This window comes from Serratia sp. K1WW1, from assembly GCF_055790865.1.
This window is the reverse complement of record NZ_CM147697.1, coordinates 3398710-3860082: the sequence shown is the minus strand read 5'-3', so window position 1 is coordinate 3860082 and position 461373 is coordinate 3398710. Positions and strand designations below refer to the sequence as shown.

Annotated in this window: 407 protein-coding genes, 4 tRNA genes, 7 pseudogenes and 1 riboswitch (1 of these 419 only partly in view); of the genes and pseudogenes, 250 read left to right on the top strand and 168 right to left on the bottom strand. The window is 54.2% G+C overall.

What is annotated here, in order from left to right; translation table 11 throughout:
* Positions 1 to 257, top strand: partial view of a putrescine ABC transporter permease PotI gene (gene potI / locus ACX9GU_RS17465; protein ID WP_021804974.1) — the end only. The gene continues 589 nt to the left of window position 1, outside the view; 257 of the gene's 846 nt are visible here — the last part of the coding sequence; the start codon falls outside the window, past its left edge; its stop codon occupies positions 255 to 257.
* 143 nt (positions 258 to 400) lie between these two features.
* A complete protein-coding gene (rlmC, locus tag ACX9GU_RS17460; RefSeq protein ID WP_473192361.1) occupies positions 401 to 1528 on the top strand; it encodes a 23S rRNA (uracil(747)-C(5))-methyltransferase RlmC in 1128 nt (375 codons plus the stop codon).
* A gap of 508 nt (positions 1529 to 2036) precedes the next feature.
* On the opposite strand, the gene artJ (ACX9GU_RS17455) is transcribed toward rlmC, so the two are convergent.
* From artJ (ACX9GU_RS17455) to ACX9GU_RS17430, 6 genes are all read right to left on the bottom strand, one after another.
* On the bottom strand, positions 2037 to 2771 hold the full coding sequence (artJ, locus tag ACX9GU_RS17455) for an arginine ABC transporter substrate-binding protein (RefSeq protein ID WP_046808135.1): 735 nt from the start codon (positions 2769 to 2771) through the stop codon (positions 2037 to 2039).
* A gap of 194 nt (positions 2772 to 2965) precedes the next feature.
* Positions 2966 to 3634 carry an arginine ABC transporter permease ArtM gene (gene artM / locus ACX9GU_RS17450; protein ID WP_473192360.1) on the bottom strand — a complete coding sequence of 223 codons (669 nt, stop codon included), beginning with the start codon at positions 3632 to 3634 and terminating at the stop codon, positions 2966 to 2968.
* Positions 3634 to 4350: an arginine ABC transporter permease ArtQ gene (artQ, locus tag ACX9GU_RS17445; protein ID WP_473192359.1), complete on the bottom strand. Its 717-nt coding sequence runs from the start codon at positions 4348 to 4350 to the stop codon at positions 3634 to 3636. Before artQ ends, artM begins: the two co-directional genes overlap by 1 nt.
* A gap of 9 nt (positions 4351 to 4359) precedes the next feature.
* Positions 4360 to 5091, bottom strand: a complete 732-nt coding sequence (artJ, locus tag ACX9GU_RS17440) for an arginine ABC transporter substrate-binding protein (protein WP_021804969.1) — start codon at positions 5089 to 5091, stop codon at positions 4360 to 4362.
* Positions 5092 to 5123: 32 nt separating this feature from the next.
* The gene (gene artP, locus ACX9GU_RS17435; protein WP_098931676.1) at positions 5124 to 5852 is read right to left on the bottom strand and encodes an arginine ABC transporter ATP-binding protein ArtP; all 729 of its coding nucleotides are present in this window, start codon (positions 5850 to 5852) and stop codon (positions 5124 to 5126) included.
* Between the two features lie 261 nt (positions 5853 to 6113).
* Positions 6114 to 6662 (bottom strand): lipoprotein, encoded by a 549-nt coding sequence (locus ACX9GU_RS17430; protein ID WP_473192358.1) that lies wholly within the window; start codon positions 6660 to 6662, stop codon positions 6114 to 6116.
* Between the two features lie 176 nt (positions 6663 to 6838).
* Here ACX9GU_RS17430 and ACX9GU_RS17425 point away from each other — a divergent pair, with 176 nt between their 5' ends.
* Genes ACX9GU_RS17425 through ACX9GU_RS17415 form a run of 3 tightly spaced genes read left to right on the top strand, consistent with a single transcriptional unit; the run spans position 6839 to position 8336 of the window.
* Complete coding sequence (locus tag ACX9GU_RS17425; RefSeq protein WP_473192357.1) at positions 6839 to 7162, top strand: heavy metal-binding domain-containing protein; 324 nt, start codon at positions 6839 to 6841, stop codon at positions 7160 to 7162.
* A gap of 32 nt (positions 7163 to 7194) precedes the next feature.
* Positions 7195 to 7467: a hypothetical protein gene (locus ACX9GU_RS17420; protein ID WP_021804965.1), complete on the top strand. Its 273-nt coding sequence runs from the start codon at positions 7195 to 7197 to the stop codon at positions 7465 to 7467.
* Between the two features lie 32 nt (positions 7468 to 7499).
* The gene (locus ACX9GU_RS17415) at positions 7500 to 8336 is read left to right on the top strand and encodes an N-acetylmuramoyl-L-alanine amidase (protein WP_473192356.1); all 837 of its coding nucleotides are present in this window, start codon (positions 7500 to 7502) and stop codon (positions 8334 to 8336) included.
* A gap of 242 nt (positions 8337 to 8578) precedes the next feature.
* On the opposite strand, the gene ACX9GU_RS17410 is transcribed toward ACX9GU_RS17415, so the two are convergent.
* A complete protein-coding gene (locus ACX9GU_RS17410; RefSeq protein WP_037375026.1) occupies positions 8579 to 9589 on the bottom strand; it encodes an NAD-dependent epimerase/dehydratase family protein in 1011 nt (336 codons plus the stop codon).
* Between the two features lie 151 nt (positions 9590 to 9740).
* Entirely contained in the window at positions 9741 to 11183 is a 1443-nt protein-coding gene (locus ACX9GU_RS17405) for a DUF2867 domain-containing protein (RefSeq protein ID WP_473192355.1), read from the bottom strand.
* Between the two features lie 153 nt (positions 11184 to 11336).
* Between ACX9GU_RS17405 and ACX9GU_RS17400 the strand changes: the two genes are divergently transcribed.
* The gene (locus ACX9GU_RS17400; RefSeq protein ID WP_021804963.1) at positions 11337 to 11684 is read left to right on the top strand and encodes a DUF1294 domain-containing protein; all 348 of its coding nucleotides are present in this window, start codon (positions 11337 to 11339) and stop codon (positions 11682 to 11684) included.
* Positions 11685 to 11746: 62 nt separating this feature from the next.
* Here ACX9GU_RS17400 and ACX9GU_RS17395 read toward each other — a convergent pair whose 3' ends face one another.
* From ACX9GU_RS17395 to ACX9GU_RS17370, 6 genes are all read right to left on the bottom strand, one after another.
* Positions 11747 to 12739, bottom strand: coding sequence for an MBL fold metallo-hydrolase (locus ACX9GU_RS17395; protein ID WP_473192354.1), 993 nt, complete (start codon positions 12737 to 12739; stop codon positions 11747 to 11749).
* Positions 12740 to 12830: 91 nt separating this feature from the next.
* Positions 12831 to 13847 carry a low-specificity L-threonine aldolase gene (gene ltaE / locus ACX9GU_RS17390; protein ID WP_473192353.1) on the bottom strand — a complete coding sequence of 339 codons (1017 nt, stop codon included), beginning with the start codon at positions 13845 to 13847 and terminating at the stop codon, positions 12831 to 12833.
* Positions 13848 to 13955: 108 nt separating this feature from the next.
* Entirely contained in the window at positions 13956 to 15677 is a 1722-nt protein-coding gene (gene poxB / locus ACX9GU_RS17385; RefSeq protein ID WP_473192352.1) for a ubiquinone-dependent pyruvate dehydrogenase, read from the bottom strand.
* 125 nt (positions 15678 to 15802) lie between these two features.
* Entirely contained in the window at positions 15803 to 16807 is a 1005-nt protein-coding gene (hcr, locus tag ACX9GU_RS17380) for an NADH oxidoreductase (RefSeq protein WP_473192351.1), read from the bottom strand.
* A 55-nt stretch (positions 16808 to 16862) separates the two neighbouring features.
* The gene (gene hcp, locus ACX9GU_RS17375; RefSeq protein WP_447888414.1) at positions 16863 to 18512 is read right to left on the bottom strand and encodes a hydroxylamine reductase; all 1650 of its coding nucleotides are present in this window, start codon (positions 18510 to 18512) and stop codon (positions 16863 to 16865) included.
* Between the two features lie 180 nt (positions 18513 to 18692).
* The gene (locus tag ACX9GU_RS17370) at positions 18693 to 19589 is read right to left on the bottom strand and encodes a LysO family transporter (protein ID WP_473192350.1); all 897 of its coding nucleotides are present in this window, start codon (positions 19587 to 19589) and stop codon (positions 18693 to 18695) included.
* A gap of 179 nt (positions 19590 to 19768) precedes the next feature.
* Here ACX9GU_RS17370 and ACX9GU_RS17365 point away from each other — a divergent pair, with 179 nt between their 5' ends.
* Entirely contained in the window at positions 19769 to 21424 is a 1656-nt protein-coding gene (locus ACX9GU_RS17365; protein ID WP_121606455.1) for an ATP-dependent endonuclease, read from the top strand.
* Here the strand turns inward: ACX9GU_RS17365 and ACX9GU_RS17360 are convergent.
* Positions 21421 to 22362, bottom strand: coding sequence for a VirK/YbjX family protein (locus ACX9GU_RS17360; protein WP_473192349.1), 942 nt, complete (start codon positions 22360 to 22362; stop codon positions 21421 to 21423). The genes ACX9GU_RS17365 and ACX9GU_RS17360 overlap by 4 nt on opposite strands.
* 232 nt (positions 22363 to 22594) lie before the next feature.
* Here ACX9GU_RS17360 and macA point away from each other — a divergent pair, with 232 nt between their 5' ends.
* Together macA and macB are read left to right on the top strand one after the other, a co-directional pair.
* On the top strand, positions 22595 to 23674 hold the full coding sequence (gene macA, locus ACX9GU_RS17355; RefSeq protein WP_473195209.1) for a macrolide transporter subunit MacA: 1080 nt from the start codon (positions 22595 to 22597) through the stop codon (positions 23672 to 23674).
* A complete protein-coding gene (gene macB, locus ACX9GU_RS17350) occupies positions 23674 to 25620 on the top strand; it encodes a macrolide ABC transporter ATP-binding protein/permease MacB (RefSeq protein ID WP_473192348.1) in 1947 nt (648 codons plus the stop codon). Before macA ends, macB begins: the two co-directional genes overlap by 1 nt.
* Before the next feature lie 76 nt (positions 25621 to 25696).
* On the opposite strand, the gene cspD is transcribed toward macB, so the two are convergent.
* Positions 25697 to 25918 carry a cold shock-like protein CspD gene (cspD, locus tag ACX9GU_RS17345; protein ID WP_021804952.1) on the bottom strand — a complete coding sequence of 74 codons (222 nt, stop codon included), beginning with the start codon at positions 25916 to 25918 and terminating at the stop codon, positions 25697 to 25699.
* 344 nt (positions 25919 to 26262) lie between these two features.
* Here cspD and clpS point away from each other — a divergent pair, with 344 nt between their 5' ends.
* Positions 26263 to 26583, top strand: coding sequence for an ATP-dependent Clp protease adapter ClpS (gene clpS / locus ACX9GU_RS17340; protein ID WP_021804950.1), 321 nt, complete (start codon positions 26263 to 26265; stop codon positions 26581 to 26583).
* A 26-nt stretch (positions 26584 to 26609) separates the two neighbouring features.
* Positions 26610 to 28889 carry an ATP-dependent Clp protease ATP-binding subunit ClpA gene (clpA, locus tag ACX9GU_RS17335; protein WP_024529873.1) on the top strand — a complete coding sequence of 760 codons (2280 nt, stop codon included), beginning with the start codon at positions 26610 to 26612 and terminating at the stop codon, positions 28887 to 28889.
* Between the two features lie 244 nt (positions 28890 to 29133).
* Here clpA and infA read toward each other — a convergent pair whose 3' ends face one another.
* From infA to trxB, 5 genes are all read right to left on the bottom strand, one after another.
* A complete protein-coding gene (gene infA, locus ACX9GU_RS17330) occupies positions 29134 to 29352 on the bottom strand; it encodes a translation initiation factor IF-1 (RefSeq protein WP_002211347.1) in 219 nt (72 codons plus the stop codon).
* 106 nt (positions 29353 to 29458) lie between these two features.
* Positions 29459 to 30184: a leucyl/phenylalanyl-tRNA--protein transferase gene (gene aat, locus ACX9GU_RS17325; protein ID WP_473192347.1), complete on the bottom strand. Its 726-nt coding sequence runs from the start codon at positions 30182 to 30184 to the stop codon at positions 29459 to 29461.
* A 30-nt stretch (positions 30185 to 30214) separates the two neighbouring features.
* The gene (cydC, locus tag ACX9GU_RS17320) at positions 30215 to 31951 is read right to left on the bottom strand and encodes a heme ABC transporter ATP-binding protein/permease CydC (RefSeq protein ID WP_473192346.1); all 1737 of its coding nucleotides are present in this window, start codon (positions 31949 to 31951) and stop codon (positions 30215 to 30217) included.
* Between the two features lie 2 nt (positions 31952 to 31953).
* Entirely contained in the window at positions 31954 to 33720 is a 1767-nt protein-coding gene (gene cydD / locus ACX9GU_RS17315; RefSeq protein WP_473192345.1) for a heme ABC transporter permease/ATP-binding protein CydD, read from the bottom strand.
* A gap of 259 nt (positions 33721 to 33979) precedes the next feature.
* Positions 33980 to 34951, bottom strand: a complete 972-nt coding sequence (gene trxB / locus ACX9GU_RS17310) for a thioredoxin-disulfide reductase (RefSeq protein WP_473192344.1) — start codon at positions 34949 to 34951, stop codon at positions 33980 to 33982.
* Between the two features lie 697 nt (positions 34952 to 35648).
* On the opposite strand from trxB, the gene lrp reads away from it, so the two are divergent.
* The 12 genes from lrp to ACX9GU_RS17250 all read left to right on the top strand — a co-directional run bounded on the left by lrp (position 35649) and on the right by ACX9GU_RS17250 (position 52636).
* Complete coding sequence (gene lrp, locus ACX9GU_RS17305) at positions 35649 to 36143, top strand: leucine-responsive transcriptional regulator Lrp (protein WP_021804943.1); 495 nt, start codon at positions 35649 to 35651, stop codon at positions 36141 to 36143.
* A gap of 120 nt (positions 36144 to 36263) precedes the next feature.
* The gene (locus ACX9GU_RS17300) at positions 36264 to 39731 is read left to right on the top strand and encodes a DNA translocase FtsK 4TM domain-containing protein (protein ID WP_473192343.1); all 3468 of its coding nucleotides are present in this window, start codon (positions 36264 to 36266) and stop codon (positions 39729 to 39731) included.
* 185 nt (positions 39732 to 39916) lie between these two features.
* Positions 39917 to 40528: an outer membrane lipoprotein periplasmic chaperone LolA gene (gene lolA / locus ACX9GU_RS17295; RefSeq protein WP_325980586.1), complete on the top strand. Its 612-nt coding sequence runs from the start codon at positions 39917 to 39919 to the stop codon at positions 40526 to 40528.
* Positions 40529 to 40536: 8 nt separating this feature from the next.
* Positions 40537 to 41880, top strand: a complete 1344-nt coding sequence (locus ACX9GU_RS17290; RefSeq protein ID WP_473192342.1) for a replication-associated recombination protein A — start codon at positions 40537 to 40539, stop codon at positions 41878 to 41880.
* Positions 41881 to 41988: 108 nt separating this feature from the next.
* Positions 41989 to 43281, top strand: coding sequence for a serine--tRNA ligase (gene serS, locus ACX9GU_RS17285; protein ID WP_473192341.1), 1293 nt, complete (start codon positions 41989 to 41991; stop codon positions 43279 to 43281).
* Between the two features lie 261 nt (positions 43282 to 43542).
* Positions 43543 to 45996, top strand: a complete 2454-nt coding sequence (gene ynfE / locus ACX9GU_RS17280) for a selenate/tellurate reductase subunit YnfE (RefSeq protein ID WP_473192340.1) — start codon at positions 43543 to 43545, stop codon at positions 45994 to 45996.
* A gap of 209 nt (positions 45997 to 46205) precedes the next feature.
* Positions 46206 to 48656, top strand: coding sequence for a dimethylsulfoxide reductase subunit A (gene dmsA / locus ACX9GU_RS17275; protein ID WP_473192339.1), 2451 nt, complete (start codon positions 46206 to 46208; stop codon positions 48654 to 48656).
* A 10-nt stretch (positions 48657 to 48666) separates the two neighbouring features.
* Positions 48667 to 49284: a DMSO/selenate family reductase complex B subunit gene (locus ACX9GU_RS17270; RefSeq protein WP_021804936.1), complete on the top strand. Its 618-nt coding sequence runs from the start codon at positions 48667 to 48669 to the stop codon at positions 49282 to 49284.
* 1 nt (position 49285) lies between these two features.
* Complete coding sequence (locus ACX9GU_RS17265) at positions 49286 to 50146, top strand: DmsC/YnfH family molybdoenzyme membrane anchor subunit (protein ID WP_046808140.1); 861 nt, start codon at positions 49286 to 49288, stop codon at positions 50144 to 50146.
* A 48-nt stretch (positions 50147 to 50194) separates the two neighbouring features.
* Positions 50195 to 50803, top strand: a complete 609-nt coding sequence (gene dmsD, locus ACX9GU_RS17260; protein WP_021804934.1) for a Tat proofreading chaperone DmsD — start codon at positions 50195 to 50197, stop codon at positions 50801 to 50803.
* A complete protein-coding gene (napF, locus tag ACX9GU_RS17255; RefSeq protein WP_473192338.1) occupies positions 50803 to 51369 on the top strand; it encodes a ferredoxin-type protein NapF in 567 nt (188 codons plus the stop codon). The genes dmsD and napF overlap by 1 nt, the downstream gene beginning before the upstream one ends.
* Positions 51370 to 51490: 121 nt before the next feature.
* Positions 51491 to 52636, top strand: coding sequence for an MFS transporter (locus ACX9GU_RS17250; RefSeq protein WP_473192337.1), 1146 nt, complete (start codon positions 51491 to 51493; stop codon positions 52634 to 52636).
* Between the two features lie 33 nt (positions 52637 to 52669).
* Here ACX9GU_RS17250 and ACX9GU_RS17245 read toward each other — a convergent pair whose 3' ends face one another.
* From ACX9GU_RS17245 to ycaO, 6 genes are all read right to left on the bottom strand, one after another.
* Entirely contained in the window at positions 52670 to 54169 is a 1500-nt protein-coding gene (locus ACX9GU_RS17245; RefSeq protein WP_473192336.1) for a SulP family inorganic anion transporter, read from the bottom strand.
* On the bottom strand, positions 54166 to 54786 hold the full coding sequence (locus tag ACX9GU_RS17240) for a carbonic anhydrase (RefSeq protein ID WP_473192335.1): 621 nt from the start codon (positions 54784 to 54786) through the stop codon (positions 54166 to 54168). The genes ACX9GU_RS17245 and ACX9GU_RS17240 overlap by 4 nt, the downstream gene beginning before the upstream one ends.
* A 440-nt stretch (positions 54787 to 55226) precedes the next feature.
* The gene (gene pflA, locus ACX9GU_RS17235; RefSeq protein ID WP_024484611.1) at positions 55227 to 55967 is read right to left on the bottom strand and encodes a pyruvate formate lyase 1-activating protein; all 741 of its coding nucleotides are present in this window, start codon (positions 55965 to 55967) and stop codon (positions 55227 to 55229) included.
* A gap of 309 nt (positions 55968 to 56276) precedes the next feature.
* Positions 56277 to 58559, bottom strand: coding sequence for a formate C-acetyltransferase (gene pflB, locus ACX9GU_RS17230; protein WP_024484610.1), 2283 nt, complete (start codon positions 58557 to 58559; stop codon positions 56277 to 56279).
* Between the two features lie 60 nt (positions 58560 to 58619).
* Positions 58620 to 59480, bottom strand: a complete 861-nt coding sequence (gene focA / locus ACX9GU_RS17225) for a formate transporter FocA (RefSeq protein ID WP_024484609.1) — start codon at positions 59478 to 59480, stop codon at positions 58620 to 58622.
* Positions 59481 to 59928: 448 nt separating this feature from the next.
* Positions 59929 to 61692 (bottom strand): 30S ribosomal protein S12 methylthiotransferase accessory factor YcaO, encoded by a 1764-nt coding sequence (gene ycaO / locus ACX9GU_RS17220; protein WP_473192334.1) that lies wholly within the window; start codon positions 61690 to 61692, stop codon positions 59929 to 59931.
* Between the two features lie 148 nt (positions 61693 to 61840).
* Here ycaO and ansB point away from each other — a divergent pair, with 148 nt between their 5' ends.
* The 10 genes from ansB to lpxK all read left to right on the top strand — a co-directional run bounded on the left by ansB (position 61841) and on the right by lpxK (position 74778).
* The gene (gene ansB, locus ACX9GU_RS17215) at positions 61841 to 62887 is read left to right on the top strand and encodes an L-asparaginase 2 (protein WP_473192333.1); all 1047 of its coding nucleotides are present in this window, start codon (positions 61841 to 61843) and stop codon (positions 62885 to 62887) included.
* An 85-nt stretch (positions 62888 to 62972) separates the two neighbouring features.
* Positions 62973 to 63665: a DUF421 domain-containing protein gene (locus ACX9GU_RS17210; protein WP_473192332.1), complete on the top strand. Its 693-nt coding sequence runs from the start codon at positions 62973 to 62975 to the stop codon at positions 63663 to 63665.
* Between the two features lie 248 nt (positions 63666 to 63913).
* Positions 63914 to 64999 carry a 3-phosphoserine/phosphohydroxythreonine transaminase gene (serC, locus tag ACX9GU_RS17205; protein WP_473192331.1) on the top strand — a complete coding sequence of 362 codons (1086 nt, stop codon included), beginning with the start codon at positions 63914 to 63916 and terminating at the stop codon, positions 64997 to 64999.
* Positions 65000 to 65115: 116 nt separating this feature from the next.
* On the top strand, positions 65116 to 66402 hold the full coding sequence (gene aroA, locus ACX9GU_RS17200; protein WP_473192330.1) for a 3-phosphoshikimate 1-carboxyvinyltransferase: 1287 nt from the start codon (positions 65116 to 65118) through the stop codon (positions 66400 to 66402).
* Positions 66403 to 66594: 192 nt separating this feature from the next.
* Entirely contained in the window at positions 66595 to 67284 is a 690-nt protein-coding gene (gene cmk, locus ACX9GU_RS17195; protein WP_021804920.1) for a (d)CMP kinase, read from the top strand.
* A gap of 191 nt (positions 67285 to 67475) precedes the next feature.
* Entirely contained in the window at positions 67476 to 69152 is a 1677-nt protein-coding gene (gene rpsA / locus ACX9GU_RS17190) for a 30S ribosomal protein S1 (RefSeq protein ID WP_021804919.1), read from the top strand.
* 63 nt (positions 69153 to 69215) lie between these two features.
* Complete coding sequence (ihfB, locus tag ACX9GU_RS17185) at positions 69216 to 69500, top strand: integration host factor subunit beta (RefSeq protein WP_004928264.1); 285 nt, start codon at positions 69216 to 69218, stop codon at positions 69498 to 69500.
* A gap of 288 nt (positions 69501 to 69788) precedes the next feature.
* On the top strand, positions 69789 to 72020 hold the full coding sequence (locus ACX9GU_RS17180) for a ComEC family protein (protein WP_473195208.1): 2232 nt from the start codon (positions 69789 to 69791) through the stop codon (positions 72018 to 72020).
* Between the two features lie 35 nt (positions 72021 to 72055).
* Positions 72056 to 73801, top strand: a complete 1746-nt coding sequence (msbA, locus tag ACX9GU_RS17175) for a lipid A ABC transporter ATP-binding protein/permease MsbA (protein WP_024484602.1) — start codon at positions 72056 to 72058, stop codon at positions 73799 to 73801.
* Positions 73801 to 74778: a tetraacyldisaccharide 4'-kinase gene (gene lpxK, locus ACX9GU_RS17170; protein WP_473192329.1), complete on the top strand. Its 978-nt coding sequence runs from the start codon at positions 73801 to 73803 to the stop codon at positions 74776 to 74778. The genes msbA and lpxK overlap by 1 nt, the downstream gene beginning before the upstream one ends.
* Position 74779: 1 nt before the next feature.
* Here the strand turns inward: lpxK and hglS are convergent, their stop codons facing one another.
* Positions 74780 to 76186 (bottom strand): 2-oxoadipate dioxygenase/decarboxylase HglS, encoded by a 1407-nt coding sequence (gene hglS / locus ACX9GU_RS17165; protein ID WP_473192328.1) that lies wholly within the window; start codon positions 76184 to 76186, stop codon positions 74780 to 74782.
* Between the two features lie 517 nt (positions 76187 to 76703).
* Here hglS and cspE point away from each other — a divergent pair.
* From cspE to ACX9GU_RS17150, 3 genes are all read left to right on the top strand, one after another.
* Positions 76704 to 76913, top strand: a complete 210-nt coding sequence (gene cspE / locus ACX9GU_RS17160; protein WP_021804914.1) for a transcription antiterminator/RNA stability regulator CspE — start codon at positions 76704 to 76706, stop codon at positions 76911 to 76913.
* A gap of 221 nt (positions 76914 to 77134) precedes the next feature.
* Positions 77135 to 77356 carry a cold-shock protein gene (locus tag ACX9GU_RS17155; protein WP_021804913.1) on the top strand — a complete coding sequence of 74 codons (222 nt, stop codon included), beginning with the start codon at positions 77135 to 77137 and terminating at the stop codon, positions 77354 to 77356.
* A gap of 110 nt (positions 77357 to 77466) precedes the next feature.
* Positions 77467 to 78726, top strand: coding sequence for a winged helix-turn-helix domain-containing protein (locus ACX9GU_RS17150; protein ID WP_473192327.1), 1260 nt, complete (start codon positions 77467 to 77469; stop codon positions 78724 to 78726).
* Between the two features lie 370 nt (positions 78727 to 79096).
* Here the strand turns inward: ACX9GU_RS17150 and ACX9GU_RS17145 are convergent, their stop codons facing one another.
* Entirely contained in the window at positions 79097 to 80056 is a 960-nt protein-coding gene (locus tag ACX9GU_RS17145) for an IS110 family RNA-guided transposase (RefSeq protein WP_473192326.1), read from the bottom strand.
* A gap of 499 nt (positions 80057 to 80555) precedes the next feature.
* Between ACX9GU_RS17145 and ACX9GU_RS17140 the strand changes: the two genes are divergently transcribed.
* The 3 genes from ACX9GU_RS17140 to ACX9GU_RS17130 all read left to right on the top strand — a co-directional run bounded on the left by ACX9GU_RS17140 (position 80556) and on the right by ACX9GU_RS17130 (position 82516).
* A complete protein-coding gene (locus tag ACX9GU_RS17140; RefSeq protein WP_021804911.1) occupies positions 80556 to 80738 on the top strand; it encodes a Trm112 family protein in 183 nt (60 codons plus the stop codon).
* Positions 80735 to 81484: a 3-deoxy-manno-octulosonate cytidylyltransferase gene (gene kdsB / locus ACX9GU_RS17135; protein WP_024530368.1), complete on the top strand. Its 750-nt coding sequence runs from the start codon at positions 80735 to 80737 to the stop codon at positions 81482 to 81484. Before ACX9GU_RS17140 ends, kdsB begins: the two co-directional genes overlap by 4 nt.
* 135 nt (positions 81485 to 81619) lie before the next feature.
* Complete coding sequence (locus tag ACX9GU_RS17130; protein WP_473192325.1) at positions 81620 to 82516, top strand: YcbJ family phosphotransferase; 897 nt, start codon at positions 81620 to 81622, stop codon at positions 82514 to 82516.
* Here ACX9GU_RS17130 and elyC read toward each other — a convergent pair.
* A complete protein-coding gene (elyC, locus tag ACX9GU_RS17125; RefSeq protein WP_473192324.1) occupies positions 82513 to 83286 on the bottom strand; it encodes an envelope biogenesis factor ElyC in 774 nt (257 codons plus the stop codon). The genes ACX9GU_RS17130 and elyC overlap by 4 nt on opposite strands.
* A 152-nt stretch (positions 83287 to 83438) precedes the next feature.
* Here elyC and cmoM point away from each other — a divergent pair, with 152 nt between their 5' ends.
* From cmoM to ACX9GU_RS17090, 7 genes are all read left to right on the top strand, one after another.
* Complete coding sequence (gene cmoM, locus ACX9GU_RS17120) at positions 83439 to 84224, top strand: tRNA uridine 5-oxyacetic acid(34) methyltransferase CmoM (protein ID WP_071680737.1); 786 nt, start codon at positions 83439 to 83441, stop codon at positions 84222 to 84224.
* Positions 84221 to 85543: a chromosome partition protein MukF gene (gene mukF, locus ACX9GU_RS17115; RefSeq protein WP_021804906.1), complete on the top strand. Its 1323-nt coding sequence runs from the start codon at positions 84221 to 84223 to the stop codon at positions 85541 to 85543. The genes cmoM and mukF overlap by 4 nt, the downstream gene beginning before the upstream one ends.
* Entirely contained in the window at positions 85524 to 86252 is a 729-nt protein-coding gene (mukE, locus tag ACX9GU_RS17110; RefSeq protein WP_209527743.1) for a chromosome partition protein MukE, read from the top strand. Before mukF ends, mukE begins: the two co-directional genes overlap by 20 nt.
* A complete protein-coding gene (mukB, locus tag ACX9GU_RS17105) occupies positions 86249 to 90688 on the top strand; it encodes a chromosome partition protein MukB (RefSeq protein WP_473192323.1) in 4440 nt (1479 codons plus the stop codon). Before mukE ends, mukB begins: the two co-directional genes overlap by 4 nt.
* Positions 90689 to 90907: 219 nt before the next feature.
* A complete protein-coding gene (gene ldtD / locus ACX9GU_RS17100; protein WP_473192322.1) occupies positions 90908 to 92758 on the top strand; it encodes a L,D-transpeptidase in 1851 nt (616 codons plus the stop codon).
* A 180-nt stretch (positions 92759 to 92938) separates the two neighbouring features.
* Positions 92939 to 93487 (top strand): peptidoglycan L,D-endopeptidase MepK, encoded by a 549-nt coding sequence (gene mepK, locus ACX9GU_RS17095; protein WP_473192321.1) that lies wholly within the window; start codon positions 92939 to 92941, stop codon positions 93485 to 93487.
* A gap of 68 nt (positions 93488 to 93555) precedes the next feature.
* Positions 93556 to 94203 carry an MBL fold metallo-hydrolase gene (locus tag ACX9GU_RS17090; RefSeq protein ID WP_021804900.1) on the top strand — a complete coding sequence of 216 codons (648 nt, stop codon included), beginning with the start codon at positions 93556 to 93558 and terminating at the stop codon, positions 94201 to 94203.
* A 240-nt stretch (positions 94204 to 94443) separates the two neighbouring features.
* Here ACX9GU_RS17090 and ACX9GU_RS17085 read toward each other — a convergent pair whose 3' ends face one another.
* The 5 genes from ACX9GU_RS17085 to ACX9GU_RS17065 all read right to left on the bottom strand — a co-directional run bounded on the left by ACX9GU_RS17085 (position 94444) and on the right by ACX9GU_RS17065 (position 102149).
* Complete coding sequence (locus tag ACX9GU_RS17085; protein ID WP_021804899.1) at positions 94444 to 95634, bottom strand: amino acid aminotransferase; 1191 nt, start codon at positions 95632 to 95634, stop codon at positions 94444 to 94446.
* A 245-nt stretch (positions 95635 to 95879) separates the two neighbouring features.
* A complete protein-coding gene (ompC, locus tag ACX9GU_RS17080) occupies positions 95880 to 96971 on the bottom strand; it encodes a porin OmpC (protein ID WP_473195207.1) in 1092 nt (363 codons plus the stop codon).
* A gap of 303 nt (positions 96972 to 97274) precedes the next feature.
* Positions 97275 to 98675, bottom strand: a complete 1401-nt coding sequence (asnS, locus tag ACX9GU_RS17075; RefSeq protein WP_161712269.1) for an asparagine--tRNA ligase — start codon at positions 98673 to 98675, stop codon at positions 97275 to 97277.
* Between the two features lie 314 nt (positions 98676 to 98989).
* A complete protein-coding gene (gene pncB, locus ACX9GU_RS17070; protein ID WP_473192320.1) occupies positions 98990 to 100195 on the bottom strand; it encodes a nicotinate phosphoribosyltransferase in 1206 nt (401 codons plus the stop codon).
* Between the two features lie 253 nt (positions 100196 to 100448).
* Positions 100449 to 102149, bottom strand: a complete 1701-nt coding sequence (locus tag ACX9GU_RS17065) for a GGDEF domain-containing protein (RefSeq protein WP_473192319.1) — start codon at positions 102147 to 102149, stop codon at positions 100449 to 100451.
* A 344-nt stretch (positions 102150 to 102493) separates the two neighbouring features.
* On the opposite strand from ACX9GU_RS17065, the gene pepN reads away from it, so the two are divergent.
* Positions 102494 to 105109 carry an aminopeptidase N gene (gene pepN, locus ACX9GU_RS17060; RefSeq protein WP_473192318.1) on the top strand — a complete coding sequence of 872 codons (2616 nt, stop codon included), beginning with the start codon at positions 102494 to 102496 and terminating at the stop codon, positions 105107 to 105109.
* A 44-nt stretch (positions 105110 to 105153) separates the two neighbouring features.
* Here the strand turns inward: pepN and hdeB are convergent, their stop codons facing one another.
* From hdeB to ssuE, 7 genes are all read right to left on the bottom strand, one after another.
* Positions 105154 to 105480 (bottom strand): acid-activated periplasmic chaperone HdeB, encoded by a 327-nt coding sequence (hdeB, locus tag ACX9GU_RS17055; protein ID WP_166734665.1) that lies wholly within the window; start codon positions 105478 to 105480, stop codon positions 105154 to 105156.
* Between the two features lie 82 nt (positions 105481 to 105562).
* Entirely contained in the window at positions 105563 to 105880 is a 318-nt protein-coding gene (gene hdeA, locus ACX9GU_RS17050; RefSeq protein WP_166734666.1) for an acid-activated periplasmic chaperone HdeA, read from the bottom strand.
* A gap of 191 nt (positions 105881 to 106071) precedes the next feature.
* Positions 106072 to 106848, bottom strand: a complete 777-nt coding sequence (gene ssuB, locus ACX9GU_RS17045) for an aliphatic sulfonates ABC transporter ATP-binding protein (RefSeq protein WP_473192317.1) — start codon at positions 106846 to 106848, stop codon at positions 106072 to 106074.
* Positions 106848 to 107639, bottom strand: coding sequence for an aliphatic sulfonate ABC transporter permease SsuC (gene ssuC / locus ACX9GU_RS17040; RefSeq protein ID WP_046808141.1), 792 nt, complete (start codon positions 107637 to 107639; stop codon positions 106848 to 106850). The genes ssuB and ssuC overlap by 1 nt, the downstream gene beginning before the upstream one ends.
* A gap of 11 nt (positions 107640 to 107650) precedes the next feature.
* Complete coding sequence (gene ssuD, locus ACX9GU_RS17035; RefSeq protein WP_473192316.1) at positions 107651 to 108799, bottom strand: FMNH2-dependent alkanesulfonate monooxygenase; 1149 nt, start codon at positions 108797 to 108799, stop codon at positions 107651 to 107653.
* 15 nt (positions 108800 to 108814) lie between these two features.
* Positions 108815 to 109780, bottom strand: a complete 966-nt coding sequence (locus ACX9GU_RS17030) for an aliphatic sulfonate ABC transporter substrate-binding protein (protein ID WP_473192315.1) — start codon at positions 109778 to 109780, stop codon at positions 108815 to 108817.
* Between the two features lie 18 nt (positions 109781 to 109798).
* Positions 109799 to 110377, bottom strand: a complete 579-nt coding sequence (ssuE, locus tag ACX9GU_RS17025) for an NADPH-dependent FMN reductase (RefSeq protein ID WP_473192314.1) — start codon at positions 110375 to 110377, stop codon at positions 109799 to 109801.
* Positions 110378 to 110735: 358 nt separating this feature from the next.
* Between ssuE and pyrD the strand changes: the two genes are divergently transcribed.
* Together pyrD and ACX9GU_RS17015 are read left to right on the top strand one after the other, a co-directional pair.
* Positions 110736 to 111746, top strand: a complete 1011-nt coding sequence (gene pyrD, locus ACX9GU_RS17020; protein ID WP_473192313.1) for a quinone-dependent dihydroorotate dehydrogenase — start codon at positions 110736 to 110738, stop codon at positions 111744 to 111746.
* 157 nt (positions 111747 to 111903) lie between these two features.
* The gene (locus ACX9GU_RS17015) at positions 111904 to 112452 is read left to right on the top strand and encodes a cell division protein ZapC (RefSeq protein WP_473192312.1); all 549 of its coding nucleotides are present in this window, start codon (positions 111904 to 111906) and stop codon (positions 112450 to 112452) included.
* A gap of 6 nt (positions 112453 to 112458) precedes the next feature.
* Here the strand turns inward: ACX9GU_RS17015 and ACX9GU_RS17010 are convergent, their stop codons facing one another.
* Complete coding sequence (locus ACX9GU_RS17010; RefSeq protein ID WP_473192311.1) at positions 112459 to 113562, bottom strand: YcbX family protein; 1104 nt, start codon at positions 113560 to 113562, stop codon at positions 112459 to 112461.
* 104 nt (positions 113563 to 113666) lie between these two features.
* Between ACX9GU_RS17010 and rlmKL the strand changes: the two genes are divergently transcribed.
* The 6 genes from rlmKL (at position 113667) to rmf (ending at position 121716) form a co-directional block, all read left to right on the top strand.
* Complete coding sequence (gene rlmKL, locus ACX9GU_RS17005; RefSeq protein WP_473195206.1) at positions 113667 to 115787, top strand: bifunctional 23S rRNA (guanine(2069)-N(7))-methyltransferase RlmK/23S rRNA (guanine(2445)-N(2))-methyltransferase RlmL; 2121 nt, start codon at positions 113667 to 113669, stop codon at positions 115785 to 115787.
* Between the two features lie 5 nt (positions 115788 to 115792).
* Entirely contained in the window at positions 115793 to 117697 is a 1905-nt protein-coding gene (locus ACX9GU_RS17000) for an ABC transporter ATP-binding protein (RefSeq protein ID WP_473192310.1), read from the top strand.
* Between the two features lie 120 nt (positions 117698 to 117817).
* A complete protein-coding gene (gene pqiA, locus ACX9GU_RS16995) occupies positions 117818 to 119092 on the top strand; it encodes a membrane integrity-associated transporter subunit PqiA (RefSeq protein WP_473195205.1) in 1275 nt (424 codons plus the stop codon).
* Entirely contained in the window at positions 119079 to 120725 is a 1647-nt protein-coding gene (gene pqiB / locus ACX9GU_RS16990) for an intermembrane transport protein PqiB (RefSeq protein ID WP_473192309.1), read from the top strand. The genes pqiA and pqiB overlap by 14 nt, the downstream gene beginning before the upstream one ends.
* Positions 120722 to 121279, top strand: a complete 558-nt coding sequence (pqiC, locus tag ACX9GU_RS16985; protein WP_473192308.1) for a membrane integrity-associated transporter subunit PqiC — start codon at positions 120722 to 120724, stop codon at positions 121277 to 121279. The genes pqiB and pqiC overlap by 4 nt, the downstream gene beginning before the upstream one ends.
* Before the next feature lie 269 nt (positions 121280 to 121548).
* On the top strand, positions 121549 to 121716 hold the full coding sequence (gene rmf, locus ACX9GU_RS16980) for a ribosome modulation factor (RefSeq protein WP_071680718.1): 168 nt from the start codon (positions 121549 to 121551) through the stop codon (positions 121714 to 121716).
* A 70-nt stretch (positions 121717 to 121786) separates the two neighbouring features.
* Here the strand turns inward: rmf and fabF (ACX9GU_RS16975) are convergent, their stop codons facing one another.
* From fabF (ACX9GU_RS16975) to ACX9GU_RS16960, 4 genes are all read right to left on the bottom strand, one after another.
* Positions 121787 to 123061, bottom strand: a complete 1275-nt coding sequence (fabF, locus tag ACX9GU_RS16975) for a beta-ketoacyl-ACP synthase II (RefSeq protein WP_473192307.1) — start codon at positions 123059 to 123061, stop codon at positions 121787 to 121789.
* On the bottom strand, positions 123058 to 123582 hold the full coding sequence (locus tag ACX9GU_RS16970; RefSeq protein WP_473192306.1) for a winged helix-turn-helix transcriptional regulator: 525 nt from the start codon (positions 123580 to 123582) through the stop codon (positions 123058 to 123060). Before ACX9GU_RS16970 ends, fabF (ACX9GU_RS16975) begins: the two co-directional genes overlap by 4 nt.
* A gap of 112 nt (positions 123583 to 123694) precedes the next feature.
* Positions 123695 to 124213, bottom strand: a complete 519-nt coding sequence (fabA, locus tag ACX9GU_RS16965; protein WP_024485665.1) for a bifunctional 3-hydroxydecanoyl-ACP dehydratase/trans-2-decenoyl-ACP isomerase — start codon at positions 124211 to 124213, stop codon at positions 123695 to 123697.
* 68 nt (positions 124214 to 124281) lie between these two features.
* Complete coding sequence (locus ACX9GU_RS16960; RefSeq protein ID WP_473192305.1) at positions 124282 to 126030, bottom strand: AAA family ATPase; 1749 nt, start codon at positions 126028 to 126030, stop codon at positions 124282 to 124284.
* A 208-nt stretch (positions 126031 to 126238) separates the two neighbouring features.
* Between ACX9GU_RS16960 and matP the strand changes: the two genes are divergently transcribed.
* Positions 126239 to 126697: a macrodomain Ter protein MatP gene (gene matP / locus ACX9GU_RS16955; RefSeq protein ID WP_071680844.1), complete on the top strand. Its 459-nt coding sequence runs from the start codon at positions 126239 to 126241 to the stop codon at positions 126695 to 126697.
* Positions 126698 to 126762: 65 nt separating this feature from the next.
* Here matP and ompA read toward each other — a convergent pair whose 3' ends face one another.
* Both ompA and sulA read right to left on the bottom strand, forming a co-directional pair.
* Positions 126763 to 127821, bottom strand: a complete 1059-nt coding sequence (gene ompA / locus ACX9GU_RS16950; protein WP_473192304.1) for a porin OmpA — start codon at positions 127819 to 127821, stop codon at positions 126763 to 126765.
* Positions 127822 to 128180: 359 nt separating this feature from the next.
* Entirely contained in the window at positions 128181 to 128642 is a 462-nt protein-coding gene (gene sulA, locus ACX9GU_RS16945) for an SOS-induced cell division inhibitor SulA (protein WP_473195204.1), read from the bottom strand.
* A gap of 277 nt (positions 128643 to 128919) precedes the next feature.
* On the opposite strand from sulA, the gene ACX9GU_RS16940 reads away from it, so the two are divergent.
* Positions 128920 to 129576 (top strand): TfoX/Sxy family DNA transformation protein, encoded by a 657-nt coding sequence (locus ACX9GU_RS16940; RefSeq protein WP_473192303.1) that lies wholly within the window; start codon positions 128920 to 128922, stop codon positions 129574 to 129576.
* 4 nt (positions 129577 to 129580) lie between these two features.
* Here the strand turns inward: ACX9GU_RS16940 and yccS are convergent, their stop codons facing one another.
* Positions 129581 to 131716, bottom strand: a complete 2136-nt coding sequence (gene yccS / locus ACX9GU_RS16935; protein ID WP_473192302.1) for a YccS family putative transporter — start codon at positions 131714 to 131716, stop codon at positions 129581 to 129583.
* 34 nt (positions 131717 to 131750) lie between these two features.
* Positions 131751 to 132194 carry a YccF domain-containing protein gene (locus ACX9GU_RS16930; RefSeq protein WP_473192301.1) on the bottom strand — a complete coding sequence of 148 codons (444 nt, stop codon included), beginning with the start codon at positions 132192 to 132194 and terminating at the stop codon, positions 131751 to 131753.
* A gap of 157 nt (positions 132195 to 132351) precedes the next feature.
* On the opposite strand from ACX9GU_RS16930, the gene helD reads away from it, so the two are divergent.
* Positions 132352 to 134406 (top strand): DNA helicase IV, encoded by a 2055-nt coding sequence (helD, locus tag ACX9GU_RS16925; protein WP_473192300.1) that lies wholly within the window; start codon positions 132352 to 132354, stop codon positions 134404 to 134406.
* A gap of 33 nt (positions 134407 to 134439) precedes the next feature.
* Here helD and ACX9GU_RS16920 read toward each other — a convergent pair whose 3' ends face one another.
* The gene (locus ACX9GU_RS16920; RefSeq protein ID WP_021182049.1) at positions 134440 to 134898 is read right to left on the bottom strand and encodes a methylglyoxal synthase; all 459 of its coding nucleotides are present in this window, start codon (positions 134896 to 134898) and stop codon (positions 134440 to 134442) included.
* A gap of 127 nt (positions 134899 to 135025) precedes the next feature.
* Positions 135026 to 135685 carry a DUF2057 family protein gene (locus ACX9GU_RS16915; RefSeq protein WP_473192299.1) on the bottom strand — a complete coding sequence of 220 codons (660 nt, stop codon included), beginning with the start codon at positions 135683 to 135685 and terminating at the stop codon, positions 135026 to 135028.
* 238 nt (positions 135686 to 135923) lie between these two features.
* On the opposite strand from ACX9GU_RS16915, the gene ACX9GU_RS16910 reads away from it, so the two are divergent.
* Positions 135924 to 136337: a CoA-binding protein gene (locus ACX9GU_RS16910; RefSeq protein ID WP_094982361.1), complete on the top strand. Its 414-nt coding sequence runs from the start codon at positions 135924 to 135926 to the stop codon at positions 136335 to 136337.
* Positions 136338 to 136435: 98 nt separating this feature from the next.
* On the opposite strand, the gene hspQ is transcribed toward ACX9GU_RS16910, so the two are convergent.
* Together hspQ and rlmI are read right to left on the bottom strand one after the other, a co-directional pair.
* Positions 136436 to 136753: a heat shock protein HspQ gene (gene hspQ, locus ACX9GU_RS16905; protein ID WP_021182046.1), complete on the bottom strand. Its 318-nt coding sequence runs from the start codon at positions 136751 to 136753 to the stop codon at positions 136436 to 136438.
* A gap of 61 nt (positions 136754 to 136814) precedes the next feature.
* Positions 136815 to 138005: a 23S rRNA (cytosine(1962)-C(5))-methyltransferase RlmI gene (gene rlmI / locus ACX9GU_RS16900; RefSeq protein ID WP_199061807.1), complete on the bottom strand. Its 1191-nt coding sequence runs from the start codon at positions 138003 to 138005 to the stop codon at positions 136815 to 136817.
* 93 nt (positions 138006 to 138098) lie between these two features.
* Here rlmI and yccX point away from each other — a divergent pair, with 93 nt between their 5' ends.
* Positions 138099 to 138377, top strand: coding sequence for an acylphosphatase (yccX, locus tag ACX9GU_RS16895; RefSeq protein WP_021181988.1), 279 nt, complete (start codon positions 138099 to 138101; stop codon positions 138375 to 138377).
* A gap of 7 nt (positions 138378 to 138384) precedes the next feature.
* Here yccX and tusE read toward each other — a convergent pair whose 3' ends face one another.
* Positions 138385 to 138714 carry a sulfurtransferase TusE gene (gene tusE, locus ACX9GU_RS16890; protein WP_024485653.1) on the bottom strand — a complete coding sequence of 110 codons (330 nt, stop codon included), beginning with the start codon at positions 138712 to 138714 and terminating at the stop codon, positions 138385 to 138387.
* Positions 138715 to 138822: 108 nt separating this feature from the next.
* Positions 138823 to 139482, bottom strand: a complete 660-nt coding sequence (gene yccA / locus ACX9GU_RS16885; protein ID WP_021181987.1) for an FtsH protease modulator YccA — start codon at positions 139480 to 139482, stop codon at positions 138823 to 138825.
* A gap of 228 nt (positions 139483 to 139710) precedes the next feature.
* On the opposite strand from yccA, the gene ACX9GU_RS16880 reads away from it, so the two are divergent.
* A tRNA-Ser gene (locus ACX9GU_RS16880) sits at positions 139711 to 139798 on the top strand.
* A gap of 346 nt (positions 139799 to 140144) precedes the next feature.
* Here ACX9GU_RS16880 and ACX9GU_RS16875 read toward each other — a convergent pair.
* Complete coding sequence (locus ACX9GU_RS16875) at positions 140145 to 140327, bottom strand: YlcI/YnfO family protein (protein ID WP_473192298.1); 183 nt, start codon at positions 140325 to 140327, stop codon at positions 140145 to 140147.
* Between the two features lie 190 nt (positions 140328 to 140517).
* Between ACX9GU_RS16875 and ACX9GU_RS16870 the strand changes: the two genes are divergently transcribed.
* From ACX9GU_RS16870 to ACX9GU_RS16830, 9 genes are all read left to right on the top strand, one after another.
* Positions 140518 to 140790 carry a host cell division inhibitor Icd-like protein gene (locus ACX9GU_RS16870; protein ID WP_473192297.1) on the top strand — a complete coding sequence of 91 codons (273 nt, stop codon included), beginning with the start codon at positions 140518 to 140520 and terminating at the stop codon, positions 140788 to 140790.
* Complete coding sequence (locus tag ACX9GU_RS16865) at positions 140783 to 141004, top strand: hypothetical protein (RefSeq protein ID WP_473192296.1); 222 nt, start codon at positions 140783 to 140785, stop codon at positions 141002 to 141004. The genes ACX9GU_RS16870 and ACX9GU_RS16865 overlap by 8 nt, the downstream gene beginning before the upstream one ends.
* On the top strand, positions 140994 to 141197 hold the full coding sequence (locus ACX9GU_RS16860; protein ID WP_473192295.1) for a hypothetical protein: 204 nt from the start codon (positions 140994 to 140996) through the stop codon (positions 141195 to 141197). Before ACX9GU_RS16865 ends, ACX9GU_RS16860 begins: the two co-directional genes overlap by 11 nt.
* Complete coding sequence (locus ACX9GU_RS16855; RefSeq protein WP_473192294.1) at positions 141187 to 141387, top strand: hypothetical protein; 201 nt, start codon at positions 141187 to 141189, stop codon at positions 141385 to 141387. Before ACX9GU_RS16860 ends, ACX9GU_RS16855 begins: the two co-directional genes overlap by 11 nt.
* Positions 141380 to 141550: a hypothetical protein gene (locus ACX9GU_RS16850; RefSeq protein ID WP_473192293.1), complete on the top strand. Its 171-nt coding sequence runs from the start codon at positions 141380 to 141382 to the stop codon at positions 141548 to 141550. The genes ACX9GU_RS16855 and ACX9GU_RS16850 overlap by 8 nt, the downstream gene beginning before the upstream one ends.
* A complete protein-coding gene (locus ACX9GU_RS16845) occupies positions 141543 to 141770 on the top strand; it encodes a hypothetical protein (RefSeq protein ID WP_473192292.1) in 228 nt (75 codons plus the stop codon). Before ACX9GU_RS16850 ends, ACX9GU_RS16845 begins: the two co-directional genes overlap by 8 nt.
* Positions 141763 to 142185, top strand: a complete 423-nt coding sequence (locus tag ACX9GU_RS16840) for an ORF6N domain-containing protein (RefSeq protein ID WP_473192291.1) — start codon at positions 141763 to 141765, stop codon at positions 142183 to 142185. Before ACX9GU_RS16845 ends, ACX9GU_RS16840 begins: the two co-directional genes overlap by 8 nt.
* Positions 142182 to 142487, top strand: coding sequence for a hypothetical protein (locus ACX9GU_RS16835; protein ID WP_473192290.1), 306 nt, complete (start codon positions 142182 to 142184; stop codon positions 142485 to 142487). The genes ACX9GU_RS16840 and ACX9GU_RS16835 overlap by 4 nt, the downstream gene beginning before the upstream one ends.
* A 75-nt stretch (positions 142488 to 142562) precedes the next feature.
* On the top strand, positions 142563 to 142769 hold the full coding sequence (locus ACX9GU_RS16830) for an antiterminator Q family protein (protein WP_473192289.1): 207 nt from the start codon (positions 142563 to 142565) through the stop codon (positions 142767 to 142769).
* Positions 142770 to 142797: 28 nt separating this feature from the next.
* Here ACX9GU_RS16830 and ACX9GU_RS16825 read toward each other — a convergent pair whose 3' ends face one another.
* Positions 142798 to 143628 carry a DUF3037 domain-containing protein gene (locus ACX9GU_RS16825; protein ID WP_473192288.1) on the bottom strand — a complete coding sequence of 277 codons (831 nt, stop codon included), beginning with the start codon at positions 143626 to 143628 and terminating at the stop codon, positions 142798 to 142800.
* Complete coding sequence (locus tag ACX9GU_RS16820; RefSeq protein ID WP_473192287.1) at positions 143625 to 144359, bottom strand: HipA family kinase; 735 nt, start codon at positions 144357 to 144359, stop codon at positions 143625 to 143627. Before ACX9GU_RS16820 ends, ACX9GU_RS16825 begins: the two co-directional genes overlap by 4 nt.
* Before the next feature lie 257 nt (positions 144360 to 144616).
* Between ACX9GU_RS16820 and ACX9GU_RS16815 the strand changes: the two are divergent.
* From ACX9GU_RS16815 to ACX9GU_RS16790, 6 genes and pseudogenes are all read left to right on the top strand, one after another.
* Positions 144617 to 144814: pseudogene (locus tag ACX9GU_RS16815) on the top strand (amino acid permease); the annotation flags it as partial.
* 88 nt (positions 144815 to 144902) lie between these two features.
* Positions 144903 to 145481, top strand: coding sequence for an ATP-dependent Clp protease proteolytic subunit (locus ACX9GU_RS16810; protein WP_021178437.1), 579 nt, complete (start codon positions 144903 to 144905; stop codon positions 145479 to 145481).
* 314 nt (positions 145482 to 145795) lie between these two features.
* Positions 145796 to 146758: an ABC transporter substrate-binding protein gene (locus ACX9GU_RS16805; protein WP_024485282.1), complete on the top strand. Its 963-nt coding sequence runs from the start codon at positions 145796 to 145798 to the stop codon at positions 146756 to 146758.
* A gap of 80 nt (positions 146759 to 146838) precedes the next feature.
* Positions 146839 to 147741, top strand: coding sequence for an ABC transporter permease (locus ACX9GU_RS16800; protein WP_021178435.1), 903 nt, complete (start codon positions 146839 to 146841; stop codon positions 147739 to 147741).
* On the top strand, positions 147738 to 148532 hold the full coding sequence (locus ACX9GU_RS16795; RefSeq protein WP_024485284.1) for an ABC transporter ATP-binding protein: 795 nt from the start codon (positions 147738 to 147740) through the stop codon (positions 148530 to 148532). Before ACX9GU_RS16800 ends, ACX9GU_RS16795 begins: the two co-directional genes overlap by 4 nt.
* A 161-nt stretch (positions 148533 to 148693) precedes the next feature.
* Complete coding sequence (locus ACX9GU_RS16790; protein WP_473192286.1) at positions 148694 to 150292, top strand: ABC transporter substrate-binding protein; 1599 nt, start codon at positions 148694 to 148696, stop codon at positions 150290 to 150292.
* A gap of 65 nt (positions 150293 to 150357) precedes the next feature.
* On the opposite strand, the gene ACX9GU_RS16785 is transcribed toward ACX9GU_RS16790, so the two are convergent.
* The 15 genes from ACX9GU_RS16785 to hydN form a co-directional block, all read right to left on the bottom strand.
* The gene (locus ACX9GU_RS16785; protein ID WP_473192285.1) at positions 150358 to 151572 is read right to left on the bottom strand and encodes an O-antigen ligase family protein; all 1215 of its coding nucleotides are present in this window, start codon (positions 151570 to 151572) and stop codon (positions 150358 to 150360) included.
* A gap of 19 nt (positions 151573 to 151591) precedes the next feature.
* Complete coding sequence (gene rfaQ, locus ACX9GU_RS16780) at positions 151592 to 152761, bottom strand: putative lipopolysaccharide heptosyltransferase III (protein ID WP_473192284.1); 1170 nt, start codon at positions 152759 to 152761, stop codon at positions 151592 to 151594.
* A 279-nt stretch (positions 152762 to 153040) separates the two neighbouring features.
* The gene (gene fdhF / locus ACX9GU_RS16775; protein ID WP_473192283.1) at positions 153041 to 155185 is read right to left on the bottom strand and encodes a formate dehydrogenase subunit alpha; all 2145 of its coding nucleotides are present in this window, start codon (positions 155183 to 155185) and stop codon (positions 153041 to 153043) included.
* Positions 155186 to 155518: 333 nt separating this feature from the next.
* Positions 155519 to 155971, bottom strand: coding sequence for a hydrogenase maturation peptidase HycI (gene hycI / locus ACX9GU_RS16770; protein ID WP_473192282.1), 453 nt, complete (start codon positions 155969 to 155971; stop codon positions 155519 to 155521).
* Positions 155968 to 156384 (bottom strand): formate hydrogenlyase maturation HycH family protein, encoded by a 417-nt coding sequence (locus ACX9GU_RS16765; protein WP_021178427.1) that lies wholly within the window; start codon positions 156382 to 156384, stop codon positions 155968 to 155970. The genes hycI and ACX9GU_RS16765 overlap by 4 nt, the downstream gene beginning before the upstream one ends.
* Complete coding sequence (locus ACX9GU_RS16760; RefSeq protein ID WP_473192281.1) at positions 156374 to 157159, bottom strand: NADH-quinone oxidoreductase subunit B family protein; 786 nt, start codon at positions 157157 to 157159, stop codon at positions 156374 to 156376. Before ACX9GU_RS16760 ends, ACX9GU_RS16765 begins: the two co-directional genes overlap by 11 nt.
* A gap of 1 nt (position 157160) precedes the next feature.
* Positions 157161 to 157706 (bottom strand): hydrogenase 4 subunit H, encoded by a 546-nt coding sequence (gene hyfH, locus ACX9GU_RS16755; protein WP_473192280.1) that lies wholly within the window; start codon positions 157704 to 157706, stop codon positions 157161 to 157163.
* 10 nt (positions 157707 to 157716) lie between these two features.
* Positions 157717 to 159507 carry a hydrogenase large subunit gene (locus ACX9GU_RS16750; RefSeq protein WP_438272339.1) on the bottom strand — a complete coding sequence of 597 codons (1791 nt, stop codon included), beginning with the start codon at positions 159505 to 159507 and terminating at the stop codon, positions 157717 to 157719.
* Positions 159450 to 161033 (bottom strand): hydrogenase 4 subunit F, encoded by a 1584-nt coding sequence (locus ACX9GU_RS16745; RefSeq protein ID WP_473195203.1) that lies wholly within the window; start codon positions 161031 to 161033, stop codon positions 159450 to 159452. The genes ACX9GU_RS16750 and ACX9GU_RS16745 overlap by 58 nt, the downstream gene beginning before the upstream one ends.
* Before the next feature lie 4 nt (positions 161034 to 161037).
* Positions 161038 to 161688, bottom strand: a complete 651-nt coding sequence (gene hyfE, locus ACX9GU_RS16740; RefSeq protein WP_473192279.1) for a hydrogenase 4 membrane subunit — start codon at positions 161686 to 161688, stop codon at positions 161038 to 161040.
* 11 nt (positions 161689 to 161699) lie between these two features.
* Positions 161700 to 163157, bottom strand: a complete 1458-nt coding sequence (locus ACX9GU_RS16735) for a hydrogenase 4 subunit D (protein WP_473192278.1) — start codon at positions 163155 to 163157, stop codon at positions 161700 to 161702.
* A 17-nt stretch (positions 163158 to 163174) separates the two neighbouring features.
* A complete protein-coding gene (locus tag ACX9GU_RS16730) occupies positions 163175 to 164125 on the bottom strand; it encodes a respiratory chain complex I subunit 1 family protein (protein WP_473192277.1) in 951 nt (316 codons plus the stop codon).
* Positions 164126 to 164137: 12 nt separating this feature from the next.
* Positions 164138 to 166153, bottom strand: a complete 2016-nt coding sequence (gene hyfB / locus ACX9GU_RS16725) for a hydrogenase 4 subunit B (protein ID WP_473192276.1) — start codon at positions 166151 to 166153, stop codon at positions 164138 to 164140.
* A 2-nt stretch (positions 166154 to 166155) separates the two neighbouring features.
* Positions 166156 to 166776 (bottom strand): 4Fe-4S dicluster domain-containing protein, encoded by a 621-nt coding sequence (locus tag ACX9GU_RS16720; RefSeq protein ID WP_065685202.1) that lies wholly within the window; start codon positions 166774 to 166776, stop codon positions 166156 to 166158.
* A gap of 31 nt (positions 166777 to 166807) precedes the next feature.
* Positions 166808 to 167350: an electron transport protein HydN gene (gene hydN, locus ACX9GU_RS16715; protein ID WP_473192275.1), complete on the bottom strand. Its 543-nt coding sequence runs from the start codon at positions 167348 to 167350 to the stop codon at positions 166808 to 166810.
* 757 nt (positions 167351 to 168107) lie between these two features.
* Between hydN and hypA (ACX9GU_RS16710) the strand changes: the two genes are divergently transcribed.
* The 9 genes from hypA (ACX9GU_RS16710) to ACX9GU_RS16670 all read left to right on the top strand — a co-directional run bounded on the left by hypA (ACX9GU_RS16710) (position 168108) and on the right by ACX9GU_RS16670 (position 178593).
* On the top strand, positions 168108 to 168452 hold the full coding sequence (gene hypA / locus ACX9GU_RS16710) for a hydrogenase maturation nickel metallochaperone HypA (RefSeq protein WP_473192274.1): 345 nt from the start codon (positions 168108 to 168110) through the stop codon (positions 168450 to 168452).
* Positions 168453 to 168467: 15 nt separating this feature from the next.
* Positions 168468 to 168761, top strand: coding sequence for a hydrogenase maturation factor HybG (gene hybG / locus ACX9GU_RS16705; protein WP_447888690.1), 294 nt, complete (start codon positions 168468 to 168470; stop codon positions 168759 to 168761).
* A 139-nt stretch (positions 168762 to 168900) separates the two neighbouring features.
* Positions 168901 to 170967 carry a formate hydrogenlyase transcriptional activator FlhA gene (gene flhA, locus ACX9GU_RS16700; RefSeq protein WP_473192273.1) on the top strand — a complete coding sequence of 689 codons (2067 nt, stop codon included), beginning with the start codon at positions 168901 to 168903 and terminating at the stop codon, positions 170965 to 170967.
* 917 nt (positions 170968 to 171884) lie between these two features.
* A complete protein-coding gene (locus tag ACX9GU_RS16695; RefSeq protein ID WP_473192272.1) occupies positions 171885 to 172412 on the top strand; it encodes a LuxR C-terminal-related transcriptional regulator in 528 nt (175 codons plus the stop codon).
* A 53-nt stretch (positions 172413 to 172465) separates the two neighbouring features.
* A complete protein-coding gene (locus ACX9GU_RS16690; protein WP_473192271.1) occupies positions 172466 to 172966 on the top strand; it encodes a winged helix-turn-helix domain-containing protein in 501 nt (166 codons plus the stop codon).
* Positions 172967 to 173054: 88 nt separating this feature from the next.
* Positions 173055 to 176309: a response regulator gene (locus ACX9GU_RS16685; RefSeq protein ID WP_473192270.1), complete on the top strand. Its 3255-nt coding sequence runs from the start codon at positions 173055 to 173057 to the stop codon at positions 176307 to 176309.
* A gap of 17 nt (positions 176310 to 176326) precedes the next feature.
* Positions 176327 to 176977: a response regulator gene (locus ACX9GU_RS16680; protein WP_473192269.1), complete on the top strand. Its 651-nt coding sequence runs from the start codon at positions 176327 to 176329 to the stop codon at positions 176975 to 176977.
* A 378-nt stretch (positions 176978 to 177355) separates the two neighbouring features.
* Positions 177356 to 178105 (top strand): winged helix-turn-helix domain-containing protein, encoded by a 750-nt coding sequence (locus ACX9GU_RS16675; protein ID WP_473192268.1) that lies wholly within the window; start codon positions 177356 to 177358, stop codon positions 178103 to 178105.
* A gap of 2 nt (positions 178106 to 178107) precedes the next feature.
* The gene (locus ACX9GU_RS16670) at positions 178108 to 178593 is read left to right on the top strand and encodes a hypothetical protein (protein WP_473192267.1); all 486 of its coding nucleotides are present in this window, start codon (positions 178108 to 178110) and stop codon (positions 178591 to 178593) included.
* 50 nt (positions 178594 to 178643) lie between these two features.
* On the opposite strand, the gene ACX9GU_RS16665 is transcribed toward ACX9GU_RS16670, so the two are convergent.
* Entirely contained in the window at positions 178644 to 179162 is a 519-nt protein-coding gene (locus ACX9GU_RS16665; RefSeq protein WP_021178406.1) for an Hcp family type VI secretion system effector, read from the bottom strand.
* A gap of 762 nt (positions 179163 to 179924) precedes the next feature.
* On the opposite strand from ACX9GU_RS16665, the gene tssB reads away from it, so the two are divergent.
* The 28 genes and pseudogenes from tssB (at position 179925) to ACX9GU_RS16525 (ending at position 212827) form a co-directional block, all read left to right on the top strand.
* Entirely contained in the window at positions 179925 to 180422 is a 498-nt protein-coding gene (tssB, locus tag ACX9GU_RS16660) for a type VI secretion system contractile sheath small subunit (RefSeq protein ID WP_024529701.1), read from the top strand.
* Positions 180423 to 180449: 27 nt separating this feature from the next.
* On the top strand, positions 180450 to 181931 hold the full coding sequence (tssC, locus tag ACX9GU_RS16655) for a type VI secretion system contractile sheath large subunit (RefSeq protein WP_179244525.1): 1482 nt from the start codon (positions 180450 to 180452) through the stop codon (positions 181929 to 181931).
* A gap of 6 nt (positions 181932 to 181937) precedes the next feature.
* Complete coding sequence (gene tssE / locus ACX9GU_RS16650) at positions 181938 to 182378, top strand: type VI secretion system baseplate subunit TssE (RefSeq protein ID WP_021178403.1); 441 nt, start codon at positions 181938 to 181940, stop codon at positions 182376 to 182378.
* Entirely contained in the window at positions 182378 to 184192 is a 1815-nt protein-coding gene (gene tssF / locus ACX9GU_RS16645; RefSeq protein ID WP_261245000.1) for a type VI secretion system baseplate subunit TssF, read from the top strand. Before tssE ends, tssF begins: the two co-directional genes overlap by 1 nt.
* The gene (tssG, locus tag ACX9GU_RS16640; protein WP_368444775.1) at positions 184156 to 185208 is read left to right on the top strand and encodes a type VI secretion system baseplate subunit TssG; all 1053 of its coding nucleotides are present in this window, start codon (positions 184156 to 184158) and stop codon (positions 185206 to 185208) included. Before tssF ends, tssG begins: the two co-directional genes overlap by 37 nt.
* Before the next feature lie 25 nt (positions 185209 to 185233).
* Positions 185234 to 186538 carry a type VI secretion system-associated FHA domain protein TagH gene (gene tagH / locus ACX9GU_RS16635; protein WP_473192266.1) on the top strand — a complete coding sequence of 435 codons (1305 nt, stop codon included), beginning with the start codon at positions 185234 to 185236 and terminating at the stop codon, positions 186536 to 186538.
* Positions 186535 to 187041, top strand: a complete 507-nt coding sequence (gene tssJ / locus ACX9GU_RS16630) for a type VI secretion system lipoprotein TssJ (RefSeq protein ID WP_024486773.1) — start codon at positions 186535 to 186537, stop codon at positions 187039 to 187041. The genes tagH and tssJ overlap by 4 nt, the downstream gene beginning before the upstream one ends.
* A 2-nt stretch (positions 187042 to 187043) precedes the next feature.
* Positions 187044 to 188390: a type VI secretion system baseplate subunit TssK gene (gene tssK / locus ACX9GU_RS16625; RefSeq protein WP_024486774.1), complete on the top strand. Its 1347-nt coding sequence runs from the start codon at positions 187044 to 187046 to the stop codon at positions 188388 to 188390.
* The gene (gene icmH / locus ACX9GU_RS16620; RefSeq protein WP_473192265.1) at positions 188390 to 189157 is read left to right on the top strand and encodes a type IVB secretion system protein IcmH/DotU; all 768 of its coding nucleotides are present in this window, start codon (positions 188390 to 188392) and stop codon (positions 189155 to 189157) included. The genes tssK and icmH overlap by 1 nt, the downstream gene beginning before the upstream one ends.
* Before the next feature lie 9 nt (positions 189158 to 189166).
* Positions 189167 to 191767, top strand: coding sequence for a type VI secretion system ATPase TssH (tssH, locus tag ACX9GU_RS16615; RefSeq protein ID WP_473192264.1), 2601 nt, complete (start codon positions 189167 to 189169; stop codon positions 191765 to 191767).
* A complete protein-coding gene (locus ACX9GU_RS16610) occupies positions 191764 to 192546 on the top strand; it encodes a helix-turn-helix domain-containing protein (RefSeq protein WP_021178395.1) in 783 nt (260 codons plus the stop codon). The genes tssH and ACX9GU_RS16610 overlap by 4 nt, the downstream gene beginning before the upstream one ends.
* 2 nt (positions 192547 to 192548) lie before the next feature.
* Positions 192549 to 193214: a type VI secretion system-associated protein VasI gene (vasI, locus tag ACX9GU_RS16605; RefSeq protein ID WP_024529709.1), complete on the top strand. Its 666-nt coding sequence runs from the start codon at positions 192549 to 192551 to the stop codon at positions 193212 to 193214.
* A gap of 5 nt (positions 193215 to 193219) precedes the next feature.
* The gene (gene tssA / locus ACX9GU_RS16600) at positions 193220 to 194614 is read left to right on the top strand and encodes a type VI secretion system protein TssA (protein ID WP_473192263.1); all 1395 of its coding nucleotides are present in this window, start codon (positions 193220 to 193222) and stop codon (positions 194612 to 194614) included.
* A gap of 31 nt (positions 194615 to 194645) precedes the next feature.
* Positions 194646 to 198179: a type VI secretion system membrane subunit TssM gene (gene tssM / locus ACX9GU_RS16595; protein ID WP_473192262.1), complete on the top strand. Its 3534-nt coding sequence runs from the start codon at positions 194646 to 194648 to the stop codon at positions 198177 to 198179.
* A gap of 60 nt (positions 198180 to 198239) precedes the next feature.
* Positions 198240 to 199628 (top strand): VasL domain-containing protein, encoded by a 1389-nt coding sequence (locus tag ACX9GU_RS16590; protein WP_473192261.1) that lies wholly within the window; start codon positions 198240 to 198242, stop codon positions 199626 to 199628.
* A 328-nt stretch (positions 199629 to 199956) separates the two neighbouring features.
* A pseudogene (locus ACX9GU_RS16585) lies at positions 199957 to 201651 on the top strand (type VI secretion system Vgr family protein); the annotation flags it as partial.
* 27 nt (positions 201652 to 201678) lie between these two features.
* Positions 201679 to 202647 carry a DUF6973 domain-containing protein gene (locus ACX9GU_RS16580; protein ID WP_473195202.1) on the top strand — a complete coding sequence of 323 codons (969 nt, stop codon included), beginning with the start codon at positions 201679 to 201681 and terminating at the stop codon, positions 202645 to 202647.
* A gap of 65 nt (positions 202648 to 202712) precedes the next feature.
* Entirely contained in the window at positions 202713 to 203162 is a 450-nt protein-coding gene (locus ACX9GU_RS16575) for a hypothetical protein (protein WP_473192260.1), read from the top strand.
* 225 nt (positions 203163 to 203387) lie between these two features.
* On the top strand, positions 203388 to 203858 hold the full coding sequence (locus ACX9GU_RS16570) for a DcrB-related protein (RefSeq protein ID WP_473192259.1): 471 nt from the start codon (positions 203388 to 203390) through the stop codon (positions 203856 to 203858).
* A 12-nt stretch (positions 203859 to 203870) separates the two neighbouring features.
* A complete protein-coding gene (locus ACX9GU_RS16565) occupies positions 203871 to 208448 on the top strand; it encodes an RHS repeat-associated core domain-containing protein (RefSeq protein WP_473192258.1) in 4578 nt (1525 codons plus the stop codon).
* 3 nt (positions 208449 to 208451) lie between these two features.
* The gene (locus ACX9GU_RS16560) at positions 208452 to 208961 is read left to right on the top strand and encodes a hypothetical protein (RefSeq protein ID WP_473192257.1); all 510 of its coding nucleotides are present in this window, start codon (positions 208452 to 208454) and stop codon (positions 208959 to 208961) included.
* Between the two features lie 420 nt (positions 208962 to 209381).
* Positions 209382 to 209591 (top strand): annotated as a pseudogene (locus ACX9GU_RS16555) (RHS repeat-associated core domain-containing protein); the annotation flags it as partial.
* Positions 209592 to 209630: 39 nt separating this feature from the next.
* Entirely contained in the window at positions 209631 to 209906 is a 276-nt protein-coding gene (locus ACX9GU_RS16550; RefSeq protein ID WP_245209384.1) for a hypothetical protein, read from the top strand.
* An 18-nt stretch (positions 209907 to 209924) separates the two neighbouring features.
* Positions 209925 to 210521, top strand: coding sequence for a hypothetical protein (locus ACX9GU_RS16545; RefSeq protein ID WP_325980381.1), 597 nt, complete (start codon positions 209925 to 209927; stop codon positions 210519 to 210521).
* Positions 210522 to 210849: 328 nt separating this feature from the next.
* On the top strand, positions 210850 to 211524 hold the full coding sequence (locus tag ACX9GU_RS16540; protein ID WP_473192256.1) for an Imm43 family immunity protein: 675 nt from the start codon (positions 210850 to 210852) through the stop codon (positions 211522 to 211524).
* Between the two features lie 378 nt (positions 211525 to 211902).
* Positions 211903 to 211997: pseudogene (locus ACX9GU_RS16535) on the top strand (RHS repeat domain-containing protein); the annotation flags it as partial.
* A gap of 145 nt (positions 211998 to 212142) precedes the next feature.
* Positions 212143 to 212430: pseudogene (locus tag ACX9GU_RS16530) on the top strand (hypothetical protein).
* 34 nt (positions 212431 to 212464) lie between these two features.
* A complete protein-coding gene (locus ACX9GU_RS16525) occupies positions 212465 to 212827 on the top strand; it encodes an SMI1/KNR4 family protein (RefSeq protein WP_473192255.1) in 363 nt (120 codons plus the stop codon).
* Positions 212828 to 212900: 73 nt separating this feature from the next.
* Here ACX9GU_RS16525 and ACX9GU_RS16520 read toward each other — a convergent pair whose 3' ends face one another.
* From ACX9GU_RS16520 to ACX9GU_RS16505, 4 genes are all read right to left on the bottom strand, one after another.
* Positions 212901 to 213068, bottom strand: coding sequence for a SymE family type I addiction module toxin (locus ACX9GU_RS16520; protein ID WP_473192254.1), 168 nt, complete (start codon positions 213066 to 213068; stop codon positions 212901 to 212903).
* A gap of 182 nt (positions 213069 to 213250) precedes the next feature.
* Complete coding sequence (locus ACX9GU_RS16515; RefSeq protein WP_473192253.1) at positions 213251 to 213475, bottom strand: SymE family type I addiction module toxin; 225 nt, start codon at positions 213473 to 213475, stop codon at positions 213251 to 213253.
* Between the two features lie 76 nt (positions 213476 to 213551).
* A complete protein-coding gene (locus tag ACX9GU_RS16510; protein ID WP_473192252.1) occupies positions 213552 to 213917 on the bottom strand; it encodes a helix-turn-helix domain-containing protein in 366 nt (121 codons plus the stop codon).
* Positions 213918 to 214189: 272 nt separating this feature from the next.
* Positions 214190 to 215968 carry a sigma-54 interaction domain-containing protein gene (locus tag ACX9GU_RS16505; protein ID WP_473195201.1) on the bottom strand — a complete coding sequence of 593 codons (1779 nt, stop codon included), beginning with the start codon at positions 215966 to 215968 and terminating at the stop codon, positions 214190 to 214192.
* 452 nt (positions 215969 to 216420) lie between these two features.
* Here ACX9GU_RS16505 and ygeW point away from each other — a divergent pair, with 452 nt between their 5' ends.
* The 5 genes from ygeW (at position 216421) to arcC (ending at position 222926) form a co-directional block, all read left to right on the top strand.
* Complete coding sequence (gene ygeW / locus ACX9GU_RS16500) at positions 216421 to 217608, top strand: knotted carbamoyltransferase YgeW (RefSeq protein WP_021804807.1); 1188 nt, start codon at positions 216421 to 216423, stop codon at positions 217606 to 217608.
* A gap of 73 nt (positions 217609 to 217681) precedes the next feature.
* Positions 217682 to 218875 (top strand): diaminopropionate ammonia-lyase, encoded by a 1194-nt coding sequence (gene dpaL, locus ACX9GU_RS16495; RefSeq protein ID WP_261461211.1) that lies wholly within the window; start codon positions 217682 to 217684, stop codon positions 218873 to 218875.
* A 68-nt stretch (positions 218876 to 218943) separates the two neighbouring features.
* A complete protein-coding gene (locus ACX9GU_RS16490) occupies positions 218944 to 220161 on the top strand; it encodes a YgeY family selenium metabolism-linked hydrolase (protein ID WP_186486189.1) in 1218 nt (405 codons plus the stop codon).
* A 247-nt stretch (positions 220162 to 220408) separates the two neighbouring features.
* Positions 220409 to 221809: a dihydropyrimidinase gene (hydA, locus tag ACX9GU_RS16485; RefSeq protein WP_473192251.1), complete on the top strand. Its 1401-nt coding sequence runs from the start codon at positions 220409 to 220411 to the stop codon at positions 221807 to 221809.
* Between the two features lie 184 nt (positions 221810 to 221993).
* A complete protein-coding gene (arcC, locus tag ACX9GU_RS16480) occupies positions 221994 to 222926 on the top strand; it encodes a carbamate kinase (protein WP_473192250.1) in 933 nt (310 codons plus the stop codon).
* A gap of 62 nt (positions 222927 to 222988) precedes the next feature.
* Here the strand turns inward: arcC and yqeB are convergent, their stop codons facing one another.
* Both yqeB and yqeC read right to left on the bottom strand, forming a co-directional pair.
* Positions 222989 to 224578: a selenium-dependent molybdenum cofactor biosynthesis protein YqeB gene (yqeB, locus tag ACX9GU_RS16475; protein WP_473192249.1), complete on the bottom strand. Its 1590-nt coding sequence runs from the start codon at positions 224576 to 224578 to the stop codon at positions 222989 to 222991.
* Between the two features lie 28 nt (positions 224579 to 224606).
* A complete protein-coding gene (gene yqeC / locus ACX9GU_RS16470; protein WP_473192248.1) occupies positions 224607 to 225383 on the bottom strand; it encodes a selenium cofactor biosynthesis protein YqeC in 777 nt (258 codons plus the stop codon).
* Positions 225384 to 225850: 467 nt separating this feature from the next.
* Here yqeC and ygfK point away from each other — a divergent pair, with 467 nt between their 5' ends.
* The 8 genes from ygfK (at position 225851) to ACX9GU_RS16430 (ending at position 239559) form a co-directional block, all read left to right on the top strand.
* Positions 225851 to 228958: a putative selenate reductase subunit YgfK gene (gene ygfK / locus ACX9GU_RS16465; protein ID WP_473192247.1), complete on the top strand. Its 3108-nt coding sequence runs from the start codon at positions 225851 to 225853 to the stop codon at positions 228956 to 228958.
* Between the two features lie 2 nt (positions 228959 to 228960).
* Positions 228961 to 230289, top strand: a complete 1329-nt coding sequence (gene ssnA, locus ACX9GU_RS16460; RefSeq protein ID WP_473192246.1) for a putative aminohydrolase SsnA — start codon at positions 228961 to 228963, stop codon at positions 230287 to 230289.
* A 53-nt stretch (positions 230290 to 230342) separates the two neighbouring features.
* Entirely contained in the window at positions 230343 to 231116 is a 774-nt protein-coding gene (gene ygfM / locus ACX9GU_RS16455; RefSeq protein WP_473192245.1) for a molybdopterin-dependent oxidoreductase FAD-binding subunit, read from the top strand.
* Positions 231116 to 233995, top strand: a complete 2880-nt coding sequence (locus ACX9GU_RS16450; RefSeq protein WP_473195200.1) for a molybdopterin-dependent oxidoreductase Mo/Fe-S-binding subunit — start codon at positions 231116 to 231118, stop codon at positions 233993 to 233995. Before ygfM ends, ACX9GU_RS16450 begins: the two co-directional genes overlap by 1 nt.
* Positions 233996 to 234250: 255 nt before the next feature.
* Positions 234251 to 235666 (top strand): nucleobase:cation symporter-2 family protein, encoded by a 1416-nt coding sequence (locus ACX9GU_RS16445; RefSeq protein ID WP_473192244.1) that lies wholly within the window; start codon positions 234251 to 234253, stop codon positions 235664 to 235666.
* 27 nt (positions 235667 to 235693) lie between these two features.
* Positions 235694 to 237010 (top strand): guanine deaminase, encoded by a 1317-nt coding sequence (gene guaD, locus ACX9GU_RS16440; RefSeq protein WP_473192243.1) that lies wholly within the window; start codon positions 235694 to 235696, stop codon positions 237008 to 237010.
* Between the two features lie 69 nt (positions 237011 to 237079).
* The gene (locus tag ACX9GU_RS16435) at positions 237080 to 238444 is read left to right on the top strand and encodes an NCS2 family permease (RefSeq protein WP_473192242.1); all 1365 of its coding nucleotides are present in this window, start codon (positions 237080 to 237082) and stop codon (positions 238442 to 238444) included.
* A gap of 170 nt (positions 238445 to 238614) precedes the next feature.
* Positions 238615 to 239559: an Rpn family recombination-promoting nuclease/putative transposase gene (locus ACX9GU_RS16430; protein WP_473192241.1), complete on the top strand. Its 945-nt coding sequence runs from the start codon at positions 238615 to 238617 to the stop codon at positions 239557 to 239559.
* A gap of 16 nt (positions 239560 to 239575) precedes the next feature.
* On the opposite strand, the gene xdhC is transcribed toward ACX9GU_RS16430, so the two are convergent.
* The 4 genes from xdhC to yahO all read right to left on the bottom strand — a co-directional run bounded on the left by xdhC (position 239576) and on the right by yahO (position 243853).
* Positions 239576 to 240052: a xanthine dehydrogenase iron sulfur-binding subunit XdhC gene (gene xdhC / locus ACX9GU_RS16425; RefSeq protein WP_059200472.1), complete on the bottom strand. Its 477-nt coding sequence runs from the start codon at positions 240050 to 240052 to the stop codon at positions 239576 to 239578.
* Positions 240046 to 240927, bottom strand: coding sequence for a xanthine dehydrogenase FAD-binding subunit XdhB (gene xdhB, locus ACX9GU_RS16420; RefSeq protein ID WP_473192240.1), 882 nt, complete (start codon positions 240925 to 240927; stop codon positions 240046 to 240048). The genes xdhC and xdhB overlap by 7 nt, the downstream gene beginning before the upstream one ends.
* A gap of 12 nt (positions 240928 to 240939) precedes the next feature.
* Positions 240940 to 243225, bottom strand: a complete 2286-nt coding sequence (gene xdhA / locus ACX9GU_RS16415) for a xanthine dehydrogenase molybdenum-binding subunit XdhA (RefSeq protein WP_473192239.1) — start codon at positions 243223 to 243225, stop codon at positions 240940 to 240942.
* A gap of 358 nt (positions 243226 to 243583) precedes the next feature.
* Positions 243584 to 243853 carry a DUF1471 family periplasmic protein YahO gene (gene yahO / locus ACX9GU_RS16410; RefSeq protein ID WP_422528849.1) on the bottom strand — a complete coding sequence of 90 codons (270 nt, stop codon included), beginning with the start codon at positions 243851 to 243853 and terminating at the stop codon, positions 243584 to 243586.
* 590 nt (positions 243854 to 244443) lie between these two features.
* Here yahO and ACX9GU_RS16405 point away from each other — a divergent pair.
* On the top strand, positions 244444 to 244821 hold the full coding sequence (locus ACX9GU_RS16405) for a hypothetical protein (RefSeq protein ID WP_473192238.1): 378 nt from the start codon (positions 244444 to 244446) through the stop codon (positions 244819 to 244821).
* 392 nt (positions 244822 to 245213) lie between these two features.
* On the opposite strand, the gene ACX9GU_RS16400 is transcribed toward ACX9GU_RS16405, so the two are convergent.
* Both ACX9GU_RS16400 and ACX9GU_RS16395 read right to left on the bottom strand, forming a co-directional pair.
* The gene (locus tag ACX9GU_RS16400; RefSeq protein ID WP_473192237.1) at positions 245214 to 247232 is read right to left on the bottom strand and encodes a heparinase II/III domain-containing protein; all 2019 of its coding nucleotides are present in this window, start codon (positions 247230 to 247232) and stop codon (positions 245214 to 245216) included.
* A gap of 26 nt (positions 247233 to 247258) precedes the next feature.
* On the bottom strand, positions 247259 to 248479 hold the full coding sequence (locus ACX9GU_RS16395; RefSeq protein WP_473195199.1) for an alginate lyase family protein: 1221 nt from the start codon (positions 248477 to 248479) through the stop codon (positions 247259 to 247261).
* Positions 248480 to 249001: 522 nt separating this feature from the next.
* Between ACX9GU_RS16395 and ACX9GU_RS16390 the strand changes: the two genes are divergently transcribed.
* From ACX9GU_RS16390 to ACX9GU_RS16370, 5 genes are read left to right on the top strand one after another with little or no spacing between them, the layout of a single operon-like run.
* Positions 249002 to 250294, top strand: a complete 1293-nt coding sequence (locus ACX9GU_RS16390; protein ID WP_473192236.1) for an ABC transporter substrate-binding protein — start codon at positions 249002 to 249004, stop codon at positions 250292 to 250294.
* Positions 250295 to 250343: 49 nt separating this feature from the next.
* Positions 250344 to 251231, top strand: coding sequence for a carbohydrate ABC transporter permease (locus tag ACX9GU_RS16385; RefSeq protein WP_071680567.1), 888 nt, complete (start codon positions 250344 to 250346; stop codon positions 251229 to 251231).
* A gap of 9 nt (positions 251232 to 251240) precedes the next feature.
* Positions 251241 to 252080: a carbohydrate ABC transporter permease gene (locus ACX9GU_RS16380; protein ID WP_473192235.1), complete on the top strand. Its 840-nt coding sequence runs from the start codon at positions 251241 to 251243 to the stop codon at positions 252078 to 252080.
* Positions 252081 to 252090: 10 nt separating this feature from the next.
* Positions 252091 to 253185 carry an ABC transporter ATP-binding protein gene (locus ACX9GU_RS16375; protein WP_473192234.1) on the top strand — a complete coding sequence of 365 codons (1095 nt, stop codon included), beginning with the start codon at positions 252091 to 252093 and terminating at the stop codon, positions 253183 to 253185.
* Between the two features lie 12 nt (positions 253186 to 253197).
* Entirely contained in the window at positions 253198 to 254334 is a 1137-nt protein-coding gene (locus ACX9GU_RS16370) for an alginate lyase family protein (RefSeq protein WP_473192233.1), read from the top strand.
* A gap of 375 nt (positions 254335 to 254709) precedes the next feature.
* Here ACX9GU_RS16370 and ynfF read toward each other — a convergent pair whose 3' ends face one another.
* Complete coding sequence (gene ynfF, locus ACX9GU_RS16365) at positions 254710 to 257148, bottom strand: selenate/tellurate reductase subunit YnfF (protein WP_473192232.1); 2439 nt, start codon at positions 257146 to 257148, stop codon at positions 254710 to 254712.
* A gap of 1057 nt (positions 257149 to 258205) precedes the next feature.
* On the opposite strand from ynfF, the gene hybO reads away from it, so the two are divergent.
* From hybO to ACX9GU_RS16285, 16 genes are all read left to right on the top strand, one after another.
* The gene (gene hybO / locus ACX9GU_RS16360) at positions 258206 to 259339 is read left to right on the top strand and encodes a hydrogenase 2 small subunit (RefSeq protein WP_447888723.1); all 1134 of its coding nucleotides are present in this window, start codon (positions 258206 to 258208) and stop codon (positions 259337 to 259339) included.
* A gap of 3 nt (positions 259340 to 259342) precedes the next feature.
* Positions 259343 to 260353: a hydrogenase 2 operon protein HybA gene (gene hybA / locus ACX9GU_RS16355; RefSeq protein ID WP_473192231.1), complete on the top strand. Its 1011-nt coding sequence runs from the start codon at positions 259343 to 259345 to the stop codon at positions 260351 to 260353.
* Positions 260340 to 261539: a Ni/Fe-hydrogenase cytochrome b subunit gene (gene hybB, locus ACX9GU_RS16350; protein WP_021804782.1), complete on the top strand. Its 1200-nt coding sequence runs from the start codon at positions 260340 to 260342 to the stop codon at positions 261537 to 261539. Before hybA ends, hybB begins: the two co-directional genes overlap by 14 nt.
* Positions 261517 to 263211 (top strand): hydrogenase 2 large subunit, encoded by a 1695-nt coding sequence (hybC, locus tag ACX9GU_RS16345; RefSeq protein WP_024528473.1) that lies wholly within the window; start codon positions 261517 to 261519, stop codon positions 263209 to 263211. Before hybB ends, hybC begins: the two co-directional genes overlap by 23 nt.
* The gene (locus tag ACX9GU_RS16340; RefSeq protein ID WP_473192230.1) at positions 263211 to 263711 is read left to right on the top strand and encodes a HyaD/HybD family hydrogenase maturation endopeptidase; all 501 of its coding nucleotides are present in this window, start codon (positions 263211 to 263213) and stop codon (positions 263709 to 263711) included. The genes hybC and ACX9GU_RS16340 overlap by 1 nt, the downstream gene beginning before the upstream one ends.
* Entirely contained in the window at positions 263695 to 264180 is a 486-nt protein-coding gene (gene hybE, locus ACX9GU_RS16335; protein ID WP_473192229.1) for a hydrogenase-2 assembly chaperone, read from the top strand. Before ACX9GU_RS16340 ends, hybE begins: the two co-directional genes overlap by 17 nt.
* On the top strand, positions 264181 to 264522 hold the full coding sequence (gene hypA, locus ACX9GU_RS16330; protein WP_473192228.1) for a hydrogenase maturation nickel metallochaperone HypA: 342 nt from the start codon (positions 264181 to 264183) through the stop codon (positions 264520 to 264522).
* 19 nt (positions 264523 to 264541) lie between these two features.
* On the top strand, positions 264542 to 265465 hold the full coding sequence (hypB, locus tag ACX9GU_RS16325) for a hydrogenase nickel incorporation protein HypB (RefSeq protein ID WP_473192227.1): 924 nt from the start codon (positions 264542 to 264544) through the stop codon (positions 265463 to 265465).
* The gene (hybG, locus tag ACX9GU_RS16320; protein ID WP_021804776.1) at positions 265465 to 265740 is read left to right on the top strand and encodes a hydrogenase maturation factor HybG; all 276 of its coding nucleotides are present in this window, start codon (positions 265465 to 265467) and stop codon (positions 265738 to 265740) included. Before hypB ends, hybG (ACX9GU_RS16320) begins: the two co-directional genes overlap by 1 nt.
* On the top strand, positions 265727 to 266842 hold the full coding sequence (gene hypD / locus ACX9GU_RS16315) for a hydrogenase formation protein HypD (protein ID WP_473192226.1): 1116 nt from the start codon (positions 265727 to 265729) through the stop codon (positions 266840 to 266842). Before hybG (ACX9GU_RS16320) ends, hypD begins: the two co-directional genes overlap by 14 nt.
* Before the next feature lie 59 nt (positions 266843 to 266901).
* Positions 266902 to 267870 carry a hydrogenase expression/formation protein HypE gene (hypE, locus tag ACX9GU_RS16310; RefSeq protein WP_473195198.1) on the top strand — a complete coding sequence of 323 codons (969 nt, stop codon included), beginning with the start codon at positions 266902 to 266904 and terminating at the stop codon, positions 267868 to 267870.
* Between the two features lie 328 nt (positions 267871 to 268198).
* The gene (gene hypF / locus ACX9GU_RS16305) at positions 268199 to 270514 is read left to right on the top strand and encodes a carbamoyltransferase HypF (protein WP_473192225.1); all 2316 of its coding nucleotides are present in this window, start codon (positions 268199 to 268201) and stop codon (positions 270512 to 270514) included.
* 79 nt (positions 270515 to 270593) lie between these two features.
* The gene (locus tag ACX9GU_RS16300) at positions 270594 to 271184 is read left to right on the top strand and encodes a HupE/UreJ family protein (RefSeq protein WP_473192224.1); all 591 of its coding nucleotides are present in this window, start codon (positions 270594 to 270596) and stop codon (positions 271182 to 271184) included.
* A 220-nt stretch (positions 271185 to 271404) separates the two neighbouring features.
* A complete protein-coding gene (locus ACX9GU_RS16295; protein ID WP_473192223.1) occupies positions 271405 to 272607 on the top strand; it encodes a hypothetical protein in 1203 nt (400 codons plus the stop codon).
* Between the two features lie 58 nt (positions 272608 to 272665).
* Positions 272666 to 273415: a PA3715 family protein gene (locus tag ACX9GU_RS16290; RefSeq protein WP_473192222.1), complete on the top strand. Its 750-nt coding sequence runs from the start codon at positions 272666 to 272668 to the stop codon at positions 273413 to 273415.
* Positions 273416 to 273505: 90 nt separating this feature from the next.
* Positions 273506 to 274834, top strand: a complete 1329-nt coding sequence (locus ACX9GU_RS16285; RefSeq protein ID WP_473192221.1) for a beta propeller repeat protein — start codon at positions 273506 to 273508, stop codon at positions 274832 to 274834.
* Between the two features lie 92 nt (positions 274835 to 274926).
* On the opposite strand, the gene cobD is transcribed toward ACX9GU_RS16285, so the two are convergent.
* The gene (gene cobD / locus ACX9GU_RS16280) at positions 274927 to 276000 is read right to left on the bottom strand and encodes a threonine-phosphate decarboxylase CobD (RefSeq protein ID WP_473192220.1); all 1074 of its coding nucleotides are present in this window, start codon (positions 275998 to 276000) and stop codon (positions 274927 to 274929) included.
* Positions 276001 to 276222: 222 nt separating this feature from the next.
* Positions 276223 to 276415: riboswitch (cobalamin riboswitch) on the top strand.
* Between the two features lie 161 nt (positions 276416 to 276576).
* Here cobD and cbiB point away from each other — a divergent pair.
* The 6 genes from cbiB to cobT are packed head-to-tail and all read left to right on the top strand — an operon-like array spanning position 276577 to position 282098.
* On the top strand, positions 276577 to 277533 hold the full coding sequence (cbiB, locus tag ACX9GU_RS16275; protein ID WP_473192219.1) for an adenosylcobinamide-phosphate synthase CbiB: 957 nt from the start codon (positions 276577 to 276579) through the stop codon (positions 277531 to 277533).
* Between the two features lie 49 nt (positions 277534 to 277582).
* Positions 277583 to 279124 carry a cobyric acid synthase gene (locus tag ACX9GU_RS16270; RefSeq protein WP_473192218.1) on the top strand — a complete coding sequence of 514 codons (1542 nt, stop codon included), beginning with the start codon at positions 277583 to 277585 and terminating at the stop codon, positions 279122 to 279124.
* Positions 279121 to 279666 (top strand): bifunctional adenosylcobinamide kinase/adenosylcobinamide-phosphate guanylyltransferase, encoded by a 546-nt coding sequence (gene cobU, locus ACX9GU_RS16265; RefSeq protein ID WP_223665459.1) that lies wholly within the window; start codon positions 279121 to 279123, stop codon positions 279664 to 279666. The genes ACX9GU_RS16270 and cobU overlap by 4 nt, the downstream gene beginning before the upstream one ends.
* The gene (gene cobS / locus ACX9GU_RS16260) at positions 279663 to 280409 is read left to right on the top strand and encodes an adenosylcobinamide-GDP ribazoletransferase (RefSeq protein ID WP_473192217.1); all 747 of its coding nucleotides are present in this window, start codon (positions 279663 to 279665) and stop codon (positions 280407 to 280409) included. Before cobU ends, cobS begins: the two co-directional genes overlap by 4 nt.
* 9 nt (positions 280410 to 280418) lie before the next feature.
* Entirely contained in the window at positions 280419 to 281036 is a 618-nt protein-coding gene (locus ACX9GU_RS16255) for an adenosylcobalamin/alpha-ribazole phosphatase (protein ID WP_473192216.1), read from the top strand.
* Positions 281037 to 281039: 3 nt separating this feature from the next.
* Complete coding sequence (gene cobT, locus ACX9GU_RS16250) at positions 281040 to 282098, top strand: nicotinate-nucleotide--dimethylbenzimidazole phosphoribosyltransferase (RefSeq protein ID WP_473192215.1); 1059 nt, start codon at positions 281040 to 281042, stop codon at positions 282096 to 282098.
* Between the two features lie 58 nt (positions 282099 to 282156).
* On the opposite strand, the gene ACX9GU_RS16245 is transcribed toward cobT, so the two are convergent.
* The 3 genes from ACX9GU_RS16245 to ACX9GU_RS16235 are packed head-to-tail and all read right to left on the bottom strand — an operon-like array spanning position 282157 to position 284591.
* A complete protein-coding gene (locus tag ACX9GU_RS16245; RefSeq protein WP_024528491.1) occupies positions 282157 to 283446 on the bottom strand; it encodes a cytosine permease in 1290 nt (429 codons plus the stop codon).
* 19 nt (positions 283447 to 283465) lie between these two features.
* Positions 283466 to 284155, bottom strand: coding sequence for a helix-turn-helix transcriptional regulator (locus ACX9GU_RS16240; RefSeq protein WP_037374900.1), 690 nt, complete (start codon positions 284153 to 284155; stop codon positions 283466 to 283468).
* 25 nt (positions 284156 to 284180) lie between these two features.
* Entirely contained in the window at positions 284181 to 284591 is a 411-nt protein-coding gene (locus ACX9GU_RS16235; protein ID WP_473192214.1) for a GNAT family N-acetyltransferase, read from the bottom strand.
* A gap of 502 nt (positions 284592 to 285093) precedes the next feature.
* On the opposite strand from ACX9GU_RS16235, the gene ACX9GU_RS16230 reads away from it, so the two are divergent.
* On the top strand, positions 285094 to 285327 hold the full coding sequence (locus ACX9GU_RS16230; protein ID WP_024486733.1) for a hypothetical protein: 234 nt from the start codon (positions 285094 to 285096) through the stop codon (positions 285325 to 285327).
* Between the two features lie 114 nt (positions 285328 to 285441).
* Here the strand turns inward: ACX9GU_RS16230 and ACX9GU_RS16225 are convergent, their stop codons facing one another.
* Positions 285442 to 285756: a hypothetical protein gene (locus tag ACX9GU_RS16225; protein WP_081050627.1), complete on the bottom strand. Its 315-nt coding sequence runs from the start codon at positions 285754 to 285756 to the stop codon at positions 285442 to 285444.
* 389 nt (positions 285757 to 286145) lie between these two features.
* Here ACX9GU_RS16225 and ACX9GU_RS16220 point away from each other — a divergent pair, with 389 nt between their 5' ends.
* A complete protein-coding gene (locus ACX9GU_RS16220) occupies positions 286146 to 286319 on the top strand; it encodes a hypothetical protein (protein WP_021804758.1) in 174 nt (57 codons plus the stop codon).
* Positions 286320 to 286464: 145 nt separating this feature from the next.
* A complete protein-coding gene (locus ACX9GU_RS16215; RefSeq protein ID WP_473192213.1) occupies positions 286465 to 287379 on the top strand; it encodes a DMT family transporter in 915 nt (304 codons plus the stop codon).
* A 66-nt stretch (positions 287380 to 287445) separates the two neighbouring features.
* Here the strand turns inward: ACX9GU_RS16215 and cycA are convergent, their stop codons facing one another.
* Complete coding sequence (gene cycA, locus ACX9GU_RS16210; protein ID WP_024486730.1) at positions 287446 to 288846, bottom strand: D-serine/D-alanine/glycine transporter; 1401 nt, start codon at positions 288844 to 288846, stop codon at positions 287446 to 287448.
* A gap of 630 nt (positions 288847 to 289476) precedes the next feature.
* Between cycA and ACX9GU_RS16205 the strand changes: the two genes are divergently transcribed.
* Complete coding sequence (locus tag ACX9GU_RS16205; RefSeq protein WP_021178353.1) at positions 289477 to 289905, top strand: universal stress protein; 429 nt, start codon at positions 289477 to 289479, stop codon at positions 289903 to 289905.
* A gap of 370 nt (positions 289906 to 290275) precedes the next feature.
* Here the strand turns inward: ACX9GU_RS16205 and ACX9GU_RS16200 are convergent, their stop codons facing one another.
* A complete protein-coding gene (locus ACX9GU_RS16200) occupies positions 290276 to 290500 on the bottom strand; it encodes a DUF2594 family protein (protein ID WP_021178352.1) in 225 nt (74 codons plus the stop codon).
* 795 nt (positions 290501 to 291295) lie between these two features.
* Between ACX9GU_RS16200 and uvrY the strand changes: the two genes are divergently transcribed.
* The 8 genes from uvrY to ACX9GU_RS16160 all read left to right on the top strand — a co-directional run bounded on the left by uvrY (position 291296) and on the right by ACX9GU_RS16160 (position 296981).
* Positions 291296 to 291952, top strand: a complete 657-nt coding sequence (gene uvrY / locus ACX9GU_RS16195) for a UvrY/SirA/GacA family response regulator transcription factor (RefSeq protein ID WP_021178351.1) — start codon at positions 291296 to 291298, stop codon at positions 291950 to 291952.
* Positions 291945 to 293777 (top strand): excinuclease ABC subunit UvrC, encoded by a 1833-nt coding sequence (gene uvrC / locus ACX9GU_RS16190; protein WP_473192212.1) that lies wholly within the window; start codon positions 291945 to 291947, stop codon positions 293775 to 293777. The genes uvrY and uvrC overlap by 8 nt, the downstream gene beginning before the upstream one ends.
* A gap of 56 nt (positions 293778 to 293833) precedes the next feature.
* The gene (gene pgsA / locus ACX9GU_RS16185) at positions 293834 to 294382 is read left to right on the top strand and encodes a CDP-diacylglycerol--glycerol-3-phosphate 3-phosphatidyltransferase (RefSeq protein WP_021804755.1); all 549 of its coding nucleotides are present in this window, start codon (positions 293834 to 293836) and stop codon (positions 294380 to 294382) included.
* 144 nt (positions 294383 to 294526) lie between these two features.
* A tRNA-Gly gene (locus tag ACX9GU_RS16180) sits at positions 294527 to 294602 on the top strand.
* A gap of 55 nt (positions 294603 to 294657) precedes the next feature.
* Positions 294658 to 294731: transfer RNA gene (locus ACX9GU_RS16175), tRNA-Cys, on the top strand.
* A 10-nt stretch (positions 294732 to 294741) separates the two neighbouring features.
* Positions 294742 to 294827: transfer RNA gene (locus tag ACX9GU_RS16170), tRNA-Leu, on the top strand.
* A gap of 214 nt (positions 294828 to 295041) precedes the next feature.
* The gene (locus tag ACX9GU_RS16165; RefSeq protein ID WP_473192211.1) at positions 295042 to 296397 is read left to right on the top strand and encodes a PDDEXK-like family protein; all 1356 of its coding nucleotides are present in this window, start codon (positions 295042 to 295044) and stop codon (positions 296395 to 296397) included.
* A gap of 179 nt (positions 296398 to 296576) precedes the next feature.
* Positions 296577 to 296981, top strand: coding sequence for a hypothetical protein (locus ACX9GU_RS16160; RefSeq protein ID WP_473192210.1), 405 nt, complete (start codon positions 296577 to 296579; stop codon positions 296979 to 296981).
* Between the two features lie 62 nt (positions 296982 to 297043).
* Here ACX9GU_RS16160 and ACX9GU_RS16155 read toward each other — a convergent pair whose 3' ends face one another.
* On the bottom strand, positions 297044 to 297496 hold the full coding sequence (locus ACX9GU_RS16155) for a hypothetical protein (RefSeq protein WP_473192209.1): 453 nt from the start codon (positions 297494 to 297496) through the stop codon (positions 297044 to 297046).
* A gap of 719 nt (positions 297497 to 298215) precedes the next feature.
* Here ACX9GU_RS16155 and ACX9GU_RS16150 point away from each other — a divergent pair.
* The 4 genes from ACX9GU_RS16150 to ACX9GU_RS16135 all read left to right on the top strand — a co-directional run bounded on the left by ACX9GU_RS16150 (position 298216) and on the right by ACX9GU_RS16135 (position 301743).
* Positions 298216 to 299193, top strand: a complete 978-nt coding sequence (locus tag ACX9GU_RS16150; protein ID WP_473192208.1) for a TRAP transporter substrate-binding protein — start codon at positions 298216 to 298218, stop codon at positions 299191 to 299193.
* A gap of 128 nt (positions 299194 to 299321) precedes the next feature.
* Positions 299322 to 299834, top strand: a complete 513-nt coding sequence (locus tag ACX9GU_RS16145) for a TRAP transporter small permease (protein WP_411753591.1) — start codon at positions 299322 to 299324, stop codon at positions 299832 to 299834.
* A gap of 27 nt (positions 299835 to 299861) precedes the next feature.
* Positions 299862 to 301154 (top strand): TRAP transporter large permease, encoded by a 1293-nt coding sequence (locus tag ACX9GU_RS16140; RefSeq protein ID WP_071680536.1) that lies wholly within the window; start codon positions 299862 to 299864, stop codon positions 301152 to 301154.
* Positions 301155 to 301323: 169 nt separating this feature from the next.
* The gene (locus tag ACX9GU_RS16135; protein WP_473192207.1) at positions 301324 to 301743 is read left to right on the top strand and encodes a hypothetical protein; all 420 of its coding nucleotides are present in this window, start codon (positions 301324 to 301326) and stop codon (positions 301741 to 301743) included.
* Between the two features lie 86 nt (positions 301744 to 301829).
* Here ACX9GU_RS16135 and ACX9GU_RS16130 read toward each other — a convergent pair whose 3' ends face one another.
* The gene (locus tag ACX9GU_RS16130; RefSeq protein WP_473192206.1) at positions 301830 to 302324 is read right to left on the bottom strand and encodes an Lrp/AsnC family transcriptional regulator; all 495 of its coding nucleotides are present in this window, start codon (positions 302322 to 302324) and stop codon (positions 301830 to 301832) included.
* Between the two features lie 139 nt (positions 302325 to 302463).
* Here ACX9GU_RS16130 and ACX9GU_RS16125 point away from each other — a divergent pair, with 139 nt between their 5' ends.
* A complete protein-coding gene (locus ACX9GU_RS16125; protein WP_473192205.1) occupies positions 302464 to 303420 on the top strand; it encodes a DMT family transporter in 957 nt (318 codons plus the stop codon).
* A 46-nt stretch (positions 303421 to 303466) separates the two neighbouring features.
* Here the strand turns inward: ACX9GU_RS16125 and ACX9GU_RS16120 are convergent, their stop codons facing one another.
* The 3 genes from ACX9GU_RS16120 to ACX9GU_RS16110 all read right to left on the bottom strand — a co-directional run bounded on the left by ACX9GU_RS16120 (position 303467) and on the right by ACX9GU_RS16110 (position 307301).
* Positions 303467 to 304717 carry an MFS transporter gene (locus ACX9GU_RS16120; protein WP_473192204.1) on the bottom strand — a complete coding sequence of 417 codons (1251 nt, stop codon included), beginning with the start codon at positions 304715 to 304717 and terminating at the stop codon, positions 303467 to 303469.
* A gap of 239 nt (positions 304718 to 304956) precedes the next feature.
* Entirely contained in the window at positions 304957 to 306459 is a 1503-nt protein-coding gene (proP, locus tag ACX9GU_RS16115; RefSeq protein WP_059200539.1) for a glycine betaine/L-proline transporter ProP, read from the bottom strand.
* A 428-nt stretch (positions 306460 to 306887) separates the two neighbouring features.
* Complete coding sequence (locus ACX9GU_RS16110) at positions 306888 to 307301, bottom strand: Exc2 family lipoprotein (protein WP_473192203.1); 414 nt, start codon at positions 307299 to 307301, stop codon at positions 306888 to 306890.
* A 144-nt stretch (positions 307302 to 307445) separates the two neighbouring features.
* On the opposite strand from ACX9GU_RS16110, the gene ACX9GU_RS16105 reads away from it, so the two are divergent.
* The 3 genes from ACX9GU_RS16105 (at position 307446) to ACX9GU_RS16095 (ending at position 308575) form a co-directional block, all read left to right on the top strand.
* Positions 307446 to 307751, top strand: coding sequence for a hypothetical protein (locus ACX9GU_RS16105; protein ID WP_021804748.1), 306 nt, complete (start codon positions 307446 to 307448; stop codon positions 307749 to 307751).
* A gap of 119 nt (positions 307752 to 307870) precedes the next feature.
* Positions 307871 to 308374: a YlaC family protein gene (locus ACX9GU_RS16100; protein ID WP_473192202.1), complete on the top strand. Its 504-nt coding sequence runs from the start codon at positions 307871 to 307873 to the stop codon at positions 308372 to 308374.
* Positions 308375 to 308443: 69 nt separating this feature from the next.
* Positions 308444 to 308575 carry a hypothetical protein gene (locus ACX9GU_RS16095; protein ID WP_473192201.1) on the top strand — a complete coding sequence of 44 codons (132 nt, stop codon included), beginning with the start codon at positions 308444 to 308446 and terminating at the stop codon, positions 308573 to 308575.
* Between the two features lie 417 nt (positions 308576 to 308992).
* Here ACX9GU_RS16095 and ACX9GU_RS16090 read toward each other — a convergent pair whose 3' ends face one another.
* The 3 genes from ACX9GU_RS16090 to mdoC all read right to left on the bottom strand — a co-directional run bounded on the left by ACX9GU_RS16090 (position 308993) and on the right by mdoC (position 312656).
* Positions 308993 to 310714 carry a potassium/proton antiporter gene (locus ACX9GU_RS16090; RefSeq protein ID WP_473192200.1) on the bottom strand — a complete coding sequence of 574 codons (1722 nt, stop codon included), beginning with the start codon at positions 310712 to 310714 and terminating at the stop codon, positions 308993 to 308995.
* A 277-nt stretch (positions 310715 to 310991) separates the two neighbouring features.
* Positions 310992 to 311216, bottom strand: a complete 225-nt coding sequence (locus ACX9GU_RS16085; RefSeq protein WP_021178338.1) for a hypothetical protein — start codon at positions 311214 to 311216, stop codon at positions 310992 to 310994.
* Positions 311217 to 311528: 312 nt separating this feature from the next.
* A complete protein-coding gene (gene mdoC, locus ACX9GU_RS16080) occupies positions 311529 to 312656 on the bottom strand; it encodes a glucans biosynthesis protein MdoC (RefSeq protein WP_473192199.1) in 1128 nt (375 codons plus the stop codon).
* A gap of 252 nt (positions 312657 to 312908) precedes the next feature.
* On the opposite strand from mdoC, the gene ACX9GU_RS16075 reads away from it, so the two are divergent.
* From ACX9GU_RS16075 to tnpA (ACX9GU_RS16065), 3 genes and pseudogenes are all read left to right on the top strand, one after another.
* The gene (locus tag ACX9GU_RS16075; RefSeq protein WP_081050633.1) at positions 312909 to 314477 is read left to right on the top strand and encodes a glucan biosynthesis protein G; all 1569 of its coding nucleotides are present in this window, start codon (positions 312909 to 312911) and stop codon (positions 314475 to 314477) included.
* Positions 314470 to 317031, top strand: a complete 2562-nt coding sequence (mdoH, locus tag ACX9GU_RS16070; RefSeq protein WP_473192198.1) for a glucans biosynthesis glucosyltransferase MdoH — start codon at positions 314470 to 314472, stop codon at positions 317029 to 317031. Before ACX9GU_RS16075 ends, mdoH begins: the two co-directional genes overlap by 8 nt.
* A gap of 193 nt (positions 317032 to 317224) precedes the next feature.
* Positions 317225 to 317672, top strand: a pseudogene (tnpA, locus tag ACX9GU_RS16065) (IS200/IS605 family transposase).
* A gap of 193 nt (positions 317673 to 317865) precedes the next feature.
* On the opposite strand, the gene ACX9GU_RS16060 reads toward tnpA (ACX9GU_RS16065), so the two are convergent.
* Complete coding sequence (locus ACX9GU_RS16060) at positions 317866 to 318117, bottom strand: hypothetical protein (RefSeq protein ID WP_473192197.1); 252 nt, start codon at positions 318115 to 318117, stop codon at positions 317866 to 317868.
* A gap of 803 nt (positions 318118 to 318920) precedes the next feature.
* On the opposite strand from ACX9GU_RS16060, the gene ACX9GU_RS16055 reads away from it, so the two are divergent.
* The 4 genes from ACX9GU_RS16055 to ACX9GU_RS16040 are packed head-to-tail and all read left to right on the top strand — an operon-like array spanning position 318921 to position 321657.
* On the top strand, positions 318921 to 319154 hold the full coding sequence (locus ACX9GU_RS16055) for a hypothetical protein (RefSeq protein ID WP_419793224.1): 234 nt from the start codon (positions 318921 to 318923) through the stop codon (positions 319152 to 319154).
* A gap of 53 nt (positions 319155 to 319207) precedes the next feature.
* On the top strand, positions 319208 to 319990 hold the full coding sequence (locus tag ACX9GU_RS16050; protein WP_473192196.1) for an SAM-dependent methyltransferase: 783 nt from the start codon (positions 319208 to 319210) through the stop codon (positions 319988 to 319990).
* A 12-nt stretch (positions 319991 to 320002) separates the two neighbouring features.
* Entirely contained in the window at positions 320003 to 320929 is a 927-nt protein-coding gene (locus ACX9GU_RS16045) for a hypothetical protein (protein WP_473192195.1), read from the top strand.
* Positions 320926 to 321657: a 2OG-Fe(II) oxygenase gene (locus ACX9GU_RS16040; protein WP_071680525.1), complete on the top strand. Its 732-nt coding sequence runs from the start codon at positions 320926 to 320928 to the stop codon at positions 321655 to 321657. Before ACX9GU_RS16045 ends, ACX9GU_RS16040 begins: the two co-directional genes overlap by 4 nt.
* Before the next feature lie 38 nt (positions 321658 to 321695).
* Here the strand turns inward: ACX9GU_RS16040 and ACX9GU_RS16035 are convergent, their stop codons facing one another.
* A complete protein-coding gene (locus tag ACX9GU_RS16035; RefSeq protein ID WP_473192194.1) occupies positions 321696 to 322781 on the bottom strand; it encodes an MFS transporter in 1086 nt (361 codons plus the stop codon).
* 480 nt (positions 322782 to 323261) lie between these two features.
* Here ACX9GU_RS16035 and tnpA (ACX9GU_RS16030) point away from each other — a divergent pair.
* A pseudogene (tnpA, locus tag ACX9GU_RS16030) lies at positions 323262 to 323642 on the top strand (IS200/IS605 family transposase); the annotation flags it as partial.
* 106 nt (positions 323643 to 323748) lie between these two features.
* On the opposite strand, the gene ACX9GU_RS16025 reads toward tnpA (ACX9GU_RS16030), so the two are convergent.
* Both ACX9GU_RS16025 and ACX9GU_RS16020 read right to left on the bottom strand, forming a co-directional pair.
* Positions 323749 to 324297 carry a GNAT family N-acetyltransferase gene (locus ACX9GU_RS16025; protein WP_473192193.1) on the bottom strand — a complete coding sequence of 183 codons (549 nt, stop codon included), beginning with the start codon at positions 324295 to 324297 and terminating at the stop codon, positions 323749 to 323751.
* Positions 324298 to 324395: 98 nt separating this feature from the next.
* Entirely contained in the window at positions 324396 to 324770 is a 375-nt protein-coding gene (locus tag ACX9GU_RS16020) for a MysB family protein (protein ID WP_024485685.1), read from the bottom strand.
* Positions 324771 to 324945: 175 nt separating this feature from the next.
* On the opposite strand from ACX9GU_RS16020, the gene leuA reads away from it, so the two are divergent.
* Positions 324946 to 326613: a 2-isopropylmalate synthase gene (gene leuA, locus ACX9GU_RS16015; protein ID WP_473192192.1), complete on the top strand. Its 1668-nt coding sequence runs from the start codon at positions 324946 to 324948 to the stop codon at positions 326611 to 326613.
* On the opposite strand, the gene ACX9GU_RS16010 is transcribed toward leuA, so the two are convergent.
* A complete protein-coding gene (locus ACX9GU_RS16010) occupies positions 326585 to 327385 on the bottom strand; it encodes an AraC family transcriptional regulator (RefSeq protein ID WP_473192191.1) in 801 nt (266 codons plus the stop codon). The two genes, leuA and ACX9GU_RS16010, sit on opposite strands and share 29 nt — an antisense overlap.
* Before the next feature lie 132 nt (positions 327386 to 327517).
* Between ACX9GU_RS16010 and ACX9GU_RS16005 the strand changes: the two genes are divergently transcribed.
* Positions 327518 to 327916: a VOC family protein gene (locus tag ACX9GU_RS16005; RefSeq protein ID WP_473192190.1), complete on the top strand. Its 399-nt coding sequence runs from the start codon at positions 327518 to 327520 to the stop codon at positions 327914 to 327916.
* Positions 327917 to 327964: 48 nt separating this feature from the next.
* On the opposite strand, the gene ACX9GU_RS16000 is transcribed toward ACX9GU_RS16005, so the two are convergent.
* The 4 genes from ACX9GU_RS16000 to ACX9GU_RS15985 form a co-directional block, all read right to left on the bottom strand.
* Positions 327965 to 329518, bottom strand: a complete 1554-nt coding sequence (locus ACX9GU_RS16000; protein ID WP_037374874.1) for a peptide MFS transporter — start codon at positions 329516 to 329518, stop codon at positions 327965 to 327967.
* A gap of 477 nt (positions 329519 to 329995) precedes the next feature.
* Positions 329996 to 331231: a multidrug efflux MFS transporter MdtG gene (mdtG, locus tag ACX9GU_RS15995; RefSeq protein ID WP_024486559.1), complete on the bottom strand. Its 1236-nt coding sequence runs from the start codon at positions 331229 to 331231 to the stop codon at positions 329996 to 329998.
* Positions 331232 to 331418: 187 nt separating this feature from the next.
* The gene (locus ACX9GU_RS15990) at positions 331419 to 331703 is read right to left on the bottom strand and encodes a YciI family protein (RefSeq protein WP_260515341.1); all 285 of its coding nucleotides are present in this window, start codon (positions 331701 to 331703) and stop codon (positions 331419 to 331421) included.
* A gap of 60 nt (positions 331704 to 331763) precedes the next feature.
* Positions 331764 to 332684: a Kdo(2)-lipid IV(A) acyltransferase gene (locus tag ACX9GU_RS15985; protein WP_473192189.1), complete on the bottom strand. Its 921-nt coding sequence runs from the start codon at positions 332682 to 332684 to the stop codon at positions 331764 to 331766.
* Positions 332685 to 332996: 312 nt separating this feature from the next.
* On the opposite strand from ACX9GU_RS15985, the gene ACX9GU_RS15980 reads away from it, so the two are divergent.
* Complete coding sequence (locus ACX9GU_RS15980; RefSeq protein WP_473192188.1) at positions 332997 to 333158, top strand: histidine kinase; 162 nt, start codon at positions 332997 to 332999, stop codon at positions 333156 to 333158.
* A 19-nt stretch (positions 333159 to 333177) separates the two neighbouring features.
* On the opposite strand, the gene ACX9GU_RS15975 is transcribed toward ACX9GU_RS15980, so the two are convergent.
* Entirely contained in the window at positions 333178 to 334275 is a 1098-nt protein-coding gene (locus ACX9GU_RS15975; protein ID WP_473192187.1) for an NADH:flavin oxidoreductase/NADH oxidase, read from the bottom strand.
* A 208-nt stretch (positions 334276 to 334483) separates the two neighbouring features.
* Here ACX9GU_RS15975 and trhO point away from each other — a divergent pair, with 208 nt between their 5' ends.
* Positions 334484 to 335536 carry an oxygen-dependent tRNA uridine(34) hydroxylase TrhO gene (gene trhO / locus ACX9GU_RS15970; protein WP_473192186.1) on the top strand — a complete coding sequence of 351 codons (1053 nt, stop codon included), beginning with the start codon at positions 334484 to 334486 and terminating at the stop codon, positions 335534 to 335536.
* A gap of 65 nt (positions 335537 to 335601) precedes the next feature.
* On the opposite strand, the gene ACX9GU_RS15965 is transcribed toward trhO, so the two are convergent.
* The gene (locus ACX9GU_RS15965; RefSeq protein WP_024528533.1) at positions 335602 to 336180 is read right to left on the bottom strand and encodes a YceI family protein; all 579 of its coding nucleotides are present in this window, start codon (positions 336178 to 336180) and stop codon (positions 335602 to 335604) included.
* Positions 336181 to 336206: 26 nt separating this feature from the next.
* Positions 336207 to 336761, bottom strand: coding sequence for a cytochrome b (locus ACX9GU_RS15960; protein ID WP_473192185.1), 555 nt, complete (start codon positions 336759 to 336761; stop codon positions 336207 to 336209).
* A gap of 428 nt (positions 336762 to 337189) precedes the next feature.
* Between ACX9GU_RS15960 and ACX9GU_RS15955 the strand changes: the two genes are divergently transcribed.
* Positions 337190 to 338248 carry an AI-2E family transporter gene (locus ACX9GU_RS15955; RefSeq protein ID WP_473192184.1) on the top strand — a complete coding sequence of 353 codons (1059 nt, stop codon included), beginning with the start codon at positions 337190 to 337192 and terminating at the stop codon, positions 338246 to 338248.
* A 3-nt stretch (positions 338249 to 338251) separates the two neighbouring features.
* Here the strand turns inward: ACX9GU_RS15955 and ACX9GU_RS15950 are convergent, their stop codons facing one another.
* The 6 genes from ACX9GU_RS15950 to pyrC form a co-directional block, all read right to left on the bottom strand.
* Positions 338252 to 338893: a LuxR C-terminal-related transcriptional regulator gene (locus ACX9GU_RS15950; protein WP_473192183.1), complete on the bottom strand. Its 642-nt coding sequence runs from the start codon at positions 338891 to 338893 to the stop codon at positions 338252 to 338254.
* A 214-nt stretch (positions 338894 to 339107) separates the two neighbouring features.
* Positions 339108 to 340220, bottom strand: coding sequence for an N-methyl-L-tryptophan oxidase (gene solA / locus ACX9GU_RS15945; RefSeq protein WP_179248032.1), 1113 nt, complete (start codon positions 340218 to 340220; stop codon positions 339108 to 339110).
* Between the two features lie 145 nt (positions 340221 to 340365).
* Positions 340366 to 340620 carry a biofilm formation regulator BssS gene (bssS, locus tag ACX9GU_RS15940; protein ID WP_024485935.1) on the bottom strand — a complete coding sequence of 85 codons (255 nt, stop codon included), beginning with the start codon at positions 340618 to 340620 and terminating at the stop codon, positions 340366 to 340368.
* A 241-nt stretch (positions 340621 to 340861) separates the two neighbouring features.
* Positions 340862 to 341140: a hypothetical protein gene (locus ACX9GU_RS15935; protein ID WP_021178316.1), complete on the bottom strand. Its 279-nt coding sequence runs from the start codon at positions 341138 to 341140 to the stop codon at positions 340862 to 340864.
* 134 nt (positions 341141 to 341274) lie between these two features.
* Complete coding sequence (dinI, locus tag ACX9GU_RS15930) at positions 341275 to 341514, bottom strand: DNA damage-inducible protein I (protein WP_021178315.1); 240 nt, start codon at positions 341512 to 341514, stop codon at positions 341275 to 341277.
* A 74-nt stretch (positions 341515 to 341588) separates the two neighbouring features.
* Positions 341589 to 342638: a dihydroorotase gene (pyrC, locus tag ACX9GU_RS15925; protein WP_473192182.1), complete on the bottom strand. Its 1050-nt coding sequence runs from the start codon at positions 342636 to 342638 to the stop codon at positions 341589 to 341591.
* A gap of 310 nt (positions 342639 to 342948) precedes the next feature.
* Here pyrC and ACX9GU_RS15920 point away from each other — a divergent pair, with 310 nt between their 5' ends.
* On the top strand, positions 342949 to 344421 hold the full coding sequence (locus ACX9GU_RS15920) for an IS1182 family transposase (RefSeq protein ID WP_473192181.1): 1473 nt from the start codon (positions 342949 to 342951) through the stop codon (positions 344419 to 344421).
* Between the two features lie 86 nt (positions 344422 to 344507).
* Here the strand turns inward: ACX9GU_RS15920 and rne are convergent, their stop codons facing one another.
* Positions 344508 to 347828, bottom strand: coding sequence for a ribonuclease E (gene rne / locus ACX9GU_RS15915; protein WP_473192180.1), 3321 nt, complete (start codon positions 347826 to 347828; stop codon positions 344508 to 344510).
* Positions 347829 to 348381: 553 nt separating this feature from the next.
* Between rne and rluC the strand changes: the two genes are divergently transcribed.
* Positions 348382 to 349350 carry a 23S rRNA pseudouridine(955/2504/2580) synthase RluC gene (gene rluC, locus ACX9GU_RS15910; RefSeq protein WP_024485939.1) on the top strand — a complete coding sequence of 323 codons (969 nt, stop codon included), beginning with the start codon at positions 348382 to 348384 and terminating at the stop codon, positions 349348 to 349350.
* A gap of 2 nt (positions 349351 to 349352) precedes the next feature.
* On the opposite strand, the gene ACX9GU_RS15905 is transcribed toward rluC, so the two are convergent.
* Positions 349353 to 349934: a Maf family protein gene (locus tag ACX9GU_RS15905; protein WP_473192179.1), complete on the bottom strand. Its 582-nt coding sequence runs from the start codon at positions 349932 to 349934 to the stop codon at positions 349353 to 349355.
* A 141-nt stretch (positions 349935 to 350075) separates the two neighbouring features.
* On the opposite strand from ACX9GU_RS15905, the gene yceD reads away from it, so the two are divergent.
* The 15 genes from yceD (at position 350076) to ACX9GU_RS15830 (ending at position 363158) form a co-directional block, all read left to right on the top strand.
* Positions 350076 to 350597, top strand: coding sequence for a 23S rRNA accumulation protein YceD (gene yceD / locus ACX9GU_RS15900; RefSeq protein ID WP_024485941.1), 522 nt, complete (start codon positions 350076 to 350078; stop codon positions 350595 to 350597).
* A gap of 16 nt (positions 350598 to 350613) precedes the next feature.
* Positions 350614 to 350781: a 50S ribosomal protein L32 gene (gene rpmF, locus ACX9GU_RS15895; RefSeq protein ID WP_004943042.1), complete on the top strand. Its 168-nt coding sequence runs from the start codon at positions 350614 to 350616 to the stop codon at positions 350779 to 350781.
* A gap of 12 nt (positions 350782 to 350793) precedes the next feature.
* On the top strand, positions 350794 to 351828 hold the full coding sequence (plsX, locus tag ACX9GU_RS15890) for a phosphate acyltransferase PlsX (protein ID WP_024528541.1): 1035 nt from the start codon (positions 350794 to 350796) through the stop codon (positions 351826 to 351828).
* Between the two features lie 6 nt (positions 351829 to 351834).
* Positions 351835 to 352788, top strand: a complete 954-nt coding sequence (locus tag ACX9GU_RS15885; protein ID WP_473192178.1) for a beta-ketoacyl-ACP synthase III — start codon at positions 351835 to 351837, stop codon at positions 352786 to 352788.
* Positions 352789 to 352806: 18 nt separating this feature from the next.
* Positions 352807 to 353736 carry an ACP S-malonyltransferase gene (fabD, locus tag ACX9GU_RS15880; RefSeq protein WP_473192177.1) on the top strand — a complete coding sequence of 310 codons (930 nt, stop codon included), beginning with the start codon at positions 352807 to 352809 and terminating at the stop codon, positions 353734 to 353736.
* 12 nt (positions 353737 to 353748) lie between these two features.
* Positions 353749 to 354483: a 3-oxoacyl-ACP reductase FabG gene (gene fabG / locus ACX9GU_RS15875; RefSeq protein WP_021178306.1), complete on the top strand. Its 735-nt coding sequence runs from the start codon at positions 353749 to 353751 to the stop codon at positions 354481 to 354483.
* Positions 354484 to 354637: 154 nt separating this feature from the next.
* Positions 354638 to 354874 (top strand): acyl carrier protein, encoded by a 237-nt coding sequence (gene acpP, locus ACX9GU_RS15870; protein ID WP_004719003.1) that lies wholly within the window; start codon positions 354638 to 354640, stop codon positions 354872 to 354874.
* 81 nt (positions 354875 to 354955) lie between these two features.
* Entirely contained in the window at positions 354956 to 356197 is a 1242-nt protein-coding gene (gene fabF / locus ACX9GU_RS15865) for a beta-ketoacyl-ACP synthase II (protein ID WP_024485943.1), read from the top strand.
* A 262-nt stretch (positions 356198 to 356459) separates the two neighbouring features.
* Entirely contained in the window at positions 356460 to 357257 is a 798-nt protein-coding gene (pabC, locus tag ACX9GU_RS15860) for an aminodeoxychorismate lyase (RefSeq protein ID WP_473192176.1), read from the top strand.
* 13 nt (positions 357258 to 357270) lie between these two features.
* On the top strand, positions 357271 to 358296 hold the full coding sequence (mltG, locus tag ACX9GU_RS15855; protein WP_166734780.1) for an endolytic transglycosylase MltG: 1026 nt from the start codon (positions 357271 to 357273) through the stop codon (positions 358294 to 358296).
* Entirely contained in the window at positions 358286 to 358924 is a 639-nt protein-coding gene (gene tmk, locus ACX9GU_RS15850) for a dTMP kinase (protein WP_473192175.1), read from the top strand. Before mltG ends, tmk begins: the two co-directional genes overlap by 11 nt.
* Positions 358924 to 359931, top strand: a complete 1008-nt coding sequence (gene holB / locus ACX9GU_RS15845) for a DNA polymerase III subunit delta' (RefSeq protein ID WP_473192174.1) — start codon at positions 358924 to 358926, stop codon at positions 359929 to 359931. The genes tmk and holB overlap by 1 nt, the downstream gene beginning before the upstream one ends.
* A 14-nt stretch (positions 359932 to 359945) precedes the next feature.
* On the top strand, positions 359946 to 360722 hold the full coding sequence (locus tag ACX9GU_RS15840; protein ID WP_473192173.1) for a metal-dependent hydrolase: 777 nt from the start codon (positions 359946 to 359948) through the stop codon (positions 360720 to 360722).
* Between the two features lie 339 nt (positions 360723 to 361061).
* Positions 361062 to 362495: a PTS glucose transporter subunit IIBC gene (gene ptsG, locus ACX9GU_RS15835; RefSeq protein WP_021804710.1), complete on the top strand. Its 1434-nt coding sequence runs from the start codon at positions 361062 to 361064 to the stop codon at positions 362493 to 362495.
* A gap of 153 nt (positions 362496 to 362648) precedes the next feature.
* The gene (locus tag ACX9GU_RS15830) at positions 362649 to 363158 is read left to right on the top strand and encodes a hypothetical protein (protein ID WP_473192172.1); all 510 of its coding nucleotides are present in this window, start codon (positions 362649 to 362651) and stop codon (positions 363156 to 363158) included.
* A 147-nt stretch (positions 363159 to 363305) separates the two neighbouring features.
* Here ACX9GU_RS15830 and ACX9GU_RS15825 read toward each other — a convergent pair whose 3' ends face one another.
* The 3 genes from ACX9GU_RS15825 to ACX9GU_RS15815 all read right to left on the bottom strand — a co-directional run bounded on the left by ACX9GU_RS15825 (position 363306) and on the right by ACX9GU_RS15815 (position 364647).
* A complete protein-coding gene (locus ACX9GU_RS15825) occupies positions 363306 to 363458 on the bottom strand; it encodes a type I toxin-antitoxin system Hok family toxin (RefSeq protein ID WP_473192171.1) in 153 nt (50 codons plus the stop codon).
* 442 nt (positions 363459 to 363900) lie between these two features.
* Positions 363901 to 364053 (bottom strand): type I toxin-antitoxin system Hok family toxin, encoded by a 153-nt coding sequence (locus ACX9GU_RS15820; protein ID WP_021178298.1) that lies wholly within the window; start codon positions 364051 to 364053, stop codon positions 363901 to 363903.
* Positions 364054 to 364494: 441 nt separating this feature from the next.
* On the bottom strand, positions 364495 to 364647 hold the full coding sequence (locus tag ACX9GU_RS15815; RefSeq protein WP_473192170.1) for a type I toxin-antitoxin system Hok family toxin: 153 nt from the start codon (positions 364645 to 364647) through the stop codon (positions 364495 to 364497).
* A gap of 315 nt (positions 364648 to 364962) precedes the next feature.
* Here ACX9GU_RS15815 and ACX9GU_RS15810 point away from each other — a divergent pair, with 315 nt between their 5' ends.
* Positions 364963 to 365559 (top strand): GNAT family N-acetyltransferase, encoded by a 597-nt coding sequence (locus tag ACX9GU_RS15810; RefSeq protein WP_473192169.1) that lies wholly within the window; start codon positions 364963 to 364965, stop codon positions 365557 to 365559.
* A gap of 65 nt (positions 365560 to 365624) precedes the next feature.
* Here the strand turns inward: ACX9GU_RS15810 and ACX9GU_RS15805 are convergent, their stop codons facing one another.
* Positions 365625 to 366380 carry an SDR family oxidoreductase gene (locus ACX9GU_RS15805; RefSeq protein WP_473192168.1) on the bottom strand — a complete coding sequence of 252 codons (756 nt, stop codon included), beginning with the start codon at positions 366378 to 366380 and terminating at the stop codon, positions 365625 to 365627.
* A gap of 167 nt (positions 366381 to 366547) precedes the next feature.
* Between ACX9GU_RS15805 and ACX9GU_RS15800 the strand changes: the two genes are divergently transcribed.
* From ACX9GU_RS15800 to ACX9GU_RS15760, 9 genes are all read left to right on the top strand, one after another.
* Positions 366548 to 366856, top strand: a complete 309-nt coding sequence (locus ACX9GU_RS15800) for a winged helix-turn-helix transcriptional regulator (protein ID WP_024485953.1) — start codon at positions 366548 to 366550, stop codon at positions 366854 to 366856.
* A gap of 130 nt (positions 366857 to 366986) precedes the next feature.
* Positions 366987 to 367337, top strand: a complete 351-nt coding sequence (gene hinT, locus ACX9GU_RS15795) for a purine nucleoside phosphoramidase (protein ID WP_021178295.1) — start codon at positions 366987 to 366989, stop codon at positions 367335 to 367337.
* A 12-nt stretch (positions 367338 to 367349) separates the two neighbouring features.
* Complete coding sequence (locus ACX9GU_RS15790) at positions 367350 to 367739, top strand: YcfL family putative periplasmic lipoprotein (protein WP_021804705.1); 390 nt, start codon at positions 367350 to 367352, stop codon at positions 367737 to 367739.
* 25 nt (positions 367740 to 367764) lie between these two features.
* Positions 367765 to 368346 carry a penicillin-binding protein activator LpoB gene (lpoB, locus tag ACX9GU_RS15785; RefSeq protein ID WP_473192167.1) on the top strand — a complete coding sequence of 194 codons (582 nt, stop codon included), beginning with the start codon at positions 367765 to 367767 and terminating at the stop codon, positions 368344 to 368346.
* Positions 368327 to 369190 carry a phosphotransferase gene (locus ACX9GU_RS15780; RefSeq protein ID WP_473192166.1) on the top strand — a complete coding sequence of 288 codons (864 nt, stop codon included), beginning with the start codon at positions 368327 to 368329 and terminating at the stop codon, positions 369188 to 369190. Before lpoB ends, ACX9GU_RS15780 begins: the two co-directional genes overlap by 20 nt.
* A gap of 37 nt (positions 369191 to 369227) precedes the next feature.
* Entirely contained in the window at positions 369228 to 370247 is a 1020-nt protein-coding gene (gene nagZ / locus ACX9GU_RS15775) for a beta-N-acetylhexosaminidase (RefSeq protein WP_473192165.1), read from the top strand.
* A 76-nt stretch (positions 370248 to 370323) separates the two neighbouring features.
* A complete protein-coding gene (gene ycfP / locus ACX9GU_RS15770; RefSeq protein WP_024485957.1) occupies positions 370324 to 370866 on the top strand; it encodes an alpha/beta hydrolase YcfP in 543 nt (180 codons plus the stop codon).
* A gap of 332 nt (positions 370867 to 371198) precedes the next feature.
* Positions 371199 to 372503, top strand: a complete 1305-nt coding sequence (locus tag ACX9GU_RS15765; RefSeq protein WP_473192164.1) for an NAD(P)/FAD-dependent oxidoreductase — start codon at positions 371199 to 371201, stop codon at positions 372501 to 372503.
* A 295-nt stretch (positions 372504 to 372798) separates the two neighbouring features.
* Positions 372799 to 373335, top strand: coding sequence for a glycine zipper 2TM domain-containing protein (locus ACX9GU_RS15760; protein ID WP_473192163.1), 537 nt, complete (start codon positions 372799 to 372801; stop codon positions 373333 to 373335).
* Between the two features lie 112 nt (positions 373336 to 373447).
* On the opposite strand, the gene mfd is transcribed toward ACX9GU_RS15760, so the two are convergent.
* Positions 373448 to 376924 carry a transcription-repair coupling factor gene (mfd, locus tag ACX9GU_RS15755; RefSeq protein WP_473192162.1) on the bottom strand — a complete coding sequence of 1159 codons (3477 nt, stop codon included), beginning with the start codon at positions 376922 to 376924 and terminating at the stop codon, positions 373448 to 373450.
* Between the two features lie 337 nt (positions 376925 to 377261).
* Positions 377262 to 378242: a threo-3-hydroxy-L-aspartate ammonia-lyase gene (locus tag ACX9GU_RS15750; RefSeq protein ID WP_473192161.1), complete on the bottom strand. Its 981-nt coding sequence runs from the start codon at positions 378240 to 378242 to the stop codon at positions 377262 to 377264.
* A 243-nt stretch (positions 378243 to 378485) separates the two neighbouring features.
* On the opposite strand from ACX9GU_RS15750, the gene lolC reads away from it, so the two are divergent.
* Genes lolC through cobB form a run of 5 tightly spaced genes read left to right on the top strand, consistent with a single transcriptional unit; the run spans position 378486 to position 383451 of the window.
* The gene (gene lolC, locus ACX9GU_RS15745; RefSeq protein WP_094981845.1) at positions 378486 to 379688 is read left to right on the top strand and encodes a lipoprotein-releasing ABC transporter permease subunit LolC; all 1203 of its coding nucleotides are present in this window, start codon (positions 378486 to 378488) and stop codon (positions 379686 to 379688) included.
* Positions 379681 to 380385, top strand: a complete 705-nt coding sequence (lolD, locus tag ACX9GU_RS15740) for a lipoprotein-releasing ABC transporter ATP-binding protein LolD (protein ID WP_473192160.1) — start codon at positions 379681 to 379683, stop codon at positions 380383 to 380385. Before lolC ends, lolD begins: the two co-directional genes overlap by 8 nt.
* On the top strand, positions 380385 to 381632 hold the full coding sequence (gene lolE, locus ACX9GU_RS15735) for a lipoprotein-releasing ABC transporter permease subunit LolE (protein ID WP_473192159.1): 1248 nt from the start codon (positions 380385 to 380387) through the stop codon (positions 381630 to 381632). The genes lolD and lolE overlap by 1 nt, the downstream gene beginning before the upstream one ends.
* Positions 381633 to 381684: 52 nt before the next feature.
* Positions 381685 to 382602 carry an N-acetylglucosamine kinase gene (gene nagK, locus ACX9GU_RS15730; protein WP_024531138.1) on the top strand — a complete coding sequence of 306 codons (918 nt, stop codon included), beginning with the start codon at positions 381685 to 381687 and terminating at the stop codon, positions 382600 to 382602.
* Between the two features lie 9 nt (positions 382603 to 382611).
* Positions 382612 to 383451 carry a Sir2 family NAD+-dependent deacetylase gene (cobB, locus tag ACX9GU_RS15725; protein ID WP_059200568.1) on the top strand — a complete coding sequence of 280 codons (840 nt, stop codon included), beginning with the start codon at positions 382612 to 382614 and terminating at the stop codon, positions 383449 to 383451.
* A gap of 40 nt (positions 383452 to 383491) precedes the next feature.
* Here the strand turns inward: cobB and potD are convergent, their stop codons facing one another.
* The 4 genes from potD to potA all read right to left on the bottom strand — a co-directional run bounded on the left by potD (position 383492) and on the right by potA (position 387380).
* A complete protein-coding gene (gene potD, locus ACX9GU_RS15720) occupies positions 383492 to 384538 on the bottom strand; it encodes a spermidine/putrescine ABC transporter substrate-binding protein PotD (RefSeq protein WP_473192158.1) in 1047 nt (348 codons plus the stop codon).
* A 118-nt stretch (positions 384539 to 384656) separates the two neighbouring features.
* Positions 384657 to 385433: a spermidine/putrescine ABC transporter permease PotC gene (gene potC, locus ACX9GU_RS15715; protein WP_473192157.1), complete on the bottom strand. Its 777-nt coding sequence runs from the start codon at positions 385431 to 385433 to the stop codon at positions 384657 to 384659.
* Positions 385430 to 386290, bottom strand: coding sequence for a spermidine/putrescine ABC transporter permease PotB (gene potB, locus ACX9GU_RS15710; protein ID WP_473192156.1), 861 nt, complete (start codon positions 386288 to 386290; stop codon positions 385430 to 385432). Before potB ends, potC begins: the two co-directional genes overlap by 4 nt.
* Positions 386274 to 387380, bottom strand: coding sequence for a spermidine/putrescine ABC transporter ATP-binding protein PotA (gene potA, locus ACX9GU_RS15705; RefSeq protein WP_059200571.1), 1107 nt, complete (start codon positions 387378 to 387380; stop codon positions 386274 to 386276). The genes potB and potA overlap by 17 nt, the downstream gene beginning before the upstream one ends.
* Positions 387381 to 387713: 333 nt before the next feature.
* Between potA and pepT the strand changes: the two genes are divergently transcribed.
* Positions 387714 to 388946 carry a peptidase T gene (gene pepT, locus ACX9GU_RS15700; protein ID WP_024485244.1) on the top strand — a complete coding sequence of 411 codons (1233 nt, stop codon included), beginning with the start codon at positions 387714 to 387716 and terminating at the stop codon, positions 388944 to 388946.
* 54 nt (positions 388947 to 389000) lie between these two features.
* Here pepT and ACX9GU_RS15695 read toward each other — a convergent pair whose 3' ends face one another.
* The 3 genes from ACX9GU_RS15695 to phoP form a co-directional block, all read right to left on the bottom strand.
* Complete coding sequence (locus ACX9GU_RS15695; protein WP_021804690.1) at positions 389001 to 390122, bottom strand: ribosomal protein uL16 3-hydroxylase; 1122 nt, start codon at positions 390120 to 390122, stop codon at positions 389001 to 389003.
* A gap of 80 nt (positions 390123 to 390202) precedes the next feature.
* Complete coding sequence (phoQ, locus tag ACX9GU_RS15690) at positions 390203 to 391660, bottom strand: two-component system sensor histidine kinase PhoQ (RefSeq protein ID WP_473192155.1); 1458 nt, start codon at positions 391658 to 391660, stop codon at positions 390203 to 390205.
* Positions 391661 to 391665: 5 nt separating this feature from the next.
* Positions 391666 to 392337 carry a two-component system response regulator PhoP gene (phoP, locus tag ACX9GU_RS15685; RefSeq protein WP_021804688.1) on the bottom strand — a complete coding sequence of 224 codons (672 nt, stop codon included), beginning with the start codon at positions 392335 to 392337 and terminating at the stop codon, positions 391666 to 391668.
* Between the two features lie 352 nt (positions 392338 to 392689).
* On the opposite strand from phoP, the gene ACX9GU_RS15680 reads away from it, so the two are divergent.
* Genes ACX9GU_RS15680 through ACX9GU_RS15670 form a run of 3 tightly spaced genes read left to right on the top strand, consistent with a single transcriptional unit; the run spans position 392690 to position 395982 of the window.
* Positions 392690 to 393940, top strand: coding sequence for a nucleoside permease (locus ACX9GU_RS15680; RefSeq protein WP_368444725.1), 1251 nt, complete (start codon positions 392690 to 392692; stop codon positions 393938 to 393940).
* 51 nt (positions 393941 to 393991) lie between these two features.
* Positions 393992 to 395011, top strand: a complete 1020-nt coding sequence (locus ACX9GU_RS15675) for an ADP-ribosylglycohydrolase family protein (RefSeq protein ID WP_473192154.1) — start codon at positions 393992 to 393994, stop codon at positions 395009 to 395011.
* On the top strand, positions 395008 to 395982 hold the full coding sequence (locus ACX9GU_RS15670; protein ID WP_473192153.1) for a PfkB family carbohydrate kinase: 975 nt from the start codon (positions 395008 to 395010) through the stop codon (positions 395980 to 395982). Before ACX9GU_RS15675 ends, ACX9GU_RS15670 begins: the two co-directional genes overlap by 4 nt.
* On the opposite strand, the gene ACX9GU_RS15665 is transcribed toward ACX9GU_RS15670, so the two are convergent.
* The 4 genes from ACX9GU_RS15665 to ACX9GU_RS15650 form a co-directional block, all read right to left on the bottom strand.
* Positions 395969 to 396733, bottom strand: a complete 765-nt coding sequence (locus tag ACX9GU_RS15665; RefSeq protein ID WP_473192152.1) for a GntR family transcriptional regulator — start codon at positions 396731 to 396733, stop codon at positions 395969 to 395971. The two genes, ACX9GU_RS15670 and ACX9GU_RS15665, sit on opposite strands and share 14 nt — an antisense overlap.
* Before the next feature lie 126 nt (positions 396734 to 396859).
* Positions 396860 to 398131, bottom strand: coding sequence for a c-type cytochrome (locus ACX9GU_RS15660; protein ID WP_473192151.1), 1272 nt, complete (start codon positions 398129 to 398131; stop codon positions 396860 to 396862).
* Between the two features lie 17 nt (positions 398132 to 398148).
* Positions 398149 to 399927: a GMC family oxidoreductase gene (locus tag ACX9GU_RS15655; protein ID WP_473192150.1), complete on the bottom strand. Its 1779-nt coding sequence runs from the start codon at positions 399925 to 399927 to the stop codon at positions 398149 to 398151.
* Positions 399928 to 400647: a gluconate 2-dehydrogenase subunit 3 family protein gene (locus ACX9GU_RS15650; RefSeq protein ID WP_473192149.1), complete on the bottom strand. Its 720-nt coding sequence runs from the start codon at positions 400645 to 400647 to the stop codon at positions 399928 to 399930.
* Between the two features lie 359 nt (positions 400648 to 401006).
* On the opposite strand from ACX9GU_RS15650, the gene ACX9GU_RS15645 reads away from it, so the two are divergent.
* Positions 401007 to 401708 (top strand): GNAT family N-acetyltransferase, encoded by a 702-nt coding sequence (locus ACX9GU_RS15645; RefSeq protein WP_473192148.1) that lies wholly within the window; start codon positions 401007 to 401009, stop codon positions 401706 to 401708.
* Between the two features lie 40 nt (positions 401709 to 401748).
* Here ACX9GU_RS15645 and ACX9GU_RS15640 read toward each other — a convergent pair whose 3' ends face one another.
* The 4 genes from ACX9GU_RS15640 to ebgR all read right to left on the bottom strand — a co-directional run bounded on the left by ACX9GU_RS15640 (position 401749) and on the right by ebgR (position 408111).
* Positions 401749 to 403164: an amino acid permease gene (locus ACX9GU_RS15640; RefSeq protein WP_024529944.1), complete on the bottom strand. Its 1416-nt coding sequence runs from the start codon at positions 403162 to 403164 to the stop codon at positions 401749 to 401751.
* A 90-nt stretch (positions 403165 to 403254) separates the two neighbouring features.
* Positions 403255 to 403707 (bottom strand): beta-galactosidase subunit beta, encoded by a 453-nt coding sequence (locus ACX9GU_RS15635; protein ID WP_473192147.1) that lies wholly within the window; start codon positions 403705 to 403707, stop codon positions 403255 to 403257.
* Positions 403708 to 403710: 3 nt separating this feature from the next.
* Positions 403711 to 406782 carry a beta-galactosidase subunit alpha gene (ebgA, locus tag ACX9GU_RS15630; RefSeq protein WP_473192146.1) on the bottom strand — a complete coding sequence of 1024 codons (3072 nt, stop codon included), beginning with the start codon at positions 406780 to 406782 and terminating at the stop codon, positions 403711 to 403713.
* A gap of 345 nt (positions 406783 to 407127) precedes the next feature.
* A complete protein-coding gene (ebgR, locus tag ACX9GU_RS15625) occupies positions 407128 to 408111 on the bottom strand; it encodes a transcriptional regulator EbgR (protein WP_473192145.1) in 984 nt (327 codons plus the stop codon).
* Positions 408112 to 408366: 255 nt separating this feature from the next.
* Between ebgR and ACX9GU_RS15620 the strand changes: the two genes are divergently transcribed.
* From ACX9GU_RS15620 to ACX9GU_RS15605, 4 genes are all read left to right on the top strand, one after another.
* The gene (locus ACX9GU_RS15620; RefSeq protein ID WP_473192144.1) at positions 408367 to 409458 is read left to right on the top strand and encodes a LacI family DNA-binding transcriptional regulator; all 1092 of its coding nucleotides are present in this window, start codon (positions 408367 to 408369) and stop codon (positions 409456 to 409458) included.
* A 141-nt stretch (positions 409459 to 409599) separates the two neighbouring features.
* Positions 409600 to 412695, top strand: a complete 3096-nt coding sequence (locus ACX9GU_RS15615; RefSeq protein ID WP_473192143.1) for a beta-galactosidase — start codon at positions 409600 to 409602, stop codon at positions 412693 to 412695.
* A 212-nt stretch (positions 412696 to 412907) separates the two neighbouring features.
* Positions 412908 to 414170 (top strand): oligosaccharide MFS transporter, encoded by a 1263-nt coding sequence (locus ACX9GU_RS15610; RefSeq protein WP_473192142.1) that lies wholly within the window; start codon positions 412908 to 412910, stop codon positions 414168 to 414170.
* 20 nt (positions 414171 to 414190) lie between these two features.
* A complete protein-coding gene (locus tag ACX9GU_RS15605; protein WP_473192141.1) occupies positions 414191 to 414802 on the top strand; it encodes a maltose acetyltransferase domain-containing protein in 612 nt (203 codons plus the stop codon).
* Positions 414803 to 414921: 119 nt separating this feature from the next.
* On the opposite strand, the gene purB is transcribed toward ACX9GU_RS15605, so the two are convergent.
* From purB to rluE, 5 genes are all read right to left on the bottom strand, one after another.
* Entirely contained in the window at positions 414922 to 416292 is a 1371-nt protein-coding gene (gene purB / locus ACX9GU_RS15600) for an adenylosuccinate lyase (RefSeq protein ID WP_473192140.1), read from the bottom strand.
* Positions 416293 to 416313: 21 nt separating this feature from the next.
* Complete coding sequence (gene hflD, locus ACX9GU_RS15595) at positions 416314 to 416940, bottom strand: high frequency lysogenization protein HflD (protein ID WP_021804670.1); 627 nt, start codon at positions 416938 to 416940, stop codon at positions 416314 to 416316.
* Between the two features lie 2 nt (positions 416941 to 416942).
* Positions 416943 to 418046, bottom strand: coding sequence for a tRNA 2-thiouridine(34) synthase MnmA (gene mnmA, locus ACX9GU_RS15590; protein ID WP_021178255.1), 1104 nt, complete (start codon positions 418044 to 418046; stop codon positions 416943 to 416945).
* A 95-nt stretch (positions 418047 to 418141) separates the two neighbouring features.
* On the bottom strand, positions 418142 to 418588 hold the full coding sequence (locus tag ACX9GU_RS15585) for an NUDIX hydrolase (RefSeq protein WP_473192139.1): 447 nt from the start codon (positions 418586 to 418588) through the stop codon (positions 418142 to 418144).
* 9 nt (positions 418589 to 418597) lie between these two features.
* Complete coding sequence (gene rluE, locus ACX9GU_RS15580; RefSeq protein WP_473192138.1) at positions 418598 to 419224, bottom strand: 23S rRNA pseudouridine(2457) synthase RluE; 627 nt, start codon at positions 419222 to 419224, stop codon at positions 418598 to 418600.
* 140 nt (positions 419225 to 419364) lie between these two features.
* Between rluE and icd the strand changes: the two genes are divergently transcribed.
* Positions 419365 to 420618, top strand: a complete 1254-nt coding sequence (icd, locus tag ACX9GU_RS15575) for an NADP-dependent isocitrate dehydrogenase (protein WP_021804667.1) — start codon at positions 419365 to 419367, stop codon at positions 420616 to 420618.
* A 597-nt stretch (positions 420619 to 421215) separates the two neighbouring features.
* Here icd and ACX9GU_RS15570 read toward each other — a convergent pair.
* Positions 421216 to 421449 (bottom strand): hypothetical protein, encoded by a 234-nt coding sequence (locus tag ACX9GU_RS15570; RefSeq protein ID WP_473192137.1) that lies wholly within the window; start codon positions 421447 to 421449, stop codon positions 421216 to 421218.
* Between the two features lie 607 nt (positions 421450 to 422056).
* Here ACX9GU_RS15570 and ACX9GU_RS15565 point away from each other — a divergent pair.
* The 4 genes from ACX9GU_RS15565 (at position 422057) to ACX9GU_RS15550 (ending at position 426620) form a co-directional block, all read left to right on the top strand.
* Positions 422057 to 422602, top strand: coding sequence for a fimbrial protein (locus ACX9GU_RS15565; RefSeq protein ID WP_473192136.1), 546 nt, complete (start codon positions 422057 to 422059; stop codon positions 422600 to 422602).
* A 56-nt stretch (positions 422603 to 422658) separates the two neighbouring features.
* Positions 422659 to 423363 carry a fimbria/pilus periplasmic chaperone gene (locus tag ACX9GU_RS15560; RefSeq protein WP_473192135.1) on the top strand — a complete coding sequence of 235 codons (705 nt, stop codon included), beginning with the start codon at positions 422659 to 422661 and terminating at the stop codon, positions 423361 to 423363.
* Between the two features lie 75 nt (positions 423364 to 423438).
* Positions 423439 to 426018, top strand: coding sequence for a fimbria/pilus outer membrane usher protein (locus ACX9GU_RS15555; protein WP_473192134.1), 2580 nt, complete (start codon positions 423439 to 423441; stop codon positions 426016 to 426018).
* 14 nt (positions 426019 to 426032) lie between these two features.
* Positions 426033 to 426620, top strand: a complete 588-nt coding sequence (locus tag ACX9GU_RS15550) for an AAA family ATPase (RefSeq protein ID WP_473192133.1) — start codon at positions 426033 to 426035, stop codon at positions 426618 to 426620.
* Between the two features lie 286 nt (positions 426621 to 426906).
* Here the strand turns inward: ACX9GU_RS15550 and ACX9GU_RS15545 are convergent, their stop codons facing one another.
* Entirely contained in the window at positions 426907 to 427068 is a 162-nt protein-coding gene (locus ACX9GU_RS15545; protein WP_021178250.1) for a YnfU family zinc-binding protein, read from the bottom strand.
* A gap of 538 nt (positions 427069 to 427606) precedes the next feature.
* On the opposite strand from ACX9GU_RS15545, the gene ACX9GU_RS15540 reads away from it, so the two are divergent.
* Entirely contained in the window at positions 427607 to 428236 is a 630-nt protein-coding gene (locus tag ACX9GU_RS15540; protein ID WP_473192132.1) for a LysE family translocator, read from the top strand.
* Between the two features lie 57 nt (positions 428237 to 428293).
* On the opposite strand, the gene ACX9GU_RS15535 is transcribed toward ACX9GU_RS15540, so the two are convergent.
* The 5 genes from ACX9GU_RS15535 to puuD all read right to left on the bottom strand — a co-directional run bounded on the left by ACX9GU_RS15535 (position 428294) and on the right by puuD (position 433399).
* Positions 428294 to 428941: a winged helix-turn-helix domain-containing protein gene (locus ACX9GU_RS15535; protein ID WP_473192131.1), complete on the bottom strand. Its 648-nt coding sequence runs from the start codon at positions 428939 to 428941 to the stop codon at positions 428294 to 428296.
* A 339-nt stretch (positions 428942 to 429280) separates the two neighbouring features.
* Positions 429281 to 430561 (bottom strand): NAD(P)/FAD-dependent oxidoreductase, encoded by a 1281-nt coding sequence (locus ACX9GU_RS15530; RefSeq protein ID WP_473195197.1) that lies wholly within the window; start codon positions 430559 to 430561, stop codon positions 429281 to 429283.
* A 10-nt stretch (positions 430562 to 430571) separates the two neighbouring features.
* Complete coding sequence (puuC, locus tag ACX9GU_RS15525) at positions 430572 to 432068, bottom strand: aldehyde dehydrogenase PuuC (protein WP_473192130.1); 1497 nt, start codon at positions 432066 to 432068, stop codon at positions 430572 to 430574.
* A 15-nt stretch (positions 432069 to 432083) separates the two neighbouring features.
* On the bottom strand, positions 432084 to 432641 hold the full coding sequence (gene puuR, locus ACX9GU_RS15520; RefSeq protein ID WP_021178245.1) for an HTH-type transcriptional regulator PuuR: 558 nt from the start codon (positions 432639 to 432641) through the stop codon (positions 432084 to 432086).
* A complete protein-coding gene (gene puuD, locus ACX9GU_RS15515; protein WP_021178244.1) occupies positions 432638 to 433399 on the bottom strand; it encodes a gamma-glutamyl-gamma-aminobutyrate hydrolase in 762 nt (253 codons plus the stop codon). Before puuD ends, puuR begins: the two co-directional genes overlap by 4 nt.
* A 236-nt stretch (positions 433400 to 433635) precedes the next feature.
* On the opposite strand from puuD, the gene ACX9GU_RS15510 reads away from it, so the two are divergent.
* From ACX9GU_RS15510 to ACX9GU_RS15490, 5 genes are all read left to right on the top strand, one after another.
* The gene (locus ACX9GU_RS15510; protein WP_473192129.1) at positions 433636 to 435054 is read left to right on the top strand and encodes a glutamine synthetase family protein; all 1419 of its coding nucleotides are present in this window, start codon (positions 433636 to 433638) and stop codon (positions 435052 to 435054) included.
* Between the two features lie 127 nt (positions 435055 to 435181).
* Positions 435182 to 436552 (top strand): APC family permease, encoded by a 1371-nt coding sequence (locus ACX9GU_RS15505; RefSeq protein ID WP_098931394.1) that lies wholly within the window; start codon positions 435182 to 435184, stop codon positions 436550 to 436552.
* A gap of 92 nt (positions 436553 to 436644) precedes the next feature.
* On the top strand, positions 436645 to 437538 hold the full coding sequence (gene yddG / locus ACX9GU_RS15500; protein WP_473192128.1) for an aromatic amino acid DMT transporter YddG: 894 nt from the start codon (positions 436645 to 436647) through the stop codon (positions 437536 to 437538).
* Between the two features lie 85 nt (positions 437539 to 437623).
* Positions 437624 to 437896, top strand: coding sequence for a hypothetical protein (locus tag ACX9GU_RS15495; RefSeq protein WP_021804644.1), 273 nt, complete (start codon positions 437624 to 437626; stop codon positions 437894 to 437896).
* A gap of 392 nt (positions 437897 to 438288) precedes the next feature.
* The gene (locus ACX9GU_RS15490; RefSeq protein WP_473192127.1) at positions 438289 to 439167 is read left to right on the top strand and encodes a nucleoside-specific channel-forming protein Tsx; all 879 of its coding nucleotides are present in this window, start codon (positions 438289 to 438291) and stop codon (positions 439165 to 439167) included.
* A gap of 61 nt (positions 439168 to 439228) precedes the next feature.
* Here the strand turns inward: ACX9GU_RS15490 and ACX9GU_RS15485 are convergent, their stop codons facing one another.
* The 5 genes from ACX9GU_RS15485 to hutC form a co-directional block, all read right to left on the bottom strand.
* Positions 439229 to 439402: a hypothetical protein gene (locus tag ACX9GU_RS15485; RefSeq protein ID WP_021178238.1), complete on the bottom strand. Its 174-nt coding sequence runs from the start codon at positions 439400 to 439402 to the stop codon at positions 439229 to 439231.
* Between the two features lie 445 nt (positions 439403 to 439847).
* Positions 439848 to 441383 carry a serine hydrolase domain-containing protein gene (locus tag ACX9GU_RS15480; protein WP_473192126.1) on the bottom strand — a complete coding sequence of 512 codons (1536 nt, stop codon included), beginning with the start codon at positions 441381 to 441383 and terminating at the stop codon, positions 439848 to 439850.
* 358 nt (positions 441384 to 441741) lie between these two features.
* A complete protein-coding gene (gene hutG / locus ACX9GU_RS15475; RefSeq protein WP_473192125.1) occupies positions 441742 to 442542 on the bottom strand; it encodes an N-formylglutamate deformylase in 801 nt (266 codons plus the stop codon).
* Positions 442542 to 443759 (bottom strand): imidazolonepropionase, encoded by a 1218-nt coding sequence (gene hutI, locus ACX9GU_RS15470; protein ID WP_473192124.1) that lies wholly within the window; start codon positions 443757 to 443759, stop codon positions 442542 to 442544. Before hutI ends, hutG begins: the two co-directional genes overlap by 1 nt.
* 194 nt (positions 443760 to 443953) lie before the next feature.
* Positions 443954 to 444709 (bottom strand): histidine utilization repressor, encoded by a 756-nt coding sequence (gene hutC, locus ACX9GU_RS15465; protein ID WP_473192123.1) that lies wholly within the window; start codon positions 444707 to 444709, stop codon positions 443954 to 443956.
* A 183-nt stretch (positions 444710 to 444892) separates the two neighbouring features.
* Between hutC and ACX9GU_RS15460 the strand changes: the two genes are divergently transcribed.
* Both ACX9GU_RS15460 and ACX9GU_RS15455 read left to right on the top strand, forming a co-directional pair.
* Complete coding sequence (locus ACX9GU_RS15460; protein WP_473192122.1) at positions 444893 to 446263, top strand: formimidoylglutamate deiminase; 1371 nt, start codon at positions 444893 to 444895, stop codon at positions 446261 to 446263.
* Positions 446263 to 446832 carry a HutD/Ves family protein gene (locus ACX9GU_RS15455; protein WP_473192121.1) on the top strand — a complete coding sequence of 190 codons (570 nt, stop codon included), beginning with the start codon at positions 446263 to 446265 and terminating at the stop codon, positions 446830 to 446832. Before ACX9GU_RS15460 ends, ACX9GU_RS15455 begins: the two co-directional genes overlap by 1 nt.
* A 154-nt stretch (positions 446833 to 446986) precedes the next feature.
* Here the strand turns inward: ACX9GU_RS15455 and ACX9GU_RS15450 are convergent, their stop codons facing one another.
* Entirely contained in the window at positions 446987 to 447196 is a 210-nt protein-coding gene (locus tag ACX9GU_RS15450) for a hypothetical protein (protein WP_473192120.1), read from the bottom strand.
* Positions 447197 to 447368: 172 nt separating this feature from the next.
* Here ACX9GU_RS15450 and ACX9GU_RS15445 point away from each other — a divergent pair, with 172 nt between their 5' ends.
* Positions 447369 to 447557 carry a hypothetical protein gene (locus ACX9GU_RS15445; RefSeq protein ID WP_059200596.1) on the top strand — a complete coding sequence of 63 codons (189 nt, stop codon included), beginning with the start codon at positions 447369 to 447371 and terminating at the stop codon, positions 447555 to 447557.
* Here ACX9GU_RS15445 and yniD read toward each other — a convergent pair.
* Positions 447554 to 447661, bottom strand: a complete 108-nt coding sequence (gene yniD, locus ACX9GU_RS15440; RefSeq protein WP_223499378.1) for a small membrane protein YniD — start codon at positions 447659 to 447661, stop codon at positions 447554 to 447556. The genes ACX9GU_RS15445 and yniD overlap by 4 nt on opposite strands.
* 338 nt (positions 447662 to 447999) lie before the next feature.
* Here yniD and ACX9GU_RS15435 point away from each other — a divergent pair, with 338 nt between their 5' ends.
* Both ACX9GU_RS15435 and ACX9GU_RS15430 read left to right on the top strand, forming a co-directional pair.
* Complete coding sequence (locus tag ACX9GU_RS15435) at positions 448000 to 448386, top strand: ASCH domain-containing protein (protein ID WP_021178228.1); 387 nt, start codon at positions 448000 to 448002, stop codon at positions 448384 to 448386.
* 3 nt (positions 448387 to 448389) lie between these two features.
* Positions 448390 to 448995: a cysteine peptidase family C39 domain-containing protein gene (locus ACX9GU_RS15430; protein WP_473195196.1), complete on the top strand. Its 606-nt coding sequence runs from the start codon at positions 448390 to 448392 to the stop codon at positions 448993 to 448995.
* A gap of 53 nt (positions 448996 to 449048) precedes the next feature.
* Here the strand turns inward: ACX9GU_RS15430 and ACX9GU_RS15425 are convergent, their stop codons facing one another.
* Positions 449049 to 449297 (bottom strand): DUF1480 family protein, encoded by a 249-nt coding sequence (locus tag ACX9GU_RS15425; RefSeq protein WP_021178226.1) that lies wholly within the window; start codon positions 449295 to 449297, stop codon positions 449049 to 449051.
* A 507-nt stretch (positions 449298 to 449804) separates the two neighbouring features.
* Here ACX9GU_RS15425 and ACX9GU_RS15420 point away from each other — a divergent pair.
* The 6 genes from ACX9GU_RS15420 (at position 449805) to ACX9GU_RS15395 (ending at position 455794) form a co-directional block, all read left to right on the top strand.
* Positions 449805 to 450350 carry a Csu type fimbrial protein gene (locus tag ACX9GU_RS15420; protein ID WP_473192119.1) on the top strand — a complete coding sequence of 182 codons (546 nt, stop codon included), beginning with the start codon at positions 449805 to 449807 and terminating at the stop codon, positions 450348 to 450350.
* A gap of 63 nt (positions 450351 to 450413) precedes the next feature.
* Complete coding sequence (locus ACX9GU_RS15415; RefSeq protein ID WP_473192118.1) at positions 450414 to 450932, top strand: Csu type fimbrial protein; 519 nt, start codon at positions 450414 to 450416, stop codon at positions 450930 to 450932.
* 12 nt (positions 450933 to 450944) lie between these two features.
* Positions 450945 to 451469, top strand: coding sequence for a Csu type fimbrial protein (locus tag ACX9GU_RS15410; protein ID WP_473192117.1), 525 nt, complete (start codon positions 450945 to 450947; stop codon positions 451467 to 451469).
* Between the two features lie 18 nt (positions 451470 to 451487).
* On the top strand, positions 451488 to 452285 hold the full coding sequence (locus ACX9GU_RS15405) for a fimbrial biogenesis chaperone (RefSeq protein WP_473192116.1): 798 nt from the start codon (positions 451488 to 451490) through the stop codon (positions 452283 to 452285).
* Positions 452286 to 452303: 18 nt separating this feature from the next.
* Positions 452304 to 454826, top strand: coding sequence for a fimbria/pilus outer membrane usher protein (locus ACX9GU_RS15400; RefSeq protein WP_473192115.1), 2523 nt, complete (start codon positions 452304 to 452306; stop codon positions 454824 to 454826).
* On the top strand, positions 454823 to 455794 hold the full coding sequence (locus ACX9GU_RS15395; protein WP_473192114.1) for a Csu type fimbrial protein: 972 nt from the start codon (positions 454823 to 454825) through the stop codon (positions 455792 to 455794). Before ACX9GU_RS15400 ends, ACX9GU_RS15395 begins: the two co-directional genes overlap by 4 nt.
* A gap of 3 nt (positions 455795 to 455797) precedes the next feature.
* Here ACX9GU_RS15395 and rsmF read toward each other — a convergent pair whose 3' ends face one another.
* The 3 genes from rsmF to yebS form a co-directional block, all read right to left on the bottom strand.
* The gene (rsmF, locus tag ACX9GU_RS15390) at positions 455798 to 457234 is read right to left on the bottom strand and encodes a 16S rRNA (cytosine(1407)-C(5))-methyltransferase RsmF (protein ID WP_473192113.1); all 1437 of its coding nucleotides are present in this window, start codon (positions 457232 to 457234) and stop codon (positions 455798 to 455800) included.
* Positions 457235 to 457403: 169 nt separating this feature from the next.
* Positions 457404 to 460037 (bottom strand): PqiB family protein, encoded by a 2634-nt coding sequence (locus ACX9GU_RS15385; protein ID WP_473192112.1) that lies wholly within the window; start codon positions 460035 to 460037, stop codon positions 457404 to 457406.
* Positions 460006 to 461253: a membrane integrity lipid transport subunit YebS gene (yebS, locus tag ACX9GU_RS15380; RefSeq protein ID WP_473195195.1), complete on the bottom strand. Its 1248-nt coding sequence runs from the start codon at positions 461251 to 461253 to the stop codon at positions 460006 to 460008. Before yebS ends, ACX9GU_RS15385 begins: the two co-directional genes overlap by 32 nt.
* Positions 461254 to 461373 lie beyond the last annotated feature (120 nt).

Genomic DNA, 461373 nt, shown 5'->3' with positions numbered 1-461373 from the left:
TGATCTCGGGCTGGATGCTGGCGTTTACTCTCTCGTTGGACGATCTGGTGATTGCCAGCTTCGTGGCCGGGCCTGGGGCTACCACCTTGCCAATGCTGGTATTCTCCAGCGTGCGTATGGGGGTTAACCCGGAGATCAACGCCTTGGCAACGCTGATCCTGCTGGTGGTGGGGATCATCGGGTTTATTGCCTGGTGGTTTATGGCGCGGGCGGAAAAACAGCGCGCGCGTGAACTGCAAAGGGCCGCTCGTGGCTGATGCTGCTGACGATTAATCGAGCTTCAAGCGCCGCCTGACCGGGCGGCGTTTTATCTTCTACTGCCTGGTAAGTAAGTTTTTATCCGCGTTGGGTGGTACAATCTGCGCCCTCATTGGTCATCCTGAGTTAACGGTTACTATTCATGCATTGCGCTTTGTACTCGGCGGGCACCTGCCGTTCCTGTCAGTGGCTGGAAAAGCCTTATCCCCAGCAACTGGAAGAAAAACAACATCATCTGCAGTCCTTGCTGGCGGATCGCGATGTCGCGCAGTGGTTGGAACCGGTGACGGGTGAAGAAAGTGCATTTCGAAACAAGGCGAAAATGGTGGTCAGCGGTAGCGTTGAGCGGCCGTTGCTTGGCATGTTGCACCGTGATGGCACGCCGGTAGACCTGTGTGATTGCCCGTTGTATCCGGCAAGCTTTGCTCCGATTTTTGCGGTATTAAAAGACTTTATCCCTCGTGCCGGGTTAACGCCTTATCACGTGGCGCGCAAACGTGGCGAGCTGAAATATTTACTACTGACGGAAAGCACCTTCAGCGGCGGCCTGATGCTGCGCTTTGTGCTGCGTTCCGAAAGCAAGCTGGCGCAACTCCGTGCGGCCTTGCCCTGGTTACAACAGCAGTTGCCGGAGTTGAAAGTGATCTCCGCCAATATTCAGCCAGTGCACATGGCGATCATGGAAGGCGAGCATGAAATCCCGCTGACCGAACAGCAGGCGTTGGAAGAGCGGTTCAACCAGGTGCCGTTATACATTCGCCCGCAGAGCTTTTTTCAAACCAATCCGCAGGTGGCCAGCCAGCTGTATGCCACCGCACGGGATTGGGTACGGGCGCTAGGTATCGCCAGCATGTGGGATCTGTTCTGTGGCGTTGGCGGCTTCGGGTTGCATTGCGCACAGCCGGAAACCAGGCTGACCGGCATTGAAATCAGTGCAGAGGCGATAGCCTGTGCCAAACAGTCCGCGCAAACCCTCGGCTTGCAGCAGGTGGATTTCCAGGCGCTGGATTCGACCCGATTTGCCACCGCTGAGGGAGAGGTTCCTGAGTTGGTCTTGGTGAACCCGCCGCGCCGGGGGATTGGCAACGAGCTGTGTGATTATCTCAACCGCATGGCGCCGGGTTATATTCTTTATTCCAGCTGTAATGCGCTAAGTATGGCGAAGGATTTGGCGATGCTGCCGGATTACCGCGTTGAACGCGTACAGCTATTTGATATGTTCCCGCACACTGCCCATTACGAAGTGTTGACGCTGCTGGTACGGAAATAATGGCCCCTCACCCTAACCCTCTCCCACAGGGAGAGGGGACCGATCGAGTGTGTTTCAAATTGTAGTGACTTACCTTGAATAAGGGGCAATCTAATTTGCTGAGATGAGCTCTTTACTTGCAAAAGAGCAGGGGTCTATCAGCTCTCTCCTTGTGGGAGTGTACAGACTGGGGACATAGCCCAAAAGGAGAGGGGACCGATCGAGTGTGTTTCAAATTGTAGTGACTTACCTTGAATAAGGGGCAATCTAATTTGCTGAGATGAGCTCTTTACTTGCAAAAGAGCAGGGGTCTATCAGCTCTCTCTCCTTGTGGGAGTGTACAGGCTGGGGACATAGCCCAAAAGGAGAGGGGACCGATCGAATTGGGTGAAAGAGTAGTGATTCATCCTGAACACCGCCCCATATTGGGTGTAGGGGAGATCGAGGTTGCCAATATTATCTCTTTTCTCCCAGCAGAGCAGGGGCTATCAGCTCCCTCTCCCTGTGGGAGAGGGTTGGGGTGAGGGGCTTACTGTGGGAACCACTTATCGTTGATCGCCTTGTAGGTCCCATCCGCCTTGATCGCATCCAGCGCAGCATTCAGCTTGGCCAGTAGTGCCTGATTGTCCGGGCGTACGGCAATGCCCAGGCCGGTACCAAAGTACTGCGCATCTGTTACGTGCTCGCCTACGGCAGCCAATTCTGGGTTATTCTTCAGCCATTCATTAACCACCGCAGTGTCACCGAACACGCCATCGATACGGCCATTCTTCAACTCCAGCACGGCGTTTTGGTAGCTGTCATAAGACACGGTATTGATTTCCGGGTGCTTGTCCTGCATGTACTTTTGATGAGTGGTGCCGTTTTCCATCCCCAGCTTTTTGCCTTTCAAATCCGCCAGCGTAGCGAACTTGCCTTTCTGGGCAATGACGATAGCCGAGTTGGCATAATAGGGCTGGGTAAAGGTTACCTGCTTGCTACGCTCTGGCGTGATGTCCATACCGGAAATCACCGCGTCATATTTTTTGAATTTCAGCGCGGCGATCAGGCTGTCAAAGGCCTGGTTGGTAAAGGTGCAGTCGGCCTGCATCTGCTTGCACAAGGCCTTGGCCAAATCGATATCAAAACCGACGATCTGGTTATTGGCATCCAGAGATTCAAACGGCGGGTAGGTCGCTGAAGAGGCGAAACGGATGGTGTCAGCGGCGGCTGCGTTAAAGGTGATCCCGGCGAGAATGGTGGCGGCAAGTAACAGCTTTTTCATCGGTACGGCTCCTGTCGTAAATTTGATTGTTGTCTCGCCACCTTTTTATCTGACAATGCCCCTGGGGCGTTGTGAGTGGCTATGCCGATAACAATGCCATTTAGTGAATTACTATGCAATATAAATGACTAGAAAATTATTTTCGGCCATAAAAAAGCCCTGCGCAAGGCAGGGCTGGTTCAGCGAGGCTTGACTCAATTACGACGTTCAAAAGCCAATGCGCGGCGTTCAACCAAACGCATCAATAACGTCAGCAGGCCGTTGACGCACAGGTACACAACACCAGCGGCACCGAAGACCATCACGTCATAAGTCCGGCCATACATCAGTTGGCTGTAACCCATCACTTCCATCAAGGTAATGGTATAGGCAAGCGAAGTGCTCTTGAACACCAGAACCACTTCGTTGGAGTAGGATGACAAGGCACGTTTGAAGGCATACGGCAGCAGAATACGCAGCGTTTGCTGGCGTGACATGCCCAGCGCTTCACAGGATTGCCATTGGCCCGCCGGGATAGCGCGTACCGCCCCATGGAACAGCAGGGTAGTGTAGGCCGCACTGTTCAGCGCCAATGCAATCATCGCGCAGAGCCAAGGTTGCGACAGCAGGTTCCACAACCAGGGATATTCACGGATCGCCGGGAACTGGCCAGGGCCGTAGTAAATCAGGAAGATCTGTACCAGCAACGGTGTACCGGTGAACAACGTAATGTAGACCTTCACCAACTGCGTCAGCACCGGGGTTTTTAACGTCAGGATCACCGTCAGCACTAGCGACATCAGCAAGGCAACAATCAGTGCTACGATCGTCAGCGACAGGCTGGTATGCAAGCCTTTGATGATTTCGGGGATGAATTCAAGCATCAGGCTGGCCCCCGCTCAAAACGCGTGGTGCGCAGCTCGATCCGCTTAAGGATGTACTGGCTCAGCAGGGTGATAACCAAATAGATTGCTGCCGCAATCACATACCAGGTAAACGGCTCCTGGGTGCGGGTGGCAATACTTTTGGTCTGCAACATCAAATCGTTAACGCTAATCAACGACACTAGCGCGGTATCTTTCAGCAGCACCAGCCATTGGTTGCCCAGCCCCGGCAGCGCGTGACGCCACATTTGCGGCATGATCAAGCGGAAGAAGATAGCTGCCTTGCTTAGCCCCAGAGCCTGGCCGGATTCCCACTGGCCAAGTGGCACCGCTTTCAGTGCCCCACGCAGCGTTTGCGACGCGTAGGCAGAATAGAGCAAGGCCAGGGCGATAACGCCGCACAGGAACGGGCTGACTTCGAAATTGTCGATGGACAACTGCACCGGCAGCTGGAACAGGCCGAAGTTCAGGACAAAGCCGTCGGACAGCATCATCAGCAGCTGTGAAGAGCCGAAGTAGATAAACAGCACCACCAGAATTTCTGGCAAGCCGCGCAGCAGGGTCACCCAGGCGGTGCCGAGCCAACTGACCGCTTTCCAGCGGGATGACTCCCAGACGGCAAACAGCATCGCCAGGATCAGGCCGAGGACCAGGGCACAAACGGCAAGGCCGACGGTCATCCCGGCGGCGCTAGCTAAAGGTTGGATTTCATTCATGGATGATGATTACTGCTGGAACCATTTTTTGTAGATGGTTTCGTAAGTCCCATCCTGCTTGATTTTATCCAGGGCGGCGTTGAATTTGCCCTGCAGCTCGGTATTTTGCAGGCGCATGGCAATGCCCAGACCGCTACCGAAGTAGTCTTTATCCGTCACTTTATCGCCCACGGCGGTCAGCGCAGCGTTTTCTTTCAGCCACTCGTTAACCACGGCGGTATCGCCGAACACCGCATCAACACGGCCATTTTTCAGATCCAGAATGGCATTCTGATAGCTGTCGTAACCCACGGTGGTGATTTCCGGGTGTTTATCCGTCAGGAATTTCTGGTGCGTGGTGCCGTTTTGCACGCCAACGCGTTTGCCTTTCAGCGCGGCCACGTCGGCCACTTTGCCTTTCTCGGCAATAAACAGGGCTGAGTTATCGTAGTAAGGCTTGCTGAACAGCACCTGCTTTTCGCGCTCAGGGGTGATATCCATACCGGCCATCACGGCGTCGAAACGCTTGAACTTCAGGCTTGGGATCAGGCTGTCGAAGCCCTGGTTGGTAAAGGTACACTCAGCCTGCATCTCTTTACACAGAGCGTTGGCAAGATCGACGTCGAAGCCCTGGATCTTGTTATCCGCCGCGACGAATTCGAACGGAGGGTAGGAAGCTTCGGTAGCGAAACGGATAGTTTCGGCTGCTGAGGCAGAAACGCTGATGCCAGCCAGAACGGCGGCGATTAGTAGTTTTTTCATCGCAAACTCCCTGAGAACAGCAAATATCGCTATTAGTGTGATAAGTAATTGGCAAACTCTACGGTTTGCGGTTGTGCAAAGTGGCTGGCATCGCCCTGTTCGACGATATGGCCATTTTCCATATACACCACGCGGCTGGCGGTTTTACGCGCGACTTCAACCTCATGGGTGACGATCACCTGAGTAATACCGGTGCCCGCCAACTCGCGAATGATGCTGACGATCTGTGCGGTAATTTCCGGATCCAGTGCGGCGGTGGGCTCATCGAACAGCAGAACCTGAGGCTCCATCATCAGCGCACGGGCAATGGCTACGCGCTGTTGTTGCCCACCGGAGAGATGCAGTGGGAAACGATCGGCAAAATCGGTCAGGCGTAACCGGGTCAGCAACTTGTCGGCACGCGCCATCGCTTGTGCCTTGCTCAGGCCAAGTACGCGGCAGGGCGCTTCGATCAGGTTTTGCACCACGGTCAGATGTGGCCAGAGATTGTACTGCTGGAACACCATGCCCACATTTTGGCGCAGCTCACGGATGGATTTCTCCCCCGGTGACTGTTTAAAGTCGAACTGATTGCCCGCGATTTGCAGGTGGCCAGAGCGTGGCATTTCCAGCAGGTTAAGCACCCGCAGCAGCGAACTCTTACCCGCGCCGCTTGGACCAAGCAGCACCAGAGTCTCGCCGGCAGGGCAATCCAGTGTAATGTTAAACAGCGCCTGATGTGCGCCATAAAAGCAGTTGATATCTTTTAGTTGAATACTCATGCGCTGAAATTGAATAGACATTGATGCCGGGAATGGTAACTTCCACAGAATACTTATGCAATCTTTGTGAGTTAAAATTTATTAGTACGTCGCAGAATGACTAAATAATAGCAGAAGATACCGCGAGTGCTGGCTGAACGGCGGATTTGTCGCGCACACTGTGAGATAGCTAGCTATTTTTCTCAAGGTGATGGAGTTTTGAGCGTTTCTGAGGGGGGATTGGCAACCGGGAAGGTGATACACCCGGTTGCCATTTTGGTGTTACTGGTTCTCAAGGACCTGACGCAGCGTACCACTGGCGGCATGCGGCGGGATGTTGAGGAAGCGGATATCGTCAACTACCCAGCAGGTGCCTTCACGGACCATCAGCACCTCGTCCTGCCAGTTGATTGCACTGGCACCTTCTTTCTGGTGGGTCAGCTGTACACGCAGCGGGATGTTTTTGGCATCGGTGTTAGGAATGGTGGAGGCGCTGGCAACCGATGCGCTGGTTGGCCCCTGGGCATTGCCAGAGAACAGATCGCCGGTGATGGCGTGTTTGCCAGGGTGCTGAGCGGCACTGACCAGATCCTGATACAGCACCTGGCTCAGGTAAGGCTGCAACTGTGCCAGACGGCTACTGTCCGGTAGTGCGGTGCTTGGGCCTTGCTGAATGCGCAGGTCATAGAATTTCTGAGCCACCGTATCCGGGCCACCTTCTACGCAGGCGCCAGTGCGAACGCCAACATCCTTAAAGGCCGGTTCGACGGTGGTACAGGCGCTTAAGAACAGGGCCAAGGGTAAAACAACAGCAAGCGTTTTTGTTTTCATCTCATAACCTTATGTAAAAGTCTCTCAACCATGAAGACCGAAAACCACGGGACTAGCCTACAGTATAAAGGCGTTTTTGGTCCTTGCATTGGTGCTGTGTGCCATTGTGCCACAGAACATCCGCTTAAATTAGCTGTCGTACCACAGCAATGATTTGATTTTATAAGGAGTTCTTGATGCAATTGTCCACTACCCACACCCTGGAAGGGTTTACCATCACCGAATATTGCGGCGTAGTCACCGGCGAGGCGATTCTGGGTGCCAATATTTTCCGCGATTTTTTTGCTGGTGTGCGTGATATCGTTGGCGGCCGTTCCGGTGCCTACGAGAAAGAGCTGCGCAAGGCGCGCCAGTTGGCCTTTCAGGAGATGCAGGAGCAGGCCAAAGAACTGGGGGCTAACGCGGTAGTCGGCATCGATATCGATTATCAAACTGTGGGTAAAGATAGCACCATGCTGATGGTCAGCGTCAGTGGCACCGCGGTAAAAGTCAGCCACTAAACGGGAATAACGTGAGATAACCAGGAAGTGAAATGAAAAATACCGAGCAGGGAAGCAGTGAACTGCAACTGAAAATCAGCCAACTAACACAGGTGATGACCTGGTTGCTGATTGGGGGAGCCGCCACGCTAGGAAGGGTGTTGTTTAGTTTCTTTAGCGGCGAGTTCGATCCCATTTATGATTCGATTGAAGGCGCGCTAGGGGCGTCCTGCTTGGCGTCGTGGGGCAAGTGTTATTACGATAGACGCAAGCTGATGCAAACCTTGCAAGCGGCTGAGACTGTACCAGACTCGGTCATCCCCTGATGGCGGCGCATCACTGCGCAAAGGAGCATACTGTGGCCAAGTGGTTGTGGATCGCCGCCATTGGAGTTTTGACGGGGTGCCAACAGCAATCCACCAGCACGCTGGTGGATCACGGTAGCTATCAGTTGGAAACCCTGCATCAGGCACCGGGGGCCGATCAGCGTATTCGCTTCCTGGTGATGCATTACACCGCAGAAGACTTTCACTCCTCGCTGAAAACGCTGACGGACGAGCACGTCAGCGCCCATTACTTGCTGCCCGCCCATCCGCCACTGAAGGGCGGCAAACCTGTGGCTTATCAACTGGTACCCGAAGCACTGCGCGCCTGGCATGCCGGGGCCAGCAATTGGCGTGGGCGTACCAATTTGAACGATACCTCGATAGGCATTGAGATCGTCAACCGGGGCTTTACGCGTAACTTGCTGGAGACAGACTGGCAGCCTTATACGCCAGAGCAAATTGCGTTACTGATCCAACTTAGCCGCGATATTGTGCAGCGTTACGCGCTGCAACCGACGGACGTGGTAGGGCATAGCGATATCGCCCCGCAGCGCAAACAGGATCCTGGCCCTCTCTTCCCATGGCAACAGCTGGCGCAGGCAGGCATTGGTGCCTGGCCGGATGAGCGGGAGGTGGAACGTTACCTGGCAGGTCGTGATAAGCATGAGCCGGTGGCGATGGCATCACTATTGGAAAAGCTGGCGCGCTACGGCTATGGCGTTGATCCTACATGGGATGCCAAGCAGCAGCGGAACTTGGTAGCGGCATTTCAGATGCATTTCCGGCCCAGCGATTATCGCGGTGAGCCAGATGCAGAAAGCGAGGCGATTATAGAGGCGTTGCTAAGCAAATACGGAGCTATGCGCTAACGCCAAAAAAGGCCCTCACCCTAACCCTCTCCCACAGGGAGAGGGGACCGATCGAGTGTGCTTGAAATTAGAGTGATTCACCTTAGATGAGGAGGCGATTGCGTTTGCTGATACTGCCAAATGAGCAGGGACTCTCAGCTCCCTTTCCCTGGATCGAGTTTGCAGAGACTACCTCTTTACTTCCAAATGTGCAGGGGCTATCAGCTCCCTCTCCCTGTGGGAGAGGGTTGGGGTGAGGGGGGTTACAGCCCGTGCAGATTACCGTGCTCTTTCAACCAGCGAGCAGTACGGCTAATGCCTTCTTCAAGCGAAACCACGGGTTGATAACCCAGTTCCTGCTGTGCGCGAGTGGTGTTCAGCGTCAGATCGAAATTGAGCTTGGCGACGCTGTAATGGGTCAACACGGGTTCTTTATCGCTTTTACTGCCCAGTTTTTCCATGCCACGTGCCATCATATCCAGCATCGGGTAGGGCACCGAGCGGATACGGCACTTCATGCCCAACTCATCGATCAGCTGTTGCAGCACGGTGCGTAGCGTGCAGGCTTGCTGGTTGGAGATGTTGTAGGCCCGGCCAGAAGGAGTCTCTTCCTTCACGGTGGCCAGCCACATGGCGTGTACCGCATTATCCAGATAGGTCATATCGACCAGTGCATCCCCGCCACGCGGTAACAGCAGGCTACCGTAATGTTTGATCATATGCAGCAGGCGCGGCAGCATGATTTTGTCGTGTGGGCCAAATAGCCCCTGTGGGCGCAGGATGGTGAAGTGGGTTTGCGGGTTGGACAGCGCCAACTGTTGCACCACCTGTTCCCCGGCGGCCTTGCTGCGGGCAAACTCGTTGGCATAACGAATCGGGCGGAAGTCTTCATCCACATTGCGGTGATGGTGATAATCAAAGTAAATTGCCGGCGACGAAATATGAATGAACCGTTCTACACCGTAGGCCGCAGCCCATTCCCCCAAACGGCGGGTAGCGCGGACGTTGGCCAGTTCGAAGGCTTCTTCCGTGCCCCATGGGGAAGTGAAACCGGAGCAGTGCCACAGCACGTCCACATCCGCCAGCATGGCTTTGGCCTGTGAAGAGATCAGGTTGGTGAGATCGGCATGGATGAATTCGGCACCCATTTTTTCCAGCAGGCAACCCATGGCCTGATTGCGCCCGGTGGCACGCACTTTTATGCCTTGGCGGCGGAGATATTCAACGGCGTTACGGCCTAACCCACTGGTTGCACCGGTGACCAATACCTTCATAACTCACTCTGTTCTCACCAAAAATCAGGATGCTGAGGGCGTTTTAGCGCGCCCCAGCAAATAAGGTGCCATTCTTTCGTGATTTTGTGCGCTATGCAATGAGAAAGGACCTAACCGCAGCAGCAAACTGTGCGGTTGATCGAGAATTCGACTAATGAGGACGCTGGTTATCGTACTCTTCGGCCAATTGGGCAATCCGTTTGGCCATGCCACGGAAAATAAACAGGTGGGCGGGCATCATGACAAACCAGTATAACAGCCCGCTGAAACCGGCAGGATGCCACCAGGCGCGGACATCGAGTTGGCGGCGATCGCCCAGGTCTTTGATGCTGAAGGTCAGGCGACCAAGCCCCGGAGCTTTCATCCCGAACATCAATGCCAACTGCCGTAATGGCTTCTTGGTGATCACCTTCCAGCCATCGACCAGATCGCCGATTTCCAGGGTGTCACGCTCCGGTCGGCCATAAACGACGCCGTTGCCAATCATATCGTCCATGCGGGCACGGATTTGCCACAGAATGTTGGCGTAGAAGTATCCCTCTTTGCCGCCCAACTGCTGCACGACGTGCCATAGCGCTTCACTGGAGGCCTGGGTATCCAGTTCACAGCCTGCATGTTTGGGGTAGAAACCGTAACCGGGGCGCCAGCGGGCTCGGGCTTCAGGATCGTAACCCCAGTCGGCAGAGTCGACCACCTCGTCTTCGCGGCGTAGCGTCTCCTTCACGGCCTCATCAAAGGTTTGTAGTGGCTGTGGGATCAAGGCTTGCAGCGGTTTGCCATCGGCAGGTAAGTCATGGTTCAGCCCCTGAATGAGCGCGCTGGCAATCGAGGTTGGTACAGACGTGATCATGCTGATAAACCATACCGAGATAAAGCGTGTCGGCAGCGGCACCGGGATCAGCCAGCGCTTTTTGCCGCTGATCTTGATAAAGCGCTCGAACATGGTTTGGTAACTGATGTACTCCGGCCCGGCCACGTCAAAAATCCGGTTTTCCTGCGCCGGATGTTGCAGTAGCTCGGTCAGGTAAGTGAGCAGGTTATCCAGTGCGACCGGGGACGATTTTGACCGTACCCAACGCGGTGGCGTCAGGATCGGCAGGTTATAGACCATATCGCGCATAATCTCGAACGCGGCTGACCCAGGGCCAACCACGATGCTGGCGCGCAATTCGGTGACGGGTATACCGCTTTGGCGCAGGATTTCGCCGGTCAGTTTACGGGCAATGAGGTGGGGGGAGCTATTGCCCTCTGGTTGCAGTGCACCAAGGAAAATAACCTGTTTAACGTTGGATCCTCGCAAGGCATCGCGCAGGTTTTCCGCCGCCTGGCGCTCCTTTTCGATAAAATCGTCGCCATCGCCCATACCGTGGATCAGGTAGTAAACGGCATCGATCTGCCATAGCGCCGCCGTTAGCGTTTCTGGGCGATAGACATCCACGTAGCGGCAGCTTACGTGCGGCCAGTTTTGCTCTTCCAACCATTCTATACGGCGTGCTGCGGCGGTGATTTCGTGGCCCTGCTCGGTCAAACGGGGGATCAGGTGTTGGCCAATATAACCGCTGGCTCCAAGAACCAGAATACGTTGGGAGGTCATTGCGCTGCCTTAGATTATTGATGTTAATGTGAGCATAAACGACAGGATGCCAAATTAGCGGGCTAAATGCACTTTTTGTATGGGTATCAATAGTTGCATCTGCACGGAGGGCGGTTCACACTACGCGGCGATCAAGCAACGAGCCCATGCCCGATGAAAATCAATTCCCTGTGTTATTTGCTGCTGCTAATTGCTCTGGCTGGCAGCCTGTGTTTTCCCGCTCCGCTGTGGACGTGGCTGCTGCTGGTAAACTTGCTGACCCTGCTGATCTACGGTGCCGATAAGCTGGCCGCCTGCAAAAGTTGGCAACGGGTGCCGGAAATCACCCTGCTGTTGTTTGGCGTGCTGGGCGGTTGGATAGGGGCCATTATCGGGCAACGGATGTTCCGCCATAAAACGCAGAAACAACCGTTCAAAACCTATTTTATCCTCAGCGTAGTGCTGAACCTGCTGCTGATACTGGTTGTGGGTTACTGGCTCTATGGCCGGATGGTGGTTTGAGTTACCGCAATATGCGTAATTAAACGGGCGCCGCATGCGCCGCCCGTTGCCATCAATCTACGTTAAGGTTTCTTCTCGCCAACGACCACCGGTGCATATTCAACCGGCACCCACGCATAGCCTTTACCTTCGACGCGTACGTGGCCCAGGCCAGGGAAAGGTAGGTGCGCTCCGCCAACCCACAGCTTGTTTTCAGCCGCATCGGCAAACACCTTCTGCCGGGTAGCGATCGCCTGTTTGGAGTCCGTGTCAAAGTCCACTACGACTTCAGGTTTGGCAAACTGCAAAGAGTGGCTGTGGACGATATCCCCCCACAACAGCAGTTTCTGGCCGCCGGAGCTGAACAGGTAAGAGGTATGCCCAGGCGTATGGCCCGGTGTCGCTATCACCTCCAACCCAGGAAGTAACTGCTCCCCAGGGCTATAAAGTTTCAGCTTACCCTGTTCGGCATAAGGAGCCACGGCGTCCTGGACCATTTTGAACATCGGCTGCGCGTCTTTCGGGGCTTTGGCCGCGATCTCTTTACTCAGCCAATAATCGCCATCGGCCTTGGAGGCATAGACAGTAGCGTTAGGGAAGGCGGCTTTGCCCTGATCGGTGATGCCGCAGGCGTGATCGGGGTGCAGATGCGTCAGCAATATCATATCAACCTGCTCTGGCTGATAACCTGCCGCGCGCAGGTTGTTTTTGATAGCCCCCAACGTTGGTCCAAAACACTGCGAGGTACCGGCATCGACCAAAACCAGATGCGTACCGGTGTTCACCAGAAACGCGTTAACCGCCGTCTGTATGCCTGACTTGCTGTCGGTAAACATGCGGGCGAACAGCTTTTGCATATCCGGCTCGCTGACACCATGGAACAGCTTGGCGTCCAGTTTGACGTAACCGTCGTACAGCGCTGTCACCTCCAGGTTACCCAACATCATGCGGTAATAGCCGGGAGCCTGTGTCTGCTGTTGGGCCGGAGCCGGGGCGGCGCTGGCTGGCAAGGTAAACATCATTCCACTGCTAGCGAGGGTGAGAGCTAATAACGTCTGGCGCAATTTATGACTCATAGATGATATCCCTTCAGGTTTTGAAACTAGGCTGAGATAGTGGGCTTGGCGAGAACCGGGAAGCGGGCCTCCCGGTGTTACTGCAAAAAAATCAAGCGTGCTGCTGCAAGAACTCCCGCCATAGATCGACGACTTTTTGCAGATCCTGGCGGCTAACGTTCAGATGCGTCAGGATACGGGTTAACGGCCCGGCACTGATTAACACACCACGTTCGCGCATCCAGGGGCCGAGCTTGGCCGCCAGCTCCGGGGATTGGCGCAGGTACAGCACGTTGGTTTGTGCGCCCGGTTCGGCAATATCCACGCCAATGTCACGTAGCTGCTGTTCGAACCATTTGGCGTTGTCATGATCTTCTTTCAGCCGTTCGACGTTGTGCTCCAGCGCATAGAGCCCGGCCGCCGCCAGAATACCGGCCTGGCGCATACCGCCGCCGGTCATCTTGCGCCAGCGGTTGGCACGTTGAATAAACGCTTCGCTACCGCATAGCAGGGAGCCGACCGGTGCACCCAGGCCTTTCGACAGGCAAATGGTGAAGGTGTCGCAATACTGGGCGAGGGTTTTCAGCGGTACGTTAAGTGCCACCGCCGCGTTGAAAATGCGCGCGCCGTCAATGTGCAGAGCAAGTTTGTGCTCACGAGTGAACTGCCAGGCCTGTTGCAGATATTCCAGCGGCAGCACGCGGCCGCTGATGGTATTTTCCAGACTCAGCAGACGAGTCTTGGCGAAGTGAATATCATCGGGTTTGATGGCGGCGGCGACTTTATCTAACGGCAGCGTGCCATCGGAATTGGCTTCGATCGGCTGGGGCTGAATGCTGCCCAGCACGGCGGCACCACCGGCTTCATATTTGTAGTTATGCGCCTGCTGGCCAACGATATATTCCTCACCACGCTGGCAATGGCTCAGCAGGGCTACCAGGTTGGCCTGGGTGCCGGTAGGCAGGAATAATGCTGCCTCTTTGCCAGAGAGCCTGACCGCTTCGGCCTGGAGGGCGTTGACGGTGGGATCGTCGCCATACACGTCGTCGCCGACGTCAGCCTGCGCCATGGCGGTGCGCATCTCTGCGCTAGGTTGGGTAACGGTGTCACTGCGTAAATCGATAAGCATACGGGTCCTTGGTAGCCAATGAGGAAGAGGCTTTCATCATAACCGGATTGGCGCAGCGCAAAAGCGGAAAATGCAGGGGACAACCAACTTCATTGCCCCCAGAAGCGATTAACGCAGCCAGTTGGTTTTAGCCAGTTCGACAACTTCATCACCCCGGCCATTGATGATGGCGCGCAGCATATACAGGCTGAACCCTTTAGCCTGTTCGAATTTGATCTGCGGCGGCATCGCCAGCTCTTGTTTGGCCGTGACCACGTCGAGCAGGGCCGGGCCAGGATGGGCCAGCATTTCCTGCAATGCCGCGTCCAGCTCGGAGGCCTTTTCTACCCGAATGCCTTTGATGCCTGCCGCATTGGCGATCGCGGCAAAGTCCGGGTTGTGCAGATCGGTGCCGTCGGTAAGGTAGCCACCGGCCTTCATCTCCATGGCCACAAAGCCCAGCACGCTGTTATTGAATACCACCACCTTGACCGGCAGCTTCAACTGGGCCAGCGACAGAAAATCCCCCATCAGCATGGTGAAGCCACCGTCACCGCACATGGCGATCACTTGCTTATCCGGTTCGGTGGCCTGGGCACCAATCGCCTGCGGCATGGCGTTGGCCATTGAGCCATGGTTGAACGAACCGAGCAGGCGGCGTTTGCCGTTCATTTTCAAATAACGCGCAGCCCACACCGTCGGCGTGCCGACATCGCAGGTGAAGATGGCGTCATCTGTGGCTGAGTTGCTGATTTGCTGTGCCAGATATTGTGGGTGGATCGGCTGGTCATCGTTAGCAGTAGCCAGCCCGTCGAGATCTTTACGCGCTTCCCGATAATGCTCCAGCGCCTTATCCAGGAATTTGCGGTCGCTCTTGGCTTGCAACTGCGGCAGCAAGGCGCTGAGCGTCGTTTTGATATCCCCCATCAGAGCCATATTGACCGGGCAATGGGCGCCGATGCTGCCGGGGTTGATATCGATCTGAATGATATTGGCATTGCCAGGATAAAACGCCCGATAAGGGAACTGAGTGCCTAGCAGCACCAAGGTATCCGCGTTCATCATGGCGTGGTAGCCGGAGGAGAAACCGATCAGCCCGGTCATGCCGACGCTGTAAGGGTTATCCCATTCGATGTGCTCTTTACCGCGTAGGGCGTGCACAATCGGGGCCTGCAGCAGTTCGGCCAGTTTGACGACTTCATCATGCGATCCGGCACAGCCGCTGCCGCACATCAGGGTGATGTTTTTGGCGCTGTTCAGCGTTTCTGCCAGTTTTTGCAGCTCGCTCATCGGTGGCTGCATCAGTGGGTGCGCAGGCGTATGCCATACCATGCTGGCATCTTCTGGGGCCATTTGCAGGGCGATATCCCCCGGCAGCACAATCACCGAGACGCCACGGTTGAGGATCGCTTTGCGCATGGCGATCTCAAGCACTCGCGGCAGTTGCTCTGGATTGGATACCAGCTCGCAGTAGTGGCTGCATTCGCGGAACAGCTCTTGCGGGTGCGTCTCCTGGAAGTAGCCGCTGCCGATCTCGCTGGAAGGAATATGGGCGGCGATAGCCAGCACCGGGACGTGATTGCGGTGGCAATCGAACAGGCCGTTGATCAGGTGCAGGTTGCCGGGGCCGCAGGAGCCTGCGCAGACCGCCAGTTGACCGGTGAGCTGCGCTTCGGCACCGGCGGCAAAGGCGGCAACCTCCTCGTGGCGGGTGCCCATCCAGGCGATGGTTCCCATCCGGTGCAGGCTGTCACTCAGGCCGTTGAGCGAATCGCCGGTGACGCCCCAAATCCGTTTTACACCCGCCTGTTCCAGCGTTTTGGCGATCAGCGTGGCTACTGTTTGCTTCATAGTTCCTCCAGTCATTATCCAAAATGAGGGGTACTCGCCCGGTTAAAGGCAAACAGAAAGTGTAGAAGGGCATTAGGGGATACGCTTACCGATATGTGCCCCATCGGGAAGATGGGGCCAAAGCTTCAGGCGAGGGTGACGTCACTTTGTAGCTGGCAGCTACAGGCCAGCACGTAACCCTGCTCGATTTCCGCCGGGGTTAACGTCATGGTGCTGGTGGTGGTGTATTGGCCATCGATAATACGGGTTTTGCACGAACCGCAAACGCCAGCCCGGCAGGCGGCATTGACCGGTAATTTATGGGCTTCTAAAGCGGCGAGCAAGGTGCTGCCGACCGGTACGCGGAATTCACGCAGCGGCTGACCGATGCGCAATGTTAACTGTTCGTTTTTCCCATCATCCAGCTCTGCCGAGGTGTGGAACTGTTCCTGATGGAAGTTGGCAGCGGGGACACCGAGCCCAAGGCAAAGCTGCTCAACCTGTTGCATGTATGGGGCCGGGCCGCAGGTCATCACGGTACGTGAGGCGATATCCGGCGCGGCCTGTTGCAGCACCTGTTCATTGATGCGGCCAGACAGGAAGCCGGGTTGCGCATCCTGCTCTGCCATCAATGTCAGTTGCAATTGCGGATGGGTGGCACATAGCCGTTGCCATTGTTCGGCAAAAATCACATCGGCAGGGGTGCGGACGTTAAAGATCACTCGGATATCGCATTGCGGCTTGTTCACCACCAGCCAACGGCACATCGACATGATCGGCGTGACGCCACAGCCGGCAGCCAGCATCAGGTAGCGATCGCTGGGGTGTTGCACGCAGCTGAATTCTCCCTGGGCGTCTGATAGCCAAAGTGTTTGGCTAGGTTTGACCTCTTGCGTCAGCCAGCGTGAGCCAACGCCATCCGCCAGGCAACGTACGCTGATGCTGATAAAAGGACTCAGGCCGGGTGAAGAGGAGAGGGTGTAAGCGCGCAGCGTGTCTTCACTGTCGCGAATGCTGACCAACGCAAACTGACCGGGGTGATAAGGGTAAAAGTCGTTATTGATCAGGTTCAGCGTCCAGACGTCAGCGGTTTCCTGTTGCAGGGAGTGCACCTGCATCGGGTTGGGGCAAAGTGGGCTGGGTTGGCTCATGGGGCACCTCAAAACAAACGGGGCCGCCGCGATGGGCAGCCCCGGAACAACGGCCTTAGCCGAGAAGGGTTTGCATATCCTGCTCTACGGTGGTGACCGAACGCAGGCCGAATTTTTCATTCAGCACCGCCAACAGATTGTCGGTCAGGAAGGCCGGGGCGCTTGGGCCGGTGACGATATTTTTCACCCCGAGTGACAGCAGCGTCAGCAGAATGACAATCGCTTTCTGCTCGAACCACGACAGCACCAGGCTGAGCGGCAGATCGTTGACAGTGCCACCGACTTTCTCGGCGAGTTTGACTGCCAGCATTACGGCCGAATAGGCATCGTTACATTGGCCAACGTCCAGCAGGCGCGGTAGCCCTTCCAGCGTGCCGAAGTCCAGCTTGTTGAAGCGGTATTTACCACACCCCAGCGTCATGATCAGGCAATCTTGCGGTACGTTGCGGGCAAAGTCGGTGAAGTAGCTGCGTTCGTCGCGGCTGCCGTCGCAGCCACCCACCAGAAATACGTGGCGCAGTTTTTTCTGTACTACCAGGTCAACCACGGTATCGGCGGCGCTGAGCAGTACCTGGCGGCCAAAACCGACGGTGATCAGTTGTTCGATTTCGCTGTAAGGGAAGCCAGCCAACTGCTGCGCCTGAGCGATCACGGTGCTGAAATCATCCCCTTCCAGATGGTTGACACCAGGCCAGCCAACGATGCTGCGCGTCCAGATGCGATCGCCATAGTTGCCGACGTTCGGATCGATAATGCAGTTGGAGGTCATGACGATCGAACCCGGGAATTTGGCGAACTCGGTCTGCTGATTTTGCCAGCCGCTGCCGTAGTTACCCACCAGATGCGGGAATTTTTTCAGCTCTGGATAGCCATGGGCGGGTAACATTTCGCCGTGGGTATAGACGTTGACGCCGGTGCCTGCGGTCTGTTCCAGCAGTAGGCGCAGATCTTTCAGATCGTGGCCGGAGATCAGGATCGCCTTGCCCGCCACTGGACGCACGTTGACTGTGGTCGGCTGCGGATCGCCGAAGGCACCGGTTTCGCCGCGATCCAGAATAGCCATCACGCTGAAGTTCATTTTGCCGATGGCCATTGAGTTGTTCAGCAGGGTGTCCAGATCGCTCGGTTGGGTACCCAGCCAGGCCATAAAGGCGTGGTAATCGGCATAGATCTGGTTGTCGAACTGGCCCAGCACATGGGCATGCTCCATATAGGCGGCGGCCCCTTTCAGGCCGTACAGGCACAGCATCCGCAGGCCGTGGATATCGTCGCCTACCTCGGCTTTATCTTTATTGAGGGCAAACTGCGCGGCCTGTTGCAACAGCGCAGGCATATCGTTGCCAGCCAGTTGCAGCTGGGCCAGCGGATGATCGACCTGCACACTGGCGTCGAGCAGGCGGCAGCGAACCGCCAGCGAGTCACGCAGGGCAATGGTGTCACGTGCATAGCCGATAATGCGTTCGGAATCGAAGTTAACGTTGGTCAGCGTAGAGAAGAAGGCGCGTGGGGAGAAACTGTCGACATCATGATCGATAATGCCCAACGCGCGCGCCTGCAAGGCCCAGGCAGAGAGCCCTTGCAGCGCCGCTATCAACAGATCCTGCAGGTCGGAGGTTTCTGCCGTTTTACCGCACATCCCTTGGGCGTAGGAGCAGCCGTTACCTGCCGGTGTCCGGATGGTTTGTTCACATTGCACACAGAACATAATCGCTTCCTTTTTTAAAGTTGCATTTATAATGCTTGTTTTGAAGCATAGATCGATGACGCAACCTTAAAAAGGCTTTTGTGATACAACTTTAACAAAGTTTGATTTAGAACAAGTTGGCGTGCGGATGGGAATTATTACGCTTTGATCAGCAGGCGCGGCGAGCCGCGCCCGTGGGTATCAGGAGAACAGGGCGATTAACACCGGAGCCAACAGGCTCAGCAAGAATCCGTGCACGATGGCGGGAGGCACCATTTCTATCCCGCCGCTGCGTTGCAGAACCGGCAGTGTGAAATCCATCGAAGTGGCACCACATAAACCCAATGCAGAGGAGCGGCTACGACGCACCAGCGTAGGGAGCAGCATTATTGCCACCAGCTCACGAGCCAGATCGTTGAAGAAGGCGGCGCTACCCATTACTGGGCCATAGGCGTCGGTGATCAGGATGCCGGAAAGGGAGTACCAGCCAAAACCCGAAGCCATCGCCAAACCGGCTTTCAGCGGTAACCCCAGCAGCAGTGCTGCCACTGCACCGCCCGCCAGCGAACTGAGCGCCACCACCACGGCGACCATCATGCCACGGCGATTGAGGGCAATCTGGCGCAGCGTCATCCCACTGTTGCGTAGCTGTGCGCCCACCAGAAGCAGCAGAAATAGCAGGGCGTATTCACTGCCTTGGCCAGCAAATTGCAGCCAGTGCCACTGGGTGAGTCCCAAGGCAAAGCCACCCACCACCACTCCACAGAGCTTCAGGGATTCCAATGCCATATGCAGGCGTGAGGGCAACGATTCTTGCTTGTGAGTACTGTGCCAGGGGCGGCGGCGTTCAAACAGCGATAACCACAGAAGATTGGCGCAGAAAATGCACAGAAAAAACACCAGGGTGTACTGAAAGATCAGCATCAGGTTGCTGCTGAGGTTTTCCAGGAATGCCAGGCTGATCCCCATAATGAACAGGATCACATACACCATCCAGCTCAGCAGCCGGTTAATGGCCCGGATCAGGGTGACGCTACGCAAGGGGACAAGATAACCGACAATCAGCGGTATCAGAATAATCAGCAGTCCTGAATACATGTGAAACTAGCGTCCTTTAAGTTGGGATAATACGGCAAACCCCACACGCTAACCAAAATGGGCGGCGGAGTAAAGTGGCGGATTTACGCGGTTTGCAGCACGCGGTGGCAATGTCTGCTTGACCTGTAATGGCTTTATTGCTCATCCTCAAGGTATCAGGCGAATAAAGGAGTCAGCAGATGTACCTGGAGCGTATTGAGATTGTAGGATTCCGCGGTATCAACCGGCTTTCATTGACGCTGGATGATAATACCGTGCTACTTGGGGAAAATGCCTGGGGCAAGTCCAGCCTGCTGGACGCCATGACCTTTTTGCTGGCCCCCGAACAGACGCTGTACCGCTTTGAAGCCAAAGATTTCTACTTCCCACCTGGCGACGAGGCGGCCAAAGATCGTCATTTGCAGATTATCTTCACCTTTTGTGAAAAGGATACCGGCCATGCGCATCTGCCGCGCTATCGCCATCTTTCGCCGCTTTGGTCGAAGGGGGAAGATAACCTGAGCCGCATCCACTACTGCTGTGTGGGGGAATTAGACGATGATGGCACGGTATGCACCTGGCGGCGTTTTCTTGATGCCGATGGCAACGCCTTGCACCTGCACCATATCGATCAACTGGTGCACGCCCTGATCCGTATTCATCCGGTACTGCGGCTGCGTGATGCGCGCTTTATTCGCCGCCTGCGGCCCAGCTCACTCAGCGATCGTCTCCCTGCCGATAACGAAGCCCTGGCACAGCAGTTGGATCAACTGACGCGCGAACTGGTGCGCAATCCGCAAAAGCTGACTAATGCCGAACTACGGCAGGGGCTGGCGGCGATGCAGCAACTGCTTGAACACTATTTTGCCGAGCAAGGTTCGCAGATTGCCGGGCCTCGCCATCGTCGCCAACCGGAACAACAGGCGTGGCGATCGCTAGACAGCATCAACCGCATGATTGCCGAACCTAACAGCCGCAGCATGCGACTGATCCTGCTGGGGATGTTCTCTACGTTGCTGCAGGCCAAGGGCAACGTAAAACTCGATCCCCATGCCCGGCCATTATTGCTGGTAGAAGACCCGGAAACGCGCCTGCATCCCATCATGCTGTCGGTAGCCTGGGGGTTGCTCAACCAGATGCCGTTGCAGCGTATTACCACCACCAACTCCAGCGAGCTGGTGTCGCTGGTGCCGGTGGAGCATATTTGCCGTCTGGTGCGCGAATCGGCCCGGGTTGCTACCTATCGCCTCGGGCCAAAGGGGCTAAGTGCGGAGGACGGGCGGCGCATTGCGTTCCACATCCGCTTTAACCGGCCCGCCTCGCTGTTTGCCCGCTGCTGGTTGCTGGTGGAAGGGGAAACCGAGGTCTGGCTACTTAACGAACTGGCGCGCCAGTGTGGCTATCGTTTCGAGTCCGAAGGCGTGCGGGTGATTGAGTTTGCCCAGTGCGGGCTGAAACCCTTGCTGAAGTTTGCCCGGCGCATGGGCATTGAATGGCACGCCCTGGTGGATGGCGACGAAGCCGGGAAGAAATATGCCAATGCCGTGCGCAGCATGCTGGATAATCACGAAGATAACGAGCGCGATCGTCTGACCGCGCTACCTGCGCCGGATATGGAGCATTTCATGTATCGGGAGGGTTTCAGCTCGGTGTATCACCGGGTGGCTTCGGTACCGCTAAAGGTACAGATGCCGGTGCGTAAGGTGATCATCAAAGCGGTTCATCACACTTCAAAACCCGATCTGGCGATTGAGGTGGCCATGCAGGCCGGGGCATGGGGCACCGACTCGGTGCCACCGTTGTTGAAAAAAATGTTCTCCCGCGTGATGTGGCTGGCGCGTGGCCGGGCGGATTAAGAAAAGTGCTTGCTAATGCCCTGTTGGAGCTCGTCCAGTAACTGGTAACGGCGGCGATATTCCGCGCGTTTTTTGCTGGCGATGGCTTCCATCGGCTTGCGGTCAATACGCTCGGGTAACAGGAAATAGCCGTTATCGAGTTGCTTACCACCCATGGAAAGCCAGAACTGATCGTAATCGGCATGCAGCTGGTCTTTCTTTTTGTGGTGGTAGCGCCAGTTTTGGTAAATATGGGTGGTGTTGCCTACCGCGATCAACTGCCGGATACCCAACTGTTGGGCCAGGTGGCAAATGCCTTCCAACACCAGGCGTTTTGGAAACAGGCCGTGGCAGGCTTTGGTCGTATTCTGGATCTCAGCGTGCGGCACCGTGGAATTGGCGCCTTGCATACCGCCGATAAATAACGTGGGTTGTTGCTGGTAATTCATCAAGATGAAGGTCATTTCAGCCAGCATGATCCCTTGACTATTGCGCAACAGCAGGGTCGTTTCACCCTCTTTATTCAAGTGGTCCAGAGAGGCCAGTTGCAGGCAGATCTGCTCACCATTTTTGTCCTGCGCGCGGCTTAAGGTAAAGGGATGGCTACCCAGTTGGCCGAGGTGCATCTTCAGCGGCATGCGTTGGGCGAGCAGATCGTAGTGATCGCGCAGGGCAAACAGACGGTCGATGCGGCTCATGTTGTTCGCCAGATAGGGGCGATGCAGTTTGCAGGGCAGATTGGGCTGTGCGCTTAAAATCTCATCCAGCAGCGGGTTGGCGGCCAGCGTATTGAGCAGGCTGCGAGTCGTGGGCCAGCAGAGTAGCGAACGGCCAAGAAACTTAAGGCGGAATGACGTTTTTTTCCAGGCATTGCTGGGCACTTTCTCGCCGTTGATCAGTGCCGTCATCAGTTGGCTGGCCGGTTTGGCCGATATGAGTGGATAGCTGAGCTGAGACATGATGAAATCCTGGTCTGTGTCTAAATGACTATTTCATCAAGGCTTCACTAAACAGAAGTTCAATACGGTATGGCAAAATTGCCTTGCTCGAAATACGTTGAGCCTTGGTTTAGTTATCGGCAAAGCAACATGCTAATTTACTTGGGTTGCCATGGTTGGCAGCCTGAGAATGACAGGAAATAGGTAGGAACAAACATTGACGTGGTTATTCAAAAGTAAGAAACGCGGGTCACTGGTGTGTGCCGTTCTGGTGGTGCTTGCCGTTGTGGCTTATTGGCACTTTAGCCATCCGGCCCCGGTGGAGTTTAAAACCGTCAAGGTCGTTAAACGCGATCTGGAGCAAAGCGTATTGGCAACCGGCCAACTGGACGCGGTGCGTAAGGTTGATGTGGGGGCTCAGGTCAGCGGACAGTTGGAGAGCCTGAAGGTCGAGATTGGCGATAAGGTGCAAAAAGGCCAACTGCTCGGCATTATCGATCCCGAACAGGCACAAAACAGCATTCGCGAAGGCGAAGCCACTCTGCAGCAACTGCAAGCCCAGCTGCAACAGGCTTTGGCGGAGCAGCAACTGGCGGAGGTCACCTTGCAGCGTAACCGCGAACTGGCCAAGGTGCAGGCGGTATCGCGCCAGGATCTGGACCAATTCGCCACCAATCTGGCGGTGAAAAAGGCGCAGGTTGCAACCACCAGGGCGGAGATTGCCAAAAATCAGGCCAGCCTGGATACCGCCAAGATCAATCTGGCCTATACCCGTATTGAAGCGCCGATGGACGGCGATGTGGTACAAATCACCACCTTGCAGGGCCAGACGGTGATTGCCGCGCAGCAAGCGCCCAACATTCTGACGTTGGCAGACATGAGTAGCATGATGGTGAAGGCCCAGGTTTCCGAGGCGGACGTGATCCACCTCAAGCCGGGGTTGAAAGCCTGGTTTACCGTGCTGGGCGATCCGAGCAAACGTTTTGACGGCGCGCTGAAAGACATTCAGCCCACGCCAGAGAAGGTCAACAACGCCATTTTCTATTACGCGCGTTTCGAAGTGCCAAATCCACAGGGCTTGCTGCGTCTGCAAATGACCGCGCAGGTGCATATTCAGCTGGCTGGCGTCAGCGATGCGCTGGTGATCCCACTGGCGGCATTGGGGGATCAGATCGCCGATAACCGTTACCACATTTCGGTACTGAAGCAGGGCAAGGAAGAGAAGCGGGAAGTCACGATCGGCATTCGCAACAATGTGGATGTGCAGATTGTCAGCGGGTTGCAGGCCGGTGAGGAAGTGATTGTCAGCCGCGGCGGCGCGGAGGCCAGCTGATGACGGCACTGTTAGAACTTAGTGATATCCGGCGCAGCTACCTCTCCGGCGATCAGACCATAGACGTGCTGAAAAACGTCAGTCTGCGCATTGATGCCGGTGAGATGGTGGCGATTATGGGGGCTTCTGGCTCCGGTAAATCGACGCTGATGAACATTCTCGGCTGCCTGGACAAGCCCAGCGCCGGAACTTACCGCGTGGCTGGGCAGGATGTGGCAACGCTTGATGGCGATGCGTTGGCCCAGCTGCGGCGCGAGCACTTTGGCTTTATCTTCCAGCGCTATCATCTGCTACCCCATCTGAGTGCGGCGCATAACGTGGAGGTGCCTGCGGTTTATGCCGGGCTGGGCAAGGCAGCACGGCGCGAAAGGGCGGCGGCCTTGCTGCAACGTCTGGGGCTGGGGGAACGTATCACCTACCGGCCAAGCCAGCTTTCGGGGGGGCAGCAGCAGCGTGTCAGTATTGCGCGGGCTTTGATGAACGGTGGCCAGGTGATCCTGGCGGATGAACCGACCGGTGCGCTCGACAGCCATTCCGGTGAAGAGGTGATGACGATCCTCAAGCAACTGCGCGAGCAGGGGCACACCGTGATTATCGTCACGCACGATCCGGCGGTAGCACAGCAGGCTGAGCGGATTATCGAGATCCGCGACGGGGAAATCATCGCCGACTCTCGGCCACAGGCGCAGGGTAACCCTCAGGCCAAAATGCTGGATATGGCCACGCCAGCGCCTTCCTGGCAGCAGGTGGCTGGCCGTTTCCGTGAGGCGTTGGTGATGGCTTGGCGTGCTATGGCAGCCAACAAGATGCGCACGGCGTTAACCATGTTGGGGATCATCATCGGCATTGCCTCGGTGGTCTCGATCCTGGTGATCGGCGACGCGGCCAAGCAGATGATCCTGGCAGACATCAAATCCATTGGCACCAACACCGTGGACATCTATCCCGGCAAAGACTTTGGTGATGACGATCCCAGCTTCCGCCAGGCGTTGAAGTATGGCGATCTAAGCGCGTTACGTGAACAACCTTATGTCAGTGCGCTTTCGCCGAATATCAGCAGCAGCATGCGGCTACGGTTTGGCAATATTGATGTGGCCGCCAACGTCGCGGGCGTCGGTGAACAATTTTTTCGAGTTTACGGCATGACGCTTTCCCAGGGGGTAGGTATCGATGCCCTACAGGTGCAATCCCAGGCGCAGGTGGTGGTGATCGACGCCAATACCCAGCGGCGGCTGTTTCCGCATAAAAAAAACGTGGTGGGAGAGGTGATCCTGATCGGCAATATGCCAGCCACGGTGGTTGGTGTGGCCGAGGAAAAGCAGTCGATGTTCGGCAGCAGCAAGACGCTGAGCGTATGGGTGCCCTATAGCACGATGGCCAATCGCCTGATGGGCAACGACTATTTTGACTCGATCACCGTGCGTATCCGTGAGGGCTATAACAGCCAGGAAGCGGAACAGCAGTTGACGCGGTTGCTGACGCTGCGCCACGGCAAGAAAGACTTCTTCACCTACAACATGGACAGCCTGGTGCAAACCGCGGAGAAAACCACCCGCACGCTGCAACTGTTCCTGACCCTGGTGGCGGTGATTTCGCTGGTGGTTGGCGGGATTGGGGTGATGAATATCATGCTGGTCTCGGTAACGGAAAGGACGCGTGAAATCGGCATTCGCATGGCGGTGGGGGCGCGCTCTGGCGATGTCCTGCAACAGTTCCTGATCGAGGCGGTGCTGGTCTGCCTGGTAGGGGGCGCGCTGGGGATAGCGCTGTCGTTCGCGATTGGCCTGCTGGTGCAATTGGCTATGCCGGGCTGGCAGATCAGCTTCCCGCCGGTGGCCTTGCTGAGTGCGTTCTTGTGTTCCACCGGCATAGGCGTGGTGTTCGGCTATCTGCCAGCACGTAGCGCTGCGCGGTTGAATCCGATTGACGCCTTGGCACGTGAGTAACAGCAAAAATAAAATGCCAGTCGTACGGCGGCTGGCATTTTGAGTTGGCAGTGCAGAAGTGGCTGAAGGGGAGCGTTTAGGCCATTGCCTCGCTTTCCAGCGGCATAATCAGGCTCGCGTGGTTCCCTTTCGGCCCTTGATGTACGTCGAACCTGACCTGCTGGCCCGCTTTCAACGTTCGGTAGCCATCCATTTTAATTGTTGAATAATGCGCGAAGATATCTTCACCGCCGCCTTCCGGGCAGATAAAGCCGAACCCTTTGGCGTTATTGAACCATTTAACAGTACCCGTCTCCATGCTGCTACATCCCTCGCAATGCTATTTTTAAACTGAGATGAATAACTGATCCAGGTGAGTAGCAACTGGTCAAAAGACCAACAACTCACAAAATTACACTCTAGAGCAAATGATCAACACGTCAAGGGATCGGCCAATGACCGCGTTGGGCAGTTCACCAAAGTTTGAAGTAGTTAACGCTATTGACATGGTTTGGTAACAAATTGTGGCCGCGATAAGGGTGATTAATCTCGTTGTGCTGCGGCACGTTAACCGCGAAGATGGTAAAATAGTCTTGATACTCCCGTTTGAATAACCCGAACATGGCCCCATATACTGAGGCATGGCAGAGAAGATGAGCAGCAATGGGCAATAGCAACGATTGGCTAAATATTGAGCACTTGGCCGAAGAAAAACAAATCGATGCGGTAAAACCGCCGTCAATGTATAAAGTTATACTTAACAACGACGATTACACACCGATGGAATTTGTGATTGACGTTCTGCAAAAGTTCTTTTCTTATGATATTGAACGTGCAACGCAACTGATGCTCACGGTCCACTATCAAGGCAAGGCGATCTGTGGTGTTTTCACCGCCGAGGTCGCAGAAACCAAGGTGGTCCATGTGAACCGTTACGCAAGGGAGAATGAGCATCCGTTGCTCTGTACGCTGGAAAAAGCCTGAAAAGGCAATCTATTGGGGAGGTGCCTATGCTCAATCAAGAATTGGAACTCAGTCTCAACATGGCTTTCGCCAGAGCGCGCGAGCACAGACATGAGTTTATGACCGTGGAGCACCTGTTGCTGGCGTTACTCAGCAACCCTGCCGCGCGCGAAGCGCTCGAGGCTTGTACGGTGGATCTGGCCGCGTTACGCCAGGAGCTGGAAGCCTTTATCGAACAAACCACACCAACGCTGCCCACCAGCGAAGAGGAGCGCGACACCCAGCCGACGCTCAGCTTCCAGCGTGTACTGCAGCGTGCGGTATTCCACGTGCAGTCCTCCGGCCGGAGCGAAGTGAGCGGTGCCAACGTGTTGGTGGCGATCTTCAGCGAACAGGAGTCCCAGGCGGCATACCTGCTGCGTAAACACGACGTCAGCCGTCTGGACGTGGTGAACTTCATTTCACATGGTACACGTAAAGATGAGCCGGGCCAGGCACCTAATGCGGAAAACCCGGTAAACGAAGAGCAGCCTGGAGGGGAAGACCGTATGGAAAACTTCACCACCAACCTCAACCAACTGGCCCGCGTTGGCGGTATCGATCCGCTGATTGGCCGTGACCGTGAACTGGAGCGCGCCATTCAGGTGCTGTGCCGCCGCCGTAAAAACAACCCGCTGCTGGTGGGGGAATCCGGCGTAGGTAAAACCGCCATTGCCGAAGGGCTGGCGTGGCGGATCGTGCAGGGTGACGTGCCAGAGGTGATGGCAGACTGCACCCTATACTCGCTGGATATCGGCTCATTGCTGGCGGGCACCAAATACCGTGGCGACTTCGAGAAGCGCTTCAAGGCGCTGCTCAAACAGCTGGAGCAGGACAAGAACAGCATCCTGTTTATCGACGAAATTCACACCATCATCGGTGCCGGTGCGGCTTCCGGTGGGCAAGTGGATGCCGCCAACCTGATCAAACCGCTGCTGTCGAGCGGCAAGATCCGGGTGATTGGTTCCACCACCTATCAGGAGTTCAGCAATATTTTCGAAAAAGACCGCGCGCTGGCGCGTCGCTTCCAGAAAATAGACATTACCGAGCCGACGCCGGAAGAAACCATTCAGATCATCAACGGTCTGAAAACCAAGTACGAAGCGCACCATGACGTGCGTTACACCGCTAAAGCGGTTCGTGCTGCAGTAGAACTGTCGGTGAAATACATCAACGACCGTCATCTGCCGGACAAGGCGATCGACGTGATCGATGAGGCTGGTGCGCGTAGCCGGTTGCTGCCGGTGAACAAGCGTAAGAAAACGGTCAACGTGGCGGATATCGAATCCGTGGTCGCACGCATTGCGCGTATCCCGGAAAAAACCGTCTCCGCCAGCGATCGCGACGTGCTGAGAAGCCTGAGCGACCGCCTGAAAATGCTGGTGTTTGGCCAGGATCCGGCCATCGAGGCGCTGACCGAAGCGATCAAGATGAGCCGTGCCGGCCTGGGCCAGGATCGTAAGCCGGTGGGTTCCTTCCTGTTCGCCGGGCCGACCGGGGTAGGGAAAACCGAGGTTACCGTGCAGCTGGCGAAGGCGCTGGATATCGAATTGCTGCGGTTTGATATGTCCGAATATATGGAACGTCATACCGTCAGCCGTCTGATTGGCGCGCCTCCGGGCTACGTCGGTTACGACCAGGGCGGCCTGCTGACCGATGCGGTGATCAAACATCCGCACGCGGTGGTCCTGCTGGATGAAATCGAGAAAGCGCACCCGGACGTGTTCAACCTGCTGTTGCAGGTGATGGATAATGGGACGCTGACCGATAACAACGGCCGTAAAGCAGACTTCCGTAACGTGATCCTGGTGATGACCACCAACGCCGGGGTACGCGAAACGGAGCGTAAATCGATTGGCCTGATCGAACAGGACAACAGTATCGATGCGATGGACGAGATCAAGAAGGTGTTTACGCCAGAATTCCGTAATCGTCTGGACAACGTCATCTGGTTCAACCATCTGTCTCCTGCGGTGATCCAGCAGGTGGTCGACAAGTTTATCGTCGAACTGCAGGCGCAGCTGGATGCCAAGGGCGTGTCGATGGAAGTTAGCGATGAAGCGCGCGACTGGCTGTCGGTGAAAGGCTATGACCGTGCGATGGGCGCTCGTCCAATGGCGCGTGTGATGCAGGAAAGCCTGAAAAAACCGCTGGCCAACGAACTGCTGTTTGGCTCACTGGTTGACGGCGGCTCGGTGAAAGTCGAGCTGGACGCAGACAAGAAACAGCTGACTTACCACTTCCTCAGCGCCCAGAAGCGTAAAGCGGATGAAGGTGCGGTGCACTAAGCGGTAAGCAGATAACGAAAAAGCGATGGCTTGGCATCGCTTTTTTTATACGTGAATTTCACGGACTACGAAATTGAACCAGGTCGGGACGAACAGGTTCGCCTCCAACAAAATGAGTGAGCCCTCTCAGTTTACCTGCGCCAACACAACTCGGTGGAGAACGTTGCTGCGGGGGTAAACGGAAAGGGCTCTTTTGAGGGATCACATCCTCGGTGTCGCCAGTGGCTGGCGACGGGTGAGCCGATTAACGGCTACGGAAGACAATGCGGCCTTTGCTCAGGTCGTACGGGGTCAGCTCTACAGTGACTTTGTCACCCGTCAGGATGCGGATATAGTTTTTGCGCATTTTACCGGAGATATGAGCGGTAACCACGTGCCCGTTTTCCAATTCAACACGGAACATGGTGTTCGGCAGCGTATCAAGAACGGTGCCCTGCATTTCAATATTGTCTTCTTTGGCCATCGAATCCTCTAGGTGTAACTACCTTAGTTTTTAACCGGCAAGATAATGCCGAAAAACCCACATTATGTAAAGGAGTGTCGGTGAACAATGCACCGATTCCACAAAATTAGTCAGTTTGGGAGGGCAGTTCAACCAGCTGTGGGGGTATGACTTGCGCTGTCCAGCATTCCGGCGCTAACACCCTGCGCTGAAGGTTGCTCAACTGCTGCAAAAATTGGCGGCGGGGAATTTCTCTCGCTCCAAGCCGGGCAGTGTGAGCGTTAAGCACCTGACAGTCAACCAATTCTCCTCCATAACCGGCAAAATGGCGGCAAAACGCCCATAAAGCACACTTTGATGCGTTGGTGGTGCGGCTAAACATTGATTCACCGCAGAACAGCGCTCCCTGGGCGACACCGTACAGGCCGCCGACCAGCTCTTCCCCCTGCCACACCTCAATGGAATGGGCGTGCCCGAGGTGATGCAGTTGTAAATAGGCAAGCTGTACCTCCTCGCCGATCCAGGTGCCTTCATCGGGGCGGTATGCACAGGCGGCGATCACGGCGGCAAAATCATGATTGAGGGTAATGCGGAACGGCGGGTTGCGCAGGAATCGCTTGAGGCTGCGGCTGACATGGAATTGCGCTGGGAACAGCACCGCCCGAGGGTCCGGTGACCACCAGAGGATGGCTTCCCCAGGCGAATACCAGGGGAAGATCCCACGCTCATAGGCTGCCAGCAGCCGCGCAGGCGTCAAATCGCCACCGATGGCCAGCAGTCCGTTAGGATCGTGCAGGGCGGCCTCTGGTGAGGGAAACGCTACAGACTGCGATGACAGCTTAACAATGCGCATAAAACCTCTTAGCGTCGCCCACAGGCGGTTCTACAGCGATAGATTACTGATACGTTGATGGAATTGGGCGTAACGGCCAGGCTGGCGCATTAGCGCCGCGTGGCTGCCTTGTTCCACGATACTGCCACCGTCCATCACGCAGATACGATCGAAATGCTCCAGCCCATAGAGTCTGTGAGTCACCAGAATTAACGTCTTGCCGCGGCAATGCTGGCGGAGCAGGGCCAGGATCTGTTGTTCGGTTTCGGCATCCAGCCCCTCGGTCGGCTCATCCAGTAGTAATAGCGGGGCTTGATGCAGCAGGGCGCGGGCAATGCCCAGACGGCGTTGCTCACCACCGGAAAGCTGGCGGCCACCTTCACCCAGCCAGGCATTCAGCCCCTCATTTTCCAGTAGCTTATCCAGACCAACTTGTTGCAGTGCGAGGTTTAAGTCCTCATCGCTGGCCGCAGGTGCGGCGATACGCAAGTTTTCACGCAGCGTGCAGCTGAAGATATGCACGCGTTGGCTCACTACCGTAGTCATGGCGCGCAGCGTAGCTTCATCATAGCTGGCCAATGGTTGGCCGTTGAGCAGGATTTGGCCGCCGTCAGCATTCCAGGCGCGGGTCAGCAATTGCAGCAGGGTCGATTTACCACAGCCGGTACGGCCCAACAGCGCGATGTGCTCACCAGCGGCGATGTTCAGCGTCACGTTGTTCAACACCGGCAGCGGCTGGTCGGGATAGGTGAAGGACACCTCGCTTAGTTGCAGCGCTGCGCCCGGCAGTGAGGCTGGACCGCTGGCAGGGAAGGTGACTTCCGGCTGCTGATCGATGATCTGCTTGACCCGGGTTGCCGAAGCGATCACCTGGCCCAAATGTTGGAACGCGGCGGCGACGGGCATCATGGCTTCAAAAGAGGCCAGGGCGGCAAAGGCAAACAGGGCAATCAAGGCTCCGGGTTGGGTATCGCCACCGATCCCCGCGGCGGCAAGCCACATCAATAGCGTGACGGTGAGGCCACTTGCCAGGATCATCAGCGCCTGGGCAATCCCCCCTAGCGAAGCCTGTTGCCACTGACGGCTCTGCCAGCGCTGTTCGGTTGCGTTGAGCTTATGCCGGAAACCGTCCAGCGCGCCAAACACCACCAGTTCGGCCTGCCCCTGGAGCCAGGCGGTCAGGTCGGTGCGGTACTGGCTGCGTAACAGGGTCAACTCTTCCCCAATGGGCTTACCTGCGCGATAGAAGACCGGCGGAACGGCCAGCAACAGCAATAACAAAATTCCGCCTAGCGTCAGGGCTAACGGAACATCCAGCCAACTGAGGCCGAAGGTGACTACCACAATCACCACCGCGGCGCTGACCATCGGCGAGATAACGCGTAGGTAGAGGTGGTCGAGCGTATCAACGTCGGCAACCAGGCGGTTAAGCAGCTCAGCCTGACGGAAGCGGGCAATACCACCCGGTGACAGCGGCAGGATCTTGCGGAAGGTGAATACCCGCAGATGGGACAACACGCGGAAAGTGGCGTCATGGCTGACGACCCGTTCTGCATAACGCCCGGCGGTACGGAAGATTGCCGCACCCCGTACGCCAGCGGCCGGTAGCATGTAGTTGAAGGTATATAACCCCGCCAGCCCGGCCAGCGAAGAGGCGGCCAGGAACCAGCCGGACAGCGCCAGCAGGCCGATGCTGGCCAGCAGGGTGACGATAGCCAGCACGATACCCAGTAAAATCAGAAACGTGTGGCGGCGATACAACGCCAGGAATGGCAGCAAAACGCGCATGATTATAGCTCCCCGCTGCGGTGTGCAATCAGTTTGGCAAACAGACCTGGCTGGGCGCTGAGCGTGGCGTAGTTGCCCTGCTGCACGATTTTGCCGCTGTCCATCACCCAAATCTGGTCATAATCTTCGGTATCTTCCAACTGGTGCGTGACCAACAGCGTGGTCTGCTGATGGGCGGCGGCATTCAGCGCCTGCATCACCAAACGTTCGCTGTGGGCGTCCAGGCTGGCCGCTGGTTCATCCAGTAACAGCAAGCGGCGGGGGCTGAGCAGTGCTCGTGCTACGGCCACACGCTGAGCTTGCCCAACGGAAAGGCGGGCAGCGCCATCGCCCAGATCGGTTGCCAATCCCTTCGGTAAATGCGGCAGGAATTCACTGACGTAAGCCTGTTCGACGGCCTGCTGCAATTGGGCTTCGCTGGCCTGTGGGTAGCCGAGCAGAATATTGTCCCGCAGAGTTTGGGCTGGCAGGTGAGGGTTTTGCCCCACCCAGCCCAGTTGCTGACGCCAGTTAACCGCATCCAGCTCGCGCAGTTCGATGCCGTTGATCAGCAACGAGCCACGATAGGGCAGGAAGCCCAGCAGCAGATTCAACAACGAACTTTTCCCCGCACCGCTAAGCCCGACCAAGGCAATGCGCTGGTTGGCAGGCAAGGTAAAATCAAGTGGCCCTGCAAGCACTACCCCATTGGGCGAGAGGATTTCCAACTGCTGTGCCCGTATGGTCAGTGGTTGTTCGCTATTTAGCGTTTGAGAGCCATTGCCAACCTGCTCGCCCTCGGCGGCCAGGAAGGTTTCCAGCGCTTCGGCAGCGCCCACGGCCTGGGCTTTGGCATGGTAAAAGGCGCCCAGATCGCGCAGCGGTTGGAAAAACTCCGGTGCCAGGATCAGCACCAGAAAACCGGCAAACAGCGTTACGCCCATGCCATAGCTGCCAAAGTCCAGTTCACCAAGGTAGGAGAAGCCAAAATAGACCGCCACCACGGCGATGGAAATCGAGGCGAAGAACTCCAGCACGGCGGAGGAGAGGAAGGCCAGACGCAGCACTTCCATGGTGCGCTGGCGGAAATCTTCCGAGGATTTGGCAATGTGATCGGTTTCCGCCTGGCCGCGATTAAACAGACGCAGGGTATCCAGGCCGCGCAGGCGATCGAGGAAATTGCCGCTGAGCCGTGCCAGCGCGACAAAGTTACGGCGGTTGGCATCGGCCGCCCCCATACCGACCAGCGCCATAAACAGCGGGATCAGCGGGGCGGTAGCCAGCAGGATAAACCCGGCCGCCCAGTTAATCGGGAAGACGGTGATCAGGATCAGCACTGGGATAAACACGGCCAGATACATTTGCGGCAGATAGCGGGAATAGTAATCCTGCATATCCTCAATCTGCTCAACGATGATGCTGGCCCAGCTCCCGGCGGGCTTGCCCTGGATCCAGGCGGGGCCAAGCTGTTGCAGCTTATCCAGCACCTGCGCACGCATACGCTGGCGAATGACCTGCCCGCAGATGAAGCCAACCCGTTCGCGCAGCCAGCTCAGGAAGGCGCGCAGGGCAAAGGTGGCGGCCAACCAGATAAACGACGAAACCAGTTCGCCACGGGGCTGATGTTCAATAATCAGCGCATGGAGCAGTGAGGCCAAAAGCCAGGCCTGGGCGACGATCAAGATGCCGCTTGCCAGGCCTAACAGCATGGATAAACGCAGCCAACGCTGCGCCAACGTACTCTGTGTTTTGAGCCAACGGGTTAACTGGTGCTGTCTGGTTTTTTTCATCAGGTAGTCTGCGTCGCCGATGCCTGTTGTAGCAGGCTTGGTTAACGTACTGTTAAAAAAGTGTTTGTCTCAGCGGGAAATAAGACAAGTGAACGCTAATGTTACCTCGTCACTCGGTAGACGTGAAATAAATATCCCTTTCATAACTTGGGCAACAGTCACGTTTTTAGCGCGGATGGGGTTGTTTTGAACTTTCAGGGGCGGGGGATAGAAATAAGGCGGCCAAACGGCCGCCTCGGTAACGTTTATCGCTGAAGGGTTATTTGCACTCGGCCTGTGCGATACCGTCGAGATAGCGTTCGGCATCCAGTGCGGCCATACAGCCCGTTCCGGCTGAGGTGATCGCCTGGCGGTAAATGTGATCCATAACGTCACCTGCGGCAAATACGCCCGGAATGGAGGTCTGGGTCGCGTTGCCGTGAATACCGGACTGCACCTTGATATAGCCGTTTTCCAGCTCAAGCTGCCCGCCAAAGATCGCGGTGTTCGGGCTGTGACCGATCGCGATAAATACGCCGGCAAGCTCTAACTCTTTGGTTTGCTCTGCGTCTTTGGTGCTGCGTAAGCGCATCCCGGTGACGCCCATCTGGTCGCCCAACACTTCGTCCAGCGTGCTGTCCGTATGCAGGATGATGTTGCCGTTCTTCACTTTTTCCATCAGGCGATTGATCAGGATCTTTTCGCTGCGGAAAGTGTCGCGGCGGTGGACCAGGTGAACCTCAGAGGCGATGTTTGACAGATACAGCGCTTCTTCCACTGCGGTGTTACCACCACCGACCACGGCGACCTTCTGGTTGCGATAGAAGAAACCATCGCAGGTAGCACAGGCGGAGACCCCTTTGCCCTTGAAAGCGTCTTCCGATGGCAGGCCTAAATAACGGGCCGATGCGCCAGTAGCGATAATCAAAGCATCGCAGGTGTATTCACCGCTATCACCGAACAGGCGGAAAGGACGGTTCTGCAGATCGACGCTGTTGATATGGTCAAACACGATCTTGGTGTCGAACTTTTCTGCGTGCTCACGCATCCGCTCCATCAGCGCGGGGCCGGTCAAACCTTCGGCGTCGCCTGGCCAGTTCTCGACTTCGGTGGTGGTGGTCAGCTGACCGCCTTGCTCCATACCGGTGATCAATACCGGGTTCAGGTTCGCGCGCGCTGCATAAACCGCTGCGGTGTAGCCAGCCGGGCCAGAGCCCAGGATCAATAATTTGCTATGTTTAGCCGTGCCCATGAATAACCTCGTTTCCCACAATGGCGGACAATGAAACCGATTGTAGGGAAAATGCGGCAGTAAAAAAAGCGCCAGGGGATGTTGTTACCGATTTGTTTGATAACCAGCGCCTATCGGCCGCGATTTTATCCTTGTGCAGGGAGGAGTAACGGCAGCGATAATTTTGTACAGCAATGGGTTAAAAATGCGTTTTTTGTCGGGTTTATGTGGGTAACTACCCGATTTCGGGTAGGGGAGATTCCTAATAAAAAATCAGGTGCTCAGTTTTGCTGGCGGTACGTTCTACTGATTTTAGTTCTTTTACTTTGACAATCCGCTGCGCATTTGCGAAAACATCATTGGAAGAAGAAATTAACCCCGTGTCAGCTGCAAATCGTAGGCATTTTCGCCACCCAGGCAGAATATTGTCGGGGCGCGACGGGTGAGGGAGGGTTTGCCCTGACGGGGTTGATGGATTTCTGAACGTAAATCATTTGAATTCGTTGCCCAGAGGTGACAGACAGGCTGGGCAACGGCGGAAGATGGTAGTGACAAATAGTGACGAAGCACAAGGGCGGTTGGTATTACGTATCCTGTTCCCTCAGGGGGATGAACCGCTTAACACTGGCATCGGGTCTTCGCTTGGAACAAATCCTTGCACATTGACGTTGGCTAGGGTGTGGCAAGTGCAGGGAAGAACATAAGAGAGACAATAATAATGGTAGATACTAAAAAACGCCCGGGTAAAGATCTCGACCGTATCGATCGCAACATCCTCAATGAGTTGCAGAAGGATGGGCGTATTTCGAACGTCGAGCTTTCAAAGCGCGTGGGGTTATCCCCAACCCCTTGTTTGGAGCGTGTGCGCCGTCTTGAGCGTCAAGGCTTTATTCATGGGTATACCGCATTGCTTAACCCGCATTATCTGGATGCTTCCCTGCTGGTCTTCGTGGAAATCACGTTGAACCGCGGTGCGCCGGATGTGTTTGAGCAATTCAACTCTGCGGTGCAAAAACTTGAAGAAATTCAGGAGTGTCATCTGGTTTCCGGTGATTTCGACTATCTGTTGAAAACCCGTGTGCCAGATATGTCAGCTTATCGTAAGCTGTTGGGCGAAACTCTGTTGCGTTTACCGGGGGTTAATGACACCCGTACTTACGTCGTGATGGAAGAAGTCAAACAGAGTAACCGTCTGGTTATCAAAACACGGTAAGGTGCAGGTGCAAAACCTGATTAAATTCGTTACACTCCTGTTTATTCATACAGTTTTGGCGCCGGGGAAACTTCTCGGCGCCGTTACTCTATCCGTCAACAGGAACCTGGAGTGCCTTTCTTGAGCCAGGAATACACAGAAGATAAAGAAGTTACCCTGAAAAAACTCAGCAGTGGGCGGCGTTTGCTCGAGGCTGTGTTGATCGTGGTGGCAATTTTTGCCGTTTACCTTATGGCTGCGTTGGTCAGTTTCAATCCTTCCGATCCTAGTTGGTCGCAAACTGCCTGGCATGAGCCTATCCACAATCTGGGCGGTGGGGTAGGCGCATGGTTGGCCGACACGTTGTTCTTCACCTTTGGGGTCCTTGCCTATGCGATCCCACCGATTATGCTGGTGTTGTGCCTGTCTGGTTACCGTCGGCGCGATAACGGCGATTATGTCGATTTCTTTGGGCTCTCGTTACGTTTGATCGGCACATTGGCGCTGGTGCTTACCTCGTGTGGCCTGGCGGCGTTGAACGTTGACGATCTCTATTACTTCGCTTCCGGCGGGGTGATTGGCAGCCTGCTAAGCAATGCCATGTTGCCGTGGTTTAACGGCATTGGCGCCACTTTGGCGCTGCTCGGCATTTGGGCGGTGGGGCTGACCCTGTTCACCGGTTGGTCATGGCTGGTGATTGCGGAAAAAATTGGTGGTGTCGTGCTGGGCGCCGCTACCTTTATGACTAACCGTTCACGCCGTGAAGACCGCTATCACGACGATGACGATATCGTGTTCGACGATCGCGAAGAAAGCGGCCAACCTGTGGCACCTGCTGCTATGGCAGTAGATGAGGACGACGCGTTGTTCTCTGCCTCTTCCGTGACCGAAACCGCCGAAGAAGAAGCGCAAGATGCCGCAGATCCTTTATTGAGTGGGTTGCGTGCCAGCGATGATGACCTCCCGCTTGCCGAGCCAGCGCCGGTCGTTACCGATATCCCGGTCATGCCGAAAGCGGCCGTTCAGGCTCCGGTCACCGTGGCCCCGGCAGTGCCTGCTTCCATCAATCAGCACCCATTAACCCCTGCGCAACCACAAGACACGCCGCCGCTGTATTCGTTTGAACTGCCAGAAGAGACCCCGGCACCGAGAACGACGCGCGTAACGGAGCCTTATCGTGAGGAACATGAGCCGCGCCTGGGTGACTGGCAGACCCCCGTTACGCCAAAACCAGAGCCGTCACCGTTTGATTTCTCTGCGGCTCAGCGGGATAGCGACGATGTCATTGGCTCGACGGGTTTCAGCGCCAGAGAGGTAGTGAAGCCAGCGGCGGTTGCCGCAGCCGCAGCAACCGCCGGCGCGGTGAACAACACCTTCATGCCTGCGTTTACTGCCACCAGTGATGCGAGCTCGCAGATCAAGCAGGGCATCGGCCCGGAACTGCCACGGCCAAATCCGGTGCGTATTCCAACCCGGCGCGAGCTGGCCTCCTACGGTATCAAGCTGCCTTCGCAGCGGATCGCGGAGCAGGAGCAGCGCAACCGTGGGGATGAACCTCAGCCACAACCGTTCAGCAACCCGCAGGAAGAAGATGAAGTCCTGCAAGAAGCTGCACTGCGTCAAGCCTTTGCCGAACAGCAAAGCCAGCGCTATGGCGAAGAGTATTCGCAAGAACAACAAGATGACGAAGATGCGCAGCGTGAGGCCGAGCTCGGCCAGGCATTTGCCGCGCAACAACAGGCACGCTATGGCGTAGAAGAGCCGCAGCCTGAACCAGAACCGGCTCCGGTGACTCGCCCGGTGGATACCCGCCAGGCCTACAGTTTCTCACCGATGGCGGATCTGGTGGATGACGGCCCAACCGAGCCGCTGTTTACCCTCTCGCCACAGCTTGAGGATAACATCGAGCTGGAAAGCGAGTTGGAAGACGACGTGCCGTTCGGGCAGTTTGAGCCTGAGGTGCCCGCTTATCAGGCACCGCGTCCGCAATCTAACCCTGCACCTGGTTACCAGCCGCAACAGACTTATCAGCCACCCGTTCAGCAGCAACCGCCAGCACCTGCGATGGACAGCCTGATCCATCCATTCCTGATGCGTAATGATATGCCGCTGCAGAAACCGACTACGCCACTGCCAACGCTGGATCTGTTGACCGAGGCCCCGAAAGAGGTCGAACCGGTCGATACCTTTGCGTTGGAACAGAAAGCGCGGCTGGTGGAAGCCAGCCTGGCGGATTACCGCGTCAAGGCCGACGTGGTCGATATTCTGCCTGGCCCGGTCATTACCCGCTTCGAACTGGATTTGGCTCCTGGCGTCAAGGCCGCGCGTATCTCCAACCTGTCGCGCGATCTGGCCCGTTCATTGTCAACTTCCGCCGTGCGTGTGGTGGAGGTGATCCCGGGTAAGCCATACGTCGGTCTGGAACTGCCGAACGTCAAACGGCAAACCGTGTATCTGCGCGAAGTGCTGGATTGCCCAGCCTTCCGCGACAATCCATCGCCTCTGGCGATCGTATTGGGTAAAGATATCGCGGGTCAGCCGGTGGTCGCCGATCTGGCTAAAATGCCGCATCTGCTGGTGGCCGGTACCACCGGTTCCGGTAAGTCGGTCGGGGTCAACGCCATGATCCTCAGTATCCTGTATAAGGCCACGCCGAAAGAAGTGCGCTTTATCATGATCGACCCGAAAATGCTGGAACTGTCGGTCTACGAAGGCATCCCACACCTGCTGACCGATGTGGTTACCGACATGAAAGACGCCGCCAATGCGTTGCGTTGGTGCGTGGCCGAGATGGAGCGCCGCTATAAGCTGATGTCTGCCCTGGGGGTTCGTAACCTGGCAGGCTACAACGAGCGGGTCGATCAGGCCGAGGCGATGGGCCGGCCAATCCCGGATCCGTTCTGGAAGCCAAGCGACAGCATGGATATCACGCCGCCGGTGTTGGAAAAAGAGCCGTACATCGTGGTGATGGTGGATGAATTTGCCGATCTGATCATGACGGTGGGCAAAAAGGTTGAAGAGCTGATCGCCCGCCTGGCACAGAAAGCGCGTGCTGCGGGGATCCACCTGGTGCTGGCAACTCAGCGTCCTTCGGTGGACGTGATCACCGGTTTGATCAAGGCCAACATCCCGACGCGTATCGCCTTTACCGTATCGAGCAAGATCGACTCCCGCACCATTCTCGATCAGGGCGGAGCGGAATCCTTGCTGGGGATGGGTGACATGCTGTATCTGGCACCGAACTCTTCAATACCGGTGCGTGTGCACGGGGCGTTTGTCCGCGATCAGGAAGTTCATGCCGTGGTCAAAGACTGGAAAGCGCGTGAGCGGCCGCAGTATAAAGAGGGCATTCTCAGCGCCGGTGAAGACGGTGAGGGTGGCGCAGGCGGTGGTCTGGACGGTGACGAAGAGCTGGATCCGCTGTTCGATCAGGCGGTCGAGTTTGTGGTGGATAAACGCCGCGCCTCTATTTCCGGTGTACAGCGTCAGTTCCGTATCGGCTACAACCGCGCCGCGCGTATCATCGAACAGATGGAAGCGCAGGGCATTGTCAGCGAGCAGGGGCATAACGGTAACCGTGAGGTGCTCGCCCCGCCGCGGCATGACTGATTGCCATCAGGCGCTGTCACCATAATAAAAGGGCCGCAAAGCGGCCCTTGTGCAAAGAAGCGTAAACCCCTGCTTTATCGGAATCGTGCTCTGGCTGTCGGCCAAGTGCTTCGGGTAGAGTGGAGGTGTTCAGGGTTATATTGACCCAGCTTGCGGTAAACGCATTTCATAAGGTAGCTGAAATAATGAAAAAACTGTTGATGGCTTGTTGTCTGCTTTCGGGATTCGCGTCTACTTCCGTGTTGGCAGATGCTGCGCAAGATTTGCAAAGTCGTCTGGCGAAAGTAAACAGTTTCCATGCCAGCTTCTCCCAATCGGTCACCAGTAGCGACGGCGCTGCAGTGCAGCAAGGGGAAGGCGAGTTATGGGTAAAACGCCCCAATCTGTTCAACTGGCACATGACCTCGCCGGATGAGAGCGTACTGGTTTCGGACGGTGAGACCCTGTGGTTCTACAACCCGTTCGTCGAGCAGGTGACGGCTACCTGGCTGAAGAACGCCACCGGCAATACGCCCTTTATGCTGATCACCCGTAACGATGCTAACGACTGGAAAAAGTACAACGTGAAGCAGAAAGGTGATGATTTCGAACTGACGCCAAAGGCCAGCAGCGGTAATCTGAAGCAGTTTGCCATCACCGTGACCAATAGTGGCACCATCAAGAGCTTTGCTGCGGTTGAGCAAGATGGCCAGCGCAGCGCTTATCAGCTGAAGAGCCAGCAGAGCAGCAGCGTTGATGCTGCCAAATTCAAATTTACCCCGCCGAAGGGGGTGACGCTGGACGACCAGCGGAAGTAGAGGTCTACGTGAGCAACATGTCACTCGATTTTTCCCACAATGAGTTCCAGCCACTGGCCGCGCGTATGCGGCCAACCACGTTGGCACAATACATTGGCCAGCAGCATTTGCTGGCCCCGGGCAAGCCGTTGCCACGCGCCATCGAGGCTGGGCAGTTGCACTCTATGATCCTGTGGGGGCCGCCGGGAACCGGGAAAACGACGCTGGCAGAGTTGATTGGCCGCTATGGCCGGGCCGATGTTGAGCGCATCTCAGCGGTAACCTCCGGCATCAAGGAGATCCGCGAAGCTATCGAGCGCGCCCGGCAAAACCGCGATGCGGGCCGCCGCACCATCCTGTTTGTTGACGAAGTCCACCGCTTCAATAAAAGCCAGCAGGATGCCTTCCTGCCACATATCGAAGACGGCACCATTACCTTTATCGGCGCCACTACGGAAAACCCCTCCTTTGAGCTGAACTCGGCGTTGCTGTCCCGCGCGCGGGTTTATCTGCTCAAAGCGCTGACGGTGGATGACATCAGCCAGGTGCTGGATCAGGCCATGGAAGACAAGGCACGGGGTTTTGGCGATCAAAACATCGAGTTGCCGCCGGAAACCAAGCGCATGCTGTCGGAACTGGTAGGTGGCGATGCCCGCCGCGCCTTGAACAGCCTGGAGATGATGGCCGATATGGCGGAAATCGACGGCAAAGGCATGCGGGTATTAACCCCGGAGCTGCTCAAAGAAGTCTCCGGTGAACGCAGCGCGCGCTTCGATAACAAAGGCGATCGCTATTACGATCTGATTTCAGCGCTGCATAAATCCGTGCGTGGCTCGGCACCGGATGCCGCCTTGTACTGGTATGCACGTATTATTACTGCTGGTGGCGATCCGCTATATGTGGCGCGCCGTCTGTTGGCCATTGCCTCTGAAGACGTTGGCAACGCCGATCCACGCGGAATGCAGGTGGCCATTGCCGCCTGGGATTGCTTCACCCGCGTAGGCCCTGCGGAAGGGGAACGCGCAATCGCACAGGCGATCGTTTATCTGGCCTGTGCGCCAAAAAGCAACGCCGTCTATACCGCTTTTAAAGCCGCCATGCGTGATGCCAAAGAGATGGCAGACTATGACGTGCCGGAGCATCTGCGTAACGCACCGACCAAGCTGATGAAAGAAATGGGGCTGGGCGCAGAATACCGTTATGCCCATGACGAACCCAACGCCTACGCGGCCGGAGAGAGCTATTTCCCGGCGGAAATGGCCACCACGCGCTACTATCATCCAACCTCGCGCGGGCTGGAAGGCAAAATCGGTGAAAAGTTGGCATGGCTCGCTGAGCAGGATCAAAATAGCCAGACAAAACGCTACCGCTAGCGTTGCCGTTGCGGTAAGGTTAGCGGGTATCACACTTCTTTTATGCGGCTATACCGTTGCGGCATAAAACACAATTTCTCTTTCAATAACAACAAGCACAGGATTAGCATGCTCGATCCCAATCTGCTGCGTAATGAGCTAGACGCAGTCGCCGTAAAACTGGCTCGCAGAGGCTTTAAACTCGATCTGGATCTGCTGCGTTCTCAAGAAGAGCGCCGTAAGGTTCTGCAGGTAGAAACTGAAACACTGCAGGCAGAACGTAACTCCCGATCGAAATCCATCGGCGCGGCCAAAGCGCGCGGTGAAGATATCGAGCCACTGCGTCGCGAAGTGAACGAACTGGGTGACAAGCTGGATGCTGCCAAGGCCGCACTGGATAAGCTGCAGAACGAGATCCGTGATTACGCGTTGGTGATGCCGAACGTGCCGGACGATGCGGTGCCGGATGGCAAAGACGATAGCGAAAACCTGGAAATCTGCCGCTGGGGCGAACCGCGTCAGTACGATTTCCCGGTACGCGATCACGTTGAGCTGGGCGAAATGGCCGGTGGGCTGGACTTTGCCGCGGCGGTGAAACTGACCGGTGCGCGCTTTGTGGTAATGAAAGGCCAAATGGCTCGTATGCACCGTGCGCTGGCCCAGTTCATGCTGGATCTGCACACGGAACAACACGGCTATCTGGAAACCTACGTTCCGTACCTGGTGAACCATGCCACGCTGTACGGTACTGGCCAGTTGCCGAAGTTTGGTGAAGATCTGTTCCATACCAAACCGCTGGAAGAAGAATCAGAAAGCAGCAACTATGCGCTGATCCCAACTGCGGAAGTGCCAGTCACCAACCTGGTGCGTGACGAGATCCTCGATGAAGAAGATCTGCCGCTGAAGATGACCGCGCATACGCCATGCTTCCGTTCAGAAGCCGGTTCTTACGGGCGTGACACCCGTGGCCTGATCCGTATGCACCAGTTCGACAAGGTCGAAATGGTCCAGATCGTGCGCCCGGAAGACTCGATGAATGCGCTGGAAGAGTTGACCGGCCATGCGGAGAAAGTGCTGCAGCTGCTGAACCTGCCATATCGCAAAGTGCTGCTGTGCACCGGTGATATCGGTTTTGGTTCCTGCAAAACCTACGATCTGGAAGTGTGGCTGCCTGCGCAGAATACCTATCGCGAGATCTCTTCCTGCTCCAACATGGGAGATTTCCAGGCTCGTCGTATGCAGGCTCGTTGCCGCAGCAAGATCGAGAAGAAGCCACGCCTGGTGCACACGCTGAACGGCTCTGGTTTGGCCGTAGGCCGTACTCTGGTCGCCGTGCTGGAAAACTACCAGCAGGCCGATGGCCGTATTCAGGTGCCAGAAGTATTGCGTCCTTATATGGGCGGCCTGGAATATATCGGTTAATCCACCTCACGGTGGTTGCGAAATGTTGTATCGAAAGCGCCTACGGGCGCTTTTTTTCGTATGAATAAATTTAATTTACGAATGAAAGCACTATTTATTGATAGCAGACAAAGTTTACTACCCCCTAATGAGTAATATCCTTACCTATGGAGGGGGGATCGTTTTCCACACCAAACCACTCAGCGCTAATTCAGCTTCCTCCTGTCTCTGCCGACCAAGGCATGACTTTTCCCGCTGTTCGGGCAAAACCTGGAGTGAGCTATGTCGAAGCAAAAATCTGCAACATCATCCAACGGTATCAGCCGCCGTACGCTAATGAAATCCGGCACGGTAGCGGGTTTGACCCTGGCTGCTGGCGGTTTTTCGTTGCCTTTTAGCCGTCATGCCGTGGCAGAAACGGTCGGCACCGCGGTGCAACCCCCCGTGCCGCAGGATAAAGTGGTGTGGGGAGCCTGCTCGGTTAACTGTGGCAGCCGCTGTGCCTTGCGGCTACACGTGCGCGATGATGAAGTTTACTGGGTGGAAACCGACAACACGGGCGACGATGTTTACGGTAACCACCAGGTGCGCGCCTGTCTGCGTGGCCGCTCCATGCGTCGGCGCATGAACCATCCGGAACGTCTGAATTACCCGATGAAACGCGTCGGCAAACGTGGTGAAGGCAAATTCAAACGCATCAGTTGGGAAGAGGCTTACAGCGAAATCGCCGCCAGCCTGCAACGTATCGTCGCCAAATACGGCAATGAAGCGGTTTACATCAACTACACCTCCGGCATTGTCGGCGGCAATATTACCCGTTCTTCACCCTATGCCTCGCTGGTCGCCCGTCTGATGAACTGTTACGGCGGTTTTCTCAGCCACTATGGCACCTACAGTACCGCCCAGATCGCCTGCGCCATGCCTTATACCTACGGCAGCAATGAAGGTAACAGCACCTCTGATATCGAAAACAGCAAGCTGGTGGTGCTGTTCGGCAACAATCCGGCGGAAACCCGCATGAGCGGCGGTGGCATCACCTACTTCCTGGAGCAGGCGCGGGAACGTTCTAACGCGCGCATGATCGTCATCGATCCGCGTTATACGGATACGGCCGCAGGGCGAGAAGATGAGTGGATCCCAATCCGGCCTGGTACAGATGCCGCACTGGTCGCCGGATTGGCGCATGTGTTGATCAGCGAGGATTTGGTCGACCAACCGTTCCTGGATAACTATTGCGTGGGTTACGATGAAAAAACCTTACCCGCCGGTGCACCTGCCAACGGCCATTACAAGGCCTATATCCTGGGGCAGGGCGAGGACGACGTTGAGAAGACCCCACAGTGGGCATCGCAGATCACCGGCATTCCGGCCGAGCGTATCATCAAGCTGGCACGTGAGATTGGCAGTACCAAACCGGCCTATATCTCGCAAGGTTGGGGGCCACAGCGCCAGGCAAATGGTGAGCTCACCTCGCGGGCTATTGCCATGCTGCCGATCCTGACCGGCAACGTAGGGATCAACGGCGGTAACAGCGGCGCGCGTGAATCAACCTACACCATCACCATAGAGCGGATGCCGGTGCTGGAAAATCCGGTAAAAACGCAGATTTCCTGCTTCAGCTGGACCGATGCCATCGCCCGCGGCCCGGAAATGACCGCCAAACGTGATGGGGTACGCGGCAAAGACAAGTTGGACGTGCCGATCAAGTTTATCTGGAACTATGCCGGTAACACCATTACCAACCAGCACTCCGATATCAACAAAACCCACGACATTCTGCAGGATGACTCCCAGTGTGAAATGATCGTGGTGTTGGAAAACTTTATGACCTCCTCGGCGAAATACGCCGATATTCTGCTGCCGGACCTGATGACGGTCGAGCAGGAGGACATCATCCCGAACGACTACGCCGGCAATATGGGCTACCTGATTTTTATCCAGCCGGCCACCTCTGCCAAGTTTGAGCGTAAACCCGTCTATGAAGTGATGAGCGAGGTGGCGCGCCGCCTTGGGCCTGAGGTACACCAGAAATTCACCGAAGGGCGCACCCAGGAGCAGTGGCTGCAATACCTGTACGCCAAGATGCTGGAGAAGGACCCGCAGTTGCCGTCCTATGAAGCCTTGCGCAGCATGGGGATCTACAAGCGTAAAGATCCCAATGGGCACTTTGTGGCCTATAAAAAATTCCGTGACGATCCCGCAGCCAACCCGTTGAAAACGCCTTCAGGCAAGATCGAGATCTATTCGGCCAAGTTGGCAGAGATTGCCAGCAGTTGGGAGCTGGAGAAGGACGAAACCATCAGCCCGCTGCCGGTCTACGCCTCAACCTTTGAAGGTTGGGATGACCCGTTGCGTAACACCTACCCGCTGCAAATGTTCGGTTTTCACTATAAGGCCCGGACCCACTCCAGCTACGGCAATATCGATGTGCTGCAGGCGGCTTGCCCGCAGGAAGTCTGGATCAACCCGCTGGATGCCAGCCAGCGCGGCATTGTCAGCGGAGAAACGGTGCGGGTATTCAATGGCCGTGGCGAAGTTCGCGTGGCCGCCAAGGTGACGCCGCGTATCATGCCGGGCGTGGTAGCGATGGGGCAAGGAGCATGGCATCAGGCCAACATGAACGGCGATCGTATCGATCACGGTGCCTGCATGAATACGCTTACCACCCACCGGCCATCGCCGCTGGCGAAAGGTAACCCGCAGCATACCAACCTGATCGAGATCGAAAAGCTATGAAATAATAATCATTATCAATAATGGCAGTGATATCAACTATTTATTGATTGTGAACAAGGTGGAACTACCCCTTTCGGAGGATAGTTCCACCTAGAGCAGGTCAAAATAAAAAAATCATTACCTGCCATTTAAACCGGTCTGCGTAGTTGATTGCAGATTTTCCTGTAGCCATACCCCTGGCTGATTGAAGCAACCCAGAGCGAAATATTATGAGCGAGTCCCCCAAAAAACCTCTAACCGGCTTTCAGTGTTCCAGGCGAAAGCTGGTCAAAAACAGTGCCATTGGCGGGCTTGCCCTTGCCGTTGGTGGCGTTTCCCTGCCTTTCAGCCGTCGTGCCAACGCTGAAACCGCCCCGACATCCGCCCTTGCCAAACCCGAAGAAAAAGTGGTGTGGAGTGCTTGTACGGTAAACTGCGGTAGCCGTTGCCCGCTGCGGATGCATGTGGTCGACGGTATGATCAAATATGTCGAAACGGATAATACTGGCAACGACGAGTACCAAGAGTTACATCAGGTTCGTGCCTGCCTGCGTGGGCGCTCAATGCGCCGCCGCGTGTATAATCCGGACCGCCTGAAGTACCCCATGCTCCGCGTGGGCAAGCGGGGCGAAGGAAAATTCAAGCAGATAAGCTGGGATGAAGCCTACACGCTGATCGCTGACAATATGAAGCGCATCATCAAAGACTATGGCAATGAAGCCATCTATTTGAACTACGGCACCGGCACCTTGGGGGGCACCATAACCCGCTCCTGGCCACCGGGTTCTACGTTGATCGCGCGCCTGATGAACTGCTGCGGCGGCTATCTGAACCACTATGGTGACTACAGCACCGCGCAGATCGCCATGGGGCTGAATTATACCTACGGCGGTTGGGCTGACGGTAACAGCCCGACGGACATCGAAAACAGCAAGCTGGTGGTGCTGTTCGGCAACAACCCTGGCGAAACCCGCATGAGCGGCGGCGGGGTCACCTACCTGCTGGAGCAGGCGCGTGAGCGTTCGAATGCGCGCATGATTGTGATCGATCCTCGCTACACCGATACCGCTGCCGGTAGGGAAGACGAGTGGATCCCGATTCGCCCTGGCACCGATGCGGCACTGGTTGCCGGGTTGGCGCATGTGTTAATCAGCGAGAACTTGGTCGATCAGCCGTTCCTGGATAAATACTGCGTGGGTTACGACGAAAAAACCTTACCTGCGGGGGCTCCAGCTAATGGGCACTATAAGGCTTATATCCTGGGCCAAGGTGAAGACGGCATTGAGAAAACGCCTGCCTGGGCCTCAAAAATTACCGGTATCCCGGCCGACCGCATCGTCAAACTGGCGCGCGAAATTGGCAGTACCAAACCGGCGTTCATTTCCCAAGGTTGGGGGCCGCAACGCCATGCCAACGGTGAATTGACCTCACGCGCCATCGCCATGTTGCCGATCCTCACCGGTAACGTCGGGATCCATGGCGGTAACACGGGGGCGCGCGAAGGTTCCTACGGCCTGCCGTTTGTTCGGATGCCGACCTTGGAGAATCCGGTTAAAACCAGCATCTCCATGTTCATGTGGACCGATGCCATTCTGCGTGGGCCGGAAATGACCGCCAAGCGTGACGGCGTGCAGGGCAAGGACAAGCTGGACGTGCCGATCAAGTTTATCTGGAACTATGCCAGTAACTGTCTGATCAACCAGCACTCAGAAATCAACCGTACCCATGACATTCTGCAAGACGAGAAGAAGTGCGAGATGATCGTGGTGATCGATAACCACATGACCTCGTCGGCGAAATATGCCGATCTGGTGCTGCCAGATTGCACCGCCTCTGAGCAGATGGACTTCTGTCTGGATGCCTCAAGCGGCAATATGGGCTACGTCATCTTCGCCGATCAGGCGATCAAGCCGCAGTTTGAATGTAAGAACATTTATGAAATGACCAGCGAGATCGCCCGGCGTATGGGGGTTGAGCAGGCCTTCACCGAGGGGCGGACTCAGGAAGAGTGGCTGCGTCACCTTTATCAGCAATCCCGCGAAGCCATTCCGGCGCTACCGGAGTTTGAACAGTTCCTCAAGCAAGGGATCTTCAAGCAGCGCGATCCTGATGGTCACCATGTGGCTTACAAAGCATTCCGGGCCGATCCGCAGGCGAATCCACTGAAAACGCCTTCAGGCAAGATCGAGATCTATTCTGCCCAACTGGCGGAGCTGGCAGCGACTTGGGAATTATCCAAGGACGACGTTATCGATCCGCTGCCGGTGTATGCGGCCGGTTTCGAAAGCCTCGACGATCCGTTAAGCGGCAAGTATCCATTGCAGATGACCGGTTTCCACTACAAGGCCAGAACCCACTCTACCTACGGCAACGTCGACGTGCTGAAGGCCGCTTGCCGCCAGGAGATGTGGATCAACCCGATTGATGCGCGATCCCGCGGCATAGCCAATGGCGACCTGATCCGCATTTACAACGATCGGGGTGAGGTACGTATTAATGCCAAGGTGACGCCGCGCATGTTGCCGGGCGTGGTAGCTATGGGCGAAGGAGCCTGGTATGCGCCAGATGGTAGCCGTATCGATCATGCTGGCAGTATCAACGTCTTGACCACCCAGCGCCCGTCGCCGCTGGCCAAGGGCAATCCTTCTCACACCAATCTGGTCCAGGTCGCCAAACTTTAAGGAGTAGCTGATGACTACGCAATATGGATTCTACATTGATTCAAGTCGTTGCACCGGCTGCAAAACCTGCGAGCTGGCCTGCAAAGACTATAAAAACCTGACCCCGGACGTCAGCTTCCGCCGTATCTATGAGTATGCCGGGGGCGACTGGCAGCAGGACGGCGATAGCTGGCACCAGAACGTGTTTGCCTATTACCTGTCGATCGCCTGTAACCACTGCGAAGACCCGGCCTGTACCAAAGTGTGCCCAAGCGGCGCCATGCACAAGCGGGAAGACGGCTTTGTGGTGGTGAACGAAGAGATATGTATCGGTTGCCGCTACTGCCATATGGCTTGCCCATACGGCGCACCGCAGTACAACGAAGCGAAAGGCCACATGACCAAGTGCGATGGCTGCTACGAGCGCGTCGCCGTTGGCCAAAAGCCGATTTGTGTCGAGTCCTGCCCGCTGCGTGCCCTGGACTTTGGCCCGATCGACGAACTGCGTAAACAACATGGCACCCTGGCGCAAGTGGCACCGTTACCGGCCGCGCATTTCACCAAACCGTGTATCGTACTGAAACCTAACGCCAACAGCCGCCCGAGTGGTGACACTACCGGCCATCTGGCTAATCCGAAGGAGGTTTAAAATGGGAACGGGATGGCATGAATGGCCGCTGATGGTGTTCACCGTATTAGGGCAGTTTGTGGTGGGCGGCGTCATCGTAATGGGGCTGGCGTTGATCGCCGGTAATCTGACCGATCGCCAGAGCAAGGCGGTACACGGTTCTATGTTTTTCCTGTGGTTGCTGATGGGGATCGCCTTTATCGCCTCCGTGATGCACCTGGGGACGCCGATCAGGGCCTTTAACTCGCTCAATCGCATCGGTGAGTCGGCGTTGAGTAATGAGATCGCCAGCGGTTCGGTATTCTTTGCGGTTGGTGGCCTCTATTGGCTGCTGGCCGTGTTGAAAAAAATGCCGCCGGCGCTGGGTAAAGCCTGGCTGGTGCTCACCATGGTGCTAGGCCTGCTGTTTGTCTACGCCATGACGCGTGTCTATCAGATCGATACCGTACCAACCTGGCATAACGGTTACACCACGCTGAACTTCTTCCTGTCGGTGTTTATCGGCGGGCCGCTGTTGGGCGTGTTGCTGCTGCGGGCCGCCGGTCTGCAAGTGGCTGGCCGTGGTCAACTGATGATGATCAGCGTGCTGGCGCTGTTGCTTAGCCTGTGCTCGGCGCTGTTACAGGGCAGTGAGTTGGCGACCATCAGCAGCTCGGTACAGCAGGCGTCGGCGCTGATCCCGGAATACGGTCAACTGATGGTATGGCGGCTGGTATTGCTGGTTCTCGGCCTGGGTTGCTGGATTTGCCCGCAGTTGCGCCGTGGTAACGCCAGTGTAATGGGGTTGACCTTGGGCTTTGTGTTAGTCTTTGCCGGTGAGTTGATTGGCCGTGGCGTGTTCTACGGCCTGCATATGACCGTTGGCATGGCCGTGGCTGGCTAACGTTAATCTGGGCGCGGCCTGGCTGCGCCCCTGGAGAAGCCCCAAGTTATGATGCTTGAAAAAATTGCCCTGACTGGCCGTGTGCTAGGTGTTTTATTGTATGCCCCACCGGAAAGCAAAGAGTGCCAGCCTTTACTGGACTCCCTGGCCGACCCGCAGTGGTTGACCGAATGGCCTTATGAAGGCGCCCAAGAGGCAGCAGCCCTGATTGCCGAAGGTTTGACTGGAAACCAGCCAGAGACGCTGTCAGAAGCTTATCAACGCCTGTTTGTTGGCCCACATACGCTGGTTGCTCCTCCTTGGGGTTCGGTCTATCTGGATAGAGAGAGCGTGCTGTTTGGTGATTCGACGCTGCGCCTGCGCCAATGGCTGCGGGTGAACGGTATCGAAGCCCAGCGCGACCAGAATGAGCCGGAAGATCATATTGGCACTTTGCTGATGATGGCGGCCTGGTTGGCCGAAGAGAAGCAGCACAAAATGATTTCCGGGCTGATTGCGCTGCACATTCTTCCGTGGGCACCGCGTTATCTGGAGCTGCTGCAGCAACATGCCGGACATCCGTTCTATCAAGGTGTGGCTCAGCTGGCACAAATCACGCTGGCAGCCTGGGCGGAAGAGTGCCCGTCACCGGTGCCGAGCCTGGAGCTGTATTTCTAATGAACAACGACCAGCAGTTATCTGCGCAAGGCAATAGCCGCCGCCGGTTGCTGACTGGTTGGCTGGATCGTAGTAAAGCCTTGCCGGAGCGGGAAGCCCCCTCTGTGACATTGCCTGCGGTGGCTCGTCCACCTCAGGCTTTGCCGGAGGCGTTGTTCAGTGCGTTGTGCAACGGCTGTGGCGGCTGCGTGAGCAGTTGCCCGTACGGTTTATTGAACCTCGAGCAAAGCAAGCCGGTATTGAGCATCGATTTCACCGAGTGTGACGTCTGCCGCAAATGCACCACCGCCTGCCAAACCGGGGCGCTGCGTGACAAAATGCCCTGCGACACGCTGCTGCGCCCACAAATCAGCCATAGCTGCCTGGGGCGGCAAGACAGCTGCCGGATGTGTACCATCAACTGCCCGCAACAGGCTTTATCCTTCCAGCTTTCTGAAAACGGTGCCCGCCAATTGCAGTGTGACGATACGCTGTGTAATGGCTGCGGGCTGTGCAAGCTATCTTGCTTTCATGGGCATATTTCCCTGGCCGCCTCAGGTGAAAAATCGTTGCCGGAACAGCTATAAAGCCAGTTTTAACCCGTTGTTAAACATATTGTGCGATCGCCCGTTAACCGCCGATTGACTTTTTTATCGCCAGTGGCATGATGCGCGCACTCTACTCTGTCTGTTCGGTTTCAATTTCACTATGTCCGCATATTCTCGCCCAGTGCTTATGTTGCTCTGCGGCCTATTGCTGCTTACGGTTTCCATCGCCGTTTTGAACACTTTGGTTCCCCTCTGGTTAACCCATGCTCAATTGCCAACCTGGCAAGTGGGGGTGGTCAGTTCGTCTTACTTTACCGGGAATCTGTTGGGAACGCTGGTGGCGGGCAAACTGATCAAGCGGATTGGCTTTACCCGCAGCTATCATCTTGCCTGTCTGGTCTTTGCCTTCGCTACCGTGGGTATGGTGCTATCGCTGGACTTCTGGAGCTGGATCGGCTGGCGCTTCTTTGCCGGGGTAGGGTGTGCCTGGATTTGGGTGATCGTTGAAAGCGCGCTGTTGCGCAGCGGTAATTTGAGTAACCGTGGCCAACTGTTGGCGGCGTATATGATAGTTTACTATCTCGGTACGGTTGCGGGGCAGTTGCTGCTAAGCAGTGTTTCAACCGAGCTGCTGGATGTGGTGCCGTGGGTGACCGCCGTTGTGATGGCCGCCATGCTGCCGATGCTGTTTGCGCGGGTGAATCACCAGGATGACGAGCCGCAGCAGGCCTCTATCTGGCAGATGTTTAAACGTCGTGACGCCCGGTTGGGCATCAACGGCTGTATTATCTCGGGGATCGTGCTGGGCTCGCTGTATGGCCTGATGCCGCTGTATTTAAACCATCAGGGGATGAGTGATGCCAACGTGGGTTACTGGATGGCGCTGCTGGTCAGTTCCGGCATCGTGGGTCAGTGGCCTGTAGGGCGTTTGGCCGATCGCTATGGCCGCCTACTGGTGCTGCGCATTCAGGTGTTCGTGGTGATCCTTGCCAGCATCGCGATGCTGGGTAACTATGCAATGGCTCCGGCGCTGTTTATTCTGGGCTGTGCTGGCTTTACCTTATACCCGGTGGCGATGTCCTGGGCCTGCGAAAAGGTGCTGCCGCATCAGTTGGTGGCGATGAACCAGACATTGTTGATGAGCTATACCGTCGGTAGCTTGCTAGGGCCCGCGATGACGTCGATGCTGATGCAGAGCTACTCTGATCGGTTGCTGTTTGTGATGATTGCGGGGGTGGCGTTGGTTTATTTGATGATGCTGCTGAAGAAGCCCGACCATCACCACACCCCGTTGGCCGCAGCCTGAAGATGAAATACCGCTCTTTCACTTGGTCAGCGATTAATTGATATTGCGTACCAAGATATTTTCCGATAAGTGCAGGTTAATGTTTATCCCTCTTTTAGCTGCACTATATCGGTACTCATTGAGCATTTCGCGAATATCGTCATCCAGATAGTCGATACCTTCACAATCGATGATCACTTCGCTATCCGGCTTGATTTGCCCCAATAAATGTTTTAATCGCATCTTGTTCAGAAAGGTCAGGTTTTGCTGACATTTGATTAAGTAGTGATTGTCGTAATGCGTCAATCGCAGGGCGTTGCGGTTGCTTTGATACAAACTCCCTACCAGTTGTACAACGAGTCCAAGGGCGATCCCTTCTAACATACCGAGAAATAAAATACCGAACAGAGTGGCGTTGAAGGGGATAAATTGTTGTAGGCCTTGCCGCCATAGCGATAAGATGATTTTTGGATGTGCCAGCTTAAAGCCAGTATAAATCAAAATTGCCGCTAAACTAGCCAAGGGAATATTGTTAAGTAAATCTGTAAATAGAACCGCACTGAACAGTAATAATATCCCATGGATGAGGATTGACAGGCGACTTTGCGCACCGGCCTGTACGTTGGCAGAACTTCTTACTATCACCGAGGTAATAGGTAAGCCCCCTATCAGGCCACTTAGCATATTACCGGCCCCTTGCGCACGCAGCTCTTGATCGGCGCTCGGTTCTGGCGTCATGGGGGCAATTTTCTTCAATGCCTCCTGGCTGAGCAGCGTTTCCAAACTGCCGACGATGGCAATGGTAATGGCTATCACATAGACCGCAGGATTACGCCAAGCTTGCCAGTTAGGAAAAGAGAGTTGAGATTGTAATGCTTCCACACTTGTCAGCGCAGGCAATTCAATGCGTGCCAGGTTTGCCAGCCCGGGTGACAAGCGCTGTGTGAGCCAGACAAATAAGCATCCCCATAATACGGCAATCAGCGGGCCCGGTAATGCGGAAAGCCACAGGCGCTGCTTAACAGAAGAGCTCCCCCAGATTTTGATAAGCAGTAGCGCCCCGATGCTGACTATTATGGCTGCCGGGGTAATGTCTGCCTGTAGTTGCTGCAAAGTGATTTCTTCGCTCAGCCCATGACCTACAGGGTATCCCATAGCCAGTGGTAACTGCTGTAAAATAAGCAAGATGCCAATACCTGCCAACATACCGTGGATCACCGCACTGGGGATCAGTGCCGCCAATTTGCCACTGCGTAGCATCCCAAAGACAAATTGAAATATTCCTGACAGTAGCAACGCGAACAAGAAGGTTGAAAAATCGCCCAGGGAAACGATTGCGCTGGTGACAATAGTGACCAACCCGGCCGCAGGCCCGCTAACGGAAAAAGGGGACGGGCTGAGTAGTGTGACAAGGAGCCCTCCGATGACCCCAGTCAGTAAACCCACGACGGGGGGGACTCCACTGGCTTGTGCGATCCCCAGACACAGTGGCAGAGCCACCAGAAATACGACTAACCCAGCCGGAAGATCAAAGCGCAAATTGGCGTATTTCATGGCATTACTCCGTCGTCGGGGTATTGGGTCAGTACATTAAGGAATCCCGTGTGCATATCGTAAATACAGCCGAATAGCGTCAATGCTTTATTCTGCTGCCAGGCTCTCTGGATGATGGTGGTTTTACTGAGTTTATGCAGTTGTACCTGTACGTTGGTATACACGGCCTTTTTCAAATGCTCAGTTTCTTCATTTTCGGGCGGTTTTAGAGTGACCAGATGGGGGGCCAGAGAGAAGCGCAGAGATGCAAGACGGCGTGTTAATGAGTCTTTTACTGGAACATTTTGGGTACTTAAAGCTGACTGGATCCCACCGCAGCCGTCATGCCCGCAAATGACGATGCTGCTTACACCAAGATGTTCCACGGCGTATTGCACCACACTCATCAAATTATCATCTTGTTCTTCGACCATATTGGCAATATTACGATGGACAAATAGCTCGCCGGGTTGTGCACGCACGATAGTTTCAGCAGGGACTCGACTGTCAGAGCAGCCTATCCATAGAATTTCAGGGTGCTGAGATTTTGCAAGCTGTGAGAAGTAACTCGGGTCCCGCCATTGCTGTTCTGTTGCCCAGCTACGGTTTCTTACTAATAGATGACTCAAGGAGTTCATAACATGTCCCTTTGTTGGTATTAATCGGCCATGACCAACCGTTGTAGAATTCAGCGCTGACGCGTAAACCACCGTCGTTTCTACCAGAATTGCTGATGTTTGGCGTGAACGACGCAGTTATACTAAGCAGGTAATATGTAAATTTACCTTATGAATAAGTAAAGATAGGTGGGGGGAAAGTAATTTAATCTATGCGGAAATCAAACTGTGGCAGGTAAGTGAGTAAGCTAATTATCTGTAATTATTATAATAATCGATATTTAAGTCTGGTTAATCTTTAAAAGACCAGCATCTTCCCTGTAACCTCTTTTTTGTTAAGTGTTATTTATTAATTTCATTTTGCAAAGAAGCAGTTCAACCGCAATGTTGCGAAGTCTCTTGAGCAGGGGGCCTGATCAAGAGACCGCTAACAGGAAGAAGGATAGGGCATCTGTGGGAGCTTAATAGATCACTTTGTGGCCGTAGCTTTCCAGGATCCCCTTCACGCGATCCATGGTGTCGGCCTTCGGCGGATGCACGCCGTCCAGCTTGTACTCTTCACCCATCGCGATCCATTTGTGCTTGCCTAGTTCGTGGTAAGGCAGCAGTTCGATCTTCTCGATATTGGTCATATCCTTGGTAAACTCACCGAGCAGATGCGTCGATTTATCATCATCAGACCAGCCCGGCACCACCACGTAGCGGATCCAGGTGCGTTGATTACGCTTGGCCAGATAACGGGCAAACTCCAGCGTGCGATGGTTGGAAACGCCCACCAGGTTCTGGTGAATATCGTCATTCATCTGTTTCAGATCGAGCATCACCAGATCGGTGGTATCCAGCAGCTCATCGATCACCGGGTCGTAACGGCGGACAAAACCGTTGGTGTCCAGACAGGTGCTGATCCCTTCCTTGTGACAGGCGCGGAACCAGTCGCGAACAAATTCGGCCTGCAGGATCGCTTCGCCGCCGGACGCCGTTACGCCGCCGCCGGAAGCGTTCATAAAGTGACGGTAGGCCACGGTATCGGTCATCAGCTCTTCAACCGTGACCTCTTTGCCGCCGTGGGTGTCCCAGGTATCGCGGTTATGGCAGTACAGGCAGCGCATCAGGCAACCCTGGAAGAACACGATAAAGCGGATACCAGGGCCATCAACGGTGCCACAGGATTCGAAAGAGTGGATGCGGCCTTTCAAGGACATTGCGGGTTTCTCCAAAATCGACTGTCAAACGCAGTCTACAATAGGCTGGTAACCGCCAGGCAGGGATCAACGATGTGGCGAAAAAAGGCGCCAGGTAAAACGATTCCTGTTGGCCGGTTACGTACCGGTTCACTGTTTTGCCAGATATCCATGCAGTATATACCTATCACCGGCTAAGCAGCAGCGTAGATACCTGGCAAAACAGACTCAAGACCAGAGTCAGGGGGTACTTAGTAAAAAGGCCGGAATATCCGGCCTTGGTAACACTTGTTCAGCGGGGCAGTGCGATCCGCCCCGGAGAAACCGCGATTAGATCGACTGGGTGAAAGTACGAGTAATCACGTCTTGTTGCTGTTCTTTAGTCAACGAGTTGAAGCGCACTGCGTAACCCGATACGCGGATGGTCAGCTGAGGATATTTCTCAGGGTTTTCCATCGCGTCCAGCAGCATTTCACGGTTCATCACGTTCACGTTCAGGTGCTGACCGCCTTCGATGGACGCTTCGTGGTGGAAGTAACCATCCATCAGACCCGCCAGGTTGGCTTTACGCACGTCGTCATCTTTACCCAACGCGTTAGGCACGATGGAGAAGGTGTAAGAGATACCATCTTTCGCATAGGCAAACGGCAGTTTGGCTACGGAGGTCAGAGAGGCTACAGCACCTTTCTGATCGCGGCCGTGCATTGGGTTGGCACCTGGACCAAATGGAGCGCCAGCACGACGGCCATCTGGGGTGTTACCGGTTTTCTTACCATAAACCACGTTAGAGGTGATGGTCAGCACGGACTGAGTTGGTACCGCATTACGGTAGGTACGCAGTTTCTGAATTTTCTTCATGAAACGTTCTACCAGGTCGCAAGCGATGTCATCTACGCGAGAATCGTTGTTACCGAACTGCGGGTATTCACCTTCGATTTTGAAGTCGACAGCCAGGCCGTCTTCGTCACGGATGGTGGATACTTTGGCGTACTTGATGGCAGACAGGGAGTCGGCTGCTACGGACAGACCCGCGATACCACAAGCCATGGTGCGATAAACATCACGGTCATGCAGAGCCATCAGCGCAGCTTCATAGCTGTACTTGTCGTGCATGTAGTGAATGATGTTCAACGAGGTCACATACTGCTTGGCCAGCCAGTCCATGAAGTGGTCCATACGTTCCATGACTTTGTCATAGTCCAGTACGGTGTCCATCATTGGGGCTTCTTTCGGGCCAACCTGCATTTTCAGTTTTTCATCAACGCCGCCGTTGATTGCGTACAACATGGTTTTCGCCAGGTTGGCACGCGCACCGAAGAACTGCATTTGCTTACCGACAATCATCGGGCTGACGCAACAGGCGATGGCATAGTCATCGTTGTTGAAGTCTGGGCGCATCAGGTCGTCGTTTTCATACTGTACGGAGGAGGTGTCGATAGACACTTTCGCGGCGTATTTTTTGAAGTTCAACGGCAGTTTTTCAGACCACAGGATGGTCATGTTTGGCTCTGGAGATGGCCCCATGGTGTACAGCGTGTTCAGGAAGCGGAAGCTGTTTTTGGTAACCAGCGTACGACCATCAACACCCATACCTGCCAGGGATTCTGTTGCCCAGATTGGGTCACCAGAGAACAGCTCATCATACTCAGGAGTACGCAGGAAGCGAACCATACGCAGTTTCATGACCAGGTGGTCGATCAGTTCCTGCGCCTGCAGTTCGGTCAGTTTACCGGCCTTGATATCGCGCTCAATGAACACGTCCAGGAAGGTCGAAACGCGGCCGAAGGACATGGCTGCACCGTTCTGGGATTTCACCGCGGCCAGGTAGCCGAAGTAGGTCCACTGTACGGCTTCTTGAGCGGTGCTGGCTGGGCCAGAAATGTCGTAGCCGTATTTGGCCGCCATTTCTTTAATCTGAGCCAGGGCACGGTGCTGTTCAGCAATTTCTTCGCGCAGCTGGATGGTCATTTCCAGATCTTCGCCATTTTCCAGACGGGTCTGCAGAGACTTGAACTGGTTCAGCTTGTCGGCCATCAGGAAGTCGATACCGTACAACGCAACGCGACGGTAGTCACCGATGATACGACCACGGCCATACGCATCTGGCAGACCGGTCAACACGCCAGACTTACGGCAGTTCAGGATGTCTTTGGTGTAAACATCGAATACGCCCTGGTTGTGGGTTTTGCGGTATTCGGTGAACACTTTCTTCACTTGTGGATCCAGTTCACGGCCATAAACCTTGCATGAACCTTCAACCATCTTGATGCCGCCGAATGGGATCAGCGCGCGTTTCAGAGGAGCATCGGTCTGCAAACCAACGATGGTTTCCAGATCTTTGTTGATATAGCCCGCATCATGAGAAGTCACGGTGGAGACGACGTTGGTATCGAAATCAACTGGCGCATGGGTGCGGTTTTCCAGTTTGATCCCTTCCATAACCTTGTCCCACAGAGTGGTAGTGGCTTGACTTGCGCCAGCCAGGAAGGATTCATCACCCTCGTAAGGAGTGTAGTTTTTCTGGATGAAGTCACGTACGTTGACTTCTTTCTGCCAGTCACCTTCGCTGAAACCTTGCCAAGCGGTCGCTAACTTCTCGTTAAGTTCGGTCATTATACACCTACCTTCTAATGTGGATTTCTTTGTAAACCCGGCGCCGTGCCAGCCAACAGATTAGTGATTCTGTTTGCCGCCACGCAGATAAATTACCCAGTAAGTCAACCCAACCAGCAGACCACCGCCAATGATGTTACCGATGGTGACGGGGATCAGGTTGTCGATGATAAAGTTGCTTACGGTCAGATGAGCGAATTGCTCGGGTGCTGCCCCCACGGCTTGCCAAAACTCTGGCGTGGCAAAGTGCTTAACCACTATACCCATAGGGATCATAAACATGTTGGCGATACTGTGCTCAAAGCCGCTGGCAACGAACATGGCTACCGGCAGGATCATGGCGAACATCTTGTCCATCAGGCTGCGGCCGGAGTAGCTCATCCAGACGGCCAGGCAAACCATCAGGTTAGCCAGGATGCCCAGACAGACGGCTTCGATAAAGGTGTGGTGCAGTTTATGGTCGGCGGTTTGCAATACGTTCAAACCCCACAGGCCATTGGCCGCCATATACTCGCCTGAGAACCAGATCAGAGCAACGAAGAACAGGGCACCAATCAGGTTGCCAATATAGACGTTTAACCAGTTAAGAGCCAGTTGCCCCCAGGTAATACGCCCGCTGGCTTTGGCAATCACGGTCAGTACGGTGGAGGTAAACAGGTCTGCCCCGCAGACGACGACCAGCATTAACCCCATGGAGAAGCAGATACCACCCACCAGCTTGGCGAGGCCGAAAGGAATGGCGGCGGTGCCGGTGGTCGCTGTGATATAAAAAACAAAGGCGATAGAAATGAACACACCTGCGGTGATCGCTAAATAAAAAGTCGTCAGCGGATGCTTGGTGGCTTTATAAACCCCCGCATCCTCGGCAACTTTCGCCATCGCGGCAGGTAACAGCATATCGAAGGGGTTGTCAGCTCTCACACTAACTCTCGCTCTTAAGGGTTATTACAACACACTGAGATACTAGCAAAGCAGTATAGGGTAAAAATTGACTTGGATCATAACGCGCGGAAGTAAAACGGCTTAAAACCGCAAAATTAGTAGGGTTTATTGAGTTATATTATTGATTTTAAAGTAAAAAATATTTTTTAATGTTTACAAAAAATTTTGAAGTTGTCGCCGTTTTGGGCAGGGAAGAGTTAAATTTTTGTACTTATTGTCGCTTTTTGATGAATAAGCATTAATTGCTGGTTAATTAATATTTCACGCTGGCGTAACAATTGGCGATTTAATTATCCTGTTGGCCGATAAGTGCGCTTTTGATAAAAACATTCAACGCCAGGGTTTGCCTGTTTTTTGATCGGCAAGCAAATCGAGACTGCTTCTTTGGGAGTAACGCCGGTAAGGTTCTACCGGCGTATCATCAGGCCTATGCCTGCGCCCAGTGACGGCGTTTGGCAGTTTGCAGCTTTTCGTAAGCCGCCAACAGCGCTTGATGAGCCGGTAGGGCTTTCAATTCACCGTCGATGGCAAACAGGCCGTTGAAGCGCTCTTCGCCGCTCATGGCCGCAGAGGCTGCGTCAACCGCATCCTGACCATACATCTTCACGAAGGCCGTGTGATATTGGGCAGGGTCGCGTTCTGGCTCCAGCGCCAACAGCAGCAACGTCTGCAGGCAACGATAGTAGTTGCTGCGCTCCGGGGTAAACAGCGAGGCGTTGAACTCCTGCGTCCACTCGGCCCAGATCAGTGCCTGCTCGAGATCGCCACCGGCCAATGCCAGCATGGATTTCAGTTCGCCAACGCGCAGGGTGTACCAGGCGTTGTCTTTACCAGAGGCAATGCCCAGCAATTCACGTACGCGGGTGAAGTCGTCCAGCCCTTCATCATCCAACTGCTGGATCAGAGCCAGGTACTCTTCCGGCTCCCACTCGCTGCCCGGCAGTTGCAGCAGGGTTTCACGCAGGTGTGCGCCCATGCTGTTGTTTGCCAGCAGCAGATCCTCTGCCGGATAGATGTCGGACATCCCCGGTACGATGATGCGGCAGGCGTACACGTCCAGGTGCTCGTAATCGGCGATGTACACTTCGGCATCTTCTTTATTAAAGATGCTCATCAGGGTGGCGAACTCTTCCTGCGTGCTGCCGCTGAAACTCCAGTCGACAAACGGATAGTCGGCATCCTGTTTGAACAGATCCCAAGAGATCAAACCGCTGGAATCGATGAAGTGAGTTTCCAGGTTGGCATGCTCGGCCACTTCTTCGTCGTCGAAGGTTGGGGCGGTAAACACATCCAGATCTTTCAAGCCGCGGCCTTGCAGCAGCTCGGTAACGGTACGCTCCAGCGCGACTCCGAAGTCGGGGTGAGCACCAAAGGAGGCAAAGCAGGTGCCGTTGGCGGGGTTGAACAACACCACGCAGATCACCGGGTAGTTGCCGCCTAACGAGGCATCATAAGAGAGGATCGGGAAGCCTTCGGCCTCCAGCTTGGCGATCGCTTCAACCACGTCAGGATAGCGGTTCAGCACTTCGCTCGGGATTTCCGGCAGGCTGATGGACTCGGCGATGATGCGGTTTTTCACATAACGCTCGAACACCTCGGAGAGGCCCTGAACCCGCGCTTCGTTGGCGGTATTGCCAGCGGACATGCCGTTAGATACATACAGATTGCCGATGATGTTCATCGGAATATAAACGGTCTGCTGATCCGACTGGCGGGTGAATGGCAGAGCGCAGATGCCACGATCGCTATTGCCAGACTGCAGATCGATCAGATCGCTGGCTGTCAGTTCCTGCTCCGGATCGTAGAAAGCGTGCGTGCGCTCATCCAGGATGCCTTTTGGCAGTGAATTGTCAGCCGGGATCGGGAACCATTTCTCATTGGGATAGTGAACGAAATCGCCTTCGGCAATCTGTTGGCCCAAATAGAAATCGGCGAAGAAATAGTTGGTCGACAGGCGCTCGAAATACTCGCCCAGCGCGGAAGCCAGCGCGGCCTTTTTGCTGGCACCCTTACCGTTGGTGAAGCACAGCGGGCAATCGCGATCGCGGATATGCACTGACCAGACGTGTGGCACCGGATTCAGCCAGGAGGCTTCTTCGATATTGAAACCCAGATCGGTTAATTTCTGCTGAAAACGGGCGATGGAGTCTTCCAGCGCAGCGTCTTTGCCAGGAATAAAAGTTTGCGTCATTGTCTTCACTTATATGGCGTACTAAAAACGCGCAATGATACGGGGTTTTGTTCTCAAGCTCCACGTATTCCGAAAGCCGATCGGATGTCACAGTAATTATGTGGATAAAGACGATAATTCAGCGGGTTATCAATAACGGAGAAACGTAATGAAATCAGTGAAACTTAGCGTATTGGCACTACTGTTATCCGGGGTTTGTGGTTCGGCACTGGCGTTACCTACTATCACCTTGCTGGCCACCGGCGGCACTATCGCTGGCGGCGGCGACTCGGCCACCAAGTCTAACTACACCGCAGGTAAACTGGGTGTTGAAGCGCTGGTAGATGCCGTGCCGGAGTTGAAAAAGGTTGCCAACGTGCAGGGCGAGCAGGTGGTCAACATCGGTTCGCAGGATATGAATGACGAAGTCTGGCTCAAGCTGGTCAAGAAAATCAATGCGGACTGTGCCAAAACTGATGGCTTCGTGATCACCCACGGTACCGACACGCTGGAGGAGACCGCCTATTTCCTGGATCTCACCGTCAAGTGCGATAAGCCGGTAGTGATCGTGGGGGCGATGCGTCCGGCAACGGCCATGAGTGCCGATGGTCCATTTAACTTGTATAACGCAGTTGTCACAGCCGCAGACCCTCAATCGGCCAAGCGTGGCGTGCTGGTGGTGATGAATGATACGGTGCTCGATGGCCGCGACGTGACCAAAACCAATACCACCGGTGTACAGACTTTCCAGTCGCCTAACTTTGGCCCGCTGGGGTACATCCACAACGGCAAAATCGACTACCAACGTTCGCCACAGCGCAAGCACACCAGCGAAACGCCGTTTAACGTCGACCAGATGAGTACGCTGCCGACGGTCGGTATTATCTATAGCTATGCCAACGCGTCCGACGCGCCAGCCAAGGCGCTGATCGCCGAAGGTTATCAAGGGATCGTCAGCGCCGGGGTGGGTAACGGCAACCTGTATAAAACCGTGTTTGATACGCTGGCCACGGCGGCCCATAACGGCGTAGCGGTAGTGCGTTCCTCCCGCGTGCCTACCGGCTCCACCACCGAAGATGCGGAAGTGGATGATACTAAACTCGGTTTTGTGGCAGCTGGAACGCTGAATCCGCAAAAAGCGAGAATTCTGCTGCAGCTGGCATTAACTCAAACCAAAGACGCCAAACAGATCCAGGCGATGTTTAACCAGTATTGATCCCTGAATCAAGTGGGGGCGTAATGCCCCCATTTTCCCCGCCCAGACTATGCTGTAGGAAATCACTTTTCACAGGAACGATTTCATGCAGGCATTTGATATCCAAAGAATGGCATTTGACGAGACCACGCCAGAGTTCCTGGCCGAGGTGGCGCTACGCTGCCTGTTCACTTTTTTGCTGGTGTTTATCTTCTTGAAAATGACCGGGCGGCGTGGCGTACGCCAAATGTCGCTGTTTGAAGTGCTGATCATCCTGACGCTGGGGTCTGCCGCTGGTGACGTCGCGTTTTATCACGATGTTCCTTTGCTACCGGTGCTGATGGTGTTTGTTTGTATGATGGTGATGTACCGCTTTTCCACCTGGCTGATGGATCGCTTTCAAAAACTCCAGACCTGGATGGAAGGCGAACCGCTGATTCTGGTCAGCGAGGGGCTGTTCGATTGGGACATCCTGTGCCGGGAAAATATCACACACGATGAGTTCTTTATGGAACTCCGTCAGGCCGGTGTTGAGCATCTCGGGCAGGTGAGACTGGCTATCCTGGAGGTAAACGGCACCATATCGGTCTATTTCTACCCGGATGAGCAGGTACGGCCCGGGTTACCGGTGTTACCGGAAAAATGCGTCAAAAGCGTGGTAGAGATTGATGTGGCGGGGGATTATGCCTGCGGCATGTGTAGCCTGATCTCCACCTTGACGCCATCACCCGAACACGACTGCCCACGCTGTGGCAACCGTAAATGGATCGCCGCCTTGTCCCATAGCCGGGTAAGCTGAATACAGCACAAAAAACCGCGTTAACCCGCTGAATACGCCAGTGTCACAGCGTTTTATGGTACAAATAAACCCTGAGGCCGCAGAGCCTGTTATTTGCGGTCTCGCCAGTTTCCCACCCTTGGAACAATAAGCATTGCAGCCGGGTTACGTGAGTGATAAAACCGATAGAGTTGGTTAACATCAGCGTTAACTTCGGGCATATGTCGAAAGCCGGATTTTACGGCGCACAGTGAATGTGGTGAGGGGAAATGACTCAGGTTTATAATTTTAGCTCAGGCCCGGCGATGCTGCCGGTTGAAGTATTGCGTCGTGCGGAACAAGAGCTGTGCAACTGGCACGGTCTTGGCACTTCGGTGATGGAAATCAGCCATCGCAGTAAAGAATTCATCGCCGTCGCCGAACAGTCCGAACAGGATCTGCGCGATCTGCTGAAAGTCCCCGCCAACTATAAAGTGCTGTTCTGCCACGGCGGTGCCCGCGCACAATTCGCCGCGTTGCCACTGAACCTGTTGGGTGATAACACCACTGCCGACTATATCGATGGCGGCTACTGGGCGCACAGCGCGATCACCGAAGCGGAAAAATACTGCCAGCCAAAGGTGATTGACGTTAAAACCACCGTTGACGGCTTAAGCGGCATCAAGCCAATGAAAGAGTGGCAGCTGAGCGATAACGCGGCTTACGTCCACTATTGCCCGAACGAAACCATCGACGGCGTGGCCATTGATGAAACGCCAGACTTTGGCGATAAAGTGGTGATTGGCGATTACTCTTCGACCATCCTTTCCCGTCCGTTGGACGTCAGCCGTTTCGGCGTTATCTATGCGGGCGCACAGAAAAACATCGGTCCCGCTGGCCTGACGCTGGTGATCGTGCGTGATGACCTGCTGGGTAAAGCACGCCGTGAAGTCCCGTCGATCCTGGATTACACCGTGTTGGCAGAAAATGACTCGATGTTCAACACGCCGCCAACCTTCGCCTGGTATCTGTCTGGCCTGGTATTCAAATGGCTGAAAGAGCAGGGCGGCCTGGTGGAAATGCAAAAGCGTAACCAGGCCAAGGCCGAGTTGCTGTATAGCACCATCGATCGGTCGGACTTCTACCGTAGCCGCGTGGCCGTTGCCAACCGCTCCTGGATGAACGTGCCGTTCCAGCTTGCCGATCCTGCGCTGGATAAAGTGTTCCTGAGCGAAGCAGAAGCCATTGGCCTACAGGCGCTGAAGGGCCACCGCGTAGTAGGCGGCATGCGTGCTTCCATCTATAATGCGATGCCGCTGGCCGGCGTGAAGACCCTGACCGACTTTATGGTCGACTTTGAACGCCGCCATGGCTGATTGCCACCGCCCGTATTGAACGGGCGGTCGTACCGCTGTTGTCCTTTTGCATTAAAGCGGCTCCGGCATTATCCCGGGGCCGTTTCGTTTATCAGATTCTGGAGAGTTTTGTTCACATGGTGGATTCCCTGACGTTACAACCGGTTGCTTTGGTCGATGGCACCGTCAACTTACCCGGCTCCAAGAGCGTATCCAATCGGGCTTTGCTACTGGCTGCGCTGGCGCGGGGAACGACCCGGCTGACCAACCTGCTGGACAGCGACGACGTGCGTCATATGCTGAATGCCTTGCAGGCGCTGGGGGTGAGTTACCAGCTCTCCGACGATCGCACCACCTGTTCCGTTGAGGGCAACGCTGGCCCGTTGGTTGCCACGCAGCCGTTGGAGCTGTTCCTCGGTAATGCCGGTACGGCAATGCGTCCATTAGCGGCGGCACTGTGCCTGGGAGAGGGCGACGTGGTGTTGACCGGCGAACCACGCATGAAAGAGCGCCCGATCGGCCATCTGGTGGATGCCTTACGCCAGGGCGGGGCGCAAATTGATTACCTTGAACAAACCGATTATCCACCTGTGCGCCTGCGTGGCGGTTTCCGCGGCGGCGATGTCAGCGTCGACGGCAGCGTATCCAGCCAGTTCCTGACCGCCTTGCTGATGATGGCACCGTTGGCGGCCCAAGACACCGCTATCCATATTTTGGGTGAGCTGGTTTCCAAACCTTATATCGATATTACCCTGCACCTGATGAGTACTTTCGGTGTTGAAGTCACGCACGATAACTATCGCGTGTTCCATATTCGTGGGCAGCAGACTTACCGTTCGCCAGGTGACTATCTGGTGGAAGGCGATGCCTCTTCGGCATCCTATTTCCTGGCCGCTGCGGCGATTAAGGGCGGCACGGTGCGTGTCACCGGTATCGGTAAGAAAAGCGTACAGGGCGATACCAAATTTGCCGACGTGCTGGAAAAAATGGGTGCGCGCATCACCTGGGGCGATGACTTTATCGAGTGTAGCCGCGGTGAGCTCAAAGGCATCGATATGGACATGAACCATATTCCAGATGCGGCGATGACCATTGCCACCACCGCGCTGTTCGCGACCGGGCCGACCACCATCCGCAATATCTACAACTGGCGGGTCAAAGAAACCGACCGTCTGGCGGCGATGGCAGCAGAACTACGCAAAGTTGGCGCCGAAGTGGATGAAGGTGAGGATTACATTCACGTCGTACCGCCAAGCAAGCTGCAGTTCGCGGAGATCGGCACGTACAACGATCACCGTATGGCGATGTGCTTCTCGCTGGTGGCGCTGTCCGATACGCCGGTGACCATTCTTGATCCGAAGTGTACCGCCAAGACCTTCCCGGACTATTTTGAGCAGTTGGCGCGTATCAGCCAGTTGGCCTAATCTTCTCTATATCCGTTATCAATGGGCCTCGTTTGAGGCCTTTTTTGCGATTAGTGCCCATCTTTTCGGCAATCAGACAGTTCGCGGTAACAGTAAACTCCACAGGCGCGTATAATACGCCCCCGAATCTGCTCCTACTTGGGCAGACAGCAGGGCGTGTTCCTGTGAGGTTCCTACCTGAAGGAGAGAGAAATGACGGCTACAGTTCCGGTGATAACCGTTGATGGACCAAGTGGTGCAGGCAAAGGCACGCTGTGCAAGGCGCTGGCAGAATCCCTTGGTTGGCGTTTGCTGGATTCCGGCGCGATTTATCGCGTACTGGCCCTGGCAGCGTTGCACCATCAGGTGGATATCACCTCTGAAGAGGCGTTAGTCCCCTTGGCCGCCCATCTCGACGTCCGCTTTGTTGCTCAGGACGGCAAGCTGCAGGTTATTTTAGAAGGTGAGGACGTCAGTAATGAGATCCGCACCGAAACCGTTGGCAATACGGCTTCGCAAACGGCCGCATTCCCACGAGTTCGTGAGGCGCTGCTGCGCCGCCAACGCGCATTTCGCGAGGCACCGGGCCTGATCGCCGATGGCCGTGACATGGGCACGGTGGTGTTCCCGGATGCGCCGGTTAAAATTTTCCTTGACGCCAGTTCCGAAGAGCGTGCGCATCGTCGTATGCTACAGTTGCAGGAAAAGGGCTTTAATGTTAACTTTGAACGTCTTTTAGCCGAGATAAAGGAACGGGATGACCGTGACCGTAATCGGGCTATTGCGCCACTGGTACCGGCTCTCGATGCCCTCGTGTTGGATTCTACCAGCATGTCGATCGAGGAAGTGATCCAGCGGGCGTTGGCATATGCACATGAAGTTTTGGCGTTGCCGCAGCAATAAGCGCGGCGGCGTTTTTAGCTTTTTGTCATATTTGTCATCGTACTGCATAGCAGTAACTGAATATATCGGGTAAAATTTTACCCCTGTAACCTAAACCTTGTCGGCAGGAAGCCAATGGCAAGGTATGTGAAACAACCCCATTCGGCGGGATGCTAAATGGACGTTAAACTATAGAACCCTGAAGATTAAACATGACTGAATCTTTCGCTCAACTCTTTGAAGAATCCCTGAAAACAATCGAAACCCGTCCGGGTTCCATCGTTCGTGGTGTTGTTGTTGCTATCGATAAAGATGTCGTACTGGTTGACGCCGGTCTGAAATCTGAATCTGCCATCCCGGCTGAGCAATTCAAAAACGCCCAGGGCGAGCTGGAAATCCAGGTTGGTGACGAAGTTGACGTTGCGCTGGACGCTGTTGAAGATGGCTTCGGTGAAACTCTGCTGTCCCGTGAGAAAGCTAAGCGTCACGAAGCTTGGATCACACTGGAAAAAGCTTACGAAGAAGCTGAAACTGTCGTCGGTGTTATCAACGGCAAAGTTAAGGGTGGCTTCACTGTAGAGCTGAACGGTATTCGTGCGTTCCTGCCAGGTTCCCTGGTTGACGTGCGTCCAGTTCGCGACACTCTGCACCTGGAAGGCAAAGAGCTTGAGTTCAAAGTCATCAAGCTGGATCAGAAGCGCAACAACGTTGTTGTTTCTCGTCGTGCAGTAATCGAATCCGAAAACAGCGCAGAGCGCGATCAACTGCTGGAAAACCTGCAGGAAGGCATGGAAGTTAAAGGTATCGTTAAGAACCTCACTGACTACGGTGCATTCGTGGATCTGGGCGGCGTTGACGGCCTGCTGCACATCACTGACATGGCTTGGAAACGCGTTAAGCACCCAAGCGAAATTGTCAACGTGGGCGACGAAATCACTGTCAAGGTGCTGAAGTTCGACCGCGAGCGTACTCGTGTATCTCTGGGCCTGAAGCAACTGGGCGAAGATCCATGGGTTGCTATCGCTAAACGTTACCCAGAAGGCACCAAGCTGACGGGTCGTGTTACCAACCTGACTGATTACGGCTGCTTCGTGGAAATCGAAGAAGGCGTTGAAGGTCTGGTACACGTTTCTGAAATGGATTGGACCAACAAAAACATCCATCCGTCCAAAGTTGTTAACGTGGGCGATGTAGTGGAAGTGATGGTTCTGGACATCGATGAAGAACGTCGTCGTATCTCCCTGGGCCTGAAGCAGTGCAAAAACAACCCATGGCAGCAGTTCGCAGAAACCCACAACAAGGGCGACCGCGTTGAAGGTAAAATCAAGTCTATCACTGACTTCGGTATCTTCATCGGCCTGGACGGCGGCATCGACGGCCTGGTTCACCTGTCTGACATCTCCTGGAACGTTGCAGGCGAAGAAGCAGTTCGTGAATACAAGAAAGGCGACGAAATCGCAGCTGTGGTTCTGCAAGTTGACGCAGAGCGCGAGCGTATCTCCCTGGGCGTGAAGCAACTGGCTGAAGATCCGTTCAATAACTACCTGTCTATGAACAAGAAAGGTACTATTGTTACTGGTAAAGTCACTGCAGTTGACGCCAAAGGTGCTACAGTTGAATTAGCAGGCGGCGTAGAAGGTTACCTGCGTGCTTCTGAAGCCTCTCGCGACCGTATTGAAGACGCAACTCTGGTTCTGAACGTTGGTGACGAAGTTGAAGCTAAATTCACTGGCGTTGACCGTAAGAACCGCGTTGTAAGCCTGTCCGTCCGTGCGAAGGACGAAGCTGACGAGAAAGATGCAATCGCTACGGTTAACAACACCAAGCCGGAAGAAAGCAACTTCTCTAACGCTATGGCTGAAGCCTTCAAAGCGGCTAAAGGCGAGTAATGACGGGGGGGCGGTTTCTGACCGCCCCGATACGGTAGTTTAGCTGCAAAGCTTGGAGGAACTATGACCAAGTCTGAACTTATTGAAAGACTTGCTGGCCAGCAATCTCATATTCCGGCGAAGGCCGTTGAGGATGCAGTGAAAGAGATGCTCGAACATATGGCAGCTACGCTAGCCGAGGGTGAGCGCATCGAGATCCGCGGATTCGGCAGTTTTTCTCTTCACTACCGTGCTCCGCGCGTCGGCCGTAACCCTAAAACGGGTGATAAAGTTGAGTTGGACGGCAAGTACGTCCCTCACTTCAAGCCAGGTAAAGAGTTACGTGACCGTGCCAATATCTATGGCTAGTCGCTGACCACCCATAGTGTTGTTGCTTGTAAAGAATATAAAACGGTGCCTTAGGGTGCCGTTTTTTTTCGCCTGAAAACCCTCCCATACCTGCCAAAATTTGCGCTCCGCTCCGCAACCTTGCCTGTAAATGCCAAATAGCCAACCGAATGTTTACGACCTCCTTTCCTGAGTAGCAACCCGCAACTGGCGGTTATTCGTCTGAGAAGTCACATTTGTTGCAGGATAAACTTGGCAAGGAGCGCGGAAATCAGGATCTCACTGGATAGGGCCGCCATCGCTTTGGTGATGGGGATGCTGCCGATACTGTTTTTGCCCCACTTACCGTCGTGGCCTTTATTGGTAGGGCTGGCCGTTGCGGCTTTATGGCTCTGGCGATATAAGCCGAATCCATGGCGCCAGGCACTATGCTGCTGCTTGCTGGGCTTTATCTACGCCACCGGTAGTGCCAGCCTGTTGATGCAGCAAGTTGCAACGTTGACGACCAGCGGCGATAAAGCCGTGATTGCTTCCGTGCGTAGCATTTGGCTGAACGGGGCTGAAACGCCACAGGTGCAACTGCGTATTGAGCAGGTAAGCGGGCGATGGCTGGTTCCTGCGTTGTCCTTTACGGCAAACTGGCGCGGCGAAAAGCCCTGTGCAGGGCAACGTTGGGCGATGAAGGTGCGCTTTCGCCCGGTACACAGCAACTTGAATGAAGGTGGCTTTGACGGGCAGCGTTGGGCCATTGCTAATCGGCAACCGTTGCGTGGCTTTGTACGTTCCGCAACGGCACTGGATAAGGGCTGCAACTGGCGCCAACAGTTCGTCAAACAGAGGGATCAATCACTCAGGCCGCTGACGCAACGCCCGGTGTTGCTGGCGCTGGCGTTTGGCGAACGCTCGCTGATGAGTAATGAACTGCGTGGGCAACTGATGAAAACCGGCGTGGCTCACCTGATGGCGATTTCTGGCCTGCATATTTCCCTGGCCGCTGCCTTTGCCTGGGGGCTGGCGCGTGGCGTGCAGTTTTTATTGCCCGCGCGTTACATCGGCTACCGTTTGCCGCTGGTTGTCAGTTGGTTGATGGCGCTGTGCTATGTGTGGTTGGCAGGTGGGCAACCTCCGGCAATGAGGGCCTTTATTGCCTTGTCTCTGTGGCTTTGGCTGCGCCTCAAAGGAGTTTCCTGCACTTCCTGGCAAATCTGGCTGTGGTGTATCAGCCTGCTGTTGCTGTGCGATCCTATGTCGGTGCTTTCGGACAGCTTCTGGCTCTCCGCCCTGGCGGTTGCGGCCTTAATCTTTTGGTTCGAATGGGCACCGTTGCCCAGACGCTTCAACACTTCTTGGGGTTGGGCACCTGTGCGTTGGCTACACATGCAACTAGGGATGACGCTGTTGCTGATGCCGTTACAATTTGGCCTGTTCCATGGCTTGAGCTGGACATCGTTACCCGCCAACCTTTGGGCGGTGCCGATCGTTTCTCTGCTGTCGGTTCCGTTGATATTGTTGGCATTGATGCTGTTTTTTATTCCGCCAGTAAGCCACTGGTGTTGGCAATTGGCCGATCTTACCGTCAGTTGGGCCTTGTGGCCGCTTCCCGGGCTTGAGCAAGGGTGGCTACAGGTTGGGGCTGCCTTGCTGCAATTTAGCGCCCTTGGGTGGTTAGCCGTGGTTTGCTGGCGTTTTCGCTGGTGGTATCACTTTCCTGTTGGTTGTGCCGTTGTGGTGCTAGGTTGCCTATTCTGGCGGGAAAGATCGCCAGATTATCGCTGGCGGGTCGATATGCTCGACGTAGGGCACGGCCTGGCGGTGGTGATCGAGCGGGAAGGAAAGGCCGTCATCTTTGATACGGGCAACCGTTGGCAAGCCTCCAGCGCGGCAGAGCGCAACATTTTGCCATTCCTGCGCTGGCGGCAGATCTCGCTGGAGCAAATCGTTATCAGCCATAGCCATCTGGATCATATCGGCGGCTTGCCGGTACTCGAAGCGGCGTTTCCACAGGCCAGCGTGCGTACGCCGATCGTTAACGTTGGCCACCTGCCTTGCGTACAAGGGCAGCGATGGGTGTGGCGAGAGCTAAACTTTCAGGTGTTGTGGCCTCCTGCAAGGGTGGATTATGCCGCTAACGATGATTCCTGCGTAGTGCGTGTCGATGACGGCAAGTTCAGCCTGTTGCTGACGGGTGATATTGAACGCCGGGCCGAGCAGGCATTGCTGAAACAACGTGCGAATTTACCCAGCACTATCCTTCAGGTGCCACATCACGGCAGCAAGACATCTTCAACGCCGCCATTTTTGCGTGCCGTTGCCCCCGAGCTGGCGTTTGCCTCGGCATCCCGCTATAACGCCTGGCGGTTACCGGCAGCAAAAATAGTCAAACGCTATCGGGAAAATCATATTCCCTGGCGTGACACGGCCCGCTCAGGGCAGCTCAGCGTGTTTTTTTATCGTCATGATTGGCAAGTTAAAGGCTTTCGCGAACAACTAAATCCACGTTGGTATCATCAGCGGTTTGGCGTTGAGGGGGATAATGAGTAGAATGGGCCGCTATTTCTTCCGATGCTGGTATTTGCATGATGAATGATAAAGATCTGTCCACCTGGCAGACGTTCCGCCGCCTCTGGCCGATGATCACACCGTTTAAAACCGGGCTGGTGGTCGCCGCCATTGCGCTGGTTTTAAACGCCGCGGGGGATACGTTGATGCTGTCCCTGCTCAAACCGTTATTAGACGACTTTGGTAAAGCCGATAGCCGAGTCTTGCATTGGATGCCGTTGGTCGTGATTGGCCTGATGCTGATGCGTGGCATCACCAGCTATGTCTCCAGCTACTGTATTTCCTGGGTGTCTGGCATGGTGGTAATGCAGATGCGCCGCCGTCTGTTCGGCCATATGATGCGAATGCCGGTGGCCTTTTTTGACCAGCAATCAACAGGAACTCTGCTTTCACGTATTACCTACGACTCGGAACAGGTAGCTTCATCCTCTTCCAGCGCGTTGGTTACCGTGGTGCGTGAAGGGGCCTCGATCATCGGCCTGTTCATCATGATGTTTTATTACAGCTGGCAGCTTTCGCTGATCCTGATCGTGCTGGCACCGATCGTCTCCTTCGCGATCCGCCTGGTCTCCAAACGTTTCCGCAATATCAGTAAAAATATGCAAAACACCATGGGGCAGGTGACGACCAGTGCAGAACAGATGCTGAAAGGGCATAAAGAAGTGCTGATCTTTGGTGGCCAACAGGTGGAAACCGAGCGCTTCAACACCGTCAGTAACCGCATGCGCCAGCAGGGGATGAAGCTGGTTTCGGCTTCTTCTATTGCCGATCCTATTATTCAGTTGATCGCCTCATTGGCATTGGCGTTTGTGCTGTTTGCAGCAAGCTTCCCTAGCGTGATGGATACGCTGACAGCCGGTACCATTACCGTGGTGTTTTCCGCCATGATTGCCTTGATGCGCCCACTGAAATCCTTGACCAACGTGAATGCCCAGTTCCAACGCGGCATGGCGGCTTGCCAGACGTTGTTCTCGATCCTGGATTTGGAACAGGAAAAGGATACCGGTACTCGCCAGGTTGAGCGTGCCAAAGGCGATATCGAATTCCGTAATGTGACCTTCGCCTATCCGGGGCGCGAGATCCCAGCGCTGCGTGATATCAATCTGAGCATTTCAGAAGGTAAAACGGTGGCGTTGGTTGGCCGTTCTGGTTCGGGTAAATCGACGATAGCCAACCTGTTGACGCGCTTCTACGACGTGCAGGAAGGGCAGATCCTGATGGATGGTCACGATCTGCGGGAATATACCCTGGCCTCGCTGCGCGATCAGGTTGCCCTGGTCTCACAGAACGTCCACCTGTTCAATGACACCATTGCCAACAACATTGCCTATGCTCGTGAAGAGCGCTACAGCCGTGAAGAGATCGAGAAAGCTGCGCGCATGGCCTATGCCACCGACTTCATTGATAAAATGGAACATGGTCTGGATACGGTGATCGGTGAGAACGGCGTGATGCTTTCCGGTGGCCAGCGTCAGCGTATTGCCATCGCTCGGGCCTTGCTGCGAGATTGCCCAATCCTGATCCTGGATGAAGCCACCTCCGCGCTGGATACCGAATCCGAGCGTGCGATCCAGGCGGCCTTGGACGAGCTGCAGAAAAACCGTACCTCATTGGTGATTGCCCACCGTCTGTCGACTATCGAGAAAGCCGATGAGATCCTGGTGGTTGAAGATGGGCGTATCGTTGAACGTGGCCAGCATGCCGAGTTGATCGAGCAGAAAGGGGCTTACGCACAACTTCACCGCATGCAGTTTGGTCAGTAATGATAGAGCGCATCTGGTCCGGTAGTTCACTGGTTTACCTGCTGCTGTTGCCGCTCTCCTGGCTGTATGGCCTGGTGAGCGGTCTGATCCGCCTTAGCTACCTCTGTGGCTTGCGCAAGAGTTGGCGCGCGCCGGTGCCGGTGGTTATCGTGGGGAACCTCACTGCGGGGGGCAACGGTAAAACACCGATGGTTATCTGGTTGGTTGAACAGCTGCAACAGCGTGGCTACCGGGTCGGCGTGGTTTCCAGAGGTTACGGCGGCAAGTCGGCGGTCTATCCGCTGGTGCTGGATGCTCAGACTACCACCCGGCAGGCCGGTGATGAACCCGTGCTGATCTTTCAGCGCACCGGGGCACCGGTGGCTATTTCGCCAAAGCGCGCCGAAGCGGTGCAAGCCTTGTTGAATCAGGGCGAGCTTGATTTGATCATCACCGACGATGGCCTCCAGCACTATGCTTTACAGCGTGATTTTGAGCTGGTGGTGATCGATGGCGTTCGTCGCTTCGGCAATGGCTGGTGGCTACCCGCTGGCCCAATGCGTGAGCGTGTATCCCGCTTAAAGACTGTGGATGCCTGTGTGGCAAATGGCGGTGTTGCCCAGCCGGGGGAAATCGCCATGAGGCTCCAGGCGCAGGATGCGGTGAATATCGCCAGCGGTGAGCGCCGCCCGGCGATCGAATTGCCCCACGTGGTGGCGATGGCAGGGATCGGTCATCCTCCAAGATTTTTCGCCACGCTAGAAAAGTTGGGGGTTGAAGTCGATCGCGAGGTTGCTTTTGCCGATCACCAGGAATACAACCACGGGCAGTTAGCCGCATTGGCGAGCCAAGGCCAAACGCTGCTGATGACCGAGAAGGATGCGGTGAAATGCCGTGCATTTGCCCAGCCTGACTGGTGGTATTTACCGGTTGAAGCGGTACTTCCCACCGAGCAGGCCGAGCAACTGTTGCAAGGAATTCAGAAGTTAATCAAATAATCTAAGCTTCCAAAGCGTGCAAGCCCAAGGCTTGCGCGCAAGCTTGCAGTGAGCGCTGCTGCGTTTGCTGATAAAGCGCTAACTCATCGATCACGCCTGCCCCTAATGCCTGTTCAAACGCCGCACGGCTTGATGAGGCCGCGTATTGCGCATGGCGGCTCCCCCCCAGATTAGACTGAAAAATTCCGGCGGCGCTGACCGGCAGGAAATCTTCATACACCAACGGCTGGAAGCGGATGTAGTCCAGTGCGATGAGCTGTTCGAGCGTGCTGTGCTGCTCAATGGTCTCTTTAGCCGCCAGCCCGCATTCGGTAGGGAAATAGCGGAACCAGGCTAATTGCTGCACGCGTAGTGTATTGTAATCATCCGGGAAGGCCTGGAAATGCTCAGCCAGCAGTTGATAATAGCGTGGAGCATTATCTTCCGTAGCCGGAACCTGTAATGCATCCTGGGCGGCCTGCAGCAGGCGATCGTAAAGCGTTCGCCCTTTGGCGGTCAGGGCTACGCCCCGTTGCTCAATTTCACCGAAACGCGCGGTATGATGGCCCACAACCTGATGACCATCGGGTTCGATAAACAGGACTTGTTCCTCTAACGCTTTGAAACTGGTCTGGCGTAGAAGAATAGGGCAGTTGCGTGTAGGTGGGCCTTCGATCACCGCTTTAGGCGGGATCCCGCGTTCTGGCATTGCCGCCTGTACTCGATCGATATCCAGCGTTCTTGGCGTCAGATGGTTGATATGCGGCCCTTTGAAGGCGACGATATCGGCGATCAGGCGATGTTGATTGTGCAACTGTTGATACTCGCTGGCGCTGACGGTGGCCAAGCGGTGCCAACGGAAGGTTTCGAGCGCCTGGGCAACGAATTCTTGCGCCTGTTCGGCATCCAGCCCGCCCTGAACTTCATGTAACGCTATCAGCTCCAAAGCCCGCTCGGTAAAAATGCAGCGGCGATCCAGCAGCCGTTGTGCCAGCTCGCGTAGCGCCACATTCTCAATCAGTTCCAGCCGTAGTAACGAAGTAAAGATGCGAAACGGGCTGACTTGCAGATCGGCTTCATGTACGGCACGAAAGGCGGTGGAGTGGACAGGGACGCCAGCAGCGGTGAGATCGTAATAACCCACCGGAGACATGCCCATGACGGTAAACAGTCGTTGTAAGGTCTGCAATTCAGCTGCCGTGCCGACCCGGATAGCGCCGTGGCGTTCCATCGATAATCGACCGATTTCACCGGTAATCTGTAACCCATGTGCCAAGGCTGAATCTTTACTCAGCACCTCCCGATTGGTTTCAGCGACCAGTTCGATCAAGTCACCGTACAGTGGCACCTCTTGTTGATACATGGCCGACATTGCCAGGGAAAATTTGGCGCGAATGTCATTCGGCGAGACGAAGTGCTGGTCGATCATACTGCTAGCTCCTTAGCTCAATAAAATCTGAAAAATGCGGTTTAGGCCGCCAATAGTGCTGGCCAGATGACACCTCACCGTGTTTTTGACTCAAGTCTAGTCAGTTGGTTCGTGATTTGTTATCGATTGGCTAACGATATTAGTGTTTTATGCGTTGGCTCTCATTTACAGGTATAACCCCAAGTGGTGAGTGATGAGCGAGATGCTCCTTCGATGAGCTAAAAATAAGAGGAATTTAAACCAGTAAAATCAGTCTGATAGGAATATTCTGGGCGGATATAGCTAAAAAGTGTGATAAACCTCTTGTCTTGATGATGAGTTTATGAGTAAATGCATACCGGCCTGTGATGCAGCGCTATTTATGTACGAGTATAGATTAAGTAGTTCCTCCCAAGACGTTATCATCTGATTCCGCTTCAAAGACGAACCTTCTAAGTACCTCCCATAAGTAATGATTCTGAAAAACGGCCAAATTGCCATAGGGCAGGTTTTTGTAAATATTTAAAAGGTAATAGTAATGTCTAAGAAGACTGGTCAGGTTAAGTGGTTCAACGAAAGTAAAGGTTTTGGTTTCATTGAACAACAAGATGGCGGCAAAGATGTATTCGTACACTTCTCTGCAATCATGACCGAAGGTTTCAAGACTCTGGCAGAAGGCCAGCGTGTTGAGTATACCATTCAGGACAGCCCGCGCGGGCCGGCTGCCGCCAACGTTGTTGCTCTGTAAGTTTACAGGAAATAGCGTATAGAGAGCTTGATACAACCATAATGACGCGTTAATGCTGAGTTATGCGGAAGATATTAAGCTCAAACAGCCCGCCGCAGTGCGGGTTTTTTAATTTTTGCTCACGAGAGGTTTGTTACGAAAAACTTTAGGATGGGCTGGTAGCGTCCACACAATAACAAAAATAACGTTGTGAAGGATGCTCAAGTGAAAGGATATAAAATATGTTTAAGAATACAATGCTAAAAATGGGCCAAGTGAAATGGTTTGATCAGGCTCAAGGCTATGGTGTTATTTCACCGGTCGATGGTAGTGACGAAATTTATGTTAGCCGCCGTGCTATCGCCAATACCAAGAACAAGTCATTAAACGAAGGTCAGAACGTCGAGTTCTCGATTTATCGTAGCTCTCACGGGCTGTCAGCGGCAGACGTTATCGCGTTCTGACCCAAACTTTCCTCGCCAGTGCCGGTGCCGCCACCCCATGCACTGGCGAAGAAAATTTCTCCAGGATCCTCTATCATCAGGCCATTGCTCAATGACCCTTGGATATCAGGATGCCAATCCCCGTTATTTCGCTTTCCTCTGCACGCGCGCTTCATCTTGCCGCCCAAGGGCTGCTCTCCCCAATTAAACGCCAGGCTTGCCCCGATGATGTGATTACCGCCATCGATCGTATGGGGTTGCTGCAAATTGACACCATCAGCGTGGTGGCCCGCAGCCCTTACCTGGTGCTGTTCAGTCGCTTGGGCGATTATCGGCCAGAATGGCTGGAACAGGCCTTGGCTAGTCGCAAACTGTTTGAGTACTGGGCGCACGAAGCCTGTTTTCTCCCTATCGATGACTTTGGTCTGTTACGCCACCGCATGCTGCAACCGCAGGGGATGGGGTGGAAATACTCGCAGGAATGGGTGCAGCAGCACCAACAGGCTATCGATGAACTGCTACAGCATATCGCGGTAAAGGGGCCGGTGCGTTCGGCCGATTTTAGCGCCGAAAAGAAAGGCGCTAACGGCTGGTGGGATTGGAAGCCGGAAAAGCGTCATCTGGAAATTCTGTTTACCTCTGGCAAGTTGATGGTGGCTGAACGCCGTAATTTTCACCGTGTCTACGATCTCACCGAACGTTTATTGCCGCAGTGGGATGATGATGTGCATGCCTTACCTCAGGCGACGGCGCAGCAACAGATGCTAAGCCGCAGTTGCCGCTATCTCGGCGTGTTTAAAGCCGAATGGTTGGCAGATTATTACCGCTTGAAACGCGTCGCCCCCAAACCATTGCTCACAATGTTATTACAGCAGGGAGAGATCTCCCAGATCGCTATCGACGGGCTGGAAGGGGAATTTTATGTCCATCAGTCGCTGGCAGCCGAGTTGGCGCTGGCGGAACAAGGGAAGTTGAAGTCCACGGTAACCTGCCTGCTGTCTCCTTTTGATCCGGTGGTGTGGGATCGGCTGCGTGCTCTGGAACTGTTCAACTTTGACTATCGGTTGGAATGTTACACGCCAAAAGAAAAACGCCAGTACGGCTATTTCACCTTGCCGCTGTTGCAGCGGGGCGAACTGATTGGCCGGGTAGATGCGAAAATGCACCGCAAGCAGGGTGTGTTTGAAGTAATCAGTTTCCATCTTGAATCTGGGGTCAAGCTGGGTAAGCAGCGTTGCCAGGATATGCGTCAGGCAATCACCCGTACGGCGAAATGGCACGGGGCGCAGCAGGTCTCGCTAGGAGATGTCCCCGCATCGCTGGCAGCAGAGTGGGGGCAAGGCTGGGAAGTCCCCTCACCCCAACCCTCTCCCACAGGGAGAGGGAGCTGAAAGTTCCTGCTCTGCTGGGAGACAGAAGATAATCTCGGCAAATGTGGGGGATCCTTCATGTTTTGTAGGAGCGGGTATGGAGATGTGATCAGGTGTAGAAATTAATCCGTAACGGGCTGATGTAGAGGACGAATGCAGGAGCTAAGTTGTGGCACGTTCAGTCCCCACAGGGAGAGGGAGCTGAACGTCCCTGCTCAGTTGGGAGACAGAAGATAATCTCACCAAATGTTGGGATCCTTCATGTTCTGTAGGAGCTGGTATCAGGTACGGATTTTAATCTGTAACAGAATCAATGTTGAAAATGGGTGCTGCAATTAAGTTGTGGCACGTTCGGTCCCCTCTCCCTTTGGGAGAGATACCGTCTTGTCGGCTATCCGGCAAGCGGTATTTCCGCATTAAATACCTTTCCTGATTTCACCACACCATAGGCCAGTTGCAGCAGTTTTCGCATCGCCGCACACACTCTCTCTTTGCCCGACTTCCCACGCAACTTCAGCCTTTCTGTCAAGTCCTTAACCACAACATTGTATTGGCCTGCTACTACCGCTGGCATGTATAACGCGCTTCGTAGCTCACTGTGTCCCACTTTCGATAACCGGCTTTTCCCTTTAAACATCCCCGACTCACATCGCTGTGGATTCAGTCCTGCGTACGCCACCAGGGCCTTGCTGCTGGTGAACCGACGCAGGTTTCCAGCAAAGGCCAGCAGGCTGGAGCTCAGCATCTCTCCCACCCCTGGGATGCTTTTTAGCAACTCGCTGTCCCGTTTCAGGTCAGGGTTATCATCGATGTGCTGACTGATTCTCTTCTTCGTTTCTCGTATCAGTTCATCCAACGTGGCGATGTGTTCATTGAGTGAAGGGACGATGACCGCTTCTGCCACCTCCAGGCGATTTTCTTCCATCTGACGCATCTCTTCCAGGTTCTTAAGATGCCTGACCAACGCGGTCAACTGGCGTTCGCTCAATGGGGCTGGGAACCACGGGTCAGGCTGATGCAGTGCGCAGTAGCGGGCTATCATCGCTGCATCGCTTTTGTCCGTTTTGTTCCGGGTCAGTTCTGTATTGCCGAAGGAATGGATACACGCCGGGTTCATCAGACTGACGTGGTAGTTGTTGTCTGCCAGATAAGTGGCCAGTTCCGTGCTGTAGCTCCCAGTGGCTTCCATGCAGACATGACAGTCGCCAAAGCGGCTCAACCAGGCCGCGAACTCGCGGCATCCAGAAGGGGTATTGGCAAACTTTTTGGTTTTATACTTCTGATTTTCCAGCAGTACGGCGACATCAAACTTGAGTTTGGCGATATCAACGCCGACAGGGGTTCTGCGCATTATGGCACTCCATAACCATGTCTGTAATTTATCGCCGGACCATCCTTATATGTGGGTGCTCATAGGCACAGGATACCGTTCGGTCTACAAGGCGACAGGGAAATAGACAGTTGGGGCACAATCTCTCCCACGGGCTCATAGGCACTAGGGTTAGGAGGAGCTCACCAACTATCTCCCGATGATCAGTCGGGGATCTTCTCCGCTAAGGCGGAGAAGATCAAGACATAAGGGTTAGGGTGAGGGCGGGGCGTTTTCAGTTGCTGTAGTTGGCAAACAGCGCGATGATTTTATGAAGACGTTTGATCATTTGCAGGTTCTCATTTTTTTGTGATGTGAGTCACAAAAAATTCTACGCCTGCTAATGGAGTGATTCAACCCCCGCAGAAAAATTTCCCGTTCGGCAACCGTCTCAGCAAATCAGGCGGTGATTAACCGGCCCTATGGCGTTATGCTATCCTCACGCACTTTCCCTGTTAGCATATCTTCCCCTGGAGGAAGCATGGATCACCGTTTACTCGAAATCATTGCCTGCCCGGTTTGCAACGGTAAGCTCTATTTCAACAAAGAACATCAGGAACTGGTCTGCAAACTGGACGGCCTGGCCTACCCATTACGTGATGGTATTCCGGTATTGCTGGAAAACGAAGCGCGCACCATCCCACTGGACGAGAAACACGCATGAGTTTTATCGCTATCATCCCGGCGCGCTATGCGTCCACCCGCTTGCCGGGTAAACCGTTGGCGGATATCCACGGTAAGCCGATGGTGGTGCATGTGATGGAACGAGCCCGTGAATCAGGGGCTTCCCGCGTGATTGTCGCCACCGATCACCCAGAGGTGGCCAAAGCGGTCGAGGCTGCCGGCGGTGAAGTTTGCATGACCAGCCCGGACCACCATTCCGGCACCGAACGCCTGGCGGAAGTGATCGAAAAATGTGGCTTTGCCGATGATGAAATCATTGTCAATGTGCAAGGCGATGAGCCGATGATCCCGCCGGTTATCGTGCGTCAGGTGGCAGAAAACCTGGCGGCCAGTAGCGCAGGGATGGCCACGCTGGCGGTACCGATCGAAACCGCAGAAGAAGCCTTCAACCCGAATGCGGTCAAGGTGGTGATGGATGCGCAAGGCTATGCGCTCTATTTCTCACGTGCCACCATCCCTTGGGATCGTGAGCGTTTTGCTCAGTCAAAAGAGAGTATTGGTAACAGCCTGCTGCGACATATCGGGATTTATGCCTACCGTGCCGGTTTTGTCCGCCGCTACGTCAGTTGGCAACCAAGCCAGCTGGAACAGATTGAACTGCTGGAGCAGTTGCGTGTGCTGTGGTACGGCGAAAAGATCCACGTCGCGGTGGCGCAGGCCATTCCGAGCGTCGGTGTCGATACCCCGGAAGACTTGCAACGAGTGCGGGACAGCATCAAGCGTTGAGTCATCTATTGGCCGGAGACCCCGGCCATCTCAATTCCCTGATTTACCCTTTTTATTGATCTGCATTGAAGAATTTCTCCGCTCACCGTTCAATGATGACAGTTGCTTATCCTTAATGTGGAGGGGGGTCGTTCCATGGAGCAACTGCGTGCCGAATTGAGTATTGTGCTGGGAGAGTCCGTCGGTCGTCTGGAACGCGTCAGCGAACAGCCTTATGCCCATCTGTATTCACTGTACGATCGCCAGGATCATGCGATCCCGCTGATGGCGAAAAGCTTCGTCTGTGAGGGCATTGCCCAGCAGGAAGCTTACAAGTTATCCATGCTGGCGCGTGAAGGGGACATTCGTCTGCCAACGGTGTTTGGCGTGGTCTACACCCGGCAAGCGCCCTACAAAGAGATTTTGCTGATCGAACGCCTGCGTGGCGTCTCGGTCGAGGCTCCAACCCGGACTTTGGCCCGTTGGGAAGCCTTGATGGACCAGATTGTCGACGGCATGCTGGCTTGGCACCGTATCGATAGCCACGGCTGCGTGGGCACGGTTGACAGCACGCAGGAGAATGACTGGTGCAGTTGGTACCAGCAGCGTATCGAAGTACTTTGGTCAACGCTGGGTAATATGAACTCGCCGCTGTTAAGCATGGCAGACCGCCGTTTGCTGTTCCGCACGCGTGAAATGCTGATCGACTTCTTTGCCGATTTTGATGACCCTTGCGTACTGGTGCACGGTAATCTGGGTTTACGCAGCATGTTGAAAGATGCCAAAACCGATCAACTGTTGGCGATGCTCAACCCAGGCATGATGCTGTGGGCGCCACGGGAATATGAGCTGTTCAGGCTTTGCGAGGCGGGGATGCCGGATCGGCTGCTATTCCACTATCTACAGCGTGCGCCAGTGGCGGAGTCTTTCCTGTCTCGTCGTTGGCTCTATGTGGTGTGGGAAGCGATAGCCAGGATGATCCATACCGGCAAGCTGGATCGCCCGGCGTTCGATCAGGCCGCGCAACAGCTACGGCCCTGGTTGGCTCACTAATCGCTGCTGGCCTCACCGTCACCTTTTAGCTGCTGCCACAGGCTGCCCAGCGTTTCATATGCCGCCCGTTCGCTGTGCCCAAGGAACATCGCGGAAGGCATCACCCGATCCCAGATATTCAGCGGTGAGGTAATGGCCAGTTGATTGGCCGGAGCCGGGATTGGGTGCAAGCCCTGAGCCTCAAAGAAGCGCATGGCACGCGGCAAGTGATTGGCGGATGTCACCAGCGCAAACGGCTGTTGCCCTACCAATTTTGCGACCTCTGCGGCTTCCTGTTCGGTATCCCGCGGGCGGTCCACCAGCACGATGTCGCTGGCAGGCACTCCCAGGCTTTCCGCCACCAGTGCTGCGGTGGCCGCGCTGCTTTGCGTTTTCGCGCCTTTTCCACCGGTAAAGACCATCTTGCTACCCGGGTGCGACAGGTATAGCCTGACGCCTTCGGTCACCCGTGGCAGGCTGTTGTTGAGCAGGTTAGAGCTGGGGGCCCAGTCCGGGTTATAGGTATAACCGCCGCCAAGTACCACGATATAGTCAATCTGGCCGTTGCCTCTATAGGTCGGGTAACTGGATTCTAACGGCTTCAACAGGCGATCGGCGACCGGTTGCAGGCTGAGCAACAGCAACAGCAGCCAGCTCAGGCTTAATATGACTTTGCCGCTTTTCTGCCAACGGGTAAACCACAGCAGCAATAATGCCAGCCCCATTAACAACAGCAGGGCGGGTAGAGGCATCATCAGGCCACCAATAAATTTTTTTAAGTTAAATAACATCAAAAATCAGGTCCTTTTGGGCGAAAAAACGACATCTGGCCGCATTCATGCTGCAAGAAGATTTATTCTAAGCCAGTCTGTGCCAAAATAGCAGGTTTGAATGGGCAGGCGCTTTGCCGTCGGCCAAGATAGAATCAGCGGAGCCGTTGTCCATGCAGGATCGCAATTTTGACGATATTGCCGAGAAGTTTGCGCGTAATATTTACGGCACCACCAAGGGGAAAATCCGTCAGGCGGTAGTCTGGCAGGATCTGACCATGCTGCTGGCCCAGTTGCCGCAGCGGCCGCTGCGCATTCTGGATGCTGGTGGGGGCGAAGGCCACATGGCCTGCCAACTGGCAGAATTAGGACATCAGGTCTTGTTGTGCGATCTTTCTGGTGAGATGATCCAACGCGCTGCGTTGCTGGCCGAGCAGAAAGGTGTGAGCCAGAACATGCAATTCATACAAAGTTCGGCGCAAGAGATTGGTCAGCATTTGGCACAACCGGTCGATCTGATATTGTTCCATGCGGTTTTAGAGTGGATCGCCGAACCGCAGGTGGCCTTGCAGGCGTTGTTTGACTGCCTGGTGCCCGGCGGCGCACTGTCACTAATGTTCTTTAATGCCAACGGTTTGTTGATGCGTAATGTGGTGCTGGGCAATTTCCAACTGGTGGATCCCGAGGTCAGGCGGCGTCGCAAGCGCTCGCTGTCGCCGCAGTATCCACACAGCCCACCGCTGGTCTATGGCTGGTTGGAGCAGATGGGCATGCAGATTTCAGGCAAAACCGGCGTGAGGGTTTTCCATGATTATCTGCAAAGCAGGCAGCTACAGACCCAAAAATTTGAAGAGTTACTGGCGCTTGAACAGCTTTATTGTCGGCAAGAGCCTTACGTGAGTTTGGGGCGCTATATTCACGTCTCGGCGCATAAACCGAACCTGAAGGACGAACTATGAGTGAATTTTCCCAGACAGTACCCGAACTGGTCGCCTGGGCACGGAAAAATGATTTCTCTATTTCGCTCCCCACTGAGCGTCTTGCGTTTTTGCTGGCTATTGCCACGTTAAACGGTGAGCGGCTGGACGGCGAGATGAGCGAAGGTGAGCTGGTTGATGCATTTCGCCATGTCAGCAAAGGGTTTGAACAGACGCATGAAACGGTGGCGATACGCGCCAACAATGCGATTAACGACATGGTGCGCCAGCGCCTGTTGAACCGTTTTACCAGCGAGTTGGCAGACGGCAATGCCATCTATCGCCTGACGCCGCTGGGTATTGGTATAACCGATTACTATATCCGCCAGCGTGAGTTTTCGACCCTGCGCCTTTCCATGCAGCTATCGATCGTGGCGGAAGAGTTAAAGCGTGCCGCAGACGCAGCCGAAGAGGGCGGCGATGATTTCCATTGGCACCGCAACGTCTTTGCTCCGTTGAAATACTCGGTAGCAGAGATCTTCGACAGTATCGATCTGACCCAGCGCCTGATGGATGAACAGCAGCAGAGTGTGAAAACCGATATTGCGGCGCTGCTGAATCAGGATTGGCGTGCGGCGATCTCCAGCTGTGAAATGCTGCTGTCTGAAACCTCCGGTACCTTGCGTGAACTTCAGGATACGCTGGAGGCCGCAGGTGATAAACTCCAGGCCAATCTGCTGCGTATTCAGGACGCCACGTTGGGTGAGATGGAGCTGGGCTTTGTCGATAAGCTGGTGTTTGATTTGCAAAGCAAGCTGGATCGCATCATCAGTTGGGGCCAACAGGCGATTGACCTGTGGATCGGCTACGATCGCCACGTGCACAAGTTTATCCGTACCGCCATCGATATGGATAAAAACCGCGTGTTCGCCCAACGCCTGCGCCAATCGGTACAAAACTACTTCGATAACCCTTGGACGCTGACCCATGCCAACGCCGATCGTCTGCTCGATATGCGAGACGAAGAGCTGGCGTTGCGCAGTGAAGAGGTCACCGGGGAACTGCCGCCAGATCTGGAATATGAAGAGTTCAGCGAAATTCGCGAACAGCTGGCAGCGATGATCGAACAGGCACTGAAGATTTATCAGGAACAAAAGATGCCGCTCGATTTAGGGGCAGTGATGCGCGATTATCTGGCGCAATATCCGCGTGTGCGTCACTTTGACGTTGCCCGCATAGTGGTCGACCAGGCAGTGCGCCTTGGTGTGGCTGAAGCTGATTTTTCAGGGTTGCCCGCGCAGTGGCAGGCAATCAATGATTACGGAGCCAAGGTACAGGCCCATGTCATCGACAAATATTGAACAAGTAATGCCAGTCAAGCTGGCCAAGGCACTGTCTAACACGCTGTTTCCGGCGTTGGACAGCCAATTGCGCGCAGGTCGTCACATCGGTATCGATGAGTTGGACAACCACGCATTCCTCATGGATTTTCAAGACGAACTGGAAGAGTTTTATACCCGTTACAGCGTCGAGCTGATCCGGGCGCCGGAAGGGTTCTTCTATTTGCGCCCGCGCTCGACCACGCTCATTCCACGCTCGGTGCTTTCCGAGTTGGACATGATGGTCGGCAAAATCCTGTGCTACCTCTACCTGAGCCCCGAGCGCCTGGCGCATGAAGGCATTTTCAGCCAGCAGGAGCTGTATGATGAGCTGCTGAGCCTGGCGGATGAGAGCAAGCTGCTGAAGTTCGTCAACCAGCGTTCCACCGGTTCGGATCTTGACCGTCAGAAGCTGCATGAAAAAGTGCGCTCCTCGCTCAATCGCCTGCGCCGTCTTGGCATGGTGTATTTCATGGGCAATGACAACAGCAAATTCCGCATTACCGAGGCAGTGTTCCGCTTCGGTGCCGATGTGCGTAGCGGTGACGACCCGCGCGAAGCCCAGTTGCGGATGATCCGCGACGGTGAGGCGATGCCGGTTGAAAACAGCCTGTCACTGAACGATGAAGTTGATGCGGAAGATGCGCAGGCAGATGCCACCCAGGACAGTGCAGAGGATGAACAGGAATGATTGAACGCGGTAAATTTCGCTCACTGACGCTGGTTAACTGGAACGGTTTCTTTGCCCGAACCTTTGATCTCGATGAGCTGGTCACCACGCTTTCGGGCGGTAACGGGGCCGGTAAGTCCACCACCATGGCGGCCTTCGTCACGGCGCTGATCCCGGATCTGACGCTGCTGCACTTTCGTAACACCACCGAAGCCGGTGCCACCAGCGGTTCACGCGACAAAGGCCTGCACGGTAAATTGCGTGCCGGTGTCTGCTACTCAACGCTAGACGTAGTCAACTCACGCCACCAGCGTGTGGTGGTCGGGGTTCGTCTGCAACAGGTTGCGGGGCGCGATCGTAAGGTCGATATCAAACCTTTCACCATTCAGGGGCTGCCAACGGCGGTGCAACCGACCGAACTGCTGACCGAGACCGTCGGTGAGCGTCAGGCTAGGGTTCTTTCGTTGCAGGAACTGAAAGAGCGTGTTGAAGAGATGGAAGGGGTGCAGTTCAAGCAGTTCAACTCCATCACCGATTACCACGCCCTGATGTTTGATCTGGGGGTGCTGCCCAAGCGTCTGCGCACTTCCTCCGATCGTAGCAAGTTCTATCGTCTAATCGAAGCCTCGCTATACGGCGGGATTTCCAGTGCCATCACCCGTTCTCTGCGCGATTACCTGCTGCCGGAAAACGGCGGCGTGCGTAAAGCGTTCCAGGATATGGAAGCCGCACTGCGCGAGAACCGCATGACGCTGGAAGCGATCCGCGTCACCCAGTCGGACCGCGATCTGTTCAAGCATCTGATCTCCGAAGCGACCTCGTACGTTGCCGCAGACTACATGCGCCACGCCAATGAACGGCGTATCCATCTGGATGGGGCGCTGGTATTGCGCAACGAGTTGCTGAGCAGCCGCAAACAGCTGGCCGCCGAGCAGTTCCGCCACGTTGAAATGGCGCGTGAGCTGGCTGAGCAAAGCGGTGCCGAATCCGATCTGGAAACCGATTATCAGGCCGCCAGCGACCACCTCAATCTGGTGCAGACCGCAATGCGCCAGCAGGAAAAGATCGAACGCTATGAAGGCGATCTGGAAGAGCTGACCTACCGCCTGGAAGAACAGAATGAGGTTGTCGCCGAAGCGAGCGAGCAGCAGGCGGAAAACGAAGCGCGTGCCGAAGCCGCAGAGATGGAGGTGGATGAGCTGAAAAGCCAGCTCGCCGATTACCAGCAGGCGCTGGACGTGCAGCAAACCCGCGCCATTCAGTATCAGCAGGCACTTCAGGCTCTTGAGCGCGCTCGTGCGCTGTGTCAGGTGCCGGAACTCACCGCCGAAAATGCCGAAGAATGGCTGGATACCTTCCAGGCGCGTGAGCAGGAAGCGACAGAGTCCCTGTTGCAGTTGGAACAAAAGTTAAGCGTGGCGGATGCCGCTCACAGCCAGTTCGAGCAGGCCTATCAGCTGGTGGGTAAAATTGCGGGCGAAGTCAGCCGCAGTGAAGCCTGGCAAACCGCGCGTGAGCTATTGCGTGACTGGCCTTCGCAGCAGCATCAGGCCGAGCGTGTGCAGCCGTTGCGGATGCGTTTGAGCGAGTTGGAGCAACGTCTTCGCTCGCAGCAGGATGCCGAACGTCTGTTGCAGGAGTTCTGCAAACGTCACGGGCAGAGTTATCAGCCGGATGAACTTGATGCCTTGCAGCAAGAGCTGGAAGAGCGTTTGGAATCGTTGTCGCAAAGCGTCAGCGAGGCCGGTGAGCGTCGGATGGAAATGCGTCAGGAGCTGGAGCAGATCCAGCAGCGCATCAAGGAGCTGACCGCCAGAGCACCGATTTGGCTGGCCGCGCAGGATTCACTGACCCAGCTCAGCGAGCAGAGTGGTGAAGCCTTCGCAGATGGCCAGCAGGTTACCGAATACATGCAGCAACTGCTGGAGCGCGAACGCGAAACCACGGTTGAACGTGATGAAGTGGCCACCCGCAAGCGTGAAATCGAAGCGCAGGTTGAACGCCTCAGCCAGCCGAGCGGGGCCGAAGATCAGCGTCTGGTAACGCTGGCGGAGCGCTTTGGCGGCGTGCTACTGTCTGAAATCTATGACGATGTCACCATTGACGATGCCCCGTACTTCTCTGCGTTGTACGGCCCGTCGCGCCACGCCATTGTGGTGCCGGATCTGTCGCTGGTGCGCGAGATGCTGGAAGGGTTGGAAGACTGTCCGGAAGATCTCTACCTGATCGAAGGGGATCCGCAGTCGTTTGACGACAGCGTGTTCGCCGTCGAAGAGCAGGAAAAAGCGGTGGTGGTGAAAATCGCCGATCGCCAGTGGCGTTACTCGCGCTACCCTGAGGTGCCGCTGTTTGGCCGTGCTGCCCGGGAAAATCGCCTGGAAGTGCTGTACGCAGAACGTGATTCATTGGCCGAACGCTACGCCACCTTGTCATTTGACGTGCAGAAAACCCAGCGTTCTCACCAGGCGTTCAGCCGCTTTATCGGTTCGCACCTCGCCGTGGCGTTTGACGCGGATCCTGAAGCGGATATCCGTGCTCTGAACAGCCGCCGTGGTGAAATTGAGCGTGCGCTCAATAACCACGAAGCGCAGAACCAACAGCAGCGTCAGCAATACGATCAGGCCAAAGAGGGCATTTCCGCACTCAACCGCCTGATGCCGCTGGTCTCACTGCTGAATGATGAAACCTTGCAGGATCGTGTCGAAGAGATCCGCGAGGAAATGGAAGAGGCGCAGGATGCCGCGCGCTATATCCAACAGCACGGCGTTTCCTTGGCCAAGCTGGAGCCTATGTTATCGGTGCTGCAAAGCGATCCGGAGCAACATGAGCAGCTACAGCAGGACTATGTACAGGCCCAGGCCACGCAACGCCAGGCCAAACAGCAAGCCTTTGCCCTGACGGAAGTGGTTCAGCGCCGCGCGCACTTCAGCTATACCGATTCTGCTGGCATGCAGAATGCCGATAACGATCTCAATGATAAACTGCGTCAACGCCTGGAACATGCGGAAGCGGAACGTACCCGCGCCCGCGAGCAACTGCGCCAGTATCAAACTCAGTTTACGCAATACAGCCAAGTACTGGCCTCGCTGAAAAGCTCTTATGACGCCAAACGCGACATGCTTAAAGAGCTGAGCCAGGAGCTGGTGGACATTGGCGTGCAGGCCGATGCCAATGCCGAAGCCCGCGCGCGGCAGCGCCGGGACGAATTGCATGCCTCGCTGAGTAATAACCGTAACCGCCGTAACCAGTTGGAGAAACAGCTGACCTTCTGCGAAGCGGAAATGGACAGCCTGCAAAAGAGACTGCGCAAGCTGGAGCGTGATTATTACCAACTGCGTGAGCAGGTGGTGACCGCCAAGGCGGGCTGGTGTGCCGTGATGCGAATGGTGAAAGACAACGGGGTTGAACGCCGTCTGCACCGTCGTGAACTGGCCTATATGGACGGTGACGAGCTGCGTTCGATGTCGGATAAGGCATTGGGTGCGCTGCGTCTGGCGGTGGCGGATAACGAACATCTGCGTGACGTGCTGCGCCTGTCGGAAGATCCGAAACGGCCAGAACGCAAGATCCAGTTCTTTATCGCGGTCTATCAGCATCTGCGCGAGCGTATCCGTCAGGATATTATCCGCACCGACGATCCGGTCGAAGCTATCGAACAGATGGAGATCGAACTTGGCCGTCTGACCGAAGAGCTGACCGCGCGCGAGCAGAAACTGGCAATCAGTTCGAAGAGCGTGGCGAACATTATCCGCAAGACCATCCAGCGCGAGCAGAATCGTATCCGGATGCTTAACCAGGGGCTGCAAGCGGTTTCCTTCGGTCAGGTGAAGAGCGTGCGGTTGAACGTCAACGTACGGGAAGCGCATGCCACCTTGCTGGATGTGCTCTCCGAGCAGCAGGAACAGCATCAGGATCTGTTTAACAGCAACCGTCTGACCTTCTCTGAAGCGTTGGCCAAGCTGTATCAGCGCCTGAACCCGCAGATCGATATGGGCCAGCGCACGCCACAAACCATTGGTGAAGAGCTGCTGGATTACCGTAACTATCTGGAGCTGGAAGTGGAAGTGTTCCGTGGCTCCGACGGCTGGCTGCGTGCGGAAAGTGGCGCGTTGTCAACTGGGGAAGCGATCGGTACCGGCATGTCAATTCTGGTCATGGTGGTGCAGAGCTGGGAAGAGGAATCACGCCGCCTGCGGGGGAAAGATATTTCACCTTGCCGCCTGCTGTTCCTTGATGAAGCCGCTCGTCTGGATGCCAAATCCATCGCCACGCTGTTTGAGCTGTGCGATCGTCTGGAGATGCAGTTGATAATCGCCGCGCCAGAAAACATCAGCCCGGAAAAAGGGACTACCTATAAACTGGTGCGTAAGGTGTTCCAGAACCATGAGCATGTACACGTGGTTGGCCTGCGTGGGTTCGCCAGCGAACAACCGGTTTTAGACTCGGTGTCGAAATAAACGCCACAAAGCTAAAAAAGTGCACTATAAATCTGAAAATAGCCGCCTGATGGTGGCTATTTTTTTGTATGACGAGGATGATAGGCGTGTTTTTTTGCCAGTGGTAAGCTGGGGTGAAACGGTTATTTACGGCGCTGAGAGCAAAAGCGCCGTTCTGTTTGTATACTGAAACTAATAATAGTCTGTGCGGTATTTTTGTGAGCCTACAGGGGGCAAGGGATGTTGCTTAAAAATGGAAACTCAGTACGACGTCTGGCATTGAGTTGCGCAATAGCGTGTGGTTTTGCCGTGTCGTTTTCCGCATGGGCAACTGTTCCGGCGTTACCGGTGGCGTCATCGTCATCGGGAATGTCCGTGGCACAAAGTCGTGCCGAACTGCTGGCGGCATTGCCGAAAAGCGTTGTGCCTTATTATCTCTCTACTTTGGCACCGCTGTACGCTGCCAACCAGATGCAGCCTATGTGGCAAGATCGGGAAGCGGTACAGCAATTTCAGCAGCAACTGGCTGAGTTGGCCATTTCTGGCGTACAGCCGCAGTTTACTCAATGGGTAAAACTGCTGACCGATCCGCTCATCACCGATATGGCACGTGATATTGTGCTGTCGGATGCGATGCTGGGTTATTTGCAGTTTGTCTCCTCAATCGGGGCCAACGGCAACAACTGGCTGTACAGCAATGTTCCTTACAAACTGAAGGTGCCAGCGAATACGGTGATCAATCAGTGGCAGCTCTCGATTCATCAGGGCAAAACGCTGGCGTATGTTAATTCGTTGGCCCCGCAGCATCCTCAGTACGCCAAAATGCATTTGGCGCTGCGCGAAATGCTGGCGGCTGGGCGCCCGTGGCCACAAATGACCAATGGCGCAAGCCTGCGTCCAGGTCAGCTCAGCGACGATATTCCCGCACTGCGCGATATTCTGGCGCGTACCGGAATGCTAATCGCCACTCCGGCGGTAGCATCTGCTTCGCCTGAGCCTCAAGTCACCAATGCCAGCGCGACGACTCCGGCGGCGGATGACGATCTGTCGGTGGATGAAGAGAAGGATCGTGCTACCGCAGTGGCTGTCGTTAGCCCGGGCGCGGCATCGATCAAAGATCTTGCTCCTTCTCCAGAAGCTACCGCGCAGGTACAACCTGCCAGTCCGGTTTCGGTCACGGATAATCGTTACACCGAAGATCTGGTGGAAGGGGTCAAACGCTTCCAAACCTGGCAAGGTCTGACGCCTGATGGCGTCATCGGTGCCCGGACGCGTGAATGGCTGAACGTTTCGCCACAAACTCGTGCTTCACTGCTGGCGTTGAACATCCAGCGCCTGCGCATTCTGCCAGGGCACGTTGATACCGGTATTATGGTCAACATCCCGAACTACTCGCTCACCTACTATCTGAATGGTAATGAAGTGTTATCTTCGCGGGTGATTGTTGGCCGCCCGAGCCGCAAAACGCCATTGATGAGCAGCGCGCTGAATAACGTGGTGGTCAACCCACCGTGGAACGTGCCAACCAAGCTGATCCGTGAAGATATCGTGCCCAAGGCCATGCATGATGCCAGCTACTTCCAGAAACACGGCTATCGGGTATTCTCTGGCTGGAGCAACGATGCGCAGGTGATCGATCCGGCAATGATTGACTGGAGTGTGGTTTCACCACGCAACTTCCCTTACCGCATCCAGCAGGCACCGGGGACCAGCAACTCGTTAGGGCGTTTCAAGTTCAACATGCCGAGTTCGGATGCCATCTATCTGCATGACACCCCGAACCACGGCCTGTTCCAGAAGGATATCCGGGCGTTAAGCTCTGGCTGTGTGCGCGTTAACAAGGCTTCCGATTTGGCCAATATGTTGTTGCAGGATGCCGGTTGGAACAACGCGCGTGTTTCCTCCACGCTGAAAGGCGGCAATACGACGTATGTGAACATCCGCCAGAACATCCCGGTGCAGCTGTATTACCTGACGGCCTGGGTCTCTGATGATGGCAAGCCACAGTTCCGCACAGATATTTACAATTATGATGCGACAGTGAGATCGGGCGCACAAATTTTGGCTCAGGCCGAAAAATTGATGCAATAAATGCAGTAATTCTAGATAAATAACGGTCTGAATGTCTGGCCAGTAACAGGCTCTGTTTTTTGTGAGCACGGGTAAACCACAGCGTATCGCGGGTTGACTCCGCATACGCTGGCGGTTATGGTTCGGGCAGTGCGCAGTTTTGTGCATATATTTTGACATTCTTGCCGAGTTTAAAGAGTCATGGACAAAATTGATCATCATCGCCGTAAATGGCTGGCGTTAGGTAGCGCCGCCGTGGGTATCGCGCTGCTTCCAGGGCAGGCGTTTGCCAGTATTTCTACCTCTCGCCCACGTATTCTGTTGTTGAACAACCTCAATACCGGCGAATCCATCAAGGCCGAGTTCTTCAACGGTAAAGGTTACAATAAAGAAGAGTTGGCACGCTTGAACCATATCTTCCGTGACTATCGGGCCAACAAGGTCAAAAGCATCGATCCCGCTCTGTTTGATCATCTCTATCGCCTACAGGTAATGCTCGGTACCAGCAAACCGGTACAGCTGATTTCCGGCTACCGTTCAATGGCGACCAATACTGAAATGCGTGAGCACAGCCGTGGCGTGGCCAAGCAGAGCTACCACACCAAAGGCCAGGCGATGGATTTTCATATCGAAGGGATCCAGCTGAGTAATATCCGTAAGGCAGCGTTAAAAATGCGCGCCGGCGGGGTAGGCTATTATCCACGTAGTAACTTTGTGCACATCGATACCGGCCCGGTGCGGACCTGGTAATCATTGTGCATCATGATCGCTGAATGGCACCCGCCCCTTGGGCGTGGTGCCGTTGTCGTTGGAGCTTTATGAAATACCATATTATCCCCGTTACGGCGTTCAGTCAGAACTGTACGCTCATCTGGTGCGACGTGACCAAACAGGCGGCGCTGGTCGATCCTGGTGGCGATCCGGAAAAACTGAAGGCGGCCATTGCCGAAAAGGGCGTGCAGGTCAGCCAGATTTTGCTGACGCACGGCCATCTCGATCACGTAGGCGCAGCGGCAGAAATGGCCGAGCATTATCAGGTGCCCATCTATGGGCCGGATAAGGAAGATGCCTTCTGGCTTGAAGGTTTGCCAGCACAGAGCCGTATGTTTGGCCTGGATGAATGCGCTGCTCTAACGCCGACCAAATGGCTGGAGGAGGGGGATAAAGTGCAGGTAGGCGAAATGTCGTTGAACGTACTGCATTGCCCTGGCCATACACCTGGTCATATCGTTTTTATCAACGAACAGGCGCGTTTGGCATTAGTGGGTGACGTATTGTTCAACGGTGGCGTTGGCCGCAGCGATTTCCCGCGCGGTGACCATCAGGCGCTAATCGCTTCAATCCGCAACAAATTACTGCCTCAGGGCGACGATATGGCGTTTATTCCAGGGCATGGCCCGATGTCTACCTTTGGCCATGAACGTCAAACCAACCCGTTCCTGCGCGAAGAACCGGCTATCTGGTAAAGACAGCTCTCGGCAATGCCCCTCACCCTAACCCTCTCCCACAGGGAGAGGGGACCGAATGTGCCACAATTATCACCAGTATCTGACTGCGGCACTGAACAAACTCCCTCTCCCACAACAACTTTGTCCATGCTCCCCCTGTCTGCACATTGGGAGAGGGTTGGGGTGAGGGGAGATTGATAGCCAAAACTTGCAAGCATTAGGGGCGCAAATGCGCCCCTTTTTCAATGCAAAATCAACTTACAGCACGGCAACGATGGCTTCGCACAGCGGCGCCATATTGTCCGGTGTCATCCCTGCCACGTTAACGCGGCCGGAGTTAACGGCATACACGCCAAATTCATCACGCAGACGCAGAACCTGCTCTTTGGTCAGGCCGCTGAAAGAGAACATGCCGTTCTGGTTGATGATGAAGCTGAAATCCTGCTGCGCCCCTTTCTCCTGCAAGGTGTTGACGAACAGCTGGCGCATACGGTGAATGCGCTGGCGCATGTCGGTCAGCTCTTGTTCCCAAATGGCGCGCAGCGCCGGGTTACCCAAGATGGTGGCAACTACGGCCGCACCGTGTGACGGCGGGTTCGAGTAGTTGGCACGGATCGCGGCTTTCACCTGGCTGAAGGCGCGCTCGGCGGTTTCTGCATCGGCAGCTACCACGGTGCAGGCACCGACACGCTCGTTATACAGGCCAAAGTTCTTCGAGTAGGAGCTGGCAACGATCAGTTCCTGATGTTTGGCAGCAAAGATACGCAGACCCTGGGCATCTTCTTCCAGACCCTTGGCGAAGCCTTGGTAAGCGAAGTCAAACAGCGGCAACCAGCCCTTGGCTACGGAGAGTTCAGCCAACTGAGCCCATTGTGCTTCGGTTGGATCGATACCGGTAGGGTTATGGCAGCAACCGTGGAATAGCACTACGTCGCCGGCCTGAGCCTGGTTCAGGCTGGTGAGCAAACCGTCGAAGTCCAGCGCATGGTTGGCGGCGTCGTAATAGTTGTATTCCAACACTTCCAGGCCAACGGCACCAAAGACGTTTTTATGGTTTGGCCAGCTTGGATTGCTGACCCAGATACGCTTGGCGCTGGTCTGGTTGGCAATAAAGTCGGCCGCGACACGCAGGGCACCGGTACCACCAGGGGTTTGCGCGGTACGGGCACGCTTGTCGGCAATGATTGGGCTCTGCTTGCCGAACAACAGTTCTTGCGTGCAGCTGGCAAATTCAGGAATACCTTCAATACCCAGGTAGTTTTTGGTGGTCTCATTTTCCAGCAGATACTGCTCAGCTTTCTTGACGCTGGTCAGCACCGGCGTTTTGCCAGTTTCGTCTTTATAGACGCCTATCCCTAAGTTGATTTTATTCTCACGCTTGTCGGCGCGGAAAATGTCGGTCAGACCCAGAATCGGATCGGCAGGTGCAGCGGTGATTTTTTCAAACATGTCAGATGCTTCCATGGCCTAGAGTTAAGCAGACAGAAACATCAGGGTAGCGCCAGTTATCGCCTTTGCCAACCGTTTGCGAGAAAAACACCTCGATCTTGTGACGGCGGCAGATTCAGCACAAAAAATGACGGGGAAGGGCGGATTGGCAGAATAAAAAATTGGCGGAAGCGCTAAAAACAAAAACAGGGCCGAAGCCCTGTTTTTAACTTAGCTGACGGTGAACCGTCATCAAGTGCAACAACTTAGAACTGGTAAACCAGACCGGTAGCTACGATGTTGTCAGTAGCGATCTTGTTAGCACGAGTGAAGTCGTTTTCGTCCAGCAGGTTGATTTTGTAATCAACGTAGGTAGACATGTTTTTGTTGAAGTAGTAAGTAGTACCTACATCAATGTATTTAACCAGGTCTTGATCGTCGCCGTAAGTGCTACCCAGGTTCTTACCTTTAGACTGCAGGTAAGCGATAGATGGACGCAGGCCGAAATCGAACTGGTACTGTGCTACCACTTCAAAGTTCTGAGTTTTGTTAGCGATAGAACCGTCGAAATCACCGAATGGAGTCATGTTGCGAGTTTCTGCATACATGGTTGCCAAGTAGACGTTGTTCGCGTCGTATTTAGCACCAACGGTCCATGCTTCAGCATTTTTACCCTGAGCAGTAGAGAAGCGAGTTTGCGCGTCAGTACGGTCAGAACCAGAGTAGGCAGCACCCACGCTCACGCCTGAATCCATGATTGCGTAGGTAGAAGACACACCCCAACCGTCGCCGTTTTGCTTGTTGATTTCACGCTTGTCGTTTTCGTTCTTGCCTTGGTACTGCAGAGCGAAGTTCAGGCCATCAACCAGACCGAAGAAGTTGTTGTTACGGTAAGTAGCAACGCCGTTGGTACGGCCAGTCATGAAGTTGTCGGTGTAGGTGTAAGTATCGCCACCGAACTCTGGCAGCATATCTGTCCAGCCTTCAACGTCATACACTACGCCGTAGTTACGACCATAATCGAATGAACCGAACTCAGCAAACTTCAGACCCGCGAAGCCCAGACGAGTTTTAGTACCTTCGGTACCTTGTGACTCAGCGTGGTTAGCTTGCACGTTGTATTCCCACTGGCCGTAACCGGTCAGTTGGTCAGTAATCTGGGTTTCACCTTTGAAGCCGAAACGCACGTATGACTTGTCGCCATCGTCGCCATCGTTGTTAGAGAAGTAGTGCAGACCGTCAACTTTACCGTACAGATCCAGTTTGTTGCCGTCTTTGTTGTAGATCTCAGCTGCGTTGGCTGCACCAGCTGCTAACAGAGCTGGGATCACTACTGCAAGAATGTTGCGCTTCATCATCATTATTACCCTCATTGGTTTTATTCGGACACCTTGCCACTGCCGCCAATAATTCTTTTGGAACTATTGTTGATAGATTGGTGTCGTCCTGTGTCTGCACGCAGTGTTCCATTCACGGGCAGGTTTATCTAGAACGAAAATGCTACCAATGTCGCAATCTGGTTTCAGGAAGCAACGATGTGTAACAATTTGTGTATTTTAGGGAACTTTGTGATGTAGGTCAATAATCAAAAATGCGAAAGGCCAGCTAAGCTGGCCTTTATTATGTAATAAAATTGTTTAAATTATGCTGAGTTTTATGACTTAGAAGCTGGCGTTACGTGGCGTTCTTGGGAACGGGATCACGTCGCGAACGTTCTGCACCCCGGTCACATAGGCGATTAAACGCTCAAAACCTAAGCCAAAACCAGAATGTGGCACGGTGCCATAGCGGCGCAGGTCACGATACCACCAATAATCTTCTTTATTGAGGCCCATCTCTGCCAGACGCTGATCCAGCACATCCAGACGTTCTTCACGCTGAGAACCACCGATGATTTCACCAATGCCCGGTGCTAGCACATCCATCGCCGCGACGGTTTTGCCATCTTCGTTCATGCGCATGTAGAAGGCTTTGATATCTTTCGGGTAGTTTTTCACAACTACCGGAGCCTTGAAGTGTTGCTCGGCCAGATAGCGCTCGTGTTCAGATGACAGATCGATACCCCAGGAAACCGGGTTCTCGAAGGTCTGGCCAGAAGCAATCAGGATCTCGACCGCCTCGGTGTAGTCAACCTGGGCAAAATCAGAAGAGACAAAGCGCTTCAGACGGTCGATAGCGTCTTTATCTACCCGCTCAGCAAAGAATTGCAGATCGTCGGCACGTTCATCCAGCACCGCCTGGAAGACATACTTCAGCATGCTTTCGGCCAGCCCGGCAACGTCGTCCAGGGTAGCAAAGGCGACTTCCGGTTCGATCATCCAGAATTCCGCCAGGTGACGGCTGGTGTTCGAGTTCTCGGCACGGAAGGTGGGGCCAAAGGTATAAATTTTTGACAGTGCACAGGCGTAGGTTTCGCCGTTCAACTGGCCGGATACGGTCAGGAAGGCTTCTTTGCCGAAGAAATCCTGGCTGAAATCGACGGCACCTTTATCAGTGCGTGGCAGGTTTTCCATATCCAGCGTGGAGACGCGGAACATTTCACCGGCACCTTCGGTATCAGAGGCGGTGATCAGCGGGGTGGAAACCCAGAAATAACCGTTCTCATGGAAGTAGCGGTGGATTGCCTGTGCCAAGGTGTGGCGAACGCGGGCAACCGCGCCAATCAGGTTGGTGCGTGGGCGCAGGTGGGCCACTTCGCGCAGGTATTCGATGCTGTGGCGTTTGGCCGCCATTGGATAGGTGTCAGGATCGTCAACCCAACCCACCACCTTGATGGCTGTGGCTTGCAGTTCGAAGCTCTGCCCTTCACCCGGCGAAGGTACCACGGTACCGGTCACTTCAATGGAACAGCCGGTGGTCAGGCGTAACACTTCGTCCTGATAATTCGGCAGAGAATCATTAACGACGGCCTGTAACGGATTAAAGCAGGAGCCGTCATAAACGGCGAGGAAGGAGATACCAGCTTTAGAATCTCTCCGGGTACGTACCCAACCGCGTACGGTGACTTCACTGTCAACCGCAGCACGACCTTGCAGTACGTCGACTACAGGCACTACGCTCATAGATTTCTCTCTTATAAGTTTTTCAGAAATAGGCTAACAACCCAAGAATTTGGGGATGTTGCTATGTTACTTGCCGCGTTGCAGAGCACAAGCAGAAATCATCAGAATGGGACAACATTTATTGCAGTGGGATAAAAAAACAGGAGCTATATAAAGGAAGAAAAGAAACACCGGTAAGAATTGCCCGTCAGCGAAGCTAAAAAAGGCATAGCGAGCCTGGATAGGTAACGTGTTACAGATTGGCTCTAATACATGCCCCGAGCTCTGGAACAGTTCCCTCTCCCAGTGGGAGAGGGTTGGAGTGAGGAGTCGCCTTAACTGGCTTTCTTCACCAGCGGCAGATCGAAGGCTTTGCGCAGCGCTTTGACAAACGCGGGGTCCTGGCAGATGGTTTTGCCTGGGCTATCGGACAGTTTGGCCACCGGCTTGCCTTTACACTCGACCAGCTTGATCACGATATTCAGCGGCTTGACGCCGGGGATATTGCAGGTCAGACGCGTGCCGATACCGAACGCCAGGTTGATGCGCCGATCAAAGTGGCGATACAGCGCCAACGCCTTATCCAGATCCAGATTGTCTGAAAACACCAGCGTCTTGCTCATGGGGTCGATACCCAATTGCTGGTAATGGGCAATGGCTTTTTCACCCCATTCGATCGGATCGCCAGAGTCGTGGCGCAATCCTTGATAACGCTGGGCAAACTGCTTGCCGAAGTCACGCAGGAACGCATCCATGGTGATACAGTCGGTCAGCGCAATGCCGAGTTGGTCGGGATATTCATCCAGCCAGGCCTGCAAGGCGGCACGTTGGCTGTTGGCCAGTACCGGGCTAATCTGTTGATGAGCCTGGAACCACTCATGGGCTTGCGTGCCAACCGGGATCAGATCCAACCGATGCGCCAAATCGTAGTTACTGGTGCCAACCAGATAGGGGAATTCGGTTTTCAGCGTGCTGACAATGGCCTGTTGCACTTCGCGGGAGAAGCGGCGACGGCTGCCAAAGTCCATCAGCTTGAAGCGTGAGATATCAATATCCCCGCTCAGCTGCTTGAACTGCGCCAGGTTCTGGCGCAACTGGCTAATGGCCATCTCTGGCGTGGCCTGTGGCGAACGGTGGCGGTGCACTACTTCGCTGATCACGGCCAACAACGGCACTTCCCACATAATCACTTCGCGCCAGGGGCCAGCAATACGGATATGCAATTTGCCGTCATGATTGCTAATGCTGACCTGTTGCGGATCGTAGCGAAACTCCCGCAGCCAGCTCAGGTAATCCTGATGGAAGAAAGGCAGGCTGGAGAGATAGCGGTGTTCGGCTTCGGTTAGCGCCAACTCGCTCATCATGGCAACCTGCGCGCGGATCTCGTCGGCATATTCGCCCAGTAGTTCGTCGCCACGGCAACGAAACTCCGCCGCAACGGTAATTGCGGGGTAGCGATGGAACACTGCTTGCTGCATATGAAGCTTGTAGGCGTCAGTATCAAGCAGTGAAGTCAAAATCGGGGAAGCGTATAGAGTCATATCGCGTTACAGCATCCTCGTCAGGCGCGTGTCCAAATCCGGATAATCAAAAAAGTGGGGGGAGTATACCCGGATTATCCTGTTATTGAAGCCTCATCACACCACAAATGGCCTGAACGGGTCGAGGATAAAACGTGCCTTTATTTTACCGGGGGCACAACCTCGGACAGAAAAAGCCATTTAATCCAATAAACTGAATGGCTTAGTTGATTTACTCATAAAAATTATGAGGTTAATTATTTTAAACACAGATTCAGATAAAACCGGTTGGCGTATAAATACTGACCCGATTGCGTCCGGTCTTCTTACAAAAATAGAGCGCTTCGTCGGCCTGTTTGATGGCTGGATGCAGTTCTGCCAGGTTGCCCACGGCAGCGATGCCACAGCTGATGGTAAAGCGCACCCGTTTTCCGTTGAGCAGCTCCAGGCACATTTGTTGGGTTTGTTCACGCAGCGCCTCCATCATGCTGCGGGCATTTTCCAGGGAACAGTGGCCGAGCAGCAGGGCAAACTCCTCACCGCCATAGCGGCAAAAGATATCGCTGGAACGGAAGGTGTTACTTAACGACTGGGCGAACATTACCAGCACTCGGTCGCCGACATCGTGGCCATAGGTATCGTTAAGACGCTTGAAGTTATCGATATCGATCAGACAGAACGCCAGCGGGTAGCTACTCTGGGTGAGCATCTCACACTCGAGGAAAAATTTGCGGCGGTTATAAATGTTGGTTAAGGGATCGAAGAATGACGAGACTTCCAGCTCTTTGATTAGCTGCTGCTTTTCGTTTTCCAGCGCGATCTTGACCTGATTGTATTGTTTGAGCTGGGTGATGGCGTCACTGATGGCGATCAGTTCTTTGCTGTAAAAAGCGTCGTTGTCATCAATATTCATATCGCCTTGTGACAGGCGCAGAATATTTTTATGCGTTTTGGTCAGCCAGCGGGTGATGTTGGAACAGAAGATCATCGAAGGCAGCAGGATGAACAGGGCAATCAGCCCACTCAGAGAAATCATGCCATAGATGGCCGTTTGGCTATCATACTTTTTGGCTTCGGAAGCGGCCATCTCCAGCTCAAAGCTACGCTCATAGAGTTTTTGGGAAAGTTCGTCCATCTCCTCGATATAGCCGGCGATCAGGTTGATGTCATAGACGGTATTGTGGGTAATGGCTTGATATAACCCATCTGAAATGTTGCTGATCCGATTGTTGGAGATGTTACGAAGTATCTCATCCACCAGTTCGGCAATCTGCGGATCGTTATAGGCCAGCTTTAAGAACGCCAAACGGGTACCGAGCGGGGTGAATACCCCGGTCAATTGGATGGCCTTCAGATAAGCATTCTTGCGTTCCAGGCTGCTGAGATTGACGTCGATAATCTGATCGATCAGTTCGGTCAGCGACATATTCAGCCGGTTATTAAGGCGAACGGCCTCCAAAAACAGAAATGAGTCCGCATTGATCAGCCGGGTGTCGTAGGTATAGCGGTAGAAGGCTTTAGTGGTCTGAACGATATAATAGGCGCTGTTGATATTGAACAGATTGCTGTTGGCAGTGTCGACTTGCGTGACCTGACGCGAATCGTTATCCAGCAGCCTTTCCATCCAATCGAGCATAGAAAGTATGGCAATCTTTTGCCGAATGCCCAGGCGCAGGGCGAGATCGGCGTCGACATTGGATTTAACAATCGCGATTTTATCACGCGCCTGTCGATCGGCCTGTTGCCATTCGGCTTGGGTGACGGATTTATCCGCCAGACCTAATCTTTTTAACCTATGTGCCAGCAGCGTAGCCTGAAAGGCCTCGGCCACTTCTTTGGTCCTGCTGATTTTATACAGGTTTTCCAGGCTTTGCTCATAGCTGGCACGGGCCTTTATCAGCCCATTTGCAATAAAAACCGCAAAGGACAGCATGATGGCAAAGGTGAAGAAATAGATCAGGTATTTTACTTTCATGCCAATCTGTTTCTCCTACTGGCTCTTGGATAATAATATCATTGCTACCGCTGGTTTTCCTCCGCAACTCGGTTGCCAACGGGGACGGAACTGCGCCTGTTTAAGCATAAAATGCTGAGTTTGACGTTAAGTGAAGCGCCTGAGTAACTGGAGCATAGCAAACAACAGCGGATGTCTGCGTGAGTCGTGTGATTTGTTGGTGCGATTTGCTGCCATTTCTGGGTTTTTTTTATAGCTGTGATACAGTTTATTCACAATCGGGCCATTGAGGTACCGCGTCGTCCTGCACGGCGGTGCGCTCCGAGTCCGGGATCTGTAACTCACTGAGACGTCAAAGGGTTTTTATGACACAACAGCCACAGGCGAAGTATCGCCACGATTATCGCGCCCCAGATTATACCATCACCGATATCGACCTGGATTTTGAACTGGATGCAGACACCACGCGCGTTACCGCCGTCAGCCAGATCAAACGGCAGGGTGCCGCCGGTGCCCCGTTAACGTTGAATGGCGAAGACCTGACTCTGGTGAGTATTCAAGTGGATGGGCAGCCGTGGAGCGCCTATCGCCAGCAGGAAAACCAACTGGTGATTGAACAGCTACCTGCCCAGTTTACCCTGACGATCGTCAACGACATCCATCCGGCGAAAAATAGCGCGTTGGAAGGGCTATACCTGTCTGGTGAAGCGCTGTGCACCCAATGCGAGGCCGAAGGCTTCCGCCATATCACCTTCTATCTGGATCGCCCAGACGTGCTGGCCCGTTTTACTACCCGCATCGTCGCCGATAAAGCACGTTATCCGTTCCTGCTGTCGAACGGCAACCGGGTGGCTGAAGGTGACCTGGCAGACGGCCGTCACTGGGTGCAATGGCAGGATCCGTTCCCGAAACCAAGCTATCTGTTTGCGCTGGTGGCGGGGGATTTCGACGTGTTGCGCGACAGCTTCACCACCCGCTCTGGTCGTAAGGTAGCTTTGGAGCTGTTTGTCGATCGTGGCAACCTGGATCGTGCCGATTGGGCCATGACCTCGCTGAAAAACTCGATGAAGTGGGACGAAACCCGCTTTGGCCTGGAATACGATCTGGATATCTACATGATCGTCGCCGTGGACTTCTTCAACATGGGGGCGATGGAGAACAAAGGGTTAAATATCTTTAACTCGAAGTATGTGTTGGCCAAGGCCGAAACCGCTACAGACAAGGATTACCTGAATATTGAAGCGGTGATCGGCCACGAATATTTCCATAACTGGACCGGCAACCGCGTGACCTGCCGCGACTGGTTCCAGCTTAGCCTGAAAGAAGGGCTGACCGTGTTCCGCGATCAGGAGTTCAGCTCCGACCTGGGCTCCCGTTCAGTCAACCGCATCGATAACGTGCGGGTGATGCGTGGGGCGCAGTTTGCCGAAGACGCCAGCCCGATGGCGCACGCGATCCGGCCGGATAAAGTGATCGAGATGAACAACTTCTACACCTTGACGGTGTATGAGAAAGGATCCGAAGTGATCCGCATGCTGCACACGCTGCTGGGGGAACAACAGTTCCAGGCGGGTATGCAGCTCTATTTCGAACGCCACGACGGCAGTGCGGCCACCTGTGATGATTTTGTGCAGGCAATGGAAGACGCTTCCAACGTCGATCTGTCGCTGTTCCGCCGCTGGTACAGCCAGTCTGGCACGCCGTTGCTGACGGTGCGTGATGACTATAGCGCTGAAGATCAGCAATACCGCTTGCACGTCAGCCAGAAAACCGCGCCGACGGCCGATCAGCCAGAAAAACTGCCGTTACATATTCCGCTGGATATTGAGCTTTACGACAGCGAAGGCAACGTTATTGCCTTGCAGAAAGACGGTTCCCCGGTCAATAACGTGTTGAACGTCACCGCCGCCGAACAGACTTTTGTGTTTGATGGCGTTGCGCATAAGCCGGTTCCTTCGCTGTTGCGTGAGTTCTCGGCACCGGTCAAGCTGGACTATCCGTACAGCGATCAGCAACTTACTTTCCTGATGCAGCATGCACGCAATGAGTTTTCTCGCTGGGATGCCGCGCAGAGCCTGCTGGCCATTTACATCAAGCTGAACGTCGCCAAATATCAGCAGAAGCAGCCATTGTCGCTGCCGCTGCACGTGGCAGATGCCTTCCGGGCGGTGCTGCTGGATGAGAAGCTGGATCCGGCCCTGGCCGCGCAGATCCTCACGCTGCCATCGGAAAACGAAATTGCCGAGCTGTTCGCCATTATCGATCCGCAAGCCATTTCGGCGGTGCATGAAGCGATCACCCGTTGCCTGGCTAAAGAGCTGGCCGATGAGTGGCTGGCGGTGTATCACGCTAACAAAACCGAAGGGTACCGGGTTGAGCACGGCGATATTGCCAAGCGTTCGCTGCGTAATATTTGTCTGCACTATCTGGCTTTCGGCGATGTAGAGCAGGCCGACAAACTGGTGGTGCAACAGTTCCAGCAGGCTGACAACATGACCGATTCGCTGGCGGCACTGGCTGCGGCGATGGGGGCACAGTTGCCTTGCCGTGATGCCTTGATGGCCGAGTTTGATGAGCGCTGGCATCACGATGGTTTGGTGATGGACAAGTGGTTTATCCTGCAGGCCACCAGCCCGGCGGCAGACGTCCTCAGCAAGGTGCGTTCGTTGCTTCAACACCGTTCATTCAGCCTGAGTAATCCAAACCGTACTCGCTCGTTGATTGGTGGGTTCGCTTCGGCTAACCCGGCGGCATTCCATGCGGCAGACGGCAGCGGCTATCAGTTCCTGGTGGAGATCCTCAGCGATCTGAACAAGCGTAACCCACAGGTTGCCGCGCGGCTGATTGAACCACTGATCCGCCTGAAGCGTTACGATGCCTCTCGTCAGGCGTTGATGCGTCAGGCGCTGGAGCAGTTGAAAGGGCTGGAGAACCTGTCTGGCGATCTGTTTGAGAAGATCACCAAGGCGTTAGACGCATAAAAAACAGAGGGACGGCATTTGCCGTCCCTTGCTTCTTCAGGCCATCAGAAGTGTTTTTTCGCGAAGGTGACGATGTCGTCCTTCATTTCGGTCAGTTTTTTATCCGGGGCTTTTTGACAGGCTTCAACCACTTTGGGTGTTACAATCGAACCCGTTTCGTGCAGGTCAACGTAGTCCCCGCCTTTATACTGAGTATCATCATTCAGCATCCAGAACACCACCGGTGTCATCGACTTGGGGTTCAGGTCCAAGAATTCTTTGCACGTCATATCACCCGGGGTCGTTGGGTCTGTCGTTGCTGCGATGGCGAACGTCGCTGCGGGAAGTATCAGACAGCCTAGGGCGATATTGCGCAATGATTTTCTCAACATGATTGTTCCTCTTGTTAACTTGGTAGAGGTAAAGTTTTTGTAACATCTGGCTCAGTTTTGCGCTAAAAGAACAACCGAGTAATTACATATCTTTCTTAAGCGACTTCCACGCTGATTTCAGCTCGGTTAAAAATTTAGACTGCGGATCTTTTTTACAGGACTCAACCAGCATCGGGGTGACCTTTTCGATGCCATCAATATCGAGTACCGAGTCCTCAGGATTACCTTTTTTATTTAGTGCCTCGGCAAAACCGATAGCGGTGGGTTGATAGCTCTCATCCAAGGCCAGAAAATCTTCACAAGTCCATGTTGAAACGGGTTTTTTACTTTCATCAGCCAGTGCCACTGTTGAATAGGTCAACAAACAAGCCATACCCAGAGTCAGTACCTGCTTCTTCATAAGACAACTCCTCTTCAAATGGTTTAATCGTCAGGCAAGATCGTTATGCCTGATAAAACTATAGATAGAGATTTTTGTGATAGGCAACTATGACACCGACGAGTTTCGGGATTTTTAGGCTGGGTTTTTAGAGAGTGGATGGGGAGGCGTTGATTAATATAAGGTTAGGGGACGGCATTGCCGTCCCTGGATTAATTGGCTACCTGGCGTGAGAGATCGTGAGTCTGGGGTGGTGGTGACAACACCCTGGTCAGCACCTCTGCTTCCAACTCTGCCAGCTTTGCCGAACCTTTGCGGCGCGGCCGTGGCAAATCAATGGTCAGATCCAATCCGATACGTCCTTCTTCGATTAGCAGCACCCGATCGGCCAGTGCGATCGCCTCGCTAACGTCATGCGTGACCAGCAGTACGGTGAAACCATGCTGTTGCCAAAGCGTTTCGATCAGCCCCTGCATTTCAATACGGGTTAACGCATCCAGTGCCCCCAAGGGTTCATCCAACAGCAACAAACGTGGGCGATGGATCAATGCACGGGCCAGGGCAACACGCTGTTTCTGCCCACCAGACAGCGCGGCTGGCCATTCATTGGCACGGTCGGCCAGCCCAACGGTAATTAACGCCTGCAATGCAGCATCACGCCAGTTGCCGCGTAGGCCAAGCCCCACGTTATCGATCACCTTTTTCCACGGCAGCAGGCGAGCATCCTGAAACATCAGACGGGTATCGTCTTTGGGGTGGCTGAGCGGGGCATTACCACTCACCAGAGTCCCGCTGTTGGCCGTTTCCAGCCCTGCAAGCAGGCGTAATAAGGTGCTTTTACCACAGCCGCTGCGGCCAACCACGGCCACAAACTGGCCCGCGGTGATGCGGAGTTGCAAATCGTCCAACACGGTGCGGTTGCCATAACGTTTGGCGATGCCTTCCAGCGTAATGGGGGTGCCTTGCGGGATGCGAGTCGGGGCCGTCATTATGCTTCTCCTGATTTCAGTTGATAGGCCGGGTGCCAGCGTAACCAGACACGTTCGAGCAGTTGTGCGCAGGCATCGGCCAGTTTGCCGAGCAGGGCATACAGAATAATGGCGACCACCACTACATCGGTTTGTAGAAATTCACGGGCGTTCATTGCCAGATAACCGATGCCCGAGTTGGCAGAGATGGTTTCGGCGACGATCAGCGTCAGCCACATAAACCCGAGGGCAAAACGCACGCCGACCATGATCGAAGGCAACGCGCCGGGTAACACCACCTGTGTAAACAGGCTAAAGCCGCTCAGGCCGTAGCTGCGCGCCATTTCCAGCAGGCCACGGTCGATATTCTTGATGCCGTGATAGGTGTTCAGATAGATCGGGAATAGCGTACCCAGCGCCACCAGAAAGATTTTGGCGGACTCGTCGATGCCGAACCACAGGATCACCAGCGGGATTAGCGCCAGATGCGGCACGTTACGGATCATCTGTACCGAGCTGTCGAGCAAACGCTCTCCCCAACGGGACAGGCCGGTAATGAACCCTAGCACCAAGCCAATGCTGCCACCGATACTGAAGCCAATCAGCGCACGCCAACTGCTGATGGTCAGGTGTTGCCACAGCTCGCCACTCTTGGTTAAGGCCCAAAAGGCAGCCACTACGGCGCTCGGCGCGGGCAAGATACGGTTAGATAACCAGCCAGCCTCAACGGCGGTCTGCCAGCCAATCACCAGCGCTACCGGCAAAGCCCAGGGGGCCAGCCGGTGCAGAATTTGTTGTGCACCGATCGCCATCACTGTTCTCCTCAGCTTTGTGACACTTTTTGTGGGATATAGATATTGGCGACCGCTTCGCCCTGTGGCTTGATCGTACGCAACTGGGTTGGTTGTTCGCTGGTCGCCAGATCGAGATGCGGGAACAACAGTTCACCTACGCGATAGGCCTCTTCCAGATGCGGGTAACCGGAAAGAATAAAGGTGTCGATGCCAAGATCGGCATATTCCTGAATGCGCTCAGCGACCGTCGGACCATCGCCCACCAACGCCGTGCCTGCACCGCCACGCACCAATCCGACACCGGCCCACAGGTTAGGGCTGATTTCCAGATTGTCTTTCTTGCCGCCGTGTAAGGCCGCCATACGCTGTTGGCCAACGGAGTCGAAGCGGGCAAAAGCTTTCTGTGCATCCGCAATGGTTTGATCATCGAGGTTGGCGATCAAACGGTCGGCCGCCTGCCAGGCTTCTGCGGTGGTTTCGCGCACGATAACGTGCAGGCGAATACCGAAGCGGACTTTGCGCCCAAGGGCCGCTGCTTTGGCTCGTACTTCCTCTATTTTTTCTTTTACCTGGGCAGGGGATTCTCCCCAGGTCAGATACAGCTCGACCTGCTCGGCTGCCAGATCCTGTGCCGCCTCAGAGGAGCCGCCAAAATACAGCGGTGGGCGAGGTTGCTGCACCGGCGGGAACAACAGCTTGGCGCCTTTCACCTGAATATGTTTACCGGCGAAATCGACAGTTTCACCTTCCAGCACTTTGCGCCATACGTGGGTAAACTCGGCGGAGGCTTCGTAGCGTTCGGTATGGTTAAGGTGCAAACCTTCCGCTGCCAGCTCTTGCGGATCGCCACCGGTCACCAGATTGAACAGGGCGCGGCCGTTGGAAAGCCGATCTAGCGTGGCGGCCTGCCTGGCTGCCAAGGTCGGGGAGATGATGCCGGGGCGCAGGGCCACCAGGAATTTCAGCCGCTGCGTGACCGGAATTAATGAAGCGGCAACCAGCCAAGAGTCTTCGCAAGAGCGCCCCGTTGGGATCAGCACGCCGCCGAAACCAAGCCGGTCAGCGGCCTGGGCGATCTGCTGAAGATAACCGTAATCGACCGCACGTGCCCCTTCTGAACTCCCCAGATAGTGGCCATCGCCGTGAGTTGGTAAAAACCAGAATACGTTAATGCTCATAGGGTTCTCTCCTGATTATTGTGCGGCTGGATGCCAGACGCGTTGAGAAATATCGACCTGCACCGGCACCAACCGGTTGGCGAAAAAGAGATCGGCGGTTTTTTGCTGGGCAGCAATGGTCGCGTCCCCTAAGGGTTTGATGGCCGTTGGCGGGCGATGATCCAGATAGCTGGCAATCACCGCCTCCGGTAAGCCCATCGCCTTGGCCAGCAGGGTAATGCTCTGCGCCCGATCGCTATGCGTCAGCGCATCTGCCTGGGTCAGCACCGCCAGCACCTGCTGGATGAACGGACCGTTGGCTTCGGTATAAGGGCGAGCAGCCAGGTAGAAGGAGCCGGTCTGGTTCAGTTCGCTGCCATCGGTCAATACCCGCACTCCGCCTTGCAGCAACGCGGCAGAATAGTAGGGATCCCAGATCACCCAGGCATCGACGTTGCCCTGTTGGAAGGCCGCTCTGGCATCGGCGGGCGTCAGATAAACCGGTTGGATATCGGTAAACTTCAGGCCGTCCCTTTGCAGTGCCCGCAGTAGCAGGTTGTGTGAGCTGGAGCCTTTCTGGAAGGCTACTTTGTGGCCTTTTAACTCGGCGACGCTGTGGATCGGGCTATTTTCCGGCACCAGGATCACTTCCGCCTTGGGTTTTGGCGGCTCTACGCCGACGTACAGCAGGTCGGCCCCGGCGGCTTGGGCAAAGATTGGCGGGATATCGCCGGTGCTGCCCAGATCGATGCTGCCGACGTTCAGCGCCTCAAGCATCTGCGGGCCCGCCGGGAATTCAATCCAACTGATGTTGGTGGCAGGAAAGCGTTGTTCCAGCAACTGGTGGGTTTTGGCCAACACCAGACTCACCGAGCCTTTTTGATAGCCAATACGAAACTGAGCAGGCGCGTTATCTTGTGCGACAGCGGTATTGGTCAGCGCCAGCGCCATGATGGCGGCCAGCGCACCGGTGTTAAGCCAACGGCGGAAAGAGAGTGGCATAATGATTTCCTTAGGCGGTTAGGCAGTTTGCCGGGTTAACAGAGAGGCGGCGGTGTTTGGCACCGGCGGTTTACGGCGGCTGAGCGCCAGATAAAAACTGTCCAACGCTTCGTTCAGGCGTGCGGCCACCCCATCGGACAGCTGAGTCTGTTCACCGTTAAGCACTATCTGGCCGTCATCGGCAAACACGCCGTGCAGCACTTCCTGCGCTTTCAGCGCCGTCAACACAGGCTTCAAGGCATAGTCCACCGCCAGCATGTGGCCGATGGAGCCGCCGGTGGCCAGTGGTAAAACCACTTTGTGTTCCAGCGCGCGTTCAGGAAGCAGATCGAGTAAGGTTTTCAGCGCGCCAGAAAACGATGCCTTATAAACCGGCGTGGCGATCAACAGACCATCCGCAGCGGCCAGTTGCGCGGCGAAGGCTTTAATATCAGGGCTGTTAAAATTGGCGCGCAGCAGGTCTTCCGCCTGAAAATCGTGCAGGGTATAGGGGATCACTTCCACCTGCTGCTGTTGTAGCCAGCGTTGGCTCAGTTGTAACAGCGCCGCCGAGCGTGAGGGGGTTCTTGGACTACCGGCCAGAGAGATAACGCGCATCGCCACTCCTTATATCAAAAAGTTATCAATGTTAAATTAATGTTCGTAAAGTGTTTTAAAGCTAACAGCAAAAGGGGGTGATGTTTAAATCTCATTTTTTGATTTTGATATGCGTAAATGGGGAAAAGCCGGGAAGTAGCGCCATACAAGGGAAACGATTGCGCTAAACGCGCTTTTTTTGCCTTTAATCAATTCCAATTGGCGAGGGGATACCGGATAATACGCCCCCGGTCGACAGGCCTATCCTGCTGACTTGAGGTTGTCGCTAAATAACCGCAACACCTGTATCCCCATCAGGCACAGCGATTGACTTGCGACCTCAAGTCAGCAGGATATCACCGGGAAATCAGGAGAGTACATGTACTACCCCATCGTCAGGAAAGCCTTGTTCCAGCTCGATCCCGAGCGCGCACACGAATTGACCTTCAGTCAACTGCGCCGTATTACCGGCACCCCACTAGAGTTTCTTATCCGTCAGTCGGTGCCGAGCAAGCCGGTGAGCTGCATGGGGCTCTCTTTTAGCAACCCATTAGGTTTGGCCGCCGGTCTGGATAAAGACGGCGAGTGCATTGATGCCTTTGGCGCGATGGGCTTTGGCTTTGTTGAGGTCGGTACCGTTACGCCGCGTCCGCAAGCGGGCAATGATAAACCGCGTCTGTTCCGCCTGGTCCCGGCCGAAGGGCTTATCAACCGCATGGGGTTCAATAACCACGGCGTAGACAATCTGGTTGAAAACGTTAAAAAATCCCATTTTGGCGGCGTGCTGGGGATCAATATCGGCAAGAATAAAGACACGCCGGTCGAGCAAGGCAAAGACGATTATCTGATCTGTATGGATAAGGTTTATCCGTATGCGGGGTATATCGCGATTAATATCTCATCACCCAATACCCCGGGATTACGATCCTTACAGTATGGTGAAGCGCTGGACGATCTGCTAGCGGCGATAAAAAATAAGCAGGCTCAATTGCAGGCTCGCCATCACAAATATGTGCCGGTTGCGGTAAAGATCGCGCCGGATCTTTCAGAAGAAGAACTGATCCAAATAGCGGACAGTTTAGTGCGTCATAATATAGATGGGGTCATTGCCACCAATACCACTCTCGATCGTAAACTGGTTCAGGGGTTGAATTACAGCGATCAGGCTGGGGGATTAAGTGGCCGTCCGGTACAGTTACGCAGCACCGAAGTGATCCGCCGTTTGTCGCAGGAGTTGCAAGGGCGCTTGCCGATTATCGGCGTTGGCGGAATTGATTCCCTTACGGCGGCGCGGGAAAAAATGGAGGCCGGGGCAACTTTGGTACAAATTTATTCCGGTTTTATCTTCCACGGACCGCGTTTGATTAAAGATATCGTTACCCATATCTAATATTTTGCCTTTCATTTTCGACCGGGGGTTTATTTCTGCCCCCGGCTCGTCTATATTTTGTTCGGTAGCGGAATTATCCGATGTTTAAGCAACCTTTCTGGTGATAAAATCGCCCTTTGCGTAATACTGCGTTGGCATGTGGTGAGAAGGATAAGCAATGAAGATAAAACCTGATGACAATTGGCGTTGGTATTTTGACGCTGAGCACGATCGACTGATGCTCGATTTAGCCAATGGTATGATCTTCCGTTCACGCTTTCCGGCAAAAATGCTAACCCCGGACGCCTTCGCTGAATGTGCATTCTGCGTCGATGATGCGGCGCTTTATTTTGATTATGAAGAACAGTGCAAACAGATAAAGCTCAGCCATGAACAACGTGCCGAGTTGGTATTAAATGCGCTGGTGGCCTTTCGTTTTCTCAAACCCCTGATGCCCAAGAGCTGGCATTTTGCTCAGCAACACTATCCGCTACGCCCTAAAAATGGCGAGTTGGCGGCGGTGAAGGTGATGGATAGCGGTGTCGATGCGCGTCTGCTGGTGGTGGAAGCCGGGGATAATGCCAGCCTGTGCTTACTGGCACAAAATCAGCTGGTGTTGGCTGGGCGAACCATGGTGCTGGGGGATGCGATCAAAGTGATGCACGATCGTCTGAAACTTTGCATCCCGGATGAACAGTCTGCCCCGGCTTACGACAGGGCAGTGTAATCAGCGCTACATCAACTTCACATCGCTTTTAGGAATACAGCTGCAACAGAGGATGGCGCCGTTGGCGGCCACTGCGCTTTTCTTTAGCGGCGCAACCTCGCCCTCCACCAGCGTTATCTTGCAACTGCCGCACAGGCCAGCCCGGCAGGAGTAAGGAATGCGAATGCCTTGCTGCTCCAACTGCTCTAACAATATCTGCTGGTTATTACCGGCAAACACCTTTCCTTGATACTCAATGCTCACGCTGGTGGTGCTGTCCTGCGGTGCCTGCAGGCTTTCGACGACCTTGCCTGCCCCATAAGGCCGCGGTGGTTTGGTTGACAACACTTCAACGCTATCGCCGACGCGGATAATACCGCTGTTACGGGCAATCATGTTTTGGCCAAAGTCGACGTCGCCATTATCGGCAGTGCGGAACTGTTGTAGCGTACTCAACGGCTCGCCGCTCGGGTGTTTGCGGCCACGTTCGACGCTGACCGTGGTCAATACGCAGCGGCTGCAGGGTTTTACCAGATCGAACATCACGTCGCCGACGCGGATCACCTGCCAACCATCTTCTGCCCAGGCCGGGCTGCCGGTCACCACCAGGTTCGGGCGGAACTGCTCCAGCCTGATGCTGCTTGGGCAACGTTGCTGCAGATCCTGGAACGAGGCTTCATTAATCAGCAGATAAGGGTAACCGTCGGCAAAGGAGAGTGGAATTTCCGGGTGCTTCTTTACCCTACGGGTTAATTCAGGCCCAACCCAGCGCAGCTGGACCTCGCGCTGAAAATAACCGCTTAGCCAACTGTTGATGGCCACCGGCGCGATCAATGCGGTGAAATGGTTGCCCCACACCTCGGTCGGCTGCGCATCTGGGGCGAAGTCAACGAAGCGGATCGCCGCGCTTTCACCGTCCGGTGCGGTCAGAAACAGGCCATCGGCCAGCAATGCCGGGGTAAACAGCACCATCTGCGGGTATTGGCGGGCGGTGATGAAGGTACCGTCTGGCTCGGTGATCATGAAAGAGCGATCAAAAGCCAGGCCGTTGCTGGCCACCTGAGCGTGAGAAAGCTGCAAACCCCGTAGTGATTTGACCGGATGAACGTAAAGTCGGGAGAGCGTGATCACCCCTGCCTCCGTGCGATAAATGAAATAGAAGGGAGCAACTTTATGACAAGCGGTCTGGATTAGCTATAATGCGCAACAATTTTCTTTTTGGTGATAAGCACGATATGAACACTCTGTTTGCCAGCACGGCGCGTGGACTGGAAGAACTGTTAAAAAGCGAACTGGAGCGGCTTGGCGCTCACTCCTGCAAAGTGGTGCAGGGGGGAGTACATTTTCAGGGTGACGATCGTCTTCTGTACCAAAGCCTGCTCTGGAGCCGCCTGGCTTCGCGTATTCTGTTGCCGCTGAATGAATTTCGCGTGCACAGCGATTTGGATCTGTACCTCGGTGTGCAGGCCATTGACTGGCCATCGATATTTGGCCTGGATAAAACCTTTGCCGTGCACTTCAGCGGCCTCAATGAAGAGATCCGCAATAGCCAATATGGTGCGTTGAAGGTCAAAGACGCCATTGTGGACAGCTTTACCCGCAAGCTTAACGATCGGCCAATGGTAGAGAAACAGCAGCCGGACATTCGCGTGAACGTTTTCCTGCAGCGTGATATGGCCAGCGTAGCGCTCGATCTGAGCGGTGAAGGTTTGCACCAGCGCGGCTATCGCGATCTTACCGGCCAGGCTCCGTTGAAGGAAAACCTGGCGGCGGCGATTGTCCAACGTTCCGGCTGGCAACCAGGGGCGCCGATGCTGGATCCGATGTGCGGCTCTGGCACGCTGTTGATCGAAGCGGCGATGATCGCCTCCGATCGCGCGCCTGGCCTGCATCGCCAACATTGGGGCTTTACCGCCTGGAACGGTCACAATGCCGAACTGTGGCGTGAAGTGAACACCGAAGCGCAGGTGCGTGCGAAACGTGGCCTGCAAGAAACCCCGTCACGCTTCTTCGGTTCCGATATCGATCGTCGCGTCATCGAAATGGCGAAGGGTAATGCCCGCCGCGCTGGCGTGGCCGAATTGATCACCTTTAACGTTAATGACGTCAGCAAACTGACCAACCCACTGCCGGAAGGCCCTGTAGGTACAGTGGTCAGCAACCCGCCATATGGTGAACGCCTTGAGAGCGAACCGGCACTGATTGCGCTGCACAATATGTTAGGGCGCATTATGAAAAGCCACTTTGGTGGCTGGCAGCTTTCGTTGTTCAGCGCTTCACCGGAATTGCTCAGTTGCCTGCAACTGCGCGCCGAGCGCCAGTTCAAGGCGAAAAACGGCCCGCTGGACTGCGTACAGAAAAACTACCAGCTGGCAGAAAACCCGCAAGGGGCTGGTGGTGTGCAGGTGGCAGAAGACTTTGCCAACCGTCTGCGCAAGAATCTGAAGAAATTGGACAAATGGGCGAAGCAGCAGGGGATTGAGTGCTATCGCCTGTATGATGCCGATCTGCCTGACTATAACGTGGCGGTGGATCGCTATGGCAGTAAGGTGGTGGTGCAGGAATACGCGCCGCCGAAAACCATCGACGCGCAGAAAGCCCGCCAGCGCCTGTTTGACGTGATTAACGCCACGTTAGCGGTGTTAGAGCTGCCTTCGAATCAGCTGATCCTGAAAACCCGCGAACGTCAGAAGGGCAAAAATCAGTATGAGAAGCTGGCGCAGAAGGGTGAGTTCCTGCTGGTAGAAGAGTTCAATGCCAAGCTGTGGGTCAACCTGACGGATTATCTCGATACCGGGTTATTCCTCGATCACCGCATCGCTCGCCGTATGCTGGGTGAGATGAGCAAAGGCAAAGACTTCCTCAACCTGTTTGCCTACACCGGCACCGCAAGCGTACATGCCGGGTTGGGCGGCGCACGTAGCACCACCACGGTGGATATGTCGCGTACCTATCTGGAATGGGCGGAGAAGAACCTGCGGGTTAACGGCCTGACCGGTAGACAGCACCGCTTGATCCAGGCAGATTGCCTGTCCTGGCTGCACAATGCCGACGAACAGTTCGATGTGATCTTTATCGATCCGCCGACGTTCTCCAACTCCAAGCGGATGGAGAACACCTTTGACGTACAGCGCGACCATCTGGCGCTGATGAAAGATTTACAACGGATACTGCGCCGTAACGGGACCATTATGTTCTCCAACAACAAACGCGGTTTCCAGATGGATCTGGCAGGTCTGAACGCACTGGGTCTGGAGGCGAAAGAAATTACCGCCAAGACACAGTCAGAAGACTTTGCCCGTAACCGTCAGATCCACAACTGCTGGCTGGTCACCCACGCCGGCGAAGGAAAATAATTACTATGTCGTTAATCAGCATGTCCGGTGCCTGGCTCTCTTTCAGCGATGCACCTTTGTTAGACAACACCGAAATTCATATCGAAGACAATGAACGCGTCTGCCTGGTTGGGCGCAACGGGGCCGGTAAATCGACCCTGCTGAAGATCCTCGGTAAAGAGATCCCCTTGGACGATGGGCGCATCATTTACGAGCAGGATCTGATTGTGGCGCGTTTGCAGCAAGATCCTCCGCGCAATATCGGCGGCACGGTGTTCGACTTTGTGGCCGAAGGCGTGGCCGAGCAAGCGGAACACCTGAAGGCGTATCACGCTATCTCACATCAGGTGGAGCTAGATCCGAGCGAAAAGAACCTGACGCGTATGGCGCAGGTTATGGAGATCCTCGATCATCAGGGTCTGTGGCAGCTAGACAGCCGTATCAGTGAAGTCCTGTTGCAACTGGGGCTGAACGGCGATGCGGAGCTGTCCTCCCTGTCCGGTGGTTGGCTGCGCAAAGCGGCACTGGGCCGGGCGTTGGTCAGTTCACCGCGCGTGTTGCTGCTTGATGAACCTACCAACCACCTGGATATCACCACTATCGACTGGCTGGAAGGGTTCCTGAAAGAGTTCCAGGGCAGCATCGTCTTCATCTCGCACGACCGTTCGTTTATCCGCAATATGGCCACGCGCATTGTCGATCTCGATCGCGGCAAGCTGGTGTCATGGCCGGGCAACTACGAGCTGTACCTGGAAAGCAAAGAAGAAGCGCTGCGGGTCGAAGAACTGCAGAACGCCGAATTTGACCGCAAACTGGCGCAGGAAGAAGTTTGGATCCGTCAGGGCATCAAGGCACGCCGCACGCGTAACGAAGGCCGGGTGCGCGCTCTGAAAGCGTTACGTAACGAGCGTTCACAGCGTCGTGAAGTGATGGGCACCGCCAAGATGCAGGTGGAAGAGGCCGTGCGTTCTGGCAAGATTGTGTTCGAAATGGAAGATGTCAATTATCAGGTCGCCGACAAAGTGCTGGTCCGGGGCTTCAGCGCCCAGGTGCAGCGCGGTGACAAAATCGCACTGGTGGGGCCAAACGGCTGTGGTAAAACCACCTTGCTGAAATTGATGCTCGGTCAACTGAAAGCCGACAGCGGGCGAGTGCACTGTGGCACCAAGCTGGAAGTGGCTTACTTTGACCAGCACCGCGCCGAGCTGGATCCAGAACGTACCGTGATGGATAACCTGGCGGAAGGTAAGCAGGAAGTGATGGTCAATGGCCGTTCGCGCCATGTGCTGGGCTATCTGCAGGACTTCCTGTTCCACCCTAAACGGGCAATGACGCCGGTCAAAGCGTTGTCGGGCGGGGAGCGTAACCGCCTACTGCTGGCTAAATTATTCCTTAAGCCGAGTAATTTACTGATCCTCGATGAACCCACCAACGATCTGGACGTCGAAACGCTGGAACTGTTGGAAGAGATGATCGATAGCTATCAGGGCACCGTATTGCTGGTAAGCCACGATCGTCAGTTTGTTGACAACTCCGTCACCGAATGCTGGATTTTCGAAGGCAATGGCGTGATCGACACTTACGTCGGGGGCTACTACGATGCACACCATCAACGTGCCACCGCCAAGCCGATCCGCACGGTAGCCACCAGCCAAACCAAGGTTGCGGTGGAGAAAAAAACCGAGCAGCCCAAGAAATCAGCAGCCAAACTGAGTTATAACCTGCTGCGCGAACTGGAGCAGTTGCCACAGCGCCTTGAACAGCTGGAAGTGAATATTGCAGCCTTGCAGGCACAGGTGAGTGACGCAGGGTTCTTCTCACGCCCGCACAGCGAAACCCAGCAGGTTCTGGCCGATCTTGCCACTGCGGAGCAGGCACTGGAACAAGCCTTTGCCCGGTGGGAAGAGCTGGAAGCAATGAAAAACGGCTGATTGGAAACAGGGTTGCCCGCACGCTGCTGCTGTGGGCAACCCAGGCTGTACCGATGAGCGACACGGTTAAGGAGGATAATGGTGTGTTCCCACGAAAGTCATAAGCAGCAGAGTCATGCGATGCATGGCGAGCCTCAACAGGATAACCTGATACTGTGCCCACAATGCGATATGCTGGTGGCGTTGCCGCCTTTGCAATCAGGCTCTAAGGCCGTTTGTCCCCGTTGTAAAACGACACTCAGCGCCCGCTGGGCGGAACCGCGCAAACAACCGATTGGTTTTGCCCTCAGCGCGTTATTCATGCTGGTGTTAGCCAATATCTTCCCGTTTATCAATATGCGCGTTGCCGGTCTGGGCAATGAAATCAAACTGATCCAAATTCCTCAGGTGATGGTGGCAGAAGACTATGCCAGCATGGCCACCCTGTTTATGGTGTTTGTGCAACTGATCCCGGCGTTTTGCATGTTGGCGATTATTCTGTTGTGTGCCAGGGTGCGGCTGCCACGACAATGGAAGATCTGGATGGCCAAGGTGCTGTTCCAGTTGAAGACCTGGTGCATGGTCGAGATCTTTCTGGCTGGCGTGCTGGTCAGCTTCGTCAAGCTGATGGCCTATGGTGATATTGGCATTGGCTCCAGTTTCATCCCTTACTGTCTGTTTTGCTTACTGCAAGTGCGAGCCTTCCAATGCGTCGATCGTCGCTGGTTGTGGCAGGATATTGAACCGGCCCCGTTGATTGAACAACCGCTGCAGGTTGGGCGTACCGGCCTGCGGCAAGGCGTTCGTTCCTGCTCCTGCTGTACGGCCATCCTGCCCGCCCAGCAGTCCAAATGCCCGCGTTGTCACACGGTGGGCTATGTACGCCGCCGCCACAGCCTGCAATGGACGATGGCATTATTGGTCACCTCGATCATATTGTATATTCCGGCGATGCTGATGCCGATTATGATCACCGAGGCGTTGGGCAACAAAATGCCATCAACGGTCATGGCCGGGGTGGTGCTGCTATGGGGAGAAGGGTCCTATCCGGTGGCGATGGTGATTTTTATTGCCAGTATTATGGTGCCCTCGCTCAAGATGTTGGCGATTGGCTGGCTATGCCTGGATGCCAATGGCAAAGGCAAGGCCAATGCCGATAGCGAGCGTATGCATCTGATTTATGAAGTGGTGGAGTTTGTTGGCCGTTGGTCAATGATCGACGTGTTTGTGATCGCCGTGCTTTCGGCGTTGGTACGTATGGGACAGTTGATGAGTATTTATCCAGACATTGGGGCGCTACTGTTCGCCATGGTGGTCATTCTCACCATGTTTGCTGCTATGGCGTTTGATCCCCGTTTAACCTGGGATCGCGCAAATGAAACAATAAAAAAGGAGCCGCAAGGTGACGGAAAGTAATCATGGCGTCGCGGATGTTGAGAAGATCAAGCGCTGGTCGCCGGTGTGGATCATTCCCATTGTCACCGCGTTGATCGGTGCGTGGATCCTGTTTTATCACTTCAGCCATCAAGGGCCGCAAGTGACGTTGGTCACGACCTCCGCTGAAGGGTTGGAAGCGGGAAAAACCAAGATCAAAAGCCGCAGTGTGGATGTCGGTACGGTTGAAAGCGTCACCCTGAGCGAAGACCTGAGTAAAGTGTTGGTGCAGGCTCGCCTGAATTCCGGCATGGAAAAGCTGCTGCGTGACGATTCGGCCTTCTGGGTGGTGAAACCGCAGATTGGCCGTGAAGGCGTCTCCGGGCTGGGGACCTTGTTCTCCGGTGCCTACATTGAATTGCAACCGGGCAACAAGGGCAATGTAGGGAAAGCGGATTATCAGCTGCTGGATGCTCCGCCGCTGGCCTCTCCAGACGCTAAAGGGTTGCGCGTCATACTGGACAGTGACAAGTCCGGTCAGTTGAACGCTGGCGATCCGGTGTTGTTCCGTGGCTATCGCGTTGGCTCGGTGGAAACCAGCTATTTCGATCCCAAGCTGCGTTCCATGCGCTATCAGCTGTTTATTACCGCGCCTTACGATCAGTTGATCACTACCAACGTCCGGTTCTGGAAAGACAGCGGCGTTGCCTTCGATATGTCCGCACAGGGGATGCGTGTGGAAATGGGATCCTTGGCGACGCTGTTTAGCGGTGGCGTGAGCTTTGACGTGCCAGAAGGTTGGGAGCGAGGCCCTGCGGTGAAAGAAAAGGCCGAGTTTGCCCTGTTCGATAACCAGCGCAATATTCAGGATTCTCTTTATACCGAGCATACCGATTATCTGGTGTTCTTCTCCGAATCGGTCCGTGGCTTGCAGCCGGGGGCGCCAGTCGAGTTCCGTGGTATTCGCCTGGGTACCGTGGGGCAAGTGCCGTTCTACAAAGAAGGTATGCGCCAGCAACTGGATAATGACTATCGCATACCGGTGCTGATCCGTATTGAGCCAGAGCGCTTTAACCAAGAGGTAGGCAAGGGGTTCGATGTAGTACAGCATTTGAAAGATGCAGAAGCACGGGGCATACGCGCCTCGCTGAAGTCCGCTAACCTGCTGACCGGAGCGTTATATATCGATCTGGACTTCTATCCAAATGAGAAGCCGTGGAAGGGGCCGCGTGAGCTGTTCGGTTATCCGCTGTTGCCAACTACCGGCAGTGGCCTGGCTCAGATCCAGCAGAAGCTGGTACAGACTCTGGACAAGATCAATTCGATGCCGATCAATCCAATGATCAACGAAGCGACCAAAACGCTGGCCGAAAGCCAGAAGGCCATGAAAGAAACGCAGAAAACCCTGCAGTCGCTCAATGACATCATCGGCAGTAAAGAGATGAAGGCATTGCCGGAAGATATGCAGAAAACCCTGCAAGAACTCAATCGCAGCATGAAAGGGTTCCAGCCAGGATCGCCTGCCTACAACAAGATGGTCGGTGATATGCAACGTCTCGATCAGGTACTGCGTGAGCTGCAACCGGTGCTGCGTACCCTGAACGATAAGAGCAACGCCCTGGTATTTGAAGCCGCGGGCAGTAATGACCCTCAGCCGAAGAAGGCCAAAAAATGAAAAAATGGATCCCGGTAGTTCTGGCGCTGTTGCTGAGCGCCTGTAGCAGTACGCCCAACAAGACTTACTATCAGTTACCGGCGTTGGGAACCCCGGCTCAGGTGACTGGCACCCAGGCGTCACGCCAGCTGTGGTTGGAGCACGTCAGCGTGGCGGATTTCCTGGCGCAGAGTGGGGTGGTCTACCAGACCAACGACGTGCAGTTTGTGATTGGGCAAAACAACCTGTGGGCCAGCCCGTTGGATCAGCAACTGCAACAGACGTTGGTGACCAACCTGGGCAGCGCCTTGCCGGGTTGGGTGGTGTCATCACAGCCGATGAGCAGCGATCAGGATGTGCTTAACGTCACCATCAGCGGCTTCCATGGCCGCTACGATGGTAAAGCGATCGTTCGTGGTGAATGGGTGCTGAGCCATCAGGGCAGGCTGATCAAGCGGCCATTCAACCTGGAATTGAAACAGGGTGAAGATGGCTATGACGCCTTGGTCCGCACCTTGGCCCAAGGCTGGTTGCAGGAAGCGCAGGAGATTGCCGCACAGGCAGCTCGCCTTTAATCATAGCTTGTAATAATTCGGTCTAAAGCCATCCCGGTGAGGCAAAGAAAAAGCCTTACCGGGATTTTTTTAGCTTATTATCAAGCAATTAAATGCGACTCAGCAATATCAGCCACTTAGCTTATGCGCCGTGCATAGCTCACAAATATGACAACGGTATGAAATTTGAACGTTGATCTTCTCGCCATTTAGGGCTATTCCTTAAATGTGGCTGTATTTCGTGCGGCCATTGTTTTCTTTCCACAGAGTAACAACGAGGGAAACGAGGCATGAAGAGACAGAAAAGAGATCGTCTGGAGCGGGCTGAATCACGCGGTTACCAAGCAGGTATTGCAGGGCGTTCGAGGGAACTTTGTCCCTACCAATCTTTAGATGCCCGGGCTAACTGGCTGGGAGGGTGGCGAAAAGCCATGGAGGACAGGGCTGTGACCGCTTAAGCGGCTCTCTGTCATGAATTAAGGAACGACCTCCGCCAAACAAGCGGAGGTTTTCGTTTTAAGCGTAAAATTATTCCTGCCAGCGTTTCAGCAAAATACTCGCGTTGACTCCCCCAAAACCAAATCCGTTCGACAGGGCATAGGTCATTGCCATCGGTTCCGCCTTATTGGCCACCAGATGCAGACCGGCGGCGGCAGGGTCTGGATTATCCAGATTCAGGGTGGCCGGAGCGATTTGATCGCGCAGCGCCAGAGCGGTGAAAATGGTTTCCAGGCCGCCTGCGGCTCCCAGCAGATGGCCAGTGGCCGATTTGGTGGAGGTGATAGCGATATGCCCATCGGTGCCGAACAGGTGTTTGATGGCGTTGATTTCACCCAGATCGCCAACCGGGGTTGAGGTGGCGTGTGCATTCAGATGCTGAACCTGATCTGGCGTGACGCCAGCCTGTTTCAGCGCAATCTTCATCGCCCGATAGGCGCCATCGCCATCTTCGGCCCCGGAAGTCATATGGTAGGCATCCGCACTGGTGCCGTAACCGACAATCTCAGCTAACGGCTTGGCACCGCGTGCCAACGCATGTTCCAACGTCTCGATCACCAACATCCCGGCACCTTCCCCCATCACAAAGCCGTCGCGGGCGCTGTCAAACGGGCGTGACGCTTTGGTTGCGGCATCCGCTGGCGTGGTTGACATGGCTCGGGCAGCGGCAAAGCCCCCCAGGCTAACGGTATCGATAGCGGCTTCCGTTCCGCCGCATAAGGCGATATCGGCTTCATCGTTACGGATCATCCGCACCGCATCGCCAATGGCCTGCACGCCTGCCGCACAGGCGGTAACCGGTGCGCCAATCGGCCCTTTGAATTGATGCTTGATGGAGACATGGCCCGCGGCCAGGTTAACCAAAAAGGAGGGAATGGTGAAAGGAGAGAGGCGCTTCGGCCCACGGCTATCCGTGGTGCGCACCGCGTGGGCGATAGCGGGGAAGCCACCAATACCAGAGGCGATCACGGTGGCCGTCCGCTCCTGTTTTTCCTCACTATCGGCGTTCCAGCCAGCCTGCTTGATGGCTTCGTCAGCGGCGACCATCGCCAGCAGAATAAAGCGGTCCATTTTCTTTTGATCTTTCGGCGCCACGCTCAGGTCTGGATCAAAACCGGCAGCGGCATCCTGCTCCAGCGTGGGTACCTGGCCGCCGATCTTGACCTGCAAATCTGCCACCATCTCTTCGGGCAGCGGGCTGATCCCTGACTGACCCGCCAACAGGCGTTGCCAGATCGGCTCTACGCCGCAACCCAAAGGAGAGACGGCCCCCATGCCGGTGATAACTATACGACGACTGCTCATAGTGACTCCTTGGATGATTCATTAAGTAAGGCGTAGTGATGCTGCATCAGAGAAGCACGGCGTGACATGGCCTCTCCGGCCGCAGGGCCTGCCGCCAACGTGATGTGCTGTAGGGCGATAGGCTGCTGGGTTAGCGCATTGATTAATAGAGGCTGTATTGGCTGACCGCTGCGTCGATCAACCAGCTCCGCGCTGTGTGCCCCTTCAGTCAGATGAGTATTGCCCCACTGGAACAACGTCACCAACACCGGGAAGAAATCTTTGCCGCGCTCAGTGAGCAGATATTGGTAGCGTACCGGGCGAGTCTGGTAGCGTTGCTTATACAGAATGCCGCTTTCCACCAGAAATTTAAGCCTGCGGGTCAGCAGCGTGGGTGATAGCCCCAGGCTTTGCTGAAACTCGTCAAATTTGCTCAGGCCATGAAAGGCATCGCGCAGGATCAGGATGCTCCACCATTCCCCCACGCGCCCCAACGAACGGGCGATTGGGCAGGGGGTCGTTGCAAAATTGGTTTTTTTCATGCTGCCCTCTTGGTTAATACATTTATTGTAGTCACTGGATGGTGATTAAACGACCAGAACAATAATAACAAAGGGGAAATAAACGGCGACCGAGAGAGGCCGCCGTAAGGCGTTAGAACGCCGCAGCGTCCTTGAACAGGCCCACTTTCAGATCGCTGGCGGTATAGATCACTTTGCCATCGCACAGCACTTCGCCATCAGCCACGCCCATAATCAGCTTGCGGATGATCACGCGTTTGAAGTTGATGCGGTAGGTGACCTTTTTGGCGGTTGGCAGTACCTGGCCGGTGAACTTCACTTCGCCGACGCCCAGCGCACGGCCTTTGCCTTCGCCGCCCATCCAGCCGAGGTAGAACCCTACCAACTGCCACATGGCATCCAGACCCAGGCAGCCTGGCATGACCGGATCGCCAATAAAGTGACAATCGAAGAACCACAGATCCGGATTGATATCGAGCTCAGCTTCTACGTAGCCTTTATTGTGGCTACCACCGTCTTCGGTCATCTTGACCACGCGGTCCATCATTAACATGTTGCCTGATGGCAACGGTGGGCCACCGGCGCCAAACAGTTCGCCACGGCCCGATGCTTCGAGATCTTGTTTCGTATAGGATTCGCGTTTATCTACCATGTTCTCAGTAAACCTTTTTTTGATGAAGGACGCAGCTTAACTTACACGTGTACGCTGAACAAGTCCGATCAGCCACGGCTGAACCAGTTAAGCCAGCGCAATGGCCACGGCAACGGACGCCGTTCTGGCAACATGGCCTGTGCAATCCGCTCCTGGATGGCGGCCAGTAGGCTAGGTTGCTGCTCATCGGCGAACGGATAGCCGGTCAATAACGGCAAGGCTTCCGCAACGCTATCTACCGCCCATAGATGGAATTGCCCTTCACGCACCGCTTCGACGACGTCTGGGCGCAGGCAAAGGTGCCGTACGTTGCTGGCTGGCAGGATCACGCCCTGTTTGCCCGTCAGGCCACGGCGTAGACAAACCTCGAAGAAACCTTCGATCTTTTCGTTTGCGCCGCCGATCGGTTGCACATTACCAAACTGGTCAACCGAACCGGTCACGGCGATTTGCTGGGTGATCGGCTGCTGTGACAATGCGCTGATCAGGGCACAGAGTTCGGCCAGTGAGGCGCTGTCCCCGTCAACTTCACCGTAGGATTGCTCAAAGACGATTGAGGCGGAGAAGGGCAGTTGCTGATCGAGATCCAGTTCGGAGATCAGGAAAGCCTGCATGATCATCATGCCTTTAGCATGCAGATTGCCCCCAAGCTCGGCCTTGCGCTCCACATCGGTGAATTCGCCATCGCCCAGGTGGACCACACAACTGATGCGCGAAGGTTCGCCAAAGCTGCGCGGATGCCCTGGATAATCCAGCACCGACAGGCCGTTAATCTGACCAATCACCTCACCTTCGGTTTCGATCATGATCTGGCCCAGCTCAATCTCGTCCTGCATGCGTTCTGCCAGATAGCTTTCACGCCATTCGCGGGCATTCAGCGCCGCTTCTAACGCTTTAGCGGTGATCTGCGCATCTTCTGCATACAGAGCGGCCTCAGAAAGCTGCTGGCTGACCCACAGTGGTGATAGTGGTAGGTTACCCTGGTCACCGGTATGGCGCACCGCCTGGACCATCAGAGGCTGCCAGGCGTCGGCTGCCAGCGGTGGTAATTGCTGCTCGGCGACCACGCTATTGATATAGCCACACCATTGCACCATATCGTCTGGCTCGGTGAGCTGCAGATCGTCTTCATATTCACCGTAGACGGCCTGCCCGCAGACTTCAGGCTCCATATCATGGAAATCAGCCAGGCCATGGCGATCGCCCACCACAATCAGGCGTAACTCCAGCGGCATAGGGGGGATGGAGAGCGGTAGCGGCCGGGTTTCATCTGGCGTCAGCCACTGGAACTGGCGCTGGGTAATCATCTGCTTGAGACGCAGCCACAATAGCGGCTGTGCCAATAGGGCACGCGCCGACAGGATCAGCACGCCGCCGTTAGCCTGATGGACCAGGCCCGGCTGCAAGGTGATCGCACCATTATGTATTCTGACGCAGCCAAATAACTGTTCTGGCTCAACCCATTCCTGGTATACGCAAGCACCGCCGGCGGCAAAAGGTTCATCGCCGCGCATGGCATTTTTAATGCTGACGGTGTTGCCTTCAATCACGTAGTGACTGCCTTTAACGGTATTCTGCGGTTGCAACTCTTCTGCCGCTCGGGCGATCAACGCCAGATACTCACGTGTTTCCTGTGCTTTCAACAGCATAAAACGTGGCAGAGACAGCGGATGCAAAAACAGCGTCAGCGCATTCTCCAAACGGGGCTGGATTGCAGAAAAGGCCACGGGTGCCAATTGAGCAGCGGAATCGAAAATCGCCTGATAAGGCGTAGCAGCAGGCAACAGAGATTGCCATTCAAGTCGGTTATTGGTCAAAGTGTTAGATGCAATCGTCAAAAAGGGAAAGCGCGATTATACAAGAATAACGCCAGCTTGATACCTCCAGAGTCGTTGTTGAGCATCGGAGTTTGACATTGCTCGATGACAGTGCAAAAAACAGTCAAAAACGGCGGGTAATTGCCGAGGAAAAGTTGGCTAAAGCTGTTATGCTTATTAAAGTTACACGGTCACAGCAGAGTTCATGATGAAATATCAGCAACTGGAAAATCTGGAGAGCGGTTGGAAATGGAAGTACCTGGTGAAAAAGCACCGGGAAGGTGAAGCGATCACCCGCTACATTGAAAACAGCCTTGCTCAGGAGGTCATTGACCAACTGCTGAAGCTGGAAAATGAACCGGTCAAAGTGCTGGCGTGGATCGATGAGCACATGAATCCGACGCTGGATAACCGGATGAAACAAACCATCCGCGCCCGGCGTAAGCGTCATTTTAACTCAGAACATCAGCATACGCGCAAGAAATCGATCGATCTGGAGTTCCTGGTCTGGCAACGTTTGGCTGCGCTGGCGCATCGCCGTGGCGTCACCCTGTCGGAAACCGTCGTACAGCTGATCGAAGATGCCGAGCGCAAAGAGAAGTATGCCACCCAAATGTCATCGCTGAAACAGGATCTACAGGCGATCCTGGGTAAGGATGATAAATAGCATTACCCAATGTTTAGGCCAAAAAAAACCCCGCAATGCGGGGTTTTTTACTAAGAAGCGCTGACTTAGCCCTGAGGCTGAGAAACAACTTCTTTGATGCCTTTAACTTCGATCTCTACGCGACGATCTGGAGCCAGACATGCGATCTGAGCTGCAGTTGCGCGGCCTGAACGGTAGCCACAAGAGTCACCGGTAACTGGGTTAGCTTTACCCATGCCACGTGCAGAGATCTTGTCTGAAGGGATACCTTTAGACACGAGGTAATCCACAACGCTTTGTGCACGTTGCTCAGACAGGCGCAGGTTGTATTCTGCTGAACCTACTGCATCAGTGAAGCCCAGAACGACAACAGAACCGTCTTTCGGATCCAGTGAGCTCAGTTGGGTGTACAGCTGATCCAGAGCCTGTTGGCCTTCTGGCTTCAGGGTCGCTTTGTTGAACGCGAACAGAACGTCAGAAGTCAGAGTGAACTTCTTGGTCTCAACAACTGGAGCTGGGGCTGGAGCTGGAGCTACTACTGGAGCAGCAACTTCCTGGCCAAAGCGGTAGGAAACACCTACGCTCAGCATGCCGTTGTCTGGACGTGCGCCAACGGTACCGGCATCACCGATGTTGTTAACCCACTGGTAGTCCAGGCGGGTAGCCCAGTCACGGTTCAGTGCGTATTCAACACCCACTGCTGCCAATGGAGAAACGCCAGTGTCATGGTTGCCACCGTTAGAGCCAGCACCATCACTGTCTGCACGCCATACCATGCCGCCCAGACGGGTGTAGATGTCCAGATCGTCAACGATTGGGTAGCTCAGTTTAGCTGCCAGTTGAACGCCTTGAGCTTTGAAAGAACCGGTGTTAGCGCCGGTATATTTCATACGACCTAACCAGTCGTAGCCCATTTCGAAGCCCAGGTATTGGTTTGCCTGATAGCCAACGAACGCACCAGCACCAATCTGGTCTTTACGTGCGTCGTTATCAACGGTGTAACCGTTACCGTAGAAACCGGTGTCATGGAACTGGGACCAACCCAGTTTAGCACCAGTGTACCAAGTGTCGTCTTTTGGTGCGGCTTGCGCTACTGTAGCGAAACCTGCCAGTGCCACTGCTAATGCGATAGCTGTCTTTTTCATTTTGCGCCTCGTTATCATCCAAATAGGCAATGAGCTTTAAAGCTGCTTTAAGCCCTTGGTTTAAATTCCTTCGCCAAGGTTTGAGCCCTCGTTTGTTACTCTGCCAGTTTTTCTGGCGTTATAGAGCAACCTTGGCGATGTAAAGTCTACAACGTGGCGCGAAAGTTACAAGTGTGATGTGATAAAGCTCTAAAAAAAAACATGGAATTAGACATATCCTCTAACATATCGGGGTGCAAAACGAGTCTTTTTTTAACATGGAAGCTAGCGCCGAACCGCAGCCAACCTCGCTTTTCGCCCGATCTGCCTGCGATTGCCAGACCAAGCGATAAAAGTGATGGGAAAAGTCCTAAATTTACTTAATGATACAAAGAAGAGTGAATTTTTAAGGTTGAACAGTGTCTGTCGGCAGCAACGATGTCACGTTGGGGTCGCATAATGAAGCCATAGGCGTTGCCCAATTCTGCCGCGCGACTCAGCCTTAGACGATCCTCTTGTGTCAATTCTGGTAACCAGCCTAGCACTACACTGTAATTTCCTGTCAGTAAAGCCTTCTCCATGGCGTCTACGGTAGCCAGTGGATTGATCTGATTAAGCTGTACGACCTTTTCAACCGGCAGGCTGGCCTGTTGCAGCCAGGTTTTGCTCAGCTTCTGCTGCGGGGTCAACCACAGTAACCAGCGTGATTGCTTGCCCAACTGCTGCAACAAAGGCACCAATAACTGGGCTACGGCGGGTTGCCGCTCATTGTAAACAAGCTCACTGATTAGGCCATTTTCGTTGCCCTCTTGCGCAGGGATAGCCGCTTGCTTTGCCGGCATTGAGGATTGGCTAAAATGAGGTTGATAAAGTGATTGAGTACGCATGTCGTCTCCCGCCCGTAGTGTTACTGTATGTATATACAGTATAGCCATCGAAACAGAAGATCAACCCAAATTTTCGTAACGCTTCGCATAATTGAGATTATTTATTGTACGTCTTGAATTTATGATTGGCACGACTAGGGATAATGCGTATTTTTTTTAATTAGTTGTTCCAGTTACGTTTATTCCAACCAAAACCTGCCTGATGGCTATGGCTTCATATAAGGAGAGTTAAATGAATGGAGGATCGTTAAGGAGGATCGAACAGGCAAAGTCCTGCTTTGCCGCCCTGGGAAATATTGCCATACGCTCGCAGTTTGGCGGCTATGGCCTGCTGGCGGACGGCACAATGTTTGCGGTCATTACCGAAGGTGAGCTGTATTTGCGTGCAACGGAAAGCCTGGAAACCGCGTTCCGTGAGCGTGGCATGGTGAATATGACCTATTTAAAGCGCGGGGTCCCCATGGTCATGCGCTATTACCGGGTGAATGAGGAACTGTGGCGGCAACGTCGCGAACTGTGTGCGCTTGCCTGGCAGGCTCTCTGTGAGACGCGTAAAGAGATAAAGGTAAAAAAACGCTGCAATGGCAGATTGAAAGATTTACCGAATATTGATGCTTCATTAGAGCGCCAGCTGTGGCGAGCAGGCATATGCAATATTTATGATTTTCGCCTGTTGGGGGCCAGGGACAGCTATCTGAAGCTGCTGCAACAGCAAAAAAATCTGGGCATGAAAGTGCTGATGTCACTGGCAGGTGCCATGGCGGGCTACCATCATGCCGCCTTGCCTAATCTACAAAGGGAGGCGTTGACCGAATGGTTCGAAAACAACGCGCTCTTTCCCTCCTTTGAGGCGAAGTCAGAAGACCGCGCCTGCGGCCCACATCCTTGAACTATCAACCGGCTTGAGTAATTTGTGTATTAAGTGCCGTCAGCTCTGGTAGCAATTCGAGCACCAGGCCAATTTGCTGCAACACCAGCTGTTCTTTGCTTTCCGGCTCCGGAACCAGCGCAGTAATACGCTCGGAGAGGGCTTCCAGTGCCTGCATGATACGCTGACGATCGTGAGCGTCGTGATGTAATGCACCATCAACATAGCAAACCGCATCGTTGAGCAAGTCCAGCACGGCGGCACTTTCCAGACGCTCACGATGGGCACCCAGGGCGGAAATATAGCTCAACAAGGTATGGTTAAGGCACAGCAGGCGGAATGCCGCTTCCTGAATGGTTTTATCGGCTTTCGGGTCGGCAGACATATTAGAGATCACCGACGCCAATTCGGCATCGCTATTATGGGCATCGCGGCGGGCAATACGATAAGGCAGGCCGTTATCCTTGCCCTGATGGTACTGCACCAGAATGGCATCCAGATAACGGCAGTCGGCATTCAGTGTCTTACGTACCATGGCCGGTAACTGACGGAACTTCCAGTCTGGCCAGATAAAACTTACCGCTGCCCAGGCGATGGCACAACCCAGCAGGGTATCGTAGACGCGCGGGGCCGCTACTTCGAACCCTTCGCCCAGCAGGTTAAAGCATAGCAAAACTAACAGGGTGATAAACATCGTGGCGTGGGCATATTGCACGGTTCGGAAGGCGAAGAACAATACCCCCGAGATCACGATCAGGATCAACTGCCCTTCCAGCGAGGGCACAAAATAGAGGATCGGCAGCCCGATCAAAATGCCAGCCAGAGTGCCGATGATCCTTAACGCTAAGCGCCTGCGGGTGGCGTTGTAGTTGGGCTGGCAGACAAACAGGCTGGTCAACAGGATCCAATAACCGTGCTGCATCCCGGTCAATTGAATAAACGCATAGCCCAGGCACAACACCACGGACATCCGGATGGCGTGGCGGAATAGGGCGGATTGAGGTGTCAGGTGGCGGCTGATACGCAGGCGAATATCGCTCCAACCGGTGAGCCGGTCGTCTGACAGGTTGTTTTCCTCGGTCTGGCCACTCGCCAAGGACTGCTCAGACTCGATATTGGCCAACTGGGCGTCAATTGCCCGTAAATTCTTCAGCAGATGAGATAGCGCTTTGGTCAGTTCGCGATTTTCTGGGGTAATGGTAATCCGGGTCAGCGCCTCTTCCAGGCGCGAAAAAGCGGGCTCAAAACGCGGGCTATGTAGATATTTCTGCCGTAGCAGTATCGACTGCGCCAGTTGCTGGCAGGCACGGGCCTGTTTGGCCAGCAGCCGCTGAAACCGAAACAGAATATCGCTGTGCCGGAACTGTTGGCTTAGCGCCTGATACTGTACGTGAGAAGAACTGGCGCGTTCATGGATATCCTGAGCGACAAAATAGTAGTGCAGCGTTCTGCGGGTGCCGCGCTGGCCACGGTCGCCTTTCAAGCGGGTCAGCAGTGAAGCCTTGGTCTGGTTAAGCGTGGTGACCAGCGTGCTGTTGGCCATCGCCACGTCTACCCATGGCAGGTCGGCGTCCGATTCGGCATCTGGATCGAACAGGTTGGCCTTGGCGTCCAGGTAGTTGGCCAACTGCTCATAGCAGCGGGCCAGGTTTTCCTGCAGGGGCTTGATAGGGAATAGCAGATGGCCGATCAGCGTCAGCAAATTGTACCAAATGGCACCGATAATCAACAGAACCGGTTGCTGGTACCAGGCGTCGTACATGGAGGTGCCAAGCATGGTGTAAACGGCGATCAGCAAGGCACCGAAGGCGATAGTGGCGTAACGCTGCCCTAAAGCCCCAAGCAGGATAAAGCCGCAGGTTGAGGTCGTCAGCCCAAGGGCAAACAGCCAGGGGTAAGGAAACAACAGCTCAATCGATGTCGAGGCCACAAAAAAGCAAACTAGCGTAATGAGCAGATTTCGCAATCTTCCTGCCAGCCGGTCGTCCAGATCCGCTAGCGCGGCGGCAACGACACCCAGCGTTAACGGAATGGTCAGTTTAGGGACGCCCAACCACCACGGTACCGCAGAGGCTCCAGCCAGCGCGATAAAAATACGCAGGTTATAAAGCAGGTTGCTGTTATAGGTATAACGTCGAATTTTGGGTGCTAAAGAGAGCACGACAAGCTCCTAAATGGGAGAAAAGTTAACGCGATTAAAAGCGGCGGCGGGCGTTCTCGATCCGTGCCTGCTGGGCCACCTCAACCGGAACGACGCGGCGGCCGACTGGCCACAGGGCGATAGCGGCTATCTTGAAATTGGCGATGCCTACCGGAATACCAATAATGGTGATGCACTGGGCGATACCCGCAATAATATGTGACAGGCACAGCCACCAGCCGAACAGGACCAGCCAGACGATATTCAGTAAAGAACCGCCGGCAGCCAGCAGGGCATTGCTTTTCTCTGGGTATAATTCATCGACATGGATCGCTTCGTTGCCAAATGGCAGCAAGGAGATTTTGGTAATTTCCCAGCAGGAGCGGGTCAATGGTAGGGTGAAAATCAGCACGACGCTGAAGAAGGTGGCAATCAGCCAGCCAAGCGTGGTGAAAAAAACACCCAATACGAAATTAAGAACGTTCAACACAGTACGCATAGTCGTCATTCTGCTCTAATGATGGCCAAACGGCGCGGGGGAAGTATTCATCAGCATAACGCAAAAACTATTCTACCCTTTTTTTAACGCTAGAGTGCCATTGCTTAACGCGGGTAAACTGGTGACATCGTTTTCATTATGATTATGGCGTGGGCATATGGAACTTAAAGCGACATCGCTGGGCAAGCACCTGGCACAGCATCCCTACAACCGCGTACGGTTGTTGCATGCTGGCGTTGAGGTGAGCGGCGAGAAGCATGAATACCTGATCCCTTTCAACCAGTTGATTCAGGTGCGTTGTAAACGCGGGATCGTCTGGGGGGAGCTTGAGTTCGAACTGCCGGATGAAAAGGTTGTGCGCCTGCACGGTACCGAGTGGCAGGAAACCCAGCGCTTTTACCACTATCTGCAGCAGTCCTGGCAGCAGTGGAGCAGCGAGATGAGTGAAGTGAGCGCCGAGGTATTGCAACAGCAGGTCGATCATATCCGCCAAATTGAGCAACAGGACAAGTGGTTCAAACGTACCGAATTGAGCAGCTTGCAGCAGCAGATCCGCCAGTCGTTTGGCGCATTGCCCATGCCGGTGGCGCGGCTGGAAGAGTTTGAAAACTGCCGTGAAAGCTATCATTTGTGCCTGCAGTGGCTCAAATCTGGTATGCGCAGCGTGGCGCAACGCAATCAGCGGTGGTGCGATCGGATGCTGGAAACCCACCAGGATTTCTTCCAGACCGTTGAAACGTCACCGTTGAATGAATCGCAAAGCCGGGCCGTGGTGAACGGCGAGGATGCCGTGCTGGTTCTCGCAGGGGCTGGTAGTGGCAAGACCTCGGTGCTGGTGGCGCGGGCGGGTTGGCTGCTACTGCGTCAAGAAGCCGAGCCTGAGCAGATCCTGTTGTTGGCATTTGGGCGCAAAGCCGCCGAAGAGATGAACGAACGTATCCAGGAACGTTTGGGCAGCGTGGCGATCCAGGCGAAAACGTTCCATGCACTGGCGCTGCAGATTATCCAGCAGGGTAGCCGCAAAGCGCCTGCGATCAGCAAGCTGGAAACCGATAGCAAAGCGCGCCGAACGTTGCTAATTACCCACTGGCAACAGCAGTGTAGCGAGAAAAAAGCACAGGCCAAAGGCTGGCGGCAATGGTTAACGGAAGAGCTGGGGTGGGAATTGCCCGAGGGCGATTTCTGGCATGACCGGCGTCTGGCAGAGCGTTTGAGCGGGCGCCTGGAGCGCTGGCTTGGCTTGATGCGCACCCACGGAGGTAGCCAGGCAGAAATGATAGAGCAGGCCGACGAAGAGATCCGCGATCTGTTCAGCAAACGTATTCGCCTGATGGCACCGTTGCTGAAAGCGTGGAAAACCGCGCTGAAGGATGAGGGAGCGGTCGATTTTGCCGGGCTGATCCATCAAGCCGTTAATCTGCTGGAAAAGGGGCGCTTTATCAGCCCGTGGAAGCATATTCTGGTGGACGAGTTCCAGGATATCTCACCACAGCGTGCACAACTGCTGGCGGCACTGCGTAAGCAAAACAAGCAGACCAGCCTGTTTGCCGTCGGCGATGATTGGCAGGCAATTTACCGTTTCAGCGGGGCAGAGCTGTCGCTGACCACCGCCTTTGCCGAGAACTTTGGCGTAGGCGAGCAGTGTGCGCTGGATACCACTTACCGCTTTAACGATCGGATCGGTGAGGTGGCCAACGGCTTTATACAGCAGAACCCGCACCAGTTGAAAAAGCCGCTCAATAGCCTGACCAAGGGCAACAAGAAGTCGGTGGTTATCCTGCCGCAGGAGCAGTTGGAAGCGTTGCTGGACAAGCTAAGTGGCTATGCGAAGCCGCAAGAACGGATCTTGGTGCTGGCGCGCTACCACCATCTCAAGCCTGAGGTGTTGCAAAAGGCGGCAACGCGTTGGCCGAAGTTGAATATCGAGTTTATGACCATTCATGCCAGCAAAGGCCAGCAGGCCGACTACGTGATCATTGCCGGGCTGTATGAAGGTAAGGATGGATTTCCGGCGGAGGTCCGTGAATCCGTGCTTGAAGAGGTATTATTACCTCAGCCTGAGGATTTCCCGGATGCGGAGGAGCGGCGTTTGCTCTATGTCGCACTCACGCGGGCCAGACACCAGGTTTGGTTATTACAAGATCGCGAACGCCCGTCGGTATTTATCGAGCAGTTGCAAGATATTGGCGTGCCGTCGCAAAGAAAGCCGTAAACCACAGGCCTGGCACCACACCAGGCCTTGGCATTATTTCAGGCGTTCGGCGAGGTACTTTTCGTAATCCGGAATGGCGATCACCACTTCGCTCTTGAACAGCGAGGAGTCGATCAGGAAATCGGCGGTGGAGCGGTTGGTCGCCACCGGAATGTTCCAGACCGTGGCCAGGCGCAGCAAGGCTTTGACATCGGGGTCGTGGGGGACGGCGTTTAGCGGATCCCAGAAGAAGATCAGCATATCGATCTTGCCTTCGGATATCAGTGCACCGACTTGCTGATCGCCGCCCATCGGGCCACTCAGCATGCTCTGCACCGGAATACCGCTGGCCCGCTGGATCAAATTGCCGGTGGTACCCGTGGCATACAGCTGATGCTGGGCAAGTATTTCCTTATTGTCTTCAACCCATTTCAGCAAGGCCTGCTTGCGATGGTCGTGAGCAACGAGCGCAATATGCTTGCGTGCTGCGATGGTGCGGGTGGTTTGTTCCATGTCGCTGTCCTTGGAAAATCGAATGATTCGCCACAGATTACTGAAACTGTATTTCACTGCCTAGTGCTAACGCGGGAAATTGCGAACAAACCACGCCTTTAGGGCATAAAGGCGTAGTTGGCAGCATTTAACGGTTGCGAGATTGGCCGGCCCAGGCGATAAACCGTTTTTGCGTCTCGGGATCGGCGCGCAGGAACCAGTATTGCAGCATTTCCTCGGCAACGTTGTCGCCGTTCAGGGGGATAACCGCTGGGCTACCCTGTGCCGCCGAGATCACGCTGGCACTCAGATGTGCTAACGCCGGAACGGAGGCCTGGCGATTCTGAGAGTTATAATCGGCAACGATCTTCTCCAGGTCATTCCCATTGGGCGAGGCCGTTAGCGGTAATACATCGTGTTTGATTGCCAACGGCTTGCCGTGGTTACCCAGAATTTTATAATTCGGCGCTTTATCAAACCGCTGGGCATCCTGCTCATTCTCGATACGCGGTAGCTCAATGGTGACGGCGCTGACGTTTTGACTATTGAACACCACAATCTGCGCGGATGAAGTGTAAAGCATCTGAGACCGTGGTTCTTTACGTACGGACTTGGTGACTTTGAACAACAGCTGATGCTGCCCGTCATTTAATTCCAGACTATCGGCTCCTTTTAACAACGAGCCCGTCATTTGCTTGCCGTCGACCACCATCAGCTCGATGTCCGGGGAAAGCTTCAGGGTCGTAGCTGCGGCCGAAACGCTTAGCGATATTCCAAGCAGCCCCGCAACCACCAGACCAAATTTCATTGTTACTTCCTTTTCGTGAAACAGTATGACTAGTGTTGGATACGCCACTAGTTATGTCAAATCTTTTCAGAATGCCGTTTAATTTACATTTATACACATTTTGATGATATTTGAAACATGGATTGACTCAAACCAGCCTGCGGGCAGTATAGACGCAGACTGATAACAAATTTTAACCGATGTTGGCGTTTCGGTTACACTGATGAAAATGCTTTTCGGAAAACATCAGGAGCGAAAAATGCAAGACCTAGCAATTGCAGAGGTACTCAAGCAGGTCAAAACCATTGCGCTAGTGGGGGCCAGTGATAAACCGGCGCGGCCCAGCTATGGCGTAATGGCTTATTTGCTGGCGCAAGGCTATCAGGTCATTCCGGTGAGCCCGAAGCTGGCCGGGCAGACGTTGCTTGGGCAGGTGGTTTATGCCTCATTGGAGGATATTCCCCATCCTGTCGATATGGTGGACGTGTTTCGTAACTCGGAGGCGGCGTATGGGGTGGCACAAGAGGCCATTGCGATAGGCGCCAAGGTGTTATGGTTACAAATCGGGGTGATCAACGAACAGGCGGAAGCATTGGCCAAACAGGCCGGGTTAACGGTGATTATGGATCGTTGCCCGAAGATTGAGATCCCGCGCCTGGGGCTGGCACGCTGATTGAGTGAAAACGCCAGGATTGGCCCTGGCGTTCGAGACTGCTAATAGACTTCAACCAGCTACGCTACGTAGAGGCGCTGGTTTCTCAGGCTTGACGCTTAGTTACGCAGCCGGGGGGCCTGCAACTGGCTGCGAATGGATTCCGCCAGTTCATCCAGAGAAGGCTGTTCAGGGTGTGCATCCTGTGCTTCCCCCGCCAACTGCGCTTCGGCAAGATAAGTGTGAACCGGTTGGCCTTCATCGTCTTCCATCACCACGTGATACCACGGGGCTAGGCGCAACTCGTCGTTGGCTGCAATCTCGTCTGCTTTTGGGTGCTCCAGAGAGTATTCTGGATCGACATCAATCACTACCCCCAAATACCCCAGCAGCCGGTGACGAACCTGCTGACCGATACCGAATTTGCTGGCTATCATATGACCTCCTGAGAAACAGTGCATTGAACTCTATATGAGGACAAAAACAGCGCATTTCAAGTTACATCACCCGGCACGCAAACCCTTTCAGATACAAGCCTTCAGGATAAGTCGCAATCACCGGGTGGTCGGCAGCCTGTCGGAACTGCTCTACAAATTGTACATCACGCCCGGCATCTACGGCAGCATCGGCCAAAATTTTCTGGAACAGATCGGTCGGCATCAGGCCTGAGCAGGAGAAGCTGAGCAGAATGCCGCCCGGGTTCAGCAACTGGAAGGCTAACATATTGATGTCTTTATAACCGCGACAGGCGCTGGCCAACTGATTTTTGTTTTCGACAAACTTCGGTGGATCCATGATGATCAGGTCGAATTTCTCACCCTGCGTGCGGTAGTTGCGCAGCAGTTGGAATACGTCATCACGCACAAATTCAGCCTTGCTCAAATCCAACTGGTTCAGTTCGACGTTCTGCTTGGCGATGTCCAGCGCGGCCTGTGACGTATCTACGCTAATGACCTGCTCACACCCGCCCATCAAGGCAGACACTGCGAAAGCGCCGGTGTATGAGAAGCAGTTGAGCACGCGACGGCCTGCGGAATAATTACGCGCAGCCAGGCGGCTATCACGCTGATCGAGATAAAAACCGGTTTTGTGGCCTTGTTGAATGTCCACCAGCAGTTTCATACCGTGCTCGGTGATCGGTAGCAGGGCCGGGGGAAGATCGCCCAGCACCGGGCCTTGGGTAAGCGGCAAGCCCTCTTTCTTACGTACGGCAACGTCTGAACGATCGTAGATCGCGCATTCTGGGTAGCAGTGCTGGAGAGCAGAAAGCAGCGGGGCGCGCTGATATTCGGCACCGGCGGAAAGTAACTGTAAAACCAGGAAGTTCTGGAAGCGATCGATGGTGATCCCCGGCATACCGTCAGATTCACCGGCGATCAGGCGATAACCGTCCAGCCCGTCACGCTTTGCAACCCAATCACGCCAGCTCTGTGCCTGCTGCAAGCGGCTGATAAAGAAAGCGATATCAATTTCTTCGTCCTGCTTGAAGGTCCAGACGCGTGCGCGAATTTGCGATTCTGGTGAATAGGCACCGCGTGCCAGCCATTTGCCCTGGCTGTCATGGATATCGATGGTTTCGCCGGACTGGGCTTTACCTTCGACACGGAGAACCGCGCCAGAGAAAATCCACGGATGGCGACGGAGTAAGGACTTTTCACGTCCTTTGGCAAGGATCAAGCGTGCGGTCATAATTAAGTATGCTGCCAGATAGAGAAAAAAGAGTGACACACTCTGGGCATCAGCGCAGAGAATGCCTGTAATGAAATCGATCAGGAGCCGATTATGACACAAGTTTGTATTGCCGCGTACGTCTATGGTGTGGTGCAGGGGGTAGGATTTCGCTATAACACCCAACACCAGGCTACGGCTTTGGGATTAACCGGCTATGCGCGTAATCTGGATGATGGCAGCGTGGAAGTGCTGGCCTGTGGCGAACAACAGGCCGTTGACCAACTGATGGCGTGGCTGAAAAGCGGCGGCCCACGTAGCGCCCGCGTTGACCGAGTGCTGGTGGAACCGCGTGGGGTTGCCGAATATAAGGGCTTCAGTATTCGCTATTAACCCGTAGCTAGATACACTTTACCGGCTTTGGCAACCCGGCGATCTTGGTCGCCTGTTTGGCCGGGCCTTTCGGGAACAGCCGATACAGGTAGCGGCTGCTGCCTTTCTCTTCGCCGTATTTTTGCGCCATTGCCTTGACCAGCATGCGAATGGCCGGTGAGGTGTTAAATTCCTGATAGAAGCTACGCACAAAGCGTACGACTTCCCAATGCGCTTCGCTCAGTTCAATCTCTTCCTGTGCCGCTAACAGTGGGGCCAGCCCTTCGTGCCAGTCGGCGCTGTTTTTCAGGTAGCCCTGGGCGTCAGTTTCAATCGTCTGACCTTCAAACTCCAACATACAGCCTCGGTGATCGGTAATTCATTGCGGGCCACAGTCTAGCAAACTTTTGCTTCGGCAAAAATAAAGCCCCGCATTGCGGGGCTCAGGTCAAAACAAAGTGCTGTATCAGTTGCTGCGGGCGAAGCCCAGAATGCTCAGCAGGCTGATAAACATGTTGTAGAGCGAAACATACAGGCTGACGGTGGCACGGATATAGTTGGTTTCACCGCCATGAATGATGTTGCTGGTTTCCCACAACATGGCACCGGCCGAGAACAGAATAAACAGTGCGCTAATGGCCAGGTGCAGGGCAGGGATCTGCAGGAACAGGTTGGCGATAACCGCCACCAGCAGTACCACGAAGCCCGCCATCATCATGCCAGACAGGAACGACATGTCTTTACGGGTGGTCAGCACATAGGCCGAACAGCAGAAGAACACCACTGCGGTACCGCCCAGCGCCAGCATGATCAGGTCACCCGCGCCAGCGTTCAGGAACGAGCTCAGGATCGGGCCAAGGGCGTAACCCATAAAGCCGGTGAAGGCGAAGGCTGCCAGAATACCGGCAGGGCTATTGGCCAGCTTATGGGTCAGGAACATCAAACCATAAAAGCCGACCAGCATTAACAGCAGCCCAGGAGCTGGTAAGCCCAGCATGGTGCTGGCGGTTGCGGTCAGTGCGGAAAAGGCCAGCGTTAACGACAGCAGAAAATAGGTGTTACGCAGGACTTTATGCGTGCTTAGCAAAGAGTCGCGCGAGGAGGATGAGACGACAATGCGGTCCATATGATCTCTCTTATCAGGTCATCACAAAATTGATCATGATGATAGTGCAGTGCAAGCCATTGATTAAAGTTTGTTTACCATTCTTTACCCTACGTGACTACTAGGGTATTACCGCCCCCTGATTGTTGATTTCTTCATCGGTCAGCTTGCAGATGCCGTTTTTTCGTTCGGTTGAACGGTTTCAGGCTTTACAACGGGATCGGCTGTGTTTATAGTTCGCTGCATTACGGAGGGGTGGCCGAGTGGCTGAAGGCAACGGTCTTGAAAACCGTCGACGGGAAACCGTTCCAGAGTTCGAATCTCTGCTCCTCCGCCATATTATGAATGACCCCAAGCTCAAAAGGCTTGGGGTTTTTCGTTTTGGTTTTTTGCTGTACGCCATTTTCTACATGCACTAAAAAATTTACACATACCGTCGATTTTTACCTCCATATTAGGCGCGCGAGCTTGAAGCCAAAGCCTAAAACATAAGTGGCGACCTCATCATTTAGCCAATCGGCTCGAAAGCCTGGCGTTATAGCTTTGCGGGAAAGGCCAAAATGATGAATTTATATCGTCCAACCTTATCTGCCTACCCGATGCCCAGCGCCGTACCGGTTACAGCAAAGCCTGGATCTATCGCCTTAAGTCCCAGGGTAAATTCCCTATAACGCTGATGGGGATCAGTCGTTTTCTTGTTTGGCTTTTTTGCGCATCCGGCGCTTAATTTCGCCCTCCATTGCAGATACGATGAAGCTCGACGTGCTTTCGTTATCTTCTTTGACCCCTTCCATTGCATCTACAATTTTATGCGGAACTCGAGCTTTCAATGACTGTGATTTTGCATTGATTGTGCCAGTGGCCATAACTTCTCTCATACTCTTAAAGTGGCCCACAGTATACAGAGGAATAAATCAGTTTAAATGCTTGACGTGGACCACACCTTTAAATAAGGTGGGCCACACCTTGAGTGTACTAAGGTGCAAAAATAGCGAAGCCCAGAAGGACGGCAATCCTGTCTGGGCTTCTATCCACATTGTAAAAGAGGCTTACACTATGGCATGTCAACATAGTACCCAAACTCGCCCTAAATTTGTATGTATTTTCTTGGATGTTAACAAGGAATCTCCTGCCTCAAATCTTGATGCGCTGCGTGTTGAAGCAGATGCTGAAAATGACTCTCGCTCAAAATTAACCTGCTGTACTCTAATCTTTGTTGCGAAACTTCGTACTGAGACGCCCTGTCGCCTACAAATATTTTCCACTGATGGAAGGGTCATGTGGGCTTACGAACAGCGTCAGTCTATTACGGAGGTGCGCCATGCATAACATCCCTGAAGAAATCCTGACCCAGCTCGGTATTTACCCTGGCACCACCGGGCGCGTTCTGCTGTACGTACGAAACGGTGTGATTGCCGCCAACATGCCGATCCTATCGGATCACCACTGTTGCTCACTCGATACCTTCATTGAGCTGGCCCGTAATGCTGGCTGGCATGTATCACCAAACCATCCAGAGCCAGAGGTTGCCAATGTCGCGTGAAAACGGATTCCCTGAAGCTTGTAGGCAGGCAGAGCAGCTTAATGCGTTGCTGGTCGTCATGAATATTGGCGCTGACGAGCTCGACATCACAGATTTGAACACGCTCGTCACACTGGCGGTTGACTTGGCTGGCGGGTCATCTTGTTGGCTAATGGAAGAACAGCATCGTCGGGAGGGTAAAGATGTCGCATGAAATCATTCTGAGCCAGGCAAAGGGTAAGGCCATCCAATTGTATGCTTTGCTGTCTTCCCTAGCTGTTTCTGCTGATGTTATTGATTCTGACGAGGTAAAGATCTTGGCTGAAATGGCGCTCGACCTTGCGGCTGATCCGGTCTGCTGGTTAATGGAAGAAAATCTTCAAAGGGAGGCTCACCATGCGTAATGCCTACGTTCTCGATGCAATGGATAGGCTTGCCAAAATCCAAGTGTTAGCCATAGCAGCTGGTTACCTGACTGCAAACGAGAAAGAAGAGCAACTATGTTTTGAGCTGATCGATCTGATCGAAGAAATAGCCCGACGTGGTGCGGAGATTGAACGTGACTAAGAACTATTCCTATAAGACCAATGAAGATGTTTTACTGCATGTACAGCGCACTGCTGATTTGTTGGATTGCGCACAGCAGATGCTGAGCTGCGGCGATAAACACCTTGAAAAGTATGTTGGGACAGTGATCGAAGCAGCGGGTGGATACGCGCAGCGAGCCGCCAATGCATTGGACTTTGGCGAGCAGCCACAGAATGAAAAGGGGGGAGGCAATGGCTAATAAAATTGAGCTGGTCGCCGTTGAGGCAAAAGAGCTGCAGATCATTGAGTATCGCGGGCAGCGTGTGGCGACCACCGAGCAACTGGCGGCGGGGTATGGGGCCGAAATTAAGAGTATTCAAAATAATTTCAACCGAAATCAATCGCGTTTCGTTGAAGGTAAGCACTTCTTCAGAGTCGAAGGGCATGAACTGCCAGATTTGCGGTCATCAATAAGTGCAGAGCAAATTTCAAACAGAACCCGCGCCCTAATTCTCTGGACTGAGCGCGGTGCAGCCAACCACGCGAAGATGTTGGAAACCGATCGGGCGTGGGATTACTACAGCGAACTTATCGAGTTTTACTTTGCACGGCTTGATGCCAAGGCATTACCAGCACCAGTGGAACTTTCCAAGCTGTTCGGAGGTGAAGCATGAGCCACATCCAGAATGTTTTATCTTGTGCAACCTTGCAGAATGAGGACACCGAATCACTGAAGTATATCCGTATGCACTCTGAGGCTGCATACGAAGGCTTGCTATCTGGGTTGGGAGCTATTGGCAATATTGCCTTCTATGCGTGTGATAATGAAAATTACAGCGATATAGACGCTCGCTCTGATTTATGTGCTCTCGGTGAAATGCTGATACATGTTCCCGGCATTGTGGCAGCATTAGAATTTAATGCCAACCAGGCTGATTTTAATATCAAGGAGCAAGAACGCAAAGCGCAGCGCTAACGGCTACCGATGTAATAGCGGCCCTCGGCGTTGTTCTATCAAAGGGGGCAGGCATACAGCGACAATGACGGTCTAATGATCGATGGCTGTGTAGCCAAATTGCTTAAATTTAAGCCGGAAGAGTATGAGCTAGTCATGAGGCATCATTTTTATGACCAGTCGCTACGCTCAATCGCTCGTGGCTGGAAATGCTCAGATGGCACGGTTCGGAAGGTGATGTGGACGGCGGAGGGGGGTGTAAGCGGCTGTCTGGCAATGCTTAATGTAAATTTGGAAATGTAAGGAAAGCCCAGCAATCGCTGGGCCTTTTCTAATTAGTCTTTATATAACACTGCTTTGCAAAGTCAATTATGCTGTCTTGCTTTTCATGCCCGATTGTAGAAATGTCATTTTTGTCAAACGTCTCTCTAATTACACGCATTGCATGGGTTTGCTTGCTATCTGGGGTTAGTGGGGGAGCAATTGGCAGTAAAACCTTAGTCAAGGTAAGTATACCTTCACTAGCTGCACGGGTTATTCTCGCGACCCAAGTATCACAATGCTCTACCATTTTACCTGGCTCCTCCTGATCGAAGGCCAATGGTTTTATCGCGCAGTCAACCACTCCATCGCGGGTTAGCACAAGAGGCATTGAAAACTTGGATAGCTCCTTCCCAAGGGATTCTTGCTTAAAATATCTTGCCCAATCACCTTGTTGCCGGAAGCGCTCTTTAAGCTCTCGTGCAAGAATTTCCTCGCGGCGCTCTTTTGTAACTTCAGAAGCATTAACAAATTTTTGATAGAGCCGATCGAGTTCATGAGTAGGGCTATTGGCCATAGATACACGTACGTCACTGAATTGGAAGATCGACTCTCTTTTTTCCACATAACGCATGAAAAAACCAGCTAAAGCAACATCATTAGAAAATGCTGAAGCATTACTATTGATAAACTTCAATTCATTGTTAAATGAGTCCCGAGCAATTGGGTAAATGCTGGAATCGTTGAAAAAGGTCCTGACGCGACCATTATTTTTGGGAGCTAATTTGTATGATAAATAACCAGTCTTAGGCGCGCAGAGAATCACACCAATGTTGGCGAATTCCTCCGTATCTGTGTACGGGAGGTAACGTATTATGCTGTACATGCAGGGTGTACTCATATTACATCTCTCCAGAAGATATCATCATTAACGCGCAAAAGGGTTTGTCTCATAAATTCAATGTGTTGTAGATGTTCATCCCCATCTAGGCGCCACTCATCAGGTATGGCTGCACAGGCATTATCGAATGCCGGTAGGGTGCTAGACAACAAATCTTCGTTGTGCTGTCTATCAGCCAGATCATGTATCCATTTACGGTAGTTAGGCGAGAAGACATGCGTCCTAAACTCCATAATGGCACAATCGTGAGCGAAGGATTGGTTATGGTCAATCAGAAAAAATTTACTATTACCCACATCGTAGATGATGTTGACATTACCTTCACCTTTGGGTGAAAGGGTGCGATCTGAATTTTTAGTCCATATATCAAAAAGATATATTAGTTTCTGGTTTATTTCATCGATTTTCGTATGGGCTTGAGTGAAGGTAATTGGCATGGCATGCTCGACAAACTCACATCCAAATGCCCACCCTTCTTTTAGGTCTGCATTCCAGTCAGGTCGATATTTAACCAGATCACCGTCAATCCAGATCTTAGCAAAATTAGGGAATGGCAGCTGCAATGCATGGGTGAGATGAGCGCAGACCCATTCGGCAATCAGTTCTTTTCTTGGTAGATGCGGCAGCCCTTTTACAACGTACTTCTTGCCATCACCACACCCGCACAAAAATGGTCGTGTTATGCCACCATCAAGCCGTTTTACAATCTCAACTGCTGACAGCTCAACCATAGGTAAATTCTTCCATAAAAATATTGATAGTAATTATCATTTTAGTGGTAACCAAGAGAGAACCGACAAAGCAATCTCATCACAAAAAGACTTCATAACATTACACACGTTAGCGACAGAAATCATTAACGGGTACGCTAAAGATGATGTGCATGATAAGAGTAGTCACACAGTCATTAGCTTACCCAGTCAAAAACCCCGCTGAAGCGCTGTGGGATCCTCATAAATCATCGCTAATAAACCAGCACCATACTCCGGTATTCAGTGGCGTGATCTTGTCGATCATGCCGATACTGATTTTACGGGGCGCCCGCAAACATGGCGACCGGGTGCCGCTCTGGCAATGTAACTGGATCACGCATCCGCTGTTGCAGGTGAGTATTGTGCTGCTGTATCTGGGAAGTGCGGTCTATGCAATTGCGTCACTGTTTGGTTATTTGCCGGCTGGCTGGTGATTGTTGCAAGGCTAGTGGCGACGATTACTGCTATGGTTATCTTTGCCATGTTCGGCCAGGATGTTAGATAAAACAGTCGAGGTACAAGATGGAAGAAAAAACGGAAAAAAGTACTCCTCAGCGTGATGCCTTTTTGGATGAGAGAACCTTCAAGTCCCGAACTATCCTGCTGTTTGGGCAGATCAACGACACGGTGGCCTACAATGTCGTCAAGCAGCTGGTGGCGTTGTCTGACGAGTCCTCCGCGCCGATTAATTTCCTGATTTGTTCACCTGGCGGCCATGTAGAATCGGGGGATGTGATCCACGATGTCATCCGATTTATTAGCGCTCCGGTGAATATGATCGGCAGCGGTTGGGTAGGGAGCGCCGCGGTTAATGTGTTCTTATCGGTGCCTAAGGAACGTCGCTTCTGCCTGACCAATACCCGTTTTCTGATCCACCAACCTAGCGGCGGTATTGGCGGTCAGGCTACCGATGTGGCGCTTCAGGCCAGGGAAATTATCCGCATCCGGGAAAGGATCGCTACCTTGATCGCCAAGGAAACCGGGCAGAAACTGGAAAAGGTCTTGAACGACATTGACCGCGATTTTTGGATGCCAGTGGCAGAAGCGATCGACTATGGCCTGGTATCAAAAGCTATTGTCAGCGAAAAAGAAATAGCCTGAGCATAGCGCAATAATCCACCGCGACGTCCAATCTCCAACCATTCCCACTGGCGATTTTACCCAGCCCCATTGCCCGCTCGCTACGCGGGTTGTGGGCGCTGTTTAATAGCCTACGCATTGAACAACGAGAGGCCAACAGTGGTGGATTGTGACCCGAATCACTGCACCATGTAAGCGGCCCGAGTGTTTTCTTCTAATTCTGCATGTTAACCACATGATAACAAAACGTTATCCGATAGATGGCGGTAAAACACTGTGCTAGGATGATTAATCACCCCCTCTGGCACCAACGCCAACTTGAAAAGGATATGACCATGCCTTTGAATAATAAAAATATTTTTGTAGCTCTCGCCGCCGCTTTATTTGCTGTCAGCAGTTACGCGGCTGCGCCGAAATCCGTGGCGATCCTCTCTATCGTTGACCATCCGGCATTGGATGCCACCCGCGATGGGGTGATTGATGAGCTAAAGGCTGCGGGGTATGACAAGGATAAGGTCAAGGTCCAGTTCCAAAGCGCGCAGGGAAATACGGCCACCGCCGGGCAGATTGCGCGTAAATTTATCGGTGACAAGCCCGATGCGATAGTGGCGATTTCAACGCCTGCGGCGCAGTCCGTAGTGGCGGCTACCAAGACCATACCGGTGGTGTTTACTACGGTAACGGACCCGGTGGCGGCCAAGCTGGTCAGTAGCTGGCAGCCGAGTGGCACCAACGTTACCGGCGTTTCAGACAGCGTAGCTATTGGCCCGCAGGTCGATCTGATCTTGCAGGTTAAACCCGATGCCAAGCGGGTCGGCATGGTCTACAGCCCAGGGGAGGTCAACTCGACGGTGGTGGTCAAAGAGTTGAAAGATGAATTAACCAAACGCGGGATGACGCTGGTTGAGGTTCCTGCCGCACGTACTATCGACGTAGCCCCAGCGGCCAAAAGCCTGGTTGGCAAAGTCGACGTGATTTACACCAATACCGATAACAACGTTATCTCCACCTACGAGTCGCTGGTCGGCATTGCCAATCAGGCTAAAATCCCGTTGATCGCCGGTGACAATAGCGTTGCCAAACGTGGCGCGGCTGCGGCGTTGGGGATGAGTTATTACGATCTGGGCCGCCAGACCGGTAAAATCGTTGTCCGCCTGTTAGAGGGCGAGAAGCCAGGCGCCATAGCTCCTGAGGTTGGTAACAAGCTCAGCCTGAGCGTGAACCCTGCCGCTGCCCAGAAGCAGGGTGTCACTCTGCCTGCTGAACTGGTGCAATCAGCACAAGAAGTCATCAAATAACGATCTGCGTTGAATGATGGTTTACATCGGGTGTAAATGGCCTGCCGCAGGTGGCGGGCCAAGATGTTTATGAGGTACGCATGTCGTTAATTTCCCTGATGGGCGCTTTGGAGATCGGCCTGATCTTTGCGCTGGTCGCGTTGGGCGTATTGATCTCCTTTCGCTTACTCAATTTTCCCGATCTGACGGCCGATGGCAGCTTCCCTTTAGGGGGCGCGGTTGCCGCGGTGATGATTGTCAGCGGTTATAACCCTTGGCTGGCATGTTTGCTGGCGGCTATCGCGGGTGCCGGTGCCGGCTGTTTGACGGCCTGGCTGCACGTGCGGCTCGGTATTTTGCAACTGCTAGCCAGCATTTTGGTGATGATTGCCCTGTATTCCATCAACCTGCGCATTATGGGCGCGCCAAACCTGGCCCTGATCGGCTTACCCAGCGTTTTCACTCCTTTCATCAGTCAGGTTGAGGATAACGCCTGGCTGATCCAACCGTTATTACTGCTAGTGGTGGTCGTCGTCGTCAAACTGGCGCTCGACGCATTTCTGACATCCGAGGTGGGCCTAGCGCTAAGGGCTACCGGAGCGAATCCGCGGATGGCGCGCGCTCAGGGGATTGCGACCAGTCGTCTGACGGTGATCGGCATGGCGGTCTCCAATGCGCTGATAGCGCTGGCGGGGGCACTGTACGTACAGACTCAGGGGGGCGCCGATATCTCCATGGGGATCGGCACCATCGTCGTCGGGTTGGCGGCGGTGATCATCGGTGAGACGCTGTTGCCTGCCCGTAGCCTGTTCCTGATCACTATGGCAACCCTGTTAGGGGCGTTGCTGTACCGCCTGATGATCGCTCTGGCCCTGAATGCAGACTTTATCGGCTTGCAGGCGCAGGATCTGAATCTGATCACCGCGCTCCTGGTTACGCTGGCGCTGGTCCTGCCGAAGTTGAAACAAAAATTGAAAAGCAAGCGGGGGAGGCAGCCATCATGATGCGTGCCGAGCAGTTGTTTAAAACCTTTAACCCTGGAACCCCGCTGGAGAACCCGGTATTACGAGGCCTGTCTTTGAACATTGAGGCAGGGCAGTTTGTGACGGTCATTGGCAGTAATGGGGCAGGGAAGTCTACTTTGCTCAATGCGGTCAGCGGTGATATTACCCCCGATCGCGGCCAAGTGTTTATTGGCGAACAGGACGTTACCCTGATGCCCGCCTGGCGTCGTGCCGGTATGGTCGCCCGTGTATTCCAGGATCCGCTGGCGGGAACCTGTGAGGGGCTGAGCATTGAGGAGAATCTGGCACTGGCTCTGCAGCGCGGTCAAACGCGAGGATTTCAGCGAGCGGTCAAGAGTAAACAGCGGCAGCTGTTCCGTGACAAGTTGGCCACGTTGGAACTGGGGCTGGAGAATCGTTTAGGGGATCACATGGGCCTGCTGTCTGGCGGGCAGCGTCAGGCGGTCAGCCTGTTGATGGCGTCGCTGCAACCTTCTCGTTTGCTCTTGCTGGATGAACATACCGCCGCGCTCGATCCTAAAACGGCGGCCTTTGTGCTGGCGCTGACCGACCGGATTGTCGCCGAGCAGCAATTGACGGTACTGATGGTGACACACTCCATGCGCCAGGCTCTGGATCATGGCCATCGAACCGTGATGTTGCACCAGGGGCGGGTGGTGCTGGATGTTGTCGGTGAGCAACGGGCGAACATGCAGGTCACCGATCTGCTGGCGATGTTTGAGAAAACACGTGGCGAAAAGCTGGATGATGATGGGCTACTGTTGAGCTGAGGCTGTTCACTTTGTTGGGGCGCGGCATGCTGCGCCCGCGTAGCTGAATAAAACAGCAAAAACAACGGTTTTGGCATAACCTGAGAGCAATTGGTTATTTGCCTGGGTTCCACGTCCGTGCTGAGATTGTCGCCTGAAAAAAGTCAAACAAGGCGATGACCATGTCTACAGGGAAAACGCTGCTCGCGCTGGCGCTGAGCACACTCTTACCGGCAAGCGCTGCCATGGCGGCAGCCAACGATACGCTGATTTATTGCTCCGAAGCGTCACCGGAGTCGTTCAATCCGCAGATTGCCAGCTCTGGCCCAACGTTCGTTGCCAGCTCGCAGGTGCTGTATAACCGCTTAATCAATTTCGATCCGGTTAACAACACGCCAACGCCGTCATTGGCGACCGAATGGAAGATTTCTCCGGACGGTAAAACCTACACCTTTACCCTGCGCCAAGGGGTGAAATTCAACAGCAACAAAAACTTTAAGCCGACCCGCGATTTTAATGCTGATGACGTAGTGTTTTCGGTGTTACGCCAGAAAGACCCAAATCACCCATACCACAAGGTATCGCAGGGTAATTACGAATATTTCCACGACGTAGGTCTGGATACGCTGATTAAGGAAGTGAAAAAGCTGGACGATTATCACGTTCAGTTTGTGCTGAGCGAGCCGAACGCCGCGTTTCTGGCAGACTGGGGGATGGACTTTGCGTCGATCCTTTCTGCCGAATACGCCGATGCGATGCTGAAAAAAGGTACGCCAGAATACGTGGATACCTGGCCAATCGGCACTGGTCCTTACGTTTTGCAGCAGTATAAAGTCGATTCACTGATCCGCTATGCTGCCAACCCTAATTACTGGGATGGAGAGGTGCCGACCAAGCATCTGATCTTCTCCATAACGCCGAACGTACAGACGCGCCTGGCGAAACTCCAGACCAACGAGTGCCAGATTATCCCCGCACCGGCTCCGGTACAGTTTGACGAAATCAATAAAAACCAAGACCTGACCCTGCATAAGGTGGATGCGCTGAACGTCGGTTACCTGGCGTTTAACACCGAGAAAAAACCGCTGGATAACGTGCTGGTGCGCCAAGCCCTAAACTATGCCACTGACAAAAAGGCGATAGTTAACGCGGTGTTTTTAGGTTCTGCCACGGTGGCGAAATCGCCGCTGCCGCCAAATATGCTGGGCTTTGATAAAGACCTGCAGGATTACGGCTACGATCCGCAAAAAGCCAAGGCGTTGCTGAAACAGGCCGGACTGGAAAAAGGCTTTGAGATCACGCTGTGGTCAATGCCGGTTCAGCGCCCGTATAACCCGAACTCCAAGCGTATTGCGGAAATGCTGCAAAGCGATTGGGAAAAGGTTGGCGTGAAGGCGAAAATCGTCTCTTACGAGTGGGGGGAATATCTTGCCGGTATGCGTAAGGGCGAGCATGACACCGCGCTGTTTGGCTGGATGTCCGATAATGGCGATCCGGATAACTTCGCCGAGGTGCTGTTGGGATGCAACAGTATCAAAACTGGCTCAAATGCCGCGCGCTGGTGCGATAAAACCTATGATGGTCTGGTACAGCAGGCCAGGTTGACTAGCGTCCCTGCCGAACGTGCGAAACTCTACGGTCAGGCGCAGGAAATCTTCTACCAGCAAGCTCCGTGGATTGCCCTGGCGAATGGCAAAACCTTCTATGCCACGCGCAGCAACGTCAGTGGCTATAGCGTCAGCTTGATGGGCAGTGATTTTTCCAAAGCTAAACTGAATTAATCTCAGGCCAGATTGAAAACGGGGGTAGCATACGGCGCCCCCATAACACAATGAGACGGTTAAGGTTATTTAGGCTGCCGAAAAACTCGGTAGCCTGCCAGCACGGCAGCCAACACCATAAACAGATGCCCCTCGGCGGAATCCAGCAGGAACGAGTTGAACAGGTGGCAGGCCATATAGCTGCCGAGCACGGCAACCAGCAGGTTGCGGCAGGCTGTTGGTTGCTGCCAGGCCGCTCGCAAGCAGCACCACATCCAACCCAGAAACAGCGCCAGCCCCAGCAAGCCATTTTGTACCGTTTCCAGCAGGTACTCATTGTGCGGGTTATGCACGCCGTAACCGGTCTGCGCGTTGCCATACCAGAAGCTCCCGGCCCCGTTACCCAGCAACGGGGCCTGTTTTATCAGGCGCAGCGATTCGCGGGCAAAGGCGGTGCGTTGCCCCATCGAGTTGTCGCAAGCCTGATAGGCCTGCTCTGCCGGGGCCAACACGCAATTGCGTACCTCAGCAAGGCCGAGCGTCAGGCGCTCCGTCGCTCTATTGGGGATAAAAATCAGCATAATGGCCAGCAGCAAGCCACAGGCTAGTACCCCCAGCCGCTGCCAGCGGGGCAGCGTCAGCAGCAACCAAAGCCCCACGCCGACCAATAGCGCCACATAGCCGGTACGCCCCTGTACCATCAGCAGTACGTTCGCCGTTGCCAGCAGAACCAATGCCCCATAACACCAACGCAGCACGCCTGATTGCGCAAAAGCACGGGTGAGCCATATCAACGCAGCAAACGCCATAAACACGTTCTGGGTTATCTGCAGTTTAAACACCGTTGGATTCTGCGGATCGAGGCCACCCAGCGTTACATGTCCGATCCCCGAAGTCAGGCTAATCGCCAGTATCACGGCATTAGCGAGCAGAAATCCGCTGATAAAGCGGGTGATAAGCCTGGCGTCGATGATAAAGAACAGCGCCAAGGGCAACACAAACAGTAGCTTTTGATACTTGCCGACCATCTTCGGGCCGTACTCGTGGTGCTGGGTCAATAACGAGGCGGCCAGCAGTGCAAACATCAATGCGGGCAGCCACACCAGCGGTTGTTTGAGCAATGGCATCAGGTGGCGAAAGTCACGCTGCCACAGCAGACATAGCGCCGCCAACACCAGCGAAGCATTCATCAGCGCATTGGAGGTCGGCAAGGACGCGCCGAGCAAAAACGCCGTGAAGCCAAACAGCCGAAGGCGGGCAGGGGAGAGCAACGATACAGAACGGGGTTCGGTGGATGGCATGGAGTGGCTCAAATCAGGGTTAATTAAACACGGTGTCATTCACCGTGCGGGAAGTTGGGATTTCCAGGCAGGTGAGCTGGCGGTTTATGGCCCGGATAACCTCACTGGCGGGAATGGCATCCAGATAACGTTCCGGGGTAGCGGTGTTCACCTCGTCGGGGTGGGGTAATGAGCGGTAGTTGCCTGCCCATAACAGCACGTGCGGAGCCTGCCAGGGCGACCACTGTTGCAGATTGCTGGGGCCGAACAGCACGACGGAAGGCGTCTGCAAGGCGGCGGCCATATGCATCGCTACCGAATCCACCCCGATAAACAGCTTCGCCCGATCGATCAAGACGGCAAGTTCCGGCAGGTCCAGGCGACCGGCCAGATTGACCACCCGTTGTGGCATGGTGCAGTGGGCCAGAATGGCGGCTATCATGGCGATCTCATCGGCAGAACGCCCGCAGGTCAGCACCACGGTTTCCCCGCTGGCGGTGAGATGGTCGATAACCCGTGTGAATCCCGCCACCGACCAGGTTTTGAACGCCCAGCGCGCGGAAGGCTGGATCAGCACGAAATCCCTCAGGTGATGATGTTGGCTGAGGCGGTCAATCTCATCGACGTCATGCTGCCGGTAAGCCTGGGTCACCTTGGTCACCAAGGTGGGTAAGGCCAACGGGGCCAGAATAGAGAGATTATTGAGCACGGTGTGTTGTTGGTCATGTCCGTCCACCTGCACCAACAGCGAATGGCAAGCCCGCCACAGCCGGTTATTACGCTTGGGGTAAGCAAACCCCAGGCTGAACGTCGGTTTGAGAAAGCGGCAATACAACGCCGCCCGCCACTGGTCGGACAGATTGATCACCAGGTCGTAGTGCCCGGTGTTGAGGCTGTTCCACAGGGCTTGTTCACCGCGGTACTGTGCCTTGCAGCCCTGGCGTTTTAGGTTGCGATCGACGGTATAGGTCAGATAGACATCCCGATTGCCCGCCAGCATCGCCTCGGTGCCGTCATACACCAGCACGTCAATCAGGGCGTTGGGGTAATTGGCGCGCAGCGTACTGAGCAACGGCGTGGTCAGCAAAACGTCACCAAAGTGACGCAGCTTGATAACCAGGATGCGCTGTACCCGATCGCGGTGCAGTAGTCCGTTGGGCAAGCGACGGTCAGGTAACACGGCCTTGCCAGCACTCATCGCGAACGTCATATTTTGCTGATGTATCCCAGAGAACGATAAAAGGCGATCTTATAGGGGGCGGAAAGACAAAGATAATTGGTTGTACAGATCAATAAGATCAGACCGATCGTTGAAAACGATCAATCCTTTATAAAGTGAGGGGGTATTGTGCGGGTTTGTGAGCCACGGGATAAATCGTCTATTAGGAATTTTAGTGTGGCAGCCACTGGCAGAAGTGTGAGGATGAATAGCGGGTGGTGAGGGATGGGTGGAAAGCCGAACCTCATCCTTGAGGTTCGACCTTACCGATTAGCCCGCAGCGGCCTCGCGGAGGCGCTGTTTAATCTTGCTGTACTCCTGCTGAACGTAATGTTCTGCCTGCCCTTGATCCTTAATTGGCTCAATCTGCACGGCGCAGTATTTGTATTCCGGCGTTTTGGTTATCGGGCTGAGGTTTTCCGCCACCAGCTCGTTACAGGCACCGATCCACCATTGGTAGGTCATGTAGATCGCTCCCCGGTTAGGGCGTTCGCTGACGTTGGCGCGGGTAATGACCTTGCCCTGACGTGAACGTACCCACACCAATGCCTGATCCTCAATCCCCAACCGTGCGGCGTCTTCCGAGTTGACCTGTACATAGCCCGGTTCATCGGCCAGCGCGACCAACGCCTTACAGTTGCCGGTCATCGAACGGCAGGAGTAATGGCCCACTTCGCGTACCGTCGACAGCACGAACGGGAACTCATCGCTGAGCTGATCGATCGGCGGAGCCCATTCACAGGTAAAGAACTCCGCTTTGCCACCGGGCCGAGAGAATTCCCCGCCTTCGTACAGATAAGGGGTACCCGGATGATCCAACGTTGGGCATGGCCACTGAATGTAGGCCAGGTCCGCCATCTTCTCGTAGGTAGCGCCGTAATAGATCGGGCATAGCTCGCGCAGTTCGTCCCAGATTTCCTGCGTGTTGTTGTAGTGCATCGGGTAACCCATGGCCGTCGACATCAGGCTGATGATCTGCCAGTCCGTCTTCACATCGCCCACCGGCTCCACTGCTTTATAGAAGCGTTGGAAGCCGCGGTCTGCCGCGGTATACACTCCTTCATGCTCGCCCCAGGAGGTTGCCGGGAAAATAACGTCGGCAATCGCGGCGGTTTTGGTCATGAAGATATCCTGCACGATCAGCAAATCCAGCTTCTCAAAGGTTCTACGGATGGTGGCTAAATCCGGCTCCGTTTGTAGCGGATCCTCCCCCATGATGTAGTGCGCTTTGAGTTTGCCATGGTCGATATTGTGCGGCACTTCGCTCAACGCATAGCCGATCTCGGCTGGCATTGCGTCGATCCCCCAGGCGTTGGCAAACCTTTCCCGCGCCTCGGTATCCGTGACCTGGAAATAGCCGGGCAGGGTGTTAGGCAACGCACCCATATCACAGGCACCCTGAACGTTGTTTTGCCCGCGCACCGGGTTAACCCCAACGTTCGGCTTGCCCAGGTTACCGGTCAGCATCGCCAGGCTGGTCAGCGCACGCACGGTTTCCACGCCCTGATAGAACTGGGTGACGCCCATGCCCCACAGGATGGTGGCCGTTGGCGCGCTGGCATACATGCGTGCCGTTTCACGGATCTGCTGGGCGGTGAGGCCCGTGGTTTTTTCAACCGACTCCGGTGGGTAGTCCGCCACGATGGCGCGATACTCGTCGAACTGCTCGGTATGCTGTTCAACAAACGCCTGGTCGTACAGGTTTTCCTCAATCATCACATGAGCGAGCGCGTTGATCAGGGCGATGTTGGAACCGTTTTTCAACGGCAAATGGATATCCGCAATACGCGCCGTTTCGATATAGCGTGGATCGCAAACAATGACCTTGGCTCCTTTCTCCTTCGCCTTGAGAATGCGGCGGGCGACAATAGGATGTGAGTCCGCGGCGTTATAGCCGAAGACAAAAATACACTGGGTATCCTCAATCTCGCAGATTGAGTTACTCATGGCGCCGTTACCGACCGATCGCTGCAGACCTGCAACCGAGGGGCCGTGTCAGACGCGTGCGCAACAGTCGATATTGTTGGTACCGACGGTGGCGCGAGCAAATTTTTGCATCACATAGTTGGCTTCATTACCTGGCCCACGTGAGGAGCCGGTCGTCATAATCGCATTCGGGCCGTATTTCTCTTTAACGGCCAGCAGGCGTGAACTGGCGAACTCGATTGCCTCTTCCCAGGACACCGATTCCAGTTTGCCACCTCGTTCCCGCCGGATCATCGGCGTTTTCAGCCGTGGCGTCAGGATCTTGGTATCGTGAACGAAATCCCAGCCGTAATACCCTTTCAGGCATAGCTCGCCCTGATTGGTCACGCCGTTTGCGCCTTCGGCCTTAACGATCCTGCCGTTGTCGACTATCAGGTTGATTTTGCAACCTGAAGCGCAATAAGGGCAGACCGTGATGACTGTTTTCATCTCAGCACTCCTTTTTAAACCTGTTCGACATTGCTCAACACGCCACTGGGCCTGAAAATCTCCCCGGTGACGAAAAATGTGTCTCACTTATTTGAAGCATAAATTGTGCCACGCTGACTTGATGTGGATTAACGACTCGCATTAATTGTCATCAACCTAAACACTCAAGTTGCTGTAGTTGATGGTGTTACAGGCGGGGATCATGCAGAACGCCGACACGCCGTGAATCCGTCCCTGGAGGCTCGTATCGCGCATCCTTGCGCTCAACGGTCGGCTAACCTGCAATGTCCCCACCTGCCTCAAGCTTTCGTGTTGCGGTATTGGCGTTGCTATTCAGAGCCGCTCAAAGCCTTCCCCCGTATCCCATATTGATAACCGCTGATAAATCACCCGTACCGCCTGCGTCACTTTCTCCGTCATCGGGAAATAAAACATCACCACGTCCGGCTGAACGCCGAGAAATATCACTTCCTCAATATCCTCACGTAGCTGGTCGATCAGGAAATTGAGCGGCATATTGTGGGTGCTCATAAAAAACATCTCGGCAATGTCGTCAGGATTGACGATGCGGATTGCGCCGGGAGCCAGCTCCATATCGGTGGCATCGACAATTACCAACCGGCTGGGCTTAAGATCGCGGATCTGATGCGTGACGTTTTCGGGGGTGGAACCGCCGTTGACGGCGACCCAACCCTCGATTGGCGCGTCAGCCATCATTTCGGCCAGCAATGGCCCGGCACCGTCGTCACCCATCATGCTATTACCTACGGTAAGGACGACATTCATGGGTTCGTCACCTTTTTCACAATCAGATAGATAGCAGGCTCGCGCTCAATCTCGGCGAGCAAGCCGAGCAGCTTGGTACTCCATTCGCTAAAGGGAGCCGGTTGGCTATCAATCAACGGGGCCAGGGCATTGGCGAGCAGGCTGGTGTGGGTGGAGTCGATGGTGATTTCGCCAAAGGTCAGCAGGCCACGCATCTTGCGTTGGGCTTCACCCTCCGGGAACAGCTCAACCCAGGCTTGATATTGCGGCAATGGGCAGCTCAACTCGGTATTCAGGCAGTCAATCACCCCTACGTGATGGCCAATCGCCAGCGAGTAATACATCACCTGCTGCGCCTGGGCAGGCATGTCGTCATCGCTATCAAGAAACTTCTGGCGTAACGACCAGAACACCGCCTTACCTTCATTTTGCATGGGCCAGCTCCTGTTGCAGGCAGTCAACCAGGCAAGCGACAATCTCGCGCAGGCGGGGATCGTTTTCCTGTTGCAACCATTTTTCCAGGCGCAACGTGGCTGCATCCATGCTGGCTCCGGCCAACAGGGAGAGGAAACGGTCACTGATGATGCGGCCTTGGTAGTAGCCCGCCAGACGGCGTGCCTCGCGTTCAATCAGTACGCGGGTATGCAGTGGGATGCCAGGCAGCAGCAATGCTGCCTTTTCGTCTACCTGCTCAAGGTGGTTTTCGCCCCTCAGCTTTTGCTCCAGCAGGCCCAGGGCTACGGCAAAGCCGTAGATGGTAGCGGCAGGCGTCGGTGGGCAACCTGGGATCCACACATCAATAGGCACGATAGACTCGCTGCCGCCCCAGACGCAGTACAGATCGTGGAAAATCCCGCCGCCACAGCCGCAGGCCCCGTAAGAAATACAGATTTTCGGGTCGGGTGCCGACTCGTAAGCTCGGAGTGCTGGTACGCGCATGGCCCGGGTGACCGCGCCGGTAAACAGCAGAATATCGGCATGGCGCGGTGAGGGGACCACCTTGATGCCAAAACGCTCGGCATCAAATACCGGCGTGATGGCGGAGAAGATCTCGATCTCACAGCCGTTGCAGCCGCCGCAGTCCACGCGATAAACGTAGGCCGAGCGTTTGATATCCTTCAGCAGCTTGCTTTTGAGTTTGGCGGTCTGTTCATCAACGGTGATCGGCGTGCTGCGGTGATGATTGACCTTGATATCGGGCATCGTCATTTTATTTCGCTCCCGCCGGCTGGCTCAGTTTCATCGGCCTATGCTGGCTCAGGGCCTGTTTACGCTTGCAGGTGGGGCAGGTCTCGAACTGGGGCCGTAAGGCCTCAATGCCGTCGGTGCCCATGCCCGCGTGGGCCAGTAACGCCAGGGCGTAATCCACCGATTTGGTTGGCGTAAAGGGCTGCTGGCAACTGCGGCAGTTGAGCAGGGTAAAGGTGGCGCGGATATACAGATCGGGCTTGTGCATCACCGCCATTTCAAACTCTTCCGACAGCCGGATCGCTCTAGTCGGGCAAACTTCTTCACAGCGTGCGCAAAAGATGCAACGGCCAATGAACAGCTGCCAGACGCGCTCGCCGCTGGCCGCATGGGTTTCCATGGTTAACGCATTCGCTGGGCAGGCCACGGTGCAGGCGCCGCAGGCGATACACTGCTCAGGATCGTACTCTGGCTTGCCACGAAACCCCGGGCACACCTCCAGCGGCTTAAACGGGTATTTCACCGTGACTTCACCGGCCTTCAGGATGGTTTTAAACAGTTTCAGCATGCTGCCTCCCTCACTTGCACGGTGAATTAGTGCGTTCGATCCCGTAGCGTTCGATCTCCTTGTACGGCACGGTCTTCGCTTTGCGCTTGTTGATATCGATCAGCGTGACACGGTCGGTGCAGGAGTAGCAGGGATCCAGGCTGCCGATAATCAGCGGGGCATCGGAAACCGTATTACCGCGCAGCATATAACGCAGCACCGGCCAGTTGGCGTAGGTGGCCGCCCGGCAGCGCCAGCGGAACAGTTTCTGGTTATCCCCCAGCATGCTCCAATGGATATCTTCACCGCGCGGGGCTTCGGCATAGCCCAAGGCAAACTTGTGCGGCTGGTAGCGGAAACCTTCGGTGAGCAGCGGGCCGCCCGGCAAGTTATCCAGGCCGTATTCGATCATCGCCAGCGAATCCAGCACCTCCTGCACGCGCACCATCACTCGTGAATACACGTCGCAGCCGTCGAAGGTGAACAGCGTTTTGGGCAACGAACCGTAGTTGGCATAAGGATGGTCAAAGCGCATATCGCGTTTGAAACCGCTGGCGCGGATCATCGGCCCCACCGGACTGTAGTCGCGAGCGATCTGCCGATCCAACAGGCCAATGCCTTTGGTGCGCTGCTCGATATTCGGCGTGCCGAGCAGCATCTCTACCAGTTGCGTCACGTCTGCGCGCATCTCATGGATCAGCTTGATGGTTTTAACCCGCTGTTCTTTGAGGATGTCGCGGCGCACGCCGCCGATCAGGTTGAGCCCATAGGTTTTACGCGATCCGGTCAATAGCTCCGCCATGGTCATCGATTTTTCACGCACGCGGAAGAACTGCATAAAGCCGGTATCGAAGCCGACAAAGTGGCTGGATAGCCCGATGTTCAGCAGGTGGCTGTGCAACCGTTCGACCTCCAGCAGAATGCTGCGAATGGCATGGGCGCGGGGTGGTACATAGATCCCCAACGCATTTTCCACCGAGGTGGTGTAGGCCACGCTGTGGGTAAAGCCGCAGATCCCGCAGACCCGGTCGGACAGGAAGGTGACCTCCTGATAGCCCATACGGGTTTCGGCCAGCTTCTCCATGCCACGGTGCACGTAGAACAGCCGGTAGTCGGCATCGACAATGCGCTCGCCGTCAACAAACAGGCGAAAATGCCCCGGCTCGTCGGAGGTAATGTGCATCGGCCCGATCGGCACCACGCGCGACTCGCCGGTGGCCGCATTTTCGAACGGGTAGGTTTCCACATCGGTGGTTGGCTCAGGGCGCTGGCGGTAATCCATGGTGTCTTTACGCAGCGGGTACAGATCGTCTGGCCAATCGTCCGGCAGCACCAGGCGGCGCTCGTCCGGCAACCCTACCGGGATCAGGCCGTACATATCGCGGATTTCACGCTCACCCCATACGGCTGCGGGAACGCGTGGGGTAACCGACGGAAACTCCAGCGTGATGGCGCTAACCTGAGCCTTGACGGTGATAAAACACTTTTCTCCTTCCTCCATCGACAGCACGTAGTAGACGGCGAAGTCCCCGGTCAAGGTACGTTCGTCATTACCAAACAGCACCGGCAGCCAACCGCCTAGCTGGTAATAGAGGTATTCCACAATCTCAGGTAATGAGTTCAGCTTGACCGTGATGGTGACCTGGTTGGCGGTTTGCCACTCGGCATCCAGCAGGGCGGAGGGGAACTTCTCGCGCACTTTGGCCAGGTAGCCTTTGCCGAGTTTCTCGTCGTTGTTGAGGGTCAATACGTGGGTTTCGTAGCTCACTTTACTTCTCCTGCCTGAGGTTCGGCCGCAGAGGAATGATTCTGAACGGCCCATGGCCAGCTCAATGGCTGGGCATGAGTGCCAGGCTTGTTGTTCATCACGATGTGGACCGCGTTTTCCAGCAGTCGGCTGACCGGTTGCGGGATATGGGTGCCCATTACCAGCATCAATACCAGCAGGATCAGCATCGGTAAGGTCGTCAGTATTCCCAGTTCGCCTTTGTTGACCTCTTCTGGCTTGGCGCCGAACAGCACGCTGGCCACCATGCGGACCAACCCGGCCAACACCACCGTCAGCAGCAGCAACAAGACGATGGTCAACGTAATATGGCCAGCCGCCAGTCCGGCGGTGACCGTCATAAACTCACTGAGAAAAATGTTGAACGGCGGCATACCGCCCAGCGCCAAGGCCCCCCCGGCCAGCAGCACGGCACTGAACGGCATGCATTTCAGCATCCCTTTCACCACGGTAATATCGCGGGTGCCGTACTTCAGCAGTACGTTGCCGGAGCCGCAGAACAGCAGGGTTTTAGCCAGGCTGTGGTTCAGGGTATGCAGCAGCGCCGCCAGGATACCGAGCGGGCCACCGATGCCGATCGCCACGGCGATCAGCCCCATGTTCTCTACGCTGGAGTAGGCCAGCAGCCGTTTGATATCGCGCTGCACCAGAATAAAGAAGGCCGCCACCGCGACGGAGAGGAAGCCAAACACCATCAGCAGCGTGCCGGTAAAGTCATGGCCCAGCGTGGTGCTGATAATGATGTAGTAACGGATGATGATCAGCAGCGCGCAGTTGAGCAGCACGGCCGAGAGCAGGGCGCTGGTGGGGCTTGGTGCCTCACTGTGGGCGTCCGGCAGCCAGGCGTGCATCGGGAACAGACCGGTTTTGGTGCCAAAGCCAATCAGAATGAACACAAACGCCAGATGCATCAGCATCGGATCCAACTGCGTGGCGTGCTTGAGCACTTCCGTCCAGAAGATGGCGTCGTTGGGGTCAGGCATAAAGCTGGCCGCGTTGGCGTACACCAGAATGGTGCCGAACAGCCCGAAGGCCACCCCGACGGTACAGATAATGATGTATTTCCAGGCCGCTTCCAGCGAGGAGCTCTGCCCGTACAACCCCACCAGAAATGCCGAGCTGAGCGTGGTGGCTTCGATGGCCGCCCACATCAGGATCAGGTTATTGCTGGTGATCACCAACAGCATGGTGAACAGGAACAGGTGGAAGAAGCCGTAGTAGTGACAAAGCGTCGCTACCGAAATCTCGCCTTCATCGACCTCATGGCGCATATAGCCAATGGAGTAAAGCCCGGTAAGGCAGCCGATGATGCCGAGGATCGCCAGGAACAGGGCGCTGAGGCTATCCAGATGCAGCCAGCGCCCGGCAGCCAGAATATCGCCTTGCTGGTACACCTGCATCACCACCCACAGGGAAACTGCCAGCAGCAGCATGATACCGACAAAGTGCAGCAGCGTGACGTAGGCCCGCGCCGCATTGCCCAGCAGCCGACAGGCAAAGGTCAGCAGCGAGAAGGCCAGCGGCGTCAGCAGTAATAGAAACAGCATGGTGGTATTACTCATCATCTCACCCCTTCAACGCCGTCAGTTGTTCAACATTCAGCGTGTTGAGCGTGCGGTAGATTTTGCGCGCCAGCACGGCCATCACGATCACCGCAAAAATGGCATCGGTGGCGATGCCAATCTCCACCAGCTCCGGCGCGCGATTCGCCAGCAGCGCCAGCGTCAGGTGCGATCCGTTTTCCATCAGGCAGTAGCCAAACACCTGTTTGAGGATGTTGCGTTGGGTGACGATACACAGCAGGCCGAGCATAAAATGCCCCAGCGATACTGCCAGCGCCGGTTTCAGCGAGGCCAGCAGCGGCACCTGCACCGGCTCCACCACAAACCAGCACAACAGCACAATCACCGCCGCAGCCAGTATCAACATCACCGGACCGATCAGGCTGCCGTTCGCCGAGGGATCATCCATTTTGTGAAAGGCATAGGCCATGATCACCGGCACCAGCACCACCTTGGTGATAAAGGCGCTGATCGCCCACAGCGTGAGCTGTTGGGCTCCTAGGGTTTGCCCCAGCGTAAAGAAGATCAGCACCAGTAGCAGCGACTGCAAGGCATAGAGCCAGCACGAGGCCACGGGCCGTTTGGCGCCAATCACCAGCAGCGAGGTGACCATCATCAGCCCCGCGAGGTTATTGACGATAAGTGAACCAGTCATAATCAACTCCCTTATCCAAGCCAGGCGACGGCAATCACGCTGGAACCTACCGACATCGCGATCAGAATCACTAGCACCACGCTCATCACCAGCGGCAGCGGAGCGGCCTGTGCCACCTCATCACTGGGTTTGCCGGGAATAACGCGCCCAAACCAATAGATGAACCAGGCAAAGCTGGCGACCGACTCGATCAGCACCAGCACCATCAGCGGCGTCATCAGCCAGAACTCGCGCGACAGTGCAAAACCGGCGGCAAAAATCGGGAACTTGCTGAAGAAGCCGTTAAACGGCGGCACCCCGGTGATCGCCAGCGCGGCCACGCAGAACCCCACGCCCAGCAGCGGCATCTTGTTCATCACGCCCTGCAAACGCGGCAGCATCCGGGTACCGCAGCTGTAACTCAGCGCCCCGGCCACCAGGAAGAACAGGCTCTTGGCAAACGCGTGGTTAAAGATGTAAGCCACGCCGCCAAGAAAGGCGGTTTTAGAGCCAAAGATGGAAATGGATAACGCCAGGAAGATATAGGAGAGCTGGGTGATGGTGGACCAGGCCAGCAGTCGCTTCATATCCTTTTGCGGTAGGTACATCAGGAAACCGTAAATCAGGGTGATGGTCGCCATAACGATGCCGACCCAGCCGATAATATGCGGTACCGCATCCGCAGACAGGATGGCGCGGGCATAGATGTAGACGCCCACTTTCACCATCGAGGCGGCGTGCAGATAGGCGCTCACCGGGGTAGGGGCTTCCATGGCATCGGGTAGCCAGGCCTGCAACGGAAGCTGGGCCGATTTCCCCCAGGCCGCGAACAGGATGCCGCCAAACACGACCAGGCTGGTCGTACCGTTGAGCTGCGCAATCGCGCTCAGGGCGAAGGTGCCGGTATTGAGGAACAGCGTCGCCGCAGCCAGGTATAAGCCGATTGAGGCAATATGGGTGATCAGCAGGGCCTTCATGGCCGAGCGTTGTGCCTTCGGAGTCTGGTAGTAACTAATCAGCCCCCAGGAACAGCCGCCGGTGATCTCGAAGAACAGCAACTGCCCCAGAATGGTGGAGGACATCACCAACCCGGCCATCGCGCCGATAAAGATCAGCAGGAAAGCGTAATAGCGGTTGCTGCCCTCGTGGGGATGTTCGCGGTTGGCCGTGGTGAGGTAACCGGTGGAATACAGGCTGACCAGCAGGCCAAGAAACACCACCGCGAAGACAATCAGCGTGCTGATGCGATCGATGATAAGGCCGAACAGCGCCACGTTGCCGTATTGCAGCAGCGTGATGGTCGTATCCGCCTTGCCATGGGCCAGGAATAACCAACCGATAATCACCGTCCCCAGCGTGGCCAACAGCGCAAACAGGGTACAGATCCACTTGGCCATCCGTTGCGGCACGCAGGCCGTCAGCAGCGCGCCGATAAACGGCAGCAGCAGCGTGGCGATGGCGGTATATTGCAAACAGAGCGTATTTTCCATAATGGGTTTCCTGGCGGCTACAGACCGGTTAGGTAAAAGACAAAGGCCAGCGCCGCTACGCCAAAACCGAGCCAGGTAACGCGATGCGTCAACAAGAACCGCCCACGCGCCAAGGTATTTTCAAAAATGGAGGCGATGACAAACACCGCCAGCAGTTTGGCCAGCATGATGACTGCCGCCAGCGCCAGCGCGGGCACCGTCAGTTCCACCGCCTTGCCAAAGGGAATAAACACCGCCAGGAACAGTTCGGCCACCACCACCTGCTTGAGGCCGATCCCCCATTTCACCAGCGCCAGGCCGGAGCCGGAGTATTCGGTCAGCGGCCCTTCCTGAAGTTCCTGTTCCGCCTCCGCCACGTCGAAGGGGATTTTGCTCATTTCGATAAACGCGGCGAAACCGCAGGCCAGCATGGCCAGCAGGGTGGCCGTTGGGGAACTCCACCCCTCGGTCAGGGTGGCGCTGATGGTGCCGATATTGGTGGAACCGGCAATCAGCGCGACCACCAGCAACGCCAGGATCAGCGTAGGTTCTACCAATACGCCCAGCGTCAGTTCGCGGCTGGCCCCGATCCCGGCAAACGGGCTACCGGTATCCAGACCAGACAGCGAGAAGAAGAAGCGGAACAGTGCGAACAGATAGAGCAGGGTGATCAAGTCTCCCGCACCGGCAAACGGCGACGTCCGCGTGAAGATGGGCAGCGTCATCGCCACCAGCAACATGCTGCTCAGCAGTACATAAGGCATGACGCGGAAGATGGCGCCCGACTGCGCCGGAGCCACCTCCTGGCGCTTGAACAGCTTGCCCATATCGCGGTAGTCCTGCCAAATGCCAGGGCCACGGCGCGAGTGCATCCGGGCGCGGATTTGGCGGGAGATCCCGGTGAACAGCGGCGTGACCGCCAGCATTATCAGCGCCTGCATCAGCGCGAAGAGTCCCATCATTAACGACGGTGTTTCCTGCATCGACATGCTATTTCCCCCTTAAACCGCGACAAGCAACAGCAGGATCACCAAGGCGATCACCACATACAGGCAATAGAAGCGGAAGTCGCCGCTCTGCATGCCCTGCAACCGCACACCCAGGCGTTGAGAGGCCTTGACCAGCGGATTGATGATCCAGTCATCCCAGAACGGCTCGGCGCGGGTTGCCCCTGCGGTGGTCTGTTCCAGCGCCCGCGTCAATGCAGGCGCTGGATCGAGCTGCTTGCGCAGACGGTACAGCGAAGCAAACATGGCGCGCAGTGGCTGGGTAAAGCCCCCGGCGGACACCGCCATCGCCTGCTCCCAGTTGTAGCCGCAGGCCCAAGGGTCGCCACGGCGGCGGAAGTTGGACTGATTGCTTTTCAGCAGCAGATACACCGCCAACGGGATCAGCGGTAGGGCAAGCAGCAGGATGAAGGTCAATGCCGGTGACAGCATGGCTTGGCTGGCCAGTTGCGGCACCAGCATGGAACCTTGCACGACGGTGACGTCATGAGTGCCAACCAGCGTCATGGCAACCTGCGCCAGCACCGGTGCGACCACGCTGGCTCCCACGCCGAGCAGTACGCACAGCAGGGCCAGTAACAGCATGGAGGCTGTCATCTGCCATGGCACTTCGCGAGCCTGCGCCGCTTTTTCACTGCGCGGCCCGCCGCAGAAGCTGACGCCGTAGACCTTGACGAAGCACATCGCCGCCAGCGCCCCGGTGATCGCCAGCATCACCATGGCAATCGGGCCGCTGAGGCGCATCACAAAGTTGCCGTCGTGGCTCATGGAGAACAGCGATTGGTAGGTGTACCACTCGCTGATAAAACCGTTCAGCGGCGGCAGGGCGGAGATCGACATACAGCCGATCAGGAATGCCAGCCCAGTGAGCGGCATCAGCTTCGCCAGGCCGCCCATGTGTTCCATATCGCGGGTATGCACGCGCCAAATCACGGCACCGGCCCCCAGGAACAGCAAGCCTTTAAACACCGCATGGTTTAGCAGATGGTATAGCGCGCCGAGCAGGCCCAACGCCGCCATCACCGGATGTCCGCTAGCCATGCCGACCATCGCCACGCCAACGCCCATTAAAATGATGCCGATGTTCTCAACCGTGTGCCAGGCCAGCAGGCGTTTGATATCGTGCTCGGCCAACGCATACAGCACTCCCAACACCGCAGACACTGCGCCGAAGGCCAGCACCACGATGCCCCACCACATTTCGGTGGCACCCAGCAGATCGATCCCGACCTTGATGATGCCGAAGATGCCGATCTTCACCATCACGCCGGACATCAGCGCTGAAGCATGAGAAGGGGCCGCCGGGTGGGCGCGCGGTAACCAACTGTGCAGCGGCAGCATGCCCGCCTTGGCCCCGAAACCAAAGAAGGCCAGCAGGAAAACTACCGAAGCCATCCAAGGGGAAAGCGACAGAGTGCGGAAGGAGTCAAAGTCCAGGCTGCCGCTCTGCCGCCACATCAGGAAGAAGGCGATCATGATCAGCACCGAACCGGCGTGGGCGATAAAGAAGTACAGCAAACCGGCGCTGATGGATTCGTCATCCTGATCGGCGATCACCAGGAACCAGGAGGCCAGCGACATCATTTCGAACAGGATAATGAAGTAGAAGGCGTTATCCATGACCACCAGCCCGACCATCGAGGCGATAAACAGGTTCATAAAGAACCCCATGCTCGCGGCGCCTTTGCCGCGATACTCCTGCACATAGGCGATGGAATACAACGCACAAACGGTGACCAGCAGCGAAATCACCACCAGCATAAAGGCCGCCAGCGAGTCCATGCGCACCACAAAGGCGGCAAACGAGAACAGGCCAGGGGTGGAGAAGGTGAGGGTTTGCCCGCTTAACAGGACGGGAACGGCGCTGCATAGCCCTAACAGGCCGCCGATCATCGCGCTGATGCCTGCCAGCAAAATGGCGAGGCGCTCCCGGCGAAACAGCAGTAGTGATAACACGCCACCGGCGACATAAATCACCAAAGCCCACAGCAGTAGAGTGAGAGAGTCCATGTTTATTTCTGCCCCCTGACGAGAGAAGGAGAGGATGGCCAGCCGATCGCGACCTGGCCGGCTCGCGCCAAACGTCGGGCCTGCGCTTCCTGCTCAAGCTGCTGCTCATCGACGATATGCAAGGCATTGGTTGGGCAGATGCGCACGCATTCCGGCCCATCGGCGAGGAACGCGCAGAGATCGCACTTCACCGCCACCGTTTTGATCCCGGCATTCCAGGACAGATAGGGCGATTGGCTTGCGGGGCTGGTTGGCACGTCGGGCAGCAGTTCTGCCGGGACGTACTGCTCAAACATCGACGGGATATTGACTGGTCCGCTGCCCGCAGGCGTGATTGCACCGAACGGGCAGGCCAGGCCACACAGCTTGCAGCCAATGCACAGGGTCTCGTTCAGTTCGATGGCGTGCTCGCCGTGCGTGATGGCGTTGACCGGGCAAACGCGCGCGCAAGGGGCATCTTCACATTGGCGGCAAAGCATCGGTGCCGTTTGCTCTCCGACGCGCGTCACCGTCAGCCTGGGATGCGACTGAAGCCCTTCGGCCTTATGCACCTCGGTACAGGCAGCCATGCAGGTATTGCATCCGATACAGTGTTGAGGCTCCGCAATAACAAAGCGGTTCATGGCCGTTCCTCCGACAGAAAGCGGTTCATGCTTACATCGCCAACGACAGTGGGTTGAGGGCGGCGCGGCGGCGTTTTTCTGCGTTCATTTTTTGCAGCAGCTGTTGGTCTACACAGAGCAACGCATCGGTGGGGCAAAATTCCATACAGGCCGGGCCATTGGCACGTCCGGTGCAGAGATCGCACTTGTGCGCTTCCGCTTTCTCGGCGGCGGGGAACATCAAGGCATTACCCTGATGGGCCACCGGGCGGGTGATCACTTCCATCACTCCGTATGGGCAAGCCATGACGCAGGCTTTACAGCCGATGCAACGCTCCTGCGTGACCTTGACCATGCCGTCGCTCTGGCTGATGGCCCCGTTGGGACAAACGCTGGCGCAGGGGGCATCATCACATTGACGACACAGCACCACGGTGCTGACATTGCCGCCTTTCAGCAGATGCAGGCGAGGCGTGAAGTTGGCGGCATCCAGTGCCGAGACATCCTGGTTTTGGCTATGGGCCACTACGCAGGCGATCTCACAAGTACGGCAGCCGATGCATTTTTGCGGATCGGCCATGATAAACCTGTTCATCAGTCACTCCTGATTACCTTCCATCGTTAAACTCCAGGCGGCGAGCCTTAGAGTCTGTGCTGCCGTTAGCTATACACAAAACGTGCCAAGCGTAATAAATGGATATAAAACAGGTGGTTGGGATTTTATATGCCGCGCATGAACGGCGGATGGGCATAAACGACGAAGCGGGAGGGGATATTCGTCACGTTCCGACTGGGTTGGCGTCGTCACTTCGTCATTTTTGTCGAAATCGGTAGCAAAAATGACGGTTTGCCCCTCACCCCAACCCTCTCCCACAGGGAGAGGGAGCTGATAGCCCCTACTCTGTTGGGAGAAGGGCTGTCATATCAGCAATCTCGATCGCCCCCTTTAACCAAGGTGAGTCAGTCAGCGCTTATGAAGGATCACGACACTTTCAGCCTAACTCGATCGGTCCCCTTTCCTTGGGGAGAAGGGCTGTCATATTAGTAACCTCGATCGCCCCTTTAACCAAGGTGAATCAGCCGGTGCTTATGAAGGATCACGACACTTTCAGCCTAACTCGATCGGTCCCCTTTCCTTGGGGAGAAGGGCTGTCATATCAGTAACCTCGATCGCCCCTTTAACCAAGGTGAATCAGCCGGTGCTTATGAAGGATCACGATACTTTCAGCCTAACTCGATCGGTCCCCTCTCCCTGTGGGAGAGGGTTAGGGTGAGGGGCCATGGGATCACCTTGGCACCGTAATTGCACTAGCTGAAGCATCGGTTAATAATCGCCGAACAACGGAGCCCAGATGCATGAAATAACCCTGTGCCATCATGCGATGGAAATCATGCAGCAACACGCCCGGCAAAATCATGCCCGGCGCATTACCGCCGTCTGGTTTGAGATCGGCGCATTTTCCTGCGTGGAGGCGGAGTCGCTGCGGTTCTGCTTCGACATGGTTTGTCGCGGCACCTTAGCCGAAGGCTGCGAGCTGCATCTGCTCGAACAACAGGCACAGTGCTGGTGTCACGACTGCCGGGCGGATGTGCAACTGCTGGTTCCCCAGATCTTGGTCTGCCCGCAATGCGGCGGGCGCAACCTGCGGGTGCAGGCCGATGATGGCTTGCAACTCAAGCGCCTGGAAATTGAATAACCAAGAGGAAAAGGCATGTGTATAGGCATTCCCGGTAAGGTTGTGGCGCTGGACGCAAACCAACCCCAGCACGCCTGGGTCGACGTCTGTGGTGTGCAACGAGAAGTGAATATTGCCCTGGTGTGCCAGGACGATGAACCGCCAGAAGCGCTAATCGGTAGCTGGGTGTTGATCCATGTTGGCTTTGCCATGAGCCGCCTGGATGAGCAAGAAGCGCAGGAAACCTTGTCGGCACTGCAAGCAATGGGGGAAGTGGAGCAGGACGTCGCGCTGTTCTTGGCAGGCGAAGGCGACCAGGAGCGGCGATAAATTGTGCTATCCCCGGCAAATGATATTCCTGTTGCGGTGTTTTGTTGATCCGGTCGGGAGAAATTACCATTAACAAACCTTACTCTTTGTGAGGATGTTCGCTGGCAATAATCTTCGTGACTCAGACAAGTGATAAACCATGTCGACTGTACGCTTAGAACAACAAGACCTGCTCGAAATTACGCGCATGCTGCTCGGGCAGCATAATTTCATCGATCTGTTACTGCAATTGCGTCAGGTATTGCAGCGCATGCAATTGGCCGACAGCGTCGCGTTGGTCCTATTTGATCCGCACAGTGAACGGGTGAGTTTTCACGGGCTGGATCAAGCGCAGCAGCCGGTAAATTATCAGGACGAAACGCTGCTGGCGAATGGTCCGGTCAGCCGCTTTCAACACAGCTCGTTACCCCAGCGCTGGCAGGCCGATGAGCTGCACGATCGCTATCCGCAAATCCGCGCCCTGAAGTTGCATCCTCCCTTCAACCAATACTGTTTGATGCCGCTACATGCGGGTGGGCGGCCGCTCGGTGGCTGTGAATTACTGCGTAGCGGAAGCGAGCCGTTCAGCGATGCCAGCCTGGTGCAGTTGCAAACGCTGATGGAAGTGGTGGCGCTGGCCACGCAGCAGATCGTTTTGTTGGAAAACGCGCAACGGCAACAGCACCAGTTGCGTCATGAGCTGGATGACTATCGCATCTTGGTGGATGTCACCAATGCGGTGCTGTCAAAGCTGGATCTGGATGATGTCATGGGGGAGATCTCGGAGAAAATTCACCACTTTTTCAACAGTGATGCCATCAGCATCGTATTACGCAGTAACCACGCCGAGCAGCTCACCATCTACTCCACCCACTATCTGAACAACAATACTGCCGAACGTCAGCAGTACAACGTGGCATTGGCAGGCACCTTAACCGAACGGGTGATGCGCAGCGGCGAAATGCTGCTGTTGAACCTGAAAAATGCTGAGCAGCTTTCCGGTTATGAACGTCGGCTGTTTGATATATCACAGGGTAGGATCGAGGCATTGTGCGTATTGCCGCTGATATTCGGCCAAAAGAAGCTGGGCGTGCTGAAGCTGGCGCAATGCCAGGCAGATGGCTTTAACGCGGCCAACTTACGGGTGCTGCAACAGATTGCCGAGCGTATTGCCATCGCAGTGGATAACGCGTTGGCCTGCCAGGAGATCAACCGGCTCAAAGAGAGCCTGGTGCATGAAAACCTGTATCTGGCCGAGCAGATCAACGTCAATCATCCCGACCTGAGCGAGATTGTCGGGCGTAGCGCGGGGATGTCTGCGGTACTCAAACAGGTCGAAATCGTGGCTAAAAGCGACTGTTCGGTGCTGATCCTCGGGGAAACGGGTACCGGCAAGGAGCTGATTGCGCGAGCGATCCATAACCTGAGCGAACGGCGTGACCAGCGCATGGTGAAAATGAATTGTGCGGTGATGCCTGCGGGCCTGTTGGAAAGCGACCTGTTTGGCCATGAAAAAGGCTCGTTTACCGGCGCCTCCACCCAACGCATGGGCCGTTTTGAACTGGCGGAGAAGGGGACGCTATTCCTTGATGAAGTGGGAGAAATCCCCATTGAGCTGCAACCCAAGCTACTGCGGGTGTTACAGGAGCGGGAGTTTGAGCGAGTCGGTGGCAACAAACCGATATCCGTCGATATCCGCCTGATTGCCGCTACCAACCGGGATTTGCAGCAGATGGTGGCCGATCGTGAATTTCGCAGCGATTTGTTTTATCGCCTGAACGTGTTTCCGATCGTCATTCCACCACTGCGTGAACGGCCCGAGGATATCCCCCAGTTGGTGAAGTTCCTGACCCATAAAATTGCTCGCCGCATGAAGCGCACCATCGACAGTATCCCGGCGCAAACCCTGCGGGTATTAAGCCAGATGCCTTGGCCGGGTAACGTGCGTGAATTGGAGAACGTGATTGAGCGGGCGGTATTGTTGACGCGCGGCTCGGTGCTGGAGTTACCGCTGCCTGAATTGCAGTATTCGCAACCCGCCGTGGTGCTCTCCGCACCAGCCACGGAAACGGTATCGCCGGAGGAAGATGAGCGCCAACGGGTGCTCCGCGTGCTGAGAGAAACCAACGGCGTGGTTGCCGGGCCACGCGGGGCCGCACAGCGCCTTGGGCTGAAACGCACTACGCTGCTATCGCGAATGAAGAAGTGGGGGATTTCTGTGAATTGATCAGATAGCAAGCGGCAATAAATGCTCCTCGCCCTCTCCCAAAAGGAGAGGGGAGCGAACGTGCCCCCGGTTGGCTTTCAAACCTTATATCGGTTCCGCATTCGCGGAGAAAACTGAATGTGCCACAAATTAACCCAGCCGCCAAGGCTTGGAATTTCCTGCTGTCAGGCAGCCATCCCTCTCCTCATACCCTTACTTTAAGCAAGCCTTAAGGCTATATTTTGATGATAATGTCTCTCTTGACGAGATAAATTTTATCATTAAAGCTATTTTTTTATCATTTTTAATGAAACTAATGGTTTTTGGTAATTTCGTTGGTGTAATTAACTATTTATTATTAAGTAATTAGTTTTTAAAGCTACTTAATTTTTCCACAGTGGTGTTTATATCTACTTTTTCTGTGGTTTTGTGATAAAACACCAAAAAAGGAATTTATCACTGCGCCGTAGAGCCATTTTTTGATGAAATACCAATTGAAATCAACAAATTGAATTGAATTTTCGCGGCTTTTTTTACGATCATTGACAGCTGAACGACATTAATTAATATTAGCAGGGAGGAATTTTCGCTCAGAAGATTCTTGGAGGATGGAACTCAAGTTGGCCTACCCCGCATAATGGGGGTCTTGGTGTGAATACCAGTGTTATTAGGCTGTAATAGTTTGCAAAGGAATGGCGTGTCAGATAATCAAGACCTATCTTGCCCTTCGACTTGTTGTCCATCTAAACATCAATGTGCGTGCTTTAAGGCTTTCCTTATATCGCTCGATTGATAAATTTGGATAATGCTCTCTTATCGCACGTGATACGGACTGCTTGGCACCATTGAATGGTATTAGGCATCAGCTAAATTAACCTTATATCACAATGAAGATAAAAGTACTTATATCGAACGATGACAAGTTCTTTACGCAGGGATTGACACAACTTTTGGGTCACTACTTTAATGAAAAAGGTATCTTTGTTGACGTTAATGAAACACTTGATGCCAATGTTCATTACTATTTGGCCTTTATTGGCGTCAATAATCTGTCGCAATATCTCTACGCCAGGAAAATGGTCAGCACTGAGGTGATATTCATTATTCAGCCAGAGGTTGAACTGATTTTAAATTGCCCAGAAAAGTCGATTAAAATTCTGCAACGCAATCAATCTGTCAGCACGCTCTTGCAGAAAATCGATGAGGTTTATCTCGCGCCCCAGAGGTTTGCGCAGATTAGGCAACCTCTGTCATTGACCCTGCGAGAAAAGGACGTATTACATTATTATTCCATTGGTTACACCAATATCGAAATTGGTGAGCTGCTTGGCATACATCAGAAAACGGTCAGTGCGCACAAAATAAAAGCGATGAACAAGCTTAACTTCAAGCACAAAGGCGAGTTCAGGCGTTGGCTTATCGAGACGCATTGCCCGCAGATGCGTGGAGTAGAAAATCTGAGATGAAATCTTCCTCAGGTGATCATTTATCTGCAGCTAAAATATAAAGTTAATATAATATGAAGTATATCATTGATACCGGGCTGGTATTTGATAGCGACGAAAGAACGCTATTCTTGCAAGAATCACCAGATGAATCACTCGAGATCGGGGCGATCACCGCCCGCTTATTTGTTGAGATGCTAGAAAATGTGGCGGGGGTTGAGCGTGACTATCTGCTGGATGCGGTGTGGTCCAATCATGGTCTGAAACCGTCAAATAATAATCTCAATAACCATATCAGCCTGTTACGCAAGAACATTGCCAGCATTGCTGAGGTGGATGATCTGATCATCACCTTGCCCAAAAAAGGCTTTGTAGTGAACAAGAAATACGCTGTGAACGTGCTCGGGGCTGAGGTTTCTGACCGGCCAGAGGAACAAGTCAAAGTGGCAAAAAAGGCTACAGCGATGGACTATCCAGCTACCCTGTGGTTCCTCTCAATAACCATTGTTATTTTGCTGGTGCTGCTTGCTTTGGTGGTTACCAAAGATTACCACGCAATATTTGGGTTATGTTGAATCAAGTCTGGTTAGACTGGGTGGGCATTCTGGTTTGCTAATCTTATAATCAGTATAAGCCCCGGGTTTCATTGCAGGTAGTCATCCTATGCCACAAACGCCGTTTAGCCGGATCACCCATACGTTACGTAGACAAAACAAGGCGCTGTCTGGTCTGGCGGTGCTGGCGATGGTTTTGGTCGCTGGCCTGTATTGGGGGGCACAGCGCATTATCGATCAGGAGCGCGGCCGCTTCACCTTAGACTTCCTGACGCTGGTAGGGTATGCCCACGAACAGGAAACCTTTCTGCATCAATTACGTCATCAGAGCGGGCAACTGTCAGAGCTGCCCGATACGAGCATTGGCAGTTTTCATGAGATTACCACCTTGCCGGCTGGGGGCGACAGGCTGTTTGAAGGGCGTGAGTCCGTGGTGGATATGCCGTTCTCTTTGCTGTGTGAAAAAAATTGCCCTATCAAGCCTGAGGCGCTACTACCGCTAGGTAGCTACCTGGCCGATTTTTACTCTTCGTTTTGGGCCGCATCCTACTTTCCTGCTGCTAACGTGTTCTTCATTAATGAAGCTGACGATGCCAGCATCAGCGTACCTGCGATTAATGTCAGTGCTAGATATGAACCGATCGACCTTGAGACTTATCGAGCCGTGGTCGATGCCGTACGTGAACGGTTAAACAGCAGTGTGCCAATCAAGGATTGCCAATGGCAACCAGGGGACAAGCCGATAGAGGATGAGGCTATCTGGTTTCGCCCGGCCGCTCTGCCAGGCCGGATGATTGGGTTAATCCCTTCAGGGTTTTCGCCCAGGGTCTGGAGCCACTTTAGTAGAGGGCCCGCCAGCTGTATCTACGCGGTAACCCTGCTGAGCCGTTCGCAGGTGGGGGTCCTGGAGCGTGCCGTCAACCCGGCACCACGTCATATATTCTGGCTACAGCGCTATCACCATATGTGGTTGAGCCATAAAGCGCACGGCGTGTTGATGGGGGAAGGCCAGCCACCGAGTGTCGATCTGCCAGGTTTGCACTACACCCTGAGCGGTCTGGTGTTCAAGGTTGTCGACACAAGCGGCAATTGGACGGGGTATTATTCCGTAAGCTATGCGAGTTTTTTGCAGGACAATCTGTGGTTGCCAGTTAGCGTGCTACTGGTGTTGCTGATCGGCATCACCATCGGTTTGGCTTATCTGCGTTGGTATAACCGGCAGGTGATCTTGCCAGCCCAGGTGGCCCAACATGAAATACTGGAAAGCGATGCCTTTAACCGCACTCTGATACAGACGGCGCCGGTTGCGTTGTGTCTGATCGATCGTGCCGATGGTCATTTGGTGTTTGGTAATGCGCTGGCATTGGACTGGTTAGGGGCAACGGTCGGTGAACGGTTGCCTGATCCCGCCGCCGCCAGGCTGTGGGAACAGGTACTTTCCGCACCGGCTGCCGGGGTTATTGAGCAACTGGATATGGCAGGAAAGATACTTTACGTTGCCTATGCGCCAACCCGTTACAGGCAGCATGACGTGATCCTCTGCGCCTTTGCGGACGTCAGCGCACGGGCGGAAATAGAACGCCAACTGGCGCGAGCCAAGGCGGCGGCGGATGACGCCAGCGCGGCAAAGTCCACCTTCCTGGCCACCATGAGCCATGAGATCCGCACGCCGCTGTATGGTGCATTAGGCACTTTGGAGCTGTTAGCCACCACTCGGTTGGATCGCCAGCAGCGTCAATATGTCGAGCGTATCGACGATTCTTCACAAATGCTGCTGCAATTGATCAGCGATATCCTGGATGTCAGCAAGATTGAGGCCGGCCAGATGCGGTTGGAAAAGAGGGCATTTCAGCCGCGCGAGCTGGTACAAGGCTGCACTGGCACTTATGCGGCAATGGCACACCGCAAGGGCTTGCTGCTATTCTCTGTGGTCGATCCAGGGGTGCCGCCGGTGGCGATCGGGGATGCGGCACGTATCAGACAGATCCTGAGTAATCTCATCAGTAACGCGATCAAGTTTACCGAGTTTGGCCATGTCATCGTTCGGCTCAGTCAGGTTGAAGCTGGCCGCGAGTACACCCGGCTGCACCTGGAGGTCTGTGACAGCGGGGTCGGCATCTCTAAAGCACATCAGGCAAAACTGTTCACTCCCTTCTATTTGGCTGGCGAGGGTCACAGCAATGTGGGGGGCGCGGGGCTGGGCCTTTCGATCTGTGAACGCCTTGCCGATTTGATGGGGACGGAAATCACGCTGAAGAGTGAACCTCGGGTAGGCAGCAAGTTTGCAGTGACGTTGGAACTTGCCGTTGCCGAAACGCCTGATGTGCAGCAACCGCAATTGGCAGGAGCCATCGTGTTAGTACGGTCGCCGCATCCGGAACTGACGGAAAATATCTGCACTTGGCTGCGGTATTGGGGGGCTAGAGCGGCCCCGGCTATAGATCAGCTGTTGCCGGGGAATGACGAGGCTATTTTGCTGGATGTGCAGCGGAGCTCGCCGGGTGAAGCGCTTGAGTGGCATGGGCCGATTTTAGCCGTTTATTTATCCGGCGAAGTTGCCAATGGCGCGGTGGTGGATGCGTACAGCTTAAGCAGCATAGGTTATGGCATTGGCCAACTGCTCAACGGTGACCCACCAAACGAACAGTTCGAAATGGCACTGCCGCAATTCCACCTTCGCGTACTGGTGGCGGATGACCATCCCCTTAACCAGGTCACGCTACAGGGGCAACTCGAACTGTTGGGTTGTGAGGTCCAACTGGCGGGCGATGGTGAAGAAGCGTTGGCGCAGTGGGATATCACTCCCTACGACCTGGTGCTGACCGACGTCAACATGCCTTACCTGAATGGTTACGATTTGGCGCGTAAGCTGCGTGCGGAAGGGGCTACGGTGCCGATTATCGGGGTAACGGCCAACGCGATGCTGGACGAGGAACGCCGCTGTGTTGAAGCAGGTATGAATGCCTGGTTAGTCAAACCGATTGAGTTACGGACATTGGTAGAAATCTTGCGCAAATATTCCCACAGCGGCCATAATCAACTCGAGAGTAACGACGATAGGGATTTCAAACACGTAGAACCCAACGTGCTCAATAAACACCGCGATATTTTTCTCAGCACCATGGCGGAAGATATGCGTCAGCTAGAGCAGGGGATGGCAGACGGCGATGCTGGCCGGGTTGCCACGGCCTTGCACCGTATGCGAGCTGCGCTGGCGTTGGCCCATCATCGGGCGTTGGCGGCGCAAATGGCAGCGATTGAGTTACATATGCAAACGCAGGGTCTGGATGAGCATGGGAAAGCCAGAATGTCCGCCATCATCGCTGACATACGTCAGGTTTTGAACAACATCGCATTAATCTGATCAAAAGAAGGTGGCCGATGAAAACATTACGCGTAGTCCTGGTGGACGACCACCAGGTGGTGTTGGCTGGTTTGAAAGACTTTCTGGATCAACTCCTCCATATCGAGGTAGTGGCCACCTTCACCTCAACCGATGAGTTGGTTCGCTATCTGAAAACCACCCCTCCCGACGTTGTTATCACCGATTACAATATGCCTAATGATGAGGTCCATAAAGACGGTTTACGCTACGTCGATTTCCTGATCAGAAATTTCCCACAGGTCAAAATGTTGGTATTGACCATGATCTCCAATCCGATGATCGTCTCAGCGCTCTACGACACCGGGGTGGCGGGCGTAATATTCAAACAGGATCCGCTATCAGAGGTTCAATCAGCGTTACGGGCCGTTCGGGTGAACGCCAGATATTATCCAGCTTCGTTCCAGAGCGATGGCCGTAGTGATGAGCGTGAGGTATTTATACAGCAACGCATCAATAGCCTATCCCCACGCGAGTTTGAAGTTTTGCGTTATTTTGTCGAGGGTGACTCCATAGCGCATATTGCTGAACGGCTTAATCGGAGTGCCAAGACGGTTAGCCTGCAGAAGAATTCCGCTATGCGTAAATTGAACGTCGAGAGTAATCAGGAACTGATCCGCTTTTGCATGGGCAACCATATTTTTGACTGATAGTACGGCGGTTTGGCGAGGCCAAAGCCCAGTTGACTGGAATGGCATTTTTGTCTGGCAAAATGACGATAAATAGCTTTAAATTCTGAAAAATATATTTTATTAGGAATATTAGTGTGCAGCACTGTGTTTCAACGACAAAATAAGTCGCGTAGTTATATTTAGTTACTATTAAGTAGCTATTTTATGTTTTTTTGCTGTTTTTTATTTAAGCATAAATAATCCTAAAGCCGCATAATACTTGATAAAAAAAACTGTCTGGTGAATGATATTGCCATGACAGAGCGTTAGCTTTGCTGAGTAAAATGAATGACATCCTTCTCTAGCACCATTAGGTGCAGCTATTTAATCATGTTATGCAAAGTAGCAGGTGATTAAGTGAACTATATTATCAACGACAGTTTGCTCTTTGATACCGAAGAGCATTTACTCTCCAATAAACAGAATAATAAAACATTAACGTTAAGTGCTATTTCATCTCGGCTTTTCTGTGAACTTTTGAAAAATCCTGCCGGAGTGACTCGGGAGCATTTACTAAATGTTGTCTGGTCAGAACATGGGCTAACGGCGTCAAATAATAACCTCAATAATCATATTAGTATATTGAGGAAGCATTTGGAAGAGTTGGCTGGCCTGCACGATCTGATTAAAACCGTGCCCAAAAAAGGCTTTGCCTTGAACCGCAAACATCTGATTGTCCTGGTTGAGGAGGAAGGGCAGTCAGCGGGGGTGGTTCAGGGATCAACGGTGAAGGAAAAATCTTCTTTCCGGTCAATTTATATGAGTCTCGCCCTTTTTATAGTGGTTTTGTTGGCGCTGTTTACTTCGCTGTATGGCGATAACATTCACTCGCTGTTTGCAAATACTCAGCCTAAAACCCTCTATAAGTATAAAGGCTGCGTATTGAAAACCCTGAGGGAGATCCCTGAAAAAAAACGGGAGGCATCCATCGCTCTCATCATGGAGATGATAAGTAAGAATGGCGTTGATTGTGAGTATGACCGTTATGACGTGTTTTTCTATCTCAGTGGCGAAGAACAGAGCGCCAACCAATTCAGAATGCTGTCTTTGTGCCGCAATGAGCATGGCGGCAATTATGATCATTGCTACAGCATAAAAGTGGTTTGAAGATGATGAACAGGAAAAGGCTGGCTTGGGTGTTTACCATCATTCTGTTGTTATGTGCTTCAGCATTGGCGTATCTGATGTCTATGGAGAGCAAAAGGCAATACTTCAAGTGTGATACGGAGGTCTACTTCGAAAATGTAGCCAGCCACAGCAAGATTGAAGGTGACATCTCTCTCATGCTGGTAAGCGACAATATAGGCATGCTTTATGTAAGAGGGGTGCTCAACAAGGAAGGGGTGACTTATAATGTCAACCGCAAGATTTACTTTAACTACAGCAATGAGCCCTACGGTAGCTACTATCATCTTAAAAAAATCAGTGATGAAAATTACGCCACCGTCAATAGCGTGCCGGATGCGTTGTTCAATGACCTGATCTTTGAGAACAAACAAGACTTCTATATCTCGATAACCTCCGTTGGCAACGGTGGTTATGAACTGCGCGAGATGATCTTCCCGATGGCCATATGCGCGCGCAAGCGGATGTAAAAGAGCAGCCAATCTCCCGATTGGCTGCTTGGGCGAAGCTAAGGCTGGCCTTAGGCTTCGATTGGGGCACGCCAGTCGTCAGAACCAGAAGTCCCGGCAGTGGTGTGTTCCCAAGTGATCTTACGGTATGCCAGTGAAACGCGAACCAACTGAGTGAACTCAGCTTTGGTTGGATCCTGGCAGTGTGGCATTTTGCAGTCGATATCGATGATGGTGGCATCTTCCAGTTTGGTGGTAAAGAAGTGCTCTTGTTTACCTTCGATCGAGGTGCGGTACCATTTCAATTCAACCGTTGGCAGCATTTCGCCAGAGGCCAATGCGTTATACAGCAATGGAACAGCTTTGTTATAAGCCACGGTGAAGCGGAATGGCTTATGTGCACGCTGCCCTGACGGCTGGCCAGACTGCGGATCGGTTGGTACGGTAACGATATGTTCAAATTCCTGAACCAGCATCTGGTCTTCGTGGCCTTGAACAAAGATGTTACCGACAGATTCAGCGGTAAATGCGCTGGCGGTAATATTACCCTGGGTTTTCCCTGTGATAGAGATATAAGCTGGAGTTGGCATCTTAAAGATCCTTGTTAGATAAGCTTAGTAATAACTCAATGCTAGTCACACCGACTAGCCGATATTAATCGACCTCGAATGTCACTTGCCCCACTTCTCACTTCGGCCATCACTATAATCGGGTCTTTCCCTAGTGCCAAGCCACTCACAAATTTGCAAGGTTTATTGGTATCGTTAATGGGATAAAAAATTATAATATTTGCATTATTGGTGTTTTATGCTGGTTTAAGTATTGATGATAGTTATGATTTGCGTCATTACCATAATTAAAATAATTACTTTATTTTTTAACTTGTTGTTTTGGTTGGGGTAATTAATTTTCATGAAATTATTTTTTATGATCATAAGCTGAAAGTTGTTCTCGCCATGTGATAAATTATTAGGATGCTTAGTAAAGAAAAATTTATGGACTTTTACCGGTCAGATCGGGGACGATACATTCAGTGAAGCTATGCTAATGCAGGATCTGTCCAGCTTTGCCGTCAACCGTAAACTGATTTCCCGGGGTTTTTGATATTATTTAGGATGTTTCGCAGGTTTCTGTGAGTGTATGGGAAAATTCCCATATTCGCGTGCTAAATAGGATTATTCCTGAGTTTCGAGGCGGCATAAACAAAGGTATTTAGTTTTACGGCGATAGATTTTCTATCTGAATAGATGGCGCTAACGCTATTAGCATGGATGATATCTGAATGTCATTTTCCGGTGCTCATTCAACAAACATTAGCTGGTATTCCCTTATTGTGACTAAAAGGACGAGTGATGAGTAAGAATAATCAAAGCAGTGTTGCCCCCAAGGAAAGGATCAACATCAAGTACGTTCCTAACACGGGCGATCAAACCACTGAAATCGAACTGCCACTGAACCTGATGGTGGTTGGCGATCTCAAGGGGGTTCGTGAAGACACCCCGATTGAAGAACGTCAGGTCGTTTCCGTCAGCAAGAACAACTTCAACGCGGTGATGAACGAAGCCAATATCAACCTTTCGTTCACGGTACCCAATCACCTGGAAGGTGAGGGGAAAGAAGAGATGCCGGTCACATTGGCGATCAATTCTCTCGACGATTTCTCACCGGACAACGTGGCGAAAAACGTCCCCGAACTGAAAAAAATTCTGGAACTGCGGGAAGCGCTGGTCGCCCTGAAAGGGCCTCTGGGCAACATTCCTGCCTTCCGTTCTCGTCTGCAAGATCTCCTAGGCAATGAAGAAATGCGTGAGCAGTTGCTAAAGGAACTGGACATTCTTAATCAGAAATAATTGAGACGGAAAGAGGGAATTTTACGTATGTCTTTACATGAAGAAAATGCGGTTTTAGCTGCCGAGCCTACCAGTACCACTTTCCTGCTAGACGAAATCATGTCTCAGACCCGCATGATGCCGGGGAATGATGGCTATGACGTCGCCAAACAGGGCGTTGCTGCATTTATCAGCAGCATTCTGGACACTGGCACCAACGAAGAGCCGATCAACAAGCTGTTGGTCGACAGAATGATCATTGAGCTGGATAAAAAGCTCAGTGCCCAGATGGACGAAATTCTGCATGCCAAAGAATTCCGCGAAATCGAATCCTCTTGGCGTTCACTGAAACTGCTGGTGGATCGCACCGATTTCCGTGAAAACATCAAAATCAACATCATGCACGCGACCAAAGAAGAGCTGCTGGAAGATTTTGAGTTCTCGCCGGAAATTATCCAGTCTGGTTTCTACAAGCACGTGTACTCATCCGGTTACGGCCAGTTTGGCGGCGAACCTACCGCAGCCATCATCGGTAACTATGCGTTCAGCAACAGCGCCCCGGATATGAAGCTGCTGCAATACGTCAGCGCCGTTGGGGCCATGGCACATGCGCCGTTCCTTTCCAGCGTTGCGCCGGACTTCTTTGGTATCAACAGCTTTACCGAGCTGCCTGCCATCAAAGACATGAAGTCGGTGTTCGAAGGGCCAGCACACACCAAATGGCGTGCGCTGCGCGAGTCGGAAGACTCCCGTTATCTGGGCCTGACCACGCCACGTTTCCTGCTGCGTTTGCCGTATTCCACCGTTGAAAACCCGATCAAGAATTTCAACTACTACGAAGACGTCAGCAAGGATCACGAACACTTCCTGTGGGGCAACACCGCATTCCTGCTGGCCGCCTGCCTGACAGACAGCTTCGCCAAGTATCGCTGGTGTCCGAACATCATCGGGCCACAAAGCGGTGGTGCGGTGCACAACCTGCCGGTTCACCTCTATGAGGCGATGGGCCAGGTACAGGCGAAGATCCCGACCGAAGTGCTGATCACCGACCGTCGTGAATTTGAGCTGGCGGAAGAGGGCTTTATTACCCTGACCATGCGCAAAGGCACCGACAACGCGGCCTTCTTCTCTGCCAACTCAGTGCAAAAGCCGAAGGTATTCCCGAATACCCATGAAGGACGGATGGCGGAAACCAACTACAAGTTGGGTACCCAACTGCCGTACATGTTCATCATCAACCGTCTGGCTCACTACATCAAAGTGCTGCAGCGTGAGCAGATTGGTTCGTGGAAAGAGCGTCAGGATCTGGAGCGTGAGCTGAACATCTGGCTCAAGCAATACATTGCCGATCAGGAAAACCCACCGACCGATGTCCGCAGCCGCCGCCCTCTGCGTTCTGCTCAGATCCAGGTGCTGGATGTCGAAGGGGATCCGGGCTGGTACCAGGTGGCGATGCAGGTGCGTCCACACTTCAAATACATGGGAGCCAGTTTCGAGCTCTCGCTGGTTGGTCGTTTGGATAAGGAATAACAGGCAATGGCTGCGCTTCTTAATTGGGAGCGAGGAAGTTCTGCCAGCTTGTTTGAGCGTATCCAGGGGAAGGGCCTAGGCCCTTCCTCACATAGCCGTGTTCAAGAGCTATTAATCTCAATCAAGCAGCATTTGAACGAAGTCCTCAATTCGCGCCCCGGAGCCTGCCAAAGTGCTGCAGGCCTAGGGGTTATTGATCTCAATGATGCTACGGCAACCACGTCTGATTTCCGTAAGAGTATTGAGCAGGCCATCAAGGAGTGTATTGAGCGCTACGAGCCAAGAATTTCCGAGGTTGCCGTTCAATCCCTGGTGGATCAGGGGGACCCACTGTTATTGAGTTTCCATATCAGTGCTCAAGTTGATTTCGACAATATCGGCGATGTGGTTGAGTTTAATATCCAATTGGACAGCAACCGCCGTTACTGCCTAAACCAGGAAGCATAATGTCGTTCGAAAAGTACTTCAGGGATGAGCTGGATTACCTCCGGCAATTAGGGCGGGATGCCGCAATCGAACGGCCGCATCTTGCTGCCTTTTTATCCGAACAGGGTTCCGATCCGGACGTTGAGCGCCTGTTGGAAGGCTTCGCCTTTCTGACCGGCAATCTGCGCGAAAAGATCGACGACCAGTTCCCGGAGTTGACACACGGCCTGCTGAATATGCTGTGGCCGAACTATTTGCGGCCAGTGCCCAGCATGACGATCGTCGAATACACGCCGAACAGCAGTGCGCTCACGGAAGCGACGCTGATCGAGCGCGGTAGCCAGATCGAGAGCGTCCCGATTGCGCAAAGAGCGGAACGCGGCGCGTTGCAAAACGACAGCGAAACACACGGACCCCAGTGCAGCTTCACGCTGTGCCGGGATGTCTGGCTGTTCCCGATGGGTATTCAGGATATCGCCGTCAACAATAGCAACGAACAGGGGATATTGAGCATTCACTTCGGCGCCAAGGCGGAGTTGAACGTGCAGGAAATGCGGCTCGATAAACTGCGTTTCTATCTGGGTGAGGACGGTTACACCAGTACCCAGCTCTATTTCTGGATCAGTCACTATTTCGAACGGGCCGAGTTGGTGGTCAACGGCATCACTATTCCGATGCCGGACTTCGATTTCAACCCGGTGGGCTTTGAACGTGAAGATGCGTTGTTGCCTTATCCGAAAAACGCCTATGTCGGCTACCGTATCCTGCAGGAGTATTTCTGTTTCCCAGAAGGCTTCCTGTTCTTTGACGTGGCTGGCGTGGTGGATTTCCCCGCGCATCTGAAAGCCAGCGAATTCACCCTCAATCTGCATTTCTCCCAGCCATTGCCTCCTGAGGTCAAGATACGGCCAACCACGCTGCGCCTGAACTGCACCCCTGCGGTGAACCTGTTCAAACGCGACAGCGAGGCGATAGCCCTGGATGGCACACAAACCGAATATCCGCTGTGCGCCAGTTACCATCATCCTGAGCGCTACGAGATTTTCTCGATCGATCGCGTGGAGAGCTGGTTAAGCAAAGATCCCAAGGGCAGCGGGCGGGGGCAGGCCAGAAGCTATCCGGCGTTCGAAAGTTTCCATCATCAGGTGGAGCCTGCGCAGGAGCGCAACATGCTCTATTACCGCCTGCGGGTGAAAAACTCACTGTTCCGTAAGGGCTTTGAGCATTACATCTCCTTTGTGCGCAGTGATGAGACGGAGGTGGCGCTGTCGCAAGAAAACGTGTCGGTGAGCATGACCTGTACCAACCGCGAATTACCGCTGGCGCTACGCGTGGGTGATATCTGCCAACGGACGCAAGCAGGCCCGTCATTTGCCACCTTCCGTAATATTACCCGGCCTTCGGTACCGCTGTATCCGGTGTTGGATGGCAGCCTGCAATGGTCTTTGTTGTCCAATATGTCATTGAACTACATGTCATTATTGGACAAGGATTCGTTAAAACAGATCCTGCAGACCTATGATTTTCCCAGCGTACACAACCGGCAATCCGCTCGGTCGTCGCAAAAAAAACTGGACGCGATTTCGCGTATCGAAACCCAGCCGATCGACAGGTTGTTCCGGGGTTTACCGGTCAGAGGTCTGCAAACCACCCTCTGGCTGGAGCAAAGCGCTTTTGGTTCTGAAGGTGAGCTCTACCTGTTTGGTACGGTGTTGGCACGCTTCTTCTCCCTGTATGCCAGCGTCAACTCGTTCCACCTTTTGAAAGTCATCAATCTTGATAATCAGGAATGTTACCAATGGCCGGTACAGACGGGTCAACATGCATTGATGTAAGCGCGGGTGAAGGCGTACCGCCTGAGCCAGCGCTGGATGTGTCACGTTATAACTTTTACCAATTGGTCGAGTTGCTCAACCAAATGGCGGTAGCGTGGCAAAAATCCCCTGGTTCAGCCAGGCCAGCCGATGAGGCCATCCGCTTTAAATCGACCGCCAGCCTGGCTTTTCCAACCCGTGACGTGATCGCGTTGGAGACTTCCGCTCGCGGCCAGTTTGAGCTGGAAGTTTCTTTCCTTGGGTTGCATGGCAGCCAGTCGCCGTTGCCCGGCTATTACCTGGACTCGTTGGCCTGGGAAGATGCCCAGAATGAAAACCGCCTGACGGATTTTCTCAACGTGTTCAACCACCGGCTGTTAACGCTGCTGCATCAGATTTGGCGCAAATACCGCTACTACATCTGCTTTGACGAGGGCGGTAACGATGATGTCTCGCAGCGCATGTTTGCGTTAGTGGGATTAAGTAACGAGGCGATCCGCAAAAAACTGCGCATCCACCACGGCAAAATGCTGGCCTATGCCGGCTTGCTGGCCAGCCCTGGGCGTGCCCCGGAGGTGATTTGCAGCCTGGTGGCGCACTGTTTCAACCTGGCGGATGTGACGCTGCAAAGTTGGCAACTGCGCAAGGTCAAAATTGCCCCGGAGCAGCAGAATCGCCTGGGCGGCAGGGTGAAGGTCAGCGGCCAGAAATACCAGGGGAAATCGGTGCTGGGCGTCAATTTCTCGCTGGGATCGCAGGTGGCGGATCGCAGCGGCAAATATCAGTTGTGCCTCAACCAACTGACGCGTGAACAGTTCTTGTCATTTTTACCTAACGGGGAGAATTACGAGCCGTTAGAGATGTTTGTGGCCTTCATTATGCGCGACCAGTTTTCGTGGGATTTACGCCTGGGTCTGGCAGAGCAGCAGGTGGGCGGCATGATCCTGGGAACAGAACAAAATAACCTGCTGGGCTGGACCAGCTTCCTCGGGGAACCCGAGCAACAGCCCCACGTAACCATTAGCGTTATGGAATGACAATCAAGATTCAGGAAGAGAGATCATGGATAAACAGCAACCGACGCTATCATTGCGAGTCGTCAATAGCGACAGATTGGAAAGTGGCAAACCGGCCAGCAGCCTGTTTAACGCACAGGGTGGGGTGGTTGGCAGTGACGGCAGCCATCATTGGTCTATTCAGGATCAGGGCGGCAATATCAGCCCTTCACAGTTTGCCATTGAATGGCGTGATGGGTCCTTTTGCCTGCGGGTGCTCAACGGTGCGGTGAGTATTAACCAGTCGATGCTGACGGCAAACTCCGGTTTGGTGCGCATCCAGCAAGGTGACGAGATCAGCGTAGGCAATCTGGCCATCAAGAGCCATATCAGCCGTTCGAACGCCGATATGATCGACCCGCTGATGGTTTCACCGGAATCGCTGGTCTCCAGCTACAGCAACCCGCTGGAAGCGATGATGGAAGGTGGGAATGCGCAGCCTTCCCACCATGAGCAGGACAACCGCCTGGCCGCCACGGTCGCTAACGGTTTCAGCCACGACCCGCTGCGGGTATTGGAAACCGAGAGCCTGACGATGCACGAACCTCTGAGCACCCTCACCGGTGCCGATCAATCATTACAACAGGATCGCTACCGCGATCCGCTGTTCTCTTCTCCACTTTCTGATATCACCAAGGACAGTGCCATGGATCAGGAGTTTATCGATCTGCCGCAAATCAGCAGTTTTCTTTCCGGCCAGCAGGCACCGTCAGACAGCAAGATGGAACAGCAGCACGTGGCGATCACGCCGCTGATGCGGGGTTTTGGCGCGCAACTGCCAATCCGCAACAGCCAGGAGGCCAATGACTTCCTCGAAGAAGCCGGCAAAACGCTCAGGGCCGCCATCGAAGGGCTATTGGCCTTGCAGCGCAGCCAACACGGCCTGCGGGACAAACATCTGCGGCCAATCGAAGATAACCCGCTGCGCCTGAATATGGATTACGACACCACGCTCAGCCTGCTGTTTGCCGATCAAAAAAGCCCGGTCCACCTTTCTGCCCCGGCGGCGGTGGCCGAGAGCCTGCATAACCTGCGCCTGCACCATCAGGCCAACCAACAGGCGATTGCCCAGGCATTGTGCACCATGTTGGAAGCCTTCTCCCCAGAGCGACTGCTGACGCGCTTTAGCCATTACATGCGCAGCAACGAACGCCAGGATCAAGACTCCGCCTGGGCCTGGGAAATGTACAAAAACTACTACCAGGAATTGGCCTCCAGCCGCCAGCAGGGCTTCGAAAAGCTGTTTGGCGAAGTGTATGAACAGGCTTACGACCAGGCGCTGCGCCAGGGGATGAAGGACAGCGAACGATGAAAGGTGGCAGAGGATACTTTCTGACGACTGCGCTATGCCTGGTGCTGATGCTGTCAGGATGCACGATATGGAAAAACAAGAAGCCGGAGCGCGTTACCGAGCAGCCTTCTACGCTGCGGTTAACGCTGTTGGCGGACGCGAATATCAACCCCAATGAGAAAGGCGAGGCCGCGCCGACCGAGATTGCGGTGGTGTACCTGAGCGATGATTCCAAACTGCTGGCGGCTGACTACGACCAGCTCGACACGGAAATACTGAAGAAAACGCTCAGTAAGAACTACATCGACCACCAGGAATACACCCTGCTGCCGAGCCAATATAAACCGTTACCCGCTATTGAGCTGGAAGAGAAGACCCACTATCTGGGGGTGATTGCCTACTATGCCGACGTTGATCGCGCTGAGTGGAAAAAAATCATCAAGATCAAAGATGTTGGTCACAACTACGGCGTGCTGATCCACGTTAAAGCGGATGAAATCGACTTAAGGAAAGAGGAAGAATAACCATGCCGACCAAGAATCGGGTGATCTGGCGCGAAGGCCTGTTCATTAAGCCACAACACTTTCAACAGCAACAAAGACATAACGATTATCAGCTGCAGCGCCGCATCACCGCGCTGACCAATTACACCTATGGCTTCCACTCGCTGCAGATCAATCAGGAACTGCTCAAGCTGGGGCGTATCGGCTTGACCAACGCCAGCGGCAGCATGGCCGATGGCACGGTGTTTGATATTCCTTATCAGGATTGCGCGCCCAAACCGCTCGACGTACTGAACTGCAACGATGCCGCCAGCCGCGATATCTATCTGGCGTTGCCGATGCTCAACGACACCATCAATGAGGTTGCCAGCCCGCACAGCCAACTGCCTGGGGCGATCCGCTACGCCGAACATACCGATGATGTGCGCGATTTGCATACCGACGGCGGCGATGTCAGCCAACTGCTGCTGGCCCAGTTGGCACCGCGTTTGATGCAGGGCTCCGAAGATCTCAGCGCCTATTCCGTGCTGCCGGTCTGCCGCATTAAAGAGAAGCACCCGGACGGCTCACTGATCCTGGATGAAGAATTTATTCCTACCTGCACCACTCTGCACGCCTCCGTACAGTTGAAAGACTTTATGGATGAAGTGGAGGGTACCTTGGTGGAGCGCGCCCGGCTGTTGGCCAAACGTATCGGTTCGCCGGGCCAGCAGGGGATTGCCGACGTGGCCGAATTCATGATGCTGCAGGTGTTTAACCGCATGCAGCCTTTGTTCACTCACCTGTCTCATCAGGCGGTGCTGCACCCACAGGATTTTTATAGCCACCTGGTGCAAACCTGCGGCGAGTTGCGCACCTTTACCGACGAATCGCGTCTGGCAGGCAGCTTCATCGTTTATAACCATGACAACCTGACCGACTGCTTCCAGCCGCTGTTCCTGGCGATGCGCCAAACGCTCAGCACGGTGCTGACACCGCGTGCCATCTCGGTACAGCTGCATCCACAGCCTAACGGCATTCGTGTGGGGACGATCAACGATAGCGATCTGTTGCGCAGCGCCGACTTTGTGCTGGCCGTCCGGGCGCAGATCCCGCAGGAACAGCTGCGGCGTCAATTCGTGCAGCAAACCAAGATCACCTCGCTGGAGAAAATCCGTGAGCTGGTTAGCCTGCAACTGCCTGGTGTACCGCTGGTGGCGCTCTCTGCCGCACCGCGTCAGCTGCCTTACCATTCCGGCTATACCTACTTCATGTTGGATCGACAAAGCCCGACCTGGAAAGAGGTCCTGCAAAGCAATGCGATTGCCTTCCACGTTTCGGGTGACTTCCCTGAACTGGATATGCAGTTCTGGGCGATTAGGAGCAGCTAATGAAAATGCATGCCGTCACGGATAATCCAGCGCTGCCCGAAACGGAAACCGTTACTTCGTATCGGCAATATCAGCTCCCGCTGCGCGGCGAGAGCCTGAATGCGATGGTGGACGCTGCCACGCCGTTACTCGGCATGGTGCTGCGCTTGAAAGACATGGAAAACCAGCCGCTGCCAGACCAGCTTTACCAGCAGGTGGTAACGGATATCCGCGCCATTGAGCAGTTCCTGCAAACCAAAGGCTACGAGCCAGGGGCGATCGTTTCGTTCCGCTACGTGCTTTGTACCTTTATCGATGAGACGGCGTTAGGGCACGGTTGGAATACGCAAAATGGCTGGTTGCAGCAGTCCTTGCTGGTGCATTTCCATAACGAAACCTGGGGCGGCGAGAAGGTGTACGTCCTGCTGGAACGCCTGATGGGTGAACCCAAACGTTATCAGGATCTGCTGGAGTTCATCTACCTGTGTTTCTGCCTGGGTTATCGCGGCCGCTACAAGGTGACATTGCAAAACAGCGATGACTTTGAACGGCTGTTCCGCCGGCTGCATCATCAACTGCAACAGCTGCGCGGTGAAGCCCCCGCAACCGTCTTGCACCAGAAACAAAGCCGCACCGGCGGGCGTTACTACCTGAGTAAACGGTTGACCATCAAGCATTTGCTATGGGGTGGCTTAGGGCTGTTGACGGTGATTTACCTGTTCTATGCCGTCCAGTTACATGGACAGACTCAGGATATTTTGCAGCAGCTAAACAATTTATTGAGCTAGGAAGCACAGATGATTCAAATTGACTTGCCCACGCTGGTAAACCGCCTTAATCCCATCGCCCGCCATGCCTTGGAGGCCGCGGCGGCGCACTGCGTCAGCCTGCAGGAAGCGGAAGTGACGGTCTCGCAGGTATTAATGCAGATGGTCGCCAGCCCCTTAAGCGACGTCAGGGTGATCCTTAATCATGCTGGCGTGGACACTGACGCATTGCGTGAGTCACTCGATCAACGTATTTCCGGCTATCAGTCGGTCACTCAGGCTTATCCCAGCTTCTCCCCATTGCTGGTGGAGTGGTTGCAGGACAGTTGGCTATTGGCGTCGGCCGAAATGGATCACGGCCAGCTGCGCGGTGGGGTGATGTTACTGACCTTACTGCTGAGCCCTATGCGTTATTTAACACCGGCGGCCAGCCGGTTGTTATCCCCGGTGAACCGCGAACTGTTGCGCCAGAACTTTGCTGACTGGACTGCCGATTCCGCAGAAGCCCCTCGGGTAGCAAAAGCGGGAGATAAAACCGCAGCTGTCGCCAACGGCGAAAGCCTGCTGGCGCGCTATGCCAGCAACATGACCGAACAGGCCCGTAAAGGGACGTTGGATCCGGTGCTGTGCCGCGATGAAGAAATCGACCTGATGATCGATATCCTGTGCCGCCGCCGCAAGAACAACCCGATCGTGGTGGGTGAGGCAGGCGTGGGTAAAAGCGCTCTGATCGAAGGCCTGGCGCTGCGTATCGTGGACGGCCAGGTGCCGGAAAAGCTGTGCAACAGCGAACTGATGACGCTGGATCTCGGTGCGTTGCAGGCTGGTGCGGCGGTAAAAGGCGAGTTCGAAAAGCGCTTCAAGGGGATCATGGCGGAAGTTGCCCAGTCGGCCACGCCGATCATCCTGTTTATTGATGAAGCCCATACGCTGATCGGCGCGGGCAATCAGCAGGGTGGCCTGGATATCTCCAACCTGCTGAAACCGGCGTTGGCGCGCGGTGAGCTGAAAACCATCGCCGCCACCACCTGGAGCGAATACAAAAAGTATTTTGAGAAGGATGCCGCGCTGTCGCGCCGTTTCCAACTGGTGAAAGTCTCTGAGCCGAGTGCCGAAGAGGCCACGGTGATCATGCGCGGCCTGCGCACTATCTATGAGAAGGCGCATGGCGTGCTGATCGACGACGAGGCGCTACAGGCGTCGGCGGTGCTCAGCGATCGCTATCTCTCTGGCCGCCAACTGCCGGACAAGGCCATCGACGTGCTCGATACCGCCGCCGCGCGGGTGGCGATCAACCTGACTTCGGCTCCACGCCAGGTATCGGCACTGAAAACGCAGCTGCACCAGCAGGCGATGGAAATCCAGATGTTGGAGCGTGAACAGCGCCTCAACCTGAGCCAGCCGGATGAGCGATTATCGGTGTTACAACAACAGCGCGCTGAGATCGAACAGCAACTGGCGGACCTGAATGCCAGCTGGCAAACCCAGCAGCAGTTGGTGCAGCAGATCATCGCCCTGCGGGCAGAGCTGCTGACGCAGGAAGAAAATGCGACGGAAGAACAGGTTATTAATCTGGCTGCGCTGGGTGCCGAGCTGGAACAACTGCAACAGCATCAGACCCTGGTTTCTCCACACGTGGATAAACATCAGATCGCGGCAGTGATCGCCGAGTGGACCGGCGTGCCGTTAAACCGCCTGTCGCAGAGTGAACTGTCGGTGGTCACCGAGCTGCCAACGTATCTTGGCGAACAGATCAAAGGCCAGGAAACCGCGATCCACTGCCTGCATCAGCATCTGCTGACCGCCAGGGCCGATTTGCGCCGTCCGGGTCGCCCAATGGGCGCTTTCCTGCTGGTGGGGCCAAGCGGCGTGGGTAAAACCGAGACCGTATTGCAGATCTCTGAGCTGTTGTACGGCGGGCGCCACTATCTCACCACCATCAACATGTCCGAGTTCCAGGAGAAACACACCGTTTCGCGCCTGATCGGTTCACCGCCGGGGTATGTGGGCTATGGCGAAGGTGGCGTGTTGACTGAAGCCATCCGCCAGAAACCCTATTCGGTGGTGCTGCTCGACGAAGTCGAAAAAGCCCATCCCGACGTGCTCAACCTGTTCTATCAGGCGTTCGACAAGGGTGAACTGGCCGACGGCGAAGGCCGCATCATCGACTGTAAAAACGTGGTGTTCTTCCTGACCTCCAACCTGGGCTATCAGACCATTGTCGATCACGCCGAACAGCCGGAACTGCTGGGCGAACTGCTGTACCCCGAGCTGGCGGCCTTCTTCAAACCGGCCCTGTTGGCGCGTATGGAAGTGGTGCCTTACCTGCCGCTGGGCAAGGACACGCTGCAAACCATCATCCACGGCAAGCTCAAACGCCTGGATAACCTGCTGCGCCAGCGCTTTAACGCCGAAGTGGTGATTGAGCCTGAGGTGATCGAGGAGATCCTGCTACGTGCCACCCGTGCCGAGAACGGGGCGCGCATGCTTGAGTCGATTATCGACGGGGCGTTGCTGCCGCCGGTTTCCCTACTGCTGTTGCAAAAAATGGCGGCAGGTACGGCGATTAGCCATATCCGCATCGCCACGGAGGGAAATGCGTTTACCGCACAGGTCGAGGAGGCGCTATGAGGCAACGGCTGAAATGCTTACTGGCGCTGCTGGAAAACGATTCGGTCGAGCATTTGGTCCATGGCTTTTTGACGCTGGATCACCACCGTCACGGGTTCGACGGCTTGATGGTGGCGATGTTCAACGCCAGTGAGGGGCAGTTGGAATGTCTCCGCCTGTCTGATGCCAACCGGCGCGCTACGGTGAAGCTGGAAGCCGATATCGAAGACACCAACCACCCTTTGGTGCGGGTGCTGCGTAATGGCGCGCCCGAAGTCTGGTACGCGCTCAATCGCGGGGTGCGCATTGAAGATGACGGTTTTCGCGGCTTTATTGAGGCGTTGCCCAACGGTTGCAGTATGTATGGCGTACCGCTGTTTGATTTTCAGGGGCGGGCCTGCGGGGTGATTGCGGTGTTTGCCGAGGATATCGATCGATTTGTGGACAGCCGGGGCATGTTCTCTATCTATTGCCAGATTTTTCAGCACCGCCTCAACAAGCTGCAAGAGGTGGAGCATCTGCGATCGCAACTGGTCCAGCTGCGATCGATGTTCAAGGTGCGTGAAAAACAGTTGGATGAGCTGATGGTCTCGCTGAGCACCTCCGACGTTTCCACCTCGCCAGAGCTATCACGCGATTACAGCAAGATAGATGACCTGTCTAGCGCGGTGGAGGCGTTTGAAGCCGCGGTACTGACGCAGCGCCAGCGTCTGTACGGCAATGACAAAAACCGCATCGCCGACAGCCTGGGGATCACGCCGCGCACCCTGGGTTACAAGTTGGCGAAATACAGGTGTTAGCTATGAATACGTGGTTATTGATCGGTTCGTTACTGCTTTCCGGCAGCAATTCAGCCACCGAGTGGCTAAGCGGCCTTTCGCTGTCGCAGCCTGAAGGGGATGCGCATCAGTTGGCGCTGCTGATGAACTGCCGCAGTGAAAGCTCGCCGCTGGTGCGTCTGGACTGCTACGACAACGCGTTGTCAGCGGCCAGCGGCGACAACCCTGGTCAGGTACAGGCCGGGCCAGCCTGGCAGCGAGCCATGGCGCAGGAAAAAGGCCGCCGCGATCACTCGACGGCATTCCTGATAAGCGAAGGGCAGGGCAACAACCCGCAGGTGGTGCTGACCACGCCAGCGATTGGTGTGCCACCACCGCGGCCGGTGCTGATGCTGAGCTGCATCGACAACATTACCCGTTTGCAGATCGCCTTGGTCGGTCCGCAAAAAGACGGTGCGGTGACGCTAACGGCGGATAGCGATCGGTTTAACGTGCAGTGGTTCCTGCGTGAAAACGGCTATCTGCTGGAATCCAGCCGGGGCCTGGCTGGCATTGATGAGATCAAGCGGTTGATGTCGGCGCAGACGCTGACGATCGACGGTACCAACGGCGGGTTACCCCGTCTGACATTTAATATTTCGCAGTTAACGCCAGCGCTGAAACCGCTGCGTAACGCCTGCCACTGGTGAGGACTATGGATAGCACGTCACAACATCCCTGGCATGCATTATTGCTGACACCGCTGACGCCCGAGCAGACCGCCAAGGCGTTGGCCGATGACGATCCGCAATGGGAGCATATCGACAGCCAGATGGTCAAAGTGGGTTCGCTGACCCACAGCTCGCTGAATATTGATGACCTTCAGCAGCAGGCGATGGCTCTGCTGTCGCAAAAAAGCAAAGACTTCCGTTTGGTGGTGCACCTGCTGCGTACCTTGCAGCACGGGGGCGAACCGAGCGACCTGATGCTGGCGATCTCCTTGCTGACCGCCTACGTGCAGAACTTCTGGACCAGCGCCTGGCCGTTGAACCCGCTGCATAAGCGCCGCTTTGCCCAGCAGATCCTCAAGCGTTTTGACAGCGCCAGCGGCAGCTTTAGCCAACGGGCGACGGATGCCCAACGCCAGGATGTGCAAGGTTTGCTGGCACATCTGGCCCAGGTCTGGCACAGCGACGAACCGGCCCTGGCGAAAGAGGTGGATAGCCTGCGAACCAGCTATGCGCGGTTGCCTACTCGCACCGTTGAACCGGTGGTTGAGGAGGAAGAACGCCCTCAGTCTGGTTCGGCATCGACATCAACCACTGCCAGCAGAACGATCAGCCCCAGCCTGAGCATTGATAACTCCAGCGATAAAGCCTGGCGGCAAACGCTGCTGAAAATGGCGGATTTGCTGTGTGAACTGCACCCGGAAGCCGCCATTGGTTTCCGCCTGCGTCGCCATGCCCTGTGGGGCAGCTTGACCGCGCCACCGATAGCGCAGGCCGATGGGCGCACGCCGCTGGCAGCCGTTTCTGTCGATCGCATGGCCGATTATCTGGGGCGCATTGCGACTGCGGATCTGGCCCTGTGGCAACAGGTAGAACAGAGCCTGGCGCTGGCACCTTACTGGCTGGATGGCCACGCGCTTTCGGCGCAGATCGCTATTCGGCTGGGATACGCAGGAGTTGCGCAGGCCATACGCGACGAACTGAGCGCCTTTATCGAACGGATGCCGGCGTTAACCACCCTTTACTTTACCGATATGACGCCATTCCTCTCCCCTGAATCTGCCAGCTGGTTACAGCAGGATATGGGTGCCAAAGGGGGAGGTAACACTATTGAACAGGATGAAATTTGGCAATGCTATCAACAGCAAGGACTGGAAGCCGCGTTACAGATGATCGATCGGCAATCGCAGCAATCCGAACCCAGGGACCGTTTTTACCTGCAATTGCTCAGCGCCCAGCTACTGGAAAAAGCGGGGATGACGGCGCTGGCACAGCAGCACTATCACAACCTGTTGCAGGTGGGGCAGCAAGTGCAGCTAAGCGAATGGGAACCGGCGTTGATCGCCTTGCTAACAGACAAGCAGCGGCAGCTCAAGCCGTGATGGCCAGGGAAGGGAACAGGAGCGTTAACGCATGAAATTGCCCTCATTTATTCATTTTGCCAGACCGGCCATTCCGCGCATCAAAGCCTCGGTGCCGGTGGTACTGGCGCTGTTGGCCTGTATCGGCTTGATTTGGGTCTGGATTTACGGGCCGGAATGGAAGCTGAAGGATTACCAACCGTTCGAACCTTTGCTGAGCCGCTGGTTGGTGACTGCATTGGTCGTGCTGCTGGCGGTGTGCTGGCTCACCTTCAAAATGGTGCGGCGTTTACAGCAGTTGGAAAAGCTGCAGCTGCAGGCCAAAACGCAGGTCGACGATCCGATCCTGGCCGATATCGAACAGCAGGACCAGTATTTGGGCGTCTGGAAGCAGCAGCTGCAACGGCGGCTGAATACCCCGGCTTATCTCTATCGTCTGCCTTGGTACATGGTGATTGGCACCCGCAACAGCGGCAAAAGCACCCTGATCAAAGAAGGCTACAAGCTGACCGAAATCGCCAGCCCGGAACTGACCAGCGTGGAAGACGCCGGTGAGCTGCGCGTGCGCTGCTGGCTGGGTGAACAGGCGGTGCTGATCGATCCGGCAGGTGAGCTGATCGAGCAGCCAACGCTGTCCATAGTGGGCAAAGCGGCGCTCAATAGCCGCCTATGGCAAAGCCTGCTGAACTGGTTGGTTGAACACCGTAAACGCCAGCCGCTGAACGGCCTGATCCTCACCGTCGATCTGCATCAACTGCTGACGGCGAACAAGGCTCAACGCGAAAACATGATTGCCAGCCTCCATCAGCGTTTGCAGGATGTGCGCCAGGCGCTGCATAGCCAGCTGCCGCTGTACGTGGTGTTTACCAAACTGGACCTGCTGTACGGGTTTGAAGCGATGTACCAGACGCTGGATAAGGCACAACGCGAAGCAGTGCTGGGGGTGACCTTCAGCCTGAACGCCGCCGAGCCGGAGGTGTGGCGCAAAGAGTTGCAGCAGTTCTGGCAACAATGGATCGCCCAGTTGAACGGTGCGATGCCAGACATGATGCTCAACGGCGTTGATGCCGGGCAGCGTAGCCAACTGTTCAGCTTTACCCGCCAGATGCAAGGCCTGCAAGAGTATGTGGTGCAACTGCTGGAGGGGATCCTCTACAGCGGCGATCATCAGCAGCCGCTGTTGCGCGGTATCTACCTGACTTCTGCCCAACAGCGCGGACAGATGGATGACGTGTTTACCCAGTCTGCCGCCGTGCAGTATCACCTGTCGCCGCAGGCCTTCCCAACCTGGCCGGTCGCCGAAACGACCCCGTACTTCACCAAAGAGCTGTTTAATCAGGTGTTGCTGGCGGAACCGAATCTGGCGGGCGAAAACGGCCTGTGGCTGCGTAACTCCAGAAAACGCCTGATGGTGTTCTCCTGCGTGGGGGCCGCGGTGGCGTTGACGCTGTGGGGTTGCTGGCAATACTACTATCAGAGCAACTACCGTGCCGGACAAGAGGTCCTTGCCCAGGCCAAAACCTTCCTCTCCATCCCGACGCCGAAGGGTGACGATCGCTATGGCAACCTGCAGCTGCCGTTGCTGAACCCGATCCGTGACGCCACGCTGGCTTATGGCAACTACCATGAGCGCAACAGCCTGTTGGCGGACATGGGCCTGTATCAAGGCAACAACATCGGCCCTTACGTGGAAAGCACCTATCTGCAACTGTTGCAGCAGCGCTTTGTTCCGGCGTTGATGAGTGGCCTGTTGGAGCAGTTGAATGCCGCGCCTCCAGGCAGCGAAGAGAAACTCGAGATCCTGCGCGTGATGCGCATGCTGGAAGACGGCAGTGGCCGCAATATAGCGCTGGTGGAACAATTTATGGGCGATCGCTGGAGCCAGCAGTTTAACGGCCAGCGCGAGTTGCAACAGCAGTTGATGGGCCATCTGGACTATGCGCTTAAGCACACCGATTGGCGTGCCGCGCGGGAAAGTGGCGATCAGATTGCCATCAAGAACTTTATCCCATATCGCCAGCCGATCCAGCTGGCACAGCGCGAGTTGAGCAAGCTGTCGATTTATCAGCGGGTCTACCAGAACCTGCGCATCAAGGCACAGGAAGCACTGCCTCCGGCCCTGAACCTGCGCGATCAGATCGGTGCAAGCTTTGACGACATCTTTATCTCCAACAACGATCGCCTGCTGGTGGTGCCGCAGTTCCTGACGCGCAACGGTTTGCAGAACTACTTCACCAAGCAGAATGACCAACTGGTCGATCTGACGGTGATGGACAGCTGGGTGCTGGATCTCAGCAAAAACGTCGAGTATAGCGAGGCGGATCGCAAAGAGATCCAGCGGCAGGTGACCGAGCAGTATATCGGTGACTATACCGCCACCTGGCGTGCGGCGATGAATAACCTGTCGGTCGGTGAGTTTGAAGATCTGCCGCAGGCGATCAGTGCCATCGAGCAGGTGATCAGCGGTGAGCAGCCTTTCCGCCGTGCCTTGCAGACGCTGAGTGATAACACTCGGCTGCCTGCGGTGCCTGACGCGTTGCAGGGTAAAGAACGCCAGGAACTGATGCAAAAATCCGATTATCAACTGCTGGGCCGCGTCAACCGCGAGTTCGCGCCGGAAACCGGCGTGCTGGTGGAGAACGGTGACAAAGGCAGCGTGCTGCAAAGCGTCTACCAAAAACTGACCGAACTGCACCGTTACCTGCTGGCGATCCAAAACTCACCGGCACCGGGTAAAGCGGCCATGAAGGCGGTACAGCTGCGCCTGGATCAAAACAGCAGCGACCCGATCTTCGAAGTTCAGCAGTTGGCGAAAAACCTGCCGGAACCGCTGAACCGTTGGGTAGGGGATTTGGCCGAACAAGCCTGGCGCGTAGTGATGATGGAAGCCATCCAATCGTTGGAAGTCGAGTGGAACGAGACGGTGGTGAAGCAGTATCACACCTACCTGGCTGGCCGTTATCCGTTCGATCCTAAGTCGCAGCAGGACGTGCCGCTGAGCGAGTTTGAACGCTTCTTCGGCCCGAAAGGCACCCTGGACAGCTTCTACCAGCAGAACCTGAAGCCGTTCGTGGATAACAACCTGAGCAGCGGCAGCGACGGGCAACTGTTAATCCGCCCAGACGTGCTGCAACAACTGGCACAGGCGCAGAAGATCCGCGAAACCTTCTTCTCGGCACAAAACGGCCTGGGCACCCAGTTCGCCATCGAACCGGTGGTGCTGAGCGGCAACAAACGCCGCAGCGTGCTGAACCTGGATGGGCAGTTGCTGGATTACGCCCATGGCCGTAGCAACATGGTGCATCTGGTTTGGCCTAACTCCATGCGGGCCGGGGTAGAAAGCAAGGTAACGCTGGTTCCAGATGAAAACGGCAAGTCCCCGCGCAGTATCACCTTCAGCGGCCCTTGGGCACAGCTGCGGCTGATCAACGCCGGTGAGTTGACCAACGTCGGCACCAACTCGTTCGACGTCCGCTTCAAGGTGGACGGCGGCGAGATGACCTACCGCATCCATGTGGATGAGTCCGACAACCCGTTCGCTGGCGGTCTGTTCAGCAAGTTCACCCTGCCAGACACGCTGTATTAATCGTTGTTATCCCGTCTCTCTGCCGCGCTTGGCAGAGAGACGCTTTAAGGATGAGTCCGCATGAGCGAAGCCTCAGAAAATATCATCATTCAAACCGGCGGCGATCCGCGCCATTGGCCGGAATTCAGCGCCATTCGTGAAGAGATCAACAAGATCAACCACCCGGCGCGGCCAGAGGTTAACTGGCGCCTGATTGAGTCCCTGGCGTTGACGCTGTTCCGTACCAACGGAGTCGATCTGCAAACCACGGTGTACTACGCCCTGGCGCGTACCCAAAGGCACGGGCTGGCCGGGTTTACCGAGAGCTGCGAGCTGTTGGCGGGCATGGTAGTCAGCCAATGGGAGCGATTGTGGCCAGAGCAGCCGCAGGCCCGCTCGGAAATACTGGAATGGTTCAACGCCCGCGTCGGTAGCCAACTGCGCCAGCACGAGTTCGGCATTGACGACCTGCGCCTGGTGTACCGCGCCGAGCGGGCGCTGCAACTGCTGTGCGACAAACTGCAGCAGGTCGAGCTCAAGCGCGTACCGCGCATTGAGAACCTGTTGTACCTGATGCAGAACACCGCCAAACGGCTGGAAGCCGCCCATGAAGCGGCCAAACAGCCGCCAGCGCAACCGCTGAAGATGCCCTCGATGGTGTATCTCTCGGTGCCCGAAGCGGAGCCAATCCGCACCTTATTCTCGGGGGCAAAACCTGCCGCGAATGAACCTCCACCGGCCTACGAAGAACCCGCGCCACAGCCAATAGAACAACCGTTGCCCAATGTGGAAGTGCGTTTTGCACCGCCACCACCGGTCATCCCTAAAGCGGCCAAACGCGCTGCGACGGCTTGGGGCTTTGGCGGCGGTGTGCTGTGCAGCCTGGTGGTCGCCGGTGCGGCTTACCTGATGCAGGTCAAACCAATGCAGGAGCGACTGGCGGGGCTGGCCGCTACCCCGGAAGCTTCTGTACAGCTGTGGCTGGCGCAACCGACCCTGGACGGCTACGGCCAGCAACTGAACACCCTGGAAAACCTTTCTCCATTGGCCGGGTTGCATACCGCCGATGCCTCGGTGGCGCTGGCTAACCAGCTGTGGCCGACAGATCCGGAGCAAATCGCCCAAAGCCAGCGTTGGCAACGGCTGTTACAGGCGCGGCTCGGTAACGAGCGGGCCGACAGCAGCTATTTCCAGGTGCAGCAGCGCTTGCAGGCGCTGTCGGACAAGCTGCTTGAACAGGAACAAATACGCGGCAGCCTGACGCTTTCCTATCTGAAAACGCAGGTTTATCAGATGCAAAGTGAACTGAACCGTGAAACGCCGTTGGAAGAGTTGCTGCGGCAGTTGGCGGTTTCGGTAGAACAACAACAACCGGCTTCACCGGTGCTGCTCAAGCAGATAGACGAGCGCTGGAATGCACTGCTCAGTCGCTATCACCAACTCACGCAGCAGGCAGCATCTGCCCGCTAACCTCCAGGAAGGAAAAGATATGTTTGCTGATGATAAGAAAAACGCCCCCAAGGGGGGCGTGCAGCCGAAGAACATTGTGGCCACGGAGACGCCGTCAGTCAGTGGCGATCAGGTGGTGGATATGGTGGGAGCCGCGGCTGGCGCTGTAGGCGGCAAGGCGGGCAAGGTGGTATCGCAGGCGGCGGACATTGCCAAAAAGGCCGGTTCGATAGCCTCATCCGTAGGCATCAATCCGAAGAACATTGTCAGTGGTGGGAGCGCAGCGGGCATAGCCTCATCCGCAGGCGTGAAACCGATGAACATTGTCAGCAGTGGTAGTGCCGCGGGCATGGCCTCATCTGCGGGCGTTAAGCCGATGAACTTTGCCAGCGGCGGCAGCGCCACGGCGATGGCATCCTCGGCTGCCAGTGCCCTGCTGGGCGGTGCGGAACCGAGCGGGTTGCAGTTTACGCTCTCCACGGCGAACCTGCCTCCGCAGACTTTTGTGGTGGTGGATTTCAGCCTGACCGAGATGCTCTCCTCACCGTTCGTGCTGAATGTGGGCCTGGCCAGTGCCGATCCGGCCATCGACTTTGCCGCGGTGCTGGATGAAGATGCGACGCTGGTGATCAAGCGTGAAGGGGTAGTGCAACGCAGCATCACCGGCATGGTGGCGAGTTTTGAACAGGGTGATACCGGCCTGCACCAGACCCGTTATAGCATGGTGATCCGCCCGGCACTGTGGCGCACCACGCTGCGGCGCAACTCGCGCATCTTCCAGCAGCAGAGCATCGAAAGCATCATTACCACCTTGCTGAAAGAGAACGGCATCACCGATTTTGCCTTTGGCTTGCGCAATCCCCACCCGGCCCGTGAGTTCTGCGTGCAGTATCAGGAATCGGATTTTGACTTCATCCAGCGGCTGGCCGCCGAAGAGGGGATGTTCTACTACTTCGAATACCCCGAAGGCAAAAACATCGTGGTTTATACCGATGACGTGGGCACCCTGCCGCAGGGCGCTGTGCTGCCGTATAACCCAGGCGTAGCCTCTCAGGCGCTGGAGCTGTGTGTCACCACCTTCACCCGTAGCGCACAGGTGCGTACCGCCGTGGTGGAACTGAAGGATTACACCTTTAAAAACCCGCAGTGGTCGGCGGCCTTTAATGAGCAGGCCAGCGAGCTGCAAAACCAACGGCCAGACTACGAACACTTCGACTTCCCTGGACGTTTTAAAGACGAACAGCACGGCAAGGCCTTTACCCATTACCGCCTGGAAGCCCTGCGCAACGATGCCAATCTGGGGCAAGGGCAGAGTAATGACTTTACCCTGCAGCCAGGCCTGCTGTTTACATTGACCAGCCACCCGCGTGGCGATTTGAACCACCAGTGGCAACTGCTGAGCATTCAGCACAGCGGCAGCCAGCCTCAGGCGTTGGAGCAGGAGTCTGGTGGGCAAGGCACCACGCTGAGCAACCAGTTCGTCTTCCTGCCGCACACCCAGACCTGGCGACCGACGCCGATGCCGAAACCGAGCATGGACGGCCCACAGATCGCGATGGTGGTGGGTCCAGCCGGGGAAGAAATCTACTGTGATGAGTTCGGCCGTATCCGCCTGCAATTCCTGTGGGACCGCTACGGTAAAAGCAACGACAACAGCTCGTGCTGGATCCGCGTGACCCAACCGTGGGCCGGACAGGGCTGGGGGATGTTGGCCATCCCACGTATCGGCCAGGAAGTGGTAGTTGATTTCCTGCATGGGGATCCGGACCAACCGATCGTCACCGGGCGTACCTATCACGCCAACAATATCCCGCCGGGATCGCTGCCTGCCAGCAAGACCCAGATGGCGTTCCGCTCCAAGACCCATAAGGGCGAGGGCTTCAACGAATTGCGGTTCGAGGATGCCAAGGGCGGCGAGGGGCTGTTTTTGCATGCCCAGAAGGATATGAGTACGACGGTTAAAAACGATCAGTCTCTTACCGTCGAATCAGGTAACCGGACGCTAAATATTCTTGCTGGTAACGAAACCAAAACCGTAAAGCAGGGTGGCCTGACGGAAACCATTTGTACCATGCGTAGCACCAGTGCTAATCAGGTTCAGGTCAAAGCTAAAGCAGGTAAGAGTGGCCCAGGAACACAGCTTTATGAGTCCTCAGACGACATCACGCTGAAAGTGGGGGCCGGGGAAATAAAGATGACGACCAGCAGCATAAAGATTACATTTGGTGGTTCGTGCATACAGCTGGATGCGGGTGGGGTATACGTTGATGGGGCAGTTGTTCACTTGAACAAGGGAGGTACGGAAGGTGCCTCTTCTACTCCCGCTGGTGAGGAAAGTGCTGAAGGTGCTGTCGCTGCTCCTGCTGGTGAGGGGGCGGCAGAAGGAAGTGCTGCAGCTCCTGCTGGCGGGGGAGTCAACTCTAACGCAGGGATCGCTCCAGAAAAGGGAGACGTAAAATATGATGGTTATGAGCCTAATAATAAAGAAATGTTGTTTGCAGCGAAACATCCTTTGATAGCTATCGATATCGGTAAAATTGAAAAAGGGAATAATAACATCTCTACGGTCGCGCATCGTTTTGCTAGCACAGGAACAGGAGAGAATGCGTTGCAATATACTCAGCCAAATGGAAGCACAGAAGGTACTGAGGTCAATGCATTTCGTCATACTGTATGGCAAGCTGGCATTACGAGTAAACACGGTGTGGATATTGCCAAAGAAGTTGGTGACTCGCATGAGGTTAACCCCACTGCATTTATGGATTCAAACCGTACTTTCAATACGATGGCTGATGCTGACCAAGTAACAGATCTGTTAAATAATCAAATTGGTCGTGGTATAGGTGAAAGCAATAGCGGGAAAAATATGCAAGAGCTCTCGTCTTCTGTATTGGATGAATTTCATCAAAATGGATTATATGCTGTTAAAGAAAACGTTGATGGTAAGTATGTTGTCGAAAAAACCACTCTTTCTAAAGAAAAGTATGACTATTTAAAGGAGCACCAAAGTACACTTGATAAAAATGGGAATTCAAAATGATCTTCAAACGAGTTTTTTTTCTATCTTTTCTTTATATGCTAAGTGGATGCGGGATGGGGGATGATATGAATATCGAAAAGGAAATTTTCACTCTTATTGAGTCGAAGTGTGCTAACAGTCATGAGTGTTTAATAGATCTTAACGATCTTCCATTACCTAAGTGGGATAATGCTTATATTTTTAGCAACGTCAGTAAAAGCTATATCCAGGATAAAATAAAAGTACCATACACCCTATACAAGGATGTAGGTGTAAAAATTATCTTTACTCATAATGGGAAAATAACGAGCTACGCAGAGCTGTTTCCTATTTTGGATACCAAAACGACAAGGAGTAAAATTATATTCTCGTTTGATGGAAATAAATGGGGTGGGAAACAGATGGTTAATTACTATCATTTGAGCACAAGTAACGCAAAGATGAAAGTGGTCAAGCAAACATATAGTAATGATGGTGTTTCCAATATCACTGCTTATATAATTCATCCTGAAAATGTATACCAGGTTGGAGATTGAGAAATTAATGAAGTAATGTGGGGCTTATTCGCTGGATAAGTAAATAGAGGGCTGCGAGGTGAGTACGGATACAATGCCGATGATGCTAAATAGCACCGGCTATTATTGACGACTTCCTGCTCATTTAAAAGGGCAGGAGATCTCACTGTAACACTTAGTTAATTTGCGTTCTAATGGGCGTGTGGTTATGAAAATCTCTTAATTATGACATAAGGATATGTATAAATGATTGCATCAGACAATTTATCCCTTTTTCAATTTAACGAAGGTGCTATTGAGCTACCTACAGCTTGGAAAGATCTCAGTGTGCTGGTGCTCAGTGCAGCCGATAACGACCAAAGCGGAATCAGTTTTACCATTTCCAGAGACGTTATTCCATGGGGAATGTCATTCAGTCAGTTTGCTGAGCGTGAGATATCCAGCCTGTCAAAACAGTTGAAAAATTACCAGCAGATTAATCAAGAGAATGGGGTGTTGGATTCCCGAGATACGGCAACCTCTGAATTTAGTTGGTCATCACCACAAGGGCCGATCCATCAATTAATGATGTTGCTTGATGTCACTCCTAAAGTGTTGGTTTTCACTGCCACGATCCCAGGATATATGACGGATGAACAGCGGCAACAAATAACCACGTTGATGAGTACATTCCAATTGCGGGAACCGGCCACGGCAGAAAAAACGGCTACAAAGTAACAGGAGCGGACGATGAGTGTTGCACAAGGAGTATGGTCAGGCGCAGGTGCTGCTGGCGGGCGCTCTGCCGTTCGTCAAGAGGTGATGGAACAACAGCGTGGGGCATCACCACCGAATACTAACGAAGGCGGCGCGGAGTCTTTTAACGAACAAGCTCTGAACTTTATGGAGAGCGAAGAAGTAAACAGTGCGGTGACTGTCGGTATGGGAGCTTATGCCGTCGCGAGTGGTGCAGGGGCACCTTTCGCCGTCGGGTTAGCTGCTGGTTACGTTGGCGCACAAGCGGGTAGCTATGTCGGCGAAAAAGCAGGTACAGCCATTGCCGAGTACCTTGGATGGAAAAAGGTGGCAACGGAGGGAGATGCTCCGGCGCGTATGGGTGACTTTATTGCGCACCAAAAGAAAGACCTCGGTACCTGGGGGGCATTAGGCGGAATATTGCTCGGAGCGGTTGCTGCCGTTGCTGTTGGGGCATTGGTGGTTGCTACCGGTGGCGCTGCTTTGGTTGTTGTTGCAGCCGCAGCAGCCGCAGGGGGATTTGTTGGTGCTGGTGTCGCCGCAGCTGGCGCAGTGATGGGGCAATACGGTGATAACAAAGGCACGATTATCGACGGTTCCCCCAACGTGTATTTTGAAGGGAAGAAGGTGGCTCGGGTAGGCGATCCTATCGTGTGTAGCGATCATCCAGGTCCTCCGCCGGTTATCGCGGAAGGGGCGAAAACGGTCTACGCCAATGGCAAACAAATTGCCCGTTTAGGGCACCGTACCACTTGTGATGCTAACATCAATAGCGCTGCGGCAACCATTGTTGAAACCACAGAAACGGCACAGATTTTCAAAGTTAAAGATAGCCGAAACTCAGCCCTGCGCTGGGTGACTATCGTCGCCAGTTATCTACCGATACCCAGAGGGAAGAAAAAGGGTAGCAAACCAAAAACCTCTTCTGAAGCTGAAGGTTGCAGTAATAACAAATGCACCAAACCCGGTGAGCCTGTGGATGCGGCAACGGGGGATTTTCTCCAAGTGTGGCCGATGATCGATATTCCGGGAATATTGCCACTGACGCTTACCCGACTCTATCGTTCCAGTGGTCACTTGACTGGCAGTTTTGGCGATAAATGGGCAGATGATTGGTCTCAGCATTTGATCCTTGAAGACGCGGTCATTCGTTTTCGCAACCATGAAGGTGTACTGCTGACATACGATGCCCCACAAGACGATGATGACGTTCAGGCTATCAATCTGCACGAAGGTCATTATCTGCTCTATGGCCAACGTAGTGGTGTATTGCATATTTTTAATCGACAAACACAACAGATCCTGAGCTTTGCCGAACCGCAGGGGAATGTTCGCCGCTTGTCTACCATCAGCGATCGTTTCGGTAATAAAATTCGTTTTCGCTATTCTGAAGAACGGCAGCTTTCATGCATTGATCATAGCGACGGTTATTCACTTGTACTCAGTTATCAGCAACAACAATTGCTTGCGATTGAATTGATTACACCGGTTCAACGTCAATGGCTGGTTAAATGCTGTTATGCTGCCACTGGCCTGTTGGCCGAATGTAATACATTCCAGTTCACCCACCTTTATCATGAGTATAATGCTGCCGGTTACATGACCCGTTGGCATGATACGGATAAGACCGACGCTTATATTCTCTATGACCCGCAGGGCAGAGTACTGTCTACACGTACCGCTAGCGGGCATTACCAGGATCGTTTTATCTACGATGATGCCGCCCAATGCACAACCTATCTGGATGCGGAGGGAGGATGCACCCGTTTTTGGTATAACAGTGATGGTCAGGTGATCCGTGAAATTGACCCGCTGGGGCGGGAACATTTGACTGAATGGGCGTTCGGCAACAAACTTTCTGAAACGGATGCCCTGGGACGCAAGGTAGAGTTCCAGCTTAATCAATATGGAGAAACAGAGCAGATTACGATCCCTACGGGTGAAATATATCGCTATGAGTACAATGGTTTTGGGCAGGTCACGAATAGCACCTTACCGGATGGTAAAGGTTGGCAATTTATCTATGGTGATGAAGGACAACTTTGCAGTGTTGTTGATCCGCAGGGTTTACGGCAAGAATATCGTTATGGCGAGTTGGGGGGATTAGTACGTCAGATCCTGCCTAACGGGGCAGAGTGGCGTTACAGTTACAACACGCAGCATCAAATCAGTGAGATTATCGCGCCTGATGGCGGTGTTACGCTATTAAATCAGGACATCTTTGGCCGCTTAAAAGACAGCCAAGATCCATTAGGGCACATCACCCGTTATGCATATAGCTCTCAGCATGCTAGCCCGACAGGCAGTGTCAGTCAGGTTTATTTGCCTGATGGCGTTAAGCAGGCGATCACCTATGACAGTGAAAAACGCATAGCGGCAATAACCGATGGCGCAGGAAAAACTACCCGTTACGAATACGGTGGTTTTGATTTGCTGACAGGCCTTATTCGTCCTGATGGGCAGAAATTGACATTTAGCTATGACAAGCTAACCCGTCTTGATGGTGTCACCAATGCACTAGGTGAAACTTACCGCTATACGCGTGATTTGGCCGGACAGGTCATTGCGGAAACCGATTTTACCGGGCGTACCATTCAATATCAATACGATGCTGTGGGGCGACGCATTTGGGCGCGTTACCCCGATCGTCGCGTGATCAGTTGGCAATACTCGCCGCGTGATCAGATCTTGGCTCAACAGACATGGCGCAGTGATAAATTGAGTTCCACGCTGGTTGCAACGGTGAGTTATAGCTACGACGAACAGGGGCGCTTACTAAAAGCTGAAAATGCAGAAGCCGTTGTTGAGTTTGATTATGATGATGCTGGCCAACTGATTGCCGAGCGCTTGAATGGACGAGAGATTAAGCATCAGTGGGACACGCTAAACGGCACGCCAAGTTCTCGGTTGGTTGGCGAGCTCGGGCTTGATTTTGACTACGGTCTTCAGGGGGAACTGACGCAGTTAACGCTTGCGGGCCATCAGCCATTACATTTCCGACACGACAAGTTAGGTCGGGAAACCGTGCGCGAAAGTGCCGCAGGATTTATCCAAGCCTGTAATTATACTTCAGTGGGATTGCTGGCCAACCAGGCGGCAGGACGCAATTCCCCATTGTTCCAGCAGCAATTAGTGACACCAGATTCGATGACACCTGCGTTGCATGGTAGCGCAGTCAACCGAAGTTGGCAGTATGATCGGGCCTATAACGTGGTGGGTATTGATGATGGGCGTTGGGGTAAGACGCAGTACCAATATGATCTCAATGACCAGATAGTTCGAGCCAATTTTGCTGGCGTTTTGCCGCTCATTGAGCAGTTTACCTACGACGCTAACCTGAACGTCACATTGCATGCTCGTATGCCTCGTGGGGCTGAGGCTGCATTACAGCAAGACCAACAACATCAGCGGGCAGGCCGTGTCGTATCCCGTGGTAACTGCCAATATCATTACGATATGGGTGGAAGGTTGGTTGAAAAACGAACGCTTAAAGAAGGGTTTCGTCCGCAGGTGTGGCGCTACCGCTGGAATGAACAGGATCAGCTATCGGAATTGATGACGCCGAAAGGTGAACGTTGGCGCTATGGTTATGATGCTTTTGGGCGGCGCATCCGAAAACTACGGTTAGTTGACAGCAAGCCATTTATTTCTACGTTGTTTGATTTGCCTGAATCAGCTACTCCACCAGCTAGCGCTGTGGTGCACGGTTATGAGTACCTGTGGAGTGGTGATCAACTGATAGAGGAAGCCCCTATCTATGCCGATGGCACCGTTGCCTACGAGCAGAGTATCTACTGGTTGTATACCCCTGGTTCGTTAGCACCGGTGGCCCGCTATGAACAGGGCAAACTCCATTATGTCGTCACCGATCACATGGGTACTCCACGTGAATTGCTCAACGAACAGGGGAAGATGGTCTGGGCAGATCGTTTAAGTACCTGGGGTAAAACCGAGTTGTGGCAACAAGCGGCCAACGACGAAGATAAGGTCACCTGCAATCTACGGTTTGCGGGTCAGTATGCGGATGCCGAGTCTGGGTTGCATTATAACCGTTATCGCTATTATGATGTGGATACCGGGCAGTACTTGTGTCCAGACCCGATAGGGCTGGCGGGGGGCGAGAGGCTGTACGGATACGTGCATAACCCACTGACCTGGATCGACCCATTAGGGCTGACAGGATGCCCTAAAGCAGATAGGAAGAGAAGACATCATTCAAGTTCTGCTGAGTATGATAAACATACGAAAGCCAAAACACAGGCTGAAGCAATTAAATTATCTAGTAATAAAGGGCCTGCTCAATACTGGAATGAAAAGGTTCAAGGCAGTATGAACTCAAAAGAGGCCACTAGTTTTAGAAATCAACTAGAAAAAGAAGCTCTCCGACATGGAACTTATGCTCCGCAGAGTGGCGGGTCTGACTATTATATATACGACGCTGGAAGAACTATTGGCTATAACAATGGGAAACCGACACAGTATATGAGGGTTGAGGTTACAAAGAGCACAAACGAATTCCATGGACATCCAATTGCACCTGAGAAATATTTCGATTACTTGAGTAAGGTATGAGATGTGATGAATGAAATAAATGTATTCAATAAATATCCTCCACTGGCTGGATTTTATGTTCCATCCTCTTGGTTTGTGCAAAAAAACAATATGTTTGATGTGGATCCGTCAGACTTCAAGAATATAGATTCCACAGATGAATTGTTTCTGGTTAAAGATCATTTCTTTGGCGAAGACTTGTTTATTTCACGAACAGAATATCCATTATCAACTAGTGAAAATATTAGTGCAGTTGTTTCAGTAGGGTGCCGACTTTTTGATGAGGGGTCTTTAGATGAAGTTCCTGTATGCTTTTATGATGTAGACTTCTATTTTAAGAAAAGTGGGAAAGGACAGCCTGTTTTGTATCGCAATGAAAGTATAGTTACCAACAGGTTCGATGCAATAAAAAAAGCATCTTTCTATATGAAGATTTTCTCTCATTACATTGCTCCAGCATTATCCAATAAGGAAGTGAATTTAACTAGCAATCTTGAAGAGCTTATAAATAGTATAAAGTATAATAAAATATAATTTTGAAATAAATTTCAGAATGGTCTGGTATGTATCAGACCATTTTTGATTAATGTTTTTAGTTAAGAATCTTATAGGGATATTAATATTCGTGCTTCTAGGTTGGAAATAACAAAAGCAGCTTGTACATTTTGCAATTTTCTAAGCGTATTCAAATCACCACCCTGCCGGACACCACGTTGATCATCAGTAGTTGCCCAGTCAGATAGGGCTATGCTATCCCATATCCAGTCTATGCCCTTATTGGAGGGTCACCTTAAGTCAGTTTGTATTTTCGTAACCATCTGATTTAAAATTGTTTTGTGCAGGTAAATATTATCAAGGTAGGAAGGTAGCGTGATTGAGACCCTCAAGTATGATGCATTTCTGGCGGAGGTGTACCACCTGATCCGGTAATATGGCTCGCGGGAGGGATGTTGCCTGTGTCCAGACCCGATAGGGCTGTCGGGGGGGAGTAACCCTTATGGTTATGTTACTAATCCGTTAGCATGGATAGATTACTTAGGACTTAAACCGGAAGATTTAATAAGATATAAGCCGCGTAGTTCTATAACTCCGCAGGCTGGCTCAAGAGGTACAGCTATAAACAGGGCATGGGGCGAAGAGAGAGTTCTTGTAGGTGCCGGTGGTGGGTCTCGAAATTGGTCCCAAGCAGAGAGAGAGATTATTTTGAATACAAAAAATAATCAACAATTGGCCTCGATTATGTCTGAACAAGGATACACTGGTCACCATATAAACAGTGTAAAAGGTAATGGAGCATTAGGAACCGCATGGCAAGGGGATGCACGAAACATTGTATTCCTACAAAATGCTAATCATCCAAGTGGATTTGATGAGCATTTATATAGTAATCAAGGTCATAGAGGGAACTATGATACGCCAGGGAAAGGTCGATTAATAGATCGTTTGGCTACTGCAAAGCAGTTAAATGACAAATATTAAATATTTAGGAGGAAATATATGAATGATCTTGAAAAATCAATTTTAGCATTATCCCGTGCTCATGATAAATTTAGTATTCAAGGTGAGTTTACGAGGGGGGACGAGGTCAAAAATAAGTGGCCTAATGGCTTGGCTTGTTCTAAAGAACTCGAATATTTTTTTAATAACTATGATCCCAGAAACGTAAAAATTGAAACGGGGTTTACTCCGATTAAATTTTTTAGTATGGACGTATTAGAGAAGGCACAATATGGATATAAATGGATAAAAAGTTCAACTAGTGTATCAGTGAATCCTAGTTGGCCGGATGATTATGTTGTATTTATGGATGATGTAGGAGGTGGAAAACCTATTATAGCTGTAACTACTCATCTAGGAACGTCTATTTATGCTAACTATGATGTTGGTGTGCCGTTTAAGATAGCGGATTCTTTATCTGATTATCTATTTTCACTAGCCAAATTAATAGAGATTGTTTATGGGGAGTTTAATATCTTTGATGTTGCTGATGATAATGGCTTAAATAATGCGTTTGTTAAAAGGCTGAAAGAGGACATAGAACCAGTGATTGGCGTTGATAATTTTAATGGTTTTTTGGATTACTTTTATGGATAGAGCCACGCTTGATTTTTTCTAAGTGTTTAAAACCGGAAGGTCATTTATTCCGGTTTTAAATGAGATGATTCTCTAGAGATAAGTTATCTTGGCTTAAAATCTAACTTTTTTAATTAAAGTATTACATTCCTTATTTTTAAAGGTAAAAGCAGTTAGATATTTAACCTTACCATCCAAAAAAAATATTTTCGGAATTAAAAAAATCTATCAAAAATTTGGAAGAATACGCAATCGGGAAACCTCACAAATGACCTTTCCTGCATTTTATTTGTTGCTACCCTGCTGAACCTGAATAACCACTAGACCGTACATCGCGCTAATGAAAAATGTGGAATACTTTATTAATCAGAGTCTGGCGATGAGTAATTTATATTTGGTAATGAATGATTACAAAGAAAATGAGCGTTTTTTTAAAGGTGTTTTTGATATAAATAAAACGTATCCGGTTAAGGGGTCAAAATATGATTTTCCTTATTACATCGAGGATGAAAATTGTCCTGACGATATTTTTCTTAATCTAGAGGAAGATAAGGAGATATCTTTCGATTATAGAAAAGAGCAGTGGCATATTTTTTCAAGTAATCTGTGGGAGATCATCTCTAAGTTTAGGATGCCTGAGAAATATATTAAAAACTTATCTATCTCTTGCTGTGGCGAGAGTATAGCTTCGGATAAGACGTATAAATACGTATTTTTCCCACCTCATGACTTCATTGATTACAAAGAGTCTATGTTATTGGATGTTACTCGTGGTTCATTGGTTCCTAATAAAATAATTTTCAAAAATTCTTCATTAAATGATTATGATGTCTTTCAACTTAGCTCTAAAATTGTAATTGGTTTAAGACTGGTCATTAATGAAGATGTTAAACTATCTATAGAAAATAATGGGTTTACGGGTTTTAAAATTGTCCCTCTAGAACAAGCTCTTGCAGAATATTGCAAAGATTATAGCTTTGATCCTAATCGAGTGTTAAAGAAAGTGAAAGCTAAATTACCTTGATGCAACAAGGATCTATTTTTAAACTAACCTGAAAAGATTCCTTAAGGATCTTTTCAGGTTTTAGTCTGCGATTATACTAACATACGTCTAATAACCATCTTGTCGGGTATCACCGTGTATCTACCAAGTACTTGCCTAATAAAGACTGTTCTGTGCCAGCTAATTTACAGTTTTCTGTTATTCTGTATCCAGTCTGTTTCTTAATTAGGTGGTGCTCCCATACTTTAATCAGTTTGTGCCTACTTTACTCTCCGATATATAATTATTATGTGCAGATAAAAACTATCATGGTAGGGCGGTAGCGTGATTAATGCTCATATGTACGATGCATTTTTGGCGGAGGTGTACCACCTGAACCGGTAGTAGGACTCGCAGGAGGGATGTTGCCTGTGCCCAGACCCGATAGGGCTGGCGGGGGGCTGAACCCTTATAGTTACGTGCATAACCCGCTGGGATGGATCGATCCGCTGGGTTGAGTACATGTAATGCACCGAATGGTTATAGAGCCGGTGATGTAGATCCCCATGGTAATTTATCTCCAGGAGTAAATCGTGCTTCGGGACATGCGAATAGCAAAACTGATGGTTTTGTCCAAGGTCACCACCCTATTCAGGATGCATGGACCAAGAAAAAAATAGTGTATTTCACCGAGACTCTGCACCAGCAACATTATTGAAATCAGCATCTGGTAGCCCTCACGCTAAAATTAGTGCGGCTCAATGAGTTTGACGTGCTTTACCTGGTGGTTAGGATACAACGTTGAAGCAGGAGTTCAATACTAGTTATAGCGAAATGTTAAAAGCTGGAGTTCCGGTAAAACAAGCAATACGAGCCCTTAATGATGCCTATAAATATTTTGATGGACTCAGGGAAAGTAACAAATTCAATCCGTTCTTTGATATTTAATGCATTGTCATTTTAATAATAAAGGTGGTTGTATATGGATAAAGATAAAATTTTAGAAGAGTTAGAACGCATAGAGTTGAGTCAAGGTGTTAAATTACCAAATGCGTATAAGAAATTTTTATCTGAGGAAGTTCAAGATAAAGAAGTCTATGAGATAGAAAATAAGCAAGGAGGCTCTGTTTATATATTTAATTATCTAGATGTCATTGATAGAAATGAAACGTATACAATACAAGAGGTTGGGTCGGACTATTTTTTAATAGGACAAGATGGTGATCTTGGGTATTTTATTTGCTCAAAAGATAATAGTGATAAAATTTATAGTTTAGATCTTGGTGCTCTTGGTAGTCTAGATATGGATGAGGAAGCAAAAGATCTATATGATTTACGAGCATGATTTTTATATAGATATATCTATAGTTGGGCCGGGATGATCTCCCCTAGATCTTCCCGGCTATTTTTATCTGTTACTACGCCAATATATTACCCTGCTGTACCTGAATCACCAACTGGCCGGGTATCACGCTGATCACCAGTGGTTGCCCGGTCAGACCGCACTGCGTCAGCCAGTCCCCCGCCAGATACAGTTCACCGTTATCCCGTATCCAGTCCACGCCAATATATGGGGGAGCGTCCACGTCCAATAATAACCGCTTAATCTCTCCCTCATTAGAGATCAAAGTTATTAACAACCCATCCTGATACGGTTCTATTTTAAATGCAGCACCCTCCAAAAACCCCGCCTTGGTAATATCCTCGCTATCGATAATCAGCTCAGGAATAATCCCGCCCGTGGTTGTCTGTATAATAGCGCATCCGTTCATACATTCCCCTCCGCCTGAATAATCAATCTTCCCTGTTCAATATTTACCGTGACCGACTGGCCGGTTAAAAACCCCAGTTCTTCCAGCCAATAGCCCTTGATAATCAGTTGTGGCGCGGGCTTCTTGATACCTCGGTTGGGCGAATAGCCCACGGTGTAATGGCGTGTTGTCTTGGGTGCTTTATTTACGGGGGTGCCTGACTTAGAATCGCTCTTAGCCATGATAACTACCTCGAATAGTTGTTGTGGTGAGCGGCGATAGTGGGCTGCAACCCGTTATCGCCGCGTTACTTATCAGTTAGTTACGCGCCTGTGCAATCATTGCGCTTAACATCTCTGAAATTATCTGCTGTTTTTCCTGCGGCAAATTAGCAATCGCTTCTATCTGCTGCTGCCACTTCGGAGTCGGGACACTCTCGCGGAGGGAAGACTCCGTCGTTGCTCCAAACAATTCCTCTAGCGAAACCGAAAAAATGTTTGCTACGTCTGGGAGTGAAGACACCTTGATGCGACGGCGGCCAGCCTCCCATGCTTGCACTGTCTGTTGAGAAACGCCCAACTGCTCAGCCAATTCGGTCTGAGTAATGGTGCGTTCTTTGCGCAGTCTGGTAATGCGTTTGCCCAACGCAATGAAAAAATTACGTTCTTCGCTACTGATCGCCATAGTCGTCTTGGTTCCTGAATGTCACAAGACAACCATAACATACCGAACATTTTACTACGATGTGATGTAAATACTACAATATGTAGTTTTATTGGGTCCAGTTGTTTTCATATGTAAATTGAGGTTCTTTGAAGCAAAAATAATGCGATGCATTTCGCAGATTGAGATAAGAGCGCTATACGCCTTGAAAAGAGATATTGATAGCAGAAACAAGGACGGTCTTGGGCTAGCCAGCTAAACGCGCCAGCCCGGCACACAATTAATCTCCCCCCTCAATGAGAAGACAGCTCATACTTCTTTATCTTGCGATACAGCGTCGCGATACCAATCCCCAGCTTCTCCGCCACCACCTTCTTGTTCGCATGCTGGCTCAGCGCCTCCTCAATCATTAGCTTCTCCATACTCTCCAAACCCGCCATATCGTGGTTTTCGCAACTTTCTGTGGCCTTATACGTAGATACGCTGGCGCGAGCCTCCAGATGTTGCCCACGGGTCAGATTAGGCGGCAGCAGATAGGTATCGATGATTTCACCGCTCGGCACCACGTTAACCAGATACTCCATCAAATTACTCAGTTCGCGCACGTTGCCTGGCCAGCGGTGTCGGCGCAGTAGCTCGAGTACCTCTGCCGAGATGCCGGGGTAAATAATGCCGATCCGCTTGGTGTGCAAACTGAGGAAGTAGTGCACCAGCAGTTCGATATCGCCTTCGCGCTCACGCAGCGGTGGCAGGGTGATGGGGATAACGTTCAGGCGGTAATAGAGGTCTTCACGGAACTTTCCTTCGGCAATGTACTGTTCCAGATTCTGGTTGGTGGCGGAGATAATGCGGATATCGACCGGGATCGGCTTGCTGGAACCGATCGGCAACACTTCACGGGATTCAACCGTGCGTAGCAGCTTGGCCTGCAACATTAACGGCATATCACCGATCTCATCCAGGAATAGCGTACCCTGATTGGCTGCCTGGATCAGCCCCACCTTGCCATTGGCCGAAGCGCCGGTAAATGCGCCCTTCAGGTAACCGAACAGTTCACTCTCCAACAGCTGATCCGGAATGGCGGCGCAGTTTATGGCGATAAAAGGTTTATCGTTGCGGTTGCTCAGCCGATGGATCGCCCGCGCCACCACCTCTTTGCCGGTGCCGCTTTCGCCAACCACCAATACGCTGGAGGGGCTGGGGGCAATACGGGTGATTAAACTCTTCAGCAGACGCATCGGTTTGCTTTCCCCCGCCAGTTGCTCAATACGCGGGTCTTGCAGGCTCAGCGTTTCGTCAAATGAGGAGTGTGACTGATGAAAAGCCATTAAAAATAATTGATGATCCTGAACCTGATGCAGCTGGCCAATCATAATCTCCTGGTTATCGTCGAAGGAGAGAATATGTTGCAGATGTCCGCTGGTGTAATTTTGCTGGAAGGTGAGGGCGCGAATAGTAAAGGTTTTGCCGATAATATTTTCCTGCGGCATATTGAGCTGTTTTAAGGCCATCATATTGGCAAACTTAACCTGGCTCTTTTCATTGAGTATTAACACCCCCTGATCCATATTTTCAATCAGGCTGAAAAGCACTTTATTTAAGCCACCGCTGCCGCCTTGCGTCTCCAATAAGTTGGAAACGAAAACGTTGGAAATATTGCGCACGTAACCCGAGAACTCTTGCAGGTTATCCCGTAACCTTTGCTGCTGTTCGAGGGTGAAGGCCACCAGGCTGATCACGCCGATGCAGGCATCCTGGAACAGGATAGGAATGCCGAGGAAGGCCTTTTCCTGGCACTCATCTTTGCTGGTGCAGCCTTCGCACACCGGGTCGTAACGGGAGTGGGTGACTATTTTTTCGTTTTTGGTATCAATCACATATTTCAACAACCAGGAGTTGCTGCCGAGCTTGATGCCAAATTGTTTGCCATAGGGGCCAGTGCCTGCCACGCGTACCAGGTTGGCATCGACAATCTCTACCTCCAGCAGCAACACGCTGGAGAGCATCTTGGTAAAGCGCAAAATTGTCGGTTGGATCTGCATAAGAGCCGACTGGGCAGTGGCCGGTGCTATCATCACGCGTCTCCCGTTATCGTCATTGAAAAAGAAACGATAATACACTACGGCCAGCTATATTTTGATAGTCATCAAGCTAATCCCACAGAGAATAGAGATTCTGCTGTTAGCATCACATTTTATTATCAAAATGATACTGCACGTTAATTCCTATCATTTTGGGTTGCGAGAAAGGCTGATAATTATAAATGGCAGATTTACGCTGCAGGGAATTATCCCTTGCCAGCAACACCCTGACTGTAAAATTCACTTTAACCGCCCTGAAAGCCCCATTTTATGTGATCGCCATCATAATACTCCGCAGTTTTATGTAACACAGCTTAACTTTCCCCTTGTTGGCACGCTTATTGATTGTCCTGTAGCCAGACGCTGAAAAAGCGTATTTGTTATTCCGAGGTTAGGCACTTGTTTTAACGGATCACCACCACACTCTCTATTTAGGGGCAAAGATGAGAACAGTTAACCAGTTAATTAAGGAAATAAGCGCGTTAAAGTCCAATTTACATCAAAAGGACTTTTTACTGACGTGGGAACAGAGCCGTGACGAGCTGGAACTGGTGCTCAAGCTGGCGGAATCGCTGAAAACCATGCGCTCAGAAAACATTGCCACCAAGATTTTCAACAGTGGCTTAGGCATCTCCATCTTCCGTGATAACTCCACGCGTACCCGTTTTTCTTATGCCTCGGCGCTCAACCTGCTGGGGTTGGCGCAGCAAGATCTGGATGAAGGTAAATCGCAGATCGCCCACGGGGAAACGGTGCGTGAAACGGCCAACATGATCTCCTTCTGCGCGGATGCCATCGGTATCCGTGACGACATGTATCTGGGGGCAGGCAACGCCTATATGCGTGAGGTGGGTGCCGCGTTGGATGAAGGATTTGAGAAGGGCGTGCTGCCACAGCGCCCGGCACTGGTCAACTTGCAGTGCGATATCGATCACCCAACCCAGGCCATGGCGGATCTGGCCTGGTTGCAGGAGCACTTCGGCAGCCTGGAAAACCTGAAAGGCAAGAAGATCGCCATGACCTGGGCCTATTCACCCAGCTATGGCAAACCGCTGTCGGTGCCGCAGGGCATCATTGGCCTGATGACCCGCTTTGGCATGAAGGTGACGCTGGCCCATCCGGAAGGTTACGACCTGATCCCAGACGTGATCGAAGTGGCGAAGAACAACGCCGCGGCTTCCGGTGGCAGCTTCCAGCAGGTGACCTCGATGGCCGAAGCCTTCCAAGGCGCGGACATCGTTTATCCGAAATCCTGGGCGCCGTACAAGGTCATGGAGCAGCGTACCGATCTGTTGCGTGCCAACGATCACGCGGGCCTCAAGGCGCTGGAGCAACAGTGCCTGGCGCAAAACGCCTACTACAAAAACTGGCACTGCACCGAAGAGATGATGAAGCTGACCAAAGGCGGCGAAGCGCTCTATATGCACTGCCTGCCAGCAGACATCACCGACGTATCCTGCAGTGAAGGGGAAGTCTGTGCCAGCGTATTCGAGAAGTACCGTATTGCCACCTATAAGGAGGCCAGCTGGAAGCCTTATATCATCGCGGCGATGATCATGGCGCGCAAATTCTCCAACCCAGGTCTGGTGTTGGATCAATTACTGAAAGAAGCAGAAAAACGCATTAAATAAATTTACCTGGTCAGGGATACCGGGCGGTGTCCCTGCACGGTGAAAGTTAATGCGACCAGAAGAGGTAGCGGTTATGTCGGTTTTTTCATTGAAAGTGGCGATAGAGGATAACCGTTATTTTAACGGCGAAACCTCCCCTCTGTTCTCTAAGGCGCAAGCGCAGAAAGCGCGCGAGTTTCATAAAAAGATCGCGGGTTATCAGCCAACGCCGTTATGCGCGTTGGACGATCTCGCGCAGCTGTTTGGCGTGCGGAAAATCCTGGTCAAAGACGAATCCAAACGCTTTGGTTTAAACGCCTTCAAGATGCTCGGCGGTGCTTACGCCATTGCTCAACTGCTGTGTGAAAAGTACCAGATTGATATTAATGCGTTTTCTTTCGAAAAGTTTAAAGCCACGGCGACCGAGAAAATGACCTTCGCCACCACCACCGATGGCAACCATGGCAGGGGGGTTGCCTGGGCGGCGCAACAGCTAGGCCAGCATGCGGTAGTGTATATGCCTAAAGGCTCGGCGCAGGAGAGGGTGGATCACATTCTCAACCTGGGTGCCGAGTGCATCGTCACCGATATGAACTACGACGATACCGTGCGCCTGACCATGAAAACGGCCCAGGAACGCGGCTGGCAAGTGGTACAGGACACCGCCTGGGAAGGCTACACCAAGATCCCAACCTGGATCATGCAGGGTTACGCCACGCTGGCAGACGAAGCGGCCGAACAGATGCGGCAGATGCAGATCGAGCGGCCAACCCATGTGCTGTTACAGGCCGGTGTCGGGGCGATGGCCGCGGGCGTGCTGGGCTATCTGGTAGACGTGTTTGGCGCGGATAAGCTGCATTCGGTGATTGTCGAACCGGAGCTGGCCGACTGCGTTTATCGCTCCGGGGTAAAAGGGGAAATCGTCAACGTGGGCGGCGATATGGCCACCATCATGGCCGGTCTGGCCTGTGGTGAGCCTAACCCCTTGGGCTGGCCGCTGCTGCGTAACTGCGCCACGCAATTTATTTCCTGCCAGGACAGCGTGGCGGCGTTAGGGATGCGAGTGTTGGGTAATCCGCTGGGTAACGATCCGCGCATTATCTCCGGCGAGTCCGGTGCCGTGGGGTTGGGCGTGTTGGCTGCGGTACATCACAGCCCGCAACGTGCGCAGCTGATGCAAAAACTCGGGCTGAATAGCCAGTCGGTAGTGCTGTTAATCAGCTCCGAAGGCGATACCGACGTGAAGCACTATCGCGAAGTGGTGTGGGAAGGGAAGCATCCGGTTTAACCACCGCCGTCAGATTACTCAACCTCTCGCAGCAGCGAGGGGTAATAAAAAATTGGAGAAAGAACACAATGGCAAAGCAAATTCCTTTCGAATTGGTGTTAGAGAAAGCCTACCAATACAAAGATGAGATGACGCGCTTCCTGCGGGACATGATCGCCATCCCGAGTGAAAGCTGTGACGAAAAGCGGGTGGTGTTGTGTATCAAGAAAGAGATGGAGAAGGTCGGGTTCGACAAGGTTGAGATTGACCCGATGGGGAACATTCTGGGCTATATCGGCCACGGCCCACACCTGATTGCGATGGACGCGCATATTGATACCGTCGGCATCGGCAACATCAAGAACTGGACATTTGACCCGTATCAGGGCATGGAAAACGATGAGATCATCGGTGGCCGTGGCGCATCGGATCAGGAAGGCGGCATGGCTTCCATGGTCTACGCGGGCAAAATCATCAAGGATCTGGGGCTGGAAGATCAGTATACGCTGCTGGTGACCGGCACCGTGCAGGAGGAAGACTGCGACGGCCTGTGCTGGCAGTACATTATTGAGCAATCCAACATCCGCCCAGAGTTCGTGATCAGCACCGAACCGACCGACTGCCAGATCTACCGCGGCCAGCGTGGCCGTATGGAAATCCGCGTGGATGTGCAAGGCATCAGCTGCCACGGCTCGGCACCGGAGCGTGGTGACAACGCCATTTTCAAAATGGGCCCAATCCTCAACGAACTGCAACAGCTGTCCGGCAACTTGGGTAACGACGATTTCCTGGGTAAAGGCACGCTCACCGTTTCAGAGATTTTCTTCACCTCACCTAGCCGCTGTGCGGTAGCAGACAGCTGTGCGGTATCCATCGACCGCCGCCTGACCTGGGGCGAAACCTGGGAAGGGGCGTTGGACGAGATCCGTGCGTTGCCAGCGGTACAGGCGGCCAAGGCAGTCGTGTCGATGTATGACTATAGTCGTCCGTCCTACACCGGTCTGGTGTACCCAACCGAATGCTACTTCCCAACCTGGAAGGTCGAAGAAGATCACATCACGGTGAAAACCCTGAGCAAGGCCTATCAGGGCCTGTTCAAGAAGCAGCCGGTGGTGGATAAGTGGACCTTCTCAACCAACGGGGTCTCCATCATGGGGCGTCACGGTATTCCGGTGATCGGTTTTGGCCCGGGCAAAGAGCCTGAAGCCCACGCGCCGAACGAGAAAACCTGGAAAGACCATCTGGTGACCTGTGCGGCTATGTATGCCGCCGTGCCTTTGGCTTATCTGGAAGAGTTGCAGAAATAAGCGACCCCTCACCCCAACCCTCTCCCACAGGGAGAGGGAGCTGTCCGGAGCCTGTGGTTGGATCCAGGAGTTAATTTGTAACTATCTGATTTAAAGAAGAATGCTGTAACGAGTGGTCGCACGTTCGGTCCCCTCTCCCTGTGGGAGAGGGTTAGGGTGAGGGGTCCAAGCAACACCTTATCCAACAAGTATCACATGGTTAAATACCCGGCCCCCTCCGCCGGATTTTTTTATGGAGTGCCTAGCAATGAAGCAGCTAATTAAGAACGGCATTCTGGTTGATAGCGACGGGCAGTACGCTCAGGATTTGTTGATTGAAAACGGGGTGATCTGCCAGCGCGACACGGCGATCGAAGCCGATAGCCATTGTGAAGTTATCGATGCTTCCGGCTGCTATGTCATGCCCGGCGGCATTGATGTCCATACCCATTTCAATATTGATGTCGGCATCGCCCGCAGCTGCGACGATTTTTTCAGCGGCACCCGTGCGGCAGCCTGCGGTGGCACGACCACCATTATCGATCATATGGGATTTGGCCCGGCGGGCTGCAATCTCCATCACCAGCTCAACGTCTACCACCAGTATGCGGCTGGCAATGCGGCGGTCGACTACGGCTTTCACGGCGTGATCCAGCATATCGACGACGGCATTCTCGAAGAGATGGCCAGCATGGTGCATGACGAAGGGATTAGCAGCTTTAAGCTGTATCTGACCTACCTCTACAAGATCAATGATACCGACGTGCTGCGGGCCTTGGGGCAACTGCGGCAGGTTGGGGCATTGACTACCGTCCACCCAGAAAACGATGCCGCGATTGCTTTGCGCCGTGCTGCGCTGGTGGCCGCCGGTAAAACAGCGCCGATCCACCACGCATTAAGCCGCCCGTTGGAATGTGAGGCTGAAGCAATTGGCCGGATGATCAATCTGGCCCATCTGGCAGACAACGCGCCGCTGTACATCGTCCATTTATCCAATGGGCTGGGGCTGGATTATTTGCGTCTGGCACGCCAACAGCGTCAACCGGTGTGGGTAGAAACCTGCCCGCAGTATCTGCTGCTCAACGAACAATGTTACCTGCGTGAAGATGGGGCGAAATACATCCTCAGCCCGCCGCTGCGTGACCAACGGGAGTTGGACCGCCTATGGGTAGGCATTGCCGATGGTTCGATCGATACCGTCGCTACCGATCACTGCACATTCCCTTACCACCAACGGCAAGCAATGGCGGCAGGGGACTTTACCCGCTGCCCGAACGGCCTGCCTGGGGTCGAGAATCGCATGATGCTGCTGTTCTCTCACGGGGTGATGAGCGGGCGGATTTCCCCTTCACGCTTTGTGGCGCTCACCAGCAGCAACCCGGCGCGGTTGTTCGGCCTGTGGCCGCGTAAAGGTAATCTAAACCCCGGTGCAGATGCCGACGTGGTGATCTTTGATCCGCGCCAATCCACGGCTATCAGCCACGCTCGGCTCCATGACAATGTGGACTATTCCCCTTATGAAGGTTTTCAGTGCCAGGGCGCGCCGGTGCTGACGATGTGCCGGGGCGAAATCGTGGCTCGCAATGGTGAATTTACCGGGCGGCAGGGGTACGGGCAGTTCTTGCGTCGTCGGCCTTTCAATGCCCAGATCGCGGCAAAAATGGGATAACAGAGTCTTGTGTTGCCCCTCACCCCAACCCTCTCCCATAGGGCGAGGGAGTAGTACGGTGTTGTGGCCCGTAAAATGTTGAAGTAAGACACCGCAATAACAACGTGGCACGGACGGTCCCCTCTCCTTGGGGAGAGGGTTAGGGTGAGGGAGTCATACGTTGCACTAATCAATAAGGATCAAAATGAACAAGAAAATAGTTCTGGCATTGGGCGGTAACGCATTGGGTGAGGGCCTGGAGGAACAGATGCAGGCGGTCAAAACCACCGCGCGGGCGATTGTCGATTTAATCGAGCACGGCCACCAGGTGGTGGTCACCCACGGCAATGGCCCGCAGGTGGGCATGATCAACCTGGCGTTTGAGGCGGCGGCAAAAAGTGAAGCCCATACGCCGATGCTGCCGATGTCGGTGTGCGTCGCGTTGAGCCAGGGATATATAGGTTATGACCTGCAAAACGCCCTGCGTGAAGAGTTGCTCGATCGCAATATCGACAAACCGGTAGCCACGCTGATCACTCAGGTGATCGTCAACGGCAGCGATCCGGCGTTTCTCAATCCCACCAAGCCGATTGGCTCGTTCTTTACCAAGGCCGAAGCCAGCCAACTGACCAAGAACGGTTACAACATGGTAGAGGATGCGGGCCGTGGTTATCGCCGGGTTGTGGCTTCGCCCAAGCCGATCGATATCGTGGAGAAAGAAACGGTACGCGCCATGATGGAGGCCGGGCAGGTGGTGATCACCGTGGGGGGCGGGGGGATTCCGGTGATCCGTGAAGGCAACCACCTGCGGGGAGCCAGCGCGGTGATCGACAAAGACTGGGCCAGTGCCAAACTGGCAGAGATGATCGATGCCGATATGCTGATCATCCTCACCGCAGTGGAAAAGGTGGCGATCAACTTTGGCAAACCGAATGAGCAATGGCTGGAGCAGTTGAGCATTGCCGATGCCCAGCGCTTTATCGAAGAAGGGCACTTTGCCAAAGGCTCAATGCTGCCGAAGGTAGAGGCGGCGGTGGCGTTTGCTGAATCCAAGCCAGGGCGTCAGGCGTTAATCACGGTCTTGAGCAAGGCTCAGCAGGGCATTGAAGGCAAGACCGGCACGGTGATTAGCCATTAATCACAGGCACCAGACTCACTTGTAGGGGCGCTGCATACCGCCCCCTTGTGAGTTAACAATCGCTATCTGCGGCCAAGTTTCATAATGGCTTCAAGCACCGCCCCGGCGACGGCCCGCGCTTTATCTGACACCGTGGTGTAATCCGCCAGCGTACCGCGCGGATCGATATCACCGATTTTAGTGCCGGTTTTGACCTCCAGCCCATCATGCAGCAAACCGCGTACCATACCTGAAAGCGGCGCAATCACCGGCACCTCGCCGCAGTGGGCCACTACATCCCCCTCCTGCACCAAATCTCCTAAAGCGACGCGACATTGCATAACGCCATCGGCGGGGGCACGGATCACCCGGCGGGTGGTGTGGCCAGCGATATTACCGGGAATGCCGGTATTGGGATGGGTGTAGCCTTGATAAATCACCCGGCCCAGAGCATGGCCGCGATTGGTTTCGATCACTGCATCGCAATCCTGCCCGGCGTTGAAACCAGGGCCGAGAGCCACGGTGATCGGGGCCATATTGCGATGGGTTCCCAGGTTTTGCTTGGCCAGGATGGCATCCACCAGAAAACGGGGTTTGAGCTGCTCCAGGCTGCGGGTCTCTGGGTCAACCAGCAGCGGGATCTCGCCACGGTTGATGATGTCGAAAGCTTCGTTGACGTCGTTGGCCAGGCAGGCGGTGACGCCCTCCACGCAGGTTTTGCCGTCAAACATCGCCTGAGCAAATGCCACCGTCCGGCGAATGGCGGTCGGTTGGGCAATGTCCAGCATGATGACCTGAAAACCCGCGTGATACAGCCGCAGCGCCACGCCAGTGGCGATATCGCCTGCGCCACGGATCACCACCAGTTTGTCGCGCGTTAAGCGGATGTCATTTTTCATCAGCCCGCCCGCGGATTGGTTGCGCACCTGCAGCAGCTCTGCCAGCACGCTAATGGCGATTTCTTCCGGCGTTTCTGCGCCGATGTTGTAGCCGATTGGGGCATGGAGTCTGGCAAGCTTCCCATCATCTACGCCGCGCTGGCGCAATTGTTGGGTAAAGGTCTGCACCTTGCGGCGGCTGGCCAGCAATCCCAGATAGCGCAGTGGCTGCTCGATCAGCACGTTGAGTGCCTCGCAATCCTGATTGTTGGTAGCGATAATCACAAAGTTGGCCGGATCAATATTCATCTTGTCGATGGCCGCCGGGAAGGTATCGCCATGAACCAGAGTGGTGCCCACCGGAAATAGCGCCGGGTCGAGGCTGGCCGGGTAGATATCGGCAACGTGAATATCAAAGCCCAGCGGCTTGGCGGCGCTGGCGATGGCGCGGTTGACGTGCCCGGCCCCGATCAATATCAGGCGCGGGCGTAGACCGTGCACGTCGATATACACCGACATCGCGCCTCCGCAGTCTGAGCCTACCGCGTCCTGCCCGGTTCGTGCCATGCGGCCATGAAACACCCTGGCCTTGCGCTCCGTAATGGCGGCAATTGCCTGTTCAATCACCAGGCGTTCGATCATGCCGCCACCGATGGTGCCGATACAGCCACCATCGGCCATCACCAGCATCTGTCCCGAATGGCGCGGTGTAGAGCCACGGCTTTCGATAATCTGGGCGAGCGCAAAGGGCCGGTTTTGCTCTTCTAAACGTGCAGCTTCGGCGAAGATATTCATGATGACCTCGTCAATAACCTCAGAAATATTATCGTGTTAAGCGCCGTATTAGGTGGTGGATCGCCGGGGTCTCCTGCACTGCGCCAAACCAGATGGCGCTGAGCTTCAGCTCTGGCCGCAGCAGGGGTTGCCACCTGGCTGCCAGTTGATTATCACAATGAGAAACCTGATTGATCAGCCAGACCCGCCGCGCCTGAGAGGGCGTACCTTTGAACATCCCTTCAGGGTGCGAGATCAGGGTGTCGAATACCCGGTGATCCAGTATTTCACCGGCCGTGACCCCCGTCAGCGCGGAGAAAATCGCCCAACGGTGAATTTGCTGTGGGTCTGCGGGACGATCGATCACCTGGCCTCCGGTTAGCGCGATAACACAATCACTGCGGGAGGGGATGCAAGGTTCATGCCTTGCCGGGGCTTTCAAGGGTAACCCTCGGGAGCCGTCCGCCTCGGCCAGGATCACGTCGAAGGCACCACGCTGTTTGATTGCATCGATTTGCTCGGGGGTTAACCCGATAACCTTGTTATCCTGCGGCTGATAATGACTGAAGCAGGCGGTAATGGCCGGGGCGCTGCTGGCGGTGGGCGGTTGGCCTATCAACAGGTGGTGGTAGTCGGCAGCGGTGGGCAAGTACATCTTGGTGGTGGTAGTGAACAGCACGCGCTGGCCCTGGTGATAAAAGGCCTGCGCCAGCCAGTGCAGGGTACTGGTTTTCCCCCCGGCGCCAATCAGGGCGATCAGCAGCGGCTGGCCCCGATCGAGGCGGTGATATTCCTCACTGAATAATTCTCTGAAGCTGGGCGTCATAAATAGCCTGTTTTGTGAGCCAGAAAGCGGGGTAAATAACGGTGATTTAACCGATAACCAATATGCGTTTTTTCAGGATAGAGTGCCGATTTAATCGCAAACAACCTTGATGTAATCGATATTTGGCAAACATTCATACTTTATCGATTGCGGTCTCGTTTTTAACCGAAGTGCTATTTGGCCGTATCAAAGTGATAGCTGGCGATGTTTTTTTGATAATTGATTCTATTAGCGTAGCCGTGATGATTAAGCGACTATCGGCACTGATTGTTATTCTCACTTGCGATTGTGAGCCCGTTCACAAATAAAATTCACAATTAGAACTGCCTCACGAATTTAACTGCTGCCCAACCCCGTAGGTAGATTTGGCCTGATTGTTGCTGCGTTATGCCTATCCGCTGTGGAAAACCGCCCTCAGGTTTTTACAGACTCATCATTCAGGCATTTCGCCGCAAGGAGATAAAGCTATGGGAGATTTAATGCGTCCCGTTCCGTTCAAGGCGCTGTTAACCCGGATTTTTGATGAATATCATGAGAGCCGGTCTATTTTTGGTATTCCAGAAAAGCAGTTTTATCGCAAACATGACGATCGGCGGATTAACGTTTTCAATGAAAGTTGTGAAACGCCACTTGGCCCGGCCGCAGGCCCGCATACTCAGTTGGCGCAGAATATCATCGTTTCCTGGTTGACCGGCGGGCGGTTTATCGAATTGAAAACCGTGCAGATCCTCGACCGGTTGGAGCTGGAAAAGCCCTGTATCGATGCCGAAGACGAATGCTTCAACACCGAATGGTCAACCGAGTTCACGCTGCTCAAAGCCTATGATGAATATTTAAAAGCCTGGTTTGCCCTGCACCTGCTGGAAGAGATGTTTGATCCACGTGCCAAGGGGGAAAGTAAATCCTTCATTTTCAATATGAGCGTGGGTTATAACCTCGACGGGATTAAACAGCCGCCGATGCAGGACTTTATCCATAACATGATGGACTCTGCACAGCACCCGAAATATGCCGAGTATCAACATATTCTTGCCGCATGGGTTAAGGACGAGGGCTTTATTAGCCAGTTCGCCTTATCCGCCCAACGCGGGGCATTGGCACAGTTGCCAGAGCATATTCCAGCGCAATTGGTCAGTGGTATTACCCTTTCGACCATGCACGGTTGCCCGCCAGATGAAATTGAAGCCATCTGCCGCTATATGCTGGAGGAAAAACGGCTCAATACCTTTGTCAAATTAAACCCGACGCTGCTGGGTTATCCGCGTGTGCGTTCCATTCTGGATAGCTGCGGGTTTGATTATGTCGGGCTGAAAGAAGAGTCTTTCGAGCACGATCTCAAACTGGAGCAGGCGATTGCGATGTTGCACCGCCTGACCGACCTGGGGAAACAGCAAAATTTAGGCTTCGGGGTCAAACTGACCAATACCCTGGGGGCAATCAACCATAAAGGCGCCTTGCCGGGCGAAGAGATGTATATGTCCGGGCGCGCGTTGTTCCCGCTTTCCATCAACGTGGCGGCAGTTCTCTCCCGCGAGTTCAACGGGGAACTGCCGATTTCCTATTCCGGCGGGGCAAGCAAGTTTAACGTTCGCGAGATTTTTGACACCGGCATCCGGCCAATCACCATGGCCACCGACCTGCTCAAGCCCGGCGGCTATTTACGCCTGACGGAGTGCATGCAAGAGCTGGACGCTTCCGATAGCTGGCAGATGACTCGCATCGATGTCGATAAGCTGCAAGCGTTGGCAGACAAGGCCGTCAGCATGGAATACACCCAGAAACACTGGAAATCAACGGATCGCATCGACGCCGGTGGCCCACTGCCGATGATTGACTGCTATGTGGCTCCTTGCGTCACCGCCTGCGCCATCAAACAGGATATCCCGGAATATATCCGGCTGCTGGGCGAACAGCGCTATGCCGATGCGCTGGAGCTGATTTATCAGCGTAACGCCTTGCCAGCCATTACCGGGCATATCTGCGATCACCAGTGCCAGTACAACTGCACCCGTCTTGATTACGACAGCGCGCTGAACATCCGCGAACTGAAAAAGGTGGCCTTGGAAAAGGGCTGGGATGAGTATCAGCGCCGCTGGCATAAACCGGCTGGCTCTGGCAGCAAACGCCCGGTTGCCATTTTGGGGGCCGGCCCGGCGGGCTTGTCCGCTGGGTACTTCCTGGCTCGGGCCGGATATCAGGTTACGCTATTTGAGCGTGAGGCGAATGCGGGTGGGGTGGTGAAAAACATCATTCCACAGTTCCGCATCCCGGCGGAGCTTATCGAGCACGATATCGACTTTGTGGCCGCCCACGGCGTGAAGATGGTTTATGGCTGCGATCCCGATCTGACCGTCGACAAACTGCAACAGCAGGGCTTTGACTACGTGTTTATCGGTATCGGCACCGATAAAAACAGCGGCGTGAAGCTGGCGGGCAATAACCGCAACGTCCACAAATCCTTGCCGTTCCTGCGCGATTTCAACCTCGGTAAGCCCATGAACCTGGGCAAACACGTGGCCGTGGTCGGTGCTGGTAACACGGCAATGGACTGTGCCAGGGCTGCATTGAAAGTGCCAGGCGTGCAGGACGTCACCGTGCTGTACCGCCGTACCCTTAATGAGATGCCAGCCTACCGCGAAGAGTATCAGGAGGCGGTAGAGGACAACGTACAGTTTATGTTCCTTACCAACCCGGAACACTTTGATGCCAACGGCACCTTGACGGCCAGAGTGATGGCGCTGGGAGAGCCGGACGAGAAGGGCCGCCGCCGCCCGGTCGCCACCGAACAGACCCTGACGCTGCAGATGGATACCTTGATCACCGCCATTGGCGAGCAGGCTGACGAGGAAGTGCTGCATAAGCTGGGCGTGCCGCTGGATGACGCAGGCTATCCGCAGGTCAACACCGCCACCGGCGAAACTACCCGGCCGAACGTCTTCCTGATCGGCGACGTGCAGCGTGGCCCGTCATCCATTGTTGCTGCCATCGGGAGCGCCCGCAACGCCGCTGAAACGGTGCTGGCGCGGGAAAACGTCAAAACCCATCACGCCGACAAATACTGGTCGAACGTCGATCCGGCGGAAATCTATCGCCGCAAAGGCGCTATTTCGGTAGCGCTGGTGGATAAAACCGAGCGCGAAGCCTTCGTGGCCCAAGAGGCCCAGCGCTGTCTGGAATGTAACTACGTGTGCAGCAAATGCGTCGACGTTTGCCCGAACCGCGCCAACGTGTCGATTGCCATACCGGGCTTCCAGGATCGTTTCCAGACCCTGCATCTGGATGCCTACTGCAACGAATGCGGCAACTGCGCCCAGTTCTGCCCGTGGCAGGGTAAGCCATACAAAGACAAAGTGACGATCTACAGCCTGCCGCAGGACTTTGCCAACAGCACCAATCCAGGGTTCCTGGTGGATGGGGCGCAGGTCAGCGTACGGCAGGACGGCAAGCTTTACCAACTGCAGATCGATAGCGACGGCCAGCTTGAGCAAGTGCCGTCGGAACTGGAGGAGATGTGCCGCATTATCAGCCATGTGCACACTCATCATCATTATCTCCTTGGCCAGGTGGAGGTGTAATCATGCTGATATTAACCAATGCAACCGGCGTGCAGCTCGACCCCGCCAGCGTACAGCACGGTATCGATATCGCCATTGAAGGGGCGTTGATCAAAGAGGTGGGCCAAGGGTTGGCGGCCAAATATCCCCAGGCCGAAGTGCGCAATATGCACGGCAAATGGGTGATGCCAGGGATTGTGTGCGCTCACAACCATTTCTACTCCGGGTTATCACGCGGGATTATGGCCAACATCGCGCCAAGCCCGGACTTTATCTCCACGCTGAAGAACCTGTGGTGGCGGCTGGATCGGGCGCTGGATGAGGAATCGCTGTATTACAGCGGCCTGATCTGCTCGCTGGAAGCCATCAAGAGCGGCTGTACGGCGGTGATCGATCACCACGCCTCGCCCAACTTTATCGCCGGTTCGCTGAAAACCCTGCGCGCAGGCTTTATCGAGACCGGGCTGCGTGGCATGACCTGTTTTGAAACCACCGATCGCAACGGCGGGGAGCGCGAACTGCGGGCTGGCGTGGAGGAGAATATTGCCTTTGCCCAGTTGATCGACGTTGCCAAAAAAGCCGGTAAAGAGCCTTACCTGGTGGAGGCGCATATTGGCGCTCACGCACCGTTCACGGTTTCTGATGCCGGGTTGGAGATGCTGCAAGCGGCGGTTAAAAGTACCGGCCGTGGTCTGCATATCCACGCCGCCGAGGACAGCTACGACGTATCCCATAGCCACGACAAATATGGCAAGGATCTAATCGAGCGCCTGGCGCGATACGACCTGATCGGGTCAAAAACGTTGGTCGCCCACGGTCTGTATCTGTCTGCAGCGGATATCGAACTGATCAACCAGCAGGATGCCTTCCTGGTGCACAACGCCCGCTCCAATATGAACAACCACGTGGGCTATAACCATCAGTTGGCGCAGTACCGCAACCTGGCGCTCGGCACCGATGGCATCGGCTCAGACATGTTTGAAGAGCTGAAGTTTGCCTTCTTCAAACACCGTGATGCGGGCGGGCCGCTGTGGCCGGATAGCTTTGCCCGCTTCCTGGCCAACGGTAACCAACTGCTGGCGCGCAACTTTGGCGCCAACTTCGGCTGCCTGGACGCCGGTTACAAAGCGGATCTGACCATCTGCGACTACCCGTCACCCACGCCGCTGGCGGCGCAAAATATCGGCGGGCATCTGGCCTTCGGCATGGGGGCTGGCAGCGTCAACAGCGTAATGGTGGAAGGCCGTATGGTCTATCAGGATCGCCAGTTCCCGTTCGATGTGGAACCGATCTACGCAGAGGCGCGCAAGGTTGCGGCCAAGCTGTGGCAGCGTATGGATGCCTTGAATTAAACCGGTCGCCGCCCTGCGAACACCGGGGCGGCTGACATTGATGAGGGTGCAACATGATTGAGCAATTCTATCGGCCAGGATCGGTACAGCAGGCGCTAGAGCTAAAACGCCAGTTCCAGCAGGATGCCGTCTATTTCGCCGGCGGTAGCAAACTAAACGCCACACCCACTAAAACACGGCAAAAGATTGCCATCGGGCTGTCGCAGCTGGGGCTGGATCAGGTGAGCTGGCAGCAGGGGGCATTGCATATCGGTGCCACCATTACCTTACAACGTTTAATGGATACCCAGCTTATTCCGCAGGCCCTGCGTGAGGCGCTGGGTTTTGTCTATTCCCGCCATATTCGTAATCAGGCAACGCTGGGTGGTGAAGTCGTTTCGGCAGCGAAAGATTCGGTGCTGCTGCCGGTGCTGCTGGCATTGAGTGCCCAGGTGGTGGTGGGCAGCGGCAAGACGATGGCGCTGGAAGACTATCCGCTGTGCGGCGGCAGTGAATTACTGCTGGCGGTGGTACTGCCAGATCCTTACCGTACCTGCGCTACCCGTAAAATTGCCCGTTCAGCGGCGGGGTTGCCGGTGGTGACTGCGGCGGTATCCCGCGATGCGCAGGCGAAAATTCGTATCGCCCTGAGCGGCGTGGTGGCACCCGGTCGCCTGCGTGATGCAGAGAACAGTGGCCTGTGTGGCCCGGCGTTGGAGCAGGCGGTGGCGCAGATGATATCTCCGCCAGATGACATCTGTGGCAGCCGCGCCTATAAGCGCTATATCACCGGTGTGGTGGTGGCAGACCTGTTGGCGGCTTGCCAGGCATCAGGGGAGAAAGCATGATGAATATTCGCTTTACGCTCAACGACATCCCGCAGGAGATGCAGTGCCAACCCGGCGAAAACGTCCAGCAACTGCTGTTCAAGATGGGAATGCATTCGGTCCGCAATAGCGATGACGGTTTCGGTTTTGCCGGTTCGGACGCGATCCTGCTTAACGGTGTGGTGGTCAACGCCTCGTTGCTGATCGCCGCCCAGTTGGATAATGGCGCGGTTACCACGGCCGAAGCGCTGGGAAGCTGGAACCAGCTCAGCCTGGTGCAACAGGCAATGGTGGACGTGGGGATCGTCCAGTCCGGCTATAACGATGCGGCGGCGGCGCTGATCCTGACGGATCTGTTGGCCCGCATTGAGGAACCAACGCGCGCGCAAATAGACGATGCGCTGTCAGGCTTGTTCAGCCGTGATGCCGGTTATCAGCAGTTCTATCAGGTCGTAGCGCTGGCGGTGGCTCGCCGTAACGATCCTGAATTCCAGTCGCTCGCGGCTCCCGAATTCCGCAGCGATCTGAACGTGGTCGGTAAGCTGTGCCCTAAGGTGGACGCGGCGAAGATGGTACAGGCCAAGCCTTGCTACGTAGAAGACCGCGTGGCCCGCAATGCCTGCATCATCAAGATGCTGCGTAGCCCGCATCCTCATGCCTTGATCACGCATCTGGACGTCAGCAAAGCCGAGGCGTTGCCAGGGGTGGTGCATGTGATCACCCATCGCAACTGCCCGGATATCTATTACACCCCCGGTGGGCAGAGCGCGCCAGAACCTTCACCGCTGGATCGCCGGATGTTTGGCCAAAAACTGCGTCACGTAGGTGACCGGGTGGCGGCGGTAGTGGCCGAGAGCGAAGAGATTGCGTTGGCCGCGCTGGCATTGATCGACGTTGAATACCAAGTGCTTAAACCGGTGATGTCGATTGATGAGGCGATGGCGGAAGGGGCACCGCTGGTACACGACGAACCGATTGTTTACGTCCACGGCGCACCGGACGACCTGGCCGAGCAGAACAAGGGTAGCGCAGAGCGTGGCACCGAGCATGTGACGATCAACTTCCCGATTGGTGCCAAACCCCACAGAAATATTGCCGCCGCGGTACATGGGCGCATTGGCAACGTGGATCAAGGCTTTGCCGAGGCGGACGTGGTGCTGGAGCGCACCTACGAATCCAAACAGGTGCAGCAGTGCCCGGCGGAAATGCACGTCTGCTACACCTACATGGACGGCGATCGGCTGGTGATCCACGCGTCAACCCAGGTGCCTTGGCACCTGCGCCGCCAGGTCGCCAGGATCGTCGGGCTTAAGCAGCATAAGGTGCACGTGATCAAAGAGCGGGTCGGCGGCGGTTTTGGCTCCAAGCAGGATATCCTGTTGGAAGAAGTGTGTGCCTGGGCAACCTGCGTGACCGGTCGTGCGGTCTATTTCCACTATACCCGCGAAGAAGAGTTCATCAGCAACACTTCGCGCCATGTGGCCAAGGTGCGGGTGAAGATTGGCGCGAAAAAAGACGGCCGCCTGACGGCAATCGACATGAACTTCCTGGCCAATACCGGCCCTTATGGCAACCATGCGCTGACGGTGCCCAGCAACGGCCCGGCGCTGTCTCTGCCGCTCTATCCCTGCGATAACGTCAATTTCCAGGTGACCACCTATTACAGCAACATCTGTCCGAACGGGGCTTATCAGGGTTACGGTGCGCCAAAAGGCAACTTCGCCCTGACCATGATCCTGGCGGAGATGGCGGAAAAACTGCAGATGGATCCGCTGGATATCATCGAGCGCAATCGGGTAGTTGAAGGGCAAGAGTTGAAAATCCTCGGGGCGATTGGCGAAGGCAAAATGCCGACTTCGGTGCCAAGTGCCGCCAGCTGTGCGCTGGAGCCGATCTTGCGCAAAGGGCGTGAGCTGATCCAGTGGAGCTCACCGAAAGTCAGCCAGGGAGACTGGCAGATTGGCCGTGGCGTAGCCATTATCATGCAAAAATCCGGTATTCCGGATATCGATCAGGCCAACTGCATGATCAAGCTGGAATCGGACGGTACCTTTATCGTGCATTCCGGCGGGGCGGACATCGGCACCGGGCTGGATACGGTCGTGGGCAAACTGGCGGCGGAAGTGTTGTGCTGCCCGTTCGCAGACGTGCATGTGATTTCCGGTGATACCGATCATGCCCTGTTTGATAAAGGGGCTTACGCCTCTTCCGGCACCTGCTTCTCCGGCAATGCGGCGAAGAATGCGGCGGAAAATCTCAGGAAGAAAATCCTGTTCCACGGCGCGCAGATGCTGGGTGAGCCAGAAAGCGACGTCACGCTGGTGGTTCCAGGCGTGGTGCGCGGTAAACAGGGCAAAGTGACGTTCGCACAGATTGCCCATAAGGCAGAGACGGGCACCGGCTTTGGCACCCTGGTGGCCACCGCCAGCTATATCTCCTCTGACTTTGCCTTCCCGTTTGGCGCCAACTTTGCCGAAGTGGCGGTCAATGTGCGCAGCGGGGAGATCCGGTTGGATAAGTTCTATGCCTTGCTTGATTGCGGCACCCCGGTTAACCCGGAGCTGGCGCTGGGGCAAATCTACGGGGCGTCAATGCGCGCCATTGGCCACAGCATGACGGAAGAGATTATCTATGACAGCCAAGGCTCGCCGATCACTCGTGATTTGCAAAGCTATGGCGCACCAAAGATTGGTGATATCCCGCTGGACTTCCAGGCGTTCCTGGTGCCCAGTGACGATCGGGTGGGGCCATATGGGGCCAAGTCGATCTCCGAGATTGGCGTCAACGGGGCGGCTCCGGCCATCGCCATGGCGATCCACGATGCTTGTGGCGTTTGGCTGCGTGAATGGCATTTCACCCCTGAGAAAATCCTGAGGGGGTTAAATAAGCTGTCAGCTTAGTTCTCGTGGAATAAGTCGTGCCGGGATAATGACTGATTAAGGTCATTATCCCGCTATACCTACCTAGTTAAACCGACGGCGGGTATAAGCGATTCAATATATTAGCTAAAGCTAATCTGTAATTGCCGCCATTGATTAATGAGCTAAAAGCTCAGGCTAGCCCGTGGAATTAACATGGCGAAAGAGCAGGGCGTGGAGCAGTTAACGCGTGATTATTGAATCAGATGATCACATTTACTGGCAAGGAGTAAAGCGATGTCTGATATACCTAATCCCAATAGCGATCTTATTTATCAGTTAGAAGATAAACCGCCGTTCGACCAGTGTATTGTTGGCGCGGTCACCCATTTGTTAGCCATTTTTGTCCCTATGGTGGCACCCGCATTGATTGTGGGGACCGCTCTATCGTTACCGCCAGAGATCACCGCCTATCTGGTTTCCATGGCCATGATTGCCTCAGGCGTAGGGACCTGGTTGCAGGTACATCGCTATGGTCGCGTCGGTTCGGGGTTGTTGTCGATCCAGTCGGTCAACTTTTCCTTCGTGACGGTGATGATTGCCTTGGGTAGCACGATGAAAGCCGACGGCCTGCATGTTGAAGCAATGATTTCGACTTTGCTGGGTGTCTCTTTTGTGGGGGCATTCTTGGTGGTGGGCTCCTCGTTTGTTTTGCCCTATCTGAAACGGGTGATCACCCCTACTGTCAGCGGTATTGTGGTGCTGATGATTGGCCTGAGTCTGATCAAAGTGGGCATTATCGATTTTGGTGGCGGTTTTGCCGCTAAAAGCAGCGGCACCTTTGGCAACTACGAAAGTATTGGCATCGGCCTGTTGGTGCTCCTGGTGGTGATCGGCTTCAACTGTTGCCAAAATGCGCTGTTGCGTATGGGCGGTATCGCCATTGGTATTATCGTCGGCTATGTGGTGGCGCTTTGCCTGGGGATGGTCGATTTCTCGGTGATGCGCAACCTGCCGCTCATGACTCTCCCTGTACCCTTCAAATATGGCTTCTCTTTCGATCTGCACGCTTTTCTGGTGGCTGGCACCATTTACCTGCTCAGTGTACTGGAAGCGGTCGGGGATATTACTGCAACCGCGATGGTTTCCAACCAGCCGATCAAAGGGGAGGAGTATACCTCTCGTCTGAGCGGTGGGGTGCTGGCTGATGGCTTGGTATCGGTGATCGCCACCATGCTGGGCTCGTTACCGTTAACCACCTTTGCCCAGAATAACGGCGTGATCCAGATGACCGGCGTCGCCGCCCGCCATATCGGCAAATATATCGCCGTGATCCTGGTGGTACTGGGGCTTTTCCCGGTTATTGGCCGCTTCTTTACCACCATCCCCGCGCCTGTACTCGGCGGCGCGATGACGCTGATGTTCTCGATGATCGCCATCGCCGGGATACGCATCATCATCTCTAACGGTTTAAACCGCCGCGAAACCATCATCGTCGCCACCTCGCTGGGGCTGGGCCTTGGCGTCTCTTACGATCCGGAAGTGTTTCGTATTTTGCCCGAGTCGATTTATGTCTTGGTGGAAAACCCAATCTGCGCTGGTGGGCTGACCGCTATTTTCCTCAATTTATTGATCCCGCTGAATAACAAAGAAAAAAACGACGTCAGGGAAATTGAATTAGACGTGGCTCCGGCGGAAAAAAATACCGATTAACTTAGCAGCGTAATAAGGAATTTCAGTATGGAGCGTGAACAATCAATCAAGGCCGTGCGGGGCAGTTTTCTCGATATCACCCGCACCGTACAACATCCGGAAGAAATTGAAGGCCATCTGCGCTTTATTAAAGACGGGCTACTGATCGTTCGTGATGGGCGGGTGGAGTGGTTTGGCGACTGGGAAGAGGGGCACCACCAGGTCCCCGACAGCATCCGGGTACGCGACTACAGCGGTAAAATGATCGTGCCAGGGTTTGTCGACACCCATATTCATTATCCGCAATGTGAAATGGTAGGAGCCTATGGCGAACAACTGCTGGACTGGCTGAACAAGCACACCTTCCCGGCGGAGAAGCGCTATAACGATCTGGAATACGCCCGCGAGATGTCGGCGTTTTTCATCAAGCAGCTGCTGCGTAATGGCACCACCACCGCGCTGGTGTTCGGCACCGTGCATCCCGAATCGGTAGAGGCGCTGTTTGAGTCGGCGCGCCATATCAATATGCGGATGATCGCCGGTAAGGTGATGATGGATCGCAACGCGCCCGATTACCTGCTGGATACCCCAGAAAGCAGCTATAGCCAAACCAAGGCGCTGATTGAGCGCTGGCATAACAATGGCCGCCTGTTATACGCCATCACCCCGCGTTTTGCGCCAACCTCCTCACCGGCACAGTTGGAGATGGTGCAACGCCTGCGCCAGGAATACCCGGATGTTTACCTGCATACCCACCTGTCGGAAAACAAGGATGAAGTGGCTTGGGTGAAAGCCCTGTTCCCAGAGCGCAAAAGTTATCTCGATGTTTACCATCACTACGGCATGACCGGCAGAAAAAGCGTATTTGCCCACTGTGTGCATCTGGAAGACGCCGAGTGGGATTGTCTGCACCAAACCCAATCATCCATTGCCTTTTGCCCGACCTCCAACCTGTATCTCGGTAGCGGCCTGTTTAATTTGCCCAACGCCTGGCGGAAAAAGGTGCGGGTGGGAATGGGCACCGACATCGGCGCGGGCACCACCTTCAACATGCTGCAAACGCTGAACGAGGCTTACAAAATCATGCAACTGCAGGGTTACCGGCTCTCGGCATATGAGGCGTTCTATCTGGCGACGTTGGGCGGGGCCGTTGCCCTGGGGCTGGCGGACACCATTGGTAACTTCAACCTGGGGAAAGAGGCGGACTTTGTGGTGCTGGAGCCGACGGCCACGCCGCTGCAACAGTTGCGCTACGACAACTCAAAAACCTTGATGGATAAGCTGTTTGTCATGATGACGCTAGGGGATGACCGGTCGATCTATCGCACCTATGTCGATGGCCGGTTGGTGTATGAACGCACGTAAATAACCACACTGCCATTTGCCAGGGTAACTAACAGGGTATGTGAGTATAAACTTTCAGAGGGCATTGCTATGTCTAATAATTTATCGCAGGTGACGTCAGCAAAAGCGGCCAGCTCGCTAGACAGCTATTTTAAGATTAGCGAGCGGGGCAGCAGCGTACGGCAGGAAGTATTGGCAGGTTTGACCACCTTTTTGGCGATGGTCTATTCGGTGATCGTGGTGCCCGGCATGTTGGGCAAGGCGGGTTTCCCTCCTGCGGCGGTGTTTGTCGCCACCTGCCTGGTTGCCGGTGTGGGTTCACTGGTGATGGGCCTGTGGGCTAACTTGCCGATGGCTATTGGCTGCGCCATCTCATTGACGGCGTTTACTGCTTTTAGCCTGGTGCTTGGCCAGCACATCAGCATTCCGGTCGCCCTGGGGGCCATCTTCTTGATGGGGCTGATATTCACCGCCATTTCGGTAACTGGGGTACGCTCATGGATCCTGCGTAACCTGCCGATGGGTATCGCGCATGGCACCGGGATTGGTATTGGCTTGTTCCTGCTGCTGATCGCTGCCAACGGTGTCGGCATGGTGATCAAGAACCCGCTGGACGGTTTGCCGGTGGCGCTGGGGTCATTTGTGTCTTTCCCGGTGATGATGTCGCTGCTCGGCCTGGCGATGATCCTCGGGCTGGAGAAACTGCGCGTACCGGGTGGGATTTTATTAGTGATCATCGGTATTTCCCTTATCGGCCTGATCTTTGACCCGAACGTAAGATATCAGGGGCTGTTTGCGCTGCCGAGCCTGTCCGGGCCGGACGGTAGCTCGCTGATTTTCAGCCTGGATATCAAAGGGGCGTTGAACCCGGCGGTACTGCCGAGCGTATTGGCGTTGGTCATGACGGCGGTATTTGATGCCACGGGCACCATCCGGGCGGTCGCCGGGCAGGCTAACCTGTTGGACGAGGACGGGCAGATTATCAACGGTGGCCGGGCGTTAACCGCCGACTCCATGAGCAGCATGTTCTCTGCATTGGTTGGCGCCTCACCCGCTGCGGTGTATATCGAGTCTGCTGCGGGAACGGCTGCTGGCGGTAAAACTGGCATGACGGCGGCGGTGGTGGGCGTACTGTTCTTGCTGATCCTGTTCTTGTCACCGCTGTCTTATCTGGTCCCCGGCTATGCGACGGCACCGGCGCTGATGTATGTGGGCCTGCTAATGCTGAGCAACGTGGCCAAGCTGGATTTTGACGACTTTGTCGATGCCATGTCCGGCCTGGTGTGCGCGGTATTTATCGTGCTGACCTGTAACATTGTCACCGGCATTATGCTGGGCTTCAGTACGTTGGTGATTGGCCGTGTGTTCTCTAACGAGTGGCGCAAACTGAATATTGGCACGGTGATTATCGCTGTGGCGCTGGTGATATTTTATGCCGGTGGCTGGGCGATTTGATGGCATAACCGATCTTTTCGACTTAGGGGCGCTGAATGTGAACTGAACTCCAAATACTGCGCCCATTATCAATGTTTAACCTCGTTAATGCGAGTTAACTCCAGAGGTAGCGCGCTGGTAATTTTAACCACGTTCAGCTTGTAGTAGGTTTTGCTCATGTTTTGTCCAGGATGACCGACATGAAAAAGCCTACCCCCACTACGCATGATGCGGTTTTTAAGCAGTTCCTCACCCATCCCGCCACCGCCCGCGACTTTCTGGCATTGCATTTGCCGCCAGATTTGCTGCAAAGTTGCGATCTGAATACGTTAAAGCTAGAGCCAGGGAGTTTTATCGAGGACGACCTGCGTGCTTATTACTCCGATGTGCTTTACTCGCTGAAAACCGGTAAGGATGACGGGTATGTCTATGCTTTGATTGAACACCAAAGTTCTCCCGACAAACATATGGCATTCCGTTTGGTACGTTATGCTATTGCAGCAATGCAACGCCATCTTCAGGTGGGTCACGATCGGCTACCATTAGTTATTCCGATGCTCTTTTACCACGGGCAGATCACCCCTTATCCGTATTCGATGAGTTGGTTTGAGGAGTTCAGTGATCCAGAATTAGCCAGGCAACTTTATGCGGGACATTTTCCTTTAGTTGACGTTACCGTCATTCCCGACGATGAGATCATGCAACACCGCCGTATGGCCATTCTGGAGCTGTTACAAAAACATGTGCGCCATCGCGACCTGTTCGAACTGCAGGAACGGCTGGTCACATTATTATTGGCCGGATACACTACTAAAGAACAACTGATATCGTTGATTAACTATATGCTGCAAATGGGGAGTTCGACCAAACCGGAGAGACTGCTCCGCGAATTGGCCAGATGTGCGCCGCAGCATGAGGAGGAATTGATGACTATTGCAGAATATCTCGAACAAAAAGGGCGAAAGGAAGGACTACAGGAAGGATTACAGGAGGGTTTACAGGAGGGAGTCCAGAAAGGGGAACGCGGAGCTGCTTTGAAAATAGCCCATGCCATGCTGGCGGACGGTCTCGAGCTGGCTAGAGTGATGAAATTGACCGGTCTCTCAGAAGAAGAGCTGGCGCAAATCCACCACTAGCGTTTACCAGCGTTTCTCAACGCGGCATTTCCTCATCCAGCTGCTGCGCCTGTTCCACTGCCTTGACGATCGAGGTATAGCCGGTGCAGCGGCATAAATTCCCGGCCAGGCCGCGGCGGATCTCCTGCTCGGTAAGGCGGTGGCCGCGAAAGCGTTCCACCATCGAGGTACTGGTCATCACCAGTCCCGGCGTACAAAAACCACACTGCACCGCCCCTACATTCACATAAGCCTGCTGTACGGCAGACAGTTTGCCCTGTTTCACCTCGCCCTCGGTGGTGCGGATGGTTTTGCCATCGGCCCAGAGCGCCAGATAAATACAGGTGTCCGTAGCGACATCGTCGATCAGTACGGTACAGGCACCACACTCGCCCACGCTGCACCCTTGTTTGACGCTGTTAAGCCCTTGCTGGCGCAGTAACTCCATCAGCGACAGGCGGGGATCGACCTCGAACTGATAGGGGCGGCCATTGATGGTGCAATTGATCAACATGATAACTCTCCTCCAGCACGTTGGGCCGCCTGGGCCAGCACGCGCTCTGCCAGCGTACGGATGATTTGCATACGGAACTCTTTGCTGGCGCGCCAGGATGAACGTGGCAGCACGTCACGTATGACCGCCTCACGCACGGCGGCGAGCGTTTGCGCGTTGAATGGCTGCCCCAGAGCTGCGGCCTCGGCATTTGGGCCACGGATCGGCGTTGGGGCCGCTACGCCAAAGGCGATTTTCACCGCGCTAAAGTGGCCATTTTCAATTTTGCAGGCCGCCGCGCAGCCGATGGTGGCAATATCCATCGCACCACGCATGGCGTATTTATAATAGCTGGCACCAAAGTGCTGATAGTGCAGTGGCCTAAACAGCAACGCCACGGTGACCTCATTTTGCCCTAACGCGACCTTGCCTGGGCCGGTGTGGAATCCCTGGATCGGCGTGCGGCGTAGCCCTGTGGGGGTAGCGATTTCCAGCTCGGCTTCCATCACCACACAGGGTGAGGCGGAATCGGCACTGGTGGCACCGTTGCAGATATTCCCGCCCAACGTGGCCATATTCCGCACCTGTGGCCCGGCGATCGTCGCGGCTGCCTCTGCCAGGATCGGGATATGGCGTTGCACCAACGGTGAATCGATAATCTGGCTAAAGGTGGTGCCACTGCCGATGCGCATTGTGCCATCCGGCAGCAGCTCGATACCGTTCAGCTCGTTCAGGCCGTGAATATCCACCAGATGGCGATATTTGCCGTTCATATGATGGAGCTGGATCAGCACGTCGGTACCGCCAGCAATCAACCGGGCCTGCGGATCGGCGGCTAATTGCCGCACGGCATCGTCTATGCTGGTCGCCCGATAATAGTGCGCAATATCGTACATAATTTTCTCCAGTTACTCGATCAGGCCCGCTTGCGAAAAATAGCGATAGAGCGTTTTGGGCGTTAGTGGTAACTCATCTATCTTCACGCCGGTTGCCATCCAGATGGCGTTGCGGATCGCCGGGGCGGGAGAGATCAGCGGCGGCTCACCCAGCGCCTTGTGCCCATAGGCGGATTGCGGCTCATAGGTTTCGACAAACGCACAGCCCAACTCTGGCAGATCGAGAATGGTAGGGAACTTGTAATCCAGCAGATTGTTATTGCGCACGATGCCGCTTTGCTCGTCGATGATCATCTCTTCGAACAACGTCCAGCCGATGCCCATTCCCATGCCGCCATGCACCTGGCCCTCTGCCAGCAGTGGGTTAAGGATCTGGCCGGAATCGTGCAGATTAATGATCTTGTTGATGGTGACCTTACACAGCTCAATATCGACGGTGAGGTCAACAAAGGTGCAGCCAAAGGCGGGCGGATTGCTGCGGGTTTTGCAGGAAACCTCGGCCATTATCTGCCCGCCGACCTCCTGATCGTAATGGGCGCTCATGGAGACCTCTTGCACCGAGCACAACACTTTTTCCGGCATCTCCTTCAGCACCACCTCGCCGTTGATCACATCTAGCGCCCATTCGGGCTGGCTGCACATATAGGCTGCATGGGTCAGGATCTTGGTACGCAACTCTGTAGCGGCCTGGCGGATGGCAGGGGCTGCAACATAGCTTTGCCGCGAGGCGAAGGCACCGGGATCGTAGGCGGTAATATCGGTGTCTTGGCTGGAGATGACGTAGATGGAAGAGAAGGGCACGCCGATGGTTTGCGCCGCCATTTGTGCAAACACGGTATCCGATCCCTGGCCAATTTCCGTCGCGCCGACTTGCAGATGGACGGTGCCATCCTGGTTCAGTAACAGCCGGGCGCTGGCAATCTCGACGCCAACTGGATAGGTATTGGACGCATAGCTCAGGCAGGCCACGCCAACGCCGCGGCGGATGGGGCCACTTTGGTTCAGGCAGGCGGCACGGCGGGCATCCCACTCAAACAGTTCCCGACCTTTTTGCAGGCACTCGATAATCCCGGCGCTCTTGATCTCCTTGTGATTGAGCGGGTTGACATCCCCCAGGCGGGCGACGTTTTTGAGCCGCAGTTCCAGCGGATCCATCCCCAGTTGGGCGGCGGCTTCGTCAATCATGCATTCCAGGGCAAAGGTCACCTGTGGTGCACCGTAGCCGCGCATGGCGCCGGCGTTCGGCAGGTTGGAATAAAAGGTGGTGGCTTGGTAGCCGAAGGCGATACGCGGATACAAATAGGCGATTTTATTGGCCCCGGCGGAGGCAATGGAGTGGCCGTGAGAAGCATACCCTCCGGTATTGGAGAGCACATCCAGGCTATAGGTTTGCAGGATGCCGTCGCGGTTAATGCCCATCTTACCGCTGATGGAGAACGAGTGACGGGTACGAGATGCCAAAAAGCACTCTTCGCGGCTCAGTTCAACCTTGACCGGCACGCCGCCGAGTTTCCAGGTCAGGAATGCAGCCATCGGCTCTTCCAAGACGTCCTGCTTATTGCCGAACCCGCCGCCGATATAAGGTTTGATCACCCGGATGGATGACCATGGCCGATCCAGCGCCTGGCCTACCACACGGCGTACCAGATGGGGAATTTGGGTGCTGGAGACAATCACTATGCGATCCATCTCGTCCATGTAAGCGTAGGAAGTCACCCCTTCCAGATGACAATGTTGCACTACCTGCGTGCTGTAGTTGCCTTTGATCACTACCTCTGACGCAGCCAATGCCGCCACGGGATCGCCGCCGCTGAGCTGGTGTTGTTTCAGCAGATTGCTTTTGCCGCCGTGTAACAGCGGTGCATCTGCTGCCAGCGCGGTTTTTGCTGTGGTCATCACTGGCAGTTCCTGATATTCCACTTCAACCAGCATGGCGGCTTTCTCTGCCGTTAACGCGTCGCAGGCGACAACGATCGCCACACCATCGCCGTGATGGCGTACATGCTGGGTCAGCAACTGTTTATCCGCTACGTCACGCTTATTGGCATCCAATGACCAGGCATGGCCCGCCGTCGGAAAACCGTGCTGCGGAACATCCTGATAGGTGAATATGGCTTCAACCCCCGGCAATTGCAGGGCTTTGCTGGTGTCGATACGTGTAACCAGACCATGGGCAATCGGGCTACGCACATATTTGGCATGACGCATACCGGGCATGCTCATATCGTCGGTATAACGTGCCCGGCCGGTGACTTTGGCTTGTGCATCGACGCGTTCGGGCGAGGTTCCTACAGGCATCTTGCTCTCCTCGGTGAGAGAAAAAGTCGCGATAGCCAACAGCAGCAACTTACAGGCCATAATGGGTTGAAAAATCAGCCGGATGTGGGATTTGTGAGGTGAATCTGGTTTATAGCGGGGTGTGATAGTTTTTGGTGGTCAAAGAGGGGGGAGGACGCACCAATGTCGGCATGGCAAAGACGAAGTGCGACGATAATTTATCATATTGATAAGGATAAGATTATCAGGTTGATACTAGCTATACCGGAACCAGCCCACTCTCGAAGAGGGGGCATCAGAATGAGCGTAAAAAAATTGCCCTTGAAGAGGTCAGGGCAATTTTCGTTGCGGGATGGCTAACGCTAACTCAATAGCAAGGCTACTTTTTCTTGTAGACTTCCGCCGTACCATGGACTTTGTTATCCGTGTTAGCCGAGGTCAACACATAAATATCCCCACCTTTTTCATCCGCTTTTTTGGCAAGCTCCTCTTTTGCATCAGCTTGCGAGGTTTCGCCAGAGGTGGAAATACTGCCGACGTGAACATATTGATCTTTCACCTTTTCGAAATCTACTTTTGCCATCAATTCTGCGGCGACTGTACTGAAGGCGAATGTGCTTGCGAAAAGAGCCAGTATCAGTTTCTTCATGGTTTGTTTCCTTGTGACTAGTTGAGTGCATGATTTCAAATAAAACCGTATTAATGCGAGGGATTAAAAGTGGTTATGATCAGGCTAAAGCAACTGCAAAAGGTACTTTTCAGGTGAAAGGCTTCAATGGTAAAGCCCCTGCCACCAAGTATAGACGAATAAATGACGAGAGCTCTAAATCGGTCTTGACGTGAGTACAACGTGAGGGGGAGGTAAAACTTGTCATGGTAAGCCTCTGCAGCGTACCCCCTGACTCGGGTGGCGGCAGGGGGAGGAGTGAGCAGAGCAACTCTCGGAGAAGAACGGTCCGTTGTCGAAAACATTATTTTTAAGCTTAAATGAATAAATAAAAGGTCCACATAATACCATCTGTGGGCTTTGATTTATTTTCAAGGTAAAACGCTTTCTCCAAAGTTGAGCAATAAACCTGAAAGGTAAGTAAATCAGAGGGATGTGATGCGTATAAGTGATTTTATATTTATACATATTACTTGATTCACCAATAAATGATGTATTGCATATTAAATTACGCTGGGTTAATAATAATTTCTAGCGAGCTTGGTTTATATTAATTAACAAAGGAGCTGTCTATGAGAGTTATTGATAATGCTATGCTTAATCAAATTTCTGGCGGTCGAGGGAACAATGGTGGTGATCGGTCGGATAACGGCGGTCGTAATAACAACAAGGGAAGAGGCGCGTCCACTAACTATGGCGGGCAGGCCAATGGCTTTGTCGGCAATTCATCTCCCGGTATGGATGCCAATTGTGTCGGTAGTCTTGCCTCTGGCGCTTTCGCGGGGGCGATTGGCGGTTCGCGAGGTGGCCTTGGCGGTGCAGCTGCAGGTGCTGCTCTCGGTGCCTTGGGCGGGATTAATGGTTGTGTCAATACAGGTAATGGCGGTGGTGGCGGAACGGGTAGCAATAACAGCTGTGGTGGGAGTTCAGGTAACAGTTGTAGTAGGTAATGTTACTCATGGCTAAAAATTAATACCGGCATGTTACATATCGCATCACCTAAACCGAGGGTTATATAATGATGATAAAATCAACTTTTTTATATAGCATATGGATTTTTGTTCTTGTGCTTTTCATTATTAACCCTCTGTTTTATTGCGTTGGCATTTTAGCTGTTTCTGTTATCGAACTCCCTTCATGGCTTACTAAGGCAATCCTTATTTTCGTCATACCTTTAGGTTGCTACCGTTTGGTCGATCTGGTTTACAACGCGGTGCGTAAGATAGTGGCCAGAATGTCGAAAGAAAAATGATTGCCAGCCTAATCAAGGCAAAAGATTGGCCCCATAACGGTTAATCAGTTTGGGGCCAACCTTGGCGTGGTTTTGATGGTTAAATCGCAGTCATACCGCACCTTGCGTTGTATGCCATTGCGGTAGGGAGTCGCTACCGTCGCTCACCTCCACCGTCAGCATTAATTCTCCGCGCCGCAGTTGAATACGCAGACCACCGTTGTCCCGGCAGATATGCATATCGGTTATTGGCTGCCGATCGTCAAAATCCCATACGCCAATAAACTCCGCCTGCGGTTGATGGCTGCGCAATGTCAGATAGCTTAAATCGGTCACCGCCGGGTTGGCAGGCGCATAGCCTTGCCACAACATCGCATCACCATGCAGCCACAGCGCCTGCCCTTTACGGGAAGTGGCAAAATGGCGCGGCTGGCTGTTGAACAACGGTGTTACCAGGGCATCGTGCATTACCGTTAGCGGCCCCTGCTGGCTGAAGGGGGCTTTTTCGCCCACCGCATCCAGCGCTTTACCTTGCAGATGCAGCGTCCAATCGAGCTGCTGGTGATGCGGATTGGCGATAGTGCTGATATCAATCAGCGCCCCCGGCAGCCACAGAAAACGGCGGCGGAAACAAATATCGCGATAGGCCTGGCTATCCCATTCCACCCGGGTATGGCTATCCAACTCCGGCGGGCTTTGCTGCCAATCGACCTCCACATCCAGCCAGCAAAAAGACTCGCTCTGATGATAATGCCGCACCTGCGGGATCGCTGGCGGTTGATTAGCCTGATTGACCGTCAGCGTATTATGGGTGGCGCTGTTTTTATAGTAGGCGTAGTGCATCCGTGCACCATAACCGGTGGTGCCGAGATCGGGCAAAATCTCCTTACCCTGGTCGAACAAAATCAGGCTCAGGCGATCGTAGTGATCGTGTTCGCCGCCATAGGGCGTGTGTTTCACCAGCAATGCCCGCCGTTGTGCCGGATCGCGCCAGATGGTGAGGCCGCAATCTGGCGCGTGCAGATGCTGTTGGGGGATCACGTTGAGCGCTTGTTCTGGCAACTCGGCCCCGTAGAGTAGCGCATCGATATTGGTGCGTGGAGTATCACGGTAGATGGCCTGTAGCGCGGCGGCATACTCTTCTTGCTGATAGCAGGACCAGGCAAATTCGTAGACATTGTGGTGATCGAGGCGTTCCTGGCCATAAATGCAGTCGTTAATGCGTGGAAAACTGCCGTCCGGCATTATCAGTTGCAGTGGGAAACTGAGCATTTTTCGGTAGTAGGGCGCGGCCAGCAGGCTCCAGCGGCTGCCCAGCGCCAGCTTTTCAAACGCCAGAAACCCTTGCAGCGCATAAAAGTGATAATGAATCGAACCCTCGAACCATAACCCTTCAGCGAACAACCCGTGTTCAAGCTGATAGCGCAACCCATAAGGCTGATCGACGGCAAACTCCAGCAGCGCCTCGTCTTGCAGAATAAATCCCAGCACGCCGATGGCGCTACCAATCTTCACCTCATGGTTATGCAACTGCGGCGTGCGGTGCGCCATCAGAAACTCTGCACCGCAGCGCAGCAATCTTTCTTCTATAAAATGACGTTGTTCCTGAGTTAACGCCTCGCAGATAAAGTCATAGCCTAGCGTGAAGTCGAGCAGGCAGTTGGCTTCACACAGGGTTTGGGCGTTCATCTTGCCTGGCCCGTTGTAGGGGATGCCGCCGTGCTCCTGATAGTCTGGATAAAATTGGGCGTAGCGCAGCAAAATATCGCGCACCTTAGCCAGATAGCGTTGTTCACCGGTCAACTGCCACAACAGCCCCAGTTGGCGGCAGGCTTTGGCATTCAGGCCGTTCATCTCGCGCCACCACGCACCATCATAAGGCTCACCGCTAAAGCGCCGCCCGTCTACCGGGCAGCAATGGACCTTGGGTGAGTCGTGCCGCCAGGCTAGCCGTACGCCGTGATCCGGGCAAAAGTAATACAGATTCCAGGTAGCGACGGCGGTAGCTGGCACCTGTAATGGCATATCGAGCACCACGGCGTTCTCCGCCAGCAGATGCTCAATGACCAAAGGTTGCCTGGCCGCACGATCTCGCAACGCAATAAGTTGTTGCGTGGTGAACTGCTTCATTAGCTGTGGATCCTTCTTCCCGGAGCTTAAGGTTTTAATGGGGTAATCAGCGTGGTGATATCGTCGGGATAGCTGGCCATCAGCCACTGTGCCTTTTCACGAAATACCGGGTCTTCCGGCCAGGCGCGGGCGGCGCTGACGATATTGACCAAGGCTTTTTTGTGATCCATTTTGTCGATATCTTTCCACGGCCATGGCGTGTCGCTGTTCACAAACCCGGCAACATAGCTGTAGCCTTTGCGCAGGCTGTGATCGTCCAGGCTGAAGTTCCACACATCAACGCCGGTGACTTCTCCCAGGCGGCCAAGCTTGTTGTAGGCTTCAAGGTTGAAGTTGCTGTAATGCCATGGGCGGGTGCGTTCCAGTTCGGCCATCTGGCGGCCCTGATTATCAAACTGGTTGGCAATGCGCCGCAGTTGGGTGATTTGCAGGCGTTGTTTGGCTTCGGCGAGCTGGCCGCTGAACAGAGCAAATGAGGCGGCCTGTAGGTCAAAGTAGGTGCCGTGGTTGTTATGCCAGTTGTCCTCTTCAAAGCCATTCTGACTGGTCGTCATCCAACGGTAGAAATCGCCGTACCACTGTTTGAGCTGCTGATACTCTTTGTCGCTGATGACATTGGCCGGGCGCAGCAGTTCGATGGCGTCAATCACCTCTACCAGCGCGCGGCTGTCAATCAGGCCAATGCCGCGGCCATCGTTAATCCCCGGAATAGCCTGCGCATATTGCAGGTTCGGATTCATGCGGGTTTGCGGGTTGATAAACCAGTTCACCAGCTGTTCGCGAGCTTTCTGCGCATAGGCCGGGTTTTGGCTGAAGTACCACGCCAACGCCAGATTAGAGACATCGTTGCTCATGGCGACCAGGCGTTTTTTATCGGTGGCATCGCTGTTGGCAGCGGGGTTGGTTTCGCCATCTTTGCGGATATAGGGCAGCCCATCTTTTTTACCTGGGTCTGGCCACCAGTAAGGCGGGAAGCTGTAATAGTCGTGCTTGTCGCCGCTGGCGGCGGTCAGGCTTTTGTCCATGACGGAGTAGAGCGGCTGCTTGAGGGCACGATCGGCAGAGGAGAGCAGCTTGTTATAGGCACCGACAAATGCCGGGGTTTTTGCCGCCAACTGCTGTTGGCTGTACTGCAAGTCATCCAGCTTGACGATCAGCGGGTGCCCCTCGGCGGCAGACGATCCGCCCGTATGGAATAATGCAGCAATCGTTAATGCCAGCAAGGGTAAACGGGGTAATAAAGCCATTTTAATCGGCAGCATGATTTTGTCCGTCCATCTGAGGATAGTGTGATTAATTGTAGGTGTTTAATATTTACCAGCTCAATGTCTGGTTAAGACGATTAAGTATTAAAATGATTTTATAAATTGAAATATTGTTTCAATATGATGATTGCGCAGTGTAAGAGAAGAAGGATATTTTTTTGTGATACGCATCAAATTTAACCTCCTCAGCGTAAATTGAGGTTAAAAACCCGCTATCGATCACGAAAAACCGCCTTTATCAACGTTTTTTGATTTTTTACGCAATACTTAGAGTTTTGTAATTGGTTGTTTTTAAATGACTAATTGTTGGTGTCACTTTTTTAGTCACTTTTCACTGTGATCAATAGCAAATTTTTCAATTTTGAAACACGATTTCTATTTTATGGCGTTGTATTTAAAAAGGGCATTCGATTTAATGGCAGGGCACTCATTTAAAATACCCAATACCCTGGTTCACTCCATTTTCGTGATTATCAAACCTCTTAAAAAAAGGATGTGAATAAAATGTCCGTTAGCAAAATTAAATCCTTATTGTTGTTATCTGCGCTTGGCCTGAGCGTCACACAGGCTTATGCAGCAGAAACGCTTAATATTTGGATCCGTGCCAGTAACGATTCAAAAAATATTTATACTAAAGAGGCCGAAACCTTCGAGAAGAAAACCGGCATCAAGATTGACTATTTCAACGCCACCACCGATTTCGAACAACGCCTGGCCCGTGCCGCTGCTGGGAACGCCTTACCGGATCTGATCTTCAACGATGCGGTCGCCATCGGGCAGTTTATTCAGCTCGGTATCGTTGAGGAGATTGAGCCGAAGAGCATTGCCGGGCATGACAACCTCTATCCCATCGCCTGGGAAAGTACCCGCTATACCGATGGCAAATACTACGGCGTGCCTACCTCTGCGCAGACCTTCGCCCTGTTTGTGCGTAAAGACTGGCGTGAAAAACTGGGGCTGCCACAGCCGAAAACCTGGCAGGACGTGGCCACGCTGGCCAAAGCCTTCACCACACAAGATCCGGATGGCAACGGTAAAAACGATACCTACGGTTTTCTGCTGCCAGCGTCCACCACCCGTGGCTATGCCAGCTGGTTTATGAGTGCATTTCTGTGGCAGGCCGGTGGTGACTTTATCCGTGAGTCGGGGCCGGGCAAATTTAAAGCCTCGCTTGATGAGCCTGCGGCGGCAGAAACCCTGCAGTTTATGCGCAACATGCTGTGCGAAAAAGTCGTGCAGCCGGGTGCCATCAACGCCACTACCGCCGATGTGATCCCTTCGTTCCGTTCCGGCCAGACCGGCATGTTCTTTAGCGGGCCTTACCATATCGCGCTGTTTGATAAAGATCCGGGCAAGGATAACTTTGAAGTGGTCGCCCTGCAGGGACCCCAGAGCGGGGCCACGCTAGCGGAAGGGACCTCGGTGTTCCTGATGAAGAGCAGCCAGAAGAAAGAGGCCGCCCGCCAGTTCATCGAATTTATGATCTCAAAAGAAGGGCAAGAGATCGGCATGGGCAAGGGCAGCAAGAATATGCCGGTGGTGCGCTTGCCGGTGAACCAGCAGGTCGATATCCAATCCGTGTACGACGATGCTCGCTGGGCCACCTTTGCCAAATTGTATACCGACCAGGGCCGCTATGTGCCGCAGGTGCCGAACTGGACGCCAATCCGCCAGATCACTGCCGATGGCTTTAACCGCATCCTGGCGGACTGCAACAGCGATATCGCTGCAGAGCTGAAATCCAGCAACGACAAGGTCAACGCCGAACTGGCCAAACAGCAAGTGCTGGCTGAGTGATCCTCCTGGGCACCGCGGTGGTGTGGTGCCTTGTTAATCCTAAAGAGCGATGATAACGATGTTAACTTCCCGCCAGAAACGGAACCTGGTGCCGTGGATCTTCCTGGCCCCGGCCCTGATCATTTTTACCTGGTTCAAGTTCATTCCAATGCTGCAAGGCCTGGTGATGAGTTTCTACAAGGTGAACTTTAATCAACAAAACGAGTGGGTCGGGTTTGCCAACTTCTCCCGCGCCTTTGCGGATGCCGAACTGCATGCGGCAGTGTTCAATACCTTCCTCTATGTCATCGTAACGATGGTGGTGGCGGCGGTGTTGGCTTTCTTCCTGGCCATGTTGCTTGAAGGCCCGGCGCGCCACTTGCGTTTTATCCGTACCGCTATCTTCCTGCCGGCGGTCACCAGTGCGGCCATCGTCGCTGAAATGTGGCGCATCCTGTTCAACCCGACCCCCAACGGCGTGATGAACCAGGTGTTGAGCTGGTTTGGCGTGGCCGATCAGGGGTTCCTGGCGAGTTCCGATCAGGCGCTGTGGGTGATCATGCTGCTGCATATCTGGAAGGCGATCCCCTACAACATGGTGATCTTCATCGCTGGATTGGCCGGTATCAGCCGCGATTTGTATGACGCCTCCAATGTTGACGGTGCCAACTGGTGGAACCGCCTGCGCTATGTGACCTTGCCAGGCATGATCCCGGCGCTTTCCGTGGTGTTGATGCTCTCCTTTATCCGTGGGTTCCGCGTGTTTGCCGAAGTGTATGCCACCACCGGCGGCGGGCCTTCCAACTCCACCGAAATGATCATGACGCACATCTACAAGCTCGGTTTTGAGCAGTTTGATTACGGCTATGCCTCGGCGGTGTCGTTCCTGTTGTTCACCTTCACCGTGCTGTTGACCATCTGTCATCTCACGCTGAAAAAACGCATCGCACGTTATTAAGGAGCCCTCATGTCAGGTAAACGTTGGGATACCTTTGGCCGCTGGATGATTTACGCCCTGCTGCTGGTGGTATTTGTCGGCCCGTTCTGGGGCATTGTGGCCACCGCGTTCAGCGGTGCACCGGTCAAACCGGGGGAGCTGCTGGCGTGGCCGAATCAGTTTTCGCTGGAAAACTTTATCTTTGCCTGGAACGACATTGGCGTTTGGCAATACCTGTTGAACTCGATGGTGGTGGTGTTCTTTGGCACCATTTTGCAAGTGTCGGTCAGCGCGTTGGCAGCCTATGCGCTGGCACGTAAGAAGTTCGTTGGCGTGTCGCTGGTCAGCCTGGTGATCCTTTCCACCATGATGCTGCCGGAAGAGGTGATCGCCATTCCGCTGTATATGATCATCAACTGGAAGCTGCCGCTGATCGACGCTTCGCTCTACAACACCTATCTCGGCATGATCATGCCGGTGGTGGGCTGGGCGTTCTCTATCTTTGTGCTTAGCGAGTTTATGGCCGCCATCCCCAAAGAGCTGGAGGAGGCGGCGCGCATCGACGGGGCCAACGAATGGCAGATTTTCTTCCACGTGATTTTACCGCTGGTGAAACCGGCACTGGGGACGGTGGTGACCTTCGGCTTCATCATGATCTGGGACCAGTATCTGCTGCCGCTGATCGTCATCAACCGCGACAGCCTGAACACCATCCCGGTGATCCTCGGCACGCTGCGCACCGACGAGAGCATCACCCCGAATATCTTTATTGCCATCACCTTACTGGCGATGCTGCCTAGCATCATCGTTTATCTCGGCCTGCAAAAACATTTCAACCGCGGGATTATGTCCGGCGCGGTAAAAGGATAAGGAGCGACCTATGGGTTCCGTGGTACTGAATAATGTCTGTAAATCTTATGGCGATGTGCACGTCATCAAAGACGTCTCTCTGACTATCCCGGAAGGCGAGTTTTGCGTGTTGGTAGGCCCTAGCGGATGCGGCAAATCGACGCTGTTGCGGATGATTGCCGGGCTGGAGGAGATCACCGGCGGTACGGTGGCGATAAATGAAAAGGACGTCACCGACGTAGAGCCCAAACTGCGGGATATTGCGATGGTGTTCCAGAGCTACGCGCTCTACCCGCAGATGTCGGTGCGGGAAAACATGGGCTTCGCGCTGAAAATGGCCAAACTGCCGAAAGCGGAGATTAACCGCAAGGTCGAAGATGCAGCGGAATTGCTTGGGCTTGGAGTATTGCTGGATCGGTTACCGAAGGATCTCTCCGGTGGTCAGCGCCAGCGGGTGGCGATGGGGCGGGCTATTGTGCGTAACCCACAGGTATTCCTGTTCGATGAGCCGCTCTCTAACCTGGATGCCAAACTGCGTACCCAGGTGCGTGGTGAGATCCGTGAGCTGCACCGCCGCCTGAAAACCACCTCGGTTTACGTCACCCACGATCAGATCGAGGCGATGACCATGGGGCAGATGATTGTGGTGCTGCGCGATGGGCGCATTGAGCAGGTTGGCACACCGCTGGAGCTGTACGATCGTCCGGCTAACCTGTTTGTGGCCGGGTTTATTGGTTCGCCGGAAATCAATCAGTTAAAGGGTGAAATTGTGATAGCGGGCGATGAAACTCTGTTGCGTCTGGCGGATGATTCGCATCTGCGCCTGCCTGCGGGCTTGCAGGTACAGGCAGGGCAAAAGGTGGTGTACGCCATTCGCCCAGAGCAGGTTAACGTGGTGGGCGAGAGCGAGCAGCACGGGGCGTTGCAGGCGACCATTACCGTCATCGAAAATACTGGCTCGGATATGCAGTTGTTTTGCGACACCGGCGGCGGTGCCTTCACTTCGGTGTTCAAGCAGCGTCTTGATGTGCAGGAAGGGGAGACGGTCTGGCTACAGCCGAAGCTCGCCGGGATCCATATTTTTGACGCCGCAAGCGGGCTGCGCGTGCCTTACCGTGCCAGTTAACAGGAGGGATGGATGAAGCTGTATACCCTGGACATCGGCTGCCTGGAGAGTGCTCAACGTCGGTTGCAGCAGCCTTTTTCGCCGCTACAGGCTGCCTTGAGCCAACTGGTGAGCGATGCCGACAAGCTGCGCAGGCAGCCGCTGGAAACGGTGGTCAACAAAAAGCTGCGGCCAGTCAGCGGCGATCCTCATGACTATTACAGCCTGGGCACTTACTGGTGGCCGAACCCACGGCGGCCCAACGGGTTGCCCTATATTCGGCGTGATGGGCATACCAATCCGCAGTGTCAGAATAATGATACCGACACCACGCGGATCATCCGCATGTGCGAGCGCTGTTTGACCCTGGGGTTGGCTTGGTACTTCACCGGCCAGCGCAACTATGCGCTGGCTGCCGCCGAACAGATCCGCTGCTGGTTTCTCAATGGCGAAACCCTGATGAACCCGCACCTGAACTACGGCCAGGCGATACCGGGGATTGTTTCTGGGCGTGGCACGGGGCTTATCGACACGCGGCTGATGTGGATGGTGATCGACACCATTGGCCTGATCAGCCCGGCGGGCGTGCTGGATACCGACGATATTATTGGGCTGCATCAGTGGTTCCGGGATTTTAACCACTGGATGTACCACAGCGAGGTCGGGCATTCCGAGTACGTGTGGCACAACAATCACGGCACCTGGTATGACGCACAGCGCACGGTGAACGCGCTGTTTTATGGTGACAAAGGGCTGGTGGCGCGGATTATCCAGCAGGGCATCACCCAGCGGATGGCGGCGCAGATCGACCAGGATGGCAAGCAGACCATGGAGCTGGAGCGGCCGGTGCCGTTCCACTATTCGCTCTTTAACCTGGAAGCCCATCTGTTGCTGAACCGTTATGCCGAGCATGTGGAGTTCGATCGCTGGAACGAGGTGCGTGACGGTAGGAGCGTCAAGCTGGGGATCGACTATCTGGTGCCGTTTATCGCCGATCCGGAACTTTGGCCGTACAGCGATTTGCAGGGGATTGTCTGGGATAGCGCGCTGCGGCTGCTGCTGCAATCGATCCGTGGTTACCCGCAGGATGCACCACGCTATAAAGCGGTGCTGGAGAATTTCCCGGAAGAAACGCTCGGTTTACGCGAACGGCTGATGTGGTGTTGTTAGCCGATTTTTTAATTCAGGAGTTGCTGTTTTCCCTCACCCCAACCCTCTCCCACAGGGAGAGGGAGCTGATAGCTCCTGCTCGTTTGGCAATAAAGCGATAATCTCAACAAACGCGTTCGCCCCCTCAGCCAAGGTGAGCCATTATAATTCCAAAACACACTCGATCAGTCCCTATTCCACAGGGAGAGGGAGCTGATAGCTCCTGCTCGTTTGGCAATAAAGCGATAATCTCAACAAACGCGTTCGCCCCCTCAGCCAAGGTGAGTCACTATAATTTCAAACACACTCGATCGGTCCCCTCTCCCTGTGGGAGAGGGTTAGGGTGAGGGGCCATCACAAGGCCGAACAGGTTTCTGCAACCAGCCCCAAACCCACCTACAGCTTCACAATCTGCACCAGATTGGTGTGTTGCGGGTTGCCCTTGGCCAACGGGGAAGGGCGATGGTGGGTCAGAATATTCACGCTGCCGCCGTGATCGACCTTATCACCAAACATATCCGCCGCCAGCCAGGCACCTTGGCCCATCGCCGTGACGCCGGGCATAATGCGTGGCGTTACCTTCGCCTGGATCTGCGTTTCGCCCCGACCATTAAAGACCTTCACCCGATCGCCGTTCTTGATGCCGCGCGCCTGCGCATCCAGCGTGTTGATCCACACCTCCTGCGGGCAGGCCTGTTGCAACACGTCAATGTTGCCGTAGCTGGAGTGGGTTCTGGCCTTGTAGTGGTAACCAAATAGCTGTAGCGGGTATTGGCTGCTCAGCGGATCTTCCCAACCTTCGAATCCGGCGGCATAGACCGGTAACGGGTGGATCACATCTTCTGGCGCCAACTCCCAGGTGGCAGCGATCTCCGCCAGCTGTTCGGAATAAATTTCAATCTTGCCCGATGGCGTTTTCAGCGGGTTGGCCTGCGGATCTTCTCTGAACTCCTTGAAGGCCACCACGTGCTCTTCCGGGCATTTGCGCTTATAAATACCGGCGCTTTTCATCTCTTGATAGCTTGGCATCTCCGGGTTGCGTTCGCGGGTTTTCTCACACAGGTATTCAATCCACTGCTGTTGGTTGCGTCCTTCGGTGAAGGTCGCTTCAGCCTGTGGCCCAACCCGTTTGGCCACCTCGGAAAGGATCTCGTAAATCGGGCGGCGTTCAAACTTGCGAGTGGTGGCGGGCTGGCCCAGGATCACGTAGCCCATATTGCCCGCGGACTCATGAGAGATCAGGTCTTCCTGCTCGGTTGGCATCAGATCGGGCAGCAGGATGTCGCAGTATTTGGCCGAAGAGGTCATAAAGTGCTCGATGCCGACGATCATTTCACATTTGCTGTCGTCTTGCAGGATCTGGTGGGTACGGCTGATATCGCCATGCTGGTTGATCAGCGTATTGCTGGCATAGCACCAGATAAACTTGATCGGCACGTCCAGCTTGTCTTTGCCACGGATGCCGTCACGCTTGGCGGTCATTTCAGGGCCGCGCAGGATGGCGTCGGTCCAGGTAAACACCGAAATCTTGGTCTGTACCGGGTTGGTCAGCATGTCGAACCATTCCACGCCCAGATCGAAGCTGCCTTCGCGGCAGCCGGTATTACCGCCGTTGATACCGACGTTACCGGTGAGGATCGGTAACATGGCTATGGCCCTGGCGGTTTGTTCACCGTTGGCGTGACGCTGTGGCCCCCAGCCCTGGCAGATATAGGCCGGTTTGGTCATGCCGATTTCGCGGGCCAGTTGGATAATGGTGTTGGCCGGTATCCCGGTGATACGAGCCGCCCACTCTGGCGTTTTGGCGATTCCATCGTCACCTTGGCCGAGGATATAGGCTTTGTAATGGCCGTTTTTTGGCGCACTGCTGGGCAGAGTGGTTTCATCATAGCCTACGCAGTATTTATCCAGGAACGGCTGGTCCACCAGGTTTTCGCTGATCAACACGTGGGCGATGCCCGCAACCAACGCAGCATCGGTGCCCGGGCGGATCGGCACCCACTGATCTTCACGGCCACCGGCGGTATCGGTATAGCGCGGATCGATGACAATCATCTTGGCATTAGAGATTGCTCTGGCTTGCTCCAGATAATAGGTCACGCCACCACCGCTCATGCGGGTTTCCGCCGGATTATTGCCAAACAGCACCACCAGCTTGCTGTTGGCGATATCATCCGGGCTGTTGCCCTGCTGTGCGCCGTACAGATAGGGCATGGCGGCGGTGATCTGCGCGGTGCTGTAGCTGCCATAGCGGCTGAGGAAGCCGCCACAGGAGTTCATCAGGCGATAAGGCACGTTGGAGTTGGTGATATTGCCGCCGTCGACCCCGGTACCGTACAGCACGTGCACCGCTTCATTACCGTATTGCGCCAGGGTGTGCTTCAACTGGCCGCTGATGGTATCCAGCGCTTCTTCCCAACTGATGCGTTTGAATTTGCCTTCGCCGCGTTTGCCGACGCGTTTCATCGGGTATTTCAGCCGGTCCGGGTGGTTCATACGGCGGCGGATAGAGCGCCCGCGCAGGCAGGCCCGCACCTGATGGTTGCCATAATGGTCGTTGCCGGTGTTGTCGGTTTCCACCCAGTATACTTCGTCATCCCGCACGTGCAGGCGCAGCGCACAGCGGCTGCCGCAGTTTACGGTGCAAGAACTCCAGACCACTTTGTCTTCCGGCAGTGGGGCATTTGGCAACGGCTCGGCGGCAGCGATTTTATGGAAGGGCAGCACCAGCCCCGAAGTGGCGGCCAGTAAACAGCCGGTAGCCGAGCCGGTTTTGATTAGCTTACGACGGCTGAACGGGTGATGAAGCAGGTCCGGGTTGTGGTTATCGTTCATGATAGTGCTCCCTGTGCTGGCCTATTTTCGGTGCCGATAACGCCTGATGTCTGGTTTGCTATTAACACATGATGTTTCTTGGCAAGACGTTTTAAGCCAGGCAACCGTGGCGTGATATATTAAAAGTGCTAACCTGTAGCGAATAAAGCCGTCTGCATTAATGAAGTTGCATTGGTAATATTAGCCATGCAAAGTTATCTCTCAGCTTGATAATTAGATTACCTCTTAATAAGTATACTCGTGCGCGGGGCAGATGAAGTTTGCTTGAGGTCAAGTTTTAGCTTTTCGTAAGCGAATAAAGCGGGTGGGTTGCATTTTTTTCAAAACAGCAAGCGCTATGTTCAGTCCAAGGACTCAATCTATAGCACATTTGGTTGGCAGGATTAGGGGAGGTTGATGATTTAAATCCAGCGTCGATACAATATTGTTATGGTCTCGTGCAACATAAGCCCCCCGGTACGCGCGAGTCAGAGGGATTAGCAAAGTCATTCATTGACTAATTCACGATGGATTGCATGATGACCAATCCCCGCCAGCCGTCGCAGTAGTAGGAAAAACCCGGTAAAAGGTCGACATCCCGCAACACCGTTACCAAGCAAGGCCCCGCTGATGACTCTGCAATAAAATTATAAACTAAAACGGCATATTACGTGTTTTCCTGCCCCGGGCTTTCCTATACTCATCACGCTTGATTGTGTCGTAAAGCTTATGCTGAGGCAGGGGGGATATTAATTGTTACAAAACGATGCATGTGAATACATTATTATTCTTGTTGTTTGCTTGGCGACTTATTTAACGGGGTTAGGATTTTTAATTTAAAAGGCAATGAGAGTTATTGTTATTTAAATACGTGCGCGAATAAATCCAGCCAGATAAATATGCAAGAAAAATATTTTTTGCTGAAGCGATTTTTCTCATGTTACGCAAATATTAACTGTTACCTCAGCAAAGGTTGATAAAGATCAACTCAGGGTAGCCAGAAAATAACAATATATTAACCACCCGCATACTGTGTTTACGGGCTTGCATGTCGGTCATCAACAGGGGATAGATAATAATGATAAGGGAAAATCAAACATTTTTCCGGGATGGCGTGAATCGCCGCGATTTTATGAAGTTATGTGCGGCACTGGCCGCCACCATGGGGCTCAGCACCAAAGCCGCCGCCGAAATAGCCGACTCGGTAGGTTCGCCACAGCGGCCACCGGTCATCTGGATCGGGGCTCAGGAATGTACCGGCTGTACGGAGTCCTTGTTACGGGCCACTCACCCAACGATCGAGAACCTGTTGCTTGACGTGGTTTCCATGGAATACCACGAAGTCCTCTCTGCTGCGTTCGGTGAACAGGCGGAAGAAAACAAGCACCGTGCGATTGAGCAATACAAAGGGAAATACGTGCTGGTGGTCGACGGCTCCATTCCGATGAAGGATGGCGGCGTCTACTGCATGGTGGCCGGTAAGCCGATCGTTGAGCATATCCGTAATGCGGCAGAGCACGCCGCTGCGGTGATCGCTATCGGCTCCTGTGCCGCTTGGGGCGGCGTCGCGGCCAGCGGACCTAACCCGACCGGCGCGGTCAGCCTGCAGGATATTTTACCCGGCAAAACCGTCATCAACATCCCCGGCTGCCCGCCCAACCCGCACAACTTCCTGGCGACGGTGGCCCATATCATCACCTACCAACGGCCACCGGCGCTGGATGCGAAAAATCGCCCCGAGTTCGCCTATGCCCGCCTGATCCACGAAAACTGCGAGCGTCGTCCGCACTTTGACGCCGGGCGTTTCGCCAAACAGTTTGGTGATGAAGGCCATCGGCAGGGCTGGTGCCTGTATCACCTTGGCTGCAAGGGGCCAGAAACCTACGGTAACTGCTCAACGCTGGAGTTCTGCGACGTGGGCGGTGGCATCTGGCCAGTCGGGATCGGCCACCCCTGCTACGGCTGTAACGAGGAGGGTATCGGTTTTACCAAAGGGATCGCCCAGTTGGCCAGCGTCGAAAATCCTACCCCACGAAACGCCAAACCCGAGGTGCTCAGTCCGGAAGGGGGCCACGTCAGCCCAACGGCGATGGGATTGCTTGGCGGCGTGGTTGGCCTGGTTGCCGGTGTCAGCCTGATGGCGGTGAAAGAGCTGGGGCGGCAGCAGAAAACGCAGCGTAAAGACGACGAGCAGCCGCCAAGCAAGGAGTAAGCCGTGAATCGACGTAACTTTCTAAAATTGACCTGCGGTGGCGCGATGCTGGCAGGGGTTGCCCCTGCGGCGCAGGCAGGGCCGGAGAACAAGCCGCCCATCCCCAACTCGCTGGGCATGCTGTATGACTCGACCCTGTGCGTGGGTTGCCAGGCCTGTGTCAGCAAATGCCAACTTATCAACCATACCGATGAACCGCATGGGGAAACCTATGCCTACGCGGGTACCGAAGCGACCTGGTCTAACAACGATAAGCTCAGCCCTTACACCAACAACATTATTCAGGTGTGGACCAGCGGAGACGGCAAGCACAAAGATCAGGTGGACAACGGCTACGCCTATATCAAAAAGCAGTGCATGCACTGTGTCGATCCCAACTGCGTTTCTGTCTGCCCGGTTCAGGCGCTGCATAAAAATGCCAAAACCGGCATCGTGCATTACAACCCGGATGTCTGTACCGGCTGCCGCTACTGCATGGTGGGCTGCCCGTTCAACGTGCCGAAATACGACTACGACAACCCGTTCGGCAAGATCCACAAATGCGAGCTCTGTAACCAGAAAGGCGTGGCCCGGCTGGATCAGGGCGGGCTGCCAGGCTGTGTCGAGGTTTGCCCAACCGGGGCGGTGATCTTTGGCACCCGCGAGCAGTTAATGGCCGAAGCCAAACAGCGTCTGGCCAGCAAACCCGGTGAGAATTACCGTTACCCGCGCCAAACCCTACAGGGCAACGACCATTACGAACATCCGCTGCCGCATTACCAACCGCATCTGTATGGCGAGCATGAGGGCGGCGGAACTCAGGTGCTGGTGCTGACCGGTGTGCCTTTCGAGGATCTCGGTTTGCCAGCGCTGGAGGCGTTGTCAACCGGTGCGCGTTCCGAGCATATCCAGCACACGCTGTACAAAGGTATGGTGTTGCCGTTTGCCGCTCTGGCCGGGATCACCTTCCTGGTGCAGCGCAACCAGCGTAACGAGCGTCAGGACAAGAAGGAAGATAAACATGACGACGCATAAAACGCAGCCACTCGGCGGGCGGCTGGTGAGCTGGCCGGTGATGATGCTGGCACCCTTTGTGGTGCTGTGCCTGTTGCTGATCCTCAAACGTCTGGTGTTGGGGTTGGGCGATGTCTCCGATCTGAACGGCGGCTACCCCTGGGGTATCTGGATCGCATTCGATCTGCTGGTGGGCACCGGTTTGGCCTGCGGCGGCTGGGCGTTGGCCTGGGCGGTGTATGTGTTCAACCGGGGGGAATATCACCCGCTGGTGCGGCCTGCGCTGTTGGCCAGCCTGTTCGGCTATTCGCTGGGCGGGCTGTCGATCACCATCGATGTGGGCCGCTACTGGAACCTGCCTTACTTCTATATTCCCGGCCATTTCAACACCTCGTCGGTGCTGTTTGAAACCGCGGTCTGTATGACGATCTACGTGGGCATCGTGGCGCTGGAATTTGCCCCGGCGCTGCTGGAGCGGCTGGGCTGGAAGGTGTCGCTCAAACGGCTCAACAAGGTGATGTTCCTGGTGATCGCCCTTGGCGCATTGCTGCCAACTATGCACCAGTCATCAATGGGATCGCTGATGATTGCAGCGGGGATCAAAATCCACCCGCTGTGGCAAAGCTACGAAATGCTGCCGCTGTTCTCGCTGTTGACGGCGGGGATCCTGGGCTTCTCGATAGTGATATTTGAAGGCTCGCTGGTGCAGGCCGGGCTGCGGGGGAAAGGGCCGGAGGAAACGCCGCTGTTTGCCCGCATGACCTACATCATCGATGGGTTCTTACTGCTGTTTATTGTGCTGCGCTTTGGGGAACTGATCTGGCGCGGCAAAACGGACTATCTGTGGCATCTCGATCGCTTTGCCATCTCGTTCTGGGTGGAAACGCTGTTGATGCTGGTGCCGCTGGTGATGTTCCGCTGGAAGCGTAATCGCCGCAACTCACGCCTGCTGTTTCTCGGCGCGCTGAGCATGGTCTGCGGGGCGTCGTTCTGGCGGCTGAATTACGCGTTGCTGGCCTACGACCCTGGCAATGGCTACCACTATTTCCCGACGGCCAGCGAACTGCTGATCTCCATCGGCTTTGTGGCAATTGAAGTTTGTGCGTACATCCTGTTGATCCGGTTGTTACCGGTGCTGCCTGCGCATCAACACAAGAATGAAAACAACCAGTTAGAGGTAGAGCATGAGCCAACGCATCACCATTGATCCCGTCACCCGTATTGAGGGCCACCTGCGCATCGACTGTGAAATCGAAGACGGCAAGGTGGTTAAAGCCTGGTCCTCCGGCACCATGTGGCGCGGAATGGAAGAGATCCTGCAAGGTAACGACCCGCGTGACGCGTGGATGATCGTCCAACGGATCTGCGGCGTGTGCACCACCATTCACGCGTTAGCCTCCGTGCGGACGGTGGAAAATGCGCTGGGGATGGAGATCCCGGTCAATGCCCAATACATCCGCAATATCATTGCCGCCGCCCACAGCATTCACGACCATATCGTGCATTTCTATCAGCTCTCGGCGCTGGACTGGGTGGACGTGACCTCTGCGCTGAAGGCCGATCCGCAGAAGGCTGCCGATTTGCTCAGTGGCCTGTCTAGCTGGCCGTTGAACAGCGCTGCCGAGTTCACCCGGGTGCAGCAGAAGATCAAGGATCTGGTCGCCAGCGGCCAACTGGGCATCTTTGCCAATGGCTACTGGGGGCACCCGGCCATGGCGTTACCGCCGGAGATTAACCTGATCGCCGTTGCCCACTATCTGCAGGCGCTGGAATGCCAGCGTGATGCCAACCGCGTTGTAGCAATACTGGGCGGTAAAACGCCGCACATTCAGAACCTGGCGGTGGGCGGGGTGGCTAATCCGATCAACCTCGATGCGCCTAGCGTGCTGAACCTCGAGCGGCTGATGTACCTGAAAACCTTTATCGATCGCCTGGGTGACTTTATCGAGCAGGTTTATCTGGTGGACAGCGCGGTGATCGCGGCGCATTACCCTGAGTGGCTAACCCTCGGCAAAGGCTCAGACTGCTATCTCTGCGTGCCGGAGCTGCCGATCGATCGTAAAGGCGACCAGTTCCTGATGCCGGGTGGCTATCTGGAGAACGGCAAGTTCCGTCCGATCGCCAACCAGCGCGATGAGTATCTGATCAAGGGCATTCAGGAGAGCGGTAAACACGCCTGGTATCAGGACGATGAACCGCTGGCACCGTGGGAAGGGCTGACCCGGCCTAAATACACCGGCTGGCAGGAAGATGGCAAATACTCTTGGGTAAAAGCGCCAACCTTCTACGGCAAAGCGGTAGAGATGGGGCCGCTGGCCTGGCTGATGTGTACCTTGCAAGCCGAGCATCCACCAACCCAGAAATATTTTGCCAAGGTCAACAGTAACTACCAGGCCCTGACCGGCAAAGCGCTAACCGCCGATCAACTGCCGTCGACCCTGGGCCGCATTGTCGGGCGTACGGTGCATGCCTGCGTGCTGCATGAAACCCTGGGCCAGCAGTGGCAGGCGTTGGTGAGCAATATCGGCAGCGGCGACCATGAAACCTTTATCCCACCGAATATTCCGTTGACCGGTGAGATCCGGGGCGTGGGCTTTATCGAAGCCCCGCGCGGTGCATTGTCGCACTGGGTGGTGATCAAGGACGGCAAGATCGCCAACTATCAGGCGGTGGTGCCCTCAACCTGGAACGCCGGGCCGCGCAACTTTAACGATGAGCCCGGTCCTTACGAACGTTCGCTGGTTGGTACGCCGGTGGCCGATCCGAGCAAACCGCTGGAGGTGGTGCGAACTATCCACTCGTTCGACCCGTGCATGTCCTGTGCGGTACATATTGTAGACACCACTGGCAATGAAGTGACCAGGGTCAAGGTGCTGTAATGAGAATATTGGTATTAGGCATAGGTAATCTGTTGTTGAGCGATGAAGCGGTGGGCGTGCGCATCGTCGAAGCCCTTGAGCAGCGCTATCGCTTACCGGCCCATGTTGAGGTGCTGGACGGCGGCACCTCGGGGATGGAACTGATGGAAATGATGGCCGATCGCGATCATCTGATTGTGGCGGATGCGGTGTTGACCGGTGCCAAACCGGGCAGCGTCGCCGTGCTGTATGACGAAGAGATCCCGGCGCTGTTTACCCGTAAGGTTTCGCCCCATCAACTGGGGCTTTCCGATGTGCTGATGGCGCTGCGGCTGACGGATGAGTTTCCCCGTCGGCTCACCCTGGTGGGTGTGGTGCCAGAGTCGCTGGAGCCCGGAATTGGTCTGAGCGCCGTGGTCAGCCAGGCGATTGAGCCAGCGTTGGCCCAAGTGTTGCTGGCGCTGCAAGAGAGCGGCGTGGTGGCGGAGCCAAAAGAGGTGGCTAATGCAGACTGTGACTAACGGTTTTCAGCTCAACCCCAGCGCGCTGTTGGAAACCGCCTTTCAGGCGATCGCCGACGGTGAGATGCAGGATTTGCCGTTTTTCCAACCGCAAATCCCGGTGCGCGCCTGTGGCTTTCAGCTGTTTGAACGGCAGTGGGTCGGCACCATTCTCACGCCGTGGATGCTTAGCCTGCTGGTGTTGCCCGGCCCTGAGCAGGCTTGGCAACCCTATGCGGTAGGGGACAAGTTGGCGCTGAATCTGCCTTGCGGCAGCGTACGGTTTATCGTCGGTGAGATTGCGGGTTGCGGGCAATACCTGGCCTGTTCACTGATGTCACCGTTGGATCGCCATCTGGGGGCCGAGCAGGCGCTGGCGTTGGCACAACAGAGCGCGCGGATGGCGCTTTCGCTACCGGTGGTGGATGGCAACATCCCCAGTAATCCCGGGCGCAGGGCGCTATTTGGTCTGTCACAGAGAACGGCGTAGATGCATGAAATCAGCCTGTGCCTGAGCACGATGGAATTGATAGAGCAGCAGGCTCGGCAGCACGGAGCTAAACGGGTGACGGCGGTGTGGCTGGAAATTGGGGCGCTCTCCTGTATTGAAGAGCACGCGCTGCGTTTCAGCTTCGCCTCGGCATCCCGCCATACGCTGGCAGAGGGGTGCCAGCTATTGCTGGACTACCAGCCGGCCCGCGCCTGGTGCTGGAGTTGCAGCATGAGCGTGCAGATTGAAAAACATGATGAAGGTTGCCCACAGTGCGGCGGCCACCAACTGCGCGTTGAGAGCGGTGACAGCCTGCGGTTAAAGCAGCTGGAAATGGAATAATTTTGAGGAGTGAATAACGATGTGTACGACTTGCGGTTGCGCCAGTGGCGAAAAAACCATCGAAGGTGATGAACATCATCACCATGACGACCACCATCATCACCACCACGACGGGGAACATCAAGCACCGGCAGGCGTGGTGATCCATCATCACCATCACTATTACCACCAGGGCGATGTGCATCACCATTATGCGGGAGTCGCTGCGGCGGAACGCTTTACGCCAGAGGTGCAACCACATTCGCAAGACCTGCACTATGGGCACGGCGAGGCGGGGAGCCATGCACCGGGTATTGGGCAGCGTCGTCTGGTGCAGATTGAACAGGACGTACTGAGCAAGAATAACCATCTGGCTGCCCACAATCGTGAACACTTTTCCGCTCAGCATATTCTGGTGCTGAACCTGGTTTCCAGCCCCGGGTCGGGCAAAACTACCTTGCTGACGGCCACGCTGGAACGTTTGGCGGGCAAATTGCCCTGCGCGGTGATTGAGGGCGACCAGCAAACCAGTAACGATGCCGAGCGTATTCGCGCCACCGGCGTACCGGCCATTCAGGTTAATACCGGCAAGGGCTGTCATCTGGACGCGCAGATGGTACATGACGCGGCACACCGCCTGGATTTGCAGGATCACAGCCTGCTGTTTATCGAGAACGTCGGCAACCTGGTCTGCCCGGCCAGCTTCGATCTGGGCGAACGGCATAAGGTCGCAGTGCTCTCGGTGACGGAAGGGGAAGACAAGCCGCTGAAATACCCCCATATGTTTGCCGCCGCAACGCTGATGATCATCAACAAGATCGATCTGCTGCCCTATGTAAACTTCTCGGTGGAAAACTGCATCGTCTTTGCCCGCCAGGTTAATCCGTCAATCCAGGTGATCGCACTGTCGGCGACCAGCGGCGAGGGGATGGATCTCTGGCTGAACTGGCTGGGGGAGCAATAATGTGCCTCGGTGTGCCCGGTAAGGTGACCGCAGTAGGGGAGGATATCCACCAACTGGCCTGGGCCGACGTGTGCGGCGTGGCGGTCAGGATCAATATCGCGCTGGTCTGTGAAGGCTCACCGCAGGATCTGATCGGCCAGTGGGTGTTGGTGCACGTCGGCTTTGCCATGAGCCTGCTAGACGAACAGGAAGCGCTGGAAACGCTGGCGGCATTGCAGCATATGCGCGCCGTCGGGCTGGCACGGGATGACGAGGATGCCAATGCGCTACGTTGATGAATTCCGCGATCCGGCGCTATGCCAGGCGCTGTTACGGCGCATTGAAACGCTGATGTTAGCCATTCCCCAGTCGCAGCGCTTGCCGCTACAGGTGATGGAAGTCTGCGGTGGCCACACTCACGCGATCTTCAAGTTCGGTCTTGATCAACTGTTGCCGGACAGCCTGGAGTTTGTCCACGGCCCCGGTTGCCCGGTTTGCGTATTGCCGATGGGGCGCATTGATAGCTGCCTGGAGATTGCCGCCCATCCGGAGGTGATTTTTTGCACCTACGGTGATGCGATGCGGGTGCCTGGCCGCAATGGGTCGTTGCTGGATGCCCGCCGTCGTGGTGCCGATATCAGGGTGGTGTACTCGCCGCTGGATGCGCTACAGCTGGCGGCGGATAACCCACAGCGCGAAGTGGTGTTTTTTGGCCTGGGCTTTGAAACTACCATGCCCGCCAGCGCCTTGACTTTGCAGCAAGCCCGCCAGCGTCAGCTGCGCAATTTCACCCTGTTTTGCCAGCATATCACTCTGATCCCCACCTTACGCAGCCTGTTGCAGCAGCCCGATGTGCGCATCGACGGCTTCCTGGCACCGGGCCACGTCAGCATGGTGATCGGCAACGCGCCCTATCAGTTTATCGCTGCGGATTATCATAAGCCGCTGGTGGTGACCGGCTTTGAGCCGTTGGACATTCTGCAGGGTTTGGTGATGCTGCTGGAACAGCTGCGTGATGGCCGCCGTGCGGTAGAAAACCAATACCGGCGCATAGTGCCCGAACAGGGCAATCTTCTGGCCCAGCGGGCGATGGCAGAGGTGTTTGGCCTGAAAGAGAGCAGCGAATGGCGTGGGCTGGGGGAGATTGCCCACTCTGGCGTGCAAATCAAACCTGAGTATGCGGATTTTGATGCCGAACTGCGGTTTAAACCGCAGGCGCAGCGGGTGGCGGACGATCCGAGCTCACGCTGTGGCGAAGTGTTGACCGGGCGCTGCAAACCGGATGCCTGTCCGCTGTTTGGCAAGCAATGTACGCCAGAGAACGCCTTTGGTGCCTTGATGGTGTCCTCGGAAGGGGCCTGCTCGGCTTACTATCAGTATCGCAGGGAGACCGCATAATGCGTGAAGAGAACAACGGGCGAGAAATTACCCTGGCCCATGGCAGCGGTGGCCGCGCCATGCAATCCCTGATTGAAGAACTCATGCTGCCCGCCTTTGCCAATCCGGCGTTAAACGCGCGAGAAGATCAGGCACGAATTGCACTGGATGAGCTTGCCACCTCGGGCGACCGTTTGGCCGTATCGACCGACAGTTATGTTATCGATCCCATTTTCTTCCCCGGTGGTGATATCGGCAAACTGGCGGTCTGCGGCACCGCTAACGACGTGGCCGTCAGTGGTGCCCAGCCGCGTTATCTGAGCTGCGCCATGATCCTGGAGGAAGGGTTGCCGTATGCCACGCTGGAACGCATCGTCCAGTCGATGGCCAGCACGGCGCAGCAGGCCGGGATCCAGATTGTGACCGGCGATACCAAAGTGGTGCCCCGTGGCGCGGCAGACAAAATCTTTATTAATACCACCGGCTTGGGAACCATCCCGGCTGGCGTTAATTGGGGAGCTGCGAACATCCGCCTGGGTGACAGCATTATTGTCAGCGGCACCTTGGGCGATCACGGCGCAACCATTCTGAACCTGCGTGAAGGGCTGGGCCTGGAGAGTGAATTAAGCAGCGATTGCGCGCTGCTGGCTCCGCTGATTGCTCCTTTGTTACCGATTGCCGGGGTGCGTGCTTTACGCGATGCGACTCGTGGCGGCGTGACGGCGGTGCTGCATGAGTTTGCCGCCGCTAGCGGCTGTGGCATGGCGATTTCCGAGGCGGCGCTGCCGTTGAAACCGGCGGTGCGGGGGATTTGCGAACTGCTGGGGCTGGATGCGCTCAACTTTGCCAACGAAGGCAAGCTGGTGTTGGTGGTGGCACCCGAGGCTGAGGCGGAAGTATTGGCTGCGTTACATCGGCATCCGCTGGGGCGCGATGCGGCGGTGATTGGCCATACCACTGAGCGCCAGCAGGTGAGCCTCACCGGGCTGTTCGGGGTTTCCCGCCGGCTGGATCTGCCGCTGGATGAGCCTTTACCGCGAATTTGCTAGGTGTTTGGTTGTGGTGTTGAGTGTGTTTTTGCCCCTCACCCTAACCCTCTCCCACAGGGAGAGGGGACCGACCGAGTTCGCTTCAGTTGCAGAGAGTCACCTGATCATGGCTGAGGAAAACAGGTCGGTCCGGTACTCAACCACAGCACCGAATCAGCTCCCTCTTCCACAGGGGACCGACCGAGTTCGCTTCAGTTGCAGAGAGTCACCTGATCATGGCCGATGGTGAGGGATAACAGGACTAGCTAACGACGCCAAAGCCGCTCCCTCTCCCTGTGGGAGAGGGTTGGGGTGAGGGGCGCAGGACCAACAGAAGGATCAGGACAACATGGCAGATTTTGAGCCGGAGAACCTCGCCAGCAGTAACGGCCTTCGCCTGCGGATCAAAGGCAAGGTGCAAGGGGTCGGGTTTCGTCCCTACGTTTGGCTGCTGGCGCGGCGCTATAACCTGTGCGGCGAGGTCAGCAATGACGGTGCCGGGGTGATCGTCCAGCTATTGCAATCTCCCGCCATAACGGAATTTTTGCGGGTACTGCCGCAAGAGTGTCCGCCCCTGGCGCGGATCGATAGCGTCACCTCTACACCGTTTAACTGGCCGCAAAGGCCAGTGAGTTTCACCATTGCCAGCAGCGGTGCAGGGCAAGTGGATACCCATATCGTGGCGGATGCGGCCACCTGCGATGCCTGCCTGGCAGAGCTGAACTCGCCGCACAACCGGCGCTATCACTATCCGTTTATCAACTGCACCCATTGCGGCCCGCGTTTCACCATCATCCGCAGGATGCCCTACGATCGGCCCAATACCTCGATGCAGCCTTTCCCGCTGTGCCCGCAGTGCCTGGCGGAGTATCAGGATCCTGCCGACCGTCGTTTTCATGCACAGCCTACCGCCTGCCCGGAGTGTGGCCCGCAACTGTGGCTCAGCGATGCCGCAGGCAAAGCCACCGCCAGCGCAGACGATGCACTGCAACTGGCCGCGCAGGCGTTGATTGCCGGGCAGATCGTCGCGGTGAAGGGGATCGGCGGTTTTCATCTTGCCTGTGACGCCACCAACCCGGCTGCGGTACAGCGCCTGCGCGCACGCAAACATCGCCCGGCCAAGCCCCTGGCGGTGATGATGCCGGATACCCACTGGTTGCAACAATGTGTTCAGGTCGCGGAACCGACGGCACTGCTAAAACTGTTACGCAGCCCACCCGCACCTATAGTGCTGGTGGCGGCTCACCCACAAAGCCCGTTGTGCGACGAGATTGCACCGGGGCTCAAAGAGATAGGGGTGATGTTACCGGCAAATCCGCTGCAACATCTGCTGTTGCAACAGGTTGCGCGGCCACTGGTGATGACCTCCGGCAACCCGGCAGGTAAACCACCAGCTCTGAGCAATCAACAGGCACTGGAAGAACTCGCTGGCGTGGCCGACGTCTGGCTGCTGCATAACCGCGAGATCGTCCAGCGAGCCGATGACTCTTTAGTACGCTTGACCGGGCAGGGCAGTGAGATGCTGCGTCGTGCACGTGGCTATGTCCCGGATGCGATGCCCTTGCCCCCTGACTTTACCACCCAACCGGTCATTCTGGCACTGGGAGCAGATAGCAAGAATACCTTCTGCCTGCTATGGGATGATCGGGCGGTGGTCAGCCAGCATTTAGGCTCGCTAGGGGATGAGGCCACCCGGCAACAACAGCAGCAACTGGTGGCGCTGTTTGGTGAAATCTACGGCGTAGAGCCGCAGGCGATCGCCATCGATGCCCACCCCGGCTACCTCAGTCATCAACAGGGTCAGGCACTGGCGACTGAGCGGGCGATCCCTTGTGTCACCACGCTGCATCATCATGCCCATCTGGTTGCCTGCCTGGCGGAACATGGCTGGCCGCGCGACGGCGGTAAGGTGATTGGTCTGGCGTTGGATGGGCTGGGATATGGTCTTGGCGGGCAACTGTGGGGCGGTGAATGCCTGCTGGTGGATTATCAGCATTGTGAGTATTTAGGCGGGTTGCCCGCAGTGGCATTGCCGGGGGGCGATGTGGCCGCTCGCCAGCCGTGGCGCAACCTGGTGGTCCAGTTACAGCGTTTTGTCCCCGATTGGCAGACGTTGCCAGAGGCCGCCGCAATCCCTCAACCGCAGGCGACGATCTTACTGCGGGCGGTCGAACGGCAAATCAACTCGCCGCTGGCCTCTTCCACCGGGCGCTTATTTGATGCGGTGGCCGCTGCGTTGCAGATCGTGCCGCCACAAATTTCCTGGGAGGGGGAGGCTGCCTGCCAGTTGGAAGCCTTGGCATGGCAAAGCCCGCCTCATCAGCCGCCGGTTTCGCTGCCGCTGCTTGGCAATCGGCTGGATCTGGCCACCTTCTGGCAGCAATGGCTGGCCTATCAGGCTCCTCCGGCACAGCGAGCTTATGCGTTCCATGTTGCCTTGGCCCAGGGGTTTGCCGCACTGGCCCGCAGAGCCATGCAGCAATACGGCATCAATACCGTCGTGCTGTCCGGTGGAGTCATGCATAACGCGCTGTTGCGGCAACTATTGATCCAGCAGTTAGACGGATTACAGGTCTTGCTGCCATCCCGCCTACCGGCAGGCGATGGCGGGCTGGCCTTGGGGCAGGCGCTGATTGCCGCCAACCGACTTTCAAGGCAGGCATAAGGATGAATTTATAACGTAATCAACTGTTTTCATGAGTAAAACCACCACCTTCATTCACTGGAAAATTTAGGTATTCATTATGCGTATTAATGTCAAAGCTGTGGCTGTATCCCTACTGGCGCTGTTCCCCATGCTGGCCTTTGCCCATGTGGGCCATGACGGTGGCGCGCATCACGTATTAAGCTTTACCGAAGGCTTTATCCATCCGCTGACCGGGATGGATCACTTGGTCGCCATGGTTCTGGTGGGTATCTGGAGCGCCATGAACACCAAACAGTGGTGGCTGGCGCCGCTGGCGTTTGCCGGTTTGCTGCTGACCGGCGCGTTGGTTGGCATGGCAGGTGTCACCGTACCTGGCACTGAATTTATCGTTGCCGCCTCGCTGCTGGGTATTGGCGTGATGGTTGCCTTACAGCTGAAACTGTCGGCGGTAATGGGCGCATTGATTATCGGTGCTTTTGCCATCTTCCATGGCCTGGCCCACGGCGCGGAGCTTTCCCATTCGGTAGCGGCGCTTTCCGGTATGGTGATTGCAACGGCGTTGCTGCACGTTGCGGGATTGGGTATCGGCTATCTGCTGGCATCTTCGTCTACGCAAAGCGGCTGGGCGCGGGTGATTGGCGGCGGTTCATCACTGCTGGGGATCGGCCTGCTCAGCGGTATTCTTTGATAGCCAAGAGCCAACGACGGAAAATTGCTGACAGGGATGTTGGCAATACCTGAATAATCCCGGCAAACGGCTGGATTGACGCTTACTTTTTGGTTAAATTCCAAGGGGAGTTAATGCAGGTGCTAACAGGGATTGTGGCAATGAGAAGGTTTTGGGCACTATTTACGTCTGGTTTTGATGGTTTCTCCCCGCAGGCCCCCGATCTTGCTGGCTATCGGCCATGAAAAAAATCGGCTTCCACCATCTGTCCTTTATTCGCCATGATAAAAATGCCACCGATGAACACCTGCTGCGGCGCATTCTGGCTGGGGATAAGGTTTTCTACACCTATAGCGACCAGTTTGCCGATATCAGCGTGCTGGATAAATTGGTTGCGGGGGACGGCGTTTATATCGGGGCGCATCAGTTGGCCGATGGTAGCTACTGGTTGCACTGGCTGGTGAGCGAGGAAAAAGGCATCCTGCCAGCACAAGCGGCTGATGAACCTGATCCTGCCAGGCTTATCTTGCAGATGGTGGGCTCAGCCGCACTGATTGGGCTGGCCGGCTATGGTTTTACGTGGTTGCCCAGCATCTGGGTGGCGGTCATTCTGGCGTTGATTTTAAGCTGCGGCGTATGGGGCTGTTTTAGCTCGTTCACTCGTTTGACGATAAACGCCAGCCGTAGATCGCGCGAGTCGCTGAGGGGGCTGGAACAGGTCATGCATGGCGATGTAGCCCATTGCCGAGCTTCCAGCGTACAGCCTCCCATCACGTGCAACGATAAACTGATGTCCGATCATGCCATACTTTCTTGCGTACAAAGCATTGCGACCCGTGTGAGCGCCAGGCGTGAGACGATCGGCAGTGGTGAATACCAGCGGGAAGTGATCGATTACCAATTTAGCTGTAGCGCTGGGCGATTAACGTTTCGCACCGGCGTGGATCCGATGATTGAAAACCTTAACCCGCTGCTGCTGCGTGAGCATCCTTTCTTCCTGGCGGCCAACGATCCAGTGACGCTGCTGATCGCCCGGCCGAGCAACGCCGTGATCGGCGTTTGCAATGAGCGGGACGGCAGCGCTTATCTCAACAGGCCAAGCGGTTTGGCTGTGTCGCTGCAACGGCTTAAGTGGCTGTATAAAACCTTGCCCATTTGCTGCCTGTTTTTGATGCTGCTGCTGGTTTGTTTTACGTTGAATGACTGGTGGCAGCAGGGCGGGATGCCGGATAAATGGGATTGGCTGGACGCAGCCGACATCTTCGCTACTTTTGGCCTGCTGAGCGTAATGTTCTGTTGCGGCCTGATGCTGCTGTTGGAAGTGGCGGGTTGGTTAGCTCGCCGAGAATCATTGAACGCGGCGGGTTTTGTCTTGGCTCGCCAAAAGCTGGCGCTGTTCAAGCGCGGCGTTGGCAAGCCTGTCTACCTTCAGGATGTGGTCTGAGAAGCCGCCACCAGCAAATAGGTTTGAATTAATGCAATTGCAGACAGGGAATAGAGTGATGATCAAAGTGATAGGTGTACTGGCGTTAGGGGGGATTTCTTTCTCCTCGCTGGCTGATTGCCAGCCGTTGCTTAGCGAATTGGCTAAGCCCTTTGCCGCCAAAACGACCATGAATACCGAGCTGTCCACCTGCAAGGTGTGGCCCTATGCTCCGGAAAAAACCATTGCGGTGCTGATGCTGGAACCCAAGGAAGAGGCCCAACCTGATTTTACCGACTATGACGTCGCCGTTTTGGTGGTTGATAGCCAATCCGGCAAGGTGCTGGCCAGCAAATATCATCCCAAGGCGGTTATGGATGATGCCATCTACACCAGCAGCGTGACCATCGACACTGCGCGCTACCAATTATCGCCGGCGATACGCGCCTTCGGGGTGCGTTTTATCCACCGCGGCTCCTCCTCGGTCAATCCCATCAGCATCGAACGGCTTAACCTCTATACCCTGCAAGAGCAGCAAGTCACTCTGGTGCTCAACAATCTCACCATGAATGAATATAGCGGTGAGTGGGATGGCCAGTGTGCCGGGGATTTTGCCGTGACCAATCGCGCATTGGCGCTTGGCAAGAGCGCACATAACGGCTTCCAGGATCTGCAGCTACAGACCATAGCGACGCACAAGGGGGCGAGCAGAAAAGGGGAGGATTGCGTGGAAAGCAACAACGTCATTGCCAAGACCCGCGTTGAGCTCAAGTTCGATGGTAAAGCGTATCCGGTCGAACAGGATAAGCTGCTCGATCATCGTTTTTAATCCGTGTCTGGTCGTTAGCAACCATGAAAAGGATCTGCCTCTACGAACTGCCCTTTGGCCGCCACGATCTCGATGCGCCTAGTGAAACTCATGTTCAGCAATAGCCTAACGCGTATTATCCTGCTGGCCCTGGGGATTATCGTTTCCTGGGGGCTGTGTTATTTCGACGGCTTTGCTGGCTTTGCCCCCAACTGGCAGTGGCAGCGAAACTATCAGGCAGAACGCCCTGCAGTGGTTATAAGTGGGCAACGCCTGAGTAGTTTTCAACAGGGGATACTGTTAACGGGTATCAGCGATGCGATTAACACCCGGATCACGCATATTGAGAGCGACCAGCGAAAGTTGATATATCACTACGAAAATACGCTACAGATCGATGTGCTGGCAGACGTTGGGCCCCCCTTGTTAAACCTGCAGATCTCCCCTGATACCAGCATGTTCCGCTTGATCATGGAGGCAAAGGTCGGCAATGGAACAACCCGGAACCGAAGCTATGATGACAGCGTCACCATCCCGGTCAGCCAACTCATCGTTGAAGAGAATGGCAGGCTGCGTGTCAGCGCCCGTTTTTGGGGTTATGTGGCGGAGCAACAATGTAATGCGCAAGGGCATTGCCTGGTGGTGTTCGGCACCTGCTCTTATTGCAAAGATGCCGTATTTTATTCGGCCGACGGCGGGCGACACTGGCGCTGGTTATCCCAATGGCAAGAACCCGGTGACAACCAAACTTATCAGCTCTTGGGGCTCTCTGGGGCGCAGAGCGTACTGCTGGTCCAGCAGGGCAAACTCTACCGGTCGGACGATCTCGGCCAGCATTGGCAACAGGTATTGGATCTGCCCAAGTTGTTAACGGAGCGCGGGATCGATCCTGCCTTCTATGCGGCCCGTTGGCACTATAACGGCGGCGATCGGGTGATCGTCAGTAATCAGCCCCATAACACCGGGGAAGATGAGCCGTTAACCAGTTCACTGCTGCTCGATTTCAACCTGAAATCCGCACGAGTCCAGTCCAGCCAGTGGCTACCCGGTGATATCGTTGCGGCCGACATCACCCCACAGGGGGATTTTGATTTTGTCTTACGCCAGCAGCCACGGCGGCTTTATAGCCTGAACCGGTTGCTGGATAACGGCACGCTGCAACCGCTGCTGGAAACCGGCAAAAAAGCCTTAGGCAGGCTCTATGCGGGCAATAATCTGCTGATGATGGAGAAAGAATTCAACGACCCGCTGCATATGACCGTCTCTACCGATGGTGGCCAGCATTGGTTAAGAATGAAAAAACTGCCTGATAGCTATGACTATCGCGTGCAGTTTGATCGCTGGCGTAACCGCCTGTTCCGCTTTCCAGCCCATGATTACGATTACCCAAAGTTGGGCAATAGCGACGGCCTGGTGTATGAGACAGCCACGCCGCCGTAACCGCCAACAGAGTCGTCGTGCCGTTTATCGGACGCAGCATGCAGCGCCCATAAAGATATTCAATAGGTTAACGTTTGACGCCTATAAATGCCTCAGTCCTCTGCCAGCACCTGTTGCAGCGCAGCTATCAGCTTGCGGTTGGCCGCTTCGCTCTTGATCGCCACCCGGTAGTAGTCGGTGGACAGGCCAGGGTAGTTGGCACAGTGGCGGATCAGGATGCGGTGCTGCAACAACGCCTGTTGCAGATCGTAGCCAGGGCGCAGGCAGCGTAGGAAAATATAGTTCGCCGCCCCTGGCCAGATGCGCAAGTGCGGCAAGGCTGTCAGCGCGTCAAACAACCAAGCACGCTGCTCTGCCAGCCATTGGTGGGTTTGCTGGATGTAGGCGCTATCGTCAAGGATCACTTCGCCTGCCAGTGCTGCATAGGCATTGATGGTCCAGGGTTCGCGCTGCTGTTTCATCTGTTGCAGGCCAGCACGATCGCTGCTGACCAGATAGCCGAGCCGCAGCCCGGGAATGGCGAAGAATTTGGTTAATGAACGCAGAATGTAGAGGCGTGAATAGTCCGCCATTTGTGGGATCAGCCCCGGCGTATCTGGCAGAAAGTCGATAAAGGCTTCATCAACGATCAACGCAATATTGTGCTGGCGACAACAGGCGACAATGGCCTGCAATAGCGCGGGGTCTGGCATCAGCCCGGTCGGATTGTTGGGGGTAGCCAGGAACAGGCAGTCCGGTTGGCGCTCGGCAAGCACCTGTAGTAACCGCTCATTGGGTTGAAATCCACCGGCTTCATCCAGCGGGTAGTCCTCGATCTGGCAGTCAATCCGCTGCAATGCCCGGCGGTATTCGGCAAACCCAGGCGTTAGGAGCAGCGCCGTGCGGGGGCGTAGCCGGTTCACGATGGCGTAAATCAGCTCGGTGGCCCCGTTGCCTGCCATGATATTTTCCGCCGGGCAGTGATGAACCCGCGCCAATGCTGCATGCAGACGCCGGTATTCAACGTCGGGATAGCATTCGGCGCTGGTCAGATGCTCGATAATCGCCGCCTTCAGGCTGGCGGGCATGCCCAATGGATTGATATTGGCGCTGAAATCAATCATCTCGGCCGGATCCAGGCCGCTTTTCAACGCCATTTCCAGTACGTTACCACCATGTTCACTCACGGTTTTGCTATTCCCCCTGTCAAGTTTGCGTGCAGGATAACACAGGGTAATCGCCGTTGATCCGGCGCAAACCAAACCTGTCGCTCTGGTGAATGCCAGATCTTGGCGTGTATTCGCGAGATCAACAGGTTATTATGGCATGGTCATTGTCGAGGCTATCGAGATGATAACTAAGTGATAAATTGAAGCGTTGCGTTCATTGAACCGAAAACGTGGTAATTAACCCTATTATTGCCAACTGGATAACCCACACCCTGAACGATGACAGGTTGTGGTTGGGAAGGGGGTGTAACTCCCCCGCAGCCCCCGCTGCTGTGATGCCGACGAGTCCACTGCGCCACTGATCTGAGGATTGGGAAGGGAGTGGATAAGGATGACGCTAAGCCAGAAGACCGGCCAGTTGGTCACACATTCAACACCTTCGGTGGGAAGGGGGTTGTCATGAGATACGTGCAGCTATGTTGCACCGCTTGGCCGTATCCTGTTGACACCCAAATCCCGCCCGAGAGGTCGGGATTTTTTTATGCCATTAACCCACCATCAGACTGTCTCAATCGCCGCTACAAGGTACGTGCCATGACGCTGCTAGCCTGGTTCGTGGCCTTTCTGCTCGACAGCCTGCTAGGCGACCCGCCGCACTGGCCACATCCGGTACGCTGGATCGGTAACCTGATCACGGTGTTGCAACGTGCGATCCGCCGGATTTGCCATAGCGAGAGGGCGCTAAAACTTGGCGGCGGGCTGCTGTGGCTGGGCGTCGTTGGGTTGGTTTGGCTGGTGAGTTGGAGCTTTTTAACGCTGATGCAGCATATCCACCCGTGGTTGGGCTGGTTGGCGGAGGTCTGGCTGATTTATACCCTGCTCGCCGGACGCTGCCTGGAACAGGCGGCCATGGAGGTTCACCGGGCCCTGCAAAGTGCCGATCTTGCGGAGAGCCGCCGCAAGCTGTCGTGGATTGTGGGGCGGGATACCTCACAACTGGAAGAGCCGCAAATCACCCGGGCGGTGGTGGAAACGGTGGCGGAAAACAGCGTGGATGGCGTAATTGCGCCGCTGTTCTTTTTGCTGATAGGTGGAGCACCGTTGGCAATGGCGTATAAAGCGGTTAACACTCTCGATTCGATGGTGGGCTATAAAACGCCGAAATTCCGCGCTATCGGCTATGTGTCGGCGCGGATGGATGACTTCGCCAACTGGTTACCTGCCCGGCTTAGCTGGCTACTGCTGAGCTGTGCGGCCCGGCTGCACGGATTGGACTATCGCCAGGCGTTACGTATCGGCTGGCGCGATCGCTATCAGCACACCAGCCCCAACTGCGCCTGGTCGGAAGCCACTGTAGCTGGATCGCTCGGAGTGCGGCTTGGCGGTCCTAACAACTACTTTGGTCAGCGGGTCGAAAAGCCGTGGATCGGTGAGGCTCGGCGGGAGATCGAGCTGGCAGATATTCCCCGCAGCACGCGTCTGATGATGACGGCCTCGCTGTTGGCTCTGCTGCTGTTTGCAGCGTTGCGCCTGCTATGGCTTGGCGCTTGAAATAATAATGGTTTGCGCGGCTCAGCCAGCGCGATGTGGAGAATAGGTCATGAAACGGTGTGTGATGGTGCAGGGAACCGCATCCGATGTGGGTAAAAGCGTGCTGGTGGCCGGGCTGTGCCGGATCTTCATGCAGGATGGCTATCGCTGTGCGCCGTTCAAATCGCAGAATATGGCGCTCAACTCTGGCATTACCGCCCGTGGCGAAGAGATGGGCCGGGCGCAGATCTTTCAGGCCGAGGCCGCCGGTATCGCACCCGATGTGCGAATGAACCCGGTGCTGCTGAAACCAACCAGCGATTGTCAGGCGCAGGTGGTGCTGATGGGCAAAGTGGCCTGCAATATGGACGCGGTCAGCTATCACGAGTACAAACCGCAGTTACAGCAACAAATTAGCGAGGTGTATCACAGCCTGGCCAGCGGCTACGACATCATGGTGCTGGAGGGGGCGGGTAGCCCGGCGGAAATCAACCTGCGCGACCGCGACATCGTCAATATGGGCATGGCGGCGATCGCCGATGCGCCAGTACTGTTGGTGGCTGATATCGATCGCGGCGGGGTGTTTGCTGCTATTTACGGCACACTGGCCCTGCTGGAGCCAGAAGAGAAAGCCCGGGTGAAAGGGGTAATCATCAATAAATTCCGAGGCGATATTGCCTTGCTCTACTCGGGGCTGGAGCAGATTGAGGCGCTGACCGGCGTGCCGGTGCTGGGCGTGATGCCCTGGCTGAATATCGATCTGGAAGATGAGGATGGTGTGGCGTTGCAAAATGGCAAATATGCCCCGACAGGCAGTAGCCATGAGCTGGACATCGCGGTGGTACAACTGCCCTATATGTCCAACTTTACCGATTTTAATGCCTTGGCGGCCCAGCCGGACGTAGGGCTGCGCTATGTTTCGCACCCGGCGGCGCTGGCCGGTGCCGATCTGATTATCCTGCCGGGTAGCAAAAACACCCTGGGGGATTTGCAGTGGCTTCAACGGAGCGGGTTGGCGGCGGCGTTACAGGATCAGCACCGGGCAGGAGTGCAGATCGTGGGTATTTGCGGCGGCTACCAGATGCTCGGTAAGCACATTATTGATGGCGTGGAGTCCGGTGTGGAACAGATGGCGGGGTTGGGCTTGCTGGATGTCACCACCCGCTTCGCACCGCAAAAAGTCACTACGCAGGTGACAGCACAATGTGAGCCTGGGTTGCCCGGCCTCTGGTCTGGCTGTGGCGAGCAGGATGTGGTTGGTTATGAAATCCATATGGGCACCACCCAGCTTGGCTCAGAGGCTACGCCTTTCTCCCGCCTTTCCCTACGCAATGGTCAGCCGGATAGCACCTTCGACGGTGCAGTGAACCCCACCGGTAACGTGCTGGGCAGCTATATTCATGGCCTATTCGACAGCGCGCCTTTCTGCCGGGCGCTGCTAAATCAGTTACGACAGCGTAAAGGGCTGCCGGTTTACGACGGCCCGGCTTTCGATTATGCCGATTACAAGCAACAACAGTTTGATCTGTTGGCCGATAAGATGCGGGAACATATTGATATGGATAAAATTTATCGCTTGATGACTGAGCACCAGCAAATGGGGCCCCAATGATCCTGATCACCGGTGGAGCACGCAGCGGCAAAAGTTCGCTGGCCGAAAGGTTAGCGAGCGGTGTCAGTGACCGGGTGTTGTATATCGCCACCTCGGTGGTCACCGATGAGGAAATGGCTGAACGGGTCAAGCTACATCGCCAAGCCCGGCCCGCTCATTGGCGTACTTGGGAGGGGAGCCAGCAACTGGCCAGTGTGATCGACCAACAGGCGGTGGCGGGAGATGCGGTGATCCTGGAGTGTATTACCACGCTGATCGCCAACCTGATGTTTGACCTGACCGGGGAGACGCCGGTGGAAAGCATCGACTTTGCCGTGGTTGAAACGGCAATCCAACGGCAGATCGATGATCTGCTGGCCGCCTGCGCCCGCAGCCCGGCGGCGATTTATCTGGTCACCAATGAACTGGGGATGGGCATCGTGCCGGAAAACCGTTTGGCACGACACTTCCGTGATATTGCCGGGCGGGTCAACCAGCGTTTGGCCGCCGCCGCCGAGTCGGTGCTATTGGTGATTTCTGGTATTGAGGTCAAGATAAAATGAGTCTGCGACTGTTTTGGGCCACCCTGCAATTGATGACGCGTATCCCGCTGCCTGCCAGTTGGACGCAGGGGTTGGCGATGGATAATTACCAGCGCGGCATCGTCGGTTTCCCTTTGATTGGCCTGATCGTGGGTGCAATCGGTGGCGCCGTCTTTACCCTGTTGGCGCCCTGGTGTGGGGTGCCGCTGGCGGCATTGGGCTACGTGCTGGCGTTGGCTCTGGTTACCGGTGCCTTCCACCTCGACGGATTGGCCGATACCTGTGATGGCGTTTTCTCAGCCCGCACCCGCGAAAAAATGCTGGAGATCATGCGTGATAGCCGCCTTGGCACCAATGGTGGGTTGGCACTGATCTTTATCGTCGTGGCCAAGGTGTTGGTGATCAGCGAACTGGCACTGCGCGGGGTACCGATGTTGGCCACGTTGGCGGCAGCGGGAGTAGCCTGCCGGAGCCTGGTGGTATTGATTATGTATCGCCAGCCTTATGCCCGTGAAGGTAACGGGCTGGGGAACCTTTACATTGGCAAGATCAGCGGGGGGCAAACGCTGTTCACTCTGGTGCTAGGGGCCGCTTTGGTCGCCTTGTTAGGGCATGGGCAGGGGCTGTTTGCGCTTGGCTGTGCGCTGATCGCCGTGCTGTTGCTGCGGGCCTATCTGCGCCGCCGTCTGGGCGGGCAAACCGGTGACACCCTGGGGGCGGCGATAGAAATTGCCGAGCTGATCTTCTTACTGGCACTGCTGTGAGTGGGCGTTATGCGGCTATTTTTGGTACGACACGGGCAAACGGCGGCGAATCGGCAGGGCGTATTTTGCGGCATGACCGACTTGCCGTTGACCGAACAAGGTGAGCAGCAGGCCAGGCAGATCGCACAATGGCTGGCCGAGGTGCCTTTTACCCAGGCGATCAGCAGTGAGTTACTACGTGCCCGGCATACCGCCGAGATTGTGATTGGGCAGCGGGAACTGGCGATCCAACGTGACGGCGGCTTTAACGAAATGCATTTTGGTTACTGGGAAATGTGCCATCACCAGGATTTGCAGCAGCAGGATAGTGCAGCCTGGGCCGACTGGGTGGCGGATTGGCAGCGAGCCTGCCCGCCAGCGGGGGAGTCCTTTCCGCTGTTTTCACAGAGGATTAGCCAGCAGGCCCAACGTCTGCTGGACGAACAGGGCGATGGCGATCGTCTGCTGGTGGCGCACCAAGGCTCTCTGAGCCTGTTGCTGGCAGGGTTACTAAAGCTGCCTGCCGCCGGGATGTGGCATTTCCCGTTTACCCAGGGAGCCTACAGCGTGCTGGAACTCAACCAGGGGTTTGTCACGCTAAAAGTATTTAACAGCCAGGCTCATTGGCAGCCTGCAAGCAGAGAATAAAGTATGCAAACATTGTCATCGTTAATCGACCTGATTAAGCCGTTGGACGCGGCCGCCATGCAACAGGCAGCGGCAAAGATTGATGGCCTGCTTAAGCCACCGGGCAGCCTTGGCCGCCTGGAACAGTTGGCAACCCAGTTGGCCGGGATGCGCGGTTTTAGCGGGATGGCCGCCAGCCGCAAGCAAATAATCGTCATGATGGCCGATCACGGCGTTTATGCCGAAGGGGTAGCGGTGTCACCGCGTGAAGTCACGGTGATCCAGGCGCTGAATATGGTGAAAGGCAATACCGGCGTCTGCGTATTGGCGGCCAATGCCGGTGCCGAGGTGAAGTTGGTGGATGTTGGCATCGACAGCGAACCCTTGCCGGGCCTGATCGACATGAAAGTTGGGCGCGGCAGCGGCAATATTGCGCGCGGGGCGGCAATGACACGCCAGCAGGCGGAGGCGTTGCTGTTGGCCACGGCTCAACTGACGCTGGAACAGGCGGCGCTTGGGGTGAAGCTGTTTGGCGTCGGGGAGTTGGGGATGGCCAATACGACGCCAGCCGCGGCGTTAGTCAGCGTCTTTACCGGCCGCGATCCGCAGGAAGTGGTCGGCATTGGGGCCAATTTCCCCAGCGTTCGTTTGCACCATAAGGTGGACGTGGTGCGTCGGGCGATTGAGGTAAATCAGCCGGATGCCCAAGACGCGCTGGACGTGTTGGCGAAGCTGGGTGGATACGATCTGGTGGGAATGGCTGGCGTGATGCTGGGGGCTGCGGCCGCTGGCTTGCCGGTGATCCTCGATGGTTTTCTCTCTTATGCCTCTGCGCTGGCAGTCTGCGGCATTGCACCTCAGGCTCGGGATTACCTGTTGCCGTCCCATTTCTCTGCAGAGAAGGGCGCGGCTGCCGCACTCGAGCACCTGCAATTAGCGCCTTATCTGCATCTGGATATGCGGCTGGGGGAGGGCAGCGGTGCCGCCATTGCCATGCATATCGTGGATGCGGCCTGCGTGATGTTTAATCAGATGGGATCGTTGGCGGACAGTAATATCGTTATTCCCGGTAGCGCGGCCTGACCGGCTGATTATCAGAACGGGCACAGCATGCTGCGCCCGCCTGTTCTTCTACTATGGATTATGCGGTTTGCAGGCTGGTTGCCCGGCCAAACAGGCGTTTGAACAACCAGTAAATCACGCTGGCTGCCAGCAGTGAGTTAATGGTTGGCACGCCCCATTCCGTCACCAGGCCGATCACGCTACCGACGATGCTGGCGATAATCGCTGCCCAGCCGATGAGCGGCGTTTGCTGCGGCAGTTGGCCGAGCTGGCGGCTGGCGTCCAGAGCATCGCGGTGGCTGCGCAACAGGAAATAGTCCACCAGCATGACACCGAGGATCGGTGGGAATACCACGCCCAGCACGGTCAGGAAATCTACAAACCGATCCAGGATCCCCAGAACCGAAAGCAGCGTGCCCAACAGACCGATAATCACCGTGGTCGCGGTATATTTCAGCTTTTTACCGGTGATCCCTTCAACCGCATTCACCACCCCCAAGGACGACGAATAGAGGTTCAGATCGTTAACGCGCAGCGTCGAGAACACCACCACCAGCAAACCGATACCGCCCGCACTCTGGGCCATGATCGTCACCACGTCTGCGGTGCCGAGGGTTTTGGCAATAAAAATCGCCAGACCGTTAACCACGAATTCACCGGCAATAATGGTCAGCAGCGTAATGCCAAACACGTGGCGTTTGTTTTTGGAGTAACGGGTCAGGTCAGGGGTCATCAGGCTGGCGACAATGGCGCCGCCGACCACGATGGTGATGCCCGCGCTGATGGTTAACGCGTCCCCCATCGGTGCCAGCAGAATGGCCTCATGCAGTTTCTGCCCAGAGAGGACGTTATAGGAAATAAAGAACACCAGCAGGATAAACAGCGGCACCGCAATACGAGCTGTGATGCGCAGCGCTTTAAAACCAAAAGCGACCAGCACCGTCAAAAACAGGCCGGAAAGTGAGGCTGACAGCGGGAAGCCCAGGCGATCGCCCAAGGCGAAGTTAAGCGATTTGGCAAAGATGGCGTTCTGAATGCCAAACCAGCCCAACAGGCTGACGGCCACTACCAGGCCGATAAGCACCGAGCCTATGCGGCCAAAGCCACACCAGCGAGCCAGCAGGCTGCCGGAGATACCTTCTCTCATCCCGGCCAAGCCCAGCCCGAACGTCACGACCCCAAAGATCAGGCTGCCAATCGAGATGGCGATAAAGGCATCGGTCAGGGTCATTGAGTTACCCAGCACGGCACCCAGCATAAACTGGTCCAAGGCCGTTAGCATACCCATATGCACGATGGCGACGCTGAGGAAGGAGACCCTCTTATCCTGCGGTACCCGGCTCAGTGGGTAGTCTTCAATTTTAATCACGATAATCTCTCGTTAACGTTTAAATAAATTGGATGCCTTTTTCAATCAGGCGTACTGGAATGTAGCTGTCCAAGTTTACCTGTTTGCAATACTCCTCGAACTGCTGGAGCGTATGCACATCGGCTTTTTGGTAGATGTTGTAGATTCTATTTTCTATGGTTTTATTGCTGACGTCATATAACCTGGCAATCTCTTTGTTGGTGTAGCGTTGCAGCATCAAAAATATGATGTCCAGCTCTGACTGGGTAAAAATCTGGATGCTGACTTCGGTGGTTAATATGCTGGGCTTTTGCTGGTTGATATATTTTAGCGGTGAAAAACTGTCCAGCGGACGGGCGTTCCACATGGTGCCAACCAGCTCTTCCTTGTCATTATAAATAGGCAGTTTTTCGCTGATAAAGGGGACCAGGCTGTCGCTGCCGTACCAGAAGTGCGTCTCGATAACGGCTACGCGATCCCGCGTTCCTTCGGTTTTCCTGTCGTGTTCTTGCAAGTCGGGGGCGAACTCTGCCCAATCGGCGGGGAACTCGGCATCAAGCTTGCCCGCAATATCGAAATTGAGAGGGGTGTTGGTATAAAGATAGGCCGCCTTATTCATATAAATATGGCGTGAAGATAAATCTTTAATGCCCCAAGGCTCATTTAAATGTTCCATCATGGTGATGAGACCTTTTAAATATAATTCATTGCTCTGCCAAAATGAATCCATTTGAACCCCTCATACTTCAGCGCTATCAGATGTTTTTCGCTAAATAGATGCGAGTATGGCGGTGCGCATAACCCGCTAAGTTGCCATACGGCTGGTACCCCAGTTTTTCGTAAAACGACTGCGCCTGAAAACTGAAGGTATCGACATAGGCCATATGGCAACCGCGCTTGACGGCTTCCTGCTCTGCCCGCAGCATCAGGTCACGGCCGTAGCCTTTTTTGCGATACTCGTCCCCCACCCACAGGTACTGGACTTCTAACCCACCCCACCAGGTTCTGGCAACCAGCCCGGCCACAATCTGCCCGCGATCGTCGGTGACGGTCAGAAATAACGGATGAATATCTACCGCGTCATACTGATGGTTGTGCGCCCAGAGGCTGTCAATCACGAACTCTTCGTCCTGCGGATTTGGAGTGTCCGTTACGTTAATCTTCATGGCCAATCTTTCCTTTTCATGCTAATAATTCAAATGTTCATTAAAGAGTCTGTATTGATTAGCTTTTGTTAACATTTATTGGCAGTGATTACAAGGGTGTTTTTCACCTGTTTTCCTGGTGACAAAAAATGGGTATGTTGTTGGCAAGAGAAGGGAATAATTGACCTTTCTCAAGAGTATACCGAATAGCAAATATTGTGCTTCACCAGGGATACGCCCTTAAGGGCAGAGGAAAGTGACAAGAGCAAGCTAACTTGCCAACCGCACTATTCCTCACTGAACATGTAGTAAGATTTACCATCACTTCGCAGTAATGCATTGCGCAAAGTAGCGGATTAAACTCCGCTACTTTGCCGCAAAATCCGTGCCGTTATCGTATAATTACCTGTTAAGCACCGCGTTTCGTGGTGCTCCTCGCTTCAAGTGGCTCCACTGAGGTATTATGGCCGAGCGGCCCATTTCGCGGCCAGCTTGCAACAGGTGAGAAAGTATTGATGGCATTATGAAAACACTTAAGCCACGCCGCCCTCATGGGAGGTGGATCTATTACATTCTGCACGAAGATATTCTGTGGCCATGCCCAGTAAAATGGGAGTGGGAAGAGAATTTCGAGGCATGGTTGCCTTTTTACTACTCGCCCACCCTGGAGTTTGTGGCAGGCGATCCGGCGAAAGCCGTCAAGGTGACGAAACCCCAAACGCCCGGCTTGCAGCCGAAACGTCTGGAGTACGCTTGATTCGGGGATGCCCGATGATTATTCAACCATTCCCTGAATGCCGATACTCGCCAAGCCATGCTATCCTGGCTGAAACAATCCATCCCCAACGCACAACCGCTTTTCTGGCGGAACTCAATTGAGTAAATCGTGAACGGTACGGCGCACGTAGTGGGTCATTTGTGCCAGGTCTTCGGGCGCAACCGGGCCACCGCCAGCCAAGACGACCTGTTGCTCGATCTGGGCGATCTCTTGCTCAACCCGGTTGGCGATTTGCACCTTGACGATCTTGTCTACCGATGACAACAGAACCTTCAATACCACTTTCAGCGCAATGTTTTCGCAGAATGAATCGTAGGAGTGGGCTGTTGGCGGCGCTTCTACCGCCGGTGGCGGCATGCGTGGGGCCATAGCCTTGAAACTGTCTACATTTTCAATAATAAGATCCATGTCTCTTATTAGCTCATCAAAATCTTTAGACACTGACTTATTTCCCTTTGCAGTACGCAAAAAATAGAACGCCTGGCTTTGGTTGGCTGACAGGCGGACACAGCTTGAATCGACCGGACGTTCAACGGGTGAGCGGTAGGCTGGTCGGCATTTTAACCCTGCTCGGGTTCCGCAAACAAGATAGGGATGATTGATGGTTTGCCTTCTATGTATAACTGCCAGTGATGGTTTTTCGCTGTCTATACAAAGTGTATTGCCGCCTGGAGCTCTGATAACCGGGGGGATATGATAAAAAATGCGAAGGGTATTCAGATAAACGCTTAGACCGCAACCCGACAAGCGCTGCACAGGCTAAACTTGAGGGGCAGACATTCACACAGGGAGGAGATATGGAACCCGAACGTGGCATTAAGCGAGTGATACTTTCTGATGGTGCTATCAAACATGTGGTGGTGGAAGACGCTATGGGCAACGAGCGCACCCTGGCTGCCGTAGATTACATCTCTGAGGGGATACAGCCGCCGTTGGAAACGCTGCCGGAAGTCCCGGCCCAGGAAGAGTAAAAGGTCCAGGAGGATGGGTTGTTAATCCTCGGCACCGGGCGGCGATTGCTGCTGCCAATCCGGCACGATATTGCCCATTGCTAGCCTTTTCCCCATACTGGCAGAAATTGTGTATTTTATTGCACCCAGCAGGAAGGGCAAGTCAGTGTCAACGGTCAAAAAAAACTCTACTCCCACGCTATTTCTGAAAATCAAACCCCAGGAAGCCGTGCTGGTCCTTATCACCATGCTCTGGGGCGGCACCTTTTTGGCCGTGCATCAGGCGATGCTGGTCAGCGGGCCATTCTTTTTTGTCGGGCTACGTTTTGGCACCGCGACGCTGGCGCTGGTGCTGTTTTCTCTACGTTCGCTGCGGGGGATGACCTGGTACGAAATCAAGGCCGGGGTGTTTATCGGCACCTCGATCATGTTCGGCTACGGCTTGCAAACCATGGGGCTGCAAACCATCACCAGCAGCCAGTCGGCATTTATTACCGCCATGTACGTGCCGATTGTGCCGTTATTGCAGTGGTTGGTCCTTGGCCGTATGCCGGGGGTCATGTCCTGGATTGGCATTCTGCTGGCCTTCGTCGGGCTGATGCTGTTGAGTGGGCCAAGCAGTTCCAGCCTGGCATTCAGCGGCGGTGAATTCCTGACGTTGGTCAGTGCGCTGGCGATCGCCATCGAGGTGATTTTAATCGGTGCTTTTGCGGGCAAGGTCAATGTGAGGCGGGTGACCATTGTGCAGTTGGCTACTGCGTCGTTGTTATCGTTTTTGATGATGGCTCCTACCGGGGAATCGGTTCCGGCGTTTTCCAACTATCTGCTTTACAGCGCGGTAGGGCTGGGGATCGCCAGTGCGGTGATCCAACTGACGATGAACTGGGCACAACGCAGCGTTTCACCTACCCGTGCCACGGTGATTTATGCCGGTGAACCGGTATGGGCTGGGATAGTCGGCCGTATCGCCGGTGAGCGTTTGCCTGGGTTGGCGCTGATTGGCGCAGGGTTGATTGTGCTGGGGGTGATTGTCAGTGAGTTGCGTATTCGGCGTAAACCAAAGCCAGTAGAGTTGACATAGGGGCGGGCGCTGCATACTGCACCTGTAAAAACGCCGCGTGAGAACGCGGCGTTGCAATAACTAAGGTTAGGCGGCCTTCTTTCGGCGCACAAACTGATAACCGATCCCCAGAATGATAAACCACAGCGGCGTGACGACCAGCGCCTGGCGTGTGTCCTCGCGCAGCGTCAGCAGCACCAGGACGAATGCGAAGAACGCCATGCATACCCAGCACATCAACTTACCGGCAGGCATCTTGTAGATCGATTTCTGGTGCAGTGCCGGGCGTTGCTTACGGTAGACCAGATACGAGCACAGAATGATGGTCCAGACGAACATGAACAGAATGGCCGACACGGTGGTGACCAGCGTGAAAACGGTCATGACGTTCGGGATCAGATAGATCAGCACTACGCCGCCCAGCAGACAGATACAAGAGAAGGTCAGGCCGTTTGCCGGTACCGCACGTTTGGACAGGTTGGCAAAGGATTTAGGCGCATCGCCTTCCTGTGCCAGGCCGAACAGCATACGGCTGGTGGAGAACACGCCGCTGTTGGCGGAAGAGGCGGCAGAGGTCAACACCACAAAGTTGATCACGCTGGCTGCGGCTGGCAGACCAATCAGCACGAACAGCTCGACGAACGGGCTCTTATCGGCCACCACCGAGTTCCAAGGTGTTACCGACATGATCACGATCAGCGCGAAGACGTAGAACATGATGATGCGGATCGGGATGGAGTTGATGGCGCGTGGCAGCACTTTTTCCGGATCTTTGGTTTCGGCCGCGGTGGTTCCCACCAGCTCGATACCCACAAAGGCAAATACCGCAATCTGGAAGCCGGCAAAGAAGCCGCTAATGCCTTTCGGGAACATGCCGCCGTCATTCCATAAGTGGGAGAAGGAGGCTACGCTGCCGGTTGGGGATTCGAAGTGCATTGCCACCATGACCAGACCGGCGATGATCAGGCCTACTATCGCGACGATTTTGATCATCGCAAACCAGAACTCCATCTCACCGAACATCTTCACCGTTGCCAGGTTCAGGCTGAGCAGCAGCAACACGCACAGTAAAGAGGCGATCCATTGGGAGAGATCGGGGAACCAGAACTGCGCGTAGGCGGTAATGGCCACCACGTCGGCAATGCCGGTCACCACCCAACAGAACCAGTAAGTCCAACCGGTGAAGAACCCTGCCCAGGGGCCGAGCAGATCGGCGGCAAAGTCGCTGAAAGATTTGTACTGCAGATTGGAGAGCAGCAGTTCGCCCATCGCGCGCATCACGAAGAACAGCATAAAGCCGATGATCATGTATACGAAGATGATGGAAGGCCCGGCCAGGCTGATGGTCTTACCGGAACCCATAAACAAACCTGTACCAATGGCACCGCCGATAGCGATCAGCTGGATATGTCGGTTTGAGAGGTTTCGCCTTAGGTGATCTTCTGATCCGGGCGTGGCGTCCACTGCTATTTTAGAATGATCTACCATCGTATGCTGTCCTGTTTTTACCTGTCATGAGTGGAATGGCGAGCTCTGAAGTGGCTCTTTTTTATCTGTATTAGCCGGTTTTTCCGACAAAAGTTAAGGTAACTCAATATCACCACCTTTGTGCAACATATTTACAACATAATGAGGTGGGATAAAAGCCGATTATTCTTTACTCAGGGGAGGCAAATCGGACGTCCAGGGGGCGGAAGATTACTCTTTACCGTGGCAAATGAACAGTGCCGGTAGTGGTTATCTCATTGATTAAACAGGGGCTTATAAAATTCGCATGAGAAAAACTAATGCTAAAAGACGATTAAACTAATCCTGATGCCTGTCTGTGCTTGAGGGGGGTTAATAGCGGGTTTTACGCGGGGAGCAGTTGAGTTCTAATCAGTTTATTGCTGCAGCTGGCGCGGCTTGGCAGAGGATCGCCGGGCGTGCAGCGTACATTTGGTTGGTTTTGCGGTTCAAATCACAAAAGTATAAATCATTGGTTGAGTCATGGTGGCCAAAAGGTCGAGAAGCCACCAGCTACACCTGTTGATCACAAAAGCATCATAAATAGGTACAAGCTCCCATTGGCCAGCGGTAAGCTGTGTTCATCACGGTAATACAGAGAGGGGATTGAATATGTACAAGACCATTTTAGTACCGGTAGATCTTGCAGAAGACGTATTGACTGAACATGCGCTCGAACACGTGGAGTATCTGGCCAAGATGTCTGGGGCCAAGGTACATTTCTTCCATGCCTTGCCGGATGCTTCGGCGTTTGTGACCGCCTATTCGTTTGGCATCAAAGAGTTTGAAAATCAGGCTGAAGTGAAGGCGGTGGAGGGGTTGAAGAAGCTTATGGCGGGGATCGATCTGCCGTTGGAGCGTCTTTCTTATACCATCAGCTTCGGTTCGCCACGTGACGAGGTGCTACAACTTGCCGAGGAAATCTCAGCCGATCTGATCGTCATTGGTTCCCGGCGTCCTAGTGTCAAAACCTATCTGCTCGGCTCGAATGCGGCCGCCATTGTCCGCCACGCCAAGATATCGGTGATGGTAGTCCGATAATCAGTAGTTAGCCCTTATCTAACCCGGCCCGCGCCTTGCGGGCCAATTACCCCCAAGAAAACGATGCTTGCCAGCATGCACGTGCAGATACTGCGCGAAAGGTAAGTTAATTCCTAATCTATAGGGCTATTTATTCGCGTCGTGAACAATAATGGGGTAATAAAAATCCCACAATATTATTAATGATTAAATGGGACTAATCCTATTGTTGTTTTTTCAACTAATGATTAATGCGCTAGAGTGAATGTTGGTTAAGTTAATGATAGAAAATATTCTGTTACGAAACTTATCATTCAACCGCTAAGGAGGGGCTCTAATATCATCGCCAAGCCGTTATCAGACCCCAAACGGGGGCCTGATAGCGCATGGATTATTGGCGGTAGGCGTGCTTGATCTGCTGGATACTGTTCTTGAAGATTTCAGCCTGATCCGGATCATCTACCTGAGCGGCAAAACGTTCCAGATTGATGATCACTTTACCGGCATCAGCCTGGCCAATTGCCTTTAAAATCAACGTCAAAGTCGCTTTTAGGCAGGCAACTTCGGTGGCCAGCGCTTGCGGGTTTGCAGACGTAGTGAAGTCAACGTTGCTCATTTTATCTCCTGAATTTTAAGGCGTAAGCCTGAAGTGAAATATGAAATGTGGTTTGATGCACAACAACCCGCTGCCGACTCACCCAGGCAGATCCCGTGCCTCATTTAGGGCGCTGAGTATATCACAGCATCGGCAGTTCGTATCGCGTGAAGCCGCGTGGCGTGGGCACAATGCCCCGTGAGGGCAGGTTGGCCGGGCATTTTTTCACGCTAGTGGTGTAATTCCTTTGCATACTCATTTATAGTTAGCTACGGGATGTGTGCTTTTCAGATAACGTGGATTTTATAAAGTAATACTGGCTTAATTCGACGTGATGAATAACTATTTCATCTGCAAGCTATTGACATTTAGGCCGGTTATTTTCTCTTGAAATGTCACCTTTTTCCCCGTCTACAGCGGTTATGTATTCTGAATAAGGGTTTGCCTACAGCGGTTTGTACGTGATTAAAAATGGCGTAATTTTGTTATTTTTTTGTAATTCATATAGTTACGGGTGATAATTGGTAGGGTGGTTATTATCTGGTTTTGTGAAAACAGCGATTAATTTTCCCGCCAGAAGGCGTAAAATGGCGTATCATGGTGGTAATGTATTGAGCCTAATAGGCTTGATGGTTTTTTATCCGTTAGCCAGTGCTTTAATCGTAACAAAGGTGGCGCAGGGGTCGACAAACCTGGCCATAGTTAACCGAGAGTAAGTATTAATCTGTATTCATTCTTTGCTGAAAACCAAGTAATATCTGTTTAGATGACAGAGGCTGATTGATTGCGTTACTCCCTTATTTTGGAGAATTTTCCTTGATTAGCGTTCTTCTTGTTGATGACCACGAACTGGTGCGCGCAGGGATACGACGCATTCTTGAAGATATCAAAGGCATTAAAGTTGTTGGTGAAGCACAATGCGGTGAAGATGCCGTAAAATGGTGCCGCGGCAACACTGTCGATATCGTTTTGATGGATATGAATATGCCGGGTATTGGGGGGCTGGAAGCCACCCGTAAGATTGTGCGTTACACGCCAGATATCAAAGTCATCATGTTGACTATTCATACTGAGAATCCGTTGCCTGCCAAGGTGATGCAGGCGGGCGCGGCTGGCTATCTGAGCAAAGGCGCAGCACCGCAAGAGGTGATTAATGCGATCCGTTCGGTACATGCTGGCCAGCGCTACATCGCTTCGGACATCGCCCAGCAAATGGCATTAAGCCAGTTGGAGCCGCAGGCGGAAAATCCGTTCAGTACCTTGTCCGAGCGTGAATTACAAATTATGTTGATGATCACTAAAGGGAAGAAAGTGAATGAGATTTCAGAACAGCTGAATCTCAGCCCTAAAACAGTAAATAGTTATCGTTATCGTATGTTCACCAAGCTGAATATCAGCGGGGATGTTGAACTGACCCATCTGGCGATCAGACACGGGCTGTTCAACGCGGAGACATTGTTAAGCAGTGAATGATCGTTTTGATGCACCGGCATTTCTTAAAACCGTAACCAGTCAGCCTGGCGTTTATCGCATGTATGATCTGACGGGGACGGTGATCTATGTGGGTAAAGCCAAGGACCTGAAAAAACGTCTCGCGAGCTATTTTCGCACTCAGGTCAGTAGCCGCAAGACGGAAACGCTGGTCAAAAATATCGCGCAAATTGACGTTACCGTTACCCATACGGAAACCGAGGCGCTACTGCTGGAACATAATTATATCAAGCTGTATCAGCCACGATATAATGTTCTGTTGCGAGATGATAAATCCTATCCGCTGATTTTTTTGAGTGCCGATAGCCACCCACGGCTTACGGTACACCGTGGTGCCAAGCATGCCAAAGGTGAATACTTTGGTCCGTTCCCCAATTCTTACGCCGTGCGTGAAACGCTGGCGCTGTTGCAAAAACTGTTCCCCGTACGTCAATGCGATAACAGCGTCTACCGCAATCGCTCCCGTCCTTGCCTGCAGTATCAGATTGGCCGTTGTCTGGGGCCATGCGTTGCCGGTTTGGTGAGTGAGGAAGATTACCGCCAGCAAGTAGACTATGTTCGCCTGTTTTTGTCCGGTAAGGATCAGCAGGTATTGCACCAGTTGATTGCGCGGATGGAAAACGCCAGCAAACTGCTCAATTTTGAAGAGGCTGCGCGCATCCGCGATCAGATCCAGGCGGTACGGCGAGTGACGGAAAAGCAGTTTGTCTCAGGAGACAGCGACGATCTGGACGTGATCGGCGTAGCTTTCGATGCGGGTATGGCCTGCGTACACGTGCTGTTTATTCGCCAGGGTAAGGTGTTAGGCAGCCGCAGCTACTTCCCGAAAGTCCCGGGTGGTACAGAATTGAGTGAAGTGGTGCAAACCTTTGTGGGCCAGTTCTATTTACAAGGCAGCCAGGCGCGCACTTTGCCAGCCGAGATCCTGTTGGACTTTACGTTACCGGAAAAAGATCTGCTGGCTAGCTCGCTAAGCGAACTGGCTGGCCGCAAGATCCAGATCCAGAGCAAGCCGCGTGGCGACCGTGCCCGCTACTTGAAGCTGGCGCGTACCAACGCCTCAACGGCGCTGGTCACCAAGCTTTCTCAGCAATCGACTATTCATCAGCGGCTGGCGGAACTGGCGAAAACGCTGAACCTGACCGAAATAAACCGGATGGAGTGTTTCGATATCAGCCACACCATGGGGGAGCAGACAGTGGCTTCCTGCGTGGTGTTCGACAGCAACGGTCCATTGCGCTCGGAGTATCGGCGCTACAATATTACCGGCATCACGCCGGGTGATGACTATGCCGCGATGGCGCAAGTGCTGAAACGGCGCTATGGTAAAGCTCTGGAAGAGAGCAAGATCCCGGACGTCATCTTTATTGATGGCGGGAAAGGGCAACTGGGTATGGCGATTGACGTGTTCAATTCGCTGAACGTGTCCTGGGACAAGAACAAACCGTTGCTGATCGGTATTGCCAAAGGCAGCGATCGCAAAGCCGGGCTGGAGACGTTGTTCTTCGTCCCTGAGGGGGAGGGGATTTCGCTACCTTCGGACTCGCCGGCATTGCACGTGATCCAGCATATTCGTGATGACTCACACAACCATGCGATCACCGGCCATCGCCAGAAACGGGCGAAAGTCAAAAACACCAGCGCCTTGGAACTGATCGACGGCGTTGGGCCAAAACGGCGTCAGGTGCTGTTGAAGTATATGGGTGGACTTCAACCATTATTGAACGCCAGCGTTGAGGAAATTGCAAAAGTGCCGGGTATTTCACAAGCATTGGCAGAAAAGATCTACAATGCATTGAAACACTGAGGGCAATGTAGCAACATACTCTTAATTTCCACTCCAGCCAGATAGTTACCAGCATTATGCAATTGAATATACCGACTTGGCTTACCCTGTTCCGCGTAGTTTTGATCCCATTCTTCGTCCTGGCGTTTTACCTGCCGTTCGTCTGGGCTCCGATGCTCTGTGCGGTCATTTTCGTGTTTGCTGCTGTAACCGACTGGTTTGACGGCTTTTTAGCCCGTCGCTGGAAGCAGACAACCCGCTTTGGTGCGTTCCTCGACCCGGTTGCCGATAAGGTGATGGTGGCGGTGGCCCTGGTGCTGGTAGCAGAGCATTATCACACCTGGTGGATCACTCTGCCTGCGGCAACCATGATTGCCCGCGAGATCATTATCTCGTCGTTGCGCGAATGGATGGCGGAAATCGGCAAGCGCAGCAGCGTGGCGGTTTCGTGGATTGGCAAGGTGAAAACCATGGCACAGATGATGTCATTGGTTGGCCTGTTGTGGCGGCCAGAGCCTACGGTGGAGTATCTGTCGTTCGGCTTGCTGTACATCGCCGCCGTGCTGACCTTCTGGTCAATGTTCCAATATTTGAACGCGGCACGCCGCGATTTGCTGGAACCTTGATCGAAGCGATGTAAAAATCGGCAAACGAACCCGGTGAGACAACAATTTTATTGACTCACCACGCCAGATAAGTAGAATGCATCGCATCAGACGGCAGCGGTGAGTTGCCAAAAGATTTAAAAAAATCAGCAAGTTCTGATTAATGCGGGAATAGCTCAGTTGGTAGAGCACGACCTTGCCAAGGTCGGGGTCGCGAGTTCGAGTCTCGTTTCCCGCTCCAAATTTAGTAAAGCTGGTGATTGCGAGCTTTAGCCTGCAAAGGCAGACAGAATTAAGGCGCGTTAACAAAGCGGTTATGTAGCGGATTGCAAATCCGTCTAGTCCGGTTCGACTCCGGAACGCGCCTCCAATTTTCCCGAGCCCGGGTGGTGAAATCGGTAGACACAAGGGATTTAAAATCCCTCGGCTTATGGCTGTGCGGGTTCAAGTCCCGCCCCGGGTACCAGGAAAATAAACTAAGAATAATCAAAGCAATATGTAGTAATGTCGTACCGCCGAGAGGCGGTTTTTTTGTGCCTGAAATTCGCTTTGGAACCTCTTCAGAAGAGGCTTTCGGAGGATAGAAGCCGCAGGCGGCATATCCCAACCTCACTAGCTGCGCCTCCTGCGACTTTTTGTCTTCACTCCTACTACGGAAATCTCCCAAAGAGTTTCCAGCAATGCCAACTATTCATGGACAATTAGCTATGGAACCGCAGGACCTGTATTCATTTCTCTCTGATAATCGATTGGTCGACTTGGTCGAGTGTGTAAAGATTTCGGACGACTTTCTGGACGTTATCTCGCTGTCTGAAACGCAACACTCGGATATGCTCGCCTGGTGTCTCCATCCTAATGAAGGCCATGGGCAAGGTGATGCAGTGGTGAAGGACTTGTTGGTGGCTGCCTACAATGCAGGCGCTCAGACAAATAAGTTTTCAAATAAGGTGTTCTTTAAGAAATGGACACCAGGCCGTATACGAACAGCAAGCTTCGGTTCTGCGTTCATCTCTAGAGAATTCAGTTTGACAGTTAGCGAGGTCAATAAAAGGGGACGCCTTGACCTATTTTTGATTGATCCGAACAATCGAATCGTCGTGACCATAGAAAATAAGGCGGGTGATTCTTTAACGGAAGGGCAGCTGAGCGCCTATTACTCGGCGGTTAACGAGCGGGTTGCCAGTCGCAAGGTGTTTAAAGATTACGATTTCGCCTATTTGGTGGTAGATCGCGATTTATCACAATACACCGAAGAGCATTTAAAGTCGTTAGGCAATAGGTGGGCTTTGCTCGATTATAGCTGGTTGGAGGCGTCTGCAAATCGGGCTCGCCATCATATAGAGCGTAACAACCAAGCCGCCCAATTGCTGATGGCATACTGCCAAAAGCAGACGGGATGGCAAGGTCCGAACGAAAAACACGTTTCGGAGCTAGCAGCAGAATTAGCTTCCCAGCATGAGATTGTGGTGGAAGCGATCAAAGAAAACAGAAAGCTACGGCCAACAGCGTGGGAACCACAACACTTTAGTGGGCCAGAAAGCGAACTGCTGCTGTTCATTCAACAAAATCGCCAGTTATGCGATCTCCTGGTGCAAGCCCGAGGGATCGGCTCTGTTTTGGTCGGCTTGCGTAAGCAATTACCAGATCTTGCTTATGAAAACATTGAGCACGGGCGCTTATGGCTTAGATTTGCGACGGCAGAGATGCAATCGTTGATGCAAAGCTCAGATGGATATTGGCCTGTTTATCTGAATATTTTTCGTGAGACCAAAAATGATGATGAAAAATCGAAATTCACGTTAAGCCTTATCTGGGTGAAGGACGAGTTCAATGACGATGAATGCGATAGTAAAGCGCTGAGAGAACTCATGGCGAAAAGTTTCCCTGGGCTAGAAAAATTTTGTGACAGCGTAGCGAGGCGATTGGTCGTAGGTTCCAAACTAAACGCGGGAGAGGTGGTAACAAAAGCGGTTGAGATCGCTGCTAAAGTAGGGTCGCAAATCGACGCTGCTCGGCAAAGCGGGATACTTCGATAGCTGTGCGGATACCTGGAACATTTGATTTGCCTTGGGCGTCATCCTCGAAGGTGTAATGCAGAAGAATTGGCTAGTATAATGGGTTCATATTACGACCTTTTTTATGCTGATCCTTGCCACTATCCCATCTTCATGTTAATAACACTGAAAGTTCACACCATAAAAACAGGGAAGTAAGCATGAGTCAGTGGGATATTATTGTCGTGTTTTCATTGGTCATCACTTACTTACCCTGTTTTTGGTTTTCGGGCATGCTTGCTACTGCCCGGAGCATTGTGGAAGAGTTTGGAAATGACAAGATCTTTGCGCAGTTGTTTATACCTGGCTGGGCAAAAAAATGTGCTGGTATAAGTTTTGCCGCTCATTACTGCTTTGTTCTACTGATCGTTACTCTAATGGACTGGGTGTATGGTTTGGCAGCGTTTGGTGCGGGTATGATCCCTTTTGTGCTCATACCTCTCCCGCTCTTGGCAAAAACTTATCGTGGGATTTACCGCAAGAAAGCATTAAGTATGTATAAAATGGCCCCTGACTCAGGGAAAATCATGCTGAAAATGCTAAAGGAAACCCAGAAGATCCTTTAACGTACTGAGCTGCTGGTGCCGCTAGTTCTGCGATCTGCGGGCTACTATTTTCCACGTTTGCTCTATTTGGCATTAATCACTCCTTTACTGCCTGCCTCATTATCCACCCAGACATCTTCCCCCTTGAGGCGCCGATCTCCTTGAATGGTATAAGTGACGTGACCATTGCTGAACACCAGCGCGCCATCAGATTTTTTTGCTTTGGCCTGTTTGCCGTTGACCAAGACATGATCCTTGGCATCGATACTGATCGTCGCTACCGTGGTACCAGTCTCTGGAAAAGTTGCTACCCACTCACCGGCATATGGGCTGGCACGGGGGTCATCAGCGGGGACGGCTCCAAAACCGGCCTTGGCATTCTCGGCCTTGGTTTTATGAATGTCACACCCTTGGGCCTCGGTTACTTGGGTGCAGCCGGAACGTTCCAGCTGCTGGGCAAATTTTGCGTTGATGGCGTGGGCCGGGGCGATGCCAAGTAGGGTAAGTGTCAGCATAAGAGCTGCATTTTTCGACATTGCAGTTACTCCAAAAGTGAGCCGAGTTATGCCGTCAAGAAAGAGAGCACTTTGCTAAATCTAGCAGCCCACAGCCATTAGTGCGATTCGACAAGGAACGAAGCAAGCGTCCTCTCCTATCCTGACTTTGGTCAGACCAAAGCAAAAACCTATGTGACATCTTCCGCTCGATCACAAAACAAAAAAGTAATCAGCACATTCATTTTCATCAACCAACTTGTCACCATGATCAGGGGTTTGAACAGAATTTATTATAACAATCTAATTATAAATTAGATTAATAATCTTGCTGCAGAGGGTTGTATGTTTAATTTTTCAGTCTTCAATTATTCTGCGGCTGTCATCTCGATTGTCATTATTTTAAGTTAATTTTCAATGCTATAGGTAGGTTTGTTGGTGGTGTGATGTCCTCGTTTTTTCATGGTGAATCTTTAAAAATATCACATTTAACCGAGTAATAACCTAACCAGGCCTGTCTTCAATGTTGTTATATAGAGTTATTTATAAAATAAGGGCATTATTTCATTTTTATGCATTTTTGTGATTAGGCTCAACTTAAAAACCTATGTGATAAGTTACGGTGTTTCTATTGTAACGATGTGTTTCATTGCTGTTTTATCAAAGTGCTTGCTGCAGGGAAGCCGCTTAACAACGTCAATCTTCACGTTATCTAGCCATAACAACAATCAATTAGAATTATTGCTCCGGGAGATATACCGATGAAATTGTCCAAAGTTCTACTCGGCATTTGCCTGACATCTGCCACGCTGTTGAGTCACCATTCGGCCTTGGCCCAAACGTTTAAGGCTGCCGATGTGCACCCGGAAGGGTATCCCAACGTCGTAGCGATTCAGCACATGGGGGAAAAATTAAAAGCCGCCACCAATGGCCGTCTGGAGATCAAAACCTTCCCTGGTGGGGTGTTGGGTGATGAAAAACAGATCATCGAACAGGCACAGATCGGGGCCATTGATATTATTCGCGTCTCAATGACGCCGGTTGGGGCAATACTACCTGATGTCAACATGTTCACACTGCCCTACATATTCCGTGATGAAGATCATATGCATAAAGTCCTCGATGGTGCGGTTGGCCAAGATATTGGCGACCGTTTGTCGAACAGCCCAAAATCGCGGATGGTCTTCCTGGGGTGGATGGATAGCGGTACGCGTAACCTCATCACCAAAAGCCCGGTGACTAAACCCGAAGAACTGCAGGGCATGAAGATCCGTGTTCAGCCAAGCCCGGTCGCCTTGGCCACGCTGAAAGCCATGGGGGCCAACGCGGTGGTGATGGGGGTTAGTGAAGTCTTCAGCGGTATGCAGACCGGCGTAGTTGACGGCACTGAGAATAACCCGCCTACTTTTGTTGCCCATAACTATTTGCCGGTAGCGAAAAACTATACCTACAGCCGCCACTCGATTATTCCTGAAGTGTTCCTGTTCTCGAAAACCAAGTGGGATAAGTTAAGCAAGGAAGATCAGACTTTGCTCATCCAGCTAGCCAAAGAAGCCCAGGCTGAGCAGCGTGAACTGTGGAAGGAGTATAACCAGAAATCCCTGGACGTGATGAAGGCGGGTGGGGTGCAATTCCATGATATCGATACCGATTATTACTACAAAGCGACCCAATCCGTGCGTGATGAATTCGGTAAGGGCCACGAAGAGCTGCTCCAACGCATTGCAGACGTACAGTAACTTTCTTTAGAGCGTCGTACCAAGGGCTAATCTCGGCGAGAGGGCGAGGGGAATTGTACTCTTCTCGCCCAGAGCGGTTGGTATTACGGCGCTCAGGCAGGCGACCTCTTCATATAGGTAATATTATTATGGGACGATACTATTCGTTACTCATGGATGTTATTTATCGCATTTCTATGTGGGTCTCAGGGATAGCTCTGTTACTCATGGTATCGGTAATTCCTGTTGGCATCTTTGCGCGTTATATATTGAATAGCGCGTTATCCTGGCCTGAACCCGTCGCCATTATGTGTATGGTGACCTTTACCTTTATTGGGGCAGCGGTGAGCTACCGTGCTGGCTCGCATATTGCCGTATCCATGGTAACAGACCGGCTCCCCCCTCATTTACAAAAAGCCAGTGCCTTGTTGACTGACCTGATGATGTTGGCGATCAGCGTGTTTATTCTGGTTTACAGCTATGCATTGTGCCGGGAGCTGTGGGAACAACCCGTGGCGGAATTCCCTCTGCTTACTGCTGGGGAAACCTACTTGCCACTGCCCATCGGATCGGCGGTAACGATACTCTTTATTGTTGAACGGATACTTTTTGGTTCTCAACAGCAGCGCCCGGTTGTGATGTTGGGGTCAGCAGAGAGTTAATACAGCAGACTATCCAGGAGCCATTACATGGATGCTTTCATATTAGTTGCTTCGTTAGCCGTAATGTTGGCTATCGGCGTGCCCGTTGCCTATGCCGTAGGTATCAGTGCTATCGTGGGGGCTTTGTGGATCGATATCCCGCTTGAAGCGGTGATGATCCAGTTAACCAATGGCGTAAACAAGTTCTCATTGCTCGCCATCCCTTTCTTTATCCTGGCAGGGGCGATCATGGCCGAAGGGGGAATAGCCCGGCGGTTGGTTAACTTTGCCTATATCTTTGTCGGGTTTATTCGCGGTGGCCTTTCCCTGGTCAATATTGTGGCATCAACGTTCTTTGGGGCGATCTCTGGTTCTTCCGTTGCGGATACCGCCTCTATCGGTTCAGTGATGATCCCGGAAATGGACAAGAAAGGCTATCCACGCGATTTTGCCGCAGCGGTAACGGCCAGTGGTTCGGTGCAAGCCATTTTGACCCCACCGAGCCACAACTCGGTAATTTATTCACTGGCGACAGGGGGAACGGTCTCGATTGCTGCGCTGTTCATCGCCGGAATTTTGCCTGGGTTGCTACTCAGCTTTAGCCTGATGGTGATGTGCGTTTGCTTTGCCCATAAACGGGGTTACCCGAAAGGCGAAAAAATTCCTTTCCGCCAGGCGGTGAAAATTTTCGTTGATACGCTGTGGGGATTAATGACCGTCGTCATTATCATGGGGGGGATCCTCTCAGGCATCTTTACCGCCACTGAATCAGCTGCAATCGCCTGCCTGTGGTCGTTCTTCGTCACCATGTTTATTTATCGCGACTACAAATGGTCGGAACTGCCGAAACTGATGTACCGCACGGTAAAAACGGTCACCATCGTGATGATCCTGATCGGTTTTGCGGCGGCGTTCGGCGGTATCATGACCTACATGCAGCTGCCTGCGCGTATTACCGAGATGTTCACCTCCATTTCAGATAACAAATATGTGATCCTGATGTGCATCAACATCATGCTGCTGTTGATTGGCACTCTGATGGACATGGCACCGTTAATCCTGATCCTCACGCCGGTACTGTTGCCCGTGACCAATTCCTTGGGTATTGACCCGGTACACTTTGGCATGATCATGTTGGTTAACCTGGGGATTGGCCTGATCACGCCGCCGGTGGGATCCGTGCTGTTTGTGGCCAGTGCGGTGAGCAAGCAGAAAATCGAGCAGGTGGTGAAGGCGATGCTGCCATTCTATGCGGTGCTCTTCCTGGTGTTGATGGTGATCACCTACATTCCGGCCATCTCCCTGTTCCTGCCAAAACTGTTTGGGGTACATACCGGATAACTATTCCTCTGTGCTGCTACAACGGTGCTCATCACTCGCGTGATGGGCATTTTTCGGCAGGCCAACCGATGAATGCCAGTTTTTTATAAATTGAATGGATTCAGCGCGATTTCGTTGTCAGCGGTAAATGGTATGCTGCCAAGCTCGGCTATTCAGTCAGGAGATGACGATGGAATTTGAAATTGAGATTATTAATCCGGCGAAACACCCAGAGTTAGCGGCGCAGCAAGTGGTTATCGAGTTGATCCGCGCGGGGAAAATTGATAACTCCTTTAATGGCATCAAAGCGTTAAATACCTATCAAAACCTGGTGGAAAAGTATAAGGCATTGGCTGCTGAACCCGCTGCCGTTGTGGCCAAGGAGAATGGTATTGAGTCTCCAGCCGCGGAGGTGAAGGCGGTGACAGCGCCGAGTAAACCAGCTGTGGTTGCGGCCAAAGCAAAAAGCAATGCTGACAAGGCCCCGGTAGCGGTAAAAGCGAGAGCCAAGACATCGGCTCCTGCAGTTAAAGAGTCAACCGTTACTGCAGACGTTGTTGCCAAGCCAAAGAAAGCCAAACCAAACCCGACTACAGCCAAGAAAAAATAATCCTTCTATGCGCGGAGGCGCCCGTTTCTGCGCAGTTTATTTAAGGTTGAAGTTTGTCAGCTCATGCGTGACTCGTGATCAAACGGCTATTTTGTCAAGACTATGCTGATGCCTTCTGCCGGTAGCGGCAGCGCCGTTTTATAGCGCACCTGCTTGAGGGCAAAGCTGGAGCGGATGTTGGCTACGCCCGGGATCTTGGTCAGATGATCCAGAATAAAACGCTCAAGCGCGCGGATATCGGGCACCAATACCCGCAGCAGATAATCCGCATCGCCCGTCATCAGGTAACACTCCATCACTTCTGGGCGCTGATCGATGGCTTGCTCAAAGTTACTGAGCGCACCTTCTACCTGCTTTTCCAAACTCACCTGAATAAATACGTTCACATGGAGCCCTAGCACCGCCGGTTCCAGCAAGGTCACTTGCCCCCTGATGATGCCCAACTCCTCCATGGCTTTTACACGGTTGAAGCAGGGTGTTGGGGACAGATTGACCGAACGGGCAAGCTCCGCATTGGTGATCCGCGAGTTCGTCTGCATAGAGTTCAGAATGGCGACGTCTGTGCGATCAAGCTTCTTCATGTGAGAAAATTTACCCTTAAAATATGATTTATGAGGTTAAAATGACTCATAAAAACCGATTTGATAAACATAATAAGAGAAAGTTTCCCCGGTTATCCAGATAAAATTAGCATATTGAATGAATGGATGAGAAACCGCTGTGGATACTGAGGGTAAATACTTAACCGGCTCGCCAAACGTGTCGAGCTACGCGCCCGATAGCGTGAAAATCAAGGGCGTCCTGCTGCTGGTTGGGGCCATTGTGATTTGGGGGGCGAACTGGCCGGTGATGAAGGCTGGGCTTTCTCATATGACGCCGATTTGGCTTTCTACCACCCGATTTGTCAGTGGTGCGCTGTGCCTGTTTGCTCTACAGATATTGACCAAAAAGCTGCGATTCCCGCCACGCAAGGATTGGCCATTGGTGATGAGCGTAGGGCTGCTGCAAATGCTGACATTTACCGTGCTCGGTGCCTTTGCCATGACCGAAGTGCCAGCTGGCCGATCCGCTATCCTGGCTTACACTACGCCGCTCTGGGTCACGCCTATCGCAGTGCTGTTTTTCCGGCAGTCGCTTTCACGTCGGCAACTGATGGGATCGTTGCTGGGTGGTGTCGGGGTAATTGTGCTGTTCAACCCGTTTACGTTTAACTGGGGTGATAAGGTCCTCATCGTGGCGAACCTGATGTTGCTTACGGCCTCATTTGCCTGGGCGATGTGTATTTTGCACCTGCGTTATCATAAAGGGGTGTGCAGCGCGTATGAGCTTGCTCCCTGGCAGATGCTGTTGGCAAGCGTACCGTTAGCACTGATGGCTCGGGTCTTCGAAGGGCCATATACCGGCGATGGTTCTACATCGTTAATCGAAATACTGCTGTTTATGGGGCCGCTGGCGACTGCGTTCTGCTTTGTTGCGGTGAATGCCGCCAGCATGTGGTTGTCGAGCACCAGCATGTCAACGGCGATGCTCGGGGTGCCGGTGATAGGCTTACTGATGTCCGTTGTCTTCCTGGGGGAGCAATTGACTCTCACGCTGGGTATTGGCCTGCTGGTCATTATGGCGGGTATTTTTATCGTGACGGTAAAACCATCGGCAAGTGGCGTTAAGACTTCCTAACGTTATCAGTATGGCCAAGTCTCCTTGGCCAGCTAACGTCTGTGAGTCAGGTCTGTTCTAATGATTTCTCGCCAACCTTTCTCTGCTGGGCCGAAAGGGCCACTAACATCCCTCCCGTAAGCAATGAGATACCAATGATTAATGTCCAGGCGTCCTGGTAGCCATAGCTTTGTATATACGCCCCCATCAAGATATACGTGGGCATCAGGCCCAGGCTCCGAATGGTGGTGATTATTCCGCTGATGCGCCCACGATGGCTGCGTGGGGAGTTATTGGCTAAATAAATGCCCTCCTTGGTGACGAGCAAGATCTCGCCGATGGTAAGGAAAAACCAGGCAATAAACTGCATGGCAACCAGAGGGGATAGCAGGGTAATGCCATATCCCAACGCTAACGCAAACGCGGAAATGGCCAGGCTTTTAATGTCGCAGATGTTGATGGTCATTCTGATAATCAGCGGTGTCATCACCACTACCAAAATGCTGGCGGAGGTCATTAACTGGCCAAACAAGACCGGCCCTTGTTGGCCAAAAATATGGCTAAGGTAGAGTGGGGTAGTCATGGTCATTTGGTTTAACGAAAACCACAGCAGCATACACAACACGCCGAATACCAGCAGCCTAGGCCTTTGCTTGAACACCTGCCATACCGAAGCTTCTGTGGCTGTTTCCAGTTCGGAGTGTTCCCGATAGTTTGTTGCCCGATTGTCGGCAGGATTGGCTACATACAATAAAACGATGACTACGCCTATCAGGCCAGCGAGGCCATTGCCCCAAAAAATCCAGGCGGTGTAGTTCCAGAAAAGATAGCCAGCCAGTACCGGGCCAACGCCAGAGCCCAGATTGTAGGCAAGATAGCTTAACGACATCACAGCATTGCGATTGGCAGGGGTAGATAGGTCGGCGACAAGGGCATTACTTGCCGGGAGGGCTACACCAAAAAAGAAGTAGCTGACAAAAAGCAACGCGGGCAGCAGGGTGTGCCAATCGGTAAAGAAACCACTCACGACCAAGATTATCGAACCGGCGATCTCTCCCCAAATCATCATGTTCTTATGGCCAAAACTATCGGACATCTTGCCGCCGACCAGATTCCCCAAAAGATAGGATCCTGTGACTCCCATCGCCAGGCCACCTGCAAGGGTTGTTGAATAGCCTAGTTTTTGCGTTAGCAGCAGAACCATGAACGGTATGATGAAATTACCAAGGCCAAGAACAAACCTGGCTAAGGCAATAAAATAGACGTCGTTTGGCAACCCTTGGTACATGGCGACGGGATTGAAAAGCCGGGCGGGCAAGGGCACCCCCTTGATTATTACTGGTGAAGTTAAGGGGCGCAGAGCAATGAGGTATCCGAACCTGATAACTACGGCCTTCCTGAATAGTCATGGCAAGTTAGCATGTTCGTGGGGGGAAGCAAACAGAACGAGGCCGCTGACAACATCTTGACCGGCTTCATGCAGCGTCCATTGAGAGTAATAAAAAGGCCAGAGTCGTTACGCTAACGAGCTCCGGCCTGTTTGTTCACCGTGGAGAATTAATCCAGTTTTGGATGCTGGTCGATCAGCGTTTGCTTTTTCTTCTCCAAATCGGCGATTTGCTGGCTGATATCTTCGACTTTCTGCTCGATATTATCGTAAGTTTCCTGCAGCAGCTCTTTGGCTTCTGAACGGTCAGAGGCGGCAGGAGCAGCACCGCGCAGCGGCTTGTTGGCCGTTTCTTTCATATACAGGCCGGTAACCAGACCAATCGCTGCCACTACCATCAGATAATAGGCTGGCATATACAGGTTACCGGTGGTTTCGACCAGCCAGGCGGCCAGCGTTGGTGTGACACCCGCAACCAGTACCGAGATATTGAATGAAATCGCCAGCGCGCTGTAACGGATGTGGGTAGGGAACATCGCAGGCAGAATGGAGGCCATTACCCCGATAAAGGAGTTGAGCAACACGGCCAGTATCAACAGGCCAACAAAAATCAGGCCAATAACGTTACTGTTGATCAAGATAAAGCTAGGGATGGCCAGTACCAGCAGACCGAGGCTACCGCCAATGATGAAGGGTCGGCGGCCAATGCGGTCGCTGGTCATGCCGACCAGTGGCTGGACGAACAACATACCTAGCATGATGGCAATGATAATCAGCACACCATGGTCTTCAGAATAGTGCAGGTTATGCGACAGGTAGCTTGGCATGTAGGTCAGCAGCATGTAGTAGGTTACGTTGGTCGAGATCACGATACCTACGCACACCAGCAGGCTTCTCCAGTGCTTGGTAGCGATCTCTTTGAACGAGGTTTTCGGCGGGTTCTCAATTGCCGCACGATCGTTCTGTTCCATTTTGTCCATATGCTGCTGGAACGCTGGCGTTTCTTCCAAGGCGTGGCGCAAATACAGGCCAATTATACCCAGCGGTGCTGCCAGGAAGAACGGAATACGCCAGCCCCAGTCGAGGAAGTTGGCCTCACCCACGATGCTGGAGATAAGTACCACCACACCTGCCCCTAATACGAAGCCGGCGATGGAGCCAAAGTCGAGCCAACTGCCCATAAATCCGCGTTTACGGTCCGGTGAATACTCGGCCACAAAGATGGCTGCGCCAGAATACTCCCCACCGACGGAGAAGCCCTGTGCCAGTTTGGCCAGCAACAGAAGGATAGGGGCCCAGATGCCAATCGAGGCGTGGGACGGGATCAGGCCGATACAGAAGGTACTGATCGCCATAATAATGATGGTAACGGATAACACTTTCTGGCGGCCGAATTTATCGCCCATGGCACCGAAGAAGACACCGCCCAAAGGACGTACCAGGAAAGGAACCGAGAAGGTGGCCAGAGCGGCAATCATTTGCACGCCAGGCGAGGCGCCAGGGAAGAACACCTGGCCAAGTGCGTAGGCGACAAAGCCGTAAACACCGAAGTCAAACCATTCCATGGCGTTGCCTAATGCGGCGGCGGTAATGGCTTTCTTTAACTTGCTGTCATCAATAATAGTGATGTCATTAATCTGTAGTGGTTTATGCTTTTTTTTTCTTAGCTTCATAAATCATCCCATGCAAAATTGATCGTCGGCGAGTTCGTCGGCCCGCTCATTTTTATTGGTCAAGATATCAGTCAGGCTAATGTTACCTCTGTTTTGAAGATCGTCCTCGTGGTTTTTTTCTGAGAGTCTCATCACAATAAATAGGGTTTTAAACAAAAAATGTCATCCTTAGGATTAGTTTTTCTTGTCATATAGCTTAGCGTTATCTGGTGTTTGAATCAAACCGAGTAAAAAATGTTACGTTTTTCAGTGACTTTTACGGCAGGATTGTCTGAGGGATGGGCGGATTTTCATCAACAAAGGGTGTTAAAAAGTGTTCAGTATGTCCCCGAACACCTGTCTACGATGTCCCCGAACAGTACAGGAATGATACAGAGTTATGGCCCCCACACAGACGCAAGAGCAGGGGCTGTTAGCTGGTCGTCTGGTTAAGACTTGCCGTCATAGCCATCCCAGTAAGTGGCGATAGCATTTTCAAGCAGGATCTCGCGCTGTTTTTTCGGCGAGTCAGCCGTATAGGATTGATTATAAATCGTCGCCTTTTGCTCTGACTCAGGTAAAAAATCAGGGCTGCGGAACCCATTCACCTTTTGCTGTGCCTGTTCGCGGGTCAGTCCATCCTGGCGATCTTTTTTTCCTGCCTGGTAAAACTGCTCAAAGAATGGGATGGCGGCTTTAGCTGACTTCGAGATATTGGTCTGCGTGTTGGGATCGAAATGTGCATTCGCCAACTGATAAGTGGCATGGCGAGCGTGTCTTTCAACGCTGCTTTGTGAGGCGGAGCAGGCGCAAAGCAACAGCGCGGCAAGCAACGGGATTGAACGATAACGTTTTGATGGCATGTGAAGCTCCTTGTTATAGGTATTGAAGGTTCCAGAGGATGTGCCGTTATTCTATCCCAGTAGCAACATATTGAAACCCATCATGATAGCGCAACCCTTGCTACACTTATTACAGGCAGCGTTGCCTGGTGAGTGGAGGTGGATATGTCTGATACCGAACTGCTTCAAGTGCTTTTGCAGCGTATAGAGGCATTGGAAGCCCGTGAACAGGCACTCACTGCGGCCTCCAATGCCTACCAGGCAATCATCACCACCATTTTGGGTAATATGGATAAAACAGCGTGCGACAAGGTGATTTCAATGATCGATCAGGCACATGAAATCGCCTATGTACGCGCTGCGCATCGCTGTGACGAACCGCAGAAACGTAAAATCAAGCAGGCGGATGATGTTGCACAGCGTATGTTTATGGTCGCGCAGGGGCAGGGAAGGGCATCACAGTCACGCTGATCCTATAACAGTTTGCGGCGAATAATGCAGGAATTGATCTACCTCAATAAACTGTCATTGTGATAGCTTGGGCTGAGATTGGTGATAGTCACGATGCGCTGAGGCATTAAGGTATGGCGATGGATACGATTAAGAACATCCTGGTTGCAGAAATAGAACAGATTAACCGGCGGGAAGGGCGTGACGGTAAGCCGCGCTTCAACAGCGAGTTTGCGCGTACCCACCGTTGGCTGTGTTTTGCCATGTTCGCTGGCTATTTTGCAGTGATCGCGGTGATGTACCCGGTGCCCTATATGGGGCTGTATTCGTTCCTGGGTTTTACTGCCTTTGTGCTGTTTATGTTTGCCATGCTGCTGATTGAAATCAAACCGGTTTACCGCTTTGAGGACATCGGCGTGCTGGATCTGCGTGTTTGTTACAATGGGGAATGGTACTTTACGCGCGCACTGTCGCCACAGGCCATCCAGGCACTGTTGCATGAACCTACGGTGAGCTCGGTGTTGAAAACCCGTATGCAGGAAATTATCGCCAACAAGGGCGAGATTGATTTCTATGACGTTTACGATCTGGCCTATGCCAAAAGGTTAGCCACCCCGTCAGCGCCGCAGGCCGTGTTGAGCTGAATAGGTTGCGCCGGTGTCGAGGTGGGTTATAATAGTTGTTGGTTATGAGACTATTCTTAGGAAATAGCGATGAGTGATGATATTTTTGATTTTGACATTGATGATGAATTAGCCAAAGCGGAAAAAAATGCGGCACTGAAGGCTAGGGAAGTTCCTGAAATTCTTGAGGATGAAGAAGACTGCGAAGGCTGCAAAATCTGATCAAATTGCCAAAAAAACCGCTGCGGCGGTTTTTTTATGCCCGCTCGCCAGACATTGCCTCAATCCAGCACAAAACCCCAGATCAATAGCCCGGCCACGGTGACGAGGCACAGGGCAGAAACGGTCAGCAGCACCTTTCCCAGTAAATCTTTCTCTTGTTGTTTTTGCATCAGGTTACATCATCCAAGTAGTATTCGATGGACCAAATCGGCGATACCCAAATCCAGTAAGGCAACGCTCAAAGCGATGACGGTCAAGGCTGAAAAGAACTTCGTTTTGCTGCTCAAGATCTTATCCGGCGGTTGATGTGCCGCAAACGGCCCACCTCAACGTTGGGGTGGGCATTAATGACTGTCATTAAGAGTTTTCCGGGCCGGATTAGTTCCCGCAACGGAATGGTTAATGGAGATTAACGGGTTAATCGGTGACGATCTTGACGCCTATCTTGCTGATTTGATTAGCGTCCATCTCCGCGATAGTCCAGGTCAAACCATCCCATTCGACCTGATCCCCCACCACGGCTTCGCCCCCGATTAACCGGGTGACGAACTGGCCGAGCGTTTGCTGATCGTCCACACCGTCTTGCAGATTCAGGCCGTAGACCTGAGAGATATCACTCAGGCGCGCATCAGATTGCAGAATGAAATCACCGAAGAAGCGCTCATCCAGCGTAACCGTAGGTGCCTGGCTGAACAGTTTACCCAACGCAGGCAAATCGTGTTCATGGCCAATAACGCACAGGGTATCGCCTTCCAGCAAGCGGGTGCTGCCGCTAGGGTGTAACAGTTCTTTGCCGCGGAACAGCGCGGCAATGTGCGTTTCCGGTGGCAACTTGAGTTCGCGCAGCGCCGCGCCAACGCACCAGTTTTCTGCGCTTAGCTGGTAGACAAACTGCTCCCATTGGTTTTCCTGATGGACATCCAGCCCCACGCGGGAGATCGGGGCTAATGCCGGTGGCACCACCACCTTGGCCTTTTTGGCGGCAAAGGACAGCGAAGTGCCCTGCAACAGCAGTGAAACCAACACCACAAAGAACGCGACGTTAAAGAACAGATTGGCATTAGGTAGCCCGGCCATCATCGGAAACACCGCCAGGATCACCGGCACCGCGCCGCGTAACCCCACCCAGGAGATAAACATGCGTTCGCGCAGGTTGAAGTTGCGAAACGGCAGCAGGCCGATAAACACCGATATCGGGCGGGCAAACAGGATCATCCACAGCGAGAGTAGCAGGGCAGGGATGGCGATAGGCAACAGGTCGTGCGGGTTAAGCAACAGGCCCAGCACCAGGAACATGCCGATCTGGCTCAGCCAGGCCAGGCCGTCGAAGGTTTGCACAATGCCGTGGTAGTTACGGATTGGGCGGTTACCCAGCAGCAGGCCGCACAGATAGACCGCCAGAATGCCGCTGCCATCCAGAGCCGTGGTCAACGCAAAGATCAAGATGCCGCCGCTTACCGCCAGCAGCGGATACAACCCTTCCGCTAGCTTGATGTGATTGATCAGCGTTAACAGCAACCAGCCTCCGCCCAGGCCAATCACGATGCCCATGCCGAACTGCTGCAAGAGATGGACGATGAACATCCAGCTTAGCGAGGTTTCGCCAGCGGAAATCATGGCAATCAGGGTGATGGTTAAAAATACCGCCATCGGATCGTTGCTGCCGGACTCAATTTCCAGCGTCGCGCTGACACGCTCGTTCAGCCCTTTGCCACCCAACAGTGAAAACACCGCTGCCGCATCGGTCGATCCAATAATGGCGCCGATCAGCAGCCCCTGGATCAAATCGAGGTTAAACAGCCAGGCGGCGGCCATGCCCGTCAGACCGGCGGTGATCAGTACGCCGATGGTGGCCAGAGACAATGCGGGCCACAGCGCGACACGGAAGGAACTGACGCGAGTACGCATCCCACCGTCGAGCAAGATCACGGCCAAAGCCAGGTTGCTGACCAGATAGGCGGCGGGATAGTTATCGAAGGCGATGCCACCAAGGCCGTCAACACCGGCCAGCATGCCTATCGCCAGGAAGATCACCAGAATGGGAATACCCAGGCGTGAAGAGAAAGAACTGAGCAGAATACTTGCTCCCACCAACACGGCACCGATGATGAACAAGCTATTGATCGTGCTGGCATCCAAAATAATGTTCTCCTGCGAGTTGAGCTGAAAGGGGGGGCGCCAAAGCAAAGTCGCCGGGTCATGATAGCCTGTTTTTCCTGTGCAACGCCAAGGCTGATTGCCAAAAAACGCTGTCATTATGGCTACTTGCCGCAAAATTTGATGAAAAGAGAGGTGAAATTTGAGTATTGCGGCTTTTGTACCTATTTATCAGATCATTGAGGACGGTAGGAAACAGGTTATTGATGAAAAACCATTAACCCCCCAGCAGGAGGCTTAATGGTTTGCAGGCGGGAGGTTAGTGATCGAGTGATTGCAGGGCACGCTTGATTAATTCGGCTGCCAGTTTCCTTTCGGCCTCGGAGATCCCGTCCAGGTTGAGGCTGGAAAGCTCGGTTACCAATACGCTGCGATCTTTGCCGCTGATGGAAGAATCCAGTGCGGACAGCAGTCTACCCAAGATTTTCAGCAGTGTGGCGTTTTCTGCTACGGCTTCGGTTGCCGCGGTTGGTTTATCGGTCATTAAAAATCCTCTCTGTCGTGACGGAAGGGAAATGTTACCGGCGCACGCGATGGTGATGCGCCATCCCTTAGGGTTCGTGAGCCCAATCGCTACCGTAAGGCAGGGATGTGGATTTTTTCTTATGCACTGTAGTTATAACAACTCACCGCAATATGCTCCAGCACAACTTTGCATCAACGGGTCGCGATAGGTTGAGCAATATGTGCGCTGACCACCGATCAATTATAGCTAAGCGGGCGCAGCATGCGGCCTCCTGCCAGAGGGCCACATTCTGTTTGCAGGGCGCAGCAAGCAACGCCCTTACACGGGAGGTTAGGCTTTACCAGAGAACAGGAAGCGTAACAGCGGGATGCGCTTGTGCAACTCATATAACAGGAAGGCGCAAGCAAAGACGAACACCAGGCCCAGCAGGAAACCCAGCAGATTATTCTCGATCAGCGGGGTCACGAAGGCGCCGTATATCAGCGTCAGCGGATGGTGAACCAGATAGATAAACAGCGAGGCGTTGACCAGATAGGTAATGCGAGGCGAATGGAAATCGAGCAGCGCATGGCCAAATGCGAACACCACGTTGGCCATCAGGACCCCGAGCACGGCTTTGATCATGATTTCCAGTTCAAACCCAAAGCTGCTGTGCGCCAGCAGTTTCTGGTTGAGCATGTAGGCTACCAACAGCAGCAGTGAGCCCAGTACGGCTGGCCACGAGGGCGAGAGGAACACCGCTTTCAGCCATGAGTACTTAAACGCGTAGGCACCCACAATGAAGAACGGCAGGTAGAACAGGGTTTCCATCACCACGAAGTTGAACAGGCCGTTAGACAGTAAATGCGGGGCGGTGATTAAAATAATGCGATGAAACACGCCGTATATAAAGGCATACAATAAAAACCACAATGAGATATTGCTGAGATTGGTCATTTTATTTATTGGCCGCGGTACCATCGGCGTTTTTATCGCCTTAATTTTTTTAAACAGATAAAAACAGGCGCAGGTCAATAAGCACAAGGTTAATAAAAACCACAGATGGGAGACCAACTCCCAAACCGCCACGTTTATTTTTTGATAAGGGGTAAAATCATCCCAGCCGGTTAACTTATCGGTGTAGTTCTTGAGTAAAAAAAACTGTGGCAGGGTAATCAATGGGATAGAGCTCAACAGCGGAATGGCAACCCGCTCCAGGCGTACCTTCAACCAGCGGTGGCTGTCATAGCGTTCGTACAGCATGTAGGAGAAATAGCCGGAGATAATGAAGAACACCTGCATGCGAAAGGCGTGAATAAAGTCGTTCAGCACCGTTAGCGAAAACGACGGGGTCGCGCTGTTCACCGCCCACGAGTGGCTGGAGTAAATCAGAGAAAGATGAAAAGGAATGCCCAGCAGCATCAAATAGGCCCGGATCGAATCCAGGAAAAACTCGCGCTGGTTAGTGCTGTTAGTCATAGGTTACCGCTGGTGGTTGCATCAGAGGAGTGTAAACCCGCTTAATAAGTCGGCAATGGGGTAATCGCAAACTCAAACCCTACTATAGCGACCGACATTTTTCCATAGCGTCTTGGAGCCCGGCTTGCTACGCTGCACAACTGCTTAAACTCTAAGCCGTAAACATCAGCACACGTTTATCATGTTGTCGGCGAGCAGAATAATCCATTAATATGGATTTTGAATATTTTGAGCACACGAATAGGGGGGGATGTGCTAGTAAATCTATTATCAAAAAAACCACGCGCCACGAGCGTACGTTGGTTAGGTGCTACCGTTTTATGCACGTTGTTGAGTTCGCAGGCATGGGCTTTTTCTATCGACGATGTGGCCAAACAGGCACAGGATCTGGCAGGAAAAGGCTTTGAAGCCCCGAAGAGCAACCTTCCTTCTCAGTTTCGCGATATGAAGTTCGCGGACTATCAGCAGATCCAGTTCAATCACGATAAAGCCGTGTGGAGTAAGCTGAAAACCCCTTTCAAGCTTGAGTTCTACCATCAAGGGATGTACTTCGACACGCCGGTTACCATCAACGAGGTCACGGCCACCTCCGTCAAAGAGATTAAATACAGCCCGGACTATTTCAACTTTGGCCCCGTCAAGCACGATCCCGACTCGGTGAAGAAACTCGGTTTCGCCGGGTTTAAAGTGCTCTATCCGGTCAACAGTGCGGATAAGAACGACGAAATCATGAGCATGCTGGGCGCCAGCTATTTCCGCGTGGTGGGCAAAGGGCAGGTTTATGGGCTTTCTGCCCGTGGGCTGGCTATCGATACCGCCTTGCCATCTGGCGAAGAGTTCCCGCGTTTCCGCGAGTTCTGGATCGAACGTCCCAAGCAGGGCGACAAACATCTGGTGATTTATGCCTTGCTGGATTCCCCACGTGCTACCGGCGCTTACCGTTTTGTGGTTTACCCCGGCCGCGATACCACGGTAGATGTCCAGTCCAAAGTGTTCCTGCGCGACAAAGTGGGCAAGTTGGGTATGGCACCGTTGACCAGCATGTTCCTGTTCGGGCCGAGCAATCCTTCGCCAACGCTGAATTACCGCCCGGCGCTGCATGACTCCAACGGTCTGTCTATCCATGCCGGTAACGGCGAGTGGATCTGGCGTCCGCTGAACAATCCTAAGCACCTGTCCGTCAGCACTTACAGCATCGAAAATCCGAAAGGTTTTGGTCTGCTGCAGCGTGGCCGTGATTTCCGTGACTACCAGGACCTGGACGATCGTTACGATCTGCGTCCAAGCGCCTGGGTTGAGCCGCGCGGCGATTGGGGCAAAGGCAAGGTTGAGCTGGTAGAGATCCCAACTGCGGATGAAACCAACGATAACATCGTGGCGTTCTGGACGCCGGACGTGTTGCCTGATGCAAAAACGCCGCTGGCATTGAACTACCGCCTGTACTTCACCCGCGACGAAGAGAAGCTGCATTCACAGGATATCGGCTACGTGGGTAAAACCATGCGTTCAACCGGTGATGTGAAGCAGTCAAACCTGATCCGCGAGCCGGACGGCAGCGTGGCGTTCCTGGTTGACTTCGTCGGCCCGGCACTGAAAGCGCTGGATGCCGATACGCCGGTGGCTTCTCAGATCAGTATTGGTGACAACGGCGAAATGGTGGAAAACAGCGTTCGCTATAATCCGGTTACCAAAGGTTGGCGTTTGACGGTGCGTCTGAAAGTGAAAGACGAGAAACAGCCGGTAGAAATGCGTGCTGCGTTGGTCAACGGTGACAAGACCTTGACGGAAACCTGGAGCTATCAGCTACCTGCCAATGAATAAGTCTACTGAAACCGCCCAGGAATATCTTGCGGCAATGCCCCTGACCGATGAGCGGTCAGGGGTGCTCAAACAACAAGTGATGGCGGGTGATACCCCGGCACTGGAGGCTTTGCATCGTCAGATGGGAGCCTCTGATGTCAATGTGGCGTCGCTGCCTGCCGATGACATTGCCCTGGCCTCGGTCAAGGCGCGCATCAGCCAGGCTTGGCCGGATGCTGTCGATGACGACGATTTTGATTGTGACCCGGAAGGGCGCACCATCCTGAAAGCCACGCCGCCGGTAAAACGGACCACCATGTTCCCTGAAGCCTGGCGCACCAACCCGGTGGGGCGTTTCTGGGATACTCTGCTGGGCCGTAAGACGCACAATCGTCATGCCAGCAAAGAAGAAGCCGAGGCGGAAAACCGCTGGCGTATTGTCGGTTCAATGCGCCGTTACGTGCTGTTGATCCTGATGTTGGTGCAAACCGGCATCGCCACCTGGTACATGAAAACCATCCTGCCTTATCAGGGCTGGGCGCTGATCGATCCTATCGCCATGTTCGATCAGGATCTGATGCAGTCGATGTTGCAAATATTACCTTATCTTTTGCAGACCGGTATTCTGATCCTGTTTGCCATTCTGTTCTGCTGGGTCTCTGCCGGTTTCTGGACGGCGCTGATGGGGTTCCTGCAATTGCTGATTGGCAAAGATAAATACAGCATCTCTTCGACTATCAAAGGTGATGAGCCGATCGATCCAGCGCACCGTACCGCGTTGATCATGCCGATCTGTAACGAAGACGTCGAACGGGTATTTGCCGGATTACGGGCAACCTATGAGTCGGTGAAGGCGACTGGTCAGCTGGAGCATTTCGATATCTATGTGCTCAGCGACAGTTACGATCCCGATATCTGCGTCGCCGAACAGAAAGCCTGGATGGAGCTGTGCCGCGATGTTGAGGGCCACGGCCGTATCTTCTACCGCCGTCGCCGCCGTCGCGTGAAACGCAAGAGCGGCAACATCGACGACTTCTGCCGTCGTTGGGGCGGTGAGTACAGCTACATGGTGATCCTGGACGCGGACAGCGTGATGAGCGGCGAGTGCCTCACCGGCCTGGTGCGCTTGATGGAAGCCAACCCGAACGCCGGTATCATCCAGTCTGCGCCAAAAGCCTCAGGCATGGATACGCTGTATGCCCGTGTGCAGCAGTTCGCCACGCGCCTCTATGGCCCGTTGTTCACCGCTGGTCTGCATTTCTGGCAGTTGGGCGAATCCCATTACTGGGGTCATAACGCCATCATCCGGGTGAAACCCTTTATCGAGCACTGCGCGTTGGCACCGTTGCCGGGTGAGGGCTCGTTTGCCGGTTCCATCCTCTCCCATGACTTTGTGGAAGCCGCATTGATGCGTCGTGCTGGCTGGGGCGTGTGGATCGCCTACGATCTGCCGGGCAGTTATGAAGAGTTACCGCCTAACCTGCTGGACGAGCTGAAACGCGACCGCCGCTGGTGTCATGGCAACCTGATGAACTTCCGCCTGTTCCTGGTAAAAGGCATGCACCCGGTACACCGCGCGGTGTTCCTGACAGGCGTGATGTCCTACCTGTCGGCACCGTTGTGGTTTATGTTCCTGGCGCTGTCCACTGCCTTGCAGATAGTGCATACCCTGGTGGAGCCACAATACTTCCTGCAACCCCGGCAGTTGTTCCCGGTGTGGCCACAGTGGAAGCCAGAATTGGCAATTGCATTGTTCTCCACCACCATGGTGCTGCTGTTCTTACCGAAGTTGCTGAGCATCGTGCTGGTCTGGGCGAAAGGCTCGAAGCAGTACGGTGGGCCGATCCGGCTGCTGATCTCCATGCTGATGGAAGTGATGTTCTCAGTGCTGTTGGCGCCGGTGCGCATGCTGTTCCATACCGTGTTTGTGGTCAGCGCGTTCCTGGGCTGGGAAGTGGTGTGGAATTCGCCGCAGCGTGATGATGATGACACCCCTTGGGGCGAAGCCTTCAAGCGTCACGGTTCGCAAATGCTGCTGGGGCTGGTTTGGGGCGGCGGCATGGCATTGCTGGATCTGAACTTCCTGTGGTGGCTGTCACCGATCGTCTTCTCGCTGATCCTGTCACCGTTTGTTTCGGCGCTGTCGAGCCGCGCTACGCTCGGTCTCAAGAGCAAGCGAGCCAAGCTGTTCCTGATCCCGGAAGAGTACGATCCGCCGCGTGAGCTGGTTGCCACAGACACCTATCTGCAGCTTAATCGCCAGCGTGCCTTGCGCAATGGCTTTATGCATGCGGCGGTGGACCCGTCCTACAACGCTTTGGCTGCCGCGCTGGCAACGGCTCGTCACCATCTGCGCGCCATTATTGATCGGACGCGGGAAGAGCGGGTGAACGAGGCGCTGGAAGTAGGGCCAGAGAAGTTGGCAAAAGCCAAACGCCTTGAGCTGTTAAGCGATCCGGTGGCGTTGTCACGCCTGCATCAGCGCATTTGGCTGCTGCCGCAGGGCGAGGCCTGGCGCGAACATTATCGGCAATTACCGCATAATGAACTGGCTCACCCCGTCGGCCAACGCTAACGGTTAGTATTAATTAAAGGGGAATGCGCACTGCGTGTTCCCCTTTTTGTGCACAGAAAACCTCCAGCTAGAGGCTGGAGGTTCCGTAAAGCTTTCAGCTTTGAGCCAGTTATAAAAACCCCTTTTGATTTGTTAAAACAGTTTACGGTCTGGCAACTGCAAACGTTCAACAAGAAATCAAAAGGGGGTCCCTATGAGGGACGAAAAGAGCTTAGCTCACACGCGATGGAACTGTAAATATCACATAGTTTTTGCGCCGAAGTACCGAAGACAGGTGTTCTACGGGGAAAAACGTAAAGCGATTAGCAGCATCTTAAGAAAGCTGTGCGAATGGAAAAGTGTGAATATTCTAGCAGCAGAATGCTGTGTGGATCACATCCATATGCTTCTGGAAATCCCACTGAAGATGAGTGTGTCGGGTTTTATGGGATATCTGAAGGGAAAGAGTAGCCTGATGCTTTATGAGCATGAAGTTCAAATACCGTAACAGGGAGTTCTGGTGCAGAGGGTATTATGTTGATACGGTTGGTAAAAATATAGCCAGAATACAAGAATACATAAAGCACTAATTGGAAGAGGATAAGATGGGTGAGCAGTTGTTGATCCCGTATCCAGGTAGCCCGTTTACGAGCCGTAAGTAATCCATAGATGCAAATGTCAGATCGCGATGCGCCTGTTAGGGCGCGGCTGGCAAGAGAGCCTTAGAGGCGCATATGAAAAACCTCCGGCAATGCCGGAGGATATTTATTAAAGACTTGGTAAATCAGGTAGCCCCCCCCTAATGGAATGGCAACGGCAAAACAGAACTTGTAAAAGATCGCCTACAGACCGTTTTTACCGACAGTTTCCTGGAAAAAACCGGTAGTCCAGAATAAACATCAAGGCAATTTTTTCAATACAGAAACGAGAGAAGGGAAATAAGAGTAAGCTGAGGGTCAGTGCAATGACATAATAAACCCCCGTATTCCCCACGATCATTTTGTCATAGATGGCTCCCCCTAATAGAATGGCATAAAGCAACATAGCAAGTGCATAATTGATCAGCAGGTATTTGGGAGTTCGGGTGTGCTTGTCCTTTATCATCATCACGCTCCGCAATTCTCAGTTGGCCTGGTGAACACGAACCCTCTGTTTCTAGGTTCATCCTCTTTCGTGTCATATTACTCCGTTTGCATTGGCGACGCCTGTTTTCTGTGCGGGCAACCGATGGTGCGATCTGCTTTCTTGGTTCCACGATCGTCCTTTCCGCTCTCTGTATTTCTCGGAAATGGACGTAAACGGCAGATCTCGGCTGGTTGGCTGGGGGAGACGGCCAGGTGAGATCCTTCCTCACGATGTGGTGAATCCCCCTTTCCGTTCTCTGTCAAAAGCGGAAACCTCTACTCACACCTTCGAGGCCACAATCTCTGTTCCTGACGTGCCTGTTCAAGCAACTTTGTTTGCAGGGTATTGGTTTCCTTTTTGGCTATTTCCCATTCCATTTTAATAAGCATGCTAGTTTATAAATTTGTGAGCAGTATCAAAAAATGAACACGTAGCACTAGCCCTCATATCCCCAAAATTCTAATGCCAAACTCGATATAACAATAAAGAATATTTAATAATTATATCAGCTAGATAGATGTATAAATGGCGTGTCCAGCAACGCCTTTATGCGACCGAATTCCAGACCTTACCCGTAACTTTTTACGTCAAAAAAGTTTATGAATTGTTATTGATTTGATCAAAAAATACACTATAACTGTATCTTGTCTATGCCGTAGTATTTGCAAGGTTACTGATGCATAGACGCTAGTAAGTCACTTTTAATGAATGAAATACCAGTAATTCTGAGAAGTTGGATTTGAAAAACAAATTTCATTAACTCATTAGAAAATAAGGTTATATTCATGGAAAAAGTTAACGTAAAAATGCACCCACGTTTGCAAGCTGCAGCACCGATGAATCTCGCTAAGGTCATTGGCGGATTTGACTCGACAAAGTCACTACACCCGCGCTTGCAAGCGGCCGCTCCCATGAACCTGGCTAAGGTGATTGGTGATTTTGATTCCACCAAGGCCTTGCATCCACGGTTGCAGGCGGCTGCCCCTATGAACCTGGCTAAGGTCATCGGTGGTTTCTAGTTAAATATTCCATGCCTCAATCTCGTATTGAGGCATTTTTAAAAGGAATTTTAATGAACATAATCTCTGTCATCGGCAGTGGCATGTTAGGTGTCAATCAAATTACCACCGAAGGTTTTTCCGTCATTCAGAGTGTGGATCGGGTTCTCTGGATCGGAGACATTGCGGGTCTAAAAGAATATCTTTCCCAGCATGAAATACTCCATGAGGACCTCTCATATTTATATGAAGATGGCGGAGTTGATATTAATAATTACACCAGAATTATTCAGCATATCACAAATGTGCTTACTGAGTGTAAACATGTCGCCCTTATCGTCCCAGGGCACCCCAGAATCGGCGTGACGATCGTTCAATTACTCCAGAAATTATCTCAGGATGGGACTTTTACTTTTCATTGTTATCCTGGTATTTCAAGTTTCGACGCGATGATCAATGATATTGGTATTGATCCGCTGGAAGAAGGAGGCAGTATACTCGATGTTAATCGGTTGATTATCTATGATTATGCAATGGATCCCTGTGTCAATTATTTTATTTACCATGTATGCTCTATTGGGAATGCCAATACGGATTACTCATCACCTCGGGCCTCAAATAAAGTCAAGTATTTGAAGTCGAAGCTATTAAAGCATTATCCCGCTAATACTCCGCTTTTCTTGTTGAGCGCCTCAACTAAAAATGGACAATGTGCGGATAAGTTACAAGGTGAGCTTTCTGATATCGAGACATTACTTTCAAAAGTTACCTACCGCCATACGCTTTTTATCCCAAGTTCTTTACCTAGCAAAGAGCGGGTAAACTTTGAATTTTTGAAAGAAATCAATGCTTATTAGCGGGAGGGGGAAATGTCAATACTTTCCTATAGTGGAACCGATATGCTCAATGATTACTACGCATGCTGCGAGGAATCGACCTTTCACAACGATATCAAAGAAAAGTGGCCTCCTGTTTGTGCACAAGTTCGCGATCAGGCCATGCGCGATACATGTAGTTTTACATTATCCCGACAACACGTCTCAAAGATTAGCTTAGGAAATTGGTCATTTCACTGGGCAAATGCGGAAGCAGGAGAGGCAATGGCATTGCTGATGGGGATTTCTGATGTCGGCAGCATACCAGTATGTGATAATCGATTGGCATTCCTCAATGAAGGCATGAATAAATTTTCTTCGTTATACGAAAATGAAATGGTATTCATCGCCGATTTTATTTCAACCTTAGTTTGGTTGATCCCTAAGAATGAAAACAGCAATAATGGAAGTGCTTCATTTTACGAACTGCCACATGTTACCTTCATCTCTGATGCTACACTCTTTTTTGTTCCTCCGTACCATCGGCTTCCAAGAGAATATGGATTCATTGGATTCGTCGAAAATCTTTATCACGAAGCACTACATCATCAAGTACATACTTTCAACGCATTTCATGGTGATCAATATTGTCTGGGAACTATTGGGGAGTCGATTGTCGATTTTCCTCAACGGCAAGATCGAACTTTTAGTTATACCCAGGCTTTCAATGCTTGTTATGTTTACGGGGAAATTGTTAAGTATCGTCGTAAAGTAGCACAATATCTTTCAGGCGAGTATCGGCCTGAAGGAACAACATGGATAAATGAGGCATTAGACTCTGCAATAATGATGCGAGTTAATCTAGCCGCACGTTTATATAGCGTTAAAGACGCCTTCTTACCTCCATGGAAATCACTCATCGAAGAATGGAAATCAGAAAGTGAGACGGATAAACATTTCAATTCGGAGAAACCATTATGAGTAATACCGTTGAAGGGGAAGGCTATCTAATTTTTGATGATTTTTTGAGTAGGGATGAACTCTTTGCCCTACAGCTATATATGCAATTTGAGAGTTATTATCTCGTCCATTCTCAGGGATGGTCAAAATCATGGAGGATGACCGACGGCGAACCGCTGGTGAGTGTTAGCTATTTTTACTCATTGCTGACAGAAAAAACCATGGTGGATGACAATGTCATTACTGCAGGTATTGATATTTTAAGTAAAAAGATCAACATTATAATTTCACAAATACGTAATTTCCTAGGAGAAGACTGGAATGCGTTTTCACTCACAACTTTCCTGTATCCCGCAGGTAGCGGACTGGGCTGGCATGAGGATGATGCACAATATAAAGGTGCATACATATTTTATGCGCATCCTGAATGGCGGCCTAATTGGGGAGGGGAGCTTTGTGTCATCAACACGCCGGTTGATTCCAGTGCGGGTTTGTCTGAACAAACCTACAATGCATCTGAAGAAGTTCTACGCATGTCAGGTATAACAGGAGGGGCTGTTGGACCGGAGTTTGGTTGGACTATCCGTGAGCGAAGTATTAATGAATCTGGCGTCGGAACCTTTATTTATCCTAAACCCAATCGCCTTGTGATCATAAAGCCAAACTATTCCCATTGCATCAAGAAGGTTGATGTCAGTGCCGGGGATAATATGCGTTGCTCCGTTGCCGGTTTTTTTCATAAGTGCTGAAGCCAAGGCCGGCAATCAATGCCGGCTCTTTTAGGAAATTAAGACTGACGTTTTACATACAAAATGAGTAAAGTAGAGAGTACTAACCCTGTAATTGAACAAATAACAAGTGCCAAAGTGCTGCCTACTCTGTCAGCCAGTATACCTGCCATCATGCTGATCACTGCACCGACAATAATCTGCTTTCTGTAGCTATTGGCAGAGGCTGCTGCGACCTGTGCGGTGTCAAAGTTTGTCAATAAACTATACCAGCCAAGGCTATAGATGATATTTGAAAAGACATGAGCAGAAAAAACAAGTATTAATGAGATACTCAGGAATGGTGTCAGAGGAACGAATAAATAAAACACAACAAATGCCGTCATACACGCAATGATAAATAATGGAGACTGATTTTTGTAACGTTCTTCCTTGACCAGAAATGGCCCAAGAAGCTGTCCAAGACTGCGTGCGAACAATAGGAAAAGAAGTGTTTTATTATGCTCGCTTTCATTGTTGACCAATGTCGGCAGGAGCGACATTGCTGGCGCTCCGGTTATTGCCAGTGCCGGCAATAAATATAGGCTGGCACGTTGTTTCAGTGACAAGCTTTTAGACAATCCTTGAGCGTATACATTCTGTTCGAAATGACTCGCCAGCGTTGGCAGTGAGAGTATAAATATGATGGCGATAATGTAGCTGAGCAGATTAGCTAACAAGTAGGTGTTACTCTGAACGGTACCATAAAGGAATGCGCCAATACCAATACCAAATAAAACCTGGCAAGCAAATACCAACGTGTCGATAACTGCACCAGCACCAATATCTTCTGGCGCAAGTTTAGCTTTGGTATAATGATTAATGGCAGGAATGGTGATCCCTGCTGATACCGATGAGGCAACACCAGAAAGTTGCAGGATGGTAACAGAGTCATGAGTTAATCCGTACCAGGGAATAATCAAACCCAGTGCGCCGATGCATTCAGCGATCATGAAGCAATACTTTGCTTCAATACGTGCAAGCAGATACTTTCCTACAATACTTCCCAAAAAACCGGGGGATGTGGACAGAATAAATGCCAAGGCAAAGGAAGACGGTTCTGCGTTCAATCTGGCCAACTCGCCAAAAACCATGATAAAAGTCAATCCAGAACCTACGGAACTACAAATCAGTGCCAATACGAGTATTCTCAACCAACTATAATTAGTCAGTGATCGTAATAATATCACAAACATAGTCACCTCAAGACCATTAAAACGATGAATTGAATTGTTCCCCTCCCTGTGATGTCAATTACATCGCCTCGTTCCTTATGTCGGTCTGGTTGTTGAGATGATTTTACTCTATCGAGTATAGATAATTTTTCACTCTTTTCCAGTCTGGGGTTCCTTGTTTGAACCATCTATGATTTCAATTCTTGTCGTGGGCACGACTCAGAGTGGATCTCAAGCTACTTGGTGATCGAGTAGATGCGTTCCGCTTTAACGGTGTCGAGATTACACTTTCCGTTCTCTGCCTTTTCCGGAAGGTGTTCTTCCTGCTTAGGAACGAGGCTTCCGTTCTCTGCCACAACGGGATCGTCCTTTCCGACCTCTGTTGAAGTCGGAATGTGAGACCCCGGCTAAGAGTACCGAAGACAGGTGTTCTACGGGAAAAACGTAAAGCGATTGGTAGCATCTTAAGAAAGCTGTGCGAATGGAAAAGTGTGAATATTCTAGAAGCAGAATGCTGTGTGGATCACATCCATATGCTTCTGGAAATCCCACCGAAGATGAGTGTGTCGGGTTTTATTGGATACCTGAAGGGAAAGAGTAGCCTGATGCTTTATGAGCATGAAGTTCAAATACCGTAATAGGGAGTTTTGGTGCCGAGGGTATTATGTTGATACGGTTGGTAAAAATACAGCCAGAATACAAGAATACATAAAGCACCAATTGGAAGAGGATAAGATGGATGAGCAGTTGTTGATCCCGTATCCAGGTAGCCCGTTTACGGGCCGTAAGTAATCCATAGATGCAAATGCCAGATCGCGATGAGCCTGTTAGGGCGCGGCTGGCAAGAGAGCCTTAGAGGCGCATATGAAAAACCTCCGGCAATGCCGGAGGATATTTATTATCCATTAGTAGCGAAGACCACCAGCTGATAGCTTTGGTTATTGCAGTGGAAAGTGGTCAACGCCATCATTCCCAGGCCAGCGACATGGGCGGCCAGTGAGTGCGGGTTATCCTCATTAATAAACAGCGCGCCAACGTCAAAATCCTGCTGAGTTCGCGCTTTCACCGCTGCAAACAACTGGCGTAGCACACCTTTTCCCCGCCAATCGGCACCCAGGCATACCGGGCCGTACAGAAATACCCGTTGTTGATCCAATGCCTGGTTTTGAAACCGCTGTGTAGCCAACGTGTGCAGCATGGCATCCACTACCGGCGGTCGGGGTTGGGCGTTGGTTGGCATCAGGCAGACAAAACCAGCCAACTGTTCTTCTTCGATAGCGATCAAAATACCCAGGCCGCTATTGATACTTGCCAGCTGTTTTTCGTTCATCTGCGAGACGATAAAGCCCTGTTGTCGCTGCTGGGGGCTAAGTTGCTCAGGAGTATTTTGTGCCTGTAGAGCCAGAATTGCGGGATAATCACTGGGAACCGCTTGCCTGATGAGCATGATACCTGCCTGTGTAAAGGGGGAGAATGTAGCAGCATGCAATGCGTAGCCAGGGCCGTCAAGGCGAGGGTGGGCAACCAGGCACCCACCCAACTGGCTCAACGTTCATCCCATTCGTCGGCAGCGCTCTGGCCTTCTTCGGTATCCAGTGGAGGATCGAGCTGAAAATCCCCTTCCTCCCACTCATGCAGCGTATTTTCGTTGATCCACTCGGCGCGGATCTCAATCTCGTCGTAGTCACCGTCAAAAATGGCCTGGGCGGCAGCACCGCTGCGCATCGTCATGCATTCGACGGACTCACCTTCCTCTTCGAAAAACTCGGCCTGCCACATCGTGTCGCCATCCAGCATGATGTATTTTTGCAGGTTAAACTGTTGAGGTACCGGCGGCTCATCATCGCCGCCTTCCGCCGTTTCGATAAACTCTTCGCGAGCGGCTTCGATCGCTTCTTCCAGCGTGGCATACAGGCTCATGCTCATCTCCTTTTTCAATCATGTTGGGGAACACCAGCATTAATTGTTGTCGCATCGCCGCAGGATGCAAATTTTTTGTTGTCCGTTTTGCGACGATGGTTGTCCATCAGCCGGGAGACGTGTGGCTACGGGCAGGAAATAATGGCTACACCCTTTGGTCTGTAGGAGAATCAGGATGTTAGCCAACCCAGCAAGCAAGTACCGGCCGTTCCCGGCCATCGATTTACCCGATCGTCAGTGGCCGGGGCGCACCCAGCAGCAGGCACCGCGCTGGTGTTCCAGCGATCTGCGTGACGGCAATCAGGCGTTGGCCGAGCCGATGGATAACGCTCGCAAGCTACAGTTCTACCAACTGTTACTGGCCTGCGGGTTTAAGGAAATCGAGGTGGCATTTCCTTCCGCATCACAAACCGACTTTGACTTCGTGCGTCACTTGATCGAGCGACGGCTGATCCCGGATGACGTCTCAATCCAGGTGCTGACGCAGTCGCGCGACGATCTGATCGATCGCACGATGGAGTCGTTACAAGGGGCTCCACGTGCCATCGTGCATCTGTATAACGCCACCGCCCCGATGTTTCGCGATATCGTTTTCAAGCAGGACAAGGCCGCTACCGTGGCGCTGGCGGTGAATGGCGCACGCCGTATTCGCCAATGGTGCGATCGGCATCCGGAAACCGACTGGTGCTTCGAGTATTCACCGGAGACCTTCTGCTTTACCGAGCTGGAGTTTGCCCTGCAAATCTGTGAAGCGGTGGCGGACGTGTGGCAACCTGAACGCCAGCGGCCCATGATCATCAACCTGCCGGCCACCGTTGAGATGAGTACCCCGAACATTTATGCCGACCAGATCGAATGGTTCTGTCGCCACTTCAGCCAGCGGCAGCAGGTGACCATCAGCGTGCATCCGCATAACGATCGCGGTACCGGTGTCGCTTGCGCCGAGTTGGCCATGCTGGCGGGGGCTGACCGAGTGGAAGGCTGCCTGTTTGGCAACGGCGAACGCACGGGCAATGTCGATCTGGTGACGTTAGCACTCAATTTGTACACCCAGGGCATCGCGCCAGGGTTGGACTTCAGCCGGTTGAAGGAAGTGGTTGAAGTGGTGGAGCAGTGCAACCAGTTACCGGTACATCCGCGCCATCCTTATGCCGGGGAGTTGGTGTTTACCGCGTTCTCGGGCTCGCATCAGGACGCCATCAAGAAAGGCTTTGCCGCCCAACAGCAGCGTGAAGATGGGTTATGGCAGGTGCCTTATCTGCCGCTCGATCCGGCAGACGTGGGGTGCAGCTATGAGGCGGTGATCCGCGTTAACAGCCAGTCTGGCAAGAGCGGTGCCGCCTGGCTACTGGAGCAGAATCATGGATTGCGCTTGCCGCGTGGCTTGCAGATCGATTTCAGCAAAGTGGTGCAACAGGCCACGGATGAAAGCGGCAAGGAGATGACGGTGGCGGAAATCTGGCGACTGTTCCGCAACAGTTACGGATTGGTGGAACAGCCGCTTTTGCAACTGCTTAGCTATCAAACGCAAAGCCAGGGTGGGGCGGCTTACAGCTTTACGGCGCAGGTGGCTCTGGCGGGGGAACCCATGCAGTTGCAAGGCAGCGGTAATGGGTTGTTGTCCAGCGCGGTAGATGCGTTATGCCAGCGCTTTGGCCTGGTGCTGGCTATCGACGACTACCATGAACACACCCTGGGCCATCAGAGCCATAGCCGGGCAGTAACCTACATCCGTTGTACCCCAGCAAGGGGGGAGGCAATTTACGGCGTAGGGATTGACGCCGACTCGGCCAGTGCCTCGCTCCAGGCTTTGTTCAACGTGGCTGGCCGCTGTTTGCCGTGATCGCTGGCTGAGCCTGGGCAAAATAGGAGCTGGGGGAAACACCAAGCAGGCGGCGGAACATGGCGCTAAACGCGCTGGGGCTGTCATAGCCCAGATCCAAAGCCACCTCCAGCACCGATCTTCCGGCGGCCAGGGCGTTGAGCGCCGCCAGCAGGCGGGCACGACGCACCCAGTCGCTAAAGCGTAGGCCGGTCTCACGTTGGAAGCGACGGGACAGCGTACGGCCACTGACGTTGATGTGCTGCGCCGCCAGCTCCAACTCCCAAGGCTGCGCCAAAGATTGCTGAATGTGCTGGCACAGGGCCAATAAGACGCCATCGCGTGGCTCGGGAAGGTGCAGGGGCAGGATCGGCAGCATACGCAACTCATCGAGGATCAGTTCCATAACGCGTTCTTCGCGTCCGCCGGGCCGATAACCGGGCTGAATATCCATCGCGCTGATAATCAGTTCACGCAATAAGGGAGAAATCTGCACGACCTGGCACTGAGCAGGCAAATCGGCACGGGCCAGGGGATCGACGAACAGCGTGCGCGCCGCCACGTTCCCGCTAAAACGCAGGTTATGTTCCACTTTGGCCGGTAACCACACGCCACGGCCTGGGGGAACCACCCAACTGCCTACGCGCGTATTCACCTGTACCACGCCGCTAAGGCCATGGATCAGTTGGGCGCAGTTGTGGCAGTGATCCGGTTCGCTATCACCATCCTGATAGTCCTTTGAAAATGGCACGATAGACTGATTCTCTGGGAGAAAATCGACGTTAAACAGCATTGTTTCTCCTCTGGATCCTGATGACGTGTCTGTTGCAGCATGCCATGTCTTGCCGCTACCGCAAAGCGCATTTCCTGTACGCCGTTTTGCCATGAAACGGCTTAGGCTAGGTGTTTGCCAACGGGAGGAAATATGGATCTTGCCAACGCGGTATTACGGATTGCCCGGCCCACCGACCATTTGGCCGCAATTGCCAACATGTATTGCCAGGGCCTGGGGTTTGAACAATTGGGTGAGTTTGCAGATCACCAGGGGTTCGATGGCATTATGCTTGGTCATCCGCACCATGCCTATCATCTGGAGTTCACTCATCACCGCGGTGTGCTGGTTGGGCGCGCACCAACACAGGACAACCTGTTGGTATTTTATGTGCCGGAAATAACATGTTGGCAGAGAAGTTGCGATCGGATGCTAGCCAGTGGTTTTGAACGAGTGCAGGCCTATAACCCTTATTGGGATGTGCATGGGCAAACGTTTGAAGATTTGGATGGTTATCGCGTGGTGTTGCAAGCACGTGCCTGGCAGGCATAAAAAAAGCCAACGCTTTGCGCTGGCTTAAGGCTGATTACTTAGTGTCTATCAGGCGTGCGTGACCGGTTTGTCACCGCTTTTACCCTGGGTGTTTTCCAGCATGCGGCGGATCGGGACGATCAGCAGGATAAGCACGGCGGCACAGATCACCAGCGCAATAGAGCAGCGGGCGAACAGGGTTGGCAGCATGTCCAACTGATCCGCTTTCACGTGGCCACCGATCAAGCCCGCGGCCAAGTTGCCCAGCGCGCTGGCACAGAACCACAGGCCCATCATCTGGCCACGCATTCTATCCGGTGCCAGTAACGTCATGGTTGCCAGGCCAATCGGGCTCAGGCAAAGCTCACCCAGCGTCAGCATCAGGATACTGCCCACCAGCCACATCGGTGACACGCCAGCGCCGCCATTGCCCAACACTTGTTGCGCGGCCAGCATCATCAGGCCAAAGCCTGCTGCGGCAAACAGAATACCAATCACGAATTTGGTGATGCTGCTCAGGCGGATTTTGTTACGGGCCAGAGCTGGCCAGGCCCAACTGAAGATTGGCGCCAACAGGATAATGAACAGTGCGTTAATCGATTGGAACCATACCGCCGGGATCTCGAAGTCGCCGATCATGCGGTTGGTGTAATCGTTAGCGAACAGGTTGAACGAGGTCGGTTTCTGTTCGAAGGCCGACCAGAAGAAGGCGGCAGAAATCAGCAGGATAAAACAGACCAGCAGGCGCGCACGTTCTTTACGGCTCAGGCCGGCAAAGAAGAACAGGTAGATAAAGTACAGCGTGACCGAGGCAGCGATGACGTAAACCAGCATACTGGCAACGGCGACCGGGTTAATCACGATGATGCCTTGTGAGATCATAATCACGATCGCGGCAACGCCCACGGCCAGCGCAATCAGCCAGGCACCCACGCCATTTTTCTTGGCAACCGGGCTATTCCAGGTTGAGTCCAGGCCCACTTCGCTGTCATAGCGCTTCATGGCCGGTACGGCGAACACCCGGAAAATCACCAAGGCCACCAACATCCCGATACCACCGATGCCGAAGCCCCAGTGCCAACCGTGTGAGCGGATCAGCCAGCCGGAAATCAGCGGGGCGATAAAGGAGCCCATGTTGATGCCCATGTAGAACAGCGAGAAGCCACCGTCACGGCGCGCATCGCCTTTCTTGTACAGGGTACCGACCATCACCGAGATACAGGTTTTGAACAGGCCGGAACCGAGCACGATAAACATCAGGCCGACGAAGAACAGGTCGTTGCCCATAATAGCGGACAGGGCAATCGACAGGTGGCCCAGAGCGATCAGAATCGAACCGTACCAAACGGCTTTTTGCTGGCCGAGCCAGTTATCGGCTAACCAGCCACCCGGCAGTGCCGCCAGGTACATACTGCCAGCAAAGATACCGACGATCGCCGAGGCGTTTTCGCGCGCCAACCCCATCCCGCCATCATAAACCGTGGCGGCCATAAACAGGATCAGTAACGGACGAATGCCATAAAACGAGAAGCGCTCCCACATTTCAGTGAAGAACAGCGAACCGAGAGGATATGGATGGCCGAGGAACGTCCGGCTTTCTTTCTGATTAACAGAGGATTGCATAAAATATTCCCAATATAATGTGCTGCGCGCTGGCAGCAGATACTGTGGTATGTCTGTGTCTGTAAGTGAGGTAATCCCGCTGATGCGGATTACCTGACAAATCCTCAGCCGCAGCGCCTATTAAGCTTGAAAACCCTGCAGGCCATTTTATTCACTTGGTCAGAATGTTACTTCTGGCGTGATATTATTTAACCATTTGATAACTGAATGGTGGCTTTGTCTAGTACCTGTATCCCATTTTTTAGACGAAAAGTCGACAAACATCTACTTTATTGGTTTTTATGTTGGTTGTGGCGTTATTTCCATTGACAGGTGGTTTATTGCTCTGATTGTAATTTTTATGTCTAAAAACAAGGTGTTAATAATATTATGCTTAGGTATTGAGGCAGGGGTGAAGCGGGATGGTAACAATAATAAAAGTAAGGGAAACGGGGCTTGGGTAATATTTATCAGAACAACTGGCGATAAATAGCGCTATTACTCTTCTTGCAACGTGTCTTCACGCATTCTGGCTGGCCGCCGCTGAAGACACCACCAGGAATAGAACGCGTTAAATAGCACCACCAGCGCTGTCATGCAGAATACCGCGCGGAATCCATAGCTGGCAGATACGGCAGCGCCGAGCAGTGGGCCGCTAACGTTGCCGATATCCCGGAAAGATTGGTTATAGCTGAATATTCGCCCGGCAACCTGATTGGTACAGTTGTAGATCAGTAAGGTTTGCACCGCAGGCAGCAGTGCGCCATCGGCAGCACCGAGCAGGAAACGCAATACGCCGAGTTGCCACGGTGTCTGGACAAAGGCCATCGGGATCAGCAACAGCACGGAAATCACCAGCATAAACACCAGGATCCGCTCTGGGCCGATCCTGTCGCCGAGCTTGCCCAGCCGCGGCGCACTCATCAAGGCGGCAACGCCGGGTACTGAGGCGATCAAACCGCTGACAAACGCCAGATTACTGATGTTGCCCGCCAGTTCACGCACGTAAAGCGTGAGGATAGGGGCAATCGAGCCTGTGGCGATCTGGATGATCATGGTGGTAATAAACAGGCTGAGGATCAGCTTGGGACTTTTGAGCGAGGCAAATACCTGGCGTGCATGCAGCATGTCTTTTTTCTGCACCGGAGTGAACTGTTCCCGCACACAGAACAGCGTCAGCAGGAAACAGATAAACAGCACCGTGGCGGTGATGAAGAACACCGGGCGCAGGCCATATTGGTCAGCCAGCAAACCGCCAATCAATGGGCCAATCAGGGCACCACTGACGCCGCCGGTCGATAGAGTGCCCAGCGCCCAGCCGCTGCGATGGCGCGGCACCTGGGTAGCAATCAGCGCATTGGCGTTGGGAATAAAGCCGCCGAGCAGCCCCAGCACCGCGCGCAGTGCCAGAAACTGCCAGATGTTCTGCGCCATGCCCATCAGCACCATCACAATGCCCATTCCCAGCGCAGAACGTAGCAACATCAGCTTACGCCCACGGCGATCGGCCAGACTGCCCCAGAACGGTGAGGCAATAGCGGAGAACAGGAAGGTAATACTGAATACCAATCCGGACCACATATTCAGCGACTGATGGCCGGTAACGCCAAGCGCTTCAACGTACAGCGGCAGGAACGGCATGATCAGACTAAAGGCCGCACCGGTCAGAAAGCAGCCCAGCCAAGTGATGAACAGGTTACGTTGCCAATTGATAGGTTCTGCTGCCGGGGCCATAGGTTTCCGTGCGGGGAAGAGATGCCTGGCGATTGCGCAAGGCAAAAAAAAGTTAGCCTGGTAAGTATGCGCTTAATAACGCAGGTTATCAATTGAGCAGTCGTGTGATTTTGCGTGAAAATGAAATAAAGTTTTAAAACGGAGAATGACAATTATTCCCGCGCAGGACAACGCGGGAACGAGGGGTTCAGGCACCGGCCAAGGCTTCGAATCCGGCGCTGGTAGTGGTGAGAGCGACGTTTGTCACCTCATAATTGGCCACGGCGACGAAGGGGTCTTCTGCCAGGATGGCATCCAGCTTGGTGCGCTCCATGTCTTTTACCAGGATCACGCCGCCGGTACGTGGGTTCTTACGGCCAGAGGCAATAAAGCTGCCGGCTTGAAAATGGTGCTTCAACCACGCGATATGCCCTTCAAGATGGCTTTCTACTTCTTCAATCGGGCGGTGGTAGGTCAGGCTGACGATATACATAGCAGCTCCTGTTTGCTGGGAAAATGACAATATCATGCGGGCCATCTCGGCCCGTAGTGATTAATAGAGAGAAGGCTCACCTTCTGGGCGGGTCTTGAAGCGGCGGTGAAGCCACATATATTGATCCGGCGCCATCAGGATCTCTTTTTCTACCACCTTGTTCATAAAGGCTGCAGCCTCGACTTCGTTATCCAGCGGGAAATTTTCCACCGCTGGCTGCATGATGAGTTCGTACCCTTTGCCTTCTGGCAGGCGGCGTGGCGTAAAGGGAATGATCGCCGGTTTCCCCATGCGTATCAACACATAGCTGCCGGTGGTGGTCGCTGCTTTTTCTACTGCAAACAGCGGGGCAAACACGCTGCTGCGCGGGCCGTAGTCATGATCCGGTGCGTACCAGATTATCTCACCCTGTTTCAGGGCGCGGATCATCCCCTTGACGTCTTTACGATCCAGCATGGATTTGTTCGAGCGCATACGGCCCCAGGTCTGTAGCCAGTCCATCAGCTTGTTGTCGTGCGGACGGTAAACGCCGATCCCCGGATTGTGGATGCCAAAGATACGAGCACCCAACTCCAGCGTCAGGAAATGCAGGCCGATCAGCAGCACCCCTTGATGATTGTCCCGTGCCTTTTGAATGTGCTCCAGGCCGCTGACGCTGAACCAGCGCTCGATACGCCAGTTGGGCCAGAACCAGGCCATGCCGGTTTCAAACAGCCCCATGCCCACGGATTCGAAGTTCCTGGTGATCAACGCATCACGTTCGGCCCTTGGCATATCCGGAAAGCACAGTTCCAGGTTACGCTCGGTTATCGCTCGCCGGCGTTTGAGGAAACGCATTGAAAAGCGACCCAGCCCGGTCCCCAAACGATAAATAATTGGGTATGGCAGCAGGACCAGCAGGTAGAGTAGGGCGATGCCAAACCAGGTAAGCCAGTAGCGTGGATGCAGTAAAGATCGATTGAAAGAAGGAACTTGCGTCATGGGTTCTCAGCTTAGAAGCAGTCATTTAACAGTAATAACAGATAAGATGCGTAGACACGTCGAGTTGCGGGTCGCCATAAGAATTTTTTGCTGACCACGGGTTGCTTGAACGACTCGGTCTATGCGATGGTTTTCTGTCGTTTATAGTAGCGTATTGTGACATTTTTCTTATGTAACAGGAAAACTCACCGCATTAAAACACCCTATTTAGGTTTAAATCAGGTGCGGTTGCTGGTTTTTTCGTCAAAATAAGTAAGAATCGACCTATAGCTCAGGCAGTGTTTCATGCGTTTATTGATTCAGGAGGTAACTATGTGGGCATCATGGTTAAGCGCAGGGCTATTGGTGATCGGTGGGTTGCTTGGCTGTCTTGGAGCTTATATGCAGTACAACCCTTTGCTAGCCGTAGCGGGGATTGGGCTGTTGGCGGGTGCGATTATCTCTGGGGCGACTGAATGGTCAAGCGGGCGCTAAACACCCGCTTGAGGCCGTTTTAATGGTCTTTGAATAATCCTTTCACCCGGTGTGGTTCAGAACGCCAATACTGTGGCGGAGCCTGCACTTGGGCCCCCAGTTTGGCGGCCGCGTGCCACGGCCAGCGGGGGTTATAGAGAATACCGCGCGCTAGTGCGACCATATCGGCCTGACCGGTGGCAACGATCGCTTCTGCCTGCTCCGGTTCGGTAATCAGCCCCACGGCGATGGTTGGCATCCCCACTTTATGCTTGATGGTTTCGGCAAACGGTACCTGGTAGTTCGGCCCCACCGGGATTTTTTGCTGCGGCGACAGGCCGCCGCTGGAAATATGAATGTAATCGCAGCCTAATTCCTTTAAGGCGCTGGTCAGCTCAACGGACTGCTGTTCGTCCCAGCCTCCTTCAACCCAGTCACTCGCGGAGATCCGCACACCAAGCGCTTTATTGGCCGGGAACGCCGCCCGTACCTCGCTGAAAATCTCCAGCAACAATCGCATACGATTTTGCAGGCATCCGCCGTATTGATCGGTGCGCTGATTGGCCAGTGGAGATAGGAACTGGTGTAACAGGTAACCATGTGCCCCGTGCAGTTCGATCAGATCGAAGCCGAGGCGGTCGGCGCGCCGTGCCGCTGCAACAAACTGTGCCTTTAACTGCTCAATTTGCTCCAGGCTCATGGCCTGTGGAGCCTCATCCTGAGGGTTAAAGGGCTGGGCAGAGGCAGAGAGCGTTTGCCAGCCTCCCTCACTCTTGGCCAACTGGGCACCGCCTTGCCAGGGAAGGGCGCAAGAAGCTTTGCGGCCAGCATGCCCCAGTTGGATCCCCAAAGGCATGGTGGCGTGTTTTTTCACCGCTTGAACCACGTCGGCAAGTGCCTGTTCGGTAGCGTCGTCCCACAGGCCCAGATCCCCCGGAGAAATACGTCCTGCCGGTGAAACCGCAGTGGCTTCCACAATCAGCAAACCCGCCCCGGAAAGGGACAGATGGCCGAGGTGCATCGTATGCCATTCTGTGGCTTTACCGTTGTCGGCAGAGTACTGGCACATGGGAGCGATAATGATGCGGTTAGGCAATCGCAGTAGCCCCAGGGTGATCGGCGTAAACAGCTGGCTCATAATTTCCTCATGGTCCGTCAAAATTCGTTGCTAAAACGTGCACTAGGCTTATCGGTATTTGCCAATAACGTCAAGCTTTGTGCGGAAATCATTACCGCTGGGTTAATGCTGTGTTGCCGTCTCTTTTCGGGTATCATGTGCGCCGCGCGCGGGCTAACGGCCCGTGGGCACTCAATCAGTCACCTCCCGAAAGACAGGAAAGTACACCATGCCAGTGTTACATAACCGAATTTCTAATGAGGAACTGAAGGCGCGTATGCTGGCCGAAGCCGAGCCACGCACCACAGTTTCTTTTTATAAATATTTCACCATTGACGACCCCAAGGCATTTCGCGATAGCCTGTATATTCAGTTCGATAAACTGAAGGTGTTTGGCCGTATCTATGTGGCCAAAGAGGGTATCAATGCGCAGATCAGCGTGCCGCAGAGTCACTTTGACGCGTTCAAAGCCGTGCTGTTTGCTTCGCATCCGGCTCTGGATCAGGTACGCCTGAATATTGCGCTGGAAGACGATGGCAAATCCTTCTGGGTGCTGCGTCTGAAAGTGCGTGAACGTATTGTGGCCGACGGGATTGAAGATGAGACCTTCAACCCAGCCAATGTGGGTGAGTATCTGCAGGCCGATCGCGTTAACCAGATGATCGACGATCCGAATACGGTGTTCGTTGATATGCGCAACCACTATGAGTACGAGGTTGGGCACTTTGAGAAGGCGATCGAAGTGCCTTCCGACACGTTCCGCGATCAGCTACCGATGGCGGTGGAGATGCTACAGGAGCAGAAAGACAAAAATATTGTCATGTACTGTACCGGTGGGATCCGTTGTGAGAAAGCCAGCGCCTATATGCTGCATAATGGCTTCAAAAACGTCTATCACGTGGAAGGCGGTATTATCGAATATGCCCGCCAGGCGAAGGCGCAAGGGTTGCCACTGAAGTTCATCGGCAAGAATTTTGTGTTTGACGAACGCATGGGGGAACGTATCTCAGAGGACGTGATTGCCAACTGCCATCAGTGCGGTGCGCCATGTGATACTCACACCAACTGCCTGAACGACGGCTGCCATCTGCTGTTTATCCAGTGCCCAAGCTGTGCCGAGAAGTTTGCTGGCTGTTGCAGCGAGACCTGCCGTGAAGAGCTGAAACTACCGCGTGAAGAACAGCGAGCCCGCCGGGCTGGCCGCGAGAATGGCGTAAAAATCTTCAATAAGTCCAAAGGGCTGTTGCAAACCACCATGCATATCCCAGAACCGAAAGAGTAGGGTGTTGCACGTAGGATAGAAACAAGGGCGCTGAAATTCAGCGCCCTTGTTGTATAAAGAATATATTACTTCTCGCGAACGCCTTCGACCGAGATGATCAGCTCAACTTCCTGGGAAGCCGGGCCGAGGTCGGTGGTGATGCCAAAGTCTTTCAGCTTGATTTTACCGTTGGCTTCGAAACCGGCGCGGTAACCGCCCCAAGGATCTTTACCTTCGCCGACCAGTTTGGCTGCCAGTGTGACCGGCTTGGTTACGCCGTTCAACGTCAGGTTGCCGACTACGGCATAACCTTCACCGTCTTTTTTCACTTCGGTAGAGGTAAAGGTAGCCTGCTTGTTCTTTTCGACGTTCAAGAACTCGGCGCTGCGCAGGTGTTTGTCACGCTCGGCGTGGTTGGTGTCTACGCTGGCGGTGTTGATGGTTACGTTGACTTTATCGTTAGCCGGGTCTTTTTCGTCGAAGGTGAAGCCACCGTCAAAATCTTTGAAAGAGCCATAAATCCAGCTGTAGCCCAGGTGCTGGATGCGGAATTCGATAAAGGCGTGTTGGCCTTGTTTGTCGATTTTATAATTGGCAGCCAGAGCGGAACCTGCGTTCAACAGCAGGGCGCCCGCGGCCAGGCCTAATACGGTTTTCTTCAACATAGCAATATCTCCATAAATCCAAAGGGTTAATCGGTGCTGCGACCCAGCATCCGTTTTAAAGTAACATCACCATCAATAAAGTGATGTTTAAGCGCAGCCAGGGCGTGCAGTACCGAAAGCACGACGACGGCCCAAGCCAGATAAAGATGGATAGCCCCGGCGGTGTCGGCCTGCTGTGGCAAACCGGTCACGCTGGCCGGTACGTCAAACCAGCCAAATACGCTGATTGCCTGACCATCGGCGGTCGAGATCAGGTAGCCGCTGATCAGGATGGCGAACAGCACGGTATAGAGTGCGATATGCGCAAGCACGGCACTGATATGCGTAAGACGGCTATAACTGGCCAGAGGCTTGGGCGGCGGTGAGACAAAGCGCCAAACCACTCGTACCACCATGACGATAAACAGCAGCGTGCCAATACTTTTGTGGATCTCCGGCGCCTGGTGATACCAAACGTCGTAGTAACCCAGTGTCACCATCCATAATCCGAGGGCGAACATGCCGTAAACGGTCAGCGCTACCAGCCAGTGGATCAGCACAGAAACGTGACCAAAGCGGTCGGCGGTATTTTTCCAGAGCATCAGTTTTCCTTACAAAACTCATTTACCGACAGCAATACTTAAACTTTAAGAAACATAAATCAATAATAAATTTAACTAAGTAACATCATAAAAATATTAATCAGTAGATTTGTTTGAGTTGTAGCAAGTTGGTCAAAGGAATCGTTGGAGAGAGGGTTTTTTGGGCAATATTGGGGAGGCACTGGCCAATTGAAATCTATCAATTTTATTCTTCATTGTCAGCTTTTGTCATTTTTCGTAAATACCACCAGAAATCTTGGCAAATAAATGAATAACGACTAGCGCCTATTATTTGCTCGCCCTGCCAACCAGGATTAATTTAATTCCTTCAGCTACTTGAGGCTAATATGCCTGCGACAGCAAGGAATAATTTGCTAACATGTATTTATCAATGGCTCTGGCGGGCCTGTATCACACAAGGAAATTTCATGGGCATACCCGATTTTAATGACCGCAAGCTACGTTTGATCATGATGCTGGCCATGCTGGTGGTGATCCTGGCTGGCATAAAGGCGGCGGCAGATATTGTGGTGCCATTCCTGCTGGCGGTGTTCTTGGCCATCGTGTTAAACCCGTTGGTGCTGTTACTGGAACGCTTTCGTGTGCCCAGAGCGCTGGGGGTGTCGCTGTTGGTGATTGCCATCGTTGTGCTGTTGCTGACCTTGATCGGTATGCTGGGTGCTTCATTAAATGAGTTTGCTCGCTCCTTGCCGCAGTATCGGGGCATGATGCTGGAGAAGCTGGGTGAACTGCAATACCAGGCACAACGCCTCAATCTGGATATTACCTTCTCGGCAGATGCGGTGGTCAAATACGTCGACCCTGGTGCCACCATGAACCTGGTGACTCGCCTGCTGGGACACCTTTCCGGGGCGATGACCAGCATCTTCCTGTTATTGATGACGGTGGTCTTTATGCTGTTTGAGGTGAAGGTATTGCCGTTTAAGCTGCAGCAGGCGCTGGATAATCCTACCGAAGGGATGGCCACTATCCGCCGGGCCTTGCAAGGGGTCACACACTATCTGGTGATCAAGACCGCCATCAGCCTGGCAACTGGTCTGATCGTCTGGGGCTTTCTGAGCTGGGTTGGCGTTCGCTTTGCCTTTATCTGGGGCATGATGGCGTTCATGTTCAACTATGTGCCCAATATTGGTTCGATCATCGCCGCTATTCCGCCGCTGATCCAGGCTTTGCTGTTTAACGGCTTTGCCGATGCGGCCGTGGTGGCTGCGGGCTATATTCTGATCAACCTGATCATCGGTAATATGCTGGAACCGCGGATCATGGGCCGTGGGCTGGGGCTTTCTACGCTGGTGGTGTTCCTTTCCCTGATCTTCTGGGGCTGGCTGATGGGGCCCGTGGGGATGCTGCTTTCGGTCCCCTTGACCATTATCGCGCGCATTACGTTGGAAACCATGGATGGAGGACGCAAAATGGCCATGCTCCTCGGTGATGGGCGCCAGATAAACGAAATCACGCCGAAATAAGGCTTAAACGGCGGCCCGCAGCTCTGACGAAGCCGAACCCACCGGCTTAAAGGCGGTGGGTTCTGGCGGATAGAAATAGCGCAGTATGTTATACAGCGAATAAAATTCCAGCCGGTTACGCACGGTGATTTTTTCGGTGATATGGCGTTTATGCACGTACACCGTATGGGCGCTGATCTGTAATTTCTTGGCGATGCGGTAATTCGGCATTTCGGACATCCAATAGCGCATAACCGTCAACTCTTGCGGGCTGAAAAGCGAATGAGCTTCTTCATCCGTCATTAGCTCACTTGGGATTTTACTTAGCGTTTGTAGCGCAATGGGTAGCACGGCTTTGTTGAATAAAAAAGTATTGCTGGCGATGCGCAGCGGGCTTTCACTGTAGGGATAAGGAACATCCAGATAAATATACACCGTGGCACGCCAGGCCGCCGTGATAAACGCTGAAAGCAGTTGATTATCTGTTGTGCAACGGCAGTAGTTGGACAGATTCACCAAAATATGGCTGGGTTTGAAACTGGCCAGTAGAGGGAGCGCGGTGTCGATGTCTGGGCAGCAGTTTACTGACGTAAACACGTTGTCAGTAAAGTGGTTGGCAATCCCAATACGAGTGAAACAGCATTCGTCCACAACGAGTAGTTTCATAGTGACGTCCTTGTTGAAGATACAAAACGGCTAGAGCCTAATTATGTAAAATAGGCCTTACCCGGCTGTGGGATCAATTCGGAAATCCAGTGTCTATAGGAAGATATTTCCGTCCATAGCTTATTTTTAAGTAATATCAGTATGTTGGTGTGTTTATATCGCTGGGGTTTTCCCCTGCCGCTGGCCAGAGCGGGGCGAACAGGGGATGGAACGGTCAGAAACGCCGCAGGCTGAAGGGCGTGATATCCAGGGATGAAGGTTTATCTTGCGCAAACAACGCGGCTATCTCACCCAGTACGCTGGCAAACTTAAAGCCGTGACCACTCAGGCCGGTGATCACCATCAGGCGTTGGCAGTCAGGCAGGGTGTCGATGATAAAGTCTTCATCCGGGCTCATATCATAGCTACAGGCTTCACCGTGCAGACAGACGCCAAGCCCTGGCAGGAAGTGGCGCAGAAAGCCGAATACTTCGGTACCGTCGCTGGCCAGGGAGCCGAACGGCTTGCGCTGATCCGCTGTCTCCATCGGTTGTCCACCATCATGTTTACCGACCTTTAAGCCGTCATTCTCGGAGGGAAAACCGTAGTAGTGGCAGCCGTCTTGCGCTTCAACGGTGAAAGCCGGAAAGCGGTTGTTTTCGCTGTAACGGCCATCGGCCTGATACCAGGAAAACACCTTACGCACCGGTGAAACAGGAAGCTGTGGTAACAGATTTTTAACCCAGGTTCCCGCGCAGACCACGGCTTTACGCCCTTGGTAGCGCCCCTCTGAAGTAACAACCTCAACCCCTTGATCGATTGGCTCGATGGCGGTTACCGGGCAATTAAACAGTTGGGCGCAGCCCGCTTCTCTGGCCAATCTGACGTAGCTGGCAACAATCAGTTCCGAGCGCAGTATTCCTGCATCTGGTTCGAACAGGCCGACATAACCCGCTGGCGCGGTGAATTCTTGCCAGCGTTGTTGGATCTGTTCGGCGCTCAGTAACTCGGTATTGAGGTTAAAGTTTTTGGCACTGCGCTGTGCCGTGGTGACAAATTCACTGTCTTGTGGCCCCAGGGTGAGCACGCCACAGGGATGAAACAGCTTGTCACCGCTTTTCTGCTCTAATCCGTTCCACAGTGCCTGGGCACGCAGCAGAAAAGGCACATATTTTTCGCCCTCGCCGTAGGCATGGCGGATGATGCGGGTATCGCCGTGGTGGCTGCCCTGACGATGCGGGGGGAAAGCGCTGTCGATCATTAAGACCTTAAGGCCTGCGGCTGTCGCATAATAGCCTGCAGCAGCCCCAACCGAGCCGCTACCCACGATGATCAAGTCATATTCCACGTGCCATGTCCTTTCTTTGATGTGTCGCTGATGGCGGATATGATAAGAGTTTGGCGGCGGTAATGCACCAGGAACCGATGCGGGCCGATACAAAAGAAAAGGCGCCGGTTAATTGCCGACGCCTTAGCGGTTGAGGGTGAATAGGTTAATGTTTTCTTCTATCAAGGTCTAAATAATCCGTAGATTCTATCTTGGCGATGCCAGCCTCTAAAATATTGATCAATTGGCGGGCAACGTCTGTGGTTAGCCAAAGAGTCCGATCCACTTGCGCTTCTTCGGCTGTTTGGTCTAGTGAAGACAGGTAATGAAGGCGAATCATCATGGCATCATAAACATCGACGGTACTGATATCCCAGCCAACAAGCGGATGTGTCTGTATTACTTCATCATTTCTGTCCATAAAGACCCCTTATCAAGTAGTGACTAGCTGGAGTTACTAACGAGGATCAATGCGTCTCATCTTCATGATGAGCTTTTACAGTATACGCATTCAGGATCTGGCGTGGGGTGTTTTCCTGCGGTTTATTGCAAATAAATATTTTTTGCGTAATTAATCGGCTAACGGAGTGGATAGCTGAGGGTTTTATGTAAAGGGTTGGGGCAGCGGCATGCTGCGCCCGTGCTTAAGTCATCTAACAATATTACTCTTCAGCGGCAGGAGGAAGTTTCACGTGCGCATGACTTTCCAATTCGGCTGCCAGATGGGCGAAATGCTTTTGCATTTCAGGATCGCGGTTCTGATTTTGTGCTTCCAGTTTCAGGCTGTGGATCAGCAACTGGTTGGCTTTGTCATTCAAGCCAAAAGACAAATAAGAGAAAGCGACTTCGAGCACGCTCAGACGCCGTTTTTGATCGGCGATCAGGGCCAGTAACTCGCCAAAGGTCATCGCTTCTTCGGGCTTGTCTTTATCCGGAACCATTGTTTACACCTTTGTTGCACCATAAGTTGTCTAATCATTACAGACCACAAGTGCTGTTTCTTCCAGGCAAAACGACGATACGACAGAAACAAAAAAGCCGGAGAGCGACCCCCGGCAACAACTACATTGCAGAATTATTCTGCACTGAACCAATCGTCGGCACTTTCCCAGGTTTCCTGGAGTATCTCCTCGATCAGGTCTTTATCTGTTTTGGCACCGCCCATGACGGAGAGGCCATTGGCACCTGCATAACGGATCTGGACGGTAGTGTCAGGAAACTGGCGATTGACCCGTTTACTGAATTCGCCGGTCAGGGCTTCGATAGCCCCCGGCGGCAGTGGTTTGGTTTTATCTATAGTGACTTCAACACGCATAATTGCCCCCGGAACTGTCTACTGGGTATTTATACAGTTAACTGGCTCCGGAGGCAAGAGCAGAAATTAAATATTTAGCAGTCGGTCACAGACCAGTTGATGGTCTCACCGGCCAGGAAGGGCACCACGGCTTCATTACCCAAAGTGATCTCGTCTGGCTGGGCCACCGGCAGGCGTTGCAGCGTGATAAAGTCCTGGTTAACCGGCAAGCCGTAGAAGCGCGGGCCGTTCAGCGAGCTGAAGGCTTCCAAGTGCTCCAGCGCGCCCAATTGTTCAAACACGGTGGCGTAGGCGGGCATCGCGTTCGGGGCGTTAAATACCCCTGCGCAGCCACAGCTGGTCTCTTTACGGTGTTTGGCATGAGGTGCCGAGTCGGTGCCGAGGAAGAAGCGGTCACAACCGCTGGCAACGGCGCTGCGTAACGCTTCCTGATGGATGTTACGCTTGAGGATCGGCAGGCAGAACAGGTGTGGCCGGATCCCCCCCACCAGCATGTGGTTGCGGTTAAACATCAGATGCTGTGGCGTAATGGTGGCACCAAGGAAACGATTGCCTTCCTGCACGTACTGAGCGGCTTCCCGTGTAGTGATATGCTCGAATACGATTTTTAATTCCGGGAACTGGCGGCGTACCGGCTCCATCACCTGTTCGATAAAGCGAGCCTCGCGATCGAAGATATCCACGCTGGCATCGGTGACTTCGCCATGGATCAGCAGCGGCATACCGATCTTCTGCATCTGTTCAAGCAGGGGATAAATCCCGGTCACATCGCTCACGCCGTGGCTGGAGTTGGTGGTGGCATTGGCTGGATAGAGCTTGGCGGCGGTGAACACCCCTTGCTCAAACCCGTTGACCAGCTCCGTCGCAGCCAGGGAATCCGTCAAGTAGCAGGTCATCAACGGCGTGAAGTTATGTTCTGCGGGGAGGGCTGCCAGAATACGTTCACGATAGCTACGTGCCGCGGCAACGGTGGTGATCGGTGGGGCCAGGTTCGGCATCACAATCGCCCGGCCAAACACCTGACTGGTATAGGGCAGAACCGTTTTCAGCATGTCGTCGTCACGCAAATGGATATGCCAGTCGTCAGGGCGGCGGATTTTCAGGGCTTGGGGTTGTGCGGTCATGGTGCAGAGCTCCGGCGGTCAAAAAATCTTAATAAAAGCGAATAAACGAGGGTTATTCACGCCGGGGTGAAAGGATAAGCGGAAAACGTTTTGGATGCATCTGTTAGTTAATGACAAGTTGAAATCAGTTGGCTTACTCGATCGGAGCAACTTGAGGCATTGGACATTAACAAACTGAAAAGGAGGGCCTGAGTGTTCAGTAGTAAGAAAAAACCCGCCATCTAGGCGGGTTCAGATTGATGACAAAGTCCTGGCCGTGAGGCCAGGACTTTGATCTAATAAGGTCAGTGCAAAAAACGGACTGACTGCCATGCTCAAAGAACCCTCTCCCCAGCAATACCAGTTTGAAACCATTACCCTTGATGAACTGGTTCCCGAAGACCATCTGGTTCGTCAAATCGATGCCGCTATCGACTTTGAATTTATCCGCGAGGCCGTTGCTCATCTCTATTGCCCCGATAATGGCAGGCCCGCTATCGACCCCGTTCGCCTGATTAAAATGATGCTGTTGGGCTACCTCTTCGGTGTCCCCTCCGAGCGCCGTCTGGTCAAGGAAATCCAGGTCAATGTCGCTTACCGTTGGTTCCTGCGTATGGGGCTTACCGAGAAGGTCCCCGACGCCTCAACCCTGAGCCAGAACCGCATTCGTCGCTTCAACAACAGCGATGTCTTCCAGCAGATTTTTGACCATATCGTGTTACAGGCTCTGGGTCAGGGCATGGCCAACGGGCGCGTACTTTACACCGACAGTACCCACCTGAAAGCCGATGCCAACCCACGCAAGGCCGTGAATGAACTGCGCCCTGAAGGGGTCAGTGAATACTTCACACAGTTGAATTACGCCGTGGAGGCCGACAGGAAGAAACGCGAAAAAAAGCCGCTGCCCGCCGCAAGAAAAACAACCAAAAACGACGCCGTTAAAAACACCAAAGTCAGCATCACCGACCCGGAAAGCGGCTTTATGCACCGGGACAACAAGCCAAAGGGCTTCTTCTATCTGGACCACCGCACGGTGGACGGCAAGCACGGCATCATCATGGATACCCATGTCACGCCGGGCAATGTGCACGATAGCCAGCCGTTCATCGGCAGGCTGGCACGGCAGGTGGAGCGGTTCAACCTTGATACGGTCGCCGTGGGTGTGGATGCGGGCTATTTTACCTCGGCGGTGTGCCATCTGACGCAGGAGATGGATATCGCGTTGGTGCCGGGCTATCGCAGGCCACACAAAGGCCTGAATGACTTCCAGAAAAAGCACTTCAGGTATGACGAGGCGCGTGATGTGTATGTGTGTCCGGCGGAGGAACTCCTGATATACAGCACAACGGACCGCAACGGCTATCGGCATTACCGTTCAGCCCCGGCAGTGTGCCAGCGGTGCGAGCAGAGAGGGCAATGCACGCAGAACAGCAAGGCACAGAAAACGATAACGCGGCACGTATGGGAAGCCTCGAAAGAGGAGGCCAACAGGTTGCGACTGACGAAATGGGGCAAAAAGGTGTATGCGCGGCGCAAGGAAACGGTGGAAAGAAGCTTCGCGGATGCGAAACAACACCATGGACATCGATATGCGCGGTTCCGTGGTCTGTCGAAAGTGCAGATGCAGTGCCTGCTAGCGGCCACGGCGCAGAATATGAAGAAGATGGCGCTGCTGGCGCTTCTTTATCACCTTTATGCCTGGTTAAAAGCGTCCCTGGAAGCCGAGAAGAACCCGATAGGGGAGAGGAAAGGTCAAATGATGGGGTTATGGAAAAATATCGCGATCGCGACCTGCGGTCGCTAAGAAAGACTAACCCCACCTGAAAAAGTGGGGTTAGTCATCAATCTGAACCCGCCATCTAGGCGGGTTTTTTTATGGCAGGGATTAACTTAGTCGTTAACCGGCTGCGGTTTGGTCGCTGGAGCAGTGGCCTGATTAGCCGCTGCATGGCCGCCAGCAGAACCTTTTCCGTCAAAGTTGAAGGAAGGGCGCTGCCACTCGCTGGTCTTCGCGGCTTCCGGCTGGTAATCCGGCGCAGGCGCTTTGGTCATCGGGGCGGTAGCGATATGCTTGTAGAGCGCCGGTTGCGGTTGTGCAACCACTGGGGCTGCCTGCACAGGGGCTGGAGCAGCCTCTGGCTGTGCTGACACGACTTCCGGCTCTGCGGTTACAGTAGCCTCAGCAGGGGCGGCCACAACGGCTTCCACTACAGCTTCTTCAACTACAGGCTCTTGCACCACAGGTTCAGCGATAACTGGCTCAGCTTGTACTGCGGCATCTGCAACCGTCTCAACCTCAGTTGTTTCACTGACAACGGTTTCATCTGCCACAACAGCGGCTGGCTCGGCAGCGACGACAACGTCGGCTACAGTTTCAACAGGTGCTGTTTCTACCGGGGCTTCAACTACCGGTGTTGCCACCGATTCAGCCACTGCCGGAGCGGTTTCAACTACGCTTGGCGCTTCGTTGACTACAGGCTGAACAGGAGCGGCTTCAACAGCCACCGGTGCAGCAGCAACGGCTACGGCTTCTACCGCCACTGGCGCTTGAGCTTCTTCGTGTTCAACGTAGACGGCTGCTTGTGCCACAGGATAGCTGACCCAAACTTTGCCTGACGCCATCTCTGGTGAGGCAAACGCCCCGGCCAACGGCATTGGCGACTGGTTCGGATAACGCTCGTCACGGTAGCGACGACGACGCTGACCACTGACGCGCAGATGGCGTGGAGAACGACGAGAGCGACGTGGCATGCCGTTTTCACCGTTACCACGGTTGTCAGCTTGCGCGTCATCTTCAGACTGGGCCGCAATGGTCTGTGGCAACAGTTTAACGTTCTCAGCCAATACCGGAGCCTGGTTTTCTTCAACCTTGGCGACTGGCGCTTTAGGCGCTAACAGCTCTTCAGCGGCGCGATGCAGTTCTTCTTCCGCCGACAGAACGCGAACTTTTTGCGCGAGCGGGCGACGTTGACGACGTTGCGTTGGCTGCTGATGACGGTCTTCATCTTCGTCATTGCTATGGCTGGCAACAACGACTTCCGCAGTTTCTGGCACTTTGACGTCTTGCGGAGCCTGGCGTTTTTCTTCCTGACGACGGCGTTGACGCTCGGCACGTTGTTCACGGCGCTGTTGCTGATCTTCGCGCTGTACCTTGGCCGCTTCTTCAGTTTGCACTTCGGTGTTGGCAGCCGCTGGTGCAGTCTGTTGCTGTGCGTTACGGCGGTTGTTGCGGCGCTGGTCGTCACGGTTTTCACGTGGTTCACGCGGCTCGCGATTTTCGCGTGGCTCACGATCGCCACGTTCACGGTTGTCACGCCCTTCGCCACGTTCTTTACGCTCGCCACGTTCACCTTTACGGCCAGAACCCTGGCGGCGTTGGCCACGACGATCCTGACGACGGTTGTCGCTGTCTTCCGTTTTCTCAGCTACGACCGGTTTAGCTTCAACCACCGGCGTTTCTTCACCGGCGAACAGTGACTTCAAGCCACCGAACAGACGGCTCAGCAGGCCAGGTTTGGCTTCAGCAGCAGGGGCTGACGAAACTGCCGGTTTGGCGGCAACGGCAGGCTTGCTAACCACAGGTTCTTCTTCATGCGGAGGAGCATCCTGTGACAGAGAGAAGGAAGCCAGAGCCGGTTGCTCACGTTTGCGCTCGACTGGCGCATCATCCTGCGGCTGGGCCATTTCTTCTTCATGCAGCTTCGGCAGCAGGTAGCTCAAGGTTGGTGTTTCTTCACCCTTGCGTACGCGCAACACGGAGTAATGCGGAGTCTGCATCTGATCGTTTGGCACGATGACCGCTTTCACGCCACCCTGGCGCTTTTCGATCGCGCTGACAGAATCACGTTTTTCGTTCAGCAGGTAGGAAGCAACCTGAACCGGTACGATGGCGTGAACTTCTTTGGTGTTCTCTTTCAGCGCTTCTTCTTCGATCAGGCGCAGAATAGACAACGCCAGCGATTCGTTATCACGGATGGTGCCGGTACCGGTACAGCGCGGGCACACGTGGTGGCTGGATTCACCCAGTGACGGGCTGAGACGCTGACGGGACATTTCCAGCAGGCCGAAGCGAGAGATACGGCCAATCTGAATGCGGGCACGATCCTGGCGCACGGCATCGCGCAGACGGTTTTCCACTTCACGCTGGTGACGAACCGGGGTCATATCGATAAAGTCGATAACGATCAGGCCACCCAGGTCGCGCAGGCGCAATTGGCGAGCAATTTCATCTGCGGCTTCCAGGTTGGTGTTGAATGCGGTCTCTTCGATGTCGCCACCGCGGGTTGCACGCGCGGAGTTGATATCGATAGCGGTCAAGGCTTCAGTGGTGTCGATCACGATGGAACCGCCGGAAGGCAGACGCACTTCACGTTGGAATGCGGACTCGATCTGCGATTCGATCTGGTAATGGCTGAACAGCGGGATTTCGCCACTGTACAATTTGATCTTGCTGCTGAAATCCGGGCGGCCCAGGGCAGCGATGTGCTCTTTGGCCAGATCGAGTACCTTCGGGTTGTCGATCAGGATTTCGCCGATGTCCGGACGCAGGTAATCGCGGAATGCTCGCACGATAACGTTGCTTTCCTGGTGGATCAGGAACGGAGCAGGGCGGCCTTCGGCGGCTTTTTTAATCGCTTCCCAGTGCTTGAGGCGGAATGACAGGTCCCATTGCAGAGCGTCGGCAGATTTGCCAACGCCAGCGGTGCGGACAATCAGCCCCATGCCGTCTGGCAATTGCAGCGAGGAAAGCGCTTCTTTCAGTTCGGTACGGTCGTCACCTTCGATGCGGCGGGAAATACCACCGGCACGCGGATTGTTCGGCATCAGAACCAGATAGCTACCGGCCAGGCTGATGAAGGTGGTCAAGGCAGCGCCTTTATTACCCCGTTCTTCTTTATCAACCTGAACGATGACTTCCTGGCCTTCACGCAGCACATCTTTGATGTTTGGGCGACCATGGGAAGAGTAATTGCTTGGGAAGTATTCGCGAGCGATTTCTTTTAGCGGGAGGAAACCATGTCGTTCAGCGCCGTAATCGACGAACGCGGCCTCGAGACTAGGTTCAATTCGAGTGATTTTGCCTTTGTAAATATTCGCTTTTTTCTGCTCATGGCCAGGGCTTTCAATATCCAGATCGTACAGCCGCTGTCCATCTACAAGGGCAACACGCAACTCTTCCTGCTGAGTTGCGTTAATCAACATTCTTTTCATCTTAACTTACTCGTTTTTTTTACATTATCGACAAAGCTGCGGGCAAAATAACCTCATGGCCAGGTTAAAACCGAAAACCCCGTGTCTTCTCGCAAAGCCGTCAACCTCACGGTTGTCGCCTGCATAGGGGCGCATTATCTCGGTAAGCCTGTATTTCTTTGTGAAACACAGCGCTTTTGACTCAGGGAATAGCCTCTGATTTAGGTTGACAGATCTGATTCCATTTGCCGGCCAAGCTGCAACCCGCAGCCCGCTAATTGTTTGATTTCACATTACGTCTTACGCCATTGCTGCGTTTTTGTGCAACCAGACAAACTGTATAATTCCGCAACTCTCCTCGTTTCAAGGGGATCGGCACGGAAAGTTACAGCATTATTCCATTGCAAGTACCTTTATAGCAAGGTGACTTTGCGCTAACTGTGGTGGAAACCGCAAACGATCAACCTGGCTTGCTGCCTTATTGTTCGCTGGCGTTTCTTTCACAGTCTGAGAGACAGTTAAGCACATAAAAAGAGGTGGCGCTATTGACTCGCTCTATTTAGAATCCCGCCCCATGAAAACGAACATTCCCGCAGTACAATTAGTGACGATTTCTGACGACGAAGCCGGTCAGCGAATCGACAATTTTTTGCTTGCCCGCCTGAAAGGCGTGCCGAAGAGCATGATTTATCGCATCGTGCGCAAAGGCGAGGTGCGGGTCAATAAAGGCCGCATCAAGGCTGAATATAAACTGGCCGCGGGCGACGTGGTGCGCATTCCGCCGGTTCGGGTCGCCGAACGTGAAGATGCGCCGGTATCCGCCAAGCTGGATAAAGTTGCAGCCCTGGCGGATTGCATCCTTTATGAGGACGATCACCTGCTGCTGCTGAACAAACCTTCTGGAACGGCGGTGCACGGCGGTAGCGGCCTGAGTTTTGGCGTGATCGAAGGATTGCGGGCATTACGTCCGGAAGCACGTTTTCTGGAGCTGGTGCACCGTCTGGACCGCGATACCTCCGGCGTGTTGATGGTGGCCAAGAAGCGTTCGGCGCTGCGTTCGCTGCACGAGCAACTGCGCCTCAAGGGGATGCAGAAGGATTACATGGCGTTGGTGCGCGGCGAGTGGCAGTCGCACTGCAAAGCGGTGCAGGCACCTTTGCTGAAAAATATTTTGCAGAGCGGGGAGCGCATTGTCCGCGTCAACAGCGAAGGCAAACCTTCAGAGACCCGCTTCAAGATCGAAGAGCGCTTTGAACATGCCACGCTGGTGAAGGCCAGCCCGATCACCGGGCGTACCCACCAGATTCGCGTGCATACCTTGCATGCCGGGCATCCGATCGCCTTTGACGATCGTTATGGTGACCGGGAGTTCGATCGCCAATTGGCGGGTACCGGCCTGAAACGCCTGTTCCTGCATGCGGCGGCGCTGCGCTTTGAACATCCTGCTACCGGCGAAACGATGCGCATCGAAGCGCCGATGGATGATGAACTGCGTCATTGCCTGCAGGTATTGCGCCAACGGACCGCCGCAGCCAAAAAATAAGCTTATACCAGCGGGTTGATCCCTTCAGCCCGCAACATTTCCAACAATGCGATCAGCGGCAGGCCAATCAACGCATTCGGATCGCGGCCCTCCAGCTTCTCAAACAGCGCAATCCCCAAACCTTCACTCTTGAAGCTGCCTGCGCAGTTGAGCGGCTGCTCCAGGCGCACATAGGTTTCGATTTCCACTTCGCTCAAGGTACGGAAATGAACGTGGAAAGGTTCACACATCACCTGTAGGCGTTGGCTACGGCTATTATAGAGCGCCAAACCGGTATAGAAGGTCACCTGCTGGCCGCTGGCCTTACGTAGCTGCTGGCGGGCGTTTTCTTCGCTATGGGGCTTACCGGTGATTTCTCCGGCGATCACACAGACCTGGTCGGAACCGATAATCAGATAATCAGGGTAGGCCATAGCCAGCGCCTGAGCCTTGGCCGCCGCCAGGCGCAGCACCAAAGCCTCGGCACTTTCATCGGGCAGCGGTGTTTCATCGGTTTGCGGTGCTGCACAAATAAAAGGCAGGTGCAGCTTCTCCAACAGTTGCTGGCGGTAGACTGACGTTGAGGCGAGTAAGAGTCTTTGCATAATTTTTTCCACAAACCATAGCGTAAATATGTCGCTCATCTTAAACTGTCGGCCGCTCTGGAAGCGAATATTGGTGAAAGGTGCCGTTTTAGGGCCTTTTTCTTTGACTCTATGACGTTACAAAGTTAATATGCGCGCCCTATGCAAAAGGTAAAATTACCCTTGACCATTGATGCGGTACGTACCGCTCAGAAACGCCTGGACTATGTTGGTTCCTATGCGCCTGAGCTGGTTACACGTGTTGCCGACTCCGTGGTCAGTGTGGACAGTGATGTCGAAGTGCAGTTGTCGTTTGATATTGATAACCAGCGCCTCGCGGTGATAACAGGGCATGCGGACGTCGCGGTAACGCTGATGTGTCAACGCTGTGGTGTCCCGTTTGCACATCAGGTCCACACAACATATTGTTTTAGCCCGGTCGTCAATGATGAGCAGGCTGAGGCATTACCGGAAGCGTACGAACCGATCGAAGTTGACGAGTTTGGCGAAGTCGATCTGTTGGCAATGATAGAAGATGAAATTATTCTTTCACTGCCTGTCGTTCCGGTACATGAATCTGAACACTGTGAAGTGTCCGAAGCGGACATGGTGTTTGGCAAACTGCCTCCTGAGGCGGAGAAACCAAATCCATTTGCCGTATTAGCCAGTTTAAAGCGTAAGTAATCGAGGAGTAAGGTCCATGGCCGTACAACAAAATAAACCAACCCGTTCCAAACGTGGCATGCGTCGTTCACACGATGCCCTGACCACCACCACCTTGTCTGTAGATGCGACTTCCGGTGAAACTCATCGTCGTCACCACATCACTGCCGACGGTTTCTACCGCGGTCGCAAGGTTATCGGCTAAGTCAGCGATACTTTGACTCGTCTAACCCTGGCGTTAGATGCAATGGGCGGGGATTTCGGTCCCTGCGTCACAGTGCCTGCTTCATTGCAGGCACTGGCCTCTAATTTACAGCTTCATCTCCTGTTAGTCGGCGATCCCGACGTCATCTCCCCGTTACTTGCCAAAGCCGATCCGTCTGTCCTGGAACGCTTGCAAGTCGTACCTGCCGAATCGGTTATTGCCGGTGACGCCAAGCCTTCACAAGCGATCCGGGCCAGCCGAGGTACCTCTATGCGTATTGCGCTGGAGTTGATTAAAAGCGGTGAGGCACAGGCTTGTGTCAGTGCAGGGAATACCGGGGCGTTGATGGGGCTGGCCAAGCTGCTGATCAAACCGTTGGACGGCATTGAACGCCCGGCGTTGATGACCGTGATACCTAACCAACAGCGCGGTAAAACCGTGGTGCTGGATCTGGGGGCCAACGTAGAGTGCGATAGCACGATGCTGGTGCAGTTCGCGGTCATGGGAGCAGTGATGGCGGAAGAGGTATTGGGTATCGCGCAGCCACGTGTGGCGCTGCTCAATATCGGCGAAGAAGAAACCAAAGGTCTGGATAATATCCGCGAAGCTTCCGCCGTACTTAAAAAAACTCAGGCAATCAACTATATTGGTTATCTGGAAGGCAACGACCTGCTCACTGGTAAAACCGATGTGATGGTCTGCGACGGCTTCGTGGGCAACGTCACTCTGAAAACCATGGAAGGTGTGATAAGACTGTTCTTGTCGCTACTCAAGTCATCCTCCGAAGGGGGGAAGCAGGCGTGGTGGTTAAAATTGTTGGGTCGTTGGTTACAAAAAAGGGTGGCAAGGCGTTTTGGTCATCTGAACCCCGACCAGTATAATGGTGCATGTCTGTTAGGATTGCGGGGAACCGTGATTAAGAGCCACGGCGCGGCAAACCAAAACGCGTTTGCGGTGGCAATCGAACAGGCTGTACAGGCGGTGCAGCGGCAAGTTCCGGACAGGATTGCTGCGCGCCTTGAAGCTGTATTACCCAAGAGTGACTGATCGTTCATGTATACAAAGATTCTCGGTACGGGGAGTTACTTACCCGCACAAGTGCGCACCAACGCTGACTTAGAAAAAATGGTGGATACGTCTGACGAGTGGATCGTGACTCGCACCGGTATTCGTGAACGTCGTATCGCTGCCCCGGATGAAACCGTGGCAACCATGAGCTTCCACGCCGCGTCTCACGCGATGGAAATGGCGGGTGTGGCTAAAGAAGATATCGGCCTGATCGTGGTGGCGACCACCACTTCGAGCCATGCGTTCCCAAGCTCTGCCTGCCAGGTGCAGCAGATGCTGGGCATTCAGGACTGTGCGGCGTTTGATATCGCCGCGGCCTGTGCTGGCTTTACCTACGCCTTGAGCGTGGCCGATCAGTACGTCAAGAACGGCGCGGTAAAACATGCGCTGGTGATCGGCTCAGATGCGCTGTCGCGCACGCTCGATCCTGAAGATCGTGGCACGATCATCCTGTTTGGCGACGGTGCAGGCGCGGTAGTGCTGGGGGCTTCAGAGGAGCCGGGCATTATCTCTACCCACCTGCATGCCGATGGCCGTTATGGCAATCTGTTGTCACTGCCGAATAAAGATCGTCAAAACCCGGAGCAGCCTGCCTACGTCACCATGGCGGGTAACGAAGTGTTTAAAGTGGCAGTCACCGAACTGGCACATATCGTTGATGAAACGCTGAAGGCCAACGAGTTTGACCGCGGCGAACTGGATTGGCTGGTTCCGCACCAGGCCAACCTGCGCATCATCAGCGCAACGGCAAAAAAATTGGGTATGGGGATGGAGAAAGTGGTGGTGACGCTCGATCGTCATGGTAACACCTCTGCCGCCTCGGTACCTGCGGCGCTCGACGAAGCCGTACGCGACGGGCGCATCCAGCGTGGTCAGCTGGTGTTGCTGGAAGCATTCGGCGGTGGCTTTACCTGGGGCTCGGCGCTGGTTCGCTTTTGATTCAACAGGAATAAAAAAATGACGCAAACTGCTTTTGTTTTTCCAGGCCAGGGTTCACAAACCGTTGGCATGTTGGCCGATTTGGCCGCACAGTTTCCCATTGTGGAACAAACTTTTAGCGACGCTTCTGCGGCTTTGGGTTACGATCTGTGGCAGTTGGTGCAGACTGGCCCGGCAGAAGAGCTGAATAAAACCTGGCAGACCCAGCCAGCGTTGTTGGCGGCCTCCGTTGCCATCTTCCGTGTCTGGCAGCAGCAGGGCGGTAAAATGCCTGTGATGATGGCTGGCCACAGCCTGGGTGAATACTCGGCGCTGGTGTGTGCCGGTGTGCTGGATTTTGCTGCGGCTATCCGTTTGGTAGAGTTGCGCGGCAAGCTGATGCAGGAAGCGGTACCGGAAGGTACCGGTGCCATGTATGCCATCATTGGTCTGGATAATGCCTCGATTGCCAAAGCCTGTGAGGAATCTGCTCAAGGCCAGGTAGTTTCACCGGTGAACTTCAACTCTCCGGGGCAGGTCGTTATCGCGGGCAACAAAGAAGCGGTTGAGCGTGCAGGTGCAGCTTGCAAGGCGGCCGGCGCAAAACGTGCACTGCCGTTGCCGGTGAGCGTGCCTTCGCACTGCGCACTGATGAAAACGGCTGCCGATAAGCTGGCTGTAGCGCTGCAAGACATCACCTTCAACGCGCCGCTGGTTCCGGTAGTCAATAACGTTGATGTACGCGCAGAGACCGCGCCAGAAGCTATCCGCAGTGCGTTGGTTCGCCAGCTGTACAGCCCGGTGCGCTGGACGGAAAGCGTAGAATTTATGGCGGCAGAGGGTGTGACTCTGCTGTTGGAAGTGGGCCCAGGCAAAGTGCTGACCGGCCTGACCAAACGCATTGTCGACACCTTGACGGCGGCAGCGGTTAACGATACTGCCAGCCTGTCTGCGGCGTTGGAACAGTAAAAGAGGATAACCATGAGCTTCGAAGGGAAAATTGTCCTGGTCACTGGCGCAAGCCGCGGTATTGGCCGGGCTATTGCAGAGTTGTTTGTTGCACGTGGCGCCAAGGTTATCGGCACCGCTACCAGCGAGAGCGGTGCTGAAGCCATCAGCAGCTATCTGGGTGAGAACGGCAAAGGCTATATGCTGAACGTGGTTGATGCTCAATCTATCGACAACGTTTTGACCTCGATTCGTGCAGAATTTGGCGAAATCGACATTTTAGTGAATAATGCCGGGATTACGCGTGATAACCTGCTGATGCGAATGAAGGATGAGGAGTGGCAGGATATCCTGGACACCAATCTGACTTCCGTATTCCGTCTGTCAAAAGCGGTAATGCGAGCTATGATGAAAAAGCGGTTTGGCCGTATCATCTCTATCGGTTCCGTTGTTGGTACCATGGGGAATGCAGGGCAGGCTAACTACGCGGCGGCTAAAGCCGGTCTGATTGGTTTTAGTAAGTCTTTGGCACGTGAGATCGCTTCACGTGGCATTACGGTCAACGTCGTGGCTCCTGGCTTTATTGAGACGGACATGACACGGGCGTTGACAGAAGATCAACGCGCAGGCATTTTGACTCAGGTTCCGGCTAGCCGGCTTGGGGAAGCTAAAGAAATCGCCAGCGCTGTTGCATTTTTAGCCTCTGACGAGGCCAGCTACATCACCGGTGAAACGTTACATGTCAATGGCGGCATGTATATGATTTAAAAAATGCGAAAACTATTTGCGTTATTTGAGGTAAAAACCGCAAAATAGCGTAAAATCGTGGTTTGACCAGCCGGGATTTAGTTGCATCTTTTTCAACATTTTATACACTACGAAAACCATCGCGAAAGCGAGTTTTGATAGGAAATTTAAGAGTATGAGCACTATCGAAGAACGCGTTAAGAAAATCATTGTTGAGCAACTGGGTGTTAAGCAGGAAGAAGTATTGAACAACGCTTCTTTCGTTGAAGACCTGGGCGCTGATTCTCTTGACACCGTTGAGCTGGTAATGGCTCTGGAAGAAGAATTCGACACCGAAATTCCAGACGAAGAAGCTGAGAAAATCACTACTGTGCAAGCAGCTATTGATTTCATCAACGCTAGCCAGCAGTAAGCGAACATATCTAGGCGGTCACTCGACCGCCTAAGTTTTTTCTATCCCTAGCGTCATATTTTCCCTCCTTGGAGGACAAACGTGTCTAAGCGTCGAGTAGTTGTGACCGGACTGGGCATGTTGTCTCCTGTCGGCAATACGGTAGAGTCCACATGGAATGCTCTTCTTGCCGGTCAGAGTGGCATCAGCCTGATCGACCATTTCGATACTACTGCCTATGCAACGCGCTTTGCTGGCTTGGTAAAGAATTTTAACTGTGAAGATTTCATCTCGCGCAAAGATGCGCGCAAGATGGATGCCTTCATTCAATACGGCATCGTCGCCGGCATGCAAGCCATGCAGGATGCGGGGCTGGATATCAACGAGGCGAACGCCAATCGTATTGGTGCCGCTATCGGCTCTGGTATCGGCGGCCTGGGGTTGATTGAAGAAAACCATAGCTCACTGGTTAACGGTGGCCCACGGAAAATCAGTCCGTTTTTTGTGCCTTCGACCATTGTGAACATGATTGCCGGTCACCTGACCATTATGTACGGCATGCGTGGCCCAAGTATTTCCATCGCTACTGCCTGTACCTCAGGTGTCCATAACATTGGCCATGCCGCACGTATCATTGCTTACAATGATGCCGATGTGATGCTGGCCGGTGGCGCAGAAAAAGCCAGTACCCCTCTGGGTGTCGGCGGTTTTGGGGCGGCTCGTGCGCTCTCAACCCGCAATGACAACCCACAGGCCGCAAGCCGCCCCTGGGATAAAGACCGTGATGGTTTTGTCCTGGGCGATGGTGCGGGGATGATGGTGCTGGAAGAGTACGAACACGCAAAACAACGCGGTGCGAAAATTTACGCCGAAATTGTCGGGTTTGGTATGAGCAGCGATGCCTACCACATGACATCACCACCGGAAAACGGTGCTGGTGCCGCCTTGGCGATGGAAAACGCACTGCGTGATGCAGGTGTGACAACGTCACAGATTGGTTATATCAACGCGCATGGCACCTCCACGCCGGCCGGTGATAAGGCAGAAACCCAAGCGGTGAAATCCGTATTTGGCAGCGATGCCAACCGGGTGATGGTCAGCTCCACCAAATCGATGACCGGCCACCTGCTGGGTGCCGCCGGGGCGATTGAGTCGATCTTTACCGTATTGGCTCTGCGCGATCAGGCGGTTCCACCTACCATCAATCTGGATAATCCGGATGAAGGTTGCGATCTGGACTTCGTACCACACGAAGCGCGCCAGACCAAAGATATGGAGTTCACGCTGTGTAACTCCTTCGGCTTCGGTGGCACCAACGGTTCGCTGATTTTCCGCCGCGTATAATACCCGTCGCCTTTCAAGCTGTAGCGTTGTTACCTGCACTTGTCCACTCCAGTCACTTACTAAAAGTAAGCTCCTGGGGATGAACAAGCTTGGTGCCTAGCCACAACTTGAAATTCATAGGGTATGAGAGTAACGAAGTTGATCAAGGCCCGGTTCACGTCGACCGGGCTTTTTTTATGGTGAAAAGCGTGGGGAAAGCCGTGTCTGCTGCTATCGTCATATACGCCTGTTATGCTGTAGTGATAACACAGTGAGGAAACGCATGTACTGGATCAACGGACAACAACATGACGCCCTGGCACCCAGCGATCGCGGTTTGCAGTTTGGCGACGGCTGCTTTACCACTGCCAGAGTAGTGGAGGGCAACATCGATCTTTTCCCCTGGCATCTTGAGCGGATGCAGCAGGCGGCGCAGAGATTGCTACTGCCAGCGGTGGACTGGGCGGCATTGGAACTTGAGATGCGCCATGCGGCAGGCTCTCTCTCCCTGGGCGTGGTTAAAGCGATACTGACCAGAGGCACCGGTGGACGAGGATACAGCCCGCACGGCTGTGCTGCTCCTACACGGATCGTTTCACGCAGCACCTATCCCACGCATTACCTGTCATGGCGTGAGGAAGGGATCAGTCTGGCTCTCAGCCCGGTTGCGCTGGGGCGTAATCCATTGCTGGCTGGCTTGAAGCACCTTAACCGCCTGGAGCAAGTGTTGATCCGTGCACATCTTGACCAGGCCGATGCCCATGAGGCGCTGGTGCTTGACACTGCGGGTATGCTGGTGGAATGCTGTGCGGCTAATTTGTTCTGGCGCAAAGGAAAAAACGTCTTTACGCCAAATCTGGATCAGGCCGGTGTCGCCGGTGTGATGCGCCGCCGTGTGATTGAACTTCTGGCGGGCAGCGAGTATCTACTGCATTACGTCAGTGAACCGCTAGAGACGCTGGCCGATGCGGAGGAAGTGCTGATATGCAACGCGCTGATGCCGTTGCTGCCGGTGAATAGGGCACAATCATGGCGCTATCCTTCGCGCCAACTGTATGATTTTTTGCGACCACATTGTTAATGATGGCTGATTGATGAAGAGAAAAAAGCTCAAGATTGTTGTACTGCTGCTGCTCCTGGCGTTGGCTTCGCTGTATTGGGGGCATCAGCGGATTGAACGCTTTGCCGAGACTCCGCTGGCGATTGGGCAGGAAACCTACTTCAAACTGCCTGCAGGCACTGGCCGTGTGGCGCTGGAAGGGCTGCTGGTACGCGACAAGTTGATCCACAATGGCCGCTGGTTCCCGTGGTTACTGCGCCTGGAGCCGGAACTGGCCGAATTCAAGGCGGGCACCTACCGTTTAACCCCGGGGATGACGGTGCGCCAGATGCTGAAACTGTTGGCGAGCGGCAAAGAAGCCCAGTTCAGCGCACGCTTTATCGAGGGTTCGCGTCTGAAAGATTGGCTGCAGGTGCTGCAAGACTCCAAGTATGTCAAACATACCCTGGCAGGTAAAAGCGAGGCGGAAATCGCCAAGGCGCTGGGGCTGCCAGAAGGTGGCGTGCTGGAAGGCCGTTTGTATCCAGATACCTATCTCTATACGGCAGGAACCACCGATCAGGCATTGTTAAAGCGCTCGCAGTTGCGGATGTACAAGGCATTGCAGGACGTTTGGCATGCGCGAGACACCAGCTTGCCATACAAAACGCCGGAAGAGTTGCTGACGATGGCTTCGATCGTTGAGAAGGAGACTGCGGTAGCGGAGGAACGCACCAAGGTCGCTTCGGTGTTTATCAATCGCCTGCGTTTGGGCATGCGTCTGCAAACCGATCCTACGGTGATCTACGGCATGGGCGACAGTTACACCGGTAACATCACCCGTAAGGATCTGGAGACGGCAACGCCCTATAACACCTATGTGATCAGTGGCCTGCCGCCAACGCCGATTGCCATGCCGAGCCGTGCTTCACTGGAAGCTGCAGCCAATCCGGCTAAAACCGATTATTTGTACTTTGTTGCCGACGGCAAGGGTGGCCATACGTTCACCACCAACCTGGCAAGCCATAATGCTGCGGTGCGTGTCTATCGGCAGGTACAAAAGGAAAAGAATGAAAAGTAACTTTGTAGTGATTGAAGGGTTGGAAGGCGCGGGTAAAACCACCGCGCGCAATACCGTGGTCAACGTGCTTAACGAGCAGGGTATTAACGACATTGTGTTTACCCGTGAACCGGGCGGTACGCCACTGGCGGAGAAGCTGCGCGAGCTGTTTAAATGCGGTGCAGACGGCGATTTGCCGACCATCAAGGCGGAACTGCTGATGATATATGCCGCGCGGGTGCAACTGGTGGAAACCGTGATCAAACCGGCGTTGGCGCGGGGAGCCTGGGTGGTTGGCGATCGTCACGATCTTTCCGCGCAAGCCTATCAGGGCGGGGGGCGGGGAATCGACCCACACTTGATGAGTTCGCTGCGTGATACGGTATTGGGTGACTTCCGCCCCGACCTGACCCTGTATCTCGACTTACCTCCGTCGGTGGGCCTGCAAAGGGCGCGCGCGCGCGGAGAGTTGGATCGTATTGAGCAAGAAGCGCTGCCGTTCTTTGAACGTACCCGCGCGCGCTATCTTGAACTGGCGGCGCAGGATGCGAGTATAGTTACCATAGATGCGGCACAAACGCTGGAACAGGTCACCGCCGATATTCGCCAGGTGGTCGTACAGTGGCTGCAACAGCAGGAAGGGGCGTAATGAACTGGTACCCGTGGCTTAACTCTCCCTATCGTCATTTGGTGGGGCAGTATGCGGCTGGGCGTGGCCATCACGCATTACTGCTGCATGCGGCGGTGGGCAACGGCGATGCTGAGCTACTCTATGCCCTGAGCCGTTGGCTGATCTGCCAAAAGCGCAATGGTGAAAAGAGCTGCGGTGAGTGTCACAGCTGTCGGTTGATGCTGGCAGGCAACCACCCGGACTACCACGTATTGGCCCCGGAAAAGGGCAAAAGTAGCCTGGGTATCGAACCGATCCGCCAGGTGATTGAGGTCCTCTATTCCCATGCCCAGCAGGGGGGAGCCAAGGTGGTGTGGCTGTCGCAGGCAGAACTGTTGACCGAGGCCGCCGCCAACGCCTTGCTGAAAACTCTGGAAGAGCCTCCGGCCAATACCTACTTCCTGCTCGGTTGCCGTGAGCCCTCAAGCCTGCTGGCGACTCTGCGTAGCCGCTGTTTCTACTGGCATCTGGCCAGCCCGGATGAACAGCTGAGTCTGCAATGGCTTAACCGCCAGGGCGCGGGCAATCCGGTCGATCGTCTGACCGCATTACGCTTGCATGGCGGTGCTCCACTTGCTGCCGAACAGTTGCTGCAACCGAATCGCTGGCAACAGCGGGCCGCACTGTGTAACGCCTTGAACACCGCTCTGCCGCAGTGCGATATGTTGGCCCTGTTGCCGGCACTGAACCATGACGACGTGGCGGACCGGCTACACTGGCTATGCGCGTTGCTGATGGATGCGATGAAATACCAGCAGGGGGCCGCGAGCTATGCTCTGAACCAGGATCAACTGCCGCTGGTCCAGCAGTTGGCCAGCCGTTTGAGCAGCGTTTCGCTCCAGCAAATCATGCAGCAGTGGCTTAACTGCCGCCATCAGTTACTCAGTGTGGTCGGCGTTAATCGCGAGCTGTTGCTGACAGAACAGTTACTCGGTTGGGAGCAGATGCTCGGCGCTACCGGTTACTCACTCCCTCATTCGTTGTAAAAGAGTTAATTATCATGTTATTAGTAGATTCTCACTGCCACCTCGACAGCCTGGACTTCGCCACCTTGCACCACAGCGTGGACGATGCCCTGGTCAAAGCCAAAGCGCAGGATGTGGGTTTTGTACTGGCGGTTGCCACCACGCTGCCGGGTTACCAGGCGATGACCCAACTGATCGGTCAACGTAACGATGTCGCGTTCTCCTGTGGCGTTCATCCGTTGAATCTGGAGGGGGGCTACGATTATGCCGAACTGCGCAGTCTGGCTGCGGCAGAGCAGGTGGTTGCCCTGGGGGAAACCGGGCTGGATTACTTCTATCAGCAAGACAATATCCCGTTACAGCAAGAGTCGTTCCGCCAACATATTCGTATTGGCCGGGATCTCAACAAGCCGGTGATTGTGCATACGCGTGACGCGCGTGAAGATACGTTGGCCATTCTGCGCGAAGAGAACGCACAGGATTGCGGCGGCGTGCTGCATTGCTTCACCGAAGATTTGCCAACGGCTAAAGCCTTGCTCGATCTGGGCTTCTATATCTCGTTTTCCGGCATTGTCACTTTCCGTAACGCCGAGCCGCTGCGCGAGGTGGCCCGCTATGTGCCATTGGATCGCATGCTGGTGGAAACCGACTCGCCATACCTGGCGCCGGTGCCTCATCGCGGCAAAGAAAACCAACCCGCCTATGTGCGTGACGTCGCAGAATACCTGGCCGTATTGAAGGGCGTCAGTCTGGAAAACCTGGCGCAAGCGACCACCGCCAACTTTTCACGTTTGTTTCACATCGAACTCTGATCCTTCGCCCAGGCTTAGCGAACCGCTGGCGATAATCTAATTCTTTTTAAGCTCGTAATTAATCCTCGAAACGGGTAATGTTCCCACCCGTTTCAGGGGATCGGCCGGGCAAATTTTCATCTTTCTTTACAAAAAGTAGACGATTTTTGAAAAATGGCCTGTCAGATTCATCGAAACGTGACTGCCATCAAACATTGTTCAGGGTATTTATTTTACTCTGCGTAAAAATTAAAGGGGTGCTCAGACACCCTGAAAATGCAGGGGTTTTCTCTCCCCCCTCTGCAACGCGAAAATTCGCGAGAAGTAGCAAAGCACTATTACTCAGGAGCACACTCAACTATGTTCAAGAACGCATTTGCCAACCTGCAAAAAGTAGGTAAATCGCTGATGCTGCCGGTTTCCGTATTGCCTATCGCAGGTATCCTGCTGGGCGTCGGTTCCGCCAACTTTAGCTGGCTACCGCTGGTAGTCTCTCACGTGATGGCGGAAGCCGGCGGTTCCGTATTCGCCAATATGCCGTTGATCTTCGCTATCGGTGTTGCCCTGGGCTTCACTAACAACGACGGTGTTTCTGCATTGGCCGCGGTAGTGGCTTACGGCATCATGGTGAAAACCATGGCCGTGGTTGCGCCGCTGGTGCTGCATTTGCCAGCCGAAGAGATTGCGGCCAAACACCTGGCGGATACCGGTGTGCTCGGGGGGATTATCTCCGGTGCCATTGCTGCCTACATGTTTAACCGCTTCTTCCGCATTCAGTTGCCAGAATACCTGGGCTTCTTTGCCGGTAAGCGTTTTGTGCCGATCATCTCTGGTTTGGCCGCTATCATTCTGGGTGTGATCCTCTCCTTCATCTGGCCGCCAATCGGTACGGCTATCCAGACCTTCTCCGAATGGGCGGCTTATCAGAACCCAGTGGTGGCATTCGGTATCTACGGTTTTGTTGAGCGTGCGCTGGTACCGTTTGGTCTGCACCACATCTGGAACGTTCCGTTCCAAATGCAGATTGGTGAATATACCAATGCGGCCGGTCAAGTGTTCCACGGCGATATTCCGCGTTACATGGCGGGTGACCCAACTGCGGGTATGCTGTCTGGTGGCTTCCTGTTCAAAATGTATGGTCTGCCTGCTGCAGCGATTGCCATCTGGCACTCAGCCAAGCCGGAAAACCGTGCCAAAGTCGGCGGTATCATGATCTCCGCTGCGCTGACCTCGTTCCTGACCGGTATTACCGAGCCGATCGAGTTCTCCTTCATGTTCGTTGCGCCGATCCTGTACGTAATCCATGCGATCCTGGCAGGCCTGGCGTTCCCAATCTGTATTCTGTTGGGTATGCGTGACGGTACCAGCTTCTCACACGGCCTGATCGACTTCATCGTACTGAGCGGCAACAGCAGCAAAATCTGGCTGTTCCCAATCGTTGGTGTCATCTACGGTCTGGTGTACTACACCATCTTCCGCGTGCTGATTGCCAAACTGGATCTGAAAACCCCTGGCCGTGAAGACAATGCTTCCGAGCAGGTGGCTCAGGGCGGTTCTGAAATGTCTGCTGCGCTGGTTCAGGCATTCGGCGGTAAAGAGAACATCACCAACCTGGATGCCTGTATTACCCGTCTGCGCGTTAGCGTGGCCGACGTATCCAAGGTCGACCAGGCTGGTCTGAAGAAACTGGGTGCTGCCGGTGTAGTTGTGGCTGGCTCAGGCGTTCAGGCGATCTTTGGTACCAAATCCGATAACCTGAAAACCGATATGGATGAATACATCCGTAACAACTGATTCAGGTAGGGGAGTTAATGGGGAGGCTTAGGCCTCCCTTTTTTTATGCTCTTTTCTGAGCTAGTAACCGTTATTGACATGAGTTCGGTATTAAGTTTATATCCGTTAGTACAAAAAATTAGCTTCATGAAGCCAGCCAGAAGGACATTGGCGATGAAAAAATACTCTTATCCTTATCTTTTTAGCGTGACGATACTATTTTTGGGATTCGTTTTTGGGATGATGCTATGGCATGGTGAGATCTATCGTCAAACCTTTCTGAATCGAACAAGTGTGCGTTATATGCTTGTGACGTCGCTGGCACTGGCTTTGCTTATCTCACTTTTAATTATCAGAAGTGGCGCGTTTAACAGCAGTAAATTCATTGATTATATTAAGCTTTATGGCGCTATTAGCATTGTAACGGTGCTTGTCGCTATCATGTTATTAATAACGGCTACTTACTATCTACCCGGTAAAACATCTTCATATACTACGACGTATTCCTATGCGTACGGGAGTCGCAACAGTTGTACTGGGGCAGAAGTTAATGATGCAGATTTAGACATGAGTATTAGAGTATGTCATCCCGTGGGCAACTATGAGTTTAATAACAAGATATATATTGAAAAACGAACTAATGCCCTTGGTATGGTGGTGACTTACGCTATAACTTTCCCTTAATGGTGGCACATTGTCAAAAAGAAGAGGCCATTGGGAACGAGATAGTGCTAGTAAAGGCGGGGAAGACTTCTTTTTTGATGGAAGGGGTGCTCATGGATCTCTGCTCAAACAACCAACAGGCGGGGCGAGCCCCGCCGTTGGGTTGCCTTACCTTGCGGATTCGTAAGCCATCATGGCCGCAACCTCCGTTTCTCCGCTACGAATGCGGATCTCACAGAGTCTTTTCCTGGTCATCCAGGTAAACACCAGTACGTTGATACAGAGAATGACCAGGGCCATTACTACTAATTTTTGCGGCATGATAGCCTCCTTGTCCTTGCCTTTCGGCGGGTAAGAGGCTACCTTTATGGTGTTCATGCATAAGAGTGGCCTCGGGTTGATTTACATCGATTCGGGGCTTTTCTCTTTCTATCCTTGCTAATGCTCAGGACAAAAAGATCCAGAGCACCCACGCGAATGTTAACAGCAATCCTGCCTGGTAATAAATCAGCGCTTTGTTACATAGAACAATTAAGCTGAACCGGCTCAGTGCTCATCCTTGTTATTTATTGGTTTTTTGCCCGTTTCTTGCGGTGACGAATTTCTATATAACTCATTGGTTTTTTTACACCTATTTTTCTTACCTATGCTATGGCGGCTGCGGGCTCTGTTGTATGGGATTGCTTAACAAGATAGGGAGGGGCGCTCATGGATCTCAGCTCAAACAACCAACAGGCGGGGCAAGCCCCGCCGTTGGGTTGCCTTACCTTGCGGATTCGTAAGCCATCATGGCCGCAACCTCCGTTTCTCCGCTACGAATGCGGATTTCACAGAGTCTTTTCCTGGTCATCCAGGTAAACACCAGTACGGTGATACAGAGAATAACCAGGGCCATTACTACTAATTTTTGCGGCATGATAGCCTCCTTGTCCTTGCCTTTCGGCGGGTAAGAGGCTACCTTTATGGTGTTTGGGCATAAGAGTGGCCTCGGGTTGATTTACATCGATTCGGGGCTTTTCTCTTTCTATCCCTGCTAATGCTCAGGACAAAAAGATCCAGAGCACCCACGCGAATTTTACCCCTAATCCCGCCTGGTAATAAATCAGCGCTTTGTTACATAGAACAATTAAGCTGAGCCGGCTCAGTGCTCATCCTTGTTATTTATTGGTTTTTTGCCCGTTTCTTGCGGTGACGAATTTCTATATAACTCATTGGTTTTTTACACCTATTTTTCTTACCTATGCTATGGCGGCTGCGGGCTCTGTTGTATGGGATTGCTTAACAAGATAGGGAGGGGTGCTCATGGATCTCTGCTCAAACAACCAACAGGCGGGGCGAGCCCCGCCGTTGGGTTGCCTTACCTTGCGGATTCGTAAGCCATCATGGCCGCAACCTCCGTTTCTCCGCTACGAATGCGGATCTCACAGAGTCTTTTCCTGGTCATCCAGGTAAACACCAGTATGGTGATACAGAGAATAACCAGGGCCATTACTACTAATTTTTGCGGCATGATAGCCTCCTTGTCCTTGCCTTTCGGCGGGTAAGAGGCTACCTTTATGTTGTTGGAGCATAAGAGTGGCCTCGGGTTGATTTACATCGATTCGGGGCTTTTCTCTTTCTATCCCTTGCTAATGCTCAGGACAAAAAGATCCAGAGCACCCACGCGAATGTTAACAGTAATCCTGCCTGGTAATAAATCAGCGCTTTGTTACATAGAACAATTAAGCTGAACAGGCTCAGTGTACATCCTGCTTAATTTGTTGGTTTTTTCCCTGTTTATTGCGATGCTGATGGCAGTCTATCGATTGCTGCAAGAGAGGGAAAAATGCCCACCCCATCCGTGCTCAAACCACCAACGTTGATTGGCAATCAAATCGAACTACGGCCCTTGCAGCCAGAGCACCGCGAGGCAATGCTGAGCGCTGCGGCTGATGGCGAGCTGTGGAACCTGAAGGTTACCGCAGTGCCGAGTGCCAGTACTATCGACAGCTATATTGCCACCGCCGTGGTAGGCCGTGATGCTGGTTCCATGCTGCCGTTTGTCATTGTTCAGCGGGATAGCGGGCGTATTATCGGCAGTACCCGTTTCTGGAAAATCGACCGGGCTAATCGCAAAATGGAAATTGGCCACACCTGGCTGAGCCAATCGGTGCAGCGCACCGGCGTGAATACCGAAGCGAAATACCTGCTGCTTGGCTACGCCTTTGAGGTTTTACAGGCGGTACGGGTCCAGTTCACCACTGACGAACTGAACGACAGGTCACGCGCGGCAATTCTGCGGATTGGTGCCAAGCAGGAGGGGATTGTACGCCATGAGCGCATCATGCCCGACGGACGCAAACGTAACTCGGTCAGGTTCAGCATCATCGATGATGAATGGTGTGGGGTGAAAGCCAGGTTAGACGTTTTGCTGAGGCGCTAAACGGGTGGAGCAAACTGTGGCAGGATCTCATTGGGCGCAGCATGCCGCGCCCCTACAACAGCCTTTCAACTCCGCGCTAAATTCCCCACGCCACCGTCGATCAGCAGTTCACTGCCCACCATGTAGCTGGATTCGTCAGACGCGAGGAATACGGCGGCTTTGGCCAATTCCAGCGCGGTCCCCATGCGGCCAATCGGCACCAGCGCGTGGATCTCTTCGCGCAACGCCTGTTCAGCCTGTGCCGGTAAACCCAGCTTACCCAGCGCCGGAGTTGCCGTTGGGCCAGGGCTGAGGCCGTTGACGCGAATACCGCGCGGATGCAACTCGGCTGAAAGTGAACGCGCCAAAGACAAAATCCCGGCTTTACTGGCGGCATAGACGCTGCTTTGCGCCAGGCCAATATGTGCGCTGACGGAACCACACAGGATCACCGAGGCGGGATTGCCCAGCAACGGCAACAGAGCCTGGATCAAAAACAGTGGGCCTTTGAGATTGGTGTTCATCAGTTGGTCATAGCGCTGTTCATCCCATTCCTGCAACGGCAGGTGGGTGACATCACCGGCATTGATATACAGGATATCCAACCGGGGCCAGCTTTTGGCCAACTGTGCAGCCAAAATCGGTTGTTGGCCGATATCCCCAGCGTCATTGTGCAACAGCACGACATTCCCTAGCGTTTCGCCAGCTGCTGTTAACCCGCCAGCGCTGCGCCCAGTGATCGCCACGGTGGCTCCTTCGGCAATAAACTGCCGGGCCGTCTCCAGCCCTATGCCGCTGGTTCCCCCGGTAATCAACGCGTATTTACCTGCTAATCGTGACATAACCCTTCCTCTCGTTGGTCAGTTACGCCATTATTGGTCTGTCAGTACCTTTTGCATAGTAGGTACCATTTGGATACTAAAGGACAAGGTGGGATGCAATGGCGTCAACAGTGAAGGGGCAGGTTGAAAAAAATTATGCGTTACCACCTGCGGGGGATCCGTGCCCGATGGTGAGCTTCGTCAATTTGGTTTCGGGAAAATGGGCCATCCCAATCCTGTATCGCCTGATGGTGATCGACGGCCCGATACGCTTTAGCGAATTACAGCGCGCGGTGGCGCCAATTGCGCAAAAAGAGCTGACGCGTCAGCTCCGTCAGTTTGAACAATGCGGTCTTGTCACTCGCCAGGTGTTTCCAGAGGTGCCACCACGGGTGGAGTACCAGATAACGCCGCTGGGTAAAACGTTGCGCCCCACGTTAGACTCGTTGGCCGCTTGGATGCGTGACCATGCGCCTCAGTTGATCGGTAGCCAATAACCGCCGGTAAACTCGTAAGGTTGAGTGATTCTCCATCATTCGATACGGAAAGTGCGCAATCGGGTTGATAGCAGTAGAATTTGTCACGATACTGCGTAAACCAATATTTTCGCTGAACAAGGAGTTCCAGATGGCCGAAGAAACGATTTTCAGTAAAATTATTCGCCGTGAAATCCCTGCCGATGTGGTCTATCAGGACGAACTGGTTACCGCATTTCGTGATATTTCCCCACAGGCACCGACCCATATCCTGATCGTGCCGAACGTGCTGATCCCAACGGTGAACGATGTGACCGTGGAACACGAGGCCGCATTAGGCCGTATGATCACCGTGGCGGCCAAAATTGCCGAGCAGGAAGGAATTGCCGAAGACGGTTACCGCTTGCTCATCAATTGCAATCGTCACGGCGGGCAGGAGGTCTATCATATTCATATGCATTTAGTCGGTGGGCGCGCTCTGGGCCCGTTGTTGTCACGTTAACCGAGGAAGACCATGCGCTATATTCACACGACGCGTTACTTGATGGCGCTGGTGCTCCCCGCCGCGATGCTGATGGGCTGTAGCAGCCCGAAGGGCATCTCGGTCAATGAACGGCAAACGGTGGTGATGGATTCACCGGTACTGACGGCGGGTATTCTGGCGGATAACCCGTCTATTGCCGACGCGTCTGGCCGTCTGCGGGCCAGTTCGGTGCTCAGCAACACCCAGACGACGCCGGTGACCCTCCACTATCGTTTCTACTGGTATGACAAACAGGGGCTGGACATCCTGCCTTTTGAACAGCCGCGCACGGTCACCGTCGCTGCCAATTCAGACGCCGAGATTTATTCGTTGAATGGCAACCTTGATGCCAAGCGTGTACGTCTGTATTTATACTTATAAGTTTTGGGTTACGTTGGAGAAGGTAATGAAAAAGTTCCTATGGGTGGCGCTGGCCGCGTTGGTGTTAACCGGTTGTCCATCACGCCCGCCAGAGCCTACGGCACCGGTGACGGTCGAGCCACAGCCGCAACCAGAGCCTCAGCCTGAACCGTTGCCACCAACCACCGAGCCGGTGCCACAGCCGCCGAAGATCCAGCAGCTTGACTGGCTGGGTAGCGTGCAGCCGTTGGTCAATCAGATGCTGAAGGCCGATGGTGTCACGCCTGGCAGCGTATTGCTGTTGGACAGCGTGAAAAACAATACCAATGGCTCATTGAGCATCGGCAACGCCACTTCGGCGCTGCACCAGGCTTTGGCATCCAACAACACCTTTGCCGTCGTGCCGGAATCGCAGTTGGCGAGCGCCAAACAGACGCTGGGCCTGTCGGCGGAAGACAGCCTCGGATCGCGCAGCAAGGCGATTGGCTTGGCGCGCATCGTCAACGCGCAATACGTGTTGTATAGCGCCGTCAGTGGCGATGTGAAGTCACCAGCGATGGAAATGCAGCTGATGCTGGTGCAAACCGGCGAGATCGTCTGGTCAGGCAATGGCGACGTCAAATACTGAATCCCAGCTGCGGCGACTCTTGAGTAACAGACTGCCGGCGGTAAATACCGCCGGTTGTCATTTTAGCCTGGTACAAGGGTTGAGCGGCGAGAGCTGGCGGATCGACAGTGGCGATGTGCAACTGCTGGCCCGTCCGCAGACGCCGGAAAAACACATGCTCGGCGTTAACCGTCGGCGTGAGGGGCAAGTGCTGAAGCGCGCTGGATTGGGCATAGGTCCAAAGGTGTGGTTACAGAGCCCTGAGTGGTTGATCGTCGAATGGCTTGCCGGTGAGAGCGTTGACGAAACGGCGTTTGCATCCTTAACGGCCAACGGGGAGTTGGCAGAGCTGACCGCCCGGTTGCATAACCGTGGGTTGAGTGGTTACCGGCTGGATCTGCAACAGCAATTTACCCGCTATTGGCAGCAAATTGATCGCCGGCGGATCACGCCTGCCTGGCTGCGTTGGCAGCGCTATTTCACCAACGGCACCATGCCGCGCCCGTTGCAGTTGGCAACGCTGCACATGGATATTCATGCTGGCAATCTGCTGCGACAGGCCGGGCAGCTCAGGCTGATCGACTGGGAGTATGCCGCCGATGGCGATATCGCCCTGGAGCTGGCGGCGATGTTTCGCTTCAATCAATTTTCCCCGGCTGTGCAACAACGCTTTTTGGAGCAATACCAACCTCACGGCTATGCCGATTTGCCGCAGTTGGCCTCACAGGTCCAGCGTTGGTTGCCGTGGGTGGATTATCTGATACTGATGTGGTGTGAAGTGCGCTGGCAGCAGTGTCGGGATGCGGAATTTTTGCGTTGGGGCGCAGCGTTATACCAGCGTTTTTGTTTATCATCGTCAAACTAATCATGAATACTGATGTGAGGTGGCCGTGGGCCCAGTAATGCTAGATGTCGTCGGCTATGAGCTGGACGCAGAAGAACGCGAGATTTTAAAACACCCGCTGGTAGGGGGCCTGATCCTGTTTACCCGCAACTTTGCCGATCCGCAGCAGTTGCGTGAGCTGGTTCGCCAGATCCGCGCGGCCTCGCATTCGCGGCTGGTGGTGGCAGTGGATCAGGAAGGCGGGCGTGTGCAGCGCTTTCGCGAAGGTTTTACCCGCTTACCGGCGGCGCAGTCCTTTGCGGCGCTCAACGATGCTCAGGAAGGCGGGCGTCTGGCCCAGGAAGCTGGCTGGTTGATGGCCTCGGAAATGATTGCCCAGGATATTGATATCAGCTTTGCCCCGGTATTGGACATCGGCCACGCCAGCGCGGCGATTGGCGAACGCTCTTTCCATAACGATCCGCAGCAGGCGTTAGTGATGGCCGAACGCTTTATCCAGGGGATGCACAGCGCCGGGATGAAAACCACCGGCAAGCATTTCCCAGGGCATGGCGCGGTCACGGCGGACTCGCATAAAGAAACCCCGCGCGATCCACGGCCATTGGCCCAAATCCGCGAACATGATATGACTATCTTCCGCGAGCTGATCCAACGCGGATTGCTGGATGCCATCATGCCAGCCCATGTTATCTATACTGAAGCAGACCCGCGCCCGGCCAGCGGCTCGCCTTACTGGCTGCAGCAAATCTTGCGTCAGGAGCTAGGCTTTGAGGGCGTGATCTTCTCTGACGATCTGTCGATGGAAGGGGCGGCGATCATGGGCAGCTATGCCGAGCGTGGCCAGGCGGCGCTGGATGCCGGTTGCGATATGATCCTGGTTTGTAATAATCGGGCAGGGGCAGTCAGCGTGTTAGATAACCTGTCCCCGGTCAAAGTAGAGAAATTGCAGCGGTTATATCATCGCGGTCAGTTCACCCGTCAGGAACTGCGCGATTCCGACCGTTGGCAAAAGGCGCATCATGCGCTGAGTCAATTGCATGAACGCTGGGAAGAGCATAAGCAACGCTCAGCGGGGTGAACGGCCAGGGCGCCGCATGAAGGCGGCGTTAATAATGGGGGCTGCCAGCGGCCCCCAGCTTGTTGCGAGGAACCACATGATTATCTATTTGCATGGCTTCGATTCCACCAGTCCCGGCAATCATGAAAAGATTATGCAGTTACAGTTCATCGATCCGGACGTGCGCTTTATCAGCTACAGCACTTTGCATCCGCGCCATGATATGCAGCATTTATTGAAAGAGGTGGACAAGGCGGTTCAGCAGGAAGGGGATGCCCATCCTCTGATCTGCGGCGTGGGTCTTGGGGGCTTTTGGGCCGAACGTATCGGTTTCTTGTGCGGTATCCGTCAGGTGATCTTCAACCCGAACCTGTACCCGGAAGAACATATGCACGGCAAGATCGACCGGCCGGAAGAGTATCGCGATATCGCCACCAAATGCGTGGAAGATTTCCGCGAGAAGAACCGCGATCGCTGCCTGGTGGTGCTTTCTCGTCAGGACGAAGTGTTGGACAGCCAGCGTAGTGCCGAGTTGCTGCACAAGTATTATGAAATCGTCTGGGATGAGCAGCAGAGTCACAAGTTTAAAAACATCTCGCCACACCTTCAGCGTATCAAGGCTTTCAAGACGCTGGCGTAACAGTCCTATAACGCTTAACCAAGCCGTGAATGTTGTTCCTAAAGGGCAGCCATTGCGGCTTTTTTGTTTTTATCGTGCCCGTTTTCGTCGGTGGGCAGCAAAATGCAAAACTGTGATCTCACGCTAACTATTTGAATCACAATCCTCAAAAAAACCCTTCGTCCAGCCTTTAACCAAAAAACTTTGACGTACATCAATTTTGGTATGACCAAATAACCTCTCGTGTTATTCTGGCCCCAGATTGCAGGTTTAACTTAAGCGAACCCTATGTATTCTAAGGATATTATTTATTTACCCTTAGGCAACAATTGGTTCACATTCAGGGGGTCATTTTGACAACGCCAAAGAAGAAAATCGTTATTGTCGGCGGTGGTGCCGGTGGTCTGGAGCTGGCAACCAGCCTGGGCCATAAACTGGGTCGTAAGCATAAAGCGGAGATCACGCTGGTGGATCGCAACCACAGCCATCTGTGGAAGCCGTTGCTGCATGAAGTGGCTACCGGCTCTCTGGATGACGGTGTGGATGCGTTGAACTACCTGGCGCATGCGCGTAACCACTTCTTCAACTTCCAACTGGGTTCACTGGTCAACATTGACCGTGAAAATAAAACGCTGCAGTTGACGCAGATCTGCGATGAGCAGGGCTGCCAGCTGGTTCCCGCCCGCGAGTTGAGCTACGACATCCTGGTGATGGCGCTCGGCAGCACCTCGAACGACTTTGGCACCCCGGGGGTAAGAGATAACTGCATCTTCCTGGATAACCCGAATCAGGCGCACCGCTTCCATAACGAGATGTTGAACCTGTTCCTCAGGTTCTCTGCCAATCCGCAAGAGAAGGAGAGCGTGAATATCGCCATCGTGGGCGGTGGGGCTACCGGCGTTGAGCTGTCGGCAGAACTGCATAACGCGGTCAAACAGCTGCACAGCTACGGCTTTGAAGGGCTGGATAACAGCGCCTTGAAGGTTACCCTGGTTGAAGCCGGTGAGCGTATTCTGCCAGCGCTGCCGCCGCGTATTTCCGCAGCGGCGCACCAGGAGCTGAACAAGCTTGGCGTGCGGGTATTAACCAATACCATGGTGACCAGTGCCGATGAGCATGGCCTGAACACCAAAGGCGGCGAATTTATCAATGCCGATCTGATGGTGTGGGCAGCGGGTATCAAAGCACCGGACTTTATGAAAGAGATTGCCGGGCTGGAAACCAACCGCATCAATCAACTGGTGGTTGAACCAACGCTGCAAACTACCCGCGATGCCAACATCTTTGCTATTGGTGACTGCGCGTCCTGCCCACGTGAAGGTGGCGGCTTTGTGCCACCACGGGCACAGTCTGCCCACCAGATGGCATCACGTTGCTATAGCAACATCCTGGCGATGATGCACGATCAGCCGATGAAGCCTTACGTTTATAAGGATCACGGTTCTCTGGTCTCGCTTTCCCGCTTCAGCACCGTAGGTAGCCTGATGGGCAACCTGATGCGTGGTTCGATGATGGTCGAAGGGCGTATCGCCCGCGTGGTGTATATTTCGCTGTACCGTATGCACCAGGTAGCGCTGCACGGCTATACCAAAACCGGCCTGATGATGCTGGTGGGGGGTATCAACCGCGTGATCCGTCCGCGCTTGAAGATGCACTGATGTTTTAACCCGCTAGTTCGGTTGATGAAAACCCACGTAGGCTTGCCGCGTGGGTTTTTTAATGCCATGAGAAAGGGGACAGGCAGGGATAGGATTCTTCTCAATTCATTGGTTTTGGCCCGTTTTCAGGGTGTTTTGCTCATTGAGTCTTATTGCGAGGGTGAACTTCCTTGTGCAGACTTTAGGGAGTTTACAGACGGCGCGTCACGCACGCCGTAAACCGGGGGAATCGCCTGTGATCAATGCGAGTTTGCCCGGTGCATAATGCGTGGTAACACATTCAGGAGGATTTCCTGTGAACAAATCAATGTTAGCCGGTGTTGGGATTGGTATTGCAGCCGCTCTGGGAATTGCTGCCGTAGCCGGTCTGGACGTATTCACTCCCGGCCCACAATATGCGCAGGTTCTCGCCGCAACACCGATCAAAGAAACCATCAAAACCCCTCGGCAGGAGTGCCGGGACGTCACGGTGACCCATCGTGCGCCGGTTCAGGATGAAAACCGCATCGCTGGCTCCGTGCTGGGCGCAGTTGCTGGGGGGGTGATTGGTCACCAGTTTGGCGGTGGCCGGGGCCGTGATGTTGCGACCGTAGTAGGTGCGTTGGGTGGTGGCTATGCCGGTCACCAGGTGCAGGGGGCCTTGCAAGACAACGACACTACCACCAGCACGCAGCAGCGCTGCAAAACGGTGTATGACAAATCGCAGAAAATGCTGGGCTATGACGTGACTTACAAGATTGGCGACCAGCAGGGCAAAATCCGCATGGATCACGATCCAGGCACCCAGATCCCGCTGGATAGAAGTGGCCAGTTGGTGCTGACCAAGGTCTGATCTTCGGAGTTTACCCTTCACACCAACCTTCTCCACAGAGAGAGGGAGCCGTTCTGGCGTCCTTATCAGGGAACTACTTTCCCCTTAAAAGGGCGCTAGAACGGTGCGGTGATCAAACTGCCAAAGTATGTTCCCGGAACGCCGCCAGCAACTCGCCGATAAACTTCAGTCGTTCGGCCCGGTCAGTGAGATCCAGCATAAACTTCAGCTTGGTTGGCCCATCCAGGCGGTAAACCTGCGGTTTGCTTTGCAGCAAGCCAATCAGATAACCCGGATCGACCCGGTTCTTCTCGCCAAACTCGATAAAGCCCCCGCGCTCGTTGCCTTCGATACGCTTGATCCCCAGTATCTGCGCCTGTTGACGCATCGCCGCGCTTTGCAGCAGGTTACGCGCTGCATCCGGCAGCAGGCCAAAGCGATCAATCAGCTCAACCTTCAGTTCCTCCAGTTCACCCTCATTTTTAGCGCTGGCAATGCGTTTATAGAACGACAAACGGGTATTCACGTCTGGGATAAAGTCATCGGGCAGCAGCGCTGGCATGCGCAGTTCCACTTCCGTCTGATTGCTGGTGAGATCTTCCAGCGAAGGCTCACGCCCGTTCTTCAGAGCGTCGACGGCGCTTTCCAACAGCTCCATATACAGCGAGAAGCCCACGGTGGTCATCTGGCCGCTTTGGTCTTCCCCCAGCAGTTCCCCTGCACCACGGATTTCCAAATCGTGGGTGGCGAGCGCGAACCCGGCCCCCAAATCTTCCAGCGAGGCAATCGCTTCCAACCGCTTGTGTGCGTCGGTGCTCATGACCTTCGGGTTCGGGGTTAACAGATAAGCATAGGCCTGATGGTGCGAACGCCCGACACGGCCACGTAGCTGATGCAATTGTGCCAGGCCAAAGCGGTCTGCCCGTTCGATAATGATGGTATTGGCGCTGGGGATGTCGATGCCGGTTTCAATAATGGTGGTACAGACCAGCACGTTGAAGCGCTGGTGGTGGAAATCGTTCATCACCCGTTCCAGATCGCGTTCCCGCATCTGGCCGTGGCCAATGGCAATCCGCGCTTCTGGCACCAGCTCCGCCAGGCGTTCGGCGGCCTTATCGATATTCTCGACGTCGTTATACAGGTAATACACCTGGCCGCCGCGCAGTACCTCACGCAGGATGGCCTCGCGCACCACCAGGCTGTCGTACTCGCGGACAAAGGTTTTCACTGCCAGACGGCGGGCCGGTGGGGTAGCAATGATCGACAGATCGCGCATGCCGCTCATGGCCATATTCAGGGTTCGCGGGATTGGTGTGGCGGTTAACGTCAGAATATCTACGTCTGCACGCATCGCCTTGATACGCTCTTTGTGACGTACGCCAAAGCGGTGTTCTTCATCAACCACCAACAGCCCCAGATCTTTCCAGCGCAGATCGCTCTGCAACAGCTTATGGGTGCCGATGAGGATATCGACCTTGCCCTCGGCCGCCTCTTCCAGGATCTGTTGCTGTTCTTTGGCGCTGCGAAAACGCGACATCATTTCGATGCGGATGGGCCAGGTGGCAAAGCGATCGCGGAAGTTGTCGAAGTGCTGCTGCGCTAGCAGGGTTGTTGGCACCAGTACCGCGACCTGCTTACCGTTTTCGACGGCCAGGAAGGCGGCACGCATCGCGACTTCGGTTTTACCAAAGCCAACGTCGCCGCAGACCAGACGATCCATCGCCAGTGGCTGGCACATGTCGCTCAGCACCGCGTTGATGGCCTGTTCCTGATCTGGCGTGGTCTCAAACGGGAAGGTCTGGCAGAACAGCTGATACTGCTCACGATTATGTTTGAACGCAAAACCGCTCTTGGCGGCACGTTGGGCATAGATGTCCAACAGCTCGGCGGCCACGTCACGCACGCGTTCGGCGGCTTTCTGCCTGGCTCGCGACCAGACATCCCCGCCAAGCCGGTGCAGCGGGGCGTTCTCGTCGGCTCCTCCGGCATAGCGGCTGATCAGGTGCAGGGAAGAGACAGGCACGTACAGCTTGTCTTCACTGGCATAGGAGAGGATCAGATATTCCGCTTTGATGCCCCCAGCTTCCAGCGTGGTCAGGCCAACGTAGCGGCCAACGCCGTGTTCCAGATGCACCACCGGCTGCCCTGGGTGCAGCTCTGCCAGGTTGCGGATCAGGGTATCGGTATTGATGGTGCGGCGATTATCCTGCCGACGACGGCTGACGCGTTCACCGAGCAGATCGCTTTCACAGATCAACGCCCGATCACGCAGCGTATCCAGGAAGCCACGCTCGGAGGCACCGACCATCATGTAACGGCCCGATGCTTCGACCTCATCCAGATGATGGATCACGCTGGTACTCAGCTTGATGCGGCCAAGCAGATCTTGCAGGGTTTCGCGGCGGCCTTCACTCTCTACCGAGAAGACCACGCCACCGGTGAAGCTTTCAATAAAACGTCGCAGATTATCCAGTGGGGCCTTCTGCTGGGCCTGGACGGCGAGATCCGGCAGGGTTTGATAGCCCAGGTTGGTGCAACCGGCTTTGGCAGGCAGTTCCTCGGTTTTCAACGCCATTCGCGGCCAGGCTTTCAGCTCGGCAAATAGCGCATCGACCCGCAGCCATAGGGTATCCGGGGCCAGCAGCGGCCGCATCGGATCGATCCGCCGGTTCTCATAGCGTTGATTGACATCCAGCCAGAAACGTTCGGCTGCTCCTTCCAGGTTGCCGGTGTTGACGAGCAGCGTATTGGCTGGCAGATAGCTGAACAAGGAAGGCAGCGGCTGGCTGAAGAACAGCGGTTGCCAGTATTCGATACCGGCAGGCCAGGTGCCTTTACTCACTTGCTGATAAATATGTTCGGCGTCGCGGCGTACTTCAAACTGTTCACGCCACTGGCTGCGGAACAGCTCAATGGCGGCCTTATCGGTCGGGAACTCGTGCGCTGGCAGCAGGTTGATGGCGTCCACTTCGCTCAACGTGCGTTGGTTATCCACATCAAAGGTGCGCAGGCTGTCGATCTCGTCGTCGAAAAAGTCGATGCGATAAGGCTCTTCGCTGCCCATGGGATACAGGTCAAGCAGCGCTCCGCGCGTAGCAAATTCGCCATGTTCCATTACCTGATCGACGCTGCGGTAACCGGCCTGTTCCAACTGTGCCCGCAGCAGATCCCGCGACAGCCGTTGGCCCTTTTTCATCACCAACGCATGGCCATGCAGGAACTCATGCGGGCAGACGCGTTGCATCAGCGTATTCACCGGCAAAATGATGATGCCGCGTGCCATGGTCGGCAGATGATACAGGCTGGAAAGCCGCGCCGAGATGATTTCCTGATGGGGCGAGAAGCTGTCGTACGGCAGCGTTTCCCAGTCGGAAAGGGTGGTCACCATCTGATCGGTAAACTGCTGGATTTCGTCACGCAACCGCAATGCATTCTGCATATCCGGGGCGATGAGCATCACCGGGCCGGGATGGCGTTCGGCGATTTCGGCGCATTCAACGGCACAGGCAGAACCGGTGAGCTGTCCTAGCTGGCGTAAATCGCCCGCGCGGTCAGGAAGAGAGTAACGGTAGGAGGATGCGGAGCTGCGGCTTTTATCAGAAATGCTCATTCAGTTATCTTTAATCAATGAATTGAATAACAGTTTTTGTGGTGTTCACCGTGGCGCTTGACGCGTGAATACCACAAAATCCTGTTTACCTGGCGTTTGGCTAAAGCTAACTCGTTCTCCCTCACCCCAACCCTCTCCCCAAGGAGAGGGAGCTGGAACGGTGTTGCGGTTAGGTAACGGAGTATGGCTAAGGCACATTCGGTTCCCTCTCCCTTTGGGAGAGGGGGCTATAAAGTGGTTCAAGCCCATCACCTTTTACCTTGGTTATACTAGCCCAGCAGCGTATAAACTGACACCGGTAAAAGCGCGAGCAAGCTTCCTGTTGGCGGTAATTTAATCAATTCTGCGCCATGGCGAGATACTGGCCGATTTTATCGACGTCCACGTTGCCACCGCTGACGATCACCCCGACTTTTTTGCCCCGCAGATCGATGACCTGATTCATCGCCGCAGCGGCAGCCAGGCAACCGGTTGGTTCGACCACCATCTTCATCCGCTCCATAAAGAAACGCATTTGCTGGCACAGCTGTTGGTCGGTCACCGTCAGGATATCTTCCACATAGTGTTGAATGATCGGGAAGGTGAGATTGCCTACCTGCTGGGTCTGTGCGCCGTCGGCAATGGTTTTTGGTACCGGGATCCACACTTTTTCACCGCTGCGGAACGCCTGTTGCACATCGTTGCCCGCCTCGGGTTCGACGCCAAATACCCGGCAACCGGGCGACCAGTGATGTGCCGCAATGGCGCATCCAGAGAGCAGCCCGCCGCCACCGGTACAAACCAGCAAAATATCCAGCGGGCCAACTTCTTCGATCAGCTCTTTAGCTGCGGTGCCTTGGCCAGCCATCACCTGCGGATAATCGTAAGGTGGGATCACCGTTAAGCCCTGTTCCGCTGCTAACCGTTGGGTGATGGCTTCCCGGTCTTCGGTTTGCCGCTGATAGATCACCACGTTAGCTCCATAGCCGCGGGTTGCAGCCAGCTTGGCGGCGGGGGCGTCATGTGGCATCACAATGGTGACGCTTACCCCAAGCTCACGGGCCGCCAACGCCATGGCCTGCGCATGGTTACCGGATGAGAAGGCGATCACTCCGGCCTGGCGCTGGGCCGGGGTCAATTGGCTGATGGCGTTAAAGGCACCACGGAATTTAAAGGCCCCAATGCGCTGGAAATTCTCGCACTTGAAAAAGAGCTGGGCACCGGCGATCTCATCCGCCTGGCGGGAAGTCATTACTGGTGTGCGGATCGCGTGGTTTTGCAGGATTTCGGCCGCTTTGGCAATATCGGCGGCGGTGATGCAGTGGGACGTAACGGTCATGGCTACCTCATGTGGTTGGCATTGATTCGTTCAGTCTATTAATTTGCCCGTTGTCAACGGATTGTCAAACGGTTAAGTGGCTGTCAGTAGAAACACCCGTGCCTCAGGAAGGTCAAAATCCGGCATTTTCTGTAAACCCGTGCAAACATGATGAATAAAACCGGCCGGGTGGTTCCATAAACCCGGTAGAGCCTTTATTATCCTTGATCACTTTGCTTAAGCTACGGCAACAAAACGGATTTCATGTATCAACCTGTCGCGTTATTTATTGGCCTGCGTTATATGCGCGGGCGAGCCTCAGACCGCTTTGGGCGGTTTGTTTCCTGGCTATCCACCATTGGCATTACGCTGGGGGTGATGGCGCTGGTGACGGTGCTTTCAGTGATGAATGGCTTCGAGAAAGATCTCGAAAACAACATCCTGGGGCTCATGCCGCAGGCGCTGATCACCAGCAAACAGGGTTCTATCAACCCTGAACAGCTGCCAGCCTCTGCCGTGCAAAACCTGCATGGTGTCACCCGAGTCACCCCGTTGACTACCGGCGATGTGGTGCTGCAAAGCGCTCGCAGCGTGGCCGTTGGCGTCATGTTGGGGGTTGACCCACAACAGCCCGATCCGCTGACGCCTTATCTGGTCAACGTTAAACAGCAACAGCTGCAACCGGGTGAGTACAACCTGATTATCGGTGAACAGCTTGCCGGGCAGTTGGGCGTCAAGCGTGGCGATCAGCTGCGTCTGATGGTGCCGAGCGCCAGCCAGTTCACCCCGATGGGGCGGATCCCAAGCCAACGTCTGTTCACCGTGATTGGCACCTTCCATGCCAATAGCGAAGTGGACGGCTATCAGTTGCTGGCGAACCAGCAAGATGCTTCACGTCTGATGCGCTACCCGGCGGGCAATATCACCGGCTGGCGTTTGTTCCTGCAACAGCCGTTGACGGTGGACACCCTTAGCCAGCAAACGCTGCCGGAAGGCACCCAGTGGAAAGACTGGCGCGAACGCAAGGGCGAGCTGTTCCAGGCGGTGCGCATGGAGAAAAACATGATGGGGCTGCTGCTTAGCCTGATCGTGGCGGTGGCGGCATTCAATATCATTACCTCGCTGGGCCTGTTGGTGATGGAGAAGCAGGGCGAAGTGGCCATTCTGCAAACCCTGGGCCTGACGCGGCGGCAGATCATGTCGGTCTTTATGGTGCAGGGGGCCAGCGCTGGGATTATCGGTTCGTTGCTGGGCACGCTGTTAGGCGTTCTGCTTGCCACCAATCTGAACAACCTGATGCCGATCCTTGGCGCGTTGATCGACGGAGCTTCTCTGCCAGTGGCGGTTGACCCTCTCCAGGTGACGATCATTGCCGTAGTGGCGATGGCGGTCTCGCTGTTATCCACGCTTTACCCTTCATGGCGCGCTGCCGCCGTACAACCCGCTGAGGCTTTACGTTATGAGTAACCATCCTTTATTGCAGTGTGAGCGCCTGTGTAAAACCTATCAGGAAGGCAACCTGCATACCGACGTGCTGCGCAATGTCAGTTTTGCCATGCAACCGGGCGAGATGATGGCGATCGTCGGTAGCTCGGGTTCCGGTAAGAGTACTTTGCTGCACCTGCTGGGGGGGCTGGATTCGCCCACTTCGGGAGAGGTGATTTACAAAGGGCAGTCGTTGAACAAGCTTTCTTCCACTGCTAAAGCCGAACTGCGCAACCGCCAGCTCGGCTTTATCTATCAGTTCCATCATCTGCTGCCAGATTTCACCGCGCTGGAGAACGCCGCGATGCCGCTGCTGATCGGCGGCATGAAACCGGCGCTGGCGAAGGAAAAGGCGCAGGAGATGCTGGCGGCCGTGGGCCTGGAAAAACGTAGCAAACACCGCCCGTCCGAGCTTTCCGGCGGTGAACGTCAGCGCGTGGCGATTGCCCGTGCGTTGGTGAATAACCCTTCGCTGGTGTTGGCGGATGAGCCGACCGGCAACCTGGATAAGCGCACCGCAGACAGCATCTTCGATTTGCTGGGCGAATTGAACGTACGCCAGGGTACCGCATTTTTGGTGGTCACCCACGATCTGCAACTCGCTAAACGCCTGAGCCGCCAGTTGGAAATGGCAGACGGCCATCTACAGGCACAACTGACCCTGATGGGGGCCGAGTAATGAGCGCTTCGCCACTTTCATTGCTGATGGCGCTGCGCTTCAGCCGTGGCCGGCGGCGCGGCGGCATGGTTTCGTTGATCTCGGTGATCTCCACCATCGGCATCGCGCTGGGCGTGGCGGTGCTGATCGTCGGGCTGAGCGCGATGAACGGCTTCGAACGTGAACTGCAGAACCGTATTCTGGCGGTGGTACCGCACGGTGAGATCGAGCCGGTTAAGCAACCGTTCACCGGCTGGCCGGAGATCCTGCAACGGGTCGAAAAAGTACCGGGCATTTTGGCTGCGGCACCCTATATCAGCTTTACCGGGCTGATGGAAAATGGTGCTCAGCTTCGCGCCGTCCAGGTAAAAGGGGTCGATCCTGCGCAGGAAAAGCAGCTCAGCGCGCTGCCAAGTTATGTGCAGGGCGATGCCTGGGCTAACTTCAAAAGCGGTGAGCAGCAGGTGATCCTGGGCAAAGGGGTAGCCGACGCTCTGGGCGTGAAGCAGGGCTCTTACGTCACGGTGATGATCCCCAACAGCGATCCTGAGATGAAACTGTTGCAGCCGAAGCGTATTCGCCTGCATGTCACCGGTATCCTGCAACTTAGCGGCCAGCTCGATCACAGCTTGGCCATGGTGCCGTTGGCGGATGCCCAGCAATATCTGGATATGGGTGACAGTGTCACCGGCATCGCCATCAAGGTCAACGACGTGTTCGCCGCTAACAAGCTGGTGCGTGACGCCGGGGAAGTCGCCGATGCCACCGTCTATATCAAGAGCTGGATTGGCACTTACGGATTTATGTATCGCGATATTCAGATGATCCGCGCCATCATGTATCTGGCGATGGTGCTGGTGATCGGCGTGGCCTGTTTCAACATTGTTTCCACCCTGGTGATGGCGGTGAAGGACAAGAGTGGCGACATTGCCGTGCTGCGTACGCTGGGAGCCAAAGACGGCTTTATCCGCGCCATCTTTGTCTGGTATGGCCTGTTGGCCGGGCTGGTAGGAAGCCTTAGCGGGGTAGTGGTTGGAGTGATTGCCTCGTTACAGTTGACCAATATCATCAAGGGCATCGAAAAGCTGATGGGCCACTCTTTCCTGTCTGGCGACATCTACTTTATCGATTTCCTGCCGTCCGAGCTGCACTGGCTGGATGTAGCTATCGTACTGGGTACGGCAATCGTGCTTAGCCTGCTGGCCAGTTGGTATCCGGCCAGACGTGCCAGCCGCATCGATCCGGCCCGCGTCTTGAGCGGGCAGTAATAAAAACCTGGGGCCAGTAGCGGGCCCCTTTTTTTTACCCTGAGGGCGAGATATGTACTACGGTTTCGACATGGGCGGCACCAAGATTGAACTTGGGGTGTTCGACGCCAATCTGCAGCGTATCTGGCAAAAGCGGGTGCCGACGCCGCGTGACGACTACCGGCAACTGCTGGCGGTATTACGCGATCTCACCCATGAGGCCGATGCCGTTTGTGGTACGCAGGGGCTGGTGGGCATCGGTATTCCCGGGCTGCCAAATGAAGATGGCACCTTGTTTACCGCCAACGTCCCGGCTGCGATGGGGCAGCCGCTGCCGCGCGATCTGAGCGCGCTGATTGGCCGCGAGGTCAAGGTCGATAACGATGCCAACTGCTTCACGCTTTCGGAAGCTTGGGACGAGGAGTTTCGCCATTACCCGACGGTGCTGGGCATCATCCTGGGCACCGGAGTTGGCGGTGGTTTGATCGTTAATGGTAAAGTGGTCTCTGGACGGAACTTTATCACTGGAGAGTTTGGCCATTTCCGCTTGCCGGTGGATGCGCTGGAGGTGCTCGGGCGTGATATTCCTCGCGTTCCCTGTGGCTGTGGCCATGACGGTTGCATCGAGAATTACATCTCGGGCCGCGGATTTGAGTGGATGTATGCCCATTTTTATCAACAACGGTTGCCAGCGCAGCAAATCATTGCGCATTATCAGGCCGGTGAGCCACAGGCCGTGGCGCACGTAGAACGTTTTCTGGATGTCCTGGCCATTTGCCTGGGCAACCTGCTGACCATCATCGACCCCCACCTGGTGGTGATTGGCGGCGGCTTATCGAATTTTGCCGCAATTTATCAGGCGTTGCCCCAGCGTTTGCCCGCCCATTTGTTACGGGTAGCCAAACTGCCACGCATCGAGAAGGCGCGCTATGGCGATGCTGGCGGTGTTCGTGGGGCAGCGTTCCTCAATTTGGTGGAAAGTCATAAATAAGGAGAGTTCATGCACACTCGCCATCGGTTGTGTCAGTTTCGCAAGAGTAAGCATGTTCGGCATCAGCGTTTTCGCTCGCGGATATTCCAACGCGATACCATGGCGGCGGCAGAGCTGAAAAAGCCGTTTGTCGTGGTGCTGACGGGAGCAGGGATCTCTGCCGAGTCCGGCATCCGTACTTTCCGTGCTGCCGATGGGCTGTGGGAAGAGCACAAGGTAGAAGATGTCGCCACCCTGGACGGTTATCAGCGCGATCCGGCCTTGGTGCAGGAGTTTTATAATGCGCGCCGCCGGCAGTTGCAGCAGTCGGATATCGGCCCTAATGCGGCTCATCGTGCGCTGGCCGATTTGGAAGAGTGGCTGGGGGAGGAGAATTTCCTGCTGGTTACGCAGAATATCGACAACCTGCACGAGCGAGCCGGTAGCAAGCATGTGCTGCATATGCATGGCGAGCTGCTGAAAGTGCGCTGCACCAGTTCTGGGCAGGTGGTGGAATGGTTGGGAGACCTGAGCGTGGATGAACGTTGCCACTGCTGCCAGTTCCCTGCGCCACTGCGGCCTCACGTGGTGTGGTTTGGTGAAATGCCGTTGGGGATGGATGAGATTTACGCCGCGTTGGCCAAGGCCGATTTCTTTATCGCGATTGGCACCTCTGGCAATGTTTACCCGGCGGCAGGCTTTGTTCACGAGGCACGGTTGGGCGGGGCTTATACCATGGAGCTGAACCTGGAGCCGAGCCTGGTGGAGAGCCAGTTCGAAGAGAAGCATTACGGCCCGGCCAGCGAGGTGGTGCCACGCTTTGTGCACAAATTCCTGATGGGCAAGGTCGAGCGGGCGGATAAGCCTTAATCGGATAGGGCGAGGGGCAATATAGTTGCCCCTCCCTAGGTCAGCGTCCGGCCTTTAGCTGCTGGAAGTAGGTTTCATACAGCGTACTGGTATCACCCACATCGTTTTGCCACTCACCGTTTTCGATCACCGTATCATCCGGATACAGCGATTTGTCGTTGGCGATCTCTTTCGGCAACAGCTTTCTCGCGGCCAGATTGGGGGTTGGGTAACCGATGGTTTCCGCCACCTGTACCGCGATCTCCGGGCGTAGCAGGAAGTCGATCAGCTTCAACGCTCCCTCGACGTTCTTGGCATTAGCCGGAATAGCCAGGCTATCCATCCAGAAAATGCCGCCTTCTTTCGGCCAGACGATCTCCAGTGGGGTACCGGCCTGGCGCGCGACATAGGCCGAACCGTTCCACACCATGCCCAGATCGACTTCACCTTCCATATACGGATTGCCCGGGTTATCGGAGTTGAACGCCAGCACGTTTGGCATCAGCTTCTTGAGCTCGTTATAGGCAGCCTCGATCTGCTTAGGATCGGTAGTATTGCCTGAATAACCCAGCTTGCGTAGCGCGACCTGGAACACTTCACGTGCATCATCGGTGAGCAGCACGCGGCCTTTGTATTCCGGTTTCCACAGATCGGCCCAGGCGGTTACGGAGTTGGCATCAATGGCATCGGTATTGATGCCAATGGCGGTGGCGCCCCAGATATAGGGAATGGAGTAATCGTTGTTGGGATCGAACGGTTTGTGCAACAGGTTTGGATCGAGGTCGTTAAAGTGGCTGAGTTTGCTTTTGTCGATCTTTTGCAGCATCCCTTCCTTGCTCATCTTGGCGATGAAATAGGTGGAAGGGACCACCAGATCGTACGCGCCGTCGCGGTAGGTTTTCAGCTTGGCGTACATGCTTTCGTTGGATTCATAGGTGGAGTAAATCACCTTGATACCGGTTTCTTTGGTGAACTGTTCCAGCAGACCCGGCGGGACATACTCGGTCCAGTTGTAGAAATAGAGCGTTTTGCCGTCGTCCGCGGCGTTTGCCGAGCCAAGGCTCAGTGCCATCATCCCGGCTGCGAGCAGATGTGACCACTTTTTCATGGTGCGGATCCTTTAGCAGTGCGTGTTTTTACAGTATAGCGTGATGCGCCATACCCCAGAGAGCGGCTATTATAAGTGGCGTACCCAACGGGGTAAAGACGCTTATCCCGTTGGCAAATCAGCGTTTTTGCCGATCGCGTAACAGCAGTTGGCTGGTGAGCACCAGCGCTAGCGATAACACCAGCAGAATGGTCGCCAGGGCGTTCACTTCAGGAGATACGCCGACCTTCACCATCGAATAGATCTTCAAGGGCAAAATCTCGTAGCTTGGCCCGGTCACGAACGAAGAGACCACGACATCATCCATCGACAGCGTGAAGCTTAGCAACCAACTGGCGGCAACAGCGGGCATGGCCAGCGGCAGGATGATTTTGCGCAGGATCACCATTTCGCTGGCACCCAGATCGCGTGCGGCTTCCAGCATTTTGACGTCAAAGCCCTTCAGGCGCGCATAGACGGTGACCACCACAAAGGGCAGGCAGAAGGTGATATGCGAAAATAACAGCGACCAGAAGCCCAACGAGACGCCTAGCAGCATAAACAGCACCAGCAGCGAGATGGCCATGACGATATCCGGCGACATCATCACCACAAACAGCATGCCACCGACGAAGGGTTTCCCGCGAAAACGATAGCGGTATAACGCCACAGCCGCCAACGAGCCGATCATGGTCGCAAAGCTGGCGGACAACACAGCCATGGTGAGTGAGTGCCCAGCGGCCTGCAACAGGCTGTCGTTATTCATCAACATGCTGTACCAGTGGGTGGTAAAACCTCGCCAGTTAATGCCAAAGCGCGAGGTGTTGAACGAGTTAACGATCAGGATCACGATGGGAATATAGAGATAGGCGTAAATCAGGCTCATAAAGCCACCGCGCAACAGGCGTCCGATCATTCCAGCTCCCCCTTTTTGTTCAGCAGCTTGGCGGCCCGGTAATAGATCCACAGCATCAGCCCCATCACCAGCGTCAGGCAAATGCTGGTGGCGGCACCAAACGGCCAGTCACGGATATTCAGGAACTGGCTTTTGATGACGTTACCGATCAGCAGGTTTTTGGCTCCGCCCATCAGGTCGGCCACGTAGAACAGCCCCATGGCGGGCAGCAGCACCAACAGGCAACCGGCGATAATGCCTGGCATAGTCAGCGGAATAATGATGCGGATAAAGGTTTGCAGCTTGCTGGCACCAAGATCGCGGGCCGCCTCCAGACAGGATTTATCCAGCTTTTCCAGGCTGGAGTAGAGCGGCATCACCATAAACGGCAGCAAGATGTAGACCAGCCCCAGCACCACAGCGCCAGAGGTATACATGATGCGTAACGGCGTATCGATGATCCCGGCCCACATCAGGAACTCGTTCAGATAGCCGCGGGTGCTGAGAAACAGCTTCAGGCCATAGATACGGATCAGCGAGTTGGTCCAGAAGGGCACAATCAGCAGGAACAGCAGCAGCGGGCGCACCCTTTGCGGCAGGCGAGCCAGAATAAAGGCGAAAGGATAACCCAGCAGCAGGCAGCAAAAGGTGGCGATCGCCGCCATGTTCAGCGAGTGCAGCATCACTTGGCCATACAGGGGATCGAACAACCGGGTGTAATTATCCAGAGTGAACACCATCTGCACCAGATTGGCGTCGTCACGGGTGAGGAAACTGGTGCCGATAATCATCAGGTTCGGCAGAAAAACAAACAGCACCAGCCAGCCGACGGTGCCGCTGATCACCAGGTTTTGCAGCAAATTACGCGATTTCTTCATCGGCCAGCACTACCTCCCAGCTTGCAACCCAGGTTATCGCCATCTTCTGGTTTAACGAGTGGTCAAAGTCAGGATCGTCTTCATTGAAGAACTCGCTGACCATCACCATCTTACCGTTTTCCAGTTCAACCACCGACTCCAGCGTCATGCCTTTATAGTTGCGTTCGCGCACGTAGCCGATCAGGCCATCTATCTGCTCGCTGTCGTTCACCTCTTCGACGCGCAGATCCTCCGGGCGCAGCAGAACCTTCAGGGATTGTCCTGGCTCGACCGGGAGATCGGCGTAGATATCACACTCACGGCCTTCCACACGGGCGCGTACCCGCTGCGGATCGATACGATGTAGCACTACCGCATCAAAGATATTGATCTCACCGATAAAGCTGGCGACAAACAGGTTCTTGGGCTCTTCGTAGATTTCCCGTGGGGTGCCGTCCTGTTCTATTCGCCCGTCGCGCATCACCACAATCCGATCGGACATGGTCAGCGCCTCTTCCTGATCGTGCGTGACGAACACAAAGGTGATGCCCAATTGGCGCTGCAGCGCCTTCAACTCGTTCTGCATCTGCTTGCGCAGCTTGTAGTCCAGTGCCGAAAGCGACTCGTCGAGCAGTAACAGTTTAGGTTTATTCACTACGGCCCGGGCAATCGCGACCCGTTGCTGTTGCCCTCCAGATAGCTGATGTGGGCGGCGCTGAGCGAACTCGTCCAATTGCACCATGCGCAGGGCTTCTTCCACGCGCGGCGTTAGCTCCGCCTCTGGGGTTTTCTGCATGCGCAGGCCAAAGGCGACATTTTCAAACACGGTCATGTGGGGGAATAGGGCATAGCTTTGAAACACGGTGTTAACGTGCCGATGCTCGGCCGGGATAGCGGTGATATCTTGCCCGTCGAGCACGATCTGCCCATGGTCGGCATTTTCCAACCCGGCAATCAGCCGCAGCACGGTAGTTTTCCCGCAGCCGGAAGGGCCAAGCAGGGTCAGGAACTCACCATCGTTAATCTTTAGGTTGAGATCGCGGATGATCTCTTTGCCGTCAAAGCTTTTACTCAGGGCGTTCAGTGTAACCAAAGAGGATTGTTCAGTCATTTTAGTGTCTCTATCCCGTACGGTGGTGCAGATAGAACCGCCGCTGGAAAAGACTGCGCGAGCTTACGGGAGTGACCCGTCAGGTACTGAAGCTCAAAGCCAGCGGCGCCGATCAAAAATTTAAGAGGGCGCATGATAGACGCTGAATCCGGTAATTGAAAGCCAAACCGCCCATAAGTCATGCCAGTTGGCCGATTTTTGCGTCGGTAGTTACCCTATTAAACCATCACTTGCTTTAATGATTTGTGTTAAATCTGATTATTAATGACCTGTCTCAATATTTGATCCGGATCGGTTCCGCATAATGAAACGCGAAATTCTGAGGGCGGAACCATGGATAAACTACTAGATCGCTTTTTTAACTACGTCTCATTTGACACACAGGCTAAAGCGAACGTCAAACATGTGCCTAGTACCGAAGGGCAACTGAAGCTGGCGCGTGCGTTGCAACAGGAAATGATTGGGCTGGGGTTTGAACGGGTATCGCTAAGCGAACATGGCTGCGTGATGGGCACGCTGCCTGGCAATGTGAGCTGGCCAGTGCCGGCCATTGGCTTTATTTCTCACCTTGATACCTCACCCGATTTTTCGGGTAAGCATGTGACGCCGCAGATAGTGGAAAACTATCGCGGCGGTGACATTGCCTTGGGCATCGGTGATGAAGTGTTATCGCCGGTGATGTTCCCGATCTTGCATCAGATGCTGGGGCAAACGCTGATCACCACCGACGGCAAAACGCTGTTGGGGGCCGACGATAAAGCCGGGATTGCCGAGATCTTGACCGCGATGGTGCGGCTAAAGCAGCAAAAAATTCCTCACGGCGATATCCGCGTGGCGTTCACGCCGGATGAAGAGGTGGGCAAAGGGGCGCATTTCTTTGATGTTGCTGCGTTCGATGCAGAGTGGGCCTACACCGTCGATGGTGGTGGGGTGGGCGAACTGGAGTGTGAAAACTTCAATGCAGCGGCGGTGACGGTCAAAATCGTCGGTAATAACGTACACCCTGGCAGTGCCAAAGGGGTGATGGTGAACGCGCTGTCGTTGGCAACCCGTTTCCAACAGGAGCTACCGGCCGAGGAAACACCGGAGCACACCGAGGGGTATCAGGGTTTTTACCATCTCAACAGCATCAAGGGGAACGTTGAACGTGCCGAGATGCACTACATCTTGCGGGATTTTGAGCGTGAAGGCTTTGAGGCTCGCAAGCGCAAGATGATTGAAGTCGCGCAAAAGGTTGGCCGTGGGTTGCCACGGGATTGCTACATTGAGGTGGCGATCGAGGATAATTACTACAACATGCGTGAGCAGGTGGCCGAGCATCCTCATGTGATCGAGCTGGCACAGCAGGCGATGCGGGACTGTGATATTGAGCCGGTGATGAAGCCGATCCGCGGTGGTACCGATGGCGCGCAGCTATCCTTCAAGGGGCTGCCTTGTCCAAACCTGTTTACCGGTGGCTATAACTTCCATGGCAAGCATGAGTTTATTACGCTGGAAGGGATGGAGCAGGCGGTAGCGGTGATCATGCGCATTGCCACTCTGAGCGCCGAGCGCGCTAAACGGTAGTTTTTTGCGTTAATAGATTGAGTGAGGGGCCAGTTTGCCCCTCACTCATTTTGATTAGTCGTTAAAATACCAGTAACCGCTGTTAATCAACGCCGTCAGCAGGGCCAGGAACGACGGGTCGTCCACCGCGTCGCCCAGCAAGGCGGCATCAACGCTTGCGTGCTGGCACAGCGCATCGGCGGCTTGCAGATGTTCGGTGTCGATTAGCTCACCGTTGACAAAGCATTGGTCGCCAACGCGCAGCACGCGCAACCCACCCAAACGTTGTAATGGCTCACCCTGTTGCAGCAGCTCATAGATTTCACCGGCCTGATAAGGCGGCTCTGGCGGCGCGATGTCCAGCTCGTGACGCGACTGCGAAATGAACTCGCCAAACCAGTTCTGGAAGTGCTCCGGCTGCTGCACCAGCTCCAGGATCATCCCACGCAGCGCATCGACCTCATGGGGGAGAACCATCGCCGGGTGATCGCGCAGCGCGATATCCGGATCGGTGTAACGTTTGCTGCCTAACTCGCGTGCTAGCACGTAGTCGGCATAGCCACTTACCATCTCGCGGCCATTCGGTGCGCGGAAGCCGACGGAATAGTTGAGCGAGTTTTCCAGCGAGTAGCCTTCATGCGGGAATCCCGGTGGGATATACAGAATATCGCCAGGCTCCATCTCTTCGTCAATGATGGCGTCAAACGGCTCAACCTGTAACAGGTCAGGGTGCGGGCAGTGCTGCTTCATCGGTACTTTTTCGCCCACGCGCCAACGGCGGCGGCCAGTACCCTGGATGATGAACACGTCGTATTGATCGAGATGTGGGCCAACGCCGCCGCCCGGTACCGAGAACGAAATCATCAGATCGTCCATGCGCCAGTCCGGCAGCTTACGGAACGGTTGCATCAAGGCACTGGAAGGCTGATGCCAGTGATCAACGGCCTGCACCAGCAATGACCAGTTGTTCTCGCCCAGATGGTCGAAACTTTCAAACGGGCCGTGGCCAACCTGCCAGCGACCTTCCTGATGGCTCACCAGGCGGCTGTCCACCTCGTTTTCCATAGCCAACCCGGCCAGCTCATCCGGGGAAATCGGATCGATAAAGTTGTTAAAACCACGCTTGATAATTACCGGGCGCTTTTGCCAATAGCGTTGCAAAAAGTCGTTCCAGTCGAGATCTAATTGGTAATCCATGTTCTATTCCAGGATAGAGTGAGCCTGCAGGGATTATAACGGAAGTTAGGCCCCGTGGATCGGGGCCTGAGCGAGAGAATTTAATCGTGATGGTGGGAGTCGTGCTGGCGGGAGAAGGTGACCTCCATCCGTGCTCCACCCAGCGGGCTGTCGCTGATGGTAATTTGCCCGTCGTATTGCTCGATGATCTCGGCGGCGACCGACAGGCCAATCCCCTGGCCGGGGCGCAGAGTATCGACGCGTTGGCCGCGTTGGAAGATCAACTCACGCTTGCTTTCGGGGATGCCGGGGCCGTCGTCATCAATGACGATCGTCAGGTATTTGTCCGAGTGCAGCGAGGTGATCTCCACAAACTCCAGGCAATATTTACAGGCGTTCTCCAGCACGTTGCCCATCACCTCCATAAAGTCGTTTTTCTCGCCCATAAAGGTGACTTCAGGTGAGATATCGAGGGTGATGACAACCCCTTTGCGCTGATAAACCTTGTTTAGTGCCACGCTCAGGCTGTCGAGCAGGGCAGAAACCGAATGGATCTCGCGGGTCAGCACGGTTTGACCAGAGTTGATGCTGGCCCGATGCAGGTAATAACCAATCTGCTGCGAGATACGGCTAATCTGCTCGAGCATGATCGGCTCGACCTCTTCGATGGTGGTCTGCTTGCTGGAACGCAGCGAGCGCAGGGTGGTCTGCAATACCGCCAGCGGGGTTTTCAGGCTGTGGGTGAGGTCGGACAGCGTAGTGCGGTATTTGGTGTAGCGCTGGCGCTCGTTGCGCACCAGGATATTCAGGTTCCGTACCAAGCCACGTAGTTCACTGGGGGGATTTTCATCCAGTTGCTCGCGCTCGCCGTTTTCCAATTCACCGACCTGGGTTATCAGCGCCTTGATCGGCCGCAAACTCCAATACGCAGCTAGCCATAGCAGAGGCACGACCAGTAACAGATTGGCCAGCAGTACGTAGCTGAACCATTCCCACACCACGTCCGAGCGTTGCAGTTCCTGCGGAATGCTGTCGACCACCACGATGCTCAAGGCGGGCAGGCGTGGGGTGGCGGCATAGGTATTGACGGCCACCGAGTGGGTTAACGCCTCATGGTCGGTGTCATCGTAGTCTTTCAGCTGATCCTGTGCCTTGGGGTTGTCCCCCAGCACTTCGCTACTGATGCGGGTGTCGGTGTCTATCTCATAGAAACCGGATTCTTGCAGCCACTCTTTCTGGATCCGTTTTTCCAGTTCCGGCACCGAGCGCTGGCTCCACAACAGGTTGCCTTTTTCGTCGTAGATAAACACCAGCGTTGGGGAGTTGAGATCGAGATCGGGCGGGATGGCAATGGTCAACTTCTGGTCTTTCCACTGCGCCAGGCTGAAGAACAGGTTGCTCTCTCCGCGCAGCAGGCGGAAGGCGGTTTTATCAAAGCTGACGATATAGCCGACCACCGCAACTAGCCCGTAGGACAGCGACAGCGCCAGGATCACCCCGGCGGTGGCCATCAGAAAGCGGGCGCGCAGTGAGAAGGGCTTTTTATCTCTGTTGAACATTATGCTCACTTGGCATCGAAACGGTAGCCCTGACCACGTACGGTGGTGATCACTTCCTGTGGGTATTCGGCCTGTAGCTTTTTACGCAGGCGGCCCATTAATACGTCGATGGTGTGGCTTTCGCGCAGTTCGGCATCCGGGTAGAGTTGCAACATCAATGAATCTTTACTGACCACTTTACCCGCGTTACGGATCAACGTTTCAATAATGGTGTATTCAAAGGCCGTCAGCTTGATTTGCTGTTCGTTGACGCTCAGCTCACGGCGTGAGAGGTCGATCTGGAACGGCGGCAGTACGATCACCTGTGAAGCCAGGCCGCTATTGCGGCGCATCAAGGCCTGCATGCGGGCAATCACTTCTTCCAGGTGGAAGGGCTTGGTGACGTAATCATCGGCCCCGGCTTCCAGCACCGCCACCTTATCCTGCCAGCTTTCACGGGCGGTCAGCACCAGGATCGGCAACTTCATCTGGTTGGCACGCCAACGGCGGATCAGGCTCAGGCCATCTTCACCCGGCAACCCGAGATCGACAATGGCGATATCAGGCGCATGTTCCTGCAGAAAATAGTCAGCTTCTTTGGCATCTTCTGCGGCATCAACCTGATGCCCCATTTCGCGCATTTGCACACTAAGATGGTGGCGCAATAGGCCATTGTCTTCAACAACCAGTACTCGCATGGTACAGACTCCTGTTGTTTAGGCGGGTGCAACTCCAGGCACCCACACTGAAAAGGTTACACGCTGTTGGCCACGTTGTGGTAACGCGCATTAGCTGACCATTCCCTGATCGTTTAATTCTGTCATCCATTGATTATCGGCAATGACTGATAAACGCAGGATAAACAGCGCAGTGCCAAAGGTAAACAAAACTTAAACAAAGCTGACTGCCTGAAGTGTGAGCGGGATCGCGGCAAAGGACTAAAGGTATCATTAAGGTATTATATAGGTATCGTAATGATGCTAATACCAGGAACCCTACACCGCTTTCCCGAGCCGATGCCGGGAAGGTAGCCAGCAAGGATACATAATAATGAAACGTCCTCATCTGAAGCTGTCTGTCATGATGTTTATCGAGTGGTTTATCTGGGGAGCGTGGTTTGTTCCCCTATGGCAATACCTCAACAAGTTGGGCTTTACGCCGGGTGAAATTGCCTGGTCGTACAGCAGTACGGCGATTGCGGCAATCCTCTCGCCGGTGCTGGTTGGCGTTATTGCCGATCGCTACTTCGCCGCGCAAAAAGTCTTGGGCTGGTTGCATCTGGCTGGTGGGGTGCTGATGTTTATCATCGCCTGGCAAACCACCTTTGCCACCTTCTTCCCGCTGCTGGTGATTTATGCCATCACCTATATGCCGACCGTGGCGCTGACCAACAGCATCGCCTTTGCCAACATTAGCGATACCGAAAAAGAGTTCCCGCGCATCCGCGTATTGGGCACCTTGGGTTGGATTGCCTCCGGTCTGGTGGTGGGCTTTATGCTGCCGCCGTTGCTGGGGTTAGGCAATATTTCCGATAGCAACCTGCCGTTAATCATTACCGGTGTGGCATCGATCGCGCTTGGTTTGTACAGCTTTGTGCTGCCCAATACGCCAGCCAAGGGTTCTGGCCCGGTGGATATCAAGGCGTTGCTGGGCCTGAATGCGCTTGGCCTGCTGAAGGATCGCTCATTTGCCACCTTCGCCCTGTGCTCGTTCCTGTTCTGTATGCCGTTGGCGTTTTACTACCAGTTTGCCAATGGCTATCTGACGCAGGTTGGGCTGCCAAATGCCACCGGCTGGATGACGCTGGGGCAGGTTTCGGAAATCTTCGCCATGCTGGCGCTGCCGTTACTGCTCAAGCGTTATGGCATCAAGAAGGTGCTGTTGCTGGGCTTTGTGACCGCAGCAATCCGTTACGTGTTCTTTATCTACGGCGGCACCGCCGACGTCTGGGCCTACAGCATGCTGTTCCTGGGCATTTTGCTGCACGGTGTCAGCTACGATTTCTATTTCGTGACCGGCTATATCTACGTCGACAAAAAAGCGCCGCCGCATATGCGTACCGCCGCTCAGGGCCTGATCACCCTGATTTGCCAAGGGTTGGGCAGCTTTATCGGTAACTGGCTCGGGGGTCGTGCAATGACCACTTTCGCCCTCGAACAGCCGCGAGACGGTATGACGTTTGACTGGTTCGCCGTGTGGGGCGTTGGTGCGGTGATGGTGGTGGGCGTCATGCTGCTGTTCCTGCTGTTCTTCCGTGAACGCAGCGACAACATCACCCCGATTGACGTGGCACGGTCTTAATTCGTTGCGCCGGGCGTGTTGCCCGGCAAGGTAAAAATTCAGGAGAAACAGATGAAGCAGTTAACCCAGGAACAACGCGTGGTGGGTGCACTTTATGGCCAAATGCTGGGCGACGCGCTCGGCATGCCTTCCGAGCTGTGGCCGCGTGAGCGGGTTAAGCGCCACTTTGGCTGGATCGACCGCTTCCTCGACGGCCCGGCGGAGAACACTGCCGCCTGCTATTTCACGGCAGCGCAGTATACCGATGATACCTCGATGGCTCTGGCGTTAGCCGACGCATTGATCGAGGCCGATGGTGAAGTGGTACCGGAGCTGATTGCCCGCAACGTGATCCGCTGGGTCGATAGTTTTGACGCCTTCAACAAAAACATTCTTGGCCCAAGTTCCAAACTGGCGCTGGGGGAGCAGAAGAAGGGCACGCCGATTAGCGATTTAGAAAACAACGGCGTGACCAACGGCGCGGCGATGCGGGTTTCCCCGTTGGGGTGCGTATTACCTTCTGCGCCGTTGGAGCAGTTTTGCCAGCAGGTTTGGCTGGCCTCCAGCCCGACGCATAAATCCGATATCGCCGTTGCCGGTGCGGTGGTGATTGCCTGGGCGGTTGCCAAGGCGGTCGAAGGGGCCAGTTGGGCAGAGATCCGCCTGGCATTGCCGGGAGTGGCGGATTACGCTCAGCGCCGCCACAGCACCACCTTCAGCGCTTCTTTAGCGGCGCGTATCGAACTGGCCTTCCAGGTAGTCGAACAGGCTGGCGGTACCGAGCAGGCCTCAGAACGGGTCTACCAACTGGTTGGCGCAGGGGTCAGCACCATAGAATCCGTGCCGGCCGCGTTGGCAATGGTTGAACTGGCGCAAACCGATCCTACCCGCTGTGCGATCCTGTGCGCCAACCTGGGCGGTGATACCGACACCATCGGCGCGATGGCCACGGCGATCTGCGGTGCCCTGAACGGTATCGACGCGTTCGACGCGGCTATGTTGGCAGAATTAAAGCGGGTGAATCCGCTGGATATCAACCACTACGCGCAGGCTTTTCTCCGTTTCCGCCAGCGCTGGCAGGAGGCTGAATGAGTAACGAAAGACGCGAGTTATTGCAGACGCTGACCCAGGGTGGCTGGCATCAGCAGTGCCCGGTTACGGTGATTGGCGCAGCGGTGATGGACATGGTGGTGAGCGCCGATGCCTTGCCGGTGCGCGGTGGCGACGTGTCGGCCCAGATGCAGGGGCTGCATTTAGGGGGCTGCGCGCTGAATATCGCCGTGGCTCTGCGCCAGTTGGGCATTACCAGCCGCAATCTGTTGCCGGTGGGAGAAGGCGTGTGGGCGGATCGTTTGCGTAGCGAGATGGCGCAGCGCGGCGTGAGTTCCGATCTGCAAGTGGGTGGTGAGGATAACGGCTGGTGTCTGGCGTTGGTCGAACCGGACGGTGAGCGTACCTTTATCTCTATCGATGGCATAGAGAACCAGTGGCAGCCTGAGTGGTTGGCAGACGCGACGCCACAAAGCGGGCTGGTTTACCTTTCCGGTTATCAACTGGGTGCCCGGCAGGGCCACGTGCTGGTGGATTGGCTGTTACGCCTGCCCGAACAGGTGCGGGTGGTGCTGGATATTGGCCCGCGCATTGACGTGATGGCGCAGAGCCTGTTGCAACGTCTGATCCGCCCTGGGGTGATCCTGACGCTAAACCAGCGTGAAGCTCAGCACCTTGGCATGCAGGAAGATATTGCCGGTTTTTGCCAGCAGTTATGGTCAACCACCGGGCAACTGGTGATTGTGCGCTGCGGCGGGGAAGGCGGATATTACTTTGCCGGGCCGGACGATCAAGGCTGGATCGCCGCTCGTCAGGTCAAAGTGGTAGACAGCATTGGTGCTGGCGATAGCCACAGCGCCGGTTTGCTCGCCGGGCTGGCACTGGGCCTGACCGCCCGCCAAAGCATGACGCTAGCCAATAGCATCGCCGGTTACGTGGTATCGCAGGCCGGTGGGGATTGTGCGCCAACCCTGGCTCAGCTCCTGGCCAGCGAGGAACTCAATCCTCGCTGATAAACTCGTACATGTCGCTGCGGCAGAAGCTTTCGCTGTATTCGATGGGCTTTTTGTGGCTGTCGAACAGCGTTTGCTTGATGATCAGCAGCGGCATGGGTTCTTTCAACTGCAGCGCTTGCAGGGTTTCACCGTCACTCATGGCGGCGCTGACCTGGCTACGCAACGATCCCAACTCCACGTTGTTCAAACGAAAGTAGTCATACAGAGAAACGCCAATATCATCAACGTTGGCTATCGCCTCTGCCACCACATAAGACACCGCCACCGACATGGGGCGCTGATCGATAAAGTGAATACGTTTAAGTTTGTACACCGGCGTATGCTCGGCCAGCGACAGTTTCTCGGCCAGTGTGCTATCCGCCGGGATTTGCTCACGGCTGATCCACATGGTGTCCGGTTTACGGCCTTGCAGCATCACTTCGCGTGAAAAGCCTTTCACATCCGCCAGCGAATAGGCCAGTTTAGGTTGAGCCACGGTATTTTGAATGAAGGTGCCATAGCCCCGCGAGCGGCCGATAATGCCATCCTGTTCCAGGCAGGCCAGGGCTTTGCGAACCGTAATGCGCGAGATCCCCAGCCGTTCGGTGAAATAACGCTCACTGGGCAGAAAATCCCCCTGGCTCAATATGCCAAGCTCAATGGCCTGTCGTACCGATTCGTTAAAGCGCAGGTAGAGCGGCATAGCGCCAGCGCTGGTGAGATCGTGTTGCAGTTTGTCCAGCAGGCGCTGGTTGGGATCCGTGCTCATAGATGACCGAAATCCTGTAGCCTCAATGCGATAGCTTATTTAAGGTGATTTCGACGGGCGGTGCAACCGTGCAGGGCGAGATCGGTGGAAATGGTTGGGCCTGGCAGACCAGGCCCGTTGTGGTGTTTACTGCTGGGAAGGTTTGGTGGCGCTGTTCTCCCGTATTTCTTTGACCTGATCGGCGGTGACCGGAGCGGCGTTATTCCCCCAACTGGTGCGTACAAAGGTGGCTATCTGGGCTACCTGCTGGTCGCTCAGACGCCAGCCAAAGTCCGGCATGGTTAGCCCGGTAGGGGCGTCTAAAGTCATCGGCGTACGTGAACCATGCAGAATGATGCTGATCACCGAAGCAGGGTCTTCCGCCAGCAACGCCGGATTATGGGCCAACTGTGGGAAGGTATTACGATAGCCCTGGCCATCGCTGCGGTGGCAGGCGGCGCAGTTGTCCAGATAAGCCTGCCCGCCAGGGTTGCCTTGGCCGGTGCTGTAGAGTGCCAGCGGCGGGTTGGCCGTTGGCGTTTTTTGCTCATCCTTCGCAGGCAGCGATTTCAGATAGGCGGCGATCGCCTGCAAATCCTCGTCGCTCAGGTGCTGAGTGCTGTCTTGTACCACGTCTACCATGGAGCCAAAGGCGGCAAATCTGTCGCTGTGGCCGGTTTTCAGGAAACGGGTCAGATCTGCCGCGTTCCAACTACCCAACCCGCTGATTGCATCGCCACGCAGGCTGGCGGCGTGCCAACCCTCCAGCGTCCCACCGCTCAGATAGGCGTCATCCGTCTGATCCAGCGCCTTCTCCTGGAAGCCAATGCCGCGTGGCGTATGGCAACTGCCGCAGTGGCCCAATCCTTGTACCAGATAGGCCCCACGGTTCCATTGTGCGCTTTGGTTAGCGTCTGGCTGATAGGCGCCATCCTCGCGGAATAGGCCGTCCCACATCGCCAACGGCCAGCGCATATTCAGTGGCCATGGGATATCGCTAGCCTTGTTCTGCTGCACCACCGGCGTTACCCGTTGGGTGAAGTAGAGATACAGATCGCGTATATCCTCATCATTGATTTTGGCGAAAGAGGGATAGGGCATGGCCGGGTAGAGCCGAGTGCCATCGCGCCTAATGCCTTTACGCAGGGCGTCGGCAAACTCTTGTAGATCGTAGGCACCGATGCCGGTGGTTTTGTCTGGAGTGATATTGGTGGAATAGATCGCACCAACCGGGGTGGTCATCTTCAGCCCACCGGCGAATGCCATGCCACCTGGCGCGGTATGGCAGGCGGCACAGTCACCGGCGCGTGCCAGATATTCGCCATGAGCGATTTGCCCGACCAGGTGGGTATCCTCGGCGGCCAGAGCGTTGGCGCTTAATACCAGCAAGGCCAGCAGCGAGGGGGTTAATCCTTTCATCGTCTTCTCCTTGCGTATCAGGCCTGAACCAACGGGCCGGGGTTGTTCAGATACTGATTACGGATCGCTTCTGCTGAATAATAGGCCAGTGCACCGACGATCCCGGTGGGGTTATAAGCCAGATTCTGCGGGAAGGCGCAGGCGCCGGTGACAAACACGTTGGGCACGTCCCAGCATTGCAGATACTTGTTCACCACGCTGGTTTTTGGGTTGTCGCCGGTGATTGCCCCGCCGGTAGTGTGGGTGGATTGATACGGGCGCACGTCATAGTGCGAACCGCTGCCCATCACCGAAATCGCCATCTGCTTCGGTTCCATGGCTTTGGCGATGTTCGCCATCTTGCTGGTAATGTGCTGGGTCATTTTGATCTCGTTAGCCTTCCAGTCGAAGGTCATGCGCAGCAGCGGTAGCCCATAGGCATCCTGATAGGTGGGATCGAGATCGAGATAGCAGTCGCGATAGGGCATCACCGAGCCTTCAGAGCCAATGCTCATCGAGTGCTGATAATTATCTTTGATACCTTGTTTCCAGCCACTGCCCCAGGTGGGTGTCCCCGGCGGTAACGACATCTGTTGGATCGGGCGGCCACCGGTGCGGGTGGCGGAAATATAGGCGCCACCGATAAAGCCCAGTTCGCTGTGATCGAAGTTTTCCGAGTTGAGATCGTCGATCACCGTGCCCGCGGCTCCGGCTCCGATAAACGGGTTGAAGTGGGTGTCCTTATCGTAAAACAGCGAAATGCCACTGTTCATCTGATAGGCGTAGTTCTTGCCGACAACTCCTTCGCCGGTGACGGGGTCATAAGGTTTACCTATGCCGGAGAGCAACAGCAGACGCACGTTATGCAGTTGGAAGGCGCTGAGGATCACCAGATCCGCCGGTTGTTCAATCTGTTGGCCCTGGGCATCGACATAGGTGACGCCGGTGGCCTTTTTGCCACTGCTGTCCAGATTGACCTTGATGACCTGCGACTGGGTGCGCAATTCAAAGTTTTTCCGCTTCATCAGCACCGGCAGAATGGTGGTCTGTGGTGAGGCCTTGGAGTACATAAAGCAGCCGAAGCGCTCACAGTAACCGCAGTAGTTACAGGGGCCGAGTTGCACGCCGTAGGGATTGGTATAAGGCTCCGAGCAGTTGGCCGCTGGAATGCTGAAAGGGTGATAGCCGAGCGACTCGGCCGCCTTGCCAAACAGCGAACCAGAATAGAGCTGCTTGAGGGGGGCAGTGGGATATTCGCTGGTGCGTGGCCCTTCGAACGGGTTGCCGCCTTTGATGATGTTGCCTTGCAGGTTACCGGCCTTGCCTGCGGTGCCACAGACTTTCTCGAACTTATCGAAGTAAGGCTCCAGCTCGGTGTAACTGAGAGGGTAATCCTGCAACAACATGCCTTCTGGCACCCATTTGTCGCCATACTTTTCCGTCACCGTCGTACGCATTTTCAGATCGGCGGGCAGGGCGCGCCAGTGCATGCCGTTCCAGTGGACGCCTGCACCGCCGACGCCGTTGCCGGGCAAAAAGGATCCAAGCTGACGATAAGGCACGGCGAAATCCGCTGGCGAGTGGCGCACGGTGACGGTCTCGTGCGCCATCTCCTGCTCCAGTTTCAGGCGGATGCCATAGGTCAATTCGTCGGCAATCCGTGGATAGGCAAAATCAGGGTAAGTATCGCGCTGCTCACCGCGCTCCAGTGCCAATACGCTCAGGCCGGTTTCGGTCAGTTCCATGCCCATAATGGCACCGGTCCAGCCAAATCCGACAATCACCACGTCTACCGGTGGTTTTTTTATCGTGCTCATTTATGCATTCCTTTTGCTGGAGATACTTACCGGGCCAAGGGGATAGGCCTGATTAGGATGATCGACCCAGTCGGTGTAATCCGCCCGCGCACCAGGGAAACCGATCAGTTTCCATGAGGCCATCGACTGGTTACCGCCGTGCTGCGGATCGGCCAGATAACCCTCTTTGGTGTTTTGCAGCAGTTGGCTGAAAAAGGCTTTGCCGGGCAGGGCTTCGGAATCCAGCTCACCTTTCTCCAGCGCCGTCAGGATTTGCTCTTGCTGGGCATGATCCAGGTCCACAAAGGCTTTCTGGTATTGCTGCTGGCAGTGTGCATTGAGGCCGCGAATGCCAATGCGGTAGGTATCTCGTGGCGTCAGTTTGGACTGATAGCCCAGTTCGGGGGCCGAAGGGACAAACGGCGGGTGCATATACCACAGGCCGCCGTGGCCATAAGGCGTTTCCATCTGCTTATCGATAAAGATCGGCACGCCTTCTTCGACGGCCCCGGGGCCATTACTATCGTTGGGGATCAGTCGATCACAAGCCGCCAGCAGGAAGCGCCATTCCTCGTTATTGAAATAAGCGGGAACATAGTGAGAGGAGACACCTGCCGCCGAGGTCGGCATGGGCGTCATCGTCAGAACGCCGGTACCTCCAGCGGCTGCCAGCGGTATTAGTGCTAGCGTTTTCTTTAGAAAGTTCCGCCGAGGCGGTTCTGGAGAGTGCTGTCGAGACATAATTCCACCTTGAATATGTTTCACAGAAATGCCCGCGCGGCCGCTGTCTTGGGCCGTAAAAACGGGCAGAGGGAGTTGCTTTTCCATGACCAATAATGATTAGCAAACTACTGGTATGGTGATTCAAGTTTAAGTCTTGGCAGCTAAAACAAACAATAAAGCATCTGTTTCAAAACATTTTCTTCACATTGTTTTTGATTTAGATCATTTCATTAACAATTTGCCTTGACTAAAGCCTCTAACGGGCGTTTGGTGATTGGTCTAGTCGCTGGGGTTAATTGGTCTGTATGCTGCGATCTGGCATCGGTATATGCTGTTGCAGAGAACCTACTTTTGCTGCAACCAGACGGAAGACTTTTATGGCGATAAATCAATATGGTCAGCCGGTGGGCGAACCCTTGGTGCAATGGCATGCGTTGCCACGGCCGCAGGAGGTGACGCTGACGGGAAAATTTTGCCGCCTCGCGATGTTGGACGCCGAGCGGGACTTTGCCGCGCTATTTGCGGCTTACCAGCTTGCGCCAGATGGACGTGACTGGACTTACCTGATGAGGGAGCGACCTGAAAGCCCGCAGGAGATGCGCGCGCATCTGGAAAAACTGCAGGCTAACACGGCGCTGGTGAATCTGGTGGTGTTCGATTCAGCCACCGATCTGCCCGTCGGCACGGTGGCCTTTATGCGGATTGAAGAGGCCAGCGGCGTGTTGGAAATTGGCCACGTCTGTTGGTCACCGCTGATGAAGCAGCGTTCCTGCGCCACCGAAGCGATTTACCTGATGTTGCGCCACACCTTTGACGAGTTGGGCTATCGCCGTTGTGAATGGAAATGCGATAGCCTGAATGCGCCTTCCAGGCAGGCGGCACTTCGCTTTGGTTTCCTCTACGAAGGGCGTTTTATGCAGGCATTGGTCACCAAGGGCCGCAACCGGGATACCGACTGGTTCGCCATGATCGACCAAAACTGGCCCCAGATGCGTAGTGCGTTCGAAGGTTGGTTGGCTGACGAGAATTTTGGCTCCGACGGCCAGCAGATACAGCGTTTGCAGGCGTTTATGCCTTGATATGTGAGGGGCGAACATGTGCATGTTCGCCCCTATGTAGCTACTGCTCGCTCAGCGCCGCTTTATTTCGTACCTGCTTAGCCTCGAAGCGTGAAATCCACCACCAGGCCAGAGCCGAGAATACCGCGGTCATACAGACGTTGATAAAGAAGGCTTTCATCAGATCGACCCCCGGCGGGAATGCCGACGCCGTCATACTGACCACAAAGATGGTGATCAGCACCGAAACCACGCCCATCCCGAACTTGCGCGATCCCATGCGGAACTCGCGCGGCGTATCGTCATGCTTCCAGCGGAACACGAAGTAGGCCACCATGATAAAGATCGGCGGCAGCATCGCCGTACCCGCCGTCAGGTTGATCGCGGTGTTCATCATCTGCTGCACCGATTCGGAACCAAAGCCGTTAACCACCAACATCACGAACACGAAGGCAAATTGCCACCATGCGGCACGAACCGGAACGCCATGCTTGTTCAGCTCGGTGGTTTTCTGGCCGTAAACGCCTTTCGGGATCTCGGAGAAGTGGATCTTCACCGGCGCGGAGGTCCACATCATCATCGAACCAAAAATGGCGATAAACAGCACGATGCCCACCAGGCGGCCCACCAGCGTTTCGGAAATGCCGAAGTACTTGGCCATCCCGGTGAAGATTTCCACCATGCCGCCCGCGTAGGTCAGGTTTTCACGCGCGACAAACACGTTAACCAGCAGGGAACCGACGGCATACATCCCGCCGATCACCGCACCGGCAATGATAATCACCTTGATAAACGACTTCTGGCCCCCTTTGACGTCATTGAGGTAGGCCGCTGCCGTTTCCGCACCGCCAGCCGCCTGGAAGATCCAACACATGATGCCTAACGTTGCCCAGTTCACCGTCGGCGTCATCGCCTCCAGCGTGATCGGTTGCGCCGGGACGTGATCGCCGCTCAGTGCCATCAGCGCGCCCAGCACGTAAATCGCAAACAGGGCAAACACCCCATAGGCGACGACTTCGGCAATCTTGCCCAGCCAACTGGCCCCCTTGGTGGAAATATGGGTGGTGGCGGCAAACAGTACGATCGAGATAATCGAGACCATCACCGGGGAAAAGGCGTATTCGCGGCCCATAATGGCGTACGACGCATAGGCAATCACGTTAGGCAGCAGTGATACAAACCAGAACAGGTTGACGAACCAATACAGGAACGACCCCATATAGGCTGCTCGGGTGCCCAGAGGCTGTTTTAGCCAATCGTACATTCCCGATTCCGAGTTCTTATTGGCGGACACAAACTCGGCGATAATGAACACAAAGGGAATGAAGTAGACCAGGGTTGCAAACAAAAATACCGGGGCTGAACTCAAGCCCAGCTCAATGTTGTTGTTGACGATATTGCGTACGTTGAACACCGCCGCAAAGGTCATCGACAACAGGGCAAACTTGCCAATCGTGCCACGTAAAGAATCGGACATAGCGTCCTCCGATGAACGACATCAATGATGAACTCAATCTGGATTGAGCGGGAGTGATTTCCCGCCCGGTTCGCTTCATAGTCAGCAGGATCACTTGTTCAACATGTAGCCATCCTCAATGGTGACCCGCAGCACCACTTTTCTTACCCGGTTATCGCCGTGGAAGCGGTAGGCTTCCTGATTGTCAAAAATCGCCAGTTGCCCGGCACGTAATTCACAGGTTTGCCCGGTGCCTTGCAGATATTCGCGGTCGGTTTCATCGCGGTAGGCCTCAATGGGGGAGAGAGCTGATTTCTGCGCGAACTCTACCGTTTCGCCGCCCTCGAGGTAGTAATGGATGGTGAAATAACGACGGTTGCCTTCAAAGGTCGCGCGATTGCGGGTGACGCCGTCTTCAATCATATAGACCAGGGTATCGCCGATGGAGTGCATCACGCCGTCTTTGATATTGGCAATGTTGTCAATGGCTTCCACACAACGGTTCCATTTGCGGCCGTCACGGTAAACCACTTTGAATTGCTCCAGGTTGTCTAATACGTGCATGGATCAGGCCTCGTTGGTGGTTGGAGTGAAGAAGTCATTGGCAAAGTCATGGCTGGCCAGCGCCTGGGCGCTGACGTCACCGGCTTGCAGCGGCATCAGGGTCAGGCCATAGCGGAAGGGCGCCATGTAAACTCGGTAGGAATCGAGGACTTCGCTGCCCCAGGAGTTGGAACCCAGGCCCATCACCTGGTGGTCAAGGTTGAGGGTGATATAACCGCTCGGTTGCAGTTCATTGGTGTGCTGCGCCTGATGCAGGTTCTGGCTGGTGTACTGCCAGGCGCTGAAGTTGATCGGTTGCTGCGGTTTGATCAGCAGGCCGGTACCGTGGCGATTGGTGAGCGCGGCCCAGCGCACATGCTGGCGGTTACCGTTGTTTTGTGGGAACGGATAGTGCTCAAACATCTCGGCCACCGTGGTCTGGTAGATATCGATCAGGTTAGCCTGCTGGCTGTCCTGATAGTTTTCTTCCGGGCCGCGGCCATAGTAGTTCACCCGGTCAAAGCCGCCGTTAATGCCGACATCCAGCCCGATGGCCGGGATCACGTACGGGTAATCGCCGTAACGCTCGCCGCTGAGTTCCACGTTGAGCTGGCCTTCGGCATTGATCTGGTAGCGGTAGCAACAGCGCATGCCGAAGTCGAAGACCGGCGGGGCGATGATGCTGGTGACGGTGATTTCAATGCGGCCATCGGCCTGAACGACATCCAATGTACGGAAGTGCTCTTGCATGATTTGCAGATGAGCGGGTTCCCACAGGCCCTGATACTCCTGTTTATGGTTATCGATCATCGGCTTGAAGAAGCTTAACGCCGGAGCAGAGGCGATGATTTCTTCCCCGTTGCTCATCCAGGAGGTCAGCTTGCCGTTCACCTTGGAGAAGGTCAGCGTAAAGTCCTGGCCGCTGATGCTGTACGCCAGGCGGCTTTCTGCTACCCGTAGTGGCAGGGCGTTGAGGTTGGTATAGGCTTCTGCCTGCGCAGTATTCTCTTTGAGCGGGAATTGGTACACCGCGATTTCGTGATTGGCCGGGCTGTACAGTGTGCTGGAGTTCTTGCACACGGTGAAGTTCACAAAGGCTTCGCGCTCATCCAGTTCAGGCAGCTCAAGGCGGATCTCCCGTGAAGAGTTGGCCGCCAGATCTTTCAGCCGCAGAGACCGCGTTGCCAGCGTTTTCCCTTCTGCGCGGATCTCGGCGGTGAGGGTGTAGTCATCCAGATTGGTAAACCAAAGCTTGTTCTCAACCAGGAAGGTGCCAAGGCGAGCCTCAAGCGCGCGGATTTTCACTGGCGCAATAACCTGCTTGTATTCCTTCAGACCCGGCCCAGGCGTTTGATCCGGGAAGATCAGCCCGTCCATGCAGAAGTTGTAGTTGTTCGGATAGTCGCCGAAGTCACCGCCGTATTTGTAAAACGCCTGGCCTTGCTCATCGTGCGCCAGGATGCCGTGATCGCACCACTCCCAAACGTAGTGGCCCTGAATATGATCGTGCTGGTAAAACACGTTCTGATATTCCGTCAGGCCGCCGGGGCCATTGCCCATGGCGTGGGCGTATTCACAGATGATGCGTGGTTTGGCGTGCGGGTGTTCACCAAACTCGTTCATCAACGGCGATCGGGTATACATGGTGGAGATGATATCCACCACCTCGGCGTCGCGGTCTTCTTCGTAGTGCACCAGGCGGGTATCGTCGATGGCCTTGGTGGCGTGGTACATCGCATGGATGTTGCAACCGTAGCCGGACTCATTGCCCAGCGACCACATCACGATCGACGGATGGTTCTTCTGCGCGTGAACGTGACGCACAATGCGATCGACGAATACCGTTTCCCAGGCCGGATCGTTGGTGATGCGGCTCAGATCGCCCACGTTGGCAAAACCGTGGGTTTCGACGTCGGTTTCGGCCATGACGAACAGCCCGTAAATGTCGCACAGTTCATAAAAGCGCGGGTCGTTAGGGTAATGGGCGGTACGTACCGAGTTGATATTGTGCTGTTTCATCAGGATCAGATCTTTTTCGACGCGATCCATGCCTACCGCACGGCCTTTCAGATGGTCGTTATCATGGCGGTTGACGCCGTGCAGCATCACATAATGGTTGTTGATGTAGAACAGTCCATCACGCACCTTGATATCGCGGAACCCGACGCGTTGAGGTATCACCTCCAGCACGGTACCGCGTGGGTCTTTAAGCGTGATAAACAGCTGATAGAGATAAGGGTTTTCCGCTGACCACGGGATTGGATTTGCCAGATTGATAGCAAAATGGGTCTGCGTTTGTGCGCCGAGACTCTGCTGTACCAGCAGGTTATCGTTATCAAACAGGGCATATTCAATCACGTAGTTCGCTAGCGGTGTCCCCGATAGGTTTTCGATCTCCAGTACGCAAGACAGGGCCGCGCTTTGGTAGTCGGCGGCAAAATCGGTGCGAACGGTCAGATCCTGCACGTGAACCGGCTCTTTGCCCACCAGATAGACATCGCGGAAGATGCCGGCTGTCCACCACATATCCTGATCTTCAATGTAGGTCGAGTCCGCCCACTGCATGACGCGCACGGCCAGCAGGTTTTCCCCTGAGCGCACGTAACCGGAGATATCAAATTCGGCGGTCAGGCGGCTGCCCTTGCTGAAGCCCACATACTGGCCGTTAACGTACACTTCAAAATAGGTCTCGACCCCATCAAATTTGATGATGGTCTGCTTCCCGTTCCACTGTTCGCTCAGCATAAAGCTACGTTGGTAAGCGCCGGTTGGGTTGTCTGTGGGGACGAAAGGCACATCGATCGGGAAGGGGAAGCCTTCGTCGGTATATTGCAGAATGCCATGGCCTTCCATTTGCCACATGTTGGGCACCGTGATCTGGCCCCAGTCAGTCATCCTTTGTGAATAAAAGTCTTCGGGCACCCGCAGCGGGTTGGTGAAGTAGTTAAAGCTCCATTGGCCGCTGAGCGCCATAAAGTGGCTGCTGAGGGCGCGCTGAAAGGTTTGGGCACGCTTGAGTGAGTCATATGAGAAGAAATAGGCGCGAGGGGCCATTCGGTTCTCATGCAGGTGTTGAAAGTTTTCCCAATTATTCACGTCATCTCTCCTGGTCTGAATGCTGTAGGCCGCAGTCTTGGCATGGAATGCGTCAATGCTCGGAATGATTTTAGTAAAATATTTACTAAAATATAGGCAATAACTTGTTTTGCTTTAACTCGATCACGCTTTATGTCCCTTGCGCTGGTTGATCTGTGATCGGCTTAAAGAAATGGCTGATTGGCGTGGTAGGCGGAGAGAAGTGGCATTAATTGGCGGATTTTGAGGTAAAAAAGCCCGTAATTATTAGTGTTTTTTACTAATAACTGGGCGTTTGGATGCGGGATTGGTGCTTTAACGGGCGCAGCATGCGGCGCCCCTACATGGCGAGACTTGAGCTGTCAGTTATTTGGTGGTTTCACGCAGCTTTAACTTGCTGGGCACGTAGACCTGCAGCGGCAGGGCGCGGCCATCACGGAATTTCTCCAGCAGCAGGTTGACCCCTTGGATCCCCATCATTTCCGAGTGGATACGCACGGTAGAAAGCGGTGGGAAGGTAAAACGCGCGGTCGGGATATCGTTCACGCTGATCAGGGCGATGTCATGCGGGATTTTCAACCCCAGCTCATGAATGCTGCGCAGCACCCCAATGGCAATGGAGTCTGAGGCCACAAACAGCGCGGCAGGATAATCCGCGGTCGCCAACATCTTTTTCGCCAACTCATAACCGGAGGCGCTAGAGAAGTCACCACGGTAGATATCTTGCTCACGAACCACGCCTTTCAGCCGCCCATATTCTACAAAGGCCGCTTCGCGGATATCCGCTTTATTCGGCTCGTCGGCACCGCCGATAAAACCGATGCGTTTGGCCCCGTGCTCAATAAAGAAGTCGATGATCTCTTTGCTGATTTTTGCCAGATCGATATCCACCGAGTCGTATTCTGAACCGGGCTCATTAAAATCAATAAAGCAGATGTTGTCGGTTAACGCCGCTGCCTTACGCAGGATCTCAGGCGCGGGTTTGCTGACGATCAGCACGCCGGTGATCTTCTTCAGGTCCGGTAGCTGGTTGTTTTTGTAGCAGTTGGTGAGTTCAATCCCCAACCTCTCGCACTGGGTTTCGATGCCGTGACGAATGGAAAGGTAATAAGGATCGTTGATTTCCATCTCTTGCTTATAGCTGTATAGCGCCAGCACGTGGTGTTGTACCACCGCGTTAGTCAGATGCTTTTTGGCACTGCTGGTCTTGTATTCCAGCTTTTCGGCAATTTCCAGAATGCGATGCTTGGTCTCTTCTTTGACGTTGAGCGTAGGATCGTCATTCAAAACCCGGGAGACCGTCGCCAATGAAACGCCTGCTTCGGCCGCGATATCTTTTAGCGTTGCCATATCTATCCTTATCTCACAGCCTGAACGGCAAACTTCGTTATCTGGCATTGTAAGTGATGTCGGCGAACTTTCATCAATTTTTAGTAAAAAATAAGGGGTGCGGGATGAACGGGGCCACGCTTTTTGGGGCCGAAGGCCTGAAATGATTACCTTCAGGCCGTGCTGTCAATAATGCCTGGTTGGATAGCTTCTTAAGCTGCTATGATTGATACTCATTAGCTTGATTTCTTTGCATTAATCGACGCGAGAAACTGTATGAAGCCTAAATCTGTCACGCTGAATGACGTCGCCGAGTATGCTGGAGTGTCGTACCAAACCGTGTCGCGGGTATTAAATCGTGCTGAACACGTTTCGGGTAAAACCCGCGCGAAGGTCGAGCAAGCCATGGCTGCGTTGAATTACGTACCAAACCGCGTAGCACAACAGCTTGCAGGTAAACAGAGTTTTACCCTGGGGCTGGCAACCACTGAACTAGCGCTGCACGCACCTTCTCAAATCGCGTCGGCAATTAAAACGCAGGCTAACCAGATGGGATTTAACGTGGTGATTTCCATGGTGGAAGATCTTAGTGTTCACGCCTGTCGCACTGCGATAAATGAGCTGTTGTCGCAACGGGTGGATGGATTGCTGATTAATGTTTCTCTCTGCGCTGAAGATTCTCACGCTATTGAACAAGTTTGTGGTGAGGTGCCTGCGCTCTTTTTGGACGTCGACCCTGATTCTGATGTCTCCAGCATTCTGTTTGATCCCTATGAGGGGGCTCGTCAAGGGGTAGAACATGTCGTTGCTCTTGGGCATCGTGATATAGCACTGATTACCGGGCCGCTGGTCTCGATTTCGGCGCGTTTGCGCTATCAGGGGTGGCTGACGACCTTAGCAGAGCATCAATTGAAGCCTTGTTCGGTGCTCCATGGCGATTGGAGTGCGGCTTCCGGTTATCAGCTTGCCGGGCAGATCCTGAGCTTGCCAAAACACCCTACGGCGATATTGGTTGCTAACGATCAAATGGCGTTAGGGGTGCTGCGCGCGCTGCAGGAGTATGGGTTGCACATTCCAGCGCAAATGTCGGTAGTGGGTTACGATGATACTGAAGACAGTGCTTATTATTACCCGCCGCTGACCACCATTAAGCAGGACTTTCGGATGTTGGGCCAGGAAAGCGTTAAACGCCTGGTTCAGTGTCTGGAAAAGCGGCATGTGTCTCATGCCGGTTCTTTGCGTTTGACGACCAGTCTGGTGCAAAGGCATACCACGGCGGCTATGAATCAAGAAAAGGTATCGCTGCAAACGTTATCTCAGGAGTTGCTGCGTATCGCACGTCAAATCTCCGCGCTCGAGGGCAAATAGCCGCTAAAGTCAGGGATCGGTTGCGATCCCTGAGCTTAATTTGTGACTGACCTCGCTTTCCCAAGGATATTTGCTTTACACCCCTACGCGTATTGTTCATTTTATTGTTAATTGTGAGCGTATAACATTTCAGGGGAAAGCATGAACTCATCTCAAACAGGGAAATCACTCAGCGCTGTTTTATCTCGTCGAGACTGGGAAAATCCTGCCTGTACGCAATACTGTCGCCTAGCTGCACATCCGCCATTTCAAAGCTGGCGTAGTGAGCAGGATGCAAGAGAGGATCAGGCTTCAGCGCAGTCGGTTTCATTAAATGGTACCTGGAAGTTCAGCTATTTTAGTCAGCCAGAGTTGGTGCCGGAGACATGGCTACAGAGCGATCTGGACAGCGCTGATGAATTACATGTGCCATCAAACTGGCAATTGGCAGGCTACGACGCGCCGATTTACACCAATGTTACCTATCCGATCCCGGTTAACCCACCCTTTGTTCCAACAAAAAATCCCACTGGATGTTACTCGCTCACATTTGATGTTGATGATACGTGGTTAGCCCAGGGGCAAACCCGGATTATTTTTGATGGCGTCAATTCTGCGTTCTACCTGTGGTGTAATGGCAATTGGGTTGGCTATTCACAAGACAGCCGTTTACCTGCTGAATTCGATCTTAGCGACGTATTGGTGCCGGGAGAAAACCGGTTGGCGGTGATGGTATTACGTTGGTGCGATGGCAGTTATCTGGAAGATCAGGATATGTGGCGCATGAGCGGGATATTCCGCGATGTCAGCTTGCTGCATAAACCTGCCACTCACCTGAGCGATATCCATATCACTACGCCATTAAGCGACAGTTTCCGCCGAGGGGAACTGGTGGTAGAGGTGCAAGTCCATCAGCCGCAACAACACCTGCAGGTGCAGGTACAACTGTGGCGTAAAGATGTCCTGATCGCCGAGAAAACGCAGGCCCTCGGCAGCGAGATTATCGATGAGCGCGGCGCTTATGATGAGCGGACTACCCTGCGTCTGCCGGTGGAGCAACCCGCCTTGTGGAGTGCAGAAACGCCGGAACTGTATCGTGCCGTGGTCAAGTTGCTCTCCCCAACGGGTGAATTGGTGGAGGCTGAAGCCTATGACGTGGGTTTCCGCCAGGTTGAAATCAGCAACGGTTTACTGAAGCTTAACGGACAGCCGCTATTGATCCGTGGAACCAACCGCCATGAGCACCATCCTGAGCATGGTCAAGTCATGGATGAAGCTACCATGCGTCAGGATATCCTGCTGATGAAGCAGCATAACTTCAACGCCGTGCGCTGCTCCCATTACCCGAATCATCCGCTGTGGTACAAACTGTGCGATCGTTACGGCCTGTACGTAGTGGATGAGGCGAACATTGAAACGCATGGCATGCAGCCGATGAACCGGCTGTCGAACGATCCGCTCTGGCTGCCAGCCATGAGCGAGCGTGTTACGCGCATGGTACAACGCGATCGCAACCATGCCTGCATCATCATCTGGTCTCTGGGCAACGAGTCCGGCCACGGCAGCAACCATGATGCGCTGTATCGCTGGGTGAAAAGCCAGGATCCTACTCGTCCGGTGCAGTATGAAGGCGGCGGTGCCAATTCGGCGGCAACGGATATTGTGTGCCCCATGTATGCCCGTGTCGACCAGGATCAGCCTTTCCCGGTAGTACCCAAATGGTCGATCAAGAAGTGGATCGGCATGCCCGATGAAAACCGCCCACTCATCCTGTGTGAGTATGCCCATGCGATGGGCAACAGCTTTGGTGGTTTTGATCGCTACTGGCAGGCTTTTCGTAAACATCCGCGACTCCAGGGGGGCTTTGTCTGGGACTGGGTCGATCAGGCACTGAATCGCACAGATGACAGCGGCCAAACCTATTGGGCCTACGGTGGGGACTTCGGTGATACCCCTAACGATCGCCAATTTTGTCTGAACGGGCTGGTATTCCCCGATCGCAGCCCACATCCGGCACTGTTTGAAGCGCAGCGTGCCCAGCAGTTTTTCCAGTTCCAACTGCTCGAACAGCAGCCGATAACGATTGAAGTTAGCAGTGAATACTTGTTCCGTGCCAGCGATAACGAGCGGCTATATTGGAATGTAGCCTTGGACGGGAAAGCTATTGCACAGGGCGAGGTTGAACTGTCATTAGCGGCGCAGGGGACACAGGAAATCGTCTTGGGTGATATTCCCGCACTGAAAGAGAGCGGTGAACTGTGGTTGAACGTGGAGGTTCGCCAAATCAAGGCAACGGCATGGTCTGAAGAGCATCATCGTTGTGCCTGGGACCAGTGGCGTTTATCTAGACCATTAATCTTACCAACCGATCACCGTGACGTTCAGGCGCAGTCACCTCGGTTGAACGAGCATAATGACGCTTTCAGCATTGAGTGGGGTACACAATGCTGGCAGTTCAATCGGCAAACCGGTTTGCTTGAGCAGTGGTGGCAGGATGAAAAAGCCGCTCTGTTGACGCCGTTACGCGACAACTTTACCCGCGCACCGCTTGATAATGACATTGGGGTGAGCGATACCACTCACATCGATCCTAATGCATGGGTAGAACGTTGGAAGAGAGCGGGAATGTACGCGCTAGAAACGCGCTTACTGCAATGTGAAGCCGATTCGACTTCGCAAGGCGTGCAGATCCGCACAGCCCATGCTTATGCCTACCAAAACAACATCCTGTTTATCAGCCGCAAGACCTTTTTGATCGACCGCCAGGGTAAACTGCATACTGATGTCAACGTTGTCGTAGCCCATGGAATTCCAGCACCGGCCCGGATTGGCTTGAGCTGCCAACTTGCGAAGGTTGCTGAACACGCAACATGGCTGGGGTTAGGCCCACACGAAAACTACCCTGACCGCCAGCTTTCTGCTCAATTTGGGCGGTGGACGTTGCCGCTTTCTGAGCTACATACGCCATACATTTTCCCAACGGAGAATGGATTGCGTGGCAATACTCGCCAACTGAATTTTGGCCACTGGCAGTGGCAGGGGGATTTCCTCTTTGGCCTCAGCCACTATAGCCAACAACAGTTGGCTGATACCTCACACAACCATTTGTTGCATGCGGAGCAGGGGGTTTGGGTCAATATAGATGGTTTCCATATGGGGGTCGGCGGCGATGACTCATGGAGCCCGAGTGTGAGCCCAGACTTTATCTTGGATGCTGAGCACTATAACTATAAGCTGGTTTGGCAGTACGGCGGATAATACTTATTTATCACGTGATGGATTCTGGGTTGCACTTGTTTACTCCAGTCACATGGTTATCTATGTGACTGGGGAGTGGGTTTAGCTCCTTCCTGCAACTCGAATTTCTAAAACACAGAAAAATATCTATCTCCTACCTGATGAAAATATAAATAATGTCGCGTACTTGAGTATGGACTCAAACGCGCTTGGGTTTGGCACAAGGAGTTCGCATGTACTATTTAAAAAATACTAACTTCTGGATGTTTGGGCTGTTTTTCTTCTTCTACTTCTTTATCATGGGTGCCTACTTCCCATTTTTCCCTATCTGGTTACATGACATCAACCAGGTCAGTAAAAGCGATACGGGCATTATCTTTGCCAGCATCTCCTTCTTCTCATTACTGTTCCAGCCGATATTTGGCCTGCTGTCAGATAAACTGGGGTTAAGAAAACACTTGCTGTGGATAATCACGGGAATGCTGATATTATTCGCACCGTTCTTTATCTATGTTTTCGGCCCGCTATTACGCACTAATATTGTCTTGGGTTCCATTGCTGGCGGGATTTACCTTGGTTTTATTTACAACGGGGGTGCGCCAGCCATTGAGGCGTATATAGAGAAGGTAAGCCGCCGCAGCTCGTTTGAATTTGGCCGAGCGCGCTTATTTGGCTGTGTGGGCTGGGCTTTGTGTGCCTCGGTGGTCGGCATTATGTTCACCATCAACAACGAGTTTGTATTCTGGCTCGGTTCTGGCTGTGCCGTGATACTGGCGATCCTGTTACTTATCGCTAAACCTGAGGCAGGCAGTACCGCCCAGGTTGCTGACAAATTGGGGGCTAACAGTAAGCCGTTTAATTTGCGCTTGGCGTTCGAATTACTGAAAGACTCAAAACTGTGGTTTTTAGCCCTGTACGTGGTGGGCGTTTCCTGTACCTATGATGTGTTTGATCAGCAATTCGCCAACTTCTTCACCTCGTTCTTCTCATCAACCGAACAAGGTACGCGTGTTTTTGGCTATGTCACCACGATGGGAGAGTTACTGAATGCATCAATCATGTTCTTTGCCCCGCTAATTGTTAACCGCATCGGTGGGAAGAATGCGCTGTTGCTCGCGGGGCTGATCATGTCGATACGCATTATCGGCTCTTCATTTGCGTCTACACCGGTAGAAGTGGTTATTCTGAAAACCTTGCATATGTTTGAAATCCCGTTCCTGATCGTTGGCTGTTTTAAATATATCACTTCGGTATTTGAGGTGCGCTTCTCTGCCACTATTTATCTGGTTTGCTTCTGTTTCTTTAAGCAATTAGCCATTATGTTCATGTCGGTCTTTGCCGGGAATATGTATGAAAAAGTCGGTTTCCAGGGAACCTACCTTATTCTGGGGCTTATTGCGCTAACGTTTACTCTGATATCCGTCTTCACTTTATCGGGGCGCGGGCCGCTGTCAGCTTTTAAACCTGAACCTGAAGCTGTAAGGAATATGGCATAGTCAACGACAAGGATAATACGATGATGACGCAACGGGAAAAGTTAGCCAGCGGGTGTTTATACACGGATATGGATGAAGGGATGGTAGAAGAGCGCTTGCGCGGAAAAGAGTTGGTTTATGACTTCAATCATTCGCGGCCTGCAGAGCAAAAAAAACGTGAAGCGCTGATCCGTCAACTGATGGGAAGCGTCGGCAAGAACGTTTGGATTGAGCCGCCACTGCATGTTGCTTATGGTAGCCAAATCACTATTGGCGAAAACTTTTACGCCAACTTTAATCTGGTTGTGGTGGATGACGGTAAGGTGCTGATTGGTGACAACGTGATGATTGCGCCGAATGTCACGATATCTACCACTGGGCACCCGGTGGATCCTGCGGTGCGTATTACCGGCCAGCAGTTTTCTTTGCCCGTAACTATTGAAGATAATGTCTGGATTGGTAGTGGGGTCATCATTAACCCTGGTGTCACCATCGGTCGTAACAGCGTTATTGGTGCAGGGAGCGTGGTGACCAAGGATGTGCCTGCAGATGTGGTCGCGGTGGGCGTTCCTTGCCGAGTGCTGAGACCAATCGGTGAGCAGGATCGAGTTTACTACCATAAAGGGCGGCGTTTCACAGAGACTTCACGATAATCTTTTGCTGTGTATGGCCGCTGAGCCTTCCCACGGTTTGTTGTGCCATAGGGGAGCTTATGAGTTACCCGCCCTTGGGCGGGTAACTAAAGAGCCTTTAAACCTCCAAGGGGAGACGCTTACTTCAGCTCGTCAACCATGGTGGTGGCGCGGCCAATGTAGTTGGCTGGCGTCATGGCTTTCAGGCGGGTTTTCTCGTCTTCCGGCAGTTCCAAGCTATCGATAAAGGTTTGCATACCGGCTGCATCCACGCGCTTGCCACGGGTCAGCTCTTTCAGCTTTTCGTACGGTTTTTCGATACCGTAGCGGCGCATCACGGTCTGGATCGGCTCGGCCAGCACTTCCCAGTTGTGATCCAGCTCGTCCAGCAGGTGCGCGCGGTTAACTTCCAGCTTGCTGATGCCTTTCATGGTGGCCTGATAGGCAATCAGCGCATAGCCCAGGCCCACGCCCAGGTTACGCAGCACGGTGGAGTCCGTCAGGTCACGCTGCCAACGGGAAACCGGCAGTTTGCTAGCCAGATGGCCCAGTACCGCGTTAGCCAGGCCCAGGTTGCCTTCGGAGTTCTCGAAGTCGATCGGGTTAACCTTGTGCGGCATGGTGGAAGAACCGATCTCACCGGCAATGGTTTTTTGCTTGAAGTGGTTCAGGGCGATGTAACCCCAGATATCACGGTCGAAGTCGATCAGGATGGTGTTGAAACGTGCCACGCAGTCGAACAGCTCGGCGATATAGTCATGCGGCTCGATCTGGGTGGTGTACGGGTTCCAGGTCACTCCCAGCGAGGTAACAAACTCTTCGCTGAAACGGTGCCAGTCCACTTCTGGATAGGCCACGATGTGGGCGTTGTAGTTGCCCACCGCGCCGTTGATTTTACCGAGGATCTCAACGCGCTCTAACTGGCGATATTGACGCTCCATCCGGTAGGCCACGTTGGCAAACTCTTTACCCACGGTAGATGGGGTAGCGGGTTGGCCATGGGTACGTGACAGTAGCGGAATATCGCGATATTCCAGCGCCAGCCCTTTGATGGATTCGATGATCTTGCGCCAGTGTGGCAACACCACATCCTGACGCGCGGTGTGCAGCATCAACGCATGGGACAGGTTGTTGATGTCTTCAGAAGTACAGGCGAAGTGGATAAACTCGGACACGGCGTGCAGAGCCGGTACTGCTTCCACCTTCTCTTTCAGGAAGTATTCCACCGCTTTCACATCGTGGTTGGTGGTGCGCTCGATGGTCTTGATGCGCTGGGCGTCTTGTTCACTGAATTCTGCGACGATCTTATCAAGGTAAGCGTTTGCGTCGGCGTCAAAAGCGGGAACTTCTTTGATCTCTGCACAAGCGGCCAGTTTTTGCAGCCAACGTACTTCAACCTGCACGCGGAATTTCAGCAAGCCATACTCGCTGAAAATGGTGCGCAGTGCGCTGACTTTATCACCGTAGCGTCCATCAATGGGGGAAACGGCGGTCAGTGAGGATAATTCCATCGGTAGCAACTCCTGGGAAGTTTAACAATGAGCAACGATATTTTGCGCCTGCTTGAGCAGACGATTACGGGAAAACATTAACTGCAGGCGGCTGCCGCCAACCTGCTGCCACAGCACGGCGGCACGGATACCGGCGAGCAGGGTGGCACGAACCTTGGCCTGCACCTGCGGATTTTGCAGGATGGCGGGTGAACCTGTTACCTGGATGCGCGGCCCCAATGGTGCCACAACATCGACATAGATACCGGCCAGGGCGCTGATGATGGTATCTGAACCCAGTTCATAATGCGCCAACTGACGCTCCAACTGGCTCAAGCGCTCGCCGAGCGTATTCATCGCCGTTTTATTGGCGTTCAGTTTGCGCTCCAGCACCATCAGGCTGATGGTGTAGCGGGTCAGTTCGGCGGCCGGGCCTTTGTTATTGGCGTTGAGTACGCCAATCAAGGTTTCCAGCCCCATCTTCAGGTTACGCTCTTCACCGCCGAACACCGCCAGGGTAGAAGGGGGATCCATCTGCAACAGGCTGTTGAGTGAGGTATGGAAGGCTTCGCCATCCATTTGCCCCTCGTGCGCCAACTGCTGTACCAGACGGGCCGCTTGGCTGATCCCGGCCATGGCCAGCGTGATGTCGTAATAATTCTTCGCCACGGTTACTCCTGTATACGCTGTTCAATAATGCCGCCGCCCAGGCAGATATCGCCCTGATAGAACACGGCGGACTGGCCTGGGGTGACGGCTGCGACCGGCTCGTCGAAGCGGACTTCGATGCGCTCGGCGTCTAGCGGCGTCACGGTGCAGGGAATATCCTGCTGGCGATAACGGGTTTTAACCGTACAGCGCAGAGGTTGTGTCAACGGCAGGCGATCCACCCAATGCAACTGCTGGGCGATCAGGCCGATAGACATCAGGCGAGGATGTTCGTGGCCTTGAGCGACCACCAGAATATTGTTGGCGACGTCTTTATCCACTACGTACCACGGATCTTCGCTGCTGTCTTTCATACCGCCAATGCCCAAGCCTTTACGCTGGCCGAGGGTGTGGTACATCAAGCCCTGGTGCTCGCCGATGGTTTGGCCGTCGACGCTAACAATCGGGCCTGGCTGTGCTGGCAGATAGCGGCCCAGGAAGTCGCGGAATTTACGTTCGCCGATAAAGCAGATACCGGTAGAGTCTTTTTTCTTGGCGGTAACCAGTTCCAGTTGCTCCGCAATGCGGCGCACCTCTGGCTTTTCCAACTCACCGACCGGGAACAGGCTTTGCGCGACCTGTTCGTGGCTCAGGGTATACAGGAAATAGCTCTGGTCTTTGTTACCGTCGACGCCGCGCAGCAGGCGGCTTTTGCCGTCCACGTCCTGGCGGCGGACATAGTGACCGGTAGCGATAAAATCCGCCCCCAGATCTTCAGCCGCAAACTCCAGGAACGCTTTGAATTTGATTTCTTTATTGCACAGAATATCCGGGTTAGGGGTACGGCCCGCCTTGTACTCTTCAAGGAACAGCTCGAACACGTTGTCCCAGTATTCCGCCGCGAAGTTTACCGTATGCAGCTCAATGCCCAGCTTGTCGCAGACGGCTTGCGCATCGGCCAAATCGGTGGCGGCCGAGCAGTATTCCTCGTCGTCGTCTTCTTCCCAGTTCTTCATGAACAACCCAGCGACCTGATAGCCCTGTTGTTGTAACAGATAGGCGGTAACGGAAGAGTCGACGCCGCCGGACATTCCGACGATCACTTTTTTCTGGCTGTTGTCTGACATGGGGATCTCACGAACTTGAACACGTACTGTGCGATAAAAAACAAGCGCAGGATTTTACCACGTTGGCTGCTTGCGCGCACGGCCCTTATTTGCCGTTAAAGTGGCCAGTTAAAGCTGGCAACCAGCGACAACGGGTAACGTTCCGGCTGCTGATAACAACGGATCGTCTCGGCCACCAGCGGTGAACGCAGGTTTTCAGCCTCCAGGATCTGCTCGGCGGTCAGCCACAGGCAGCAGTCGATGTCATCGTCTTGCGGCTTGGTGGGCAACGGTTGCTCCAGCTCAATCACAAAGCAGAAGCGCAGAAACGGCGTGCGGTCTGGCGCGATCCACTGATGCATCCGCAGAAAAGACTGCGGCGTGGCGCGGATGCCGGTTTCTTCCCACAGTTCGCGCTCGGCGGCCTGGACCAGCGTTTCATCCGCTTCGAGATGGCCGGCCGGTTGATTCCACAGGGCTTTACCGTTGATGGTTTCTTCAACCACCAAAAATTTACCGGCGGCATGAACCACGCAGGCAACGGTGACGTGCGGCTTAAACATGGCGGTTCCTTATAGTGAATCGACGGTCTGCCATTCCCCTGGTTGCAAGCTCCCCAGAGAAAGATTGCCCATACTGTAACGAATCAGGCGCAGGGTAGGGAAGCCGATATGTGCCGTCATGCGACGCACCTGGCGGTTTCGGCCCTCGTAGAGCGTGATTTTCAGCCAACTGGTGGGGATGGTCTTGCGTTCGCGGATGGGCGGAGTACGCGGCCATAGCCATTCTGGCTCTTCAACCCGTTCCGCTCCGGCGGGCAGGGTTGGCCCATCGTTCAGCGTCACGCCAAGGCGCAATGCAGCCAGATCGTTCTCCTGGGGGTCGCCTTCCACCTGCACATAGTAAATCTTACCGGTGCGTTTGCCGGGCTGGGTTAGCTGTGCCTGTAGCTTGCCGTCGTTGGTCAGCACCAGTAAGCCTTCGCTGTCGCGATCGAGCCTTCCTGCGGCATAAACATCGCTGAAAGGAATGAATTTTTTCAGGGTGACGCGGCCTGCTTCGTCGGTAAACTGTGGTAACACATCAAAGGGTTTGTTGAAGATAACCACTCGCCGCGGCGCCTGAGATTTCTGGCGTGCTGCGGGTTTACTGCGGCTGAATCGTTTAACTTGGTGATTTTTAACAGAGAATTTAGTCATGGTCTTTGCGATTTCGAATGATAAGCGCATTATAGCCTAATCCGTTTCGGATTGGCGCGAGCTGAATATTCAAGTAGTATTGACACGCATCTTACAAAGCATTAACAAAAATTGCGCTTGAAGACAGAAAGGAGAGGTTGATGGAAAGCAAAGTAGTTGTTCCGGCAGAAGGTAAAAAGATTACGGTTGATGCCCAGGGTAAACTGGTTGTTCCGCATAACCCTATCATCCCGTTCATCGAAGGTGACGGTATTGGCGTTGACGTTACTCCTGCCATGATCCACGTGGTGGATGCAGCGGTTAAAAAGGCCTACCACGGCGAACGTAAAATCTCCTGGATGGAAATCTATACCGGTGAAAAATCCACCCACGTTTACGGGAAAGACGTGTGGCTGCCGGAAGAAACACTGGAACTTATTCGTGACTACCGCGTAGCGATCAAAGGCCCACTGACTACGCCAGTGGGTGGCGGGATTCGTTCTCTGAACGTGGCACTGCGCCAGCAGCTCGATCTGTACGTGTGTCTGCGCCCGGTGCGTTATTACCAGGGCACACCAAGCCCGGTTAAGCAGCCAGAGCTGACCGATATGGTGATCTTCCGTGAAAACGCCGAAGACATCTACGCCGGTATCGAATGGAAAGCGGGTTCTGCAGAAGCCGACAAAGTGATCAAATTCCTGCGTGATGAAATGGGCGTGAAGAAGATCCGTTTCCCAGAGCAGTGCGGTATTGGCGTTAAGCCTTGTTCCGAGGAAGGCACCAAACGCCTGGTTCGTGCGGCCATCGAATATGCTATCACCAACGATCGTGATTCAGTGACGCTGGTTCACAAAGGCAACATCATGAAGTTCACCGAAGGTGCCTTCAAGGATTGGGGCTACGAACTGGCACGTGAAGAGTTCGGTGGTGAACTGATCGACGGCGGCCCATGGCTGAAAATCAAGAACCCGAACACCGGTAAAGAGATCGTGGTTAAAGACGTGATCGCCGACGCCTTCCTGCAGCAAATCCTGCTGCGCCCGGCAGAATACGACGTGATCGCCTGTATGAACCTGAACGGTGACTACATCTCCGACGCCCTGGCCGCACAGGTTGGTGGTATCGGTATCGCCCCTGGTGCCAACATCGGTTCCGATTGTGCGCTGTTTGAAGCCACCCACGGTACTGCGCCTAAGTATGCTGGCCAGGACAAAGTGAACCCAGGTTCCATCATCCTGTCCGCTGAGATGATGCTGCGTCATATGGGCTGGTTCGAAGCTGCTGATTTGATCGTTAAGGGCATGGAAGGCGCTATCGCTGCTAAAACCGTGACTTACGATTTCGAACGCCTGATGGAAGGCGCTAAGCTGCTGAAATGTTCAGAGTTTGGCGACGCTATCGTTAAACACATGTAAGTGTGTTTTAGCGTTGAATGATAACGGGAGCCTGATGGCTCCCGTTTGTTTTCAGCAGTGTGTGTAAAGCATCCTGAAAAACAGGAAGAGCTATTAATGGACATAATAGACATAATTTCCGGCTTTCTAGAGCACGGTTTCATTATTGTGGTGCTACTGATCGTAGGATGCCTTTATGGAGGCGCGCTGAAGAAAAAATGGTTGATATGGTTATGTGCGATACCACTTATTTTTATTATCCTCTGTTTTGTTACCCTTTTTGTTGCTGTTTAGGGTTGCATAATGCCACTGAGTCCCCGTAATGGGAGCCAGCCTTGCATCGGGTGAGGGCTAACTCGCATGAGCGTTAAGCCGCAACTGGTAGCAAAAAACTCTGAACGGAGAGATCAGGGCAAGGGCTTTCATAGAGGATGGTGTTGTTCTATATCGGCATGCTACCGATAGTAAAAGTGTAGTGGATAAGCCTGCCTAAAAACAAATAAGAAATATCGCCAAAATCATACAGGCTACGCTAATGCGTGGCCTTTTTCATTGAGGCAACGAGATGCAAAAAAGGGACAAGTAATCATTGCGAATGGATTTACCAATCATGAGTTACTAGCATGGCTTGAGGGTAACCGAGTTCGCTTTTTCTTCTGCCAAAGTGATATTGCTCTTTTTTTCGTTCCCCTTTTCAACATTGGTGTTGAGGATGATGAAAGCTATATTGTCGAAGGCGACGTGGTTCATAACTACATGAGCTGCATTAACCCTTGGTTGATCAGCAAGCATGCCGACAAACTGTATCTGCTGACAATCTCTCGCAGGTTTCACAGAGTAGGGGCGCTGCATGCTGCGCCCGTCTAAACAGATTGGTTGGGGAAATGGCAGCCAAACGCTGATGAGGCTTAACTTTGCGGCAGAGCAGTAAGTAACTTACGGGTAAGCGAAGCTATCAGTGCATCGCTGCCAAAACCCCTTAATTTGATTTTTTTTGATATATATCAATTTGTTGCATGTTTTTCTTATATGGAAGTGCCGTGCTATTAGAACAATAAAGAAATCCGGTTTCTTATATAAGAAATTAGTTTAACTTATTGATATTTATGAAATTAAATGATTCCCCATACGTTTAATACTACTTCACTAAGAATATTCCGCATTAGGCGATAATATTTATCCCAACAGCAAGGCAGTATGCAACGCCGAACGAATGATTCGTGATGGGGTAAGGGATAAAGGTACGCTGAAAGGCTTTCAACACGGAGCTGCCATTCATTGATATCTTGTGAATGTATTTTCATTAAATTTGATAACGCCAGTTATTGCCCTGCATTTTCAATGCTGTGTTATTAGCGATATATACTCGCCATATTCATAGAGATATGTATTGCATAAATACATCCACCTTTCGTGGATAACCTAATAGTTTAATGACGTAAGGTCACTAGGAATAAATATGAAAAACTTAACAATCGTAGCTTCCCTGGTTGCAGTATTTGGTTCTGTGGGTCTGGCTCAGGCCGCTTCTACCGGGACCATCACCTTCAACGGTGAACTGACCGCCAACACCTGTGATGTCGTAGTCGATGGTCAGACGGCAGACGCCACCGTCGTGCTGCCAACCGTTGGCATCAGCCAGTTGAACGGCGCGACCCAAACCGCCGGTGAAACGGGTTTCGTGATGGCACTGAACAACTGTTCAGGCACACTGCAGACTGCCTCAGCCTTCTTTGAAGCGGGTGCTTCGGTAGATTCCGTGACCGGGCGCCTGAAAAACCTGACTGGCACGGCTTCCAACGTCAGTCTGCAACTGCTGGACGCGTCCAGTTCGTCTCGGGCAGTGATCGAGGCAGGTAACGCGAACCAGGTGACCAACACCACTTATAAAGATGTTACTAGCGGTAGCGCTACTCTGCCTTATGCAGTGCGTTATTATGCTGAAGGAGCCACTACCGCTGGCACCGTGATCAGCAATGTAGTCTATTCTATTCAGTATCAATAACAGTTGTTCAAGGGGAGAAATCCCCTTTTTATCTACCGTCGGGTTAGGAGTTTTTTATGAAACTTTTTCCTCTAAATACTGCGCGTCAGATTGGCACTTTTGCAGCGATTGCTCTTTTCAGTAGCAGCAGCCTGGCCAGCGTGGTACTCAGCGGCACACGTGTGATTTATCCGTCGGATGCCAAAGAAGTCAGCGTCAAAATCAATAATGTCGGGCCCTCACCGGTACTGCTGCAGAGCTGGATAGATAATGGTGATCCCAACGCCAAACCTGCGGCTATCAAAGTTCCCTTTGTACTGACTCCACCTATGAACCGGGTGGAGCAGGGTAAAGGCCAGACACTACGTATCAGCTATGCTGGCGGAAGCTTGCCAATGGATAAGGAGTCGGTGTTCTGGCTGAATGTGCTGGAAGTTCCGGCCAAGAGCGAAGCCAAAACGAACGAAAACCGTCTGCAAATGGCTTTCCGCACCCGGATCAAGATGTTCTATCGTCCGGCGGGCCTGCAAGGCAATGCCAATGATGCTCCTAAAGCGGTGACCTGGAACACGCAAGGCGGCAAAGTACAGGCAACCAATCCCACGCCGTTTTATGTCAATTTTGTGAACCTGTCAGTCAATGGCAAAAAACTAGACAACGCCATGGTGGCACCGCGCTCAAGCATGGTGTTGAATCTGGCTGGCAATGGGGGCAACCAAATCAGTGGAAGCGTTGTTAATGACTATGGAGCGGTCAACGCCTTCAATGCTGTAATAAAGTAACATAATAATATATATCACTATTTCTATAGTTAAGTCTTGGTGATTGATCCGGTATCAAGCTCTTGAGGGGGCGGGATGTCAAAATTTTTGCGCTACGCTATTCGGGAGCCGTTCGCCTCTTTGGCGGTAGCGGCGCTATCGATTTTTGTGGTGGGAAGCGTTAATGCGGCAACTGAAAATGTACCGCAAACCAGTGCCAAGAGCCTGGAGTTCGACTCGTCTTTTTTGAACGTTGATGACGTACAGTCGGTCGATCTCAGCCGTTTCGCCGAAGGTGCCTCCGGGTTGCCCGGAATTTACAAAACCGCGCTGTATGTTAACGATCAACTGATCAGTAATACCGATATTGAATTCAAGACTCGGGCCGATAAGTCGGTCTATCCCTGCCTGACCAGCGACATTATAAGAAATATTGCGTTCAACTACGAAAAACTGCCCGCCGATTTTTTAAAACAGCAGTCTAGCGGCGCCCTATGTATGGATCTGCAAAATAAGCTTCCTGAAGCCCAGGTGAATTTCGACAGCAATGAACAACGCCTGGATATCATTATTCCTCAGATTTACATGCTCAATATTGCCCGGGGAACCGTGAGCCCGGATTTATGGGACAGCGGTATCCCGGCATTCCTGCTTGGTTACAACGTTAATGGTTACACCAGCGAATCGCACGGCAACACCTTTAACTCGCTATTCGCCGGGGTGAATGCCGGGCTGAACGTGGGGGCTTGGTATTTGCGCCACAACGGCTCTTATAGCCAGATGAGTGACGGGCCCAGCCAGTACAGCAGTATCAATACCTATTTACAGCGCGATATTCCGCTACTGAAAGGGCGTATGTTGCTGGGGGAATCGAATACTACCGGGCAATTGTTTGATACCTTGCCTTTTACCGGGGCTCAACTGGCCAGCGACGAGCGGATGTTACCGGAATCCCTGCGTGGCTATGCGCCGGAGATCCGGGGGATCGCCCGCACCAATGCCCGGGTGACCGTGACCCAGGGGGGCCAGGTATTGTATGAAACCACGGTGACGCCGGGGGAGTTCCTGATTAATGACCTTTACCCGACCGGTTACGGCGGCGATCTTGTGGTTACCGTGCGTGAGTCCGATGGCACCGAACAGACCTTCAGTGTGCCTTATGCTTCGGTGGCACAACTGCTGCGCCCGGGGTCATCGCGCTATTCCGTCACTGCGGGTCAATTGCGTAGCGAAAACCTGCGTGATGAACCGGCTCTATTCCAGAGTACCTATCAATATGGCCTGACCAATGCCATTACCGGCTATGGTGGGCTGCAAATCAGCCAGGACTACTATGCGGTGCAGGTAGGGGCGGCATTGGGGATCCCGATCGGGGCACTGGCCTTTGACGTCACTCAGGCCGGCACGAAACTGGATGATAGCACCGATGCGAACGGGCGGAGCCAGCCAGGCGGCACCCTAAGCGGGCAGAGTTACCAACTGAGCTACAGCAAGCTTATCAGCGAAACTAACAGCAACCTTTCGGCGGTATTCCATCGCTCTTCTTCCCAAAACTACCTGGATTTTCTGACCGCCGCGCAAACCCGTGATGCGGCAGAGCAGGGGAATTTTCTGGACTCCATATCACGAGTCAAAAACCGCCTGACGCTGACCGCCGGGCAGGGCTTGCCGGATAACTGGGGGCAACTGTATGTCAGTGGCTCAGTGCAGGACTACTGGAATCAGGATGGCAGCGATATACAGTATCAAGTGGGGTATAACAACCGTTATAAGAGCCTGTCCTACGGCATCAGTGCCAACCGCAGTCACTCGAGCATCGGGCAGATGCAAACCAACTACCTGCTAAGCTTCAGCCTGCCACTGGGCCGCAATGACGAACTCCACACGCCACAGCTGAGAATGGACTTGTCTCATGACAGCAGTGGGCGTTATGGCCAGCAGGCCACGGTATCCGGTACCTCCGGCGTGGAGAATCAGTTCAGTTATGGCATAACCGCGATGAACGCCAACCAGGGGATGGGGACCAGCGGGTCGGTGAATGGTAACTATCGCAGCCGGGTCAGCGCACTGAGTGGAACCTACAGCACCGGGAAAGGCTACCAGAGCGGCTCTGCCGGTATGACAGGGACGGTGATTGCCCACGCAGGAGGGATCACCTTTACTCCCTACACCTCAGATACCTTTGCTCTGGTAGAGGCCAAGGGAGCAGAAGGGGCCAGCGTGTCGTCATATCCTGGGGTGAACGTTAACTCCCGCGGCTATGCAATGGTGCCTTACCTGAACCCCTACCAGATGAACGAAATCAGTATTGATCCGAAAGGCACCGCAGCGGACGTTGAGTTGGATAACACCAGCCAGAAAGTTGCACCGTATTCTGGGGCGGTGGTGAAATTGAAATACAACACTAAACAAGGGACGGCAGTTCTGGTGAATGCGACCTATCAGGGGGAACCGGTACCGTTCGGCGCCGATATCTTTGATAGCAAAGGCAACAATGTGGGTTCAGTGGGGCAAGGTGGGCAAATGTATGCTCGTGTAACGGAAGACAAAGGAGAGCTGATTGTGAAATGGGGCACCGGTAGTGAAATGCAATGTACTGTGGGGTATATGCTGATGCCGCAGGCAAAAAACAGTCCCGTTTCGGCGATCCAGGTCTTCGATTCAGTTTGCCAATAGGGCTAAATAGTTTAATGGCCAGAATACTTAAAAATCAGCCCCCGGTGACGCCGAAAATAAACAGAATACACATTTTGGGGGCCTCTGGAGTGGGGACGACATCGATCGCAAGACGATTGGCTGAACGAATTGATTGCCAACATTTTGATTCCGATGATTTCTATTGGCGCAACACATCGCCGCCCTATACCGTGGTGTATGAAACTCAAGAAAGACAACGGCGCCTGTCAACTGCATTGGCATCCCACAGACAGTGGATACTGAGTGGCTCGCTATGTGGCTGGGGCGACATGTTTATCCCATTCTTTGAGCTTGTGGTCTACGTATACGTAGAAAATGAAACTCGTCTTGAACGTATCCGTCACAGAGAGTCAATGAGATTCGGGGGTGCCATTTTGCCCGGCGGTGATCAATATGAGCGCTACAGGGAGTTTGTTGAATGGGCTGCAGCGTATGAGACATCAATTGACGTCAGTAGAAATGCTGTCCGGCATCAGCAATGGCTGGAAAAAGTAAACTGCCCCATTGTTATGGTCATCAACCACAGAACAGTTGACGATGCGGTGAATGACATTATGGCTCATATGCGGATGGGAAACTGATGGTAGTTTAGAAGCAGTGCTTTTATTCCAACCGAGTTGAGCGTCAGAGGCTGGGAGTTCATAGTCACGGTGTAAGCCGCAGTGGAAATTTCGGGATAGATTCCTAAATGAAGAGGGTAGGCATTACCCACTAACTTTGCATGGGTATAATAGCCGTGTTTGCCATATCCATTCAAACAACGTTCCGAAGTCCCGTGTGGTCTTTGCCGCTATCGAGCCCATTGATAGCGGTTTTTTTGCAGCCACTCCCGCCTATCTCAGCCGACGCGGTTCTTGCCTGCCACTCTCAATCTTCGCGTTTACGGAAATAATGTCCACAGTGGGGGCAGATCAGCGTGACGTTTTTTTTCACCTTGCTGCGATTTTGCGGCGAACTTTTTGCGCATTCAGGGCAGGTGACATCAACGGGGGCGTCACCGAACAGCTTAAAAGCATCAAAGAAAGACATCTTTTTCACCGGGTAGAGGTAGGAGGAGTTCAGTGTACCTTTATCGCTCGGTGATAGCTCCACATAGATTGGTAAACCACTGGTAGAGACGTAGCTAGCCGCGCGCTAAAAAGGGCGTAACAAGTGGGATGAAGGGGCGAGGGGGAAGAAAAAAGCCCCGCAAAAAATGAGGGGCAAACACAACAACACCAGGGAAATCGTTGATGATTAATCTGCTATTACTATATGTTTTTTGAGACGAGAGTTCATCAATAAATTGCTGCATTATTGCAACATTATAGTTAATTAATTTGTATGCATTTGGCTTTATTCATACGTTATGTGAATTTGTTCGCTATTTGTGAGCAATAAGTCCGCATGCTGGTTATTTTTTGTTGAAATGATGGCTTGGGGGCTGGTTTCTTGCCCCATCACCCCGTTCCAGACAGAATGTGACTTGAATCACATCGGGCAGATCCCCTATATTCCCCACCCATAACGAAGTTGTCGTGTTGCGATGCAGCGGCGCAGAGAGTTTTACATTTGTCCGGAGTTGTTGATGGAGTTAACTACGCTTTTGCTTTACGTGATTGCCGTCAGTGCGGTGATGGTGACGCCTGGCCCTTCCATGCTGTTGGCACTAAACAATGGTGCAATCCACGGTATGCGTATTGCCAGTTACGGTTTCCTGGGGGCGGTATTGGCCGATCTGTTGCTGATCGGCGCCGTCGGTTGCGGACTAGGGGCGTTGTTGCAGGCCTCTGAGCAGCTGTTTGCCATAGTGAAGTGGGGCGGTGCGTTATATCTGGTCTACCTGGCCTGGGTGCTGTGGCGAGCGCCGGTAAAGGCTTTGGCGGTAAACGCTAGCGCAGCCGCTGCGACTGGGAAAACGGCATTCCTGCGTTCCCTGATGGTCGGTTTGTCCAACCCTAAGGGTCTGCTGTTTTTCTCGGCCTTTCTGCCGCAGTTTATTCAGCCAGAAAAGCCGATCGCCATGCAATACCTGATCCTGGCATTGGTCAGCGCGATGATCGACTGTGTGATGATGACGATCTATGCCTACGGCGGCCGCCATGCGATGCGGAAATTCTCGGCAAATGTAATGCGCTTGGTAAACCGTAGCTGTGCCGGCATGCTTGGCGTATTGGCCGTAGGTGTTGCGCTTTATCGGCGTAGCGATGTGAGCTAGAGCCTATCGGTTAAATTAGCGGGCGCAGCATACTGCGCCGCTACTTGGCGAGAATGTCTACAGTTTCAGGGAGCTAACCAGCTCCCTTTTTAATAGGTGACTGCCTGTGTTAGCAAAAGAGGAAAGCTTAGGCATCTTGCCTGCTGACGGATTTGCAGTTAACTCGCAGCCCGCATTGTTCCACGTCATAGCGGTAGAGTTCGCCTCTTTTTCGTAGTAGTGCTGGTAGATGTGAAATATATGCACCACGGTAGTCACCGTTAATATAATCACTAGCGCAATTAAAACGTAAGTGAGTTTAATTTTACCGAGAAATTTCTTGTTCTTTTTGCCAGGTAATTCAGGTTCCCTCGAGTTAATTACGATCTCTTCAATCGCTACATCACTGGCTATTCTTAACCCTACTTTTGGTATGGTTTCTATGATATTTTTCTCAATACCCATGCTCTTAATGATCCGCCGTAGCGTGCTCAGGCATTGGTTGAGATTATTATTGCTGGCCTGCAGACCGTAATCATCCCACACTCTTTGCAGAAGCACTTCTCTCTCAACAATTTCTCCTTTATTTTTAATAAGAAAGGAGAAAAGTCGAGCTGCGGACGAGGAAATGGTGACGATTTCTTCCTGAAGTTCCTGATGATAAAAACCGACGCTATTTGGGCAGAAAAGGACATCTCCTTCGATGAGATATTGGGGCTTTGTCATGCTGATTCACTCCATGTCAGACAGTGTAATTAACTTAATTAACGTTAATCCTAAGTCTTATAATATTGTTTTTTGGGCGATAGGGCAACAAAGAGACAATATAAAATATAGTGGAATCAACAAATTTCAGTTTAAAATCCGCTCTATTTCACAACGGCAGTTATTAATGTTAAGTAAATGGTCTGTAAAATATTAAACGGTATTTAATAAAAATTAAGATCGCTAACTTACTGATAATTTTGCTAAACAAAGGTTCTAACTAGTCCGACCTGTAAGAATCAGCCTAGTTAGAAAAATGTATCAATTTAAGTAGCAAATTTGTGAGGAGGCAGCGTTGAATTAAACTCCAATTCGATCGCGCAGGGTGTAGTAGGCAGCGCCGATGGCGGTGAAGGGGATTTGCAGGTTACGGCCACCAAAGAACGGCAGGTGCGGCAGTTTGGCAAAGGCGTCAAAGCGTTCTGCATCGCCACGCATCAGCTCTGCTATCAGCTTGCCCGCCAGATGGGTGCAGGTCACGCCGTGCCCGCTGTAGCCTTGCATGTAGTAGACATTGTTTTCCAACCGGCCAAACTGCGGCATGCGTGATAGCGTCAGCAAGAAATTGCCGGTCCAGCGGTAATCAATACGTACGCCTTTCAGCTGCGGGAAAGTTTTCAGCAGCTTGGGGCGGATCAGGTTATCGATATCATCCGGATCGCGGGCACCATAGACTACGCCACCGCCGTACAGCAGCCGGTTATCGCCGGTTAAACGGTAATAATCCAGCAGGTAATTGCAATCTTCCACGCAATAGTTTTGTGGGATCAGTGAGGCTGCCACTTCTGGAGCCAAGGGCTCGGTGGTGACCACTTGAGTCCCGCACGGCATACTGCGCTTGGCCAGCCTTGGCTCCAGTTTATCGCCCAGATAAGCATTTCCGGCTACGATCACGTAACGAGCGGTGACTTGGCCGTTGGCGGTGCTGACCACCGCGGGTTCTCCGTGACGGATATTGGTGACTGCGGACTGTTCGAATATCCGTCCTCCTTGCAGGCGAATGGCTTCGGCCTCGCCCAATGCCAGGTTGAGCGGGTGGATATGACCGCCGCTGTGATCGAGTAACGCGCCAACATAGCGATCGCTGTTGACCTCCTGGCGGATACGGTCGGCATCCAGCAGTTCAAGTTGCGTATTGCCGTAACGCTCCCAGTGCTGCTTTTGTTCGATCAGCGCGTGGTACTGCTTATTGTTAAGCGCGGCGAAGATCCCGCCGGGGCGATAGTCACAGTCAATGGCATAGCGCTTGATACGGCTGCGGATAATCTCTGCGCCTTCAAACATCATGCTACCAAGCAACTTGGCGCTTTCTGCACCGTAACGGCTTTCGATCACGTCGATGTCGCGGCTGTAGGAGTTGACCAGTTGGCCACCGTTGCGGCCGCTGGCACCAAAGCCGATACGGGCAGACTCCAGCACTACCACGTTATAACCGGCTTCGACCAGAAATAGCGCCGATGACAGGCCGGTGTAGCCGCCCCCTACGATACAGACATCACAGTCGATCGATTCATTCAACTGCGGATAAGGCTGATGGTCATTGGCCGTTGCCGCATAGTAGCTTTTTACGTGTTCAGTCATCATCAATTCCTTATTCCAGTGAAATCCAGGTGGTTTTCAGTTCGGTAAATTTATCCAGCGCATGCAGCGATTTATCGCGGCCGTTACCGCTTTGCTTGTAGCCGCCGAACGGTACGGTCATATCGCCGTCGTTGTAGTTGTTGACGAACACGGTGCCCGCTTTCAACCGGCGAGCCATGCGGTGTGCCCGTGACAGATCGCGGGTCCAGACGGCTGCACCCAACCCATATTCGCTATCGTTGGCCAATGCGAGTGCCTGTTGCTCACCGTTGAAGGTCGTGACGGCCAAGACAGGGCCAAAAATCTCCTCCCGCGCGACGTGCATCGCGTTATCCACCTGAGTGAGAATGGTGGGGCCGAGATAGCCTTGATGACCGCCTTGCGGATGAGCTCGCCCATCAAGGAACAGCGAGGCTCCCTGGCTCAAACCCTGTTCGATATAGCTGGCGACTTTTTCACAGTGCTGTTGGTCGATCAGCGTCCCCATCAGCGTTTGTGGATCGAGCGGGTTGCCCGGTGCGAAGGCCGCTGCATGCCGCTGCAATGCTTGTAAAAAGGCCTGCTGAATACTTTCCTCTACCAGCAGGCGCGTACCGGCAATGCACACCTGGCCCTGGTTATAGAAGATCCCGGCCGCCGCGCCCTGAGCCGCCTTATCCAGGTCTGGGCAGTCGGCGAAGATAATGTTGGCGCTCTTGCCACCGGCCTCCAGCCACACGCGTTTCATGTTGGATTCACCGGCGTACGTCATCAACTGCTTGGCCACCTGGGTGGAGCCGGTAAAGGCGAGGGCATCAACGTCGTTATGCAGAGCCAACGCCTTGCCCGCATCGTGGCCGAAACCAGGAATAATGTTCAGGACGCCATCGGGTAATCCTGCCTGCTGTGCCAAAGCGCCAAGATAAACCGCGGTGAGCGGTGATTTTTCCGAGGGTTTAAGCACTACGCTGTTACCAGCTGCCAGCGCCGGGCCTAACTTCCAGCAGGCTAACAGCAGCGGAAAGTTCCACGGCACGATGGCACCCACCACGCCGATGGGCTCCCGCTGGATCAGGGCGAGCGCATCATTGCCGGTTGGGGCTATTTCGCCATACACCTTGTCGATGGCTTCGGCGTACCAGCGGATACAGCGGATCGCCCCTGGAATATCGTCGCGCAGGCTGTGGCGGATAGGCTTGCCGGTATCCAGCGTTTCCAGCAGCGCCAGTTCTTCACTGTGTTGTTCCATCAAGCTGGCGAGTTTGAACAATGTCGCTTTGCGTTTGGCGGGGGAGGCTTGTGACCAGTCGCCGCGTTCAAACACCTCGCGAGCCGCCTTGACGGCCAAATCGATATCGATGTGGCTGCCACGGGCCATCTGTACCAGTTCACGAACCCCGGCAGGATCCTGAATGCTAAAGGTTTCCCCTTCTGCCGCCGGGAGGTAACGGCCATTGATAAACAGCCGGTTCTCAATCTTCAGGGCCTGTGCCCGTTGTTGCCAATATTCCAGATGGTGGAAGTCCATACCTTGCTCCGTTAATCAGAATGTCGTCGGCGTATGTGCGCTGATAATTCGGCAAATGCGCGCCGAGGTGTTGCTGAAACTATGAGGGATCGCGGTGTTGATGGCGTAGCTTTGGCCTGCCCGTAGGTGAAAGCTTTGCCCGTTGACCTGCAGCATCACTTCGCCTTCCAGCAGGGTGCCAATCTCTTCCCCCTGATGTTTAAGCCGCTCACCGGTAGTGGTGCCCGGATCGTAGGTTTCGATCATCATTGCCAGGGTGCGGTTGGGATCGCCGTTGTGGATCAGCTTCATCGAAACCCCCTGGCTGCCGATTTCGATCAGATGGTCATGGTCGATCACGATCTGCGGCTCATGCGGCTGTTCCGGTTCGGTAAAGAAAGCCGATAGCGACAGCCCATACACCGTCAGCAGCTTTTGCAGCGTACTGATGGCCGGGCTGACCTTGTCCTGTTCAATGGTGCTGATGGCGCTGTGCGTCAAGCCAGACAGTTCGGCTACCCGGCGCTGTGATAGCCCTAACTGCTGGCGGATCTGCGACAAGCGTTTCCCCGGAGCCAAGCTGACGTCGCTCATAGGCGTTTTTCCTTTTGGTAGTGCTGGCAGGCGTTAATAAATCCTTCAAACAGCAGACGGGACAGGGCGTATTCATCGCTGTTCCATTCAGGATGCCACTGTACCCCTAAGGCAAAGGGCTGATCGCGAATGCTGAGGGCTTCCACCAGGCCGTCGGCGGCATAGGCTTCAACACGCACGCTAGGGCCGAGGGTTTTGGCTCCTTGGCCGTGCAGGGAATTCACCCAGAATCGGTGGCAATCCGGCAGCAGCTGCGCCAGCAATCCTCCGTCTTGCACGGTAACTTCATGAGCAGGGGCATATTGCTGCTCCAGCGGCAGATCGTGATCTTCACGGTGCTCGAGCAGCTCGGGTTGCTCATATAAACGACGGTGTAGCGTGCCTTGAGTCGCGACCACCAGCTCTTGCATACCGCGGCAAATGGCGAAAAGGGGAATGCGCCTGCTCAGTGCCTGGCCGATCAGCGCCAGGCTCAATTCATCGCGCCCAGGATCGGCGTCAGGCTCATCGCCGTTTTCACCATAAAGGTGCGGCTGCACATTACTGGGGCTGCCCGGCAGCAAGATGCCGTCGAGATGGGGCAGCAACTCTGCCAGCATTTCCGGCTCTGCGAGCGCGTGCGGCAGGGCGATTGGTAATCCTCCGGCAGCTAACACCGCATTCAGGTACTTTTCTTGCAAGGTCTGGGTGAGGTGCTGGTTTAACCTATACCTGCACATCACCACGCCGACGATTGGTCTGTTAAATATATTGCCCATGCTATCCCCTACAGGTTGTTCGAAATTATGACCGATAAGCCGTTTAATCGCCTTTTTTGTTCAATATTCACTAAATCTAGCAGTCGAATGGCCAATATTCAAACCAAAATTAACACTTGCAAAACATTTTTGTTGCATCTATGTTTCATTGGTGGACATTATATTGAGCAAGATGGTCAAAACATCGAAGCCAGTAAGTGTGAGAACCACAGACCAAACACAACGGCGGGTGAAACATGCAAACCAACATCGTAGAAGTCGAAAACTTTGTGCAACACAATGAAGAAAGGCGAAGTAGCACGTTCCAGCGCGAAGTGAAGAAGTATCTGGAACGTTATCCGTTAACCCAGCATATCGACGTGCTGCTGACCGATCTGAACGGCAGCTTCCGCGGCAAGCGCATCCCGGTGAGCGGGCTGGGTAAACTGGAGAAGGGCTGTTACTTCCCAGCCTCGGTGTTCGCGATGGATATTCTTGGCAACGTGGTGGAAGAGGCGGGTTTGGGGCAGGACATGGGTGAGCCGGACCATATTTGTGTGCCGGTAGCCGGAACCCTGACGCCATCGGCGGCCGATCCGCAATATCTGGGCCAGGTACTGCTCACCATGCTGGATGAAGATGGTACTCCCTTTGACGTTGAACCGCGCAATGTGCTGAACCGAGTGTGGCAGCGTTTGCGTCAGCGCGGGTTATTCCCCGTAGTAGCGGTAGAGTTGGAGTTCTATCTCATCGATCGCCAGCGCGATCCGGAAGGTTATTTGCAACCCCCTTGCGCCCCCGGCACCCAGGAGCGTAACACCCAGAGCCAGGTCTATTCGGTGGACAACCTCAATCACTTTGCCGATGTGCTGAGCGAGATCGACGAATTGGCCCGCCTGCAAGGGCTCCCGGCCGACGGTGCGGTCGCGGAAGCCTCACCGGGCCAGTTTGAGGTTAACCTGCATCACACCAATGATGTGTTGCAGGCCTGTGACCATGCCCTGGCGTTAAAGCGGCTGGTACGCATGGTGGCAGAGAAGCACCATATGCATGCCACCTTTATGGCCAAGCCCTACGAGGAACATGCGGGCAGCGGTATGCATGTGCATATCAGCATGCTGGACAAGCAAGGTAACAACGTCTTTGCCGATGCGGATGGTGAAGACTCCACGCTGTTGAAACAGGCGCTGGCTGGCATGATAGCCTTGATGCCTGCCTCTATGGCGCTGCTGGCTCCTAACGTTAATGCTTACCGCCGCTTCCAGGCGGGGATGTACGTTCCCACCCAGGCATCCTGGGGCCATAACAACCGCACCGTAGCGCTACGTATTCCCTGTGGCGATCGCGACAGTCACCGCGTGGAGTATCGCGTGGCGGGTGCCGATGCCAACCCTTATCTGGTGATGGCAACCATTCTGGCCGGGATTGTCTACGGCCTCGACACTCAGTTACCGCTGCTTGAGCCAGTTACCGGCAACGGGCTGGAGCAAGAAGGGCTACCGTTCCCGATCCGCCAGAGCGATGCGCTGTATGAGTTTGAACACCAGCCGGTGCTCAATGCGCTGCTGGGCGAACGTTTCAGCCACGTCTACCTGGCCTGTAAGACCGATGAGCTGCAGCAGTTTGAGCGGCTGATCACCGAAACCGAAATCGAGTGGATGCTGAAAAACGCCTGACGTCCTCAGCCCGATCCTACCGCGCGCCGGCGCATTCCCGCGGGCTACCTGTGGCCTGGCGAAGCCGTGCGCGACGGTGATGACTTCTTCCAACTGGGCGTACAGGACGCCGGTGAGGAATAACCCAATGACGATAAGTGCCATCGACGATAATGGCGCGGGCAAACCGCAACTGCGCAAGACATTGAAACTGTGGCAAGTGGTGATGATGGGCCTGGCCTATCTGACGCCAATGACGGTGTTTGACACCTTCGGTATCGTTTCTGGCGTGACGGACGGGCACGTTCCGGCGTCTTACCTGTTGGCATTGGCCGGGGTGCTGTTTACCGCCATCAGCTATGGCAAGCTGGTGCGCCAGTTCCCGACCTCGGGCTCGGCTTACACCTACGCGCAAAAGGCTATCAACCCGCACGTGGGTTTCCTCGTTGGCTGGTCATCGCTGCTGGATTATCTGTTTTTGCCGATGATCAATACGCTATTGGCCAAAATCTATCTTACGGCTCTGTTCCCAGAGGTCCCACCATGGATCTGGGTGGTAGGCTTTGTGATCCTGATCACCGCCATCAACCTGAAAAGCGTCAGCCTGGTGGCAAACTTCAACACCCTGTTTGTGGTGGCGCAGGTGGCGATTATCGTGGTGTTTATCTTCCTGGTGGTACGAGGGTTGCACAATGGCGAAGGGGTTGGCCAGGTGTGGAGTCTGCAACCCTTTATCAGTGAAAACGCCCATCTATTGCCGATCATTACCGGTGCCACCATCCTGTGCTTCTCGTTTCTGGGTTTTGACGCGGTCACTACGCTGTGTGAAGAAACGCCTGATGCCGCCCGTGTGATCCCGCGCGCTATCTTCCTTACTGCACTCTATGGTGGGGTGATCTTCATCACCGTGTCGTTCTTTATTCAGCTGTTCTTCCCGACGCTGGAGCGTTTCAAACAGCCTGATGCAGCACTGCCGGAAATCGCGTTGTATGTGGGCGGCAAGCTGTTCCAGTCCATCTTCCTGTGCATCACCTTTATCAATACCCTGGCTTCTGGCCTGGCTTCCCATGCCAGCGTGTCCAGGCTGCTGTATGTGATGGGGCGCGATAATGTGTTCCCGGAAAAATTCTTTGGTTACGTGCATCCTAAATGGCGCACGCCAGCGCTTAACGTGCTGCTGGTTGGTCTGGTGGCGTTATCGGCATTATCCTTCGATTTGGTGACGGCGACCGCCCTGATCAACTTTGGTGCTTTGGTGGCCTTTACCTTCGTCAACCTTTCGGTGATTAGTCACTTCTATATTCGACAAGGGCGCAACAAGAGCTGGAAAGACCGCTTCCATTACCTGATCCTGCCGCTGGTGGGCGCGCTGACGGTTGGGATCTTGTGGCTGAACCTGGAAAAAAGCTCCCTGACCATGGGGCTGCTGTGGGCGGCGCTCGGGTTTGGCTATCTGGCCTATCTTACCCGTCGTTTCCGCCAGCCTCCGCCACAGCTGGAGCGCCAACCTCAGCAGTAAAAATTTGGGCGCAGCGCAGCGCCCTTTCTTTTTCCCCTGTAGGGCAGTAGAGTAAAAATCCAAACAAAAATAACCTATTGGATCCTACGCTAATGCCTCCGTTGTCTGCTTCCCATAAAGCTACCTTGCTCGGCCTGCTGGCCATTGTGTTATGGAGCAGCGTGGTTGGCCTGATCCGCAGCGTCAGCGAAGGGCTGGGGCCGGTCGGTGGGGCGGCGATGATCTATAGCGTGGGCACGCTGTTTCTGCTGGTGGTGATGGGCATTCCCAAACTGCGTGAGTTCCGCCGTTCTTATCTGATCCTCGGCAGCCTGCTGTTTGTGCTGTATGAGATTTGCCTCTCGTTATCACTGGGCTTTGCCAGCAACCGCATGCAGGCCATTGAGCTAGGGATGATTAACTATCTTTGGCCCTGTTTTACCGTGTTGATGGCCATCCTGTTTAACGGGCAAAAGGCCAAATGGTGGGTGGTGCCTGGTTTGTTGCTTTCTCTGTTCGGGATTGGCTGGATCATGAGTGGCAGCGGCGGTTGGTCACCGGCACAAATGCTGGCCAACGTGCGCAGCAATCCGTTAAGTTACGGGCTGGCATTCAGCGGTGCGGTGATTTGGGCCATCTATTGCAACGTGACCAAGAGGATCGCCCAGGGGAAAAACGCGGTGGTGCTGTTTATCACTCTGACCGCATTGGCACTGTGGCTGCTCTATCCTTTCAGTAATGAAAGCGGCATGCACTTTAGCCTGCCGGTTGTGGTGGCGCTGCTGTGCGTGGGGACGGCGATGGGGGCTGGCTATGCCGCTTGGAACGTCGGGATCCTGCATGGCAATATGACGCTGCTGGCGACTGTCTCTTACTTTACCCCGGTATTGTCATCGGTGTTTGCCGCCGTGGTACTCAGCACCGCGTTGACCCTCAACTTCTGGCAAGGGGTGATGATGGTCACGTTAGGATCGCTGATTTGCTGGCGTGCCACCCGCGCCAACTGAGGCCTATTTTTTACCTGCGCAGGCGGCAGAATAATGAATTTCGAGCTAATCTCAAGGTAAGTGTTCTGCCAGAAGGAACGGGAAAATGAGAAAAGATATTCAATTTATTCAGCAGCCAGCGCTTAATGGTCACAGTTTCAGCACCGGCGACATCGTTCGCCTGACCACCGCTAACCTGCCGCATGAATACCAGTTGGATGTGATGATCCTGCGCCGTGACGATAAGCTGATCCATGGCTCGGTAGTCGTGGCCTCGCCGAAAGTCGATATCCCGGTCAGCCAATGGGAAATTGCCACGGGGGATGAGGTGGTATTCCGGCAAGAGAACATTGCCAAGGCCGTACCCGGAGCCCGCTGAAAAAACCAACCGGTTCGCCCTATAAAGGGGGGCCGTATCCTGCGCCCGCCTGCCACTAAGCCGACATAAGCGTCGGCTTTTTTACGCGCTTTTTAACCCCAGGTTAAAATATGGTGTTGAACACCAAGACACCAAAAATCGTCGTTTGAAACTTATCGACATGATGAAAATCACATCAAAAATGTTTTGCACTGCAATTTATTTTAAAAAATGAGAACGCAATCGATTACGCGATGGTAAAATGCCTGACTGGATCACAGATTATTACAGTGAGAGCTTTCTATAATGCGCACGGCTAACGGCAATAGGTAACCGTTCGTTTACAGCAGACGTCACCAGACTCATATCATTCTAACGGGCAGGGAATGGCCCACTCAGCATGTGGTAATAAAATGAAGAAAATAGCTCTCGCAGCAGGTGTGCTTATCTCCGCGTCTTTCAGCCCCGCTTCCATGGCGGCAGAAAACAAAGACAGCCAGTATCTTTCAGACTGGTGGCACCAGAGTGTCAACGTAGTAGGCAGCTACCATACCCGCTTCGGGCCGCAGCTGAACAATGACGTGTATCTGGAGTATGAAGCCTTTGCCAAGAAAGACTGGCTGGATTTCTATGGCTACGTGGACGTGCCAAAGTTCTTCGGCACCGGTAACACGCCAAACCGTGGCATCTGGGACAAGGGTTCACCGCTGTTTATGGAGATCGAACCGCGCTTCTCCATCGACAAACTGACCGGTACCAACCTGGGCTTTGGGCCGTTCAAAGAGTGGTATTTTGCCAACAACTACATTTACGACATGGGGCGTAACAACGCCTCCCGTCAAAGCACCTGGTATATGGGCCTGGGCACCGATATCGAAACCGGTCTGCCGATGAGCCTGTCGATGAACATTTATGCCAAATACCAATGGCAGAACTATGGTGCATCCAACGAGAACAGCTGGGACGGCTATCGCTTCAAGGTGAAATACTTCGTGCCGTTGACCGAAATGTGGGGCGGCAATCTGAGCTATATCGGTTTCACCAACTTTGACTTTGATTCCGATCTGGGCAGCGACAACTTCGTGGTGGATGGCCGCCAGGCGCGTACCAGCAACTCTATCGCCTCCAGCCACATTTTAGCGCTGAACTACGATCACTGGCATTATTCCTTCGTGGCACGTTACTTCCATAATGGTGGTCAATGGAATGATGGGGTGGATATCGGTACGCCGCAGGGACCAATCAAGTCTACCGGCTGGGGTTACTACCTGGTTGCCGGTTATAACTTCTGATTTTCCGTGGTATCAGAAACAGGAAACCCCGCGCTGGCGGGGTTTTTTTTCATCATTACGGCTAACTTTCCGCGGGTAAATGTTTAACCGGCATAACCAATTTACCCTTGATAACGTAGCACTCATTGTCGATCCACTTGAGGATTTGCTCACGGCTGACACCTTCAAATTGCGCATAGCGATAAATATCACCATTGAAGTGCAGCTGGATGTACTCCATCAACGTCATGTGCATGGTTATAACTCCTAAACGCCCAGAAATAGCGGTTTCGCCACGCTGAGTGGTCGAGCTTTTCAAGGCCTAAAGGTAGATTATTCGCAACAAAACAGCAACAAAAAAGACTGAAAAATGGCGCTATAATAGTGAAAAGTAGTAAAAAAATTCCCGCACGGGACGGCGGGGAATTGAGTAGTATCATTTATCGATGACATAAGATGGGTTTTGAGGTGCAACGAAAAAGAGCAGGTTTACTCATTTTTGTAGCCCACTGAAATTACTGGATGGCTTATTTTGCCGCAAGAAAAATCTACGGCATTTGTTCGGATATCATGAGTAGTTTTGCGCGTGAACAAATTTTTTTCTGATGGCCACGATCTATTTTTTTAATAATTGCTGTGAATGATATGTCGCGCTGAAAGGCGGGCGCAGCATGCAGCGCCCTACAGAGCACTGAGAACCTTTACGTGTGGGCGCTGATGTTCTTTTTGAACGTAAGTACCCGGCTGCGGCTGGCGATCAGATCGACCTGGTAACCGCGGAAATACAGACAAAACCGATTCAGGTTGGGCCCATCGTTGCTTTCAACCAATATCCGCCCATCCCCCAGCGAACTCAGGGTGCCGGTTTGCACCGCCGGGCCGACCCCAATGTGGATCTGGTTGCCGCAAATTTCGAACGCGGTGCGGTATTGTGGATGATACCAGTGCCCTTGAACCTGCTTGAGACAAAGCGTTTCGCTAGCGACCGGCAGAAAGCGGCGTGCAACGTGGCCAACTTCACCTTCTACGGCTTCGCCTGTCCACTTAAGGCGCATTGGTTGATGGGCCGAGAGCGATACCGCATGACCGTCTTCACTTTGATACAGCGGTTCGTTGGTGCCCAGATAGGCCACGGTGCCCCCTTTAACTTCCAACCAATAGGGTTCCGCCCGGGTGGCGTAGATGCCATCTGGGATCGCTGTGCTGCGTTGGGGCAGCGGTTCATTCAACAGCGCTGCCATCACCTGTAAAATGATGGCAAAGCTGTCACAATCTTCACGGTTGGCGACCAGCAGGGCACCCGCTTGCCGGTCAGGTGCCAGCAGAAAATAGGTCTTATAACCGGCATGAGAACCGCCATGGCCCAGCAATATCTGGCTGCCAAGCGGCGTTTTCGCCAGCCCTAGTCCGTAATGGCTGATTTGGCCCTGGCTGAGCCGACGCGGGGCACTTAGCTGCGTCAGAACCCCTTTACCAGGGCCGCTATTGGCCAGCAGGCATTGCAACCAGCGGGTGAGGGCGTTGGCGCTCCCTGTCAGGCTGCCAGAGGCGGAGAGATGCAAGCCAGCGCTGGTCTGTTGCCAACCGTTGGCCGTATGCCAATAGCCGGGAGCTAGCCCAGGCACCACATCAAACCAGCTTTCGGGGGCTTGTAGCTGTACGTCCAGAGGGCGGGCCAGATGCTGCTGAACCAGATCATCAAAAGCATATCCTTTAGTCTTCAGCGCCGCCTCAACCAGGCGGTAGCCGGTATTGGTGTAGGTGATCTCACTGCCCGCGGGGTAGTTGAGCCGGGTTAAACCATGGATAAACTCCATCACCGGCTTGGCCTCACTGACGGTGTTGACCGAGACGCCAAGCAGCCCCAGCGTTTGCCGAATATCAGGTAGCCCGCTGGTCATGTCCAAAGCCTGGCCTACCGTCACCTCCGCCAATTGTCCCTGCAATTCGGGCAGTAGACTGCCAAGGCGATCGTCAAGTTGCAGGGCGTTATCGGTGGCATTAAGCGCCAGCGCGGCAAAAATATGTTTGGTGATGGAGGCATAACGCACCACGGTATCAGCAGTGAAAGGATCGCGGCGGGCCAGATCGGCCAGCCCAGCACACACCACCGCCTGGGTAATATCTGTGTCAAACAGGGTGATAGCCCCACCGGGTTGGCCTGCGGTTTGCCAGCCTGCCAACAGTTGAGCGGCGGCTGCCTGTGCGGCGCGCCAGTTTAGCGGGGTGTCAGACATAGTTTCCTCCTGAGATAACGAACGCCACACATCCCTGTAGCCGACTACACTCGAGTGTCTACCACAGCCACGATAGAGACGTGGACGGCGGGTATGGCAAGGGTGGTCTTTCAATCCCTGATCTCTGCCGTATGACCGCTTGCAACGGGTGTGCATGGGATGAAAGAGGCCCAATTGTGGCGCAAGGGAAAAGTCACGGGCCGCTGTTTTGTGCGCTGTTCAGACCAGTGGGCAACCTTTCCATCAAAATTGGGATGCAGTGCGCAAATCGTCATGGAAAGGCGTGAAAAGACAGGAGGGGACAACGGTGAGGGCAAGGTTGACTCCGGCGCGATAGCGGCACCGGAGTTGTGGCGGATTAGCGTTGTTGCTCGCCCCAGGCCAGCATGCTTTCTATCATCTGCTGCAACAGGCGTTGTAAAGGTGCGGCCCGGGCGGCATCAAATTCAAATGTCTGCTCGGACATATAGTTCACCTGCGCTAGCTCCAACTGCACCGCGTGCTGGCTTTCCTGCGGTTGACCATAGGCACGGGTAATGTAGCCGCCTTTAAAGCGTCCGTTGAGCACGTGGCTGAACTGTTGCTGCTGCTGACAACAGGTGACCAGTCTGTCACTCAGTGAAGCTGGGCAGCTTTCACCCCCGTTGGTGCCCAGGTTGAGATCGGGTAGCTTGCCGTCGAACAGGCGCGGTATCACGGAGGCGATCGAGTGGGCATCAAACAGTAAGGCGTAACCGTGTTGGGTTTTTAGCCGTGTCAGCTCATGCTGTAGTTGCTGATGGTAGGGCTGCCAGATGTTCTGCAGGTATCCGGCCCGTTCTTCGTCCGATGGGGCGGCATCCGGCAGAAAACTGGGGCGGCCATCGAACAACACATCCGGAAACAGGCCGGTGGTGGCAGTGGTGTAGAGCGGTTTGTCATCTGCCGGGCGGTTCAGGTCGATCACCAGGCGCGAATAGTTACCCACCAGGACGCTGGCACCCATGGCACGGGCAAAATCGTACAGCCGTGGGATATGCCAGTCGGTGTCTTGCAGGGGGCGGGCCTCATCGGTTAGCCCTTTCTCAACCGCTGGCGTCAAGCGGGTGCCGGCATGGGGAATACTGATCAACAGCGGCAGTTGGCCGCTCTGGAACTCGAAAGGATCGCGGATTAACATTAACGGAGTTCTCCTCGGAAAATCACCTTGCAGGGCAGTTGTCCGCCCAACCAGTAAGCCAGCTCTGCCGGGCGTGCCAGCGGCCAGTGAACAAAATCGGCCACTTTGCCCACTTCCAGCGAGCCGTGGGTTTCCTGCAGGCCCAAAGCCTTGGCGGCATGCAGCGTGACGCCTGCCAGCGCTTCTTCCGGCGTAAGACGGAACAGGGTGCAAGCCATATTAATCATCAGACGCAGCGATAATACGGGTGAGGTGCCAGGGTTGGCATCGCTGGCAATGGCCATCTTGACGCCGTGTTTGCGGAACAGCTCAACCGGTGGGCACTGCGTTTCTCGTAACAGGTAGTAGGCGCCCGGCAACAGCACCGCCACGGTTCCGGCCGCTGCCATCGCCATTGCATCTTGTTCGGTAGCATATTCCAGGTGATCGGCGGAAAGGGCATGATGCCGTGCCGCCAATGTGCTGCCACCCAGAGCCGAAAGCTGCTCCGCGTGCAGTTTCACCGGCAGGCCAGCTTGTTCTGCGGCCGCGAAAACCCTGTCAACCTGCTCAGGGGAGAAGGCCAGATGTTCGCAAAATGCGTCTACTGCATCTGCCAGGCCTGCTGCTGCGGCTTCAGGGATGATGGTATTGCACACCAGATCGATATAGTCGTCGCTGCGTCCGGCATATTCCGGTGGCAGGGCATGAGCGGCCAGGCAGGTGGTTTTCACCTCAAGCGGCAAGGTCGCGCCTAACTGACGTGCCACGCGTAACATTTTCAGCTCGCTGGACAGCGTTAATCCGTAACCGGATTTTATCTCCACGCAGGTGACGCCTTCGGCCAGCAGTGGCAGCAGACGCAGCAGCGTCTCATGCAGTAACTGGGGTTCTTCTGCATCGCGCGTGGCCTTGACCGTGGAGATAATGCCTCCGCCCTGAGCAGCAATCTCTGCGTAGCTCACCCCGTTCAAACGTTGTTCAAACTCACCACTGCGGTTGCCGCCAAACACCAGGTGCGTGTGGCAATCCACCAGGCCGGGGGTGATGATGCCACCGTCAAGCTTCACCGTTTTGGCCGCGATCAAGGCTGGCATAGTGGCCTGTTCACCCAACCAGACAATCTTGCCTGCACGCACGGCGATCGCGCCGTTGCTGATGATGTGATACTTGCCGTCACGCATGGTGACGATATCGGCCCCGTGCCATAGGCTGTCGCAGTGGATCTCAGACGTCATGGTGTTCCCGCTCCCACATGGTTGTATATACAATTAAAAACAACCTAGCGCATTCGCCGGGCTGCGACAAGAGAGGGGATAAAAATTTGTTACCGAGATGTGATGAAACGCGAAAAAGGCAGGGTTGAACGTCATTGGATTCGACCGTAGGGGCGCTTTACGCTGCGCCCCCTGGGTAGCACGCTCTGTCCAACTTAAACCTGATTGATAAAACGGCCAAACAGCTGATAGCGGCTGCCTGGATAGAGCAGGCGGGCAGAGGTCACCACCATTTTGCCAGACCAGGTGCGACGATGGATCAGCAGGCCCGGCTCGTGGTCTTCCAATTGCAGCAGTTCGCGCTCCTGCTTGGTTGGCACCACGGCTTCGACAATATGTTCACCTGCGGTCAGCGGAGCGGACTGGGTCAGGTAAATATAGGGCGTGACCCGATCGAAATCCTGCTTCATATAATCTGGGGCCGCCAGCGGGTTGACGCAGCGATCTTCCACCTGCACCGGCACGTCATTTTCATAATGCACAATCTGCGAGTAGAACAGCTCCTGGCCCGGCGGGATCCCCAATGCCGTCGCCTCCTCTGCGCTGGCAGGGCGGGCGATCAGCTGCAAAATTTTACTGCTGTGACGGTGCCCACGGGCGGCGATCTCATCGGCGATATTATGCACTTCCAACAGCGCGGTGTGTGCCTTGGCCTCGGCCACGAAGGTGCCAACGCCCTGCATGCGGATCAAAAAACCCTCGCTGGTCAATTCACGCAAGGCCCGGTTGATGGTCATGCGGCTGACGCCCAGCTCGCTGACCAGTTCACTTTCCGAGGGAACGCGTTGGTGCGGCTGCCAGTGGCCCGCACGGATTTGACTTACGATGGCCTGTTTGACCCGTTGATAGATCGGGGCGGGGGTTTCGCTCATTGCTGCAGCCAGCTGCAACACGGTCTGTTGATCTACCACGACGTTAACCTCGTCAAATAAAAAAATAATAACACCAGTTTACTGTTGATGTTGAAGATATGTATATGTATATACAAGTAAGCGTCCGTTCACCAGATGAATGAAACTGGTTTACAAATTTTTTACCTGCGCGGCGTGACAGTCGTGCGTTCTTAGCCGTTACACCTACTTTGGAATACTGCTATGCCTGCTTATTTTGCCTCTCGCGCACTGCTTCCGACCGGTTGGGCCCATAACGTACGGCTCGAAGTCGATGCTCACGGCCAATTGGCCCAAGTGACCACCAATGCTGACTCCGACGGTTGCCTGCGCCTGCACGGCGACGTGGTGCCGGGCATGCCAAACCTGCACTCTCATGCCTTCCAGCGCGCGATGGCCGGGCTGGCAGAGGTAGCGGGCAACCCACAAGACAGCTTCTGGACCTGGCGCGATCTGATGTATCGCCTGGTTCAGCGCTTAACCCCGGAGCAGGTTGGGGTTATCGCCCGTCAACTGTATATCGAAATGCTCAAGGGCGGCTACACCCAGGTTGCCGAGTTCCATTACCTGCATCACACACCGGAAGGAAAAGCTTATGCCGACCGGGGCGAGATGACCGGGCGCCTCAGCGAGGCAGCGCTTCAGGCAGGCATTGGCATGACCCTATTGCCGGTGCTTTACAGCTACGCCGGGTTTGGTGCTCAGCCTGCGCAAGCGGGGCAACGGCGCTTTATTCAGAGTGCGGAGAGCTACCTCGAACAGCAACAGGTGATAGCCCGCCAACTGTCAGGCCAGCCATTGCAGAATCAGGGGTTATGTTTCCATTCGCTGCGGGCGGTTGAACTGGGGCAGATGCAGCAGATCCTGGCGGCCTCTGACCAGACCTTGCCGGTACATATTCATATCGCCGAGCAGCAAAAAGAGGTCAACGACTGCCTGGCCTGGAGTGGACAACGTCCGGTGGCCTGGCTGTATGAACATTTGCCGGTGGATAGCCGCTGGTGTCTGGTGCATGCCACTCATCTGGATCGTGAAGAGCTTGAGCAACTGGCTCGCAGCAAAGCGGTTGCCGGATTATGCCCGACTACCGAGGCCAACCTGGGGGACGGCATTTTCCCAGGCGACAGTTATTTGCACCACCAGGGGCGCTGGGGGATCGGTTCGGACAGCCACGTTTCCCTAAACGTGGTGGAAGAGTTACGCTGGTTTGAGTATGGGCAGCGGCTGCGCGATCAGCGCCGTAACCGCCTGACCACGCCAGAGCAACCCGCTGTGGCAGACGTGCTTTATCAACAGGCATTACGGGGCGGTGCTCAGGCCTGTGGTACGGCAATTGGCAAGCTGGCGGTAGGCTATCGTGCGGACTGGTTGGTGCTGGATGGTGAGGACCCGTATCTGGCATCTGCGCCTGATGCTTCTATCCTCAACCGCTGGCTGTTTGCCGGGGGCAAAGAGCAGATCCGCGACGTATTTGTTGCCGGCCGGCAGGTGATTGAGCAGGGGCGTCACGCGTTGCAACAGCAAAGCAGCGCTGAGTTCCTACAGGTGCTGAAAACGTTCCAACAGGAGGCGTGATGAAACTGAACCGTTTCGATTTTGCCGAGCTGCCGGTGAGCCCTTGGCGTAATGGCGGCGGAGAAACTCGTGAAATTACCTGCCAACCGCCGGGCAACGCCGACTTCGGCTGGCGCGCGAGCATTGCTACCATCGCGCAGGATGGGCCTTTCTCGGCCTTTAACGGCATTGACCGTTCCATCACTTTGCTGGAGGGCGATGGCGTACATTTGTTCAGCGAAGGCCTGATCGATCACCGGTTGCAACGCATCGGTGAGCCGTTTGCCTTCTCTGGCGATGTGGCGCTAGAGGCCAGATTATTAGGCGGCAGCAGCCAGGACTTCAACATCATGACGCGGCGTGGCCACTACCAGGCGCAGGTGCAACGCATTGCTGAAACCATCGGGCTATCGCTACAGCATGCCGGTGTGTTGTATGTGCTGCGAGGGCAATGGCAGTTGCCAGACGGCCGCTTGCTGGCCGCACGGCAGGGTTGCTGGTGGCTACCAGGGGATGGCCCGCTACGGCTGGTGGCTCAGGGCAATGATGCGCGGGCCTTATGGGCCGATATCGTGCCTGCCACGCTGTGATAGGGGGCTGTAGGCCGAGCCTGCGCATTCTTTGTCGCCAATCTGGACTATTCCGATTACTCTGCCAGGGCTGACGTGAGAATATAACACCAAGAGAGGCCGGGCTTGCATACCTTGGGCTCTTACAGGATCGCCAACCACTTCGGTTGGCGATTCACTTTCCCTCTTTCAGCATGTTGATCGCTGCCCCGATCAGGATGCGCTGCTCGATATCGTTGCTTTCTGCCAGATGCTGCGCCAACTGCCTGGACAGGTTCTCCACCGACAATTCCTCGCCGCGATGACGCAACTGCATCACGCTGTCGCCAATCAATCGGGCAACCTCATCCCATACTGGTTTGATCTCCTGTTCCGAGAACTTCATCGCTAACCTCGGCTGGGTGATTTTTGCTCAATGTAGCAGTTGCCAACCGGCTACGCCAGCCGTCAGGCCACAGAGAAAATAAAACCGGAAGTATAAAAATCATCCCATCAGTGTTTCTTCTGGTTTTTATATTCAATACTGGATTGGTCAAATCAACGAGAGGGGCGCAACCATGAAACTGGTCGAACAATTAGCGGCTTATTATCAACTTAGCCGAGATGCCGAAGTGAAAAACCGCTGGTGCCGTTGGTGGCTACCACAGGGGGAGGCCCGCATCGCCTATTTGCGTGAGCTGTTGGAGCCAGTGGCCAAAGCGCCTCCTACCCGAGCGGGAGAGGCGGTTAACAAAATGCAGGATTAGCCGAAGACGATAGCTGCCCAGCGCAATAGCAGCAGGGCCAGACAGATCAGCACCAGGATCACAAACATTTTCCAGTGTTTGGTACGCATACGCTTGGTTGGCAATTCGGGGTTCCTTATTTTTCTTTAGACGCAGAGGTACCAACTACCCAGAGCGATGAGGATGATGGCTAAAACTGTGATGATTTTCAGTAAATCACTGAAGGTGTCATCGGGATCTTGCTCTGCCTGGTTCATTTTATTGCCCTGGCAGGTTGGCTGCCATTGAGGACGTGTTGATACACAGTATGAATGCTGCACTGCGATACGCACAGAACTTTACCGTAAAGTCAGGTAAAAAGCAGGGGCTGCGAGCCGGTGTGGCAACGTGATGGATGCAGACGTGAGGGAATACGGTGTAATATTGCCTGAGCACCTGTGACTCAATCAATAAAGGTAAAGCAATGGCCATTCCTGAAAAGTATGAAAATGTAGAACGTTGGGCGTTTGGTGATACCGAACAGCAGGCGGATGAGTTGGTGAAGCTGGTGCTGGATGGCGTCAAAACCGCCACCTGTTCCAATCTGGATGGCGAAGGTATTCCGCAGCCTGGAGATGTTTTTGTGGTAGTGGACGGCAAGAATGAGCCGGTGTGCGCCATTGAGCTGACGACGGTGGATATGAGTACCTATGAGCAAGTGGATGCTGCTCATGCTCTGGCTGAGGGGGAAGGCGATCGCTCGCTGGATTACTGGCGCAAAGAGCACAAACGCTTCTTCGAAGAGTATGAACTGTTCTCACCGGATATGACGCTGGTGTTGATGCATTTCAAGGTTATTGAAAAATTCTGAGTGATGTCACGGCCTGAAGTGCCCTACGTGTGTCAATGGGCGACGCCAGAGCTGGCTGCCGATCTGATAGCCGGGCATGCCTCGTTGGCGGATGATGCCAACTGGGTGCTGAGCGGGGCGGCCAGCCAGGCGGAATATGTCGAGTGGGCCAACCACGTGTGCGGCATGGCCTGTTTGAAAATGATGCTGACGCACCGGGATGGCACGGCGCCGCCCTTGCTGGAGCTGGCACGCCGCAGCATGCCTTACGGGGCCTATGTGCGCGACGGCGAACGGATCAAGGGGCTGATTTATGCGCCCTTTGTGGTGTTTGTGCGTGAACAGTTTGCGCTAACGGCAGAGGTGCGAGTCAATCTCGATGAACGTCAGTTGCCGCAGTTGCTGGAGCAACACCGCTATTTTATCGCCTCGGTGCATCCGAGTATCCGGCAGCCAGCGGCACAGCCGCCAGCGCGGGGTGGGCATCTAGTGTTGGTGTTCGCTGCAGATCGGCATAGCGTTACCTTTCATAATCCTTCCGGTGATAGCCTTGCCAGTCGCCAGAAGGTGACAATGTCACTGGCAGATTTTGGCCGTTTCTTTGCCGGGCGCGGTATCGCCATCGCATAAAACAACGTGCCGTGCCCAATGGGAACACGGCGCGTCTTTTCTCCTGAACCTCTCTACTCCAGCCGCATCACCCAGGCATCCGCATGTCGATCGTAATGCTGTTTGTACAGCAGCGACTGTTGGCCATCCAGCATAGCCGGAATACTGGTGTGCTCGTCCCAACCGTCTAGCTGCATGCACAGGTCGGGGTCCGATTTGCAGGGGATCGCCAGGGTGCTTTTCCCTTCGGCGTGTTCAGATGCTGGCGTTAAATGCGCGTCATCAACCTCGAAGCTGCCTATTTTCACGACGGTTTTGCCCATTGGAACTCCTTGCTGAAGCTGGTGGTATGAGGTGTGACCAGTTGCGACCACCCACTAAGCATAGACAAACGGACGAAAAAGTCACAAAAAAAGTAGTCATCGGCCCGCCGGACGCTGCTCGTGGCACCAGACCCAACCATTAATGCTTACTTAATAGCCACGATAAATATTAACGTTCCTCACTATCGCACTCCTTAACCATTTTAAAGTCGAGGTATGGCGCGCTTTGCTGGAGTAAAGTTTGTTAATAACATGGAAAATGGTTTTTTATTCTTATTTCGTTTAAAGCAGACAAATTCCGCTTAAGCTAAATTTATTAATCTATATTTAACCACGATAGCCTGTGTCATCAGGTTGTTACCGTCAGGGTTCGCTTGCAAAAAAACAGAACCCGGCTGAGCGTCGTCCTTTGGCAGTTTTTGGCAGTGCGTGAGTCCACCAGAGAATTTCCATACGCAACCTGGTTGCATGAATACACATCGGTGTAAGTTGTTATTGGGAGTTATCATGGGCGAAAAAAAGAGTTTATTACTGGCTTTGCTGGCTGCGGCAACCTTGACCTTGGCTTCTGGTACGCAGGCGGCGGGGACATTGACAGGGCAAGTCGGCATTCAGTTGACGATCGGTAGCGGCTGTACCGTGGGTAACGGCGGCGCGACCGGCGGCACCAACCAATGGGGGACCTTGAACTTTGGCAGTTACTCCGATCTGACCAGCGTCATCAACGGTACGGTGTTTGGTGCCAATGGCTCCAGCGCGGTCACCATCACCTGCAGCAACGGCCTGAGCCCGACCCTGTCGCTCAATGGCGGCCTGGCGGCAACGGGCGGGCTGCGTGCCATGAGTTCCGGCGGCGACACCATTCCTTATCGCCTCTATTCTGATAGTGCGCGTACCACGGAAATCGCCATTAATACGCCGATTGCTTTAACGACGGGCACCACGGCGCAAAACATCCCGATTTATGGCCGCGTATTACCTGGCGACCAACTCAGTACCACCCCAACCGCAGGGACTTACAACGATACCGTAGTGGCCACGCTTTCCTGGTAAGGCTGTTATTCCGTCGGGGGTGAATCAGCCCCTGGCTGGTTTTCTATACGGGAAGGAATGAGCATGGGGATCAGGGTATTGCTGCTGTTGCCAGCGATCTTGTCGCAGTCTTTGCTGCTCAACATTTCCTTAGGCCAGGCGGCGACGATCGGCATTGCGGCCACGTTGCTGCCCGCCTGTGAAGCGGGAACGACGACGTCTGGCAATACCAGCTTTGGCACGATGAATTTCGGCAATTTTGCCGCTGTGAACACTGTGATCAATGCGACCAGCGCCCAGTTGGCGGGCTCAATCCGTGTCAAATGCGTCAGTGGTCTGAGTTATAAAATCTTGCTGGATGGGGGCAGCAGCGGCGTGGTCACGAATCGCAAAATGGTAAATACCACCAATAGCTCGGCTAGCGTGTTGTACAACCTTTACACTAACCAACCCGGGGGGACGATTTGGGATAACACCACCGGGTTGAGTGACACTGGCAACGGAGCCGATCAATGGCACACCGTCTATGGTCGTGTTCCGGCGCAAACCACACCGGCTGCCGGTGTTTATCTGGATACGGTGAATGTCACCGTGTCCTGGTAGCGGGGGGCATTGATGCGCCATCTCTCCTTGATCCTGCTGCCGTTGATGATGTGCGGTGCGCTACGTGCAGCCACGCCAACCACCAAAACCTTTACCGTGACGGCAACCCTGACTAACGGCTGTGCTTTTGGCAGCTCGCTTTCCAGCCCCACTTCCAACCTCGGCACCATCAATTTCGGCACCATGACGACCATTGCCAGTAATGTCGATACCGTGAGCACCGCCGGTGCCGGTTCGGTGGTGGTGACCTGCACGCCGGGAGCGACGGTCAGCATTGCCATGGATTACGGCATCCACGGGGGCAATGCCACCCGACGTTTTATGCAAAACAGCGCCAATAGCGACACGCTGGGTTATCAGCTGTTTCGCGATGCCAACCGTAGTCAGGTCTGGGGCAATGGCGCATTGGTGATGTCTATCCCCAGTTTTCCCAGCACCACACAAACTTACCCGGTTTATGCCCGGTTATACGCCGTGACCACACTGCCTTCGGCAGGCACTTATACCGATACGGTCACCGTAACATTAACTTATTGAATCATCAGGATATGAGCCATGTCGACCTTGTTTACCCGTATTATCAGCGCTGTATTATTGAGTTACACAATGTGTTCTTCAATCACGGCGCAAGCCGCCAGCTCGGTGCTGGTCTGGCCGGTGTATCAAATCATTGAGTCCGATCAGAACGGTTCGGCCTTATGGCTGGAAAACAGAGGGGCAGAACCCGTTTCTCTACAGGTACGGGTGCTGGCGTGGAAACAGGAAAATTTTAACGAGCGCTATGCCGATCAGAATAACGTGGTCGCCAGCCCACCTTTCGCCACCGTACCGCCGGGGCAACGCCAACTGATCAGGCTGATCCGCAATACGCCGGTACCGGCCAATACCGAGCAGGCCTACCGCATTATCGTTGATGAAATCCCGGCACCGATCAACGGCGCTGCCGGGGGGCAAAGTAAGGCGGTGGTCGGGCTGCAGTTACAGATGCGCTATCTGCTGCCGCTGTTTATGGATGGTGGCGGCTTGTGGACCAACGAACGTAGCGATATCAAACGCGATGCTGCCACGGCGACACGCCCAGTGTTGCAATGGAGCACGGTCAATGATGGTGGAAAAACCTATTTGCAGGTCCGTAATAGCGGCATCGTGCATGCACGGCTGAGTAATGTGTTCTGGTCAGAGAAAGGCAACCAACAGCAGGGTGTGAAAACCATGATCGCGGGCTTCATGGGCTACGTCTTGCCTGGGCAGTCGATGCGCTGGCCGGTTCCTGCCGGGGTTAGCCCTGGTGCGCAACTCAATGCGCAAATTGCCGATAACACCAAACCCATCGTCATTCCACGCGGCGAATAGCGGCAGGAAGCGCGACGAATGCCGATCCGAGCCATTACTCGTCCCGGTCATCAGTATCCGCTGTATTGCCGGGGCGGTCTGTGCCTGCTTTGCCTGAGTACCTTCTGCGTTCAGGCGCAGGAGTACTCAGCATTGCCCGATGCCCCGCGTGCGGCACCGGTGATCACCAATGCGATGTTCTACCTGACCCTGGTCGTCAATGGACAGAGCGACGGGCAGGTGGTTCCCGTGACCTATCGAGACAATGCGTATTACGTGGAGGCCGGCGTGCTGGCAAAGAACCACGTGCAGACCAATGGTCAGCAAGGGTTGGTTAAGGTCGAGGAGTTGCCTGGGGTGAAGGTGAAATATGATTCTGCCGCCCAGCAGCTGATTTTTCAGGTACCGGATACCTGGCTGCCAAAACAGGACGTCGGCGGTGGCGACCTGATGAATTACACGTTAGCGCAAAGTAGCACCGGCCTGCTGCTAAACTACGATTCCTATTATACCGATCCCCACGAAGGCTCCAGATCGGTTGCCACCTGGATGGAGCAGCGTTTGTTCAGCAACCTGGGATTTATCAGTAACACCGGGACCTATCGCTACAATATCGACACCGTATCGGGCGAGGGCGGCAGTGCCGTTCAAGACCGCTATCTGCGCTACGATACGTTCTGGCGTTATAGCGATGAACAAGATCTGATCAGCTATCAGCTTGGGGATTTTGTCAGCAACTCGCTGACCTGGAGTAATTCGGCCCGCATGGGGGGATTACGCATCAGCCGTAATTTTGCCCTGCGCCCGGATTTGGTGACCTATCCGCTGCTGCAATATAGCGGAACTGCAGCGGTCCCCAGCACCGTGGATTTATTTCTCAACGGCTTTAAGGCCAGCAGCAATAATCTGAACTCCGGGCCGTTTACCCTCACCAATGTGCCTTACATCAACGGGGCTGGTGAAGCGACGATCGTCACTACCGATGCGGTCGGGCGCCAGGTATCGACCACGGTGCCGTTTTATGTTTCCAACACCCTGTTGCGTAAAAACCTGAGCGACTTTGATGTGTCACTCGGCGCGGTGCGCCAGGATTATGGCATCTCCAACGGCGATTATTCCGACGCTGCTTTCAGCGGGATTTACCGCTACGGGCTGAGTAATTATCTGACGCTTTCCGGGCACAGCGAGGCCACGCAAGGGCTGGCACTCGGCGGGTTAGGGGCCGATATCGCAGTGGGAACCTGGGGGACGCTGAGCCTGTCTGGCAGCCAGAGCAAGGCTAATCATCCGCCGGTGGCGACCAGCGACGTGGTCAACGACCAGATTGTCCGGCCGAATACGCCAGGTATGCCTGACCCCAATCAGGATATTGATAATCCGCTGGGCACGAACGTGACGGACAAAAAAGACGGTAGCCAGTACACACTGGGCTACTCCTATAATTCGACGTTATTTAGCTTTTCGGCACAGCGGGCCTCGCGCACCGTGGGTTATCAGGATCTCACGTCTTACACCAGCAATACCCGCCTGAGCCGCCAATCCGATCAGGCCACCTTCAGCGCTTCGCCATTTGGCTCGAGTAATGGCACCTTGGGCTTGGGCTATTATGACGTGCAGGCCTATGACAACTCCCATACCCGCCTGGTGAACTTCTCTTACAGCCGTGCCCTGTGGGGCCAGAGCAGCATGTTTGTCTCACTCAACAAAACGTTGGGGGATAACGGCTACAGTGCGCAGCTGCAATTCATTATTCCACTAGGCAGTGATGTCAGCCTCAATGCGGGGTTGGCACGTAATAATAATGGGCATTATCAGCAGCAGGTGGGGGCCAGCAAGGCGGCTCCCACGGATGGCGGCCTGGGCTGGAACCTGGCCTACAGCGGTGGTGGCGATGCCTATCAACAGGCCGATGTCACCTGGAAAACCCGCTATGCCACGCTGCAAGGCGGCATCTTCGGCCCACAAGGGGAATACACCAACTGGGCAGACCTGAGCGGCTCAGTGGTGTTCATGGCCAACTCCTGGTTCCTGTCGGACAAGATCAACGACGCGTTTATCGTGGTGGATACCGACAATTACGCCGGGGTTTCGGTGCTGTATGAGAATCAGAAGATGGGCACCACCGACAGCAACGGGCACCTGCTGATCCCGTCGATCAGTTCGTACTATCCGGCCAAGGTCGAGATCGACACGCTGCCGTTACCGGCGGACGTGGTGGCCAACCAGGTCAACAATCGCATTGCCGTTAAGCAAGGCAGCGGGATGGTGGTGAAATTCCCGGTACAAAAAGTCCTTTCGGCCAATATCACGTTGCATGACACCACCGGGCAACCGCTGAAATTGGGCACGTTGGTCACGGAACAAACCACGCAACAAACCACCGTTGTCGGCTATGACGGGCTGGTGTACTTCTCACATTTACAATCCCACGGCCAGTTAAGTATTCAGCAGGACGACCGCTCAATGTGCCGTGTGGATTTCGACCTGAACCCCAATTATCACAGCATTGAACAGGTCGGGCCGCTGGTCTGCCAAGGCAGTGCCGAAGAGAAAAAATCATGATTAGGTTATTACGATGGATGCGAGCAGGATTGGCATTGCTGCTGTTAGTGGGGGTAATGCCATTCGGTTGGGCGGGGTGCACCGCCCCTGCAACCGCGGGCAGCCTGGGCACACAAAATTCCTTTGACGTCAGCACGACTCCGTTAACCACCTCTGTCAGTAGCGGGCTGAAATGTACCGGCTCGCTGCTTAATATTGGCGGTACTAACACCATTAAGGCCACCATCGGTGCGACTTTACATCCAGTTGGCAACCAGCCGCGTTTATACAGTGCGGCAACCGGCCAGTATCTGCCATACAGTCTGTGCAAGGATGGTGGCTGTAGCACCCTCTATAATCAGGGCAGCGTCATTACCTGGACCAGTACTACCGCACTGGATTTGCTAGGCCTGTTTACCGGGCCAAACAGCACGCTGCCGATTTTTATCCGGCCACAAATGAACTCTAATCTGGCTGCTGGCACTTATACTGATACCATTCCGATCCAGTGGGACTGGAGCATCTGCTCGATTGCGCTTGGCCCCATTTGTGTCGCGGACACCGGGAGTATAACGTCCGGCGCCAATATCAGCCTGTCGCTGGTTGTCACCAATTTTTGCTATATCGACAGCGCGCCGAATGTCGGGTTCGGTAGCGCGGCGTTGCCGTCTGGCCTCACTACGATAGTTTCCAATACCATCAGCGTACGTTGCACCCTCAATGCCAGCTATTCGGTCAACCTGACCAGCAGCGTCGCCAGTTCGGGGCAATATCGGCAAATGGCGTCTACGGTAAACGGCACCACCAGCTATATTCAGTATCAGCTGTTCAAGGGGGATAGCACCGTTTGGACCGCCGCCACCAATAGCAACGCGACGGGCACGGGCACCTCGCAATCCTTTCCCTATACCGCCTCGGTTAACCTGTCGCAAAACAACCAGCCAGCGGGGAGCTATAGTGACACTGTAACGGTTACCGTAGCCTATTAAACGTTATTGATGGAAATCCAGTACTCCATCACGCACCAGTTCGCGGGGCAGACTGTTTTTAAGCCGGCTGCCGATCAGTTTGGCCAACCCTAGCGGCTGATGCTGATAAGTGACGATACACTCATTGCTCTGTGGGGGTTGCGAGGGGTAGAGATCGCGGCCATGGAACCATTCCTGGGCCAGTGCTGCATCGAGCTCAAAAGTCTGTGGGTTGCCACTGGCAGCCAAGGCGATCACCGCCTCATGCTGCCAGCGGAACCCTTTTGGGAAGCGTTCCGCCAACTTAAGGCCAATGCGTGAAAAACGCACTTTGCTGACCAAAGGCTCCAGCGCGGCTGGGAACAACCAGATTTCTTTATCCCGCGCCCATAACTTACTGGTTTCATCCCAGACTAAACCCGAGGCTGCGGCAGCCTGCGCCACCAGTGCGGACTCCTGGGCCGAAAGTGGGGCGAAAGGGAACTTGCCCAGCTTATAGCTCGGTTTGGCCAGGGCTGGCACGCTGTGATTTTTACGTAGCCGGGCGACGAAGAAGCCTTCACTGTCATAAATCTGCGGGAATACGTGCAGGAAGCCTTCTGAAGTGAGGGCCAGTTGCGCTTGTGGGAACAGGTCGCCCAGCGGCTCAACGCTGACGGCGTCGCCATAGGTTGCCAACAGTTGATGTATCACCTGTTGATTTTCCTGGGCATTCAGCGTGCAGGTGGAGTAAACCATCACGCCGCCGGGGGCCAGGGCGTGGAAAGCGCTGTCGATCAGTTCCCACTGGGTTTGTGCAATGCTGGCTACGCTTTCTGGTGACCAGTTGCTCATGGCATCCGGATCTTTACGTACCACGCCTTCACCAGAGCAGGGCGCATCCAGCAGGATGGCGTCAAAGCTTTCCGGTAAGGCTGCGCCAAACACCCGGCCGTCGAAATGGGTCAGCGCCGTATTTTTGACACCGCAGCGGCTGATGTTGGCATGCAACACCTTGACCCGGCTGGCCGAATATTCATTGGCGACAATGCCGCCCTGGTTGCCCATCAACGCGGCGATCTGGGTGGTTTTCGAACCCGGCGCTGCGGCGACATCCAGCACCCGGCGCGGGGTTTCACGCCCGGCAAACAGGGCGCTTACCGGCAGCATGGAACTGGCTTCCTGAATGTAGAACAGGCCGCTTAGATGCTCCGCCGCGCTGCCCAGCCGTAATGCTTCGTCCTCACGCTCGATCCAAAAGCCTTCGGGGCACCAGGGGATGGGTTCCAGCCGCCAGTCGTAGTCTTTTACCAGCGCCAGAAAGTCCGCAACGCTGATTTTCAGCGTGTTGACCCGCAGGCTACGCCGCAAGGGTTGTTGGCAAATAGCGATGAAGTCATCCATGGATAAATGGTCAGGCATGATGGCGCGAGTTGCGTCGAGAAAAGCAGGAGGCAAAAAAGCAGGGGCAGGTTTAGCCACAGGGAGCTCTCAGGGCGGAAAAAAATCGAAGGGGCTAGTTTAACATAAACTGCCTGCCTGAGAATACCGGCAAGTTTCGGTCAATGAGATGGATGGCAAAGCAGTAATGGTATGGATTATCTTGGAGGGGAGAGGCAGGGTTCAGAACATTGAACCCTGCCGAGAGCTATCAGTTGTCCCTTGGGATGGCGGTGCCCCATTCGCGCCAATCTTTCGGCTCTTCCGCATTCAGCAGGAAGTGTTTGTTCGGCGTGGCTTTAGGGGCCAACGGAATGCTTGGTGGGGTGGCAAAGGCAATACCGCCGCGAATAAACTGCTGGAAGGTACCGCTCTTGATCACGCCGCCCGTCAGGCCAAACTGCAGGTTATAGCCAGAGGCCAGCCAGAAGACGGTGTTGTTACGCACCAGATGCTGGTATTTCTTGCTGACTCGCAGCGAGACGTGCACGCGATCTGACATCGCCCCTAGATAGAAACCGGTCACGGTACCCACTTCAATGCCACGGAACAAGATCGGCGTGCCAATTTGCAGCGAGCCGGTCTCGGCGGCGTCCAGGATCACGCTCAGGCCATCGAGGTAGCGGGAGTCGGTAATGCTGGCTTCCTGCAGCTCAAAAGTGCGCATTGATCCGCCGTGGCCGGGTTCCACGTTGATATAGGGCTGCAACAGGGAGTCAAGATTATTGACCCCAGCGGCAGAAATCTCCGGAGAAACGATGGCGAAACGGCTGCCGAGACGGGCAAAGGTTTTCACATACTCTGGGTACAATACTGCTTTTGCCAACACTTCGTTACGCTCCGGTGCCAACTTCAGTGATTCAAGCTGGCCGATATCAATGCCCAGATAGCGTATTGGCATGCCAGGGGACAGTTTGCTGGCATCATAGGTGCGTAGCGTGATCTGGCTACCCACGGCGCGAGCGGCGGTTTCTGAGGCGTACAGCACGCGTTTGGCCCCTTTATCCAGCGTTACGCCCTGCAGGTTATCAAAGCTGATAGCGCCTTTCAGCGCGCGGTTGAGCGGGGAAGCCTGCACCGTAAGGCCGCTGCCGTTCAATTGCACCTTGGCACCGCCTTCCGCCCAGAAAATGCTTTCGCTGGTTAACAGCTTGCGGTATTCCGGGCTGATATAAACCTCAACGTCAAACTCGTTGGCCTTGGGCCGTACGTTGACAATCTCACCCACCTGGAACTTGCGGTATAACACCACCGAGCCGGCTTGCACATCTGGCAGGCTGGTGGCGGTAAGCGTCAAGGTGGGCAGTGGGTTGTTGCCGACTATGCCCTCGGCGGCTTTTTCCGCGTTGCTGTACAGCGGATACTGCGCGTCCGGTTCGCCTTTACCCCCAGGGATCAGGCGTACGCCGCCGTCCAGCCACTCCTGGGCGCTGGCACCTAACACCTGCACGCCATCCAGCCCGAATTTGACATCCACACGGCTGTTGACGACGAATTTACTGTCTTTGTGCAGCAAACTGCGGTGCTGTGCTTCGATCGCCGCCGTAAAGGTCACACCGCCGTCGGTTAGAGTACGGGTCAGGATTTGGCCGACCTTGATACCGTGCACGATTAATGGCTGCCCAACGTCGATGCCGTAGCTTTGCGGGGCATTCAAGGTGACCGTCACCACGCCAGGCTGTTGCAGCAGCGTTTTACTGCTGTCCAACACGGTAAAGTGCTGCTGGGGTTCACCTTCACCCGGCACCAATTCCAGGGTGTTGCCGGTTAACAGCTGGCTCAGCTTGGCGTCGTTAAGGCTGATTTTTGGGCTGCGCATCTCAATGCGTGTGCCGCTACGCATCAGATCGACTACCGAAGGATCGATGGTGAGTTCGCCGGTTACCTTGCTATCCTGCTGCAGAGCCAGGCGAGTCAAGGTGCCGACCTGCAATCCTTGATACATCAGCGGGGTGTGCCCCTCGCTCAGGCTGTTGCCGTCGGGCAGGTCCAGCGAGATGTTCACCCCACGTTGACTGTGGGCCAGGTCCGGATACAGCGTAAAGTTTTGATCGGCCTTGGCCTGCTTGCCGTCGAGCGGGGAGTCAAAGGCTATCGCACCGTTTACCAGCGCGGCCAGGCTTTCCATCTGCACGCTGGCGCCGGACAGGCTGAAATCGCCTTTAAAACCGGAAACGTTCCAGAAGCGGGTGTTGTCCTTCACCAGATTGGCAAAGCGGCGGTCGATCAGCACGTCGATGATCACGCCCTTGTTACCCGGCGAAATAGTGTAGTCATACACTTTACCGACCGGGATCTTGCGATAATAGACCAGTGAGCCGGTGTTCAGGGAACCGAGGTCGTCTGCTTGCAGGTGGATCATCAGCTCGCCGGTATTCAGGCGGTATTTCGGCTGCGTATCCAGCGCGGTGAAGTGGGTTTGTGGTTTTCCACGGCCCGGCATCATGCCGATGTAGTTACCACCGACCAGCGCATCCAGGCCGGAAACCCCGGCCAATGAGGCTTTGGGCGTGACTAGCCAGAATTGCGTGCCTTCCCGCAGTGAGTCTTCCAAATCGCTCTTGATGCTGGCTTCAACCACGATACTACGCAGATCCTTGCTCAGCGAAATGCTTTGCACGGTACCCACTTCCACACCCTGGTAACGTACCGGCGTGCGGCCAGCGACAATACCTGCCGCAGACTGGAAGTCTATGGTGACGCTATTGCCGCTCTCCTGGTAATTGGTATAGACCAGCCACCCGGCAATCAGCAGGGCAATAAACGGCAGTAACCAGAATGGCGAGATACGGCGCTTGTTTTTGACCCGCGCCTCAGTCGGCGTATTCGGCGTTTCTTGTTGCATGTGCATCCCAAATCAATCGGCTGTCCAGCCACTGTACGGCAAGGATAGTTAAAATAACCGCAGACCCAAAGTAAAAAGCCGCTGGTCCCATAGTAAAAGAAAACAGTTGGTCGCGATTGATCAGCGACATCATCAACGAGATCACGAACAGATCGAGCATCGACCAGCGGCCAACCCAAGTGACCAGCCGGAGCAGCCGGATGCGGGTTTTGAGGCTGTGCGACGTTTTGAAATGAATGCTGAACAGCAGCACCAGCAGTACGATCACCTTGGTAAAGGGCACCAGGACGCTGGCGATAAATACGATGGCGGCGATCGGCATGTTGCCCGAGTTGGCCAGCGAAACGACGCCGCTGAAAATGGTATCTTCCATACGCGCGCCGTTGGCATAAACCACCGAGATCGGCAGCAGGTTGGCGGGGATCAGCAGCACGATGGCGGCAATCAGCGCGGCCCAGGTTTTTTGCAGGCTGTAAGGCTGGCGATGGCGCATCGGCACATGACAGCGGGGGCAGCGGCCACGCTCATCCTGAAAGCCGGTAAAATGGCAGGCCAGGCAGACGTGTAACGCCTCTGGTTTGCCCTCTGGCTGTTCCTGCGGATAGTAGCGTTCCCACATCTGCTCCAGGTTCATGTGGATCAGCGTCAGCAGGCTGAGCAGGGTCAATGCCAGATAGGCAATCAGGGCGCTGCCGGGTTCAATATCTGCATATTCCTTGACCTTGATCGCCGCGACCACCATGCCGATCAGGTAAATATCGAGCATGACCCACTCTTTCAGACGCTCCAGCATCAGCAGCACTGGCCGCAGGTTCATGCCGAGGGCATGGCCAAACCACAGGTACAGCAATGACAGTGATAGCGTCAGCGGCGCGCCGATGGTGCAGAAGGCGACCATGCTGGCGGTAAACGGATCGCCCTGGCTGCTCATTTGCCAGATGCCTTCCAACAGGCTAGCGTTAATCTTCGTGCCGAGCAGGCGAATGCTGATCAACGGCTCGCTAAAGGCAAAGGGCATCAGTAACAGCATGGTGACGGCTACGGCGGTCAGGCGGGTCATTGACCAGTCGCGGCCATTCACCACTTTGGCGTTGCAACGTGGGCAATAGGCGGCCTGATTGCGGGTTAACGGCGGCAACGTGAACAGCAAATCGCATTCACAACAGCGTTGGTGGCGAGCCTTGGAGAGCGGGCCGGTAATGGCGAGTATCTTCATCATGAGTGCTGTTTGGCGACCTGAGGTCTACTTAGCGTAGCTTGAAAACCAACCCGTCAACGCCATCAACCGGTAAAAAGGGATTAGCATCGCAGGTTACAAATGATTTTTAGACGGCAA

Bases quoted from the DNA above. Each gene is read 5' to 3' on its own strand.
- ACX9GU_RS15635 (WP_473192147.1), bottom strand. From the start codon at position 403,707: ATGCACGTATTAGACAACCTGGAGCAATTCAAAGTGGTTTACCGTGAC.
- ACX9GU_RS15400 (WP_473192115.1), top strand. From the start codon at position 452,304: ATGCCGATCCGAGCCATTACTCGTCCCGGTCATCAGTATCCGCTGTAT.
- ACX9GU_RS16390 (WP_473192236.1), top strand. From the start codon at position 249,002: ATGTCCGTTAGCAAAATTAAATCCTTATTGTTGTTATCTGCGCTTGGC.
- ACX9GU_RS17155 (WP_021804913.1), top strand. From the start codon at position 77,135: ATGTTTAAGAATACAATGCTAAAAATGGGCCAAGTGAAATGGTTTGAT.
- ACX9GU_RS16785 (WP_473192285.1), bottom strand. From the start codon at position 151,572: ATGCCATCCACCGAACCCCGTTCTGTATCGTTGCTCTCCCCTGCCCGC.
- hybG (WP_021804776.1), top strand. From the start codon at position 265,465: ATGTGCCTCGGTGTGCCCGGTAAGGTGACCGCAGTAGGGGAGGATATC.
- ACX9GU_RS16760 (WP_473192281.1), bottom strand. From the start codon at position 157,159: ATGACGATGCCCGATATCAAGGTCAATCATCACCGCAGCACGCCGATC.
- ACX9GU_RS16750 (WP_438272339.1), bottom strand. From the start codon at position 159,507: ATGGGCCGTTCAGAATCATTCCTCTGCGGCCGAACCTCAGGCAGGAGA.
- arcC (WP_473192250.1), top strand. From the start codon at position 221,994: ATGAACAAGAAAATAGTTCTGGCATTGGGCGGTAACGCATTGGGTGAG.
- mnmA (WP_021178255.1), bottom strand. From the start codon at position 418,046: ATGTCAGACAACAGCCAGAAAAAAGTGATCGTCGGAATGTCCGGCGGC.
- matP (WP_071680844.1), top strand. From the start codon at position 126,239: ATGAAATATCAGCAACTGGAAAATCTGGAGAGCGGTTGGAAATGGAAG.
- rlmC (WP_473192361.1), top strand. From the start codon at position 401: ATGCATTGCGCTTTGTACTCGGCGGGCACCTGCCGTTCCTGTCAGTGG.
- fabD (WP_473192177.1), top strand. From the start codon at position 352,807: ATGACGCAAACTGCTTTTGTTTTTCCAGGCCAGGGTTCACAAACCGTT.
- tssE (WP_021178403.1), top strand. From the start codon at position 181,938: ATGGCTGCGCTTCTTAATTGGGAGCGAGGAAGTTCTGCCAGCTTGTTT.
- ssuD (WP_473192316.1), bottom strand. From the start codon at position 108,799: ATGAGCATTAACGTATTCTGGTTTTTACCAACTCACGGCGATGGCCAC.
- ACX9GU_RS17425 (WP_473192357.1), top strand. From the start codon at position 6,839: ATGCAATTGTCCACTACCCACACCCTGGAAGGGTTTACCATCACCGAA.
- ACX9GU_RS15510 (WP_473192129.1), top strand. From the start codon at position 433,636: ATGCAAACCAACATCGTAGAAGTCGAAAACTTTGTGCAACACAATGAA.
- yahO (WP_422528849.1), bottom strand. From the start codon at position 243,853: ATGAAGAAACTGATACTGGCTCTTTTCGCAAGCACATTCGCCTTCAGT.
- mukB (WP_473192323.1), top strand. From the start codon at position 86,249: ATGATTGAACGCGGTAAATTTCGCTCACTGACGCTGGTTAACTGGAAC.
- ACX9GU_RS16295 (WP_473192223.1), top strand. From the start codon at position 271,405: ATGAAAAAAATCGGCTTCCACCATCTGTCCTTTATTCGCCATGATAAA.
- hypA (WP_473192228.1), top strand. From the start codon at position 264,181: ATGCATGAAATCAGCCTGTGCCTGAGCACGATGGAATTGATAGAGCAG.
- mukE (WP_209527743.1), top strand. From the start codon at position 85,524: ATGTCATCGACAAATATTGAACAAGTAATGCCAGTCAAGCTGGCCAAG.
- hcp (WP_447888414.1), bottom strand. From the start codon at position 18,512: ATGTTCTGTGTGCAATGTGAACAAACCATCCGGACACCGGCAGGTAAC.
- hinT (WP_021178295.1), top strand. From the start codon at position 366,987: ATGGCCGAAGAAACGATTTTCAGTAAAATTATTCGCCGTGAAATCCCT.
- hypE (WP_473195198.1), top strand. From the start codon at position 266,902: ATGCAATCCCTGATTGAAGAACTCATGCTGCCCGCCTTTGCCAATCCG.
- ACX9GU_RS17270 (WP_021804936.1), top strand. From the start codon at position 48,667: ATGACTACGCAATATGGATTCTACATTGATTCAAGTCGTTGCACCGGC.
- pflA (WP_024484611.1), bottom strand. From the start codon at position 55,967: ATGTCCTTGAAAGGCCGCATCCACTCTTTCGAATCCTGTGGCACCGTT.
- ACX9GU_RS16940 (WP_473192303.1), top strand. From the start codon at position 128,920: ATGAATGGAGGATCGTTAAGGAGGATCGAACAGGCAAAGTCCTGCTTT.
- holB (WP_473192174.1), top strand. From the start codon at position 358,924: ATGAACTGGTACCCGTGGCTTAACTCTCCCTATCGTCATTTGGTGGGG.
- ACX9GU_RS16110 (WP_473192203.1), bottom strand. From the start codon at position 307,301: ATGCCATCAAAACGTTATCGTTCAATCCCGTTGCTTGCCGCGCTGTTG.
- ACX9GU_RS16765 (WP_021178427.1), bottom strand. From the start codon at position 156,384: ATGCAAAATGAAGGTAAGGCGGTGTTCTGGTCGTTACGCCAGAAGTTT.
- tmk (WP_473192175.1), top strand. From the start codon at position 358,286: ATGAAAAGTAACTTTGTAGTGATTGAAGGGTTGGAAGGCGCGGGTAAA.
- ACX9GU_RS15420 (WP_473192119.1), top strand. From the start codon at position 449,805: ATGGGCGAAAAAAAGAGTTTATTACTGGCTTTGCTGGCTGCGGCAACC.
- acpP (WP_004719003.1), top strand. From the start codon at position 354,638: ATGAGCACTATCGAAGAACGCGTTAAGAAAATCATTGTTGAGCAACTG.
- ACX9GU_RS17090 (WP_021804900.1), top strand. From the start codon at position 93,556: ATGAAATACCATATTATCCCCGTTACGGCGTTCAGTCAGAACTGTACG.
- ACX9GU_RS16445 (WP_473192244.1), top strand. From the start codon at position 234,251: ATGTCTGATATACCTAATCCCAATAGCGATCTTATTTATCAGTTAGAA.
- tagH (WP_473192266.1), top strand. From the start codon at position 185,234: ATGGATAAACAGCAACCGACGCTATCATTGCGAGTCGTCAATAGCGAC.
- ACX9GU_RS16575 (WP_473192260.1), top strand. From the start codon at position 202,713: ATGAATATCGAAAAGGAAATTTTCACTCTTATTGAGTCGAAGTGTGCT.
- cobU (WP_223665459.1), top strand. From the start codon at position 279,121: ATGATCCTGATCACCGGTGGAGCACGCAGCGGCAAAAGTTCGCTGGCC.
- ACX9GU_RS15840 (WP_473192173.1), top strand. From the start codon at position 359,946: ATGTTATTAGTAGATTCTCACTGCCACCTCGACAGCCTGGACTTCGCC.
- ACX9GU_RS16150 (WP_473192208.1), top strand. From the start codon at position 298,216: ATGAAATTGTCCAAAGTTCTACTCGGCATTTGCCTGACATCTGCCACG.
- ACX9GU_RS15750 (WP_473192161.1), bottom strand. From the start codon at position 378,242: ATGACCGTTACGTCCCACTGCATCACCGCCGCCGATATTGCCAAAGCG.
- ACX9GU_RS15640 (WP_024529944.1), bottom strand. From the start codon at position 403,164: ATGTCCGATTCTTTACGTGGCACGATTGGCAAGTTTGCCCTGTTGTCG.
- ACX9GU_RS17210 (WP_473192332.1), top strand. From the start codon at position 62,973: ATGCAGGCATTTGATATCCAAAGAATGGCATTTGACGAGACCACGCCA.
- ACX9GU_RS16160 (WP_473192210.1), top strand. From the start codon at position 296,577: ATGAGTCAGTGGGATATTATTGTCGTGTTTTCATTGGTCATCACTTAC.
- ACX9GU_RS16095 (WP_473192201.1), top strand. From the start codon at position 308,444: ATGAGTGATGATATTTTTGATTTTGACATTGATGATGAATTAGCCAAA.
- cydC (WP_473192346.1), bottom strand. From the start codon at position 31,951: ATGCGCGTTTTGCTGCCATTCCTGGCGTTGTATCGCCGCCACACGTTT.
- ACX9GU_RS16590 (WP_473192261.1), top strand. From the start codon at position 198,240: ATGAGCGAAGCCTCAGAAAATATCATCATTCAAACCGGCGGCGATCCG.
- ACX9GU_RS16020 (WP_024485685.1), bottom strand. From the start codon at position 324,770: ATGAGCCTGTATGCCACGCTGGAAGAAGCGATCGAAGCCGCTCGCGAA.
- ACX9GU_RS16255 (WP_473192216.1), top strand. From the start codon at position 280,419: ATGCGGCTATTTTTGGTACGACACGGGCAAACGGCGGCGAATCGGCAG.
- dinI (WP_021178315.1), bottom strand. From the start codon at position 341,514: ATGCGTGTTGAAGTCACTATAGATAAAACCAAACCACTGCCGCCGGGG.
- ACX9GU_RS16970 (WP_473192306.1), bottom strand. From the start codon at position 123,582: ATGAAAAAAACCAATTTTGCAACGACCCCCTGCCCAATCGCCCGTTCG.
- ACX9GU_RS16865 (WP_473192296.1), top strand. From the start codon at position 140,783: ATGCATAACATCCCTGAAGAAATCCTGACCCAGCTCGGTATTTACCCT.
- ACX9GU_RS15965 (WP_024528533.1), bottom strand. From the start codon at position 336,180: ATGTTGAAGAAAACCGTATTAGGCCTGGCCGCGGGCGCCCTGCTGTTG.
- ptsG (WP_021804710.1), top strand. From the start codon at position 361,062: ATGTTCAAGAACGCATTTGCCAACCTGCAAAAAGTAGGTAAATCGCTG.
- ACX9GU_RS15405 (WP_473192116.1), top strand. From the start codon at position 451,488: ATGTCGACCTTGTTTACCCGTATTATCAGCGCTGTATTATTGAGTTAC.
- ACX9GU_RS16055 (WP_419793224.1), top strand. From the start codon at position 318,921: ATGGAAAAAGTTAACGTAAAAATGCACCCACGTTTGCAAGCTGCAGCA.
- ACX9GU_RS15985 (WP_473192189.1), bottom strand. From the start codon at position 332,684: ATGACGCAAGTTCCTTCTTTCAATCGATCTTTACTGCATCCACGCTAC.
- xdhC (WP_059200472.1), bottom strand. From the start codon at position 240,052: ATGTTGATCAATTGCACCATCAATGGCCGCCCCTATCAGTTCGAGGTC.
- icmH (WP_473192265.1), top strand. From the start codon at position 188,390: ATGAAAATGCATGCCGTCACGGATAATCCAGCGCTGCCCGAAACGGAA.
- ACX9GU_RS16395 (WP_473195199.1), bottom strand. From the start codon at position 248,479: ATGGCTTTATTACCCCGTTTACCCTTGCTGGCATTAACGATTGCTGCA.
- ACX9GU_RS16400 (WP_473192237.1), bottom strand. From the start codon at position 247,232: ATGAAGCAGTTCACCACGCAACAACTTATTGCGTTGCGAGATCGTGCG.
- ACX9GU_RS15495 (WP_021804644.1), top strand. From the start codon at position 437,624: ATGAGAAAAGATATTCAATTTATTCAGCAGCCAGCGCTTAATGGTCAC.
- ACX9GU_RS15905 (WP_473192179.1), bottom strand. From the start codon at position 349,934: ATGCAAAGACTCTTACTCGCCTCAACGTCAGTCTACCGCCAGCAACTG.
- macB (WP_473192348.1), top strand. From the start codon at position 23,674: ATGACGGCACTGTTAGAACTTAGTGATATCCGGCGCAGCTACCTCTCC.
- ACX9GU_RS15415 (WP_473192118.1), top strand. From the start codon at position 450,414: ATGGGGATCAGGGTATTGCTGCTGTTGCCAGCGATCTTGTCGCAGTCT.
- pqiA (WP_473195205.1), top strand. From the start codon at position 117,818: ATGCATGGCGAGCCTCAACAGGATAACCTGATACTGTGCCCACAATGC.
- ACX9GU_RS16795 (WP_024485284.1), top strand. From the start codon at position 147,738: ATGATGCGTGCCGAGCAGTTGTTTAAAACCTTTAACCCTGGAACCCCG.
- ACX9GU_RS16580 (WP_473195202.1), top strand. From the start codon at position 201,679: ATGCGTAGCACCAGTGCTAATCAGGTTCAGGTCAAAGCTAAAGCAGGT.
- aat (WP_473192347.1), bottom strand. From the start codon at position 30,184: ATGCGCATTGTTAAGCTGTCATCGCAGTCTGTAGCGTTTCCCTCACCA.
- ssuB (WP_473192317.1), bottom strand. From the start codon at position 106,848: ATGACGGCCCCGACTCGCATCCCGCAAGGCACCCCCATTACGCTGGAA.
- ACX9GU_RS16570 (WP_473192259.1), top strand. From the start codon at position 203,388: ATGATTGCATCAGACAATTTATCCCTTTTTCAATTTAACGAAGGTGCT.
- pyrD (WP_473192313.1), top strand. From the start codon at position 110,736: ATGTACTACCCCATCGTCAGGAAAGCCTTGTTCCAGCTCGATCCCGAG.
- infA (WP_002211347.1), bottom strand. From the start codon at position 29,352: ATGGCCAAAGAAGACAATATTGAAATGCAGGGCACCGTTCTTGATACG.
- ACX9GU_RS16805 (WP_024485282.1), top strand. From the start codon at position 145,796: ATGCCTTTGAATAATAAAAATATTTTTGTAGCTCTCGCCGCCGCTTTA.
- ACX9GU_RS17410 (WP_037375026.1), bottom strand. From the start codon at position 9,589: ATGAAGGTATTGGTCACCGGTGCAACCAGTGGGTTAGGCCGTAACGCC.
- ACX9GU_RS16910 (WP_094982361.1), top strand. From the start codon at position 135,924: ATGCAAGACCTAGCAATTGCAGAGGTACTCAAGCAGGTCAAAACCATT.
- tssH (WP_473192264.1), top strand. From the start codon at position 189,167: ATGATTCAAATTGACTTGCCCACGCTGGTAAACCGCCTTAATCCCATC.
- napF (WP_473192338.1), top strand. From the start codon at position 50,803: ATGAACAACGACCAGCAGTTATCTGCGCAAGGCAATAGCCGCCGCCGG.
- ACX9GU_RS16405 (WP_473192238.1), top strand. From the start codon at position 244,444: ATGAGAGTTATTGATAATGCTATGCTTAATCAAATTTCTGGCGGTCGA.
- ldtD (WP_473192322.1), top strand. From the start codon at position 90,908: ATGTTGCTTAAAAATGGAAACTCAGTACGACGTCTGGCATTGAGTTGC.
- ACX9GU_RS16050 (WP_473192196.1), top strand. From the start codon at position 319,208: ATGAACATAATCTCTGTCATCGGCAGTGGCATGTTAGGTGTCAATCAA.
- hyfH (WP_473192280.1), bottom strand. From the start codon at position 157,706: ATGCTGAAACTGTTTAAAACCATCCTGAAGGCCGGTGAAGTCACGGTG.
- pepN (WP_473192318.1), top strand. From the start codon at position 102,494: ATGACACAACAGCCACAGGCGAAGTATCGCCACGATTATCGCGCCCCA.
- ACX9GU_RS17420 (WP_021804965.1), top strand. From the start codon at position 7,195: ATGAAAAATACCGAGCAGGGAAGCAGTGAACTGCAACTGAAAATCAGC.
- ACX9GU_RS16745 (WP_473195203.1), bottom strand. From the start codon at position 161,033: ATGAGTAATACCACCATGCTGTTTCTATTACTGCTGACGCCGCTGGCC.
- pqiC (WP_473192308.1), top strand. From the start codon at position 120,722: ATGAAAAAATGGATCCCGGTAGTTCTGGCGCTGTTGCTGAGCGCCTGT.
- ACX9GU_RS16435 (WP_473192242.1), top strand. From the start codon at position 237,080: ATGTCTAATAATTTATCGCAGGTGACGTCAGCAAAAGCGGCCAGCTCG.
- cydD (WP_473192345.1), bottom strand. From the start codon at position 33,720: ATGAAAAAAACCAGACAGCACCAGTTAACCCGTTGGCTCAAAACACAG.
- lolA (WP_325980586.1), top strand. From the start codon at position 39,917: ATGAAAAAACTGTTGATGGCTTGTTGTCTGCTTTCGGGATTCGCGTCT.
- ACX9GU_RS16270 (WP_473192218.1), top strand. From the start codon at position 277,583: ATGAAACGGTGTGTGATGGTGCAGGGAACCGCATCCGATGTGGGTAAA.
- ACX9GU_RS17065 (WP_473192319.1), bottom strand. From the start codon at position 102,149: ATGAAAGTAAAATACCTGATCTATTTCTTCACCTTTGCCATCATGCTG.
- ACX9GU_RS16145 (WP_411753591.1), top strand. From the start codon at position 299,322: ATGGGACGATACTATTCGTTACTCATGGATGTTATTTATCGCATTTCT.
- ACX9GU_RS15395 (WP_473192114.1), top strand. From the start codon at position 454,823: ATGATTAGGTTATTACGATGGATGCGAGCAGGATTGGCATTGCTGCTG.
- ACX9GU_RS15780 (WP_473192166.1), top strand. From the start codon at position 368,327: ATGGCGACGTCAAATACTGAATCCCAGCTGCGGCGACTCTTGAGTAAC.
- xdhA (WP_473192239.1), bottom strand. From the start codon at position 243,225: ATGCCTGTAGGAACCTCGCCCGAACGCGTCGATGCACAAGCCAAAGTC.
- ACX9GU_RS16040 (WP_071680525.1), top strand. From the start codon at position 320,926: ATGAGTAATACCGTTGAAGGGGAAGGCTATCTAATTTTTGATGATTTT.
- bssS (WP_024485935.1), bottom strand. From the start codon at position 340,620: ATGGACAGAAATGATGAAGTAATACAGACACATCCGCTTGTTGGCTGG.
- yceD (WP_024485941.1), top strand. From the start codon at position 350,076: ATGCAAAAGGTAAAATTACCCTTGACCATTGATGCGGTACGTACCGCT.
- ygeW (WP_021804807.1), top strand. From the start codon at position 216,421: ATGAGAACAGTTAACCAGTTAATTAAGGAAATAAGCGCGTTAAAGTCC.
- potA (WP_059200571.1), bottom strand. From the start codon at position 387,380: ATGACTGAACAATCCTCTTTGGTTACACTGAACGCCCTGAGTAAAAGC.
- ACX9GU_RS15385 (WP_473192112.1), bottom strand. From the start codon at position 460,037: ATGCAACAAGAAACGCCGAATACGCCGACTGAGGCGCGGGTCAAAAAC.
- ACX9GU_RS15980 (WP_473192188.1), top strand. From the start codon at position 332,997: ATGTGGGCATCATGGTTAAGCGCAGGGCTATTGGTGATCGGTGGGTTG.
- ssuE (WP_473192314.1), bottom strand. From the start codon at position 110,377: ATGCGCGTTATCTCTCTGGCCGGTAGTCCAAGAACCCCCTCACGCTCG.
- tssG (WP_368444775.1), top strand. From the start codon at position 184,156: ATGGCCGGTACAGACGGGTCAACATGCATTGATGTAAGCGCGGGTGAA.
- ACX9GU_RS16000 (WP_037374874.1), bottom strand. From the start codon at position 329,518: ATGCAATCCTCTGTTAATCAGAAAGAAAGCCGGACGTTCCTCGGCCAT.
- hyfB (WP_473192276.1), bottom strand. From the start codon at position 166,153: ATGGACTCTCTCACTCTACTGCTGTGGGCTTTGGTGATTTATGTCGCC.
- clpS (WP_021804950.1), top strand. From the start codon at position 26,263: ATGGGCAATAGCAACGATTGGCTAAATATTGAGCACTTGGCCGAAGAA.
- ACX9GU_RS15545 (WP_021178250.1), bottom strand. From the start codon at position 427,068: ATGTCTTTCTTTGATGCTTTTAAGCTGTTCGGTGACGCCCCCGTTGAT.
- ssnA (WP_473192246.1), top strand. From the start codon at position 228,961: ATGCTGATATTAACCAATGCAACCGGCGTGCAGCTCGACCCCGCCAGC.
- ebgR (WP_473192145.1), bottom strand. From the start codon at position 408,111: ATGGCAACGCTAAAAGATATCGCGGCCGAAGCAGGCGTTTCATTGGCG.
- ACX9GU_RS15990 (WP_260515341.1), bottom strand. From the start codon at position 331,703: ATGTATATCGTCAGCCTGACCTACCACCGCCCGATTGAAGAAGTAGAA.
- ACX9GU_RS15605 (WP_473192141.1), top strand. From the start codon at position 414,191: ATGATGACGCAACGGGAAAAGTTAGCCAGCGGGTGTTTATACACGGAT.
- ACX9GU_RS15975 (WP_473192187.1), bottom strand. From the start codon at position 334,275: ATGAGCCAGCTGTTTACGCCGATCACCCTGGGGCTACTGCGATTGCCT.
- pabC (WP_473192176.1), top strand. From the start codon at position 356,460: ATGTACTGGATCAACGGACAACAACATGACGCCCTGGCACCCAGCGAT.
- ACX9GU_RS15615 (WP_473192143.1), top strand. From the start codon at position 409,600: ATGAACTCATCTCAAACAGGGAAATCACTCAGCGCTGTTTTATCTCGT.
- fabA (WP_024485665.1), bottom strand. From the start codon at position 124,213: ATGGTAGATAAACGCGAATCCTATACGAAACAAGATCTCGAAGCATCG.
- ACX9GU_RS16370 (WP_473192233.1), top strand. From the start codon at position 253,198: ATGAAGCTGTATACCCTGGACATCGGCTGCCTGGAGAGTGCTCAACGT.
- sulA (WP_473195204.1), bottom strand. From the start codon at position 128,642: ATGCCGGCAAAGCAAGCGGCTATCCCTGCGCAAGAGGGCAACGAAAAT.
- potB (WP_473192156.1), bottom strand. From the start codon at position 386,290: ATGAAGAAATCGCGTAATTTGCTGCAAAACCTGGTGATCAGCGGCACC.
- artJ (WP_046808135.1), bottom strand. From the start codon at position 2,771: ATGAAAAAGCTGTTACTTGCCGCCACCATTCTCGCCGGGATCACCTTT.
- mdoC (WP_473192199.1), bottom strand. From the start codon at position 312,656: ATGACTAACAGCACTAACCAGCGCGAGTTTTTCCTGGATTCGATCCGG.
- hybO (WP_447888723.1), top strand. From the start codon at position 258,206: ATGATAAGGGAAAATCAAACATTTTTCCGGGATGGCGTGAATCGCCGC.
- ACX9GU_RS16025 (WP_473192193.1), bottom strand. From the start codon at position 324,297: ATGCTCATCAGGCAAGCGGTTCCCAGTGATTATCCCGCAATTCTGGCT.
- cspD (WP_021804952.1), bottom strand. From the start codon at position 25,918: ATGGAGACGGGTACTGTTAAATGGTTCAATAACGCCAAAGGGTTCGGC.
- ACX9GU_RS16450 (WP_473195200.1), top strand. From the start codon at position 231,116: ATGAATATTCGCTTTACGCTCAACGACATCCCGCAGGAGATGCAGTGC.
- tssJ (WP_024486773.1), top strand. From the start codon at position 186,535: ATGAAAGGTGGCAGAGGATACTTTCTGACGACTGCGCTATGCCTGGTG.
- hybC (WP_024528473.1), top strand. From the start codon at position 261,517: ATGAGCCAACGCATCACCATTGATCCCGTCACCCGTATTGAGGGCCAC.
- clpA (WP_024529873.1), top strand. From the start codon at position 26,610: ATGCTCAATCAAGAATTGGAACTCAGTCTCAACATGGCTTTCGCCAGA.
- ACX9GU_RS15695 (WP_021804690.1), bottom strand. From the start codon at position 390,122: ATGGATTACCAATTAGATCTCGACTGGAACGACTTTTTGCAACGCTAT.
- ACX9GU_RS16430 (WP_473192241.1), top strand. From the start codon at position 238,615: ATGACCGACATGAAAAAGCCTACCCCCACTACGCATGATGCGGTTTTT.
- ssuC (WP_046808141.1), bottom strand. From the start codon at position 107,639: ATGGCGATCGGTGCACAACAAATTCTGCACCGGCTGGCCCCCTGGGCT.
- cspE (WP_021804914.1), top strand. From the start codon at position 76,704: ATGTCTAAGAAGACTGGTCAGGTTAAGTGGTTCAACGAAAGTAAAGGT.
- ACX9GU_RS17085 (WP_021804899.1), bottom strand. From the start codon at position 95,634: ATGTTTGAAAAAATCACCGCTGCACCTGCCGATCCGATTCTGGGTCTG.
- pflB (WP_024484610.1), bottom strand. From the start codon at position 58,559: ATGACCGAACTTAACGAGAAGTTAGCGACCGCTTGGCAAGGTTTCAGC.
- tssC (WP_179244525.1), top strand. From the start codon at position 180,450: ATGTCTTTACATGAAGAAAATGCGGTTTTAGCTGCCGAGCCTACCAGT.
- xdhB (WP_473192240.1), bottom strand. From the start codon at position 240,927: ATGTACGATATTGCGCACTATTATCGGGCGACCAGCATAGACGATGCC.
- ACX9GU_RS16235 (WP_473192214.1), bottom strand. From the start codon at position 284,591: ATGAAGATTAACGTAACGGACACTCCAAATCCGCAGGACGAAGAGTTC.
- ACX9GU_RS17240 (WP_473192335.1), bottom strand. From the start codon at position 54,786: ATGAACTCCTTGAGTCATCTATTAGTAAGAAACCGTAGCTGGGCAACA.
- ACX9GU_RS16855 (WP_473192294.1), top strand. From the start codon at position 141,187: ATGTCGCATGAAATCATTCTGAGCCAGGCAAAGGGTAAGGCCATCCAA.
- lolC (WP_094981845.1), top strand. From the start codon at position 378,486: ATGTATCAACCTGTCGCGTTATTTATTGGCCTGCGTTATATGCGCGGG.
- ACX9GU_RS17130 (WP_473192325.1), top strand. From the start codon at position 81,620: ATGGAGCAACTGCGTGCCGAATTGAGTATTGTGCTGGGAGAGTCCGTC.
- ycfP (WP_024485957.1), top strand. From the start codon at position 370,324: ATGATTATCTATTTGCATGGCTTCGATTCCACCAGTCCCGGCAATCAT.
- nagZ (WP_473192165.1), top strand. From the start codon at position 369,228: ATGCTAGATGTCGTCGGCTATGAGCTGGACGCAGAAGAACGCGAGATT.
- ACX9GU_RS15960 (WP_473192185.1), bottom strand. From the start codon at position 336,761: ATGCTCTGGAAAAATACCGCCGACCGCTTTGGTCACGTTTCTGTGCTG.
- ynfF (WP_473192232.1), bottom strand. From the start codon at position 257,148: ATGAACGATAACCACAACCCGGACCTGCTTCATCACCCGTTCAGCCGT.
- ACX9GU_RS16060 (WP_473192197.1), bottom strand. From the start codon at position 318,117: ATGATGATAAAGGACAAGCACACCCGAACTCCCAAATACCTGCTGATC.
- hypB (WP_473192227.1), top strand. From the start codon at position 264,542: ATGTGTACGACTTGCGGTTGCGCCAGTGGCGAAAAAACCATCGAAGGT.
- ihfB (WP_004928264.1), top strand. From the start codon at position 69,216: ATGACCAAGTCTGAACTTATTGAAAGACTTGCTGGCCAGCAATCTCAT.
- trhO (WP_473192186.1), top strand. From the start codon at position 334,484: ATGCCAGTGTTACATAACCGAATTTCTAATGAGGAACTGAAGGCGCGT.
- vasI (WP_024529709.1), top strand. From the start codon at position 192,549: ATGAATACGTGGTTATTGATCGGTTCGTTACTGCTTTCCGGCAGCAAT.
- ACX9GU_RS16385 (WP_071680567.1), top strand. From the start codon at position 250,344: ATGATAACGATGTTAACTTCCCGCCAGAAACGGAACCTGGTGCCGTGG.
- ACX9GU_RS17400 (WP_021804963.1), top strand. From the start codon at position 11,337: ATGAAAATCAATTCCCTGTGTTATTTGCTGCTGCTAATTGCTCTGGCT.
- hydN (WP_473192275.1), bottom strand. From the start codon at position 167,350: ATGAACAGGTTTATCATGGCCGATCCGCAAAAATGCATCGGCTGCCGT.
- ACX9GU_RS16285 (WP_473192221.1), top strand. From the start codon at position 273,506: ATGTTCAGCAATAGCCTAACGCGTATTATCCTGCTGGCCCTGGGGATT.
- ACX9GU_RS15535 (WP_473192131.1), bottom strand. From the start codon at position 428,941: ATGACAAAGCCCCAATATCTCATCGAAGGAGATGTCCTTTTCTGCCCA.
- hutG (WP_473192125.1), bottom strand. From the start codon at position 442,542: ATGTTAATCCGCGATCCTTTCGAGTTCCAGAGCGGCCAACTGCCGCTG.
- msbA (WP_024484602.1), top strand. From the start codon at position 72,056: ATGATGAATGATAAAGATCTGTCCACCTGGCAGACGTTCCGCCGCCTC.
- mltG (WP_166734780.1), top strand. From the start codon at position 357,271: ATGAAGAGAAAAAAGCTCAAGATTGTTGTACTGCTGCTGCTCCTGGCG.
- ACX9GU_RS16545 (WP_325980381.1), top strand. From the start codon at position 209,925: ATGAATGATCTTGAAAAATCAATTTTAGCATTATCCCGTGCTCATGAT.
- hypD (WP_473192226.1), top strand. From the start codon at position 265,727: ATGCGCTACGTTGATGAATTCCGCGATCCGGCGCTATGCCAGGCGCTG.
- ACX9GU_RS16835 (WP_473192290.1), top strand. From the start codon at position 142,182: ATGAGCCACATCCAGAATGTTTTATCTTGTGCAACCTTGCAGAATGAG.
- ACX9GU_RS16230 (WP_024486733.1), top strand. From the start codon at position 285,094: ATGAAAACACTTAAGCCACGCCGCCCTCATGGGAGGTGGATCTATTAC.
- artQ (WP_473192359.1), bottom strand. From the start codon at position 4,350: ATGAATGAAATCCAACCTTTAGCTAGCGCCGCCGGGATGACCGTCGGC.
- ACX9GU_RS17395 (WP_473192354.1), bottom strand. From the start codon at position 12,739: ATGAGTCATAAATTGCGCCAGACGTTATTAGCTCTCACCCTCGCTAGC.
- hybG (WP_447888690.1), top strand. From the start codon at position 168,468: ATGTGTATAGGCATTCCCGGTAAGGTTGTGGCGCTGGACGCAAACCAA.
- rpsA (WP_021804919.1), top strand. From the start codon at position 67,476: ATGACTGAATCTTTCGCTCAACTCTTTGAAGAATCCCTGAAAACAATC.
- ACX9GU_RS15460 (WP_473192122.1), top strand. From the start codon at position 444,893: ATGCCTGCTTATTTTGCCTCTCGCGCACTGCTTCCGACCGGTTGGGCC.
- rne (WP_473192180.1), bottom strand. From the start codon at position 347,828: ATGAAAAGAATGTTGATTAACGCAACTCAGCAGGAAGAGTTGCGTGTT.
- ACX9GU_RS16130 (WP_473192206.1), bottom strand. From the start codon at position 302,324: ATGAAGAAGCTTGATCGCACAGACGTCGCCATTCTGAACTCTATGCAG.
- yccX (WP_021181988.1), top strand. From the start codon at position 138,099: ATGACACAAGTTTGTATTGCCGCGTACGTCTATGGTGTGGTGCAGGGG.
- ACX9GU_RS15790 (WP_021804705.1), top strand. From the start codon at position 367,350: ATGCGCTATATTCACACGACGCGTTACTTGATGGCGCTGGTGCTCCCC.
- ACX9GU_RS16085 (WP_021178338.1), bottom strand. From the start codon at position 311,216: ATGACCGATAAACCAACCGCGGCAACCGAAGCCGTAGCAGAAAACGCC.
- hspQ (WP_021182046.1), bottom strand. From the start codon at position 136,753: ATGATAGCCAGCAAATTCGGTATCGGTCAGCAGGTTCGTCACCGGCTG.
- cbiB (WP_473192219.1), top strand. From the start codon at position 276,577: ATGACGCTGCTAGCCTGGTTCGTGGCCTTTCTGCTCGACAGCCTGCTA.
- dpaL (WP_261461211.1), top strand. From the start codon at position 217,682: ATGTCGGTTTTTTCATTGAAAGTGGCGATAGAGGATAACCGTTATTTT.
- ACX9GU_RS15435 (WP_021178228.1), top strand. From the start codon at position 448,000: ATGGCCATTCCTGAAAAGTATGAAAATGTAGAACGTTGGGCGTTTGGT.
- ACX9GU_RS15680 (WP_368444725.1), top strand. From the start codon at position 392,690: ATGAAACGTCCTCATCTGAAGCTGTCTGTCATGATGTTTATCGAGTGG.
- ACX9GU_RS15555 (WP_473192134.1), top strand. From the start codon at position 423,439: ATGTCAAAATTTTTGCGCTACGCTATTCGGGAGCCGTTCGCCTCTTTG.
- ACX9GU_RS17430 (WP_473192358.1), bottom strand. From the start codon at position 6,662: ATGAAAACAAAAACGCTTGCTGTTGTTTTACCCTTGGCCCTGTTCTTA.
- ACX9GU_RS16680 (WP_473192269.1), top strand. From the start codon at position 176,327: ATGAAAACATTACGCGTAGTCCTGGTGGACGACCACCAGGTGGTGTTG.
- ACX9GU_RS15800 (WP_024485953.1), top strand. From the start codon at position 366,548: ATGGTGAGCTTCGTCAATTTGGTTTCGGGAAAATGGGCCATCCCAATC.
- ACX9GU_RS15540 (WP_473192132.1), top strand. From the start codon at position 427,607: ATGGAGTTAACTACGCTTTTGCTTTACGTGATTGCCGTCAGTGCGGTG.
- ACX9GU_RS16670 (WP_473192267.1), top strand. From the start codon at position 178,108: ATGATGAACAGGAAAAGGCTGGCTTGGGTGTTTACCATCATTCTGTTG.
- ACX9GU_RS17370 (WP_473192350.1), bottom strand. From the start codon at position 19,589: ATGTATTCAGGACTGCTGATTATTCTGATACCGCTGATTGTCGGTTAT.
- ACX9GU_RS16525 (WP_473192255.1), top strand. From the start codon at position 212,465: ATGGATAAAGATAAAATTTTAGAAGAGTTAGAACGCATAGAGTTGAGT.
- pgsA (WP_021804755.1), top strand. From the start codon at position 293,834: ATGCAATTGAATATACCGACTTGGCTTACCCTGTTCCGCGTAGTTTTG.
- ACX9GU_RS16135 (WP_473192207.1), top strand. From the start codon at position 301,324: ATGGAATTTGAAATTGAGATTATTAATCCGGCGAAACACCCAGAGTTA.
- yebS (WP_473195195.1), bottom strand. From the start codon at position 461,253: ATGAAGATACTCGCCATTACCGGCCCGCTCTCCAAGGCTCGCCACCAA.
- artP (WP_098931676.1), bottom strand. From the start codon at position 5,852: ATGAGTATTCAACTAAAAGATATCAACTGCTTTTATGGCGCACATCAG.
- ACX9GU_RS15825 (WP_473192171.1), bottom strand. From the start codon at position 363,458: ATGCCGCAAAAATTAGTAGTAATGGCCCTGGTCATTCTCTGTATCAAC.
- ACX9GU_RS15935 (WP_021178316.1), bottom strand. From the start codon at position 341,140: ATGGTTCCGGATAAAGACAAGCCCGAAGAAGCGATGACCTTTGGCGAG.
- ACX9GU_RS15570 (WP_473192137.1), bottom strand. From the start codon at position 421,449: ATGCAGCGCCCCTACTCTGTGAAACCTGCGAGAGATTGTCAGCAGATA.
- ACX9GU_RS16810 (WP_021178437.1), top strand. From the start codon at position 144,903: ATGGAAGAAAAAACGGAAAAAAGTACTCCTCAGCGTGATGCCTTTTTG.
- asnS (WP_161712269.1), bottom strand. From the start codon at position 98,675: ATGAGCGTAGTGCCTGTAGTCGACGTACTGCAAGGTCGTGCTGCGGTT.
- tssF (WP_261245000.1), top strand. From the start codon at position 182,378: ATGTCGTTCGAAAAGTACTTCAGGGATGAGCTGGATTACCTCCGGCAA.
- poxB (WP_473192352.1), bottom strand. From the start codon at position 15,677: ATGAAGCAAACAGTAGCCACGCTGATCGCCAAAACGCTGGAACAGGCG.
- potD (WP_473192158.1), bottom strand. From the start codon at position 384,538: ATGAAAAAGTGGTCACATCTGCTCGCAGCCGGGATGATGGCACTGAGC.
- ACX9GU_RS16200 (WP_021178352.1), bottom strand. From the start codon at position 290,500: ATGAGCAACGTTGACTTCACTACGTCTGCAAACCCGCAAGCGCTGGCC.
- rmf (WP_071680718.1), top strand. From the start codon at position 121,549: ATGAAGAGACAGAAAAGAGATCGTCTGGAGCGGGCTGAATCACGCGGT.
- hyfE (WP_473192279.1), bottom strand. From the start codon at position 161,688: ATGACTGGTTCACTTATCGTCAATAACCTCGCGGGGCTGATGATGGTC.
- ACX9GU_RS16490 (WP_186486189.1), top strand. From the start codon at position 218,944: ATGGCAAAGCAAATTCCTTTCGAATTGGTGTTAGAGAAAGCCTACCAA.
- artM (WP_473192360.1), bottom strand. From the start codon at position 3,634: ATGCTTGAATTCATCCCCGAAATCATCAAAGGCTTGCATACCAGCCTG.
- ACX9GU_RS17265 (WP_046808140.1), top strand. From the start codon at position 49,286: ATGGGAACGGGATGGCATGAATGGCCGCTGATGGTGTTCACCGTATTA.
- ACX9GU_RS16340 (WP_473192230.1), top strand. From the start codon at position 263,211: ATGAGAATATTGGTATTAGGCATAGGTAATCTGTTGTTGAGCGATGAA.
- hycI (WP_473192282.1), bottom strand. From the start codon at position 155,971: ATGAATGTCGTCCTTACCGTAGGTAATAGCATGATGGGTGACGACGGT.
- mukF (WP_021804906.1), top strand. From the start codon at position 84,221: ATGAGTGAATTTTCCCAGACAGTACCCGAACTGGTCGCCTGGGCACGG.
- ACX9GU_RS15430 (WP_473195196.1), top strand. From the start codon at position 448,390: ATGTCACGGCCTGAAGTGCCCTACGTGTGTCAATGGGCGACGCCAGAG.
- ACX9GU_RS15445 (WP_059200596.1), top strand. From the start codon at position 447,369: ATGAAACTGGTCGAACAATTAGCGGCTTATTATCAACTTAGCCGAGAT.
- ACX9GU_RS16225 (WP_081050627.1), bottom strand. From the start codon at position 285,756: ATGGATCTTATTATTGAAAATGTAGACAGTTTCAAGGCTATGGCCCCA.
- ACX9GU_RS16930 (WP_473192301.1), bottom strand. From the start codon at position 132,194: ATGCGTACTGTGTTGAACGTTCTTAATTTCGTATTGGGTGTTTTTTTC.
- ACX9GU_RS16510 (WP_473192252.1), bottom strand. From the start codon at position 213,917: ATGGCGATCAGTAGCGAAGAACGTAATTTTTTCATTGCGTTGGGCAAA.
- dmsD (WP_021804934.1), top strand. From the start codon at position 50,195: ATGATGCTTGAAAAAATTGCCCTGACTGGCCGTGTGCTAGGTGTTTTA.
- artJ (WP_021804969.1), bottom strand. From the start codon at position 5,091: ATGAAAAAACTACTAATCGCCGCCGTTCTGGCTGGCATCAGCGTTTCT.
- ACX9GU_RS16735 (WP_473192278.1), bottom strand. From the start codon at position 163,157: ATGGAAAATACGCTCTGTTTGCAATATACCGCCATCGCCACGCTGCTG.
- ACX9GU_RS16820 (WP_473192287.1), bottom strand. From the start codon at position 144,359: ATGGTTGAGCTGTCAGCAGTTGAGATTGTAAAACGGCTTGATGGTGGC.
- ACX9GU_RS16825 (WP_473192288.1), bottom strand. From the start codon at position 143,628: ATGAGTACACCCTGCATGTACAGCATAATACGTTACCTCCCGTACACA.
- ACX9GU_RS16105 (WP_021804748.1), top strand. From the start codon at position 307,446: ATGTCTGATACCGAACTGCTTCAAGTGCTTTTGCAGCGTATAGAGGCA.
- ACX9GU_RS16220 (WP_021804758.1), top strand. From the start codon at position 286,146: ATGGAACCCGAACGTGGCATTAAGCGAGTGATACTTTCTGATGGTGCT.
- phoQ (WP_473192155.1), bottom strand. From the start codon at position 391,660: ATGTTCAACAGAGATAAAAAGCCCTTCTCACTGCGCGCCCGCTTTCTG.
- ACX9GU_RS16565 (WP_473192258.1), top strand. From the start codon at position 203,871: ATGAGTGTTGCACAAGGAGTATGGTCAGGCGCAGGTGCTGCTGGCGGG.
- ACX9GU_RS15565 (WP_473192136.1), top strand. From the start codon at position 422,057: ATGAAAAACTTAACAATCGTAGCTTCCCTGGTTGCAGTATTTGGTTCT.
- yddG (WP_473192128.1), top strand. From the start codon at position 436,645: ATGCCTCCGTTGTCTGCTTCCCATAAAGCTACCTTGCTCGGCCTGCTG.
- ACX9GU_RS16045 (WP_473192195.1), top strand. From the start codon at position 320,003: ATGTCAATACTTTCCTATAGTGGAACCGATATGCTCAATGATTACTAC.
- icd (WP_021804667.1), top strand. From the start codon at position 419,365: ATGGAAAGCAAAGTAGTTGTTCCGGCAGAAGGTAAAAAGATTACGGTT.
- ACX9GU_RS15670 (WP_473192153.1), top strand. From the start codon at position 395,008: ATGAGTAACGAAAGACGCGAGTTATTGCAGACGCTGACCCAGGGTGGC.
- ACX9GU_RS15830 (WP_473192172.1), top strand. From the start codon at position 362,649: ATGAAAAAATACTCTTATCCTTATCTTTTTAGCGTGACGATACTATTT.
- ycaO (WP_473192334.1), bottom strand. From the start codon at position 61,692: ATGACGCAAACTTTTATTCCTGGCAAAGACGCTGCGCTGGAAGACTCC.
- ACX9GU_RS16375 (WP_473192234.1), top strand. From the start codon at position 252,091: ATGGGTTCCGTGGTACTGAATAATGTCTGTAAATCTTATGGCGATGTG.
- hglS (WP_473192328.1), bottom strand. From the start codon at position 76,186: ATGATCGACCAGCACTTCGTCTCGCCGAATGACATTCGCGCCAAATTT.
- ACX9GU_RS15560 (WP_473192135.1), top strand. From the start codon at position 422,659: ATGAAACTTTTTCCTCTAAATACTGCGCGTCAGATTGGCACTTTTGCA.
- ACX9GU_RS17245 (WP_473192336.1), bottom strand. From the start codon at position 54,169: ATGAAATACGCCAATTTGCGCTTTGATCTTCCGGCTGGGTTAGTCGTA.
- ygfK (WP_473192247.1), top strand. From the start codon at position 225,851: ATGGGAGATTTAATGCGTCCCGTTCCGTTCAAGGCGCTGTTAACCCGG.
- ACX9GU_RS15950 (WP_473192183.1), bottom strand. From the start codon at position 338,893: ATGAAACTACTCGTTGTGGACGAATGCTGTTTCACTCGTATTGGGATT.
- ACX9GU_RS16155 (WP_473192209.1), bottom strand. From the start codon at position 297,496: ATGTCGAAAAATGCAGCTCTTATGCTGACACTTACCCTACTTGGCATC.
- ACX9GU_RS16610 (WP_021178395.1), top strand. From the start codon at position 191,764: ATGAGGCAACGGCTGAAATGCTTACTGGCGCTGCTGGAAAACGATTCG.
- ACX9GU_RS16685 (WP_473192270.1), top strand. From the start codon at position 173,055: ATGCCACAAACGCCGTTTAGCCGGATCACCCATACGTTACGTAGACAA.
- ACX9GU_RS17250 (WP_473192337.1), top strand. From the start codon at position 51,491: ATGTCCGCATATTCTCGCCCAGTGCTTATGTTGCTCTGCGGCCTATTG.
- cobS (WP_473192217.1), top strand. From the start codon at position 279,663: ATGAGTCTGCGACTGTTTTGGGCCACCCTGCAATTGATGACGCGTATC.
- mdtG (WP_024486559.1), bottom strand. From the start codon at position 331,231: ATGGCCCCGGCAGCAGAACCTATCAATTGGCAACGTAACCTGTTCATC.
- mdoH (WP_473192198.1), top strand. From the start codon at position 314,470: ATGAATAAGTCTACTGAAACCGCCCAGGAATATCTTGCGGCAATGCCC.
- purB (WP_473192140.1), bottom strand. From the start codon at position 416,292: ATGGAATTATCCTCACTGACCGCCGTTTCCCCCATTGATGGACGCTAC.
- ACX9GU_RS16380 (WP_473192235.1), top strand. From the start codon at position 251,241: ATGTCAGGTAAACGTTGGGATACCTTTGGCCGCTGGATGATTTACGCC.
- elyC (WP_473192324.1), bottom strand. From the start codon at position 83,286: ATGTTATTTAACTTAAAAAAATTTATTGGTGGCCTGATGATGCCTCTA.
- ACX9GU_RS16830 (WP_473192289.1), top strand. From the start codon at position 142,563: ATGATCGATGGCTGTGTAGCCAAATTGCTTAAATTTAAGCCGGAAGAG.
- ACX9GU_RS15450 (WP_473192120.1), bottom strand. From the start codon at position 447,196: ATGAAGTTCTCGGAACAGGAGATCAAACCAGTATGGGATGAGGTTGCC.
- yccA (WP_021181987.1), bottom strand. From the start codon at position 139,482: ATGGACCGCATTGTCGTCTCATCCTCCTCGCGCGACTCTTTGCTAAGC.
- ACX9GU_RS17140 (WP_021804911.1), top strand. From the start codon at position 80,556: ATGGATCACCGTTTACTCGAAATCATTGCCTGCCCGGTTTGCAACGGT.
- ACX9GU_RS16005 (WP_473192190.1), top strand. From the start codon at position 327,518: ATGGATCTTGCCAACGCGGTATTACGGATTGCCCGGCCCACCGACCAT.
- ACX9GU_RS15490 (WP_473192127.1), top strand. From the start codon at position 438,289: ATGAAGAAAATAGCTCTCGCAGCAGGTGTGCTTATCTCCGCGTCTTTC.
- ACX9GU_RS15530 (WP_473195197.1), bottom strand. From the start codon at position 430,561: ATGACTGAACACGTAAAAAGCTACTATGCGGCAACGGCCAATGACCAT.
- hybE (WP_473192229.1), top strand. From the start codon at position 263,695: ATGCAGACTGTGACTAACGGTTTTCAGCTCAACCCCAGCGCGCTGTTG.
- ACX9GU_RS15660 (WP_473192151.1), bottom strand. From the start codon at position 398,131: ATGAAAGGATTAACCCCCTCGCTGCTGGCCTTGCTGGTATTAAGCGCC.
- ACX9GU_RS16850 (WP_473192293.1), top strand. From the start codon at position 141,380: ATGCGTAATGCCTACGTTCTCGATGCAATGGATAGGCTTGCCAAAATC.
- ACX9GU_RS15675 (WP_473192154.1), top strand. From the start codon at position 393,992: ATGAAGCAGTTAACCCAGGAACAACGCGTGGTGGGTGCACTTTATGGC.
- potC (WP_473192157.1), bottom strand. From the start codon at position 385,433: ATGATCGGACGCCTGTTGCGCGGTGGCTTTATGAGCCTGATTTACGCC.
- ACX9GU_RS17015 (WP_473192312.1), top strand. From the start codon at position 111,904: ATGAAGATAAAACCTGATGACAATTGGCGTTGGTATTTTGACGCTGAG.
- ACX9GU_RS15585 (WP_473192139.1), bottom strand. From the start codon at position 418,588: ATGTTTAAGCCGCACGTCACCGTTGCCTGCGTGGTTCATGCCGCCGGT.
- hybB (WP_021804782.1), top strand. From the start codon at position 260,340: ATGACGACGCATAAAACGCAGCCACTCGGCGGGCGGCTGGTGAGCTGG.
- ansB (WP_473192333.1), top strand. From the start codon at position 61,841: ATGAAATCAGTGAAACTTAGCGTATTGGCACTACTGTTATCCGGGGTT.
- ACX9GU_RS16205 (WP_021178353.1), top strand. From the start codon at position 289,477: ATGTACAAGACCATTTTAGTACCGGTAGATCTTGCAGAAGACGTATTG.
- ACX9GU_RS17360 (WP_473192349.1), bottom strand. From the start codon at position 22,362: ATGTCTCAGCTCAGCTATCCACTCATATCGGCCAAACCGGCCAGCCAA.
- ACX9GU_RS16720 (WP_065685202.1), bottom strand. From the start codon at position 166,776: ATGAACCGCTTTGTTATTGCGGAGCCTCAACACTGTATCGGATGCAAT.
- ACX9GU_RS15955 (WP_473192184.1), top strand. From the start codon at position 337,190: ATGGGCATACCCGATTTTAATGACCGCAAGCTACGTTTGATCATGATG.
- pepT (WP_024485244.1), top strand. From the start codon at position 387,714: ATGGATAAACTACTAGATCGCTTTTTTAACTACGTCTCATTTGACACA.
- ACX9GU_RS17145 (WP_473192326.1), bottom strand. From the start codon at position 80,056: ATGCGCAGAACCCCTGTCGGCGTTGATATCGCCAAACTCAAGTTTGAT.
- ACX9GU_RS15610 (WP_473192142.1), top strand. From the start codon at position 412,908: ATGTACTATTTAAAAAATACTAACTTCTGGATGTTTGGGCTGTTTTTC.
- ACX9GU_RS17000 (WP_473192310.1), top strand. From the start codon at position 115,793: ATGTCGTTAATCAGCATGTCCGGTGCCTGGCTCTCTTTCAGCGATGCA.
- mfd (WP_473192162.1), bottom strand. From the start codon at position 376,924: ATGAGCATTTCTGATAAAAGCCGCAGCTCCGCATCCTCCTACCGTTAC.
- ACX9GU_RS16800 (WP_021178435.1), top strand. From the start codon at position 146,839: ATGTCGTTAATTTCCCTGATGGGCGCTTTGGAGATCGGCCTGATCTTT.
- hypA (WP_473192274.1), top strand. From the start codon at position 168,108: ATGCATGAAATAACCCTGTGCCATCATGCGATGGAAATCATGCAGCAA.
- ompA (WP_473192304.1), bottom strand. From the start codon at position 127,821: ATGAAAAAGACAGCTATCGCATTAGCAGTGGCACTGGCAGGTTTCGCT.
- helD (WP_473192300.1), top strand. From the start codon at position 132,352: ATGGAACTTAAAGCGACATCGCTGGGCAAGCACCTGGCACAGCATCCC.
- ACX9GU_RS16300 (WP_473192224.1), top strand. From the start codon at position 270,594: ATGCGTATTAATGTCAAAGCTGTGGCTGTATCCCTACTGGCGCTGTTC.
- aroA (WP_473192330.1), top strand. From the start codon at position 65,116: ATGGTGGATTCCCTGACGTTACAACCGGTTGCTTTGGTCGATGGCACC.
- fabG (WP_021178306.1), top strand. From the start codon at position 353,749: ATGAGCTTCGAAGGGAAAATTGTCCTGGTCACTGGCGCAAGCCGCGGT.
- yqeC (WP_473192248.1), bottom strand. From the start codon at position 225,383: ATGACGCCCAGCTTCAGAGAATTATTCAGTGAGGAATATCACCGCCTC.
- lrp (WP_021804943.1), top strand. From the start codon at position 35,649: ATGGTAGATACTAAAAAACGCCCGGGTAAAGATCTCGACCGTATCGAT.
- ACX9GU_RS17405 (WP_473192355.1), bottom strand. From the start codon at position 11,183: ATGACCTCCCAACGTATTCTGGTTCTTGGAGCCAGCGGTTATATTGGC.
- ACX9GU_RS15425 (WP_021178226.1), bottom strand. From the start codon at position 449,297: ATGGGCAAAACCGTCGTGAAAATAGGCAGCTTCGAGGTTGATGACGCG.
- tssM (WP_473192262.1), top strand. From the start codon at position 194,646: ATGAAATTGCCCTCATTTATTCATTTTGCCAGACCGGCCATTCCGCGC.
- rluE (WP_473192138.1), bottom strand. From the start codon at position 419,224: ATGACTAAATTCTCTGTTAAAAATCACCAAGTTAAACGATTCAGCCGC.
- hcr (WP_473192351.1), bottom strand. From the start codon at position 16,807: ATGAGCCAACCCAGCCCACTTTGCCCCAACCCGATGCAGGTGCACTCC.
- ACX9GU_RS16665 (WP_021178406.1), bottom strand. From the start codon at position 179,162: ATGCCAACTCCAGCTTATATCTCTATCACAGGGAAAACCCAGGGTAAT.
- ACX9GU_RS17030 (WP_473192315.1), bottom strand. From the start codon at position 109,780: ATGCCACTCTCTTTCCGCCGTTGGCTTAACACCGGTGCGCTGGCCGCC.
- ACX9GU_RS15550 (WP_473192133.1), top strand. From the start codon at position 426,033: ATGGCCAGAATACTTAAAAATCAGCCCCCGGTGACGCCGAAAATAAAC.
- ACX9GU_RS15645 (WP_473192148.1), top strand. From the start codon at position 401,007: ATGGCGATAAATCAATATGGTCAGCCGGTGGGCGAACCCTTGGTGCAA.
- ACX9GU_RS15480 (WP_473192126.1), bottom strand. From the start codon at position 441,383: ATGTCTGACACCCCGCTAAACTGGCGCGCCGCACAGGCAGCCGCCGCT.
- fabF (WP_473192307.1), bottom strand. From the start codon at position 123,061: ATGAGCAGTCGTCGTATAGTTATCACCGGCATGGGGGCCGTCTCTCCT.
- tssK (WP_024486774.1), top strand. From the start codon at position 187,044: ATGCCGACCAAGAATCGGGTGATCTGGCGCGAAGGCCTGTTCATTAAG.
- rfaQ (WP_473192284.1), bottom strand. From the start codon at position 152,761: ATGACGTTCGCGATGAGTGCTGGCAAGGCCGTGTTACCTGACCGTCGC.
- ACX9GU_RS15920 (WP_473192181.1), top strand. From the start codon at position 342,949: ATGCTCAAAGAACCCTCTCCCCAGCAATACCAGTTTGAAACCATTACC.
- tssB (WP_024529701.1), top strand. From the start codon at position 179,925: ATGAGTAAGAATAATCAAAGCAGTGTTGCCCCCAAGGAAAGGATCAAC.
- ompC (WP_473195207.1), bottom strand. From the start codon at position 96,971: ATGATGAAGCGCAACATTCTTGCAGTAGTGATCCCAGCTCTGTTAGCA.
- ACX9GU_RS16240 (WP_037374900.1), bottom strand. From the start codon at position 284,155: ATGGATTCATTTTGGCAGAGCAATGAATTATATTTAAAAGGTCTCATC.
- ACX9GU_RS15805 (WP_473192168.1), bottom strand. From the start codon at position 366,380: ATGTCACGATTAGCAGGTAAATACGCGTTGATTACCGGGGGAACCAGC.
- ACX9GU_RS15810 (WP_473192169.1), top strand. From the start codon at position 364,963: ATGCCCACCCCATCCGTGCTCAAACCACCAACGTTGATTGGCAATCAA.
- serC (WP_473192331.1), top strand. From the start codon at position 63,914: ATGACTCAGGTTTATAATTTTAGCTCAGGCCCGGCGATGCTGCCGGTT.
- ACX9GU_RS16840 (WP_473192291.1), top strand. From the start codon at position 141,763: ATGGCTAATAAAATTGAGCTGGTCGCCGTTGAGGCAAAAGAGCTGCAG.
- nagK (WP_024531138.1), top strand. From the start codon at position 381,685: ATGTACTACGGTTTCGACATGGGCGGCACCAAGATTGAACTTGGGGTG.
- guaD (WP_473192243.1), top strand. From the start codon at position 235,694: ATGGAGCGTGAACAATCAATCAAGGCCGTGCGGGGCAGTTTTCTCGAT.
- cycA (WP_024486730.1), bottom strand. From the start codon at position 288,846: ATGGTAGATCATTCTAAAATAGCAGTGGACGCCACGCCCGGATCAGAA.
- kdsB (WP_024530368.1), top strand. From the start codon at position 80,735: ATGAGTTTTATCGCTATCATCCCGGCGCGCTATGCGTCCACCCGCTTG.
- hdeA (WP_166734666.1), bottom strand. From the start codon at position 105,880: ATGAAGAAGCAGGTACTGACTCTGGGTATGGCTTGTTTGTTGACCTAT.
- ynfE (WP_473192340.1), top strand. From the start codon at position 43,543: ATGTCGAAGCAAAAATCTGCAACATCATCCAACGGTATCAGCCGCCGT.
- ACX9GU_RS16290 (WP_473192222.1), top strand. From the start codon at position 272,666: ATGATCAAAGTGATAGGTGTACTGGCGTTAGGGGGGATTTCTTTCTCC.
- cmoM (WP_071680737.1), top strand. From the start codon at position 83,439: ATGCAGGATCGCAATTTTGACGATATTGCCGAGAAGTTTGCGCGTAAT.
- ACX9GU_RS16860 (WP_473192295.1), top strand. From the start codon at position 140,994: ATGTCGCGTGAAAACGGATTCCCTGAAGCTTGTAGGCAGGCAGAGCAG.
- rpmF (WP_004943042.1), top strand. From the start codon at position 350,614: ATGGCCGTACAACAAAATAAACCAACCCGTTCCAAACGTGGCATGCGT.
- trxB (WP_473192344.1), bottom strand. From the start codon at position 34,951: ATGGGCACGGCTAAACATAGCAAATTATTGATCCTGGGCTCTGGCCCG.
- ACX9GU_RS15410 (WP_473192117.1), top strand. From the start codon at position 450,945: ATGCGCCATCTCTCCTTGATCCTGCTGCCGTTGATGATGTGCGGTGCG.
- ACX9GU_RS16100 (WP_473192202.1), top strand. From the start codon at position 307,871: ATGGATACGATTAAGAACATCCTGGTTGCAGAAATAGAACAGATTAAC.
- phoP (WP_021804688.1), bottom strand. From the start codon at position 392,337: ATGCGAGTACTGGTTGTTGAAGACAATGGCCTATTGCGCCACCATCTT.
- proP (WP_059200539.1), bottom strand. From the start codon at position 306,459: ATGAAGCTAAGAAAAAAAAAGCATAAACCACTACAGATTAATGACATC.
- ACX9GU_RS16730 (WP_473192277.1), bottom strand. From the start codon at position 164,125: ATGTCGATGCAGGAAACACCGTCGTTAATGATGGGACTCTTCGCGCTG.
- ltaE (WP_473192353.1), bottom strand. From the start codon at position 13,847: ATGCTTATCGATTTACGCAGTGACACCGTTACCCAACCTAGCGCAGAG.
- ACX9GU_RS17180 (WP_473195208.1), top strand. From the start codon at position 69,789: ATGGGGATGCTGCCGATACTGTTTTTGCCCCACTTACCGTCGTGGCCT.
- pyrC (WP_473192182.1), bottom strand. From the start codon at position 342,638: ATGACCGCACAACCCCAAGCCCTGAAAATCCGCCGCCCTGACGACTGG.
- ACX9GU_RS16140 (WP_071680536.1), top strand. From the start codon at position 299,862: ATGGATGCTTTCATATTAGTTGCTTCGTTAGCCGTAATGTTGGCTATC.
- cobB (WP_059200568.1), top strand. From the start codon at position 382,612: ATGCACACTCGCCATCGGTTGTGTCAGTTTCGCAAGAGTAAGCATGTT.
- ACX9GU_RS17150 (WP_473192327.1), top strand. From the start codon at position 77,467: ATGCCAATCCCCGTTATTTCGCTTTCCTCTGCACGCGCGCTTCATCTT.
- cmk (WP_021804920.1), top strand. From the start codon at position 66,595: ATGACGGCTACAGTTCCGGTGATAACCGTTGATGGACCAAGTGGTGCA.
- lolD (WP_473192160.1), top strand. From the start codon at position 379,681: ATGAGTAACCATCCTTTATTGCAGTGTGAGCGCCTGTGTAAAACCTAT.
- tssA (WP_473192263.1), top strand. From the start codon at position 193,220: ATGGATAGCACGTCACAACATCCCTGGCATGCATTATTGCTGACACCG.
- leuA (WP_473192192.1), top strand. From the start codon at position 324,946: ATGTTAGCCAACCCAGCAAGCAAGTACCGGCCGTTCCCGGCCATCGAT.
- ACX9GU_RS15655 (WP_473192150.1), bottom strand. From the start codon at position 399,927: ATGAGCACGATAAAAAAACCACCGGTAGACGTGGTGATTGTCGGATTT.
- lpxK (WP_473192329.1), top strand. From the start codon at position 73,801: ATGATAGAGCGCATCTGGTCCGGTAGTTCACTGGTTTACCTGCTGCTG.
- ygfM (WP_473192245.1), top strand. From the start codon at position 230,343: ATGATTGAGCAATTCTATCGGCCAGGATCGGTACAGCAGGCGCTAGAG.
- ACX9GU_RS15620 (WP_473192144.1), top strand. From the start codon at position 408,367: ATGAAGCCTAAATCTGTCACGCTGAATGACGTCGCCGAGTATGCTGGA.
- mepK (WP_473192321.1), top strand. From the start codon at position 92,939: ATGGACAAAATTGATCATCATCGCCGTAAATGGCTGGCGTTAGGTAGC.
- ACX9GU_RS16920 (WP_021182049.1), bottom strand. From the start codon at position 134,898: ATGGAACAAACCACCCGCACCATCGCAGCACGCAAGCATATTGCGCTC.
- hypF (WP_473192225.1), top strand. From the start codon at position 268,199: ATGGCAGATTTTGAGCCGGAGAACCTCGCCAGCAGTAACGGCCTTCGC.
- tusE (WP_024485653.1), bottom strand. From the start codon at position 138,714: ATGTTGGAGTTTGAAGGTCAGACGATTGAAACTGACGCCCAGGGCTAC.
- yqeB (WP_473192249.1), bottom strand. From the start codon at position 224,578: ATGAATATCTTCGCCGAAGCTGCACGTTTAGAAGAGCAAAACCGGCCC.
- rlmI (WP_199061807.1), bottom strand. From the start codon at position 138,005: ATGACCGCACGCTTGATCCTTGCCAAAGGACGTGAAAAGTCCTTACTC.
- cobT (WP_473192215.1), top strand. From the start codon at position 281,040: ATGCAAACATTGTCATCGTTAATCGACCTGATTAAGCCGTTGGACGCG.
- ACX9GU_RS16790 (WP_473192286.1), top strand. From the start codon at position 148,694: ATGTCTACAGGGAAAACGCTGCTCGCGCTGGCGCTGAGCACACTCTTA.
- hdeB (WP_166734665.1), bottom strand. From the start codon at position 105,480: ATGTTGAGAAAATCATTGCGCAATATCGCCCTAGGCTGTCTGATACTT.
- lpoB (WP_473192167.1), top strand. From the start codon at position 367,765: ATGAAAAAGTTCCTATGGGTGGCGCTGGCCGCGTTGGTGTTAACCGGT.
- ACX9GU_RS15885 (WP_473192178.1), top strand. From the start codon at position 351,835: ATGTATACAAAGATTCTCGGTACGGGGAGTTACTTACCCGCACAAGTG.
- ACX9GU_RS15665 (WP_473192152.1), bottom strand. From the start codon at position 396,733: ATGAGCACGGATCCCAACCAGCGCCTGCTGGACAAACTGCAACACGAT.
- ACX9GU_RS15815 (WP_473192170.1), bottom strand. From the start codon at position 364,647: ATGCCGCAAAAATTAGTAGTAATGGCCCTGGTTATTCTCTGTATCACC.
- ACX9GU_RS15455 (WP_473192121.1), top strand. From the start codon at position 446,263: ATGAAACTGAACCGTTTCGATTTTGCCGAGCTGCCGGTGAGCCCTTGG.
- puuR (WP_021178245.1), bottom strand. From the start codon at position 432,641: ATGAGCGACGTCAGCTTGGCTCCGGGGAAACGCTTGTCGCAGATCCGC.
- ACX9GU_RS16010 (WP_473192191.1), bottom strand. From the start codon at position 327,385: ATGCTGTTTAACGTCGATTTTCTCCCAGAGAATCAGTCTATCGTGCCA.
- puuC (WP_473192130.1), bottom strand. From the start codon at position 432,068: ATGGACTTCCACCATCTGGAATATTGGCAACAACGGGCACAGGCCCTG.
- rlmKL (WP_473195206.1), top strand. From the start codon at position 113,667: ATGAACACTCTGTTTGCCAGCACGGCGCGTGGACTGGAAGAACTGTTA.
- dmsA (WP_473192339.1), top strand. From the start codon at position 46,206: ATGAGCGAGTCCCCCAAAAAACCTCTAACCGGCTTTCAGTGTTCCAGG.
- ACX9GU_RS16915 (WP_473192299.1), bottom strand. From the start codon at position 135,685: ATGAAATTTGGTCTGGTGGTTGCGGGGCTGCTTGGAATATCGCTAAGC.
- flhA (WP_473192273.1), top strand. From the start codon at position 168,901: ATGTCGACTGTACGCTTAGAACAACAAGACCTGCTCGAAATTACGCGC.
- ACX9GU_RS17365 (WP_121606455.1), top strand. From the start codon at position 19,769: ATGTACCTGGAGCGTATTGAGATTGTAGGATTCCGCGGTATCAACCGG.
- hydA (WP_473192251.1), top strand. From the start codon at position 220,409: ATGAAGCAGCTAATTAAGAACGGCATTCTGGTTGATAGCGACGGGCAG.
- ACX9GU_RS15650 (WP_473192149.1), bottom strand. From the start codon at position 400,647: ATGTCTCGACAGCACTCTCCAGAACCGCCTCGGCGGAACTTTCTAAAG.
- pncB (WP_473192320.1), bottom strand. From the start codon at position 100,195: ATGACTCTATACGCTTCCCCGATTTTGACTTCACTGCTTGATACTGAC.
- ACX9GU_RS15485 (WP_021178238.1), bottom strand. From the start codon at position 439,402: ATGCACATGACGTTGATGGAGTACATCCAGCTGCACTTCAATGGTGAT.
- hutI (WP_473192124.1), bottom strand. From the start codon at position 443,759: ATGACGTCTGAGATCCACTGCGACAGCCTATGGCACGGGGCCGATATC.
- puuD (WP_021178244.1), bottom strand. From the start codon at position 433,399: ATGGGCAATATATTTAACAGACCAATCGTCGGCGTGGTGATGTGCAGG.
- ACX9GU_RS16515 (WP_473192253.1), bottom strand. From the start codon at position 213,475: ATGGCTAAGAGCGATTCTAAGTCAGGCACCCCCGTAAATAAAGCACCC.
- ACX9GU_RS16165 (WP_473192211.1), top strand. From the start codon at position 295,042: ATGCCAACTATTCATGGACAATTAGCTATGGAACCGCAGGACCTGTAT.
- rluC (WP_024485939.1), top strand. From the start codon at position 348,382: ATGAAAACGAACATTCCCGCAGTACAATTAGTGACGATTTCTGACGAC.
- ACX9GU_RS16870 (WP_473192297.1), top strand. From the start codon at position 140,518: ATGGCATGTCAACATAGTACCCAAACTCGCCCTAAATTTGTATGTATT.
- lolE (WP_473192159.1), top strand. From the start codon at position 380,385: ATGAGCGCTTCGCCACTTTCATTGCTGATGGCGCTGCGCTTCAGCCGT.
- ACX9GU_RS16875 (WP_473192298.1), bottom strand. From the start codon at position 140,327: ATGGCCACTGGCACAATCAATGCAAAATCACAGTCATTGAAAGCTCGA.
- ACX9GU_RS15505 (WP_098931394.1), top strand. From the start codon at position 435,182: ATGACGATAAGTGCCATCGACGATAATGGCGCGGGCAAACCGCAACTG.
- serS (WP_473192341.1), top strand. From the start codon at position 41,989: ATGCTCGATCCCAATCTGCTGCGTAATGAGCTAGACGCAGTCGCCGTA.
- ACX9GU_RS16690 (WP_473192271.1), top strand. From the start codon at position 172,466: ATGAAGTATATCATTGATACCGGGCTGGTATTTGATAGCGACGAAAGA.
- ACX9GU_RS15820 (WP_021178298.1), bottom strand. From the start codon at position 364,053: ATGCCGCAAAAATTAGTAGTAATGGCCCTGGTTATTCTCTGTATCACC.